Origin of the sequence: Wocania ichthyoenteri Th78, from assembly GCF_000789235.1 — a bacterium.
GTDB lineage: Bacteria > Bacteroidota > Bacteroidia > Flavobacteriales > Flavobacteriaceae > Wocania_A > Wocania_A ichthyoenteri.
Genome location: NZ_KN525716.1, coordinates 2,506,785 through 2,968,157 on the forward strand (window position 1 = coordinate 2,506,785; position 461,373 = coordinate 2,968,157).

A 461,373-nucleotide genomic window follows, 5' to 3' on the forward strand; every position below is an offset into this window, starting at 1 on the left:
TACAGAAGGGTTCCAAGCAGAAACCAACATACGTCTGCTATTTGGGTTGTTTTTTAATGAATGAATAACCTCTTTTATTTGATCAATTTCATCGTTATTCCAGTTACGCCATTGGTGACCATAAACGGGGCCTAAATCGCCATTTTCATCGGCCCATTCGTTCCAAATTCTAACACCATTTTCAGTTAAGTAGTTGGTGTTTGTATCTCCTTTTAAAAACCAAAGCAACTCATAAACAATCGATTTTAGGTGTAATTTTTTTGTAGTAACCATTGGGAAACCTTCACTTAAATCAAATCGCATTTGATGCCCAAAAACACTTTTTGTTCCAGTTCCTGTTCTATCTCCTTTTTCGTTTCCGTTTTCTAAAACGTGTTTTACTAAGTCGTGATATTGCTTCATGTAATTTCTTTTTTCTGCGGAAATAAAAATATAAAAAAGCCTAAAAATTTATGCTTAAAGATTAAGATATTATAATAAAGTTATTAACCAATAATCATTCCTGCAATAGTAGCCGAAATTAAAGAAGCAATCGTGCCGCCAATTAAAGCTTTCATTCCAAACTTCGATAAGGTTTTACGTTGCCCTGGAGCCAAAGAGCCAATGCCACCAATTTGAATACCAATTGATGCGAAGTTTGCAAAACCACAAAGCATATAGGTTGCCATAATTATCGATTTTTGATAGCTAAGATGTGTAGCATTTGCTGCGTTTTTTAAATCTGATAATTGTATGTAGCCAATAAATTCGCTTGCGGCAAGTTTAATACCTAATAGTTGTCCCATTAAAGCCATATCTTCTTTGGCAACACCAATAAGCCACATAAGTGGTGCAAAAATATAGCCTAAAATGAGTTCAAGTGATAGACTATCATATGAAGTATTACTTGCAATCCAACTATTTAAAGTCGTAACATCTCCAACCCAACCTAGAATCCAATTAAACATAGCAATAAAAGCAACAAATACTAAAAGCATTGCTCCTACATTAACTGCTAATTTTAAACCTTCGGTCGTACCGTTTGCAATGGCGTCTAAGAAGTTTGATCCTATCTTTTCTTGCGAAACGGTTACATCGGTATTAACGTTTTTAGTTTGCGGATATAATATTTTTGAAATGACAATAGCTCCAGGAGCAGCCATAACCGATGCTGCTAATAAATGTTTCGCATAAAATAACCTTAATGTAGGATCATCTCCACCAAGAAACCCAATGTATGCAGCCAATACAGCACCGGCTACCGTTGCCATACCACCAATCATAACTAAAAGGATTTCGGACTTATTCATTTTTTCTAAATATGCCTTTATTAAAAGTGGTGCTTCAGTTTGGCCTAAAAAGATGTTACCAGCAACACTTAAGCTTTCTGCTCCAGATATTTTTAAAAGTTTAGATAATAGCCAACCAAAAGCTTTTACTATTTTTTGAATGATGCCTAAATAAAATAGAACCGAAGTTAAAGCCGAAAAGAATATAATAGTTGGTAATACTTGAAAAGCAAATATGAATCCGAAAGTATCCATGTCTACTACTAAACCTTCAAACAGAAATTTACTGCCTGCTCTTGTAAATTCTAGCACTTGTACAAACATGCCACCAATAAATTCAAATATAGTTTTAACGAATTCAACTTTTAAAACACCAACAGCAATCAATAATTGAAATGCTAAACCAATGCCAACAATTTTCCAATCGATAGCTTTTCTATTGCTACTAAAAAGGAAAGCGATAAATACTAAAGTAATCATCCCTAAAACACCACGCCATAAGCTATTTATTGAAAAGCCTTGACTTTCAATAATAGTATTATTTGTTTCATTTGTATTTGGAACAACTTGTTGTGTTTGGTTTTCAGATTCTACAACTTGCTCATTCATTTGTAATGAATCTGTTGAAGTGTTTGATTGTATTGAGGGTGTTTGCAATACATTTTCAATAGTATCTGTAAGCTTTATTTTGTCTGTTTCTTGGGCTATTAATGTTGAAGTAAATAAGATAAAAATAGCAACTAAAGACAAAAAAAAGGATTTCATAAATTTTTGAGATTAGCGTTTAGAAATTTCGTCGCGAATGTGTGCCGCAGCTTCGTAATCTTCATTAGATACTGCTTCGTCTAATAAATTATGAAGTTCTTCAAGCGTTTTTCCTTTGTAATTTTCGCGAGGTGCGTTAGGTTCTAATTCATTTGCTATTAAATCATCAACTAAAATACTGTCTTGCAGTTCGTCTTCCTCATCTTTTTTAGGATTCACTTTTAAGTAAATACCTGCTTTATCAAGAATGTTTTTATAAGTAAAAATTGGTGCGTCAAAACGAAGTGCTAAAGCAATAGCATCACTAGTTCTAGCATCAATAATTTCTTCAATTTTATCGCGTTCGCATATTAAACTAGAGTAAAAAACACCATCAACCAACTTATGGATAATAACTTGCTTTACAACAATATCAAATCGATCTGCAAAATTTTTAAATAAATCGTGAGTTAAAGGTCGTGGTGGACGAATTTCTTTTTCTAATGCGATTGCGATGGATTGCGCTTCAAAGGCACCAATTACAATAGGAAGTTTGCGGTCACCATCTACTTCATTTAAAATAAGTGCATACGCGCCATTTTGGGTTTGACTATACGATATGCCTTTTATGTTTAATTTTACTAAACTCATAATTTATAAAAACGCAAAGAACTGTTTAAATTAGGACTTAACCAACTGCCTAAGGCAGATTTTGATATAATGCTAATTTAATCAGTTCTGTGGAACAATACAATTTATAAAAAATAATCTATTGTTGAGCTTTAAAAGCTTTTAATTTTTCGATGAGTTGCGGAACCACTTCAAAAGCGTCACCCACAACACCATAATCGGCAGCTTTAAAGAAAGGCGCTTCGGCATCGGTATTAATTACAACTTTTACTTTTGAAGCATTTATACCTGCTAAATGTTGAATAGCTCCAGAGATGCCTATAGCTATATATAGATTTGCTGCTACGGGTTTACCTGTTTGTCCTACGTGTTCGCTGTGTGGTCTCCAACCTAAATCTGAAACAGGTTTAGAACAAGCTGTTGCTGCGCCCAAAACATCGGCTAATTCTTCAATCATACCCCAGTTTTCTGGACCCTTTAAACCACGACCAGCAGAAACTACTATTTCGGCATCGGCAATAGTTACTTTATCTGTTGCTTTATCTACCGATTGTACGTTTACACCAGATTCTGGAACAGAAGGCGAAAAGCCTTCCGCGGAAGCATTACCATTAGATTCTATTAACCCAAAAGAATTGTTTGAAACGGCAACTAATTTAACATCGGTGTTAATGGTTGTTATACTAAAAGCTTTGTTTGTAAAAGCAGTTCGTTTAACGGTAAAAGGCGATGTGCTAGATGGAGCTTCAACAACATTTGAAGCAAATCCAGCGTTTAAACCAACGGCCAAAAGAGGTGCTAAATATTTACTATCTGCACTAGAACTAACTATTACAACTTTGGCACTTTCTTTTTCTGCGGCTTGTTTTAAAACATCAGCATAGGTTTTGGCATTAAAAGTGTCAAGTTGAGAGTTACTAACATTTAAAACTTTGTCTACTCCGTGATTTCCTAAAACAGAAGTGTCATTTGTATTTATTGCAACAGCAGTTACCGTAGTTCCTAATTGGTTTGCAACCGCTTTCGCATAAGACGCTACTTCTAAGGCTGTTTTTTTAAATTTTCCTTGTTCTGATTCTGTATATACTAAAACTGACATAATATGTAATCTTTTATTTGTCATTCCCGTGAAGACGGAAATCTTAATTAATATTTTTTAAATACTTCAAAAGATCCCAAAACAAGTTTGGGATGATTTAATTTTTAATTAAATTACTTTAGCTTCGTTATGAAGTAAGTTTACTAATTCGTCTAAATTATCTGGAGACACTAATGTTACTGCACCTTTTGGAGTTGGCTTTTCAAATTTAACCGCTGCGGTTTCGGCATTAGCATCAACAGGTTCAACAACCGTTAATGGTTTTTTACGTGCCATCATTATACCTCTCATATTTGGAATACGTAAATCGCTTTCTTCAACCAACCCTTTTTGTCCGCCAATAACTAACGGTAGCGAAGTCGTAACAGTTTCTTTTCCGCCATCAATTTCTCTAATAGCGGTTACAGAGTTTGTCGAAGTATCAACTTCAAGGTTAATACAGTTATTTACAAAATTAGCATTAGTTAAACCAGCTAACATACCTGGAACCATACCGCCATTATAATCAATAGATTCGCGACCAGCAATTACTAAATCGTAGTCACCATCTTGTACTACTTTGTCTAATTGTTTAGCTACTTGAAAGCCATCCATAGCAGTAATGTTAACGCGTATGGCACTATCTGCACCAATGGCTAAAGCTTTACGAAGCGTAGGCTCGGTTTCCGCACCACCAACATTTACAACATCTACACTTGCCCCTTGTTTTTCTTTAAACCACATGGCGCGAGTTAAGCCAAACTCATCATTTGGGTTAATAACAAATTGTACACCATTGGTGTCGAATTTAGAATTATCATCTGTAAAATTAATTTTTGATGTAGTGTCTGGAACGTGACTTATACACACTAAAACTTTCATATTTTTATAATTAAATTAAGATTCTTTATTTGAGAAGTATATAACTATTATGTACTTCAAATTTAGGGAACGAAGTTAATTATTTTATTTCGAATATTTGCTATGCGTGCATAATAAATTTTAGATAATTCTTTTAAACAAAGTATTCTATTTATTGTTATTTTTGCAATTCGATTAAAAATATATTTAATGAAGACAATTCAATTTAGAGAGGCAATTTGCGAAGCCATGAGCGAAGAAATGCGTAGAGACAAAAGCGTTTATTTAATGGGCGAGGAAGTGGCAGAATATAATGGAGCTTACAAAGCTTCAAAGGGTATGTTAGACGAGTTTGGATCAAAACGAGTTATCGATACACCTATTGCTGAGTTAGGTTTTGCTGGAATAGCCATTGGATCGACCATGACAGGGAACAGACCTATTGTTGAATACATGACATTTAACTTCTCTTTAGTTGGAATTGATCAAATCATAAATAATGCTGCAAAAATTAGGCAAATGTCTGGTGGACAGTTCAAGTGCCCAATTGTTTTTCGCGGGCCAACAGCTTCCGCTGGACAATTAGGAGCAACACACTCGCAAGCTTTTGAAAGCTGGTTTGCTAATACCCCTGGTTTAAAAGTAGTAGTACCATCTAACCCATACGATGCCAAAGGATTGTTAAAAGCGGCAATACGTGATGACGATCCTGTTATTTTTATGGAAAGCGAGCAAATGTACGGCGATAAAGGTGAAGTGCCAGAAGGCGAATATGTATTACCGTTAGGCGTTGCAGAAATTAAACGTGTAGGTACAGATGTAACTATTGTGTCTTTTGGAAAGATTATTAAAGAAGCTTACAAAGCTGCAGACGAACTTGAGAAAGAAGGTATTTCTTGCGAAATTATCGATTTACGTACTGTAAAACCAATGGATAGAAAAGCCATTTTAGAATCAGTTAAAAAAACAAATAGATTAGTAGTTTTAGAAGAAGCATGGCCTTTTGGAAATGTAGCTACAGAAATTACATATTTAGTACAATCTGAGGCATTCGATTATTTAGATGCTCCCATTGTAAAAATTAATACTGCAGATACACCAGCTCCATATTCACCTGTTTTATTAGCAGAATGGTTACCAAATAGCGAAGATGTAATTAAAGCAGTTAAAAAAGTTTTATACAAATAAATTAATTTTTTTTACGTTATATAAACTTCATTAGCACGATTGTTGATGAAGTTTTTTTATACTATGAACATAAGACTACTATTTATAATTTTTTTCTTAGGATTTTTTTCAGCAATAGCCCAAACCAAAGTTAGCGGTTATGTGTTTGATGATTATAACGAACCCGTCTCTTTTGCTAATATTGTATTTAAAGGATCTTCTGAAGGCACTATTACAGATGAAAACGGAAAATTCTATTTAGAATCTGCTGAAATATGGAGTGCTTTAATTATTTCGTTTATAGGCTACGAAACCATCGAAATTCCGTTAGAAAAAAAAGTAAATTACAATTTAAAGTTTACGCTTAAAGAGGAAGCAGCACAATTAGATGCAGTAGTTATTGTATCTGGAAAGCAATCCAAAAAAAATAATCCCGCTATAGATTTGTTGCGTAAAATTTGGGAACATAAGCGTAGAAATGGATTAAACCTTTACAAGCAATACGAATACGATAAATACGAAAAAGTAGAATTCGATATTAATACCATTGATAGCGCACTTATTAAAAGTAAACTTTTTAGAGGGATGGAATTTGTTTTTAACGAAGTAGATACCTCTCGCGTTACTGGTAAAACATACTTACCCATGTTTATTAACGAAGCCGTATCAAAAGTTTATGGTGATAATGTAATTAATAAACAAAAAGAAGTTTTAAAAGGAAATAAAAACTCAGGTTTTAGCGATAATCAAGTCGTGATTGATTTTGTTGACGATTTATATTCCGATTATAATGTTTACGATAATTATCTGAAATTTTTCGATAAAAGTTTTGTAAGTCCACTTTCAAAGACAGGTATCAACACCTATAATTATGTGCTGTCCGACAGTGCCTTTATCGATAATAAATGGTGTTACAATATTATTTATTATCCGCGTCGTAAAAATGAATTGACTTTTAAAGGTGATTTTTGGGTAGCAGATTCTACTTATGCTATTAAAGAAATTAATTTACAAGCCTCAAAAAGTGCCAACATAAATTGGGTAAAAGATATTTATATCGAGCAAGAGTTTGAAGTGTTAAATGATTCACTTTTCTTAGTTAAGCGCGATTATATGATGTCTGATTTTGCGTTAAGTAAAAAAGAAAAATCGCGAGGTGTTTATGGCAAACGAACCACATTATTTAATAATTATGAATTCGATAAACCTTTAGATAAAAAATTCTACGACCAAGAAGTTTATAATTATGATAAGGATGTTTATGATAGAGATGATGCGTTTTGGGCAGAAAACCGATTAGAAGATTTGAATAAAGATGAAAAAGGTGTTTATAAAATGTTAGACACTTTAAAAACCGTAAAAAAGTTTAAACGTCTTTACAATTTAGGAAGTATTTTATCATCGGGTTATATCGAATTTAACACGTTACCTTTAGATTACGGTCCTATTTTTTCAACCTTTGGATTTAACGAAGTTGAAGGCTTACGTTTACGCGCTGGAGGACGTACTTATTTTGGTAGAAACGATTTGTGGCGATTAGAAGGCTTTTTAGCTTACGGTTTTAGAGATGATAAATTCAAATACGGCATTTCTGGAAAATGGCTGTTAGATAAGAAAAACCGATTGATTATTTCTGGAGGAAACAGGCGAGATGTAGAACAAATAGGGGCAAGCTTGACAACAAGCACAGACGTTTTAGGGCGTAGTTTAGCATCCTCATCGGTAGTTGGTACAGGAGCAAACGATAAATTAACCTCTATAAATTTAACAAGTTTAGCGGTCGAGTTAGAACCTTGGCGCAATGTTATTTTTAGGTTAGGTTCAAACTACCGTACTTTAGAGTCGGCATCACCAACCTTTAGTTTAGATTATGTAGATGCAGAGTCGCCAACAGGTTTTGCATCCGAAATAAAGCAATTTGAAACGTCACTATCAATATCCTATTTTCCAAAACGAAAAATGACAGGGTTTGGTGTAGAGCGCCGTACAGCAAACGATGATTTTGCACGTATTTTTGCGCAAATAAGCCGTGGTGATAAAACGGTGTTTAATAGTGATTTCGATTATACCAAACTGCAACTATCGTACATACAACCATGGCAAGTTGGCGGTTTTGGCAGGCTGTATACCACTATCGAAGCCGGTAAAACCTTTGGAGAAGTCCCTTTAGGGTTGTTAAGTGTTATTCCAGGGAATCAATCGTATTTTTCAATTTATAATACCTTTTCGCAGTTAGATTTTTATGAGTTCGTGTCTGATACTTATGCGTCGTTTCATTTAGAACATAATTTTAACGGGCGTTTCTTTTCAAGAATTCCGTTTTTACGAAAATTTAATCTTCGCGAAATTCTAAGCATTCGTGGTGTTTGGGGCGAAATTTCTCAAGGAAACATCGACTTGAACACTACAAACAGTCCAAATAGTATTCCGCTAGTAGCACCAAATAATAAGCCCTATTACGAGTATGGTTTAGGTGTTGGTAATATTTTTAAAGTGTTTAGAATCGATTTTAATTTTAGAGGAAATTATAAAGATAAAGTGCTATATCCTGATGCACGTAAGTTTGGTGTAACAGGAACTTTTGGATTTTATTTTTAGAAATTTTTACTTAAATTATTCCTCGTAAATAATTTATTTAAAATAGTTCTTTTTCCTTATCTATGAAACCCTTGTGAGACAAACTTTAAAACTTCAGGAAGTGATTCTCGCCAATAGCTCCATGAGTGCCCACCATCTCTAATTCTAAATTCGTGTTTCACTTCTTTTTTTCGTAAAGCAAGATGTACTAAACTATTGCCTTCATAAAGAAAATCGTCGTCACCACAATCAATATACCAACGTACAGATTCAATTTGTTCTTTAGTCATATTTTCAATTAGAGACAACGCATTATGTTGTGGGAAATAGGTTTTGGCATCAGCATCATTAACTTCAAAATTATTATAACGTTTAGTAAATCGCTTCATTTCATCAATAGATTTTGGGCCAATATAAGCGCTTAAAGGGCACGCCGATGCAAATAACTCAGGATGATGTAAAGCATACATAAAAGAGCCACCACCACCCATAGATAAACCAGCAATAGCGCGGTATTCTTTTTTGCTTTTAATACGATATTTACTTTCTACGTACGGTATTAATTCTTTAAAAAAATAATCTTCATAATTCCAATCGCCTCTTACATCATTAAAATAACCTAACCTAGTTGTATAGGCATCTGGCATTACAATTATCATAGAAGTAGCATTACCGTCTTTTATAGCCTTATCTGTAATTTTCAACACTTCACCAAACTGTACCCAACCAGTTTGGTCATCGCCAGCACCATGTAATAAATACAAAACTGGATAATTGCGTTGTGAAGTATCATAATCTGGTGGTAAATAGATAGCAAAATTTCGCTCCTGTTTTAAAATTTCACTAGTATGCGATAATTGATCGAATACTTTACCTGATTGAGAAAAACCAAAACTTGAAATTAAAAGACTTAGAACTAAAAATTGAATTGTTTTTTGCATAACTATAAAAGTGAATTAATTATGGACAAGTTAAATTTTATTAAGATGAAAATCAACTATTCAGGAAACTTTCCTCTAATATCCTCTAAACACAAATTATGTATACTACCAATATGCGAATGCTCTTTGCTCATATCTGGCTTGTAAGTTCCCGCTTGTACTTGTCCGCCAATTTTCTGGTAAGCTTCTCTAAAACTCATGCCATCAACTACCAAATTATTTATATTATCAACTGTAAACAAATACTTGTATTTATCGTCGTTCAAATCAATATCCTTTACAACAATTTGCTGAATGGCGTAATTAAAAATGTCTAAAATGGTCTTTAACTCTTCGAAAGCAGCAATAGTATTTTCTTTTAATAACTGAAAATCCCTGTGGTAACCACTTGGTAAATTGTTAGTAATTAAAATCATTTCGGTTTGTAAAGCCTGTATTTTATTACACTTGCCACGAATGAGTTCGAACACGTCCGGATTCTTTTTGTGCGGCATAATGCTACTGCCCGTGGTTAGTTCGTCTGGGAAAGTGATAAAACCAAAATTCTGACTCATATATAAACACACATCCATAGCAAAACGACTCATGGTATTGGCTAAACTGCCCAAAGTAGCAGCAATGGTGCGCTCGCTTTTGCCTCGGCTCATTTGCGCTGCAATCACATTATATTTTAGGGTTTCAAAACCCATCTCTTGGGTTGTAATATTTCTATCTATCGGAAAAGAACTGCCGTAACCCGCAGCCGATCCTAAAGGATTTTGGTCTACCGTTTTTATGGCGGCGTTTAATAAATATACATCGTCAATCAGCAATTCGGCATAAGCTGAAAACCACAACCCAAACGATGATGGCATAGCCACTTGCAAATGCGTATAACCTGGTAATAATTTTTCTTTATGCGTATCGGCCAATTGCAAAAGGGTTTCAAAAAGTGTTTTTGTTTTTGCCTTTACATCCAATAAATTGTCTTTAAAATACAAATGAAGCGCCACTAAAACCTGATCGTTTCTCGAGCGCGCGGTATGGATTTTTTTGCCCACTTCTCCCAATTGTTTGGTGAGTTCGAATTCTATTTTTGAATGCACATCTTCAAATTGAGCATCAATGACAAAGCTGCCGTTTTCAATCTGATCTTCCAAAACTTTTAATCCGCTTAATAAATCGACTAATTCTTCAACGGTTATAATGCCAATTTTTTGAAGCATTTTGGCATGTGCTTTCGAAGCTATCACATCGTATTTTGCAATATGAATATCGATTTCCCTATCGTTGCCAACCGTAAATTGCTCAATTTGTTTGTCTATTGTAAATCCTTTATCCCAGAGTTTCATCTTCTAAAAAGTTTATTTGTTTATGTGTTGATTCGTTTGTTTGTACCGTCATTGCGAACGTAGTGTGGCAATCTGTTAATTATTGTTACTATTATCATGAGATAACCACGTCGTTTCTCTTCTCGTTATGACGTTAAATGATCACTTTATTCAACAATTCAATATAAATTTTGATGCCTTCTTCAATTTCATTCAAATATATAAATTCATCTGCCGAATGTGAGCGTGTACTATCTCCTGGTCCTAATTTTAATGATGGACAAGTGAGTACTGCTTGATCGGATAATGTTGGCGATCCGTATGTTGTTCGGCCTATTAAAATTCCAGCCTTTACTAAATCGTGTTCTATTGGAATGGATGATGAATTTAACTTTAAACTCCTTGGTACAATACTATCACACGGTGCGTTTGCAATTAACAAATCAGCTATTTCTTGATTAGAATATTTATCATTTACACGTACATCAATCACCAATTTCACATCTGCTGGAACGGCATTATGTTGTTTTCCTGCATTAATTTGAGTAACCGTCATTTTTACTTCACCTAAAGCTTCAGAGGCTTCTTTAAAGGTAAAATCTTTAAACCATTTTAAAACGTCTATCACTTTATAAATAGCATTATTGTTGTTAGGATGTGCCGCATGACTTGGAGTGCCTTTTACTACGGCATCAAAAACGACTAAACCTTTTTCTGCAACGGCTAAATGCATTAAAGTGGGTTCGCCCACAATGGCAACATCTACTTTTGGAATTATAGACAGCATGCTATTTAAACCATCTGGTCCACTACTTTCTTCTTCCGCGGAAGCGACAATAACCAAGTTGTATTTTAAATGTTCTTGCGTGTAAAAATGGGTGAAGGTTGCTATTAAAGACACCAAACAACCACCGGCATCATTACTACCCAAACCGTAGAGTTTACCATCTTCAACAATGGCTTCAAAAGGGTTTTTAGTGTATCCATTATTGGGTTTTACTGTGTCGTGATGCGAGTTTAACAATAGTGTTGGTTTGCTTTTATCGAAATGTTTATTGATGGCCCAAACATTATTTTTGGTACGTGTGTAATCAATATTTTTAGTTTTGAACCAATCTTCAATTAGTGCGGCTGTTTGGTCTTCTTCAGATGAAAAAGATTCGGTTTCAATAAGATTTTTAAGAAGCTCTATCGCCTCGTTTGTTAGTTTTTCCATGGCACTTTTTAGGCTTGAATTGTGGTGTGTTTTGTGTGTAAACTGAAAAGCATTTCTGGTTTCCCGATGCAAACTTTATGCACGTTGTGTTTTATGGCGTGAAAGCAATTATTGAGTTTTGGCAGCATTCCATCTGCAATAATACCATCGTTGATTAATATTTTATAATTTTCTGAATTGATGTTTTCTATAACCGAATCATCGTCATCTACATTTTGTAATACACCATTTTTCTCGAAACAATAATACAATTCGGTTTGAATTTTTTTTGCAAAACCTATTGCTAATTCTGATGCAATAGTATCGGCGTTGGTGTTGAAAAGCTGTCCGTTTTCATCATGTGTAATGGCACAAAAAACAGGCGTGACTTTGTTATTTAGTAACACTTCCAATATATTGGTGTTTACCTTTAATACATCGCCAACAAATCCGTAATCAATATCTTTTAAGGGGCGTTTTTCCGATACAATAGCATTACCATCGGCTCCAGAAAACCCAATAGCATTACACCGATTTGCCTGTAATTTTGCGACTATATTTTTGTTGATTTTACCGGCGTAAACCATGGTAGTAATGTCTAAAGTATCGGCATCGGTTATGCGACGGCCATTGGTCATTTTAACCTCAACACCCATTTGATTAGCCAGTTTTGTTGCTAGTTTTCCGCCGCCATGCACCAATATTTTCGGTCCTTTAATTTTAGAGAAATCTTCCAAAAAATGATGCAATGCCTGCTTGTCATCAATAATATTGCCGCCTATTTTTATAACTTTTAGTGTTTGCATTTTTTTAATTTTCGTCAAGTTGAACTTGTTTCAACTTCTCATTACTTTTTTATGTGATTCTGAAGTGAATTCAGAATGACGGATTACTATAAATCTTCCAAAATATTCTTCAAAACCCATTGCGCCGCATAGGTTCGATTGTTTGCTTGCCGTATTACCAGTGAGTTTTCACTATCTAAAACCGCATCTTCAACCACTACATTTCGCCTTACGGGTAAGCAATGCATAAATTTGGCATTACCTAATTTTTCTTTGGTAATCATCCAATCCGAATCTGTTTTTAATACTTTACCATAGTTATTATAAGAACTCCAGTTTTTTGTGTATACGAAATCAGCGTTTTTTAGAGCTTCTTCTTGGTTGTAAATTATTGGTGTATTTCCAACTATTTCTGGATTTAAATCGTAGTCTTTAGGATGGGTGATTACAAAATCGACATCCATATTTTGCATGGCTTGAGCAAAACTATTTGCTACAGCGTGTGGCAAAGCCTTTACATGTGGCGCCCAACTTAAAACCACTTTAGGTTTGCTTACCTTTTTATGTTCTGTTATGGTAATGGCATCTGTAAAACCTTGTAACGGATGAGCTGTGGCACTCTCCATGTTTACTATAGGTACTGTGGCGTATTTTGTAAACGATTTTAGGATATGCTCACTCTCATCTTTAACTTTGTCTGTTAATGTTGGAAATGCTCTAACAGCAATAATATCACAATATTGAGATATTACAGCTGCAGCCTCTTTAATATGTTCTGCGGTATTGCCATTCATAATACTGCCATCTTCAAACTCAATACCCCAAGCATCACCAGAAACATTCATAACTATAGGATTCATTCCTAAATTTAATGCTGCTTTTTGAGTGCTTAATCGTGTGCGCAAACTCGAATTAAAGAATAGTAAACCTAAAGTTTTATGTTTTCCTAATGCTGAAAACTCCAACGGATTTTTTTTAAGCTGAATGGCTTCCTGAATGGCTTCAGAGAAGTTTTTAATGTCTGATATGTTGGTGTATTTTTTCATTTTACAATGCTTTTTCTAAAGCTTCAAAAAACACATCAACATGCTTTTTTTGAAGTGTTAAAGGTGGAAGAATTCTAAGCAAATTAGGGTTTTTAGCACTTCCTGTAAAAATATGATATTTAAAAATCAAATCCTTCCTCATGACTGCTATAGGAAAATCAAATTCTAAACCTAACATTAACCCTCTTCCTTTTACAGCTTTTATTTGCGGAATTGTTTTGGCTTTTTCGATAAAATATTCAGAAACAGTTTTGGCGTTCTCCATTAAGTTTTCACATCGCATCACTTTTAACACGGCTAATGATGCAGCGCATGCTAAATGATTCCCGCCAAAAGTAGTGCCTAACAAGCCATAAGATGCTTTTATGGATGGGTGAATTAAAATACCGCCAATTGGAAATCCATTACCCATACCTTTTGCCATAGAAATAATATCTGGTGTAATGCCATGCTTTTGAAATGCGAAAAAATCGCCTGTTCTTCCAAAACCACATTGGATTTCATCTGCAATTAAAAGCGTATTATGTGTTTTTGATAAACTTTCTAAACCTTTTAAAAATTCGGTTGTTGTTTCATCTAAACCACCAATACCTTGTATAGTTTCGATAATAATAGCACAAACATCATTTTTAGCTAGAGCATTTTCAACACCTTTTAAATCACCTAATTTAAAAAGTTCTACTTCTTGTTGCGCATTAATTGGCGCAATAATTTTAGCATTATCGGTTGCTGCAACTGCTGCCGATGTTCGCCCATGAAATCCATTTTTAAAGGCAATAACTTTTGATTTGCCTGTTTGAAATGACGCTAATTTTAAAGCATTCTCATTTGCTTCTGCACCAGAATTGCATAAAAATAATTGATAATCTTTACAGCCAGAAATCGTTTCGATTGCTTCAGCTAATTCAACCTGCAACGGATTTTGAATAGAGTTACTATAAAACCCAATATTGTTTAATTGATTACTTAACGAACACACATATTCTGGATGCGAATGTCCTATTGAAATTACAGCATGACCTCCATAAAGGTCTAAATATTCTACACCATTTTCGTCGTAAACAAAAACGTCTTTTGCGTTAACAGGTGTGATATCGAACAGCGGATATACATCAAATAGGCTCATAATTGTTCAGTTTTAATAGTGTTAATTTTATTAAATGAGGTTACCATACCTTGTATTAAAGACGAGCTCAAACCTTTATGTTCCATTTCATTTAAACCTTCAATTGTACACCCTTTTGGTGTAGTAACTTTATCAATTTCTTGTTCCGGATGATTGCCAGTTGCTATTAATAAACTGGCAGCACCTTCGCAGGTATGCATTGCTAATTCTTGAGCAGTTTCGGCTTCAAAACCTAACTGAATTGCCGCTTGTGTTGTGGCCCTAATCAATCGCATCCAAAAGGCAATACCACTTGCACAAACAACAGTTGCCGCTTGCATTTGGTTTTCAGGAATAACAATCGATGTTCCTAAACGGTTAAAAATAGCTTCGGCAATTTTAATGCGCTCATTACCTTTTTCGTTTTTACACAAACACGTTATCGATTTTCCAACAGCAATGGCGGTGTTTGGCATCGCGCGAATAATAAATTGATCTTGCCCAACAATACCTTCCATTTTCGAGACTGAAAACCCAGTAATGGTAGAAATCAATACATGTTTTTCGGTTAATAAGGGTTTAATGTTATTTAAAATCGTTTCGAAATGTGCAGGTTGAACTGCGAAAATAATGATGTCCGATTGTTTAACTGCTTCAGCATTATCCGATGTTAAATACACACTTTGGTAGCCTTCAAATTCTTGAATCGCTTCTAAATTTCGTTTTGTTAAATACAAAGTGGTTATCGCATTGCTCGTAATTAAACCTTTTGCAATCGACTTTCCTAAATTTCCAGTTCCAATAATGGCTATTTTCATTTTTAAATCCTTTTTAGTCATTCCCTCGAAGGAGGGAATCTTTTAATTTTAACTTTATGTTGATTAGATTTCCGCCTTCGTGGAAATAAAAATATATCTATTAAAAGAAATTCGCTTTCAATTGCACACCTTCCGTTTCTTCAAAACCAAACATTAAGTTCATGTTTTGAATGGCTTGACCAGATGCACCTTTTAATAAATTATCAATACAGCTTGTAATTAGTAATTTGTTTTCGTGCTTATGTAAATGAATTAAACAGTTGTTTGTGTTTACCACTTGTTTTAAATGAATGTCATTATCCGACACAAAAGTGAATTTTGCATCTTTATAATAATCCTTATAAAGTATTTTAGCGTCTTCTAAACTACCACTAAAATTGGTGTAAAGCGTTGCGAAAATACCTCTTGAAAAATCACCTCTATTGGGCATAAAAATAATCTCCGAAGAAAAATCATTTTGCAATTGCTTTACCGATTGGTTGATTTCCCCCAAATGCTGGTGTGTAAATGGTTTGTAATAGGAAAAATTATTATCGCGCCACGTAAAATGCGTGGTTTTAGATAACGAAGTTCCTGCTCCCGTTGCACCAGTTACAGCATTAACATGTACATCGTTTTTTAATAATCCGTTTTCTGCTAAAGGCAATAATGCTAATTGAATGGCGGTTGCAAAACAACCAGGGTTTGCAATATAGTTTGTTTTTTTTATCGCTTCTTTTTGTAATTCTGGCAAACCGTAAACAAATGTTTTGCCGTTAAAGACTTTGTCTTTTTCTAATCTAAAATCGTTGCCTAAATCGATGATTTTTGTATGGTCTGAAAAGGTGTTGTTTTCTAAAAACTTCACTGAATTTCCATGACCTAAACATAAAAACAAAACATCAACATTTGGATTGATGGTATCTGTAAATTTCAAATCTAAATTCCCAATCAAATCTTGATGAACATCACTAATTTTGTTTCCAGCGTTCGACGTACTGAACACAAAATTAATTTCAGCTTTGCCGTGGTGGATCAACAATCTAACTAACTCTCCGGCGGTGTAACCTGCGCCTCCAATAATTCCTACTTGTAACATAATTAATTATTTACCTGTTGATATATTTTATTTTGATTGCCTAGAATTTTAATAAACCCTTTGGCGTCATCGGCACTCCAAGCTTTGTTTTCCTCGCCGTAACTTCCAAATTTAGCAGACATTAAATCGTGTTTTGACACAATCCCGTCTAAAGTAAAATGATAAGGTTTTAAAGTGACCGTTACCTCGCCCGAAACCTTGTCTTGACTACTTTGTAAAAAGGCTTCAATATTTCGCATTACAGGATCTAGATATTGACCTTCGTGCAAATGCATCCCATAAAAACTAGACAGATATTCTTTGTGTTGTAATTGCCATTTGGTAAGTGTGTGCTTTTCTAATAAATGATGCGCTTTAATAGTAATTAATGCTGCTGCAGCTTCAAAACCAACACGACCTTTAATACCTACAATAGTGTCACCAACATGAATATCTCTACCAATAGCGTATGGAGAAGCTAAATTATTTAACACTTCAATATTAATTTCAGGGTCGTTTTCCACACCGTTTACGGCTACCAATTCACCTTTTAAAAAGGTTAAGGTAACTTTTTCGTCCTCGGTATGTTTTAATTGAGATGGGTAGGCTTCTTCTGGTAATGGTTTTTCTGATGTTAAAGTTTCTTCACCTCCAACACTAGTTCCCCAAAGGCCTTTATTAACGGAGTATTTTGCTTTTTCCCAAGACATATCGATACCATTGCTTTTTAGGTAATCGATCTCTTCTTGTCGCGATAATTTTTGGTCTCTAATGGGGGTTACGATTTTAATATTTGGCGCCAAGGTTTGAAAAATCATATCGAAACGTACTTGGTCGTTTCCTGCGCCCGTACTGCCGTGGGCAATATATTCGGCGCCGATACTTTTAGCGTACTCTACAATTTCAATAGCTTGAATGATGCGCTCTGCACTTACAGAAAGCGGATAAGTATTATTTTTCAATACATTTCCAAAAATTAAATACTTGACTACTTTTTGATAAAACGTAGCTACGGCATCAATGTTTTTATAGGTTGTAACGCCCATTTTATAGGCATTACTTTCGATAGACTTTATCTCTTCTTGAGTAAATCCACCTGTATTTACGCTTACGGCGTGAACATCATATTCTTTTGATAAGCTTACTGCACAATACGATGTGTCTAATCCGCCACTGTATGCTATTACTAATTTTTTCATTGAATTATTATTTATTTCCGCGATTGCGATAATCTATTTTTTATTCTTTTTTAAAAACAACGTCTCCTTAATTTTTTTTAATCTATTAAAAGTCTTTTCTTTTATTTGTTTGGTTACCTTATTTTTAGCTTTTTCTGGGTCGTACAACATACCAGTACACAAACACAGTTTTCTGTTGGTTCTTGTTAAAACATCGTAGTTTTTACAAGTTTGGCAACCATCCCAAAACGATTGGTCGTCGGTTAATTCAGAAAACGGCACCGGTTTATAGCCCAAATCGCTATTCATTTTCATTACTGCCAATCCTGTAGTAATACTAAATACTTTAGCTTCTGGAAATTTTTTTCTGGAATGCTCAAAGATTTTGTGTTTAATTTTTTTAGCTAAACCCGCGCCTCTATAGTTTGGGTGTACAATTAAACCCGAATTGGCAACATATTTACCATGTCCCCATTTTTCTATATAGCAAAAACCAGCAAAGGTATTGCCGTCTAAAGCAATAACCGCATTACCGTTTTCCATTTTGGTCATAATATATTCAGGTGTTCGTCTGGCGATTCCCGTGCCTCTAACATTTGCGGACTCCGTAATGGTGTCGCATATAATTTGGGCGTAAATACTATGAGATTTATCAGCAATAATGACTTTCATTATTTTGATTTATTTTATTTGATTTTAAAATTATTTTGGTTTTTTGAAAAGCTGAACCGGACTCACCTAAGTTCAATAATTTATAGCATACCCTTACGGGCGACGTGGAAAGTTACGGCGTACAACGTTTCTATTATTTAAAGAAATAATTATTTTTTGAAGTTGTAATGTGAAATTTGATATAAACATGATAAAAAATAAAATTAAACGTAACGATTATTAAGGCTAGATAGAAGAATTAGCGGCGGCGGTTGCGCAAGCGCAAACCGGGAGAAAACGTACGTATTTTATTTTTCTTTGAATTCATTGGTGTAAAACTAAAAATTAAATTTTATTAATGGCTTATAGTTTTATGATTTTTTAGAATAATTGTGAAATTTTATTCAAATCATGCTTTTTGTTTTTAATTATTCATTTGTAAGCGATTATATTTAAAATATCTTTTTTCAAATGGCTACAAGATATAATCGGTGCTTATAAAATTAGATGTTTTTTTATCTAATAATTCTTCTAAAATAGCATTATTGTAAGCATTGTCTTTTGATGCAACAAATGTTCTTATTGAAAACGAACGAAGTGCATCGTGCACACTTAATGTGCCATATGCCGAATCTTTTCTCCCTGTAAAAGGATATACATCTGGTCCACGTTGGCAAGAGCTATTCAAGTTTACTCTACAAACTAAATTAACAAGCGTATCAATTAGCGGAGAAAGGGTATGTATATCTTTACCAAACAAACTTACTTGTTGTCCGTAATTTGATTCAGCCATATCATCTAAAGGTTTTTCAATATCATTAAAAGGTACAATTGGAATTACTGGCCCAAATTGCTCTTCTTTAAAGACTCTCATGTTTTTAGTTACAGGATATAGTACTGCTGGAAATATAAAATTATCGGATGTTTCGCCTCCTTTTTCATTTAGTTTTTTAGCTCCTTTTTCTAAGGCATCATCAATTAATTCTCGAATATATGCTGGTTTTTCGGCTTCTGGAAGTGGTGTTAGTTTAGCTCCAGTTTCCCATGGGTTTCCAAATTTAAGCGCATCTACTTTTTCAGAAAAACGTTTATTAAATTCATCAACTATAGACTCATGAACATATAATACTTTTAGAGCAGTACAACGCTGTCCGTTAAAAGACAAGGTTCCTGCAATACATTCTTCAACAGCTAAATCTAAATCGGCATCTGGTAATACAATAGCTGGATTTTTAGCTTCTAAGCCTAAAACCATGCGCAACCTATTACCTTTGGGGTGTTCTGCTTGTAATGCGTTTGCAGATTTGCTATTGCCTATTAATGCTAATACATCTATTCTGCCAGATTGCATAATAGGTGTTGCTAAAACACGACCTCGCCCATATACAATATTTACTACGCCTTTAGGAAAACTATTTTGAAAAGCTTCTAATAAAGGAGAAATTAATAAAACTCCTATTTTTGCGGGTTTAAAAATTACTGGATTGCCCATTATTAAGGCAGGAATAAGTAAGGTAAATGTTTCGTTAAGCGGATAGTTGTAAGGTCCTAAACATAAAACTACGCCTAATGGCCCTCTACGAATATGTGCGTAAACACCAGCGTTTTTCTCAAACTTAGCAGAATCTCTATCTATTTGCTTATAAGCTTCAATAGTATCGTAAATATAATCAACAGTTCTATCAAATTCCTTTTCAGAATCTGGAAGATTTTTGCCTATTTCCCACATTAAAAGCTTAACAACTTCTTCGCGTTTAGTCTTCATTTGTTGTGCAAACTTTTCCATGCAAGCAATTCTATCTATCACCTTCATTGTAGGCCATAGACCTTGACCTTTATCATAAGCTAAACAAGCAGAATTTAAGGCGTCTAAAGCTTCTTTCTCTCCTAGTTGCGGAATAGTTCCTAACACCGTTGGTGTGTAGTTTTCTGTAGAGGAAATAGTAGAGTGTACTTCAGCCATTTCACCTTTCCATTGTTTTAATTCACCATCAACTAAATAGGTTTTTTGATGCAAAAGTGAGTTAATTTTATAAGCTTCTGGAATTTCTGAAAAAGTTGTTTTCATCTGTTTGTATTTTGTTAATTTTCATGAGTTAGATGTAATTTGCCATTAAATATATCAATAAGTATTAAGAATTATTTATGGTTTATTTCATATATAAAACATGAGCTTTATACTCTTGCTAAGGTATTTATATTTTGGTTTAATAGCTTTTAAAAACAAGGGTTTGTTTGAAGAAATATGATATTCTTAACGCTTTAATTACATGTGAAGAAAATATTTATGGCTCAAACGTTTTCGGCTGTTAATTATTTTAAGTTTTCAACTTTATCGATTCTAATTAGTTGTTTGTCGTTTCAAAAGGGTTGTCTATAATATTATATCATTTTTAGTAGTAAAATGCCTCATCTTTTTTTATATTTAATTTTTTAAAACACTTTTTTTCAAACTAACTAATATATTTGAATTTCATGAAACATTTAATTACATTTTTAGCAATTACCATTATCCTTTTTTCTTGCAAGCAGAATAAAAAAGCAGAACAAGAAGTAATCGAACAAAAAGCAGAAACGAAAGTAGATGATTGGATTTATCTTTTCGATGGTATTAGTTTAGATGGGTGGCGAGCTTATAATGGCGATGTGTTACCTGCTGGTTGGGTTATAAAAGAAGGCGAACTAACTTTTGATACCGAAAAACGTTCAGAAGCCAACCGCAAAGGAGGTAAAGACATTATTTATGCCGCAGAAGAATTTGATAATTTTGAACTGTATTGGGAATGGAAGATTCCAGAAGGCGGAAATAGTGGCTTGCTATATCACATACAAGAAGGGGATTGGGCACCGTATGAAGTATCTCCAGAATATCAAATGCTAGATGATTTAAAATGGGAAGAAATTAACAATGCCACCCTCGAAGAGTGGCAGAAAACTGGAGCCGATTATGCTATGTATGTGCCAGATTTGAGTCAAAAAATGGTAAAGCCAGCTATGGAATGGAATACTTCTCGTATTATTTTCACAACAGAAAAAGTAGAACATTGGTTAAATGGTAAAAAACTGCTTGAATTTGTGCCTTGGTCAGAAGATTGGGAAACTCGAAAGAAAGCTGGTAAATGGAAAGATTTTCCGAAATATGGCACTTTTAAGTCTGGCTACATTGCCATACAAGACCACGATAGCCCCTTATGGTTACGAAACATAAAAATTAAAAAATTATAACTAACTAATACGAAAATGAATAAAAGAGATTTTTTAAAGAAAAGTGGGTTAGGAGTTGCTGGTATTACTTTAGCTCCATCGTTAATAATGTGTAAAGAAAAGCCTGTATTAAAAAGCCGAATTCGAACAGCTCATATTGGTGTTGGAAACATGGGATTAGCCGATCTTAAAGATACTGCTTCGCATCCATTGGTTGATGTTACAGCATTATGTGATGTTGATACAAATTATCTTAACGAAGCCAAAAAACTGTATCCAAATGCAAAAACGTTTTCAGATTATCGGGTTATGCTAAAAGAAATGAAAAATGATATTGATGCTGTTGTTGTATCAACACCTGATCATACCCATGCTCCAGCATCTATGTTAGCTATGAATATGAATAAGGCTGTGTATTGTCAAAAACCATTAACGCATCATGTATCTGAGGCAAGAGCAATGAATAAACTCGCAAAAGAAAAAAATCTAGTTACTCAAATGGGTATTCAAGTACACTCTTTTTACGATTATAAATTAGCAACTTTATTGATACAATCTGGTATTATAGGAAAAGTTCATACTGTACACGCATGGTCGCCAAAAAATTGGGGATATGATGGAGCTGCCCCAGAAGGTAGTGATCCAATTCCTGATACGCTAGACTGGAATTTGTGGTTAGGGACATCGCTTGAGCGCCCCTATAAAGAAGGTGTTTATCACCCAGGAAATTGGCGTAAATTAATGGATTATGGATGTGGTACTTTAGGCGATATGGGCGTTCATATTTTCGACACACCATATAATGCTCTTGAACTAGACGTACCTAAAACAATAAAAAATGAGTGCCGTGAACCTAATGGTTTTGGTTATCCAGAAAATAATATTGTAACCTATGAGTTTCCACAAACTAAATATACTGCCGAAACTTTAAAATGGATATGGTACGATGGTTCTGGAGCTCCAAAAGAGCATCAAGACTTAATATTGCCAGGAGCAAAAAAAGAAGAATCTTCTAATACTGAAAGCGCAACATTAGAAGATAAGATGTCTCTTGATACAAAAATAGTAGGCGAAGGTAAACTACCAGAACAAGGTGCTATGTTTGTTGGAGAAAAGGGACGCTTGCTTTTACCTCATTTTATGCAATTACCAAAGAAAATTGTAAACGGGAAGTATGTTGATATATCCTCGGAAATTGAAACGGTTGAAAAAGCAAATAATATGGGCGAACCCATACGTAATTATGCATCTGAAGGACCAAAACATTATCATCAATTTATAGATGCTTGTTTAGGTAAAGGGGAATGTACTGCGCCTTTTTCTTACGCATCAAAATTAACAGAAACTATTCTTTTAGGAGTTATTGCAGGACGTTTCCCAGATGAAACATTGCATTGGGATAGTGTTAATGCTAAATTTTCAAAAGAAGAAGCAAATCAATATTTAGAAGGGGACTATCGTGAATTTTAAAAAAAGAGAAAGTATATATAAAAAATCACTAAGCTTAAAGTTATGTTTTTTAATTAGCTTTCTTTTAATAAGCTTTATTAGTAACGAAGTAAATTCTCAAACATTAAAAGACGGCTGGGCAACTCTTTTTAATGGTAAAGACTTATCTGGTTGGAAGCAACTTAATGGAACAGCAAAGTATACTGTTGAAAAAGGAGAGATAATTGGAACAACGAAAACTAATATTCCAAATAGTTTTTTGTGCACTGAAAAAAATTACAGTGACTTTATTTTAGAATTTGATGTTTTGGTAGATCCATCAATTAACTCTGGTGTACAGTTTAGGTCTAATAGTCTTAAATCTTATAGAAAAGGTCAAGTTCACGGATATCAATTTGAGTTAGACCCTAGTGACCGTGGATTTAGTGGTGGCATTTATGATGAAGGAAGAAGGGCTTGGATATATCCGCTGTCAATAAATCCTAATAGGAATAAATCTTTTAAAAATGGAGTTTGGAATACTTGTAGAATTGAAGCTATTGGGAATTCTATAAGAACTTGGATAAATGGTGTACAATGTTCAAATTTAATAGACGATTTAACATCTTCAGGATTTATAGCTTTACAAGTTCATGGTATAGGTACAAACGAAAGTTTTGCTGGTAAAGAAATCAGATGGAGGAATATAAGAATTAAAACCAATAATTTAGAAAATGAACGTTGGATCCCAGATCCTTATGTGAAAGAAATGAGTTATTTAATAAATAAACTAACTCAAAGCGAAAAAGACAAAGGCTGGCGCTTGTTATGGGATGGCAAGACTAGTAAAGGTTGGAGAGGAGCAAAATTAAATCACTTTCCAGAATCTGGATGGGATATTAAAAATGGAGAACTAACTATTTTAGCAACTGATGGAGGAGAATCAACAGGGCCTGGAGACATTATTACCGAAAAAGTTTTTAGTAGTTTTGAGCTAGAGCTAGAATTTAAAATTACTAAAGGAGCAAACAGTGGTATTAAATATTTTGTAAACCCTAAACTTAATAAAAACTCTGGTTCTGCTATTGGATGCGAATTCCAAATTTTAGATGATAAAAATCATCCAGATGCTAAAGCGGGAATAAATGGAAATAGAACTATTGGATCTCTTTACGATTTAATTTCTGCTGAAAACCTTTCAGTACCAGGAAGAAATAAACAGTTTAAGGGTGTTGATACTTGGAACAAAGCAAAAATTATAGTTAAAGGTGATGTTGTAGAACATTGGTTGAATAATGAAAAAGTGGTTGAGTATAGTAGATCTTCGCAAATGTTTAGAGCCCTTGTTGCTTACAGTAAGTATAAAAAATGGACTGAATTTGGACAATGGTTAAGTGGTCATATTTTACTTCAAGATCATGGAGATACGGTACATTATAGAAGCATAAAGATTAGAGAGTTTAATTAAAATCTATTTACAAATTATTAGGTTAAAAATTAAACTTATACTATCAAAAGGATATTGCCTTATTAATACTACCTCAATCTTAAAGAATATTTAACATATGAATAGAAAGAAATCTATTAAAAGGTATTTATTAGTGCTAACTTTTATACTAGTAATTATTGGGTGTAACCCTGTATCTTATAACGAACCCATAGTTTCTTTAGATCAGTACCAAATTGAAGAGGGTTTTAAATTGGAAGTTGTAGCCTCTGAACCATTTATTGAGGCACCAGTAGTAATGGATTTTGATAATCAGGGACGTATGTGGGTTGTTGAGATGAAAGGTTATATGCAAAATTTGGAAGATACAGGTGTGGGACTGCCAAATGGCACTATAACTATTCTGGAAGATTTAGATAATGATGGAATAACCGATCATTCAAAAGTATTTATAGATAGTTTGATACTTCCAAGAGCAATTGCTCATGTTTATGGAGGTTTATTGTATGCAGAGCCACCAAATCTTTGGTTTGTAAATATAAAAAATGATAAACCTGTAAATAGAGTATTAGTTGACTCTTTATATTCAGATGGAGGAAATGTAGAACATCAACCAAACGGTTTAATGAAGCATATTGATAATTGGATTTACAATGCTAAATCGAATTTTCGCTATCAAATGAAAGATGGCAAGTGGATTAAAGAACCTACATCGTTTCGAGGTCAATGGGGAATAACCAAAGATAATTTTGGAAGATTATATTATAATAACAACTCTACTCAATTAATAGGAGATTATGTTTTACCAAACCTCTCTATTAAAAATTCCTATTATCAACCCAATACAATATTAAACAAAACTTTAACTCCAGATCAAAGAGTATATCCTTTACACGCCACTTCTGTAAACAGAGGCTATCAAAAAGGAGTTTTAGATAAGGATAGTATTTTAGTAAATGTTACTTCGGCCTGTGGTCCAATGATTTATAGAGGAAATCAATTCCCTAAAGAATATTATGAAAATGCGTTTGTTTGCGCACCAGAAGCTAATTTAGTTAAACGAAATATTTTAACATTTTTAGATAATAAAATAACAGCTAAACAAGCTATGCCAAACAAAGAATTTATAGCATCTACTGATGAAGGTTTCCGACCTGTAAACCTATTTAACGGACCCGATGGGAATATGTATATTGTAGATATGCATAGAGGAATAATACAAGACAAAGCTTTTTTAACACCGTATTTGCAAAAACATTATGAAAATAAAAAGCTAGATACCATTATAGGAATGGGGCGAATTTTAAAAGTAAGTAATAAGAATAGTAGCCCAAACAAAATTATTAATATTGAAAAATTAAATACCAAAGAGTTAGTTAATTTACTATACAACACTAACGGATGGATAAGAGATAGAGCACAGCAATTACTCGTTTTTAAAAGGTATAAAACTACAATTCCATTTTTAGAAAAAATAGCAACTAACGAAACTAATCCTATTGCTCAAATACATGCAATGCATACTTTAAATGGGATGAATGAGCTTAATTATAAACTACTAGAAACTATACTTTCTTTAAATGGTAAAAGTGAAGTAATAAGTCATGCGGTAGTTTTACTGGAGCAATTTGCTTCTACAAATAATTTGGATTCATCATACGAAATTATAAGCAACCTTCTCCAAAAAAGCAATAAAGAAATTGATTTGTATATAGCTAATACTTTGGGAGAATGGGTAAATCTTTTACCTGAAAAATTCTTTCCATTAGTATTAAAACTTTCAAATAAGTATAAAAACAATAAAGCATATCAAGAAGCAATTATAAACAGCTTAAGAGGTGTTGAAAATGAGTTTTTAACCTTTTCGAACCAAAATAAAGATGATGCTTTAGGGGCTATTTTAACAGAATTAATAGACCAAACGTTAGATAATAAAAATAAAGATTTAAAGAATTTTATATACACAAAAACATCTGTAGGAACTGATGGTAGAACGGCTGGTTACAAGTTGTTTAGAAATACGTGTTCAGCTTGTCATGGAATTGATGGCAATGGAATTGATGGTTTAGCCCCTCCGCTAAAAAATTCAGAATATGTTAACGGGTCAACTGAAAAATTAGCTTTAATTATTTTACATGGTTTATCGGGGCCTATTCATGTAAACGGTAAATTATACAACATGAACGCTGTTATGCCAGGATTAGTGAATAATCCGGATTTTACAGATAAAGATTTACAGAATATTATTAGCTATTTAAACAATGCTTTTTCAAATAAATCTGAAAATATCAGTATAGAAAAAATAAAATCGTTGCGAGACAAGAAGCCTGTTAGCGGTTTTACTTTTAGCGAAAAAGAGTTGCTTGAATTAAAATAGAAACTAAAAAATATTAAAAGTTATACCAAAAACTGAAACAAATCGGGTTTATTGTTTAAGTAGTCACCATAAAAGTTTTGCTGTTTCATTTTAGTAATTAACGGCTCTAAATCTGATGAAGCTTTTAATTGAATACCAACCACAGCAGACCCATTTTCACGATTTGTTTTTTTTGCATATTGAAAATAAGTAATATCATCATTTTCTCCTAAAATATCAACAACAAACTCCTTTAAAGCACCAGCACGCTGCGGAAACTTAATAATAAAGTAGTGCTTTAAATTAGCATATAACAAGGCCCGTTCTTTAATTTCAGACGTTCTAGTAATATCATTATTGCTACCGCTAACAACACAAACTACATGTTTGCCTTTTATCTCATTGGCATAAAAATCTAAAGCCGAAATACTTAACGCCCCTGCTGGCTCTACTACAATAGCATCTCTATTGTATAGGTCTAAAATGGTTTGACAAACTTTGCCTTCTGGAATAGTAATCATCGCATCAAGGTTTTGCTTGCATATAGGAAAGGTTAAATCACCAACGCGCTTTACTGCTGCCCCATCAACAAATTTTTCAATGTTTTCTAATGTGGTATTTTTATTATTCTTTATTGAAACCGACATAGATGGTGCACCTTCTGGCTCAATACCAATAATCTTTGTGTTTGGAGATAATGTTTTAAAAACAGTTGATAAGCCTGCTGCTAATCCGCCACCGCCTACAGCTATAAAAATATAATCTATAGGTTTGGTTGTTTGTTCTAAAATTTCTAAAGCAATGGTAGATTGCCCTTCAATAACTTTTTTGTCATTAAAAGGATGAATAAAAGTTTTGTTTAATCGTTTGCATTCGGTTATTGCTAAATGATAAGCATCGTCAAAAGTATCGCCTTTTAATATGATAGAAACGTACTCGCCTCCAAACATTTTAACCTGCTCAACTTTTTGATTAGGTGTTGGTGCTGGCATAAAAATAGTGCCATTAATTTTTAATAGTTTACATGATAGTGCTACGCCTTGGGCATGATTTCCTGCACTAGCACAAACCACACCGTTTTTGGCTTGTTCTTTAGATAAAGTACTTATTTTATTATAGGCACCTCTAATTTTATACGATCTAACTTGTTGTAAATCTTCTCGTTTAAAAAACACATGAGCCTGATGCGTGTTTGAATATCTAACACTGGGATATAAAGGCGTAACTGCCGATACATTTTTAATGGTATCGGCAGCTAGCTTTATATCATTAAGATTAGGAAAATATGTAGTTTTCTCCTTATTCATTAATTGTATTTTAAAATACCTGCAAGGTTATATACTGAAACAAGTTCAGCACAGGAAACCCCTTGCGAGATAAAATTTTATGTTAAACTATGGGCTTCATAGCTGTCATTGAGGCTCTTAAGAATTCACCTACTTTTTCAACTGGGTGATTTCTTAAAGCTGCATTAACTTCAATTAATCTAGCATTATCAACACCGTCACCATTATCGGCAGCATAGGTTTTGCCAATAACATCAGTATCTATGGTTTTCATAAAATCTGCTAATAAAGGTTTACAAGCATGATCGAACAAATAACATCCGTACTCTGCAGTATCAGAGATTACGCTGTTCATTTCATATAATTTTTTTCTAGCAATAGTATTTGCAATAAGTGGTGTTTCGTGCAGTGACTCATAGTAAGCAGAGGCATCGATAATTCCAGAGTCTGTCATGGCCTCAAAAGCCAATTCTACTCCGGCTCTAACCATAGCGACCATTAATACACCATTGTCATAATATTCTTGCTCAGAAATCTCAACATCTCCCGCCGGTGTTTTTTCAAAAGCCGTTTCTGCAGTTGCTGCTCTCCAACCTAATAAATCTTTATCGTCGTTAGCCCAATCTGCCATCATGCCTTTAGAGAAATTACCTTCAATAATATCGTCCATATGTTTTTGGAATAACGGACGCATAATATCTTTTAATTCTTCAGATAATTCAAAAGCTTTAATTTTTGCAACATTAGATAAGCGGTCCATCATGTTAGTGATTCCACCATACTTAAGGCCTTCTGTTACAGTTTCCCAGCCGTATTGAATTAATTTTGAAGCATATCCTGCATCGATTCCTTCTTCTACCATTTTATCAAAACATAAAATAGAACCTGTTTGTAGCAACCCACAAAGAATGGTTTGCTCTCCCATTAAATCAGATTTAACCTCTGCGACAAAAGATGATGCTAAAACACCAGCTCTATCACCTCCGGTTGCTACTGCATAGGCTTTAGCTTGTGCCCAACCTTTTCCTTCTGGATCATTTTCTTCATGCACCGCAATTAAAGTTGGTACACCAAAACCTCTTTTGTATTCTTCTCTTACTTCAGTACCTGGGCACTTTGGTGCTACCATAATAACCGTAAGGTCTTTACGGACTTGCATCCCTTCTTCAACAATATTAAAACCGTGAGAATACGATAGTGTCGCTCCTTCTTTCATTAATGGCATTACCGCACTTACAACATTGGTATGTTGCTTATCTGGTGTTAAATTTAGAACCAAATCTGCTGTTGGAATTAACTCTTGGTAAGTACCAACTGTAAAACCGTTTTCAGAAGCATTAACATAAGATGCACGTTTTTCAGTAATAGCAGCATCACGCAATGCGTAAGATATATTTAAACCAGAGTCTCTCATGTTTAAACCTTGATTTAAACCTTGAGCACCACAGCCTACAATCACTATTTTTTTACCTTTTAAAGCATTTACACCATCTTCAAATTCTGAAGAATCCATGAATCTGCACTTTGCTAATTGGTTTAATTTGTCTCTTAATGAAAGGGTGTTAAAATAATTTCCCATTTTAATTTTTATTATTAATTATTGGTTATTGAATGCCTGAAGCATTTCAGTTATTTTCATTTCTTCTTTAGTCACAGCAATACGTCCAGAGCGCACAAATTGCATAATGCCAAAAGCATTTAATTCGCGTCGTAATAATTCTATTTCTTGTCGTCTGCCAGATTTTTCAAGAACAAAAAACTCTTTATTCACAGTTACAATTCTTGCATTACTTTCTTTAATTATATTTTGAATTTGAGGTTCTTCAAACAATAATTCAGATTTTATTTTAAACATACCAGATTCTTGATAAATAGTTTCCTCTTCAGTATGATAATAGGCACGAATCACTTCAATTTGTTTTTCAAATTGTCCGATTATTTTTTTTGCTTGAGATTCTGTAATATCTACAACAATTACAAATCTGTTTACGCCTTCAATTTCTGATTGTGACGATGTTAAGCTCTCAATGTTGATGTGTCTTCGCTGAAAAATAGCAGATATACGATTTAGCAAACCGATATTATTTTCGGTATAAATTGAAATCGTTAATGTTTTTATGTCTTCGTTCATTCTTTTTATAAAATTTAGCTTAAGCGGATGTCTGAAACTGATGCTCCCGAAGGAATCATAGGGAATACGTTGTCTTCTTTTTCTACACAAACTTCTAAGAAATAAGATTCTTTTGAGGCTATCATTTCTTTTACAGCTTCGGCTAATTCTTCACGTTTTGTTACTTTTCTAGCTTTAATATAGTAACCTTCTGCTATAGCTACAAAATTTGGGTTTGTCATTTCTGTAGATGCGTAACGCTTATCAAAAAATAATTGTTGCCACTGACGTACCATTCCTAAGAATTCGTTGTTTAATACTACAATTTTAACCGCAGCTTTTTGCTGAAAAATTGTACCTAATTCTTGAATATTCATTTGATAGCCGCCATCTCCAATAATGGCAACAACTTCGCGTTCTGGCGCTGCCATTTTAGCTCCAATTGCCGCTGGTAATGCAAATCCCATGGTGCCTAAGCCACCAGATGTAATATTACTTTTTGATTTGTTAAACTCTGAATAACGACAAGCAATCATTTGATGTTGACCTACATCTGAAACGATGGCTGCGTTACCTTTGCTTTGAATATTTATTTCTTTTAAAACCTCACCCATAGTTAAGCCTTCTTTGCTTGGGTGAAGATCATTTTTTATTACAGTATCGTATTCAATGGCGTACAAATCTTTGAATTCTTGATGCCATGATTCATGAGAATTTTCATTTAACAGTGGTAGCAATTGCGTTAAACTATCTTTAGAATCGCCTAAAACAGCCACATCTGCATGTACGTTTTTATTAATTTCAGCTGGGTCAATATCAAAATGAATAACTTTTGCTTGTTTTGCGTAGGTGTCTAAACTTCCGGTAACACGGTCGTCAAAACGCATTCCTATTGCAATTAATACGTCACATTCATTAGTTAATTTATTTGGTGCATAATTACCGTGCATACCTACCATACCAATATTTAATGGATGAGATGTTGGTAATGCTGAAGCGCCCATGATAGTCCATGCTGCTGGGATTCCTGCCTTTTCAACAATTGCTTTTAGTTGTTCTTCTGCTTTTCCTAAAATAATACCTTGTCCCCAAACAATCATTGGTTTTTTAGCGGCATTAATTAGTTCTGCGGCAGCTTTTACAGACTCTAAATTGGTTTTTGGAACAGGAATATAGCTACGTACACCTGTACACTTTTCATATTTAAAATCAAGTTCTCCAAACTGGGCATCTTTTGTAATATCAATTAATACTGGGCCAGGTCTACCGCTTTTAGCTATATAAAATGCTTTAGCCAAAACTTCAGGAATTTCTGAGGCTTTGGTTACTTGACAATTCCATTTAGTGACAGGTGTAGAAATACCTACGATATCGGTTTCTTGAAAAGCATCGCTACCTAATAAATGAGATGGAACTTGACCTGTTATACATACTAAAGGCGTAGAGTCTATTTGTGCATCTGCAATACCTGTAATTAAGTTTGTTGCTCCTGGACCTGAAGTTGCCATAGCAACACCAACACGTCCAGAAATTCTAGCAAATCCCTGTGCTGCATGTGCAGCACCTTGTTCGTGGCGTGTTAATACATGATGAATTTCATTTCTATATTTATATAACTCATCATAAACTGGCATAATAGCACCACCTGGGTATCCATAAAGAATATCAACACCTTCGGCTATTAAACATCTAACTATGGCCTCACAACCTGTTATACGTTCGGTTGGTTGTTCTAAGTACTTTGCTTTTGTCATGGTTTCTGGTTCCATAATTTCCAATTAAAACGCATCAGTTACACAGCCTTTAGATGCCGATGCTACTGTTTTAGCGTATTTATATAATATTCCTTTTTTATGTTTTAATTCTGGTGCTACCCATTGCGATTTTCTTTCAGTTATTTCTTCATCTGAAAGTAATACATTAATGGAGTTATCTTCTGCGCTAATTCTTATTGTATCACCTGTTTTTAATAATCCTATAGTTCCGCCTTCTTGTGCTTCTGGTGTAATGTGTCCTACAACAAACCCATGTGTTCCTCCAGAGAAACGTCCATCAGTAATCAAAGCGACCGACTTCCCTAAACCTGCTCCCATAATTAGAGATGTTGGTTTTAACATTTCTGGCATGCCTGGACCTCCCTTTGGACCAACATATCGAATAACAACAACATCACCTCTTTCTACTTCTCCATTTGAAATTCCTGTATTTGCAGCTTGTTCACCATCATAAACCACAGCTTTCCCTTCAAAAAGCAATCCTTCATTTCCACTAATTTTTGCTACTGCTCCTTCTTGTGCTAGATTTCCATATAAAATCTGAAGGTTTCCTGAAGGTTTTAATGCTTTATCTTTTGGGTAAATAACATCTTGATCATTTTCAAAAGTAAGTGGTTCAACATCTGCTAAGTTTTCTGCTAATGTTTTTCCTGTAACGGTTAAACATTCACCATGTAAATAACCATTGTCTAATAAATATTTCATTACTGCTGGTGTTCCTCCAACGCCGTGAACATCTTCCATTAAATATTTTCCAGATGGTTTTAAATCCGCAATTAATGGTGTTCTATCGCTTACACGCTGAAAATCTTCTAACGTAAATTCAATATCGGCAGCATGCGCAATAGCTAAGAAATGTAACACCGCATTTGTAGATCCTCCAAGAGCATTCACTAATGCAATAGCATTTTCAATAGATTTTTTAGAAATAATATCTAATGGTTTTAAATCTAATTCCAATAAATTTTTAATGGCTCTCGCAGTTCTTTCACTTTCTGATAATTTATTAGGATTTTCTGCTGGAATAGAAGAATTGTAAGGTAGCGAAAAGCCCATACACTCTATTGCAGAAGCCATCGTATTTGCCGTGTACATACCGCCGCAAGCTCCAGCTCCCGGGATAGCTCTTTTTATAATGTCTCGATATTCATCTTCATCAATTTCTCCTGCAACTTTCTGACCTAAAGCTTCAAAAGCCGAAACAATATTTAGTTTTCTTCCTTTGTAATTTCCTGAAGCTATCGTGCCGCCATACATCATTATTGATGGACGATTTAATCGCAACATAGCAATAACAGCACCAGGCATATTTTTATCGCAACCCACTACAGAAACAAGGGCATCGTAACTTTGAGCATTCATCACTGTTTCTATAGAATCTGCAATAATATCTCTTGATGCTAAAGAGTAATTCATACCCGAAGTTCCCATTGAAATACCATCGCTAACACCAATAGTATTAAACCCTAAGCCAACTAAACCTGCTATATTACATTCAATTTTTACTTCTGCAGCCAAATTGTTTAAATGCATGTTGCAAGGATTTCCGTCATACCCTGTACTTGCAATGCCTATTTGTGCTTTATGCATATCTTCATCAGATAAACCAACCGCATACAACATGGCTTGTGATGCTGGTTGAGATTCATCTTGGGTTAATCGTCTACTATGTTTATTAAGTTTGTTCATGTTTTTTGCAAAATTTTTTGCTAAATCTGTGTATTGATAAATATCTTCTTGTTATTTAAGATTTTGTTTGAAAAATCAATAATATTGCTAAAATGGCTACGAAATTAAATTATTACATTTTTAAATCAGTTTTTCGCTGTTTTTTATGGTTAAATTCAGTACTTTTAAAATCTATTTAAAATACTGAATATCAAATATTTATATTATATTTTTTATGATGTTCAAAATCTTTAAAATATTCAATAAAAAAAGCCTTCCGTTTTTAGGAAGGCTTTTAAAATTTATTTTAAGTTTTAATATACCATTCCTCATCGCTGTGAAATAATCACAATGACAATAATTGAAACGATATTTAAAATTTGCTTTTTCATTTTGTTGAAACAAATATTATAAATAATTCTTACATGGCAATTCTTTTTATTGAAAAAAAGAAAAATTAGCATTCATCTTCTTTTATTTTTTTACTTTTGCCAACACAAATAATAGAGGAAAGATTTGACTGATTGCAACCTCTTTATATCAAATTAAATTAGTGATATAAACAAAAATGCTAAAGGCAGTGTAAACTTCCTTCGACGCTATCGTCAAATCTTTAATAAAATTAAAAATATGGCTTATTTATTTACTTCGGAAAGTGTTTCTGAAGGACATCCAGATAAAGTAGCAGATCAAATTAGTGATGCTTTAATTGATAACTTTTTAGCGTTTGATAGAGACTCTAAAGTTGCTTGCGAAACACTAGTAACTACTGGCCAAGTTGTTTTAGCTGGCGAGGTAAAATCTACAACCTATTTAGATGTTCAAAAAATAGCAAGAGAAACCATTAATAAAATCGGATATACCAAAGGCGATTATATGTTTGATGGAAATTCCTGTGGTGTTTTGTCAGCTATTCATGAGCAGTCTGATGATATAAACAGAGGAGTAGATAGAGCTAGCAAAGAAGAACAAGGTGCTGGAGATCAAGGAATGATGTTTGGCTATGCTACGCGTGAAACCGAAAATTTTATGCCATTGGCTTTAGATTTATCACATAGAATTTTAAAAGAACTTGCTGAATTACGTAGAGAAAACAAGGACATTACTTATTTAAGACCAGATTCTAAAAGTCAAGTAACTATTGAGTATAGCGATGATAATGTTCCACAACGTATTGATGCTATTGTAGTGTCGACACAGCATGACGATTTTGATGAAGATGAAGCTATGCTTGTAAAAATTAGAAAAGATATTGTTGCCATTTTAATACCAAGAGTTGTTGCAAAATTGCCAAAGCAAATACAAGTGTTGTTTAATGATGCCATTACCTATCATATAAACCCAACTGGAAAGTTTGTAATTGGTGGTCCTCACGGAGATACAGGATTAACCGGTCGTAAAATTATAGTAGATACTTATGGAGGTAAAGGCGCTCATGGTGGAGGCGCATTTTCAGGAAAAGACCCAAGTAAGGTTGATAGAAGTGCAGCCTATGCTACTCGACATATTGCTAAAAACTTAGTTGCTGCAGGAGTTGCCGATGAAATTTTGGTACAAGTAAGTTATGCTATTGGTGTTGTTGAACCTATGGGTGTTTTTGTTGATACTTATGGTACTTGCCCTTTTAATATGACTGATGGTGAAATTGCAGAAAAGGTTTCTAAACTATTCGATTTACGTCCATTTGCTATTGAAGATCGTTTAAAATTACGTTCGCCAATGTATAGCGAAACTGCTGCATACGGGCATATGGGCCGCAAAAATGAAACGGTTACCAAAACCTTTACCCAGCCAAATGGAGAAACTACAACACTTGATGTGGAACTATTTACTTGGGAAAAATTAGATTATGTTGATAAAGTGAAAGATGCTTTTGGTTTGTAATACCAATCGTTTTGTAATATTAAGAGAAGAGCCTTGTAATTTGTTTTACAAGGCTCTTTTTTGTTTTTATAGGAACTTGACTTTGTCAGAAAAAAATGATAACTTCGTTTAAATAGTTTAACTCTAATTTTATATAATAATCATGAGAAAATTAATAGTACTTATCATAGTATCAATTTTATATTCATGTAATCAACAAAATAAATCAAACCAAAAAAACGATAATATTTACAACGATGACACTATAGATATATTTGGTCACATTGAGTTAGACACTTCAAAGGTAAGTGAGCTTGATTTTAAAGATATTGAAGAAATTCCTGTTCCTCTTCCCTTAATTAAAAGAGATTCAGTTATTCAAAGTTTAAAGAATGTTCCTTTCGCTACAACTGTATTATTCCCTAAGGTAGATTCTATAGCTTCTAAAATAAATATTTTAGGAGATGCCAATTTAAATGATTATCCATATAATATTTCAGGTAAGCTCAAATCATATTATAGGTCTCAGCCTAATAGGGTTTATTCATGTTCTTGCCAGTTGGTTGAAAAAAAAATCATAATAACTGCTGCGCATTGTATATTTCTTAAAAGAGAGCAGCCATATAGGATGGTTTTTCATGCTCAATATAAAAATGGCGTATCACTTGGAACTTATGTTATTCAAGACGCAGTTTACTTTAATAGTTATAAAGGTGTAGGTTCTTATGATGACTATGCGCTTTTAGAAATTAATAGAGATTCAAAACTTCCAAATAATTGGTTAGGTATAAAATCAGGCCCAACTAATAGAAATACATATAGCATGGGTTATCCAAAAAATATTCGGAGCGGAGAAGTTCTACAGTCAATTTTAGGAAATACAGATGGACGTATTCCTTATGGAACATATTTATACATGACTAATAATCCATTTAAGCAAGGTTCGAGTGGTGGTGCTTGGTTTAGTAATGGATATGTTGTTGGAATTAATTCTTTCGGTTACGAAGATGAACCAAACGTAATGTATTCTTCATGGCTTGGTAAGGATAATAATGTATTTAAACTTTATGAGTACGCGAAAAAAAGATTTGATTAAAGTGGTGTCATTTTTTTAAGAAGGAAAAACATAAAAACCCACAAAGCAAAAAAGCAAGCTTTATATAAAGCTTGCTTTTTCTATTTTATTTGTGGGGAGAGCAGGATTCGAACCTGCGAAGACGTAGTCAGCAGATTTACAGTCTGCCCTCGTTGGCCGCTTGAGTATCTCCCCAAAACCGACCGCAAATATATTATAGTTTGTTAATTATGCAAAATAAAAACTGAATAACTTATAATATTCAGTTTTGTTAGAATTAACAAACTAAACTACAGCTCGTAAAGAACTTTAAATGTAACAAAGCGAGGTTGTATAAAAGTCTCAGAATTAAATACAGCAAGGTTATTTGCGCTATTTTGTACTCGCGAATCAATGTCTAATAAATTAGTCGCTTTAATTTCATATTCCCATTTAGCATCTCTGTCTTTTCGATAAGCTAAAGAGGCATCCCATGTTTTAAATGATTGCGACGGCTCCATACCGCTATCTTGATTTGTATAGGTGTATTCTGTTTTAAATGTAACAGATTTCCAGATGTAAGTATCAAAATCTACAGATGGTGCATTGGTAATAAATTTGGTTGAGCTTGTACCTAAATTATTATTTGAAACACTATAACGATACCTAAATCTAACGTTTGGTGCATCTCTAAAATTAGTGCGTAATTCTGGTCTGTAACTTTGGGTAAATCGCTCACTTAAAGACTGCCTGCCTTGTACAAACTGATTAATTTTACTATAATTAAAATTAGCAGATAAACTCGCTCTTAATTTACCAAAAGTACGTTGTATGCGTCCGTTTGCCGATACACTTTCATCAGCAAAATTAGAATTAAAAAATGTACTGGTTCTAATAACGTTTTCAAAATCTGTTAAGCCTCTTATCTGATCAATGTTTTTAGAATAAGAAAGACGTCCAAAAACATTGGTGTAATTAAACAGATTAAAGCTACTATAAAATAGACTAACATTGTGCGATAAGGCATTTTGCAAATCGGGTTCGCCAAACTGAATGCTATTGAAATTATTAAAAACCAAGCCTTGTGCTAATCGCGTAACATCGGTAAATTGATTTTGCATAGTGTACCGTAGGGTTAAACTTTCGCTCTTTTTGAATTGAATACGGGTTTCTAAATCTGGTAAAAATTTAAAAAAGTTACCTTTAAATGTTTCTCCAAACTGACTATTTTTGTTACCGTAAGCATGTACAGAAAATCCTGGAGTTATTGTAAACTTACCTGTTTTTAAAGTGTAATGAACACCTAAATATACATCGCTAAAATTATAATTGGTATCATTTGTGGCTAATCCGTCATTAAATGTTGGTGTTGGGTTAAAAGGTGAGCCGTTTTCTAAAAACTGAAAAATATTTGAATTGAATTCTTGCTTACTTAAAATAGTACCTAAAGTGAAGTTTATATTGCTTTTTGCATTAAGGATATTGTAATAATCTAGTTTAGCATCAAGTTGGTTGGATTTAATACGTCTATCTTGGCCTAAATCGTAGTTATTTAACGTAGTATTAAAACCCATAGCCTTAGCAGTGGTATCAAAGGCGTCTCTATCATTTGGATCTGCTTCATCGTTATTATTTGGGTCGTTTACTAACAACGCATTATAAAACGGGTCTTCATTTTTTATTAAATGCTGCGCTTCAAAAGCAAAAATATTAGTTTCATTAAGCGTGTAATAATAATTAAAATTTTGATTTATGCTGAATGGTGTTACTTCATCCAGCTGATTTGTACTTCCTATTACGGAAGACAATAGGTTTTGAGTTTGTACGTCTTTTGAAAAACGTCCTAAAATATCATAATCTAATTGATTATTAAAATTAGGTTTGTAAGATGCACTTAATTTTGCTAAACCTTGATTGGAGCGTTCTTTACTATTTTGTTCGGTGGCTTCGTCAGGTATTCCTAAATCGGCATCGGCATATTGCACAAAGCTTGTTTCTTTAGACATAATACGACTGCTATTATAAATTGCAAACCCGCTTATATCTAATGTTTTTTTTGGAGAATAGCTAAAATTAGATGCTGCTAATTTGTTCTCAATTTCAAGAGCATTGTTTTGACTTGTTAAAAAGTTAAGTCCGTTATCTCCTAAATTAATGCTAGTACCACTGCCTCTACTTGGTGCTCGAAAACCGCCACCAAATCCGCGAAGGTCGCGACGTGTTAATGCCAATTCTCCAGTATTGTTTAAATCACCTATAAAATTAAGGCTAAATTTAGGGCTATAATAAAACAGCTTTGGTTGCACTAAATAAAGTTCATTATCTGGAGATTCACCTCCGCCAGCGGTAATATTACCAAACCAAAAATTCTCTTTGCCTTCTTTAAGTTTTATATTTATTGCTACATTATCTTGATTGTTGGTGACACTACTTAACTGACCAACTTCGGAATAATTTCGTAATACTTGCACTTTATCAACCGCATTTGAAGGAATGTTTTTTGTTGCTAATTTGGTGTCGCCATCAAAAAAATCTTTTCCGTTAACCATGAGTTTATTAACAATTTTACCTTCTACTTCTACTTGCCCATCATCATTAATTTCTACACCTGGTAATTTTTCTAAAATATCTTCAAGCTTTCTTTCTGTACCATTTTTGAATGAATCAGCATTGTAAATTAATGTATCGCCTTTTACTGTTACGGGCATTTCGTATGTAAGTTCAATAGCGTCTAAAGCATTGTCTGCTTGCATTGAAACATTTCTAATCATATCTGTTTCTTTGGTAGAAATAGTTTCTTTAAAAGCCTTCATGCCTATATAGCTTACTTGTAAACTATAGTTGGTGTTTTTTTCTAAATTTAATTTATAGCGCCCTTCATCATTTGTAATTCCATAAGATTCTAATGCTTGAGTTTCTTGGTTTATGGCTATTACATTTGCCAATTCAAGTGGGTTACCTATACTGTCTTTTACGACACCTTGTAGTTTTATTTGGGCAAAAACTGTACTTGTTATTAATATAAGTAGCGTGGTTATTTTTAATTTCATTAAGTATTTTTTTTAGCTTATTAATTTATCTTTTTTGCTATTTTGTTATCGTCGCCTTCTTCTAAAGTTTTCACGCATTTCCTCCATTTTATTTTCTAAAATCTTGTTGTACTCCATTTGGGTTACTTCTTTTCCTTTTGAAGGTTTTTTAATTTCATCCTTTTCTTCTGGGTTCATAACAATTTTTGAACATAAAATAGTTGTTCTTCCTGCATTTACTTCTAAGATTAAACCTGGAAGACCCCAATATTCACCTGGTCCTTGGCTAATTGGAATTTGAAGTGTGTACCACGCTTCAACTTGAATTAACTTTTTAGAATCGATGGTTTTAGGTTCTTTAGTTTTAGTTGAGTCTTGCTTATTAGTTCTGTTTTCTGAAGGTCTTCTAAATCTTGTGAAGTTAAAACTAGAATCAGCAATTGTTGCAGTAGCTTTAAAGCACGTGTATTGTCCTATTTGCTTTGTTTCGCTGCCCATTATCCAATGTATTGGAGATAAAGAATCTTTAATTAAAAATTGTTTTCCGAATAATTCTTGATCTTGTAAAAGCAACTTTTCTTTTATGTTTTTATATTGATTGCCACCTGTAAAGCTAGACATCATGCCTCTAAATCTTCCGCCTTGTCCTTGACCAGGAGCTTCTAATTTTTCTTCTTCTTTATAAATAGATTCTGTTTTATTAAAGGTTAAAACATAAGTTTTTTCAAACATACTTTTCATACGTTCTGCAATTTGCTTTTTTTGTTCTTCGCTCATTCCAGGTCGCCCAAAATTATTCATGTCGATAGATGTTTTCGACATGTAGTATGCTTTACCTTGAAAATTGTTTTGAGTAAAAGAAAAAAAGGAAATAAGTAGTATTAAATTAGAAACAGAATATTTAAAAAAAGCAGTAATCTTCATTCTATAAAATCTTTTAGGTTAGATATTAAATATCTATTAAGACTTTTAAAAACTATAATGGTTTAATTTAAAACCAATTTATTTATCCGCCAACTCTAATCATAACCCTTTCGCCATCGCCGCTACCTCTTCGAGTACGAAATTGCTCCATCATTTCTTTGGATTTTTTGTCCATTATTTCGTCAAATTTTGCTTGTGTTACTGCTTTGCCTTTTGTGGGTTCTTCAATTTTTACAGACTCTTTTGGGTTAATAACAATTTTACTGCAAACCAATGTTAAATCACCATCGTTAGCCTCTAATATCAATCCTGGAAGTCCATAAAAATCTGAAGGACCATTATTAACAGGGATTTGTGGCGTGTACCATACTGTTGTGGTTCGGTCTTTTGTTATTTCTTCGGTTTCGCCTTTATCAGTAAAAGTTTGTGTGGTATAATTGTCTTTAAAAACAGCTTTAAAACAAGTGTAGTCGCCAATATTTTTAGTTTCGTTTACCAATTCCCATGTTCTATTGGTTAACGTGTCTTTTATCAAAAAAAGCTTTCCGTAAGTTTCTGTTTTATTGGTGTATCTATTTTCTTTTACATTTTTATACATCACATCTGATCCTTCCGATATTCTAATTTGAATTCCAGATTGAGCCAGCGAAGGTGCTTCTAACTTTTCATTTCGTTTATAAATTGATTCGTTTTTGTTAAACGTTAAGGTGTATTCTTGCTGAAATTGTTTTCGTATTTGCTCTTGAATTTGTTTTTGTATGGCATCGGTCATGTTTTCATTGTTCATTTTCAAGTCCACTTTTCTGTGTGATTTATAAGTAGCTACACCTTGAAAATCTTGTGCATTCCCATTTGCTACTACTAAAGTTAATGCTACAATAATGATTTTAATAATTGTTTTCATGTTGTTTTTTTAAATTGATTACTGTTCGTTTTTTGATTAATGAATTACAAATATGAAAAGTAAAATGGCTTTAAATAGTTAACAAGTGTTAACGAGTGTTAACCCATTGGTTTTGTATCGGTTTAACCTTTACTTTTGAAATATGAATGAGAAGAAATATAAATGGATTTTATATTTAATTGTAACTACTATTTTATTAACTATAGTTGTGCAATGCTATTGGAATTACAAAAATTATTTGCAAAATAAACAGAACTTTATAAACCAAGTACAGGTTGGTTTTGATAATGCTTTAGATACGTATTATGCAGATTTAGCAGAAGCTAACCAAATGACTTTTATTGATATTGAGAATGATAGTTTAAAATTTAAAAATCAATTAAATCGTTTAAATACAGATTCTATTTTTAGAAAAGTTCAAGAAAATTATAGAGGCGACATCCATAAAGAAATTACAGGTTTTACACAAATAAAAGGGTCAGATAGTGGTTTTACATTTTCAAAAGGAGAAAATCATATCAAACAAATAAAAGTTATTAGAGGCAAAAAAGCTTCAGATAGCTTAAAACTTATAAAAGGAATTACTTCTATTTTTATATCTATTCATAATGATACTTTAGATTTTAAAAAACTAAATCCTATTATAAAAGATGAATTTAAAAGAAAACTATTAGATATTAATTTCGCGTTAAAACATTATAAAAACGATAGTGTTTTTAACACCTTTAATACCGCAATTGAAAGCTCTGATTTTTTAAGAACCACATCTAAATCTACCTTTTTAAAGCAAAACGAAAGCTTAGAAATTGCTTATCCAAACGCCACAAAAATCATATTAAAAAGAAGCGCACTTAGTATTTTAATATCCACAATTCTTGTTTTAACCGTTATTAGTTGTTTGCTGTATCTTTTAAAAATCATTAAAAACCAGAAGCAACTAGCTGAAGTAAAAAACGATTTAATTAGCAATATTACCCACGAGTTTAAAACCCCAATTGCTACTATTGGCGTTGCTATTGAAAGCATTAAAAACTTTAATGCCATTGATGATAAAGAGAAAACAAAAACCTATTTGGAAATGTCTAACAATCAACTCTCCAAACTCAATATTATGGTTGAAAAATTACTGGAAACCGCCACTTTAGATAGCGATAGCTTAAAGCTTGAAAAGGATCAATATAATATTACCAATATATTACAAAACATTGTTGATAAGCATAAAATACAAACTGAAAAAACAATACTATATAAAGCAACTTTAAGTGACATATTTGTTAATGTTGACGCTTTTCATTTTGAAAATGCCATAAATAACATTTTAGATAATGCTATTAAGTACGGTGGAAATACTATTAATATTGATTTAACTCAAAACTCAATTGCCTTTACCATTACTATTTCAGATGATGGAAATATGTTAACAAAAGCAAATAAAGATAAGATTTTTGAAAAATTTTATCGTGTTTCAAAAGGGAACACACACGATATAAAAGGCTTTGGAATTGGTTTGTATTATGCTAAAAAAATCACAGAAAAGCATGGTGGCACTATTCATTTAGATATAAAAAATAATCAAACAACTTTTAAAATGTCTTTCCCAAATGAATAAGCGAATAACTGTACTTTTAGCAGAAGACGAGCCTGCATTAGGGCAAATAATTAAAGAGAGTTTAGAAACCCGAAACTTTAAAGTTTTGTTATGCGAAAATGGTGAGGTTGCTTTAAAAGCCTATCAAAAAGAGCAGCCAGAAATTCTAGTTTTAGATGTAATGATGCCAAAAAAAGATGGGTTTACTTTAGCTAAAGAAATACGATTGGAAAACAACACTATTCCTATTATATTTTTAACTGCAAAATCGCAAACCCAAGATGTAGTTGAGGGTTTTTCTATTGGCGGAAATGACTATTTAAAAAAGCCATTTAGCATAGAAGAGTTAATTGTTAGAATCAATAATTTATTGCGTAGAACCGAGCTTCAAAAAAACGTGGAAATCTTAAAAATTGGGCATTATACCTTTAATTTCCCCAAGCAAATACTGCAATTTAACAGTGAAGAACCCGTGCAGTTAACTCATCGTGAAGCCCATTTGTTGTTTCATTTAATTAAAAACCAAAACGCGGTTTTAAATCGGTCTGTAATTCTGAAAAAACTTTGGGGTAATGATGATTTTTTCTCGGCGAGAAGTATGGATGTTTTTATTACCAAGCTTCGCAAAAAACTAAATCAAGACGAAAGCATTCAAATTTTAAATGTTCGTGGGTTTGGATATAAACTAATTTGCTGAATGTGGTTTGATTTTTGTATTTTTCCGAATACAATGAAAACCCATAATGGGTATTTAAGATAAAATGCAGAAACGAACCTTACTTACAATATGATTGCTTAAGGTTTGTTCAGTTTAAATTAATGAGATTAATACCTTTCTTTTTCTTTTTTGTTTCCATAGTCGCGTTTCCGCAAAAAACGATTAAAACGACATTCGTTAAAAAAATTGAGCTTAAAGCAGAAAGCATAATTTCTGTTGATAAAGTCAGCGATTTCGAAGTCATTAAATATATCGACAACAACACTTTATTTAGAAAACATAAAGACGCTATTATTTATAATTACAGCAACGTACAATTGGGAGACATCACAACGGTTGATGCTTTTAGTCCTTTAAAAATCAAAGTCTTTTACAAAAACTTTAATACGATTGTGGTTTTAGACAATCGATTTTCCGAAATGGACAAAATCGATTTCAACACCATAAAACCGTATAAAAATATATCGCATGTTTCTACAGGTTTTGGCAGCAAGCTTTGGGTTTTTAATCAGGATTTGCAACAATTAGAACTTTTCAACTATAAAACCGGAGAGGTTTGGGCAAAAGCACTCCCCGTGCAGTCGCTTGTAATTCAGCTTGTAAGCAGTTATACCTATTGCTGGTTGCTTACAGAAAAGTACTTATATAAATACGATGCCTATGGTAGTCTTATTTATAAAATCGAAAATAAAAACTATACGGCCTTGGCTTTAAATTATGGCAACATAGTGCTTCAATCCAGCGATAAAAGCTTGTACTATTTACCAAAAAACAGTCAGGTTATTACCCCTATTGAAACACCAAAATTGTTAATAAAACAGTTTTTAGTAACCAGAGGAAGCTTGTATATTTACGACAATGAATTTCTTCATGAATACCAACTAATAAAAGATTAAAAATTATGCACGTTGCAATTGCAGGAAACATTGGCGCAGGAAAAACTACGCTTACAAAATTACTCGCAAAACATTATAAGTGGGAAGCACAACTTGAAGATGTTGTAGATAACCCGTATTTAGACGATTTTTACAATCAAATGGAGCGCTGGAGTTTTAACTTGCAAGTGTATTTTTTAAATAGCAGATTCCGTCAAGTGGCTCAAATTCGAGAAAGTGGTAAAGACATTATTCAAGACCGAACCATTTATGAAGATGCTCATATTTTCGCACCCAATTTGCATGCTATGGGTTTAATGACTAATCGTGATTTTGAAAATTACTCATCGCTTTTCAATCTTATGGAATCTTTTGTACAAGGTCCAGATTTACTTATTTATTTACGCAGCTCTATATCTAATTTAGTTGAACAAATCCATAAACGTGGTCGTGATTACGAAAACTCAATAAGTATAGATTATTTAAGTAGACTTAACGAACGCTATGAGGCTTGGATTTCTAAATACGACAAAGGCAATTTGCTAATTATAGATGTAGATAATTTAGATTTTGTATCAAACCCCGAAGATTTAGGTGGCATTATTAATAAAGTGGAAGCCGAAATTAATGGGCTTTTTTAATCCTTTATAAAACCATGTTTTCTTGCGTGTTCTATGGCTTGCTTACTACTTTCAATTAATAACGCTGGTGTTGTTTTGTAACTTTTATATAAGCCAGTAACTCTGAGCATTTTCTTTTTATGATTAACGTTTCTTAAATATATAGCCAAAATCCTATCTGGATAAGTTTCTGCAATTTCAAGGTAAATGTCTGGATCATGTTCACCACTATCTCCTATTAAAATAAACTTAAGATTAGGGTAAGTTTTTAAAAGATTAATAATTTCTTTTTGCTTTTGTGGCTTTTCATTCTTTTTCTTTTTTGAAAAAGGACTTGGAAAATTTCTTAAAATTATAGGTCCTTTTGGAAAGTTGTTCTTTTTTAAAAAATAATTTAAATACCGATACAAATTCCATGGACTATGACTTACGTAAAACATAGGATTTGCTTCGTTTCCTGTTTTGCCTTGGTGTAATAAATGATAGAATTCTGGAGCGCCTTCCAAAGGCAAACGTTTTCCTGCTGAAGTAAGAAGCGTATTTATTAAAACCCGCCACTTTAAAACAGAGGTTAAACCCGTATGTAGTATCGTATCGTCTATATCACTAATAACACCAAATGTTGCTTTTTCTGACGGAATAAGCATCTCTCCTGGAAAACGATTTTCAGATTGAATAGGTCTAGTTAAGTGTTCTTCCCTATAGGAAAACTCTAATTTAATCCAGCCTTCTTCGTTAATATATTTACTAATATCATCAACTTGTTCATCCAATAAAAAATAGCCTTTATTGTCAGTTTTGGTATAAAAAAAATTATCATCACCCATTTTAATCATGAGTTCTGTATGCTTTATTTCGTCAGTTTCAAAACGTTTCCATGCATTTAAAAGTAATTTAAATATGCCTTTAACTTTCAAATTAATACTTTCATCTTCAATAGCTCTTCCTCTTAAATATAAGTGATTAGATGTTCCGTAGGTTTGAAAAGCTATAATTTGAAGTGGGTCTTTCTTGAACATAAGTCTTTATAATTCATTTTAAAAATACAAAAAAAGAGAACTAGTTTACAACCACTTTTATTTATTTAAATTGCCATTTAGATTATTCTTTGTTTCAATAAAATAAAAATTTAAGATAGTTTTAACATGAATCACATAAGGGAAATTTATAAAAACTACGTCTTTTGTTTATAATATATTACTCATACGTATTCTAAATTCAAATTAATGAAGAAAATTACTTTACTCTTTAGTCTTATCCTATTAAATGCATATTCATTATTTGGACAAGAGGTTAACAACGAAGTGCCAACACCTAATTACCGATTAGCATCAAAGTTTTCACCAACTAACATTGGCAAGCTTGTGCATTCTACTTCCGTTAGACCAAATTGGTTGAAAAATGGAAATCGTTTTTGGTATCAATATAAAACAACTGACGGCTCAAACTATTACATTGTTGATGCCGATAAGCGCAGTAGAACAAAATTATTTGATAATGCAAAAATGGCTAAATGGTTATCGGAAATAACAAAAGATCCATACGATGCAAAACACTTACCTCGATTTAATTTTAAGTTTGTTAAAAACGAAACTGCTATTAGGTTTAGGGTTACTTCAAAGGAGAAAGTTGAAGTTGTTGATGAAAAAAAAGAAGCTGTTAAAAAAGAAGATACTACCTCTACTAAACAAGATTCTATTTCTACAAAAAAAACCAAAAAGAAAGCTCCTAAAATGGAGAATAAGGTTTATCATTTTGAATATAAATTAGGCGGTAATGGTTTAGCCGTAATAGACAATAAAAAAGAAGAAGATAAAAAGTGGAAGAAATGGGCAAATATATCTCCTGATAGCACCATTGTTTTATTCTCTAAAAATTTCAATTTGTATTGGATGGATAAAGAGAATTTTTTAAAAGCGGTAAAAGATGAAAAAGATACAACTATTGTAGAAAATCAATGGACAAAAGATGGTGTAGAACATTTTGGATATGGAGGCGGAAGCAGAGGAGAAAACAATGAAACCAAAGAGAAAAATAAAGACGACCGTAAAAATATTTATGGCATATGGTCTCATGATTCTAAAAAATTTGTGTTTCAAAAAACAGATTCTAGGCATATAAAAGATTTATGGGTAATTAACTCGGTTTCTAAAAAACGTCCAACTTTAGAAACTTATAAATACCATATGCCTGGTGAAGAAGAATATTATAAAAGAGAGATTCTTGTTTTCGATATACCATCTAAAGAAGTACAAAAAGTTAAACTAGATACTACGGTACAGCAAGATATTTCTATTTATAGAGCCCCTAGAAAACAATCCAATAGGTCTGATGAATTTCAACCGTCGTTATTGCTTTCTAAAAAAGGAAAGATATATTTCAACACCAAAAGCAGAGATAAGAAAAGAATTAATATATCTGTTGCAGATATTGAAACAGGAGATGTAAAAACATTAATTAAAGAAGAGCTAAACACTTATGTTGAGGTTAGGCCTTTAGTATTGATAAATAACGAGCAAGAGCTATTGCATTGGTCAGAACGCGATGGTTGGGCACATTTTTATCTTTACGATAATAACGGAAAATTAAAACGTCAAGTAACACATGGAGAGTATCATGTTAATGGGTATACTAATTTTGATGAAAAAGAACGCGTTTTATATTTTACTGCAAATGGTGTTACCAAAAATCAAGACCCATATTACGAGCATTTATTTAGAATAAACTTAAACGGGACGGGTTTAAAGAATATAAATCCGGGTAACTATAATACAAGTACAAGTATGTCTGACTCTAATAAGTACTTTGTTAGTAACTATTCTAGAGTAAATACAGTCCCTAAGTCTGAATTGCGTAGTAGTACAGGAGCAGTTATTATGAATCTTGAGGAAGCAGATTTGTCGCAATTAATGGCTACTGGCTATAAGTTTCCTGAGCCATTTAAAATGAAAGCAGATGATGGTATTACAGATATTTATGGCGTGATGTACAAACCTTTTGATTTTGATGAAACTAAATCTTATCCTTTATTAGAATACGTATATCCTGGACCTCAAACTGAAGCTGTGAATAAATCATTTTCGGTTAGAATGGATAGATTAGACCGTATGGCTCAAGTAGGTTTTATAGTGGTTACTCTAGGTAATAGAGGCGGACATCCAAATAGATCAAAATGGTACCACAACTATGGTTATGGTAATCTTAGAGATTATGGATTAGCAGATAAAAAATATGTTGCTGAACAACTTGCAGACCAACATCCTTACATAGACCTTAATAAGGTTGGTATTTATGGGCACTCAGGAGGTGGATTTATGTCTACAGCAGCTATGTTAGTTTATCCAGATTTCTTTAAAGCTGCAGTGTCTTCTGCTGGAAATCACGATAACTCTATGTATAACAGTTGGTGGAGTGAAACTCATCATGGTATTCAAGAAGAAAAAGATGCCGATGGAAATAGCAAATACAAATATGCTATTGACAAAAACCAATCGCTTGCAAAAAACTTAAAAGGCAAATTAATGCTTATTACGGGAGATATAGATAACAATGTACATCCTGGAGGTACTATTAGAATGGCGAATGCATTAATTAAAGCAAATAAACGATTCGATTTTATGCTTATGCCTGGTCAACGTCATGGTTTTGGTAATATGACAGAATATTCATTTTGGCTAAGAGCAGATCATTTTAGTAAACACTTTTTAGGTAAAGCAGCTACAAGTGTAGATATAACAGAAATGAATAGAGATCACCCTAAGAAACATTAATATCAACCTTACTTATAACATAAAAAACCACGCTTATTACGTGGTTTTTTATGTTTTATTATAGTTGTGAATTAACTATTATCTTCAGTTTTCAAAGCTTCAACATTAGCTTTCACTTCAGCTTCTGTACCTTCAAAAGTTACATAATTAGTAGACTTTTCTCCATTTTGGTTTATAAGGGTAGTTACCACTGCTTTAAAAACACCATCTTCAATTTCATTCATTTCTACTTTGATTTCTTTCGAAATATTTTGAGCTACTAATTCTGTAGCTTCTTTTTCTTCTGTATAAGCAGTAATACCATCTGTTGTTATTGCAATGCTTGGTGCAATAACTAATGCCACAACACTCATTAATTTTAATAAGATGTTTAATGAAGGGCCAGAAGTATCTTTAAACGGATCTCCAACAGTGTCTCCAACTACGGCAGCTTTATGTGTTTCTGTTCCTTTTCTACCATCTTCTTCAATAGTTTTCTTAGCATTATCCCAAGCGCCACCAGCATTCGATTGGAAGATTGCCATTAGTACACCACAGGTAGTTACCCCTGCCAATAAGCCTCCTAACATTTCAGCACCTCCAACACCAAACCATTGTCCTCCAAAACCAACTAATACAGGAACTACAATTGCTAATAATCCAGGTAATACCATTTCTCTAATCGAAGCTTTTGTAGATATATCAATACATTTTCCATAATCTGCAACACCGTCAGCTTCATCAAATATTTTTCTTTGAGCATCAGAAGCTTTAGACATGTCAGAATCAACAGCTCTCATAACTTCTAGTGCCGCTTTTAATTGAGGTATATCTCTAAATTGACGTCTAACTTCTTCAATCATTGCCATAGCTGCACGACCTACAGCATTCATTGATAAAGCAGAAAACACAAATGGTAACATACCACCTATTAATAATCCTGCCATAATATCTGGTCTAGAAACATCAATAGATGTTACATTTGCAGTTTTCATAAAGGCAGCAAATAATGCTAAGGCTGTTAATGCGGCAGAAGCAATAGCAAATCCTTTACCAATAGCTGCCGTAGTGTTTCCAACAGCATCTAACTTATCGGTACGTTCACGAACTTCACTAGGTAATTCTGCCATTTCAGCAATACCACCTGCATTATCACAAATTGGTCCGTAAGCATCAACAGCTAATTGAATACCAGTATTCGCCAACATCCCAACTGCTGCAATAGCAATACCATATAAACCAGCAAAATGATGAGACACCATAATGGCGGCTGCAATTAATAAAATTGGAATTGCTGTACTCATCATCCCAACACCTAAACCAGCTATAATATTTGTTGCAGCTCCAGTTTCTGATTGCTTTACAATAGACATTACAGGTTTTTTTCCAGTGGCTGTATAATATTCTGTAATTTTACCAACTGCTAAACCTGCAACTAAACCAGCTATGGTTGCCCAAAATACACCCATAGAGGTATATGTTGTTCCTGCATCAACCCAAGATTCTGGTAGCATTTGATTAATTATAAAATAAGAGGCTACCAGCATTAAGCCTGCCGATCCGAATTCTCCGATATTTAAAGCAGTTTGAGGATTTCCTCCGTCTTTTACTCTTACGAAAAAAGTTCCTAAAATAGACATAATAATTCCTACTGCAGCAAGTACCAAAGGTAAGTAGACAGCTCCTAAGCCATCAAAAGCACCTTGAAATTCTGGTAATGTTGCATAAATAGCTCCTAAAACCATAGTACCAATAATTGATCCTACGTAAGATTCAAATAAATCGGCACCCATACCAGCTACATCTCCAACATTATCACCTACATTATCTGCAATTGTTGCAGGGTTTAAAGGATGATCTTCTGGAATACCAGCTTCTACTTTACCAACAAGATCAGCTCCAACATCGGCTGCTTTTGTATAAATTCCTCCACCAACACGTGCAAATAAGGCAATAGATGAAGCTCCTAATGAAAATCCAGAAAGTACGTTAAGAATTTCTCCTATTTCCCAACCTTGTCCGCTATATATCAAGAATAAACCACTAAGCCCTAAAACACCTAGTCCTACTACACCTAACCCCATAACAGCTCCACCAGCAAATGCTACTTCTAATGCTCTTCCTAATGATTGACGTGCTGCTTGTGTTGTTCTAACATTAGCTTTCGTTGCCACCTTCATTCCAATAAATCCTGCTAAGGCAGAACAGATTGCGCCAACAATAAATGATACTGCTACCATTCCGTTAGAGCCTTCTTCGGCGTTACCTTTAAAATATAAGAGAATTGCGACTGCAACAACAAAAATTGCTAAAACTTTATATTCAGCTTTTAAGAATGCCATAGCTCCTTCTGCAATGTTTTTTGCAATTCGTGCCATTTTTGCATCTCCTACTTCTTGTTTTGAAACCCAGCCACTTTTAATTAAAACAAATATTAGTGCCAAAACACCAAAAACAGGTAAATAATTTACTATTAATTCCATATTCAGTTAGTTAGTATTAGTTAATAATTTTTTTAAACGATGCCTAAAATAGGAAAATATAAGTGATAAAAAAAACCACCTTAAATTTAAGATGGTTCATTTTTAAACTAAAATGTTTTTAATTGTTACTATATAGTGAAAGTTCTTTTTTTCTTGTGCTCACTTTCATCATAGCGTTGTACGCATTTGTTATAAATTTCAATAGCTTCTTGAGCATTTCCCCATCCGCCAACATCTACTTTCTTTTCTTCTAAATCTTTATAAACTTGAAAAAAGTGTTCAATTTCTTTTATTCTATGAGGATTTAAATCACTAATGTCTTTGTTTTTACTCCAAATAGGATCGGATACGGGTACGCAAATAATTTTTTCGTCAGGTCCTTTTTCATCTGCCATATGGAAAACACCTATAGGTCGTACTTCCATTACTACCATTGGGTATGTAGGTTCTGCTCCTAATACTAAAACATCTAATGGGTCATGATCTAGAGCTAATGTTTCAGGTATAAAACCATAATCCCCAGGGTACATCATTGATGAAAACAACATCCTATCAAAACGGATTTTATGTAATGTAAAATCGTACTCGTATTTATTTCGGCTTCCTTTTGGGATTTCAATTAATACATCAAAAGTTATTGTTTCTTTCTTACTCATGTTTATTCTTTTTTGGGCTGCAAATGTACTGAACACTTTAACATTTAACAACAAAAATCAATTTGTTTTAAATCTTTTTAAGAAAGTAAAAGCTTAAGTTTATTCTTATAAAGAATTTAACAAAAAACGGTATCAATATTTATTATCTTGTACGCGACTAACTCAAATACATATAATTACTATGCGTTCTTTTCTGTTTCCATTTTTAACCATTTTTTCATTTTTAATAACTAGTGCTCAAACCCAGCCTTGGGAAGGTAAATTTGAGCCAATAGATAATATGATAACACCTCCAAATGCTTATCGTGCTGCAAGTGGAGCTCCTGGAAAAGCGTATTGGCAACAACGTGCAGATTATAAAATTAAAGCTGTTTTAGATGAGGTAAACAATACAATTTCTGGTGAAGAGACCATTACTTATTACAATAATTCTCCAGATGATTTAAGTTATTTATGGATTCAGTTGGAACAAAATGTAAATAAAAAAGGGAATGAAGATTTTGGAAGCATAAACAATAGTATAAAAGAAGGTATGAATACCAGACAAATGCAATTTCTTACTAGAGTCATCGATTTTCCTGCTGGATATTCTATAAAATATATAAAAGACATTAACGGTAATTCTATAAAATCGTTGGTTAATAACACGATGATGAAGGTGATACTCAACGAACCATTAAAATCTGGTACTTCTATGCGTTTTTCTATAGCTTGGTCGTATCCAATTACCGATCGTAGCATGTATTTATTGTCTAGAGAAGGTTACGAATATTTTCCAGAAGATGATAATACGGTTTATTTAATTGCACACTGGTTTCCTAGAATGGCTGTTTATAATGATACAGAAGGCTGGCAAAATCAACAATTTCAAAAATTGGGTGAATTTGCTTTAGAATTTGGTAATTACGAGGTTGAGATTTCTGTGCCTGAAGACCATATTGTTGCTTCAACAGGAAGTTTGCAAAATAGTGAAGCTGTTTTAACAAAAACACAGCAAAAAAGGATGGAAAAAGCTCGTGCGTCATTTGATAAACCTATAATGATTATTACAAAAGAAGAAGCTGAAGTTAACGAAAAAACAAAATCAAAAAAATTAAAAACTTGGAAATTTAATGCTACAAATGTTCGTGATTTTGCATTTGCATCGTCCAGAAAATTTATGTGGGATGCACAAGCTGTGAAGCTGCCAACTAATACGGTTATGGCGATGTCTTTTTATCCAAAAGAAGGCTTACCTGTATGGCAAGAAGAATCTACAAAAGCGATTATGCATGCGTTAGAAGTTTATTCTGAAGCAACGTTTGATTATCCATATCCTGTATGTATTTCGGTAAACACCTCGAACATTGGTATGGAATTCCCCATGATTAGTTTTAATGGTGGGCGTGCTATAAATGGTAAAATAAGTAATCGTGCTAAGCAGGGTATGATAGGCACCATTATTCATGAAGTTGGACACAATTGGTTTCCTATGATTGTGAGTTCAGACGAACGTAAATGGATGTGGATGGACGAAGGTTTAAATACGTTTTTGCATCAGCGTACCGTTGCAGAACGCTACCCAAATTTTAACAGCACAACACCAAAAAGCATTGTGCCTTTTATGAGTGGTGATAAAAATATTTTACGCCCCATAATGACAACATCAGATAATGAATTATTCAATCAGTTTGGAGCCAATTTTTACATTAAACCAACCGTTGGGTTACAAATGTTGCGCAACTCAATTATTGGTAAAGAATTGTTCGATCAAGCTTTTAAAGAATATGCAAACCGTTGGAAATACAAACACCCGAACCCTGCAGATTTATTTAGAACACTAGAAGATGCAACCGCAACCGATTTAGATTGGTTTTACAGAGGTTGGTTTTTTACAACCGATCATGTGGATATGGAATTAACCAATGTAAAATGGTTTAAGGTTTTTGAAGAAGACATTAATATTGAAGATAAAAATAAAAAATCGCAATTTAAAATTGAAGGCGAAAACACAGAGGTTAAGGCTAAAGATTTTTCTAGTGGTCCAGAAGTAATAAATATGACAGCAACGCCAGATGCTGCTTACGGTCAGTTTTTATCTAGAATTGATGAAACCGAAGTTAGAAAACAAATATCTGGTAAAAATATTTATGAAGTCACCATTAAAAATAAAGGCGGATTAATAATGCCAGTTACTATTGAATGGCTTTATAAAGATGGGACTAAAGAAATAGACCAATTATCGGCTCAAATATGGCGCAGAAACGAATACGAGGTTAAACAAACCTTTATAAAAGAAAAGGAGGTTGTTAAAGTAAATCTTGATCCTAATTTTGAATTTGCCGATGTAGATATAACAAACAATAGTTTTCCAAAAGTAGAAGAAGCATCAGAGTTTGATACCTTTAAGAATAAGAATACAAGTAATTAATTTTTATGCAGAAACAAGTTTGTAACCAATGAGTTGTAGCAAATACATATTAACCTTTTTTACATGCGCTTGTCTTTTTTTGCAAGTAGAAAGTCAGTCGAAACAAACCGAGTTTAATATTTTGTTTATTGGTAATAGTTTAACTTATACTAACAATTTACCATTATTGGTAAAACAGCAAGCAAAACAACATGGCGTTACAGTAAACACAAAAATGGTAGCCAAACCTAATTATGCTATTTCAGATCATTGGGAAGAAGGCGATGTACAAAAACTAATAGCAAGCAAAGTATACCATTTTGTTGTTATTCAGCAAGGACCATCATCGCAACAAGACGGCAAACAACTACTAGTAGAGTATGGTAAAAAGTATAGTGTTTTGTGTAAAAAGAGCAATGCAAAACTGGTCTACTTTATGGTATGGCCACCATTAAATCATCCTGAAAGATTTGAAGGCGTAATAAATAACCACCAATACGCAGCAAAAATTAATAACGCTATGTTATGTCCTGTTGGAGAAGTTTGGAAAAAACATTTTAGAGCAACAAATAATTATGATTATTATGAAGCTGATGGTTTTCATCCTTCTAAAAAAGGAAGTGAAGCTGCTGCTAAAGTTATTACAGAGTATTTGTTTCCGAAATAAAAACTGTACCTTGATTTTATTATAAAAAATTAGCTAAATCCGTTTAGCATTAGATATAAAACATTAAAACGATTTCATATCAAGTCGTTGGCAACAATTTGAATGAAAGAGCAATTAATCAAATTAATTTCAAAATACATTAAATTAAGTTCTGAAGAAGAAAATTTAATTCAGACTTTTTGGACAGTAATAACTCTTAAAAAAGGAGATTATCTTTTAAGAAACGGGGAAACTTGCCGAACTGATAATTTTGTTGTTAAAGGAACATTGAAAGCTTTTTACATAAATCCTGAAACAGGAAAGGAAGAAATCCTATATTTTGCAATTGAAAATTGGTGGGCAACAGATATTGAAAGTTTTCAGAAACAAAATTCTTCGATTTATAACATTCAAGCCATTGAAAAAACTAAATTACTACAAATCCGCTACGACTCTTTTCAAGAAATGTTAAAGCAAGTTCCAAAACTTGAACGTTTTTTTAGAATCATCCTTGAAAATTATCTTGGGAGTTTACAAAGGAGAATAATCTTAAACAACATTCTTGATGCAGAACAACGATATTCAGATTTCTTAGAAAATTACCCAAAAATTGCCGAAAAAATACCAAACTATCTAATTGCATCTTATTTGGGAATTACTCCCGAATTTTTGAGTAGAATGCGTAAAAAAATAAAAGCATCTTAAACTACATCAATTTTTTTCACTTTCTCAATTCAGAACTTTGCTTCATAATCAAAATTTAAAAATATGAACAAAGTATTAATTATCAATGCAAGCGTAAGAAAGGAAAAATCGCATAGTAGAAAACTAACGCAACTTTTTGAGGATAATTGGAGAAGGAAAAATCCTAATGACAATTTCACCTACCGAGAAGTTGGATTAGAAAAAATCCCATCCATAAACGAAAAATGGATTGCAAGTGCATTTATCAAACCAAGAGAAAGAACAAAAGAGAACCAGTCGGGTGTTGAATTTAGTAATGAACTGGTTAAAGAGTTTAAGGAGCATAATATTTATGTTTTTGGGACACCAATGTACAACTGGTCAATTCCGAGTGGATTAAAATCTTACATCGACCAACTTATGAGAATTAACGAAACTTGGAAATTTCGTTCAGGCGAACCAGACGGAGATTATGTTGGAATTCTTGAAAATAAAAAAATGTTCATTCTGTCAAGTCGTGGCGACACAGGTTATGGAGAAAACGAGAAAAACGAACATATGAATTTTCAAACTACCTACTTGAAATTCGTTTTCGGGATTATGGGAATAAAAGATATTTCAATAATCTCATTGGATAATGAAGAGTTTGGTGGAGAAATATTTGAAAACTCTAAAAAGGTAATCTACCAAGAGATTGAACAGATTTAAATACTGTTGCCAAAAAATAACCAAAATAAAAAAGCGCATTATAAAAATGCGCTTTTAAAATCCCAAAAATTTTATAAATGTGACTAACTCAAATAATTAAATAATTGTGGACTGTCCTAAATGAATATTTTTAAAGTTTAAATTGGTTTCTTCTGGATTGTTTATATAATCTTCAATAAAATCACCCACTTTTGTGGTGCTTATATTATCGTATTTGGTATTCAAATCTGGTGTGGTAATATGAAGTTTTAACGATTTATCTACAGCTTGTCGCACCAAAGCAGCTTCCTTTTCTAACCCAAAATGATCTAGCAACATAGCAGCCGATAAAATGGATGCTATGGGGTTTGCAATACCTTTATTGGCAAATTTACCATACGCACCATGTATAGGCTCAAACATAGCGTGCTTATCGTTTATTGAAGCCGATGCTAATAAACCAATAGAGCCAACAATAACACTAGCTTCTTCAGATAAAATATCGCCAAACATGTTTTCAGTTAAAATAACATCAAATTGCCTTGGATTTATAATAAGTTCCATGGCTGCATTATCGATGTACAGAAAATTTAATTTTACATCTGGATATTGCGATGCCAATTCTTGAACCACTTTACGCCATAAGCGGGACGTTGCTAAGGCGTTGGCTTTGTCTACCAAAGTAAGTTTACGCTTTCTTGATTGTGCTGCTTTAAAGGCTAAATGTGCGATGCGTTCAATTTCAAAACGTGAGTATTCGCAAATATCTGAAGCCGAATCGTTAGTTAATTTTTTCTCTCCAAAATAAAGTCCTCCAGTAAGTTCGCGATAAATTAAAATATCAGTATCTCGTATTTGCTTAATTTTTAAAGAAGATTTATTTAGTAAATCTTCATAGGCAATAACAGGTCTGATATTAGCATATAAATCTAGTGATTTTCGGAGTCCTAAAAGCCCATATTCTGGCCTTACTTTGGCATCAGGATCCATATCGTATTTAGCACTGCCAATAGCACCAAATAAAATAGCATCTGCATTTTCGCAAATGCTAATGGTTTCTTCAGGCAAGGCATTACCCGTTTTTTCAATTGCTGAAGCTCCAATAAGGGCTTTATTAAAGGTGAATAGATGACCAAATTCCATAGCTATAGCTTTTAAAACCTTAACGGCTTGTGCTGTAACTTCTGGACCTATACCATCGCCTGGTAAAACGGCAATATTTAATTTCATCTATATTAATTTTAAGCTGAAATAATTTCGCTATAAACTTTACTATTCTCTATAATTTGATGAATATCTGAGTCATCAACTTCTTTCTTTTTGTCGGCAAAATCTAAAAAGTTAGTGTAAATTTCATCTAACTGAAGCTTCGTTAATTCGTAGCCTATATTTTTTGCTCTATATGCTAAAGCAGCTCTACCGCTTCTTGCTGTTAATACAATGGCAGATTCGGTTACACCAACATCTTTAGGATCTATAATTTCGTAAGTTTCACGATTTTTTATCACACCATCTTGATGAATTCCAGAGCTATGAGCAAAAGCATTAGCACCAACAATAGCTTTATTTGGTTGCGTATAAATACCCATGCTATCCGACACTAATTGGCTAATGCCATAAAGCATTTCGGTTTGAATTTTAGTATCTAAATTTAAGTATGGATGCTGTTTTAAAATCATAACAACTTCTTCTAAAGCTGTGTTTCCTGCACGCTCTCCAATACCATTTATAGTACATTCAATTTGACGCGCACCATTAATAACACCTTCAATAGAATTTGCCGTAGCCAATCCTAAATCGTTATGGCAATGGCACGACAAAATAGCTCTGTCGATACCTTTTACGTTTTCTTTTAAGTACTTAATTTTTGCACCGTATTCGTGCGGTAAGCAATACCCAGTGGTATCTGGAATATTTAAAACAGTTGCTCCAGCTTTTATAACCGCTTCGCAAACACGAGCTAAATATTCGTTATCGGTTCTACCAGCATCTTCGGCATAAAATTCAACATCTTCAACAAAAGATTTAGCATAACTAACAGCTTTTACTGCGCGTTCAATAATATCTTCTTGAGTCGATTTGAATTTGTGTTTTATATGAGAATCTGAAGTGCCAATCCCCGTATGAATTCGTGGTGTTTTGGCATATTTTAAAGCTTCAGCAGCTACTTTTATATCGTTTTCAACAGATCGTGTTAAGCCACAGACTGTTGCATGCTTTACAATTTTAGATATTTCTTCAACCGATTTAAAATCGCCAGGACTTGATACAGGAAAGCCAGCTTCTATAATATCTACACCTAAATTATCAAGCTGTTCTGCTATAATTAATTTTTGTTCTGTATTAAGTTTACAACCAGGAACTTGCTCGCCATCGCGAAGTGTTGTATCAAAAATTTGGACGTTATTATCAGACATTTAGTAAAATATATTTTCGTATTGTATTACGAATGTATATTTTGGTTTCTTAAAATGAGAATTCAACATATATTTTTTACGATGTTTAACTTAAGTATTTGATTTTTAAATAATTGAAAATGAACAAGTTGAGTATGTTTTAATAATTATGACAAAAGAGCAAAAAGATAATTTGTTTGTATTGGTAAAGTCGCTGTCTAAATCAGAAAAAAGACAGTTTAAGCTTTACGTAGGTAGATTGGGCGTAAATGAAGACTCAAAATTTTTGATGCTTTTTAACATTCTTGATAAGCTTTCAGTTTATGATGAAGCTGTTATTTTAAAGAAAGGGATTGTTAAAAAACAGCAATTATCAAATCTGAAAGCGCATTTATATAAACAGATTCTTATTAGTTTAAGATTGAATCCGTCACATCAAAATGTAAGGATTCAAATACGAGAACAACTCGATTTTGCCACTATTTTATATCACAAAGGACTTTATAAACAAAGCTTAAAAATTCTAGATAAAGCCAAAACTTTAGCAATAAACAACGAAGAAAAAAACATTGCTTATGAAATTGTTGAGCTTGAAAAAATAATTGAATCTCAATATATAACTCGAAGTTTAAATAATAGAGCAGACGAGTTAACAGTTCAGGCTAAAGAGCTTAGTTTACAAAATGTTTTGGCTAGTAAATTGTCTAATATATCATTGCAATTATATGGTTTGTTTTTAAAAACGGGTTATATTAAAAATGATGCGGAACATAAACGCATAACAAAATATTTTAATGACAGACTTCCAAAATACGATATTAATAAGTTAGGATTTAGGGAGAAATTATGGTTATATAAGGCCTATTTATGGTATAGTTTTTTAACCTTAGATTTTTTATCGTGTTATAAGTATGCTACTAAGTGGGTTAATCTTTTTTATGAAAATAAGGATATGATTGTGCTAAATCCTGTCTTTTTTTTAAGAGGAAATCACTATTTATTAGAAGCTTTATTTTATTTAAGGCATTATGAAAAATTTAAAGAAACACTGTTTAAGCTTGAAGACGTTACTAAAGAAAAGTGGTTTCCTTTGGATGATAATAATGAAAGTTTAGCCTTTTTATATATTTATAATAACAAATTTAATTTGCATTTTATAGAAGGTAGTTTTGCTGAAGGTCTACCTATAATAGATGAGGTTTTAGAGCAATTAAAGAAATACAAAAACCGTATAGACGAGCATCATGTTATGGTGTTTTATTATAAGATAGCGAGTATGTATTTTGGTGCAGGCGAAAACAAAAAATGCATTCAGTTTTTAGAAAAAATAATTAGCAATAAATCGCTTCAAATGCGCGAAGATTTACTGTGTTTTTCTAGAATATTAAACTTGGTAGCGCATTACGAAGCTGGAATGGATTATAACTTAGATGTATTAATAAAAAGCACCTATAAGTTTTTAATTAAAATGGAGGACTTGTACGAAGTGCAAAAAGAATTCATTAAATTTTTAAGAGGTTTGGGTGATATTTACCCACAAGATGTTAAGGCAGAATTTATTAAGCTGCATAAAAAATTAAAGGAATTTGAAGATGATCCATACCAAAGTAGGGCATTCCTTTATTTAGACATCATTTCGTGGTTAGAATCTAAAATTGAAAACAAACCCGTTGGCTTCATAATTAGTAATAAATTTCAAACTGAAATTTCGCAAAATTCATAATTTTTCAAAAAAAAATCAAAAAAAATTAGGATTTTAAGTTTTTCTAACTGAATATTTGCATTCACAAAGTTCAATAACTTATTGAAATGTTATCAAGAAAGGTGGAGGGATTAGACCCTGTGAAACCTTAGCAACCCTTTACTTGTAAAGAAGGTGCTAAATTCTACTTAAACTACTAATGTAATTAGTGTTTTAGATAGATAACCAAACGAAATTACTTTCAGTAATTTTAATAATTTCTTTTTAACATTTTTCTATTAAGTCTAAGAGTTACTCTGAGATGTTTTTTACATCGAAGTTTCAATTGAATTTGTCATTCTCGCGAAATCGGAGATTCATGAATACAATTATTTAAAATTTGAATCAATGAATAATGCGGGAATCTTTAAGTTTAACTAAATAAGATATTAGAAAAATGAGTACACAAAAATTAGCAACAAACGCATTACACGCAGGGCATGATGTAACTACAAACGCAGGAACTAGAGCAGTGCCAATTTATCAAACCACATCGTATGTTTTTAATAATTCAGATCATGCGGCAAACCTATTTTCACTAAAAGAATTAGGGTTCATTTACACGCGTTTAAATAATCCAACAAATCAAATACTGCAAGACCGTCTGGCAGCAGTAGAAGGTGGTATTGGAGCTGTAGTGTTTGCTTCGGGAACATCTGCTATTTCAACAGGCCTACTAACGTTGTTAAAAGCTGGAGATCATATTGTAGCGTCTAGTAGTTTGTATGGTGGAACATATAACTTGTTAAGCGTAACATTACCGCGTTTGGGTATTACAACTACTTTTGTTGATGCGTCAAATCCAGAGAATTTTGCTGATGCTGTACAAGATAATACTAGAGCCTTTTTTGTTGAGTCTTTAGGAAATCCAAAATTAGATGTATTAGATTTAGAAGCTATTTCAGTACATTCTAAAGCCGCTGGAGTTCCTTTTATCGTTGATAATACGGTAGCAACACCAGTATTATTAAATCCACTAAAACATGGTGCAGATATTGTAATTCACTCATTAACTAAATATATTGGCGGACAAGGAACGTCTATTGGAGGAGCCATTATTGACGGTGGAACTTTTAATTGGGCAAATGGAAAATTTCCAGAATTCACAGAGCCATCAGCAGGTTATCATGGTTTAGTTTATCACGAAGCTTTAGGTGCTGCATCTTATACTTTTAAATTAATTTTAGAGGGCTTAAGAGATTTTGGTGGGGCGCTAAGTCCAACAAACGCATTCAATATTATTCAAGGTTTAGAAACATTACCAGTTAGAATAAAACAGCATAGTGAAAATGCTTTAGAGCTTGCTAAATGGTTAGAGTCTCAAGATGAAATAGCATGGGTGAACTACCCAGGTTTAGAATCTAGTAAGTATAAAAAACTAGCCGATAAATATTTACCAAAAGGGCAAAGCGGTATTGTAACTTTTGGACACAAAGGCGGTTTTGATGCGGCTAAAAAAATAGCAGATAACACCAAATTATTTTCGTTGCTTGCTAACATTGGTGATACTAAATCACTTATTATTCACCCTGCAAGTACAACGCACCAGCAACTTGATGAAGCAGAACAAGCATCGGCAGGTGTGTCTTCAGATTTAATCAGACTATCTGTTGGTATTGAAGATATAGACGATTTAAAAGACGACTTAAAAGCAGCATTTAAAACTATTTAATCATATTGAGTTTTAATCTTGTAGATGTTAAAAAAATAAATAACAGTTGAAAGAAGAGCTATCACATATTATCATTTCAAACTTTATTACTGAAAGTAAAGCGGTAAATTCTGAAATAAAGTTAAGCTATCAAGTGTTTGGTAAACCTTTAGGTACAGCACCAATAGTGTTAGTAAATCATGCTTTAACAGGAAATAGTAATGTTGCTGGAAAAGAGGGTTGGTGGTCAGACTTAATAGGTGATGATAAAGTTATTGATACCAAACTATACTCCGTTTTAGCCTTTAATATTCCTGGTAATGGTTTTGATGGTTTTGTTATTGAAAACTATAAAGATTTTGTAGCACGAGATATAGCAAAACTGTTTTTAATTGGTTTAGAAGAATTAAAAATAGACCAATTGTTTGCAGTTATTGGCGGCTCTTTGGGCGGTGGGATTGCTTGGGAAATGGCGGTTTTAAAACCAGATTTTACAGAGCATTTAATTACGGTAGCCACCGATTGGAAATCGACCGATTGGTTAATTGCCAATTGCCAAATTCAAGAGCAATTCTTATTAAATTCTAAAAATCCGGTACACGATGCTAGAATGCACGCGATGCTTTGCTATCGTACACCGGAGTCTTTTAAAGAACGGTTCCAACGCTCAAAAAATGATGATTTAGAGATTTTTAATGTTGAAAGTTGGTTGCTACATCACGGTAATAAATTACAGGAGCGTTTTCAGCTTTCAGCTTATAAATTAATGAATCAGTTGTTAAAAACGATTGATGTAACAAAAAATAGAAAAAACGATTTTAATGTTTTAGAAAACATCAAAGCCAGCATTCATATTATAGGTGTTGATTCTGATTTGTTTTTTACAGCCGAAGAAAACAGGCAAACCCATAAACAATTAGCAGTTACAAATCCTAATGTCACTTATAATGAAATTAATTCGGTACATGGGCACGATGCGTTTTTAATAGAACACGAACAATTAGAAAAAATAATAGAAGGCATTTTTGTGCCAAATTCTAAAAAAAGAAAAATGAAAGTATTAAAGTTTGGGGGGAAATCTTTAGCAAACGGAGACGGATTACATAAAGTGCTTTCCATTATTGAAAATAAAGTAAATGATGGCGAAAAAATTGCAGTTGTAGTTTCGGCTAGAGGCAGTGCCACAGATGATTTAGAAGCTATTTTAAACAAAACTTTAAAAGGTGAAGATTATCAAGAATCGTTACAAGCATTCAAGACCTATCAAAAAGAGCCTTTAAAAACAATTGATTTTTCACAAGAATTTTCAATCCTTGATAAATTGTTTGAAGGTGTTAGTTTATTACGTGATTACAGTCAAAAAACTAAAGACGAAATTTTAGCACAAGGTGAATTGTTAACTATAAAACTATTGTCTAGTTTATTAAATGAAAGAGGGGTTAAAGCTAAGGCTACAGATTCAAGACAACTATTTAAAACAGATGACACCTTTGGTAATGCACAACCAATTTCGCAAATATCAAAAGATAACGTTCGTAACTATTTTAAGCAAAATGCAGATATAGTAAATATTGTAACAGGTTTTATTGCTTCTAATTCTAAAGGAGAAACCACTACTTTAGGAAGAAATGGGAGTAATTATTCCGCAGCATTATTAGCAAATTTTTTAGATGCAGAAGAGCTTCAAAATTACACGCATGTAAACGGGATTTATACGGCAAATCCAGATTTGGTGGCAGATGCTCAAAAGATTAGAGAATTATCTTTTAGTGAAGCTAACGAATTAGCTAATTTTGGAGCTACTGTTTTACACGCTAAAACTATAATTCCGTTAGTAGAAAAAAATATAAGTCTTCGTATTTTAAACACCTTTAACCCTGATGATGAAGGCACGCTAATTACGGCAAAACCAAGCTCAAAAGAAGTGACCTCGTTATCTGTTTTAGACAACGTTGCGTTGTTAAATTTAGAAGGTCGCGGATTATTAGGTAAAATTGGTGTCGATGCCAGAATTTTTAGAGCTTTAAGCGATCATGGTATTAGTGTGAGCATTATTTCTCAAGGATCTTCAGAAAGAGGTATTGGGTTAATTATTGATGCGGAAAAAGCGACTCAAGCTGTTATTGCTTTGGAGCGCGAATTCGAAAGCGATTTTTACTCGCAAGATGTAAATAAGATTGAAGTGGTTGATGATGTTTCAGTAATTTCAATCATTGGAATTGAGCTGAGTTCTTTTCATAAACCGTTTAACGCCTTAATAAAAAATCAAATTACGCCACTATTATTCAATAATACGGTTACAGGTAGAAATGTAAGTTTGGTTGTTAAAAAAGATCAATTACATAAAGCTGTTAATGTAATTCATGGGGAGGTTTTCGGAATTTCTAAAAAGATAAATATTGCCATTTTTGGTCATGGCGGTGTTGGTGGCGCATTAATCAATCAGATTTTAAAATCAAAAGATGAGATCGAAAAACGCAAAGGCATTAACCTAAATGTGTTCGCCATTGCCAATTCAAGAAAACTCATTTTAAACAAAAAGGGAGTCAATGAAAATTGGCAAGATGATTTAAAATCTACTTTACAAGAAAGTTCAATCGAATCTATTATAGCATTTGCAAAATCACATCATTTAGAAAATTTAATTGCAGTTGATAACACTTCAAGTTCAGAGTTTCATTCAAATTACGTACCGTTAGTAGAAGCGGGTTTCGATTTGGTGTCGTCTAATAAAATTGCTAACACCATTTCACACGATTTTTATACTCATTTAAGAGCTCAATTAAAAGAGAATAATAAGGATTATTTATATGAAACTACTGTTGGCGCAGGTTTACCTTTAATAGATACCATTAAATTATTACATGAATCTGGAGAGAATATTACTCGAATTAGAGGTGTATTTTCAGGAACTTTAAGTTATTTATTCAATAATTTTTCTGTGGAAGACAAACCGTTTAGCGAAATTATTCAAGAAACCATTGACAAAGGATTTACAGAACCAGACCCGAGAGAAGATTTTTCAGGAAACGATGTGGCGAGAAAGCTATTAATTTTAGCAAGAGAGTTAGATTTGCAAAACGAATTTGAAGATGTTGAGGTTCAGAATTTAATTCCTGAAGCCTATCAAAATATTTCGGTTGAATCATTTTTGAGTCAGTTGAATGTTTTAGATGAAGAATTTAAAAAGATAAAAGACAATCAAGAAGAAGGACATGTTTTAAGATATGTTGGCGATTTATCAGGAGATTTATCACAAGATAAAGGGAACTTAGAAGTGAAATTGGTATCTATTCCAGAAGATAGTACCTTAGGTCATGTAAAAGGAAGTGATGCCATTTTCGAAATTTTCACAGAATCCTACGGTGAACAACCCATCGTTATTCAAGGCGCAGGAGCAGGGGCAGAAGTTACTGCGCGAGGTGTTTTTGGAGATATTTTAAGGTTGTCGAAACATATTAATTAAAAAATAACTCCTCAAAATCTTTATTTTGAGGTTTCCGTTGAAATTGTCATTCCCGCGAAGGCGGGAATCTATAAATTAAAGAATTGTAATGTCATACTAAGCGCAGTCGAAGTATCTTTCTAATCTTTAATAAAATAATTACGCCACTAATACACAAATAAATGATTCGTGAATTTGTGGCTTAAAATAATGAAATGAGTAAACAGAAAAAACAATTCGAAACCGAAGCTATTCGTACACAATTACAACGTACTGAATTTTTAGAACATACTAGTCCGTTATACCTAACATCAAGTTTTATTTTTGAAGATGCCGAAGATATGCGTGCTTCTTTTAGTGAAGAAAAGGAACGCAATATTTATAGCCGATTTACAAACCCAAATACCTCAGAGTTTGTCGATAAAATTTGTAAAATGGAAGGTGCAGAAAGTGGTTACGCATTCGCCACAGGAATGGCAGCGGTGTTTTCAACTTTTGCAGCCTTGTTAAATAGTGGCGATCATATTGTTTCGGCGCGCTCAGTTTTTGGTTCAACACATACGCTTTTAACTAAGTATTTGCCAAAATGGAATATTGAAACCAGTTATTTTAATATTAACGAACCTGAAACGATTGAGCGTTTTATCACTCCTAAAACAAAAATTTTATTTGCAGAATCACCAACAAATCCAGCTATTGATATTATCGACTTAGAGTTGTTAGGAAATATTGCCAAAAAGCATAATTTAATTTTAGTCATCGATAACTGTTTTGCAACACCATATTTGCAGCAGCCTATAAAGTTTGGAGCGCATTTGGTTATTCATTCTGCAACCAAATTAATTGACGGACAAGGACGTGTTTTAGGTGGTGTTACTGTTGGAAATGCAGATTTAATTCGTGAGATTTATTTGTTTGCCAGAAATACAGGACCAGCTTTATCACCTTTTAATGCGTGGACTTTATCTAAAAGTTTAGAGACCTTAGCTGTGAGAGTCGATAAACATTGCGAAAACGCCTTAAAAGTAGCAGAGTTTTTAGAAGCTCACCCAAAAGTAAGTTGGGTAAAATACCCGTTTTTAAAATCGCATCCGCAGTACAAAGTCGCTAAAAGACAAATGAAATTAGGTGGTAATATTGTTGCTTTTGAAGTTAAAGGCGGTATTGAAGCAGGACGAAAATTCTTAGATGCTATTAAAATATGTTCTTTATCTGCTAATTTAGGAGATACGAGAACTATAGTAACGCATCCAGCAAGTACAACACACAGCAGTTTAGCTGAGGAAGATAGATTAGTAGTTAATATTACCGATGGATTGGTGCGTGTTTCTGTTGGCTTAGAACATGCAGATGATATTATTGCGGATTTGGAGCAGGCTTTGGGGTAGAATTTAAATTTTTGAAAACCATTCTGGGCTTACTGAAACCTCTTCGATAAGTTCTGTTTTTACCCCAAGATTGAATTCTTTTAGTTTGTCACACAGTAGTTCTCCATCGATTAAATCGATTGGAGGAGCGCCATCTCTGGTTGCTTCTTTTATTGCCTCTCTCGTGAAATTCCCCGTTGTAATAAATAATCCTTTGTCTGCTCTACCTTGCATTGCTCCTCTAAAATCTCTTATATCTCCAGAACCAACAGAGCCTTTGTATCTTTTCGATTGAAAAAAGACGTGAAAACTTAAAAATCCATTTAGTCTGACTATTCCTTTTCCGTCAATTCCACCGTCACCAGATTTTCCAGTAACTTCAACTTGTATAAATCCACTTTCTCTTAAAATTCTTTGACAAAGTCTTTCAAAAGCTGATGGTTCAATTTTAAGAATAATAGTAATTAAGTTTTCTTTCCAATCAATTTGATCTTCTATTTCCTCATCTATTTTTGATTGAATCTCTTTTTTTGTTTGTTTTTTGTCCGTTTTAGGTTTTCTAGTTTGTTCTCTGACTGTTTTTAAAATTTCATTAGAATTCAATGAAGATATATCAATTTCATTATTAATTAATGCCCAAACACCACGAGAAGAATTGTCAATTAACCCATATTTTTTCAAATAAGTTCTTGCCCAAGCTAGTCGATATTCAACTTTAGTTTGAACTCCATTTTCATCATGTGGGATTTCTAAAATATCTTCATCATATCCCGTGACTTCATAAACTTTTTCATTGATTTCATCTATAGAACCAGAGCCACCTAATAACTTTAAAGCTTTCAAAGTTGGAATCATCATTTTATCATGAGTTGGTACTTTATCGTATATTTTTTTTCTTCCCATTCATTTTATATTTTATTTTGGAATTCTGTATATTTCACTAATCTACTAATTATCTACTAAATGTTTTTGAATATTCATAACTTTTCCTAAAATACCTATATTAGCACCATGCTATCTAAAAAAACAAAATACGGTTTAAAGGCACTCACTTACATTGCAAGAAACCAAGGCGATTTGCCTGTGCCAGTTGGCGAAATTGCAGAATGTGAAAACATACCTCAAAAATTTTTGGAAAGTATTTTACTTACTCTTAGAAAATCTGGTGTTTTAGGTTCAAAAAAAGGGAAACACGGGGGGTATTATTTACGACAAGAACCAACTGAAATTAAAATGACCGATGTGATGCGTGTTCTTGAGGGGCCAATTGCTATGGTACCATGTGTAAGTTTAAACTTTTACGAAAAATGCGATGATTGTCCAGACGAAGAAAAATGTAGTGTTAATAAACTCATGATTCAAGTACGCGATAACACACTTCAGGTATTTAGAAATACCACTTTAGCAGATTTATCTGGGAAGTAGCATTGAGAATATCGCAAAATATATAATATTTCTTAGTTTTTTATTCCGTTTATCCTTTAAATACTCCATTATTCTAAAAAAATTGTTAATACTATTTGTAGTGTTATAAAAAGTATTACATTTGTAATTCCTACTAAATCGATAGGATTAATGTAAAATGATAACAAATGATAGCGCAAATGTTATTAAAAAATAAAGAAAAGTCTACATATAAAGAGGATAGTGTTGGAGAAAAACCTATCCGAAGTGTTGCAAAGGCTTTAAGTTGGAGGGTTGTAGGGACTTTAGACACTTTGGCTGTTTCCTTTTTCTTGGCACAGGATATTAAACTGGCTGCCTCTATAGCTTCTGTAGATTTTATAACAAAATTGGTTTTGTATTTTTTCCATGAACGCGTTTGGAATGTCGTTAAATGGGGTAAATAAGATTATAGATAAGAGATGATAACAGAAAATCAAATAGAAGAATTAAATAAAAGCTTTGAAAAAGAAACGCCTGCCGAAATTATTCAAAAGGCTTTAGAGCTTAGTACGGAAGCAGTAGTAACTACCAATTTTAGGCCTTATGAAGCTGCTATATTGCATGCTGTAAGTAAAGTTGAATCTCAAATTCCAGTAGTTTGGTGCGATACAGGGTACAATACACCACAAACTTATAAGCATGCAGAACAAGTTATTTCTGATTTAGCTCTAAACGTGTTCTTATATGTGCCAAAACACACATCGGCGCATAGAGATGTGGTTATGGGAATTCCTAGTATTGACTCGCCTAAACATGCGTTATTTACAGAGCAAGTAAAGTTAGAGCCTTTTAAACGCGCTATGGACGAGCATAAACCAAAAGTGTGGTTTACAAACTTACGTCAAGGGCAAACCACATTTAGAAATAGCATTGGTATTTTTAGTTTAAGTAAAGATGGAGTGTTAAAAGTAAGTCCTTTCTATTATTGGTCTGATGGAAAATTAGACAGCTATTTAGATAAGAACAACTTACCAAACGAGTTTAAATATTTCGATCCAACAAAAGCATTAGAAAATAGAGAGTGTGGTTTACACGCTTAAAAATAAGAATATGAAGAAAGATACATCACATATCAATTCACTAGAAAATGAAGCGATTTACATTATGAGAGAAGTAGCAGCACAGTTTGAAAAACCTGTTCTGTTGTTTTCTGGAGGAAAAGATTCAATTACTTTGGTAAGATTGGCTGTTAAAGCATTTTATCCAGCAAAAATACCATTCCCATTAATGCATATTGATACAGGGCATAACTTCCCAGAAACTATTGAGTTTAGAGACCGATTAGTTAAAGAATTAGGTTTAGAATTGATTGTTAGAAATGTGCAAGATTCTATTGATGAAGGCAAAGTTAAGGAAGAGTCTGGTCGTTATGCCAGTAGAAACATGTTACAAACTACCACGCTTTTAGATGCTATTGAAGAATTCAAATTTGATGCATGTATTGGTGGTGCGCGTCGTGATGAAGAAAAGGCAAGAGCTAAAGAGCGCATTTTTTCTGTGCGTGACGATTTTGGTCAATGGGACGAAAAAAACCAACGTCCAGAATTATTTGATATGTTAAATGGTGAGATTGAACACGGACAAAATGTGCGCGTGTTTCCTATATCAAACTGGACAGAATTAGATGTTTGGTCTTATATAGAAAGAGAAAATATTGAGATTCCATCAATCTATTTTGCACACAAACGTAAAGTATTTTTAAGAGACGGTATGATTTGGTCTGCAGAAGACGGTATTGTTTATAGAGATGATAACGAAGAAGTATTAGAAAAAATGGTGCGTTTTAGAACAGTTGGAGATATGAGCTGTACAGCAGCTGTATTGTCTGATGCTGTATCTATTACCAAAGTTGTAGAAGAAATTAGAGACTCTACAATTTCAGAACGTGGTGCGCGTATTGATGATAAACGCTCTGAAGCTGCCATGGAGAAACGCAAACAACAAGGGTATTTCTAGAAAGCCCCCTAGCCCCCAAAGGGGGAACTAGCAAATTTGTGAAAAAACGTATATAACCCTGTAAGGTTATTGAACTTATAAAAATAAAATAAATTTTAAAATATAACCCGAATAAACTCCCTCTCCTATGGAGAGGGTTGGGGAGAGGCTTATGGAAGTATTAAAAATTGCAACAGCAGGAAGTGTAGATGACGGAAAGAGCACCTTAATAGGTCGTATTCTTTACGATACAAAATCATTAACGACTGATAAGTTAGAAGCTATTGAAAAAACCAGTAAACAAAGAGGTTATGATTATTTAGATTTTTCTTTAGCTACAGATGGTTTAGTTGCCGAAAGAGAACAAGGGATTACTATTGATGTTGCGCACATTTATTTTTCAACAAAAAAGAAAAGTTACATTATTGCTGATACTCCAGGGCATGTAGAATATACTAGAAACATGGTTACTGGAGCTTCAACATCTCAAGCATCTATAATCTTAATTGATGCTAGAAAAGGTGTGATTGAGCAAACTAATCGTCATTTTTTTATCAATAATTTACTTCGAATTAAAGATGTTGTAGTTGCCATTAATAAAATGGATTTGGTTGATTATTCTGAAGAAACATACAATAAAATTAAAGCAGATTTTTCGGAATTGATGAGTAAAAGAGATTATCAAGATCAAAAAATAACATTCATTCCAGTTAGCGCATTAAAGGGTGATAATGTTGTGCATCAATCTGATAAAATGTCTTGGTATAAAGGAGAATCTTTATTAGAACATTTAGAGCAATTGGATAAAGCCGATATCTTTAATATAGGTACACCACGTTTTCCTGTACAATATGTAATTCGTCCGAAAACTGAAGATTTTCACGATTTTAGAGGTTATGCAGGAAAAGTATATGGCGGTAATTTAAGTGTTGGAGACGATATTGTAGTATTACCATCGCAAACAAAATCGAAAATAAAGGATATTTATTTCTATGATGAAAAGTATGAAACAGCTTCAAGGCGTTCGTCGGTTACCATTACTTTAGAAAACGATATTAATGTAAGTCGAGGCGATATGATTGTTAAAGATGGCGATTTGCCAACCATAGAAAAACAATTTACGGCTAATGTATGTTGGATGGATTCAAAACAATTAACAACTGGTTCTAAATATGTGGTGCAACACGGTATTAATAAAGTATTGGCAAAGGTAGATGCCATTCATCATAAAATACATCCAGATTATTCAGGTATTGATACTGAGGTTTCTGGATTGGGAGTTAACGATATAGCATCAGTGACTTTCAAATTGAACAAGCCTATTTTTTACGATCAATTTAAAAACCACAGAACAAACGGGTCATTTATTTTAATCGATACGCAAAACAATAATACTGTAGGAGCAGGTTTCATTCAGTAAATAAAAACAAACACTAAATAAATTCCTTCTCATTATGAAGGTAAGGATAGAATGCAAAGTTTTAGAACAGAAATAGAAAATCCAGTTGTAGAAAACGACATTATAGAATTAGCCAATAAAATTGAGCTTTTTCATAACGGAAAAATAGATGAAGAAAAATTTAGAAGTCTTCGTTTAGCTCGTGGTGTTTACGGTCAGCGTCAAGAAGGCGTACAAATGATTCGTATAAAATTGCCTTACGGAAAAGTTAAGAGTAATCAATTACGAAGAATTTCGGAAGTTTCAGATGAATATTCTCGTGGGCGTTTACACATTACAACACGTCAAGATATTCAAATTCATTATGTCGATTTAAATAGAACGCCAGAATTGTGGGCAGAATTAGAACGTGATGATATAACTTTAAGAGAGGCATGTGGAAATACCGTACGTAATGTTACGGCGAGTGAAACTGCTGGGATTGATGTTAATGAGCCGTTTGATGTGTCGCCTTACGCCGATGCTTTGTTTCGCTTCTTTTTACGTAACCCAATTTGTCAAGAAATGGGGCGAAAGTTTAAAGTGTCATTCTCATCTTCTGATGAAGATACCGGATTGTCCTACATGCACGATTTAGGTTTTATTGCAAAAACTAAAAATGGTGAGCGTGGATTTAAAGTTATGATTGGTGGAGGTTTAGGATCGCAACCACGTCATGCCGATGTATTGTATAAGTTTTTAGCAACTGATAAAATCATTCCAGTAATGGAAGGTGTTTTAAGAGTTTTTGATCGTCATGGAGAGCGTAAAAGTCGTGCCAAAGCTCGTATGAAATTCTTATTAAAAGATATAGGGTTAGACGCTTTTAAAGCTTTAATTGAAGAAGAACAAAACGCCATTGAGTTTAAATCGGTTACTATTGATGCTGATGCTTATAAGGTTTCAAAACCTGTTGAAGTTAAAGAAATTCCATTAGTAGATATTAAAAACCAACAAGCGTTTGAAACTTGGAAATCAACCAACTTAATTCCTCAAAAACAAGAAGGATTTGTTGCTATTGGCATTAAAGTGTTACTAGGCGATTTTTATACCGATAAAGCAAGACTATTGGCAGATTTAGTTGAAAAATACGCCGCAGGAGAATTACGATTAACACTACGTCAAAACATAGTTATTCCTTTTGTAAAACGCGAATTAGTGCCGTTTTTCTATAAAGAATTAGAGAAATTAGGATTTGTAGAAGCAGGATATAATAAAGCCGTAGATATTACAGCATGTCCAGGCACAGATACTTGTAATTTAGGTATTGCAAGTAGTACTGGAATTGCTGATGAGTTAGAACGTGTTATAAAAGCTGAATACCCACAATATTTAAAGAACGAAGATTTAGTGATTAAAATTAGTGGCTGTATGAATGCCTGCGGACAACACAATATGGCAAATATTGGTTTTCAAGGGATGTCTGTTCGTACGCCAGATAAATTAGTAGCACCAGCTTTGCAGGTATTGTTAGGCGGCGGAAATTTAGGTAACGGCAATGCAACTTTTGCGGATAAAGTGGTGAAAGTGCCAAGTAAAAGAGGGCCAGAAGCTTTGCGCAGAATTTTAAATGACTTTGAAGCTAATGCTAACGGAAAACAATTTGTTGAATACTATAAAGAAAAAGGTGAAAAGTATTTTTATGATTTCTTAAATGATTTACAAGACGTTACCAATTTAACTCAAGATGATTTTATCGATTGGGGAGAAGAAGAAAAATACGTTAAAGAAATCGGTATTGGCGAATGTGCCGGTGTAGTCATCGATTTAATTGCTACCTTGTTTTTAGAAAGTGAAGAGAAAATTGAAAATGCTAAAAAATCTTTTGAGGATAGAGTGTATTCGAGTGCTATTTATCATGCTTATAGTTCTTTGGTCAATTCCGCGAAAGCGTTATTATTAGCCGAAAATAAAAAAACAAATACACATGCAGGCATAATTAGTCAATTTGATGAATTGTTCGTAGCTAGCGGAAAAATAGATTTGGGAGTTGAATTTTCTGAGTTGATTTATCAAATTAAAAAGTACGCACCAACTCAAGATTTTGCATCAAAATATATAGAAAATGCGAATCAGTTTTTAGATAAAGTGAGAGCTTACAGAGAAGCTGAAACAGAAATAAATAAGCTTCAAAAGAAAGCAGTTTAAAAACACGATGAGTACTAAAATTCCAAAATTAACAGTTGTAGGTGCAGGACCTGGAGATGTAGATTTAATAACGCTTAAAGCTATTAAAGCTATTAAATCTGCAGATGTTGTTTTGTATGATGCGCTTATTAATAAAGAATTACTTGAATATGCGTCCACAAAAGCAGAGCTCATTTTTGTGGGCAAACGCAAAGGATGTTATGCCTATCAACAGGACCAAATTAATGAGCTTATTGTTGGTAGAGCTAAGTCTCACGGACATGTTGTGCGTTTAAAAGGTGGCGATCCATTTATTTTTGGTCGTGGTGCAGAAGAGATAGATTATGCCAGGCAATTTGGTATTGAAACTTATGTTGTGCCAGGAATAACATCGGCAATAGCAGTGCCAGCGTATCAAGGTATTCCGTTAACAAAACGTGGAGCTTCAGAAAGTTTTTGGGTAATTACAGGAACAACCAAAGCACATAAATTATCAAATGATGTGCAATTGGCTGCAAAATCAACAGCAACCGTTGTTATCTTGATGGGTATGAGCAAACTTAATGAAATTGTTAAAGTTTTTTTAGCAGAAAATAAGCAAGATACAGTAGTGGCTATCATTCAAAATGGTACTACCGAAAACGAAAAATTTGGAGTAGGTACTATTAGTACAATTAGTAAAGTAGTTGAAGAAAAGCAATTAACTTCTCCAGCCATAATCGTTATTGGAAATGTTGTAAAAGAACGTGTAGTCTTAAATTCTATTTATAAAGATTTTGCAACAGCTTAGCGTATGGAAAGAAATAATTTATATCCCATATTTTTAAAAGCAAAAAACTTAAACATACTTATTGTTGGGGGAGGTTATGTGGCTGAAGAAAAATTGAGTTTTCTTTTAAAATCGAGTCCAGATGCTTGTGTAACAATTGTGTCGCCTATGTTTAGAGAAGATACTTTATCTTTGTCTAAGAAAGGAGATGTTACACTAATAAAAGACCAGTATAGCAAGCGTTATTTAAAAGGAAAACATATAGTTATTGCAACAACTGATGTGCCTAAAGTGAATGTGAAAGTTTATAAGCATTGTAGAAAAAGAAGTATTTTAGTTAATGTTGCCGATAATCCGCCGTATTGTGATTTTTATATGGGAGGCATTGTTACAAAAGGTAATGTAAAAGTGGCGATTTCGACTAACGGAAAATCACCAACAACAGCTAAACGGTTAAGACAATTTTTTGAGGATGTTATTCCAGAAAATGTAGACGATTTAGTTAAAAATTTGAATGAATATAGAAAAACAATAAAAGGAGATTTCGGGCAAAAAGTAGAAACGCTAAACGAATTCACCAAAGGATTAATTGCAAAAAAAGAAGTATAAAATGATTAAAACAGATATACTCATTATTGGTGCTGGACCAACAGGATTATTTACAGTTTTTGAAGCTGGATTATTAAAACTTAAATGTCATTTAATTGACGCATTGCCGCAACCTGGTGGACAATGCTCTGAGATTTACCCTAAAAAGCCTATTTACGATATTCCGGGTTTTCCAGAAATATTAGCAGGAGATTTAACTAAAAACTTATTAGAACAAGGCAAACAATTCGAACCTGGTTTTACTCTTGGCGAACGTGCTGAAACTATAGAAAAACAAGACGATGGTTCTTTTATTGTAACCACTAACAAAGGCACAAAACACCAAGCGCCTGTTGTTGCTATTGCTGGCGGATTAGGGTCTTTCGAACCACGAAAACCAGCTATCGAAGGTATTGCAGATTATGAAGATAAAGGGGTTGAGTATTTTATTAAAGACCCTGAGGTTTACAGAAATAAAAAAGTAGTTATTTCTGGAGGAGGTGATTCTGCTTTAGATTGGAGTATATTTTTAGCCGATGTAGCTTCAGAAGTTACCTTAATTCATAGAAGAAATGAGTTTAGAGGCGCACTAGATTCTGTTGAAAAAGTAGGCGAATTAAAGCTTTTAGGAAAAATTAACTTAATCACACCAGCTGAAGTAACTGGTATTCATGGTGAAGGTAAAGTTGAAAGTGTTACCGTTGTAAAAGATGGTGAGGAAATGCAGTTAGAAACTGATCATTTTATTCCTTTATTCGGATTATCACCTAAATTAGGTCCTATTGGAAATTGGGGATTAGAAATTGTAAAAAATGCTATAAAAGTAGATAATACTCTTAATTACCAAACTAACATACCAGGTGTTTTTGCTATTGGAGATGTTAACACCTATCCAGAAAAATTAAAGTTAATACTTTGTGGTTTTCACGAGGCGACTTTAATGTGCCAAGCTGCCTACAGAATTATCAATCCAGGTAAAAAGTATGTTTTAAAATACACAACAGTAAGTGGTGTTGATGGTTTTGATGGCACTCGTAAAGAAGCGCCAAAAGCAGTAGTTCAAGCTATTAATTAGATGTTTGTTCTGTGAAAAAAAGCTATAATGTTTGTTTAAAAGATACCGTTAAAACGTTCACTAAAAGATTGTTTTATTCATTGTTTGATTGTGAACAAGAAGACGCACATGGGAAATATTTAGAAAAAACCTTTCTTAAGATATTAGCTAAATTAGAGATTGAAAATGGAAAAGAAATTTGGAATTCATTTAAGTTAGAACTTCCAGGTATTAGAAAAAAATTAGATTTAGACGCCATTGCTTTTGAGAATAACGATCCAGCTTCGCACTGTTTAGAAGAAATTTATTTAGCATACCCTGGTTTTCATGCCATTTCAATTTATAGATTGAGTCATGCGCTTTATAAATTGAATGTTTTTATCCTTCCAAGAATGATGAGCGAATATGTTCATGGTATTACAGGAATAGATATTCATCCTGGAGCAACTATAGGGGAGTCATTTTATATAGACCACGGAACAGGAATTGTTATTGGAGAAACATCTATAATTAAGAATCATGTTAAAATTTATCAAGGTGTTACGTTAGGAGGAGTTCAAGTTAGTAAGAGTTTAGCTAAGGTAAAAAGGCATCCAACTATAGAAGATAATGTTTGTATTTATGCAAATGCCACCATTTTAGGAGGCCATATTATTATAGGTGCGAATAGTACAATTGGTGCAAACGTTTGGATTACAGAATCTGTGCCAGAAAACTCATTAGTAACCTATAAAACTGAAATAAAAATCAGACCTAAAAAGAATGGCATACGGTAAATCAATACTAGATCAAATAGGGAATACCCCACTAGTTGAAGCAAGTCATATTGTCTCAAATAAAAATGTCAAACTTTTTTTAAAACTTGAAGGTAATAACCCAGGCGGAAGTGTAAAAGATCGTGCTGCATTTAATATGATAAATGAAGCTTTGAAAAGAGGCGATATTAAAAAAGGTGGGACTTTGGTAGAAGCTACTAGTGGAAATACAGGAATTGCCCTTGCTTTTATCGCTAAACTTTTAGGATTGAATATAGTTTTAGTCATGCCTGAAAACTCAACCGAAGAGCGTGTAAAAACTATGCGTGCTTATGGAGCTGAGGTTGTTTTAACTCCAGCAGATATTGGTATAGAAGGCTCACGAGATGTAGCGTTTCAGCTTAGAGACGACAAAGGCTATGTATTGCTAAATCAGTTTGAAAATGATGATAACTGGAAAGCACATTATAAAACTACAGGTCCAGAAATTTGGGAAGCAACCGAAGGTAAAGTCACTCATTTTGTTTCGGCTATGGGCACTACAGGAACCATTACAGGTGTTTCAACTTATTTAAAAGAAAAGAATAAAAATATAACCATTGTGGGGGCACAACCTGCTGATGGTGCTAGAATCCCAGGAATTAGAAAATGGTCGCCAGAGTATGTGCCAAAATTTTTCAATCCTAAAAAAGTAGATATAGTTGTTGATGTTACAGAAAAAGAAGCCAAAGGAATGACACAACGTTTGGCTAAAGAAGAAGGTGTTTTTGCAGGGATGAGTAGCGGAGGTTCAGTATTTTGTGCTTTAAAAATAGCCAAATCAATTGATAAAGGTATTATTGTAGCCATCATTTGTGATAGAGGTGATCGATATTTATCTTCAAGTTTATTCGAATAAATAGTCTTACATTTAACTGAAAATGTAACGGTATTATTTATTATGAAAAAAATATTAATTTTCACACTACTCTTAATAGCTTGTAAATCAAATACAGAGACGAGCATTTCTTCAGATTTTGAAATAGGAATTATAGCAGATTGCCAATATTGCAATTGCGATTCACAAAACAATAGATTTTATCGACAATCTACAAATAAGTTCAAATCTGCTGTAGAAAAATTAAACACTAAAAAATTAGATTACACAATTCATTTAGGAGATTTTATTGATCGTGATTTTGAAAGCTTTGATACTGTATTACCAATTTGGAATAGCCTAAAATCTGAAAAATTTCATGTTCTTGGGAATCATGATTTTAGTGTCTCCGATTATTTAAAATCTTTAGTTCCAAAAAAAATGGGATTAAAAAATCGTTACTATAGTTTTATAAAAAATAATTGGCGTTTTATTGTTTTAGATGGTAACGATCTTAGCTATCATGGAGCCATAACCAATACTAAGAAAAAAGAAACAGATTCTCTTTTTAATCTTCTTAAAAATGAAGACGAGCCTAATTTACAGACTTGGAATGGTGGTTTGAGTTCAGACCAATTACTATGGGTTAAAGAAGAATTGAATCAAGCAAAAAATAAAAATGAGTATGTTGGTTTTTATTGCCATTTTCCAGCTGGAAGAAATGGAGACTCTCATAATTTATGGAACTACAAACAGTTTCTTCAACTTATAGATGGTTATGCTAATGTGAAATTCTATTTTAATGGTCACAATCACAATGGAGATTATCTTGAAAAAAACAATGTACATCATCTTACATTTAAAGGTATGTTAGATACAGAAAACACTTCGGCATTTGCCACTGCAAAATTTACCAAAGATTCAATTTTTATAAAAGGTTACGGAAGAGAACCATCTCGGGGATTAAAAATCAACTAAGTATAACTCAATTTTTTATATAAAAAATGAACAAATAAAGTTAATTGTGTTACTTTTGCATTTCAGTTCATTAACGTGCTAGTGTTATCAAGAAAGGTAGAGGGATTAGACCCGTTGAAGCCTTGGCAACCCTTTATCTTGTAAAGAAGGTGCTAAATTCTACTAATATGAAAGTATTGGAAAGATAACGAAAAGTGAATCCTTAACTTTTCTTGATGACATGTAGATACAAATAATATCAAAATGTCAAACATACAACAAGCTTTACAAGAGCGTATTTTAATTTTAGATGGTGCAATGGGTACTATGCTACAAGCCTATAAGTTTTCTGAAGAAGATTTTAGAGGCGAGCGCTTTAAAGAGTATCCAACTCCATTACAGGGTAATAACGATTTGCTGTCTATTACCCAGCCAGAAGCTATTAAAACCATTCACGGGAAATATTTTGAAGCTGGCGCAGATATAGTTGAAACCAACACATTTTCTGGAACAACAATCGCCATGGCAGATTACCAGATGGAAGATTTGGTATATGAACTTAATTATCAATCGGCTAAAATAGCCAAAGAAGTTGCGGACAAATTTACTGCTAAAGAACCGCACAAACCACGTTTTGTAGCAGGTTCTATAGGGCCAACGAATCGTACAGCAAGTATGTCGCCAGATGTAAATGACCCTGGATATAGAGCGGTAACTTTTGATGAATTACGAATCGCTTATAAACAACAAGTAGAGGCTTTAGTTGATGGCGGTGTAGATTTATTATTAGTAGAAACCGTGTTTGATACGCTTAATGCAAAAGCAGCATTATTTGCTATTGAAGAAGTGAAGGCTGAGCGTAATATTGAAGTGCCAGTTATGGTGTCGGGAACGATTACAGATGCTTCTGGTAGAACGCTATCTGGACAAACTGCTGAGGCATTTTTAATATCTATTTCACACATTCCATTATTATCAGTTGGGTTTAATTGTGCATTAGGAGCTAATTTATTGCAACCACATTTAGAAGCAATTGCTTCCAAAACTGACTTTGCTATTTCAGCACATCCCAATGCAGGTTTGCCAAATGCTTTTGGCGAATATGATGAAACTCCAGAGGAAATGGGTGAGCAAATAGAGGAGTATTTAAAAAAGAATTTAATAAACATTATTGGTGGTTGTTGTGGTACGTCGCCCGAGCATATAAAAGTAATCGCAAGTATTGTTGCCAAATATAAACCACGTCGTCATGCTGAACTTGTTTCAGCATCACATTAGGAAATGGTTATGATATTAGAAGTAGCCACATTATACATAAAGAAAGGTCTTTCCGCAGAATTTGAAATCAATTTCAAAAAAGCAGAAAACATCATCTCATCAATGAAAGGTTATATATCACATCAATTAAAAAAGTATGTAGGGCAAGAGGATAAATATATATTATTAGTGAATTGGGAAACGATTGAAGACCACGAAATTGGCTTTAGACAATCAAAGGAGTACCAAGAATGGAAAGCGTTATTACATCATTTTTATCACCCGTTTCCAACAGTAGAGCATTATAAGTAATGAAAATAAAACAAAGTAAATACATGAAGTTGTCTGGTTTAGAACCTTTGGTTTTAAACGAAAACAGCAATTTTATAAATGTAGGAGAACGTACCAATGTTGCGGGGTCTCGTAAATTTCTTCGTTTAATCAAAGAAGAAAAATTTGACGAAGCTTTAGACATTGCAAGACATCAAGTAGATGGTGGTGCACAAATTGTCGATATTAATTTTGATGATGGTTTGATTGATGGTAAAGAGGCGATGATTCGTTTTTTGAATTTGATAGCTGCAGAACCAGATATTTGTCGTGTACCCATTATGATTGATAGTTCTAAATGGGAAATTATTGAGGCTGGACTTCAAGTGGTACAAGGTAAATGTGTTGTGAATTCCATTTCACTTAAAGAAGGCGAAGACAAATTTATTTGGGAGGCAAAACAGATTAAGCGGTACGGAGCTGCAGTAATTGTTATGGCTTTTGATGAAGAAGGACAAGCTGATAATTACGACAGACGTATAGAAATAGCAAAACGTTCGTATGACATTTTAGTTAATAAAGTAGGTTTTCCTTCAGAAGATATCATTTTCGATTTAAACATTTTTCCTGTAGCTACAGGAATGGATGAACACCGAAGAAATGCCATCGATTTTATTGAAGCGACGCGTTGGGTGCGTCAAAATTTAGAGAATGTAAGTGTTAGTGGAGGTGTTAGTAATGTGTCGTTTTCTTTTAGAGGAAATGATGGTGTTCGAGAAGCGATGCACTCGGTATTTTTATATCATGCCATTCAAGCAGGGATGAATATAGGGATTGTAAATCCTGCACTTTTAGAAGTGTATGATGATATTCCGAAGGATTTATTAGAGCATGTTGAAGATGTGATTTTAGATAGAAGAGACGATGCTACCGAGCGATTATTAGATTTTGCAGAAACTGTAAAAGGCTCAAAAAAGGAAGCTGGAGCAGATTTAACTTGGAGAGAAAATCCATTGCAAGATAGAATTACGCATGCTTTAGTAAAAGGTATTGATGCTTTTATTATCGAAGATATTGAACAAGCTAGACAAGAAGCAAGTAAGCCTATTGAAGTGATTGAAGGTCATTTAATGATTGGGATGAATGTAGTGGGTGATTTGTTTGGAGCAGGTAAAATGTTCTTGCCACAGGTGGTAAAATCGGCTCGTGTGATGAAAAAGGCAGTAGGCTATTTGAATCCATTTATTGAAGCTGAAAAAACCGATAAGCAAGAGCCCGTTGGTAAAATATTAATGGCAACTGTAAAAGGTGACGTACACGATATTGGTAAAAATATTGTGAGCGTGGTATTGGCTTGTAATAACTACGAAATAGTGGATTTAGGTGTTATGGTACCGCCCGAAAAAATTATTGAAACGGCTATAAAAGAACGTGTTGATGCTATTGGGTTATCTGGATTAATTACACCATCCCTTGATGAAATGGTTTATTTGGCAAAAGAAATGCAACGTCAGAATTTTGAATTGCCATTATTAATTGGAGGCGCTACAACATCAAAAGCGCACACCGCTGTTAAGATTGATACGCAGTATAAGAATGCCGTGGTTCATGTAAATGATGCCTCAAGGGCGGTAACAGTTGTTGGTGATTTATTGAATAAGAAATCATCGCATGAGTATGTCGCTAAAATGAAAGCTGATTATGATGAATTTCGAACTAAATTTCTAAAACGAGGGAAAGAGAAATCATATATTTCAATTGAAGAGGCCAGAAATAGAAAATATAAAATTGATTGGGAAACTTCTGAAATTGTAAAACCTAAGGAATTAGGTGTTCAGATTTTAAAACAACTAAGTTTAAAAGAATTGGTGCCGTTTATAGATTGGAGTCCGTTTTTTAGAAGTTGGGATTTGCATGGAAAGTTTCCAGATATTTTAACTGATAAAGTTGTTGGTGAGCAAGCTACAATCATGTATGAAGAAGCGCAACTAATGATAAAAGAAATTGTTGCAAAACAACTTTTAAAACCTAAAGCGGTTTTTGGATTGTTTGAAGCAAACTCAATACATGATGACGATATTTCTGTTCAGAAAAAAGGAGAGGAAGTAGCTGTTTTTAGAACGCTGCGTCAACAATTAAAAAAGCGCGAAGGGATTCCTAATCATGCATTAGCAGATTTTATTGCACCAAAAGAAACTGGTAAAACCGATTATGTGGGAGCATTTTGCGTTGGTATTTTTGGTGCGCAAGAACTAGCAGATAGTTATAGAGATAAAGAGGATGATTATAACGCGATAATGGCACAAGCTATTGCAGATCGATTTGCTGAGGCTTTTGCTGAATATTTACATAAACAGATTAGAACCAAACATTGGGGATATGCTGTGGACGAAGATTTAACTAACAACGATTTAATAAAAGAAAATTACAAAGGCATTCGTCCAGCACCAGGTTATCCCGCATGTCCAGATCATTTAGAAAAAGAAACCATTTGGGAATTGTTAGATGTAGAAAAGCTAATTGGTGTAAAGCTAACTGAAAGTTTAGCAATGTGGCCAGCAGCAGCTGTATCGGGTTATTATTTTGCTAACCCAGAAGCAAAATATTTTGGTTTAGGAAAAATTACAGACGACCAAGTAACTGACTATGCAACAAGAAAAGGAATAACAAAAGATAAGGCAAGAAAGTGGTTGCATCCAACAATTGCAGAACAATAGATATGAAGTTTATAGAATTAACATTAGGGAATCATATTATTGTTCACGGCTATGATAATGATAATAAAGAAATAACAGAAGAAGTAAGCGTTGATAATTTTTCAAAAAAAATAGTTGCTGTTTCCAGAATAAAATCGGTGAGTGAAAAGTATGTTTTAACTGATTATATTGACGGAAGATGGATTTATTGGGAGTATGAAGAAGCTTTTGAAGATGTAAAAAAGACACTGGTTTAGCCTGCGTTAGTGATTGAAGAGGAAAGCCCGCAGCGAGGCACGAGCGAGGACTTGCAACGTAAAGCGCGACCACTTGCCCTGAGCGGAGTCGAAGGGTTGTGGTAACGCCCAAAAAATAAAATTAGAATAAATATTGATGAGATTTTCGCCTTCACTTCGACAAGCTCAGTGTGACACGCGGAAATGACAAATTAAGAACTAATGAAAGTAACAGAACACATAAAAAAAGCAAACGGAAAAACTTTATTTTCTTTTGAAATTATACCTCCAAAAAAAGGAAATAATATTCAAGAATTATACAATAATATAGATCCTTTGATGGAGTTTAATCCGCCGTTTATTGATGTAACAACCTCTAGAGAAGAATTTATTTATATTGAAAAAGAAGGCTTGTTCGATAGAAAGATTACGAGAATGCGCCCTGGTACTTTAGGTATTTGCGCAGCTATTAAGCATAAGTATAATGTAGATACAGTGCCACATGTGTTATGTGGTGGTTTTACAAAAGAAGAAACCGAGTATCTATTGGTTGATTGCCATTACTTAGGTATTAATAATGTTATGGCATTACGTGGCGATGCCATGAAAGGCGAACAATATTTTAAAGCTACAAAAGGAGGGCATGCTTATGCTACAGAACTTGTAAATCAAATTCAGAATTTGAATACTGGTAGATATTTACATGGTGTTTTAGATGTTAATGATAAAGCAGATTTTTGTATTGGTGTTGCAGGATATCCAGAAAAGCATTTAGAATCTCCATCAATGAAAAGCGATTTAAAGCGCTTAAAAGAAAAGGTTGATGCTGGTGCAGATTATGTGGTTACCCAAATGTTTTTTGATAATAATAAATATTTTGAATTTGTTGAAGCTGCAAAAAAAGAAGGTATTAATGTGCCTATTATTCCTGGAATAAAGCCTTTGGCAGTAAAACGTCATTTACAATTGTTACCTCAAGTTTTTAAAATAGACTTACCAGAAACTTTAATTGCTGAAGTTGATAAATGTGCAGACAACAAACAAGTACGTCAAGTGGGTGTAGAATGGTGTATACAACAATCTAAAGAATTGTTAGATGCTGGTGTTCCTGTATTACATTATTATTCTATGGGAAAAAGTGACAATATAAAAGCGATTGCATCTGCATTGTTTTAATTATTCTATTACTTTTGTTGTAGTATAAGCAAATCTATTAATGAGATTACTTTTCACTTGTATATTTTGTGCGGTAAGTTGTGTATTATTTTCTCAAGAAAAAGAACACATATCATACGTAGATATTAACTACTTTAAAGGAAATATTGCGCTACATAACAATGATATTCTCCATTTAATTAAAGGACATCCCGAAGGTTATATTTTAAGTTGGAACAAAAAAACGTACGGTTTTAATGATTGGGAACAACGTTATAATTATCCAGACTATGGTATATCGTTTGCGTATCAAAATTTAAAAAATGATGTTTTAGGAAATGTATCATCGTTGTATGCTCATTATAATTTCTATTTTTTAAAGCGCAATATCATGTTGCGTATTGGTCAAGGTATAGCCTACACAGAAAATCCGTACCACAAAGAAAATAATTTTAGAAACATTGCTTTTGGCTCAAAACTAATGAGCAGTACGTATGTAATGATTAATTATAAAAAGGAACGTATTATTGATAGGTTTGGATTGCAGGCTGGTTTTTCGCTAATTCATTATTCTAACGCTAATGTAAAAGCACCAAATACGAGTATTAATTCGTTAACGTTTAACTTAGGTGTTACTTATAGTTTAGATGATGAAACACTCGAGTATCAAAATACATTAGATGAAAATCATGAAAAATTCACCCAACCTATAAAGTATAATATTGCCTTTAGAAGCGGTGTTAATCAAAGCGATGTAGTTGGTAGTGGTCAGTTTCCGTTTTATATTTTTTCTGCTTATGCTGATAAAAGAATACATCATAAAAGCGCATTACAGTTTGGAACAGATGTGTTCTTTTCAAACTTTTTAAAAGAGCTTATATATTATAAAAGTGTCGCATTTCCAGAAGAAAATGTTGATGGAGACGAAGATTATAAACGTATTGGTGTTTTTACAGGACACGAGTTGTTTATTAATAAAACGTCATTAATAACCCAATTAGGATATTATGTGTATTATCCGTTTGATTTTGAGGGAAGAACCTATTTTAGAGTTGGTTTAAAACGTTATTTTAATGATAAGTGGTTTGGAGCTTTAACCTTAAAATCACACGGCGCAAAAGCGGAAGCTGTTGAATTTGGAATTGGAATAAGGTTATAGAATTTGATTAAAAAATTATTCCCCTTAGTTTATCTAAAATATAGTGGTTTAAATTGTTAAGAGTTATTGATGTATTTTAATTATTAAAAGCTTAGCATTATTTCTTGCCAATAAAATGGATTTAGTAGAACCAATAGATATAAAAGCAGCATCTTTTATATCTCCATTTGCCCATAAATTTACTTTGTGGTTCTCAAGAATTTTATAACTATTATTATTTTTCCCTATAAGTAATGTACCATAACTAGCGTCATTTCGAGGCGTTTCTACTTCTGATCCATAAAGATTTCCTAATAATAAAATATCTTTAGTGTTATCTTTATTAAAATCATCAATAAGTACTTTATTTACTGAAGATAATTGCGCTCTATTTTCAAAAGCTTCAAACTTAAAAGTACCGCCTTCATTTCTTAGTATTGCTGAAGAAAAATAATTTGCCTTATAGGATTCGCCTTCCTCTAGCTTTTCTCCATAAATATCATCAATACTTGCAGCTCCAAAATCATTATAGGTTTTAAACTTCTTTTTAATAAATGGCATTTGACCGGAACTACATGAACGACCTCTTACAGGATAGACTTGATTTTCTTGACTATACCCTAAAACAATATCATCAGTACCATTCTCATCAAAATCATTAACAAACATATAGAATGGTTTGTCTTCAGTAGCTTTGTATTTATAATTTGTTCCCAAATTACCAGCAACAATGTCTAAATCTCCATCATTATCAATATCGTTGACATCAATAGAACTCCACCAACCTACATGATTTGATAGACCATAGGCTTCAGATTTATTTACAAAAGCCCCAGTTTGGTACATATATAACTCTATACTTCCCCATTCATTAGCAACTATTAAATCAGTATTACCATCATTATCAATATCAGCCCAAGATGATGCCGTAACCATAGTATGACTTAGCATTTCAGGAAACACAGTTTCTGTAACATCTTTAAAGCTAATAGTACCATTTGAGGAATTGTTTTCAAGCAAGTAGCTTTTTGTAGGACGACCATAAAAGCCTGGTTTTACTCTTCCTCCAACAAAAAGATCTATATCTCCATCATTATCAAAATCTGAAGGAGACACTCTTAAACCACTAGAGGTAATATTAGGTAAAGCTGAATTGTTTTTCACAAAACGGCCTTTGCCTTTGTTTTCATATAATCTATCTTTATAATTGCTGCTATTCGGTTCATTTTCAATGCCGCCACTAATCACATATAAATCTTGATCACCATCACTATCTGCATCAAAAAACACAGCACCTACGTCTTCATAATTTTTATCTAATACAAATGTTTTATGGTCTTTAATAAATTTCCCTGATGTGTTTTGTAGATATAAAACACTTGAGTATCCTTTAGCGCCTCCTACAAAAAAATCGTCCAGACCATCACCATTTACATCTGCGACTGCTAGCGCTGGACCTAGTTGAGACATTCTATGAGGTAAAAGGGTTTCTTTTTTAAAATCATCAAAATTATTTTCTTTATGTACAAAATCTAATCCCAATTGGTCAGTTATATCAGAAAAAAGAAATTCTTGATTCTTTTCTTTGGTTACTAATGTATTTTCATTGGTATTATAAGATATTGTTAGTAATTGATTCGGCTTAACATTTTTAAGTACTTTAAATGTATTATTACTCCAAACCACCTTGATGCTATCAATAACAGGGTCTTGATTAATTCCGAAATGAATAGCATCTGCCATTGCTGATTGAAAGCCTCTTGTAAAATGATTCTCTATAGTTTGGGTAGAAGATTTAGAATATAGCTCCACTCGTGCTCCTAATGCATTAACATTATGCTTTGTACCTTTTAGCTTTAACTTGATGTAGTTGTTTTTAGTATTATTATTTTTATAAATAAAAGACATACCTGCCGAATTATTAACTACAATATCTAAAGCACCATCGTTATCAAAATCGGCATAGGCTGCACCATTTGAATTAGTTGGACTTTGTTCAATTTCAGCCTTTTTAAAAGTTAAATCGCCATTATTTACATAAAAATAGTTTTCTTTTTTTCTAGATGGCATTTTAGATAAAATATCATTAATATAACTTTCACGTTCAACCTTTTGATTTTTTATAACCTCTGCCTGTTTTGCCTTTCTGTAGTTTACAAAATCGTTGTTTCTAAAATCACCTTTAATACCATTCGATATAAATAAATCTTTATGTCCATCATTATTCATATCAAAAAATAGTGGTGCCCAACTCCAATCTGTACTAGAAACTCCAGAAAGTTGTGCAATATCAGAAAACATAGGTGTATTTGTTTTCTTGTTTACACCATTGTTAAGTTGTAGCGTGTTATACATATACTGATGATGGAGACCTAGCTTTGTATTATTGTAGAATTTTTTTGGAGCCATTCCACTCATACTGGTTTTTTGAGAAAAATTATCTTCAGCCATCATGTCTACAACCATGATATCTAATAAGCCATCGTTATTAATATCGGCAATATCATTCCCCATTGAAAAGTTTGAGATATGACCAAAAGCTTCTAAAGAAGATTCTTTAAACGATCCATCTTTATTGTTTATATAGAGGTAATCTTTTTCAGAAAAATCGTTACTCACATAAATATCTGGCCAATTATCATTATTTAAATCTGCAACTGCAACTCCTAAACCAAAACCTACCATATTATTGATGATGTTAGCTTGCTCGGTTACATTTACAAACGTATTGTTGTCATTTCTGTACAGTCTATTTCCTCTGTGTTCTGAAGATTTTTTTAATAATTCTTTAAGTTTGTTTTCATCATAAACATCAATACCGTGATTAAGTAAAAACATATCTAAATCACCATCTTTATCATAATCAAAAAATGTAGCTTGAGTTGTAAAATTTGGTATATCTAGTCCATACTTTTTTGCTTGATTTTCAAAAATTGGAATGCCATTAGGATCTATTCCCGTATTAATTAACAATTCATTTCTACGCTTGTTTTCGTCTTTAATTTTTCCTGACTTAGAATAATAAATATCCATTAATCCGTCATTATTTATATCTACAAGTGTTACACCTGTTCCAAAACCATACCCTCCACTGGCATTAGCGGTTTTAGTAACATCTATAAATTTAAAATCTCCTTTATTAAGATAAAGTTTATTGGTAGTTGTGCAATTAACAAAATAGATATCCACTAGACCATCATTATTAAAATCGGCTACAGAAACGCCACCGCCATTATAATAATACTCATAGAGCAATCCGTTGTTATATATATTCTCTTTAAGTTCATTTAGAAAAAAGATACCTGTCTTCTCAGGTGGTAAAACAGTAAAAAGTTCTTTAGCCTCTTCAATCTTTGAGGCGATTTGCTCATTTTTAGTAACACCATCCTTTTTACAGGTGTACACTAATACTAAAACCAATATGTATAACGCCGTCTTTTTCATTTCCAAATATTTTGTTTAAAATTAGAACCCATTTTAATAAATTAAAATGGGTTCTAAAATACTTAGTTAAAATAAATATTTTTACTAGTACCCACTATTATTAGGAAGTAAATTAGGGTTCTTATCTATTTCTCCTTGAGGAATAGGGAATAAATAATTAGCATCATCCCATGTTCTAGTTTCCCAAATTTCCTTTCCATCATCTATAAGGTCTCCGTTGGCATCCATATCAACCCTATAAATAGTTAACACTTCTGGATCTCCAGCAATGCCCCATCTTCTTATATCCCAAAAACGATGTTCTTCAAACGCCAATTCAATTCTTCGCTCATGCCTCACTTTTGTGCGTAATTCACTTTGTGACCCAACACTAATAAATGGCATATTTGCTCTATCTCTAACTACATTTATAGCATCAACGGCCAAACCTAAATCAGTACCAGCCTCTATTAAAGCTTCTGCATAATTTAAGTACACTTCTGCAAGTCTCATATGAATCCAATGTTGCGTACCTGAATCGCCATGATTCCGATCCTCTTGTATCATTTTCTTCATTCCATACCCCGTTTTTGTCCAATCTCCACTAGTTTGGATACCTGCATTTCCACCTGGTCTAAATTCCCATGTTTGCCCTTTCCAAACAGAACCGTCATATAAAATAGAAGCCTCAAACCTTGGATCTCTACCTGTATAAGGATTGCTAGCATCATAACCTGAACCAGCTTCAGAAGGTAATAAACCAGTGGACTGCATTTCATACTGATCAATTAAGTTTTGTGTAGGGCCAGTTCCTCCCCAGCCACTAACAGCTGCACTTGCTTTAGGCGTATTAAATAGATTACCCCAATGTCCTTTATCTGGATCGCTAAATTGTGTATCGAAAATCACTTCAGAAGCACCATCCTCTAAAAATACACTTTGGTAATCTGCATCTAATGTTCTAGAGGTATTGTCTAACACTTGCTTAGAAGCAATCGCAGATTCTGAAAATTTATTCTGATATAAAAGCACTCTTCCTTTTAAGGCCATAGCGGCATCCCAAGATCCTCTTGTTGATGTTGCCTCTTCAGCATTTACAAAAAATCCTGCTGCAGTATCTAGTTCAGATGTAATAAAATTTAATACGTTTTCTTTTGAATCTCTACTTACTAGTAAATCATCGTCTAATTCTTGTGCTACTGTTATTACAGGAACCTCTCCAAAGGTTTGCAACAATAAAGAATACCAAAAACCTCTTAAAAAATGCGCTTCTCCTTTTAGTCTATTATTTACTTCGTCTGTTCCTTCTAACTGGTCATAACTTTGAATAAAATTATTCAATCTTCTAATTTGAAAATAGGCATTTCCCCATAAGCCATTAAAAGGTGAATTGTTTGAAGTTATGTTCGCTTGGTTAAATAGTGTGTTTGAAGCTGGCCATGTATAAGAGTTCTCACCATCATCTGATGCTGCATCTAACATATACCAACCTCTGGCAAACCCATGAGGAATACTACCATATACTCTGTTTAAATAGGCTTCTGCAAAAGCAGGGTCTGTAAAAACCACATCAGATGAAATTGCATCCTGCGGAGCAAGATCAATAGAATCTTTTGTACATGCAAATTGCAGTATAATAAATGAGCCTATAAAAATTAATTTTTTTATGTTTTTCATAATTATTTTTTTTAAAATTCTAGATTAATCCCTAAGTTAAATACTTTTTGTTGTGGATAAAACCAACCACGTTGGTTAGGGTTTTCTGGGTCTAAGTGCTTAATTTTAGACCATGTTACTAAATTCCTTCCATTAAAGTAAACTCTTAATCTATTTACACCTATTTTATTTACAATTTTCTCTGGCAGTGTATATCCTATCTCTACATTTTTGAAACGTATGTAATCTCCTGTTTCTAACCAGTAAGAAGAGGTGCGTTCATTCACGGCATTGTTATTAAGTGTTATTCTAGGATACGTAGCATTAGTATTAATAACATTACCATCTGCTCCAATTTGAGCACGATCTAAATGTTTTCCAAATACTTTTCCTCCATTAAAAAATGCCCAAGAAGCTTCATTAGATAAATACATATCAAAATTAGCAGCGCCTTGAAACAATGCAGAAAAGTCAAATTGTTTATAGGTAAATCCTAAGTTTAAACCAAAGGTTATCTCTGGCACATTACCTTTACCCATTATGGTTCTGTCATCATTATCTACCTTACCATCACCAGTTATATCTCTATATCTAATATCACCAGGTTGCGGGTTTTGCGTTTGGTATATACCCTCTGGTGCAGCTGCATTTAGGTCATCTATTTCTTGTTGCGTTAAAAACAATCCATCTGCTATAAAGCCAATACGACTTCCTGCTTGTATTTGTCTTCCTGTTCGTCTTCTTAATGGGTCAACATCTTCCGATTCAGCTATATCTATGACCTTATTTTTAGCTTGACTAAAATTAAAATCTACAAAATAGTTAAAATCTTTACCATTTCCTTTATGACTTAATACAATCTCATAACCTTTGTTATCAACCACACCAATGTTTTCAAAAGGCAATGAAGCTCCAAAAGTATCAGGAACTTGTAAAGAACGTGTTGTTAAAATATCTGATGTTCTTTTAGAATAAATATCGGTTTCAATAGTTAAGGCATTTTTCCATAAGCCTAGTTCTATACCAAAGTTATAGGTCTTTGCTTTTTCCCAAGTAGTTCCTGCATCAGGCAAACCACTACTCTGTATTGATGGTACTACTGTAGAATTATCAATAAAGGGACCACCAAACTCGAAAAATTCTAAATATCTAAAAGGTCCAACACCTACATCACTTCCTAACTCACCATAAGAAAACCTGAATTTTAAGTTACTAATGGTACTAGAATCTTGTAAAAAATCTTCTTCAGAAACTCTCCATGCAGCAGAATATGAAGGGAAGAAATCAAATTTAGCATCGTTGCTAAATTTATACGAGCCATCATATCTTCCGTTAAACTCAAAGAGGTATTTATTGTCGTAAGCATATGTAAATCTTCCAGCGTAACCTAAAATTGCAGTTTCTCCTATACTATTTGAAAGACTTCTAGTTTCAGCATCTCCAGCTTTAAAAAATGGAACAGATGTTCCTAAAATATTACTTATACCTCCACTCATAAAATTATCTTGAGTAAACGTTCTTGAATAAATCAATTTCGCTCCAAAATCATGCTTATCATAAGTTTTATTATAACCCAAAATAGCTTCAGTTACTAATTTATGTCCTTGACTTTGAGATTCACTTAAAGAAGGCGTTTCACCTCGATTACTAGGAGTGCTTAATCCAAAGGTGCCATCACCAGTATTAAAAGTTGTATAAGTTCTTGGTACACTAAATGATTTATTTCTATATGTAGATCTATCATAAGCTACTTGTGTAATTAAATTTAAACCTTCTAAGAAAGGGAAATCTATTTTCAATGCAATTTTAGATTGAAAATCAAAATTTTGAGTTTGAGAAGAGCCACTATCAAAAAATGGCTGTTGGCTAAATTGAGAATAGCCTCCATTAGAATATTGATTAACTTCTGTTGGTGGTGTTCTCATCAAATTTGAAAAAATGGTTCCAGCTGATGTTCCTGGTCTATTTCTAGTTTCTAAACTTCCACTAAAATCTGTCGTTAAGTTTATAGTCTCACTAATTTTGATATCTAAATTTGATCTAAAATTAAAACGGTCAAAATCATTATTATCAAATAAGGCATCTTGATATAAGTAACCTAAAGATGTAAAATAATTAACAGTACCTTCTTTATCACTACCACTAGCAGAAATGTCTATAGATTGCATTAAAGAATTAGGTTTTAAAGTCTCATCGATCCAATCTGTATTTGGATGTGTATCTGGGCTTGTTCCATCTAAATACTTTTGCAAATCTGCATCCGTATATGCAGCAGACACACCATCATTTGCATTTGCTTCATTTAATAATAAAGCATAGTTATAAGAGTCTAAAAAATCTGGTGTTCTAGTTGGCGTTTGTATACCAGAGTATAGATTAACACTAAGTGTTGCTTTTCCCTTACCTCTTTTGGTAGTAATTAACACTACTCCATTTGCTGCTCGCATACCATAAATTGCAGAAGCTGCAGCATCTTTAAGTACACTAATGCTTTCAATATCATTGGCATTAACATTATTTAAAGATCGAGGGATACCATCTACCAAAATTAAAGGTGAATTTCCGTTTAAGGAACTAAGCCCTCTAATTCTAATCGTTGATGCATCACTTCCAGGTTCTCCAGAGCTTTGAATTGTTACTACTCCAGCCAATCGTCCAGTTAAAGCACTACTCACATTTGCTGTACTATTCTTAACAATGTCGTCTGATTTAATAGTTGAAATAGACCCTGTAAGATTTACCTTTTTTTGAGTTCCATAGCCAACTATTACAACTTCATCTAATTCAGATGTGTTTTCTACCAGTGTTACATTAACAACCGTTTGATTATTTACAGGTATCTCTTGAGTTGAAAATCCTACAAAAGAAAAAACTAAAGTATCGTCAGAGCTTTCTAAGTTTAAAGAATAGTCTCCGTCAAAATCTGTAGAAGTTCCTTTAGAAGTTCCTTTAATTAATATAGTTACTCCGGGTAAAGGGTCTCCGTTTCCATCAACAACTTTACCTGTAATTTTAGTTTGTAATATGGATTTAATATACTCATTTACCATTTTTGGAGTTAGTGACGAAGTAATCGTAGTATCTGATTTTTCAAGCAGACGTTGAATTTTTAATTTCAACTCTGGTTTATCTTTTGGAAACAGTATTATTTGATTTCGTATAAAACTATAATCTATATTTGTATTATTAAATAATAGATTTAATACATCATCAATTTTGATGTCTTCAACTGTTAAAGATTTCTTTAAGCCTACATTTACAACACTGCTATTGTAAAAAAAACTAAAATTACTTTTGTTTTCAATTTCTGTAAGAATCCTTTTGATTTTTACATTTTCTGCATTTAACGTAATGTTTTGCGAATAACCTTCAAACGCAAAAATTTTGGTAAACGTAATGCAGAGTAAGACTAAATAAATTTTCATAATCCTGAGAATAGGGATTTTTGAAAAAAAGAGTTGCTTTTTTTTCATACTTTTGTTTGGTTTTAATTGTTAATACTATCGTTGTGTTAATTAATTAGCTTAAGGGTAGGTGCTGTAACACTTACCCTTTTATTTTTGTTAATTTTATAATATCTCCTTGTATTGAATAGGTTATTGGTGATGATACTTCAAATAATGCTAAAATTTGATAGATATTTAAATTATCAAACTCGCCTTTATATTTGTAATCAAGTATTTCTTTAGACGTTACATTAAATTTCAAATTATAACTTCTCTCAAGGTCTTTAATAACTTGCCGCATTGGCGTATCGTTATAGATTAATTTTCCTTCTTTCCATGATGTAAAGTTTTTAGTGTTAACTTTTTCTACAATCATCTTGTCTTCCTTCTTTATATAAGTCGCTTTTTGTGAAGGAGATAACTCTACTACAGTATTTTTGTTTTCCTCAATAACTTTTACTTTTCCTGTTACTAATGTGGTTTCTATATTTTTATCTTCTGAATAGGATTTGATATTGAAAGATGTTCCTAACACTTTTATTTTCATTCCATTGTCTGTTGTAACTATAAAAGGTTTTTTTTCGTTTTTAGTAACCTCAAAGAAAGCTTCTCCTTTTATAGTAACCTCTCTTGTATCTCCGCTAAAATGCTTTGGATAGGATAGAACACTGTTTGAGTTTAACACTACTTTTGTACTGTCTTCTAATATAATTTCTTTTTTTTCAGCTCTTTGCGTAGTTATTAGTATTAATGAATTACTAACAATTGTGCTAGTGTTATTGTTAGCTAAATCATTATTTAACACATGCCATGTTAAGATAGACGATGTTAATATTACTATTAAAACAGCAGCATATTTATAGGTGTTTTTAAGATTCCTTTTTTTATTTGCTATAAAAATAGACGTTGTGTTTTTGCTTTCCCTTAAATTTTTGGCAACATACTTAGCTTTAAGTATTTCATATTGCTTCCTTTTTTTAGGATTATTAAATAACCAATCAACGACCTCTCTTTCTTCTTCGGAAGAAAGCTGACCCTTAATAAGTTTTAAAATGTTTTTATTATTCATTAATAGCTACCTTATACATATAATACGTATAAAAACTAAAGTATCCCCTATTTGTATTTAGAAAGAAATTAAAAAAAAGACAAATAATCTCTTAAGGAGAGTTTTAAATGCTTGATAGCCTTAGATATATGGTTTTCTACGGTTTTAGTAGATATATTAAGTTCTGATGAAATTTGCTTGTGTTTTAACCCTTCAAATCTACTTTTTATAAAAACAAGTCGACATTTTTCAGGAAGTAATTGTACACTTTCATTAATTAATGCAATAAGCTCATTCTCAATTATTGTAGAAGCTGTATTATTTGTTAAAGCATGGAAGTTTAGTAAGTTTTTTTGTTGAAGAGAGTTTGTTTCTAATGCCAGTGCATGCCTTTTACTTCGTAAAAAATCAAGACATGTGTTTCTTGTTATTCTAAATAAATAACCAGTAACATTTTTATTTGTATCTATTTGGTCTACTTTATCCCAAACTTTCATAAAAACATCTTGCATCACCTCTTCTGCATCCTCATTTGTTGGGACATATTGCTGAACTATATGCAGCAGTAGAGAGTAATGTAAATTGTATAATAAATCAAAAAGATCCTTCTTACTTGATTGATTTAGAGGGATAGGTTTTTTTTGTTCTTTCTTGATAATGCAATTAATTAATTTGGGCAATTTAAGAAATATTTAACTATTTGATAATTATTAATGATTTTTTTTATTACAAGGTCACGGATTTACTAGATTAAGGATTTAACTATTAATATTAAAACTAGACCTAAAATACTTGTTTGCTGATAACGATTCTTATAATTTTACCATAAAATTCTTGAATAATATCAATTCCTTATTAAATTTAAGAAGAACACTTGAAACAAGAGAAGTAAGATGAAAAAAGTAATTTACATAATTATTTTAAGTATAAGTATAGCTTGTAATAGTGAGGATGCTAGTAATTGTTTCCAAAAAACAGGACGCCTTATTCAACAAGAAATACCTGTTGATACCTTTGATAAAATATTTGTTAATAGAGATATTGAATTAATAATTAAAGACGGCGACATCCAAAAAGTAATTATAGAAACTGGAGAAAATTTATTAAATGATATTACTGCTATTGTTGTAGATGGTAAATTAACACTTACTGATAATAACAGTTGTAATTATGTACGTGATTATGGTATAACCAAAGTACATGTAACATCTCCAAATATAACAGAAATAAGAAGTTCAACACAATATGATGTTAAATCGGATGGTGTTTTAACCTATCCAAGTTTAACAATTTTGTCAGAAGATTTTAATGCACCAGATACTTTTACCAACGGAAATTTTAGACTTCAAATAGACAATAACGCCTTCGCATTAGTTTTTAATAATTTATCGAATTGCTTTATTTCGGGTAAAACGAACAACTTGAATATTACATTTGCAGCAGGAACATCGCGATTTGAAGGACGAGATTTAGTGGTACAAAATATTCAGTTATGGAATAGAAGTTCTAACGATATGATTGTAAATCCACAACAAGCAATAAGAGGAAAAATATCAGGTACGGGCAATGTCATTGCGGTAAACAAACCTGTAGTTATTGAAGTGGAAGAAGTTTATAAAGGACGTTTAATTTTCGAATAAACTTACTGACTGTTTCGCTATTTCCAATTCTTCGTTTGTTGGAATTACCAATATTTTAACTTTTGATGTTTCTGTATTTATAATTTTTAAATTTTTAGAGTTACTGTTGTTTTTTGTAATATCTAATTCAATACCCAAAAAATCTAGATTTTCGCAAACATGTTGTCTAATAAACTGAGAGTTTTCTCCAATACCTGCTGTAAATACAATAGCATCCAATCCGTTTAAAATAGCAGCATAACTTCCAATATATTTTTTTATACGGTACACATTCATTTCTAATGCTAATTGGCACGCTTTATTGCCTTTTTCAGCTTCAGCTTCAATATCTCTTAAATCACTATATCCCGTTAAACCTAGCATACCACTTTTCTTTTGTAGTAGTGTATTAATTTCCGTTAAACTATAATCATATTTTTCAGCTAAATAAAAAATAATTGAAGGGTCAATATCTCCAGAGCGTGTACCCATAATTAATCCGCTAACTGGTGAAAAACCTAAAGAATGATCAATGCTTTTTCCGTTTTTTATGGCGGTCATACTACACCCATTTCCTAAATGAATGGTTATAATTTTTGAATGGGTTTTTCCTAAATATTCAATCGCTTTTTCTGAAATATATTTATGACTTGTGCCATGAAACCCATAAACACGAATGTTGTGCTTTTCTGAAAAATCGTTTGGAATAGCATATTTATAGGCGTAATCGGGGATAGATTGATGAAATGCTGTATCGAAAACAGCCACTTGTTTTGCTTTTGTAAAAATAGTTTCGGCCACCTCAATACCTTCTAAATTTGGTGGGTTATGCAAAGGTGCTAACGACGATAATGCCTTTATTTTGTCTTTTACAACTTCGGTAATTTCGGTGGTATTACTAAAATGTTTTCCACCATGCACCACACGATGTCCAACAATATTAATATCATTGGTAGATTTAATAATACCGGTATCTTTATGTAAAAGCTGTTTTGCTAAAAGTTCTAAGCCTACTTTATGATTAGGAATATCTTCTATAATCTCAATAGTATTTTCATCGGTTTTGAATTTGAATTTGGCATCGGTAAACCCAATACGTTCAATTAAACCAGAACATAATATGATTTCTTCTGGCATTTGAAATAGTTGAAATTTTAATGAAGAACTTCCAGAATTTAAAACTAATACTTGCATAAATTAAAGGTCTTGCGCTTGTATGGCGGTTATTATTACGGTGCTGTAAATATCGTCGGCAGTACAGCCACGGCTTAAATCGTTTACAGGTTTGTTAAGGCCTTGTAGCATAGGGCCAATGGCTAATGCGCCAGTTTCTCGTTGCACCGCTTTATAGGTGTTGTTTCCGGTGTTTAAATCGGGAAAAATAAGCACGCTTGCTTGTCCAGCAACTTCAGAATCTGGTAGTTTGCTTTTTCCAATGCGCATATCTACTGCGGCATCATATTGAATTGGGCCTTCAATTTTTAAATCTGAAACTAGCTTTTTTGCAATTTCTGTAGCTTTTCTAACTTTGTCTACTTCTTCGCCTTTACCAGATGCACCTGATGAATAAGATAGCATGGCTACTTTAGGTTCAATTCCAAAATTTTGAGCTGTTTGTGCGGATGAAATAGCAATTTCTGCTAATTGTTCTGCATTGGGGTTTGGGTTAATAGCGCAATCTCCAAAAACAGAGACACGATCTTCTAAACACATAAAGAATACTGATGATACAATATTAACACCTGGCTTTGTTTTTATAAATTGCAACGCAGGACGCAGCGTGTGTGCTGTGGTATGAATTGCACCAGAAACCATACCATCGGCATGTCCTTTATAAATCATCATAGTGGCAAAGTATGATACATCGGTCATGGCGTCTTTTGCTATATCTAAATTTATGTTTTTATGTTTTCTAAGCTCATGAAATGTGTTTACGTAATCTTCAAAATGAGGTGATTTTAAAGGAGAAACGATGTTTATATTTTCAATATTTAAAGCAATATCAAATTTTTCTAAGCGTTCTTTTATTTTTTCTTCTTCACCAATTAAAGTGATGTCTACCACATGCGCATCAATTAATCTTGCTGTGGCGCGTAGCACACGTTCATCATAACCTTCAGGAAGCACAATGTGTTTTTTGTCTTTTAAAGCACGTTGTAATAAATTGTATTGAAACATTCTAGGGGTGAAAATATCAGATTGAAATGTAATTAAATCATCTGATAATTTATCAGTATCTACATGCTTTTCAAACGTTGCAATCGAGGTTGTGATTTTATCAATATTCTCAGCGTATATTTTAGATTTTATTTTACCAATGGTGTTGGTAACATGAAACGTACCTGCTTTAGCACTAATTATTGGTATTACGCTAGACAATCCTTCGATTAATTTTAAAATAGGTTCTTCAGGAATTAATCCGCCTGTTAAAATAATACCCGATATTTTTGGATAATTTTTAGAAATGTTGGCCTGTAATGCGCCTAAAATAATATCGGCTCTATCGCCTGGGGTAATAACCAAAGCGTTCTCCTTTAAATGCGTTAAGTAGTTGCGTAATTGCATGGCGCCTACGCTAAAGTTGTCAATTTGGTTGTTAATCATGTCTTTACCAAAAAGAATAGTGCCATCTAGCATTTTTAATATTTCTTTTAAAGTAGGACTCGCCAAACTTTTTATTTTAGGAATAACGCTAATATCGGTACCGTTATTAATACGATTTTTTAATTGTGTTTTTAATTCTGAAAGATAATCAGGATTAACTTTATTCGTCATTATAGACAGCACATCAACTTCTTCTTTAAAAGTATCGTGAGCTAACTGTACATTGTCAACAATTTCTTTTACATCTTTTCCATCGCCTTGCGACACAATAATAACAGGTAATCCTAAATTTTTAGAAATTAAGATATTAATATCTAATTCTAAACTAGAATTTTCATGAGAGAAATCGGTGCCTTCAACTAATACAAAATCAAAGCGTTCTTCCAGATATTTATATTTTTTAATAATCTCATCAATAACATCGCCAGATTTTCCTTGGTTGTATAAGTCGAGGACTTCGTTTCTAGTATAAACAAATGTTTTTTTGTAATCAATATCTATATCAAAATAGGAAATCACAGTATTTATATGATTGTCCATTTCTCCATTTTCGGTATCCTCTATTATGGGTCTAAAATAACCTACCTTTGCCGTTTTGCCTAAAAGCATTCGCATTAAACCAAGTACAGCAACAGATTTTCCGCTGTTGGGTTCAATGGTAGCGACATAAATTCCTTTACTCATGTGTTGTTTTTATAGTACAGCAAAGATAGTTTATTGCTTGCTTTTGGAAAGATGATTTTTGTCATGCTTTAATCAATAGCAGTAGTTTAAAAGGAAGAAAGTTTCTTAGCTTGTCAATTCCCTAAACAAACTCTCTAAACTCGCATTCTTTTGATTGAGTTGAAGAATTTTTAATTGATTATCGTGTGCAAAATCAAACACGTAAGAACGCATATCTTCAGAAGTTTTAAACGTAATTTCGTAAACAAAATCATAAGTATTTACAACGCGTTCTGCTTTTGGTAGTTTTAATAAAAAGGCATCTTCAACACGGTAATCGAACTCCACAATAACGGTTTGCTCTTTGCCTTCGCGAAGTTTTTTTAACTTTTTATCGGCAACTATTTCACCTTTATTAATAATAATAACACGGTCGCACATGGCTTCAACCTCTTGCATGATGTGTGTAGATAAAAACACGGTTTTTGTTTTGCCAATATTTTTAATAAGATTTCTAATATCTATTAATTGATTGGGGTCTAACCCCGTTGTAGGTTCGTCTAAAATTAAAACCTCAGGATCGTGCAACAGCGCATTTGCTAAACCGACACGCTGGCGATAGCCTTTTGAGAGTTGCCCAATTTTTTTGTGAATTTCTGGCGTTAAACCAGTAAGTGCAATCACGTCCTCAATACGTTGTTTGGAAACCTTATAAATATTCGCGTTAAAAGCTAAATATTCTCTAATGTACATGTCTAAATATAACGGATTATGCTCTGGTAAGTATCCAATACTTTGCTGAACGCTTTGCGAATTTTCATTTATATCAACCCCATTTACCTTAGCAACCCCATTTGTAGAGTTAACATAAGTGGTTAATATTTTCATCATGGTTGATTTACCTGCGCCATTAGGTCCTAAAAAACCAACAATTTCAGGTTTGTCAACCTTAAAAGTAATATTGTTTAAAGCTTTTTGATTTCCGTAATGTTTTGAAACGCCTTCAACCTCTATAGACATATTTAAAATATTTATTCAAAAATAATGATTATCTAATATTATATTGGTTTTACTGTAAAATCTTTAAAATTTTTAATAAATGCACAAAAAACTATTTGTACAATTTTGATTTCTTAAATAATTAATTACTTTAGCCGCGTAATTAAGACAACAACAATGCATTATACATATTTTAACAACTGGTTTTATTTCTTTTTTAGCAAAAGGAACGAGGCGTTGTATGTATAATTTATAACTATAAATTTTAATATGAGTCTCGATGAAAATCGGGACTTTTTTTATATATGATAAAAACAGTAGCTATACAAGGCGCGAAAGGATCAAATCATCATAAAGTAGCAAGAGACTATTACGGTGAAGATATTTTATTAAAAGAATTTTTGTCTTTTGATGCTTTGGTTGATAGTTTATTAGATAAAACATCTAACCAAGCCATTATGGCTATAGAAAACACGATTGCTGGTTCTATTATTCCTAATTATGCATTAATAGATAAGTATAACCTACACATTTGTGGAGAAAGGTATTTGAATATTCATCATCATTTAATGGCGTTGCCAAATCAGAAAATAGAAGACATAAAGGAAGTGTGTTCGCATCCTATGGCACTGTTACAATGTAAAGAGTTTTTTAAGCAGTATCCACATATTAAATTAGTTGAAGATGTTGATACCGCTGAGGTTGCAAAAAGAATTGAAAAACATCAATTAAAATGTGTTGCAGCAATAGCACCTAAAATTGCAGCAGAAATTTTTGGATTAGAAATTCTTGAAGATGACATTCAAACCATGAAGGATAATTCTACGCGGTTTGTAATTATTCAAACTGAACAACCTAATAATGGTATTGACCAAATAAATAAAGCATCATTGAAATTTCAATTAGATCATAAAAGAGGAAGTTTAGCTGCTATTTTAAATGTATTAAGTGATTGTAAAATGAATTTAACTAAAATTCAATCCTTACCAGTTATTGAAACACCTTGGAAATATGCATTTTTTGTTGATGTGACTTTTGATACTTACGAAAATTATAAAAAAGCAAAATCGATAGTAGAAATTATGGCAACAAAATTTAAGGTTTTAGGAGAATATAAAAATGCAAAGTTATGATTGAAGTTGCTAACCGATTACATACTGTTGAAGAATACTACTTTTCAAAAAAATTAAGAGAAGTTAATACGCTTATTGCAAGTGGAAAATCTATTATTAATTTAGCTATTGGTAGTCCAGATTTGAGACCGCCACAAAAGGTGATTGATGCAATTTCTAATAGTTTGAATGACGCTACAGCACATAAATACCAAAGTTATCAAGGATTGCCAGAATTAAGAGGTGCCATAGCAGATTTTTATAAAGAACATTTTTCTGTTAGTTTAAGCCCTCTTACAGAAGTTTTACCTTTGATTGGAAGTAAGGAAGGGATTATGCATATTTCTATGACCTACTTAAATGCAGGCGATGAAGTTTTAATCCCTAACCCTGGTTACCCCACCTATCAATCGGTTACAAAATTAGTTGGAGCAAAAGGGGTACTCTATGAATTAGATGAAGTAAATAATTGGATGCCAGATTTTGAGGCTTTAGAAAAAAAGGACTTAAGTAAAGTAAAAATGATGTGGGTCACATATCCACACATGCCAACTGGAGCGCAGCCAACAAAGAAATTGTTTGAAGGTTTAGTAGCCTTTGCAAAACGCCATAATATTTTAATAGTTAATGATAATCCGTATAGTTTTATTCTAAACGATTCGCCTAAAAGCATATTGAGTGTCAAAGGTGCAAAAGAGGTATGTTTAGAGCTTAATTCGTTAAGTAAAACTTTTAATATGGCAGGGTGGAGAGTAGGTATGGTTCTTGGAGATAGCGTGCATATTAATAATATTTTAAAGGTTAAGACCAATATGGACTCGGGTATGTTTTATGGCATTCAAAAAGGCGCTATTGAAGCTTTAAAATGCTCAAAGATGTGGTTTAGTACTTTAAATAGTGTATATCAACAACGACGTGATTTAGTTTGGCAATTAGCCGAAGTGTTAAATTGTACTTATGATAAAAAGGCTACGGGACTTTTTGTTTGGGCAAAATTACCAGCGGATGTAAAGTCGGAAGAATTTATAGATTTAATATTGAAAGAGTACCATATTTTTATAACACCTGGAACCATTTTTGGTAGTAAAGGCGAAGGGTATATTAGGTTTTCTTTATGTGCCACAACCGAAGTTTTAGAAGAAGCCATAGCACGAGTGAAATAAGTTGGCAGTAGTAGAGAATGAAAGTAAAAAAAGTAATAGGGTAAAAATTTAATCGTAACAATTCCCTCTCCAAAGGAGAGGGTTAGGGAGAGGAATGAAAAATATATATATAATAGGCGTTGGTTTAATAGGAGGTAGTCTTGCTATTGATATTAAAAAGAATAATCCAGATATGATTATTCATGGTATTAGTAGAAAAGATGCCACATTAGAAATAGCATTGTCACTTAATTTAATTGATAAAAAAGCTACTTTAGATGATATTAAACATGCCGATTTAGTTATCGTTTCTATTCCAGTAGATGCTACGGTAAAATTGTTACCAACTATTTTAGATAAAATTTCGGATAACGGATTGGTTGTAGACGCAGGATCTACCAAAGTAGATATTTGTAAAGTTGTTGAAAATCATCCCAAGCGAAGAAATTTTTTAGCCATGCATCCTATTGCTGGTACAGAACACTCTGGTCCAAGTGCAGCCATTCCAAATTTGTTTGTTGGCAAAACAAATATTATTTGTGAGGTTGAAAAAACAACATTTAAGCTTCAAGAAAAAGCACTAAAATTATTTACAGATATAGGGATGCGTATTCGATACATGAATCCAGAAGCACACGATAAGCATATTGCTTACATGTCGCATTTATCGCATATTAGTTCATTTATGTTAGGTAAAACGGTTATTGAAAAAGAAAAAAATGAACGCGATATTTTTGATATGGCTGGTAGTGGATTTGCGTCAACCGTTCGATTAGCAAAAAGTTCGCCAGAAATGTGGACACCCATTTTTAAACAAAACAAAACCAATGTTATTGAAACATTGGAAGAATATATCACAAATCTCACGCATTTTAAAGAGTTAATGAAACAAGACGATTTTGATGCGATTTTTAACGAGATGAAAGATACCAATTATATAAAAGATATTTTAAATGGAATTAGTTAAGTAGTGAAATTATGGAAAACAAAAAAGAAATGAGAACCTGGTTAGATGATTTAAAATTAGATCATCCTTTAGTAATAGCAGGGCCATGTAGTGCAGAAACCGAAGAGCAAGTATTAAAAATAGCACACGAGCTTAAAGATACAGATGTTAGCTATTTTAGAGCAGGTATATGGAAACCAAGAACACGCCCTGGAATGTTTGAAGGCGTTGGAGCTTTAGGTTTAAAATGGTTGCAAAAGGTAAAAGCAGAAACTGGTATGAAAACAGCAACCGAGGTTGCTAACGCTGCACACGTAAAATTAGCTTTAGAGCATGATATAGATTTATTGTGGATTGGAGCACGTTCTACGGTAAGTCCGTTTATAATGCAAGAAATTGCCGATGCTTTACAAGGTACAGATAAACCTGTATTAATAAAAAACCCTGTAAATCCAGATTTAGCGTTATGGTTAGGTGGTATAGAAAGAATTTACAAAGCAGGTGTTAAAAATATTGGTGCAATACATAGAGGGTTTTCAACTTACGAAAAATCTAAATATAGAAATAATCCAGAATGGCAATTAGCTATTGAGTTTCAAAATAAGTATCCAGACATTGCTTTAATTAACGATCCGTCTCATATTACAGGTAAGAGAGATATGATTTTTGATGTGTCTCAAGCTGCATTAGATTTGAATTTTGATGGGTTAATGATTGAAACTCATTTTGACCCTGATAATGCTTGGAGTGATGCTGCGCAACAAGTAACCCCATCTAATTTAGTACAAATTATGAAGGATTTAAAAATAAGAAAAGAAACAGATTCTGAAACGGAGTATAATAAATCTCTTGATAATTTAAGAGCACAGATTGATGTTGTAGATAATCAAATTATTAGCTTATTAGGCAAGCGTATGGTTGCTGCAGATGGTATTGGAGCACTTAAAAAACAAAAAAACGTTGCCGTTTTACAAAGTAAGCGTTGGAATGAAATTTTAGGAAAAATGGTTTTGGAAGGACAAGACCATGGTTTGAGCGAAGAGTTTATTTTAAAAATGTTTAAAGCTATTCACCAAGAATCTATCAATCATCAAGAGAAGATAATTAATGGATAATTGATTAAAATATATTATAAATTAAAGCCTCATTGAAATAATTATTTCAATGAGGCTTCTATATAAAAAGAATTAAATTATTGTTTATTTCTTTTAAATATATAGCGGGTAATAAAAATACCTTGCCCGTCACCTTTTCCACCTTCACTTTCTACACCACTAGTTACAAAAGCTAATTCCCAGCCTTCTTCAATCATGGTATTTATTTTTGATTCTATTAGGGCATCATTAGCAGCAATGTTTTGAAAACGAATTCCACCTAAATTATAAAAATTTAAAAGTTTAGTTTCATCGAATCCTTTAACTCTTATTTCGCTCCGCTTAGATTTGTTACGAGTATTATCTTCTTCTGTTTGTGTTGAAGTAAACTGTTTGTAATCTTTTGTCTCATTAGCACTAATAATTCTTGAACGCCCTAAGCCATTAGGCACAATAGACTCTACACTAGTTACAATCTTGTACTCTACTTGAGCGGTTGCATCCATAAATGCAAAAAGGCTAATAGCCAAAACAATAAGTAATTTTTTCATGTTGTTGATTATTTGTTAAAATTAAGGTGCTAAAATATAAAATTATCCGATAAAAAGACATTAAATCAGATTAAATGTAGTTTTTAGTATAAATGTAAGATTTTAGGTTGCGTAAAATATTATCAATTTTGTAAAAAGCATTTATATTGAATAGGGGTCATTCAATATAAAAATTGTTATTTTGTGAGATATTTAAATGAATGACAGGACGCATATATAAATCTACAGGGAGTTGGTACACCGTAAAAACTGAATTGGGGGAGACTTACGAATGCCGTATAAAAGGAAAATTCCGTTTAAAAGACATTAAAAGTACCAATCCTATAGCCGTTGGAGATATTGTTGATTTTGAATTGGAAACCGATAATAATCAAGAATCAGGGATTATTCATAAGATACACGACAGGACAAATTACATTGTTAGAAAATCAGTAAACTTATCTAAACAAACACATATTATTTCAGCGAATATCGATTTGGTGTTTTTAATGATTACTATAAACAATCCGCCAACACTAACTAGTTTTATCGATCGTTTTTTGGTTACAGCTAATGCATATTCTATTAAAACAGTTTTGCTTTTTAATAAAATTGATACTTATGACGAAGACACGCTAAATGAAGTTAAGTATTTAGCGCATGTTTACAGAAAAATTGGGTATGAGTGTATTGGTGTCTCTGCTGTTACAGGTAAAAATGTAGACAAGGTAAAAGCTTTAATGCTAGGAAAAGTAAGTATGTTCTCAGGTCATTCAGGAGTTGGTAAATCTACACTTGTAAATGCTATTGAACCTTCATTAAATATCAAAACAAAAGAAATCTCCACACAACACATGCAAGGGCAACATACTACCACTTTTGCAGAAATGTTCGATTTAAGTTTTGATGCCAAAATTATCGATACGCCAGGTATAAAAGGTTTTGGCGTTGTAGATATGGATAAAGAAGAAGTAGGTGACTATTTTCCTGAAATATTCAAATTAAAACAAGATTGTAAATTCAATAATTGCTTGCATATCAAAGAACCAAATTGCGCTGTAAAAAAAGCTTTAGACGATGATGAAATAGCCTTTTCAAGATACAGAAGTTATTTGCAAATTATTGAAGGCGAAGACGAGCATTACAGAACTGATACTTGGGAAAAGGAATGAAAGTAGTGATTCAAAGAGTTTCTAAAGCGAGTGTAACTATTGAAGGTGAAAAAGTAACTTCAATTAAAAGCGGGTTGCTTGTGCTTTTAGGAATTGTAAACGAAGATACTCAAGAAGATATAAAATGGTTAACTAATAAAATAGTAAACCTTCGCATTTTTAGTGATGAAAATGAGGTGATGAACAAATCCCTTATAAATAGTAACGGAGATGTTATTGTAGTGAGTCAATTTACATTACACGCATCAACCAAAAAAGGAAATAGACCTAGTTATATTAAAGCAGCAAAACCAGATGTAGCCATTCCGTTATACAAAGCTTTTATTAATCAGATAGAATTAAATTTAGGTAAAAAAGTACAAACAGGAGCGTTTGGTGCAGATATGAAAGTAGAATTACTAAACGATGGTCCTGTAACTATAATAATAGATTCCAAAAATAAAGAGTAAATGGCTTCAGTTTTTGGGCATAGTGTGGTTGGTTATACTTTGACTAAATTAATTAATACTAAGCATAGTAAATTACTTTTATTAGGTGCTATTTTTTCAACTATATTACCAGATTTTGATGTTATAGGTTTTAAATTTGGAATTCCATATTTGCACCCTTTTGGACATCGCGGATTTACACATTCTATTGTTTTTGCTCTTTTATGGGCACTTGTTTTAATGTTTGCTTTTGGTAGAAAACATAAACTTATTTGGTTTTTAGTCATATTGTTATCCACAATATCGCACGGAGTTTTAGATGCCATGACGAGTGGTGGAGAAGGCGTTGGTTTTTTTATTCCGTTTAATAACAATCGGTTTTTCTTTCCTTTTAGAGAAATAAAAGTATCACCTATTGGTATAGAAAAGTTTTTCTCAGAATGGGGACTACGTGTTATTTTTAGTGAAATAAAGTATATAGTTTTCCCTTGTTTTATTATATTAACTGTAAGAATTTTAATTAAAAAAGCGAGGAGAAATTTCTGAAAATATGATTTTCCTCATATAAATATGGGGTTTGTTCCTTTATATTTATGGCTTTAATCTAGTTAAAAAATCAAACTATGACTCTAAAACCTATTGCGAATATTGTAATGCTATTCGCAACATTAACTGTTTTTTCTCAAGATAGTTTATATTCTAGTTTAACAATTTCTAAAGATTTAAAAGAAAATTCCAATGCTGTTATTAGGCTTAATGAGGTTGTTATTTCGTTAAAATCTTCTAGCGAAATGTCTGTTAAAGAAAAAAGAATTATAACCGTATTAAATAAACAAGGAAACAAAAATATTGATGCCTATGTGCATTACGATAACAATGTAAAAATTAAAACTCTTGAAGTTTTAGCTTTTGATGCTTTTGGTAACGAAATAAAGAAAATAAGAAAGAACGATTTTAAAGATGTTAGTGCTGTAGATGGAGGTACTTTATATTCAGATTCCAGAGTAAAATATTTAGAGTACACACCCATTAATTACCCATATACCATTGAGTTTACTTATGAAACTATTACAGGTAATACAGCTTTCATTCCATCATTTACACCAATTGATGATTATTTTGTTAGTGTAGAAACAAGCTCTTATACTATTAATTATCCTGAGGATATTACCATTAGAAAGAAAGAAAAAAATATTGAAAATATTGAAATTGAAAAAGAAGTTATTGCAGGTCGTATTTTTTATAAAGCTAAAAATTTATCAGCATTTAAACCAGAAGATTATAGTCCGTCAATGGTAGATTTTGCTCCAAAAATTTTATTTGCTTCAAAGCAATTTACTTTAGAAGGCGTAAATACGGTTGTTGAAAATTGGGACGATTTTGCCAAATGGATGTATCACGATTTAATTAAAGTGACCCACGATTTACCAGAAAGCACCATTAGCGACATTCAAAATTTGGTTAAAGATGAAACCAATAATATCGATAAAGCGAAGAAAATATATCAATACGTTCAAGATAAAGTTAGGTATATAAGTGTGCAAGTTGGTATTGGTGGCTGGAAACCTTTTAATGCATCAGAAGTCGATAGGTTAAGCTACGGCGATTGTAAAGCGCTAACAAATTACACCATGTCGCTTTTAAAATCAGCAAATATTGAATCTAATTATAGTGTGGTTTATGCGGGAAGTTCGCAACGAAATATAGAGGAAGATTTTACCTCAATTCAAGGCAATCATGTTATTCTTTCCATTCCGAATGATAACGAAACAATTTGGCTAGAATGCACCAGTCAAGAACTACCCTTTGGCTTTATTGGCGATTTTACCGACAACAGAGACGTATTAGTAATTACGCCCGAAGGCGGAAAAATACAACGTACCAAAAAGTATAATACCAAAGAAAACGCTCAAATTATTAAAGGCAATTATTCGGTTTCAAATGATGGAGTTATTAATGTACATGCAACAGTTAAATCTGAAGGCATTCAATACGACGACAAATATTGGTTAGAATCTGAAACTGAAAGAGATTTAGATAAACACTATAAAAAACGCTGGAGATATATTAATAATATGAATATAGATAATATGGAAATTATTAATGATAAAGACAGCATTGTATTTAACGAAACTTTAAATTTTCAAGCCACAAACTACTCAAAAATAGTAGCTAACAGAATGCTTTTAACGGTTAATGCTTTAAACCGAAATACGCATATTCCAGATAGATATAGAGACAGAAAGTTGCCTTTAAAAATAAAAAGGGGTTTTAAAGATATTGACGAGGTTGAAATTACATTGCCACAAGATTATAAAGTAGAATTGTTACCAAACAAGAAAGTTATAGAAAACAAATTTGGCAGTTATAAATTTGAAGTAATTGTAAAAGATGAAAACACTTTGCTGTATAAAAGAGAATTTGTGGTTAACGATGGCGAATTCCCGAAAGAAGATTACAGTAAATTTAGAACATTTTATAAAGAAGTTTCAAAACAAGATAACACCAAAGTAGCATTAATTAAAAAAGAATAATAAATGAAAAATGTAATTACAACATTAGCAATATTATTTATTTGTCAAATATCTATAGCTCAAGATTATAAATTTGGTAAAGTATCAAAAGAAGAATTACAAGAAAAATATAATCCGTTAGATTCATCTGCAAGTGCAACGTATTTATATAAATACAGAAAAACATTTTTTGAGCATCAAAAAGAAAAAGGCTTTCAGTTAATAACCGAAGTACACGAACGTGTAAAAATATATAATAAAGAAGGGTTTGATTATGCTACAAAAGCTATAAATTTATATAAAAGTGGTTCGCATCAAGAAAACGCAAGAGGTTTAAAAGCTTATACTTATAATTTAGTTGATGGAACAATTGAAGACACCAAACTTAAAAAAGACGGTATTTTTAAAACAGAAAAATCAAAATACCATAACGAAACTAAATTTACAATGCCTAATATTAAAGAAGGTTCGGTTGTAGAATACGAGTATAAAATTATATCTCCTTTTTATTCAAATGTAGATGAGTTTCGTTTACAGCATGCTATTCCAATTAAAAAATTAGAAGCCCAATTTCAAGCTCCTGAGTATTACAATTTTAAAGTGAATATGAAAGGGTTTTTACAAGTTATTCCAAAAATAGAAAATAAAAGAGATAAACTTCAATATAAGAATAAAGTGCCTATAAGTGAGAATAAAGCATTGGACGCTAGTACTCATTATCGATCGGGAGAAATTGAGTTTACTAAAATAGTATCATCTTATAGTTTAGAAAATATCCCAGCTTTAAAAGAAGAGCCTTATGTAAATAATATAAACAATTATAGGTCTTCCGTTAAATACGAGTTATCTTATGTTAAAATGCCACAATCTACAATAGAGTACTATTCAACCACTTGGGAAGATGTGGTTAAAACCATATACAAAAGCTCTAGTTTTGGTGCAGAGCTAGACAAATCTGGATATTATGAAGATGATATAGACGCGCTTATAAGTGCCGTTTCAGATCCAAAAGCAAGAGTGGCATTAATTTTTGATTTTGTAAAATCTAGAGTAAAATGGAATACATATTACGGCAAATATACTAGTGGTGGCGTTAGAAAAGCATACAAAGAACAAGTTGGTAATGTTGCAGAAATTAATTTGATGCTCACCTCCATGTTGCGTTATGCAGGTTTAGAAGCAAACCCCGTTTTAGTGAGTACACGGCAAAACGGAATTCCACTATTTCCAACACGAGAAGGCTATAATTATGTCGTTTCTTGTGTTGAACTGCCAACAGGTCATGTGTTGTTAGATGCGACCAATAAATACGGTTCTCCAAATATATTACCATACAGAACGTTAAATTGGGAAGGAAGAATTATTAAAAAAGACGGAACTTCTAGTTTAATTAATTTATATCCTAGCGAAAATTCTAAAACCTCAATTTTAATGATGGCAGATTTATCTGAAGAAGGTGATTTAGAAGGTAATTTCAGAAGTGTTAAAACAAACCATAAAGCTTTATCATACAGAGAAAGATATAATAATGCTAATGAAGATGATTTTTTAGAGCAACTTGAAAACAAACACGATGGTTTAGAAATTTCGGATTTTAAAGTAGCAAATGCTGTTGAGTTGTCTAAACCAGTCATGGAATCGTATAAGTTTTTTAAAGAAAGTCAAGCCGATATTATAGGCGATAAAATATATTTTTCACCTTTATTTTTTTTAAGAACAAAAGAAAATCCTTTTAAATTAGAAAAAAGAGAATTCCCAGTAGATTTTGGTTACCCATCTTCAAGCACATACAGAATAACAATTAACTTGCCAGAAGGCTATAAAGTGGAGTCGATACCAGAAGGTACTGCTTTAGTTTTACCAGATGATTTAGGAATGTTTAAATATATATTATCTCAAAAGGGATCAACAATACAGTTATTAATAGACGCTAAAATGAATACATCAATTATATCGCCTTTATATTATGAAACTTTAAAAGCGTATTTTAAACAACTCATAGAAAAAGAAAACGAACAGATAGTTTTAACCAAAGTATAATGGATATTAAAAACGCACAAAAAATAGTTGACGATTGGATTAACCAACACGGTGTACGTTACTTTAACGAACTTACCAATATGGCACAACTTACCGAAGAGGTTGGCGAAGTAGCTCGAATTATAGCACGTCGTTATGGCGAACAAAGTGAAAAAGAAAGCGATAAAGACAAAGATTTAGGCGAAGAATTAGCTGATGTTTTGTTTGTAGTGTTGTGTTTAGCAAACCAAACAGGCGTAGATTTACAAAACGCATTTGATAAAAGAATGGATAAGAAAGCAAAACGCGACCACGATAGGCATCATAATAACGAAAAATTAAAGTAAATTTGCAAGCTTTAAGAAGCAAGACAATTTTACAATGAGTAGTATTACCCTTCATAAATCAGAAATAGGAAATAGTAAATCTGAAATTATAATAACAGGTTCTAAAAGTGAATCTAATAGATTATTACTATTAAAAGCATTATACCCAGAGATACGTTTAGAAAATGTTTCAAAATCAGATGATAGTCAACTAATGACAAAAGCATTGACTTCATCATCTAATATTGTAGATATCCATCATGCAGGAACTGCTATGCGATTTTTAACAGCCTATTTTTCTATTCAAAAAGGAGGAGAAGTAACCCTTACAGGCTCTAAAAGAATGAAAGAACGACCAATTAAAATTTTGGTTGATGCTTTACAAGATTTAGGAGCAGATATAAGTTATGTGGAAAATGAAGGCTTTCCTCCAATAAAAATAAAAGGGAATAAGTTAACTAAAAATAAAGTATCGCTAAAAGCTAATGTAAGCAGTCAATATATTTCTGCTTTATTATTAATAGCGTCAAAACTTGAAAATGGAATTGAGTTAACCTTAGAGGGCGAAATCACTTCAGTTCCATATATAAAAATGACATTGAGTTTATTAGATGAAATAGGTATTGAATCCTCTTTTGTAAATAACACCATTATAGTAAAACCCAAAACCCAAAACCTAACACCTAAAACCCTAACAGTAGAATCAGATTGGTCTTCGGCATCGTACTATTTTAGTATTGTAGCATTAAGCGAAGTAGGTACCGAAATTACATTATCATCATATAAAGAAAACTCACTGCAAGGTGATTCTGCTTTAGTTAATATTTATAAAGAATTTGGGGTTGAAACTACATTTTTAAATAATACAATCATCTTAAAAAAGGAAGCCCAAAACCTAACACCTAAAACCTTTAACTTAATAAACGCTCCAGATATTGCACAAACTATTGCTGTAACCTGTTTTGCATTAGGAGTTCCTTGCGATTTAAAAGGGCTTCATACGCTTAAAATAAAAGAAACTGATAGGTTAGTAGCTTTAAAAACCGAAATTGAAAAATTAGGAGGAAAGGTAGATATAACAAACGATTCATTGCTTTTGCATGCTTCTAAATCAATAAAAGAAATGATTTCAATTGAAACTTATCACGATCATAGAATGGCAATGGCTTTTGCGCCTTTAGCATTAAAAACTTCAATTATTATAGAAGATGCCATGGTAGTATCAAAGTCTTATCCAACGTTTTGGGACGATTTAAAATCTATCGGATTCAAAATATCTGAATAATAATCACTCATTTACTTGACAAGGCCTATGCTCAGATTGTATATTTGCAGCCGTTTGTAATTTTTAGAGTATTGATTATAAACAATTAAACATATAATAAATAAACGTTTTCAATGAAATTATCACACTTTGGGTTTAATTTACCAGACGAATTATTAGCAGAATATCCAGCAGAGAATAGAGACGAATCGCGTTTAATGGTTTTAAACAGAAAAGAGCAAACCATCGAGCACAAAATGTTTAAAGATCTTATTGGTTATTTTGATCAAGACGATGTTATGATTCTTAATAATACTAAAGTGTTTCCTGCTAGATTGTACGGTAATAAAGAAAAAACTGGAGCTAGAATTGAAGTGTTTTTATTGAGAGAATTAAACGAAGAACAACGCCTTTGGGATGTTTTAGTAGATCCTGCAAGAAAAATAAGGATTGGTAATAAACTATACTTTGGTGATGACGATACTTTAGTAGCCGAGGTTATAGATAACACCACATCAAGAGGGCGTACTTTACGTTTTTTATATGATGGATCGTATACTGAGTTCCGTAGAAAACTAACAGAACTAGGAGAAACACCACTTCCAAAATACATTAAAAGAGATGTTGAGCCAGAAGACGAAGACCGTTACCAAACTATTTTCGCTAAAAACGAAGGTGCCGTTGCAGCTCCAACTGCTGGATTGCATTTTTCTAAACATTTATTAAAACGTTTAGAAATTAAAGGTGTTGATTTTGCCGAAGTAACACTTCACGTAGGTTTAGGAACTTTTAACCCTGTTGAGGTTGAAGATTTATCTAAGCACAAAATGGATAGCGAAGAGTTAAAAATAGATGATAAAGCAGTAAGCATTGTAAATAACGCATTGAAAAATAAAAAACGTGTTTGCGCAGTAGGTACAACGGCTATGCGCGCCATAGAAAGTGCAGTATCATCAAGCGGAAAGCTAAATGAATTTGATGGTTGGACCAATAAATTTATTTTCCCACCATACGATTTTAGTATCGCAAATTGTATGATTACAAACTTTCATACACCAAAATCTACATTGTTAATGATGGCTTCTGCATTTGCAGGTCACGATTTTATAAAAAAGGCCTATGACGAAGCCGTAAAAGAAAAATATAAGTTTTATAGCTACGGCGATGCCATGTTAATCATATAAATACTTAAAAGCCTTGTTTTTTACAAGGCTTTTTCTTGTGCTGAACTTGTTTCAGTATCTCAATTTTTTGGGCATTCCCCAAAAGGGTCGGGCTTTCCGCTATATCTTTTTCTCGTGCCTCAAAAAAGGATGCCGCATCAATCCCTAATGCTAATCCTAACTCCAATTAAAAATCGTCTGTCGTAATTCGTCAATCGGAATTCCTTTCACTATTTTTGCAAAACTTATGACAGATAAGAAAAAAGACATACGCGCATTAACCAAAGAACAATTAAGAGATTTCTTTGTAAAGCAAGGTGATAAAGCCTTTAGAGGCAATCAAGTTTATGAATGGCTATGGCAAAAATCTGCACATACTTTCGAAGATATGACTAATGTTTCAAAAGAAACACGTCAAATGCTCGAAGATAACTTTGTAATTAATCACATAAAAGTAGATACCATGCAGCGTAGTAGCGATGGTACAGTTAAAAATGCAGTACGTTTGCACGATGGATTAATTGTTGAATCTGTTTTAATTCCAACAGCAACCCGAACAACAGCCTGTGTGTCAAGTCAAGTAGGCTGTAGTTTAGATTGTAAGTTTTGTGCCACTGCACGTTTAAAGCGCATGCGTAATTTAAACCCAGACGAAATTTACGACCAAGTGGTTGCTATTGATAACGAAAGTAGGTTATACCACAATCGTCCGTTAAGTAATATTGTATTTATGGGTATGGGCGAACCATTAATGAATTATAACAACGTTATTAAAGCTATCGATAAAATTACATCGCCCGAAGGTTTAGGGATGTCGCCAAAGCGAATTACAGTTTCAACTTCTGGAGTGCCAAAAATGATTAAAAAAATGGCGGATGATGCCGTTAAATTTAATTTAGCTGTATCACTACATTCAGCTATCGATGAAGTTCGAACTGCCATTATGCCTTTTAACGAAACATTTCCTTTAAAAGATTTAAAAGAGTCTTTAGAATATTGGTACGAAAAAACAAATCGTAAAATAAGTTATGAATATGTAATTTGGAAAGGTATAAACGATGCTCAAAAAGATATTGATGCTTTTGTAAAGTTTTGCAAATATGTGCCTTGTAAAGTTAATATTATAGAGTACAACCCCATTGATGATGGCGATTTTCAACAAGCAACAAACGAAGCCTTAGAAAACTACATTGATACCTTAGAAAAAAACAGAATAGTGGTTAATGTGCGCCGAAGCAGAGGTAAAGATATTGATGCGGCTTGCGGTCAATTAGCCAATAAAAGTTAATCAAATTGTCATTCCCGTGTGTCACACTGAGCTTGTCGAAGTGAAGGCGGGAATCTCTTCAATATATCTCTCATATTTTCATTTGAAATATTATCTTTGAATCTTCAAATGAAAATAGTAGAACAAATAAAGCAGCCTATAGCCTACGAAATGGATCTTTTCGAGCAGAAGTTCCAACTTTCTATGTCTAGTAAAGTCGCTTTACTTAATAGAATTACGCATTACATTGTTAACCGAAAAGGGAAACAAATGCGTCCTATGTTTGTGTTTTTGGTATCTAAAATGGTGTCGAATGGCGAAGTAAGTGAGCGTACTTACAGAGGCGCATCAGTTATTGAGTTGATTCACACAGCTACTTTGGTACACGATGATGTGGTGGACGATAGTAACCGCCGTCGAGGTTTCTTCTCTATAAACGCGCTTTGGAAAAATAAAATAGCCGTTTTAATTGGCGATTATTTACTCTCTAAAGGCTTGTTGTTGTCTATTGATAATAACGATTTCGATTTACTTAAAATCATTTCTATTGCCGTTCGTGAAATGAGTGAGGGTGAACTGCTTCAAATAGAAAAGGCACGCAAACTAGATATTACAGAAGCCATTTATTACGAGATTATTCGTCAAAAAACAGCAACACTTATTGCGGCGTGTTGTAGTTTAGGTGCAGCATCTGTAAAACCAGATTCTAAAGATGTTGAAACCATGCGAAAGTTTGGTGAGCTTATTGGGATGGCATTTCAAATAAAAGACGATTTGTTTGATTATGGAGACACACAAATAGGTAAGCCAACAGGAATTGATATTAAGGAACAAAAAATGACGTTGCCTTTAATTTATGTGCTCAATCAAGCTTCAAAGAAAGATAAACGTTGGCTAATCAATTCTATTAAAAATCATAATAAAGATACCAAACGCGTTAAAGAAGTGATTGCCTTTGTTAAAGCTAATAGTGGTTTAGATTATGCTGTTGGTAAGATGAAACAATTTCAAACAGAAGCTTTACAACTATTGGAAACTTACCCAGATTCTGAATATAAAAGTTCACTAAAACTTATGGTGAATTATGTTATAGAAAGGAAAAAATAATTAGTTTTTAAGTAGTTCGTTTAACGTGTTCGTGTATGGTTCAGTTGCGTTGGTTAGGAACTAAGTTAGCAAAATAGAACGAACTAGAGGAAATTCCGAAGGAATTTCCAAGTAGGCTATAATCAAGCAATTGATTATACACGTCTTTGTTGGCAGCTGTATTAATCAAAAAGTTGGAATAATTTCTTTTTTAAATAATCAACTGCTTCTGGTTTATCATATTTTTTCTTTATGCATAAATTGGCAATTGTCTCAAGATAATTAAAATCTGGTCCAGCAACATACTTATCGGATTGTAGAAAGATTAGCATATCTGTCATCACCTTATCTTCTCCCGAAATAGCCTTAATTGATTTTCCTTTGGTATGAACAATTGATGTTGATTTTGATAATTGGAAAATTAATTCTGAATCATAAATTGATTTTACGTCTTTGTCTCTTAATATAACAGGATTATCACTGATTAAATGAAAACTTCCATTACCTGATGAACTGTAACTTTTCCAATTGTCAGTAGTTAGATAAGTCTCATTTTTCATGAAATCTGCAATTGCTTTCATAATTTTGACGGACTGAATGAATGCTGGCTCACTTTTAAATTTCTCAAAAGAGTCATCTGCATTAACACTTACCTCTCCAGTTTCGGTATTAATTATATTTAGAAAGAAATCTTCTTTCTTTGAATTTTTAATAAGTTCCTCGATTTCAGAGTCTCTTACAGGTAATGATGCGTGTAGAATTCCAATGTAATGTATTACGTGAAAAAGATCTGTCAGATTAAATTCTCTATCATCGATATTTTGTGTAAATCTTTTGTAAACTGGCGCAAATTTGTTTTCACAATTTCCATACAACTTTTCTACGAAATCAGTTAGTTCATTTTTTGCTCTGAAAGTGTTTCTATTCCATTCGAAAAAAATTTGTTTTGGGCTTTTCATTAATGGCTCCATTGCCATTTTCTCTTTGTTGAAAACTGCTACTTTTCCATCAGAATTCGTGAAACCTCTGATAATAAATTCTGGAATGTAGTGATGTCTTTCGGATTTTGTCAATGGTTAATAGATATTGCTGCCAATGCTCAATTGATATGAAATCGTTTTAATGTTTTATATCAGCAGTTAAACGAAATTATGCTTTTTTTCTGACAAAGTCAAGTTTGTATAATATAGATTATTCAATAAATTTTATTTGTTTCCAATCAAATGAAATCGAATCATTTTGTTGAGGTTTTCCAGGTGTACTTCGTCCTTCAATAATATATTTGGTAAGTAAGGATTTTAATTCTTCTACTTTCTCGGGATTCAATGCTATTACATTATGAGTTTCACTCGGATCTTTTTCTAAATTATAAAGCTGATATTTAGGTAAAGAATCGATAGCTGTTTTATCATCTGGTCGTGGAAAACTCCAACCACCAGAACCTGCACACATAATAAGTTTCCATTCGTCTTTTCTAATAGCAAAACTTCCGTTAATGGAATGATGAATGGTTGCTTCTCTAAACGGCTTACTAAGTTTTTCTTGATTGAATATTGGCATTAAACTATAGCTGTCTTCGGCTTCGTCGTCTAAGAGTTTGTATCCAGAAATTTCGGCACAAGTTGCCATAAAATCTGTTGTACAAATAGTTTCATTTGAAGTGATACCTTTTTTTATGTTTTTCGGCCATTTAACAATAAAAGGCACATGATGTCCGCCTTCGTAAATATCAGCCTTATGTCCGCGATATATGTAACTCGGGTTATGATTTTTAGCTTTTAAAATTTCAAAATCTGCTTGTGGAGAACATCCGTTATCACTTGTAAAAATAATAATGGTGTTATTTTCAATTCCAGCTTCTTTTATAGTTTTGGTAAGTTGACCCATATAAGCATCAATAAGCATCATAAAATCTGCATATGGATTTAAATTGCTTTTACCCAACCACTCTTCAGTTGGTAAAATGGGTGTATGTGGTGATGGTAGCGCTAGATATAAGAAAAATGGATTATCATCTTTAGCTTTTTCGGTGATGTATTCAAATGATTTTCTAAAGAAATTAGGCGTAACATCATCATGAATAAAATCTTTTGAAGTTGGTCCTTTTCGCCACCAAGTATATTTACCGGTATCAACAGTAACAGAATCTGGAACCATAGTAATATTTCCGTTTTCAACATATACATATGGCGCCATATCTAACGAACCAGAATGCCCGTAAGCATAAGTAAAACCTAAATCGTTTGGGCCATTTTTTATGGGCTTAGTAAAATCTATATTATCAAAATCTTTGGCATTCCAACCACTTCCAAGCATAGAATCCTTGTGTTTCAATGTCCAGTCCCAACCTAAATGCCATTTCCCTATAAATGCGGTGTGGTAACCTTGTTTTTTTAATATGGAAGCTACTGTGCTTCTTGAGTTTGGAATTAATGCTTTTGATGTTCCTGTAAGCACACCGCTTTTTAATGTACTTCTCCAATTGTATCGACCTGTTAAAATACCGTATCGTGTTGGTGTACAAACGGCTGATGAGGTATGCGCATCTGTAAACTTGATGCCTTCGCTAACTAATTGATCAATATTTGGTGTTTTTATTTTTCCGTTTTCATTAAAGCTAGATATATCGCCGTAGCCTAAATCGTCTGCTAAAACATAAATAATGTTTGGTTTTTGCTCTACTTTCTTTATTGGTTTATTGCAACCTATAATATTAAAGAGTATGAAAAAAAGTAGAACTAGTACGGAGTTCTTCATGTTGTTTCTAGTTAAATACTTTACTTAAAAAAGATTCAATATTAGATTTGTTGGCACGTATAAGTTCAGCTTTCGCATTAACGATATCGCTCTTTTTTTTGTCTTGAGAGAGTTTAAATTTGCCTTCCCAATCGGTAATATCAATCTCAAAACCTTTAATGTAATTAATTAAACCGTGCATTCGTGGATTATCTGTTTTTAGTTTGAATTTATGGTCTGGAGCTTCAAGTAAATTAGTCATATCTACTAAGCTTTGTTTAACTTTTTCTTCATCGTTTACTTGGGTTACTGTACCTTTTATATGCACTTTTATGTAATTCCAAGTTGGGAATTGCGAGGTTGTATAAATACTTGGAGAAATGTAGCATTGCGGTCCTGAAAAAATAATAGTTACTGGGTTATTATCTTTAAGTAATTCTGTTTGAGGGTTATATTTGTCTATATGTCCAATTAGTTTTCCGCTTTCATTATAAACTAAAGGGATATGCGTTACCATAGGTACATTGTTTTTTACAGAAATAACAGTTGCTAAAGGATAAGTTTTAATCACTTCAATCATGTGATTAATATCGGATTCTTGATGGTGTTTTGGTGGGTAATTCATAACTATTAAACACCGAATTGAGTTAAGTGATGATCTAAATGTTTGTATTGCATTTTGCCCCATTGCTCAGTAGTAAAATCTCCAAAAAGCGGATGGGTAGGCCAACTTGTTTTTTCTTTTAATTGTGAAAATTGATTAATAACATGTATTAATTTTTCTTTTTGACTTAGAAATTCTTGGGTATCAATTATTCTAAATTCTCTTACGGTTCCTAAATTTTTCTGCCAAGGTTTATCATTGTACATGGCAGATTTAAAAAGCTTAAGCATAAGTTTTTTTGCAAAACCAATTTTTGTATTTAATTGTAAGGTGCCATTGGCAACTTCTAATGGTTTTTGGCAATGGGTAAGCATTTGAGCAACATCCATCTTACCCCAATTGGGTTGCAGTGTTTCATTTAAGTTTTGTATTCTGCTTAAAATGATTTGCTGAGTTTCAGTTTCAAATAAAGACTTCATATTTCATATTTTAATTGCACTCGAAATTTACAATAATTATAGTTGCTCTGATATAGTTAATAGTATATCTTTTCTGTCTAAGGTAATCTACTCTATAATTTTCTTCGTTTTCTTATAAAACAAAAATGAAAAAATTATGTAGATTTATCAAATGTCTGAAAAACCATCATCATTTTCAATAAAAAATTGGGCGCAAGATGACCAGCCTCGCGAGAAATTACTCTATAAAGGTAAGTCAGCTTTAAGTGATGCTGAGTTAGTCGCTATTTTAATTGGTTCGGGTAACAGAGAAGAGAGTGCCGTGGCATTATGCAAACGTATTTTGGCAAGTACAGGTAATAATTTAAGCGAGTTAGGGAAGTTATCTGTTGAACAATTAATGGAATTTAAAGGTATTGGAGAAGCGAAAGCCATAACTATTACTGCTGCGATGGAATTAGGGCGACGACGACGAGGAGAAGATGCTTTGGAGAAAAATAAAATTACGTCCAGCACGTCGGTTTTCGAATTGATGCAACCTATTATTGGTGAATTGCAACACGAAGAATTTTGGATTATTTATATGAATAATTCTAATAAAGTGATTCAAAAGAATCAATTAAGTAAAGGCGGTATTACAGGTACTTTGGTAGATGTACGTTTGGTGCTTAAAAATGCATTGCAGCTAGGGGCCACAGGTTTAATTTTAACTCATAATCATCCATCTGGAACCTTAAAACCTAGTGAAGCCGATAAACAAATCACTCAAAAATTAAAAGCAGCAGCTGAAAGTTTAGATATAAAAGTGCTAGATCACTTAATTATAACAGAAAAAGCATACTTTAGTTTTGCTGATGAAGCATTTCTTTAGAAATGCGAAAAGTTAAAACTCAAATTTCAAATTCCAAAAACAGAGAATCTTTGGAATTTGTTTTTTTTAAATTTTAGAATTTACATTTATAAAATGTTATTAGTATACACTCATAAAATATCACCAAGAATAAAATATGTTTTCAAGCATATTTTCACAAGAGTATTGGGTATTGATGTTTCGTTTACTACAAAAATCGAAAAATTTATTGCGCACGATAGTTTAAAAATGTCGTATACAAAACAACAACTTGGTAACGAATTTTTTATTAAGAGCCATGATATTTTATTTGAGCAAGGCTTATCGGATGTAGAAATACATATACATGATTGGGACGAAACTAAAGGCTTTTTTTTTAATGGTGAAAAGAGTGCTATACCGTTTGATATTTTTGCTTCCTCATTTTATTTATTATCTAGATACGAAGAATATTTACCGCAAGTAAGAGACGAATTCGGGCGTTTTTTAGCTACCGAAAGTATTGCGTTCAAACATGGTTTTTTACATCAACCTGTTGTAGATATTTGGGCGTTTAAGCTTAAAGATGCTTTGCAAAATCATTTTCCTGATTTTAATTTCCCTAAAAGAGTATATAGTATAAAACCAATAATAGATGTACCGAGTGCCTATAATTATAAACTAAAAGGCATTATGAGAACTTGGGGTGGTGCTGTTAAAGATTTACTACGATTAAAATTTAAAAGTCTTTATAATAGATTTATGGTGATTTTTGGTTTAAAGCATGATCCGTTTGATACTTTTAAATACATTATAAATAAGCAAAAGCAAAGTCGTTTTAAATTCGTGTTTTTCTTTTTAATTGGAGCGTATTCTACTTACGATAAAGGTATTAATGCCAATAAAAAGAAATTTATATCGCTTATTAAACAAGTAGCAGATTACTGCATTGTTGGATTAAAAACATCCTTTTTTGCCATTGATAATATATTAGTTTTAAAGAAAGAAAAGTTACAAATGGAGGCTATTATAAACACTTCTTTAACAGCATCAAGACAATCGTATTCAAAACTTAATTTGCCAGAATCTTACAGAAATCTTGTAGAATTAGAAATTAAAGAAGATTACACCATGGGTTACATTAATCATATAGGTTTTAGAGCAGGATCTTGCACACCATTTTTGTTTTACGATTTAGATTACGAAGTGCAAACGCCTCTAAAAATACACTCATATCATCTTATGGATTATGCGTTGTTAAAAACACAATCATTATTAGATAAAAAGAAAGTTTTAAATCAAATTATAAATGAAATAAAAGAGGTAAACGGAGAATTTGTTCCTGTATTTCATAACTATACATTTGGTAACGAACCACGTTGGAGAGGGTTTAAAGACTTGTTTAATATTATTTTAGAATCAGTAAATGAAGATTAAAGGTATTACAGATATATTTTTTGATTTAGATCACACACTTTGGGATTTTGATAAAAACTCAGCACTAACATTCCATAAGATTTTTGAGATGAATAATATTAATGTTAGTTTACATGATTTTTTATCGTATTACGAACCTATAAACTTAAATTATTGGAAGCTTTATAGAGAAGAAAAAATAGATAAAGAGTCATTGCGTTTTGGGAGATTGAATGATACTTTTAATGCAATAAATTTTACTGTAGAAAAAAATATAATAAATCAACTTTCAGAAGATTATATTACACATTTAATTAGCTTTAATCATTTGTTTGAAAATACTTTTGAAATTTTAGATTATTTAAAATATAGTTATAATCTCCATATTATTACAAATGGATTTAGAGAGGTGCAGCAAGATAAAATGGAAAATGCTAGTATCAATCATTATTTTAAAACCGTAACTAATTCAGAATCGGTTGGTGTTAAAAAGCCAAATCCTAAGATTTTTATACATGCGCTAAAAGTTGCAAATATACCTGTAAATCAGGCTTTAATGATAGGAGATAATTATGAAGCAGACATACTTGGTGCCATAAATATAGGTATGGATGCCATTTTTTTTGACATTAAAAATGAACCTATACATCAAGATATTAAACAAATTAACAACTTAATTCATTTAAAAAAATATTTGTAAAGTGTATCTTTACAATTAGGCATTTACTAAAATATTTAATAAAATAGCCATAACTAGAAATTTAATCGCATAAAGAAATGATTAAATGGATGTTACATTTACCTTTAAGAAATAATAAACATAAACAGATGAAAACTAAATTATTTACAACACTTATTGCTTGTTTTATTATTACAAGCGTATTCTCTCAAACCAATTTAAACGATTACAAATATGTAATTGTTCCTAAAAAATTCGATTTTTTAAAAGAAGAAAATCAATATCGTATAAATGAGCTAGGGAAGTTTTTATTTGAAAAACAGGGTTTTATCACTTTAATGGAAGGTGAAAATTATCCAGACGATTTTAAACAAAATCGCTGCATAGGTTTAAATTCTAATGTTTTAAAAGAACCTGGAATGTTTAAAACAAAATTAACGGTTATTTTAAAAGATTGTAACGATCAAGTAATTTATACATCGCAATTAGGAGAAAGTAGAATAAAAGATTATAGTAAAGCCTATAATGAAGCCTTACGAAATGCTTTTAAATCTTTTGAAAATATAAACTATAGTTATATACCTAATAATAAAAATGTGGTTACTGTTACTAAAAAAGATGTTGAAACTAAAAATAAGGTTGCTCAAGAAATTCAGAAACTAAAAGAAGAAATACAATCTCTTAAAGAAGAAAAAGTTGTTGATGTTCCTGTAAAAGAAATGAAACCTATGGAAAGCGTTATAGAAGGTGTGTCTAACGTATTGTATGCGCAGGAAATTGAAAACGGCTTTCAGTTAGTTGATAGCTCTCCAAAAGTGGTTTACAGAATTAAAAGTACAAACTTAGATAACGTGTTTTTAGTTGAAAATAAAAGTGCTATTATCTACAAAAAAGGAGATGATTGGATTTTAGAGTTTTATTCAAAAAGTGTTTTGAAACAGGAAACTTTAAATATTAAGTTCTAGTGTTACATAATAACAAATTAAACTGCGACTGAATACTGTGAACTGATTTAATACCCATATTTATCTTTCCAACGTTGTTTTAAAAACTCACGATGTGCATTTTCTCTAGCATTATTTCCAGGGTCATAAAGTTTGGAGTTTTTTATATCGTCTGGCATAAATTCTTGATTTGCAAAGTTAGCATCGTAATTATGTGCATACTTGTAATTATCACCATAACCGAGTTCTTTCATCAGTTTTGTGGGGGCATTTCTAACCTCCAACGGCACACTTAAATCACCAGTTTCCTTAACCAATTGTTGTGCTTTGCCAATGGCTTTGTAGGCGGCATTGCTTTTTGGTGAACAAGCTAAATAGGTGGCGCATTGACTTAAAATAATTCTGGATTCTGGGTAACCAATAGTCGTTACTGCCTGAAATGTGTTGTTGGCAATTACCAAAGCGGTTGGGTTGGCGTTGCCAATATCTTCGCTGGCAAGAATGAGTAAACGGCGCGCAATAAACTTAACATCTTCACCGCCTTCAACCATACGAGCCAGCCAATAAACCGCAGCATTTGGGTCACTGCCGCGAATGGATTTTATAAACGCCGAAATGATATCGTAATGCTGTTCGCCCGTTTTATCGTAGCGCACGGTGTTGTTTTGAATCTTTTTTAAAACGTCTTCATCGGTAATTGTAACGGTATTCGAGTCGTATGAATTTACAATCAGCTCAAAAATATTTAGTAGTTTCCGTGCGTCTCCACCAGAAAGTTTTAAAAGCGCATTGGTCTCTTTTAAATTAATAGTTTTTTTAGAAATCAGTTCATCTTTTTCAATAGCGCGTTTTAAAAGTGTTTCTAAATCTTTTTTATCAAACGCGTTTAAGATATACACTTGGCAACGCGATAAAAGTGCCGAAATCACTTCGAAACTCGGATTTTCGGTTGTCGCGCCAATTAAAGTAATCCAACCTTTTTCAACCGCCTGCAGCAAAGAGTCTTGCTGAGATTTACTAAATCTATGAATTTCATCAATAAACAAAATAGGATTTTTTGTAGTAAACAAACCGCCGCTTTGTTTCGCTTTATCAATAACATCTCGAATATCTTTTACGCCAGAATTTATGGCACTAAGTGTGTAAAATGGTCTGCCAGATTCAGTTGCAATAATATTCGCAATTGTTGTTTTCCCGGTTCCTGGTGGTCCCCAAAAAATCATCGAGGGTATCAAACCCTGTTTTATATGCTGCGTTAACGCACCGTTTTTGCCCACCAAATGTGTTTGGCTCACATAGTCTTCTAAAGTTTTTGGTCGCAAACGTTCGGCTAAAGGCTCATTCATAACGTAAAATTAAAGTATTTATTCCTGCGGAGGCAGGAATCTTTCAAAAGAATTTATGAACTTAAAGGTATTATTTATTTTAAATTCCAAAAATTATATTTTAAATTTTTAGGACGTGCCCCCGATAAAAAATCGGGGCCGGGCTTTATGTTACTAGCTTTGGCTCGATGCGCGCCTCACTAAAAGCTAACCACTGCAATCGCTCACGCGGAATATCTGCCATTTTAGCATCTAATTAAAAGATGGTTAACTATTTGCTATCTTTAGTTCAATGAATAATAAAGGACATTTTAAATTCTCAACAGGCGTTATCGCTTACCCTGTATTATTCGTGTTAATAATATGGTTAGTGTTTTGGTTCGAGGTGCGTTTTGGTTTCAATTTTAGTAAATATGGAGTTTATCCGCAAACTTTAAAAGGATTAAGAGGTGTTGTTTTAAGTCCGTTTTTACATGGCGATATTCAACACATTTATCATAATACCATTCCATTGTTTGTTTTGTCAACAGCGTTGTTTTATTTTTATCGTCCTATTGCTTGGAAAGTGCTATTTTTTGGTATTCTATTTTCAGGATTTCTAACATGGTGTATAGGCAGACCATCGTATCACATTGGTGCGAGCGGACTCATTTATGTTTTAGTCAGCTTTACTTTTTTTAAAGGCGTGTTTGCAAAACATTACAGACTTATTGCTTTGTCATTATTGGTTATTTTTTTATACGGGAGTATGATTTGGTATGCTATCCCTCTTGAAAAAGGTATTTCTTGGGAAGGGCATTTATCGGGTTTAATAACGGGTTTGTTATTTGCTTTATTCTTTAGAAAAGAAATTGCAAAACCTAAAAAGTATGTATGGGAACGTGACGATTATAATGAAGAAAATGACCCATTTTTAAAACATTTTGATGAAAACGGTAATTTTATAGAAACTCTTGAAACTGAAGAAGAGCAAGAGCAATCCATTATATATTACAATTATAAAGTGGGTAAAAAAAATGAATAACTCTAGTCAAACAATCTAAAAGCTTAGTAGTCTAAATTATCTATTTTAATCTTTGTCTCACAGCTTCATATAAAAAAGCACCACAAGCTACCGATACATTTAACGATTCAATATCGCCCAAAATGGGAAGTTTCGCTTTAGCATCAACCACTTTTAAAGTAGATGGATTAATGCCTCTACCTTCCGATCCCATAATAATAGCGCAAGGTTCTGTAAAAGATACATCGTATAATGTGTCTTGAGTTTTTTCGGTAGCAGCAATTACTTTTATACCAGAAGCTTGCATGTAAAATACAGCATCTTTTATATGATCTACTTTACAAATTGGTATTTTAAAAACAGCTCCTGCACTTGTTTTAATGGTATCTCCGTTTACAGGCGCGCCGCCTTTTTTCTGAATAATAATGCCATCAACACCTGTGCATTCAGCAGTTCTTATAATAGCACCAAAATTACGAACATCACTTAATTGATCTAACAATAAAAACAAAGGCGTTTTTCTAGATTCCATAACTTTTAAGACCAATTCTTCCATATCATGAAATTCAATAGGAGATATTTGTGCAACAACACCTTGGTGGTTTTTGTTAGTTAAGCGATTAAGCTTTTCAACAGGAACGTAAGATTTGTTAATAGATTTCCTGTTTAATAAGGATTCTAGTTCGCTAAATAATTCGCCTTTTAAGCCTTTTTGAAGAAAAACTTTATCTACGTTTTTACCAGCATTTACAGCTTCTATAACCGCTCTTATTCCAAAAATTTGAGTTTGATCTTGCATGGGTTAAAGGTATAAAAAAAACCATCCTAAAAAGGATGGTTTTAAACTAATACATTATTTCTTTTTTAATTAAAAGTAGGTATGTTTGTGTCGTCAGTTCTAGCGGCTGCAGCACTAATATCGAAATGTGGCATTACACCTGTTGGATCAACCGTTACACCTCCAAAAGTATATAATTCTTCTTCAATCACCTGTAACTCTGTAGCGGGTACTGGGAAGTGTCTAAAAGTTCCAACTTGTAATTGATTGGTTCTTCTTCTGTCAAAGAAACCAGATCCGCAAGCTGAATTGAATAATTCTACATAGCGCTCATAAAAAATGGCATCCATTATTTCCGTTTTAGAAGCACCACCAGCTAAAGGCGTTAAATTTCCTCTAGTTACCCTAGAACTTTCGTTAACAGTAGCAACGGCATCTCCAAGTTCGTCTAATCTAGCTTGTGCTTCAGCTAATAATAATCTATTGTCCTCAAGCATAAATGATTTAAGTTGCTTAGAATCTGCACCATCCGAAAAGTTGTCATCATTTGCATAACGCATACTTATATAATGAGAAAAATGAAACTGACCTCTAGCAGGGAAGAAGACAATGTTTGCTCTGAATTCAAAATCTTTACCAATTCCAACTCTAGCATCAGGTGTGGTCATTTCTGGATTAGCTAAGACTGCACCAGCGGTTGCTGGATAGAATTCTGGTTGACTAGGATCTAGTAAATTTACAACTCTCATGTCTAATCGTCCTCCAAAAGTTCCAAAACCATTTGGTGATTCGCTAAAAACAAAAACATTACTCCACCAAATGACTCCATTGTCCCCTGTTGGTCCAAAATCTTCTGTTATACCATTTTGGGTAAGGGTTTTTATAGTGTTCCAGTCAATGGCATTAGTTTCATCTATAAATCTTGCTGATTGTACAATAAATCGTGCTTTAAAAGAATTACATATCTTGATTAATTCAGCACTAGTAGGCGTAATCCCATTAATGAAATTGTCAGTTATTGTGAAATCGTTACTTGATGCCAAAGCTATGCAAGCATCTAAATCAGTTATGGCTTGTGCAATTAATTCATTGTATGGAACAAAAGGTAATTTTTGTGAAAGATCTGTATTTTCATCAACAATAAATCCTTTTTCAAAAAGTAACCCCAAATAACCATAACCTAGACCTCTTAAAAAATGAGAAGAAGCCTTAACCTGAGGTGTTCTGTCTACTCCACCTTCAATCCATTCAATACCGTCGTTATTTATGGCGCCTAAAACATCATTTGCAGACGATATAGCTGCATAATTACCTTGCCATGGTTGCTCCACAACGTTTACGTCAGCCCAAGAAGCAGCATTAAGTAATGGGTTTCTTGGCTCCCATGATAAAGATCTCATCCCATAGTTCCCCCAAGAAGCGGTTCCGTGATCAGCGGCAACTGCTAAGGCTGCATAGGTGTCTCTATTATTGGCTTGCCACCAAGTAGTATAACCTCCACCGACAACGGCATTTAAATCAGAGCCGACAGCAAGTACCAGCTTTGTGTCTGGATTGTTAAGGTTTTTAACCGCATCCATTTCATCAGCGCATGATATAAACATGAGTATAAAACTCATGTATAAGATATTATTAAATTTTAATATTTTCATTTTGTTTTTTTTTAAAAGTTTAATTGTACAGAAAAGCTATACGATTTGGTAGTAGGATAAGGGAAGTTATCTACCTTAAATACGTTGGGGTCACCACCAGGGGTATTTACATCGTTACCAAGACCATTAGTATCTCTACTTGTTAAGTCTGATCTACTTGCTTCAGCTTGATTTGTGATTTCAGGATCGAAACCAGTATAATCAGTCCAAGTAATTAGGTTTCTTCCTATGAATCCTATTCTCATACTCTCTATAAAGTTGCCAATGTTACCCATATTTTCACCATCAAGAGTGTAGTAAAGTGAAAGTTCTCTTAGTTTTACAAACGAACCATCTTCTACAAATCCAGAACTTGGATTACCCGTATTATAAAGTCCTGCATAGAAACTAGCTGGAACTTGCGAATTTGCAGAAACTGCATGTCTTGTATCACGGTATAACCATTGATTGGTTCTATTATAAATATCACCACCTTGTTTCCAATCAAACAGTGTATAAAATGAGAAATTTTTATATTTTAAAGTTGTATTTATAGCCGCTCTAAAATCTGGAGTAATATCACCAATCACGAAAAATGCATTACCTTCATCATCAACTCTTGCTACAGGGGTAGAACCGGTTGCCGCATCTACTACATAACCTTCACCATTGACTAGATAATCATTAGGATCTAGACCCGAAGGTAAATCTGATAAAGATTTAATAAAATCGGAACCATACATAATACCAAAGTTTTGACCTTCTTCTACTCTAAAGAACGTTGTGTTCTGCGTTCCTGGTCCCGTGAGGTATGATGGAACATCTAGACGTGTGATTTTTTGTTCAGATTTATCCCAAACGATTCCTAAGTTCCATGAGAAGTTCTCATTTTTAATAATATCATAGTTTAAAGAAGCTTCAAGAGTTGTACCCTCTATTTCTCCAGCATTTCGCCACTGAGCACCAAATCCTGTAGCCGCTGATAAAGGTACTCTAAGAATTTGATCATCTGTTACTGCTTTAACATAGTTAAATTCAAAACTGAAACGGTCTAAGAAATCAATATTAACACCTAATTCCAACTCACCTGTTTTTGCAGGTTTTAAGAAATTATTTCCTATAGTAGACTTAGTAGCTGATCCATTTCTTAACGAGAATGTTTCAAAACGCATTTCGTACGTTGGCCTAATACCAGCCGTACCGTAAGATGCTCTTAATTTTAGTTCTTGAACACCAGGAATTTCAATATCTTCTGTTACCCTGTAAGCTAAACTAGTTCTAAAATAATTTGCCCACCTGGTGTCTGGACCAAATAAAGAAGATCCTTCTCGTCTTACAACCCCACTAAAAATATATTTCCCTTTGTAATCAAAATCAGCAATTGCAAAATAACTATCAGATATGATAGTCTGAGATTCAGAAGCGAGTGCTGGTCTATCTTTTATGTTGTCCAATGAACGAATACCACCCACTGCTAAATTGTAGCCTTCTGCATTGTTAAAAGCACTTTTATATCTTTCATTTAAGTAACTTAATCTAAAGTTTAAATTGAATGCATCATCTGTACCAAATGAGTCTTGAAATAATGCATTAAACCTTATGTTTTGTGCACGACCGTTGAAATTGGATCTTTGAATAAATCCTATGTCTTTAGCCTGCCCATCAGGGTTATCAGATAAAAAGCCTTTTGGTATATAGTTTTCAAAGGCGTTATTTTCATAGTCATAAGAATATGAACCGTTTAAGGTTAGCCATGGCATAACTTTATAATCTAAGGCTACATTACCTAAGACTCTATTTCTTCTTTCTTCTCTGTCATTATTTGCCAAACTATATAGTGGGTTTCTATTATTACCATCAATAGTGTCAAAATCATAATTGTAAGGCGAGCCATCTTCTTCATTAGGAGCTAACATATCATGTATTGGCTCTGTCATTAATGTAGAGAAAAGAACATTAGCTGTAGAACCTGAGTTAATTGCAGCATCTCTCCTTGAATTACCATAAAATATCGAAGTTTTTAAGTTTAGTTTCTCAGAAATTTTGTTGTCTAAGTTTAATCTGAAGTTATCTCTTCTATAATCATCAACTTCTTTAAAAATTCCTTCATCAGAAAGTCTTGAATAAGAGAATAAATATCTAGAATTTTCACTTCCTCCATTTACTGAGGCAAAATGCGAATTGAATTGACCTGTTCGCAAAACTCTATCTTGATTATCATATAATTGGCTACCTGCTGGATACGGATTATCAGCAAACCCATCAGGATCAAGTTGTCTTGAACCTGTTGATAAATCAAAATTTGAACCATCAGGAAGCATTAAGAACTTGTGTGTTGTGGCTAAATCATATTCAGCATTCACATTTCTCCAACCAACTTCAGATCTATAGGTAACGTTAACTTTATCGCTATATTTACCGCGTTTAGAAAATATTTGGATAACACCATTTGCCGCTCGAGACCCATATAATGAAGCTCCCGCTGCACCTTTAGCTACCTCAATACGATCAATATCTTCTGTATTAATATCTGCTAGTCCGCCTTCTAAGATTACTCCATCTAAAATAATTAAAGGGTTCTGACCAGTAGCTATTGAATTTGCCGTTCTTAATTGGATGTTAACATCACTACCTGGTTGTCCCCCTGAAGGAGAAACGGAAAGACCTGAAATTTTACCTTGAAGCGCTTGACCTGCTGAAGCAGCTGGAACGTTATCCAGAAGTTCGTTGTTTACTTGTCCTAGAGCAAAACTTAGTTCTTTAATCGATTTTCCAGATGCACTACCAGTTATAACAACTTCTTCAAGAGAAGTTGCATCTTCTGTAAGAGTAACATTTACTATGTTAGAACTACCTATAGTAACCTCTTTAGTTGTATTGCCAACAAAACTAAATACAAGGGTGTCCCCTTGATTTACTTTAATTGAATATTTACCATCGAAATCTGAAGTTGTACCTGAAGTAGTCCCTTTAACTAAGACAGTTGCTCCAGGAAGCGGTAAACCAGAACCATCTGTAACCGTACCTGAAATTGTCTTTTCTTGTGCAAAAGAAAATTGCACAACTAACGCTAGTAATAGCGTTAGCATTCCACTAAACTTTGTTTTCATTTTATGATTTATTTGAATTAGTCACGTCAAAAATCATAATAAAAAGTTAATAAAACAATAAATAATGGTTAAAATTTAATATTTAGGGCAAAAAATTATGAAAATGACAATTTAAAACCCTTAAAAATCAGCAATTAAGCTTAAGTGAATTTTTGAGTTTGAGAATTTAAAAGGTTGGTTTTCAGGTTTGCCATTAGCATAATTAAGTTTAAAAAGGCCAGTTTTTGTTAAAATACCAAATCCAAACCCGTATCCAAAAAGTTTTTCTTTACTGTTTATGATTTTATTTTCAAAGTATGCTAAATCTGTTATGGTGTGAATAAATATGGTATTATTAAGTTGATACCTGTATTCTACATTTAAAACTCCAAAGCTTGACGCGAATAAGCTGTTTTCTTCAAAACCGCGAATAGAGTTTATACCACCAAAACGAAAAAGTTCATTTTCAAAATAGGTGTTCGAAATTAAATTAGAGCCATTAACTTTAAAATAGAAACTGTTTTTGTTGTTAAGATTAAAAATTTTAAAAGCCTCAATAGAGTATTGAAATTGCTTTTCTTTCGTGTTGGTTACTTTTCTATTGCCAAAGCCAGCTTCTAAATTAACACTTGATTTTATAGGAAATAATAAATTATTGCGATCTAATTTTAAAAACTGATATGCGAGTGTGTAAAAATTCGAATCATAATCCGCAATATTTTGCAAATTACTTGAAGACAATAAATTATTAGAAGAGGTGACCACTATACCACCATAAAGTTTATGCTTCGAGTTTATTTGATAATGCAATTTAGCCGATTGGTTTACCGTAGTAAACGTAGAGTCCTTTTTAAAAATTTGTAAACGCAAATCTATCCCAATGGGTGACTTAAATAAATAAGGTAGTGATAAATCTGTTCTAAATGTTTTTTGGTCGTTTTCATCGCTCTTATAAAGTAAGCTAAACGATTCACCAAAATTTAAGTTGTTTGTTAAGTTTAGATTTAAGTAGCCATCAAACTCCAATTTGTTGGTGTCTTCGTTGGTGCCAAAACCCAAAAAGCCATCAAACGAATTACTTTTAGCTTTTTCTGTGTATATATATATGGTAGTAGAATCTTTTGAAAATAATATTTCTGGTGGTTTTATTTGATTAGCAAACTTTAAGTTGCTTAATAGGTCCGTTTTTTGTTTAATCTTGTTTAAATTAAAAGTTTGATTTTGTTTAATTTTCAAATAATGCTTCAGATATGACTTTGGGAATTTATCATAGCCTTTAATTACAATATTGTCAATAGTTCTTTTTTGTTTTTTAGAATCAATTATTAAATCAGCTTTTAAATTTTTATTAACAATTTGAATATTAGATAATTTTAATTTTGAAAACGGATTACCTTTTTCCGAAGCTTTAGAGTTAATAAAAATCAAGCTATTTTCTATTGTGCTAAACGGAAGGATAAAATAGTCATCAAAAACGTCGCCTGAGACCAATTTTAAAATAGATGCATTAATAACCGAACTATCATAATATATATATATGGTGTTATATTTTTTTTTAAGATGAAATTGAGCTATAAATAATGAATCGCTTTTTTTGTTAATGGCTTTCAATTCATTTTCAATATAACCTATTTTAAAAAGGGTGTTTTGAATGGAGTCAACTTCAGATCTAATAGATATATAGTCATTGTGCAGCTTTAAATAGTTCAAAGAGTCAATAACTTTAGTTTCAGCCTCGGTTTTACCATATATTTTTAAACTTGAATTTTGACAAAACCCTTCCAAAGGAAAAAGTATATATATAATAATGAGTAAAAAAGCAGCTTTTTGCACGTTAATAAATTAAATCTCAAATTCTAAAAGGTCATCTTTTGCAGTAATTAGAAACTGTAAACTGAATTCTTCCAACTTAAATTTTAGTGTAAATCTAACGGAAAATCTACGCTTATAATATAGGTAATGCCATAATTTTTGAAAACTCTTAAAAATTAATGATTTAGGGTTTGAAATATTCATTTTAATTTCTACCTTTGCAGCCCTCTTAAAAGAGGATTTTAAAATTTATATATAATATATATGCCAACAATTTCACAATTAGTAAGAATAGGAAGAGCCAAAATAACCAAGAAGAGTAAATCGGCTGCTTTAGATTCTTGTCCGCAAAGACGTGGTGTGTGTACTCGTGTTTACACAACAACTCCTAAAAAACCTAACTCAGCAATGCGTAAGGTAGCAAGGGTTCGTTTAACAAACGGTAACGAGGTTAACGCATACATCGGTGGAGAAGGACATAATCTACAAGAGCACTCGATAGTATTGGTTAGAGGTGGAAGGGTAAAAGATTTACCAGGAGTTAGATATCACATTGTACGTGGTGCTTTAGACACAGCAGGTGTTTCAGGTAGAACGCAACGTAGATCTAAGTATGGTGCTAAACGCCCTAAGAAGTAATTAAAAAACTTTAAGAAGAAGACATGAGAAAAAGAGCAGCAAAAAAGAGACCGCTATTGCCGGATCCACGATTTAACGACCAGTTAGTAACTCGTTTCGTTAACATGATGATGTGGGATGGTAAGAAATCGGTAGCTTTTAAAGTATTCTACGATGCAATTGATATTGTAGACTCAAAAAAAACTGACGAAGAAAAAACAGCTTTAGAAATCTGGAAAGATGCTTTATCAAATGTGATGCCTCACGTAGAAGTACGTAGTCGTCGTGTTGGTGGTGCAACGTTTCAAATTCCAATGCAAATTCGTCCAGATCGTAAAGTTTCAACAGCAATGAAATGGTTAATTAGCTATTCACGCAAAAGAAACGAAAAATCTATGGCGTTACGTTTAGCATCTGAAGTTTTAGCAGCAGCTAAAGAAGAAGGAGCAGCCGTTAAGAAAAGAGTTGATACTCATAAAATGGCAGAGGCAAACAAAGCATTCTCTCACTTTAGATTTTAAGAAATGGCAAGAGATTTAAAATTTACTAGAAATATAGGTATTGCTGCACATATTGATGCAGGAAAAACTACTACTACAGAGCGTATTCTTTATTATACAGGAGTTTCACACAAAATTGGAGAAGTACATGATGGTGCTGCAACAATGGACTGGATGGAGCAAGAGCAAGAAAGGGGTATTACAATTACTTCTGCTGCTACAACTTGTGAGTGGAAATTTCCAATTGAAAATGGAGAGCCAACTGCTGATGCAAAGGATTATCACTTTAATATAATTGACACACCGGGTCACGTAGATTTTACAGTTGAAGTAAATCGTTCTTTACGTGTACTTGATGGTTTAGTATTTTTATTTAGCGCAGTTGATGGTGTTGAGCCACAATCTGAAACTAACTGGAGACTAGCTGATAACTATAAAGTGCCTAGAATTGGTTTCGTTAATAAAATGGACCGTCAAGGATCAGACTTTTTAGGTGTTTGTCAACAAGTAAAAGATATGTTAAAATCTAACGCGGTGCCAATCGTTTTAAATATTGGTGACGAGGAAGATTTTAAAGGAATTATCGATTTAGTAAAAAACCGTGCTATTGTATGGCATGATGAAACACAAGGGGCAACTTTTGATGTAATCGAAATTCCAGAAGAACTTAAAGAAGAAGCTCGTAAATATCGTGCACTACTTATTGAGGAAGTTGCTGGTTACGACGAGGATCTTTTAGAAAAATTTATGGAAGATGAAGATTCTATTACAGAAGACGAAGTGCATGCTGCACTTAGAGCTGCTGTAATGGATATGGCAATTATTCCTATGATTTGTGGATCTGCATTCAAAAATAAAGGTGTTCAGTTTCTTTTAGATGCTGTATGTCGTTACTTACCTTCTCCAATGGATAAGGAAGGTATTAAAGGAATGAATCCAGATACTGAAAAAGAAGAATTGCGTAAGCCAAGTGTCGATGAGCCTTTTGCTGCATTAGCCTTTAAAATTGCTACAGATCCTTTTGTGGGTCGTTTGGCCTTTTTCCGCGCTTATTCTGGTCGTTTAGATGCAGGTTCTTATGTTTTAAATAACCGTTCAGGCAAAAAAGAACGTATCTCACGTATTTATCAAATGCATGCTAATAAGCAAAATGCAATTGATTTTATTGAAGCTGGAGATATAGGTGCTGCTGTTGGGTTTAAATCTATCAAAACAGGAGATACGCTTTCATCTGAAAAACACCCTATAGTTTTAGAATCTATGGACTTCCCTGATCCAGTAATTGGTATTGCGGTAGAGCCTAAAACTAAAGCAGATGTTGATAAATTAGGAATGGGTTTAGCTAAATTAGCTGAAGAAGATCCTACTTTTACAGTGCGTTCAGACGAAGCATCAGGACAGACTATTATTTCTGGAATGGGTGAGCTTCACTTAGATGTTATTGTAGATCGTTTACGTCGTGAGTTTAAAGTAGAAGTAAATCAAGGTCAACCACAAGTTGAATATAAAGAAGCTATTACTGCTTCTGCAGACCATAGAGAAGTTTATAAGAAACAATCTGGTGGTCGTGGTAAATTTGCTGATATCGTATTTACGGTTGAACCAGCTGATGAAGGTGTAACTGGACTTCAGTTTGAATCTATAATTAAAGGTGGTAACGTTCCAAAAGAATTTATCCCTTCAATTGAAAAAGGATTTAAAATGGCTATGGTTAATGGGCCTTTAGCAGGATACGAAATTGATGCGATGAAAGTAACATTGAAAGATGGTTCTTATCACGATGTGGATTCGGATCAATTATCTTTCGAATTAGCTGCTAAACTTGGATTTAAAAACTGTGCAAAAGCTGCGAAAGCGGTAATCATGGAGCCAATTATGAAACTTGAGGTGATTACACCTGAAGAAAATATGGGTGATATTGTAGGTGATTTAAACAGAAGAAGAGGACAGGTAAGTGATATGGGAGATAGAGCTGGTGCAAAAACTGTAAAAGCTACTGTGCCATTATCTGAAATGTTTGGTTATGTAACTACATTAAGAACATTGTCATCAGGTCGTGCAACATCAACTATGGAATTTTCACACTATGCTGAAACTCCTTCGAATATTTCAGAAGAAGTAATTAAAGCTGCTAAAGGCGTTGAATCGTAAATCTTAAGAAAATGAGTCAAAAAATCAGAATAAAATTAAAATCTTACGATCACAACTTAGTAGATAAGTCTGCTGACAAGATTGTAAAAACAGTAAAAAGTACTGGTGCAGTAGTAACGGGGCCAATTCCATTACCAACTCACAAGAAAATTTTCACTGTATTACGTTCTCCACACGTAAATAAGAAATCAAGAGAACAATTTCAATTAAGCTCTTATAAGAGATTATTAGATATTTACTCTTCGTCATCAAAAACAATTGATGCGTTAATGAAACTTGAATTACCAAGTGGTGTTGAAGTAGAAATTAAAGTTTAGTTATAAACTTACATGTCCTAAGCTGCGAGCGAGGGAAAAACGGTAAAAATACAATTCAAGGCTGAAACGTATTTTCAGCCTTGAATTTTAATAAATAGTAATAAATTAAATAAATAATTATGTCTGGGTTAATTGGAAAAAAAATCGGTATGACCAGCATCTTTGATGAAAACGGGAAGAATATTCCTTGTACAGTAATCGAAGCTGGACCATGTATCGTTACCCAAGTCAGAACTGAAGAAGTTGACGGCTATAAAGCTGTTCAATTAGGTTTCGATGACGCGACAGAAAAAAGCGCTACTAAAGCAGACTTAGGTCATGCTAAAAAAGCGGGTACTTCTGTAAAACGCAAAATCGTCGAGTTTAAAGGTTTTGATGAGGAGTACAAATTAGGAGATGCAATCACTGTAGAACATTTTAACGAAGGAGAATTCGTTGATGTAGCAGGAACATCTAAAGGTAAAGGATTTCAAGGTGTTGTAAAACGTCATGGTTTCGGTGGTGTAGGTCAAGCTACTCACGGTCAACATAACCGTTTAAGAGCGCCAGGGTCTATTGGAGCGGCATCATACCCTGCAAGAGTTTTCAAAGGAATGAAAATGGCAGGACGTATGGGAACCGATACAGTTAAAGTTCAAAATTTAAGAGTTTTAAAAGTAGTTACTGAAAAGAATCTACTTGTGGTTAAAGGATGTGTTCCTGGTCACAAAAACGCTTATGTAATTATTAGAAAATAATGAAAGTAGCAGTTTTAGATATAAACGGAAAAGACACAGGTAGAAAGGCAGACCTTTCTAAAGATGTGTTTGCTATTGAGCCTAATAATCATGCTGTATATTTGGATGTTAAACAATATTTAGCAAACCAACGTCAAGGAACTCACAAATCGAAAGAAAGAGCTGAGATTTCTGGATCTACACGTAAGATTAAAAAGCAAAAAGGAACTGGTACAGCAAGAGCAGGTAGTATTAAGTCTGGTATATTTAAAGGTGGTGGTCGTATGTTCGGTCCAAGACCAAGAAATTACAGCATCAAACTTAATAAAAACTTAAAGCGTTTAGCACGTAAATCTGCCCTAAGTATCAAAGCAGGAGAAAAGTCAATTACAGTTTTAGAAGACTTTAATTTTGACTCTGTAAAGACAAAGAATTTTACAGCAGTTTTAAAGGCTTTAGAACTTGAAAACAAAAAAACACTCTTTGTGTTGGGTGGCTCAAATAATAACGTATATTTGTCATCGCGCAATTTAAAAAGCTCAGAAGTTATAACATCTTCAGAATTAAGTACTTATAAGATTTTAAATGCAAATCAAGTAGTGCTTTTAGAAGGAGCTTTGGCGGGAATTGAAACAAACTTAAGTAAATAGAAACAATGAATATCTTAATTAAACCTATAATCACAGAAAAAGCGACAGCAGATAGCGAGTTAAGAAACTGCTACACTTTCGCAGTGAATACAATGGCGAACAAGGTAGAAATCAAAAAAGCGGTGGAAGCTGCTTATGGTGTTTCTGTTGATAAAGTTCGTACTATAAATGTCCGTCCAGATCGTAGTACCAAGCACACAAAAACTGGTATTCAAAATGGTAAAACAAATGCTGTTAAAAAGGCAATTGTACAACTGGCGGAAGGTGAAATGATTGATTTATACAGTAACATGTAATTAAAGACAGATGTCAGTAAGAAAATTAAAACCAATCACACCAGGACAGCGATTTAGAGTAGTAAACGGTTACGATGCCATTACTACTGATAAGCCGGAAAAGAGTTTACTCGTTCCGAATAAAAGGTCTGGTGGTAGAAACAATCGAGGAAAAATGACCATGCGCTACATAGGTGGAGGTCATAAGAAAAAGTATCGTATTATCGATTTTAAAAGAGACAAAGCTGGGATTCCTGCTGAAGTAGCTTCAATTCAATACGATCCAAACAGAACAGCTTTTATCGCTTTATTGAACTATCAAGATGGCGAGAAAAGATACATTATTGCTCAAAATGGACTTCAGGTTGGACAAAATCTAGTGTCTGGGAAAGAAGGTGTTGCTCCAGAAATTGGAAACTCAATGCCATTAAGTGAAATTCCATTAGGAACTATTATTTCTTGCGTAGAGTTACGTCCAGGACAAGGAGCTGTTATGGCTCGTAGTGCTGGTGCTTTTGCTCAGTTAATGGCAAGAGATGGTAAGTTTGCTACGGTTAAGTTACCTTCAGGAGAAACAAGATTAATTCTTGCTAACTGTATGGCTACTATAGGAGTTGTTTCTAACTCAGATCATCAATTATTAGTTGGTGGTAAAGCAGGTAGAACAAGATGGTTAGGAAGAAGACCACGTACTAGACCAGTAGTAATGAATCCAGTTGATCACCCAATGGGTGGTGGTGAAGGTAAATCTTCAGGTGGACATCCTCGTTCTAGAAACGGTATACCAGCTAAAGGTTATAGAACCCGTTCTAAGACTAAAGCAAGTAATAAATATATTGTAGAACGTAGAAAGAAATAAGACATGGCAAGATCATTAAAAAAAGGACCTTACGTTCATTATAAATTAGAGAAGAAAGTAGCTGTTAATGTTGAAAACAATAAAAAAACAGTAATCAAAACGTGGTCAAGAGCCTCTATGATTACTCCAGATTTTGTTGGACAAACTATAGCTGTACATAATGGCCGTCAATTTGTACCAGTTTATGTAACTGAAAACATGGTAGGTCATAAATTAGGAGAATTTTCACCAACACGTTCATTCCGTGGACATGCAGGTGCTAAAAATAAAGGTAAAAAGTAGTAAGCTATGGGAACTCGTAAAAAACAAATGGCAGACGCTATTAAGGAAGCAAAAAAACATGTTGCTTTTGCTAAACTTAATAACTGTCCTACATCACCGAGAAAAATGCGTTTAGTAGCCGATTTAGTAAGAGGCGAAAAAGTAGAACATGCACTTAATATCTTAAAATTCAACCAAAAAGAAGCATCTGGTCGTTTAGAGAAATTGTTATTGTCTGCAATTGCAAACTGGCAATCTAAAAATGAAGAAGCAAATATTGAAGAGGCTGAATTAATTGTAAAAGAGATTAAGGTTGATAGCGGATCTATGTTAAAAAGATTACGTCCAGCACCTCAAGGTCGTGCACACAGAATAAGAAAACGTTCAAACCACGTAACAATCGTAGTTGGAGCAAACAATAATACACAAAGCTAAGATAGATATGGGACAAAAAACAAATCCAATCGGGAATCGCTTAGGAATTATCAGAGGATGGGAATCTAACTGGTACGGAGGTAATGATTATGGAGATAAGCTTGCTGAAGACGATAAAATTAGAAAATACGTTCACGCACGTTTATCTAAAGCTAGTGTAAGTAGAGTAATTATTGAGAGAACTTTAAAGCTTGTAACCGTTACTATCACTACTGCAAGACCAGGTATTATTATCGGGAAAGGCGGACAAGAGGTAGACAAGTTAAAAGAAGAACTTAAAAAAATTACTGGAAAAGAAGTTCAGATTAACATCTTTGAAATTAAAAGACCTGAACTTGATGCATTTTTAGTAGGATCAAGCATCGCTCGTCAAATTGAAAATAGAATTTCATACAGACGTGCAATTAAGATGGCTATTGCTGCTACAATGCGTATGAATGCTGAAGGAATTAAAATCCAAATTAGTGGACGTTTAAATGGTGCTGAAATGGCACGTTCTGAACACTACAAAGAAGGACGTATTCCTTTATCAACCTTTAGAGCCGATATTGATTACGCTTTAGTTGAGGCACACACTACTTACGGTAGGTTGGGTGTTAAAGTATGGATCATGAAAGGTGAAGTATATGGTAAAAGAGAACTTTCTCCGCTTGTTGGATTATCTAAGAAGCAAGGAAAAGGTGGAGCCGGAGGACGTGGTGGAAATAAAGGACCTCGTCGTAGAAAGTAATTTTTTATAAAGTAAAGAAAAATGTTACAGCCTAAAAGAACAAAATTTCGTAAGCAACAAAAAGGACGTATGAAAGGGAACTCAGGTAGAGGTCACCAACTTTCAAACGGAACTTTTGGAATAAAAGCATTAGACTCGAATTTTTTAACATCGCGTCAAATTGAAGCAGCTCGTATTGCCGCTACACGTTACATGAAAAGAGAAGGACAACTTTGGATTAAAATATTTCCAGACAAGCCTATTACAAAAAAGCCTCTTGAAGTACGTATGGGTAAAGGTAAAGGTGCCGTTGAATATTGGGTAGCTGTTGTTAAACCAGGAAGAGTTTTATTTGAAATTGGTGGAGTGCCATTAGACGTTGCAAAAGAAGCATTACGTTTAGCAGCACAAAAGTTACCAGTAAAAACTAAGTTTTTAATCGCTAGAGATTACGAAGCATAATTTATTTGATATTATGAAACAATCAGAAATTAAAGAATTATCTGTAGCTGAGTTACAAGAAAAACTTGGTGAAACAAAAAAGAGTTATTCAGACCTAAAATTGGCTCATGCAATATCTCCTTTAGAAAATCCAATTCAATTACGTTCAATAAGAAGAACTGTAGCTAGAATTGCGACTGAATTAACTAAAAGAGAATTACAATAATTCTGCTGAAAGATGGAAACAAGAAATTTAAGAAAAGAACGTATAGGAGTTGTTACTAGTAACAAAATGCAAAAATCAATAGTTGTAGCAGAAGTTAAAAAAGTAAAACATCCTATGTATGGAAAATTCGTGTTAAAAACGAAAAAGTACGTAGCACACGACGAAACAAACGATTGCAATATTGGTGATAAAGTAAAGATCATGGAAACAAGACCTTTAAGTAAATCTAAATGTTGGAGATTAGTAGAAATCCTAGAAAGAGCTAAATAATTATGGTACAGCAAGAATCAAGATTAAAAGTAGCAGACAACACTGGAGCAAAGGAAGTTTTGACTATCCGTGTTTTAGGAGGAACTAAAAGAAGATATGCTTCTGTGGGAGACAAAATTGTTGTTTCAGTAAAAGATGCGACTCCCAATGGAAACATTAAAAAAGGGGCAGTATCAACAGCAGTAGTTGTTCGTACTAAGAAAGAAGTAAGAAGACCAGACGGATCTTATATAAGATTTGACGACAACGCTTGTGTTTTATTGAACCCAACGGGTGAGATGAGAGGAACACGTGTATTTGGTCCTGTTGCTAGAGAGCTTCGTGATAAACAATTCATGAAGATTGTATCATTAGCACCCGAGGTGCTTTAATACAGAATAATTAAGATGGGAAAGCTTAAAATAAAAACTGGAGATACTGTAAAGGTAATTGCTGGAGATCATAAAGGATCTGAAGGTAAAGTGCAAAAAGTATTTATAGAAAAGAACAAAGCGATTGTTGAGGGTGTAAACATGGTTAAGAAACATACTAAACCAAGTGCACAAAATCCTCAAGGTGGAATCGTAGAGAAAGAAGCTGCTATTCATATATCTAATTTATCATTGTTAACTTCAAAAGGAGAAACAACAAGAATTGGTTATAGAGTAGAAGGCGATAAAAAAGTAAGATTTTCAACAAAATCTAATGAAGTAATATAGTTATGGCATATTCACCTAGACTTAAAGAAGAGTATAAAAGCAGAGTAATTGCAGCTCTTACAGACGAATTTGGATATAAAAATGTAATGCAAGTTCCTAAACTTACTAAGATAGTAATATCTAAAGGTGTTGGAGCAGCCGTTGCAGACAAAAAGTTAATCGACTACGCAGTAGAAGAAGTGACTACTATATCTGGACAAAAAGCGATATCTACATTATCTAAAAAGGATGTTGCATCATTCAAATTACGTAAAGGAATGCCAATTGGTGTTAAAGTAACTTTACGTGGTGAGAGAATGTATGAGTTTTTAGACCGTTTAGTAACGTCTGCACTTCCACGTGTAAGAGATTTTAACGGTATTAAAGCTACAGGATTTGATGGACGTGGTAACTACAATTTAGGAGTTACTGAGCAAATTATATTCCCAGAAATTAACATTGATAAAGTGAACAAAATTTCTGGAATGGATATTACATTTGTAACCACTGCAGATACTGATAAAGAAGCAAAATCATTATTAACTGAACTAGGGTTACCTTTTCAAAAGAACTAAGATATGGCTAAAGAATCAATGAAAGCCCGTGAGGTAAAAAGAGCAAAGACAGTAGCTAAATATGCTGAAAAACGTAAGGCTTTAAAAGAAGCTGGAGATTACGAAGCATTACAAAAGTTGCCAAAAAATGCTTCCCCTGTACGTATGCACAATAGATGTAAACTTACAGGAAGACCTAAAGGTTATATGAGAACTTTCGGAATTTCTCGTGTAACATTCAGAGAAATGGCTAACCAAGGATTAATACCAGGTGTTAGAAAAGCAAGTTGGTAAAAAAAGAATTATAAATTGGTTTTAGGTTCAAAAAAGAAATAGTTCATTTTGAAAACCATTACCGCAAATTAATAAATATGTATACAGATCCAATAGCGGATTATCTTACAAGAATTAGAAACGCAGTGCGTGCTAACCACAGAGTGGTTGAGATACCTGCATCTAATTTAAAGAAAGACATCACTAAAATATTATTCGAACAAGGATATATTTTAAGCTACAAGTTTGATGACTCTTCAGTACAAGGAACAATTAAAATTGCTCTTAAGTACAATAAAGAAACAAAAGAACCTGTAATTAAGAAACTTCAACGTATTAGTAAACCAGGTTTACGTAAGTATGCTGGTTCTAACGAACTACCTAGAATCCTTAATGGTCTTGGTATTGCCATTGTGTCTACTTCTCATGGAGTAATGACTGGTAAACAAGCCAAAAGAGATAATGTAGGTGGTGAAGTATTATGTTACGTTTACTAATTTAAAACCTAAAAGAAATGTCAAGAATAGGAAATAATCCAGTAGCCATTCCAGAAGGTGTAACAGTTGATGTTAAAGATAACGTTGTAACTGTAAAAGGAAAATTAGGAGAGTTAACACAAAATTACGATTCTATAGAAATAAAAGTAGAAGAAGGTAGTGTTTGGGTAACACGTTCTTCTGATACTAAAGATCAAAAAGCAAAACATGGTTTATACAGATCATTAATGCATAACATGATTGAAGGTGTATCAAAAGGGTGGACTAAAGAACTAGAATTGGTTGGTGTAGGTTATAGAGCATCAAACCAAGGACAAAAATTAGATTTAGCCTTAGGTTTCTCTCACAGTATTGTTTTAAGTTTAGCTCCAGAGGTAAAAGTCGAAACAATAAGTGAAAAAGGAAAGAATCCAATTATTAAACTTACTTCTCACGATAAACAACTTGTAGGACAAGTAGCTGCAAAAATTCGTGGTTTTAGAAGACCAGAACCTTATAAAGGAAAAGGAATTAAGTTTGTTGGTGAAGAATTAAGAAGAAAAGCAGGTAAATCAGCTTAATAAGTAAGTTATGGCATTAACAAAGAACCAAAGAAGAATAAGAATTAAAAACAGAATTCGTAAGATAGTTTCTGGTACAGAAACTAAACCTAGATTAACTGTTTTTAGAAGTAATAAAGAAATTTATGCTCAAATAGTTGATGACGTATCTGGTAAAACTATCAGTGCAGCATCTTCAAGAGATAAAGATATTAGTTCTGCAAAAGGAAATAAATCAGAAGTAGCAACCTTAGTAGGTAAAGCTGTAGCTGAAAAAGCTTTAAAAGCAGGTATTGAAACTATTGCTTTTGATAGAGGTGGATATTTATACCACGGTAGAGTAAAATCGTTAGCTGAAGGAGCTAGAGAAGCAGGACTTAAATTCTAAGAAATTATGTTTAAAAAATATAAAAGTGCAGAATTAGTAAAACCAGGTGGATTAGATCTTAAAGATCGTTTAGTTGGTGTACAAAGAGTTACAAAAGTAACTAAAGGTGGTAGAGCATTTGGTTTTTCAGCTATTGTTGTAGTTGGTGATGAAGCTGGTGTTGTAGGACAAGGTTTAGGAAAATCTAAAGACGTTGCTAGTGCAATTGCAAAAGCTGTTGAAGATGCTAAGAAAAACCTAGTACGTATTCCTATTATTAAAGGAACCTTACCACACGAACAAAAAGGAAAATACGGTGGAGCAAGAGTGAATATTATTCCTGCTGCTCCTGGTACTGGAGTTATTGCTGGTGGAGCAGTTAGAACGGTTTTAGAGGCTGTTGGTATACACGATGTATTATCAAAATCTCAAGGATCTTCAAACCCTCATAACGTGGTAAAAGCAACTTTTGATGCTTTATTACAATTAAGAGATGCTAACGCTATTGCAAGAGACAGAGGTATTTCACTTGAACAAGTTTTTAACGCTTAATACAGGCAGAGATGGCAAAGATTAAAGTAAAAAAAGTTAAAAGCGCAATCAATCGCACGCAAAGACAAAAAAGAACTTTAGAAGCTCTTGGTCTTAAAAAGATTGGTCAAGTAAAAGAGCATGAAGCTACACCAAATATACTTGGTATGGTTGCTAAAGTTTCACATTTAGTTTCTGTTGAAGAAGCTTAAAAATATAAACTGAAAATGGATTTAAGTAATTTAAAACCTGCAGAAGGTTCAGTAAAAAACCAAGGTAAAAGAATAGGTAGAGGGCAAGGTTCTGGAAAAGGTGGTACAGCAACTCGTGGTCACAAAGGAGCAAAATCCCGTTCTGGTTATTCTAAGAAACTAGGATTTGAAGGTGGGCAAATGCCACTTCAAAGACGTGTGCCTAAGTTTGGTTTTACTAACATTAACCGTGTTGAGTATCAAGGTATCAATTTAGATACTTTACAAAAACTAGTTGATGATAAGAAAATAAAGGATACAGTAGATTTTGAAACGTTATTCACTAACCGTTTAGCAGGTAAAAACGACCTAGTTAAAATTATGGGAAGAGGTGAGTTAAAAGCAAAATTAAAAGTATCTGCTCATAAGTTTACTGCTTCAGCAAAATCTGCTATAGAAGCTGCAGGAGGAGAAGCTGTAACATTATAATATTTTATTATAAGTATGAAATTTATAGAATCAATAAAAAATGTTTGGAAAATAGAGGAACTAAGAAACAGAATCATAGTTACACTTGGTCTGTTATTAGTTTATCGTTTTGGTGCACAAGTGGTTTTACCAGGTATTGATGCTGCTCAATTAGGTGGCTTACAACAAGGAACTGATACGGGTATTTTAAGTATACTTAATATGTTTACTGGTGGCGCATTTGCAAATGCATCTGTATTTGCTTTAGGTATTATGCCATACATTTCTGCTTCTATTGTTGTGCAATTAATGGGTATTGCTATTCCTTACCTTCAGAAATTACAAAAAGAAGGAGCAAGTGGTCAAAAGAAAGTAAATCAGATTACACGTTGGTTAACTATTGCCATTTGTTTATTACAAGCACCTGGATATTTAGCAAGTTTAACGCCTATGTTTGGTATTCCTCAGAGTGCCTTTTTATTAGGACAAGGACCATTGTTTTATTTCTCATCAATTACTATACTAGTAACAGGTTGTATTTTTGCAATGTGGTTAGGTGAAAAGATTACTGATAAAGGTATTGGTAATGGTATTTCATTATTAATTATGGTTGGTATTATTGCCACATTACCACAATCATTTTTACAAAATGCGGCAACACGTGTTGATGGAGGAGGAAATGGTGGATTAATGATGATTCTTTTTGAATTAGTTATTTGGCTAGTAATTATTTTAGCTTCTATTATGTTAGTAATGGGTGTTAGAAAAATAGCAGTACAATATGCAAGAAGAACAGCATCTGGTGGTTACGAAAAAAGTGCTATGGCGGGTTCAAGACAATACATTCCATTAAAACTTAATGCATCTGGTGTAATGCCAATTATATTTGCTCAAGCTCTTATGTTTGTACCTAGTTTAATTGGAGGCTCTTCACTATTAAAAGAGACATCAGTTGGTGCTTGGATGCAAACAAACTATTCAGATATGTTTGGGTTTTGGTATAATGTAACTTTTGCTTTATTAATTATAGTATTTACTTATTTTTATACAGCAATTACGGTACCTACCAATAAAATGGCGGACGATTTAAAGCGTAGTGGTGGTTTTATTCCTGGTATTCGTCCAGGTTCTGAAACTTCTGAATATTTAGATAAAATAATGTCTCAAATAACCTTACCAGGTTCTATATTTTTAGCACTTATAGCTGTGTTCCCAGCATTTATTGTTAAACTTATGGGAGTTAGTCAAGGATGGGCTTTATTTTTTGGAGGAACCTCACTATTAATTATGGTTGGAGTTGCAATTGATACTATGCAACAGATAAATTCTTATCTGTTAAATAGACATTATGATGGCTTGATGAAAACAGGTAAAAATAGAAAGGCTAGCGCTTAATATATATACTATGGCAAAACAAGCAGCAATAGAACAAGACGGAACCATTATAGAAGCATTGTCAAATGCGATGTTTCGTGTTGAATTAGAAAACGGTCATATTGTGACTGCACACATCTCTGGTAAAATGCGTATGCATTACATAAAATTATTACCAGGAGATAAAGTTAAATTAGAAATGAGTCCTTACGATTTATCAAAGGCTCGAATAACTTATAGATACTAGTACAAAGATGAAAGTAAGAGCATCAGTTAAAAAAAGAAGTGCAGATTGTAAGATCGTGCGCAGAAAAGGTAGACTTTACGTAATAAACAAAAAGAATCCTAGATTCAAACAAAGACAAGGATAAGCTATGGCAAGAATTGCAGGTGTAGACATACCAAAAAACAAAAGAGGAGTAATCTCTTTAACTTATATCTACGGAGTAGGTAGAAGCAGAGCACAAGAAATTTTAGCTTCAGCTAAAGTTGACGAAAGTATTAAAGTTCAAGATTGGACAGATGATCAAATAGCGGGCATTCGTGAAGCTGTTGGAACATTTACCATTGAAGGTGAACTACGTTCTGAAACTCAATTAAACATTAAGCGATTAATGGATATTGGGTGTTACAGAGGTATTCGTCATAGAGCAAGTCTTCCATTAAGAGGGCAACGTACTAAAAACAACTCTAGAACGAGAAAAGGTAGAAGAAAAACAGTTGCTAACAAGAAGAAAGCAACTAAATAATTAAAAGTCATTAGTATTTAGTGGTTGGATGGAATCTGTCTGAAATGTAAAAGTCTAGGATTCTACACTAACAACTAACAACTAGAAACTAAAAGAATATGGCAAAAACAAGCACAAAAAAACGTAAAGTTATTGTAGATGCTGTTGGAGAAGCTCATGTAACCGCTTCTTTTAACAACATCATAATTTCACTTACCAACAAAAAAGGCGATGTAATATCATGGTCTTCTGCGGGTAAAATGGGATTTAGAGGCTCAAAGAAAAACACACCTTACGCAGCGCAATTAGCTGCCGAAGATGCTGCTGGAGTAGCACAGGAGGCTGGTTTAAAAAAAGTAAAAGTATACGTAAAAGGACCAGGAAATGGTAGAGAATCTGCTATTCGTTCAATCCACAATGCTGGTATAGAAGTAACAGAAATTATTGATGTTACACCATTACCACACAACGGATGCCGTCCTCCAAAACGTAGAAGAGTTTAATAATATATTATATGAGAATTAATATCAATTGTTTTGCAGTTGATATTAATTTTTTATATGTAAATTTGCAAACTGAAAAAAATAATTAACAAGTATCAACAAGAGATAAAATGATTATCGAAGGATAAGATTAAGACCTTAATTCATAATCACTCTTAAAAACAATTTAAAATGGCAAGATATACTGGTCCTAAAACAAAAATAGCCCGAAAGTTCGGTGAAGCTATTTTCGGAGAAGATAAATCTTTCGAGAAAAGAAATTATCCTCCAGGTCAACACGGAAACGCAAGACGTCGTGGAAAAAAATCTGAATACGCAATCCAATTAATGGAAAAACAAAAAGCTAAATATACTTACGGTATTTTAGAGCGTCAATTTAGAGGTTTATTTAAAAAAGCAAGAGCAGCACAAGGTATTACAGGTGAAGTTTTATTACAACTTTGCGAGTCTAGATTAGACAATGTGGTATTCAGAATGGGAATTTCTCCTTCTAGAAGTGGCGCAAGACAATTAGTGTCTCACAGACACATTACAGTAAACGGCGAGTTGGTAAACATACCTTCATATTCTTTAAAAGCTGGAGATGTTGTTGCAGTTAGAGAAAAATCTAAATCACTTGAAGCTATTGATAGATCATTGTCAAACTCAAGTCAAGTTTACGAATGGATTACTTGGAATAACGATACTAAATCTGGAACTTATGTTTCTGTTCCTGCTAGAATTCAAATTCCAGAAAACATCAACGAACAATTCATCGTCGAATTATATTCTAAATAATAAATTAATCACATTGGTATTTGGCCAAAGGATTTACTAGTCTTCTTCAAACTTTTAAATCGCGCAACTAAATAACAATTAAAACGAAGAAAATATGGCAGTATTTAATTTTCAAAAGCCTGATAAAGTAATCATGATTGATTCTACTGATTTCGAAGGTAAATTCGAATTCAGACCACTAGAACCAGGTTACGGACTAACAGTAGGTAATGCACTAAGAAGAGTTTTGTTATCTTCTTTAGAAGGATTTGCAATTACATCGGTTAGAATAGAAGGTGTAGATCATGAGTTTTCAGCAATCGCTGGAGTAGTTGAAGATGTAACAGAAATCATCTTAAACTTAAAGCAAGTTCGTTTTAAAAGGCAAATTGAAGATATTGATAACGAATCAATTTCAATTTCAATTTCTGGACAAGAGCAAATTACAGCTGGTGATTTTCAAAAATTTATTTCTGGATTTCAAGTATTAAATACAGAATTAGTTATCTGTAACTTAGATCCTAAGGTTAACTTTAATATGGAAATTACAATTGAAAAAGGTAGAGGTTACGTGCCAGCAGAAGAAAATAAAAAAACAGCTGCACCAATAGGAACTATCTTTACAGATTCAATTTATACACCAATAAAAAATGTTAAATATAGCATTGAGAACTACCGTGTTGAACAAAAAACAGATTACGAAAAATTAGTTTTCGAAATCATTACAGATGGTTCAATTACACCTCAAGATGCTTTAACTGAAGGTGCTAAAACATTAATTCACCACTTCATGTTATTCTCTGATGAGCGTATCACTTTAGAAGCTGATGAAATAGCACAAACAGAGACTTATGATGAAGAATCACTTCACATGCGTCAGTTGCTTAAAACTAAATTAATTGACATGGATCTTTCTGTTCGTGCACTTAATTGTTTGAAAGCAGCAGAAGTTGATACTTTAGGCGACTTAGTATCATTCAACAAAAACGATTTAATGAAATTCCGAAATTTTGGTAAAAAATCATTAACAGAGCTCGAAGAGCTTGTAAATGTTAAAGGTTTAAACTTCGGGATGGATTTATCAAAATACAAACTAGATAAAGATTAATTAATCATATTTTGCTCCTCGCAAGTCGAGTTTGGTAGCAAGATGATAAAACAAATGTCATGAGACACGGAAAAAAATTCAATCATTTAGGCAGACAAACTGCTCACAGAAAATCAATGTTGGCAAATATGGCTTGTTCTTTAATAGAGCACAAACGTATTAACACAACAGTAGCTAAAGCAAAGGCATTAAAGCAATTTGTTGAGCCAATGATTACTAAATCTAAAGAAGATACAACGCATAACAGACGTATTGTTATGGCTAAACTAAGACAGAAAGATGCTGTAACAGAATTGTTTAGAGATGTAGCTACTAAGATTGGTGACAGACCAGGAGGTTATACAAGGATTATTAAACTTGGTAATCGTTTAGGTGATAATGCAGATATGGCAATGATAGAGCTTGTAGATTACAACGAAATTTACAACGCTGGAAAGAAAGAAAAGAAAACAACTCGTAGAAGTAGAAGAGGAGGTTCTAAACCTGCAGCTGCTCCAGTTGTTGAGACTAAAGCAACAAACGAGGAAGAAGAATAAATGTTAATAAGCATTTAAAATATAAAGGATAAACTATTTTAGTTTATCCTTTTTTTTATGCAATTTTGTAAAACTTTTTTTTAAATATGAAATATCAAAAAAGACAAAAAGCCATCGTACTTCTAGCTGATGGTACTATTTTTTACGGTAAAGCAGTTGGTAACAAGCAAGGAACAGCATTTGGCGAAGTATGTTTTAATACAGGAATGACAGGCTACCAAGAAATTTTTACAGATCCGTCGTATTATGGTCAATTAATGGTTGCTACCAATGCACATATCGGAAACTATGGAACCAATAAAGATGAAGTAGAATCAGATTCAATTAAAATTGCAGGACTTATAGTAAAAAACTTTAGCTATGAATACTCAAGAGATATTGCAGATAAATCATTAGAAGACTTTTTAGAAGACAATAACCTACTAGCTGTATCTGATGTAGATACCAGAGCATTAGTAAGTTATATTAGAGATCATGGAGCAATGAATGCCGTTATTTCTACAGAGGTTGATAATATAGAAGGTTTAAAAAAACAATTGGCAAAAGTTCCAGAAATGAATGGTTTAGAGTTGGCATCAAAAGTATCAACTAAAGAGCCTTATTATTTTGGTGATGAAAATGCTACTTATAAAGTAGCTGCTTTAGATATTGGAATTAAAAAGAATATTCTCAGAAACATAGCAAATAGAGATGCTTACATTAAAGTGTTTCCTTACAATGCGAAATTTGAAGATTTAGAAGCGTTTAAACCAGATGGTTATTTCTTATCAAATGGACCAGGAGATCCTGAACCGCTAATAGAAGCTCAAGACGTTGCAAAAGAAATTATTAAAAGAGATTTACCATTATTTGGTATTTGCTTAGGGCATCAAGTTATTGCATTAGCAAATGGAGTGTCTACCTATAAAATGCATAACGGGCATCGTGGGATTAATCATCCTGTTAAAAATCTTAAAACAGGAAAAGGTGAAATTACTTCACAAAATCACGGATTTGCAGTTAATAGAGAAGAATCTGAAGCACATCCAGATTTAGAAATTACACATGTGCATTTAAACGACCATACGGTTGCTGGTTTAACTATGAAAAATAAAAATTGTTTTTCGGTACAGTACCATCCAGAAGCAAGTCCTGGACCACATGACTCCTCTTATCTTTTCGACCAATTCATAGAAAACATAAAAAAACAATAACCTAAACGCCTCAAAAATATTATCTTTTTTTGAGGCTTTTGTTTACTAAAACGTTATAGATGTATTTTTGCGAAATTCTTCAAAAACATCTAAAATAAAACGATATTTAAGCGTAAATTTGAAGTAATTAAACGATTAAAAACAAACCAATTATGAGTATTATAATTAATATCCACGCAAGACAGATTCTAGATTCTAGAGGGAATCCTACAGTTGAAGTTGATGTAGTAACAGAAAATAACATATTAGGTAGGGCTGCTGTACCATCAGGAGCATCAACAGGAGAGCATGAAGCAGTTGAATTACGTGATGGCGGAAATACTTATATGGGTAAAGGTGTTTTAAAAGCTGTAGATAATGTAAACTCTATTATTTGTGATGAGTTGATAGGTGTTTCAGTTTTTGAACAAAACCTTATAGATAAAATAATGATTGACTTAGATGGTACACCAAATAAATCAAAATTAGGTGCAAATGCTATTTTAGGCGTGTCTTTAGCGGTAGCTAAAGCAGCAGCTAGCGAGTTAAACATGCCATTGTATCGTTATGTAGGTGGTGTTTCTGCAAACACATTACCATTACCAATGATGAATATCATTAATGGTGGTTCGCATAGTGATGCTCCAATTGCGTTTCAAGAATTTATGATTATGCCGGTAAAAGCTAAAAACTTTACACATGCCATGCAAATGGGAACTGAGATTTTCCATAATCTTAAAATAGTTTTACATGATAGAAATTTAAGTACTGCTGTTGGTGATGAAGGCGGATTTGCACCAAACTTAGAGGGCGGAACCGAAGATGCTTTAGATACAATAGCTAAAGCAGTTGAAAACGCTGGATATAAATTTGGAGACGAAGTTAAAATCGCTTTAGATTGTGCTTCTGCTGAGTTTTTTGTTAACGGCAAGTATGATTATAAGAAATTTGAAGGTGATACAGGTGTTATAAGAACAAGTAAAGAGCAAGCTGAATACTTAGCTGAATTAGCATCTAAATATCCAATTATTTCTATTGAAGATGGTATGGATGAAAACGATTGGGAAGGTTGGAAATATTTAACTGAATTGATTGGTGATAAAGTACAATTAGTTGGTGACGATTTATTTGTAACAAATGTAGAACGTTTATCTAGAGGAATTGAAGAAGGTATAGCTAATTCAATCCTTATTAAAGTAAATCAAATCGGTACATTAACTGAAACTATTGCAGCGGTAAATATGGCACATAATGCAGGTTATACCTCGGTAATGTCTCATCGTTCTGGAGAAACCGAAGATAATACAATTGCAGATTTAGCTGTGGCTTTAAATACAGGTCAAATTAAAACAGGTTCTGCATCTCGTAGTGATCGCATGGCTAAATACAATCAATTATTGCGTATTGAAGAAGAATTAGGAGAAGTTGCTTATTTTCCTCAAGAAAAAGCTTTTAAAATTAGGTAGATAAGAGTAAATAATTTAATATTAAAAAAGAGATGTTAAGCTTTTATGCTTAACATCTCTTTTTGTTTTACAAATAACCTTTTTAAATACGAATTGGCTAATATTTTAATTGCCTTGCCCACCACCATGATCTACACATCCTTGTGGAACGATGTCACTAGATGAATCGTTATTAGCATCCTTTACCATTAGAACACCACCATTGCAACCAAAAGAAAGAGTTGTAGTTGTACTTGAATAAGTTGTTTGTAGTAAGGTGTTTCCTTTATACCATTTGTAAGGAGCTGTTCCTCCAGAAGGTGTAACATCTACTTGACCATAAGGTCCAGTTCCTTGCCAAGTGAAACCAAGGGAGTATGTACTTGATGAAGATGAACTGAAAGCATAATGGTTGTTAGTAATCTCTTTATTTTGCTCTATATTATTAGAGTAAACAAGAGCCACGAGAGATAAAGCAAAAATAGGTAATATTAATTTTTTAATTAACTTCATGATATTTAGTGTTTTAGATTGTTAAATATTACAATTTAAAATATTTTTGTAAGAAAAATGTTAATACACTGTTAAATAATAAGATTATGCCTGTTAAAAATATGTTAAATAAAAAAATGTAATATTCTTTATATATCAGAATATAATTATATAATGAGTTGTTTTATCTTTTTTAAATATCATGTTTTCTAAATAAATTATCTAGGTATAAAGAAGTGACCTAATATTCATTAAAATAAATATTTATTATAACTAGAACAAATTGATAAACTTGTCTATTTTTCTTAAATTTACAGTTCGAATAATAATTTTAGTAAATTACATCAATGTCAGATAAAGCTACGTTAGAAGTTAATGGTGAAAAACACGAGTTTCCAATAGTTGTTGGAACAGAAAAAGAAGTTGCAATAGATATAAAAACATTAAGAAGTGTAACAGGAGGTGTTACAACTATTGATGCGGGTTATAAAAATACAGGTTCTTGTGAAAGTGAAATTACATTCTTAGATGGTGAAAAAGGAATTTTAAGATATCGAGGTTATAGTATTGAAGAATTAGCAGAGAAAGCAGACTTTTTAGAAGTCGCTTATTTATTAATATTTGGAGAGCTTCCTACAAAAGAACAACACGATAAATTTCATGCAGATATTAAATCAAAATCTGTTGTGGATGATGATGTAAGAAAAATTATTGATGCTTTTCCAAAGACCGCTCATCCAATGGGCGTGTTATCATCACTTACAAGTGCTTTAACAGCTTTTAATCCGTCCTCGGTAAATGTTGACTCTGAAGCAGATATGTATAATTCTGTTGTGAAAATACTAGGGAAGTTTCCCGTATTAGTAGCTTGGACTATGCGTAAAAAACAAGGGCTTCCTTTGGATTATGGGTCTAATTCTCTTGGTTATGTTGAAAACGTTTTAAAAATGATGTTTAAGCAACCTAACGAAGATTATGTTCAAAATAAAATAATAGTAGATGCATTAGATAAGTTATTGATTTTGCACGCAGACCACGAACAAAACTGTTCTACGTCTACAGTAAGAATTGTTGGTTCATCGCATGCTGGATTATTTGCTTCTTTATCAGCAGGTATTTCTGCATTATGGGGGCCACTTCACGGGGGTGCTAATCAAGCAGTACTTGAGATGTTGGAGGCTATTAAAGAAGATGGAGGCGACACTAAAAAGTATATGGCAAAAGCTAAGGATAAAAATGATCCATTTAGATTAATGGGCTTTGGTCACCGTGTGTATAAAAACTTCGATCCTCGTGCCAAAATTATTAAAAAAGCTGCCGATGAAGTACTTGCAGATTTAGGTGTAGAAGATCCTATTTTAGAAATAGCAAAAGGATTAGAACAAGAAGCATTAAACGACCCTTATTTTGTAAAAAGAAAGTTATACCCTAACGTAGATTTTTACTCTGGTATAATATACAGAGCTATGGGTATTCCAACAGATATGTTTACAGTAATGTTTGCATTAGGGCGTTTACCAGGCTGGATTGCACAATGGCGAGAAATGCGCTTAAGAAAAGAACCAATAGGTAGGCCAAGGCAATTATATGTTGGAGAAACATTTAGAGCTTTTAAAACCATAGATAAAAGATAAATAGGTAACTTTAAAATATTTTAAAGCTTCATATAAATTTATATGGAGCTTTTTTATTTTTATACTTTTTTGAAGAATAAATAATAGAAGAATATTTTTGATGAGAATATCGAAAAAAAAGAATATATTTTTTACGTTTGCATCATGTTGAAATTGAATATTAAAAATGAAACCTCTCGGTTACGAGCCGTTGTTTTAGGTACAGCAGAAAGTAATGGTCCAACACCTAAAGTTGAAGATTGTTACGACCCAAAAAGTATCGAGCATGTTATAGCAGGAACTTATCCAAAAGAAGTAGACATGGTTAAAGAAATGGAAGCTGTAGCGGCTGTTTTTAAAAAGTATGATGTAAAAGTGTACCGACCAGAAGTTATAAAAGACTGCAATCAAATATTTTCGCGCGATATTGCTTTCGTTATTGAGGATAAAATTATTAGAGCTAATATTTTACCAAACAGAGAAGAAGAAGTTGAAGCTATAAGGTATTTATGGAATCAAATTGAAAATGAAGATCGAATTATTTTGCCAGAAGAATGTCACGTAGAAGGTGGCGATGTAATGCCATGGAACGACTATATATTTATTGGTACCTATTCAGGTGATGATTATTCAGATTATATTACAGCACGTACAAACATGGATGCAGTAATAGCTATACAAGAGTTGTTTCCAGAAAAAACGGTAAAAGCTTTTGAGTTAAGGAAATCTAATACCAACGCAAAAGAAAACGCATTGCATTTAGATTGCTGCTTTCAACCTATTGGAACAGATAAAGCGATTTTACATAAAAACGGATTTTTAGTAGAAAGCGAATACGAATGGTTATTTAATTTCTTTGGAAAGGAAAATGTATTCGAAATTACTAAGGAAGAAATGTATAATATGAATAGTAATATATTTTCAATTTCTGAAGATATTATTATTTCCGAACAAAATTTTACACGTTTAAATACATGGTTGCATGAACAAGGTTTTACAGTTGAAGAAGTGCCTTATGCCCAAATTGCAAAACAAGAAGGTTTGTTACGTTGTTCTACAATGCCTTTAATTCGAGATTGATTTTTAGAAGGCTCATTTAATGACTCGGTATGAAATCATTTTAATGTTTTATTATCTAATGTTAAACGGATTCAGAAAATTTTTCTTATAAAATCAAGCTTTCTATTATAACTTAAAACATATTCCAAACGTATTTTATAATGCAAAATAGTTATACTTTTGTAACGAAATTTTTTAACAAATGCAACAGACTACAAACTCTATATTAATGATTCGTCCTATAAATTTTAGGATGAATGAGCAAACGGCAGTAAATAATTATTACCAAGAACCTATTGATGGTGTATTGCCCGAAACTATTAATGCCAAAGCGCAAAAAGAATTTGATGCTTATGTTGATAAACTAAGAGGTATTGGCGTACATGTAGTGGTTGTAAATGACACCAAAGAATTTGATACACCAGATTCAATTTTTCCAAATAACTGGATATCGTTTCACGAAAACGGAAATGTTGGTTTATATCCTATGTTTGCAGAAAACAGACGTTTAGAGCGACGTGAAGATGTTTTATTTCAGTTAGAAGAAGAAGGATTTGTAATTAACCAAATAGTAGACTATACAAGTGCCGAAGATGAAGATGTGTTTCTTGAAGGTACCGGAAGTGTTATACTAGATCGTGTAAATCGTAAAGCCTATTGTGCGCTATCACCTCGAGCCGATGAAGATTTATTTATAGAGTTTTGCGAAGATTTTGAATATACGCCTGTAATTTTTACAGCAAACCAAACTGTTGCCGGAGAACGTATGGCTATTTATCACACCAACGTTATGATGTGTTTAGGCGAAACTTTTGCTGTAATTTGTCTGGATAGTATTGATGATAAAAAAGAACGCAAAAACGTTATCAATCATTTAAAAGAAAACGGTAAAGATATAATAGATATTACCGAAGCTCAGGTTAATAGTTTTGCAGGCAACATGTTGCAGGTAAAAGGCACAAATAACGAATTGTTTTTAATAATGAGTCAAGCAGCATATGATTCGTTAACAGTATCTCAAATAGAACGATTAAAGAAACACACTAAAATAGTATCGAGTTCTTTAGATACTATTGAGACTTGTGGTGGTGGTAGTGCACGTTGTATGATGGCGGAAGTGTTTTTGCATAAAATTTAATTTGCAAATAGGTTGCGGTTAGGGATTGATGCGGCATCCATTTTTTGAAAAAAATAATATGCACTCTATTAGAAACTAAAATTTAACTGATTGTCACGTTGTTCACTTCTCGCAATGACGTAAAAAAAAGATATAGCGGAAAGCCCGACCTTTAGGTAGCACCCTAGACATAAAACTATTTGGTTTGAAATTTTAAGCTGATGGTTTAGATTTTGGTAATTGTACATAAAATGTGCTGCCAACATTTTGAGTGCTTTCTACCCATATTTTACCATTATTAAGCTCTATTAACTCTTTACAAATAGAAAGCCCTAAACCTGTACCTTTTTCGTTATTAGTACCCATGGTTGTGAAGGTGTTGTTTTTAAAAATCTTTTCTATGTTTTGTTTAGAAATACCAACACCAGTATCGGCAACACTAACAATGCAGCTACCATTACTTATATGATTTGAAATGGTAATAGTATCTCCGCTTTTGCTAAATTTTAAGGCATTTGCTAGTAAATTCTGAATTACAATTTCAAACATGCTTCTATCGGCATAAGCAAAATCGCGTAACGAACGGTCTATAAGTGTAATGCCTTTGTTTTCTAAGCGTTGCTCAACTAACTTTACTTTGTCTTCAAACACTTCTTGAACATCAAACAGGCTTGGTTTAGGCTCTAGCGAATGCATTTGAGATTTAGACCAGTTTAGTAAATTAAACAAAAGTAAAGAGGCGCTATTGGCGTTTTCGCTTAATTCTGGAATTAGATTATCAAACTCCTCACGAGAGAGCGAGCCATCTCTTAGTAAATCGATAAAGCCATTAATGGAGGATAAAGAATCTTTTAAATCGTGCGATACAATAGAAAACAATTTGTCTTTTACATTGTTTACGTTTTCTAGATGTTTTGTTTGTTCTTTAAAAGCTTCGTTTTGTAGTTGAATCTTTATATTTTTTTCTTCAAGCTCTTGGGTGTATTTTATAGTACTATTTCGTTTTAAATAAATTAATACTAAAAAGGTAGACACTATTGCAAGTGCTGCTAGTAATGCATAAAAAATTAGTTTAAGTCTGTCAAATTTTTGTTTATCTTCTGTAGCGGTAACTTCGTTTATAGGTTCTGTTTTGGTATCGTTTGTTATTTGTATTTCTTTGTCAAAATTAGGGTCTAATTCTAGTTTAGGCGTGTCATTAGTTTTTAAGTTTACACTTATACTATTTTTATTTAATTCGTTTTTTAATTTGTAATATTCACGTTGCCAAACAAAAGCTCTATCAAATTTTCTTTTAGTAGAATCTAAAGCTTTCATTAATTTATAATGCCTTAATAGTTCATTTTTATTATCAAGTTCTTTAGCAATGGCACCAGCTTCTCGTAGTTGTTTTTCGGCTAAAACTAATCTTTTTTGTTGTAGGTTTAAGTCACCAAGATTATTTAACACTGTTAATAAACTAGATTTATCTTTGCTTCGGATATTTATATTATAGCCTTGTATTAAGTACTTAGTGGCTTTGTCATAATCATTAAACTTTAGGTATTCGCCACCTAATTTCGGAAAAACACTTCCGCGAATAGAATCGTTATCTGTATCTACATTTGCTAGTACTTTTTCGTAATACTCAATAGCTTTTCTGTGCTCTTTTTTAGTAGAATATAACTTCGCTAAATAGCTATTAGATTCATTTATACCTTTGGCATCATTTAATTGTGTTTGTATTTCTAAAGCTTTAAGATAGAATTCTATAGCCTTGTCAAAAGCATTAATGTTATAATAGGCTTTTGCTAAATTACTATATGATAGTTTAAGTTCGTTTGTAAAGTTTCGCTTTTCTAATTCTTCTATGGCAGATAATGAGTATTGTAAGCCCTTAGCATAATTACCACGTTTTATTTCTAGTAAACCAATACTATTGTTAACTTTTGCAACACCAAGAGCATCGTTTAATTGACGAAATAAAGTTTTCGATTTTTCATATCCACTAACTGCGTTTATATAATCATTTTTCTGTGCATAAATTAAAGCTTTATAATAAGCTACTTCAGCAATACCTTTGTGATAATTAAGGTTAGTTGATAGCTTTTCGCTTTCAATAATGTATTTAATTGCTTTGTCAAAATCATTTATTTCAAAAAGTAATTTTATGATTTTAAGAGAAGTGTCTACTTTTAAGCTGTCTTGATCTTGATAAGCTAATTGTATGGAAAGACTGTCTAGCTCTTTGGTTTGAGTAAACCCTGAGCAAACAGATAAAAATATAATTAACGTAATTATTTTCCTCATACAATATCTAAATTACACCAATAACAAAGCAATGATATAAAGAGGCTTTATTTGAGGGAAATAAAGATTACTCTATTAAGCTGTAATATTTGTTAGTTTAAAATAGTCTTCAAATTTTGAATACTAATAGCTTTACCGAACAAAAGTTGTAAAAAGACATGCATAAAGCTAATTTCTGCGTTTTAATACCAAAAAATTAGATAAAAAGAGTGCTAAAAATTTATGAAAAAATCGACGAATAGATTAACGGCATAAAACATGGAAAAACGACACTTTTATCGACGAAATACATCTTTTTTGTTTTTTGTTTTTTTGTTTGCTTTTAAAGGCTTGTAAAGTTTATTTAATACCATGATTAAAATATTTGTTATCTTGATAGAAATTAAACTAATTTAGTATGAACAAAAATGTAAAAATGATTCTTTTAGTAGTAGGCGTTGTATTAGTAGGCTACGGAATTTATACTTTAGTTGCTCCAGAAGCTGCAGTTAGTGTCGGCGGTTTTAGTGTAGAGGCGCAAGATAACACAAACTCTTACATAACAATTGCTTTAGGTTTAGTAGCAATAGCTCTAAATTTTTTAGGAGGAAAAAAGTAAAAGCTGGGGTAAATAATTATTTTTAAGTTAGATTACTTTATAGGTAGTTAGGCGTTTTGAATATTGGAATTAATTAGACTTTATAAATTAATAAATATCCTATCTTTGCTCACTTAAAAAGTTATAGTAAATGAGCCTTCAGGAGATATTATCCAACCACGTAAAACAAGCTATACAAACAGCATATAATTTAGAAATTGATACTGTAGAATTTCAAGCCACCAGAAAAGAATTTGCAGGAGATATTACGGTTGTCATTTTTCCAATGCTGCGTTATATTAAAGGAAATCCTGTTCAAATAGGCGAAACTATTGGTAACTATTTAGTTGAACATATTGATGATGTTAAAGCATTTAATGTTGTAAAAGGGTTTTTAAATATTGAAATTAACGATGTGTATTTCACACGTTTTTTTAATGACACTCTTGAAGATGAAAACTACGGGTTTTTAACTGTAAATAAAGACGCTAAAGCTGTAATGGTCGAATATTCTTCACCAAACACCAACAAACCATTGCATTTAGGACATGTAAGAAACAATTTGTTAGGTTACAGTGTTGCCGAAATTTTAAAAGCATCCGGAAAAAAAGTTTATAAAACGCAAATTATAAACGACAGAGGGATTCATATTTGTAAAAGTATGCTGGCTTGGAAAGAATTGGCAGATAAAGGAAATGATGGTAAAAGAGAAACTCCTGAGACTACTTTAAATCCAGAATTGAGAAAAGGCGATAAGTTAGTTGGGCATTATTATGTAAAGTTTGACCAAGAATTTAAAAGTCAACTTGGAGCACATTTAAAAGAAGTAGGTCATTCTATTCAAGAAAAGCTTGATGAGCAAGAAAAAATAGGTAAGTTCAATTTGTATGAGGCAATAAAAGATGCTGAACTTTCTGAAGAATATTACACAGCGATTTCTTTAGCCTTAAAAGAATTTTATAAATATTATAACAACATCAATGATGAAGAATTTAAAAATCTAATAGGTAATAAAAAATATTCTGATTTAGATTATATTTTTGTTGATTTAAATTTGAAAAATTTTTTAGAATCCAGGATAAAATTTATAGAAATCTTTAGAACTCTTTATAGTTTTGATAAACCGACTAAAACTGAACTTGACAAATATGAAAGAAAAGTTCAAAAACTTTTAGAAGAAAAATTTACTTCAATAGTTGAAATTTTACAATCTGCCCAAAACATGCTTTTAAAATGGGAAGCTGGTGATGAAAAAGTAGTGGCACTTTGGAAAAAAATGAACGGTTGGGTTTATGAAGGATTTGATATTACTTATAAAAATTTAGGAGTCGATTTTGATACGCTTTATTACGAAAGTAATACCTATTTATTAGGAAAAGAATTTGTTGAACAAGGCTTAAAAACAGGTGTTTTTGAAAAAGAAAAAGATGGATCTGTTTGGTGTGATTTAACCAATGAAGGCTTAGATAAAAAAATAGTACAACGAGCAGATGGTACTGCGGTTTACATGACCCAGGATATTGGTACGGCCATACAGCGCATTAAAGATTTTCCAGATGTTGGCGGTATGGTTTACACGGTTGGTAACGAACAAGATTACCATTTTCAAGTCCTGTTTTTAATACTGAAAAAATTAGGGTTCGATTGGGCAAAAAACCTCTACCATTTAAGCTACGGAATGGTAGATTTACCAAGTGGAAAAATGAAAAGTAGAGAAGGCACTGTTGTTGATGCTGACGATTTAATTGATGAAATGGCTAAAACCGCTGGAGAGATTTCTGAAGAATTAGGAAAACTTGATGGCTACTCTGAAACTGAAAAACAAGAACTTTACAAAACCATTGGTTTAGGCGCTTTAAAATATTACATTTTAAAAGTAGATCCTAAAAAACGTATTTTATTCGACCCTAAAGAATCTATAGATTTTCAAGGAAATACGGGGCCTTTTATTCAATATACCTATGCAAGAATTCAGTCCATAATAAGAAAAGCAGGTTTTGATTATTCAAAACCAGTAAATGATATTGTTGAAAGGCCTTTACACAGCAAAGAAAAGGAGCTTATAAAACAACTTCAATTATTTCCAGAAGTTATTCAAAATGCAGCGACGCAACATAGTCCAGCATTAGTCGCCAATTATACGTACGAGTTGGTTAAAGCATTTAATTCATTCTACCAAAACGTATCTATTTTAGGAGCAGATAATGAATTGGATAAACTATTTAGAGTACAACTTTCAAATAAAGTCGCTTTAACTATTAAAAATGCATTTAGTGTTTTAGGCATTCAAGTTCCCGAAAGAATGTAATAATTCCTTTGAAAAATGAATCTCAATAAAAGAATTGCATAGGATTTAACTATTTTAGTATCATGCAAAATGGGTTACAAAATTACATTCCGCAAGAGGCAATATCGCGAGTTTTAAAACTTTTAGAGCATGATAACTTGACGGTTAAAATTAAAAATGAGCGTAAAACACGTCATGGTGATTATAAGCAATTACCAAATGGGAAGCATCAAATTACAATAAATGCAAATTTGAATAATTATAGGTTTCTTATAACATTAATTCATGAAATTGCTCATTTCGAATCCTATAAAGAATATAATAAATTTATTAAACCACACGGTTTAGAATGGAAACGCACGTTTCAACATTTAATGTTACCGTTTTTAAATCCTAATATTTTTCCGAATGATTTGTTGCCGCTTTTAGCAAATCATTTTAAAAATCCAAAAGCATCAAGCGACACTGATATTAAATTAGCGTTAGCATTAAAGCAATTTGATGCACCAAATGATAAAAATTATGTTTTTCAAGTGCCTTTTGGAGAGGATTTTAAATTGTACAATGGTAAAATATTTAAAAAAGGGAATAAACGTGTAAAACGATATGAATGCGTTGAGGTTAAAACAGGAAAGTTGTATCTTTTCAATCCAAATGCTGAAGTAGAAATATTAAGTTAAAATCAAAATTTACACTTATTTAAAAATAAATATTAGTGAATTTGTGGCAAAAGAGATAGTATGAAAAACAAAAATTATTACGCCATATTAATGGCAGGTGGAGTAGGTTCTAGGTTTTGGCCTGTAAGCACAGCAGAATTTCCCAAACAGTTTCACGATATGTTAGGAACAGGCGATACACTTATTCAAAAAACATTTAATCGCTTAGCGCATTTAATTCCAAAGGAAAATATATTCATTTTAACCAACGAGCGTTATAATGATTTGGTTTTCGAGCAACTTCCTGAGGTTACAAAACGACAAGTGGTTTTAGAACCAGCAATGCGTAATACAGCACCTTGTATTTTGTATGCGTCGTTAAAAATTCAAAAAGAAAATCCAGACGCAGTTATGATTGTTGCACCGAGTGACCATTGGATTGAAGATGAAAAAGCATTTTCTAAAAATGTACAGCAAGCCTTCGATTTTTGTGCTAAAAACAATGCTTTAATGACACTTGGTATCACGCCAACATTTCCAAACACAGGTTACGGTTATATTGAATACAATTTGGAGCCTGAAGCTCTCGAAGACGTTTATATAAAATCGGTAAATCAATTTAGAGAAAAACCAGATTACGAAACCGCGAAAACCTTTATTGAACAAGGAAATTTTTTATGGAATGCTGGTATTTTTATGTGGAGTGTTAAAAGTGTAGTTGCATCATTTAAAAATAATCAACCTACATTATATGCTTTATTTAAAAACGGAATAGGTGCTTATAATACCGATTTTGAAGACGATTTTATTCGAGATAATTACGCTAAAGCTGAAAATATTTCGGTGGATTATGCCATTATGGAGAAATCAAAAAATGTATTTGTAATTGCCGCAGAATTTGATTGGAACGACTTAGGAACTTGGGGAAGTTTATACGATAAATTAGATAAAGACAGCTCAGGAAATGCAGTTGTGAATTCCAGAATTTTAACAGAAGATGCATCAGGAAATATGATACGCACCAAAAATGACAAGGTTGTTGTGGTTGACGGTTTACAGGATTATATTATTGTTGATAAAGATGAAGTTTTGTTAATTTATCCAAAAGCAAAAGAGCAAGATATTAAAAAGGTGCTTCAAAAAGTGAAAACAACTTATGGCGACCACTTAGGGTAGACTGGTCTAAATAATATTGTTTATAGAGATTAAATAAAGCAAACTGCCTCAGATTTATTTTTTATATTCGTGTATTAGTGACTAAAATTATATAGATGGAAGAAAATAAATTTAATTTTTCAGAAGAAGAAAATATTAAAGACAAGGCAGTAGAGCAATCTAAAGAAGCAGTTAGGAAAGATGCAAGAGGATTATGGCTGAGCATTAAAACGTTTTTTAGTGAGCTGTTAGATTTTCGAGACGATACCGATAGAGATGCTACTATTGAAGCTATTAAAGGTGATATTCCATTTAAAGGGGCAACTGCTTGGATTTTAATTTGTTCCATTTTTGTTGCATCGGTTGGTTTAAATGCGAACTCAACAGCAGTCGTTATTGGAGCTATGTTAATTTCTCCACTAATGGGGCCAATTTTGGGTGCCGGTATGTCTATCGCTATTAACGATATCGATACGCTTAAAAAGTCCTTAATAAATTTGGCAACTATGATAGTGTTAAGTTTATTAACTGCATTTTTATTCTTTAAGTTTTTTCCGTTAAGTGAGGATACTTCTGAGCTTTTAGGTAGGGTACAACCAGATATTCGCGATGTTTTAATAGCCTTTTTTGGAGGTTTAGCCCTCATTATTGCACGTACAAAGCGCGGTACAATTGCATCTGTTATTTTTGGAGTTGCTATTGCTACGGCATTAATGCCTCCGTTGTGTACTGCTGGTTACGGATTAGCAAAAGGGAATTGGGAGTACTTTTTAGGTGCTATGTATTTGTTTACTATTAACACTATTTTTATAGCTATGGCTACTTTTTTAGTACTTAAGCTTTTAAGATTCCCAATGCTTAAATATGCTAATTCAGCTAAACGAAGACGCATATCTAGATTTGCCATGATGCTTGCCATAATTGTTATGATTCCTGCAGTTTGGACCTTTTTAAACGTATTAAGCGAAAGTAATTTTAATAGAGATGCTAGTGATTTTATTGAGAACGAACTTAACGCATTACCACATACAGATTATTTAAAAAAGAATGCAGCATATAAATATATTGATAAAGAGAATTCAACTATAGAGTTAAATACCTTTGGTTTAGATGAAATACCAGAATCTACCATTGCGCTTTTACAAAGCAGTATGAAAGATTATAGCGCTTTATCAAATAGTCAATTAATCGTTAATCAGAATAAATCTAAAAACTTAGATAATTTTAGATATATGGAAGAGCTTCGTACGCGCGACTCTTTAGATTTATTATCTCAAACTCAAAAAATAGAGTATCTGGAAAATAAGGTAAAACAACTGTCTAAGTTAGAACGTAACTATATAGCTTTTGAAGAATTAACTAAGGAAGTAAAAATTAATTATGAAACCATCGAGCAGTTTTCATATTCTAATGTTATCAATTCTAATTTCACTAAAATGGATACCTTATCAGTGTTCTCGGTAAAATGGATAGATTCTTTAACTAAAGAACCTGCAAGAATAAAGGATAAAGAAAAGTTGGAAAAGTGGTTGAAACTAAAGTTGAATTTAGATACTTTGGTTGTAAAGCGAGTTAATTAATTACTGATTTTCTTCAATATACATTTTACGCACTTTTTTAAATAAGTTTGAAGAATATACAAAATCGGTAACAACTTTGTTATCAGTTTTAAAAATGGTTTCTTTAGAGCCTTCCCATGCTTTTAAGCCATCTTTTAAAAACACGATTTTTTCGCCAATTTCCATTACCGAATTCATATCGTGCGAATTAATAACGGTAGTTATTTGATATTCGTCTGTAATTTCTTGAATTAAATTATCAATAACAATTGCCGTTTTTGGGTCTAACCCAGAATTGGGTTCATCGCAAAATAAATATTTAGGATTATTTACAATGGCGCGTGCAATAGCAACTCGTTTTTGCATTCCGCCAGAAGCTTCACTTGGCATTTTGTTATGCGCATCATCAAGATTTACACGTTTTAACACAAAGTCTACACGATCTTCCATTTCGCTTTTGCTTTGGTTGGTAAACATTTGTAACGGAAACATAACATTTTGTGCAATTGTCATAGAATCAAACAAAGCACTGCCTTGAAAAACCATGCCAATTTCGGCTCGTAAATTACGTTTTTCATCTTCGGTCAATTGCGAAAATATTTTTCCATCATAAGCTATTGAGCCTGCTTCGTATTCAAATAAGCCTAATAAACATTTTAAAAAAACAGTTTTACCAGAACCGCTTTGTCCAATAATAAGATTGGTTTTACCCTTTTCAAAAGACGTGCTAATACCTTTTAAAACTTCAACGCCACTAAACGATTTATGTAAATTTTTCACCTCTATCATTGCCCTAGCATCATATCAGTTAATATATAATTCAATAAAATAATAACTACCGCAGTCCATACAAAAGAGGTTGTACTTGCTTTTCCAACTTCTAGTGCGCCACCTTTCATATAATACCCATGAAACGATGGAATAGTGGCTAATACAATAGCGAATATAAAAGTTTTTATAAAAGAGTAAATAACATGGAACACTTCAAAATCGGTTTGTATACCAACAATGTAATCTGCTAAAGTTGAATAGCCTCCATAAACACAGGCGGCCATACCGCCTAAAATGCCTAAAAACATACCAATAGCAATGGCAAAAGGATATAACATTAACGCTATAGTTTTAGGGAAAACAAGATAATTTAAAGAGTTTATTCCCATAACTTCTAAAGCATCAATTTGTTCTGTAACACGCATTGTGCCTATACTTGACGTTATAAAAGAACCTACTTTACCAGCCATAATAATAGAGGTGAATGTTGGTGCGAATTCTAGAACAACAGACTGTCTGGTAGCAAAGCCTACAAGGTATTTTGGAATTAATGGGTTGTCTATATTTAACGCTGTTTGTATGGTTATAACGCCGCCAACAAAAAACGATATAAAAGCAATTATACCGAGAGAACCAATAATTAGGTCATCAATATCTTTTAAGATTAGTTGTTTCATAACACTCCACTTAGTGGGTTTGCGAAACATTTCTGCAATCATTAAAAAATAAGATCCAATATTATGAAGGTAAGTCATATAAAAATTTGTTAGTGCTAAAGTAAAAAAAGTTATAGAATTTAACCTTAATTTTAAAATATCATATTTTAAAATATGTATTTTTGGAGTTATAATTTTGATAATCATGTTAAAAAACGCAATTACCTTTTTTTTAATTATTTTTTTGTATAACTCTTCATTGGCGCAAAGACCACAAGTAAAAAAAAAACGAGTACAAGTAGAAACGTTTAATTCTAGGCCAAAATTGGTTGTTGGAATTGTAGTTGATCAAATGCGTTATGATTATTTAACACGTTTTGAAAGTAAGTTTAGCAACGGTGGATTTAAACGTATGATAAACGAAGGTTTTAATTGTAAAAACAATCATTTTAATTACATTCCAACATATACAGGTCCTGGGCACGCATCGGTTTATACAGGTACAACACCTCGATATCATGGTGTTATAGGTAATAATTGGTACGATAAAGAAGAGAAGAAAAGTGTGTATTGTGCTGGCGATAATGCTGTGCAATCTGTTGGGACGTCGGCGAACTCAGGGCAAATGTCTCCGCATAGAATGAAAACCACAACGTTTACAGACGAAAATAGGTTGTTCACGCAAATGCGTGGTAAAACAGTAGGCATTTCGATAAAAGATAGAGGCGCTATTTTACCTGCTGGTCATACGGCAAATGCAGCATATTGGTTTCATGGAAAAGATGAGGGTAACTGGATTTCTAGTACGTTTTATATGAATGAGTTGCCGAAATGGGTAAAGGATTTTAATACTGAACATTCTGTTTCTAAATATTTAAAAACATGGAATACACTTTATGATATTAATACTTATACTGAAAGTGGTAGTGATTTGAATAGTTTTGAAGGAGGCTATAAAGGAAAAGAAACAGCAACATTTCCCTATCAATTAGACGTTTTGAAAGATACAAATGGTGGATACGATTTGCTAAAAGCTACAGCTTATGGTAATAGCTTAACTGCAGATTTTGCTCTCGCTGCTTTGAAGGGAGAGGCTTTGGGTAAAGATGATATTACCGATGTTTTAGCTATAAGTTTTTCTAGTACCGATTATGTAGGTCATAATTTTGGGGTAAACTCTAAAGAAATTGAAGATGCTTATATTCGATTAGATAAAGATTTAGAACGGTTATTTAATGCTTTAGATAAAGAAGTTGGTCGTGGTAATTATACTGTATTTTTAACAGCGGACCATGCTGCTGTAAATGTACCAGCATATTTGCAATCGGTTAAAATTCCTTCAGGTTATTTAAATAATGCTAAAACAAAAAAGCAGTTTGATACGTTTATGGAACAAACGTTTAAAGCATCAGATTTAGTTGAGAATGTAAGTAATAACCAAATATTTTTAAACCGAGAAAAGATTAAAGTATTGGGGTTAGAATTAAATGATGTACAGGAAGCTATTGTAAATGAGCTTATTAATTACGAGCATGTAGATAAAGTATATTCAGCTAACACTATGCATGCTACAGAATTTACTCGTGGCATTGAAGCATTATTACAAAAAGGGTACAACCAAAAACGCTCTGGTGATATTTTAGTACTTTCAGATCCTGCGTTTATATCTTATCATAAAACAGGGTCAACACATGGTAGTGGTTTAAATTACGATACTCATGTGCCTTTATTATTTTTCGGAAAAGGAATAAAGCATGGACAAACACTACAAAAAACAGAAATTACAGATATTGCTCCAACCATGTCTGCTTTATTAGGGATTAGTTTTCCAAACGGTGCTATTGGTAAACCATTAGAATTTATTTTAGATTAGTTTTGAGTAAACGTACATTATATTCAACCGTCGCAGTTTTAATCATTTTTGGAGTTTATGGATATGAATATTTTTTAAATGAAGAAGAAAAAGCTGAAGTTGTTTTTGAGGGTAAATCAACTAAGAACGATACTAACGAATATTTTTTACCAACTAGTACAACTGGTCAAATAATTCATCATGAAGGGTATTCCTTATCTTATAGTGAGTCTCATGAGCAAGCTGAATGGGTAGCTTACGAATTGAAGAAATCACATCTTTCAAACACCAATTTTAAACGCCCATATTTCGAGATAGATAAAGCCGTAAAAACAGGCGCTGCTAATTGGCGTAATTATAAAAAATCGGGTTACGATCGCGGACATTTATGTCCTGCTGGCGACAGGAGATATAGTCAATCTGCGCATGATGAAACGTTTTTAACCAGTAATATAAGTCCGCAAAAACACGATTTTAATTCTGGAATATGGAATACCTTAGAACAAAAAGTGAGGTATTGGGCAAGTAAATACAATGGTGTTTTTATTGTTACTGGAGGCGTTTTAAATGGTAAAATGAAGACTATTGGAGATGAGGCAGTTTCGGTACCTAATCAGTTTTATAAAGTGTTAATTGATAATAATACAGGCAAAACAAAAATGATTGCCTTTTTAATACCTCACAAAGAATCTAATAAACCGTTATATGAGTTTGTAGTTTCAGTTGATACAATTGAAAAATTAACAGGAATTGATTTTTTTCCAGAATTAGATGATGCTATTGAGAACAAATTAGAGGCATCCAGTAGTTATAAAGGTTGGAGTTTTTAGTTTTGTTAGTTGTTAGTTGTTAGTTGTTAGTTGTTAGTGTCATACTGAGCGCAGTCGAAGTACAGTCGAAGTATCTCATTTTACAGATGTTTATTTTTCAACTTATTCATAATGCCTTTCCATCGTAAACCTCTAATAAATGCACCTTCTTTTTCAGAAACCAGATAGTCTAGTTTCTCTTTTTTAGCTTTAAAATATCCAGCTAAATAATCTTTAAATAAGCCAAAGTTTTTCTTTTTATAAGCTAGCTTTAATGCAGAAATAAAAGTGATTATAAAACCATAACGCATTTTGTACATAGCTTCACCTTGCAAATATTTTGATGCTTTATTGTAGCTAATCCCTGTAGGTTTTAAGTGCTTTACTTTAAGGGTTTCATCAGTTAAAATAGTCCAACCGTAAAATTGTGCTAGTAACTCATCAACAGTGTCCCAGCCCATTGATGGTTTTAGTTTTCCTATTTGTTTAAAACAGTCCTTTCTATAAGTTTTTAATGCACCACGAATATGGTCTTTATTTGTTAAGTTTTCCAATACCCATTCATTGTTTTTTTCTATATAGCAAAACCCAGCAGCCATACCTAGTTTTTCATTGTTTTTAAAATGAAAAGTGAGTTGCTCTAAATAGTTTTCAGGAAAAATTAAATCTGCATCAAATTTACAGATAGCATCATAATCAGCATCTAAAGTTTCAAAGCCTTTATAAAAAGCCTTTATGATTTTTGAACCTGGTAAATGCTGATTTGAAGATTTTGAGTTTATTAGCGAAATCCAAGTGTGCTTTTCAGTGAAAACTTCAACAATATCTTGAGTTTTATCTGTGGAATTATCATTAACTACAACTACCCTTTTTGGTAAAAGGGTTTGATTTATCAACGAATCTAAAGTGAGTCCTATTGAAGCTTCTTCGTTATGTGCAGGAATGATGATGTAGAAATTCAAAAGTTTAAAGTTTAATATTCAAAGTTAAGATAATTCAAATTTCGAAAAATTGATAAGAGATTGCCACGTCCTTCGTCCTCACAATGACGTCCATTATTTTACCCGTTCAGCATAAACAATATAATACCTTGGTGTAAACCACCGCAAAACCGGTCTGACACCAATTTTTTTAGTTGGATTGGTCCATTTTTTACTATCTGTAATTTTCCAACCTGCTTTCTCCAATAACCAATCAAACTGCCAATCTTCAAACTCGTGATAATGTCTGTCTAGCATATCTGTTTTACTTCGGTAAGCTGAAGAAAACCATAATTTAAGCGGGACGCTAGCGACTAACTTATCAGCTTTAATGGATTTTAAAACGGTAAAAGGAGATAGTAAATGTTCGAATATTTCGAAAGCTGTAATAACTTCAGCTTTAGTATTTGTAATGGTTGAGGTGTCAACATCTAAATCTTCACCTTTAGTGTTTTCAACTTTATAACCATGCTCTTGCATGATTTTGGTAAACGGATTTTCAACGCCTAAATCTAAAATAGTTTCGGAAATAGAAACGTGTTTGCTTAAAAATTGAATGGTATGCTTAAAGCGTTTATTAGGATAGCTTTTCTCGTACATTGTTAATGTTTGTATACAACAGCATTAATATTCATGCCAGCACCAACACTAGCAAACATAATAATATCGCCCTTGTTTATGTGTTGATTTTCCAATTCGCCTTTTAAAATCATGTCGTATAAAGTAGGAATAGTTGCCACACTAGAATTGCCTAATTTGCCAATAGTCATTGGCATAATGTTTTCTGGCATTTCCATATTGTAAAGTTTATAAAAACGCTTAACAATGGCTTCATCCATCTTTTCATTGGCTTGATGGATGAGAATCTTTTTTAGGTCTTTAATATCTATGCCGCTTTTATCTAAGCAAGATTTCATAGCTTTTGGTACATTGCTAATGGCAAATTCATAAATTTTTCTGCCATACATTTTTATGTATCGGCGTTTATCATTTATGTCTGGATTATTTGTTTCTCCAAAAAAGATAAAATGAGCTTCATCTAAAGCAAAAGTGGCTGTTTCGTGGGCTATTATACCGCCTTCATCATTTATAGATTCGACGATAACTGCTCCTGCGCCATCACTATATATCATGGAATCTCTATCGTGCGGGTCTATAACACGAGATAAGGTTTCGGCACCAATAACTAAACACTTTTTTGCAATTCCAGATTTAATAAAAGCATTAGCTTGAATAACACCTTCTATCCAACCTGGGCATCCAAAAAGCACATCGTAACCAACACATTTGGAGTTTTCAATTTTTAAAAGGTGTTTAACTCTTGATGCGATACTTGGTACAGTATCACTTTGTTCTGTATTATGTTTTACATCGCCATAATTATGAGCAACAATAATATAATCTAAATCTTCACGATTAATATTTGCGTTTTCAATAGCTTTTTCGGCTGCAAAAAAAGCAATATCTGAAGTGTTTACAGCTTTTTTAGCATAGCGACGTTCATCAATTCCAGTAATAGCTTTAAATTTTTCTACAATAACTTCATTTGAAGCATTTATAGTTGAGCCATCACTATTTAAAAATTGATGCTGATAAAAATCTTCATTTTTTTCAACATTATTAGGAATATAACTTCCAGTTCCTGTGATTTTTATAGTCATAAAATAAAAAATTGCCTTTAATTATAAACTAAAAACCAAGATACTAGTTTATAATTAAAGGCTACTTTGGTTTTGTTATAATTTACGATGTTCAAAAGCGTAATTAAGCTTCGGCATAAGCTTCAATAGGCGTACAAGAGCAAATTAAATTTCTGTCTCCATAAGCATCGTCAACACGTCTTACACTTGGCCAAAACTTATTGTCTTTTACATAATCCAAAGGGAAAGCTGCTTCTTGTCTTGTATATGGAAACTGCCATTCATCATTTGTAACCATGTCTAATGTATGCGGTGCATTTTTAAGGACATTATTGGTGTCGTCTTTTGAAGATTGGTTGATTTCTTTTTTAATTGAAATCATGGCATCACAAAAACGATCCATTTCAGCTTTACTTTCGCTTTCAGTAGGTTCTATCATTAACGTTCCTGCTACAGGAAATGATACTGTTGGTGCATGGAAACCATAATCCATTAATCGTTTCGCAATGTCAGTAACTTCTATGCCGTTTTCTTTAAAAGCTCTACAATCTACTATCATTTCGTGTGCTGCACGACCGCGTTCTCCTGAATACAATGTGTCAAAACTACCTTGTAAACGTTGCTTTATATAATTAGCATTTAAAATAGCTATTTTAGTAGATTGTGTTAAACCTTCTGCTCCGAGCATTTTAATGTAACCATAAGAAATTAAGCAGGCTAAAGCAGATCCAAAAGGCGCAGCAGAAATTGCTGTAATGGCTTTGTCTCCGCCAGTTTTTACCACAGGGTTTCCAGGTAAAAAAGGAACGAGTTGTTTTGCAACACAAATTGGGCCAACACCGGGACCACCACCACCATGGGGAATTGCAAAGGTTTTATGTAAGTTTAAGTGACAAACGTCTGCTCCAATATTACCTGGATTTGTTAACCCAACTTGTGCGTTCATGTTGGCGCCATCCATATAAACTTGTCCCCCATTATCATGAATAATCTGTGTAACTTCTTTAATAGCTGATTCGTAAACACCATGTGTTGATGGGTAGGTTACCATTAAGCAAGATAAATTATCTTTATATAATTCGGCTTTTTCGCGTAAATCGTCGACATCAATATTACCTTCTACTGTAGATTTGGTAACTACCACCTTCATACCTGCCATAACAGCACTTGCAGGATTTGTGCCATGAGCAGAAGACGGAATCAAACAGATGTTTCTATGATGATCTCCACGCGATTCGTGGTATGCTTTAATAACCATCAAACCTGCAAACTCACCTTGAGCTCCAGAATTTGGTTGTAAAGAGGTTGCTGCAAAACCAGTAATTTCGGTTAATTGATCTTCTAATTCTTTTAAAATAGTTAAGTAGCCTTTAGCTTGTTTAAGTGGCGCGAACGGATGAATATTTCCCCATTTAAACCAACTTAATGGCAGCATTTCTGCTGCTGCATTTAATTTCATGGTACAAGAGCCTAAAGAAATCATAGAGTGATTTAATGATAAGTCTTTACGTTCTAACGATTTTATGTAACGCATCAATTCAGTTTCTGAATGATAGGTGTTAAAAACTACATCTGTTAAAAACTCAGATGTTCTTTTAACAGACTTCTCAATATTATTGGCGTTTTCTATAGATTTGATTTCAATAGTTTCCTTTTGAGCAGCTTCAGCAAATACAGAAATTAAATAATTAATATCTCTAATGGCTGTAGTTTCATTAATTGAAATAGTAACAGTTTCTTTATCCGGATAAAATAAATTTATTTTCTTTTCTTTAGCAATTGCCTTTATTTTTTTTGAATCTGTTTTAATTTGGAGTGTGTCAAAAAACGAAGTGTTAGATTGACTATATCCCAGTTTTTCTAAAGTATTTGCTAATGTTGATGTTGCATTATGTACATTATTTGCAATAAATTTTAAGCCTTTTGGACCATGATATACACCGTACATGCCAGCCATAACTGCTAAAAGAACTTGTGCTGTACAAATATTAGATGTGGCTTTATCTCGTTTTATATGTTGCTCGCGAGTTTGCAATGCCATACGTAAGGCTCTGTTGCCATTAGCATCTTTTGTTACACCAATAATACGCCCGGGAATATCACGTTTATAAGCTTCTTTAGTTGCGAAATAGGCTGCGTGTGGACCACCATAACCCATCGGGATTCCGAAGCGTTGTGTTGTGCCAACAACCACATCGGCACCAAATTTGCCTGGGGCCTCAAGCTTTACTAAACTTAAAATATCGGCTGCAACGGCTACTTTAATTTCAGCATCATTCGCTTTACTAATAAAAGATTTTATGTCTGTAATTTGACCATCCTTTCCTGGGTATTGTAAAATAGCTCCGAAAAATTCATTGGAAAAACTAAAAATATCTTCATCTCCAATTACTAATTCAATACCAATAGGATTTGCTCTTGTTTGCAAAAGTGATAAGGTTTGTGGTAAAATGTTTTTAGAAACAAAAAACTTATTTACGCCAGCTTTTTTCTGACTACGTTCGCGAACCGCAAACAATAAACTCATAGCTTCTGCTGCTGCAGTGCTTTCATCTAATAAAGAGGCATTTGCAATTTCCATTCCTGTTAAATCAATAACCATGGTTTGGAAATTTAAAAGAGCTTCTAATCTACCTTGAGCAATTTCTGCTTGATACGGTGTATATGCCGTATACCAACCTGGGTTTTCAAGAATGTTTCTTTGTATAACGGCAGGCATAACGTTAGGATGATATCCTAATCCGATATAGGTTTTACGCGCTTTATTTAATTTAGATAAATCATGAATGTGAAGTAAATACTCATGTTCAGTCATGGGCTCGTCTAAATTCAATCCGTTTTTTAAACGAATATCATCTGGCACAGTTTCGTGAATTAATTGGTCTAAAGAGTCAACACCTATAGTTTTTAACATAAGATTTTGGTCGTCTTCTCTCGGACCAATATGACGCAATGCAAAAGCGTTTGTATTCATTAAAGTTCGATATTTTATATAATTCGCAAAAATACATAATATAATTCGCGAATAAATACTTAAAATAGAAAGTTTTTAACCATTTGAAAACGTTATTAACAGTTTGCTTATTTTTGTAATATGAGGTTGATAAAGCAACTTTTTAATTTTTATATTAATAGTAGTATTCATGTGGCATTATCGGTGTTTTCATTAACATGGATTACACTAATTGAGTACCATCTTTTGTATGATAAGAATGTACTGTATTTTGTGTTTTATGCTACCATTACGGGTTATAATTTTGTTAAGTATTTTGGAGTTGCAAAATTTCATCATAGAAGCTTAGCGACTTGGTTAAAAGCCATTCAAATATTTTCGTTTTTCTGCTTTGTTTTAATGTCTTACTATGCATTTCAATTAGAAAAAAATACGCTAATTTGTATTGCTGTTTTTGGAGTAGTCACCTTTTTATATGCTATTCCTTTCTTGCCCAAACATTTGTTTTTAGATAAACAGCACAACTTAAGAAGTATAGGTGGCTTAAAAATTTATTTAATAGCATTGGTTTGGAGTGGTGTTACTGTTATTTTGCCTTTAGTGAATCAGGAATATAGTATCTCAAGTGATGTGATAATTACAGCAGTTCAACGTTATTTATTTATAATAATTTTAATGTTTCCTTTTGAAATTAGAGATTTGCGATATGATAGTTTAAAACTCTCAACAATTCCTCAAAAAATAGGAGTGAAAGAAACTAAAACTATTGGAGTTTTAATGCTCATGCTATTCTTCTTTTTAGAGTTTTTTAAAAATGAAATTGCTTTTTTAAGTACGTTTGTACTTTTAATAATTACTGTAATTACTGGATTGTTTTTAATGTTTTCGAAAGTGGAACAAACATCTTATTACAGTGCTTTTTGGGTTGAAAGTATTCCTGTTTTATGGCTAATATTATTACTTTTAAGTACTTAATTTGATTCTTCAATTATTGCTTTGTCTAAATCTTTTTTCATAGATTCTTTACATTTTTTATCCAAGCATTCAACTTTAGATTCTTTTACTTTTTTTGTAAGCTTGGTGTTGTTTTTTGTATATTCCCTACAAGCTCTGCAATAAATCAAATGTATGTTTAGTTTTATCTTTTCCCAAAGTGTAGCCTCTTTGTACTGCGTTTTGTCACAAACATGATTTGCTTCATCGCATGGAATCACAACCTTCATTTTAGTACTCATATTAAAACCAATTTTCTTTTAAACAATCTGCCATAGCTGTGCGTGCTCTATGAATGATTACCCAAAGGTTAGACGCTGTAATGTTAAATTCATTACAAATTACTTCAGTTTCAAAACCTTGAATGGTTTTCATTTTAAAAACTTGGGCTTGTTTTTCTGGTAATTTGCCTAAGCAGTTATGTATGGCATTGCCCAATTCTGCATTTTGCATAGTGTCTTCTGCTGTTTTATCGTAAGGGTCTGCAACACGCTCTTCTAGCCAATCACCTTCTGTTTCAGAATCGTCGTTATACGTGATGCGTACTTCTGCTTTGCCTTTTTTAGAATTTATTTTACGATAATGGTCAATGATTTTTCGTTTTAAAATAGAAATTAGCCACGTGCGTTCGCTAGCTTCACCTTTAAAATTTTTCATCGATTTTAAACCCGCCAAAAAAGTATCCTGTACTAAGTCTTGCGCAATTTCTCGGTCGCTAACTCTAGTAATGGTGTAGTTAAATAAGTAGTCTGCATATAAATCAATCCACTTATTAGGATCTATTTGATGGTTGGGCATTATTGATGCAATTGTTTTTTTGAATATCAAAAATAAGGTAAAAAAATGAATATTTAACTTCTAGGTTTTGTATAAAACAATATGCGACCGTTATAATGTCTAAAACGGTCGCATATATAATTATTTATGTAGAATAAATGTCAGCGCATAGTAGCAAAATTTATTTTAAAGACTATAATTTATTGAAAAGAAACAACATCTGCCATATCTTCAACTAGATTACTACTATTAAATATGAACAGTGTAGCTGATTTTGTTCCAGATAAGTTGCAGCTAACTGTAAATGTAACTGGTAATGAAACATCTTTTGATCCATTTCCTGTATGTCCTAATAAACTCACCCATATTCCAGTATTATTTTTAACTTCAAACTTATATGTACCACTACCATTAATGGTAATTGCCTTTGTGCTAGGGGAATATAATTGAGTGTAGCCAGGATCAAAGCTAGGCGAGGTAGGTAGCGGGGTTGCATAATTTAAGGTATTAATTTCCGCAATTTCTCCAGTAATGCTAGGGTACGTTTTTTCAGATAACGAGAGTGCTATGCTTTCTAATTTATTAATTTCAATTTTTTTTATATCTTCAGAATAACTTTGAAATACCAGTGAAATTAACAGGCAAAATAACATAACTAATGGTTTTTTAAAATCGAATTTTTTCATAATAATGTAAGGTTTTTAATTAAATTTTTTTATTTAAAAGGAAAAATCATATATAAATGTAAGTTTTTTATGTTAAAAACATGTGTTTGTAGTATGTTAATTAATTGTTAATTAACATATTGCGTGTTCTGTTTAATGCAATAATTATTGAAAGTTTATTTTATTTGTAAATGAATATGATCATCATGACGAACAGCTTGACAACCATGAAAACGAATTTTGGTTTCGTTAATAAGCTTTAATGATTCTTTTAAATAAGGCTCAATGAAAATCTTTTCGGTTAGGTTTGAATCTAATAATTCTTTAATTAAAAGCTTTGTTTTTGGTTTATCTAATTTTAAATTATTGATTATCCCAAAAGTCATATATTTAGTAAAATCGTATTGCCAATAACCTTTATTTAAGCAATTTTCAGATGATATATTATTAGAGTCAACAAATGCACCGTAACCAGAAACAGAAGGTTTTTTAGTTGATGACTTTCCGTGTTTATCTAAATACATAAACGAAATATCAATCTTTTTTCCATCATTATGACTTAAATGAGGCATTAGCGGAAAGCCATCTTTAAACGGAAAATTTGCATCTAAATAAGTAATTGATATATTTAAGGGTTTTAAGTTTGTTGCTGAATTTTCTAATAAAGCTTTTAAATCTGATGTTACATAATTTCTAAAAAATAATGGATAAACCCAATTTCTTGGTTTTAAGTAATCATTAAAAATAGGGAGTTGCTCTCTTCCAAAAGGTTTTGCAATAGGTGGAATAATCAAAACATTAAAAACTAAATACAGAATAGGGAAAGTAAATCGCTTCTTCTTTTTTAGTTTTATCGAAATGAATAGAGCCAACAACCATACTAATCCACCAACTTGGGTTAATACAGTTAAAATTAAAATAATTGTTAAATGTCCAAAAAGTTTTAGAAACTTCATAAACAACTAAACGTAAATCAAATCAACTTATTTTAATAATCCAGCACGCCTTAACAACGCTTCAGGTTTTGGTTCTTTTCCGCGAAAACGTTTATAAAGTGTCATGGGGTTTTCTGTTCCACCTTTACTTAGTACATGGGCTTTAAATTTGGTTGCTACTGTTTTATTAAAAACGCCTTCTTCTTCAAAATATTCAAATGCATCGGCATCTAAAACTTCTGCCCACTTATAACTGTAATAGCCTGAAGAGTAACCACCTTGAAAAATATGAGAAAACGAAGTACTCATACAGTTTTCTGCAACATCAGGAAATAGATTCGTGTTTTTAAAAGCTTTAGTTTCATGCGCTTTTACATCTGCAATTTTTGATGGATCTTGACCATGCCAACTCATATCTAATAAACCAAAACTAATTTGACGAAGTGTTTGCATGCCTTCATGAAAAGTTGAAGATGCTTTTATTTTTTTAACTAAATCCATTGGAATTACTTCACCAGTTTCATAATGTTTTGCAAATAACTCCAAAGCTTCTTTTTGATAGCACCAGTTTTCTAACACCTGACTTGGTAATTCAACAAAATCCCAGTATACACTTGTCCCTGATAGACTAGGATAAGTTGTATTTGCTAACATACCATGTAGTGCGTGACCAAACTCATGGAACAATGTGGTAACCTCGTTAAAAGTTAATAACGACGGTTTGCTTTTTGTGGGTTTTGTAAAGTTGCAAACAATAGAAATGTGTGGTCTTTCATTAGCACCATCTTTTATAGATTGTGGTTTAAAGGAGGTCATCCACGCACCGTTGCGTTTTCCTTTTCTTGGGAAAAAATCGGCATAAAAGATTGATACTAAATCACCATTATTGTCAGTTACTTTATAGGTTAAAACATCTTCGTGATATTTATCGATGTTGTAAATTTCTTCAAAATGTAAATCGAATAATTTATTGGCAACCGTAAACGCACCATTTATAACGTTTTCTAATTTGAAATAAGGTTTTAACTGCTCATCATCTAAACTGAATAATTTTTGTTTTAGTTTTTCTGAATAATAAGCTGAATCCCATTTTTCAAGTCGGTCGATACCAGTGCTTGGCGCAGTCGAAGTATTGTCTAATTTTTTAGCGAAATTTTCTAGATTATTAAACTCATTTTTTGCTGCTGGTTTTGCTTTTTCTAAAAGTTCGCTTAAAAATTGTTCAACGTTTTCTGGTGTTTCTGCCATGCGTTCTTCTAAAACAAAATGTGCATGGGTTTTGTAGCCTAAAAGGTTAGCGCGCGCATGTCTGAGTTTTGCTATCTGTAAAACATTATTTTGATTATCTAACTTGTCATTTTTAAACCCTTTAGCTCCTGCTGCTAAAGATAGTTTTTTGCGCAATTCGCGATTATCGGCATAGGTGACAAAGGGAATGTAGCTAGGGTAGTCTAAAGTAAATAACCAGCCTTTTTTGTTTTTTGATTCTGCTAATTGTAGTGCTGCTTCTTTTGCGCCTTCAGGTAAACCAGATAAGTCTTTTTTGTCGATAATTAGCATTTCATATTTGTTAGTTTCTGCTAATACATTTTCGCCAAATTTGAGTTTTAATTTGCTTAGTTGTTTGTCGATTTCTCGAAGTTTTTCTTTTTTATCTTCTGATAAATTAGCGCCATTGCGTGAAAAACTTTTGTATTTTTTATCTAAAAGTGTCTGTTGTTCAATACTTAATTTGAGTTCCTCTTTTTTATCGTAAACCGTTTTTATACGTTTAAATAATACTTCGTTTAAAGTGATATCATTACTGAATTCTGATAATAAAGGCGAAACTTCTTGTGCTATTTTTTGAATGTGTTCGTTTGTTTCGGCAGAATTTAAATTAAAAAAAATACTCGAAATTCTATCTAGCTGTTCTCCTGAAAAATCTAAAGCCTCAATAGTGTTTTCAAAATTAGGGATTTCTGTGTTTTGAGTAATTGCATCAATTTCTGCTTTAGCATTTTTAATAGCTTCTTTAAAAGCAGGAAGGAAATCTTCATCTTTTATTTGCGAAAAAGGAGCGGTGTTATATGGAGTATTAAAATGTTTGTTTAAGATAGGCATGAATGTGAAATTGTAGTTGTTTTAAAAAAATAAAAATCTAAAAAAATAATGAATATTGGTAGTTAATCGAATATGTAAAATAAAAATTAGTTAATCAGACTTTTTTTTCTATTTTGGCACAAGATTTTTCAGAGAGTTATCTTTAACTCGTAAGAATTATTGTTAATAGCTGTAAAAACCTCGGATTTATTCGAGGTTTTTTTATTTTAAATCTTTAGCAGATTCATGAACCATTTGTTCTAATCCTTGTTTGTAAACTATAATTTTATCTAGAACACATTTGTCTGATGTTCCAATAATTTGAGCTGCCAGTATACCCGCGTTTTTTGCCCCATTTAAAGCTACGGTTGCAACAGGTACGCCACCAGGCATTTGAAGAATAGATAAAACAGAATCCCAACCATCAATAGAATTACTGCTTTTAATAGGAACGCCAATAACAGGAAGCGGTGATAACGACGCTATCATTCCTGGTAAATGTGCAGCACCACCAGCACCAGCAATTATTACAGCAAATCCTCTAGTGTGTGCACGCTTACCATAATCAAATAGCTTTTCAGGCGTTCGGTGTGCTGAAACAATATCTACTTCAACCTCAATATCGAATCCTTTTAAAATATCGATGGCTTGTTGCATAATCGGCAGGTCGCTTTTGCTTCCCATGATGACTCCTACTTTATTCATAATTATTCGCTTATTACTTTAATCGTATTTTTTACTTCTTCGGCAATTCTACGTGCTTCACTTAAATCTTCATTAACAATGGTCACATGTCCCATTTTTCTGAATGGTCTGGTTTGCTTTTTACCGTAAATATGTGGCGTAACACCATTCAATTTCATAATGGCTTCAATGTTTTTATATATAACATTACCTGTATGGCCTTCGGCACCAACCAAATTTACCATAACGCCACCAACTTTACTATCGGTTCTTCCTAAAGGTAAATTTAAAATAGCTCTTAAATGCTGTTCAAACTGCGAAGTATAACTGGCTTCTATGGTTTGATGCCCAGAATTATGTGGTCTTGGAGCCACTTCGTTAATTAAAATATCGTCGTTTTCAGTTTGAAACATTTCAACTGCTAAAAGCCCAACATGATTAAACGTTTTTGATACTTTTAGTGCAATTTCTGTAGCTTTTTTAGCAATGGTATCATCAATTCTAGCAGGACAAATTACATACTCTACTTGATTAGCTTCAGGGTGAAATTCCATTTCAACCACTGGAAATGTTTTGGTTTCACCTGATGCATTTCTGGCTACAATTACTGCTAATTCATTTTTAAAAGGCACTAAAGTTTCTGCAATACATTCACCTTTTGGTAAGCCTTCTAAATCTGATAATTTTCTAACCACTTTAACACCTGTGCCGTCATATCCAAACTGAGTCGCTTTCCAAACAAAAGGTATTGTTAATCCACCATTACCTATAGCGTCTTCAATTTCTGAAAGGTAAGCAAAACGAGAAAACGGAGCTGTTGGTAAATCATTATCTACATAAAATAATTTCTGTGTTGCTTTGTTTTGAATAGTGCGTAATGTTTTTGACGATGGGTAAACTTTTACGCCTTCTTTTTCAAGTGTTTCAAGGGCATCAACATTTACATTTTCAATTTCAATAGTTAATACATCAACTTGCTTTCCAAAATTATAAACCGTATTGTAATCCATTAAATCACCTAAGTGAAATTCGTTACTAGCAATTTTACAAGGCGCTTCGTTGCTAGCGTCTAAAACACAAGTGTAAGTATCAAACTTTCGGGTATCATTAAGTAGCATTTTCCCTAGTTGTCCGCCACCAAGAATACCAAGTTTAAAATTTGAAGAGAAGTAATTCATTTAATTTTTTTATCTGAACATGATATTGATATGCAAAAATACACTTAAATCTTAAATTACTTCAGAATTCGTAAATCAAAAAATCGGTAATCGGTAATCTATTGATTATCTTTGCATCTTTCAAAATAAAACAACCGTGATAAAGCTACACGATAAATATTTTAAACCATTTATTTCTGCTAAAGAAATTGATGATGCAATTGCACGTTTAGTTAATGAAATTTCTAACGATATTGGAGACGAAATTCCAGTGTTTGTAGGGATTTTAAATGGTTCGTTTATGGTAGTAAGCGATTTTGTAAAAAAATACCCAAAACCCTGCGAGGTTACGTTTATAAAATTAGCATCGTACGAAGGCGTTAAATCGACTGAAGATATTCAGCGTTTAATAGGTTTAACACAAGATTTGTCTGGACGAACTGTTGTTATTTTGGAAGATATTATAGATACAGGAAATACCCTAGCCGAAGTGCACCGTATTTTTAAAAACGAAAATGTAAAAGCACTTAAGATTGCTACATTATTTTATAAACCTGAGGCCTATAAAAAAGATTATAAACTACATTATGTTGGTATAGAAATACCTAATAAATTTATAGTGGGCTACGGACTTGACTATGATGGATTGGGAAGAGACGTACCAGAAGTATATCAAATAAAAGAAACACAACACATGACAAATTTAGTGCTATTTGGCCCTCCAGGAGCAGGAAAAGGAACACAAGCAAATTTTTTAAAAGAGAAATACAATTTAGTACATATTTCTACAGGCGATGTTTTTAGATTTAACATTAAAAATGAAACCGCTTTAGGGATGTTGGCTAAATCTTACATGGATAAAGGCGAGCTAGTTCCAGATCAAGTTACTATTGATATGTTGGAAGCTGAGGTTGAAAAAAATGCCGATGCTAATGGGTTTATATTTGATGGTTTTCCAAGAACGGATGCACAAGCCGAAGCTTTAGATAAATTAATGGATAGCAAAGATTCGCAAATAAATGCAATGATTGCTTTAGAAGTTGATGATGAGGTTTTAGTGCAACGTTTACTTGAAAGAGGAAAAACAAGCGGTAGAGCAGATGATGCAGATGAATCTATTATTAGAAATAGAATTACAGAATACTACAATAAAACGGCTATATTAAAAGATTACTACTCGGCACAAAATAAATATTTTGGAGTAGATGGCGTTGGTAGTATTGAAGATATTACGGTACGTTTGAGTGCTGTTATAGACAAATTATAGTGACGTTTATTCGTGTATCTGTTAATTTGAAAGTTAAAAGCTTAACAATTTAGAATCGAATAAACGAATCCACGAATTAACAAATAAACATTAGAATGACCGAAGGAAATTTTGTTGACTACGTAAAAATGTATGTGTCTTCTGGTAATGGAGGCAAAGGTTCTGCGCATTTGCATCGCGAGAAATACATAACTAAAGGTGGTCCAGATGGAGGAGATGGTGGTCGAGGCGGTCACGTTATTCTTAGAGGAAATTCTAACCTTTGGACACTTTTACCTTTAAAATTTAAAAAGCATATAAGAGCAGGTCATGGCGAACACGGAAGTAAAAGTCGAAGTTCTGGTGCCGATGGTGAAGATATGTATGTTGATGTGCCCTTAGGAACCGTAGTAAGAGATACCGAAACCAACGATATTATTTTTGAAATAACCGAGCAAGGTGAAGAAAAAATTATTGCAGAAGGCGGAAAAGGAGGGTTAGGAAACTGGCATTTTAAATCGTCAACTAATCAAACACCTCGGTATGCACAACCAGGACTTCCGTTAGAAGAAAAGCACATTACTTTAGAGTTAAAAATACTTGCCGATGTTGGTTTGGTAGGCTTCCCCAATGCGGGGAAATCTACATTGCTGTCGGTTGTAACTTCTGCAAAACCTAAAATTGCCGACTACGAGTTTACAACCTTAAAACCTAATTTAGGCATAGTCGAGTATCGCGATTTTCAAACTTTTGTTATGGCCGATATTCCTGGGATTATTGAAGGTGCTGCCGAAGGAAAAGGACTTGGGCATTATTTTTTACGCCATATAGAACGTAACTCGATTTTGTTGTTTTTAATTCCAGCTGATGCTGATGATATTAGAAAACAATATGATATTTTGCTTGATGAATTACGTAGATATAATCCAGAAATGTTGGACAAGGAGCGAATCATTGCTATTTCAAAATGCGATATGCTAGATGATGAATTAAAAGCAGAACTTAAAATAGAGTTAGATAACGAACTTCCAATTCCGTATTTGTTTATATCGTCTGTGGCACAACAGGGTATTACACAGCTTAAAGATATGCTTTGGAAAATGTTGAACGATTAATTTTTGAATAAGCTTCAAATTTTTTAAATTGATTTGTTTTTCTGAAATTAGACGAAAGATTTTAAGGTGAAGAAACACATTAAAAGTATCGTAGAGATTAATGATAATAAATTAAGTAGATATTTTGCTTTTTTTATTCAAGCACTTATTCTTTTATCGGTTATCACTTTCTCCATTGAAACTATTCCTAATTTAAAGCCTCAAACAAGAACTATTCTTCAATCTATAGAATGGTTTAGTGTTATTGTATTCACTTTAGAATACCTATTAAGAATTTATGTAGCAGACAGCAAACCTAAGTTTGTGTTTAGTTTTTTTGGTATCATAGATTTACTCGCTATTTTACCATTTTATTTGTCTTTTGGTGTCGATTTACGTTCATTAAGAGCATTACGCTTTTTACGCTTATTTAGAATTTTAAAATTGGTGCGTTATAACCGAGCCATGAATCATTTTACAAGAGCAATAAAATCGGCTAAAGAAGAAATTTTTCTATTCATATTTATTACACTCATTTTAATATATTTTTCTGCCGTAGGGATTTATTATTTTGAAAATGAAGCACAACCCGAACATTTTACATCTATATTTGATAGCTTATGGTGGGCAATTATTACGCTTACAACGGTTGGTTATGGTGATGTTTACCCTATTACAGTAGGAGGAAAGGTGTTTACTTTTTTTATTCTCATGATTGGTTTGGGTATTGTTGCCATACCAACAGGTATTATTTCTTCAGCGTTAACAAAGTCTATTGATTCTAAAGAAGAAAAATAAAAACTTATATTTCTAGTAAGTTGTAATGTTAAACTCTTTTAAGTTAGACTGTGTGGAACAATTTTTGATTAATTTTAAGGAAAATAATAGCTATGAAATATCTTAAAATAATTCTTCTATCACTATTAATTGTATCCTGCGCACCTATTCGTGTTAATTACGATTTTGATAAGAGCACAGACTTTTCTAAATACAAAACCTATAATTATTATGCAGATATGAAAACTGGTTTAAGCGATTTAGATACTAAACGTTTTCTGGATGCTTTAGATACAAAAATGAAAGCTAAAGGATTTAGTTTAGCGGAAAAACCAGACTTTTTCATCGATATTAAGAGTAGCGAATTTCAATCAGCACAACGTAATACCGTTGGTGTTGGTTTAGGTGGCGGCGGACGAAATGTTGGTGGTGGTGTATCTATTGGAATTCCTGTTGGGCAAGCTGGTGTTAATCGTCAAATTACTATCGATTTTGTTGATGAAAATGGTAAAGGACTTTTTTGGCAAGCCGTTAGCGAATCTAGTTATACTCCTAACGCATCGCCAGAAAATAGAGAAGCACGTTTAAATGCCATTATAGATAAAGTATTAGTAAATTATCCACCAAAACAATAACTCTAGTTTTTTACAAACCGTTTACTTGTAATAAGTATATGATTTGAATAGGAATTTGCCAAATAAAGACCTTGGCTTAAATGGCTAATATCAACTTCATTGTTTTCGTAATTAGAGATTTTTGTTGATTTTATCTTTTTTCCGTCTAAACTAATAATATCAACTTTTAAGTTTACGGTATTTTTACTTTTAACTTTTAAGTTTAAAATACTGTTAGTAGGGTTAGGGAATAGGGAAATATTAAAATTGTTTTCTTCACTAGTAATATCATCAATACCTAGGGCAGATTTTGTAATAGTCCAAGAGACAGAGTATACATGAAAGGTTTCATGATTATCAACCTTTAAAAGTGTTGTGGTATCATTTAAAACAACAGTTAAGTTGTTAGAACCAACGTTTAAATCGGTTTCAATAATAGAAACATCATCCACATCATTTGCGAAATTTGAAGCGTTTAAAGTCCATGTGCTTTCTAAAGTGTTTGGGATTGGTTTTATTAGATTTAATTGAAAATCGATAGGATAAGTTGAGGTGTTTATTGAATTTGATACAGGTAAATACGAATCAATAGGCGAAATTAAGCTGTGTATTTTTTCAACAATACCTTCTTTACAAACAGGGCAGAAAGGAGCACTTAAGACTCTCATTTTACAATTTTGATGAGGTCTGTACCAAGTAGCAGGGATTCCAGAAGTTCCATAAGGATAAATATAAACACCATTTTCATTTATCCAATTTTTCCATTTAATTAAACTTGAATTTGTTTCTTGAGTCATGTTTATTGCCTCGCCATAAAAAACATCTGGAACTAGGTATTCATCTTTCAAATTAAACATAGAGTGTCCAAGTTCATGAATAGCAATTTGATTAGCAGCCGTATGAGTTGAAGATATGGGGAATTCGCCCCCAGTACCACCATACTCTGAAGAGTTAACAAGTATTAAAACTTGGTCATAAGTTGGGAAATTATCAGCTAAGACAGAATTTATTTTTGATTCTGCACTTGCAGAGTCTGGATAGTCTATTCCGTAGTATAAAGCCCTATGATACCCAAAAGCATCAAAAGTGGCGTTAAAATAGGTGTCAACTGACATTACTGGGATATTATAAGGTTCTGTAACATCGGTAGCAGTAGCAGGATGATCTGCACCACTTTCATTGGATGGGACTTTTATAATATGAACATTAAAATAATTAGTATATTCAGAAAAAGGAGATTGGTTAAACATGTCATTCACAAAACTTATAGCATCAGTTTTAAAGTCGTTTAATTCGCTAGTTTGGTAACCATCACTCAAAATAACCAAGTTTATTCGTTTATCATTATCACCAGAATTTTTTATGGTCTCTTTATCAAAAATTTGGCATTGACCAAAATGATAATTTAAAACTAAAAATAATATGAGTAATTTATATCGCATATTAATAAATTCTTGTGGTAATAAGTGGTTTGCTATTTTGTAGTATATCAACTATTTCGCTTATTACTATAGACTTAGTTTTGCTGTTTAATTGAATTCTTAAAGAAAGTGGTGTGCTATTCAAGTTTAAAACTTTTTTTTCAAATATAAGAGAATCGTTAACAAATTCAACGGTTTTAACTAATGGGTTTTTTATTATAATGCTTTCAATTTCTTTTGATTTTTCATCAAGTTGTATACATTTTAAATCGTTAATACTTCCAGTGTTTATATACTTACTACTATTGCTTTTTAATTTGCCATCAGCAATTTTTTTATTAATAAAACGAATCTTTTTTTTACCAGTATTGCTTACAGAAATTGTATAATTTAAAAAGAGTAGTTTTGGATTTAGTTCTTCAATCGTAGAGTTTTGAATACTATTTTGTTTTGAAGCACACGAATTTATTATTGCAAAAGTAAATAGCGTTACAAGTAAAGCAGTGTTTTGGGACATTAACTTTATCAAAATAAAGGTTTTAATATAAAAACAAAGATAGCAATTAATACGAATAGTTTTTTAAGTTAAAAGCTTGTAAACGAGTTAAGGAACTGTTAATTAATTTAAAGTGTGAATTGAAATATACTATTTTGAAAAAATAATCACTCATAATTGCTTTTTATGGTTAAATCATCTTTAGAAACTAAGTGGTCTCAATTAGAAAAAATAGGTTTCAGGTTTAGTTTTATATATTTCTTATTATTCATTGTTTTTAAAAATAATGGGGCTTATCCGCTTTGGGGAGTAATAATGAAATATCCAACAGCATTAATGCACAAATTTATTCCTTGGGTTGGAGAAAATATTCTTAATCTTTCAGAAAAAATTACAACCTTTACTAATGGTAGTGGTGATACAACTTATGACTATGTAAGTGTTTTTGTAATTTTTATTTTCGCAATTTCTGGTTGTTTAGTTTGGTCAATTGCAGATCGTAACCGCAATAATTACAAAAAACTTTATTATTGGATTACGGTGGCTATTCGGTTTTATGTGGGGTTAATGCTTATTAACTACGGCTTGGTTAAAATTGTAAAGCTACAGTTTCCATATCCAGCATTTTATAGACTAATTGAAACTTACGGCGATTCTTCTCCGATGGGTTTAGCTTGGACATTTTTAGGGTTCTCAAAAGGGTATAATTTATTTATGGGAATTGCTGAAGTTTGCGCGATATTATTATTGTTTAGACGAACCATGACAGCAGGTGCTATTATTACTTTAATGACAGCTTCAAACGTAATGGCGGTAAATTATTTTTACGATGTCCCCGTTAAAATACTGTCAACACATTTAGTTTTAATGACTTTGTTTTTATTATCAAAAGATTTAAAAACATTATTTACATTCTTTTTTACAGGAAAATCTACAAGACTTTCTGTAATAGAACAACCATTATACAGAGATAAAGCATTACCAATTATTTCGAAGGTATTAAAAGGTTTACTTTTAACTTATATTTTAATTTTCGGAATTATTAATTTATCCAAATCACAAAAATTATACGGAGAAAATGCGCCAAAACCTAAATTAAATGGGTTGTTTAAGATTACTCATTTTGAAAAAAATAACGATACTATTTCTACCGATATAAATAATTATGAACGATGGCGATACTTAATTTTAGAAAGAAAAGGAAATGCTCAAATACATAAAATAGATAGGTCTAAAGTTTATTATAAGTCTGAAATAGATACTTTAAAATCTGAAATAAAATTAACTACTTATCAAGATTCAACTGATTCTTTTATAATTAAATATAAAAAAACAGATAAGAAATTTAGTTTTGAAACTATTTATAAAAATGATTCGATAAAAGCCAGTGGAAGAATATTGAAGAAAGAAAACTTTCCCTTAATGAATCGAGGGTTTAATTGGATAAACGAATATCCATTTAATAGATAAAAAAAGGAGCTAAAAAGCCTCCTTTGATTTTATTAAAATTTTTATAACAAGGATTTATAACAGTCTTTATAATTATAAAGCGCTATTATATTTAGTACTAATAATACGATTGCACCGGCGCTATTTGCAGGATCTAGTGTTACATGAAATAATACGGCGTTTACAGAAATACTCATTAATATTAAGCTTAATAGTGCTCCGTATTTGTTAAATATTAAACCTATACCAGCAACAATTTCAACAATGGCAACAAGGTCTATTGTTTTTGTCGAAGTTAAAGCGCCAAAGTAAGCTCCTGCATCAGCAGACATGTCTCCCATTGGGATAAAATGAAAAAACTTGTTTAGCCCAAAGACTAAGACGAAGACTCCAAGAAGTATTCTTAAAACCATTAAAACTTTTGAATTCATAATAATGTATTTATTAGTTAGTAACTTGAAATATAGTAAATTAAAGTTAATTTACTATTCGCTTTGTCGAAAAGGGCTTAGTTAACTAACAAACGAACGCCTTCACTGTGGCTACTAAATTCTGGTGCGTACATGCTTTGTATTGTTGTAATGCCATTACTCATATTGCCTGCATTATTAACTCTTAAATCGTATTCAAACACATAAATGCCTTTTGGCAGATAATCAAAAAAGAAGTTGGTCGAGGTGTCTTTGGTGCTTTCATAATAGCCCAAACCATCTTGCCATTTGTATTTTGAGAGTACGTTTACAGGCTCTAAACCTGCGGCGCGCATGTCTTTCATGTGTACAAATTCCATGGCTCTATCGCTGCGTAATTCTATGCGCACACGAACTAAATCACCAACTTTAACTTTGGTTTCTGTTGTGATTTCTGAAATTTTTTCACCTGTATCTGTATTGGTTTTTAAGAATAGTTTTTTCTTTAATTTTAAAGGTGTTTCTGCTGATGTGATTTTATCTAAATCCTCAAAATATTGCCAGTATAAACTTCCCCAAGCAATACCATTTCCTTTTTTAGTGATTTTTACTTCTGCCATTTCTGGTTTAATTTCTGAGGCATTCCATGTGGTTTTAAAATAGCCTGTTCCGGCTTCAACTTTAACATCCTCTAGTTTTGAAGGCTCTATTTTTTGACCGCCTAAAACCACATCAACCATATCGGTTACACTTAACCAATCGCTACCTTGCAACAATAAAGCGTAAACAGCCTCGGTGGTTGCTTTGGTAGTTTTCCAGCGGTTTGTTTGCTTATTTTTAAGTAACCAAATTTTAAGATTGTCAATGGTTTCGGTGTCGTTTTCAATTTCAGCAAAAGTCTCAATTAATAAGGATTGTGTTTCAATTGGTGCCTGATACCAATACCATGAATTGGTATTTGATTTCCAATACATGCCTAATTCATCAGAAGTGATACTGTTCTCTTTCAACGATTTTAAAATTTTAACTGAGGTCTTTTTATCACCCATTCTATCAACAACTAAAGCCATTAAACCTTTGGCGTACAGCGAGCGTTTTAACCAATATTTCTGAATTTGCCTGTGATAGTATTTAGTAATTTCTTCAACGTCATCAGATTTTTTAATTTCCGGAAAAAAGCTGCGCATGTACAAATAATGCAATTGTGTATAGCTTAAATGATCTTTATTTAAATCGACTTTTGAATCGTATTTTCTAATATCATTGTATTCTTTTGCAAATTCCGCATCCAGATAATTGATGGCTTTTTGAATCATCGAATCTCCACTGTCTATTTGAGTAACATTCAGTTTTTTAAGATGCCCAAAACCGGTAATAATATGTTGGGTTATGTATCGGTTTTCGCGTCCGCCTTTAAACCAAGCCCATCCGCCAGAATGCATTTGATTTTGCTCCAGTTTACGTTTTGCAGATTGCAATTCGTTATTCATTTTGTTTAAATCGAATAATAAAGCGATACGTTTTTTCTGTTCGGTTTCACTTTGTGCATCACGTAACCATGGTGTTTCTTGAATTAAAATAGACTTTAGTTCTTCGTTCTTTTCTAAGTTAGAAAGTAATGCATCGGTATTTCGCCATTGGTTAAAAACCTCTTGAATTCTAGGGTTTGAATTCGCAATATGACTCGCCAAAGCGTTGGCATAATATCTACTAAAAGTTTGTTCGTTACAATCGTACGGGTATTCCATTAAATACGGTAAAGCTTGTACCGCATACCACGCCGGATTGGAGGTCATTTCCAAAGTTAACTTATGGTTTTTTAAAGATGAAGACATGTTCGTTTTCAATTTGTCCAACGTGAATGTTTTGGTTTGGTTACTTCTTACCCACATCGGAAGCGTTTCGGTAACCAACATGCGGTTACTTAAAACGGGCAACGCATTTTGTTCGCCATCGCTAAAATCTCCAGATTTAGCTATTATTTTATATTGAACTGCTTGCACATCATTAGGAATGGATAAATGCCATGACACTTGCGTGTTGTTTTCTTTTTCTACTGAAAAGGCTTGGACGCTGAGGTCACTCGAAGCGTCTTTATTAGTGGTGTCTTCGAGTGCCTCAGACACCAAGATATTCGTAATATCTTTCCCGGAAATGGCATCGGTTAACATTAAAACGGCTTGCCCCGAAAGTTGATTATCGGTTAGGTTCGCAATTTTAGTGCTAATGGTTATGTTATCGCCTTCGCGTAAAAAACGAGGTGCATTTGGTATTACCATCAATTCTTTTTGCGTAACTGTTGTTAAGGTTTTAGTAGCACTTTCTAAAGTTTTAGTGTGCGACAACAATTGTAATTTCCATTGGGTTAATGCTTCAGGTGTTGTAAAACTGAAACTTACGTTGCCATCTTCATCTGTTTTTAACTGCGGAAAGAAAAAAGCAGTTTCTTGAAGGTTTTTACGGATTTTTATGTTGTCGAAGTTTGGTTTTTCTACTTGAATTTTAACACGTTCTTCATTCAACTCAGAGTCTTCTTCTAGTTCTTCTCTAGCATTTAATTGTTCTCCGTAACCAACAACTACAACTTCATCTAAACTAGATTTATCTGCGACTGCCATAACTTCTTTTTCAATTTCAACTCCAGCTATACGACCGCTAAGGGCTTTTATCATATTTCCTGTTTTAAATCTTATCGAATTATAACCAAAACCAAAACCAAACCAATTCAGTTTATCATAATTTTGATGTTGATAATATGTACGAGATCGTTCATTATAAACCCTAAAATTTTGTGTCCCAAAACTCTGTCTAGCATTACTATTATTATATGAATAATACATTGGATTGTCAATTGGGTTGAAACTCCAAGTATGTGGTTTAAACTGATCTAAGCTCGCATCGTACATACTCGCTAATAACTCTGTACTTACTTTGTCGCCTTTTGAACCTTTAATTTTAAAACTCCAGGTTTCATCTGTTCCAGGTTGTAATTTATCTCTAAAGGTTGTGGTTTCAATATCTAAATCGGTTTTAGGGTATGGAACAAATATGTTTAAACCACCCGATTGAAAACTATTAAACGCAGCAAAACTATAGTTAACAGAAAAGCCTCCAATATCGTCGCTTGTTATAGGAATACTAATGGTTTTCCTGTTGTTATTGAGTTGAATAATTTGTGTTTTTATAACTTTATTTTGCTTTTCAATAGAAACGGTAACGTTTAAATTATTCGCTGCCGAAGCCAAAGTTATAATAGCCGTATCGTCAGTATTATATTTAGATTTATTACTTGTGATACTAAACAGTTGATGATCTGCTAAAGTTTTATCGTCATCACTATACAGCGTTGTTTTAATTTCATCTTTTACAATTTGACCAAATTTATCTTTACTTTCTAAAGTGATAATATATTGTCCAGATTTCCATTTTTTAGTTTTACCAAGATTGAGTTTTGTTGTGTTTTCGGTATTAAAAGAGGCTATAAAAACAAGCGGCCCTTTTTTCCAATTATTTGGGTTTTGTTCATTGTTATAAGCGTCGTGCGGAAATAAATCTTTAAAAGCTTCTTTTGTAAAATCCTGATAATCTGGTGCGACCCAAGGTTGATCCCTTAACACCGAACTTGGGGCTAATAATTTGTAAATTTTAACCGTGCCTTTGGCGGGAACAAACTCGCCATTTAGGTTTTTGGTATCGATAGTAATCGCGTGGTCTTTTTTTGTTTTATCCAAAAAATTGGCGATAGACATGTTTGCTGTTAACGCATGATAACCCACATTTACTGTGGTGGTTGTACTATGGGTTTCGCCGTTTAAATCAGTAACATCGGCAGTCACTTCGTATTTAAAAATGGGCAGGCTGCTTTTGTCTACACTTTGGTCGGGTTGTGCTTTAAAGGTAATTTCAAATTCACCTTTGGCGTTTGTTGTGCTTTCGCCATGCGTAATTTCCTGTGGCTCGCTGTTAAACCACGGACGGTACCAAAAATACCAATGCGGATATTCCACTTTGCGATGTACGCGATACACCACTTTGGCATCGGTAATATTGCTGCCTGCATAAGCCAAAGCGTTGCCTTTTATGGTTACCGAATCGTTAACTTTATAGGTTCCGGTTACAGGGTTGAATTTGGTTTCGAACTTTGGGCGTTTGTATTCTTCAACCGAAAAATAGGTGATGCTTTGTGCCTCAGATCCGGATTCGGTATCAAATTCAATATAATACTGTCCGTTTAAACCCGAATTTGGTAAGATAAACTCGCCTGAAACCGAGCCAAAATCATTCGTTTTTAAGTTCAGTACTTTTAACTCTTCGCCATTTGCGTTGTATAAAATGGCATAAACCTTTTCATTCTCTAAAACCTCAGATTTGTTGGCTTCGGTTTTCATGGCAATGCCTTTAAAATAAACGGTTTGTCCGGGTCGGTAAATGCTTCTGTCGGTAAATAAAAAAGATTTGTAGGTTACTTTTTCTTGTTCGTTTTTATTATATTGATAGATGTAATAATCTCCAAAATAAGCCACATTGCTACCGTATTTGACTTTTAAATTGATATCCCGATAACGATTTTTAGATTTGTTGATTTTAATCTGTCCATGCAAATCCGTGGTGTAGTTTTCGGTTTGTTCATTTCTGTTATTGTTTTTTATATAACTAAGTTCAACCTGAGCATTAACAACGGGTTTGCCGTTGTTTCTGTCAATAATTTGAAAGGTTTTATAATCCGTTTTGTCGGTTTCAACCAAAGCCAAATCGGTAACTTGAATGGTGCTAAACGCAAACGTGTTTTCGTCATTTTCTGGTGAAGCAAAAATCAAATAACTGCCGTTGTTGAGTTTTGGTAAAAGGATCTCGGTGGTATGTGTTTGAAAATCGTTTTCATCGCGCAAACCAGTGTTCCATTGGGTTGTGGCTTTTAAGGATTTAATAAAGGCTAATTGCTCGTCTTTTCTATAGGTTGTATTGAATTTTTCTAACTGACTTCTAGAAATTTTATAAATTTTAAATCGTAGCTGATTTAGGTTTTTGTAACGAATCAACAAGCGCGCATCTTTAAGAATGGGCAAGAAATTTTCTGTGGTAATTTGAAGTGATTGCTGCTCAATGAGTTGCTTTAAAATCGCACATTTTTCGGCGCCATTGCTTTTTGGGAATTTAGCAATAACGCTGTTGCAGATAGCAATGGCGTCTTTAGTTTTCCAACGGTTTTCTTCTTTGTTTTTAGGTTGATATTCTAAACCTTGTTGATAGTAAATAGTCGCAATTTCGTAATCATAAAGTGCAGAAACCTCGTGGGAATTTAATCGCTCGCTTTCTGTTTTTAAGGCGTTTAATAAAATGGATTGTTTATCGCTAAAAGTAGCATGCTGAAGTACAAACTTTAAACGATTTATATTTACATCAACTAATGCCAAAGGCGACTTGTCTTTTAAATGAAATCGAATTAAATCTTGATAGATTTTTAATGCGTTCAATTGTAACGACGTAGAATCTTTTGACGCTAATTTTAGGTTTGAAAACGTACTCGTATCACCTAAAAAATCAGGATTGTCAATCTCAAATTTATAAGCAGGTTTGGTAATATGTATTTCGTCGGTTTTATAAAAAAGCAATGCATTATGACTTAAAAAATCGAATAATGTTGGTCTGTAAATTTTAGAACCTTTTTGCTCATTTAAAAGCACATTATAATTGCTTAAAGGTTCTAATTGAAGCATTAATCCATTTTCTAAAGACTTTTGATAATACGTATGAATCTCATTAAAAAGCGTTTGTAAATCCCACGTTCTAAAGTCAACAGCATCTGCTTTCTCTTCAGTTTTCGTTCTGTTATAAAATTGCCATCGGTGTTTGTTAAAATATTGCCAGTACAAATTGGCCAAAATATTTTCAAGGATGTTTTTAGTAGGAAACGAGTTCTGTTCAATTTCATTTTTAAAATCATTGATGATTTTAAGTTGCGAATCTTCCTCTAAAACCAAAACGAACTTGCTTTTAAAAAGCATGGTTTTAATAAGTTGTGGATGGTTTTTATCTTTTTTGGCTTTCGCCGAAATGTCTTCAACAATTTTTAATGCCGATTTTGGCAAGCCTTCAACCTCCAACTTTTCAACTTTGGTCCATAATTCTTGGTAGTCCGGATTTTGAGCCTGTGTAAAATTTGAAAAAAGAATAATCATTAATATAGATAGTGTATGTTTCATTGGTGCTGAATTCATTTCAGTAGGTGTTTTAAATTGTCTCTAAATGTACTTTCAAAAGTTATTCCAAAAAACAATAAATTAGTAATTACTTTTGTTGGTTGAGTGAAGTTAACCATTTTTTAAGTAAAGTGTAATGTTTAACTTTGTATTTTCGACCCAAATGCTATGAACAAGTTTTTGCTTCTACTTTTTTTTCCAACACTCATATTTGGTCAACCCGAATTAGCTGATGTGGACGCCCTTTTTCAAAAAAAAGAATTTGAAAAAGCCGAAGAAATCGTTTCAGATTATTTGCAAAACAATCCCAACAACATAAAAGCCATTGAGTTTTTAGGCGATGCGTACGGGCACCAAAAAAAATGGGACGATGCCATAAACCAATATCAAAAACTTGTAAATATTAATAAAAACAACGCCAATTACCATTATAAATACGGTGGCGCTTTGGGTATGAAAGCCCTGTCCATTAATAAATTAAAAGCCTTGAGCATTATTAGCGATGTGAAAAAGGCTTTTTTAAAAGCCGCCGAATTAGATAAAAATCATATCGATACCCGCTGGGCATTGGTAGAGTTGTATATGCAATTACCTGGTATTTTGGGGGGCAGTAAAAACAAATCATTAGAGTTTGCGCAACAACTTGTAAACCTCTCGAAAGTCGATGGTTATTTAGCAAAAGGTTATGTTTACGAGTATGACGACGAGCCAGAATTGGCCGAAAAATATTATAAAATGGCTATTTCAGAAGGCGGGTCTTTAACCTGTTTTAACAAGTTAACCACGCTTTATGAAAACCAAAATCAGCCTCAAAAAGCCATACAAAATATTGAGGCAGCACAACAAAAACACCAACGTAATGCGCTGCATTATCAAATAGGAAAAGTGGCTGCCGAATATAACACACAGCTTGAAAAAGGCGAAACATGTTTGCAAACCTATATAGCAAATTATTCAGCAAAAGATGGTGTTCCAAAAGCTTGGGCGCACTACCGTTTAGCGCAAATTAATGTGCATCAAAAAAATAAACCTGAAGCTTTAAAATATATAAATTTAGCTATTTCAGAATTGCCAAATATCAAGTCCTTTAAAAAGGAAAAGGAAGAAATTTTGAAGCTTTAGTCTTTGGGTATTACCCTACGGGCTTTTACTACTCGCTTCCTTCTGCGTCGAAACATGTAGCTTAATCCCTAACGCGGGCAAGTTTGCAAAGTATATTTTCAATAAAAAGGTCTTTTTTTGTTTAACATAGTTATTTTCCAATTAAAAAAAATTCGTGTATTCGTGGCAAAAAAGTATCTTTGAAAATCTTCAAAACAAGATAAATGAACGTACATTTTATAGCTATTGGCGGATCAGCAATGCACAATTTAGCCATAGCATTACATAATAAAGGCTACAACGTAACAGGAAGCGACGATGTTATTTACGAACCTTCAAAATCTCGATTAAATGCTAAAGGGTTATTACCAGAAACGTTTGGTTGGTTTCCAGAAAAAATAACAACTAATTTAGATGCTATTGTTTTAGGCATGCACGCCAAAGCTGATAATCCTGAATTATTAAAAGCACAAGAATTAGGCTTGAAAATATACAGTTATCCAGAATTTTTATACGAGCAATCTAAACATAAAACCCGAGTAGTTATTGGTGGGAGTCACGGAAAAACAACTATAACTTCAATGATTTTGCATGTGATGCATTATCATGATAGGGATGTAGATTATATGGTTGGTGCGCAGTTAGAAGGTTTCGATGTGATGGTAAAACTTACCGAAGACAACGATTTTATAGTTTTAGAAGGCGATGAGTATTTAAGCTCGCCCATAGACAGACGACCAAAATTTCATTTGTATAAACCTAATATTGCGCTGTTAAGTGGTATTGCTTGGGACCACATAAACGTGTTTCCAACTTATGAAAATTATGTAGAGCAGTTCAGTATTTTTATAGACTCTATTGTAAAAGGCGGAAGTATTAATTATAACGAAGAAGATACCGAAGTAAAACGTGTTGTTGAAGTTAGCGAAAATACGATACGAAAAATAGCATATCAAACTCCAGAATATACCGTTGAAAACGGGCAAACGCTTTTAGAAACACCAGAAGGCGATTTGCCTATTGAAGTTTTTGGTAAACACAACCTTAATAATTTAGCCGGCGCAAAATGGATTTGTCAGCACATGGGTATTGATGAAGACGATTTTTACGAAGCCATTTCTACCTTTAAAGGGGCTAGTAAGCGCCTAGAAAAAATTGCAGAAAGTAAAACTAGTGTAGCTTTTAAAGATTTTGCGCACTCACCAAGTAAAGTAGAAGCCACAACCAATGCCGTAAAAGAGCAGTATGCTAACCGCACTGTAGTTGCCTGTTTAGAGTTGCATACCTATAGCAGTTTAAATGCTGAATTTTTAAAAGAATATAAAGGCGCTTTAAATGCTGCCGATGTTGCTGTAGTATTTTATTCGCCACATGCTGTTGAAATTAAAAAATTAGACGCCGTAACACACGAGCAAATTGCTAACGCTTTTCAACGAGACGATTTAATTATTTACACCAATCCAGAAGATTTTAAAGCTTTTATATTCTCACAAAACTTCGATAACAAAGCATTGCTTTTAATGAGCTCTGGCGATTATGGTGGATTGGATTTTGATGCTGTAAAAGGGTTGATTGGATAGGTTTGTCTTGCTGAACTTGTTTCAGTATCACATTAATATGTGTTTAATGCTTTGTAGATTCTGTATCAAGTACGGAGTGACAAAAGAACTACTAATTAATAAAATCATTCAACAACCCATTAAATACCCATTTAGCTAGAGCTTCCCTGTTTTTATAATCAAGAATCCGTTTCTGATCTTTTTCATTTTGAATATTTCCTAATTCAATATAAACCATAGGCGGGAAGGTGTTTTTAATTAAATACAAACTTCGTGAGCTAACCGATCCAGCATATGTTCTATTGGGTTGATGTTCCGCATATTTTTGTTTAAATGATTCTAGAATGTTAGTGGCTAATCGTTTTCCACTTTTACTTTTTTTATGATGATAGAAAAAAACATCAATATTTTTATTTTCACTCCTACTATCAACATGAGTTACAATAAGCCTTTGGTAAGTGCCTTTATGTTTCATGTATAAGGCGTTAACAGTTCGAGTGCGTTGTCGTAAGCGTAATGTTTGGTGTCTCGGAATTTTTTTATTTACATAACAAACTTCATCATAATCAACTTCTAAAATACGTTCATCTCTTATGCCGTCATTTTCATCTCTAATAATAATATAAACTTTTGCTCCATTAGTAAGTAATAATCTGGCAAGTCTTAACGTAACATCGTAAGCATATTCGTCTTCAGAAATAGTTTTATTATTATATGTTGTAATGGCTCCAGGGTCTGGACCACCATGACCAGAAATTAAATAATAAATGGCATTATTAAGTTTTTTGCTTTCAAGATTAAAAACGCTGTATTTTTTTCCAAAAAGAGGAAAGCTTATTTTTTTTATGGGAGCAATACTATCTATAGTTTTTGATGTAATGTTATCAGTTATAATATGGGGTTCTTCAATTAAAACTTCGGTATTTGGGAGTAAGTATGTTTCACCAATTAATAATTGATTGTTGGTTTTTAGTATTTTCTTGTTTAGGGTTATAAATTTTTTAAAATATTTTGTAGGGTCTAAACCATTATTCCGAAGTAGAGAATATATACCGTCACCTCTTTTTGCAATAACTGTTTTTTCGGGAGTTTGAGCTAGAGATATAAAGCTTGTAAAAAATAAAAAAGTAAATAAAATTATTCTTTTTAGCATTCAAGTTTTGTTATATTACTTTGTGGTTTTAATAGATAAATACTTATCTATTTGCTATTCAATTAAAGCATCAGCAATACCCTTTTCAATAATAGGTTCCATAATTTTATATCCTGCTGTATTTGGGTGAATGCCATCGCTCCCTAATTCATTCTTTAAACCATTTGATTTATTTACCATTGCCGAAAAATAATCGACATAAACTAGATTATGCTTTTCGGTATAAGATTTTAGTATGGTATTTAGCTTTATAACTTTTTCGGCAGGCTCAAGTCCTGGTCGCCACGGGAAATCATACGCAGGAAGCACAGAGCATAAAATCACTTTTATATTATTAGCCTTAGCTAATTCTGCCATAGATATTATATTATTATAAATCATTTTAATAGTTGAAGGCCCCGTATTGCCCGCAATATCATTAATACCAGCTAAAATAACTACAACCGTTGGCGATAAATTAACAACATCCTGTCTAAATCGTAATAGCATTTGTGGTGTGGTTTGCCCACCTATGCCTCTATTTACGTATAGCTTATTAGCAAAAAAATCTGGACGAATCGTCTTCCACTCCTCTGTAATGGAGTTGCCCATAAATACAATACGATGTTCGTTTGGTTTAGGAGTTTGTAATTCAGTGTTTTCTTTTTGAAATCGTTTTAAATTTGCCCAATCTTGGGCTTGAATTGTTCCTGCAGTAAGCGCTGTTAATAGCATAATGGTAATGACTTTTTTCATTTGTTATTTATAACGTATCTCGCTAAGATAATAATTATCTCTATCACTAAATTGAAAACTAAAAACGCTTAAAAGACTGGTTTATTTTAAATGATTATTGGTATTGCACTACATTTATAAAAATAAATTTTCACCCTAGGCAACCTTTAGCACAACATTTGCGTCTTTATAAATAGAAGACCATATAAAATCATTTTTTTGAAAGTCATTCAACTCCATAAAAACGAATCTGAGCTTATTAAAAGAGCGATTAAAAATAATCGTGAAGCACAACGTGTGTTGTTCGAGTTGCATGCTCCAAAAATGTTAAGTGTTTGTAGGTATTATATAAAAGATTTACAACATGCGGAAGAAGTGATGCTTAATGGTTTTTTTAAAGTATTTTCTAATTTAAAGAAATTTAAAAATGAAGGCAGTTTTGAAGGGTGGATGCGACGTATTATGATTCGAGAATCCATTTCATTTTTACGGCAAAAAAAAGATATTGAGTTTGTAGTTGAAGATATTGAACATGAAAACAATTATACCAACAACATTAAAACCGACATAGAAGTTGGCGAAATACAGCAACTTATAGATACGCTTCCCGATGGTTATAAAAAGGTGTTTATTATGTACGCCATTGAAGGATATAAGCATCACGAAATTGCCAATATGTTGAATATAACTGAAGGTACATCAAAATCACAACTATTTAAAGCACGAAAATTGCTTCAAGAAAAATTAAAAGAATTAAATAAAACAACAAGCTATGGCACCAAATAAATTTGAAAAGAACATAAAAGATAAGCTTGAAAAAAGAACAATAAAACCGTCTGCTGATGCGTGGAGTAAATTGTCTAATCGTCTAGAAAATCAAGAAGAAAAACGGAGTAATAAATCGTTTTGGTGGTTGGGTATTGCAGCAAGTATTATAGGTGTTTTATTAGTAATTACACAAGTTTTTAAGAATGAGTCTGTTGAGCAGATTACACCACAAATTGTGGACACTCCAGAAGTTGTAAAACAAGATGAAATCCATAAAATCGCTAGTGAAAGTATTGAAGAAGTTTTAGAAGAAATCAAATTAAAAGAAGATAAACAATCAATTCAAATTCAAAAAAAATCAATTATAATTAAGCCTAATCTAACTAAAGAAAAAAATCTTATTGCTAAAGAGAAACCCATTCAATCTATAAAAGAAAATACTGTTGAATCTGTCAAAATAGTTTCAGAAAAGTTAACACTCGAAGAACAAAAAATACAGGAAGTTATAGCCCAAGTTAAGACCATAAAAGATGGAGAAAACCAAGTTACGGAAAACGAAATAGAAGCGTTGTTGGCTGAAGCACAAAAAGACATTAAATTAAAACGCTTATACAATAAAAGCACTAAAAAAGTTGATGCTTTGGCATTACTTCAAGATGTTGAATACGAGTTAGATCAGTCTTTTAGAGACAAAGTTTTTAAAGCTTTGAAAGAAAATTTTATTACGGTAAAAACAGCTGTTGCACAACGTAACGACTAAAAATTCATCAAAATTTAATCAATAATCAATAATCAATAGCCCAATATTGGGATCAAAAACGAACAGTTATGCAAACCATTACTAAGTATTTAGCACTCGCAGTGCTGTGTTTAAATGTGCACTTAATCAATGCGCAAGACACGATTTCCAATGGAAATAATCAAGGACAAATAGAAACTTTAAGAGCTTTAAAAGATAAGGTTAAAACCGAGGAGCGTGATTATTTAAAAGCTGAAGTTGAAGCCATTAATCAACAATTAGATAGAAATGAAATTACAAGCGAAGAAGCTGATAAGTTAAAAAAGGCAGCAGCAAAAAAGCACGCTTTAAATATTGAAAATAGAATAGCAATTATTAATAATAAAATTTCGCTTTATCAACGCAACGATGCCATTTATAATAATGGAGATGAAGATAATCGTTTTGTGTTTAGGATAGGAAGAGGGGATGAAACTGATGATGAATTTATATTTATAGGAAGTAGGAATAGTGATAAGCACAAACATAAAAAATATGATAGGCGAACCACTAGCGATTTGGTATTAGCTTTTGGTTTAAATAATGCCATTGTTGAAGGAGCTAAATTAGATGATTCTCCATATAAATTTGGAGGTTCGCGATTTTTTGAAATAGGTTGGGCTTGGAAAACGCGGGTATTTAAAAACACCAATTTTTTACGTTTTAAATACGGGTATTCATTTCAAATAAATGGATTGAAACCTAATGATAATCAGTATTTTGTAAGGCAAGGTGATCAAGCCATGTTGGAGGTGTTTCCGGAGAATCTTAAAAAATCTAAATTATCTATTACTAACTTGGTCTTCCCGGTGCATTTTGAGTTTGGACCATCAAAAAAGATTGAGAAAGATAATTATTTTAGGTACTCTACTCGTAATAAATTTAAAATTGGAGTTGGCGGATATGCAGGTTTTAATATTGGTACGCGTCAAAAATTAAAGTATAGAGTTGATGGAAATAGACAAAAAGATAAAATTAAAGGCGGCTTGAATACAACTAATTTAGTGTACGGTATAAGTAGTTATATAGCGGTTGGTAGTACAGCTTTATATGTGAAATACGATTTATCCCCTATTTTTAAAGACCAAATTACAGATCAGAATAACATTTCTCTTGGAGTTCGATTTGATATGGATTAAATACATAATTGAACATAAAAGGTTTATTTTATAAGATTAAAAGCAACCTTTTTATTTTTAGTCATTAATGAATACGTTATTCAATTAATATCTGTCTTATCCCAAACCTTACCTGTTTTTTCATCAATCATTTCAATTGAAACTTTATCGCCATCAATTTTTACTGAAAGCACATAATACATGGCTTCAGCTAAACCAGTTTCGGTACCATTAGCAGCATGAAATTTAAAAGGTATGGAATCGTTTGTTTTACCTTCATCTAAAAGCCTTCCATAATACACATCACCAGCAATAGCATCTTTTTCTCTGTGCAAACGATAAATGGGAGCACCAGCTCCTGCAGAAATAATGTAGTTTGTATTATTTCGTTTTGTTCTATAATAAATGTGGTCGTGCCCACTAAAAACAGCTGTGACATTATATTTGTCATACAGTTTAGTGGTTTCTGTTTCTGCCCCATCTACATCTTCGTAAGATTTAGAACCTACTGTGTAATGCGGACGATGCTTGTATATAAAAATATGTTTACCACGTGCTTTTCTTAGCTCTTTCTTTAACCATTTAAGCTTTTTTTTGTCCGTATCTATCTTTGGCCATGGCAAAGCAATAAATTTAGCATTTCCATATTCAAAACTATACATGGTTTTTTTCATTCCAAAAAAATTGGTAAAATTTTCAACACCATCATCTCCTCCTGCTTCTTCATGGTTGCCAACTGTTGGCCACATAGGATATTTTCGCATAAACCAACCCCCTAAATCATCAAGGAGTTTATAGTCTATTTTTCCTTGTTCACCTCCGCCTTTATTAACTAAATCGGCAGTTGTAATACAAAAATCTGGTTGTAAGGCATCTGCACGTTTTAATACCAGAGGGAAATATTTAGAACCTTTAGAATCGCCAAAAACCAAGAAGTGCATTTTTGTTGTTTTTTTGCCTTTTCTGTCCTTTAAAGCTTCCATTTTTGGTTCAGGGTTATAAGGGTTAATTGCTTCCTGAGCGTTTAAGTTTAAAACAAATAAAAACAAGGCAGCAATTAATAAAGATTTAAAATAAGACATAATTTGATTGATAAATTAAACAAAACGTAATAATAGTATTGTTAACGAAATTACTTGTTTTTCTATCAATATCAAATTTATAAATCGCATACATTTCTTAAATGAATAGATTATATTACATTTACACATAAAATAAGCTTTCTCCATTGATATCACCATCATCCATAGACCAAGTATTTGAAACCGCCAGAGTAGAGGAGGTTATTGGTGACTTTGTAAATCTTAAAAAATCAGGTAGTAATTTTAAAGGTTTAAGTCCGTTTAGCGACGAGCGATCTCCAAGTTTTATGGTATCGCCAGTAAAACAAATATGGAAAGATTTTTCAAGTGGAAAAGGAGGAAATGTGGTAGCTTTTTTAATGGAGCATGAGCATTTCACTTACCCAGAAGCGATTAAGTATTTAGCTAAAAAGTATAATATTGAAATTGAAGAAACGGTTCAGTCTGATGAGCAAAAAGAAGCTGCAAACGAACGTGAAAGTTTGTATTTGGTTAGTGAGTTTGCAAGCACTTATTTTCAAAAAATATTACATAAAACCGACCAAGGAAAGTCAATAGGATTAAGCTATTTTAAAGAGCGTGGTTTTACCGAAGAGACTATTAAAAAATTTGACTTAGGGTATTCTTTAGATGAATGGCAAGCCTTTACAGATGAGGCTTTAAAACAAGGTTATAACATAGATTATCTTGAAAAAACAGGACTTACTATTGTTAAAGAAACTAAGCGTTTTGATAGGTTTAAAGGGCGCGTTATGTTTCCTATAAAAAGCATGAGTGGTCGTGTGTTAGGTTTTGGAGGTCGTATTTTAATTACCGATAAAAAAGCAGCTAAATATGTAAATTCTCCAGAGAGCGATATTTATCATAAAAGTAAAGTATTGTATGGTATTTATCACGCCAAACAAAGTATTGCAAAAGAAGATAATTGCTATTTAGTTGAAGGCTATACCGATGTTATTCAGTTTCATCAAACAGGCATAAAAAATGTAGTGTCATCATCAGGAACTGCATTAACTTCGGAGCAAATTAGACTTGTAAACAGACTTACAAAAAACATTACCGTTTTGTTTGATGGTGATGCAGCAGGTTTGCGTGCTTCACTCCGTGGTATCGATTTAATTTTGGAACAAGGCATGAATGTAAAAGTGTGTACGTTTCCAGAAGGCGAAGACCCAGATAGTTTTGCAAAAAATAATACGCTTGAAGAACTCTCTCTTTATTTAGATGAAAATGCTAAAGATTTTATTCAATTTAAAGCATCGGTTTTGTTTGAAGAATCAAAAAACGATCCTATAAAAAAAGCAGAAACAGTTAGAGATATTGTAAATAGTATTTCTAAAATTCCAGATCGTATAAAAAAAGAAATCTATATTCAAGAGTGTGCCAGAATTATGGACATTAGCGAGGAAGTTTTATTTAGTACGTTGGCTCAAATTAATAAAAAAGAGTTTCAAGAAGAAAATAAAAAACATAAAAACGAGCAAAAAGCTTTTGATGTTATAAAACACCAACAACCAGTGAAAAAGGTTGATGTACAATATGTTTTAGAGCGAAAAATTATTGAAGTTTTGTTACTTTATGGAAATGAAACGGAAGATTTTGAAGATTTGGTTTTAAAAGAAAACGACAAAGGCGAACTTGTTTTAGAGCCCGTAATTCATCAAGCTAAAGTATTCGAAAAAGTGTTTTTAGATTTGCAAGACGATGAAATGGAATTCTCGAACCCTCAATTTAAAACCTTGTATTATACAATCATTGATACCTTAAATCAGAATCCAGAATTTAATCTAAAATCATTTATAAATTCAGTAGATTCAGAAACCTCTAGCCAGATTACTACTATTTTAATGGAAGATGAGCGTTATACTTTAGATGATTGGGAACGCATGAACATTTTTCCTAAATCGAAAAAACAAAGTATTTCACAATTGGTTAGCGAAACTATTTTAAGCCTACGTTGTTTTTTAATAGAGCAAAAGGTGAAAGGATTTCAGAATGAAACATTACAAAACAAAATAGACACGAATAGAAATATACTTGAAGAAGTAAAAGACTATTCGGGTCTAAAAATGTTATTGTCTAGAAAGCTTAACCGCGTTTTATAACTCTGCTGAGAGTTTTGCTTGATTTACAAGATCAACTAAGTTATTTACTTTTAGTTTTCTCATTAAACGCGCTTTATATGTACTTACTGTTTTCTCGTTAATGTTTAGCTCTTTAGAAATTTCTTTATTTTTTCTACCAATGGTTAAAAGCTTTAAAACTTCAGACTCACGAGTTGATAGTTTTTTGTAAAAAGAACCAGATTTGTTTGATTTAGCTCCAAAAGCTAATTGTTGCGTTAAAGCATCACTTAAATAAATACCACCTTTGGAAACTTTTAAAATAGCTTCGTTAATGGTTATAATGTTAACGGATTTAGAAATGAATCCTGAAGCACCAGCTTTAATGGCATTAATGCCATATACTTCTTCTGGCTGACCACTAAAAATAATAGTTTTAATGTCTGGATAGTCTTTCTTTAAATAACGTAAAACGGTTAAACCGTTAAGTTTTGGGAAATCTGTTTCCGTCAAAATAATGTCAACATCATTTTTTTTAATAAAGTTTAAAATGGAGTCGCCATCGTCTACACTTCCTACAATTTTAATGTCTGTAGAAGCTGAAAAAAGATGTTCTAGTCCCTTTCTAATAATGGGGTGATTGTCTGCTATTAATAATTTTATCATTGCTATTAGGGTTTTAAAGGTTAGTAATTATTATAATTGTGAGAGGTTTACAATTATAATTGAGAGATTTACCAGTAATTAAAGACAAAGATAAGGCTTTTTGTTAAAATCACAACACTTACTTTAAATTATTGGGAATTTCGCAAATTGGTATTGGAACCATTTTATGCTTATTGGCAGAATTAAAGCGTTTGTAAATTTTAAAAACGTCTTGTTCTCTACCTGAAAAATCTTTTGCAGTTTTACCTACATCATGCATTTTCATTGCCCATTCAAGCTCTGGATATGATGCTCCTATTTGGTCTTCATCACTTCTAGTATCACCAAATAAGCCATCACTTGGTGCTGCTTTCATTATAGGTTCTGAGATTTCTAAAAACTTACCTAATTTGTAAACTTCAGATTTTACTAAATCTGCAATTGGGCTTAAGTCTACCCCACCGTCACCATATTTAGTATAAAAACCAACTCCAAAATCTTCTACTTTATTACCCGTTCCAGCTACTAATAATTTGTAAAGTCCTGCATAATAATAAAGAGTTGTCATTCGTAAACGCGCTCTTGTATTTGCTAAAGCCATATCAATAGTAGCTTGGTCTCCATCAAAAAATACTTCAGTTTTAAATTCTTCAAAAACAGGTGTTAAATCGGTACGTGTATTATCAACATTATCAAACCTTTTTTTTAATTCTGCAATATGTTCTTGAGCTCTTGTAACATGACTTTCTGCTTGGTGTATTGGCATTTCAATACATAATACATTTAAGCCTGTTTTAGCACATAAGGTTGAAGTTACAGCAGAATCAATACCACCAGAAATGCCAATTACAAAACCATTTACTCCAGCATTAGTTGCGTAATCTTTTAACCAATTAACAATATGATTTACTACTTTTTCTGTTTGCATATTTAATACTGTTTTTAATCTAAGAATAGTACCTTTGTAAACAAAAATAAACGAAACACTCAATTAATAAAAATTTATGTCGTTTAAGTTTTATATGAAAAAAATAATATTGCTTATTGGTATTGTATTGATAATTACTTCTTGTAAAAGGGATAACGCACTACAACAAAGCATTGCTAAAATAAACACAGATATTGCAGTTGAACGCTTTGATAGGTTGTTTGCCGAAGCAACTTCAGAGGATTTACCAAAATTAAAACAAGCTTATCCTTTTATGTTTTCTGAGAAATATTCAGATTCATTTTGGTTAGCTAAAAAAGCCGATACTTTACAAATTCAATTATTTAATGAGGTAGATAAAACATTTAGTGTTTTTAATGATATTGAAACTGAAATAGAATCATTATTTAATCATTTAAAATATTATTTTCAAGAATTTAATCCTCCACGAATAATTACTGTAACCAATGATGTACGTTATAGAAATAAGGTAATTGTTACCGATACCATTACTGTAATTGCTTTGGATAATTATTTAGGTAGCGAGCATGAGTTTTACAGTAGTATTCATAAATATATTAGAGCGAATTTAACCAAAGAACAAATTGTAGTTAACTTAGCTGGCGAATATGCTAAAAAGTATATTTATCAGCAACCGAAAAAAACCTTGTTAGACGAAATGATTTATTTTGGAAAACAACTCTATTTTAAGGATGCTGTAATTCCATTTAAAACTGATGCAGAACGTATCGGGTATTCACCAAAGCAGTTAAATTGGGCAATTGCTAACGAGAGTTATATATGGCGTTATTTTGTGGAACGTGAGTTGTTGTTTAGCACAGACTCTAAATTACCAGGGCGGTTTATAAACCCTGCACCTTTTACTAAGTTTTATTTGGAAGAAATTGATGCCGATTCTCCAGGGCAATTAGGGCAATATATTGGATGGCAAATTGTACGCGCTTATATGAAACAAAACGATGTGTCTTTAAAAGACATGTTAATAAAATCTACTGAAGACATATTTAATAATACCAAGTTTAAACCACGCAAATAATGGCAAAGAATCATACTTCTAAAATAGAATTGAATGTTGAATTAGATGACAACCGTATTCCAGAAAAGTTATATTGGACAGCGCAAGATGGAGGCATTACAAATGAAGAGGCCAAAGCGATGATGCTTGCCGTTTGGGATGCTAAAACCCAAGAAACGTTACGTATAGATTTATGGACTAAAGATATGCCAGTTGATGAAATGAAAGTGTTTTTTCATCAAACCTTAGTGGCGATGAGCGATACATTTAATCGAGCTACACAAGATGAAAAAATGACGGCAACCATGAAAGATTTTTGTGATTATTTTGCAGAAAAACTAGAACTTAAAAAGTAAATTTATTCATTAGAGTGAAATAATAAAATGCTCATTATGGGCTACCACTCATTAATTTTGTTAGAATCTAGTTTGATGAAAATAAACAGCAAAATAGTAAATGCCCAAAGTCCAGAACCTCCATAGCTAAACATAGGTAACGGAATACCAATAGTTGGAATTAAACCCATAACCATTCCTATATTAATAAGAAAATGCACAAAAATAATTGATGCCACACCATAGCCATACACTCTGCTAAATTGTGTTTTTTGACGCTCTGCTAAAAGCAAAATACGTATTATAAGTAGTACAAAAAGAATAACAACAAAGGCGCTTCCTAAAAACCCCCATTCTTCTCCAACAGTGCTAAAAATATAATCAGTATGTTGTTCTGGCACAAATTTACCTGTGGTTCTAGTGCCTTCCATAAACCCTTTTCCTGTAACATCACCAGAGCTTATTGCTTTCTCTGATTCGTTTAAATTATAAGCAAACGTTTTTTTCATTTGCTCTAATTTAGCGGGATCTTTTTCCAATCGAAGCCAAAGACTAATACGATCTTGTTGGTGTGATTTTAATATGTTTTGATAAAATAATTTTATTCCAAAAGATACTGCAATTGTTACTATTAAAATAAATAAGGATTCAAATAAGCGTAATTTCTTTTTACTTAAAAAATGAAAACCAATAACCAATATTATTGCTATTATTGATGTAATCATTGCTCCAAATTTTAAAGATAAAATGGAGACTATAATTATAGATACACCTATGGTTAAATAATATTTAGGCAATCCTTCACGATACAGCACAAAAAAGAATGCGCCATACACTATGGTACTACCTGTGTCGTTTTGTAATAGGACCAAAATTGCTGGAATTGCAATAATTATAAAGGTTTTTATTTGATCTTTAAGTGAATTAATATTAGTATTTAAATCGCTTACGTATTTTGCTACTGCTAATGCTGTTGCCATTTTAGCAAACTCACTGGGTTGAATGGTCATGCCTCCAATAGCATACCATGATGTAGCGCCATTTACGTTTTTTCCGAAAAGGAAAAGTCCGACTAAAGATAACATGGAAACAATGTAAATAATACTCGAAAAACGTTCGTAAAATTTAGCATCAACTGCCAGTAAAAGGATAATTAAACCAAATGTTAGGAAAATAAAAATAAGTTGTTTGCCATAAGGCTGCGAGAAATCAAAATAATCTATGGTGCTTCCTGTGTGTGATGCCGATAAAATATTCAAATACCCAAAACCAACTAATAGCAAGAAAAGAATAATGGTAATCCAATCGAATTTAAAATGTCTATTCGTTTCTCTAACCATTAATTTGTTGCTTTGCTAATTTTGATTAAATGCTTTTTTAAACGACGATATTCTTTATCATCCACAAGTTGTAATATTGTTTTTCCATTTATTTGAAAAGGTTCTCCTGAGTATGGTTTTGCATATTCGTCTTCTAAACTGTGTTTTAAAAGCCAATCTTCTAAATCTGTTCTGGTAATTTCTCCTTTTACATGTTTTTCTATCATTAAGCTAGCAATTTTCCCTGCAAAACGACTTCCCCAATAACCATTTTCAACAAAAACAGCGATAGCTATTTTTGGATTTTCTTTAGGTGCAAAAGCCACAAAAATAGAGTGGTCAGTTAATTGAGTTCTTACACTATCAATTATTGCAAAATTCTCAACGGTTCCTGTTTTACCGCAAATATCAATGTCTTTTACTTGCACCCATTTTGCTGTTCCTTTTTTATAAACCTGATGCATGCCTTCTATAACAGGTTCAAAATACTGTTTATCAATTGTTGTGTATTTAGGTGTGGTAAATTTTTCAGGTAGTGTTTCACCTTTAATGGATTTTATGATATGTGGTGTGTAATAATGCCCTCTATTGGCAATGGCTGCAACCATATTTGCGAGTTGAATAGGTGTTGTTGCTACTTCACCTTGACCGATGGCATTTGAAATAGTATATGTTGAGTAAAATGTTTTAGGGTATATTTTTTTGTAATAATCTCTATTTGGGATTCTTCCTGGTTGTCCTACTTTTAAATCGTAGCCTAAAAAGTTGCCTAATCCAAAACTTTTGGCGTGGTTGCTCCAGACATCAATACCTGTAGAGGCATTCCCTGTTTTATCTAAAATTTTTCTGTATGCCGTAGCAAAATAAGCATTACAGGATTCTTGAATACCACTAATCATATTATTTCGTTTGCCAATATGGCAATGGCATTTCATAAAACGATTCCCATACTTATATCCAGCGTAACAAGTTACTGTTTCGTTAGGGGTTAACACACCTTCTTGTAAGCCAATTAAGGCATTCATTAATTTAAAAGGTGACCCAGGTTCGTAAACTCCTTGTAAACTTCTATTAAAAAGAGGTTTAGCTATAGTGTCTCGGATTAGTTTATTAAAGTTTTTAGAACGCTGTCTCCCAACTAAATCGTTAGGATCATAGGTTGGAGCTGCAACCATAGCTAGTATTTCTCCTGTTGATGGTTCAATTGCAATAACACCACCACGTTTGTTTTGCATCAGCAATTCGCCATACTCTTGTAATTTGGCATCGATGGTAATGGTAATGTCTTTTCCTTGTTCTGGAATGGTATCAAATTCACCATCTTTATAAGGACCAATATTTCTGTTAAATCGATCTTTTTGAATAAACTTAATACCTTTTATGCCCCGTAATATTTTTTCATAGGATGCTTCAATACCTTGTTTTCCAATTAAATCACCCATCTTGTAATAAGCGTCTTTATTGATAATAGTATTGTTAACTTCACCAATATCTCCTAAAACATTGGCGCCAATAGAGGTTTCGTATTTTCTGAGTGATCTTTTTTGAATATAAAACCCAGTGAATTTTCGCATTTTTTCTTGTAAAACAGCATAATCTTCTTTTGATAAATGCGACACAAAAACCGATGGTAATCTAGGAGAATAGTGTTTTGCTTTATTATATGTTTTTATAAATTGTGCTTTATCAATTTTTAGTAAATTACAAAAATCAAGTGTATCTAAAGGTTCAACCTCACGAGGAATAACCATTACATCGTAAGAGGGTTGATTGGCAACTAAAAGCTGTCCGTTTCTGTCGTAAACAAACCCGCGCTTTGGATAGTCGTAAACTTTTCTAATGGCATTATCTTCAAATAAATTATGCGTATTTTGAGTATATACTTGCAGATAAAAAAGTCTAGCAATAAATACAATACCAACAAGAATTACTGATATAAAAAGTAAAAGCTGTCTCATTTAGATTTTCGACTAAAAATAATAGTTATTAAAATACATAGTATAATAGTAAATATACTTGAGAATAACGCTTTTTGAAGGATTAAAATTACTTTTGAAATGCTAAAAATTTCTAAATAGAACAAAATGATATGGTGTACAAGAGTCATGATGGTGATATAGGTTAGTTTTGCACCAAAATCGACAGTGTCGAATTTCATGTTTTGATGCTCGTAAATCATACCAAAAGAAAACTTTAGTATAATTGGTCTTGCATAAGCAATAAACACACAAGCAGCTGCATTAATACCACCAGAATCTAAAAATAAATCAACAGTTAGCCCTAATAAAAAGCTTAGAAAAATAAATAAAGAGCGATTATTTTTTACAGGAAATAAAATGATAAAAAGTATGTAAATGTAAGGATTAATGTATCCTAAAAAATTAATATGACTACATATCAATACCTGAATTAAAATGAGTACTATAAAACGAATGCTATGTATTGAGATGATACTATTCATTCGTTTGGTTTAGTAAATTAGTAATTTCTTCGGCATCCCCATTTTTTATAATATAAACATGCTCAAGGTTGGTCATATCGTTAAACAGTTTTACATTAATTTCATAATAATTTTCGGCTACATCTAATTCAAAATTTTGTATAATACCTATTGGAATTCCCTTAGGAAAAATAGAGGAACGCCCAGAAGTAACAATCGTATCACCTTCAGCAACTGGTGCTATTTTTTCAACATCTATTAACTGCACAATATTTGGCGAACCACCATTCCATGTTAAAGACCCAAAATGATTTGTTTTTTTTAACTGAGCACTTATTTGACTTGTTGTATTTAAAATAGAAATTACAGTAGAATAATTACCGCTAGTATCATCAATAATACCCAAAACACCTTTACTAGTAATAACTCCAAAGTCTTCTTTAATACTATCTTTAATGCCTTTGTTTATTAGTAGTACATTGTCTGTGGCAGAATAACTGTTTTTTATAATATTGGCATTAGTAAATTTGTAAGTTTTTCTAAAAGAAATACTATCAATAAACACTGAATCTTTTGTGCTTTCAGAATTATATAATATAGATTTTAAGCAATTGTTTTCTTCTGTTAGAAGCTGATTTTGAGATTTTAAATTGAAATAAGCACTTAAATTATTAAACGAATTATATACACCACCAGTTAAAAAATTAGCAGAATTTATGAATTTGCTTTTATGGTAAGAATGCGATTGAATAGTAAAAATAATAGATACAGAAAACAAGAATAAGAATAGCAAAAATCTTTTGTTTCTTATTATAAAATTTATAATCTGTTGCATGATTTAGGGACTGTTTTATGCTTTTATTTAATCAATACACTTTTGTATTTAGGTAAGTTTTTAAGTGTTATACCAGTTCCTCTAACTACAGCACGTAATGGATCTTCGGCAATATAAACAGGAAGATCTGTTTTTTGCGATAAACGTTTATCTAAGCCACGTAACATCGAGCCTCCACCAGCTAAATAAATACCAGTATTGTAAATATCGGCAGCTAATTCTGGAGGTGTTTGAGATAAGGTTTCCATAACTGCATCTTCAATACGTAAAATAGATTTATCTAAAGCTTTGGCAATTTCTCTAAAAGAAATTTGCACTTGCTTAGGTTTACCTGTTAACAAGTCACGCCCTTGAACACTCATGTCTTCTGGAGGTAATTCCAAGTCTTCAGTAGCAGCACCAATTTGTATTTTTATTTTTTCAGCAGTACGTTCACCAACATATAAATTGTGTTGTGTACGCATATAATAAACAATATCGTTTGTAAATACATCACCAGCAATCTTAACCGATTTATCGCAAACAATACCTCCTAAAGCAATCACCGCAATTTCGGTAGTACCACCACCAATATCAACAATCATATTTCCTTTAGGTTGCATAATATCTACGCCAATACCAATAGCCGCAGCCATAGGTTCATGTATTAAATATACTTCTTTTCCATTAACACGTTCTGCACTTTCTTTTACTGCACGCATTTCTACTTCGGTAATTCCAGACGGAATACAAATAACCATACGTAATGCTGGTGTAAAAAATTTTTTCTTTAATGCTGGTATGTTCTTAATAAACATACTTATCATTTGCTCAGAAGCATCAAAATCCGCAATAACACCATCTTTTAGCGGGCGAATAGTTTTTATGTTTTCATGCGTTTTACCTTGCATTAAACTGGCTTGTTGACCAACTGCAATTATTTTTCCAGTAATTCTATCGCGAGCAACTATCGATGGTGCATCAACAACAACTTTGTCGTTATGTATAATAAGTGTATTTGCAGTACCTAAATCTATTGCAATCTCTTCGGTTAGGAAGTCAAAAAAGCCCATGTGCTATAAGTCGTTTTTAAAGGGTTGTTAACTAATCTTGTAAATGTAATAAAAGTAAATAAATATATAAGTTATATGCTGCTCAAAATTCGATTTAACAATACAGATTACTTCTTATACGCTTTTCATCGATTTTTAGACTATAATTTTTTGGACGTTACCACAGCCCTTCAGCTGCGCTCAAGGTAAGTGGTCGGGCTTTCCGCTATATTTTTTGCAAAAAAGCAAAAGGATGCCGCATCAATCCCTAACCGCTTATCTACTAAAATTCAACGGTATTAAAAAGATTAGTGTTTAAAATGGCGTGTACCAGTCATAACCATTGCTACATTATTGTCATTGCAATAATCAATACTTAATTGATCTTTTATAGAGCCTCCTGGTTGAATAACTGCACTAATCCCTGCATTTTTAGCAATTTCCACACAATCTGGAAACGGAAAAAAAGCATCACTCGCCATGGCTGCGCCATTCAAATCAAAATTAAAAGATTGCGCTTTGTGTATCGCTTGTTGTAAAGCATCAACACGACTGGTTTGTCCTGTGCCACTAGCACAAAGTTGTTTGTTTTTTGCTAAAACAATCGTATTTGATTTGGTGTGTTTACAAATTTTTGATGCAAATATTAAGTCATCAATTTCACTTGCGGTAGGTGCGGTGTTTGTAACTTTTTTTAAGTCTTCAGCCTTGTCTGTAATATTGTTCCTGTCTTGTACTAAAACACCATTTAAGCAACTTCTTACATTTGTTTTAGGCATGTCAACATCATGAATTTCTAGTAAAATTCTATTCTTTTTACCTTTTAAAATATCTAAAGCTTCAGCAGCAAAAGAAGGCGCAATAACGACTTCACAAAATAATTTATGAATTTCTTCTGCAGTTGCTAAATCAATTTCAGTATTACTAATTAAAACACCACCAAAAGCAGAAACAGGATCACCGGCTAGGGCATCAATATAAGCTTGGTGTAAGCTGTTGCGTTGTGCTAAACCACAAGCATTATTATGTTTTAAAATAGCAAAAGTAGGTGCGTCGTTTTTAAATTCTAACATTAAATTAACTGCAGCATCAACATCTAAAAGATTGTTGTAGCTTAATTCTTTACCATGGAGTTTTGTAAATAATTCATCAAAATTCCCAAAGAAAAACCCTTTTTGGTGTGGGTTTTCTCCATAACGTAAAACTTTTCCTTTAGTTTCACTAATTTTTAAAGCCGCTTCATCATGGTTTTTATTAAAGTAATTAAAAATAGCAGTATCATAATGTGATGATACATTAAATGCTTTTCCAGCAAAACGTTTTCTGTTTTCTTCAGAAATACTGCCGTTGTTTTCAGAAATCAACTCTAAAAACTCCGCGTAATCATCAACTGATGATACACAAATAACATCAGCATAATTTTTAGCAGCAGCACGAATTAATGAAATACCACCAATATCAATTTTTTCAATAATATCTTGTTCGCTTGCACCCGAAGCAACTGTTTTTTCAAACGGATATAAATCCACAATAACCACATCTATTTGCGGAATGTTATATTCAGCTAATTCTGCAATATCACCATCATGATTTTGACGATTTAAAATACCACCAAAAACTTTTGGGTGTAACGTTTTTACACGACCACCAAGAATGGAAGGGTAAGATGTAACATCCTCAACCGGAACAACTTTAATGCCTAAATCGTTAATAAATTTTTCTGTGCCACCAGTAGAATATATTGTAACGCCTTGTTCATTTAGTTTTTTAACAATTGGTGCTAATCCATCTTTACTAAATACCGAAATTAGTGCAGATTTAATCGTTTTTTTGTTGCTCATTTTTGTTGTGTTGTGTTAAATTCTCGTTTTTACGGGAATGATAGTTTTATGGTTTTTCAACGTAATGTATTGAAAGGTTGTTTTCAAAATGCAAAAGTAATTATTTCAACTAAAAAATAAGGGTGATAAAATTAAAAAAGCGTGGCTTTTTTTAACTAAATAGAGAAGTTGTTAACAGTTGTGTCAAATTCCAAAAAAAAATAAATTACAAGTTTTAAGCATGAGTATGTTTTGAAACTTATTGTTTGGTTTTTGGGATTCATTTAAGTATCGAAGAAATTTGAGAGCAAACAAACTCCAAAAACCGTTCGTCTTTTTTAGTAAAAGGGTCTGGTGTATTGGAGTCGATATCAATCTGTCCAATATTTTTTCCATTCACAAAGATGGGCACCACAATTTCTGCCTTTACGGTAATACTGCAAGCAATGTAATTATCTTGAGCTGCCACATCGGGCACCACAAAATTCTCATTACTAACCGCTACTTGTCCGCAAATGCCTTTTCCAAATGGGATTATAATATGGTCGGTTGGTTCGCCAACATAAGGCCCTAAATGCAATTCTTTTTTATCGCCATTTACAAAATAAAAACCAACCCAATTATAGTAATCAATATGCGATTCTAATAATTGACAAACAGATAATAAACGTTCATCTGTTGTTTTTGTAGTGTCAGAAACAATAGTTTCTACTTGTTGTTTTAGCAATTCAAAAAGCATAAATTCAAAAGTTTTGGTAAAAGTATTTAAAAAGATGTAAATTCGATATTTAGTTTAGAAAATTTTTAAGCTCCAAATTATTTAAAAGCGCTTTTTTTGAAGGAACTCTTTATTAAATATAAGACAGTTGTAAAATTTATACTTACATTTTTATTAGTGTATGTATTGTTTTCAGGGTTGTATCATTTTTATTTAGAGGTTTCTGAAGGCTTAAAATACTATCCAGATTATTTAACCCATTTGGTTGCAAAACAAACCGAGACTTTGCTAAACACTTTTGGGTATAATACACAAATTTTACCACACCCAGACGAACCTTCTATGAAAGTAATTGTAAACGGCAACTATTTAGCAAGAGTTATTGAAGGATGCAATGCGGTAAGCGTTATTATACTATTTATGGCGTTTATTATCGCTTTTTCTGGCAAACTAAAAACCACCTTGTTTTTTATACTTTCAGGTAGTGTATTAATTTATGCGGTAAATTTATTTCGGATTGCTATTTTATGCATGGCGCTTTATAACTATCCAGAATACGAAAGTGTTTTGCATGGTGTTGTTTTTCCAGCTATTATTTATGGAATGGTTTTTTTGTTATGGTTTTTTTGGGTGAATCGTTTTTCAAGCTTAAAAAAGAAGCATGAGTAAATTAGTTAAATACGGATTGCTTTTTGTAGGTTTCGGGTTATTAATTTTAATTCGTTGGTTTGAAAATGACTTATTTTATGACCCGTATTTAGTTTTTTTTAAAAACGATTATTTATATGCCGATAGTCCAAATGTTGAAGTTTTCAAGGTTACAGCATTCACCATTTTACGATATGCTTTAAATACCGTTATTTCATTAGTTATTCTATTTGTGTTTTTTACGGATAAAAGTATTATCAAATTTTCTGTATTAATCTATATGATTGCTTTTGTTTTATTGATACTTGGCTACTTATATTTTGTTTTAAACCCTCAACAAGAAACGTATTATATTTTTTTTAATGTGCGTCGATTTTTAATTCAACCTATAATTTTAATTCTACTATTGCCAGCGTTTTATTATCATAGGCTAAAAAATTAACTGTTAATCATTTTATAAAATAGGAAGAATGATTTTAAGTTTTTGTATTTTTGCCTTGTGATAAAACAGTTTTTACATAAAAGCTTTTCAACATTGCTAGCATTTTTGGTGCTATTCTCAACAGTATCTTTTACTATTGAAAAGCATTTTTGTGGTGATGTTTTAGTTGATGTTTCTATGTTTACTGAAGCTGAAAAATGTGAAATGGAAGCTTTAGAAATCCAGCAAAAAAAGACCTGCTGTAAAGATGAGTTACAAGTTGTTCAAGGTCAAGATGAACTAAAATTCTCATCGTTTGACGATTTAGAATTTGAGCAACAACAATTTTTAGCATCATTTGCATATTCATATACCAATCTCTTTAAAACATTAGAAAAAGAGATTATTCCTCATAAAGATTATTCGCCACCAAATCTGGTCACGGATATACAAGTACTTAATGATACTTTCTTAATTTGATTTTTTAAATGATTATCATTTCCGCTTTAGCGAAAATTTAAAATTATTTATTTAAATCAAATACAAAATCATGATACATACATATTCAGTTACAGGAATGACCTGTAATGGTTGCAAGGCTTCGGTTGAAGATAAACTGAATGCATTAAAGCATGTTGTTAAAGCTTCAGTAAATATTGAAAAAAGTGAAGCGACTATCGAAATGTCCCAGCATATTTCAACAGCATCTTTACAGGAGACTCTATCTAATAAATATACAATTTCAGAAAAAAAAGAAAGAAATGTTTTTGAATCTTCAGCAGTACAAGAAGAACAAAAAAACGATTTACAACAACTTTTTCCGTTGTTTTTAATCTTTGCTTTTATAATAGGCGCATCGACCTTATTGAATTATAAACCTTGGAACACCAATGGATTTATGCTCGATTTTATGGGTTTATTCTACATTGTTTTTAGCTTCTTTAAGCTTTTAGACTTAAAAGGATTCCCTGAATCTTTTAAAATGTACGATCCAGTGGCAAAGTTAATTTCTGTTTATGGATGGTTTTATCCATTTATAGAATTAGCATTAGGGTTACTTTTTTTAATGCGCATTCAAATTCCAATAGCATTAATTATCACTTTAGTCATTTTAGGAATTACTACTATTGGCGTTACCAAAACGCTTTTAGATAAAAAAGCGATTCAGTGTGCATGCCTCGGAACCGCTTTAAAATTACCAATGACCAAAGCTACATTTATAGAAAACAGCATCATGATTATTATGGCTGTTATCATGTTATTAAAAACCTAAATTAAAAATGAAAAATTTAATATATATAATATTAATGCTTCCCCTAATAAGTGTTTCGCAAGACAAAATAAGCGGAATGATTATGGAAGCAAACGATAAAAATGAGCATATAGGATTAGCTGGCGCTAATGTATATTGGTTCGATACTTCGGTTGGAGTAGTCACAGACATTGATGGAAAATTCACCATTCCATATAAAAAGGAATATACTAAACTGGTGATAAGTTATGTTGGTTTTAAAACCGATACGATAACTATAAATGAGCCAAAAATGGTACATCATTGGTTACGGTCAACAGATAATTTGGATGCTATAACGATAACTTCGAGAAAGCAAGCAACAGCAAAATCGTATTTGCAAGCTACTAATACGTTTATTGTTAGTAGTGACGAATTACTTAAAGCAGCGTGTTGTAACTTGTCAGAAAGTTTTGAAACTAACCCATCTATCGATGTTAATTTTGCCGATGCCGTTACTGGTACGCGACAAATAAAGATGTTGGGATTAACGAGTCCGTATATTTTAATTGCTACTGAAAATATTCCATCCATTCGTGGTGCATCTCAAGCTTTTGGGATGAGTTTTATACCAGGGACTTGGGTAGAAAGCATTCAAATTACCAAAGGTGCAGGAAGTGTGGTTAATGGTTTTGAAAGTATTGCAGGGCAAATAAATGCAGAATTGGTTAAGCCAACTAAAGACGATAAGTTGTTTGTAAATGCTTATGCCAATGCAAATGGACGATTAGAATTAAACACACATTTAAACACGGCAGTAAACGATAAATGGAGTACAGGCTTGTATTTACATGGTAATCTTAGAGAAGCAAAACACGATAAGAATAACGATACGTTTTTAGATATGCCTTTGCAAGAGCAGGTTAATTTGATGAATCGTTGGCAATATACAGATGGTGAAAATGGCTTTGTAACTTTTGTGAACTTAAAGTTTTTAAATGATGAAAAGCAAACAGGTCAAGTAAATTTTAACCCTAAAACCGATAAAGGAACAACTAATGCCTGGGGAAGTGAAATTGATACGCAACGTTACGAAGTATCAGCTAAATTAGGATATGTAAATCCCGAAATTCCTTGGCAAAGTATTGGTGTGCAAACGGCTTTTAGTAGCCATAAACAAGAATCGTATTTTGGTTTAAATCAATACGACATTACTCATAATAGTCTATATGCCAATGCCATTTATAATTCTATTATTAGTGATTCTAGGCACAAAATTAAAACAGGAATTAGTTATACTTACGATCATTATGATGAGTTTGTAAATACAGATGATTACGAAAGAACCGAACGTTCAGTTGGTGCTTTTTTCGAGTATAATTTTGATAACCTCGATAAGCTAAATTTAACTGCTGGAGTTAGAATAGATAATCATAATTTAATGGGAACTTTTGTTACGCCTCGTGTTCATGCACGATACACGCCTTGGGAAAAATCGGCGTTACGGGCATCATTCGGAAGAGGAAAACGAAGTGCTAATATTTTTGCCGAAAACCAAAGTATATTCTCAACATCAAGAGCTATTAATATATTAAGCACCAATGGAAATATTTATGGATTAGATCCAGAAATAGCATGGAATTACGGCGTATCTTTTTTACAAGGATTTAATCTTTTTGGAAGAAAAGCAGATCTTACTTTAGATTATTACAGAACCGATTTTAAAAATCAAGTGGTAGTAGATTTTGAAAACCCACAAGAAGTAAGTTTCTATAATTTAGAAGGCGATAGTTATGCAAATAGTTTTCAAATTGAATTAAATTATAATGTATTCGAGCATTTCGATTTACGAATGGCTTATAAATATTACGATGTTAAAACCGATTATAATTCAGGGAAACTAGAAAAACCATTAGTGCCAACAAATCGTTTATTTGCCAATGCATCTTATGAAACGCATCAGCAAGAAAATGGAGCGCAATGGAAGTTTGATGCTACATTTAATTGGTTGGGCGAACAACGCTATTCATCAACAGATGGTAATCCTACTCAATATCAATTGCCAGAAAACACACCAACACTTGGTACTTTAAATGCGCAGATAACCAAAGTGTTTTCTCCAAAATTTGAAGTATATTTAGGAGGTGAAAACATAACAAATGTAAAACAAGATAATCCCATTTTAGGAGCAAATGATCCTTTTGGTTCAAATTTTGATACTACCTTTGTATATGGCCCAATTTTTGGAGCTAGTTATTATGCTGGATTACGATTTAAAATAAAATAAATGCGTCATGCTGAGCGCAGTCGAAGTATGATAATCTTTTGAATTGTAACTTAAATTAAACAGATTACCACAACTTTTTAAAAGTTTTGCAATGACAAAAACAAAAACAAGAACAATGAAAAAAATAATGATTTTAGCATTAATGCTAATAGGAACAACAACTTTCGCACAAAACAAAAACCAAAAAGCATCCATGGAAGTCGATGGTGTTTGTATGATGTGTAAAAACCGTATAGAAAAAGCCTGCTTAACATCAAAAGGTGTAAAGTCGGCTATTTGGGATGTTAAAACTCACGAATTAAAACTGATTTATGATGCACGTAAAACGGATTTAAAAGCCATACAAAAAACAATAGCAGACGTTGGTCACGATACCAAAGAATTGAAAGCCACAGATGAGGCTTATGCTTCAGTACATCCGTGTTGTAAATATCGTGATGATGATGTGAAAGCAGACCATAAGGATGAAGGTGGTAATTAGAAAAAATTCTCTTTAAATAATATAAAGTCCAAAGTTAATTGCTTTGGACTTTTTGTTTTGGATACTTGACTTTGCGAGAAAAAAAATATAGATTCGTTTAATATTATAAAACATTGAAACGATTTCATATCAAGTCGTTGAGCTCAATTTAAGAAAAACTGTGAAAGAGAGAATAATTGGAATTGACATTGCAAGAGCTTTGGCAGTTATCGGAATGATAATCGTTAATTTTAAAGTCGCACTTGGTGAAAATGGCTTGGAATGGGTTAAGTTGTTCGCAAGTATTTTTGATGGAAAAGCAGCAGCAACGTTTGTGGTTTTAGCAGGAGTTGGACTTGCTTTAATGACCAATTCCGCATTACAGAATAATGACAGCCAAAAATTAAAAAGTGTTCGAAAACGAATTTTAAAGAGAGCTTTATTTCTTTTCATTGTTGGACTTTCATATATAGTGATTTGGCCAGCAGACATTTTACATTTTTACGGTATTTATATGCTTGTTATTCTACTTTTACTATCATGTAATGAAAAAATAATTTTAATTTCAGGAATTACATTAACACTTCTTTATCCATTACTCATCAGCTTTTGGGATTATGAAACTGGTTGGAATTTCAAAACGTTAGCATATCTCGATTTTTGGACGTTAAATGGATTTTTTAGAAATCTGTTTTTTAACGGTTTTCATCCGGTAATTCCTTGGACTTCTTTTATGCTTGTCGGTTTTTGGTTTGGTAAACAAGATTTGAAAAACGAACAATTTATCAAAAAAGCCTTTTGGATTAGTTTAATAGTCTTTATTGTAATCCAAATTTTATCAAATTTGGTCATTTCATTTTTATCAGAAGGAAGCCAGCAAACTACAAGTGAATTGACGGAAATAATCGGGACAAACCCAATGCCACCTTTGCCAATTTATATGTTTAACGGAATAGCAATTTCCATATCAATAATATCAGCTTGTATCGTAATCGGAAAAAAGTTTCCTACGAGCATAATAACACTAGCATTAAATAAAACAGGGCAATTAGCGCTAACCTTTTATGTTGCACACGTTATTATTGGTATGGGAATTATTGAGGCAGTAAATCCAGGTAAAATGGGGAATTATCCAATAGAATTTTCAGTAGCTTACGCTTTAGGGTTTAGTCTGATATGCATACTATTTGCCGTTTACTGGTTGAAAAATAGAGTTTCTGGGCCAATAGAATGGATAATGAAAAAAATAATTGGATAGAAAAACTGGGTAAAACAATATTATGTACAATTTAGTAGTAAATTAAGTTTTCTGACTCGTATCAAAGTACATGTTTAACCGAAAACTTAGTACTCCATAATTGCTTGCTTTTTATATTTACCGTTAAGAACGTTTTAAATAGTAATTTATACTTCATTCATAAACCACTGAATTTTAAACAAGTAATTGTTCTTCATTCTAAAATTTAGTATCTTCACTCATTCAAATCGCTTACTCACTCAATATTACTTTTATATTAATGTGTCTCATGATAGATTTGATGAAAACAAAATATTTAGAATTATGAAATGAGCCATAAATATTAAGTTGATACTAACGAATATACTTATTGGCTAATTGCATTTGACCTAATTACAAAAATAAAAATAGACAGATGAAAACACAATTAAAATTCACGAAGAAAAAAGCCCTAAGCATTTTTGGTTATTTCACAATCTTAATGATTGCTACACTAATGTTTAATCCTATTTACGGACAAACTAAAAAAACGACTTCAATCGAAGTTTCTCAAAACGAGAGAATAGTTAAAGGTATTGTCACAAATGATGAAGGTCCAGTAGAGAGCGCTAGCATCACATTAAAAGGCTCTAAAACAGGAACAGTTTCTAACAGTAAAGGCGAGTTTACATTTCCAAAACCATTAAAAACGGGAGATGTTTTACTTATTAATTATTTGGGTTACGAAACAGTAGAAGTAAAAATTAAAGAAGATACGACCTTTATTCAACAGATGTTAAGTGAAGATTTAATAGAGTTTGTTGGTGCTTTAAATACCAATAAAATTTATAAATCTAAACGCTCTAATTGATAATTACGATTTCATAGCCAGCCTTGTTTAAATGAATATAATGCGCTACTTATTTTTATTCATTTTTGTATTCCAATCTCATGCCCAAATATCTGATTTTAATACTATCGATTTTAAAAAAGCAGATAGAATGGCGTTGGAATACAAAAATGAAAGGCTTGATAATTTACCCGAACTAGCTTATAAACTTACTTCGAGTTTAACTACAGATGTTGAACGTTTCAGAGCTGTTTTTACCTGGGTTTGTAGTAACATTGCTAATGACTATGGCATGTATTCAAAAAACATGCGAAAACGACAACGCTTTAAAAACGATAGTGTTAGACTCGAAAACTGGAACACCCAATTTAGAAAAGCAACACTTAAAAAACTCCTAAAAAATAATAGAACCATTTGTACGGGTTATGCTTATCTTTTAAAAGAGCTTGCAAATTTAGCTAATATAGAATGTGAAATGGTGCATGGTTTTGCAAAAATGAGTACTATAAATATTGAAACGCTTGATACACCAAACCACTCTTGGAATGCGGTTAAATTAAACGATAAATGGTATCTCTGCGACCCAACTTGGGCAAGTGGTATTCCTAATCCTTCAACCTTGCAATTTGAATTTCAATATAACGACGGGTTCTTCTTAGCTAACCCAGAACTCTTTGTTGTTAACCATTTTCCTGTTGAAGAAAAATGGTTGCTTTTAGATGTTGGTAAAGATTCTTCATTTAAAGCATTTATTGAATCACCTATAATATATGGTCAAGCTTATGCAAATCTGAACAATCATATTGAGCCAAAAAAAATGCATAATACGATTCAAAAAAATGAAGTAGTTACTTTTAAATATCAACTTATTAAATCTGTTAATACAGAAGACATAAGTCTTTTAATTGACAGTGGTAGTAATAGTAAAAAAGTACATCCAGGATTAATTTCAACTAAAAATCAATTTTTAACAGTTGAATATAAATTTGAACATAGAGGTTTTTATGATGTCCATTTTTTTATTGGAACAGATTTAATTTCTACTTACACATTTAAAGTAAAAAGCTAAAACGTAATAAACTTCATAAAAAAATGCTTCTCCTGATAACTATCTAGAGAAGCATTCTATAATTTATCTATGGCGATTCGCCATTACATCATCCCTGGCATACCGCCACCTCCCATTGGAGGCATTGCAGGAGCATCTTCTTTAATATCGATTAAAGCACACTCGGTAGTAAGAATCATTCCAGCAACCGATGCTGCGTTTTCTAATGCGATACGCGTTACTTTTTTAGGGTCGATAATACCAGCTTTTAGCATATCTACATATTCTTCTGATTTAGCATCATAACCAAAATCTTTTTTACCTTCTAAAACTTTAGAGATAACAACACTACCTTCTCCACCTGCATTTTCAACAATGGTACGTAAAGGCGCTTCGATAGCACGAGCTACAATTTGAATACCAGTAACTTCGTCAAGGTTTTCTGTAGTAATTTTTTCTAAAACAGATTTTGCTCTAACTAGTGCTACACCGCCTCCGGCAACAATGCCTTCTTCAACAGCTGCTCTTGTGGCATGTAAAGCATCATCGACACGATCTTTCTTTTCTTTCATTTCTACTTCACTAGCAGCACCAACGTAAAGTACAGCAACTCCGCCAGCTAATTTAGCTAAACGTTCTTGCAATTTTTCTTTATCGTAATCGCTAGTCGTTGTTTCAATTTGAGCTTTAATTTGGTTTACTCTTGCTTTAATATCTTTAGCATTTCCAGAACCATTTACAATGGTAGTATTGTCTTTATCAACAGTTACTGTTTCTGCAGTACCTAACATGCTTAAATCTGCATTTTCTAAAGTAAATCCTCTTTCTTCAGAAATTACAGTTCCGCCAGTTAAAATGGCAATATCTTCTAACATCGCTTTACGTCTATCTCCAAAACCTGGAGCTTTAACTGCAGCAATTTTAAGTCCGCCACGTAATTTGTTAACTACTAATGTCGCTAAGGCTTGTCCGTCTACATCTTCTGCAATAATTAATAATGGACGACCAGATTGAGCAACTGGCTCTAATATTGGAAGGATTTCTTGTAAGTTCGAAATCTTTTTATCGAATAATAAAATGTACGGATTCTCTAAATCAGCAATCATTTTATCGGCATCAGTTACAAAGTAAGGAGATAAGTAGCCTCTATCGAATTGCATTCCTTCAACAACATCAACGTATGTTTCCATACCTTTAGCTTCTTCAACAGTAATAACACCTTCTTTACCAACTTTACCAAAAGCAGTAGCAATTAACTCACCAATGGTATCATCATTGTTAGCAGAAATGGCAGCTACTTGTTTTATTTTTTCAGAAGAATTACCAACTTGTTTAGCTTGTTTTTCTAAATCTTTAGTAATAGCTGTAACTGCTTTGTCGATACCACGTTTTAAATCCATAGGATTCGCGCCAGAAGCAACATTTTTTAAACCTTCTTTAACGATAGCTTGAGCTAAAACGGTAGCGGTTGTTGTACCATCACCAGCTAAATCGTTGGTTTTACTAGCAACTTCTTTTACCATTTGCGCACCCATGTTTTCGTGTGCGTTTTCTAATTCAATTTCTTTTGCTACGGTAACACCATCTTTTGTTACTTGAGGGGCTCCGAATGATTTACTAATGATAACGTTACGTCCTTTAGGACCTAATGTTACTTTTACTGCATTTGCTAATGCATCAACACCACGTTTTAAACCGTCGCGTGCGTCAATATCAAATTTTATATCTTTTGCCATAATATGTGTTGTTTTTTATTCCCGAGAAAGGCGGGAAACTGTTTAATGAAAATTTAGTTTGGTTTGATGAGATTTCCACGAAGGCGGAAATGAAAAATAGCAATTATACAATCGCTAGTATATCGCTTTCACGCATAATTAAATAATCTTTACCTTCAAGTTTAAGCTCTGTTCCTGCATATTTACCATACAAAACAGTATCGCCAACTTTTACGGTAATAGGTTCATCTTTAGTGCCTTTTCCAGCAGCAACAACTTTACCTTTTTGTGGTTTTTCTTTAGCGTTATCTGGAATAATAATTCCTGAAGCTGTCTTTGTTTCAGCAGCAGCAGGTTCTATAACAACTCTGTCTGCTAATGGTTTAATGTTTAAGCCCATTTGTGATTTTATTTTTTTAAATTAATTAAATTATGTTTAACGCTTAAGCGTTATGCTAAAAATGTGCCAATACCTTTTAACTGACAAACTTGCAGGAATAAAAAATGCCAACTGGTTGAGCTGGCATTTTTTGTTTCTTTAATTATGATTTATTTAGTTTCCTGTTGAATCAGCAGGAATAGCTGTGTCATTTGTTGTTGTAGGTAGTGGTGTTGCCGCTGGCAAAGGTTGAGTTGTTGTGGCATCAGGATCTAATGCTTTAGATTCTATGCTGTCTCCACCTCGGTTAATGGCTACATTAGATAATAATATTAAAACTAATAGTAATGTTGCTAGAGTCCATGTGCTTTTGTCTAAAAAGTCAGTTGTCTTTTTCACACCGCCTAATTGTTGTGTTCCACCGCCACCAAAAGAAGACGATAATCCACCACCTTTTGGATTTTGCACCATAATTACTACGATTAGTAAAAATGCTACGACTACGATTAATGCTAAAAATATTGTAAACGTACTCATTATTATTCTTTAATTATTTTGTTCTTGTAATTGTTCTACTGCCTTAATTTGGTTTGCAAAGAAACTACTTTTTTCTGGATATTTCAAACTTAAAATTTTATAAGATTGAATTGCTTTTTTGTAGTTTTTTTGTTCTACATAAATACGTGCTAAAGTCTCGGTCATTAAAGCTTCGGGTTGTATCATTTGAGCTTTAGCAAGATTGCCTTTAGATGTTAAGGTTTTAGACGGATTTATTTTTGGATTTTGAGTGATGAACTTGTCTATTAATTCAAATTTTTTAGCCTTTTCAGTTTTCTCAGAAACTATTTTTTCTACTTTTATAGGCGTAGTATTTTCTCTTTTAATAGGCTTGAAACGGGTGAGCTTTAACCATTCGTTAAACGAGTGGTTTTCTCTTTTGTCAAATTGAAGTGGTTTGCCTAAGTTAAGAATATCTTTTACTGATGCTTCTTGTGTTTTAGTATCTTCAGTTATGTTTTCAATACGTTTAGATTCGTCTAAAACAAAAGCCTTTTTAGGGCGCTCTTCTATAGGTTGAAATAAAGCGGGGTCTAAAACACCATCTGTTTCTTTAATTTGTTGTTTTAGTGCATCATCAATAGCTACGCTTTTATTTATAGAAATATCTTCAACCGTAACATCAATATCTTTTAAATGTGCGGTATTTTGTTTAATGAATTGTGAGATTTCATTTTGAATAAAATCTTCAGATGTTATAAAGTCAAATAAAATACTTCTATCGGCTGTATAGGCTGCGGTAGTTTTAAGTTCTCGATTGTATTTAAAACTACTTTGGTCTTTTAAGCCTTTAAGGTACACTGCGCGTGCCGATTGAAAATATGGAAACTCATCAATAATAGATTTTACAGCCTCGGTTTGCTCATGTGTTATGGCTTGAGGGTTTTGAAGTATATATGTGTAATCTGTACTATTCATTATTGGCTAAGCCAAATTTAATTATTTTTTAATAACTGGTAGCTGAGGCTCTCGAAGCTACCATTTTGCTAAAGTAGCATTAATAATATCTTGTGTTAAGCGTTCAAAAATTTCTTCGTGGGCTGTTGCTTTTTGTGAGCCAACAAGTTGTGCGCTACCAGGGTAATCATAAAAAAACGAAAAGCTTTTTCCTTCTTCATTGTCCTCTTCATTATTTTTATTGTAAAAACTAATTTTTACGCCTATAGTTAATCTATTTTGTGCAGCCTTATTATCTGATGTTGCTGTGGTTGGAGAAACTCTATAAGTTGTAATTTCGCCTTCGTAAACCAAATCTGCGTTTGAAGTTACTAAGCTATAATTAGTTTGATCTAATATTAAATCTTGTAGCGCATTTTGAAAATCACGCTCTAAACCAGGCTCTACCAAAAGTGAGTTGTTTTCAAAACGATTAACTTGAAATGTTTCAGCTTTTATTGAGCTAGGTTGCGTAAATCCATATATACCGCACGACTGAAATGTTACAATCGTTAGTAATAAAAAGATGTATTTTATATATTTCATTTTATAAGATTGATGTTTTTAAGGCATTTCGACTGCGCTCAATGTGACAGTGTGGATTATTTTTATAACGATGACTTTTTTATATTGTTGTAATTTATGGCTGCCTACTGAAAACTGCGACTGCCAACTCATTTAAAGATCATATTGTTTAATTTTTCTATATAAAGTGCGCTCGCTTATGCCTAATTCGGCTGCTGCTAATTTACGTTTTCCTTGGTGACGTTCAAGCGATTTTTTTATTAATTCTAATTCTTTGTCGTGTAACGATAAGGTTTCCTCTTCTTCAATCTCTTCGGCAAAGTGGTATTTATCTTGTGTGTTTATGTTTTCATCATGCGATTTAGAATGATCTGGAATAGATATAACTTCAGAATCTGTTAAAGCCTCTTCGTAATCTGTTTCGGTGTCATCATCATCACCATAAATTTTTTGAATTAAACTCCCATGGTCTTTTTCAACATCTTTAACGTTTCCGTTTTTCATGAGCTCCATAGTAAGTTTTTTCAAATCATTTAAATCACTTTTCATATCGAAAAGGACTTTATACAATATTTCTCGCTCGCTACTAAAATCGCTTTCAGCTTTCGAAGTTTTTATAATCGCAGGTAAATTGCTACCTGATGTTGGTAAATAGCCTCTTAAGGTGTCTGCAGAAATAGTTCTGTTTTGTTCTAAAACCGAAACTTGTTCAGCTATGTTTCGTAACTGACGAATATTACCATTCCAACGATGCTTTTGCAGTACTTGTATAGCGTTATCGGTTAACTTAACCGTTGGCATTTTGTATTTTAAAGCAAAATCGCTAGCGAATTTTCTGAATAATAAATGGATGTCTTCTTGACGTTCGCGTAGTGGTGGTAAATGAATATCTACAGTGCTTAATCTGTAATATAAATCTTCACGAAATTTTTCTTTGTTAATAGCTTCAAACATATTAGCATTAGTTGCTGCTACAATACGTACATCGGTTTTTTGTACTTTACTAGAACCTACTTTTATAAACTCACCATTTTCTAAAACACGTAATAAGCGTACTTGTGTAGTTAATGGTAATTCGCCAACTTCATCTAAAAAAATGGTACCACCGTCTGCCACCTCGAAATATCCGGAACGTGTTTGTGTTGCACCTGTAAAAGCACCTTTTTCGTGTCCGAATAATTCACTGTCAATGGTACCTTCCGGAATGGCTCCACAGTTTACTGCAATATATTTATTATGCTTTCTATGTGATAATTGATGTATTATTTTAGGAATACTTTCTTTACCAACACCAGATTCTCCAGTAACCAAAACCGAAATATCTGTTGGTGCCACTTGAATCGCTTTTTCGATAGCGCGATTTAGTGTAATTGTATTACCAATAATTCCAAATCGTTGTTTTATAGCTTGAACTGATTCCATATTTTGTCTTTCCTGCGTAGGCAGGAATCTCATTTTTTATTGTTATTAATTATTCTCACTCAAACCTAAAGCTTCCCCAATCAATGTTGCACTCGTACAGTCCGTAACTTTTACATTTATAAAATCACCAACTTTAAATTCTTCTTTTGGAAAAACACACACAATATTTTGAGGCGTACGACCAGACCATTGTAAATTAGATTTTTTTGATTCTTTTTCAATCAACACTTCTACCGTTGAGTTTAGCCATTCTTTAGTTTTAATTTCGCTGTGAATTCTCTGTAAATCAACAATGTCTTGTAATCTTCGTTTTTTAGTTTCTTCAGGAACATCATCTTCCATATTTCTGCCAGCCATAGTTCCTGGCCGCTCAGAATATTTATACATATATCCAAAGTTATACTTTACGTATTCCATTAACGAAATGGTATCTTGAAAATCGTTTTCAGTTTCTGTTGGAAAACCAACAATCATATCTTGACTAATAGCGCAATTTGGAATTATTTGACGAATGTTATCAATTAACTTCATGTATTCCTTACGTGTATGTAAGCGATTCATAGCTTTTAAAATACGATTACTTCCGCTTTGTACAGGTAGGTGAATGTGATTACAGATATTATTGTATTTCGCCATAGTTTCAACAACATCTAAAGTTAAATCTTGTGGATTTGAAGTTGAAAAACGAATACGCATTTTAGGTTGTGTTTTAGCACATAATTCTAATAAATTTGAAAAGTTTACCGAAGTTGCTTTTTGAATATCGCTGGCTTTTTCAAAATCTTTTTTGAGTCCGCCACCATACCAAAGGTAGCTATCTACATTTTGCCCGAGTAAGGTGATTTCTTTATAACCTCTGTTCCATAAATCGTTAATTTCTTCAATAATACTTTGTGGGTCACGACTGCGTTCACGACCACGAGTAAAAGGGACTACGCAAAACGTACACATATTATCGCAACCTCGTGTAATCGACACAAAAGCGGTTACGCCATTACTATTTAAACGTACAGGTGATACATCACCATAAGTTTCTTCTTTTGAAAGAATCACGTTAATAGCGTCTCTACCTTCATCAACTTCGGCTAAAAGGTTAGGTAAATCTTTATATGCATCAGGGCCAACTACTAAATCGACTATTTTTTCCTCTTCAAGAAATTTAGTTTTTAAACGTTCTGCCATACAACCTAAAACGCCTACTTTCATTTTAGGGTTATGATCGCGTTTTACGGCATTATATTTTTCTAAACGTTTGCGTACGGTTTGTTCTGCTTTATCTCGAATGGAACAGGTATTTACTAAAACTAAGTCGGCTTCTTCTAATTTTTGAGTGGTGTTAAATCCTTCATTGGTTAAAATAGAGGCTACAATTTCGCTATCGCTAAAATTCATAGCACACCCATAACTTTCAATAAAAAGCTTGCGTGAATTTTCTTTTTTATGTTCTAAAACTAAGGATTGTCCTTGTTTGTTTTCGTCTATATTTTTTTCCATAGTATACTGAAACCAATAGCAGTCAATAAGTATGCAAAGATACAATTAATTTATGTTTTAGTGACAAAGTGGCAGATTGATTTTATTTCAATTTATAAAAGTTTATCAGATTTATATACGCAACCAAAACGTATTTTAAGCATCTAATTAAAAACTAAACTCTTAAAGATATGCTAAAGCTTACCAAAAACATTTTTTTCGTTATTCTAGTCGTTATGTGTTTTATGAATACACAATGTGAAGATGATAAGGATGATTTTTTTATTAGTGAATGTGATTTTGAAACCATCATAAATAAATCTAAATACGACAATTTAGAAACTGCAAATTTTGAATTCGTTAAGACCGAAATAATAGATGATTGCTTACATATTGAAATAAGCGCTTCTGGTTGCAATGGCGATAGTTGGGAGTTTTATTTGTTTGATTCTAGTGCTATAGCAGAGTCGTCTCCAGAACAGCGTTACTTAAAACTTCAATTAATTAATAATGAAGCCTGTTTAGCTGTTTTTAAGAAAACTGTTTCTTTTGATTTAACACCATTACAAATTAATGGAAGTAAAGAAATTATACTAAATCTTGAAGGCTTAGAATCTTCATTGAATTATAAATATTAAAATTTAAAAAGAATCGCCATGAAATTAAAATTCCTTTTTCTAATTTTTATTAGCATGATATCTTGCGATAAAGACGATATAGATTACGAGTTTGTAACTGTAGCAACACCAGAATTAATGAGTAAAGCTGTTTTTAGAAATTCTGTTGAGGTAGTTGTGCCAAAAAATATTGAGCAAGCTGGTAAAATTTATACTTATAGTAATTATATTTTTGTAAGTGATGTAAACAAAGGCATTCATATTATTGATAACACAAACCCTAAATCACCAAAACCAATTAAGTATATTGTAATTCCTGGGAATGAAGATATTTCAGTAAGAGATAATTTTTTATATGCCGATAGTGCTACAGATTTGTTAGTTTTTGATATTTCTGATATCAATGCAGTACATTTAGTAGAGCGATTAGAGGGTGTTTTTAATATTTATAATTATCAAATTCCTATTGAAGCTCAAGCAGTGGATTATAGTAATTTTGATTATGAAAACCATATTATTGTGGGTTGGACAACCAAATTAGAACGTCGTAAAGTTGTTGATGAATCAAGTATTGATATTGTTTTTAACGATACTGCATTAAATTCTGGTGCCAGCGAATCTGTAACGGGGCAAGGCGGCTCTTTAGCGCGTTTTCAAATCGTTAACAATTATTTGTATACGGTTGGTAATTACGAAATGACAATCTTTAATATTGAAAACCTATCATCTCCAAATTTAGTTGCTAAGCAAAATGCTGGATGGAATATAGAAACAATGTTTCAAGCCGATGATTATTTGTATTTAGGTAGTACTAATGGTATGTATATTTATAGTTTAGCAAACCCAGCAGCGCCAGAGTATGTTTCAGATTTCACACATTGGGAAGGTTGTGACCCTGTTGTAGTTGATGGCGATTATGCATATTTAACGTTACGTGGGGGGAATTTATGCGGACAAGACGAAAGTGTTTTAGAGGTTATAGATATTAGTGATAAAACAAACCCAACTCTGGCAGCAAGATATGTGCTAGAAAACCCGTACGGTTTAGGTATAAAAAGCAATATGCTTTTTGTTTGTGATGGTACTGCAGGTTTAAAACTGTTTGATAAAACAAACCCATTAAATATTAGTGTTAAGAAAGTTTATAAAAATATTCAAGCAACTGATGTTATTCCGTTAGAAAATAATTTGATAATGATAGGAGGTAAAACATTATATCAATACGAATACGGTAATAACGAAGTGAAATTAATAAGCGCTTTTTCTTTGAATTAATATGAGAAAAAATAGAACAAAAAAATCCTGCTTTAATGTAGGGTTTTTTATTTATACCTAATAATTTCTTGTTAAATCTGTTAGAAAGTATTTACTTTGAAAACATATACTAACCAAAACTAAAAATATGAATACCATTACTGGTTTATTAGAAAAGATAGAACGCGCTAAGGAATTAGATTTCGGAACCATCTTTAGCGAATCTATAGAATTGTTTAAAAAGACTTGGTTGCAAGGGTTCTTACTTCAATTATTTACAATGATAGTTATGCTACCATTAATTATTGTTTTATACGTTCCAATGATAGGAATGGTAATTGCACAACAAGAAAGTGGATATGCCGACTCTGAAGCGTTTAATGGCTTTTTTGCTGGCATGTCTATCATGTATATACTTTTTGTTATTGTTGGCGTTTTTGTTTTAGGAGCTATTTCTGTAGCATTAAATGCTGGATTTTTTAGAATGATGAAAAAGTTAGATTACAACGAACAAGTTGCTACCTCAGATTTCTTTTATTTCGTAAAAGGGAAATATTTAAGTAAAACCTTTATGTTAATGTTGGTGTCTATTTTAATAGCAATACCAGCTGCCTTGTTATGTTATATCCCTTTAATTTACGCCATTGTTCCATTATCTTATTTCGGATTAATGTTTGCTTTTAATCCAGAGTTTAGCGTAGGCGAAATTGTAAAATCTAGTTTTAAATTAGGGAATAAAAAATGGTTAATTTCTTTTGGATTAATAATAGTTTCATCATTATTAGCTCAAATAGTTGGAATGTTAATGTGTTTCATCGGTGTTTTATTTACAGCAACTTTTGTATATCATCCAACCTATTTAATTTATAAAAAAGTTATAGGTTTTGATGAAACCAGTGCTATTGAAGAAATAGGAACTACGGTCGAATAAAGTTTTAAAGAATTATAAAAAGCCTGCACTTTTGCTTAAAAATGCAGGCTTTTTTTATTAAATAATTCACAGATTATCCATAAAAAGTTACAGATAAACTTTTTTTCATATACATTTGTAGCTTCAAAAAATCAAGTATGGCGAAGAATTTAGTGATTGTAGAGTCACCTGCTAAGGCAAAAACTATTGAAAAATTTTTAGGAAAGGATTTTAAAGTAGAATCTAGCTTTGGGCATATTTCCGATTTACCTTCAAAGGAATTGGGTGTAAATGTTGATGGTGATTTTAAACCGAAATATGAAGTTTCTAAAGACAAAAAAGCAGTTGTAAAAAAGCTTAAAGACTTAGCTAAAAAAGCAGAAATGGTTTGGTTAGCAAGTGATGAGGATCGAGAGGGGGAAGCTATTGCATGGCATTTAGCCGAAGCTTTAAAGTTGGATAAAGACAAAACGAAACGTATTGTTTTTCACGAAATTACTAAAAGCGCTATTCAAAAAGCTATTGAAAATCCAAGAGGTATAGATTATGATTTAGTTGATGCACAACAAGCACGTCGTGTATTAGATAGAATTGTAGGTTACGAATTATCACCAGTACTTTGGCGAAAAGTTAAAGGCGGTTTATCGGCAGGTCGTGTGCAATCAGTTTCAGTACGATTAATCGTTGAAAAAGAAAGAGAAATTCAAGGGTTTGCACCCGTGGCATCTTATAGAATTGATGCCGAATTTTCAAACGAAGACGGACAAACATTTAAAGCAAAATTACCTAAGAATTTTTCTACTAAAGTAGAAGCTCAAAAATTCTTAGAACAAAATATTTCAGCAGATTTTAAAGTAGCAGATTTACAAAAAAAACCTGCAAAAAAATCGCCAGCTGCGCCATTTACAACTTCAACATTACAACAAGAGGCATCACGTAAATTGTATTTTTCGGTAAGTAAAACCATGACGATGGCACAACGCCTTTACGAAGCAGGTTTAATTACTTATATGAGAACCGATAGTGTAAATTTATCTGATGAAGCACGAAAAGGCGCAGAAGCAGAAATTAAAGCGGCATTTGGTAACGAATATAGTAAACCAAGAAACTATAAAGGAAAAGCAAAAGGAGCACAAGAGGCGCATGAGGCTATCCGACCAACCAATTTTGCGACACATTCTGTCAATATAGATTACGATCAAGCTAGACTGTACGATTTAATTTGGAAACGTTCAATCGCCTCGCAAATGAGCGAAGCAGAGTTAGAGCGTACCAATGTTAAAATTAGTGCTTCAACACATAAAGAAACGTTTACAGCAAACGGAGAAGTTATTACTTTTGATGGTTTTTTGAAAGTATATTTAGAAGGAACTGATGACGAGGATGTTGAGCAAGAAGGTATGTTGCCAGCAATGAAAACTAACGAAACTTTACTTAATAATTACATTACAGCAACCGAACGATATACACGTCCGCCAGCAAGATATACCGAAGCTTCTTTGGTTAAAAAATTAGAAGAATTAGGTATTGGCCGTCCGTCAACTTATGCACCAACTATTTCAACTATTCAAAATAGAAATTACGTCGAAAAAGGTACTGTTGAAGGCGAGGAGCGAAACTATTCGCAACTTACTTTACAAAGCGGGGCTGTAAAAGATAAAACCTTAACCGAGAAAGTAGGGTCAGATAAAGGTAAACTCGTTCCAACAGATATAGGAATGATTGTAACCGATTTTTTAGTCAATCATTTTGAAAGCATTTTAGATTATAATTTCACAGCAAAAGTTGAAGAAGATTTCGATGATATAGCAGACGGTAAAGAAGATTGGATACAAATGATGAAATCGTTTTATAAAGATTTTCATCCACAAGTGATTGATGTTCAGGAAAATGCCGAAAGAGAATCTGGAGAGCGTATTTTAGGTAAAGACCCAGAAACAGGAAAGCAAGTTAGTGTGCGTTTAGGTAAGTTTGGACCCATGGTGCAAATAGGTACGGTTGACGATGAAGAAAAACCACAATTTGCAAGCTTAAGTCCAGACCAACAATTAAACTCGATTACCTACGAGGAAGCTATGGATTTATTTCAGCTTCCAAAAAACTTAGGTGTTTACGAAGGAGAAGAAATTTTAGTGAATAACGGACGTTTTGGACCTTACGTGAAATTTGGAGATTCATTTGTATCGCTACCAAAAGGTGTAGATCCTTTAAGTGTAGAATTGGATGAAGCTATTGTTTTAATTAAAGAAAAACAAAAAGCCGATGCACCTATATATATGTATAAAGATTTACCAGTGCAAAAAGGCAAAGGGCGTTTTGGACCATTTATAAAATGGAACAATATGTTTATTAATGTGAATAAAAAATACGATTGGGATAATTTATCTGATGAAGACATTGTTGAATTGATTGAAACAAAAATTCAAAAAGAGATAGACAAAGTTATCCATAATTGGGAAGATGAAGGCATTCGTGTAGAAAAGGCCCGTTGGGGAAGACACAATGTTGTAAAAGGAAAAATAAAAGTAGAATTAGCTAAAACGATAGACGTTACGGATATGACATTAGAAGAAGCTAAAGCGCTTATTGAAGCTAAAACACCAAAGAAAAAAGCAACTAAAAAGAAACCAGCTAAGAAAAAAACAACTGCAAAAAAGAAATAATTTATGAACTTTAACTTTCTCTCTCCTGTTTCAGATTTGGTGTTGGCACATAATGAGTTGCTTTCATCGCAGGCTTTAGGGCGAAAACTTAGAATTCATTCCAATCAAAATGGTATCCCAGATTTAGAAGGTGTTAATATTGCTATTTTGGGTGTTTTAGAAAACAGAAACGATGTTAATTATATAGGAGAAGAGTTTCAGCTTAATGAAATTAGAAAATCACTTTATGCACTTTTTCCAGGTAGTTGGAATACTACAGTTGCAGATTTAGGCAATATTAATAAAGGCGAAAGTGTAGAGGATACTTATTTTGCTTTAAAAGAAGCCATTACCATATTAGTTAAAAAAAATATTATACCACTTATTTTAGGTGGCTCACAAGATTTAACCTATGCGAATTATAGAGCTTATGATGCTTTAATACCCATGGTTAATATTGTAAATGTAGATAGCAAATTCGATTTAGGAGATTCTGCAAAACCCATAAAGAATAATAGCTTTGTTGGGAAAATTATTTTAGATGAGCCTTATAATCTATTTAATTACGCAACTATAGGTTATCAAACGTATTTTAATTCGCAAGAAGAAATAGATTTAATGGATAAGCTCTATTTTGAATCTTACAGGTTGGGGCAAGTTTCAAAAGATATAACCATTGTTGAACCTGTTTTACGAGATGCCAATATTGTAAGTATCGATTTAAGTTCGGTAAAAGCATCAGCACTTAGTTTAAATCAAAAGTATTCACCCAATGGTTTAGATGGAAAAGAAATTTGTGCCATAGCGCGTTATGCAGGGATAAGTAATAAGGTGTCTTCGTTTGGAATTTACGAGTATAAACCATCCAAGGATGATGAAATTACATCGATGCTAATCGCTCAAATGATTTGGTATTTTATTGAAGGTGTAAATTTTAGAGTAAAAGATGATGATTTTTTAGATGAAAAAAACTATCAAAAATTCATTACTTTAGTAGACGACCAAGAATTGATATTTTACAAGAGTATAAAAACAGGTAGATGGTGGATTGAGATTCCTTTTTTGTCAGAAGTCAATAATAAATTAAAAAGGCATACGTTATTACCTTGCATGCATCAAGATTATTTAGATGCCTGTAAAAATAAGATACCAGATCGTTGGTATAAAGCATTTCAAAAGAATTGTGTCTAATATGCAAAGCATGGTCGAATAGTCGATTTCATCGGTAAAATGTATTTTTTTTACGATGAAATGTAATTTATTTGTAAAAAAAGTTGTTTTTTAAAAAATATATAAATATGTTTACGCTCTCAAAATGAAGCTTAAATAATTAACCTCGAGTTTTCTATGGATATGAAGAAGTTTATTTTATTAACCGCAGTATTAACATTATTAGCTAGTTGTGGCTCTAAAGATAGGGGAGAGCTAGTAGGTGTTAAAGGTAAAAAATGGCACCCAGAAAAGCCTTATGGAATGGAACTCATTCCTGGTGGCGCATTTATTATGGGTAAAGCCGATGATGATCTTGCCGGAATACACGATGCTCCCGCAAAAACAGTTACTGTTAGAGCACTATATATGGATGCAACAGAAATAACTAATAGTGAATACAGACAGTTTGTTAATTGGGTAAGAGATTCTATAGTAAGAATGAAGCTTGCTGTTTTAGCAGACGAAGTTGGTAAAATTCCAGAGGATGGAGGTATTGGTGAGTTTGCTTTTAAAGATGCAGATACCGCTAATATGTCGGTTTACGAAAAATACATGTTCGAAAACTATACAGGTTTAGGACCAACAGGTTATGAGGGTAGAAAAATAAATCATGATGTGGATTTAATTTTTGATACTGATGAATATCCAGATGAGTATTATACTGAAGTTATGGATACAATGTATTTACCATTAGAAGAATCGTATAATGGGCAACGTACTTGGGATGTAAAAAAGTTTAAGTTCCAATTCAGTCACATGGATATCCAAGAGGCTGCTAGAGATAGAGGTATAAAACGTAAAGATGTTATTATTAAGGAAGAAGTAGAAGTATACCCAGATACAACAGTTTGGATTAGAGATTTTGCTTATTCTTATAACGAACCAATGCACAACGATTATTTTTGGCATGATGCGTACAGCGAATATCCAGTTGTAGGTTTAACTTGGAAACAAGCTAAAGCATTTTGCGAATGGAGGACTATAAATAAAAATTCGTATCAAAAATCTAAAAAAGCAGCATTTGTAAATAGATTCAGATTACCATCTGAAGCAGAATGGGAGTATGCCGCAAGAGGGGGGCTGCAAGCAGCAACGTACCCTTGGGGAGGTCCTTATACGAAAAGCGATAGAGGTTGTTTTATGGCAAACTTTAAACCCGTTCGTGGAGATTACGCCGCAGATCAAGCATTATACACTGTAGAGGCAAAATCTTATGAGCCTAACGATTATAACTTATATAATATGGCTGGTAATGTTTCAGAATGGGTAAATGCATCTTACGATCCAAATTCTTACGAATACACATCAACAATTAATCCAAGTGTAAACGATAACAACAATCAACGTAAAGTTGTAAGAGGTGGTTCTTGGAAAGATGTCGCTTACTATTTACAAGTAAGTACAAGAGATTATGAGTATGCAGATTCTGCAAGAAGTTATATAGGTTTCAGAACAGTACAAGATTACATGGGGACACAGGTAACAGGTAAAAAACCTTAATAACAAATAAATTTTAATCAAATCAATAATAAATACTATTAATTAACCTACTTAAGTATTACTACTTAAAATTAAAAACCGAAAAATTATGGCACAGTCAAAAGCAAGTAAAAGATTTATGAATATGGCTTACGGATTAGGAGCATCAATTGTAATTGTTGGAGCACTATTCAAAATTATTCACTTTGAAATTGGACCTTTAACAGGTAACGTTATGTTAACTTTAGGTCTTGTAACCGAAGCAATTATTTTTGCTATTTCAGCATTTGAACCTGTAGATAACGATTTAGATTGGTCGTTAGTTTACCCAGAATTAGCTGGAGGGCAATCAGATAAAAAAGAAAAAGAGAACCCACAAGGTTTATTATCTAAAAAATTAGATGAGTTATTAAAAGATGCTAAAATTGATGGCGAATTAATGGCAAGTTTAGGTGATAGCATTAAAAACTTTGAAGGTGCTGCAAAAAATATTTCTTCAACTGTAGATTCTGTTGAAGCTTCTAAAAAGTATGGCGAAGAATTAACATTAGCTGCTGCGCAAATGGAGTCTTTAAACAGTCTTTATAAAGTACAATTAGAAAGCATTAACAAACAAGCTACTATTAATGAGGAGTCTGTAGAAAATGCCTCTAAATTAAAAGAGCAAATGCAATCTTTAGCATCTAACTTATCTTCATTAAATGGAGTATATGGAGGTATGTTATCTGCAATGAATAAAAACTAATTAGTGGGTTAACCCAAATTATTAATTAACCAAAAACCTAATTAGACATGGCAGGAGGAAATTTATCACCACGACAGAAAATGATTAATCTGATGTATTTAATATTTATAGCAATGCTAGCTTTAAATATGTCAAAAGAAGTGCTTTCAGCCTTCGGATTAATGAACGAAAAGCTTACTGAGTCAAATGAAGCAACAGCATTACGTAATGATAGCTTCATGGCAAACTTAGAACAAAAAGCTAGTGATCAAGCTGAGAAATACGCACCATTAAAATCTAAGGCAGATCAAATTGATGCATTAGCTAAAAAGTTTGACACATATATGGAAGACTTAAAAAGCAAAATGACAGCTAAACTTGATGATCCAACTGATTATGAGATTATGGACAAAGGTGATTATCTTGATGAAAACTTTTTTAAAGGCGATAAACTTAAGCCAGAAGGCGAAGAGTTTTTAGCGCAGATAGCATCTTTTAGAGATGGTGTTGCTAGTATTTTAGCTGATGAAAAAGGTATGGAATCTGTTATTAAAGATGTACAAACTAAATTTAGTACAGAAGACGTTCGTAATAGAGATAATGTTAAACAAAGTTGGTTAGATTATCATTATAAAGGATTTCCTTTAGTGGCATCATTAACTAAAATGACACAACTTCAAGCGGATGTTAAAACGACTGAATCTGAGGTATTAGCTAACATGTTACAAGGAACACTTTCTAGCGAAGTATCTATGACCAACTATACTACATTAATGGAAACAACAAAATCTGCTTATTTTAACGGTGAGCAATTTGATGGACAAATTGTGTTAGGTCGTAAAGATGCTTCTACTAAGCCTAGTAGAGTAGAATTAACTTTAGATGGTAGACCATTATCTGAAAATCAATATGCTATTGAAGATGGTAAAGTGAAATTGAAGATAGGGACTGGTGGCGTTGGAGAACATAAAATTGAAGGTAAATTAATTTTTGCTCAAGATGGAGAAGAAATTGAAGTTCCAGTAAACTCATCATTCGCTACAGTTGCTAAACCAAATGCTGCAACCATTTCTGCAGATAAAATGAATGTAGTTTATAGAGGTGTTAAAAACCCAATGACTATTTCTTTTGCTGGTATTCCAGATAACAAAGTAACAGCTAGTGCTCAAGGATTATCTAGAGGTTCTGGTAGTAGTTATGTAATGGATGCTACAAGAATTAAAGGAAGAGAAGTTACTATTAACGTAACTGGTACATTACCAGATGGAGGTAAAGTAAGTGATAATGCTAAATTCAGAATTAAAGATTTACCAAAACCAACAGGTACTGTAAGAGGTGAAGATGGTGCATTAAAAATGCAACGTAACAGTCTTGAAATATCTACTATTGGTGCTAAATTTGATGATTTCGATTTCGAGTTACCATTACGTGTTACAGGCTTTAAATTTAAAGTTCCTGGGCAACCCACAATAAATGTTAATGGAAACAAGTTAGATAGTAGAGCAAAAGGTGCTTTACGTAAAGCTAAACGTGGTTCTGGAATTCAAATATTTGATATTGAAGCTAAAGCCGGTGGTGTTAGCGTGATACTTAAAAAAGTATCTCCAGTATTTGTTGAGCTTACAAACTAGAATACATAGGGGTAACCCTAATAATTAAAAAAGTAAAAGAAATGAACTTAAAAAGTTTTTTATTAACCGTAGTAACTGTTTTTACAGTGTCTGGTGTCTTTGCACAAGCAAATATATTGAATGCTAAAAGTCCAGACGAAATTGGAGTAAGAACAGAAGCGCAAAAAGCAGTCGATAACGACAAACCATTAGAATATGGTTATGTTGACGACAGAGATGTTCTTTTTTCTAAAATGGTTTGGGAAAAGATTGTTCTTGATGAGCGTTCTAACTTTCCGTTGTACTATCCTATAGATACTAATAATATTGGTAGTGATAGACGTTCGTTGTACGATGTACTTATGAAAAGCGTGAAAGACGGTAAAATAAAACACATTTATGATGATTCGTATTTTACAACTAAAAGAACTTTAAAAGATATTGAAGCAGCTTTAACAATGAGGGATACTACAGAGTTAGGTATCGAGCAAATTAATGCTGGAGAAGAGCTATCTCCTGAGTATATTATCAGACGTGATATAGCTGCTGCCGATATTAAAGAATATCATATTAAAGGACTTTGGTATTTTGATAAGCGTCAAGCTGAAATGAAATACAGATTATTAGGAATTGCACCAGTGGCACCCGATGTGAATTTTATCGATACAGACGAGCCAGATTTAGTGCCTCTTTTTTGGGTGTTTTTCCCAGATGCTAGAGAAGTATTGCACGAAGCAAAATCATTTAACAACGAGAATAGCTCCATTCCTTTTTCTTTCGATCATATATTGAATTCTAGACGTTTTCACGGCTATATTTATAAAGAAGAAAACGTTCAAGGCGATAGGAAAATTAGTGAATATGTGTCTGAAAATGCATTAATGCAATTATTAGAATCTGAACGAATTAAAGATAAAATTCGAGATTTCGAATTAGATATGTGGACGTATTAAGTCACATAAAATAAATATTAAAAAAAAGGCTGTCTGAAAAGACAGCCTTTTTTTGTTCCTCCCCTTTTTAAGGGAAGGCGTCCGAAAGACAGAAGGGTTTTAATCCTCTTTTTTATCATTCCTGCCTTTTAACTTCGCTCAAGATAAACTATGGAAGGAATCTATTTTCTGAGTATCTTCGCAACCAATGCAAGTAGATTATATTATAGTTGGCATCGGTTTAGCAGGTATTAGTTTTTGCGAACAATTAAAAGCTAATAACAAAACATTTGTAGTTTTTGATAATCAATCGCAACAATCATCAATAGTTGCTGGGGGTTTGTATAATCCTGTAGTGTTAAAACGGTTTACATCGGTTTGGAAAAGTAAAGAGCAATTACAGATGGCACTACAGATGTATGCTAATTTAGAAAAAAAATTAAATGTAAAGTTAGATTATAAAATTCCTGTATATCGAAAGTTTGCATCGCTTGAAGAACAGAACGATTGGTTTACAGCTTCAGACAAACCACAACTTGCTGAGTATCTTTCTACCAAAATTATAAAAAACGAAAATGATTTTATTGCTGCACCTTTTGGTTTTGGTGAAGTATTGCAAACAGGTAGAATTGATGTAAAATGTTTGATTGATGCTTGTAAAAACGAACTTTTAAAAGAGCACATATTTTTTGAAAATGTATTTGATTATAACCAAATTGAAGCTTTAGATGAAGGTATTCAATATAAAAACATAAAATCTAAACATATCGTATTTGCTGAAGGTTTTGGTGTGGTTAAAAATCCGTTTTTTAATGTATTACCATTAGTACCAACAAAAGGGGAACTATTAATAATTAAAGCACCAGATTTAAAAATTGATTTTGTATTAAAAGCTGGTGTGTTTTTAATTCCACTTGAAAACAATTTATATATTGTTGGTGCCACTTATGAATGGGATGATACATCTAACAAAACTACAAGCAAAGCTAAAGAAGAACTTTCAACTAAACTTGAAAAGCTAATTAGTTGTCCGTTTAAAGTCGTTAATCAAGTTGCAGGAATACGGCCAACAGTTAAAGATAGACGCCCGTTAGTGGGGCAACATGCAACACATAAAAACATGTATGTACTAAACGGATTGGGTACGCGTGGTGTTATGATTGGACCTTATGTGGCAGAACAGCTTTATAATTTTATTGAAAACGATGTGCCTTTAGAAAATGAAGTTGATATTAAACGTTTTGATTTGCGTTAGGGATTGAACGGTTCGACTGCGCTCACCGCAGGCTAAATGTTTGAGCTCGCCGACGAAAGGAGGAAGCAAGTAGTGAAAGCCCGACCTTTAGGTAACGCCCAAAAAATTATTCTTTAGCTAAATTTTTGTCGTAATGCATAAAAAAGTTAATCCAAATATTTCTAGAAAGCCTTAAAATTACAGGCATAAAAACAATTAGTGTACCTATTATTGAGATAAAGATAGTATGTATACCTGCATTAAAAACAAAAAACGAAATCACAAAAGCTGCGGTTGCAAAAGCAATACCAACAGGGTAACTTACATACATGGAACCATAGAAAAAAGACGGTTCTATTTTATATTTTGTGCCACAATTTGAGCAGCTTTCGTTCATACTTAAAGCTTCAGACAGTATGTACGGATTCTTGTTTTTAAACATAGATTCTTCGTGACATTTTGGACAAACACCTTTGATAATACTGTATAATTTATTGCCTTTTTTAAACATATATTTTAATGTACTTTTGCATTCGCAATCGAAAAATTATTTCTCGGCTTTTCTGTCGAGACATGCTTTTAAAATTGTTATTCTCACAAAGGCGAGAATCTAGAACAAAAATAAGCTTTAATAATAAAGTGTATATAACATAAGTTACATTTCTATGATGAATATTCATAATTTATCGATTTCATTTCAAGGCGAATACTTGTTTGAAGACATTACTTTTAAACTTGGTAATGGCGACAGGATAGGTCTTATTGGTAAAAATGGCGCAGGTAAATCGACGATGCTAAAAATTTTATCGAAAGAAATGGAGCCAGATTCTGGACAAATTGCAGCAGATAAAGAACTTAAAATTGGTTTTTTAAAACAAGATATAGATTTTGTATTAGGGCGAACAGTACTTGAAGAAGCGTACGAAGCGTTTACTGAAATTAAGCAGTTAGAGGCTAAAATGGAAGCTGTAAATACCCAAATGGTAGAGCGTACCGATTACGAGAGTGAAGGTTACCATCAATTAATGGTTGATATAAACGAGCTTCAACACCAATACGAAATTCTAGGAGGATACAACTACCAAGGCGATACCGAAAAGATTTTGCAAGGACTTGGTTTTAAGCGCGAAGATTTTAATAAACTAACCGATACCTTTTCTGGCGGTTGGCGTATGCGTATTGAGCTAGCAAAATTATTGCTTCAAAATAATGATATCTTACTTTTAGATGAACCAACAAACCATTTAGATATAGAATCTATTATTTGGCTTGAAGGATTTTTAAAAAATTATCCAGGAGCAGTGGTAATTGTATCACACGATAAAATGTTTTTAGATAATGTAACCAATAGAACTATTGAAATTTCGTTGGGTAGAATTTACGATTACCCGAAACCGTACACCAAATATTTAGTCTTGCGTGAGGAATTAAGAACGCAACAATTGGCATCTCAAAAAAATCAGCAAAAACAAATTGAACAAACCGAAAAGCTTATTGAGAAATTTAGAGCAAAAGCCTCAAAAGCGACCATGGCGCAATCGCTTATAAAGAAGCTTGATAAAATTGATAGAATTGAAGTAGATGAAGATGATAATAGTGTGATGACGCTTAATTTTCCCGTATCTATAACTCCAGGTAAAGTAGTTGTAGAAGCTGAAGATATTTCGAAAAACTATGGCGATAATCAAGTTTTAAAGCACATTGATTTACTAATTGAACGTGATAGTAAAACGGCATTTGTTGGGCAAAACGGACAAGGTAAATCGACACTTGCAAAAATTATTGTTGGCGATATTAAATATAATGGGCATTTAAAGTTGGGGCATAATGTACAGATTGGATATTTTGCTCAAAACCAAGCAGAGTATTTAGACGGAAATAAAACCGTGCACGATACGATGATTGATGCTGCAAACGAAACTAATAGGAGTAAAGTGCGAGACATTTTAGGCTCATTTTTATTTAGAGGCGAAGAAGTTGATAAATATGTTCGTGTTTTATCTGGAGGAGAGCGTAATCGTTTAGCACTGGCTAAATTAATGCTACAACCATTTAATGTTTTAATCATGGATGAGCCCACAAATCACTTAGATATAAAATCTAAAAATGTTTTAAAAGAAGCCTTAAAGCGATTTGAAGGGACTTTAATTCTAGTATCGCACGATCGTGATTTTTTACAAGGGTTAACCAATAATGTTTATGAATTTAAAGATCATAAAATAAGAGAATATTTAGGTGATATTGATTATTATTTAGACCAACGTAAAGTTGAAAGTTTACGTGAAGTTGAAAAACGAACTATTGTAAAAGAAACTCCTAAAGTAAAAAAGCAACAATCTTACGACGATCAGAAAAAGATAAAATCTTTAAATAATAAATTAAGCAATGTTGAGTCTAAAATTAATCAATTAGAACGGGAGATTAAAGCGATTGATGTATCACTCGAAATTAATTATGAGGAAGTAACATCTCAACCCAATTTCTTTGAAAATTATCAAAAAAAGAAATCCGATTTACAAGATTTTATGCAAAAATGGGAGAACATTCAGCTTGAAATCGAGCAGTTTGTCGATTAAGTATGTTAAAATTTAGTGTATTTCATCGAATAAAATAGTTTTTAGTCTAGTTATAGTCTACTTTCGTAAGAGAATTAATCCCAAATTTATTCAAGATGAAGACTTTAAAACTTATAGTTGTATGCTTTTTAGTGTCAGCATATACTTTTGCTAATGTTTCCTCAAACGAAAAAGAAGCACTAATAGCTATATACAATTCAACAAACGGAAGTGAATGGAACTCTACATGGGACCTAAATGCATCTGTTGATTCTTGGTACGGTGTTACTATTGAAGACAGCAAAATTGTAGAGCTTAATTTGCCTTTTAATAATCTGCAAGGAAATTTACCAAAAGAAATTGGAAATTTAACTTCGTTAAGAAAATTAAACTTTGGTTTTAATAAGCTAGCTGGAAAGATTCCAACAGAATTAGCAAATTTAAAAGCGTTGACTTCTTTAGAACTATTTATGAATAGTTTTGAAGGCGAAATACCATCTGAACTTGGTAGTTTACAAAAATTAGAATCATTAAAATTATATAGTAATAAGCTTACTGGTAATATACCAATGTCTTTAATGAATTTAACAAATTTGAAAGAGCTTTTATTAGGAAGTAACTTTTTAACAGGAACAATTCCAAATCAAATTTATGCTTTATCTAAATTAGAAAAGCTAAGTGTAATGGATAATAAAATGGATGGAGAAATACCTGTTGAGATTGCACAATTAACACAATTACAAGAGTTACTGTTATCTAGTAATAAATTTACAGGAACCTTACCAATGGAGTTTATGAACTTAACTAAGTTAAATACATTTATGGTAAGTGATAATAATTTGAATCAAGAATATATTAGTGTTTCTGGAAAAAACCCACCTAGTTTAATGCATTTAGAATTGCAAAATGCAACAGCTACAATGGATATAGAAAAAGATTAGTTAGAGTAAAGTTAGTTTCATAAATTAGTAAAGTAGATAACAATAATTTGTTATCTACTTTTTTTAGTTTCTATTTTAAATGAAAGAGCATTATTTTACATGTCCATATTGTTGGGAGAATATTTCTATGTTATTAGATAATTCGGTTTCAAAACAAACTTATATTGAAGATTGTGAAGTGTGTTGCAACCCCATTCAAGTTTCTGTTCAATTTTTAAATTCAGAATTAATAGATTTTCAGGCAGATAGCATCGAGTAATAATTTTTTGTTTTTTATGTTTGTTAAAGTTAAAAAGGGTTGTATATTTGCAGTCCGAAATGATTTGGTCGGCATTATGAACCGAAAGTTAAAAGCTAAGTAAATTATTTCAAGATTATATCGCGGGATAGAGCAGTAGGTAGCTCGTCGGGCTCATAACCCGAAGGTCACTGGTTCGAGTCCAGTTCCCGCTACTAGTAAAACCAAGCCTTTCAAGAAATTGAAAGGCTTTTTTATTTCACACAGTACAGAATAAGTACAGAATTTAGCTGTTTATCTTCTGCTAAATAGTATTTGGTTTAATTTGATTTCATTTAGTATGTGAAATAAAATTTAAACTATATTTTTTTATGAAAATTGAAGAATTGAGAATTAATATTAAAAATACCTTACAATTTTTCTAATTCGCTTCTATACTTTTTTAACTTTAGTCAAAAATTTAATTCTTTTTCATTTGCAATTCCTTCAAGACTTATTAAATAACAAAGAGCCAGATAATTGGTGGAAGGAATACAAAGACTTTTGTGGAGACATTAGTAAAGTTGATAGAAGACTATTTATTGAAGCATTACCGGCTTTATTAAAAAAGTTAGAAAATAATTACGCTCATAGAGATCTTAGAATAGCCTTAGAGAACGAATCAAAAAGTAACGCCTCTTTTGGTAAGGAAATTTATTCTAAGATTTTGGAAGCTCAGAATCCATATTTGTATGATTCTCTAACAGATATTATCTCTGGCTTATATAAATCGGACCAAAAGTTTGCAATTACTAAAATCAAAAGCTTAATTAGCAATGCTGAGATAAGTTTAAGCAGAATTGGCATACAATCTATAGCCAAGATAGATTTGTTAAAAAAAGCAACACCAAAAACCTTTATCAGTTGGATTGAGAAACAATTTAATGATATTGCAAATACTGAAGTATTAGCCGAGTCGTGGCCATCAATTTTCTTTGCTGTTAGAATTAAAAGAAATGGATTAAAAAATGCTGATGCTATTATAGATAAACTGTCTAGCGTAAAAACCATCGGCATTCAATTAGAACTCATTTACTTTTTAGATCATAATCTAGATTTAGAAAAGGAAATGAAACTATTCGAAAAATATCTTCCGTTATTACTTCATATTGATCTAGAACATGCAGGTGCATATAATCACTTAACATATCGATTAGAAAATGTAGCTAAAACCAATTTAGGTTTGGTAATTGATTTTATTACAGATTGGGTAGATATAAGTCCTGAAAATGCAAGAAAAATAGAATACTTCAGTCGTTTGCTGAATACACTTTGTGATGACTTTTATTCAGATTTCCAAAAGCTATACACAAATTGGTTAAATAAAGACAATCCTAATTTTCATATTGCCATTTTTGAAATGAATAGTGCCAGATATATGAGAGATTTGTCAGGATTGACCGTTTCAGAAGTTTTAATAGAGGACTATTCCGATTACGATATCGAATATATCACGTACAAAATACTTGCCTATGTTTATGATAAAGACACCTCTTTATCTTTGATATATTCGATACTCGAACAAAAAGGAGATAATAAAGAGGTGGTAGTTTTCTTAGCTGATTTATTTATTAACCACTTAATTTTTAATTATTATTCAACTATTGAGTTTTTAAATTTAAAAAAGAAGACTGCCAACAGGAAACTTAAAAAAATAATAAAAGATATTGTTGAAGAAGGAGAAGATAAATACAAGGCTTATTCAGATTTAGAAAACTTAAAAGAGTTTGCGCCTTCAGAGCAAAGAATGATATATTATAATAAAATTCAAAATAGAAAATTTAATAAATCTTACAAAGAGAGTGAGTCAGAAAGCTCATCATTCCTAAGTATGGTTACAAATATCAATTACAGAACAGGAAAATCTACATTTTCAAAGTACAGCGGTAAATATACCGAAAAGATGACACCAGCACTTATTTCACATAGTGGCGAAATGCCAAGAGGCGAATTTATTGACCCTATAGGTCAAGCAACAGAACGGTTACTGTGGCAAAATTTTAAAAGAAGACAATGAGATTTTTACTGAGTGAATATATTAACCTTTTAAAAGAGGATAAAGAACTTGATACATTGCTGACTGATTTGCTAGTTGGAATGAAATTTACAACTATCTCAAAGCCAATGAAAGGTCGTCAGTTTGGTGTAGATATTTCAGCTGTTGGTATAGATCCAGAAGATGGAATTAAAAAAGTGTTTTTATTCGCAGTAAAACAAGGTAATCTAACAAGAACCACTTGGGATGGCGATGTCAACGCCATACGCTCGACTCTTAATCAAATTAAAGACACGTTTATTCCAACATCACTTACAAATCGTTTAAAAAAACTTCCTAAAAAAATAATAGTTTGTACTAATGGTGTAATAAATCAAAATGTTTTAGTTGATTGGACACAATATATCGACCAGAATACTTCAGATGCTGTTGAATACGATTTTTGGGGAACAGGCGAAATAACTGCAATGCTTGACGACTATCTTGTTAGCGAAAAACTATTTCCACAGGAATATCAATCATTATTAAGAAAGTCTTTAGCATTTTTAGATTTACCAGATTATGATTTATCACATTTCTATACGCTGATTCAAAAAGTTTTAGATAAACAGCCCAAGCAAAAAAGACAAATCCTAAAAAAGTTAAGACTGGTACGATTATGCTTGAACATTATATACAAATGGTCTCAAGACAATAACAATTTAAAACCTTCAATTTATGCAAGTGAACGATGCTTGTTACTCAGCTGGCATTTTATCCAAGAAGGTAATCATTTAGATAAAAACTTTGTGAGACAGGAATTTTACAAAATCCACTCTTTAAAAAGAAACATAGGTGTCTTTTACTTTAATAAAGTTGCTGAACATTATAAAACAGAACACAGTATATACAAATACAGCAGAAATAGCCTAGAGTACAGTCTTAATGTTTGGGAAGAAATAGGAATTATATCAACAATAGGATTAACGGAAATACAAGAGTTTAGAATCCATTATCGAGAAGGAAATGAAGAACAAGTACAAACCTATTACCAAAGCGCACTTTCAATTAGTAATGGATTATGTCTGTTTATTCAGAACAATCCACCTTCAAAATATCCAGAATACGATGTCCATAGTATTGAAATTGCATTAGCACTTAATCTAATGAATTTTACTAGAAACTTCGACCCAGCCAAAAAATGGATTTCTGAAATGACTTTAGGTTTTAACAATAATTATAAGCTTAATAAGTTTTTTCCGTTGTTTAGAAAAAGTTATGAAAAGCTGGTAGATATTCACAATGGCGAAGAAGAATGTGAAGTCCAATCATCTATGATAATTCCTATTTTAGCTGAATATGCTTTAGTATTTAATGATGAAGATTTATACAAGTTCGTAAGGAAGATTTCTACGGAACTTTTTACAGACTTAAATTTACAGATTTGGTTTCCGCTTAAAGAAATGGAAAATAAAATATGTATTCAGGATTATAGTCATGGGGAAGGAACAACAAAGCATTCGGTAACGCTCTATGAAAATGTTGAAGAATTTAAAAAAGAAGTTTTTGAAGAGATTGAACTTTTTGGATTAGAAAAGAATTTTAAAATTTTTAAGCACAGTTTCGATATTGTAGCACACGTTGCAAGCAGGCATTATAAAAGCCAGCCTTTTCCTTTAACTTGGCGTGTTTTTATGAAGCAAGAAGTCTCAACAAAATAATAGAATAATGTCAAATCCAATAAAACAACATTATATACCACGTTCATATTTAAAGAACTTTGCAGTTGAAGGAAGAAAAAGAAATCACTTTGTGGATGTTTACAAAATGGATAATGATATGCTATTAGAGCAAATTAGCACTAAAGATATTTGTTTTGAAAAGAATATTTATACAATACCAGCTGAATCAGATGAAATAAAATATGCCTTAGAAAAACACTATGCTGAGAATGTTGATAGTGAGTTTCCAAAAGTATATAAGTTACTTATTGACGAAAAACTGCTGACGGTTACGCAAGAGCAAAAAATCCAAATACTTTATGTATGTCTATCATTATATTTCCGCACACCACGGATTTTAAATCATCAAAAAAGTTTTAATAACCAAATATTTGATACTGCTTCACATACAGTAAATAAAGAAGGTATTATTAAAATGAATTTGTATGGAGAAAAAATGGAATTTCATATAGATGATATTGAAGTAGTTAAAAAAGAATACAATGAACGTGCAAGAACAGCTTTTTTAGTAAATCATTTAGAACAATGGGGGAATTTTGTAAAGTTCAAATACGATTGTACAATAAATGTGATTAAAATTAATGACACCGATGCACCAATAATTACGTCTGATAATCCCGTTTCAATTAGACATTTTGAAACAAATAAATTTCAAGGTTTATATGACCCTAAAGCAGTTATTACATTACCCTTGGATCGTTCATATTATTTAGAGATACATCCTAATGACTATGCAGATGGTCAAACAAGAATTAATAGACTTACTCAAGACAGAGACTATGTGTTTACTACAAATGGAGTAACACAACAAAATGCTGAAAACTTATTAGTAGCATACAAAGGAGATATTGATAAACATTTTGATATTCAAAACCATTATGAAAATCCAGAAAATGGAGAGGAATTTTTAAAAAAAGCTAAATACAGAGCAGAACAAGCTCTTGTTTTATTTGATATCCTAAAGAAAAAAGGGTTTGTTTCAAAAGAGTTTATAGGTAAACTTAAGGAACTTTTAGAGCATCCATTTTGTAAAGATGATATACAAATGTTGAAATATAAAAAAGTACTTTCTAAAATGGGAAAATGGTAATAACGCGTAAACTCTAAACTTCTGTTAAACAAAACATGGTGTTGTTAAAATTTCGTAACTTTGCAATTAGTATGAAACAAGTTTTCCATCAAATAATGTCTTTGACAATGGCTTTTGTAGTGTTATTCTCTACAATGTCATTTACGCTTAGTATGCATTATTGTGGAGATACTTTGGTAGAAACTGCTATGTTCCATAAAGCGGAAGGATGTGGAATGGAAATGGATAATCCTTCAACTGAAGGTTGTTCTATTACAAAAAAGAATTGTTGTAATGATGAACAATTGGTAGTTGATGGGCAAGACGAACTACAACTGCAAGTTGACAAAATTTCTTTAGAGCAACAGGTATTCATCGCTTCATTTGTTTACACTTATATTAACCTTTTTGAAGGTTTAGATAATAATGTATCTTCTTTTGAAGAATACGAACCACCACTCGTCATAAGGCAAATCTTCAAGATTGACGAGACCTATTTAATTTGATTTTTAAACAATAGACTGTTTTATCCTATGACTTTATTATGTCATAAGGATAATTTGTTGTATTCGGTGTTTTCCTAACGCCAATGTCTAACTGTTTAATAATCAAAGCTAATGCTAAATAAAAGCATCAAATTTTTAATAGAAAATAAACTCGTAGCAGTTCTGCTACTCGTCCTTTTTGTTGGATGGGGAACTGTAAACGCACCTTTTAATTGGGATACAGGATTTTTACCTAGTAATCCTGTTGCAGTAGATGCCATTCCAGATATTGGCGAAAATCAACAAATAGTATTTACAAAATGGGATGGTCGTTCGCCACAAGATATAGAAGACCAAATCACATATCCATTAACCACATCCTTACTTGGTATTCCTGGAGTAAAAACCATTCGTAGTTCTTCTATGTTTGGATTTTCAAGTATCTATATCATTTTTGAAGAAGATATTGAATTCTATTGGAGTCGTAGTCGAATCCTCGAAAAACTCAATTCATTGCCAAGTGGATTATTACCAGAAGGTGTTAATCCTGCATTGGGACCTGATGCCACAGGTTTAGGACAAATATTTTGGTACACTCTTGAAGGTCGGGATGAAAACGGAAATGTTACTGGTGGTTGGGATTTACACGAACTGCGTAGCATTCAAGATTACTATGTAAAATATGCTTTATCTACTGCAAGCGGTGTTTCTGAAGTAGCTTCCATTGGTGGTTATGTTCAGGAGTATCAAGTTGATGTCAATCCAGAGTTGATGCGTCAATATAACATTGGTTTAAACCAGATCGTAAAAGCAGTTAAAAGTAGTAATCAAGATATTGGTGCGCAGACTTTAGAAATCAATCAAGCTGAATATTTAGTGCGTGGTTTGGGTTATGTGAAATCTGTTGAAGATATTGAAAATGCTGTAGTTACTTCAGAGGATTTTACTTCAATTAAGATTAAAGACATTGCTAAAGTATCATTAGGTCCAGCAACACGAAGAGGTTTATTGGATAAAGAAGGTGCAGAAGTTGTTGGTGGTGTTGTAGTGGCGCGTTATGGTGCTAATCCAATGGAAGTCATTAACAATGTAAAAGCTCAAATTGAGGAACTGAAAGGTGGATTACCAACAAAAGTATTGGCTGATGGACGAACATCACAATTAACAGTCGTTCCTTTCTATGATCGTACCGAACTTATTCAAGAAACATTAGATACACTTAATGAAGCATTAACACTAGAAATATTAATTACCATTTTGGTTATTATTGTTATGGTTTTCAATTTAAGAGCTTCTATTTTAATTTCTGGATTGTTGCCTGTTGCAGTATTAATGGTATTTGTTACCATGAAACTGTTTAACGTGGATGCCAATATTGTAGCACTTTCTGGTATTGCTATTGCTATTGGAACTATGGTAGATGTAGGCGTCATTCTAGCAGAGAATATGATTCGCCATCTCGATGATGAAAAATTACGGTTACGAGAAGATGGTACAGCGTTAACTACAAATGAAGTAGTTTATAATGCGACTGCCGAAGTTTCAGGAGCAATCTTAACAGCGGTATTAACTACAATTATCAGCTTTGTGCCTGTATTTACAATGATTGGTGCAGAAGGAAAATTGTTTAGACCTTTAGCATTTACCAAAACGATGGCATTATCAGCATCTTTGGTTATTGCTTTGTTTCTAATTCCACCATTCGCAGCTTATTTATTCAGAAAAACATCACTTAAAAGTTCATTTAAGCATATCATAAATGGTGCTTTAATAATTGCTGGAATCGCAATTATGGTTACTGGATATTGGTTAGGGATTATTTTAATTGCTTTTGGTATTACAGGTTTACTTGGGGTTTTGGGTAAACTAAATAAGAAAAATAGCAATCTTGTAAATATTATTATTTCATGTACTGCCATTATATTTTTACTTGCGGAATATTGGCGACCATTAGGCTTTGACAGAAGTATTCTAATAAACTTAATTTTTGTGGCTATTATTTGCTTCGGAATTTTAGGAATATTTTCAATTTTTAGAAGGTATTATGGACAAATTTTAAATTGGGCTTTAGCAAACAAGTTATTGTTTTTAATTATTCCAGCAACTGTACTTGTTTCTGGAGGATGGATAATGAATAATACAGGAAAAGAATTTATGCCATCTTTAAACGAAGGCTCTTTTCTATTAATGCCAACTTCATTACCACATTCAGGTGTTGAGGAAAATAAACGTGTGCTTCAGCAATTAGATATGGCAGTAGCCACCATTCCAGAAATTGAAACCGTAGTAGGAAAATCTGGTAGAACAGAATCTGCATTAGATCCTGCGCCTTTATCTATGTACGAAAACATGATTCAGTATAAATCTGAATATATGCGTAATTCAAAAGGGAAAATACAACGTTACAAGGTAAACGACGATGGTGCTTTTGAGTTGAAAGAAGGGACATTTATCGCCAACCCTAATAATTCGGAAAATGTTGTTTTTACAAACGTTGAACATACTCAACTTATCGAAGATGATGATGGCGAATTCTATCGTAATTGGCGACCAGAAATTAATAGTCCTGATGATATTTGGAATGAAATCGTTAGAGTTACCAAATTACCTGGCGTTACTTCTGCACCAAAATTACAACCGATAGAAACCAGATTGGTAATGCTTCAAACAGGAATGCGTGCACCTATGGGGATAAAGGTAAAAGGACAAGATTTAAAACAAATTGAAGCGTTTGGGTTACAATTAGAAAGTCTTTTAAAACAAGCTGAAGGTGTAAAAGAGCAAGCTGTTTTTGCAGATAGAATTGTAGGGAAACCTTATTTGCTTATTGATATTGATAGAGAAAAAATAGCACGTTATGGTGTGTCTATAGAAGATGTACAAAGTGTGCTAAAAGTAGCAATTGGTGGTATGGCTATAACGCAAACGGTTGAAGGAAGAGAACGCTATGCTGTTAGAGTACGATATCCTAGAGAACTGCGTGGTAATCCAGAAGATATAAAAGGAATTTATATTCCTGTTGAAAAAGGCAGCCCTGTTCCTTTAAGTGAGTTGGCGACTATTCGATATGAGCAAGGTCCGCAAGTCATTAAAAGTGAAGATACCTTTTTAGTTGGCTATGTGTTGTTTGATAAATTAGATGGGTTTGCAGAAGTTGATGTTGTTGAAAATGCGCAAGCTTTGTTTCAGCAGAAAATAGATTCAGGAGAATTAATTGTTCCAAAGGGTATCAGCTATAAATTTACAGGAACTTATGAAAATCAGTTACGAGCAGAAAAGACCCTTTCAGTTGTCGTTCCATTAGCGCTTGCCATTATTTTCTTGATTTTGTATTTCCAGTTTAAATCTGTTACTACATCACTAATGGTGTTTACAGGAATAACAGTTGCATTTGCAGGTGGTTTTATTATGCTATGGCTGTACGGTCAAGATTGGTTTTTCAATTTCAGTTTGTTTGGAGAGAATATGCGAGACCTTTTCAATATGAAAACCATCAATTTAAGTGTAGCGGTTTGGGTAGGTTTCATAGCATTATTTGGTATTGCTACAGATGATGGAGTTGTTATGGCAACATACCTCACACAAACTTTTGAGCGTGAAAAACCTGCCGATAAAAAGAGCATTAGAACTTCCGCTTTACAAGCAGCAGAAAAACGTATTCGTCCGTGTTTAATGACTACTGTAACTACCATTTTGGCGCTGTTACCAGTACTGACATCCACAGGAAAAGGAAGTGATATTATGATACCTATGGCAATTCCAATATTTGGCGGAATGGTTATAGACATTACCTCTTACTTTATTGTACCAGTTTTATACAGCTGGAGAGAAGAGTTTAAATTGAAAAGAGCAAACAAATGAAAAGAATAATTTATACACTCATAGGTTTATTAGCTTTTAATGTTTCTAATGCACAAGAATTAGAAACACTTATTGATGAAGCATTAAATAACAATCCTGAAATTCAAAAATTTGAATTACAGTATAGCATTGCTTCCGAAAAAGTGAATGAAGTAAATACATTACCTAATACCGAATTTGGTGTGGGTTACTTCGTAAGCGAACCAGAAACACGTACAGGAGCGCAACGCTTCAAAGTATCAGCTAAACAAATGTTGCCTTGGTTTGGGAATATAACTGCAAGAGAAAACTATGTGAGTGCTTTGGCAGATGCTAAATATGAAGACATTGTTATTGCTAAAAGAAAATTGATGGTTTCGGTGTCGCAATCCTATTATAATCTTTACGCTAATAAAGCAAAACAAGAGGTTTTAAGCGAGAATATTAAACTACTTGAAACTTATGAAACATTGGCTTTAACATCGGTTGAAGTAGGCAAAGCTTCAGCTGTAGATGTTTTACGATTACAAATGCGTCAAAATGAAATGCAACAATTATTAGATGTTTTAAGTCAACAATTTTTAGCGGAGCAAACTACTTTGAATAAGCTTTTAAATCGTGATAAAGATTTAGAAGTTTCTGTTGTTAACGAGTTAATAATTCCTTCAGAAGATTTTGAAATAACTTCTGAAAATTTGGCTCTACATCCTGAATTACTGAAATTCGATAAACTCTATCAGTCGGTAGAGCAATCCGAATTATTAAACCAAAAAGAAAGCAGTCCTATGATTGGTTTCGGATTAGATTATATCAATGTTGATAAACGTCCTAACATGGATTTTAGTGACAATGGAAAAGATATAATCATGCCAATGGTATCCCTATCTATCCCTGTATTCAATAATAAGTACAAATCCCAAACCAAACAAAATGAGTTGCAACAGCAAGAGATTTTGGCACAAAAACAAGAGCGCACAAATACTTTAGAAACACTATTAGATAAAGCAGTAAACGATAAGGTTTCAGCAAGAATAAGTTATGCAACCCAAACGAAGAACTTAAAGCAAGCTAAAGATGCTGAAGAGATTCTTATTAAAAATTACGAAACAGGAACGATTGATTTTAATGACGTTTTGGACATACAAGAATTGCAATTGAAGTTTCAAATGAATCAAATTGAGTCTGTTAAAACCTACTATGTGCAAACCACAATTATTAATTATTTAATTCAGTAAACAATGAAAACAGTTAACATAATTATATTCTTATTCTTAACGTCAACTGTATTTGCCCAAGTCGGGACAAATGGAAATGACAGAAAAGAAGAAGGAAGAAACATAAAAGAATATAACCTCACTATAGAAGAAAATGAATTAACGCTCGCAGGAGTTACAGCCAATGGTATGACAATAAACGGGAGTGTGCCTGGTCCTACATTAGAATTTAATGAAGGCGACCTTGCCATAATTAATGTTACCAATAAAATGGATGAAGAAACCTCTGTGCATTGGCACGGGTTAATACTTCCTAATTTTTATGATGGTGTACCATATTTAACCACGCCACCAATAAAACCAAATACAACATTTCAATATAGAATTCCTATCAACCAATCTGGTACGTATTGGTATCACTCACATACTATGTTACAAGAGCAGAAAGGAGTTTACGGTTCAATAGTTATTCAGCCTAAAGAGAAAACATTTGAATATGACACAGATTTAGTCGTAGTACTTTCTGATTGGACAAATGAAAAACCAATGAACGTATTGCGTAACCTTAAAAGAGGAAACGAGTGGTATCAAGTTAAAAAAGGTACAGCAGTTCCATTAAGCAGAGTTATAAAAGAAGGTGCATTAGGTGCGCAATTTAAGTTTTGGCGCGATAGAATGGAAGGCGCAGATATTGCAGATATTTATTACCCTGCATTTCTTTCTAATGGTAAAAAACTTGCAGAATATCCAAAGTTTAAACCTGGAGAAAAAGTAAGACTTCGGTTTATCAACGCCTCTGCCTCTACTTATTACTGGATAGATTTTGGAGCAGGTAATGCTACAGTCGTTTCAAGTGATGGTGTCGATGTCACACCAGTCAATAAAAGTAGGTTTCTCTTTGGTATAGCAGAAACCTATGATGTCATAGTTACGATACCAAACGGTACATTAGAGGTAACTGCAACCGCACAAGATGGGTCGGGCTACACATCAATTCGTTTGGGTACTGGAAAACTTTTTCCTGCAACTGTAATAGATAGACCAGACAAAGTAGCAATGATGAAGCAAATGGCAAAAATGGATATGAAAATGGGAGCACCTGCAATGGCAGGTAATCAAAAGAAAAACACACCTAAAGCTTTAATGGAAAAGTATGGAATGAAGATGGATATGAAAGACGGCAACATGAAAATGGAGATGAACAATAAGATGTCGATGAAAGATGGTAAGATGAATGACCAAATGGATATGAAGATGAATGATAAGTATAAGATGGAAATGAAAAAAGACTCAATGCCTATGAAACATGACATGTCTATGATGCAAAAAGATAGCACTTCGTTTGATTATGATGCACGTAAAACATATTTCAACTATGACTTTTTAAAGGCAAAAGAAAATACTACTTATAAGGAAGATATACCCGTAACTGACATTTTACTCAATCTAACTGGTAATATGCAACGCTATGTCTGGAGTATAAATGGTGTGCCATTATCCGAAACCGATAAAATTAAAATTAAAAGTGGAGAGGTTACAAGAATAACCTTAAATAACTTAACAATGATGCACCACCCAATGCATCTTCACGGTCACTATTTCAGGGTTATTAATGAAAACGGAGAACGCTCGCCATTAAAACATACAGTTAACGTGCCACCAATGCAAAAAGTAGTTATTGAATTTTATAACGAAGAATATGGCGATTGGTTTTTTCATTGTCACGTATTATATCATATGATGGGTGGTATGGCAAGGGTATTTAGTTATGACACACCGAGAGATCAAAGAATGGAAGCATATCCAGTTCAAAAACTCATCAATGAAACTGACCATTATTATTCTTGGGGAAGGGCTCGTGCAGGTTCAAATTTCACAGAATTAAACCTTATGTCCAGTAATATTAGAAATGAATTTAGTTTAAGAACCGAATTGGATTATAATAAAAATCTTGAAGCAGAAGTAAATTATAACCGATACTTAAATGATTGGGTACGTGTTTATGCAGGTATAAACACCGAAACATCAACACCAGATTCTTATGACACGTTTAATACCGTAGGATTAGTTGGCGTTAAATATTTCACACCATATAGATTTAATGTAGATGTTAGCATGGACCATCAACTGCGTCCTAGAATTCGCTTAGATAGAGAGCTTCTACTTTTTCCAAGATTTTTTATAGAAGGCGAATATGAATATAGAGCTGACTTTGGTTGGGTCAATAATTTGGAGAATAATAATTCATACGAAGGCGAAACCCAATGGTTGGTTGGAGCCTCTTATATTTTATCACGAAATTTTTCAATACAAGGAAACTATAACAACCGATATGGTTGGGGTGGCGGACTTTTGGTAAGATTTTAAACAATTAACATAAATAACAAAACAATGAAAAACTTAAAAGTAACAACTGGAATTTTAGCAATGGCATTTTTAACATTAACAGCAATGTCTTGCAAAGACGCAAAAAAAGAACATAACTACGATGAAGGTCATAATACAGAAATGAATCACGACAATAGCGATGGTCATCACGATAGTGATAAAAAAGAAATGGCAATGAATAGCAATCAAGACGGGAATGCCGAAATGATACTTAAAGATTATTTTAATCTAAAAGATGCTTTAGTTTCTGATGATGAAGCAAAAGCAAAAGAGTTTGGCGCAGTAATGAAAAAAAGTTTAGAAATTTTAGCTATTTCTAAATATACAGAGGAGCAACAAACAGAATTAAAAGAGATTATTGAAGATGCAGTAGAACACGCAGAACATATTTCAGAAAGTCCAATAGCACATCAACGCGAACATTTTAAAATTTTAAGTAAAGATGTAACAGATTTGGTCGTCATTACAGGAACAGCAAATACTTTATACGAGCAGTTTTGCCCAATGTACGATAAAGGTAGTGCTTGGTTAAGTAAAAGCGAAGAAGTGCGTAACCCGTATTACGGAAGTAGAATGCTAAAATGTGGTAAAGTACAGAAAGAGATTAACTAAATGAAAATTGTAAAAAAAATAGTGTTGGTTTTATTAGTTGCTTTTGTGGGAATACAATTTATTCCCACAGAACGCAACCAAAGCGATATTGTTCCAGTAACCGATTTTATGTTAGTTAACAAAGTTCCAAATAACATAAAAAGCAAGTTACAAGTGTCTTGTTATGACTGCCATAGCAACAACACAAATTATCCTTGGTATAACAAAATACAACCCGTTGCTTGGTTTTTAGAAGATCATATCAAGCAAGGTAAGGCTGAACTTAATTTTAGTGCATGGGATTCTTTATCAAACCGAAGAAAATCAAGCAAAATTCGGTCAATAATTAAACAAATTGAAAGTAATGAAATGCCACTTTCCTCGTACACTAAAATTCATAGTGATGCAAAATTTTCTGAAAATGATAGAAATGAAATCATAGTTTGGATAGATAGCCTAATTAAATAGTATAAAATAATATGGATAGTTTAACACAAGCAGCATTAGGAGCAGCAATTGGCGAAGTAATTCTTGGTCGAAAAATAGGATACAAAGGCGCAGTAATTGGTGCTATTATCGCTACTATTCCAGATCTCGATGTTGTTTTGATTCCATTTTATTCATCACTAGAACGAATAAGTATTCATAGAGGTTTCAGTCATTCCATTTTGTTTAGTTTAATAGGCTCAATTTTAATAGCTTTTATATTAACAAAACTAAAGTGGACAAAGCAAATTTCTTATGTAAGACTTTTAATTTTTTGTTGGCTTGCTCTATTTACACATATGCTATTAGATGCATTTACAACCTATGGCACTCAGCTATTGTTGCCTTTTTCCAATTATCGAGTAAGCTTCGATAGTATTAATATAGTTGACCCTTTTTACACTTTGCCTTTATTATTAGGTTTAATTTTAAGCCTTACATACTTCAGAAATAAAGACTCAAGAAGTTTATATAGTAAGATTGGAATAGCTATTAGCTCTTTGTATTTAATATTAACTTTAGGAATTAAATCTTATGTAAATCAAAAGTTTGATGAAGTACTAACTTCACAAGGAATTGAATATAATTCACTACTAACCGTTCCAGTTAAAATTGGGAGTATCAGTTGGTATGGCGTTGCTAAAACTAATAATAGTTTATTTATTGGTAGGTACAATAACCTTTCGCCAAATCTAATACTATTTACGGAGTTCCCAATTAACAATCATTTGTTGAATGATATTCCTACTGAAATATCCTCAACTTTAAAATGGTTTTCCAAGGATTTTTATACAGTTGCAGAAAGTAACGGAAAATTACGATTGTACAATATGCAATGCGATATGCAAGGCATTCGTACTTACGGAAATTACAAAGCACCAACAGCTTTTTATTTTGAAATCACACCGCTTTCAAATGGAAAATATGATTTAACAACAGGAATGCACAAAAAAGCATCAAAATGAAACATACTTATCACATAGCTTTCAGTAATTAAATTAAAAAACTACTTTATGAAAATATCAAAAATAAATAATCAAAAACTCTCATTATTAGGCTCAATATCATTAGGTACTGGTGTAATGATTGGTGCAGGAATTTTTGTGCTAATGGGCCAAATTGCTGAATTAGTTGGCGATTTATTTCCTATTGCATTTATTGCAGGTGCTTTAGTAGTTGGCTTTAGTTCTTATTCTTATGTAAAGTTTTCAAATACGTACCCTTCTTCTGGTGGTGTTGCAAAATTCCTAACAAAAGCATATGGTCCTGGTACACTAGCAGGTTCTTATTCTTTACTAATGTACGTGTCAATGGTAGTTGCTGAAAGTTTAGTGGCTGGTACTTTTGGTGCTTATACCTTACGCCTTTTTCCAAAAGAATATGCTGGATATGCTTCTGTATTAGGTGTGTTTCTTATAGTGCTGGCATATATTATAAACATATCTGGAAACAAAATTATTGAAGCAACAGCAACTTTAACAGCTATTATAAAAGTTATAGGTATCGCTTTATTAGCAATTTCAGGTTTGGTAATTTCAGGTTTGCCAACTATCACAGGAAACTTTATTACTACTAATAGTCAAACTTTACCAGATGGTTTTGGTTTTATAGCTGCATTAGCTTTGGCAATTCTAGCATATAAAGGGTTTACAACAATAACTAATCAAGGAGGAGATATAAAAAACCCTCATAAAAATGTAGGACGTTCCATTATTATTTCAATTGTTGTTTGCACAATTATCTATGTTATTTTGGCATTATCAGTTTCAGGAGCGTTAACTATTGAAGAAATTATTATAGCTAAAGATTATGCTTTAGCTGCTGCAGCAAAGCCAGTATTTGGAGAATGGGGTTCTATATTGACTATTTTTCTTGCCATTATAGCAACTGTTTCTGGTGTAATAGCCAGCGTATATTCTGCTTCAAGAATGTTAGGAATGTTAGGTAATATGAAACAAGTTCCTAATCTAAATCGCATCAAAAAACTTAAAAACCCTTCTTTGATTTTTACAGTTTCTTTGGCAATTCTCTTAACTATTTTGTTCGACTTAACTCGAATAGCTTCCATTGGTGCTATTTTTTATTTAATAATGGATATAGCTATTCATTGGGGTCTTTTTAGACGTCTGAAAAAAGAAGTAAAATTCAATCCAATTATTCCAATTATTGCCATACTAATGGATGTAATTATTTTGGGTGCATTTATTTATATGAAATATCTAAATGATCCTTTTGTACTTATAGTGTCAGCAATTGGAATTGTTCTCATTTTTCTTTCTCAATATATTTTTATGAAATCTCATACTGATGAAGATGGAAATATGCATATGGGAATGGATATGGATGAACATAAAATGATGAAATAATTTAAAATATAAAAAAATGAAACATACATATCACATACACGGAATGACTTGCAACGGTTGTCGCAGTCACGTAGAAGAAACACTTTCAAAAGTGGAAGGTGTTTCAAAGGCTTCTGTTGATTTAGAAAAAGCAGAAGCAACAATAGAAATGGAATCTCATATTCCAATAGAAAAGTTTCAAGAAGCTTTAGAAAATGATGGTAGAAAATATAGTATTCATAAAGCAGGAGAGCATCATCATACCAAAGTAGAAAAGGAAAAACAACCAAAAGGAAAAGGCACAGGTACGTTTTATTGTCCTATGCATTGCGAAGGCGAAAAAACTTATGACAAACCAGGCGATTGTCCTGTCTGCGGCATGGATTTAGTCGAAGAACAAAATCTATCCACAACTTCAGCAGAACAATGGACGTGTCCTATGCATCCAGAAATAATAAAAGATGAAGCAGGTGCTTGTCCTAAATGCGGAATGGATTTAGTGCCAATGGAAGCAGATAGTTCAGCGGAAGAGAAGACCTATAAAAAATTATTAAAGAAGTTTAAGATTGCAGTAATATTCACATTGCCAATTTTCTTAATCGCAATGAGCGAAATGTTGACCAATAATCCATTGTATGACATCATGGAACAAAAATATTGGAATTGGATTCAATTCGCATTATCAATTCCTGTCGTGTTTTATGCAACATGGATGTTCTTTGAACGTGCCTATAAAAGTATAAAAACCTGGAATCTTAATATGTTCACACTTATTGGAATAGGTGCTGGTGTAGCTTGGTTATTTAGTATTTTTGGTATGTTTTTTCCAGATATTTTTCCAAGTCAGTTCAAAACGGAATCTGGAGCAGTACACGTTTATTTTGAAGCAGCAACCGTCATTCTAACATTAGTGCTTTTAGGTCAACTTTTAGAAGCTCGTGCGCATAGTAAAACCAATTCAGCAGTAAAAGAATTGTTAAAGCTAGCACCCAATAAAGCTATAAAAGTAGTAGATGGCGAAGATGTTGAAGTTACCATCGATGCTATTGAATTAAATGATATTCTAAAAGTAAAACCAGGCGATAAGATTCCTGTGGATGGTTCGATAACAGAAGGAGATACAACCATTGATGAGTCAATGATTACTGGAGAGCCAATTCCTGTTAATAAAACAGTAAATGATAAAGTAAGTAGCGGAACAATAAACGGCAACCAATCTTTTTTAATGAAAGCTGAAAAAGTGGGGAGTGATACGCTACTCTCTCAAATCATCCATATGGTTAACAATGCCAGTAGGAGTCGTGCGCCAATTCAAAATTTAGCCGATAAAGTATCAGGTTATTTTGTGCCTGTTGTGGTCATTATCTCTTTACTAACTTTTGCGGTTTGGGCAATTTGGGGACCAGAACCAGTTTATGTTTATGCGTTTGTAAATGCTATCGCTGTTTTGATAATAGCCTGTCCTTGCGCTTTAGGATTGGCAACACCTATGTCTGTAATGGTTGGTGTTGGTAAAGGTGCTCAAAATGGCGTGTTGATTAAAAATGCTGAAGCACTTGAAAAAATGGATAAGGTTACGACACTAATTGTAGATAAAACAGGAACAATTACTGAAGGAAAACCAACCGTTGAAACAGTAGGTTCTTTTGATGCTGATTTTAGCGAAAGTGATATTCTGGAATATATTGTTTCATTGAACAAAAACAGCGAACATCCATTGGCAGAAGCTACCGTTAAATATGGAAAAGAACAAAACGCAGAAATTTTAAAATCCGAAGATTTTAGTGCCGTTACAGGTAAAGGTGTAGAAGCTACTGTTAATAATAAAAAGGTGGCATTAGGAAATCCTAAGATGATGGATTATGCCAATGCTGAGATAACCTCGCAAATGGAGGAAGAAGCTAAAGTTTATCAAAAACAAGGGAAAACAGTTTCTTATTTATCAATAGATAAAAAGGTTACTGGTTATGTAGTAATAGGCGATAAAATTAAGGAAACTAGCGCCAAAGCCATTAAAGAACTTCAAGACAAAGGTATTGAAGTCATCATGTTAACAGGCGATAATCACGACACAGCACAAGCAGTAGCAACAGAATTAAATCTTACAGATTTTAAAGCAAGTATGTTGCCTGAGGATAAACTTAAAGAAGTAGAGAAACTACAAGAAAAAGGAAAGGTTGTTGCTATGGCAGGCGATGGTATTAATGACGCACCAGCACTTGCTAAAAGTGATGTAGGTGTCGCAATGGGTACAGGAACAGATGTAGCTATAGAAAGTGCCATGATAACCTTGGTAAAAGGCGATTTGCACGGTATTGTAAAAGCCAGAAATTTAAGCGATGCTGTAATGAAAAACATTAAACAGAATCTATTTTTTGCACTTATCTATAACACATTAGGTGTGCCGATTGCAGCAGGTGTTTTGTTCCCATTCTTCGGAATTTTACTATCGCCTATGATTGCAGCATTAGCCATGAGTTTTAGTTCGGTTTCAGTTATAGCCAACGCATTAAGATTAAGAACAATTAAAGTTTAACTATAAAATCAAATAATTATGGAAAATTCAAATCAACACTCAAATAAAGGAAACTATAAAACATTTTTTTTAATGTTAGGGTTGTCATTTATAGCAATGTATATAACCATGTACTTAAATACCTATGCCATAGACCATGTATATTTCAGCTTGACTCGCTTTTATATGGTTTGCTTAGGGATTTCAACGATGGCAGTTATTATGCTATTATTCATGCTGAAAATGTATAAAAACAAAAAGAAGAATATAGCAATACTTATAGGAAGCCTAGTGCTTTTTGTAAGTGCATTAGGATTAGTTAGAGCACAAGCACCAATTGTAGGAGATGTGCTTTGGTTAAAAGGGATGATTCCTCATCATTCTATTGCCATACTAACAAGTGAACGAGCAGATATTCAAGACCCAGAAGTCAAAAAATTAGCAAATGCTATTATTGAAGCGCAACGTAAGGAAATAGAAGAAATGAAAGCAATGATAAAACGATTAGAAAATGAAAAATAATAAATTAGTCATTTACATAGGAATATTAGCAGTAGGACTTTTGTTAGGATGGTTTCTTTTTGGTAATTCATCTGCTAAAGAAACTGAACATAATCACGAAGCAACAACAGAAACCAACCAAATGTGGACGTGTTCTATGCATCCACAGGTTATGCAACCAGAACCAGGCGATTGCCCAATTTGTGGTATGGATTTAATTCCTGCTGCAAGTGGAAGTGATGGTTTATTAGCAGATCAATTCAAGCTTACAGAAAACGCTATGGCATTGGCAAACATTCAAACGTCAATTGTTGGTAAAGGTAAAACAGAAGATAATACAGTTAAATTATCAGGGAAAATTGTAGAGAATGAAGAAGCTAATGCAGTTCAAGTTAGTTATTTTTCAGGAAGAATAGAACGTCTAAATGTAAGTTTTACAGGCGAAGAAGTTAGAAAAGGACAGTTATTAGCAACTATTTATTCGCCAGAATTATATGCAGCGCAACAAGAACTTATCACAGCAGCTTCATTAAAGGAATCACAACCTGCATTATACAAAGCTGTACGTAACAAATTAAAATTGTGGAAGCTCTCTGAAAATCAGATTAATCAAATTGAAACTTCTGGTAAGGTTAAAGAAAACTTTCCAGTATATGCAACGGTTTCAGGTACAGTTTTTGAAAAATTAGTAGAACAAGGGGATTATATCAAACAAGGTCAACCTTTACTCAAAATAGCTAATCTAAAAACAGTTTGGGCAAATTTTGATGTTTATGAAAATCAAATCGATTTATTTAAAAAAGGACAAGAGATTTCAGTCACTACTAATGCTTATGCTAATAAAGAATTTAAAGCCAAAGTAGATTTTATAGACCCTGTTTTAGATACAAAAACAAGAACTGTGAAATTAAGAGCTGTACTCAACAATAAACAGGACGTTTTTAAGCCAGGAATGTTTGTTGAAGGAAAAGTTAAAGGAATGAATTCAAGTAACGAACACGTATTGACCATTCCATCTACATCTGTTTTATGGACAGGAGAGCGTTCTGTTGTCTATATTAAAACAGACCCTACTCAACCTATTTTTGAAATGCGCATTATTACATTAGGTAATCAAATTGGCGATAATTATGAGGTGTTAGAGGGTTTGAGTATTGACGATGAGATAGTAACAAATGGAACATTTACTGTTGATGGAGCAGCACAATTACAAGGTAAAAAATCAATGATGAATAAAAAAGGTGGTAAAGTTATGACTGGTCATGAAGGACATCTTGGAATGGGAAACAATCCTTCCGTAAATATTGAGAATCATTCTAATATGAATGAGAGGATAAAAGTGTCTAAGGACTTTAAGAATCAATTGAAAGTCGTTTTTAATGATTATATCAAATTAAAAGATGCTTTGCTTAAAGATGAATCTAATAACGTAATAACAGAATCAAAAAGACTATTGGGTAATTTATCTAAGGTTGATATGAAGCTATTAAAAGATAAAGAGGCTCATGGTCATTGGATGTCATTAGAAAAAGAAATAAAAGCATCGGCAACATCAATTTCAAACACATCAAATATTGAATCACAACGAAATCATTTTAAGCACCTCTCATCACATTTAATTAGTACGATTCAGACATTTGGTATCAATGAAAAAGTCTTTGTTGAGTTTTGCCCGATGGTAGACGATAACAACGGTGCATACTGGTTGAGCAGGGAAGAAAAAGTAATCAATCCATATTTTGGGGGCGCAATGCTAACCTGTGGAGAAGTAAAACAAGTAATCGAATAGTAAAAATCAAATAATAACAATTAAATTTTAAAACAATGAAAAAAGTAATTTTAAGTTTAGCAGTAGTAATGGCTATAGGTTTAACAAGTTGTAAAGACGAAACCAAGCAAGAAACAACAGAAACAAAAACGGAAGTATCTAAAGACATGGCTATGGCGGATATATCTTTTGGTGTTAGAGGTAATTGCGGAATGTGTAAAAAAACCATTGAAAAAGCTGTTAACAAAGTTGAAGGTGTGGCAAATGCAACATGGGATGTCGATAAAAAGAAAATAGATGTGTCTTTTGATGATGCCAAAACAGATGAAATGGCAATTCATAACGCAATTGCAGCATCAGGTTATGATACTGAAAAGGTTTCTGGAAATGAGGAAGCTTACAGTAATTTACCAGGATGTTGTAAATATGAACATGATATGGTAATGAATCAATCAGGAGATAAAAATGAAGAGGATCATTCAGACCATGACCATTAATAATAATTATAGAAGAGCCTTGTTAATTAAGGCTCTTCTATAATAAAAGTTACATGCATACGTTATTTGCAACACCATTGCATTAAATAATTTATATCTTTGCTACGATGAAATTTTTAGCCTTCATATTATCAATTTATATTTTCGCGCTTAATTTAGCACCTTGCGAAGATAATGCTACGCTTGATAATGAGGTTCAAACAGAAATTTCACAAGGAATGGACAATGACCATCAACATCAAGATTCAGATTTATGTTCGCCTTTTTGTATTTGTCAATGCTGCCATGTAAGTGCTGTGCATTTTGATATTCCAGATTTAAAATTAGACATATCTTTTATTTCCACAAAAGATGTTTTATACCTAAACGGTTCAGAAAAAGACTTCACAAATTCCGTTTTACAACCACCACAAGTATAATGAATACCTGCAAACGCAGGTATATTATAAATCTATGCTACCATCGATACCAGTTGGTAACTATTCTTTATTTATAAATTCATTATAACTATAATTCTATGATTAATAAAATCATTGATTTTTCAATCAATAACAAATTCATCATTGGTTTGCTAACACTTACCATTGTTGGAGCAGGTATTTGGAGTATGACCCAAGTACCAATCGATGCTGTTCCAGATATTACCAACAACCAAGTACAAGTCATTACACAAGCACCAAATTTAGGAACAGAGGATATTGAGCAAATTATTACTTATCCAGTAGAGGTGGCAATGAGTAATCTGCCTAATGTTCAAGAAATTCGTTCAATTTCTCGTTTTGGCTTATCAGTTGTTACCATAGTTTTTGACGATGATATGGGAACATATCTGCCGCGTCAATTAGTCGCTGAAAAACTCAACGACATTAAAGGACAAATTCCCGAGGGATTCGGAGAACCTTCAATGGGGCCTATTTCATCTGGTCTTGGAGAAATATATCAATACACACTTAAAGTCAAAGCAGAATATAAGGACAAATATTCGGTTACTGATTTGCGCACCATGCAAGATTGGATAGTACAACGTCAAATGGCAATGGTTGAGGGTGTTGTTGAAGTTAATGCTATTGGTGGAAAAATTAAGCAATATGAAGTCGCTGTCGACCCAAATGAGTTGCGAGCAATCGGATTAACAATTACCGATGTCTTTGAAGCGTTGGAAAACAACAATCAAAATACAGGTGGTGCATATATCGAAAAGAACCATCAAGCCAATTTTATTCGTGGCGAAGGCTTAGTGCGTAGTTTGGATGATATTAAAAAAATTACAGTAAAAAATATAAATAATATTCCTATAACTATTGGAGACATTGCCAAAGTGCAATTTGGCTCTGCTATACGTTACGGCGCATTAACACAAGATGGCGAAGGCGAAGTTGTAGGTGGTTTGGTAATGATGCTTAAAGGGGCTAATTCAAACGATGTTATCGAGAATGTAAAAGAGCGCATGGCTCAAATAGAAAAGTCATTACCCGAAGGTGTAATTATTGAACCTTTATTAGACCGAAGTAAATTAATAGCAGAAACTACATCAACTGTAGCAACAAACCTTATTGAAGGCGCATTAATTGTAATATTTGTACTCATTTTTTTATTAGGAAACTGGCGAGGTGGTTTAATAGTAGCATCCACTATCCCATTATCGTTGTTGTTTGCCTTTATATTGATGAATGTATTTGATGTGTGGGCAAACCTAATGAGCTTGGGTGCGATTGATTTTGGAATCATTGTAGATGGAGCAGTAATAATAGTTGAAAGTACTGTATTTCTCATTACATCCCGAGTACTTAAAAAGAAGAGCCTTACAGCAAAAGAAAGAGATAAGGTAGCTTCAAATGCTTCAAAAAAAATGATGAATGCTGCGTTTTTCGGTCAGCTTATTATCCTTATTGTTTTTCTTCCAATTCTGGCTTTACAAGGTATTGAAGGGAAAATGTTTAAACCAATGGCATTGACATTCATTTTCGCAATGATTGGCGCCATGGTGCTTTGTTTGACCTATGTGCCAATGATGTCTGCCTTGATTTTAAGAGCACCAAAAAACGACAAAAAATCATATGGCGATAAATTTGTGCATTGGGTAGAACGTAAATATCAACCGTTGTTAGAAAAAGCCTTAAAGAAAGGTAAACTAATAATTGGTGTTTCTGTTGTTTTATTTGGTATTGCAGTCTTTATGTTTACGAGAATGGGAGGCGAATTTATACCACAACTTGATGAAGGAGATATTGCGTTTCACGCCATTTTAAAACCAGGTAGTTCCCTTAAAGAAACTATTGAAACGACTACAAAAATTGAACAAATTGTAAAGGCAAAGTTTCCAGAAGTTGAAAAAATTGTAAGTCGAATTGGTGTTGCTGAAATTCCAACAGACCCAATGCCAATGGATTTGGCTGATGTTTTTGTAATTCTGAAGCCAAAAAGCGAATGGACAACAGCCATTACAAAAGATGAATTGATAGAGAAGATGAAAGAAGCGGTTGAAATCGTTCCAGGTGTTAACTATGAATTTACACAACCTATCGAAATGCGCTTCAACGAATTACTAGAAGGTGTTAGAGAGGACATTGCCATAAAACTTTATGGAGAAGATATAAATGTACTGTCTCAAAAAGCAGAAGAAATATCTCAAATTATTGCAGGTACAGAAGGTATTGGAGATATGAAGGCCGAAGCCACAACAGGCTTACCACAAATGACCATTACCTACAATAGAAATAAATTAGCACAATACGGACTGCAAATAAATACTTTAAATCAAATCGTTCAATCGGCTTTTGCAGGTGGAACAGCAGGAATTATTTTTGAAGGCGAAAAGCGATTCGATTTAGTGGTAAGGTTAAATTCTCAAAACAGAAAGGATATTTCAGATGTTCAAAATTTATATATTAATTTACCGTCTGGTACTCAAATTCCACTTCGTGAAGTTGCAGATATAAGCTACAAAGCAGGCCCAATGCAAATAAGCAGGGATAATACAAACAGAAGGACCTATGTTGGTATTAATGTAAGAGGGCGTGATGTAAAATCTTTAGTAACCGAGATTAAATCAAAGTTAGACGCTAAACTTGAATTACCAACTGGCTATTTTATTAGGTATGGTGGTGCATTTGAAAACTTAGAACGTGCAAGTAACAGATTACAAACTGTAGTTCCAATTGCGTTATTGCTCATTTTTGTACTTATTTATTTTGCTTTGAAATCGTTGCCACAAACTTTAATGATTTATATCGCAATTCCTATGGCAACCATTGGTGGTGTAGTAGCATTGTGGTTAAGGGATATGCCCTTTAGTATTTCGGCAGGTGTAGGTTTTATTGTTTTGTTTGGCGTCGCTGTTCTTAACGGTCTGGTAATGATAAGCGGACTGAATGAGTTGAAAGAAGAAGGTGTTACCAATCTTAAAGATAGAATTATAGAAGGTACAAAACGAAGAATTAGGCCAATTATGCTGACGGCTTTTACAGATGTTTTAGGGTTTTTACCTATGGCAATTTCAGCATCAGCTGGTGCAGAAGTACAAAGACCTTTAGCGACGGTTGTAATTGGTGGTTTACTAACCTCTACATTATTAACATTGTTCGTGTTGCCGATATTATATCATTGGGTAGAAAGCAAATCATTCAAGTTTAGAGCAAATAAAAAAGTAATTATCGTTACTGTAATGGTAGCTTTTATGTTTTTGTTGCCAATAACAGGAAACGCCCAAGAAGTTAATGATACGTTACCAATTATTTCAATGAATGAAGCGGTTAAATTATCAAAAGAAAATTTTCCGCTTTTAAAACAAAAGCAATTAGAAATTAGCAAACAAGAACAGTTAAAAAGTACAGCTTACGATTTTGGTACATCTCAAATTTTTACTGGAGGCGAGGAAATTAATAACGGAAATGGTATTTATACGACTATTGGAATTGGTCAAAGTAACATTGATGTGTTCGGTATTTCTGCAAAAAAGCGATTGCAAGAACAACGCATTCAATTAGCTCAAAAGGCGTTTCAGCTTTCAGAATTAGATTTAGAATTGGAAGTGAAAAAGGCGTGGGCAAATGCCTTGCAGAGTAAAAGGAATTATAAATTATACAAAGAATTAGATTCTATATATACCAATTTTGAAAAAGCAGTAGCATTAAATTATGAAGTTGAAGCTATTTCCAAGTTAGAATATTCAGCAGCTAAAAATCAAGCCTTACAGATTCAAAATAAATTTATGCAATCAAAAAGTGAATACAATATTGCATTACAACAGTTAAACCTATGGCTGGTTTCTGATACGTTCTATACGGTTCCAAATGATTTTGAAATAACCAATGAAATTGATGTTGATACTTTTAGCATAGAAGAACATCCCTTATATGGTCTAGCACAATTACAAGTGTCAGAAGCAGAAGCAACATATAAAGCTGCCAAAGCAGATAACTTACCCAAGTTAAATCTTCAAGGTGGTTTACAAAATGTAAATGGAAATTCAGGTTTTTATACGTATCAAGCAGGTGTTTCTATTCCTTTTTTGTCTGGTACAAATAAAGCAAAAGTTGAAACTGCAAAAATAGATAAGGAAATTGCCGAAACGAACATTCAGTTTAAAAAACAAGAAGTACAATCCAAGTTTCTACAATCAAAAGAGAATTATCAAAAATGGAAGACCTCTTGGCTTTTCTATAAAAATGAGGTTTTACCACTTGTAAAAGAACAAAAAGTGGGTGCTTTATTTGCCTATAGAGAAGGCGAGGTAGATTATACAGGATTTACACAACTCATAAAAGAAGCTATCCAATCTGAATTACAAGCTCAAGAAGCATTAATAAATTATTTAGAAAGTACATTTCAACTACAATATTTTAATAAATAAGAAAATGAAAAACACACGATATATAATCTTAACATTACTTGCAGTTTCACTTTTAGTTGTTGCATGTGGAAATAAAGAAAGTCATAAAGAAGGCGATGGTCATGAACACAATGAAGATGCAAAGCCAGAAGCTGAAGAAGCCCATAGTGATGAAGAAGAAGTGATGCTTTCACAGCAACAGTTTGACGCCTTAAAAATGAAAACTGACACCTTGGTATTGCGCAATATGAGCGGTTATGTAGAAGCGAATGGCACATTGGAAGTGCCACCACAAAACGAAGCTGCAATAACTTCTGTAGTTGGTGCTAATGTGGTATCTATAAAAGTTATTGAAGGCGATAAAGTTAAAAAAGGTCAAGTGGTTGCATATCTATCACATCCTAATATTATAAAAATGCAGACTGATTATTTGAATGCTTTTAGCAACAGTAATTTTTTAAAGAAGAACTACGAGCGTCAACAAAAATTAAATGATGCAGGAGTTGGCTCTGGTGCAAATTTTCAAAAAGCCGAAGCAGAATATGATGCCTCTAAAGCGATGGTAAACGGATTGGAAGCCCAATTGAGACTATTAAACATAAACACGTCATCAATACGAAATGGAACAATTGCTCAAAGTATATCATTAATAAGCCCAATAGAAGGCTTTGTCCAAAAAGTTGAAGTTAAAACAGGACAATATGTTGAGCCACAAACCGAACTTTTTGAAATTGTAAACACGCATCACGTTCACGCAGATTTAATGGTGTTCGAAAAAGACGTTTATAAAGTAAAGAAAGGTCAAAAAGTGATTTTCAATTTACAGTCCAATACAGAAGAAGATCTTACAGCTGAAATCTATTCGGTAAGTAAGACTTTTGAAGATAATCCTAAAGCACTTCACGTACACGCTGAAATTGAAAACAAAAAAGGGAATCTAATTCCAGGGATGTATATAAGAGGTAAAATTCAAGTTGAGAATACAGAAACTAAGGCATTACCAGAAAGTGCTATTATAAAAGAGGGCGATAGGTTTTATGTTTTTTCAGTAGAAAGAGAAAATGAAGATTGGAGTTTTAAACCTATTGAAGTGCTTTTAGGGGCAAAAGATGGCGATTGGATTGCTGTTCAATTTACTGAAGAGCAAGATAAAACCATGAAATTTGCTTATAATAATGCATATTATTTAATTGCTGAAATGAAAAAGGGCGAAGCAGAACACGAACATTAATTATGGAAACAATAGAACAAGTATTAGAGTCGAGAAGCATTCGTGTTACAGCAATGCGTATGTTAATTTATAAGTTTCTTGCAGAAAAAGAGGTAGCTGTTACTTTAAGTGACATAGAAAATGCGTTTGTAAAAGCAGATAGAACTACATTATACAGAACTATAAAAACTTTTGAGGAAAAAGCGATTGTGCATCAAATAGATGATGGTACTGGGATTACAAAATATGCGTTATGTGAACAAGGTTGTAATTGCGATATAAAAACTGATTTGCATTTACACTTTCATTGTAATAATTGTAATGAAACCATTTGCTTAACAGACCATAAAATACCTCAAATAAAAGTACCTGATGGTTTTGTTTCAGAAAATGTAAACTTGGTTGTAAAAGGTATATGTGATAAGTGTAGTGGATAATAATTGCACTTCCATTGCATTGGTTTTTATAGCATTTTTGTATCACCATAATTAATATAGGAATCAATGCTTTTATTCATTTTCTTTATAATTTACTTTCTATTTGTATTTGTAATCAGGTCAATTTTATTAAAAAATAAAACAGGCATTAATCCATTGACCTTTAATAAAACTGATGATGCTCACGGTTTTAATGGAAAGGTATTTACCGTAATAACTTTTATGGAATTAGTTGTTGTTGGAATCTACGCTTTTAAGATTGAATGGTATAAATATTTACTTCCTTTTTGGTATATAGAAAATGAAATTTTATCCATAATTGGTTGGGGATTTTTAATTATTTCTCTAATCATAGTTTGGATTGCTCAATCACATATGGCTAATTCGTGGAGAATTGGAATTGATGAAAAGAATAAGACGAAACTTGTAACTAAAGGATTATTTTCATTTTCCCGTAACCCAATCTTTCTCGGAATTATGATTGCGAATATGGGATTGTTTTTGGTCATTCCAAATGCTTTTACACTATTGATAATTTCATTATCAACTATAAGTATAAATACGCAAATTAGATTAGAAGAAGCATTTTTAGAACGAGAGTTTGGTAATGATTATTTAGCGTATGTAAATAAAGTAAGGCGTTGGATATAAATATTAAATAATTAAAGTAATTATGAAAAACAAATTAGTCATCACTAGTTTACTAACGGCAATTACGGCTTCATTGTGTTGTATCACACCTGTTTTGGCTTTAATTGCAGGAACAAGTGGTGTAGCTTCAACTTTTTCTTGGATAGAACCATTTAGACCTTATTTAATAGGACTTACAATATTAGTACTTGTCTTTGCTTGGTATCAAAAACTGAAACCAGAAAAAGAAATCGATTGTGAATGTGAAACAGATGAAAAACCAAAATTTATTCAATCAAAAACCTTTCTAGGGATTATTACAGTATTCGCAATTATAATGTTGGCGTTTCCATATTACTCAAGTATTTTTTATCCAAACACAGAAAAGCAAGTCATAGTAGTTGATAAATCAAACATCAAAATAACAGAATATAAAATAGATGGAATGACCTGTGCGAGTTGCGAAGAACACGTAAATCATGAAGTAAATAAACTCAACGGAATTATTAACTCAAATACTTCATACAAAAAGGGTAATGCAATTATTGAATTTGACAAAACTAAAACCAATAAGAGGGAAATTGAGAAAGCAATAATTTCAACTGGTTACAAAATAACTGACAAAATAGAAAACTAATGAAAATTATATTAAAATCAGTAATCACTTGCCCAAACTGTGGTCATAAAAAAGAAGAAGATATGCCAACAAATGCTTGTCAATTCTTCTATGAATGTGATAATTGCAAAACGGTAATGAAACCAAAAGAAGGAGATTGTTGTGTGTATTGCTCTTATGGTACAGTTCCTTGTCCACCAATTCAACAAAACAAAAGTTGTTGCTAAAACAAAACTTGATGAAAAAAAAGAAAGTTAATCTAAGAGATTTAAAGCCAGGTTCTGATGGACAACATAGTAACGATGATGGTCATAACCATAGCAGTCCTAAAAAAGTTTCAAATATTGAAACCTATTTACCAGCTATTTTCAGTTTCGTAATGTTGATAGTTGGAATTACTGTTGATTATTTTGAAGTATTTCCACATTTTTCTGGTTGGATTCGTATTCTTTGGTATGTTATAGCTTATATTCCAGTTGGATTTCCTGTTATAAAGGAAGGCTGGAAAAGCATTAAAAGTGGCGATTTTTTTACCGAGTTCCTTTTAATGTCTATTGCTACCATAGGAGCATTCATTATTGGCGAATATCCCGAAGGTGTGGCAGTAATGCTTTTTTATGCGGTTGGAGAATTATTTCAGAGTGCAGCAGTCAATCGAGCAAAAAGTAATATTAAAGCATTGCTCGATGTACGCCCTAATGAAGCTTTAGTTTATCGGAATAATGATTACATTTCTGTAAGTCCAGAGACGGTTGAAATTGGAGAAAAAGTTCAAGTACGCGTGGGAGAAAAAGTTCCCTTGGATGGTATTCTACTTTCCGAAAAAGGTTCATTTAACACAGCGGCTTTGACTGGCGAAAGCAAACCTGATACGATTGCAAAAGACGAAAAAGTATTTGCAGGGAGTATTAATATGGATGGTGTTATAGAAATCGAAACCACAAAAGAGTTTAAGGATAGTTCCATTGCTCGAATTCTCGATATGGTACAGAATGCCACAGCGCGAAAATCAAAAACAGAATTATTCATCAGACAATTTGCTCGAATTTACACACCCATTGTTGTTTTCTTGGCTATAGGTGTTACTTTCATTCCTTACCTTTTTGTAGATGATTATGTGTTTAGAGATTGGTTGTATCGTGCCTTAATATTTTTGGTTATATCCTGTCCTTGTGCTCTGGTTATATCCATTCCATTGGGTTATTTCGGTGGTTTGGGAGCAGCTTCAAAAAATGGAATTTTGTTCAAAGGAGCTTCGTTTTTAGATGCAATGACCAAAATTAACACGTTGGTAATGGATAAAACTGGAACTGTTACCAAAGGCGTTTTTAAAATCAAAGAAGTAAAGGCTATTGGTTGGGAAGAATCTGATTTTATGAAGTACTTAATGGCTATAGAAGAACAATCCACACATCCTATCGCAAAGGCCATAATGGAGTATAAGGAAGACGGAGAAGATTTTGAAGCTAAAGACGTTTCTGAAATCGCAGGTAAAGGTTTAAAAGGGATTGTAAATGGTAAAACAATTTTAGTTGGAAACAAAGCCTTAATGCTTGCCAATAATATAGATGTTCCAACTGAAACTGATTCTATTGTAGAATCCATAGTATTAGTAGCAATAGATAATAAGTTCGCTGGTTATGTTGTGATAGCAGACGAATTAAAAGAGGATGCAAAAGAAACAATTACAATATTGCACAAAGTAGGTATTAAAAACATTATGATGCTCTCTGGCGATAAAGATTCCATCACTCAACAAGTAGCAAGAGAATTAGGAATTGAAAATGCCAAAGGAGGTTTGCTACCAGAAGATAAATTAAATGAAGTTGAAATTTTAAAACAGAACCCTAATAATAAGATTGCTTTTATTGGAGATGGGATTAATGACGCACCAGTTTTAGCAGCAAGCGATGTAGGAATCGCAATGGGCGGATTAGGTAGTGATGTAGCGATTGAAACAGCAGATGTTATTATTCAAACTGACCAACCTTCAAAAGTAGTCAGAGCAATTAAAATAGGTCGTTCCACCCGAAAAATAGTTTGGCAAAACATTGGTTTAGCATTTGGAGTAAAAGTAATAGTTCTGATTTTGGGCGCAGGTGGTTTGGCGACAATGTGGGAAGCGGTATTTGCTGATGTAGGTGTAGCTTTATTAGCCATTTTGAATGCTGTGAGGTTGCAGAAGATGCAATGGAAATAATAAAATTAATAAATAGAATATAATTTTATATATTTAATTCTAACCCCTGCTTTTGCAGGGGTTATTTAGTTTGAATAATACTGAAATAAGCTCACTCAGCACATTTCCTTTAATTCCGTTGCTCTACATTACAGGAAAAGAGCTTCACTAACAGAAGTCTTGGACACAATTCCAAAGTTTTAGATTTCCACTTCGCTTAATCCTGACTAATCCCAAAACTTTGGGAGTAGGAACGCTATATTCCCAATATAAAACTTTGAAATAACGTCCGCTTAATAGGGAGAGATATCTATATCAATATTGGTACAAAGATAAACTCGCAAAATATTCTCATCAAAAGACTACGGCATAAAGCCAACGCTTCGCCAACAACTCATTTATTCCGTTTCCTTTTGAGCAGAAATTTTGTCTTCCGTTTGGGTTCTGCAAAAATATTGTTTAATCTAAAATTTAAGTATTATGACAACAACAGCAAGTACTACAAGTAAAAACGGAAAGGCAAAAACCACCGTTAAAAATGAGGTCAAAAAGAAATTGACACAAAGCGCCATTGGACTTCAAGTTCAAGAGCTAAGTATTGGAAGGATTATCCCAGACCCAATGCAACCAAGAAAATCCTTTAACGAGGAAGCACTTAAGCAACTATCTGAAAGCATCGAAGAACACGGTGTCCTACAACCAATTACAGTACGAAAATCTGGAAAAGATTACATCATTGTAATGGGAGAACGTAGGTATCGTGCAAGCAAATTAGCGAAAAAGAAAACAATTCCGAGTATCGTAAGGGAATATGATAATAATGATGTTTTGGAAATTCAAATTATTGAAAATCTGCAAAGACAAGATGTTGAACCTACCGAAGAAGCCGAAGCGGTAGTATTCCTAAGCGAAAAATATTCGCCAAGGGAGATTTCAAAACGGTTGGGGAGAACAGAAAACTTTGTAAGGCAACGTTTAAAATTAGCAGGTCTAATTGAAGGTTTTAAAACATTTGTTCGTAATGGCGAAATGACTATTTCATTAGGAGTAGGTGTTGCGCTTTTCGAGCCAGAGGAACAGCAAATGATGCTGGAAACAATGGGAGAGAGTTTTAACACACATCAAATTAATCAGATGATTAAGAACCAGACCTACGATTTGGAAAAAGCACCTTTTGATGTAATCGATGAAAAATTGATTACCAAAGTTGGTGCCTGTACAACATGTCCGTTCAACGCAATAAATCAAGGTAATTTGTTTGGCGATGGCAAAATGGTATGTACAAAATCAGCCTGTTATGAAATGAAGAAAAGCAAGTCGTTTTTGAATTTGATTGAGAAATCGAAGAAAGAGAATGTGCTTTTGATTCCTGAAATTCGCAAGTATTGGGCTGATGACGACAACAATCAGCTTATTATATCGCAATTGGAACAAAACGGATTGAAAGTTTACCTTCTGGATGATGTTGAAATAATCGAAGAGCCAATTGAGCCTACAATAGAAGCAATTAAGACAGAATACCAACATTACGACTATTCTGAAGAGGAGCTAAAAACTGAACTAGAAGAAGCGATTGAGAATTACAAGGAAGAGTTGGAAACATATAATTACGCAAAGGAAAATGGATTTGTAGATGGTGTTATGTTTCATCCAAAAACGTACCTAAATAAAGTAATTTTTGTGAAGATAAAAGAAGATTCAAAAACGGAAAATTCTACATATTCTGAGCCGATAGCCAATAGAAAAATGGCCGATTGTACACCAGAAGAACAAATCGTGAAAATCAACGAAAGGGAAATCCGTAAAAGACACATTGAGCATAACAAGCAGTTTGAGGATATGGTTCAGATGATTCGTCAAACCGATTATATTGAAAAGAAGAAAGCGCTTTCGGTAGATGAGATGGTGGCTTTCTCATTAACCTTATTTGAAAATAATGTGGACTATGTAGGTCGACAAAAACACTTTTCAAAATTATTAGGCAACACATCCAAGATGACTGATGTGGAAACTGTCGAGAATTTCAAAAAGAATTTCAAAAAGGAAACCTTTTATAAGTTGATTCGGTACATTCTTACCAAGCAAGTACATTTTGGCGAAAGCAATCATGTTAATAACCTGACAAACATTTCATTCTACAATGCGATGCAAGGGTATTATAAAACCAAAATTGCCAATATTGAAAAGGAATATGTAGAAGAGAGAAACAAGCGTGAAACACGTTTGAAAGAGCGAATAGGAAATCTTGAAAAGAAAATTCAGGAATTAAACGATTAGCTTTTGTTGTTGGAAGTAAGGGTCAGCATTCGTGCTGGCTCTTATTTTTTTTATATAGTATTCATGAAAATGGGTAAGTAGAAAGTATTCAATCAATATCAGCGCAAAGGTAAACTCGTAAAATACACCCATCAAAAGACTACGGCATAAAGCCTACCCATCATCCAACGCTTATTTATTCCGTTTCCTTTTGAGCTGTGATTTTAGCTTCCGTTTAGGTACTGCTCAAATATTGTTTAATCAAAAAATCTTAGAATTATGAAACAAGTATCCGAAAAACCCGACATGACATTACAAGAAGCAGAAGAACATTATCAATTAAGTAGTGAAAAGTACGATGTAGATAGTGGAGAAAGTCATTTAGCGTATTACAGAGATAAGCATCCTTCAAATTATCAAGTATTATTAGATAGTGTTTAATTTAAAATCTCACATCATGGAAAATTTAAAAGTAGTTCAGTTCGATTTCGGTTTTGAACGTAAGCCGATATCAGCAAAAGATAAAGTTGTAAAACCAACTAAAAAGGATAAGAGTGATTTCGTTTTCGATTTTATGGATTGTCTTGCAAGTCCAATCATAGTTTTTAAATCTGCATGGCAAGATACTATACCAAAAGATATACTTGGTAGAATCAAATTATCACGAATCATTTGCTCAATGACAGGAGATAAAATGGCATCACTTACAGAGACTTTAGCCTATATGATGCCAAGAACTTATGAAGCACCCATGCAGACAGAATGGGCAAACATTTATACATGGCTAGGACTTCAATATGCAATGCAGACCAAAAGTAAAGACCAATTAGAAGCTATGATTGAAATAGCACCAAAAGAACTGTCTGATTATGAAAAAGGACTCTTAAAAAACCTGAGACTATGGATTTATGATAAACGAAGAAAAGCTCTAAAAGGTATTTTGAAAAAGAATAAAGTTTCAAAAGAAGATGGTATTTTAGATATTCAAGAGAAGCTGTTTTAATAATAAACATTTTCAATAAAAGTCATTTTATCTCTGCTTTTTTTACGTTATAACATTATATTTATAATTCATAGAACAGTTCGAAATGTTGACATATCATGGACTTATAGAATTAAGGGACAAACTCGCAAATAACGAGATTGGGCTAGAACTTGCAAAAGAAAAATGTTGGAGTGACTTCAAAGAAGGACAACGGTCTTGGCATACAAAAGATTGGAAGGATAGAAGGTCAAAATTCATTAAAGAAAAATGCGAAATATGTAGTAGTAAAGAAACATTAACGATACAGCATCTTTCCCACCCAAAAAAATATTCAGAATTTAAAAGAGAAATAATAAGAACTTATGCGAAGGATTACATAAACACTAATCCAAACATTGATAAATCTGAATTTACTGCTCATATTCTAAAAAAATATGAATATGTCCCAATTCCTTTGTGCCCAAATTGTATGTGTAAAAATCCCAGCGAAAGGGTAAGGAAAATTCCAAAATATCGTTGTGCGGATTGTAAGCACGAATTTGAAGAAGCGATTTATAGGTCGGAAATCGAACTTATTTCTATTTTTTATCAGGATGAGGATGCATATGAAGTTCGAGATAAGTGTTTTATTTCAAAAGATAAATGGAGAAACAAACACAACCTATCAAATATTCGGTATTGGTTGCAAAGAGAATTAGCAAAAAATAAAGATTCTGAAACGATTGAAAAAAAGGCTTTTTTACTTTATTTAAGCGACAACATTAAGTATCTGTCCTTTGAAGATACAATAACGGCTTGCAAAAAATGTGCATCTAGTTTTGACTTACACAAAATGGAATTATGCCCCAAATGTAAAAAACATTATAAAGGCATTCAATATCCAACTTGTATACAATGTTTGCCAGAAGAAAAACGAAAAGCTGCGATGGAAAAAATTGAATTTGGTAAAGAATGGCAGGATATGCATAAAAGACTTGGAATAGACTAATATTGGAAGTAATAAAACGAGCAGCTAAGTCGTATAAAATTAATTGCTAGTACAAACCTACTTACGAAATTCCTCGCAAATTTTTTATTCGGTTTTTTGATTTGCTAAACCATCCAACTAATTATACAAACAAGCTGTTTGAAATAACCAGTAGAAATCAATTTTTATATCCCATTCAACACATTTCCTTCCATTCCGTAAAAACTGCATTCCAGAAAAAGAGCTTCATTAACAAAGGTCTTGGACATAATCCACACTTTTGACTTTTCATTCCGTTAACCCTTTCCGATTCTCTGGAAAGGAACACTTCATTACAAGTAAAAAGCGCGAATCAAGTCCGCCAAATAAGTAAAAATGTATTTGCATTTTGTTCCACTTCCTATGATTTTGTATTTCACAAAGAATTTAGAATCACTTCCGTAATCCAACACCGTCATACCTTTTTTTGACAGCAAAATAACAACATTCAGCTTTGAACGACAGCATAATCAGGCTCGTGCCTCGCACTTTTTATATGTCTAAACAAAGCTGAATATCGAAAGCACTAAGCAACAAAAAGAAGGTAACAGCGTCGGCTCTATGGGAAGTAAATCTAAAATGAATCTTATGAAATCTTACAAAATCAATAAAAAGGAAGCGGAACAAAAGTTAAAAAAACAAAAAAAGGAAAACGCTCTGGATATAATAAGTAAATCAATAACAAAGCCTTTCTGAATGGTTCAGATAGGTCAATATTAATCTTTAAATTTTTTAATTATGAGTACTCTAAGAAACAAAGTACAGTTAATTGGCAACGTGGGAAACGAGCCAGAAATCACAAACCTTGAAAGTGGAAAGAAAGTTGCGAAATTTTCAATCGCTACAAATGAATCTTATAAGGATTCTAAAGGCGAAAAAGTGACAAACACCCAATGGCACAATATTGTAGCATGGGGAAAGATTGCCGAAATCGTAGAGAAATATGTTGGCAAAGGAAAAGAAGTAGCACTTGAAGGCAAATTAACCTCACGCTCTTATGAAACTAAAGAGGGAGAAAAAAGATACGTTACCGAAGTGGTCGTAGATGAAATTCTTCTTTTAGGAATTAAAGGCGATAACGCTACGGAATAATTGAAAATTAAAAGAGAGCGTTCCTGTGGAAAGATGCGCTCTCTTTTTCATTATTAATCTTATTAAATAGAATTACAATGAATGATAAAGTTAACAAAATAAAAGCCGATTTGCAACATTTTTGTGGTACAGAAATGTTCTTTAAAATTCCATTAATTGGAACTCGTTTTACAGATGGATTAAAATATTTAGCCAACGAAGCGGAATGCTTTTGGTTGATTACAGATGCATCCGTAATTGCAAAAAGTTTATCGAACAGAAGTGAATTTATTACCATCGATTTTAAACGACTTTCTGAAAAGGAACAGTTTGAAAAGCAATGTGAAGCCATCATTAATTATAGTGATGGAAATGATAAAATTTTTGAAACGCACCGATATAATGTAACCGATTTTCCTTTGGATGAATTGCGATTATTTTTTGTAGATAATACGCTGATGCTTCCAAGTGAATATTAAATTTTTGAGATATGATTTATATTAAATTTCAAGATTTGAGTTCGGAAAAGCAAGAGGAACTTTTACAAGTTTCAAGAGAACACGTTACATATCTTTATGGAGATTCCATTAAAAAGTATGTTGACGAAACTGGCGCAGATTATGATAGCCTGATAGACGAAGAAATGATTAAAAATTTATACACTTACAGTTATGTTTTTAACATTTAAAAGATTTATAATTGAATTATTAACCCAGGACCTCTAATTATTTAGAGGTCTTTTTTGTCATGTTATTTTATATTCTGCAACAAAAAGAGCCATTCCTTAAAGATACTTTTAAACTTCAAGAATAACACTCTTAAAAAATCGAATTACAATTAGCAATCGTTAAAAAGCCATTACATTTTTGGATGAAATGGTATTTTTTTTGTCCAGCGAGCTGGACGAAAAGGAATAGCAAGAGGGTAACACGCTAGCGCGATGTTATATATATTGATTTGATATTCAATTCATTGAATATCAGTTGTTTATTTGGTTTTTGAACACTTATTTGAATGGCTCTGTTCCAAAAAGTTTATTGAAAACCATGCGAAAAACACCGAAAACATTGAAAAAGTTTATTGAAAAATGAAAGTTAAGGACAAATATGAATACGACTATTTAGCAATCAATTTAAAGCGCCATGTAGTAAAGCGTTTTCGTAAACTATCAAAAAAATTTGCTAAACCACAATCGGAAACTTTGGATGCCATGGTCGATTTTTTTGAATGGCACGGGTTCTCGCCATTTGATAAAAAAGAGCCAAGTCTTTTGATTGAACTATTAAAGAATCGTAAACGTACTGAAGCAGTAATTGCCATTATAAAAGACATTGAAAAGAACCATGATAAACCGACAACTGCAATGTTGCAATCTTTATTTATGGAGTTTGAACCAAAGAAAGAAAAATTGATTTTAGAGAAAGAGGTCAAAGAGAAGGAAGTACTATTTGTAGAAAAAAATGATTCAAATAATCAATTATAATATTATGTATATTACAATTACAGCTCAAAAATTAGGAGGAGATTATTCACAAAGTTCTGCGAATTTTGCTGAGTATCTGGAGAAGGAAAATCAAGGTTTGGAGCAAGAAGATGTGGAACATTTTTTTAATCAATATGGAGATGAAATTGACGCCAAAGACGTGGTCAAAGAAATCGATGGCAATACTGCAAAACTCAAAAAGAAAGAACCTAAATTTTATTCAATTACAGTTAGTCCTAGTAAATATGAATTGAGAGAATTACAGAATAATTCTGAAGATTTAAAGAAATATACCAGAGCCATAATGAACGATTATGCAACGTCTTTCAATCGAGAAATTAATGGTAAACCTATAACCGTTGACGACATAAAATATTTTGCGAAAATTGAGCATCAAAGAACATTCAAAGGCACAGATAAACAGGTAAAAGAAAACCAACCTTTTGCCACTAAAATACTTCAGCTAAAAACTGATATTCGGAAAATTGAACAAGGTCAATTAGAAGGCAATATCAAGAAAATGAAATCCGATATAGCCAAACTTGAAGCTGAAGCACCACACCAACAAAATGGAAAACGGATTGTTCAAGGGATGAAAAAAGCGGGTAATCAAAGTCATATTCATATTATCGTGAGTCGAAAGGATGCATCAAATTCTGTGAGTTTATCGCCAGGATCTAAATACAAAGCTTCAGAAGTTACGATGCATGGTAAAATTGTAAAACGTGGGTTTGATAGAGATGCGTTTTTCACAAAAGCTGAAACCACTTTTGACAAAACTTTTAGCTACAAACGCAACTATGCAGAATCCTATAAATCGAAAAAAGATTTTATTAAGAATCCAAAGTTGTACTTCACAACATTGTTAGGATTGCCTGCAAGCGAAAAAGCAGTTGCTTTTAAAATGCTTGCTAAATCTGGAGTACCCATTGCAAGTATTCCAACAAATCAAGTCCAAATAGCGCTTAAAACCATAAGGTATTTAAAACGTGGTGTGGACATAGCAATTAAATCAGGTTCAATAGGTATATAAAATGGAAATACAAGGAATCACATTTACGATTGGGTTATTATTTGGAATGAGCTTAGTGTTCTCTAGTCTTTTCAAAATGACCCGATATGCTTTTTTTATAAATCTTATTTTAACTGTAATTTGCTTAGGACTACTTTTTAAATTAAGTCCTTATTTAATGCATTGGGTTATCCAGCTTCTATATATTGGTTGTCCGCTTTTACTGATTAATACAGTTTTATATGTATTTCTTCACAAGGAAAATGAAATTATGGATTCCAATGATAAACATCAAGTTCATTTTAAAATAAAAGGAGGAAGTTTTAAAATTAACAACATCAAACGAGGCGCTTCCATAATTGGTTCTGCAGGAAGCGGAAAAACAGAAAGTGTTGTTTTCAATTTTCTTCAGCATTTTAGCAGGCATAAATTTTCTGGTGTGATTCACGATTACAAGAATTTTGAAATCACAGAAATGGCATTTCCCTTATTTGAAAAAAACGAGATTGATTTCAAAGTGATTTCATTCGATAATATTCATGATCGAGTGAATCCAATTGCACCAAGATATATGACCAATGAAGAAAGCGTAAATGAGGTTGCAAGAGTACTTATAGAAAACTTATTAGAACAAAGAGAGTCCGGAAGTATAGGAACAACAAAATTTTTCAATGATGCAGCAGAAGGCTTAATTGGTGGATTGATTTGGAAGTTAAGAACCTCACATCCGCAATATTGTACATTACCACACTTAATAGCTGTTTACCAATATCTAAATACTTCAAGTCTAATTGCATTTTTGAGTAAGAATACAACATCGAGAGCGATGGCAGATGCTTTTATTAGTGGTAAGGATTCCGACAGGCAAACCGCTGGTGTAAAAAGTACTTTGGCCAATGCGCTCAAAAAAATAAGTACGCAACGTATTTTTATGGCGCTTTCTTCAGATGATGTTCCACTCGATATAAATAGCCAGGAACAACCTTTAGTAATTTCAGTCGTCAATAACCCTAAATACGAAACTGCCTATTCGCCAATTATAGCAACTATTATTCACACGATTACAAAGCAAATGAGTGTGAGAAATTCTAATGCTTCGTTTTTATTGATGGAAGAAGCACCAACGATTAGATTGTTGAATATGCATAGAATTCCAGCCACATTGCGTAGTTATGATATTGCGACGATTTACGTAATGCAAGACAAAATACAGAATGATATGATGTATGGAGATAAAGCGAGTAAAGCAATTCTAAGTAATTTATCGTATCAATTCTTCGGAAAGGTAAACGATCCAGACACAGCGAAGTATTACGAACGCTTTTTTGAAATCGTAAAGAAAGAAACCACTAGCGTAAATCGAGGACACAATCTCAATTTTGATACACGAATTACAACAGGAGAACGTGAAGTCGCTAAAATTAGAGCAGATGTGTTCTTCAGACTAAAAGAAGGCGAATTTATTACTTTTGCAGATGGAAAGGACAGGAAAGTACAATTTAAACTTCCTAAAATTGAAAAGCTATTACCAACGAAACAACAAGACTATTCAGATGCTGATTTGCAAGCTAATTTTGATAGGGTTTATGAAGAGGCTAGGTCGATATTTAAATAGACCTGTTACCTTTATCTAAAAAATACATTTATTATCTTTAAAGTTTTATTTGAGGAAAAAAGAAATTAAATATATGGCAGAAAAACCTTTAAAGATAATGTTGTCTTCAACGGTATACCACTTCAAAACTGAAATTGAACAAATTTTCGGGATATTAAAAGGTTATGGATATGATGTTATTTGTTCTCATATGGGAACTGTTTACAACATTCCTGGAAAATCGCCAACCGAATCTTGTTTAAAAGCAGTTGAAGAATGTGATTTTTTCTTTGGAATAATTTTGCCTCACTATGGATCTGGAATAACACATTTGGAGTTTCAAAGAGCAATAGAATTAGATAAACCTAGAGGTTTTTTGGCTCACAGTTCTGTTACATTTGCTCGTACTTTATTAAAGCAATTTATGTATGATGAAGATGGTAAAAGAAATGACTTTAAATTGTTAAAGAAGACACCATTAATGGACGATTTAAGGGTTATTGATATGTATAATGAGGCTATTGGAGACGGAGAGCCAATGGAAAAACGATTGTGGGCGCATGAGTTTTATAAGTTTGCAAAGGATGGCGCACCGTTTGTTGCAAGTCAATTTGAGAACAAAACCAGACTTACTAACGATTTAAATGCTTTAAAGGATGACAAGAAATAAAGAAATAAAGGACATTCTTAAAGAAGGCGAGACTAACGCCATAGAATTTAAGATAAATGCTAATAAAAAATCGATTGGTAATTCTGTAAGCGCGCTCTTAAATTCTGAAGGTGGACGAGTTTTAATTGGTATTTCAGATAAAGGAGAAATAAAAGGAATAGATAATGTTGAACAAGTTAGTGAGGATTTAAGAAAACACCTAATTGAAGAAATAGTTCCGGACACACCCATAGATTTATCGATTGAACACATTAATGATAAAGCCATTATTATTCTTAAAGTTTCCGAAGGAAGCAAGCAGCCTTATATTTATGATGGTAATATCTACTATCGTAGAGGTTCTAATACGGTTAAAGCTACTTCAAAAGAAATATCAAGATTAATACATCAAAGAGAAGTTGATGAACAACATTGGGAGCGACAAGTTTTTTTAGGATTTGCTTGGGATGATTTAGACCATAAGCTTATTAAGAATACATTAATAGAATCTAAAGAAAATTATAGAAGCAGTTATCAAGGTAATGATTTACAAGAATTTTTAAACCATTATGGTTTAATGACTAATGGTGCGTATACTAATGCTTGTGTAATTTTATTCTCAAAAAATACATCTAAGTTTCTTCCACAATCTAGAGTTAGAATAACGGAATATGCTAATAGTAAAACTGATAATAGTCTAATTCGTGATGAAGCTTTAGAAGGAAATTTATTTGTTTTAAGAGATAAGCTTGAAAGTTATATTTACAATTTAGGAACAAAGAGTCATTTTGATGATAAAAATTGGAAACGAATAGACTTTAGATACCCAGTAAAAGCATTACAGGAAGGAATTATTAATGCTTTAATGCATAGAGACTACAGTAGTTATAATAGTCAATTAACCATAAGCATATATCCTGATAAACTTGTTATAGCTAATAGTGGTAAATTACCTGAAGAAATTGCTATAAGAGATTTAAAAAAGAATCATCGCTCTTTTCCTGTTAATCCAGATATCGCTCATATTGTTTTTCTCAGAGGTTTAATTGATAAACTAGGAAGAGGAACAGTTAAGATAAATGAAGAATGTAAAATTGCAGGACTTAAATCCCCAACTTGGAAACAAAGTAAAGGAGAAGTTATTTTAACTTTTAATGGACCTCTAGCTTCTGTAGCTAAAAGACATTCTGATTTAAAAAATAAAAGCATTGATGCGACAAATGATGCAATAAGTGATGCAGTAAATACTGCAATAAGTGATGCGATAAATGATGCAATAAGTGATGCAACAAATGATGCGGTAAAAAGTAGACTTAAACAAGAACTTGTTTTACTTTATATAGAGGAAAGTCTAAGTTTAAGAAGTCTTCAAGATACTTTTGATGTTGGTAGAGCAACTATGCAAAGAGATATGACTTTAATGAATGAAAATAAACTTATTGATTTCACAGGCTCAAATAAAACAAGAAAATATATTATTAATAAGGATTTAATGGAGAAATTAAAATCTCTATAAGTTGAATATGATGATTTAGGCGGAAATTGGTAAAGAGAACTTACTAGTAAAGATGATAATATACTAGGTGGTCAAATAAGTGGTCAAGAAGGTTGTCAAATGAGTGATGCAATAAATGATATTTCTAAATTCACAAAAACATATGAGTAAATAACTAATGACAGGAATTCTGCTTATTTTATTAATATTATTCTTTCTCGGACTTCCATTCTATTGGATTTATAAGCTGATTTCAAAAAAGAAAAAAGGAAATAAAACTAATGTCCAAAACATATTGAAAGACGAATCTAAATTTGAAGCTTCAGATTTAATAAAGAAAACGAAGTTTACATTTATGGATGATTATCGAATGTGGACAAAACTATCTGAAGCTGAAAGAAAAGAACGTTTAAATGATATTCAAGTCATATTTGATTATGGTAAAGACCATATCACAAGAGAAATGATAAAGAAAGGTTTTGAGCCTGGTTCCAAAATTATTGACATTAAGTACTTTACAGGATTATCTGAGCACGGATTTACAATTTCAACATTTATTATTCAACACAAAGATGGTGGAGAAATAAGAGCTTTAACAATGAATATAGACTTGAAGAAAATGGAATTCAAAGCCACTCGAAATGCTTACTTTAGTTCAGGAAAGGAAAAATATTACTATTTGAAAGATAGAGAAAACTTAATGGAAATATAGGTGCAGATACAAAATCAAATAAAATTATTTACTAAATTGGGTAATTAATAAAACAGTCATAAATGAAGTTAACATTTGACGAAATAGAAGACGATAAGATCTTTGAAGAATTAACAGCGTCGTATTTTCGTGAACTAAAAGAATCACCAGATAATAATATAACTGATGTAATTGTTAAAGAAACAGGAGAAGGGACTGATGGAGGTAGAGATATACTTATTGAATTTAATCTGTCTGATGATATAAAGGTTTTCAAGAGAAAATGGGTTATACAATGCAAGTTTAGAGAAGATTCTGTATCGCCATCGCATCTCAAAGCCATTAATATACCTACCTTAATCCATTCATATAATGCGCAAGGGTATTTACTAGTTTGTAAAACAAGAGCAACTTCAGGAGTTACTGATTTGTTTGAAAGGCTAAATGAACAATGCAAAGACAGCTATCATTATGAGTGTTGGAACGGTAGTCAATTTTTAAGCAAGCTTATTTTACAAGAAAAAATTCAAGAACTTTTCTTTCCAGATTACTATGAGTATATACAAACTTTTAAAAAATAAAGTGAAATGAGAACATTTATATCATATTCAATTAATGATACAGACCAGTACCTTTTGACTTTGCTTTCAAGTGAACTTTACAAAAAAGGTGTTACAATTACTCAAAGCAATGATTTTCATTTAGAAATGAGTTCATTAACAAAAGTAAATATTAATAAGTCAAATTTATTCATAGGAATAATCACAGGTCAAGGTCAGGAAAGAGATAGAGTTTTAAAAGAGTGGCAATTGGCAAATGTATCTAATGTTCCATCCATATTGATGATTGAAAATACCGTTCCTATTGATCCAAATTTTACAAGTCCATATATAATTTTTGATAGAAACTATCCTCAAAAAGCAATTAATCAATTAGATCAAAAAATAACAAAATTAAAAAAAGAGATAGATAAAAATCCAAATGCTTTAGCTTGGATTTTAGGTGGTGCAGCATTATTATCGATTTTTGGACTATTATCATCAGATGATTAATTAAATAAGTAGCGCATAATCATCTAAAATGGACCGCGTTCCCGTGGCTTTTTACTACTCACTTTCCATTTTCCATTCTCTTTGACCAGTTTAAAAACACCAGGACTTTTATCATAGGATGAATTGTATTTTACCCAAGCCAAATCGCCTTCTAATGCTTCATCTAATATTTCTACATTGGCATCTTTATCTTCATCTGGTATCATATCTTGAATCATTATTAAGCCAGTATAGCCGTCAGAAGTGGTGTGTTTTTTAAGTGTGGAATTGTCCTTTTTATAGAAACTTTCCACAACTATTTTAGCTGTTTCGGTATGAGTCAGATTTTGTTTTTCAGCACAAGAGAAAATTAGTAATGCGAGAACGGAAGTGATTAATGTTTTCATAATATTATTAATTTGGGTTATTGATATATTTATGTGATATTTTCATTTTAATATTTCGTTCGCCATCTTTCTCGTTTAATTCTAAAATTACCTTTCTGTCATTAGATAATGAAAATTTGGGCATAACATATATAAGTCTTACCGTTTCATTTATCACAATTTTCGAAGGCAGATGATGTTTAAAAATAGGCTCTACGTACAAACGTTGTAAAGATTTCTTTTTTCCTTTTTGTCGAGTCTCGATAGAAAGGTTCAAGAAATTCAAATCATAATCCAAAGTAGAATTATTCCTAATTTGAATAACGAAGTAGAGCTCTTCTTTATCAAAAACAATATTTTCAAGCCTCATTATAACACCATTATTTCGTCTTGTGTGTCTTCCAAGATATTGTCTTCTATCAAGAAGATAAGAGCAGAATTTTTGATAATAATACGTATCATTATCAATACTTTTTTCAGAAATTTCAGTCTGAATAGAGTCTGCCGATTTTGGCTTTTCATTCCCAATACTGTTAGATAATGGGACAAAATAATTGAGTTTTGAAAGCTGCGCTTTATACCTTACAATATACGAAAAAATTGAGCCATTTCTATTGATTACCAGTAGATTACTTTCTTTTCCTGGTTGGGCTTGCAGTAAGCCGAAATATTGCTCTTTTTCACGATTGTAAGTGAATACAAAATTTTCTGAGCCAGTAATGCCTTGTCGTATAGGCTCTGGAAAAAAGAGTGCGACATTTTTGCTGTCGTTTGCATAAATAGTATCAAGGATTTCTGTTGTTTGTGCTTCCACTAAAGTGGCAAACAATACGGATAATATAAATAGTATCGGTCTCATAATTTAGGTTTTAAAATAAGTTTATAATTGTTCAGTACAGTAACCTTTACGTTTCGGTTACTACGTCTTAATACTTTTGTAATGCCACCAACTTGCGGAACAGTCGGGATATTGATATCGCCTATAACATCGTCCAGAACTTCACTTGTTGCTTCAGCTCTAAAGTTGTTTTCTACATAAATGCCTTCACTACCATCCTGTAAATCGAAAGCTTTAAGCTTTGTGGGATGATGCTTAATGTTTTCTATCTCAATTAATGCACGATTAGGTTGAAAACTGATAAAGCCAAAAACAGGCGTGTTCTTTTTCATTAGTTTGCCATTTATTGTTGCAGCTTTTGTAAGTCGCATTCTTAATCTGGTATTCGCCTTTACAACTTGGTCGCCATCTACAACCACATAAATGGTAGCATCTGTGTTACCGATAATTGCAAGCTCATTGGGTTTGGGTGCAGCAGCAAAAAACAATTGATGTTCTAGGCTCAATTCTTTGGCTTTGATTTTAAGTTCTCTTAGTATTTCTGAAGAATCAATTTCTACAGTTTGCTTCTTCTCAACTTTCTTTTGTCCGAAATTTTGATATCTTTTTTCAGAATATTGAATTTTACCTGCATTGTAAATACTATCTACAATACGTTTCTTTTCACGCTCTGGAAGATCTGGATCGTAATAGCCTAATGAATCAATTAGTTTTTCATCATAGATACTCGGTGCATTGTTTTCACGCACTTCTTTTAAATCATTAAGAGCGTCCAATTTAGAATCGTACTCTTTTTGGTTTTCTTCCAAATCTGGTATTAAGGTCTGTTCAAGGTTGTCATTTTCATTGTCATCATCGCCCATTACCATCACGGAATAGGAAATCAGGAATATGAAAACAATAGCCAATACTGCAATAAATACTATTTTATTCTTTTCTATTTTCATCGCTTAGTTTTTTTAAAGTGTTTTCGAAGTAATTTGTAATTAAAAGTCCATGTGGATTGTTGGGAAAGTTTCGGTCAACCATAATTAGGTTTCCGGTGGAAACTAATTCATAAGTATCTATTATAGAACCTCTATTGATTTCAAAAATGGTCGTTGTAGTAAAACCATACGAGCCATTATTTTCTGTTATCTGAGAATCGATACTCAGTACTTTTTGCACTAAGGAATATTGCAATAATCGATTATAGACGCCATCAGCTTTTTTCTGGCGATATAGATTGTCGACTGAACTATTACCAAGCCAAAGCGCTTTTTTCAGATTCTTTTCATAGTTACTTGCATCAATGTTGTAGAAGTAATTGTGAAACAATTCTAAATGTGCCAAAGCTTCAACTTTAAAATTTTCTTTTTGGTTAACGAGCTTCAGCGGAATGATACTGCCATCTGTATTAATGGCAAATGCGCTATTCATCGCATTTTTGTTTGTGGTAAATGCCATCCAAACTGAAAAACTACTGGATAGCAAAGCACAAACCACTACTGCTAAAACGATAAATCGATTCAGTTTTAAGACGTTGTAAATGTTTTTATAAGGTGTTTTCATTGTGAGTTGAATTAGCTGGTAAACAATCTAAGCGTAAAAGATGTAGCGCGTTTGTATAACTTGAATTTCAGGAATACGATAAAGCCTACCGATCCTAATTGTACAACAGGCGCAAAGAAGCCCTGGCCAAAATCGGTACCAAACAAGTTGGTCCAGAAATTGGTGTTAATTTCAGTATAGATGGCGTTGACAAATACATTGACTAGAAAAAATGCTGGCACTAACATATAGACAGCTGCATAAAGTTTAAAAAAAGTGTAGGCAAGTGATCGGAATTTTTCAAATACTGCCAGACTTATAATCAATGGAAAAAATGCCTGCATAATGCCTAAAAGAAAGAAGCGTTCTGCTAAAAAAAGCGGGTAGATAAACAAGTCTAGAATCCATAAAAATAGACTCACTATGAAAGCAAGTATTTTGAATCCGTATAGAGGTGTTATCAAAGCTTCGTAAAGTAATGCCATAGCAGCTTGCGCTGCTTCGATAAAATTCACATCTTCTTCAATAGGAATATCCTGCATCTGTAAAGGCAACAAAGCAGGTGCAGTACCTCGATATTGTCCTTCAACTGCAACAAGAATACTGTCAAAAAACCCTAAAATCTGAGTTGAAAATATAACCAAGAGTACCACAGCAAAATTCTTTGCGAGTTCGCCAGGACTCAATCCCCAAGAATAACCGTCTTTATCCGCAATACCTTCATTATATTTCTTTAGGATATTGACTAGAAAAAACAACACAGCAAGCGTTTTCATTCCGGCAATGGTATATTGCGAGAAACTACTGTTCTGTATGGTTTGAAATACCGCATCGATATATTCTAGCCCAATTCCTAAGATGATGGTTGCAGTCATTTTTAATAATTTGTTTCGCGATTATTAACTTTATCCTGCATTTTTCTGAAGGATATAATATCCTTGTAACGCTTCGTTTTTGTCTTGATATTGGAAACCATTTCTCTGGATTCTAATTCTTTTTCTTTTAGGATTTCTGCACGTTCGGCATCACTCATTTTTAGATTATCGCTGGATAAGATTTCACTCATAAATTCAACGGTGTCCAATGAGTTTTGGACTATGGTATCGAATGATTCTACAACCTTAGTAACTTCATCTGGTTTTATGTAAGGCGAGTTCAAAATGTCTTGTAAATCATTTTGCATAACCTGAATAAGACGTTGATTGTTTTGTGCAATTTCCTCAACTGCTCTTAGTTGTTGTACGACACTAGATACTTTTTCTATAGCTTCTTTTGCATCCTTTAGGAACTTTACAGACTTAATCATTTGAGCCGTCTGTTTACCTGATTCTACAAGTTGTTTTACCAAACTGATAAAATTGGTGTTGTCATAAGTTGGCATTCCTTGGCTTGTTGCCTTTGATGGTATTAATAGCATTAATGCTACTGCCATTACTAAAATTCTAATTTTGTTTTTCATAATATTACGTTTTAGATGTGAATTGAATTATTGCTTTTTGCATGTCATGATGCTCTTCATAGAACTTCATTATATCTTCGTTTTCTTGTCCATCGGTTAAATAGGCTGCGTACACTTCTTTAGGCACTTCAAGCCTAAAAATGTTGCTTTCCTTTCCGATTTTGATAAACATTTCGGTATACTTCCGTGAACCAGAAAGATTGTTTTTAATGGATTTTAATTGGTTTAAGTCGTGGCTAGATAGATTGAGTCTTTTAACCAGTTCTTCATAGCCTTTTTCATTATTGAGACTGTAAATGACTTGGGTATTCTCTAGAATGCTGGCAGATGTTGAATTATTCGGAAGTTGATTAATGGATTGCAGTATAATTCCAATAGCGCCATTTTGTTTACGAATAGCTTGATAATAGAATTCTACACTTTCCAGTACATTTTCAAACTTCAGTTGTTTAGCAAACTCATCGAAAAGAATGATGCCCTTTTCTGCTCTGTTTTTCCAAATAGTTCGTTGGATGGCAGACTTAATGAGCTTCAACATTACGGACAAAATTTCCTTATTGTCTTTTACTTCATCCAGTTCAAAAACAATCAATCGTTTGTCTTCTATTTTATAGGTTTGGTCTTCGCTGACCTCAAATAGAAAACTATATAGACCATCGCCAACATACTCAGACATCACATGTAAGAAACTCGTAACATTAAAGTAGTCAGGATGGATTTTTAAGGTGCTCAGAAGATCTTCCTGATTCCTTTCTATAAAATTGTAATAGCCTTCCAATGAATGATTTTCTGAAGTGCTATTGTAATAGTGACGCAGAATCTTTTTAACGGAAACTGATTGCGCTTTAGTTACTTTCAAATCTGAAGCAAACAATTCAAAAAGAAATACCGATAAATCTTCAAGTCGTTCTGGTGTCAGATCATTTTTATTGCTGATGTAAAAAGGATTGATACCTAAGTTTTTTCCGCTTTCATATCGTAATACGGTATATTTTTCAGGATAGAGTTTGGCAAATTTGGTGTAAGAACCACCCAAATCAATAATAACTAAGCGAACACCACTTTCAAAATATTGGCGTAAAATGTTATTCGCCAAAAACGATTTGCCTTCACCTGTTGGTGCGAAAATGGCAAAGTTTCTAGCTTTGATTCGTTTCTTTTTTTCATCCCAAACATCTTTTAATACCGGAATGTTATGTTCTCTATCATTAAAGATGATTCCTGTTTTATCTGATTTATAGTTGGTATTATTAATGAACAGGCAAAGGGCATGTTTTAAATCGGTAACATATAAATCATTGTTTGAGAAATTGGAAGAAAAACAGCAGTAACTATTCAATATATAATTTTTGCGTTCTTCACCTCTTGGATAGTAAGGGATAATGTCTAATTCCTTAAATTCAGTTTTAATTTTAGAAGTTATTTTGTCCAGCTCTTTAACATCTTTCGACCAATACACAATGTTTAAATGACCACGAATAATGCGTGAATTATCATCTGCATTTATCTGGTCCAAAATGTATTGAATTTTACCAAGTACCACTTTGTTCTGTGAACCAAAATTTGAACTTTTGTTGAGTTCCTCTATTTTCTTGTCGAGAAGCTTGCGCCATTTCTGTTTGTCATCCAAATAAAGAATCTGGTTAACAATATGGTTTTCATTAAGTGTAAGTCCTAGACCATCAATAAACCCTTGATGAAACACAAAATCGTCCGAAGTGAATTTCTCATTGGTTTTGCTACTTTGTACGTTTTCGCCAAAGCATAATTCGCTGTTGATGGCAAGCGCATCAAAATGGTTTTCGCCAACATTGACGCTTTTCTTTTCTAGTAAAATATCGGTATCAAATCCTTCATTGAAACCATTGAAATAACTACTAGTTAATTGCTGAATATCTTCTGCGTTTAACGGAAGAAATTCTATTTTTCTACTGTTATTTATAAAGGAAACCGAATCATTTACAGAGTTAGTAAAGCTCTTAATGTTATCATTTAATTCTTGTACAATGCCCTTTGAAATTTTTCTGAAGGGATTGACGTATTTCGGATTGTTGAGTGCTTTGTTCTTAGTTAAAATAAAGAACAAATAACATTTATGTTCTATGTGTCCACGACCTTTAAAATGCTCGTGTGTGGCTTTTTCTAAAAAGGTGGTGTTTGGAAGTTGTTCTGAAGAATAAGATTTCTTAAGGTAAATGTCTTGTTTGTGAACTACAGTTCCGATAGGTAATGATTTCAAAGCTTGAAACCATGCACCATGCATATCCTCAAAATCTTTTTCGGACAAGGAATAGATTTCTGGTAGATTCCCTTCATAACATAAAATCACATTACCATTGTTGGCAAATACGATATTGTCTTGAATATCTACAATGGGTTGATATGCTGAAATATTAATCTTCTTCATAATCGAAACCTGAATTTCTTTTGTTACTAATGATTTGCGGAAAAGCTTTTGCCATCTGAAAAAGTTGTGGATCGTTGGTTATGCGTGTCAAGGCAACATATAAAGCTGCATTGAAAATCAGAATGCTAATTATCATCACAAAGCTGAAAGAGAAAATGATGATTAATAATGATGCAAGAATTGAAACCATCATTAAGGCAAACAGGGAAATAGGCAATCCAAAAATGACTGCCCGTTTCCTAATGTTTTTATATACTTCGTATTTCTTCATACAGCTGCTCTAATAAATCCCTTGATGAGGGTCATTATACTACGATAGTTATTAAGTAAGTGAAGATGCCTACCACAGCACCAGCAATTAGAACAAATACTAAAACACGAGTAATACCTTTTTTAAGGTCTGCGTTCTCGCCAAAGAAATGACCAGCATTAAATAGGAATCCAACAAGAAAGATGACGCCCAAAATGATTGGAAAAATGGTTCTAATGGTATCTGAAACATCATTTACAGAATCTTCAATACCACCAATTTGCGCAAAGCTTGATGCTGATGTCATCAAGAATGCGAGTAAGATAAAAATTGATTTTTTCATAATTATTTGGTTTAGCCTTTCGAGGCAGTTTCTAATTTTATTTTGTGAAATCTATTACGAAATGAAGATGAAGGAAGAAAATCTCTAAATTTTAACGCTAATTGGTGTTAAACTTTTGAAGATTATTAAGGAAGTGATTGATTTCTTGAATATTGTGTAATCTAAAACGATTATTATGAACACATTAAATCAAATTATAGTCTTACTATTCTGTCTAGTTTTTCTAAATCTATCTTATGCGCAGAATGGTAAAGATCAAGCAAGAAATCCTATTGTAGTAATAGATCCTGGACATGGAGGAAAAGATGCTGGAGCAACAACCAGAAATGGTATAAAAGAAAAAGATATTGTTTTGGGTATTGCTTCTAAAATAGTGGTACTAAATAACAAGCTAGTTGAAAATCCTTTACTATTATATCTAACTAGATATACAGACACATTAATATCTCTAGGCGATAGAACGGAACTAACAAAAAGACTAAAAGCTGATATATTTATTTCAATTCATTGCAATCAAGCTATTAACAGAACAGCATCAGGAACAGAAGTTTTTATTCATCCTAAAAGCGAAGTACAAGCAGAGGAATCTACCTATTTAGGATTTACTATACAAAAAGGATTGGCAGATATACTTGGTATTAAAAACAGAGGAATAAAGTTTGGAAACTTTCAAGTGTTGCGAGATAGTGATAGTAGTGCAACAATTCTCTTAGAGCTTGGTTTTTTATCTCAAACTGATGAAGCTATCTATTTATCTCAAGAAGATTCTCAAAATGCTGTTGCTTTGGTTATACTTCAATCGATTATTAAATTTTTGGGATTATGAGTGAGCTGTATTTGGAGTTCGTTAAGAGCATCAAGGAAATATTGATAGCTTTATATAAGGATGTTTTAAAGAAAAAACAGGGATAGTGATATTTATCTGTTTTCTTAGATTTTTTAAATAGAATTACTTTTTTTGGGAATGAAATCATTTGATTTAAATGGTATAAATCATAAATTAATTAGTATTAATATATTTAAGAATAATATTTATACTGTTTTAAACAATATAAATATGTGTTATAGTATTTGATTTTTTTATTATTTTTGATATATGTCAGATCGCATTAATAGAATCAAGGAAATTCTCGTAATTCAAAACGTTTCTCAAAAAGAACTCGCAGAACGATTAGGGAAAAATCCAAATACTATTGCCTCAATTTGTAATAATAAAACTCAACCGCACATCAAAATATTCAGAGATATAGCAAAAGTTTTAGATGTAGATATAAGGGAATTGTTTGTTCCAACAAAAACTGTTTAGTATGTTGGAAAAACTTTTCATAAAACTGGGCTATAATCGCAATAATGGTTTGTTTGTTCTTTCAGAATCAAAAGAAGCTATAATTGAAACTTTTCCTAGTCGTATTAGTAGGGTTTTAACGAAAGTTATAAAGCCTTATGCTGTTTTCAGTTTGGATGCATATCATAATACTGAAGGGCACGTGCAACCTTTCAACAATCCACTTATATTATTTTATGAAAACCCAAGTGAAGAAGACTATCAGCTGATTCCAAAGCACTCATTTAATCTTAGTCGTTCACCAATAGTTATTGTGGCAAAAGATAATGCGATAGAAATTTTCAACGGCTTTGATTTTGCTTCTTCTAACCGTGACTGGTTAAAATCAATAAATGTTGACCACGATCTACTTAATATAAGTAATCTTAGGTCAGGGAAAGGATGGAAAGAAATTCATCAGGAGTTCTTTGTTAGAACAAAAACAGTTGACAGGTATTTGTTGAGTAATATAACAGATGCAAGACGAATTCTAATCGCCAGAGAAAGCAACTTCAAATCAGGAAATCTTCCCCCTGAAGTAGCGAACCGCTTAATTGGAAGAATCTTATTCATAAGATATCTAATTGATCGAAATGTTCGATTTACCGACCAAGACTTGTTAATTGGAAATGATAAGGAAGAGAGGCAAGAAGCACTTAATATGTTACTTCTTGACCACGCTAAAACCTATGAGTTTTTTGAATATATAAATCAAAAATTCGAAGGAGACTTATTCCCATTGTATTATGAAAACGAAGGACTGGAATTCTATGAGAAAGATACTGTACTAAAGGAAAATTTGGAGGTTTTATATTATCTGCTGACATCATCTAATATGTTTAAAGGAGATACTATCAAGGGTTATACAGTACAACAGTCATTATTTAATGTTTATGATTTCGAAATTATTCCGGTTGAACTCATAAGTAATATTTATGAGAGCTTCTTAGGTAATACCGCTTTTGCCAAAGGCGAAATAGTAACTAAATTGTCTAAACAAAAAGAGGTAAAGGCTTTTTACACACCACCTTTTTTAGTAGATTATATGTTGAGTCAAACAGTCAAGCCACATTTAAAAACATCTAATGGAACAGATTGTAAAGTGCTCGATCCATCTTGTGGTTCTGGAATATTTTTAGTTGAATCTCTAAGACAAATTATTGATAACGAAATAAGGTTACAATCCAACGGTCGTAAGGACAACAATGAATTAATTTCAAATGAGCGATTGTGGGAATTACTAGAAAATAATATATATGGAATAGACATAGATCCAAACGCCATAGAGATTACGATTTTCTCACTTTATATTACACTTTTAGATTATAAAACCCACCCTAGAGAGATTGAAAATTTTGCCTTTAAGCCTTTAAAGGGAGTTAATCTTTTTGGTGGACAAGAAGCAGATTTTTTTAATTGCGATAATAAATTCAATAAGCTTTTCAAAGAATCTGTAAAGTTGGATTTCATAGTTGGAAACCCGCCTTGGGGAAGTGTAAAGAAATCGAGATATGTAGAATATATTGATAAACGTTCTAGAAGAGAATTCAAAGCAAGTCTAAATAAGCAAGTAAAATTAGCGATTGGCAACAAGGAAATTTCTCAGGCTTTTATGGTTAGAGTAGAAGACTTAATTCAAGATGATGCTAACACCAAAATATGTTTGATTGTTACAGGTAAGAATATTTATAATTCGGATCCTAAAGCTGTGGCGTGGAGAAAATATTTCTTAAACAACTTTGATGTGCACCAATGTTTTGATTTGTTTGGAGTGAATAACAAAATTGCTGGAGGTAAACAAATATTTGATAATGCAAATCAGCCACCGGCAATATTTCTTTACTCTCAAAAAAAGGACAAATCAAAAAACAATGTAATAAAGCATATTGTAGCACGTGCCAATTTATATTATCATTATTTCAAGACGATCGTAATAGAAAAAAATGACGTTAAATATGTTAGTCAAAAGCTTTTTCTCAATGATGACAAGCTCTGGAAAATTTTATTATATGGAAATTCCCTTGATTATCTCTTTGTTAAAAAAATAAGAAGGAATGGTAAACTTATTTCTGAATTGTTAGAAGAAGAAAATATGTTTGTCAAGGGTGGTTACAAATCTAAAGATTCGGCTATTTTATCCGCAAAACGAAAAGACACAACTAAGTATTGGGGATATCAGTATGTAGAAGTAGAAGGCGAGAAAGGTTTAAAACAATACGAGGTAAATACCCATAAGACTTTTAAGGACAAATTGGATAAACTTCATCTTAAAGGAGATATTAATGATGATTTTAAAGTTCCTCAAATTTCTGAGGAAGATATTTTTAAAGGGTTTAAGCTTTTGATAAAAAAAGGTTTAGATAACTATTTAAATCATAGGGCAGTAAGTGCGATATCAGAAGACAATGTAGTTTTCTCTGCTACTGTTGCTGCAATAGGATCTATTGATGACGAAATTAGTGAAGCTCAAGAAAATATGCTCTATTCGATGTCAGCTATATTTAATTCAAAGCTTTTTATTTATTATTCTTTTATGACAAGTTCGTCATTTGGTGCTGGCAGAAATCGCTTGAATTTTAATGAGTTTTTAAAAATGATGTATATACCCAATGACGAACTTAGTCAATATTCTAAGGAAATTCATATGGCTTTAAAAATTAATTGGCCAAATAAAGACCACAACAGAATAGAAGAGCTTGAATATTTAATAGAAGAAAAAATTAGTGAGATTTACGAAATCACACCTCTAGAAAATGAACTCATTAATTATGCTTTGGAAGTGAGCTTGCCTATAATGAAAAGAGCTGATAGGTCAGGAGCAGATTTGCCTATAATATTTAGGGAGGTAAATGAAAGTAATTTTGAGATACTTGCAAATTATTCCCAAATTTTTATTGAACACTTTTCTGATAGATTTGACGATGATGGCAAAATGTTTTGTATTGATGTATACGTAAATTCTGATTTCATAGCTCTTCATTTTACAATTACCAAACCAAGAACAAATAGATTGAAATTTAACTTTGATACCAAATTAGATAACGCGATTAGTAAACTTGGTAGCCTAGGAGTTAATGAAGTTAGTTCACAATTATTTACCCAACAAGATATTAGAGGCTTTAATAAAAAGTCTTTTTACCTAATTAAACCTAATATTATTAAAAACTGGCATTCTGCAGTAGCTCATATTGATTTAATAGAGTTCATTGAAGCCATAGCGAGTTCTGAAATTAAAAACACAAAACAGAGAATTAATTAATGAACGCCGATAATTTCACATATTCCAAAGAGCCGTATTACCAAGAGAGAATTTTCAATCTTGTTGGATTTTCACAAAAAGAAATTAAAAATAAAAGAAGCATCGAAAAGTTTTCTAGAAAAGCGATACTTGATAAACACAGAGCAAAAAAAGGGAAGCCTGGATCTAAAACAAAACTGGAATTAGAGGATTTCTTAAGAAATGATCTTATTCAAAATTATCTCAAGATTTATAAGACCAAGTTTAATCTAAGTCATTTCTATTTTGAACCAGGTGTAGATGAAATTGAAGATGGAGTTTCTACTGGAAGTTTGGATATAAAGGTTATTTTTCCAAACAAATCACTTGAGTCTGGAGAGGAATATCTAGCTATTGAATGTAAGCGAATTAATAAGCTCTTAAATAAGAAACGCTATTATTTAGATGAAGGATTAAATCGTTTTATTACAAGGCAATATTATCCGCAATCGGATAATAAAGTAGCGTGGATGCTTTCTTTTATGGAGTGTGAAAAAGACTCACAGCGTCAAAGTGCACAAGATATTATTTCACACTTTAATGAACTTTTAAGGGTAAGTTATAAAAAACACATTGTAAAAGAAATTGGAGAAGAAGCCATTAATCTAAATATTGATCCAACCTTGGAAGTATTTAATTCTTTAATAGAGAGAGATGACAAAACTGAACTAATAGTTTATCACGTTTTTCTAGATTATTATGATCTTATAGAGCCTTAAATTATTTTATAAATGAAGCTTTAAAAGACTTTTCTTTTAAGGAGATAAATAAAATTAAGTAGTTTAAATATCAATCTTCCCCCAAACCAAAGGATGCTCACTAGCAGCAACATTTCTATTAGCAACAGATTTGTAGATAGACCATTGCGGATGCTTTTCTGGCCACATCGCTTTGCGATTTAAGCCACTATCTTCCATTTTAATGAATAAAGCTGGAGAGAACAACATGTAATCTTTCTGTTTAATATTTACACCCATTCTGTAAGCGCCTAATCTGAAATAAGTACCATCGTTTCCCTTATCAATATCCACTTCAAAAGAGAGATGCTTTGTAATATCTTTTAAGTCTGTGTCTTGAATTAAAGGAGATAAAGAATTACAATAAGACGGCGCGTTAAATGTGCCTGCTATGATTATATTGGTTTTACCTTCAGCTATCAACTTTTTGTAAACTTCAGCAATTTTACATACTTGTTTTTTCCTAATGTTATCAGACTGTTTTCTGTCTATCGCTGGCTTTTTTAAATAAGCATTTAGTAGCCAAATGGTTTCTTTTGATGGTGTGCTAATTTCATATTCAATCAAATTTTTGCCATCGTCATTAGTTGCTGCATTGATATTATGAGTTCTAACAGCATTTAGATTATAGCCTTGTCGCAATGCTATTCCCATTTCTAAACTATTCATATCATTGCCTTGAATCACAAAAGAGTGGTTAAAAGGTTTGCAGTCAAATTCTGGTAGAATGAGCTGGTTAAAGTCTTCAAATGATGCTCTATCCTCGATTTCTTGTAGAAGTAAAATATCTGGATTTACGTTGGCGATAACTTGTGCTTTATGTTGTGTTGATCTAGGATGAATAGGAACGGTTTGTAGTTTTATCCATCCGTTCCAATCTGTGAGATTTGCAGCTTTGCTATCAATAGAATGGCTAAGACCCTTCATAAAGAGAAAACCTGCTTTTCGTCTCAAAACAGCATAAGGTCGTGGACTTGATTTTTCAAAACCAATTAAAAATGATAGTTCTCTAATACGATCTTGCTGGTTCAATGATTTAGAGGGTTCAAGCATGAGTTTGTCAAGCTCAATTGTCCAATCGGCAGTTAGATTTTTGGTTAGTTTTTCTAACAGGCTTCTGTCTCTATGGAATAAATTCTGAACATTAAAAGTTGCTATTTTCATAATTTCTAAATTTTATTTTCGTTTATCGCTGGTGTCTTGATCGAATGCTACGAGGTTAAATAATTCTCTCATTCTACTTCGGACTCTATTGCCATATAAATCTTCCAATTCTTCAGCATTTAGGTTTGTAGTTCCGTGTGTTTTTATGTGATGGTTTATAAAAAGTTCATGACGAGAAAGCAAAATTTCGCCCATGACATTACAATCCTTTCCGTAGTGTCTTCCAATGGGTTCAATACCCAAATCATCAAAACAGAAAAACTGTCTACACCCATAATCTTCAATGGTTTTATAACCAATATGATTAAAGCCAAATACAATATTTCTAGAGGGAATTAAGATGTAAGGTTTTTGTAACGGAACGATGTTTTTTAGCAAAATCATCAAACTCGTTTTGCCACAGCCAACTGGTCCAGAAAGTAAAATGCCTTTATCTGGATCAATCTCGTTTTTCTCGCAGTTTGCTTTGTCTTTTATGAAATAATGGCAAAGTTTTAAAATGATTGGATGGTCTTCTTCGTAGATTTTAAAACCGTTACCAAAGAGCATTTTTCCTTTGATATCGAGGTAAATTAAAATTTTTTCAAAATCGTACGTCACTTCTTTGCCATCAAACGTGCCAATATCATACGTTTTGTGTTCTTCGACTATTTTACAAGGGTTGACCATAATCTTTGTTTTTACTGGTTCTCAGGTTGTCCTTTTTTTGAGGAACTGCATCTGCAGTTTCAAATTCATTGGCTTTAAGCATCCAATTACTTGCAGTAGCATGCCAATCTTCTATTTTTATTTTACCACCAATTTTCCAACCAATGCCTTGATAGTGGTTGTAGAATTTCTTGGCTTCATTATCAGGCCATTTTTTCTTTTTAAAAAAATCAATGACTTCAAATTCATTTTTTGGTAGCTTAGTTTTATTTATGTTTTCTATTTGTTTATTAATGTTTGTATTACGTATCAATGCTTGTTCACTACTTGTTTCAAACTCATTCACAACTTGTTCAGAGGTTGTACCGAAATTGAACAACTTGATTTTACTGCCTTTATATGGATTGTGTGAAGGGAAATATTTTAGATAATCCCATGAATCCATCTGTTTTAAACAGCGATGATAAGTTGCTGTCGAACCAATTTTTGAAAGTTCCATAACTTCTTGTCTGTCTATGTAAAATTCTTCTCGAAATCGGTTTAAATTCCAAAACTGAAACAAAGCCATATATAAGCTTACATGAGTTGTATTCAACCTTTTGTCTGCATAGACTTTTTGAAATACAGCATTGAGATGTTTTATATAATTCATACATCCTTAATCGATTTTGTGGTGTACTCGGTTATTTTCCATGACTTTCTGAATTTCTTCGGAATCATAAAAAATGATGCCACCAACTTTTGTGTAGGGTAGTGTACCTTTAATTCGAAGATTCTGTAGAGTGCCAGGACTAATTTGGAGTAAGTCCATGAGTTCTGAAGATTTTAGATATTTCTTCAGTTTACCTTGCGCTTGTTTACTTAAAAGTTTTTTGATATCATCAAGTAGTTCAAGTTTGAAATCCATTAGATCATCTGTGGTAATAATTGTTGCTGGCATAGTAGAACTGTTTTTAGAAAAGAACTACCATTTTGCTTTCAATTAAAATGATAGTCCTTGACCTGATTTGACTTTCGTTCTACAAATTTGAATAGTATTGATGGATTTTAATCACAAGTAAGACCAGAGTACGGTCAAATTTTAACATTATTAAATTTGATGCTATTTGTTGGGTTTTGATGTTGTTATAAGTGAATTGCTGATTGGGAAAAGTCGATAATTGGAATAAAAACATGAAAGCAGGAGGTCAACCGTATGTGGTTATAAAAATGAAGATTTTTTTATTCTTCAGCGCTATCCATTTGAAGAAGTAAACCATTGGATAAATCATCCAAAAATTTAGTTCTGCTTATTTTCCGAGATTTGATTTCAGAGAATATTTTATAGAAATCCCCAATATCAAAATGTAATACTTTTTGTAAAGCTGTTGCTATTTCTTTTATATCGACATTACCATTATTAATTACACGATTAAAATAAAGTGCATAGATTAATTCTGTTAATGCAGATTTTGAAGATGTCCATTTTAGATTTGTATTAACAACTTCATTAGTAGATTTTCTGTTCTTTATTTTATCAAGCCTAAATTTTAAATAATTTATAAAAAGCTTATAAGCTCTAATCTTACCTAAGAGCATATCACGAGGTGTACTGAAATCTGGATCTTGGAAATAAAACTTAGATGATGTGATTGAAAAATTATCTAAATGCCCTCTGGTGTAATATTGTTTATCAAAATGGTAGAGTTTCGCCTCTACATACTGATTGAAATCAATATTGTATAAATAAAACCGATTGAGCTTTCGAAGTTTTTTTCTCAATGCTTTTTCTTGGTCTTGAACATTTGATTTTGGAAACTGAAGTTCAAAAGACCGTATTTCGGTATAATAGATAAGTTGAATTAAAGAGGTTTGTTTTTGATGTTTGAAGAATTCTACTTCCTTGGGAATTGAGACAAAATCAGTTTTAATAATAGCTTTTCTAAAATCATTTAATGTATTGCGTGATAGGATGATGATTTGTCTAGACGTGTCAAGAATGGATGAAGAACTTTGTTCAATTCTTTCAAGTTCATTAGTGTAAATAGTATTGCGTAAGGTAAAATCCATCACAAAAGTTTAGTTATACACGCGGCACCCAATAGATAATCTATTGATTTTTAATAGTATTTGGTAGATTTTAGGTTAGTTTAATAAAGATGGTTAGAAATTCATGAATGAAGGACAATAAACTGTGTAAATTTTGCGTATTTGCTATGTGAATTTTATTCACAATTCATAAATACTATTCAAATTAGTTTATTAATTCACTTTATCAATAAGTTCTTGTCTGCTCGAACAGTTTGATTTGTTAAAGATATTAGAAGCGTGCTTTCTAACTGTACCATAGGATATAAACATGTTTTCAGCTATTTTTTTATAACTGTAGCCTTCTATTATCTGAAGTACAATTTCATTTTCTCTATTTGTAAGACCGTATAGGTCTGCAATATCTTGATCTAATTTATAAGTGTTCTTTAATCGATATAAATAACTATTTACTTCCATTATGGTCACAAAAAAGAAGGAGGATGTCATTATGGAATGCGTAATTGGTTGAAAATCGCCAAAATAAGTTAATGCTGGAAGCATAACTAAAGAAAATATTGAACTTAAACCTAAATTCGTTTGAATTATAAAATAGCTGTCTCTTTTGGTTTTCTTTTTAATCACTTGAAAGAAATACACAATAAAAACTATGGAAAGTATAGTAGGGAAAATTAGAAATAGACTTCTAGCGAAATCTAGAGAGCCTGTATAGTAGTATGGAATAATAAACAGTAACGCAAAACAAAGGGAAAGAATGATAATCAAGTTCTTTATTTTGAAAAATGTATTCGGTGTTTTAATATTAAATTCTTTATACAAATACCAAACTAGATAGATGCACATTAATATTGAAATAGTATAAGTTATTACATATTGAATAATTTTAGGACCAGGAAAGTTGTCATCTGGTAATAAGCCATTCAAAATATTGTACAGTAGAAAAATAATAGCTAAAATTAGATAGCGATACTTGGATTGAATGTTTTGACGCTTGCCTAATCCAATATTAAAAAGTTGAAAAACAATAATAATGCCAATAACAATACACAAGAATAGCACCACCCAATGCATAGAAGAAGCGTAGGTGTATTCTGGGACAAATCGATATTTTTGTATTAAGTAAAACATATAACCACATGTACAACAATATTTTAGCTTAAAATTCCGAGAATACTAAATATAACTTATCTTAGTGTGAATCAAAAATTATAAAGCGTAAAATGCTGAATAACAAGTATAAACTAGGTTTTTTCCCTACGCCCTTGGAGAAAATGGATAACTTATCTCAAGTCTATCCAAACTATAATTTGTATATAAAAAGAGATGATAACTCAGGTTTGGCATCTGGCGGAAACAAAGTAAGAAAGCTTCAGTTTTTTATTTATGAAGCTTTAAGTAAAGATTGTGATACGATTATAACTGCTGGCGCGCAACAATCTAATCATTGCCGACAAACAGCAGCAGCTTGTGCTAAAGCTGGATTAGAATGTCATTTACTGCTAGGAGGTAAAGAGCCTAAAAATTACAATGGTAATTTGCTGCTTTCTCATTTATTAGGAGCCAAAATTCATTTTACTGGAGATAATAGAAAAGGAGAGGATATAATCAAATTAAAACAAGACTTAGAAGTACAGAAAAGAAATGTTTATGAAATCCCTTATGGTGGCTCGAATATGCTAGGAGCTTATGGTTTTATAGATGCAGTTAAAGAATTGAAGGAACAGCTTTCAGAAAAGAACTTAAAAATCGATTATATTTTCTTCGCTTCAAGCTCTGGTGGTACACAGGCAGGACTTAAGCTTGGTGTGGATTTATATAATCTTGATATAAATTTAATGCCTATCAGTATAGATAAAATTGGTTTAGGAGATAAAACATTAGACGATGTTGTTTTAGAAATACTTAATCAAGGTCAAAAAGAATTGAGTATTCAAAAAACGTACTCAATTAAAGATGCAACACTTATTCGAGATTACGATAAGCCTGGTTATGGAGTAATTACTAAAAACGAAAAGATGGCCATAAAGCAATTGGCTCAAAGTGAAGGTATATTGTTAGACCCTGTATATTCTGGTAGAGCGTTTTACGGAATGATAGACCATCTTAAAAATAATAGGATAGAAAAAAACTCTAATGTGCTCTTTTGGCATACAGGTGGCTTACCAGCAAATTTTTATTATTCTGAAGAACTTTTAAAATAACTTAAAAGTTAATTACTTCCTCTAAAGCATCATCAGCTTCTTCATGTATAAAATTAGCTTGATATATTAAAGTCGTTTTTAAATCGCTGTGTCTGTATAGTTTTTGGAGCATTCTTGGATGAATCTTATTGCCAGCGATATTTCCAAAACTATGTCGAGCAATATGGTTAGACAGATTTTTGTCAATTTCACACATATCGCCAATTCGCTTCAAATATTTGTTAAGCAATTTAGTTGCGTTTCTAGTTTTTCTAAAAATATCTTCAGTATCAGATTCATTCACATTTTTCAGAAAAGGAAAGATAAAGCTATTGTTAGCTTCCTTTTCTTGTTTGTAATATTCTAGTATTGCTTCCGCCTTCTCAGATACTTTAAGACTTAATGGTTTTTCATTCTTATTCATTACGTAGAACAAACGTCCATCTTTAAAATCTGACCATTTTAATTTTATTGCATCCGAAATTCGTATTCCAGCAAAGTAAAAAGCAAATAGCCATACGTTTTGAGTGTGCCATATTGAGGTATTAGGTTCTAATTCTAAAAGTTCAATCTGCTCTACCTCATTTACAATGAGACCTATCTTATGACTAGAGCCAATACGAATTTTTTCTTTTTCACCACCGAAAGGATAAAATTTGGAATCTACTATACCATTTTTAATAGCCTTATTAAAAAGAGTACGGATAAATATGAGTTGATTAGTTATAGTACGTGTTTTCTGCTCAAGGTAGACTGCACAAAAATCTTTATACCTATCCAAAAAAGATTCATTAATATCTTGAAACTTCAGAGATTTATTCTTTTTAAAATGCTCAACAGAATCCATAAAAGTATGCTCACCCTTTCGACCTTTACTAACTCGTGCCTTTCTACGTTCTTTAATTCCGTTAATAACTACATTTTTTTCTTGAGAGTCATTATGGTTCAAAAATTCTTCTAAGTTGTATAAAATTGATAATTCAGATTTTGCAACTGAAAATACATCACGTTCATATTTGCTTTTAATTCTATCTGAGGCAACATTGAAAAATGATTTAGAACCACCAGCACCTTTTAATTTTAATTTGACCTGCTTTGGTGTGATTTTGTCTTTAGAATCATAGTAAACGTCATTTGCTTCAGTAAGTTTTTTTAAAAGATAGTTATTAAGTTTCTTAGCGTTTGGGTGTGTTTTTTTTACTCTTCCTGCATTTTTATCCCAATCTTTTTCTAGCACATACTGTCCAAGCCATTTATAATTTGTCTTATAATTTTCACTAATACGAATTGCAAGTGGGATAGTTTTATCTTTGCGAATCATATTTTTCCGAAGTACTATTTTAATAATCGCCATAATCACTTAACTTAGAATATAAAGATAATCAATTTTAAAATAGTTAGTACAGAATAAGTACAGAATAATTTGATTTTAATTGTATTTAAATGCTATCGTTTAAAATGTAAAGTACTGATTAACATAGGTTTTACTAGAGAATGAGGTGTTTAGTGTCTTACTACCTTTAAGCTCATAACCCGAAGGTCACTGGTTCGAGTCCAGTTCCCGCTACTAGAAAAGACAAGGGTTTCAAGAAATTGAAACCCTTTTTTATTTCTCTGTACAACATATGTACAACATGTGTGTGTGGCAATGAATTAATTCTTACCTTTAACTAAGTGGCACAAATCAGGCTAACTATTTAAAAGCAAAATTACGGATTTCCCGTAAGAATTCTTTTTGACTTTCGAAAAGCATTTATACTATCAAGAAACAATTGTAGGAATTAAGATTATATTTTGTAAGTTTGATTTTATAGCAAATTATCCCTAAATAGATTAATCCTAAATAGCATACGTAAAATTTATTAACTTTTAATTAATTGTATATGCACATGAAATTTTATTTAAAAAACACTCTCAAACTTGGAATTCTGTTCTTTGGAATATCCTTAATGCTTATTAATTGTCAAAAAGAAAGTGTTGAACTACCACAAGATGGCTCAGAGATTACTGTAAAGATTATAGGCTTTAATAAGGTACAGTCAAATGATAAAGCATTAAACAAACTCAAAAAGGTTTCTTCCAAAAACAATTCTAAAACCTCAAATATTAATAGAGATATTTTTTATAATGCCGAGTATGGATTTTCTATAAATACAGATTATGTAAAGTATATCGAAAAAGAAGATTATCATTCTTATAATTTTTCTATACTAAGAGATAACCCTAATACTAATAAATTAGAAAATCTATTATTATCACTTAATAGCGATGGTGGTTATAATGCTTACATTGTAACCTATGGGTTTACGAAAGAAGAGTTCAGAAATGAAGTGTTTAATAATTTAGATACAGATTTACTAAGTAGTAGAACTACACAATATCAATTAATTGATTTTGATTCATCGTTTTTAAATAAAGGATCAAAATCGCAAACATCAAGTGCAAAAGGTGGTTGTGTTGAAGAGTGGGTTGTTGTAGAGATAGACCCAGGTGATGAAGGCGAGCTAGTAGGTGCGGGTAATGAGGAAGATCCAGAGTTTATGTGGGTTTTGAAATCATCATATTGTTCTCCTGGAGGTGGGGGTGCTACATCTGGAGGTGATGGAGGTGGTGGTCCTTCTGGACCAGGTGGTGGTAGTTCAAGTGGAGGAGACACATCTAGTGGCCCAGGTACTGATGATACAATATCTTCTCCAATTAATCAAGATGGAAGTGATGATGAATGTGTTGCAGCGCTCGATGTGCTTAATGCTCATTATAGTAGAAGCTCTCCATTTACTGTTGATCTAAAAGAGGTTATAAAGACACCTTGCGATCAAATTTCTACAGATGATGTTGTAAATGAAAAATTCATATGTATTTATAATAAACTCACAAAATCTTCAAAATTTAAGAATTTGTTTGTAGATACCTTTGGGGAAAGCGATAATATTAATGTAACTTTTAAAGTTGTTGATAGCATTTCTGGTGCAAATGGAACTACGGGAAAATTACCAAATTCAATAAACAGTATAAACTCTAAAACAGGGGAAATTACTTTAAATCTTTTAATTAAAATAGATGAAAGTTATATCTCATCTAGTTCGGCAATTGCAGTTGCTAAAACTATTTTACACGAGTCTATACATGCTTATTTAATATTAAAACATATTAAATGTAATGTTGGAACGCCTTTTGATGATATTATCGAGGAAATTGATGATAAAAAATTAGATGAATTATTAAATTATTATTATGATTCAGCTTGTCCAGTAGAAGAACAACATGAATTTATGTTTGATTATATGATTCCAACGATGGCAAATATATTGGATGACATTAAAGACGACTTGATTCCAGAGAATCATCAAACAAATGCAGAGAGTGAAACATTTATAGATTTAAGTAACCCGAATGGACCAGAAATTCCTTGGAAATGGAGTGAATTTTATAACTATTTGAGTATGTCAGGATTACAACAAACTGATGCTTTTCTATGGAAAATTTCCCCAGGCTCAGATGAAAAAGAAAATTATAATCATTATATAAGGACTGGAATACAATCATTTAAAAAAGAATGTGTAGATTAATAAATATCGAAGTTTATGAAATATTTAATAATAACGGCTTTGCTTTTTTTTACATCATTAACTCTCTTTGCTCAGAATTTAGATGATATAAAAAAAACAGATGTATTAATTGTTTACTTTGAAAATGATAGAAATTCATTTGTTGGCAGAGAATATGATAAAAAGAAAAATAATATTGAAACAATATTGTACAAATATTATTCTATTAATAATGAGGATAATACACATACTCTTGTGTTGTGTTATAGAACCTATATGGATTTCGATGCGCAATTTAAAGGAGAAAAAGCTTTAGTGCTACCTTTAAATAAAAGTTTTTTGAGAAAGAATAAAGATATAATTTTAACTAAAAAATTTATGGATAAAATCGGATTTTCTGAAACTTTAAGTTTGTTTAGTAAGGCAAAAACGATATTGCTAATAGATAATAATGATAGTGTGAATAATAAACTTGTTCTAAAAGAAGTTAAATACTTTAATACTAACCCAATAGAATGAAAGTTTAATTTTTTTGTTGTGACTAGGTGAGATCAAAACAAAAAAACAAAATTTAGAACAATTTTACTTTGCTTTATAAGCACTACTATTTTCTCATAACCCGAAGGTCACTGGTTCGAGTCCAGTTCCCGCTACTTGTAAAAAGTCTAACAGGATGAAAATCTATTTGTTAGACTTTTTTATTTTACAAAGAACCCCTGAAACAACCCCTGAATTTGATTTTTATCACTTTTTTGACTTAATTATGGATCATTCTCAAAAGTTGTGTGTAGATTGAAATAATATTTAGATTTTTGCAAGAAAACTAATTTAACTTGGACAATTATCTAGACCTTCTGAAACTTATTCTTCCTGAATTTTTAATCAATCACTTTGACTTAATAAAAAACACTAAGAATGGTGAAGTGATGCATCTTTATTTTGAAGAACGAAATACACCTCCAAAACAAGAGAGTAACGGCCAACTTATAGCTCATGGTTTCCATAAAGAGGTGACCATACAAGATTTTCCCCTTATAGGCAATAGGTCTATCTTTATGTTAAACGCCGTAGATGGCTAGATAAATCAACTAAAGCAGTTGTACAAAGAGATTGGAATTTAGTAGCACAGGGAACTCGTATGACAGATGAGTTTGCTGCTTTTTTAAAAGAAATTAATCGATACCAAGGCTAGTGATTATCATACTATAGCAGGGTTTTATAATGTCAACGGAAAGAAGTTACAAAGACAATATCGTGATTACTTGAGTGAATTTAAACAATGGAAAGAAAAAGACACATGCCAAAGAATGGTTGGTATTCCCAGAGAATATTGGAGCTCATTTATCTATCGATGAAACCGCCTTATCTAAAGGAGAATTATATACTATCATAACTAACAAAAAAGCCAAAGGAAAAAAAGGAAGTATTGTCGCAATATTCGCTGGAACCAAAGTAGAGCCCATCATAGAACAGCTACTCAAGATATCTGCAAAGAGAAGAGCTAAGGTTAAAGAAATAACATTGGATATGGCTAACTCAATGAAAACTATCGCTAGAAGATGCTTCCCTAAAGCCATGCAAGTAACAGATCGGTTTCACGTACAAAAACTAGCACTAGAAGCGCTACAAGACATTAGAATCAAACACAGATGGGATGCTATAGATCTAGAAAATGAACAAATAAAACAAACTAGAGCAAATAACAAAAACTACATACCACAAGTATTTGACAACGATGATACAAGAAAACAATTATTAGCCAGAAGCAGATATCTACTCTACAAATCGCCTTCAAACTGGACAAAAAACCAATATCAAAGAAGCAAGGTATTATTTAAGGAGTACCCAGATATTAAGCTTGCTTTTGACTTAGTGCAAGGACTCAGAAATATATTTAACTCGGCAAAATCAATAGAAATAGCTTATACAAAACTAGCTCATTGGTATAAAGATGTGGAACAAACAGGATTTAGAGCATTTAATACAATCGCTAATACCATAACCATTAATTACAGGTCGATATTGAATTACTTCATAAATAGAAGCACTAATGCTTCCGCAGAATCTTTTAATGCCAAAATTAAAGCCTTTAGAGCACAATTTAGAGGTGTCAAAAATGTTGAATTCTTTCTCTACAGATTAACCACAATTTTTGCTTAAACACAACAATTAGTCTTGATCCGATAGACATGGCAAACGAACTACCATTATAGCTTCTCAATTACCTGTAGAGGCTTGGCATCAAATTATTGGAGAACAAACTATTGCAGATGCCATTTTAGATAGGCTAGTTCACTCTGCTCATAGAATAGATATAAAAGGAGAATCTATGAGAAAGAAATTAAGAAAAAAACACTAAATTTAAACCACAAACGAATCAACTTTTAGTACTTCATTTACACTGCTCACTTTGACCGCCCTATCCAATAGGGAGTGTAATTTTGTCAAAAAAGGCCATGAATTGGTCAAATACATCTTTAAATTATTTTATTATATATAATTGTTTTTTATTGCGATATAGATAAAATAATAGTTTTTTTTATAGATACAGTAAATCTTCTCTTTATGAGGGCTATTGTTTTATTAGCAAGAGTGTTTAAAGTAAATAATTAAATGATTATGGAAATGAATTTAATACAAAAATTGGTTTTACTTATAATGGTTTTTATACAACTTATAAGTTATGGTCAAAAATCAGACCCAATTAATAATTATAAAGACTACATTGAAAATGAAAAAATTATTTCTGAAAATAAACTAGATGCGCATAACTCTTTTGTGTCTTACACTTCTGAAAGCAATGCTTTATCCAGTAATGCAACTTATCAAAAATCATTAAATGGTATTTGGAAATTTAAATGGGTTAAAAATCCTAAGGATAGACCTACAATATTTATGAATTTAGATGAAGATGTTAATAATTGGAATAACATTAAAGTTCCTGCTAATTGGGAAATTGAGGGGTTTGGTATTCCAATTTATGTGAATCATCAATATGAATTTGCCGATTATAAGGCGCCAATAGCTAATGATATTGAGTTCATTGATAGAGTTTATCCTAAGAATCCAGGTAATGTACCTGATAATTATAATCCAGTTGGTTCGTATAAAAGGTCATTTCATTTAGAATCTACTTGGGAAAACAAAGAAGTGTTTTTACATATAGGAGCTATGAAATCAGGAGGTTTTGTATGGATAAACGGTATCTATATTGGGTATTCGCAAGGAAGTAAATTACCTGCTGAGTTTAATATTACTAAAGCTCTAAAAATAGGAGAAAATAGTATAGCCATTCAAATTTTTAGATGGACAGATGGCTCTTATTTAGAATGTCAAGATTTTTGGAGAATAAGTGGTATTGAGCGTGATGTTTATATTTATGCACAGCCTAAAGTTCGTATTCAAGATATTGAAGTTAAATCTGTTTTAGATGGTGCATATAAAAATGGAGTTTTTGAATCATCAGTAACTGTTCAAAACCATAGCTCAAAGCAGCAGCCAATACAAGTTAGTTACAAGATTTTAGACGAACAAAGCAAAGTTTGTGCATCTAACATTGTAAAGACAAAGGCATCTGCAAATGTAAAACACGTTGTAAATTTTAGTGGAGTAATTAAAGATGTAAAGCAGTGGAGTGGAGAACACCCAAATCTTTATACATTGATAGTAGAACTAAAAGATAAAAAAGGGAAAACCTTTGAAGTTGTTCCCCAAAAAATAGGTTTCAGAACTGTTGAAATAAAAGGAGGATTACTTTTAGTAAATGGACAACGTATTACGTTAAAAGGTGTAAATACTCAAGAACATAACCCAGAAACAGGTCATGTTGTTGATGAAAAACAGATTTTAAAAGACATACAACTTTGGAAAGAGAATAATATTAATGCTGTTAGATTGAGTCATTATCCACAGCAATCTAAGTTTTATGATTTATGCGACAAGCACGGAATTTATGTAGTAGATGAGGCAAATATTGAGTCGCATGGTATGTATTACGGTAAATATTCTTTAGCCAAAAAAGAAAGCTGGGAAAAGGCTCATGTAGACCGAATGATACGTATGGTAGAACGTGATAAAAATCATCCGTCTGTAATTATTTGGTCCATGGGAAATGAAGCAGGAAATGGTATTAACTTTTATGAAGGATATAAAGCCATAAAAGCACATGATATCACAAAGCGTCCTGTGCAATATGAAAGACCTTATAAAGACACAGACGGCAATTTATTGGATATGGATTGGAATACGGATATTATAGTCCCACAATATCCATCTCCAGCTACTTTTGAGTATATAGGAAAACATAAAACAGATCGCCCTTTTATTCCTAGTGAGTATGCCCATGCCATGGGAAATAGTACAGGTAACTTTCAAGATTATTGGACTATTATTGAACAATATGATAACTTACAAGGTGGATTTATTTGGGACTGGGTAGACCAATCCATTTGGAAAACCAATGAGAAAGGCGAAAAGTATTATGCATATGGAGGTGATTATGGTAAGAATATGCCAACGGATAATTCTTTTTTAAATAACGGAATTGTATTTCCTGACAGAACGCCCCAACCTGCATTGCACGAAGTAAAAAAAGCCCAAGAGTTCATCAATTTTAAAGCTCGTGGTTATACGAGGCAAAACGAACTGCGTATTTTTTTAGAAAACCTTTATGATTTCACAAATTTAAATCAGTTTAATTTTTTAGTTGAAATAAAAGCTGATGGTAAAACTCTAAAAACATTACATATCAATTCTGTTGATGTTGAACCACATATTGGTAAAATGTTAAGAGTGAGTTTAGACGATATTGATTATAAAGATAATACCGAGTACTTTCTTGAAATAAGTGCATTAACCAAAGAGAAATGGGGTTTATTACCTAAAGATTTTCTTGTAGCTCATGAACAGTTTGACCTTGATGTAAAATACAAAACATCAATGTCTAGTAACGAGGTGAATTTTGAGCTAGAAGTAGATGAACATAATAAAAGCATCACTGTTTTTAATAAGGACATGAGCTTGGTATTTGATAAAGGCATTGGACGTATAACATCTTTTGTCTATAAAGGCATGGAGTTATTAAAAGACGGAAAAGGACCGATACCAAATTTTTGGAGAGCACCGACAGATAACGATTTTGGAAATAAAATGCATCTTAAAAATATAGAATGGAAAAAGGCATCATTATTTCTTGAAATCTCTAAAATTAACGTTACTAAGTCAGATAAAGGAATGGTTGTTTTAGATGTAGCATATACGTTACCAGGAGTTGAAACTACATTTGTATCTAAATATACGATTCATGGAAATGGTGTTGTTAAAATAGAGAATACGCTCAATGCAACCAATTATAAAGCTGATATTCCTCGGGTTGGAATGCGTATGCAATTATTACAAAAGTTTAATAATATGACTTACTTTGGTAGAGGCCCTTGGGAAAACTATCAAGACAGAAATAGTGCGTCATTTATAGATTTGTACACATCAAAAGTTGAAGATCAATATGTGCCTTACATTAGGCCACAAGAGAATGGTTATAAAACAAATGTGCGTTGGGTGGCTTTATCAGATGAAAGTGATAATGGTTTACTGGTTGTGTCAAGTAATGTAAAAAAGGGATTAAGCATAAGTGCATTGCACATGCCTAACGAAGATTTTGATACATCTGTAGGGTTAAACTATAATGCGAAAATAGATGTAGATGAAGCGTACCAAATAGATGGTATTCCAGAGGTAAATGCGTCCAAACATACTATAGATATAAAACAGCAAGATTTAGTGCAGTTAAACATTGATTTGGAGCAACGTGGTGTTGCTGGAGATGATAGTTGGTATGCTAAACCACAAGAACAATACTTAATATCTGGAGATAAAGTACATCAGTATAGTTTCTTTTTGATACCATTTATAAACTTTACTAAACAAAATATGATAAGCCAGTCGAAGTTATATGTAAATAAAGATTAGCATATTTATTATATTGTAAGAGGTGTTTGGTACCATCTTAAGACTTGTACAGTTTATCTGAGAGGTAATGTCTTTACTTTTTAAGAGGGGTTAAAATATGCTATGTCAATATTATTTTGTTTTAGGTATTTTTCAATATCATCCTCATTAATCACCTCATTTTTAAACTGCTTTGGAGTGATTTTAAATTGACTTTTAAAGCTTTTAGAGAAATATTTTGGATTGTTAAATCCAACCATATAGGCTACTTCTGAAATGTTATAACCATATTTAACTAAAAGAATTGCTGCTTTTTTAAGTCTTAATTGACGTATATAATCAATAAGGCTTAAACCTGTTAGCGTTGAGCATTTTCTGTATAGACTTGAGTGACTCATATTAAGTTTATCAGATAGTTCGTCTACTTTAAAATTTGGGTCGTTTAACCGTTCATTTACAATATTATTTAGGTTTTCTAAGAAAACTTCATCTTGAGATTGTCCAATTTTAATTTCTGGTTTATTAATAAGTTCTTTACGGTATTTAGATATAATATATTCTTTTCTTATTAAAGTGTTTTTAATTTTTAGAAGTAGCTCATTAGAGTTAAAAGGTTTGTTTATATATTCAATAGCACCAGCTTTTAAACCTGTTATTTTAGTTTGTGTGGAGTTTTTTGCGGTTAATAAAATAACTGGTATGTGCTTTGTTAAACTGTTTTCTAAAAGCTTTTCACAAAGTTCTATGCCATCCATTTCTGGCATCATAATATCACTAACAATGAGGTCTGGTATATTGTTTTTTGCATGATAGTAACCTTGTTTGCCGTTTTCGGATAGTAAAACATTGTATTGATCTGAAAGTAATTGCTTTAAAAAGTTTTGAAGTTCAAAATTATCTTCAACAACTAAAATTGTTTTTTTATTGCCATCAAAAACAGATGTTTTATTGAAACTTTCTAGTTCTAAAGGTTCTATTTTTTCAACTTCTTTACTTGATGTGATTTTTTCATTATCTAAATAAGCATCTTCTGCCACTGGTATTTTAAATGTAAAAGTTGTGCCTTCAGATTTTGAACTCTTCACCTTTATTTTTCCTTTGTGTATATCAACAAGTTCTTTAGTTAAGGCTAGACCTATTCCTGTGCCTTTTATTTGGTTGTTGGTTCGGTAGAATAATTTAAAAATACTTTTGAGTTCGTTTTGTGGAATGCCAAAACCAGAATCTGTTACCGAAATCTTTACAAATTGTTTTTTGTTAACTGGTAATACATTGAGTTGTATATTGCCTTCTGTTGGGGTGAACTTAAAGGCATTATCGATTACATTATACAGTATATGCTCTATTTTTTCTTTGTCATACCAAGTATCATTTAAATTTTTTGGACAATTAATATTAAAATCTATTTTCTTAACTCTTGCCAATTCTTTGAATGATAAGCAGATATCATTAATGTTTTGATATAAATTATTTTGAGTTACGTTTAGTTTTAATTTTTTTAGTTCTTTATTTCTTACCAATGTTAACTCTCTTGCTATTCTCGATAATCTTTGTGCATTATTTGAAATTACACTTAATCGTTCTTTTAGAAGCAAATTACCGTTGTCTTCAGCACGTTTCAGCATGTCTTCTATTGGGCTGAGGATTAATGTAATTGGCGTTTGAATTTCGTGAGACATTTTTGCGAAAAAAGTCATTTTAGCATTATTAAGCTCCTTTTCTTTTTTTCTACTAATTTTATAAACTAATAACTTTTTATTTAAAATAAACCATTTTGTGATGGCAAAAATTAGGATAGACAGTAATACAAGATAGATAAAATAAGCTATAGGAGTTTTCCAAAAAGGTGGTGCTATAATGATTTTAATTTCTTTTTCTAAAATTCCAGAGGATTGGTTTGTTTCGTTGGCTTTAAATTTAAGTGTGTAATTTCCTGGGGGAATATTCGTATAGGTAGCAATACCTTCTGAATAAGAAGATTTCCAATCTGTATCAAAACCAATTAATTTATATGAATAATGATAATTAGAATTCAAAATATTGTTAATTGCAGAGAATTTAACTGAAAAAGAGGATTGGTTATTTGTTAAGTGTAAGCTGTTTAAATTGAAGATATCAGATGTTATTTGATTTGGAATAATATCTTTAGCAGGTTTATTTAGTATATCTATATTTCTTATAAATAAATTACCTTTAGAGGGCGTTTTTTTTAATTTATCAGGATTAAAATAGTGCAAACCTTTATTGCTTCCAAAATAAATAATGCCATTGTCATCAATAAATTTACTTCTTTGAATGTGATTGTTTTCTTGTAAACCATCAGAGGTATAATAAGATATAAAGTCTTTTGTTTTTACATTAAAATGATGGATACCATTAGAAGAACTTAGCCATAAACTATATTCATCTTGAGCTATCACTGCCGTAAAATCATAAACCTGATTAGGAGATAAATGTTTGAAATCAATAAATTCTTTAGTTTTTGTATTAAGCTGGATAAGATCAAAATCCTCGTTTATAAACCAAATTTCATTGCGCTCGCCTAAGCACATGTCAATAACTCTAGGTCTGGTGGTATTCTTTAAGTCTTTTAAGTAGTTTGTAAATGAAGAGTTTTTAATATTATTAGTGTCTTCATTAAATTTAAATAGACCTCCATAAAGTTGTCCTATCCAAATTTGGTTGTTTTGATCTTCAATAATACTTTCGAAATTACCTCCATTGAGTCCATTAGTATTGTTTTTAAAACTGGCAATCAAGGTGTTATTACTAGAAAAAATATTTAGTGCAACATTACTACCAACCCATATGCGGTTTTTAGAATCTGTAAAAACGACACGCACATCAGTAGCCAATTGATTTAAACTATTACTAACAGCTATGTTTTTAAATTGTTGTGTTTCGTAGTTATATTTCCATAAACCGTTTCTGTAGGTGCCTAACCAAATATTGGCATTATTATCTTCGGTTATGGATTGGATATAAAAATTGTTGTCTAAATCATTAAAAAAATCTTTTTCTTTTTGATTATGGTCAATTCTAACTAAACCATTACCATCTGTCCCTATCCATAAATCACCTTTACTGCTTCTATAAGTGCTTAATATTTTTAAAGGAACACCATGAATAGAACCTTTATGGTAGTTAATATTTTCTGTTGGTTTAGTAATGACATTTATGGTGCCCTTTTTTGTAACAAGCCATATATTTTTATTCAAGTCTTCACTGATACTGCCTACAGTATTGCTACTTAAAGAAAACTCATTAGGGTATTTATACTTGAGTACATTAACTTGACCCGTCGTACCATTAATTATATATAATCCACCACCATCTGTCCCTCCCCAAATAAACCCATTACTATCGCAATATAGATGTATAAAAAGGTCTTTGCCAATATTCTTAATACTGCCTTTAAGTAATGTATCTTGTATAAATTCTTTTTTTAGAATATCATAAACAAATAACCCATGTGTTTCAGTACCAATCCAAAGTCTGTTTTTTGCATCAGCTAAAAGTTTTACACCTACAGGGTAACCTATAAAAGGGCCTGTAAGTTCATTTAACATGTGGGTTTTTAAGGAGTAATTAAATATTTTTCCTTTAGAGGTACTTAGGTAAAATTCAGTATCATTTCCTAATGCCATATCTATTATTTCATTATCTTTTTTATGGATATTAGGAATTGTGAAAATTTTCTCGATTTTATTATTGAAGTAAGTGAATACCTCTCCTGTTACTGAAGCTATAAGCAACCCTTTTCTTACTGGCTTTATAGAATTTATTGGCTGTTCAATAAGAGTATCTAAATATGTAAAAACTCCTTTTGTAGTGTCGTATTTTGATAGAAGGCCATTATTGCTTTTTATCCATATGTTTTTGTTTTGGTCTGAATACATTCCATTTATTCTGTTTTCAGATGATTTTATCGAAAATATGTCTTCGTTTTTTATTAAAGTATAAGAGTGTCCATTATATTTTAATATGCCCTTATCTGTAGACATCCATATATTCCCAATTGAATCTTGAGAAACTTCTTTAATAGAAATGGGAAGATTATTATACTGCGGTTCAATATGCTTTATAATTACAGAATTTTGAGCAACTGAATTAATAGTACAATAAATGGAGAATATAATATAAGTTAAGGCTTTAAAATGCTTTGATCTCATTATGGAATAACTTTTCTTTTTTTTGTTCCAGATAAAGGTATTAATATATTTTTCAATAAGTGTTGTTATGCCCATATCAATTATGGGTATGTTTTACGCAAAAAAGGATTCTTTTTGGTTAAAGATATCTTCTAATATAAAAAAAAATAATAAATTGTTTGAGCTTGATTAATAGCGAGTTGTGTTAATGTCTCAATGAGAATATTAAGTTTTTTAAAGCGCTTTTTTTTAAAAAATAAATCCTTCTAACCATCTTAATACAATGCCGTATAAAATCAAAATATGAGTTTGGTTAATGGTTTGGTATCATTCATAAAAGTATACTTTTTCGTCAAATCTTAACGAATGACTATTAAGGCTACCTTTTTTGATTAAACCTATATATCTCCATTCTAGAAGGTTTTTGCAAATTTGTTAGCAAATACTTAATTATGAAAGGAAATTCTAGACGCAATTTTGTTAAAAAAACAGCACTAGCTGGCGCAGGCGTATCGATTATGCCAAATTTATCATTTGGTTCAAATTTTGGTTTAAGCCAAGACAAGTTAAAAATAGCTTTTATAGGAGTAGGCTTACGAGGAACAAATCATTTAAATAATGCATTACAAAGAAAAGATTTAGAGATTACTGCAATTTGCGATGTAGATTCTAATCGTATAAAAATAGCTTTAGATAAAATTAGCAAAGCCGGATTTACAAAGCCAAAAGTTTTCGGCAACTCAGATTACGATTATAGAAACTTATTAGATTTAAAAGATGTTGATGCCGTTATTATTTCAACACCTTGGTTATGGCATACAAGAATGGCAGTAGATGCTATGAAAGCAGGGAAGTATACAGGTTTAGAAGTATCTGCAGCAAATACACTTGAAGAATGTTGGGATTTGGTAAATACGCATGAAGAAACAGGCTCTCATTTAATGATTTTAGAGAACGTAAATTACCGACGCGATGTACTAGCTGTATTAAATATGGTAAAACAAAATGTTTTTGGCGAGTTGTTGCATTTTACTTGTGGTTACCAACATGATTTAAGAGGTGTTAAATTTAACGATGGAAAATCAGCTTATGGCAAAGGTGTTGAGTTTGGCGAACAAGGAATTTCAGAATCAGCTTGGAGAACACAACATTCATTATTAAGAAATGCAGACGTATACCCAACACATGGTTTAGGACCAGTAGCGGTTATGGCTGATGTAAATAGAGGAAATCGGTTTGTATCTTTAACCTCACATGCTACCAAAGCTATAGGCTTAAATAAATATATTGTTGACAATGGAGGGAAAGATCATCCAAACGCAAAATTAAAATGGAAACAAGGAGACATTATAACCTCGACCATAGAAACGTCTAACGGAGAAACTATTATTGTTACACATAATGTAAATACACCACACCCATACTCTTTAGGCTTTAAAGTTCAAGGAGTTCAAGGGCTTACCGATTTTGATTATCACACACAACGTATTCATGTTGAAGGTACAACAAAAGGCCATGGATGGGAAGCAATGGATGCTTGGTTTGAAAAATACGATCATCCACTATGGAAAAAGTATGGAGCCAGTGCCACAGAAGCAGGTCATGGAGGTATAGATTTTTTTGTTTTAAATGCTTTTGTAGAGTCTGCCAAGGAGAATATAGCACCCCCTATGGATGCCTATGATGCTGCAGCTTGGAGTGCAGTTACACCACTATCAGAATTATCTATAGAAAACAATGGCGAGCCACAAGATTTTCCAGACTTTACCAGAGGTAACTGGATAAAGCGTAAACCTTATAACTGGATGAAAGAAACATATTAGTTATATAAAATTATAATAACAGATTTATAAAGTATAAATAAATTTTTATTTGAGTTAGTTTTTTTTGAATATGAAAGGATGGATTTGTTTAATTCATCCTTTCTATATTCAATATCAAATAAAATCTTTTATTATTAGGAAACCTTTACGGATTAGAAGTTGAAATCTCTCGAAATGATGGCAGTTATGGTTCGTTACTACAGGGAATTCAAATTCGGATTTTAATTTCATTGATAATCACGAAACAAACTCATGGGTTAATGACGATGTTAAAGACCGTAGCCTTTATTAAAATAGGAAAGTATAAGGCCATTTTATTAGTGAGGAATAATGATAAGATGTCATTAATCAAAATATATTAAAAAATTAAAACATAAAAAATGAGAGTAAGTTTAATAAAGAATAAAATCATTTTATTGGCAGTTTTACTTGGGCAGACGCTTTGTCTAGCACAAAATCAAAATGATATCATAAAACCAACACGTACAGAAGTTATTGTGCCTATAAGAAAAACCTCATTTAATAATAATGGGGAATGTAAAGAACGTAAACAGGGTGGAAACCCAAGAAAAGTTGCTGGTTATTTTGCTTTTGATGGCTCTATGGATGGTAACAGGCAAGTAGATCCGCAAATAGCTGTTGGTGGCGGTTATATTTTACATGGAACAAATTCTGGGCTTATTATTTATGATAAAAAAGGAAATTTTATTGAAGGAGTTTCTCAATCGTGTTTTAATAAAGGGATAGATCCTAAATTATTTTTCGATCCTCACAACAAAGTATTTGGATTTGATTTATGGAACCCATGGGATGATGAAAAGAAAAAACCAGTAAACATTTCAATTTCTGAAACAAGTGACCCTACTGGTGCGTGGAATACGTACCCTGTGCCAGCACCAAACGGTTATGATGGCGGAGGTAATGGTTACAGTAAAAAATGGATTGGGTACTCATTTCCTGGTGGCACCGAAAAAACATTTGTTATGAAAATGGAGGAAGTTATAACAGGAAAACCAGCTACAGTTTATCATTTTTCTGGTAGTTTAGGACATCCTGTAAATAATCAAGATAATATAGATGATTTGTACTTTTTTGAGCTAACAAACACCGAGTTTATTATTAAACGTGTTGTGACTTCAGAAGATGGTTCTCCTGTTTGTGAATTGGTGGGTAAAAAACCACACGGATTACAACACGTTGATTGGCCACCACAATCACCTCAAAAAAATACAGATCAATTGACTTCTTCTGGAGATAGAAACCCTAAAAATTTAGTTTTTCAAAATGGAGATATCTGGTTTTCTCAAACCGTAAATGTTGAAGGTCGTGCTGGGGTACAATGGCATCAGGTAAAAACGGACGGAACTATTGTGCAAACGGGTTTAATTAGTAGTAAAACCTCTAACTATATTCAAACAACAATAGCGGTTAATAAGAAAAATGATGTTCTTGTTGGTTTTCAAGAAACAAATGAAAATATGTATATTAGTCCACGTTTAGCATTTAGAAAAGCAAAAGACCCAAAGGGAACATTACGAGATATTGTAAGCTTAGGTGAAGGGAAAGGTTTTACTGATGGCGTATCATGGGGAGATTATAGTGGAACTATTATAGATGGAGATAACCTTAAAGACTTGTGGACTATTCAAAGTATAACGGACAAAGAAGGAAAAGGAGACACAGTTATAGTTAAAGTTCCATTTTAAAAAATTACTATAAAACCTTTTAGGAAGTACTAATTCTCGTTGTTAACCTCATACAATGAGAAGGCAATAAACAATTTTATTAAAGATAGGATAGTTCCAAAATAGATAACATAGAGTTCCACAAAGAATCATAAAATAATGATATATAACTTCAGAAAATACTCATTAAATCTGCTATGCTTCTTTTAGTATTTTTATGTTTTGTCATGCGATAATGTCATCGGTTATTTTATCTTGTGATACGTGATATAGTAGATGTAGAAATATTAAAATCATATACTTCACGAACCTGCTCTTCTATATCCGAATTGCTCATACCCTTTGTATATAGGCTGTGATAATGACATTCTCTTACCCATCCCATATTGGTGCGTTTAGGGACTAACATCGGGTTAAAAGAAGCATCTCTGTCTCTGGGAACTTTAATATTAATCTCTCCCATAAAGGTTTTTGCGGTTTTTGCCTTTTTTGAGGTGCAGCCATTGCGCGATCTTGAATTGCTGGAAGGTTGGTTTTTTATAATCCAAGTGGGCATCTAGCTCACCCTCAAGCATCTTTTTTTAATAAGTTTTGTTTTAGAATAAACAGATTTCAAAGTAAATCAACAATCTAATAACGAAAATGGTGCAAGGAGATAAAATATGTTACAAAGAATTAATAAGTAACTAACTACTGACCTCTAAATTTAAAATTAATAAAAAAAATATCAAGGGTTGTAACCCTCAATGTTTTTAAACTTTACACACTTGGTGAGATACTACCTAATTTCTAAATAGAGCATACAATAAATGAACCCTTGAATACCTAATGATGGTGCTCAAGGGTTATTGTTTAATTGGTTTCGAAACCTAGTTAGTGATACCTATTTTTATATTGTTGTTTTACAAATTATTAATATTTACTCTTTACTTAGGACTATTTTCGAGATCATTAAATTACCTCCTTTAGATGCGTTAGTTTTTAAAATTAATTTCCCGTCGTTACTATCTTCTCGCATCACATGAAATTTCACCCATTTCCCTTCTTTACCATCATGTTTACCCAGTTTTAATTTTCGCCCTTCAAATTCTAAGAACCCTTCTCTTTCTTTATTATTCCAATCATTGAATTGAACATAAAAGGATCCTAAAATACCACTAGGACAACTAATCTCAATGGTCATGTTTTCACCATGCCACGCAGTTACATTATTATCTTTCCATACTCCTTCGGCTTTAACTTTGTATTTAGTTTTTTCTGATACTATAATTTCATCTAACTCATTAGACCAGGGCTTACTCGTTTCATTTTCTAGTAATTTTTCTCCTGCATTTACATTAAGAATTGCATTTTTAAAATCACTATTAGTACTTACTTTTTCTGCTCGTGGTATAAGAGGGAATAGATTTCTTAAAAAAACGAGGTCTACTTTTTGAGTGGGAGCAAAACTATTTGTTTTCATGTATTCTGTTAAACTATATTTTAACTGTTTTGCTACTATATTTTTTTCATTATTAATATCAAATCCGCTGACTAATAATTTCCCTTTACCTACTTTGAATTCAAAAATGGCACCTTCTTTGTTGTTGCGATGAAAATCATCTACCACTTGTGCTATAGGCTTATAATTAGTGGGTAAACTATTTAAAATAAAACCTTTGGTTGTATTCTTAAAAGTTTCCCACTGCCAATCGCTGTGAAAAGAAGTCGGGAAATGATTAAAAGCAGGGTGCTTATCTTTCAATAGCATACCAATACTGGTTTTGCCTTGGCCTGGAAAAAAGGTTAAAGACCAATATAAAGGATAAAAATTAACAGTGGTACTGTTTTCATCGTTGCCTAAATTATTAGCAATTAATAATACGCTTGCTCCATTTTCTATAGCTAATAGGGTTTCATCATTTAATTCTTCAGTTACTAAAATGGTGTCATTATCTTTTACAGGCAGGTCAGTTGGATAAACCCAAATGTTCCATTCATTCTTATAAGGTGTGCCTTTTAACTGTAGTGACACAGTTAGTTGTTCTGCTTTGTTTATATTACTTAATGGGAAAGTTATATTTCCTAGATCTTCTAATGTGCTAATAGAAATATTTTTTACTGACCATGTTTCACTTTTTAAAATATCTCCTTTAGAAGATTGAATAGTCATTGCTATTTCTCCATTTTTAATTTCTGAATTTCCATGATGTGATAATTGTGCCTTTGCTTGAAAAGTTTCATCATTAGACCAAATAAATTTTTTCATTCGCAGTAGCGGAACAGTTTCATCAAAATGTTGTTTGAACTTTTCTGGTGTTGTAATGCCTTTGCTGTCCCAATGTGCATCTAGCCAGCCTATTAGTGCTTCTCCTTGGCCTTGATAATCTTGAATACTCAGCAATTGCACACCTGCACAACTTTTAGTTCTTAAAAAAGATTCGGTTTCATATTTATACATGATTTGGTTTAAAGCACCAGATGCCATTTTAAAATCTTCATCCTGATCAACAATACCATTTTTTTCGGCAACAGCTTTAAATTCTTCAAAATTTCTAGCTTTTAAAACACCTGTGTATTTGTCTATCTCTTTCCAAGACGGGTACACTGGCCATTGACCAATTTCATGGGCGATAATTGGAATATTCATTCGACTATATACTTCCTCAAAATCCCAATCGGTATGAGGGCCGTTTAGTCCTCTCGTGCGTCCTATATTTGGAATATAATGCGTTACCATATAATCATCTACGTCCATAATTTTTCTGGCTGTGGATGTAGCATATAATATTCTAGAATCTTTCTTTTTAAGATCTGCGATCCATTTTTGCATGACGTCAAAGTCTGCATTACCAAGTTCGTTACCAATGCAAAACATGGTAAAAGATGGGTTGTTGCCATAAAAATCGACAACTCGATTCATTTCAGCTATAGCAAACTTATCTCTCTCTGGGTCTTTCCCTAAGCCTTTAGGATGTCCCTTAGTGTCCATTTCTGGACGTCCTCTTTTTATCATATCCTCACTCATCCACCAATCTATCCAAATTGATGCTTCTGCTTGAATATATATTCCCATTCTATTGGCAGCTTTAAAAGCAGCTTCTGGTGGACACCAAGTATGAAAACGTACATGGTTTAAACCGTAATCTTTATATATTTTAAAAATACGCATCCAATCTTCAACTTTTGTAGAAGGGTAACCAGTTAAAGGAAAATGGACACAATCTAAATTTCCTCTTAAAAAAACAGGCTGACCATTAACAGTTACTTTAGTACCGTCGTGAGAAAATTGAACGAACCCAAATTCGGTTTGATGAGTATCCTTACTTTTTCTGGTTTTTAATGTAATGTTAAGGTTATAAACACAAGGGTTAAATTCAGACCATTTTTTTAACTTGCCATGCAAATCTAAAACAACTTCTTTAGTGTTTTTTCCATGCTCTAATTGATTAGTAACCTTGGTTTGGTAAGCTATTGAATTTGATTCTAACTCAATGATTTCTATGGAAATTTCAGCCTTTTCTTTTAAAGCAGCTTCTATTTGTAATTCAATTTTTAACTGATCTTTATCTATTAGTGAAAATGTACGAACGGATTCTATATGGGTTGGGTCTTTGGCTTGTAATTCCATTTTCCCAACAATACCATTCCAAATACTCTGTGTATATTCACCATAAGCATGACCTTTATCACCAATATTATGAATCATATCATTATTAACACGAATGGAAAGTTTATGTTTTCCAGGTTTTAACTTTCCTAGATTATGAATATGTGGTGTTCCTAAAGCATCTTGAGTAGTCAATTTTTTGCCATCAATAAAAATTTGAGATTCCCATAAAACACGTTCTAAGAAAACGGTAATGTCTTTATGTTTCCATTTTTTAGGAATTTCAATGTCTCTTTCGTAATAAGCAACCCCAACATATTTGTGAGTTGGAGTTAAAACACCAAAATCAGATCCTACAGTTTTTTCACCATAGCCAGCTTCAGTAAGTGTTCCAGGTAAATTAATTTCTAAATAATTTTGCTCTTTTATTCCTTCTTCTTTAGCATCTAATTGCACATTCCACTTGCCATTTAAAGGAATTGTTTTTTGTGCACTTAATGGAGTTATATATAGTAAAAGGATACATGCTGTTATAAAATAGTATTTCATTTTCTTTTAAATATTAGTGTTAGGATTAAATAGGTATGTTTCCTCTGGGCTTATAGAAACTGTTTTTTTAGTTTCTTTGTATTTTATTTTTATTTCTCCTCCCAAAGTTGTGTATATGTGTGCATTAACGAGTAGACCGTTTTTCCATTTAAGGTCTACAGTATAGCCGCCACGTGCTTTCAGTCCTTTTATTTCTCCTGTTGGCCAGTCTTCAGGCAAGGCAGGAAGCAAATGAATAACACCAGCATGACTTTGAAGTAGCATTTCTGCAATACCAGCTGTAGCTCCAAAATTAGCATCCATTTGAAAAGGGGGGTGTAGCCCGAATAGGTTTGGAGAGGTACTTTTAAGTAATACAGTATTTAAACTTTCCTTTGCTTTTCTTGCTTCTTGCAACCTTGCATATTGACTGATGAGCCATGCGGCGCTCCAACCAGTATGCCCGCCTCCATTTGCAATTCTATGGTCTAATGATTTTTTTGCTGCATGGGCTAATTTTGGGGTGTCTTCCATATTAATCTGCGCACCTGGATGTAAAGCAAATAAATGAGAAATATGACGATGTCCAGGTTCTATTTCTGGGAATTCTTCAGCCCATTCCATCAAACGACCATCTAATCCAATTTTTGAAAGGGCTAAGTTTCCTTTGGCTTTATTGACTTTTTCTATAAAAGGAGTTTTTAAATTCAGTTCATTTGATGCTTTAAGGAAATCGTCGAATAATTGCCATATGACTTGTTGGTCATGAGTAGGTCCCATACTAATTTGACTTCGACTTCCATCTGGAGCCATAAATGTATTTTCTGGAGAGACAGCTGGACCCGAAACTAATTTTCCTGTTTTAGGGTTGGAAACTAACCAATCCATATAAAATAAAACGGATTCTTTTAATACAGGATACATTCTTTTTAAAAAAGAGGTGTCTTTGGTAAATAAATAGTGTTCGTAGATATGAGAACTAATCCATGCACCACCACCAGTATGCATTCCCCAAGAGGCAAGCTCTCCTGGTGAAGTATAGCCCCATATATTAGTTATTGGATGTACTACCCAACCGCGATTATTATATTGAACAGATGCTGTTTTTTTTCCTGGGGGAACAATGGATTCGATTAAATCGAATAGGGGCAAATGCATTTCTGATAAATTTGTAATCTCAGCTGGCCAATAATTCATTTCTACATTAACATCTGTATGGTAATCTCCGTTCCAAGGTGTTTGAATTTTATTGGCCCAAATTCCTTGTAAATTTGCAGGTAATGTGCCTGGTCTTGAAGATGAAATTAAGAGATAACGACCATATTGGAAAATCAATTCTACCAAATGTCGATCTGACTTGGAGTGTTTAAAATCTCTTATTCGCTTATCTGTTGCTATAGTATCAACACCATTTGGTGTAATGTCAAATGCTACACGCTGAAAGTATTTTTGATATTCTTTTTTATGAGATGTAATTAGTTCGTTGAAATTTTTATCAATTGCTTTTTCAAGGTTTTTGTCTGTGATGTTTTTAAAATCTCGTCCTTTGTAATTAGGATGTTTCAATACGTAATCTGTAGAAGCTGTTAAGTAAAGCGTTACCTCATCTGCATTTTCTACGATAAGATTTTCATTTTTATATCTAATAGTTCCATTTTTTGCTACCGCTTTTAATCTAGCCATATATTCCAATCCGTCGCCCCCTTTTCCGTTAGGAAGTGCTCCAGACATAACCAATTGGTTGTTTTTAATATAGGTGCTAAAATGTTCTGGTCGGTTCATTGTTGAAGTAAATGAAATTTTACCAGATTTATCTGCTGTAAATCGAGCAACCATTACTTGGTCAGTATTACTGACAAAGATTTCTCGTTTGTAATTTACGCCCTCTTGTTTGTATTTGATGCGTACAACAGCATCGTCAAGATCAAGTTCTTTATGGTAATTTTCATATGGAGCGTGTTTCCCATTATCAATCCATAAATCTCCTAAAGTTTGAAAACAACCAAATGGGACTTTTGCACCATTTCCATGACCAGAACCTACACCTTTTGCTATTTGAGTTTTATTTGTTAGTTGGGTTGCTTCTTTATACTTTCCTTCAAACAATAAATTTCTTATAGTTTCCAAATTTTTGTGTGCATCTGGATTGTCATTCTCATTAGGGCTTCCTGACCACATGCTTTCCTCATTAAGTTGTATGCGTTCAAGGTTTACGTCACCAAAAACCATTAAGCCTAAAGAGCCATTTCCTAAAGGCAGTGCTTTGAGCCACTCAGGGTCATCTTTCCATCCATTTGGATCGTCAGCGACAGTAGCTAGTGCAGGATGATTATACCATAATTTTAAATTACTTTTTTCTATTTTATTCTCCGAATAGTTACAAGATATAATTAGTAAAATAAAAATTAAGAAATTGACTTTTATCAAAAATTTCATTTTAAATAGTTTTAATTTTTTGTTTATAACTTATATTAAAGTCTGTTTCTAGTAACATTTTCTGATGAAGTAAAGCTCCTTGATGACTAGCATCTAATTTTAATAGGGTTTCAAATTCTATAGCAGCCTTTTTAGGGTTAGTTTCTGCAAAAGATCCCAAAGCTATTAAATAGCGACAATGAATTTCGTTTCTTTTGTTTAAATCATCATTCCATATTAATAAATCGGGTAGTGATACAGCAAAATAATCGATTTTGATAGTATCTGAAAGATGAGCTTTACCATAGTTTTTTAAATTATCAAATCGGGCAATTGCTTCTTTTTCTATCCCAAGTTTTAAAAGAGCTAGACCTTGATAAAATATTTTATCTGGTTGTTGATCGTTATAAAAAATAGCTGCCGATGGTTCTGATAAACCCTCAGCGGCTTTACACCAATAAATTTCAGCATAACTTTTTTCTCCTAAACCATCATAAGCACAACCTAACCAATAATTAATGTCATTTTCTTGTGTGCCTTCCAATTTGCCTTCTCCTAGATTACTAGGATACTTTTCAGTTTTTTTAAGAATCTCTATGGCTTTTGTGTATTCTTTTTTAGAAATAGCAATTTTTGCTAATTCTGTAAGCGCATATAAATACTGGCCTGTTACTTTTCCTTCACCGCCTTCCCAAGGATGAAATTGTCGATTCATGAGCATTTCTATACTCTTTGAATACTCTCCAAGTTGATTGTACAGCGTGCATTTTTCTAAATATAGATCATCTCTAAAATCAACTAAGTTTGGATACTTATTGAATAAATCGAGCCGCTTTTGTATATCGTGATTTAGCCTTTTGTATAACTGATCCAACTCCATAAATATTCTAGCGTCAGTAGTATCTAATGCAAAGGCTGTTTCTAATTCTGATAGTGCTCTTTGTTTATCATCTAGTTTATTAAAATAAGCCAGTGCTAAATTTCTGCGTACTGTTGGAAAATTAGGATTAATATCTCGAGAAGATTCCCAACACGTAATAGCTTCGGTATATTGTTTTTTATCATACCATAAATTTCCTAAATGATAATAAGCTTTGGCATCATTTGGATTTAATGCAATAGCAGATTTTAAAGCGGCAATAGCTTCAAGTCTATAAGCAAAACATCCGCTAGGGTTTCTATCTTTATGTAATTGTAAGGCGACTGATTTATTTCCTCTCTGGACTTCAAACCATGCTAGAAAATAGAATGCTATAGGGTTTTTATCATTAGAAATAAGACCTTGATTAAGTAGTAAAATGGCTTCATCAAAAAGTCCTGCATTGGCATAGTCTAATGAAAACTCAATATAGTTATTAATGTCATTCCGCATCAAACCTTGTAATTGTTTAAGATAGGTTTGATTGTTACTAATAAGGTACTTTTCAAATAGGGCTCCAAAATTAAACTTATCGATAGCTAAACTATCTTCAATTAATTTTTCTGCTAATTCCTTTTGCTCCGTTTTTCGTAATAATGCAATTTTTAAAGCTCTAGCTTTGTGATTATGCCAGTTTCTAAGTAATGATTTCTCAATAAGTTCTAGGGCTGAAGATAAATTGCCTTGTAATGTTGCTATTTCTGCTAAATGAAAATAGGCGGCATCTTGCCATGCGGCATTCCATGCAGATTTATAAAAAGCCTTGTAAGCGTCATCGTATTTTTCTTGATATTTTAACGATTGTCCTAAATTGTAATAAGGCTCACCATCATAAGGATTTGGATTTCTTTCGGTTAGCGTTTCTATGGCTTTCCTAAAATAAACTTCTGCTTGTTTAAATTGCCCTTGTCTTAATAGCAAAAGCCCCATTGCATTATTGCATCTTACATCACTAGGCTCTCTTTTTAAAGCTTCAATATAATAATCTTTTGGATTATAGGTAGCGTGTCTGTATTGCTCAAGATGTAGACCTCTTAAAAAAAGTTGTTCTATGCTATCAATGTCTTCAGGAGATTTTGCTGCCTTTGCAGGCTCTGGCATTTGCTTATTTGATGTGCCTTTTGGTTGGTAACTAACTAATACATTTCCTGCTGAATCTTCTAATGTAAGTTTATAATTGGTTATTGGAATTGATGTGTCAATTTTAATGTTCTTTCCAAATGCTTTTTTAGGAGAAGCATCTACGATCTCTTCAAGAAATACAATACCTTTTGCTTCTAATTTAATTTTTGCGTTGGGGTATATGCCTAAGGTATAAAACTTAACTATGGCATTTTCGTTTTCAAAGTCTAAATTCAATAATGCTTCTTTAGTAGCATTTTTAACAACTCCTAAATTGCTATATGGCATAAAATACTGCGAGAATGTTTTTTCTTCAAAAGGGTGCATCCAAGAAAAATCGGGTTGATTATCGGTATATACACCACACATTAACTCAATATATGGGCCATCTTCGTCTGTTAAATTTTTATCCCAAGCCTTTCCGAATTCACCATTACCCCATGTCCATTGCTTTTTACCTGGAGATACATTATTATCGGCAACATGTAGCAATCCACCTTGACTATCATTCTCAAAGCCTCCAACAAAATTATAATCACTATTAATAGCCATATATGAAGTTGGAACAGGAATGTTTTTATAACGTGAAATGTCGGTGCCAGGAGAATAATCTTTTTTGTAATAAGTTCCAGTTGCAATAGGAAAATCGGATACATCTCGTTTTCCATGATCAAAAACGGCGTGTACGTCTGGAGGAAAAACAGATTGATAATCGTCGTTAACTTTTACAGCTGGATTTGCCCACCATAAAAAGGTTTGTGGTTGAGGGGTTCGGTTAAATAATTTTACTTTAATTTCCATATAGGCCTTATCTGGATATAATGTAAACCCAGTCATACCTTTTGTTCGGAACATGCGTTCTACTTCACTACACCAAACGGTCTTACTTCCATCTGGATTTTCTTCAATATCAAAATCCACGGGGCTGTAGGTCGATGGTCTGTGGTGTTGTGGCCAGTTAAACTCAATACCACCTGATATCCAAGGTCCAGTTAATCCAACTAAGGCAGGTTTAATAACCTGATTATAATATACAAAATGACGTGCTTTGGTTTTGTCGTAAGCCATTTGTACGCGTCCACCCAATTCTGGTAAAATCATTATTTTAATAAAGTCATTCTCCAAATAAACGGCTTGCCATTCTTTATTTATTTTAGTATCACTAATTTTTTCAATAACAGGATGTGGATATACTTTTCCTGAGCTTCCTTGGTACACTCTGTTTTCCAGAAAAACGGGATTTTTCTCAGGTTCTCCTATTTCATAAGTTGGTATGACAACTTTTTCTTTCCAAACGTTTACTTTCATGTTTTTATTTAATTGAAAATATTATTTATTTCATCAATTGTTAACCCTGTAGTGGGGTTAAACTGATTGCTATTTGCGTATTTTTGAAGACTATATAGCAGTTGTTTTGCTTCTGGTCTGTTTTCTTGATTATTTAATAAGTCAATGCCAGAAACAATCAATTTCCCTTTTCCTACATTAACCTCAAAAACTAAAGCCAAACGTCTATTAGTTACCCAATCGTCGATAACGCGAACTATTGGTTTTAATTCTGGTGAAAAACTATCTAGAATTATTGCGTTCGAGTGACTCATAGCATCCCACCACTGCCAATTAGAATGGTACTCGGTTGGGAATTCTTCTAACGCTTTATGTTTGGGGTCACATAAAATACCCAAAGTATGTGGTTTTTGCCCGCCCGTCCATGCTGTATTCCAAAAAATACTAGAAAAACCTACTCCAATATTTCCTCCAAATTCTGACTTCAAGCTTCCTTTTTTTAAACTTAGAATTACCTTTCCTCCATTTTTAATAAATTTTTTGGTTTCATTATTTAATGATGAAACAAGGCGAATCTCTCCTTCTTGATGACTTATTTTGTTGGTAGAAGGGTATACCCAAAAATCCCATGTGTTTTTATATGTATTTAGTTGTACTTCAAGAGTTAGTTTCTGAGGTACACTTATTTTATTTAAACCTATATTTATTCTTCCTAGTGATTGACCATTTCCAATTTGAACGTTTGTTACAGAAAGATTCCCTTCATATATCTGAGTTCCCTGTGTATCAATAATTCGCCATTTAGGAGTCACATTTTCAATTTCATTTTTTCCAAAATGAGCAACTTCAATATCAGCTATAAAAGATTCTGAATTTATAAAAATATGTTTTTCAAGGCGTGCCAAAGGAACTGTAGTATTACAAAACTGACTAAACTCTTCTGGACTTATATATCCTTTCTCTTCCCAAAAGGGATCAAGTACACCAACCAAAGCTGTTCCTTGTCCTGGAAAATCATGTAAATCGAGCAGTTGAAAACCACCAAATCCTTTTGTTCTAAGAGCAGCTTCAATCTCTGCTTTATAACATAGTGCCTGTAACTTGCCTGATGCCATTAAAAATTGCTCTGATAAATCACTCATGTGATTTTCACCAAGGGTCTCTTGAAAAATTTCAAAATTTTTTGCTTTCAAAACACCTGTATATTTATCAATTTCTTTAAAGTTAGGGTACACACACCATTGACCAATTTCATGACTTACCACAGGTTTAGTATATTGATTGATTTTTTTGCCCCAATCATAATTGCTTTTTGGCGCTTCAGAATTGATAATACTTTTTAATTCTTGCCCCCAACCTTGAATTCGAGGTGAAGGTGAGTTGTGATAATCACTTTCTTCTATAAGTGGCCAACCTGCTCCACTTGTATACACACGACGTAAATCTTTTGCTTTCCAATGCTTAATGAAATCACCAAGGTATTTGGCTTGGTTCTTTCCTGCTGGCTCATTTCCATAAGCCATTAAACAAAAAGAAGGATGGTTTCCATAGGCTTTTACTATGGCTTCACTTTCATTATAAATCCATAGATCAATTGGGTTTCCATCTCCAATAGACGCCCCTTGATTTGCCCAACTCGAACTTTCTACTTGAAGGTATACACCTGTTCTATCGGCAGCTATAAATGCAGCTTTAGGAGGGCACCAAGAATGAAAACGAATATGATTTAATCCATGACTTTTTATGACTTTACAGATACGAGTCCATTCAGCTATATTCATCGCAGGATAACCCGTTTTTGGAAAAATTGCAGACTCCAAAGTTCCTCTAAGAAAAATGGGACGTCCATTTATAGAGAACTGTGTTCCATTTACCTTAAAATCGCGCATTCCGAATTGTATATTTTGACGATCTTCTCCAGTAACAGATTTCAAAGTGACTTCCATATCATAAAGGTTTGGATGAAATTCATCCCAAAGTAATTGATCTTTTCCCATTGGATAATCAAACTCAACTTTATTATTACCAGATTTCAAGCTAAATGACTTTATTAATCTTTTAGGATTATGAGTTTGAGTTCCGTTTAAACTTTTTGCTAATAGTTCTAGACTTACATCTGAGGTCAAATTTTCTTTGTTTTTAATAGACAGTTTCACCACTACTTTTTGGCTTTTGATATTTGGAAAAACTTGAACATTCAGAAGTTGTATCTTTGGTTTTGCTTTTAGGTAAATATCTCCTACAATCCCATTCCAGTTGGATTGTGTATGGTCTGTAATACTGTGAGAATTTGGGCCTGGATTAATTTCCTTTACCCGATTATCAACAAAAATTGAAATACGATGTTTACCAGGAGTCAAATATTTAGACAACTCATATTCATGGGCTGTTCCTAAATAATTCTGCGTTCCTGCATAATGGTCATCTATCCATACTTTTGTTTCCCAATGACAGCGCTCCAAATACAAACTTATTTCTTGATTTTTCCAATTTTCAGGTATAATAATTTCTTTTTGATACCACGCTACACCGTAATATTTTTTTAAGGGTTGAAGCCAAAAAGGAATTTTAACATTACCTATTTTTCTATACTTTTTGTATTTATCGTCAATATACCATGCTCTATTGTGAACTTCACCTGTCCAGTGTGTTTTAACAGAAATATCTTCGCCTTTTCCATTCTCAACCATAGATCCTGGTAGTATAATAGTATCTTCAAATTTCTGATTAAACCATTTGTTTTCAACACCATGATTTAATGAATCTATTTTAAATTGCCATGTACCAGACAAATCCAGTTCATTAACTTTGTTCGTTTTACAATTTGAAACGCTAATAATAAGTATTGTTAGCATCACAAATTTAATTACGGATTTAACTTTATTAAGCATCTTTTTTTGTGTTTTAAATATTGTATAAATTATTGAATTAAATTCATCCTTATTTTTAGAAAGATTAAATGTTTTATTTATATTTTTTCATTTTACTAATTTATTGCATCAATGTTTGTTCTCCAGGCTTTATAAATATGAGTTAGCTCTTTGACTTTTTCTGCTTCTTGTAATGCAAGGTTATTTTTCTCTCCTGGATCCATTTCCAAATTGAAAAGATATGTACCAGCGTTTAAATCAATACTTCTAAATTTATTATCTTTTTTTACGATGTGAAGTTTCCAATTACCCTGTCTAACTGCCCATTCATTGCCAGTGTCCCAAACTAACTCTTGATGTAATTCTTGGATTGGATTTTGTATCCATGGCAATAAATTTTTACCATCAAAGGAAATAGAATCTTGAATTTTTGATCCGCTAGCAGCTAACACTGTTGGCATAATGTCCATATGTGAAATAGCTTGATGTATTACTTGGTTTTTTTTAATCTTTTCAGGCCAACTCATGGCAAAAGGTGTACGGATTCCACCTTCTGTAAGTATATATTTATGACCATTAAGCTCTCCATTATTGGCATATGTATTTTGAGACCCTCCATTATCAGAAATAAAAATGACTAAAGTGTTTTCCCACTTTCCAGATTTTTTTAAGGCACTTATTACTTTCCCAATATTATCATCTAAGCAAGCCAAATTAGCCAAATACCTTTTCCTTCCATCTGGGTCTGTTTCTCCCATCCAACAAGTTCTAGCATGATAATCTAAAAAACTTTCCTTTTCGGGTTCCCAATCTGGGAATTTCTCTATTCCAAATTTTTTGAGGTATTTATCAGGTGCTTGATAAATTGGATGGTGTACGGCATTAAAAGACAGTTCCATAAAAAATGGTCGTTCATCTTTTTTGTTAATTTGATTTACGGCTTCATCACCAAATATATTTGTAAGATACCCATCAAAATCTTTCTTTTCCCTATTCACCCATAAAGGCCCATATTGTGACATTCGGTCGTCATCTGGATCTGTTGCAATACGATCACTTTTCATCAATTTGAAATAATCGTGCCTGTGGGCGCAAAACCCCATAAATTCTTCATAACCATGATTTAAAGGAAACTCTCTTAATGACAATGGCTGCTTAATTTTAATATTGTTATCAAGAATGTCTGAATAATGTGTTTTACCTACTTTTACACACCTATAACCTTCCTCCTTAAGTAATTCTGGTATAGTCGCAATAGTTTTAGGAAAAATATTTCCCTCATAATAAAATGTTCCCCAACGCTCTTGGTATTTACCTGTAATAATTCCAGCTCTTGAAGCATTACAAACAGGTGCAGTTGCATAGGCATTGGTAAAGCGAAGACCATTATTTGCAATTTCATCCATGCTAGGCGTACTCACATCATCAGCTCCCCCATAAGCGCTAAAATCAGCATAGCCTTGATCATCTGTAATAATGAGTAATATATTAGGCTTTTGTTGGGGTAATATATTCGGTTTGTAGTACATTTTATTAGTACAACTTGTAACAATAAGTCCTAAAAAAAGTAACCCTATGTACTTATCCATTCTCTTTATTTTTATCATTTTATTTCTGGTAGGCGTTCTTGCCAATTATTTTTTTTTCAATATCCTCTAAGGATTTACCTTTTGTTTCTGGTAATTTTTTATAGATGAACATAAAACCTGCAACTGATATTAGTCCATACAACCAAAATGTTCCTGATGCTCCGAAAAAGTGATTTAATATTGGAAATGTGTAGGTTAGTATAAAACATGCTAGCCATAATGCTATGGTGGCAACTGCCATGGCTGCACCTCTAATTCTATTTGGGAATATTTCTGAAAGAACTACCCAAGTAACTGGTGCTAGAGACATGGCATAACAAGCAATAGCTGAAATAACCAAGATTAATAAAGGCCATCCGTTAATTTCAAAAAAGTATGCTGTTCCCATTAAGGCATAAATACCTGCTAGTCCACCAGCGCCCATAAGCATTAAAGCACGGCGTCCCCAACGATCTACAGTAAAAATAGCCACAAACGTAAATATTAAATTTACACTACCAGTAATTACGATATTAAAAAGAATATCAGAAACACCGTATCCTGCCGAAGAAAAAATTTCTTCAGCATAATTAAATATTACATTTATGCCACACCATTGTTGAAATACTGCTATAACGATTCCAATAAGTAACACCTTTTTTAAACCTGGTTTAAATAACGCGCTAAGATTAACTTTTTCAGGATTTCCTAATGTATTTTCTTGAATTTTATCAATTTCTACTTGAGCATAATTTTGGCCTCCTATTTTTGTAAGGATAGACAATGCCTTATTTTCATTTCCATTTTTTGCGAGCCATCTTGGGCTTTCTGGAACAAAAAACATGAGCGTAAAAAAGAGTCCTGCTGGTATGATTTCTATCCAAAACATCCAACGCCATCCAGTTTGTCCATTCCATGAGTTTAATATTTCAATATCAGTAGCATTCACAGGAACAGGTTCTGCTAATTGCCAATTTACTAACTGAGCAGCAAGTATACCTATGACTATGGTTAATTGGTTTAAAGAAACAAATTTACCTCGAACCGAACTTGGAGAAATTTCGGCAATATACATAGGAGAGAGGTTAGATGCTAACCCTATACCAATACCTCCAATAATGCGATATAAAATAAAAATAGTGAAACTGTTTGTGGCACCAGTGCCAATTGCAGAAAGTATAAATAGAAAAGCCGCTAAAATTAATAGTTTTTTTCTACCATATTTATCGCTAAGGAGCCCAGAAAAAATAGCACCTAATAAGCAGCCTACCAAAGCACAACTCATTGCCCAACCTTGTAAAGAAGGTGAGTTGGAAATGTCAAAAAACTTTTCGTAAAAAGGTTTCGCGCCACCTATAACTACCCAGTCATAACCAAACAAAAGACCTCCCATGGCAGTGACTAGAGAAATACTAATTAAAAAACGATAATTAAATGAGCTTGTTTTGTCCATGCCTTTTTTAGATTATTGATTAATAAGATAATCATTGTTACAAACATAAATTTTATTCCTTTTAAAATAAATAGAGAATAGTTTTATTAAACTGGATTATCTTATTATTTTAGTATCTTTATGAGGTATGAGAAAAAGAGAAGGCTTTAAAGAAGAGAAATCTATTATTTTACCTAAAGGAATTCTTAAGGAATTAAATGAGAATGCGCTTATTAATTCCTTAATGGTTACTGATATTGGTTATTATTTTAAAGCTAAAAACCACTATAGAAAGAGAAAGGGGAGCTTTCAACATATTTTAATATATTGTGTAGATGGTGAAGGGTGGGTAGAAATAGACAATAAAAATCAGATCGTTAAAAAAAATGAGTATATAATTATATCAGCACTTACTCCTCACAAATATGGTGCTAACAATCAAAACCCATGGAGTATTTATTGGATTCATTTTACCGGTAAGAAATCACATATTTTTGTAAATCGCCCAAATGAAAAAATTGAAATAGATTTATCGGAAAACTCTCGGTTTAGAGATAGAATTTTGCTTTTTGAAGAGATTTATAATAACCTTGAAATGGGGTATAGTAAAGATAATTTAGAATATGCCAACATTTGCTTATGGCATATGTTGGGGTCTTTGAGGTATTTATCTCAATTCAGAAAAGTTAAAGAAATAAGTTCTTCTGATAGGGTTACTAAAAGTATAGTATATATGAGAGAACATTTAAATAAGAAGCTAAGCTTAAAAATTTTGGCAGATCATGTGGAACTTTCTGTGTCTCAATATTGTTCATTATTTAAAAAGAAAACATCTAGGTCGCCCTTAGATTATTTAACACATTTAAAGATACAAAAAGCTTGTAGTCTTTTAGATTTTAGTGATTTAAAGATAAATTATATAGCCAATCAAGTAGGGTATTCAGACCCTTTTTATTTTACAAGAGTTTTTTCTAAGATTATGGGGAAATCTCCTAAAGCTTATAGGAATTTAAAGAAAGGTTAAGGTTTATTATGTTTTTTTGATAATTTAAAATATTCAATACATGTGATACAATAATCTCATTTTCAAATTAAAAAATATCTATTTCTATTTATGGTATTTACAGATTATTCCAAAAATAGACATAATCAATAATTATAATACTAAAACTTTTGTGCTTTATTGCTTACAATAAGGAAGTAAAATAGAAAGCTTTATTATATCATTAATTCTGATTTACAATTTCCTGCTAATTGTTAATCCGTCTCTAATTGGTAAAACCACTGTTTCAACACGTTTATCATTTTTTAAAAGTGCATTAAATGCAATTAAAGCAGGCGTAGAAGTATCTTCTTTTTTAAAAGTAGTATCTAAAACTTTACCACTCCAAAGTACATTATCAGATAAGATGATACCACCAGTATTTAGCTTATCAATTATAGCATTAAAGTAATTGGAGTAGTTTTCTTTATCGGCATCAATAAAAACTAAATCAAAAGTTTTATCAAGTTTCGGAATAATTTCTAAAGCATCACCTAAATGCTGAAATATTTGATTTTTATAATCAGATTTATCAAAATATTTTTGAGAAAAATCTTGTAACTCTTCATTTATATCTATAGTATGAAGTTCTCCGTTAACTTGCATGCCTTCAGCTAAACACAACGTGGAATATCCTGTATATGTCCCAATTTCTAATATGTTTTTTGGATTTACTAATTTAGAAATCATGCTCAACACACGACCTTGATAATGCCCACTAAGCATCCGTGGTTGTAATATTTTTTGATAGGTTTCTCTATTAAGTTGCTGTAATAATTCAGGTTCATTTTCAGAGTGAGCAACTACATAGTTATCTATGTCTTCTGGTATAAAATGCATTTAAGAAAGAATTTTATTAATAAGATTGGTTTTGGCAATTTCATCATCTCCAAATACCCAACGAAGTACATTATCTTCCCAAATATCATCGTATTGTTTTTGGTTAATAATGTTTCTATCAATAGCTAAGTCTAATAATTTTCCTGGGTACGAAGATTGCGCATCGCTTTCCATTTCGCCTAACGGATAAGGGTCATCTAATCCCATAATAACTTGATTCGAACCTTGACGATCAATCATTAATTTCAAAGAATCCGTATCGTGTACTAACGTGTCAAAATAAATATTTGGATGTCCAACAGCTTTTCTTGGATGATGCTTGCCTTCAAATAAATCGGGTCTGCCATCAAACCCTTGAATGCGTCTTCCTAAATTCATTTGAGCTAATTGACCACCATGGGCAAAACACGTTCTAATATTTGGGAAACGTTCTTGCATACCATTTAAAGTGTAAAAATGATAGGCATCACCACATTGAGCAAGCATCCAAATAAGGTGAAAACGCCACGCCGTATTTTCTAAATTAATCATTTTATCACCATCATATGGGTGTATTTCAATCGCTAATTTATATTTATTAGCCATTTCAAAAATATCATCATTTTCTTTGTCAAAAACAGATCGCCATTGCCCAATAGAATCCATAAAATGCGTTGGCAAACACAAAACCTTCATGTTTAATTGTTCAACACAACGCTCTATTTCCCACAATGCTCCATGAATAAAACCAGGATGTACTACAAAACCACAGGTAAATTTATCTGGATTATCGTGTTGTATTTTTGCATTGAAATCATTTTGAAATCGTAATGCTTTTTTCATTTCCTCTAATCGTAATCCATTACCGTAAAGCTGAGAAAGATTTAAAACAACAGCATGGTCAAGTTTGTTTCTTTCCATCCATTCTAACTTTTCATCTAGAAAAAAACTAGAATGTGTAACAGGTCTTCTCCATCCTTTTTGTAACATGTGTTTGCGCTCATCATCTACCCAAAATATTTCTTTTTCCTTCATAAATTGAGGAATCTGCTCAGGATAAGGAAGCAAATGCGAATGCCCGTTAATACGAAGTTTTCGTTTCATTAATCTTCTAATTTAACTTTTTTAGGTGGTTGCATCACTTCGCCACAGTTTGGGCAAGAACGCTTGTTTTTATCACTATAATAATTATCAAAAATTTTAGGCATATCTGTTTCAATATTATCTAGCGTAAAATCTTCTTCATATAATTTAGTTGTACAATTATCGCAAAACCATAGCAATGCATCTTGCACGCCTTTTTCTCTAGGATATTCAATAACTAAACCTACGGTATTTGCTGGACGTTGTGGAGAATGAGGTACTTTTGGTGGTAGTAAAAAAATATCACCTTCTTTAATATGAATGTCCTTTGGCGTGCCTTTATCAATAATTTTTAAAACTATATCACCTTCAACTTGATAGAAAAATTCTGGGGTTTCGTTGTAATGATAATCTTTTCTGCTATTAGGCCCACCAACCACCATAACAATAAAATCGCCATCTTTCCAAACCACTTTATTACCCACAGGTGGTTTTAGTAAATGTCTGTTTTCATCAATCCAAGCTTTAAAATTTATTGGCGGATATACTTTACTCATAATGTTTTTATGTTTTGGACGTGCCCTTTCAGGTCAGGCTTTCCGCTATATCCTTTGCAAAAAAGCAAAAGGATGCCACTTCAATCCTTCACGCAGAATTTACGTTAAAGTTAATAATTACTTTTCAATTAATAAGATATCAAATTAAGTTTGACGCTAAAGGCTTTTTGTACGTCCACCATCTACTGGAACGTTAATTCCGTTAACATAACTTGCAGCTTCACTAGCTAAAAAAGTGATAACATTTGCGGTTTCTTCAGGTTTTGCAAAACGTTTAGCAGGTGTGTAGTTTTTCATTATTTCTGCCATGTCTTCAACACTTCTTTCTTCCTGGGTTGCTTTAATTTTAATAATTTCATTTAGACGCTCAGTTTCGGTAAACCCAGGTAATACATTGTTTACAGTAATGCCAAAAGCACCAACTTCTATAGATAATGTCTTACTCCAATTACCAACAGCACCTCTAATGGTATTGCTCACGCCCAAACCAGGGATAGGTTCTTTAACCGATGTGGAAATGATATTTACAATTCTTCCAAAACCAACTTCTTTCATAAACGGAATAGTAGCTTGTGCTAATACATGGTTACATTTTAAATGTTGAGTAAATGCATTATCAAACTCCTCAAGAGCTGCTGTTAAAATAGGGCCACTTCGCGGGCCGCCCGTATTGTTTATAACGATGTGAAATCCATGATTTTTCTCTATAAATTTAATGACTTGTTCTTGCAAATCTCTAGGATTAGAAAAATCTGCAACGATGTAACTATGGTTTCTGTGTTCTGGTAATTCAGCTAAAACAGCTTTTAGTTTTTCTCTGTTTCTTGCTACTAAGGTTACATTTACACCTTCGGCAGCTAAAGCCATAGCAGTTGCTTTTCCTATGCCTTGTGTGCTTCCGCAAACTAAGGCGTTTTTGTTGTTTAAGTTAAGGTTCATATTTTTTTATTTCCGCGAAGGCGGAAATCTTTTTGATTAATAATTTCGATTCAATTTATGAGATTCCCACTTTCGAGGGAGTTAATATTTTATACAAACATTTTTGGCTTCAGTAAAAAAACGTAGCGCTTCAAATCCGCCTTCACGACCAACTCCAGAGGCTTTAATACCACCAAAAGGTGTGCGTAAATCGCGCATCATCCAAGTGTTTGCCCAAACAATTCCGACTTGTAATTGATTGCTCAAGCGCATCGTGCGTTTTAAATTGTTAGTCCACAATGTTGCCGATAAACCATACTTTACTTTATTTGCCATTTGTAAAACGTCATCTTCAGTATTAAAAGGCATAATGGTTACCACTGGTCCAAATATTTCTTCTTGATTTATTCTGCACTCATCAGTTTTTACTTCAATAACAGTTGGTTCTAAATAGTAGCCGTTTTCAAAACCTTTAATTTTAACTTCATTTCCACCACATAAAATAACTCCGTTTTCTTCTTTAGCGATGTTAATATAGTCTTTTACTTTTTCAAGATGTGATTTTGAAACTAAAGCACCAATATTAGTATCACTTTCAGATGGATGTCCAACTTTGAGTTGTTTTATTTTTTCAACAAAATCGGTTTTAAATTTTTCATAAATAGAAGCTTCTACAAAAATACGGCTTCCACATAAACAAATCTGCCCTTGGTTAGCAAATGATGAACGCACTGTGGTTTCTAGCATATCATCATAATCACAATCTGCAAAAATGATGTTTGGGTTTTTGCCACCAAGTTCCAAGGATAATTTTTTAAACATCGGTGCGGCTACTTTTGCAATGTGCGCTCCAGTTGAAGTGCCACCAGTAAAACTAATGGCTTTAATATCTGGATGCTCAACTATGGCTTGCCCTGTGGTGTTGCCTAAACCATGAACAATATTTAGTACTCCTTTTGGGAGGCCAGCCTCATTTAGTATTTTACCTAAAAGATACGCTGTCATTGGTGTTACTTCGCTCGGTTTTGCAACAACACAGTTGCCTGCTGCAATGGCTGGAGCAATTTTCCATGTGAATAAATAGAGAGGGAGGTTCCATGGTGAAATACAACCAACAACACCAATGGGTTGCCTTAAGGTATAGTTTATGGCGTTTTGCCCAACGCTTTCGTGACTTTCACTGGCAAATTGGGTGATGGCATTTCCGAAGAATCTAAAATTACTTGCTGCTCTTGGAATATCAACTGATTTTGCTAAGCTAATAGGTTTGCCATTGTCTTTGCTTTCGGCTTCTACAAATCGATCTAAATTAGCTTCTAGTAATTCTGAGATTTTTATTAAAATTCGACTACGTTCTTCTAGTGTGGTTTGAGACCACTGCCTAAAGGCAGATTTGGCAGCATTATAGGCTTTATCAATATCTACTTTGGTTGAGTTTGGTGTTTGACCATAAACTTCTCCATTTGATGGGTTGTAGTTGTCTATCCAATTATTTTGAATTGGATTGTGATAGCTACCGTTTATGTAGTTTTGGATGTTCATTTTTTATAAAGGAAAGCAAAAATAGGTTAGAAGAATTCCTTTTTTTACAAGCTCAAGTCTTTTATTTTTTGTGTATTTGCGAAAATCATTTTGATATTTTTCTATATCTTTTTCAAAAAAGCTTAATTTATTATTTATTTCTTTAGATGGTTTTGATAATATGGATTTTTCATTCCAAGTTATCAGGACTAAACTGCAATTTTTGACTATTTTTTCCTTATGTAATACTACGTAGTTTGGAGGGTGTAATTTTATAAGATTAAATTCTTCTAGAGCTAATTCTTGTATTCTATTAGTCGTTGAAACATGAGAATATTCTTTTACCCTAATTCTAATTATTTTATCTAGTGAGATAATCTTCTTGTATTTAGATGTTGAGAAATCAATGTTAGTATTCCCTATATTCACGCTAGAAATATATGAATATAATGCTATATTATCTTTTTTTATAAAATTTATAAAACCTCTGTCAAAATGCTTTGTTGGGATGTAATCACTATTTGAGTTATGATAGTAATAGCCATTTATTGTATCTAAATCTTGCGAAATTAATTGTACAAAAAAACGATAACGGTTACCACTATCAGCAAAAGATATATTGCTTATGAACAATAAAATAAATACTACAAGTTTTTTCATTTATTACAATTTCTTATAAGCCATCACCTTAATCTCTACCACCAAATCTGGATGCGGTAGTTGATGTACTGCGACTGTGGTTCTTGTTGGGCCTGTTTCTACATCAAAAAACTCTGCGTAGGCTTTATTGTAACCTGCAAAATCATTCATATTGACTAGAAAGGAGGTGACATCAATCACATCATTTAAAGTAGCGCCTTCTGTGGCTAGATTTTTTTCGATGTTTAATAAAACTTCTCGGGTTTGTATCTCTATATTTAAGTGTTTCGTTCCCATGTTGTCAATAATATCAACACCAGCTATAGTGTTATCTGCTCTTCTTGAACTAGTGCCCGATACAAATATAAAATCGCCAACACGTTTGGTATGTGGGTATGCGCCTCTAGGAGTTACTTTGTTACTCATAATTTGTTATTTTAATCCTGCAATTCTATCGTCTTCAAGAATAGCTTCCGTTTCTTGTTTTACTTTTTTTAAAGTCGTTTTTAAATCGTCATCCAAAGTTATTATACCATCCGTTAATAGATTTAAAATGGCCTTGTCTTGGGCACGCCCTTTAAGCATGGCTTCACGATAACCGATATCTTCATTAAATGTTACTAAAGAATATTTTGATGAATACTGATCAGGAAATGCTTTTTCTAAAGCCATTTCCAATTTACGCTTTTCTTGGAACATAGGGTTAGCAACATGATCTTTCATTTCATGAAAATTATCAATTGCTAAATCTGCAATAGCATCAGTATCTTTTTTACGTGTTTTTTCGTAGGCATCAAAAGTAGCTTCCCAACTTTCTAAATTTTTGTCTAACACTTTATCAAATTCAACAACATCTTCAAATGAGGCATTCATGCCTTGTCCGTAAAACGGTACAATCGCATGAGCTGCGTCACCCATTAAAAGCGTATTGCCTTTATAATGCCAAGGAGAACATTTTACTGTGCCTAATGGTGATGTTGGATTTTCAAAAAAATCATCAATTAAATTCGGCATTAAAGCCAAAGCATCGGGGAATTCTTTTTGGAAAAATTCTAATACTTTTTCTTCAGTTGTGAGATTGTTAAAATTGTATTCACCTTCATCGTAACTTAAAAAAAGCGTCACCGTAAAACTACCATCTAAATTTGGTAAAGCAATGAGCATAAAACTACCACGAGGCCAAATATGAAGGGCGTTTTTATAGGTTTTATAATCGCCATTTTCTTTAGGAAGAATACTCAATTCTTTATAACCGTGCGTTAAATATTCCTGAGAAAAACTAAATAGAAACTTTTTACCTAAATAGTAGCTTTTTCGCATTGCGGAGCCAGCACCATCGGTAGCAATAATTATATCGGCGTCTTCTACAAATTCATCTTTTGTTTTGTAATCTTGAAATAAGGCTGTGGTTTTTTCAAAATCGACTGATTTACATTTTTTATTGAAATAAATGGAAACGTTTTTATGTTTTTCGGCTTCGGTTAAAAGCAATCCATTAAGTTCGCCACGAGAAATGGAGTTAATATGTTCATATTCTCGTCCGCTATAATTTGATAGATACGTGTTTCCTTTTTTATCATGAATCATTCTACCATGCATAGGAATACAAAGCGCTTTTACTTTGTCTTCAATACCAACAAGTTTCATGGCTTTATTACCTCGATCTGAAAATGCTAGATTTATAGAACGACCAGCAGAAATATCTACTTTACGAAGATCTGGACGCATCTCATAAACGGTAACGTTATAACCTCTTTGCCCTAAGCGTAAGGCTAGTAGTGAACCGCAAAGACCTGCGCCGATGATTAAGATGTTTTGTTGTTTTTCTTTCATTTTTTTATTCCTACGAAGGCAGGAATCTTATAATTTTAGTTGTATTTTCTTTTTATCTGTTCATTTTGTCTTGATACAAAACGAACCAAAAAATCAAGTCCAAGCCGAGGAATTTTTAAGTTTTCCAAACTTAAAACCGATTTGAAAACTTCGCGTCGGACTTTGCCCTCCTGTTCTCGGAGCTTTTCTTTATCTATTCTACGCCTTGGCATTCAATTCTACGAATTGATTTGGGACTTTACTTTCTACCAATTTGTTTTTTAATTTAAAATTTATTTTAGCACACAATACTTTTCAGCTTTTCAGCCAAAATATAAATATCTTCAAACGAGTTGTAAAATGGCACAGGTGCACATCTAATAACATCGGGTTCTCTCCAATCACTTATAACACCAGCTTCAGTTAGTTTGTTGTGCAAATTTTTATCAGCATTTTTAACTTGAATGGACAACTGGCATCCACGTTCTTTAGGATTACTAGGTGTTATAATTTTAATGGTACCTTCTCCTAATTGCTTTAATAAAAATTCAAAATAACCTGTTAGTTTTCTAGATTTTTCGGTTAGCTTTTTAATACCCACTTCGTTAAACATGTCTAACGATGCTTTAATGGCAGCCATAGATAAAATAGGTGGATTACTAAGTTGCCAACCTTCTGCACCTGGAAGTACATCAAATTCATCACGCATGTTAAAACGTGTTTGTTTGTTGTGGCTCCACCAACCTGTAAATCGGTTTAGATTTTTATTGTGAGCATGACGCTCGTGTACAAAACAACCTGCTAAACTTCCAGGTCCAGAATTTAGATATTTATAAGTACACCAAACGGCAAAATCTGCTCCAGAACCGTGTAAATTTAACTCTACATTTCCTGCACCGTGAGCGCAATCAAATCCAACTACGCAACCATATTTATGTCCGAGTTCTGTTGTTTTTTTTAAATCGAAAAATTGTCCCGTGTAATAATTAACACCCCCAATCATAATTAAGGCAATGTCTACACCTTGAGTTTTAAGAATATCTTCTAAATCTTCATATCGCAATAACTCTTCACCTTCGCGAGGTTTCCATAAAATCAATCCTTCTTTATCATCGAATCCATGATGACGCAATTGCGACTCTACAGCATATTTATCAGAAGGAAAAGCATCACTTTCAATAAGAATTTTATAACGCGTTTTAGTGGGTTTGTAAAATGATACCATCATAAAATGAAGATTGGCAGTAAGTGTATTCATTACAATAGTTTCAATGGGTTTTGCTCCCACAACATTTGCCATGCTTTCGGTTAGAAATTCATGGTATGGTAACCATGGATTTTTAGCTTCAGTATGTCCTTCAACACCTAAATTAGCCCAATCTTCAAGTTCTTGATTAATGTATGATTTTGTAGCTTTTGGTTGTAAACCAAGCGAGTTTCCTGTCATGTAAATTAATTCATTTCCTTGTTTATCTTTAGGAATATGAAATTGATTTCTGTAATGCGATAAGTCATCATTTTGATCTTGTTCTTTAGCGTAATCAAGACCTAGTTTATAATTGGACAAAGTGAATTGGTTTTCGGTTTCTAACAAAAATAAGAATTATAAATTTAGAAATGTACCGATAAATTATACTAAATTTTAAAACAATCTTTTTTGTATATTTAGTAAAAAATTTGTGTTATGGGTAGAAAAAGAGAGTATACTAATAAAGAAGTTACCGTGGTTTGGGAAGCAAAGAAATGCATTCATTCTGCTATTTGTGCCAAGGGTTTGTCAGATGTTTTTAGGCCAAAAGTAAGACCATGGGTTAGAATTAATGCCGCTACAACTGAAGCTATAATTAATCAAGTAAAGCAATGCCCTTCTAGTGCTTTAAGTTATTATATGAATGATAAAAAAGATAATGTTGCTGAAGAAACTATAGAAACTAAAGTTGAGGTTTTAGAAAACGGACCATTATTGGTTTATGGTACAATTAAAGTAACCCACAAGGATGGAAACGAAGAAATTAAAAATAAAACTACAGCGTTTTGTAGGTGTGGCGCATCCAACAACAAACCTTTTTGTGATGGTACGCATGTAAAAGAAGCTTTTAAAGGTTAAAAACAGATTATAATTAGAAAGGAAAAGCGCTTCAACCATTGATTGAAGCGCTTTTCATATATATAGGCGCAAATGCGGAAAAAACTATTTATACTTTATATACGCATTTAGTCGTAGTTTAGGTGTTTAAATTACAAGAGAACGAAAATATTATTCTAAGATGATTTTTATACTTGTGAAATGGAGATTCCAATTTTCGTCTTGTTTTTTATGTTTTAAAGCTATTTTTATACCCTTAAAATCTTGATGATTTTCAAAAGTTGTAATCATCGATGGCTCTTTTTGGTTCCCTTTTCTAAAAATCCATTCTTTAATTAAAAAATCATCAGTATAAAATAAATCGTAGGCATCACCGGGAGTATAACCACCATCATTAGCGTATGTTAGAGTGATTTTGTTAATTTCAGTTTTACTTATTGGTGCTTCTGCTTTTATAGGATTTGAAATGGTTGTGCCTTCATCCCAAACTAATTGAAACGGCACCAATAACCAAAATTTATCGTTTATAAATCCTTGATCGGCGCGCATTGATAAACTGTCTATAGATTTTCTGTTGTAGGTTATGGTATCTTTAGTAGTCATCATAACAACATCGTTTGTTTTTGGTTTCCAATTCCAAGTCCTTTCAAAATGGCTACTATCTCTATCCACATTAAAAGTAAATCGAATTTCGGTAACGTTTTTCCAGTTTTCAAAACCATGTGCATTTGCTATTTTATCAGCAATAGAAAGTTCTGGTTCAGCTATTTTTGTTTCAGATTTTTGTTTGCAGCTTATAAAAAGCAAAGCTATAAAAGTGATGTAAATGAAGTTTTTCATAAATTTAGATTTTTTGTAAAGATATAATTTGAAGATGACAACCAACAATAAATACTTTAAAACCAATAAAGCCACTTGGAACGAAAAAGTAAAAGTGCATGCTAAAAGCGTGATGTATAATTTGGATAATTTTAAAAAAGGAAAGTCATCATTAATGCCTTATGAATTGGAAGCTTTAGGTGATGTAAATGGTAAATCGTTATTGCATTTGCAATGTCATTTTGGGCAAGACACCTTAAGTTGGAGCAGGTTAGGAGCTAAATGTACAGGAATAGATTTAAGTGATGAAGGCATTAGTTTAGCCCAACAACTAAACGATGAATTAAAGTTAGATGCAAACTTTGTGTGTTGTAATGTTTTTGATACTTCGGATTTTATAAAGGAAACTTTTGATGTTGTTTTTACAAGTTACGGTGTTATAGGTTGGTTGCCCAATTTAAAACCTTGGGGAAAAATGATTGCTGGACGTTTAAAAAAAGGAGGTACGTTTTATATGGTGGAATTTCATCCCATTGTTTGGATGTTCGATTATATAGAAGATAAACCTGTTATGAAATATGGGTATATGCAAGACGAGGTTATTTATGAAGAATACGAAGGTACTTACGCTAATCAAGAATCTAAAATGATTAGTAAAGAATACGGTTGGAATCATGGTTTGGGTGAAGTGGTTTCGGCTTTAACCGAAGCGGGTTTGCATATTGAATATTTAAAAGAATACGATGAAAGTCCGTATAATGTTTTACCAGATTTAGTTGAAACAGAAACAGGAATGTTTGCTACAAAAGATAAATTGTATCCATTGATTTTCGAGATGAAGGCTACTAAAATTTCGGATTGAAAAGAGGTTTAATGGTATCTTTAAATAAAAATTTTAATAAGAAATTCTATAGATTGGGTATTGCAAATGTGCTTTTTCGTAATTTTTACTTTGCTTATGTATCCAATCTAATTGCGCATACCAATTATTGGCAAAAGCGTTATCGTTTTGTTTTTTAGTTTCAAAAGCTATTTTTAATTGTTCATTATCATTTAGCAATTCAAGCGCTTTGTTTTCCCAAACATATGGAGAGAAACCTTCTTTTTGTTGTAAAATGGTATCGAAAAAATTCCAATTAAAAAAAGAATCTGGTGCTTGTGGCTCCAAAGTTTCAATAATATATCTAAATGAAGGTTGATTGGTTTTTATAAGATAATCACCTTTTCTAAACTTTATATTTTCTGTTTTTAAATTTACTAAAACATTGTAGTGCGGGTAATGTCCTTCGTAAGCCTGTTGTCTTGTTTTGTAATCTTTAATTTTATAGCTTTCAACAGTAAGTGTCGTGTCATTTTCTAAAATCTGCATGTCAACAGCATTTAATTTTAATAACTCGATAACACGATGCCAACCTTGGGGAATAATATAAGCTGTTGGAATATTAACTTCTAAAGAAGGTTTAAAATAATTTTGATAGGCTACTTCTTTAGTAAACGGTTTAGTTCTATCGTATTTTAAACGTTCAAAACCTGTAATATCACTTTTTATATTATCAGCTTCAAAACCTTTAAAATTTAAAGTTGAAATTTTTGTGGTATCAATTTCCCAGTTTAAAGCATATGTTTTTTTAGGAGGGATATTACTATTTGCTTTTTTACGTAAATCGGTAATTTTATCACCTTCCTCTTCTGTGATTTCAATCATGCTTTTCATCAATTCGTAAGTGCCTTCAACACGCTGTTTATATGGTTTTAGCATGTGCGTTTCAACCATCATGCCTAAAGTGTTAAACAATGTTGTATAACCTGTTGAGTATCGTGGATAATCCATAAACTGAGAAAATCCTTTTTCTGGAACGCTATTAAAAACGTTTACATAGGGCGTAATATCCCAATCTTTTGCAGTTAATTTTTTTTCTAATTTAGGCATCATTTCAGAATGAATATAATTACCTAAATCACCACTAAGTTTATTGTGTTGCGTAAATAAATGAGTTAATGTATATTGATAATCGGCACCATTACTAACATGATTATCTATAAAAACATCGGGTTTTACTAAGTGGAAAATTTCAGCAAATGTTTTAGCATTTTTAGTATCACATTTAATAAAGTCGCGATTTAAATCGTAATTTCTAGCATTGCCTCTAAAACCATAATCTTTTGGGCCGTTTTGATTGGTGCGTGTGGTTGAATTTCTATTTAAACTCCCGCCAACATTATAAATAGGTATGGTAACAATAACCGTGTTTTTTGGTGTTTCAATTTTACCGTTTACCAAATCCCTAAACAGCATCATAGTGGCATCAATCCCATCCGATTCTCCTGGATGAATACCATTATTTATTAAAAGAATACGTTTGTTTTTACGTATTTCAGAAAAATCAAATTGAGATTTATTGTTTAAAGTAACAATATGCAGTGGTTTTCCAGAATCGGTTTCTCCAATTTCTTGAATATCAATTTCAGGATGCGCATTAGCTAAATCATTATAAAACTGAATGGTTTGCTTGTAAGTAGCCGTTTCTAAACCTTCAGATTTTTCAAAATGTGTTTCAAAACCATAATAAGGTTTTTCGTTTGAAGGATTACAAGACACTACTAAAATCAATAATATTATAATTATCCTCATCGTTTTGAATTTTTTGCTTTAATATTTTTAATAAAAATATATTTTTTCTGAAAATATTGTAAATCTACAATTTTATTATAATTATAATTTTTCAACACAATTAAACTTTAAAAAAAATATACTAACTTACAGTAATTGTATTTTGCTATAAAGATTAACAGCAACGTGTTGTTTTTTAGTTTTATAGATCTCTCATTAAAATAGATTTATGAAGATTTGTAACCTGTCTTTTGGCATAATAGTTGTTTTAAATAAAAATCTAGCCGAAGTTATTGTTGATGAAGGCATCCTTTTTGATGAAGTCATGGTTGATGAGTATCATGATTTTTTATTAACAAATTTAACTGTTCCGTTTTCTTTACTTATTAACAAAAAGCACTCATATTCATATACTTTTGGAGCTCAAAAAAAGATTGTACATTTAGATGAGATTAAATCGATGGCTGTAGTTGTTCATACTAGCGGTGGGGTTATGTCTACCGAAACTTTAATTAATGTTAATGGAAATGTTTTTCGTAATATTAAATTATTTCAAGAAAGAGATCAAGCCTTGGTTTGGTTAGAAGAAGATTTATCTTCTTAATTTACCTCAAACATTTTAGAAGTGATTTACATAAATATCCTTATTCTCACTTGTACATCTCCATATTAACCGTAAATTTGCCGCTTCTTAAAACAAACCATTATGACTGAGTTTTTTAGAAAGCGTGCAGCAAATGCTAAAAATGATATTTTAAGTGGAATAACAGTAGCTTTAGCACTAGTGCCAGAAGCTGTGGCATTTGCTTTTGTAGCAGGTGTAGATCCATTAGTTGGTTTGTATGCGGCTTTTATGATTGGTATAATAACCTCAATTTTTGGAGGACGACCAGGAATGATTAGTGGTGCAACTGGAGCTTTGGCTGTGGTTATGGTAAGCTTAGTAGCCGAAGGAAATGCTATGGGTGCAGAAAGCGAAAATTTAGGATTGTATTATTTATTCGCTACCGTTATTTTAATGGGAATTATACAAATGCTTGCTGGAGTTTTTAAGCTTGGTAAGTTTGTTAGATTGATACCGCATCCAGTAATGATGGGATTTGTAAATGGTTTAGCTATTGTGATCTTCTTGTCTCAGTTAGGGATGTTTAAAGATGCTAATGGTGATTGGTTTACAGGGAATAGCCTTTGGGTTATGTTAGGTCTTGTAGCATTAACAATGGGTATCATGTTTGGTTTACCAAAACTCACTAAAAAATTACCAGAAGCTTTGGTGGCTATTTTAGTCGTCTCTGCCATTGTAATTTTTGGAAATTTTGATGTAGCAACTGTTGGAAGTTTTATTCGTGATGGAGGAGGCGAAGGTTTAAAAGGCGGATTACCACAATTTCAAACAGACATATTTAGTAAAGTGCCATTTAATTTTGAAACTTTAAAATTTATTTTTCCATACGCCTTAATTCTTGCAGCTATTGGATTAATTGAATCGTTAATGACTTTAAATTTAGTTGATGAATTAACCGAAACTAGAGGAAACACCAATAAAGAATGTTTAGCACAAGGTGGTGCTAATATTGTTACCGGATTTTTTGGTGGAATGGGTGGTTGTGCCATGATTGGGCAATCGTTAATTAATATAAAAGGTGGTGGTCGTGGTAGGCTTTCGGGTATTGTTGCTGCATTAATGTTATTGGTGTTTATTTTGTTTGCATCTGGTCTTATCGAGCAAGTACCCATTGCAGCTTTAGTAGGTGTTATGTTTATGGTTGTTATTGGTACGTTTGCGTGGAGTAGTTTCAGGATTTTAAATAAAATACCTCTAAGCGATGTTATTGTTTTAGTAGCTGTTTCTGCGTTAACCGTTATTTTCGATTTGGCAATAGCTGTAATTGCAGGTGTTATTATTAGTGCGTTGGTGTTTTCTTGGGAAAATGCAAAACGTATTCGTGCTCGTAAGCGTATGCGTGAAGACGGTACGAAGATTTACGAAATTTGGGGGCCATTATTTTTTGGTTCTATCATAGCATTTAACGAAAAGTTTGATGCTAAGAACGACCCTCAAAATGTGGAAGTCGATTTTGTTGAATCTCGCATTAGCGATCATTCAGCTATCGAAGCTATTTTCAATTTGGTTAATAAATATGAAGCCGAAGGAAAATCGATTAAACTAAAGCATTTAAGCGAAGATTGTAAAATACTACTTTATAAATCAAGCCCTAAATTTAGAGAAGTTATTGTTGAAGATATTGACGATCCTCGCTATCATTTAGCCGAAAACCCAGAAGCATTTACAAAAGGTTTAGGTGAATATAATTTGTAATTAATAGAAGTCCTCTTCATCAACTACTAGCGTAGTAAGTTCCACAGTATGATTATCGGGATCTTTTAGGTAAATAGAATGAAAATAATGATGATCTTGAAATTTGAAAGGTTCATTAATACGATTAAAATATTCTTGTGCTTTTAAAAAATCTTTGTTTGAAACATTAAAAGCGAAGTGATCAATCTTAGCATTTTTTGATAATTGATTAAGTTTTTCATCATTAAGATTTGCTGGAAATATAGCTATACCTGCTTTTCTAGAAAGCATAAATACTGGGAATTTACCCCATTTTTCAAGTTGATACTTTTTTAAACGTATAACCTTTGAATACCATTCAATTGACGCATTCATGTCTTTAACACGAATAGCAACATGGTCTAAAAAGTTAATATTAAATGCAGACATTATTTTACGCGTACAGTACTCGGAACTAACTTTGTGTAATCCCCATGATTTCTAATTACATCACGCACAATAGAAGATGCTATATACGATGTTTTAGCCGAGGTTAATAAAAACACAGTTTCAATAGGTGCCAAATCTCTATTGGTATGTGCAATGGCTTTTTCAAATTCAAAATCGGCAGGATTGCGGAGTCCACGTAAAATAAATTCGACATCAATTTTTTTGCAAAAATCGACAGTCAAGCCTTCATAACTCATAACTTTAATTTTAGGTTCGTCTGCAAAAGTATCCTCAATAAATTTTTTACGTTCTTCTAACGAGAACATATATTTTTTATCTGCATTTATGCCAATAGCCACAGTTACTTCATCAAAAAGGGTGACACCTCTTTTAATAATATCGTAGTGTCCTAATGTAATAGGATCAAAAGATCCTGGAAATATGGCTCGTTTCATAAATATAAAATTACGACTTTTATCTTAAAGCTTCTTCAATAGCATTGTCAAATAATTTTGTTAAAGAAATGTTTGCTGCTGCTGCTTGTTGTGGTAATATACTTTCTCTAGTTAATCCAGGAATGGTGTTTACCTCTAGTAAATGAGGTTCACCGTTTTTAAAAATATATTCGCTACGGCTAAAGCCTTTCATTTTTAAAATCTCGTATACTTTTTTAGCTACTGTATTTACTTTTTCTTTCTGCTCTTTGCTTAATCGGGCAGGTGTAATTTCTTGAGACTTACCTAAATATTTTGCTTCGTAATCAAAAAAATCATTTTCGGTTACTATCTCGGTAATAGGTAGCACTTTAGTTTCTCCTTTATAGCTAATAACGCCAACAGATACTTCGGTACCATCTAAAAACGATTCAATAATAATCTCATCATCTTCTTTAAAAGCGATATCAATAGCGTTTTTTAAATCTTCTTTCTTGTGTACTTTAGTAATGCCAAAACTACTACCAGCTTTATTGGCTTTTACAAAACAGGGCAAGCCAACTTTTGTAATTATTGCATCTTCATTTATAATGTCTCCTAAGTTTATATAAAACGATTCGGCAGTTTTAATACCATAAGGTTTTAATGTGCTTAAGCAATCTCGCTTATTATAAGTTAAAGTAGCTTGATACATACCGCAACTGGTATGTGGCATATTTATTAATTCGAAATAACCTTGCATAAAGCCATCTTCTCCTGGAGATCCGTGAATAGCATTGAAAACACAGTCGAAAGTGATTTTTTTATTTTTAACGGTAACAGAAAAATCATTTTTATCAATAGGGAATTCAGCATCATTAACATCAACATAAACCCATTTGTCTTTAAAAATATGGATTCTGTATGCGTTATATTTTGATGCGTCTAAAGTTTCAAAAACCACGTTTCCACTTTTTAATGAGATCTTGTATTCGCTAGAATAACCTCCCATAATGATAGCAATATTTTTTTTCATTGATGTATAAATAATTTGTCTGTCAGTCTAAAATCTACAATAAAACGTATCTATTAATAGTTAAGCTAAAATATCATATATATTGCAAAAGAAAAAACAGTTCTGTTTTTATATATTTGCGTATCGAAAATTATAATACATGAGCATTATTAAATTTCTTGTAAGTAAAACATTTTTATTACAAATTGCTTTGGCAATTGTAGCATTGGTGGTTTTTTGTTTTATCATGTTATCGTGGTTAAAATCTTCTACAAATCATGGAGAATTTGAAACTGTACCAGACTTAACAGGAAAATCTATAAGTGTTGCAGAGATTGAATTAAAAGAAAATAATTTGGTGATGCAAATTCAAGATTCTGCAAATTTTAATCCTAATTACCCAAAATTTTCGGTAATAGAGCAAGATCCAGCAGTTGGAACAAAGGTTAAGAAGGACAGAAAAATTTACATCACACTAAACCCATCTGGTTACAGAAAAGTAAGAGTTCCTAATTTATTAGAAAGCACGTTACGACAAGCAAAACCAACCTTAGAAGCTTTAGAGTTTAAAGTGGGGAAACTCACTTATGTTGATAATATAGGTAAAGATATTGTGCTTAAAATGCAACATAAAGGCAAAACCATACAAGCTGGTGATATGTTGCCTAAAACAGAAAAAATTGATTTAGTTCTTGGTAATGGTAATCGACCATCAAATTAAGAATTAATTACAGACTTCAATACGCATTGATTCAATAAAATGGAAGATTATACACCACAATTACCCGACGAGGATAATTTATACGAGCATTATTCTTTTACGGTAGATAAAGGGCAAACGCCTTTGCGTATAGATAAATATTTAATGAATTTCGTCGAAAATGCAACGCGAAATAAAATTCAAGCGGCCGCAAAAAACGGCAGTGTTTTTGTAAATGGCGAGCCTGTAAAATCGAATTACAAAGTAAAACCTTTTGATAAAATTCGTGTGCTTTTTGCGCATCCGCCTTTTGAAAATTTATTGGTTGGAGAAGATTTAGATATAGATGTAGTTTATGAAGATGATACCCTATTGGTAGTAAATAAACAAGCAGGAATGGTAGTGCATCCAGGCCATGGGAATTACTCCGGGACACTTATAAATGGATTAATATACAGATTCGATAATTTACCAAACAATTCTAGTGAACGACCAGGATTAGTACATAGAATTGATAAAGATACTAGCGGACTTTTAGTGGTTGCCAAGACTGAAAAAGCGATGACTCATTTGTCGCTACAATTTGCCGAAAAAACCAGCGAGCGTGAATATGTAGCGATTGTTTGGGGCAATATGGAAGACGATGAAGGTACAGTTGAAGGCAACATTGGCAGACATCCTAAAAATCGATTACAAAACACTGTTTTTCTTGATGATGAAGCCGATAAAGGCAAACCAGCCGTAACACATTACAAAGTTTTAGAGCGTTTGGGTTACGTAACTTTGGTGTCTTGTAAGTTAGAAACTGGCAGAACTCACCAAATACGTGTACACATGAAACACATTGGGCATACCTTATTTAACGATGCCCGCTACGGAGGCGAAAAAATATTAAAAGGCACCACGTTTACCAAATACAAACAGTTTGTCGATAATTGTTTTAAAGTGTTGCCACGACAAGCATTACATGCTAAAACATTAGGTTTTAAGCACCCAAAAACAAATGAGTTTATGCGTTTTGAAACCCCAATTCCAGACGATATGCAACAGTGTATTGAAAAATGGAAAACCTATTCTAAGCATCAAGAGATAGAGTAGTTTTCTATAATCCGAAACTGTCACACTGAGCGAAGTTGAAGTGTTGTTTCTGTATCTTATCAAATAATTTAATAATTAGTATTTGGACGTTACCACAAGGGTAAGCTTGAGTTTGTCTTGAGCGGAATAGAAGGGCTACAATCCTTAACGTACTTATTTGCTAAGCAGATGTTTATAAATGAAGTTGCTTTTTTTGAGAGGTTCGTTTTTTTTTTTTTTTGGTTTAGTTTGGAGAGTGCAGACCAATTTTATTCCCTTCCGAATCAAGAAATATTCCGAAATATCCACTTTCATCTGCGTGAAGGGTTTTTGGAACAATGATTTTTCCTCCATTTCTCTCAACCTTATCCAGAATAATTTGAAGATTGTCTCCGCCATTTAGATATATGGTTACTCCATCAGCCGAAGGTTGGTAACCTTCCCCTTTTATAATAACACCTGTAACCATTTGTCCTTCATATGGAAATATACCCATTTGCATTTCTGGTATATCCATTTTTTCAATGTTAATGTCTAAAATTGCTTGATAAAAATCGACCGCTCGTGAGATTTCTGTAGCTGGAATTTCAAAAATGGAAATAAAACTTTTCATATGGTTTGTTGTTTGTGTTATGTTTAAATCACCCTGTTGCTTTTCGGAATCAGATTTGGTTTGACTATTGCAAGTGATAATACTAAAGGATAGTATTAAGGCAGTATATAGTATCATCTTATTCATATTGTCCTATTTAGATTGACAATACAAATTTCGATTACCTACGAAAGCTAAAATTGTAAAAATGCGACAAGCTATCTATTTGTAGAAAAGAGTAGAAAGAGCCATACTTTCATTGCCTAAAAACTCTTTTGGGTTAATTCCGGTAAACTCCTTAAAGTCTTTAGTAAAATGTGCTTGGTCGAAATATTCACTTTCATACGCAATGCTAGTTAGGTTTTCTGTTTTTTTGTTCAGCAACATTTTTAAGGCAGTTTGTAACCGGATTACTTTACCTAACTGTTTTGGGCTAACACCAATTTGTTTTATAAAATTTCTTTCGAGTTGTCTTCTTTTGGATAAGTCTTCTTTAAGGATTGTGCTTATCGAAGCACTTCCCTTTGTTAACAAAAGGGCGTCAATTGTCATTTTTACAATGTTGTCAATAGTGGGTTTTTCATTTAGCTTACCTAAAAGAAAGTTTTCTACGATTTCAATTCGTTGTTTACTGTCTGTTGCTTGAATTATTTTTTGCTCTAATTCTTTAGCAGTGTTTTTTTCAAACAATAATTCTATTGGTGTTTCTTTATTTGCTAAATTTTTAATAGGTATTGTTACGAAGTTGGCAAACCCATAAGGGTAAAATCTAATTGCAAATGTATTGACGTAACCTGTTGGTTTAATATAAAATGGTTCAATGGTTTGTCCTAGTACCATTGCACGAGGTTGTAGGATAAATTCATTTTGAGAAGTATATCGCTTTATATCATCTCCAAGAATAAATGCCATTTCAATACAACCATCAGGTATAATACGCTGTCTTTTTACATCCTTTTCGGCAGGAGCTTCTAAAGTCCAGTAACAACTTACAAGGGATTCTAAATCTGGATGCGGTTGGAATGTTTGATAGTTCATTAATAGAATGGTGGTTTTTTCAGAATGACGCACAATGGAAAGATAAAGTTCCGTTTCAATGAACTTTATCGGATGTTAAACGAAGGTATCGCTTTTTTCTGGCAAAGTCAAGAATATCAATTCCATTTATAACGACATTGTAAATAATTGTTAACTTACATTTTAAATGTAAATTAGTAATTGTAAATTTGATTTTATATAAATGCATTGTCAATGAAGCTTGTTTTATCACCAGCAAAATCTCTAGATTTTGAAACCCAAATACCAATACATTATGTTACCGAAGCTTGTTTTTTAAAACAAGCTGAACGTTTAAATAAATTGCTCAAAAAAAAATCGGCAAAAAGCTTATCTAAGCTTATGAAAATTTCAGATAATTTAGGGCAATTAAATTACGAGCGCAATCAAAATTGGCAACTCCCTTTTACAAAAAATAATGCGCGACAAGCTATTTATGCTTTTAGTGGCGATGTGTATAGAGGTTTGGATGCTTATAATATTCCAAAAGAAAAAATAGAAACGCTTCAAAATACCGTGCGTATTATTTCGGGGTTGTACGGCTTGTTAAAACCAACCGATTTAATACAACCGTATCGTTTAGAAATGGGAACAAAATTCCCTGTGGGTAAAAATAAAAACCTCTATGAGTTTTGGCGAAAAACCATTACTGAGGCATTAAATGAAGAATTGCAAGACGATGAGTTGTTTTTAAATTTAGCAAGCAACGAGTATTTTAAAGCCATAGATATTAAAGCGTTAAAAGTGCCAGTAATTACTGCTAATTTTAAAGATTTTAAAAACGGTGAGTATAAAATGATTATGACGTTTGCTAAACAAGCACGCGGTTTTATGGCACGTTATGTTATAGATACCAATGCAAAAACTATAGATGATTTAAAAGCATTTAATTACGAAGGCTATAATTTTAGCGAACCTATGAGTACAGAAACCGAACTTGTTTTTATCCGATAATTTGATGGTTTACTATTTAATAATTGCGCTTCAAGTATTTTGTGTTTACCATCTATATAAAAACAGAAGACCTTATTATTGGGTTTTTGTAATTATATTTTTGTCACTTATTGGTTGTATCATATACTTAATAACTCAGGTTTATAATAAACGCGATGCAGAAAAAATTACTAGTGAAATCACACATATTATAAATCCAACTAAAAAAATTAATGATTTAGAGAAACAGCTTCAGTTTTCAGAATCCTATCAAAACCGAGTTAATTTAGCCGATGCTTATTTAGAGATTAAAGATTATAATAGTGCTATTCCTCATTATTTAGAAGCTTTAGAAGGAAATATGCAAAATGATTTTTATGTAATTATACAATTAATTAAAGCTTATTTTAATATTGAAAATTATAAAAATGTTGTTTTATATGCCGAAAAAATAAAAGAACACTCTGAGTTTAAAAAATCGAAATCACAATTTTTATACGGTTTAGCTTTAGAAAAACTTGGAGAGTTTGAAGCTGCTGAAACCAATTTAAGAGCCATCGATATTCGCTATTCATTTTATAACGAACGCTTAGTATTGGCTAAATTTTTAATAAGCAGACAAAAAGAAGCAGAAGCCAAAGATATTTTAGAAGAAATACAAACAGAATCTCAACACATGACTAAACCCAATAAAAGATTATTTAAAGCAACCATACAAGACGTTGAAAAGCTGTTAACTACTATGAATAATAGTTAATTTTTATTTAGGCTGTGCTTTATTGCCAACATTAATTTTGGTTTCAATTGATGGTTTCTTTTTAATTCTTGGTCGTCTAGCACCAAAAGTACCTCTGTTTATTTTACCCCGTTTTGTTTTTTTATCGCCTTTTCCCATAATTTTATTCCCACGAAAGTGGGAAACCCATTTTATTAAACTTAATTTTGAAAATACAAAATTTTATAGTTTTGAACAAATTATTTGTCTGTCATTCCTGCGTAGTCAGGAATCCATTTTTTATAATAGTTTCAATTAATAAGATTCCTGCCTTTGCAGGAATGACAATATGTTTAAACACAAACACCCATACAAACCATTTATTCAAAAAGATACGACTAAATTAATAGTGGGTACATTGCCACCACCTCGATTTTCGACAGGCGAACTTTTAGAAAAAGACGTCGATTTTTGTTACGGAAGTTATTACAATTCACTGTGGTTATTTATTGATAAAATTCATAATTTAAAGTTGCGATACGATACCTCCAACGAAGCTATTGAAGAACGTAAACAATTCTTAATACAACACAAAATAGGTGTTTGCGATATTGTTGAAAGTGCAGAACGCAAAAAGATTGACGCTTCCGATTTAGGGATGCAAAACATTAAACTGCGCGATGTTATTGGTTACTTAAAGCAATACCCAAATATTGATACTTTATTATTTACTGGCGGAAATAGTAAAAACGGACCAGAATATTTTTTTAGAAAACATATAAAAGATTACAATATTAAATTAGAATTGGTGAATAATGAAGTGCCACGAATCCATAAATTTAAACTACCTGTCAGGTTGAGCGCAGTCGAAACCTCAATAAGAATAATCAAAACTGTGTCATTAACTTCAGGTTCGGGTGCAGCAAATATTTCTATAAGTAGATTACCACTTTACAAACAATTAAAAGCTAAAAACCCCAAATTCAATACTTTTGATTTTAGAGTGATGCAGTATCGGGATTTTCTTTAGTGTTTTTTGCTAAAAAGCTGTTATGTCTTTAAGTTTTACAGTGTATTCTATTCTTTGATTATCGTTAATATCCCAAGTTTCCATCTTAAGATCTGTATTATTTTTATTCCAATTAATTGTGATTAACCCAAAATGATTATCCATTATCGGACCTTCTATTCTGTTATTGTTTGGTGTTGCAAAGTGCCAAGTAGAAGAGAGCCCGCTCGATGTAAAGTCGTATATAGGATAAAAGTCTGTCTCTAATTTTGAAATTTCTGAGTAATGTACATCACCAGAAATAAATAAAACACCATTGGCTTTGGTTGACCTAATCAAATTTAACACACGCTCTTGCTCATGCGGAAAATTAGCCCAAGCTTCATAGCCATTCCATTCAATTCCAAATTGTGTTCCTGTTCCTATTATTCGTATATCTGCTGGTTTTTGTAATTCTTTTTCTAACCAAATCCATTGTTCTTCTCCTAATAGAGTGGCATCATTAGTTGTATGAGGCGTATAGTCTTTACCATAAAAACCGAATCTTCTTTCATTATCTTTTTCACCATTATAGGACAATAAACTATCACGAAATGTTCGCCCGTCCAATAAAATAATTTGCAACTTGTTTTCACCATAATCATAGCTGTAAGAATGATAAATGCCTTTATGTTGTCTTCTAGAAGAGGAATCAGGTTCTTCAAAAAAATCTAAAAAAATGTCTTTTGATTCTTCTTTAAAAGGATATTCTTTTCCGGCATCATTCCAACCAAAATCATGGTCATCCCAAGTGGCAAGAATGGGTGTGTTTTTCTTTAAATTTTTATAAGTTGGTTTTGTGCCTAATAAATTATACTTATACTTAAGTGTATCCATGTTTTTTGTATCACCATAAATATTATCGCCTAAAAAAATAAATAAATCAGGATTATGATTAACGATGTTATTAAAGATGGTTAACTCGTCTGTTTGATGACCACAAGAGCCAAAAGCAATTTTTGTTGTATGGCTAGCACTAACTGCACGCTTGCTATCTGTTTTACAGGATAAAAAAAATAACATTAATAAGAGTATTGCAAAAAAAGATCTATTCATATCTATGTTTTTAATTTTTTCTATAGATTATAGCAAACGAAGTTACCAATTTTCTATAACAACCAAAAGTATTTATGAGCAAGCAGAAAATAAGCTGTACCTTTGCCGCTTAATAAAAAAGAGGTGGTATGTAATTTATAGATTGTCATCTCAATAGTCCAAAACGGACTTATCAAACACAATATATGTCATTTAACTCTTTAGGCTTATCCGAAGCCTTGCTAAAAGCTATTAGCAAAAAAGGATACACAACCCCAAGTCCAATTCAAGAAAAAGCAATTCCACCTATTTTAGAAGGGAGAGATGTTTTAGCCTCGGCGCAAACAGGAACAGGGAAAACAGCAGGTTTCACATTACCACTTTTGCATATACTTTCTGAAAATCCAAAAGAGAAATTTAGACCCATTCGCGCTTTAATTTTAACACCAACGCGTGAATTAGCAGCTCAAGTTTATGCTAATGTTAAAGAGTACAGCGAGTTTTTAAATTTAAGAAGTGCCGTTATTTTTGGAGGCGTAAACCAAAAACCACAAGCAGCAACCATTCGTCAAGGTATAGATATTTTAGTAGCGACCCCAGGACGTTTATTAGATTTGCAAAATCAAGGATTACTATCGTTAAAACGCATAGAGATTTTGGTTTTAGATGAAGCAGATAGAATGTTAGATATGGGTTTTTTACGTGATATTGAACGTATTATGAAAATGATGCCAGAAAAACGTCAAAATTTGATGTTTTCGGCAACGTTTTCAAAAGATATTAGAAAACTAGCGCATGGGATTTTAAATCAGCCTATACAAGTTGAAGCTACTCCAGAAAATACTACTGTTGATGCTATTAGTCAGAAAATATATCGAGTTGCCAAAGGTTTAAAAGCAGGATTGATTATTAAATTGATTTCTGATGGCAATTGGAAACAAGTTTTAGTATTTACTAGAACAAAACATGGTGCAAATAATCTTTGTAAAAAGATGGTTAGTGCAGGAATTACGGCTGCAGCAATTCACGGAAACAAAAGTCAAGGCGCAAGAACGAAAGCATTAGCAGGTTTTAAAAGTGGAAGCGTTCGCGTTTTGGTAGCAACCGATATTGCAGCTCGTGGTTTAGATATTCCGTTATTACCCCATGTAGTAAATTTTGAATTGCCAAATATCTCTGAAGATTATGTACATAGAATTGGTAGAACTGGTAGAGCAGGTGCTAGTGGAGAAGCTATTTCTTTAGTTAGTGCAGATGAAACGACTTACTTGCGAGACATTGAAAAACTTATAGATATAAAACTTCCTGTGGAAATTATGGAAGGTTTTGAGCCTGATCCAAATGCATCTACTAAACCTGAAAAAAAACAACAACGTCAAGGAGGAAATAGATCTAGAAATAATTCAAATTCAAGAAACTCAAATTCTAGCGGACAAAAAAGTAATAATTCTAGACGTCCAAAACGTAGTAACGACAGAAACTCCAATAATAATAGACGTTAATTGTTATGAGGAATTTTTTAAAAGAAAAAATTATTGAAGTTTGTAATCGTAAAATAGAACAAAAGGGAACAAATGTTGGTTTATCATTTTATGCTTTTTTTGCTAATAAAAATGATGACCCAGAATTGTTAATGGAAGCTGCAACGTGGTGGATTTTAACCGAAAAGTTAGACCATTTTGAAAAGGCAGTAAAGATTAAAAAATTAGTTTCAGATTTATAAATGGAAACGCAACCCAACAATCCATTACACGGTATAAAATTAGAGCAAATTATAAACGATTTGGTTGTGCATTACGGTTGGGAATATATGGGGTATACCATTAAAATTAAATGTTTTACAGATAGTCCTTCGGTAAAATCTAGCTTAAAATTTTTACGACGTACGCCTTGGGCAAGAACTAAAGTAGAGAATATGTACTTGAAGATGTTGAAGAATAATCAGTAAAATTTCGAATTTTGGTTTAGCGTTATTAAGAATGTTTTGTTTTTAATATGATATTCTTTTAATCATTCTTCCAGATATTATTCGTACATCATTAATTGGTTTGCCATCATCATTTGTTTTTATTCCTGCAATACTATCAACGATATTCATTCCTTTAACTACCTCTCCAAAAATGGTGTAATTTTGATCTAAGTGTGGTGCTCCTCCAATAGTTTTATAAACTTCACGATGAGCCTCGGGAAGCTCATATTTCTTTATGGTTTCAAATTCATTATTTGCTAACGAATCAATATTGTATAAGTCAATCTTACTTTTTAGAGAATTGAGTAATAATGTATCTTTTTCGGTATAATTTTCCTTGTTTAACAGATCTAATTTTTCTTTCAAATTTACGTATTCATCTATATCCGTACTTATTGTTGGTATATTAATTACATTATTAAACGCTATTTGTTTATTAATTTTTTCTAAAGCAATGTTTAATGTGCTGTCAACATAAGGGCCTCTTTGTACGATATAAAATTGAAATCCACTTGATAAACGATTCCGATTGAATATATGTCCTGTTCTCGCAGCACCTAAAGCACCACGTTTGTGAAATAGATTAGGTTTAATTTCTGCTTCAATAGTATACGATAATTCTGGATCTCCATCCCCTTTGAATACTTCGGAAGGTTTTGTTGTTGGATTTCCTCCTTGAATAACAAAATTTTCAAGTACCCGATGAAAAGCGATACTATCATAAAATTTTTGACTTACTAGTTTGATAAAATTATTGCGATGCATTGGTGTTTCATCAGATAAGCGCATAATAATAGTGCCATAATCGGTGATCATTTCAACATCTTTTGTGAGGTCACTTTTCATAACACCTTCTTCAATTTGTTTGTCACATCCAAAGAGAATTAATAAAAGGCATCCAAAAATAAATGTTGTTGCTAGTTTCATAGTTGTAAATCTTACTAGAGTTAGTGTTTCAAGCCTTCATAAACTACAATACTTACTGCATTTGCTAAATTCAAACTTCTTACATGCTTGCTATACAGAGGTATTTTATATAATTTATCAGGATGTATTTTTGTAATAGATTTTGGTAAACCAACCGATTCTTTTCCGAAAACTAAAAACATATTATCCCCAAATGGGATATCCCAATGGTTTTGCGTGCCATGGCTTGATAAAAACACCATGTTTTCATCTTTATTTATTTCGAGGAATTGTTCGATACTATCATAATACGTAACAGATAAATGTTGCCAATAATCTAAACCAGCACGTTTTAACCGCGAATCATCAATTTCAAAGCCAAAAGGTTTTACTAGATGTAAATTACATCCAGAGCCTAAAGCTAATCGGCCAATGTTTCCTGTGTTGTTAGGGATTTCGGGTTCTATTAAAACAATGTTTAAAGCCATTAATTTAAGATTGAATCTACAAATTTATCAATACTATTAACACCTTCATTTGTAACATGCTTTACAAAAGCACTCCCAATAATAGCGCCTTTTGCATATTGCGTAGCTTGAGTAAAAGTTTCATTATTACTTATTCCGAAACCTATAATTTGAGGGTTGCTTAAATTCATATCTGCAATGCGTTTAAAGTACTGTGTTTGCTCATCTCCAAAACCAGATTGAGCCCCCGTGGTGCTAGCACTACTAACCATATAAATAAATCCGTTTGAAATAGAGTCAATATATCTAATACGTTCGTCACTGGTTTGAGGTGTAATTAAGAATACATTTATTAATCCGTATTTCTCAAAAATAGCTTGATATTCATCATGATACACATCAACAGGTAAGTCAGGAATAATTAAACCATCTATACCTATTTCTTGACATTTTTTACAAAAAGCCTCAACCCCATATTGAAACATAGGATTAAAATAGCCCATTATAATTAGCGGAATACTAACAGTTCTTCTTATATCTTTTAGTTGATTAAAAAGCACCTCGGTAGTCATACCATTTTGCAAAGCTTGAGTAGAACTCGCTTGAATAGTTGGGCCATCGGCTAATGGGTCGCTAAATGGTAAGCCTATTTCTATCATATCGACCCCGTTTTTTTCTAAATCTTGAATGATTGAAACGGTATTGTTGATGTTTGGATAACCTGCCGTAAAGTATATGGATAGTAATTTTTTGTTTTCTTGTAATTTTTGATTTATTCTATTCATTTTTGTTATTCCTGCGAAGGCAGGAATCTGTTTTTAGTTAATCTTTTTTTATTTCTTTCTGTTCATTTTGTCTTGATACAAAACGAACCAAAAAATCAAGTCCAAGCCGAGGAATTTTTCATCCCGATTTTGTAGGGATGAAAACCGATTTGAAAACTCCGCGTCGAACTTTGTTCTCCTGTTCTCGGAGCTTTTCTTCATCTATTCTGCACCTTGGCTTTCAATTATGCGAATTGATTTAGGACTTTTCTTTTGTTATTTTATTTTCTAATCTCAAATTTATAGCTTTCTTAATTCTTAATTCTTAATTTTAAACTAGTTCTGGTTTTGCGTTAGGGATTGATGCGGTATCCTTTTGCTTTTTTGCAAAAAAAACATAGCAGAAAGCCCGACCCTTGTGGTAACGCCATAATTCTAAATCTTAAAATAATCAATGTAATTCTCTAAATCTTTATCGCCACGCCCAGATAAACTTACTACAATAACATCGTTTGGTTTAAAGGTTTTCTGCTCGAAAATAGCTAAAGCGTGCGAACTTTCAATAGCCGGAATGATGCCTTCTAATTTGCATAATTCTAAGCCTGCTTTCATTGCATCATCATCTGTAATGGCCATGAATTCTGCACGCTCTGTTTTGCACAAATGCGCATGCATGGGGCCAACACCCGGATAATCTAATCCTGCCGAAATGGAATACGGTTCGGTAATTTGTCCGTCGTTAGTTTGCATTAAAAGTGTTTTGCAACCGTGGATAATACCTTCTTTCCCTAAAACAGATGTTGCTGCGCTTTCGCCAGAATCTACACCTAAACCAGCGGCTTCAACTGCTATTATTTTTACATCTTTTTCATGTAAATAATGATAATAGGTACCAGCTGCATTACTGCCACCGCCAATACAGGCTACTACATAATCTGGATTTTCTCTGCCTTCGTGCTCTTTAAGTTGCCATTTAATTTCTTCCGAAATCACAGCTTGAAAACGTGTTACCATATCTGGATAGGGATGCGGGCCAATAGCTGAACCGATAATGTAATGTGTGTTTACGGGGTTGTTAATCCAATCTCGAATAGCTTCGTTGGTGGCGTCTTTTAGGGTGCGACTTCCAGACAGCGCAGGAACTACTTTAGCTCCGAGCATTTTCATTCTGGCCACGTTTGGCGCTTGTCGTGCAATATCAATTTCGCCCATATAAACAATGCATTCAAGTCCCATTAATGCGCAAACGGTAGCAGTTGCAACACCGTGTTGTCCTGCGCCAGTTTCGGCAATAATTCTGGTTTTGCCCAAACGTTTTGCCATAAGGATTTGCCCAATGGTATTGTTTATTTTATGTGCACCAGTATGATTTAAATCTTCGCGTTTTAAATATATTTTGGTGTTATATTTTTCTGAAAGGCGTTTTGCAAAATAGAGTGGCGAAGGGCGACCTACATAATCTTTTAGAAGTTGGTTAAACTCCTTTTGAAAACTGGGTTCTGCCATAACCTTCAAATAGTTTTGGCGTAACTCTTCTACATTTGGATATAGCATTTCGGGGATGAATGCGCCTCCAAATTCGCCGTAATAGCCTTTTTCGTTTACGTTGTAATTCATAATTTATGTCATTCCCTCGAAGGAGGGAATCTGTTTAATTATTGTTTCTATTTATAATGGATTCTGCATCAAGTGCGGAATGACAAATGTTTTTTAAATTCTTTTAAATCTTCAATATTTTTTAATCCAGGTTCTATTTCAAATTTACTATTCACGTCTAAAGCGTAACAATATTTTGAAGCTTTACTTTGTTGAAATTTTTTAATGTATTCAATTTGCTTTAACCCAATACCTCCACTTAAAAAGAAAGGTTTAGTTGATGGGTAATCGTTTAAAACATTCCAATCAAATGTATAGCCGTTGCCCCCTGGTAATTTTCCTTTGGTATCGAATAAAAAATAATCGCAAACATTTTCATACGGTTTTAATGATTCGAAATTGAATTCGTCTTTGATTGAAAATACTTTGATTATTTCGATTTGATGTGATGCTGAAACGAGTTCAGCATGACGTAATGCATTACAATATTCTGGTGATTCACTACCGTGTAATTGAACTGCCTGTAAATTATGGGTGTTTATTTTTTCTAATACGAAATCTAATTCTGCATCAACAAAAACACCTGTTTTTTTTATTGATTTTGGTAATTTTGGAATATGGTTTGCATTAAAATTCCTTGCAGATTTTTCATAAAAAATAAATCCAAGATAATCGGGTTGCAATGCTGCAACTTGTTCAATGTTTTCTTGATATTTCATTCCGCAAACCTTTAATTTCATTTTTTTAAGGTTTTAATAAACTTGGTTGCACTTGCTCCTGGATTATCTGTTTTCATAAAGTTTTCACCTATTAAAAATCCTTGGTAGCCATAAAGCTGTAATTCTTTGATAGATTCAATATTGCTAATGCCACTTTCAGATACTTTTACAAAATCATCTGGAATAAGTTTGCTTAATGTTTTGCTAGTTTCTAAGCTAACATCAAAGGTTTTTAAGTTTCTATTGTTAACACCTAACATGTCTAAACTTGGCATGATAGATTTATGCAATTCTTCTACGTTATGTACTTCTAAAAGTACATCGAGATTTAGGCTTTTTGCAAATTCAGAGAACTTCTTGATTTCGTTTTTTGATAGAATTGCTGCAATTAAAAGAATAACATCTGCTCCATAAGCTTTAGCTTCTAATAATTGATATTCATCAATAATGAATTCTTTTCTTAATAAAGGTAGGTTGCAACTTGCGCGAGCCGTGAGTAAGTCATCTAAAGAGCCACCAAAATATTTGCCATCTGTTAAAACAGACATACCGCAAACACCAGCATTTTCATATCCTTTAGCTACGTCTTGAACATTTAATGTGTTATTAATAACAGATTTTGAAGGTGAGCGTCGTTTGTGTTCTGCAATAATTCCTGAGCTACTTTGTCGTAATTTTTCAGCAAGTGAAATATTTTTTCTTTCAAATAAAACAGATTGTTCTAATTGAGAAATAGGAATTAAGCCTTTTCGTAAATTAACTTCTACGCGTTTGTCAATAACAATTTTATCTAGAATATTCATTTACTCAATTCAATTAATGTGTCTAAACTCTTTTTTGCTTTACCTGAAAGCAATGATTTTTTAGCCAATTCAAAGCCTTCTTTATGGCTAATTTGTTTTGTAGTAGCAATTGCTAAACCGGCATTGGCACAAACAACATGGTTTTGTGGTTCGGTTCCTTTTCCGCTAATGACATTTAAAAATATTTTTGCGGCATCATCAACGGTGTTACCTCCAAAAATAGATTCTTGCTTTATTTGTGAAATACCTAAATCCTCAGGTGAAAACATGATTTCAGAATGATTTGAAATCACTTTTGTTTTTCCTGTAAGAGATATTTCATCATAGCCATCTAACGCATGTACAATACTATAATTTTTATCGGTTTGTTGGTATAAATAACCATACAAACGTTGTAATTCTAGATTAAAAACACCAACCATTTGATTTTTAGGAAACGATGGATTTACCATGGGACCTAGCATATTAAAAAATGTTTTTACACCTAATTCTCGACGGATTGGTGCTACGTTTTTCATAGCAGGATGAAATAAAGGCGCGTGTAAAACACAAATACCTGCTTTATCTATAGTACGTTTTAAAAAATCTTCGTTGTTTGAAAATTTAATTCCTAAATGTTCCATAACGTTTGACGAGCCGCAAGCAGAAGACACGCCATAATTACCATGTTTAGCAACTTTTATGCCTGCCCCAGCAGATACAAAAGAGGATAGTGTAGATATGTTAAAAGTATCTTTTCCGTCGCCACCAGTTCCACATAAATCAATAGCATTGAAGTCTTTTAAATCGATGGGGACGCATAATTCTAAAAGGGCATCTCTAAAACCTTGAAGTTCTTCAAGTGTTATACTTCGCATCATAAAAACGGTTAGAAATGAAGCAATTTGACTTTGATTATACATGCCGTTTGAGATGTTAACCAATACTTGTTTTGCTTCTTCGCTAGAGATGTTTTCGTGATTTATTAATCTGTTAAGTAATTGTTTCATAGCCTAAGAATTGATCCAATTTTCAAGAATTTGTTTTCCATTTGGAGTTAGTACAGATTCTGGATGATATTGCACGCCTTTTACATCATATTCTCTATGCCGTAAAGACATGACTTGTCCGTTTTCATCAAAAGAAGTGGCTTCTAAGCAATCTGGTAAATTTGAATTAACTACCCATGAGTGGTAACGCCCTACTTTGATGTTTTTTTCTAAACCTTTAAATAATAGTTCATCATCAACGGTAATATTTACTTTAGTGGCAACACCATGATAAACTTCATCTAAATTAATGAGTGAACCACCGAAAACTTCACCAATGGCTTGTTGCCCTAAGCAAACACCTAAAATGCTTTTTGTTGGCGCATATTTTTTTATAATTGCTTTTAGTAAACCTGCTTCGTCAGGAATACCAGGGCCTGGAGATAGTACAACTTTGCTGAAAGATTCAACGTCTTCTAATAGTAATTTATCGTTTCTAACAACGGTAACATCGCAGTTTAAATCTTCTAAATAATGTACAAGATTGTAAGTAAAACTATCGTAATTATCTATAACTAATACTTTCGTCATCTTTAAATATCTTCAGCTAATTTAATAGCTTTTGTTAATGCTCCTAATTTATTATATACTTCTTGTAGCTCGTTTTCTGGATTAGATTTAGATACTAATCCTGCGCCCGCTTGCCAATGTAGTTTATGATTTTTACTTAAAAAAGTTCGAATCATTATAGCGTGATTAAAGTTGCCTTCAAAATCCATAAACCCAATGGCACCACCATAAAAAGCACGACTTGTTTTTTCGTATTGTTCTATAAGTTGCATAGCGCGATGCTTTGGCGCACCACTTAAAGTACCGGCAGGAAAAGTGTCTGCAACTACTTGCATGGTTGAAGTTTTTTTATGTTTTTGTCCTGTAACTTTGCTTACCAAATGGATGACATGCGAAAAAAACTGAACCTCTCTATAAGTGTCTACTGTTACATTGTTCCCGTTTCGACTTAAATCATTTCTTGCTAAATCTACCAGCATTACGTGTTCTGCATTTTCTTTATCGTCTACCGCTAATTGTTTTGCTAATTCGGCATCTTTTAAATCATTTCCAGTACGTTTAAATGTACCTGCGATTGGGTGAATCTCTGCTTTTCCTTCGCTAACTATAAGTTGTGCTTCTGGCGAGCTTCCAAATATTTTAAAATTACCATAATCAAAATAGAATAAGTAAGGTGATGGATTTATACTTCGTAAAGCTCTGTATACATTAAACTCATCTCCTTTAAATTCTTGAGCAAAGTTTTTTGATAACACTAATTGAAATACATCACCTCGCGCACAATGTTTCTTTGCTAACTCAACATGGTTTTTATATTCATCGTCTGTTAAGTTTGATGTTATTTCTCCACTAGATTCAAAATTATAAGACGCAAAATTTCTGGCTTTTATTAAATGATCTATTTCATCAATGTTGCTTTCCGTATTAAAACAATGTGCAAAAATATAAGCTTCATTTTTAAAATGATTTATAGCAATGATATTTTGATACACAGCATAATAAACATCAGGAATGTTAATTGAGTTCTCTTTTTTTGAAATCTCAACATCTTCAAAATATCTAACAGCATCATAAGCTATGTAACCAAAAATCCCATTGTTAATAAATTTGAATTTTTCAGAAGTATCAGCTTTAAATCGTTTTGTAAATTGATGAATTTCTTCTGATACCTTAATAGTTTTGTTTATGTTTTTTGATGCCGAACTACCATCAGGAAATGTTTGAGAAATAACTTCATTTTCAACCTTAATTGACGCTATGGGGTTAAAACAGATGTATGAAAAACTATTGTCGTTAGCATGATAATCACTGCTTTCTAATAGAATACTGTTAGGATATTTATCCCTAATTTTAAGATAAATGCTTACAGGGGTAATCGTATCTGCAAGAATTTTTTTGTAATGTGTTGTTAGTTGATACATGTTTTTATATTAAAAAAGGCTTGTCGTGAATGACAAGCCTTTTTGATATTTTAAGTTTTAAATATACTAGGTTTTTACTTCACGAACGTAAGTTTGAAAAGCTCCACCACCAAGTATTATTTAAAATTGTATTCATTTATTTTGTTTTTAACTTGGTCAAATATAGAAATGAAAAAAGTATTACACAAAACTTTAGTTCATTTTTTGCATAAAAGTTTGTTAAACTATAATATTTGCAAGAAACTATTAATTAATTTTATAGGTATGAAATTTAATGTAATATTTATTGCAATACTAATAATATTTAGTTGCGCCAATAAAAGTAAGAAAACTGAAATTGTTATTAAAACTAGTAAAGAGGAAGTTGTTAGTAATAATAATGTTGAAAATTTTGATTTAGAAATTTACGATTATTCAGGTTTTGAAAAATTTTTAAATAAAAAAGACGACAAAGTTTATGTTATTAATTTTTGGGCAACTTGGTGTGCACCTTGTGTAAAAGAGTTGCCACATTTTGAAAAATTAAATGAGTATTATAAAAACAAAAATGTAGAAGTTATATTGGTAAGTTTAGATTTTCCGCATTTGTACGAAAAAAAATTAAAACCATTTATAAAAGAGAAGCAATTAAAATCTAAAGTGATTGCTTTAGATGATGCCGATATGAATTCTTGGATACCTAAAGTAGATAAAAGTTGGTCTGGGTCAATACCAGCAACAATAGTTTATAAAAATAATAAACGCAAATTTTTTGAGCAATCGTTTACTTATGAAGAACTAGAAAAGGAAATAACCCCATTTTTAAAATAAAAACATATGAAAAAAACAATTAAATTAATTTCAGCATTAGTAATTGTGCTAAGCGTAAGTGCTTTTACAATTGCCAGTACAAATATTGATGAGGGCTATAAAATTGGTGATGTGGCTGAAGATTTTTCGCTAAAAAACATCGATGGAAAGATGGTGTCATTAGCAAATTATAAAGACGCAAAAGGCTTTATCGTCATATTTACTTGTAATACTTGTCCTTATGCTGTTATGTACGAAGACAGAATTATAGCCTTAAACAATAAATATGCTAGTAAAGGTTACCCAGTAATTGCTATTATGCCAAATAATACAGTTAAAAAACCAGGTGATAATTTTGATGCCATGAAACAACGTGCAAAAGAGAAAGGATTTACTTTTCCATACTTAATTGATGAAGCACAAAGTGTTTACCCAAAATTTGGAGCCACTAAAACACCTCATGTATTTATTTTACAAAAAGGAGATGGTTTAAACATAGTTGAATATATTGGAGCCATTGATGATAACTACAAAGATGCTTCGGCAGTAAACACTAAGTATGTTGAAGATGCTGTAGATGCAATGCTAAATGGCGAAGAGGTTTCGCCAACCGAAACCAAAGCTATTGGTTGCTCTATTAAAGCTTAAAAAAAATGAAATTGATATTTTCGCTTTCGCGGAAATCTAAAAGAATATTAAAATTCGAAGTTTTTATACTTCGGATTTTTTTAGCCTTTATTTAAACAGATGTATTAAATTTGCAATACCAAAAAAGGATTAATTTCAAATTAAAAAAAATGGAACATTTAAGTCAAGAAGAATGGGTGTCGCAATTAGAAAGTGATGATAATGCGGTTATTATTGATGTAAGAACAGTTGATGAGGTAGCCGATGGAATTATTGCTAATGCCATCCATATAGATATTTACAAAGGACAAGAATTTATTAATGAAGTAGAAGCACTTGACAAAGATAAAAACTATTATGTGTACTGTAGATCAGGTAACAGAAGCGGACAAGCTTGTGGTATTATGAATCAACTAGGTTTTGAAAATGCTTATAATCTTGAAGGAGGTATTTTAGAATGGGAAGGCGATCTTGTAGATTTAGATTAAAATAATTAAATGAAACAGTTATTTATTTTAGTAGCATTTTTAGTTGTAACAACAATTATTGTTAGTTGTAATAAAAAATTAAAAAGCGATGCTAAAGTTGTATCGGCAGAAGATATTCAAACCCTTTTGCAAATAGATAATGTACAATTAATTGATGTTAGAACACCAAAAGAATTTAAAGAAGGATATATAGCCAACGCTCAAAATATAGATTTTTTATCATCTAATTTTGCAGAAAATATTAAAAAATTAGACAAAAATAAACCTTTAATTGTGTACTGCCGATCAGGGAAAAGAAGCACAAAAAGCATTAAAAAATTACTTGAGGCTGGTTTTACCGAAATATACAATTTAGAAGGCGGAATAATTAAATGGAAACACAAAGGATTTAAAGTAAATAGAAACCTTTAAAAGCTCTCAATTTTGAGGGCTTTTTTTATAAAGCTTTTTCATAACCAAATATTTAGTATATTTGGTTAACTCCAAATTGTGAGCCTTCATCTTAAATGATATATTTCATTTATTATAAAGTAAAACTCTCCTAAATCATTTTTAATAGTACACTATATAATAGTTATATAGTTAACCAACCAAATAATTTTGATTATGATTAAAAAAACAATTTCAGTAATGGCTGTTATTGCTATGGTTTTTAGTGCCACAGTAACAGTAAACGCCCAAGAAGACAAATCTTATACTATGTGGGAAAACATTTTGTTAACTCCAGATAATACTAAATTAAAAGTATTATCAGAAAATATGAGAAAGCATAATGCTGAATACCATAAAAAAGCTCCTCATACAGCAACCGTTTATAATATAGTTTCTGGACCCAATTCAGGTAAAATTATATGGCAAATGGGGCCTATGCATTATAAACATAATGATACACGACCAGGCGAAGGAGGACACGACGAAGATTGGAGAGATAACGTTATGCCATACATAAAAAAAATAAATACCATAGAGTATTGGACGCAAGACGATAAATTGTCTAATACCAGCATGTTAAAAGGAGAAAGTATTAAGTATCCGCTTTTATTTGTGAGAGTTGGTGAGATTGAAAAGGATCAAGTCTCATCCGTAAATCAATTTTATAAATATGTAAGTGAAACTATTAAAGCTATGGAAGGTGTTAATCCTTGGGGTTTGTATTTCAATGAATTTAGACAGGGTAATTTAGGACGTCATGTGGCTTCGGTAGGTTTTTATAAAAATTGGACAGCATTTGACGAAGAAGAAAATAATTTTAAGAAAACTTTTGAAAAAGTACACGGAGAAGAAAATTGGCAAATGTTTATAGATATGGCTAATAGAACTTTCTCAAATTCTTGGGATGAAATATGGTCATATAATAAACATATGAGCGGTCATTAATATAAATTTATAAGAAGGCTATAATCTACTTTAAAAAAAAACCTTTGATGCTTTTACGCATTTCAAAGGTTTTTTTTGCTTAATAATTCTTTCAACTACTTTTTGAGTACTTTAGCTTTTTTATTTTTAAGCATAGTTCTTTTTTTATATTTTTATTCAAAATAAGCTGAATATTAGCATTTAATAAACAACCTAAGAGAACAAGTTATGGAAAACGGCTTTGTAATATTATCAATAATAGCATTATTGTTTTTAAGTATATATGGATATACTTATGGTTCTGTTGCTTTAGCAAAAATTAAGCAAAAGAAAGCTGAAAAGAAAGAAATGATGCTTGAAGAAATTAAGCTTGAAGAAAGAAAAAGAAAGCAAGCCTTAAGAGATGAAAAGTTAAGAAAGCAAAATAAAAGACGCGAAGAAATTAAGCATGAACTTAAATTGCTTGAAGAAATTAAGCTTAATAATGATAAGTTGAATAAACTTCGAGTTGAAAAAATGAAGCAGAAAAAAGTAAGTTAAAATTCTACTATAAAGTTGAAAACGCGATGTTTTAATTTAAACATCGCGTTTTTTTATTTTGATTCTATCTATAAACCTGAGTTCGATTAATATTTAGGCATTTTTTATTAGTGAAAAAGATAGATTTTCAGTAAATTAAAGTTCTGATTTTCAATTTATTAATCTAAAAATCTATCTATGATAATCTACTCTAAAATTACTGAAATTTTCTGTCTTGTTGATGAATTTTGTAAAGAATATGACCAAATAGTCGATAAACATCTTTTGGGAAATCCTCCAAAACGTCCATCTGTTATGTCAAATAGCGAGGTGATCACTATTACCATTTTGTTTCAGCTCAGTGGTTTTAGAACCTTTAAGCACTTCTACATTTATTACCTGCAAAAGCATATGCGAGATGATTTTCCAGCTACAGTTTCATACAATAGATTTACAGAACTCATGCAGCAAAATCTCATGCCAATGACTTTGTTTTTAAAGACGTGCTGTTTAGGCGATTCTACTGGTATTTCTTTTGTGGATTCTACGCCTGTTAGAGTTTGTAAACCTAAACGAATCAAGAACAACAAAGTATTCAAAGGCATTGCAACTACCGGGAAATCCACTATGGGATGGTTCCATGGCTTTAAATTGCACATCGTTATAAATGATAAAGGCGAGATTCTAAACTTTACAATAACCCAAGCTAATGTTGATGATAGAACGCCACTAAAAAAGAAGTCTTTTTTAGATAAAATTTATGGTAAATTATACGCAGACAAAGGTTATGTCGGAAAAGATTTAATGCAATTGCTTTTTGCCGATGGATTGCATTTAATTACGCATATCAAAAACAATATGAAAAATTATTTAATGACAATGAGTGATAAAATTTTACTCAGAAAACGTTCTGTTATTGAAACGGTAAATGATGAACTCAAAAATATTTGTCAAATTGAACACTCTAGACATAGAAGCTTTACTAATTTCTTATCAAATATAGTTGCAGGCCTTATCGCATATAGCTTTTTGCCTAAGAAACCTTCTATAAAATATCAGACTGTAAAGTCTAATCAGTTGACTCTTTATTAATCGAACTCAGGTTATAAAACATATTTCATCGTTATTTTTCTCTTTTCTGAATTTTTGATGTGTCGGTAAATTTATCAATAATTATTTTAGGATTATTATATAAATAAAGTCCACTCGAACCCGATAATGAAATCTTTATATTATCTGTGACCTCCAGAGTAGCATTACTTGAAATCTCAGAAGTAAGCGTACAGTTTTTTACCGTAAAGTTCTTGGCATTAAACTGCGAGTTGTTATCCGTTCTCAACAATAAATTATCACTATTACCTTCAATTGATGCATTGGACCGCTGATATAAATCTGCTTTAAAGAACGGAGAATAAATTAAAGCCTCTAGTTTGCTATAACCATTTAAAACCATTTTGGTGCTATCTGCAGTTAAATTAAGTTTAACTTTTGATTTATCCAGACTTTCAATATTAAAGTTGTTTGATTGTATTGTTAATGAAGCTTTAGAATTCCCCGTTGTTTTAAGGCTAGCATTCGTTAAATCCATTGTAGCTAAAGAAAGAATTTCACCATTATCTCTGGTTTCAATATGGGTTAGTAAAGCATCATAGCTTACTTTTATATTCAATCGTTTTTTTGAAGTAATTCTTTTAGTCTTATTAAAAGTAAGCACATTATCACGTACACTAAAAGTTATAAATTCATGTAGATTTTCATCAGCTTCAACTTCAATTGATGGTACTTTATTGTATATAATTTCAATTTCAAAATCTTCATCAACAATTATGGTGTGGAATGAATTTATAGGCGTTTGTAATATGGTTACATTTCTGTTGCCTTTAATTTTTTCTGTGTTTTGTGATAGAGTTATAAAACAAATACTGAATATTAAGATAAGTGAGAGCAGTTTTTTATTCATTTTATTTATGAATTAATTATTAAACAGGTTGTGTTACTAATTAGACACATTTAAAGACGTATTGGTCACTAACAAATATAAAGCAAAAACCATCCCAAACTAGAATTTTAGTTTGGAATGGTTTGTAAATTAGTTGGTTATAAAGTTTGTTTTTTAATTTTATTGCTTTCTAACACTGCCAGATGAACTCTTATTTTTATTTACTTTTTCTGGGTTACCATAATATCTTATATCGCCACCACTGGTTGCTTTTGCAGTAAGTTCCTTTACTGTGTTTACGCTAATATCTGCGCCACTTGTGGCTTTAACTTGACTAGATTCAGCAATTAAATTTGATGCTTTAATATCGCTACCACTTGTAGCTTCGGCAATTAGTTTTTCAGTTTTACCAGACAACCTTAAATCGCTCCCACTAGTAGATTTACATTCTAATATAGATGTGTTTACTTCTAGTTTCATATCACTTCCGCTAGTAGAATTTAGTTTTAAGTGATTCGTTGTAATAGTATTTGTTGAATATACATCGCTCCCACTTGTTGAGGTAATTGCAGAAATGTTTTTAAAACTTACCATGACTTTCTTTGAAGTAGATTTACCAATATTTTCACTAGTATGAATTTTTAAAACGCCATCAACTACTTCAGTTATAATAAGATCGTGTAAATTCTCGTCTGCTTCAACAGTTATGCTTTCGCTGTTACTCTGTGTTAAATACACATTTAAACCTTCGGTGGCTTTAATGGCAGAAAATGGTTCATTAATTGTTCTTTCCTGAGTTTCCACATTACCATTACCACGAACACCAGAGTTCATATTTATATCAAAGTTGCATGAAAATAATGTTAAGCTTAATAGTGTAGCTACTATAATTTTTGTTAGTGTTGTCATAATTATTCGTTTTTTGATACTGAAACAAGTTCAGCACAGGTTGATGATTTTTATCTATTCAAATATCTGCATTGTATAAAACAATTTTAAATTTAAATATCTGAGTTGTTGTTTTTTAATGATGAATTGTTTAGTTTTCTTTAGATTTTATTGAAATGCCAGCACTATCTATATTTACATTAACGGCATCACCTTTGGCTTTTATTCCGTTTTTATTAATTTTTAAACTCGCACTATCAACCGTTACTTTTACGCCTTTTTCATTTATTTTTAGGCTGGAGCTTTCATCTTTTAAATCCACCTCTACTTTGTAATCTTCTTCTTTTTCTTCAATCGGGCAGTCTAAACATTCAATATCATCTTCTAAAATTTTCAAATAATGATTGGTGTCATTATGAGTAACAATAGTTCCGTGGTAATTTCTGTAATAGAAAAACGAGCTTGAATTTTTATCACATTTTAATACTGAACCCTCAGGCAAGTATAAAGTAAGCCTTACTTCTTGATCACTATATTTATTTTTGGTGTCTGTTGTAAAATAAGAATCCATAAGCAGCACATTATCTTTAAGAGCATAATTATAATTGATGTTTTTAGCACGTTCTATGGCTTTTTCATAATCTCTACCATCGGCACTTTTAGTAATACTTATAGTTGCTAACGAATCGGTTGTCGATTTAACAATAATAGCAACATCCGATGAATAAATGGTTTTTTCACCATTTTCATTGTGCGCTACTTTAAAATTATTACTGTGTCTATTAATATAATCTGTGTAAAGATCGTTTCCAACCATTTTTAAATTAATAGTGTCGTTTGCAGTAATATTTAGTTCCTTTTTTTCAACTACAGCCTCATCAAAAGCATGTTCGCTGGCTTGTCTAACACCTATAACTACCAATCCAATAATAGATATTAACCAGACGCCTAGGAGTGTAAATTTTGCAATATTGCCAATCGATTTTAAATTATTTATCAGAATTTTCAATCCTAAATAGAATAGGAAAAAGAATGGAATTCCTACAGTGAAAAATGTTAATAATGATACCAACCAAATAGGAGTGTTTCCAGCATTTACAATTTCTACAAGATCAAGACCTGGTATATGAATAACATCAACAACACCTAAAGAAAGCAATGTTACAATTAAAGCTATAAGCGTTACAGCACCAATAAAAATTAAAAGAATACCTATAAATTTTGCAAATACTTTAAAGAAAAACATAATGATTTCTCCAATGGTATCGAAAAATGTTCTTGACGATGATTTTATTTTACTGCCCTGTTTGGTAAAATCTACTTTTTTTGCGGCATCCGAAACCGAATTACTCACATTTTTAGCAGCGCCAGAAACAGAATCTGTTACATTTTTTGCGACATCGGTTACAGTTTCAGAAACGTTATCAAACCCATCTTTTATTTTTTTTTCAATGTTGCTAATGTTAACAGGCTCTCCAGTCATCATTATTTTTTCTGAAGTTGTTTTGGCTTCCGGTACTAAAATCCAAAGTAAAATGTATAAAAGAATTCCAGTTCCAGCTCCAAATATTAAAACAATCCAAGCTAAACGTACCCAAAGCACATCAATACCAAAGTAGTGCCCTAATCCAGATGATACACCTCCAATATAAGAGTTGTCGGTATCTCTAAATAATTTTTTAGAAGGCGCCGATTTTCTTTTATATGTAGGTTGCGGCTCATCCTCAAAAATTTCATCATCGACTAAATAATCTTCAGGTTGGCCCATTATGGTAATTACTTCGTCTACCTCTTTAATTCTAATAACTTGTTTGTCGTTTTGTACGCGCTCGCTAAAAAGTTCAGCAATACGTGCTTCAATGTCCGATATAATTTCAGAACGACCTTGAGAGTCAGTAAATGAACGTTTTATAGCCTCAAGATAGCGTTGCAATTTTAAGTATGCATCCTCATCTATATGAAAAAATATACCTGCTAAATTTATGTTGACTGTCTTATTCATTTTTTTGTAGTTTTTTGGCTTGTTACTATAGTTACTGCGTTGTGTAATTCGCTCCAGGTGATGTTTAATTCTTTTAAAAACAATTTACCTGTTTCTGTTAATCCGTAATATTTTCTTGGTGGTCCAGAGGTAGATTCTTCCCATCTGTAATTTAAAAGACCTGCGTTTTTAAGTCGTGTTAACAAAGGGTAAATAGTCCCTTCTACAACAAGCAACTTTGCATCTTTTAGGGTGCCTAAAATTTCTGCTACATATGCATCGTCGTCCTTTAAGACCGATAGTATGCAGAATTCTAAAACCCCTTTGCGCATCTGTGCTTTTGTGTTTTCTATCTTCATGTTCTTAAGCAATTTAATATTGTGAAACTGTTCATTTTTTGATTGATTTGATGATTTATTATTGATGAAATTTTCATTTTGTTACTTCGAGTGATTCCGATTTTTTATCGGAATTGTACCGAGAAGTTGGGCGTTACCCTGCGGGTCGGGCTTTCCGTTACAAGTCCGCGCTATGTCCCGATAATTATCAGGAGCTCGCTGTGGGCTTTCCTCTGTAATCCCTAACGTGGGCTAATCAGCAGTTTTTAGTGTGTTCAGTCCGCAGTCATAATTTTATTTTAAAAAATTAATAGTTAAAGGGTAATTATATATTTCGCCATCTCTAGCTTTTAAACTGGCAATTACAATAAAAACAAGCTCTAAAATAAAAGCTATTATAGCGAAAGCACCTAAAGCTCCGCCTATATAAAGTAGTGGCGATGGTTTGCCAATATTAATATGAAAATCATGGAAACCATTAAAGTCTATAAAATCCAATCCGCTAAATATCTTAAAAATAAAAAACGGAATAGTTAAGGTTCCTAAAATAATGGCATATAGTAAAATACTCATCTGAAAATTAATAGCTTGCTTGCCATGAGCATCTATAAAATCAGATTTATCTTTGTTGGTAACCCATAATATAATAGGGCCAATAAAGTTTCCAAATGGAATTAAAAACCTGCTAAAGGTTGATAAATGAATAAAAGTGGCGATGTTTTTTTGATGATTGTCTAACATGATTTTAAAACATATAATAGTTTCTTATACAAATATATGTCTAAAAGAAGGTACTTTGTTACGCATAGTACTAAAATTTAACAAAAATTTAACAAATTGATATATCAATTATTTTCGATAATTTTGGTAAAATTCAATCTATAATGAAGTTAACACCTAGTAAAATAAACACATTCAATATGTTTAAACTGCCTGCAGTTTATTTAATGGGTGTTAAAGTTAAATCTATTAATAATAATGCTTGTATAGTAACTGTTAAACATAGGTGGATAAATCAAAACCCATTTAAATCCTTATTTTGGGCAGTACAAGGTATGGCTGCAGAACTTACAACTGGAGCTATTGTTATGGCAAAAATTGCAGAAAGCGGTAAAAAGATTTCTATGCTGGTAACCACCAATAATGCCACATTTACCAAAAAGGCAACAGGCAAAATAACATTTGTTTGTAACGATGGCGAATTAATAGATAAGGCGTTGCAAAAAACTATTGAAACTGGAGAGGGACAAACCATTTGGATGAAATCTGTTGGTACAAATAAAGAAGGAATAGTGGTTTCAACCTTTAATTTTGAGTGGAGTGTAAAGGTGAAGGGTTAAGTCGTTTGCTGTAAAGTCGTTTATTTGATTTGCAACTTAACAACAAACAAAAAAATGTAACAAAACACAAAACAAATCAACATATAAACAAATCAACAAAAAACATAAAAAATGACAGCACACGAAATAGACTATCGCATCTACGGCGAAGAAATGCAATACGTAGAAATTGAACTCGACCCACAAGAAGGTGTCGTTGCCGAAGCAGGAAGCTTTATGATGATGGACGATGGCATTAAAATGGAAACCATTTTTGGAGACGGATCTCAAAAAGACACAGGGTTTTTAGGTAAAATATTAGGTGCAGGAAAACGCATACTAACAGGAGAAAGTTTGTTTATGACGGCTTTTTATAACGATTTAATAGGCAAACGAAATGTGTCTTTCGCATCGCCATATCCTGGAAAAATTATCCCAATTGATTTAACCGAATTTGGCGGAAAATTTATTTGTCAGAAAGACGCATTTTTATGCGCAGCAAAAGGGGTTAGCATAGGTGTTGAATTTTCCAAAAAATTGGGTAGAGGTTTGTTTGGTGGTGAAGGTTTTATCATGCAAAAATTAGAAGGCGATGGTATGGCATTTGTTCATGCAGGAGGTACAATGGCTAGAAAAGAATTACAAGCTGGTGAAACATTGCGTGTAGATACAGGCTGTATTGTAGGTTTCGACCAAACCGTAGATTACGATATCGAGTTTGTAGGCGGTATTAAAAACACCGTGTTTGGTGGTGAAGGTTTGTTTTTTGCTAAACTTCAAGGACCAGGAACAGTATATATACAGTCGTTACCATTCAGCAGATTAGCTGGTCGTATTTTGGCATCGGCTCCAAGGGGTGGAGGCAAAGATAAAGGAGAGGGTAGTATACTTGGTGGTTTAGGTGATTTATTGGATGGGGACAATAAATTTTAAGTGTTAAATTTTCTTTAATTTGAAAAAGCAATACAATTTTTTACTAACTTTAAATGTTTAATAAAATATATAAGCCTATACACAAATCTACTTTTAATTTAAACCAAAATCCTAATAGTAATTATGGCAAGAGCAATGCTAGAGTATACTAAAACTGTACTTAAAAAAGTTAGTTTTGATACTACGTTGTTTTGCAAAGAAGTACAAAAGGCAGTAAGTAGATTACTACCTTACGAGATTGAAGAGCTTAAAATTTTTATTCATTCTCTAGTGCTGCAGAACCCAGAATTAAATCAATGTTTAATCTATTTAAAAGCATAAAAAAAAGCGACCATTGGTCGCTTTTTAGTTTTATTTATTAGGAATGGGACTTATAATTTCGACATTCTGAAAAGCAATTGCTCCACGAACAATACCAGAAATAACATCTTGTAAAGCTTCAATAATCTGTATTTTTAACTCATTTTTATGGTATATTAAACTTACTTCTCTTGCAGGAGGCGGGGCATTAAAATGATGCAAGTTTTCCTTTTCCTTTTCTTTTATATCTAATGTATGTAAATAGGGTAAAAGCGTCATGCCTAAGCCTTCGTTTGATAATTTTATAAGTGTTTCTATGCTACCGCTTTCTAATTGAAACTGATCGTCTGTATGATTTTTAAAAGCCTTACAAAGATTAATAACGCCATCTCTAAAACAATGCCCATCTTCAAGAAGTAACATATCGCTTATATCTAAATCTGATACACTAATTTTTTTATTAGAATGCAAACGATGACTTTTAGGAATATAACTTACAAAAGGTTCAAAATAAAGTACGCGTTCTTTAATCGTTTCATTTTCAAGCGGAGTTGCAGCTATGGCTGCATCTAAATGCCCTTCAGTAATACGTTCAATAATTTCTTCGGTGGTTAACTCTTCAATTTTAAGTTTTACTTTAGGATGTTTTTTTATAAAAGATTTTAAAAACATAGGTAATAAAGTAGGCATGATGGTTGGAATAATGCCCAACTTAAACTCACCGCCAATAAAACCTTTTTGTTGATCTACAATATCCTGAATTCTATAGGATTCGTTAACAATATTTCTAGCTTGATTAACAATTTTTTTTCCAATCTCGGTAAGTTCAATAGGCTTTTTACTTCTATCGAATATTTGTACCCCCAATTGGTCTTCAAGTTTTTGAATTTGCATACTCAACGTAGGCTGCGTAACAAAACATTTTTCTGCAGCTTTAGTAAAGTTTTGGTTTTCGGCTACTGCTAAAACGTAATATAATTGTGTAATCGTCATAAGTATCAATTTAGATTATAAAAATATAAAAACTATCAATAAAATTTATTAAAATAACAATTAATTATAAATTAGATTTGTAGTAAATAAAAAATAGATATAAAATGACATACAATAGTATAGGTTTAAATACCTCAAAAACAAAAGATTTGGCAAATGATTTGAATTATTTATTAGCAAATTTTCAAATATATTATCAGAATTTAAGAGGCATACATTGGAATATTAAAGGAAAACGTTTTTTCGATTTACACGTTAAGTTTGAAGAATTGTATACCGATGCCAATGTAAAAGTTGATGAAATAGCAGAACGTATTTTAACTTTAGGAGAAACCCCTTTGCATACGTTTGAAGATTATTCGGCAAAAGCTCAAGTGAAAGTTGGTAAAAATATTTCTGAAGATGATAAAGCGGTACGATTAATAGTGGATTCGTTAACCGAACTTTTAAAAATTGAAAGATCTATTTTAGAAAAATCTGATGATGCTAACGATGAGGGTACAAACTCGATGATGAGTGATTTTATTACTGAACAGGAAAAGACTATTTGGATGATGACCGCTTGGTTGGATGAATAGTTAATTAATAAACTAAATTAAAAACTCGAATTAACTATTCGAGTTTTTTTATGCCTACTATTTTTGTTTTAATAGTATAATTGAAATATATTCAGTGCTTAAAATCTATTTCTGAATAAATCAAATTAAATGAAAAAATTAAAGATTTTTTTACCAATAATTGTAATAGTATTCTCTTGCAAAACAACCAAAAATGATGATTGGCAAGAGCTATTTAATGGTGAAAATTTAGATGGTTGGGTGACTAAAATACATCATCATGATTTTGATGATAATTATGCAAATACTTTTAGAGTAGTTGATGGCAAAATACAAGTAAATTACGATAGTTATGGTGAATTTAATGAGCGCTATGGTCATTTGTTTTATAACAAATCATTTTCATCATATCATTTAAAATTTGAATATAAGTTTACAAATCAATGGTTAAAAGATGCACCAAGTTATACATACAGAAATAGTGGTGTTATGTTTCATTCACAAGATCCAAAAACAATTTTAAAAGAACAAGATTGGCCAATTTCAGTAGAATATCAAACTTTAGCTGAAGAAGTAGAAGGTAAGCTTAGATCAACTGGGAATATGTGTTCTCCAGGTACAGAAGTGTTTTTTAATAACGAAATGGATGCTAGGCATTGTATTAGTTCTAGCTCTAAAACTTATAAGTGGAATGAATGGGTTAAAGGAGATTTAATAGTTTATAAAGATTCTTTAGTTATTCATAAAGTAAATGGAAATGAAGTGCTTAGGTATACCAAACCGCAAATAGGTGGAGGAGTTACAAAAGGGTTTAATCCAGATATTAAAACAGATGGGAAGTTGCTTACTAGTGGTTATATTGCGTTACAGTCTGAAGGGCAGGGCATTGAATTTAGAAACATTAAGATAAAAGAGTTCAATTAATCAATTAACTTCTCTGCTAGTTTAATTCTGAAAGCCTCTTTAGTTGAGGATGAGTTTTAGATAACGCCCAAATTATAGTAAACCTCGCGCTTTAATTTCTAAATACTTGTTAATAGTATTGATAGTTAGATTCTCTGGCGTGCTTAATATGGAATAGATGCCATATTTTTTGAGTTCGTTGACAATTAAACGCTTTTCGAAAGCAAATTTCTCTGCAATTATTTTATCGTAAACTTGTTGTACGGTTTCGGCTTTTTCGGTTATTAAACTATTTAACTCGGTGTTTTTAAAGAAAACAACCACCAATAAATGGCTTTTAGCAATGGCTTTTAAATAGGGTAGTTGCCGGTTTAAACCATCTAAAGTTTCAAAATTGGTGTACATTAAAATAAGACTTCGTTGAGTAATGTGTCGTTTTATGTTGCCGTACAATTTGCTAAAATCACTTTCAAAAAAATCTGTTTTTACATTATAGAGCGATTCTAAAATAAGTTGCATTTGCGAACTTCGCCTTTCTGCAACTACGATATTTCCTATCTTTTTGGAAAACGAAAGCATACCTGCTTTATCATGTTTTTTTAAAACCACGTTACTGATTACAAGTGTAGCATTAATGGCATAATCTAAAAGGCTTAAACCGTTGAAAGGCATTTTCATAACACGACCTTTATCAATAATGGAATAAATGGGTTGCGATTTTTCGTCCTGAAATTGATTGACCATTAATTGGTTGCGTTTTGCCGTGGCTTTCCAATTTATGGTACGCAAATCGTCGCCCAAAACATAATCTTTAATTTGTTCAAATTCCATGGTATGCCCAAGTCGGCGGACTTTTTTAAGCCCATATTCAAGTGCATTTTGATTAATATTTAAAAGCTCAAACTTTTTTAATTGTTTAAAACTCGGATACGTTGGCACCACCGCACCATCATTAAAAGTGAAGCGTTTTGCTACTAATTTTAAAATGGAAGACGCATAAACGTTTAAATTTCCGAAATGATATTCACCACGTTCAGTCGGTTTTAAATGGTATTGAATCGATTTTGATTTGCGAGAAGCAATCGTATTTTTAATTTTAAAATCTCTTACTTGGAATTGCTCTGGTATTTCGTCAATAATTTCCAAATGAATAGTAAAAGGATAGTTGTTGTTAATACTTAAATCTATAGCGTTTTTATCGCCGTTTGAAAATTTATCTGGTAAAATTCTACTAGCCTCAATTTTATTTTTACCAATAAAAACAATAAGAAAATCTAAAATAAAAAACAACACAAGTACTAAAATTGAAAGTTGAGCGATGTTAAATAATAGCGGAACAAAATAACTTAAAGCAAACAATACTACAATGCCAATGCCTGCGTAAAAAAATCGGGGTTGTATGTAGAATGGTTTAAAGAGTATCAATTTTGTTAGTTGTTAGTTGTTAGTTGTTAGTTGTTAGTTGTTAGTTGTTGGTATGGTGTGACTGCAAACTGCTCACTGAATACTGCCAACTTTTTACCTCGGTATCTCAACAGTTTCAATAATTTGTTTAATAATTTGTTTGCTAGATACACCTTCCATTTCGCGTTCTGGAGTTACAATAACCCTGTGGTGCAATACAGGAATTGCAGCTCGCTTGATATCTTCTGGTGTAACAAAATCACGACCAGACATTGCTGCAAAAGCTTTACTGGATTTAAGTATAGCTATGGATGCTCTTGGTGATGCTCCCAAGTATAAGAAGCGATTACTTCGTGTGGCTACAATAAGTTCTGCGATGTATTTTAGTAAATGTGCTTCAACTAAAATTTGAGTTACTAAATTTTGATACTCAGAAATTTGTTTGGCTGTTAAAAAAGACGAAATAGTTTCTGTTTTCTCAGTATCTCTTAATTTATGCTCTCTGGAAAGGATTTCTATTTCTTCATTTAAATTTGGATAATCCACATCGATTTTAAACAAAAATCGATCTAATTGTGCTTCGGGCAAACGGTATGTGCCTTCTTGCTCAATAGGGTTTTGAGTTGCTAAAACCATAAACGGGGAATCTAATTTATACTTGTTGCCATCAATAGTTATTTGTTGTTCTTCCATCACTTCAAACAAAGCCGCTTGTGTTTTGGCTGGGGCTCTGTTAATTTCGTCTATTAAAATCATATTAGAAAAAATAGGACCTTTTTTAAACTCGAATTCGGAGTCTTTTAAATTAAAAACAGAGGTTCCTAAAATATCACTCGGCATTAAATCTGGTGTGAATTGAATACGGCTAAAACCAACACTTAAAGATTTGGCTAACAGTTTTGCGGTAATGGTTTTTGCAACACCGGGAACGCCTTCGATAAGCGAATGCCCTTTGGCTAAAAGTGATGCGATTAACATGTCTACCATATCTTTTTGCCCCACGATAACTTTACCGATTTCCTGTTTTATTTTTTCAACACTACTTTGTAGTTCAGATAAATCTAATCGATTTTTAAATTGCAAATTGTTTTCGTCTTGAAGTGCGCTATCATCAATTGATGATACTACATTTTCTGATTTTGGCATGAAATTTTGATGGTCTTTTTCTTCTTTATTTTCGTCCATAATTATTTTAAATAAAAAGCTTCGATTAGCTTGTTCAATTTTATTAGGTTTTCTTCAAAAAACTCATTTTTAGTTCGTAACCAATTTATATAATCAATTAGTCTTTTAATATCTTCTTTTTTCTTTCCTGTTTTCGATGTTAATTTTACTATAAATTCTTCATTTAAAACAGAAGTATCTATATTAAAATCGGTTCTAATACGTTCAAAAAAGTACGTTATTTTTTTATCTATTAAGTTTTTATGATTTTGAGTTTCGAAATATAAATTAGAAATTGTTTTAACAAAAGCTACAGTAGTATTCTGCAAAGGTTTTATAATTTTAATAATGCGTTGTCGTCGTTTTGCGTTAAAAACCATAAATAAAAGACCAAAAATTAAAGCGGTGTACCACGCCCATTTAAAGGACAATTGCTCTAAAAACCAACTGAGATTCGATTCTTTTTCAACATTACCATCGTACCCTGTTTGTATTTTTGTGTACGAATCAAAATACACATCCTTTTCCGGTAAATAGGATATTACACCTTCAGCATATTTGTATCTATTGTCTTTTAAAAGATTATAATTAGTAAAGGCTTTAGGCTCTAAATGCAGGTATATTTTACCTTTTCCAAAAGGTGCTTCAATAAAATTCACGTGTTTGTAATCAGTTTTAGAATGCCCTAAAACTTTATAATTTATGGTATCAAACTTTGAAAAATAGTTGTCGCCTTCGTTTTTATCGATAGCAATATCATTTATATCCAAATATTTTAAAGATTGATATGAGACACTGTCTGTTGTGTTTTCAATGTATTCAATACTAATATTTAAGGTGTCGTGAATTTTTTGAGTGAAGTAATAATCTGAAATAAAAAGTGTGTTTCCGGAATCAACAAAATGTAATAATTCATCTATTGAATCATCTTCTAAATAATCTGAATTTCCTATAATCACAAAATTACCTTCAGCAATATGATCGCCGTAACTGTCTTCAGAATGTGCTTTTAAATAACTGGCAGGTTGGTGATAAACCGTTCTTACTTTATGATTTTTAAAAAGGCTAGGTAATTCTTTATAAAAAACACTTACACCGTAAGGTTTGTTGCTTTTTTCGTTAAAAGATTCTTCCCAATCAACTGTTCGTGTAGATTTTATACCAAAAGTAATTGCTGCTGTGACGATTAAAGCGGCAATAATAAAAATTATAGGAATTATTTTTTTCATCACTTTACCTGGTTTAAAAGGGTTGAAAAATGATGCCTCGCTTTGTTGTACTTCTCCTTATTTAAAGGGAATTCGCCATACCAAATGTAATTGTATAAATAGGAAGCGTATGCAAATTTTTTGCTGAAAGGTTTGTTGTTTATTTCATTTAAATATTCTACATTGGTTTTATCGTCCTCAAAAATTATATGATTTTTTAAGCTTAAATGTTTTAAAACAAGCAAGTAATAATACCGAATGGCAAGCCTAAAATCATTGTCTTTTTCAGCATTACTTATTAACGTATTAATATCAGCGTTTTCAATGTTTTCAGCAGTAATCTCTTCGTAATTATTAAGGGGTCTATTTTGTTTGGTTGAGAACAAACCAGCACCACCTTCGTTAAGTAAAATGTAAACCAAATATATTACGGCAATTGCCAATGCTAAATAAAATAACCAAGCAAAAGGGCCAAGGTTAATGCTGAAACTATCAGTGTTATTTCTCTCTTTTTGTACTGGTCTTCCGTTTTTATAATCTTCATATTTGCCCGAACCACTTGTAGTTTGGTTTACAACCTCTTTACCTTCGTAATTATACTTTCTGCTGGAATAGCGTGATTTAAAATCATCGTCAAATTTTCGAACTTGCTCAGGTTCTTGAAAATTAGTAACACCAAAAACCGTTTTAGAATTTGCAAAAACGAAAAGCAAGAAAACAACAATATGTAATGGTATAATTTTCAAATAGAAGATGGGTTTATAAGTGGTATATGCGTTATTTCTTTTTGCACTTTAAAAGGATAAATTAAATAGTAGTAACTAATGATTCCGAGGGTGATTAAAATGATTCCAACCGATAGCCAATGTGGCATAATATTAGAATAACGCGTTACAAATCCTTCTAAAAAACCAGCGGAAAAAGTAAACGGAAACGTGCTTATTAAAATTTTAATACCAGTTTTAGCACCATGTTTAAAGGATGTGTATCTGGAATGCGTGCCAGGAAATAAAATACTTGCACCAAGTATTAAACCAGCGGCACACTCAATAACGATGGCAAAAATTTCCATAGCACCATGAATCCAAATACCACGAACACTTTCCCAAAACACGTCTTCCTCGTAAAAGAAATACTGGAAAGAACCTAGCATGATACAGTTTTTAAACATAATGTAAAGGGTGCCAACACCTCCAAAAACACCTAAAACAAAGGCAATAATACCCACACGTAAATTGTTAATTGTAATGCCTATAAAGCTCCCCCAGTTGCTTCCGCTTTTATAAACTGCAACAGGATCGCCGGCTTCAATATTTTCTAAAGACATGTTTACATAATTATCGCCTAAAACCGAACGTACAAACTCACCATCATTGGCCGCCGAAATCACGCCAATAAATGTGAAAGTAAAAAAGATGATAAAAGCGATATAAATAAATTTTCGATATTGATAACAAATTAGCGGAACTTCAGTTTTCCAAAAATCAATAATCCTATTGCTATTTTCTCTTTTTGTTTTGTAAATTTTCTGAAACGCTTTGGCAGCTAACTGATTTAAATATACAATTACCTTACTTTTAGGGTAATAGGTTTGCGCGTAAGCTAAATCGTTAATTAAATGAATGTATTGAGAGGCAAGTTCGTCAGGATCTTTAAAGTCATTATTAAAAATGGCTTTTTCAAAACTCAACCATTTTTCCTTATTTTGTTTGATGAATGAAACTTCCCTCATATATTTTTTCTGTAAAAACTAAATTTTGTATCAAAAAACTACAAAATTTAGTTTCACCTCAATAACCAACTTTGTTAATCCATGTAATTTTTTCTTTTGTTTTTATCAATTTTCAAAATAAAAAATTCATGTATTTTTGATAAATTAAAATATAAAATGTCAGAGTTACAAATTAACACGACTCAAAATGTAAAAATAAAATTCACTGCCGTTGGTGCAGGCGAACGTTTGTTAGCATTCATCATAGATACCGCTATTAAAATCGGGTATTTATTAGTGTTGAATTGGACGTTTGGTGTTTTTGAAAATATGGATGAATGGTCTCAAATTGCCATTAATACCGTATTGAGTTTTCCAGTTATGTTTTACACGTTGGCTTTAGAATCCCTCTTAGAAGGGCAAACCATTGGCAAACGTGTATTAAAGATTAGAGTGGTGAAAATTGACGGTTATCAGGCTTCATTAGCAGATTATGTGGTGCGTTGGTTTTTTAGAATTGTAGATGTTTACATTTTTGGCTTAGGTTTTTTTGTAATTATGTTTAGCAAAAAACAGCAACGCTTGGGAGATATGGCAGCAGGAACAGCAGTAATAGCATTAAAAGATAAAGTAAATATTAGCCATACTATTTTAGAAAATTTAAAAGAAAATTACAAACCAACATACCCAAACGTTATTAAGTTATCAGATAACGATGCACGTATTATAAAAGACACATTTACTGTTGCAAAGGCATCTAAAGATTATCAAACACTAATAAAGTTGAGAAATAAATTAGTTGAAGTCGTTGAAATTAAAACCGTAAAGCAAAAAACAGACATTGAGTTTATCGATGTTATTTTAAAAGATTATAATTTTTATACTCAGAATATGTAAGTAGAGAAACCATTTTTGTTTTGCAAAAATGGTGTGAATCGCTTACCCTGAGCATAGCCGAAGGATCTTTTTAAAACTAAAATAACATCATGCTGAAACAAGTTCAGCATGATGTTTAAAAGAAACATTATGTTCTACACCATAGATATATTAGGAACTATAGCATTTGCTATTTCTGGCGTACTCGTTGCCATTAGCAAAAAAATGGATTTATTTGGCATTCTAATCATTGCTTTTGTAACCGCAGTTGGTGGTGGTACACTTCGCGATATGCTTATAGGTAATACGCCTGTAAGCTGGATGAAAGACATAAACTATACCTACGTTATTTTAGCTACAACCGTAGTTACTATAGTTATAAAAAGTAAAATCGACTATTTGCGTACCTCGTTATTTTTATTTGATACCATTGGTATTGGTTTGTACACCGTTGTTGGTGTAGAAAAAGGAATCTCTGCAGGATTGGATCCCATTATTTGTATTGCTCTTGGAACTATATCAGCGTGTTTTGGAGGCGTAATTCGAGATATTTTATGTAACGAAATTCCTGTGATTTTTAGAAAAGAAATTTATGCAACTGCATGTATATTAGGGGGCTTATCGTATTTTTTAATACGAAAACTACCGCTAGATGATAACCTTGTGTTTGTAATTGCAGGTAGTGTAGTAATTGTTACAAGATTAATTGCAGTTATATTTAAAATTGCGTTACCAACTATTTATAAAGATTAATTTATTTTGGGCTTTGCTCCTAAGCGGAGTCGAAAGGTTTCAATCCCTAATGCTAATCAATAATTTCAACATTTCTAATATAGATGTTTTTATCGGGCCAATCACCATCATCAGTTTCAACTCCAGCAATTTTATCTACAACATCCATACCTTTTATAACTTTACCAAAAACAGTATAATCGCCATCTAAAAAATGTGCACCACCTTTTTGTGTTACAATAAAAAATTCAAAAGGAGATGCTAATTTATGCGGATTATCAATTTCGCCACTTGGCATCGAAATAACACCACGATCATGTTTAAAACCACGTTTTGTGTCAGTTGGCAATAAGTATTTGCCGATTTCGGCCCGTTTTCTAGCTGTTTTTCTATCATCACTATTACCACCTTGCGCAATAAAATTATCGATAACACGATAAAATTGAGTACCATTAAAATATTTTTGCTTTGTTAAAAAAATAAAGTTGGAGCGGTGGTATAAGGTTTCGTTAAACAATAAAATATCAATAGTTCCAAAATCGGTTGTAATTTGCACTTTGTTTTCTTTATGTTGCTTGTTGTATTCTTGAAAAAAATACATCGCATTTTTATCATTTAGTTTCGGGAATTCTCGCTTAGTTTTTTTAACAACATCCTTTACTTTCTCTTTCTTTTCAAATTTGGCTTTAAGATTTTCGTTGACCTTATTCTTGTTGGTTTTTTTATTTTTACAACTAAGAAATAAAAAGAAAACACTAAACAATAAAATGTACCTCATAAATAAGTTTTCATGTCGTTTTTAAAAATAATGCAGGTTTTTTCACTACAAAAAGTGCTATCTATTATCCTTTTTAACTATGTTACCCAGCAAAAGAAATAAAATATTATGCACTTTTTCTTTGGCTTTTTTTCTAATAATTGAATAAGCCTTAGTAATATGTGCTTCAACAGATTTAATAGAAATATTCAGATACTCAGCTATTTCAATATTGCTTAACCCTTCTTTTTTACTTAATAAAAATGTTTTCCTACATTTTTTAGGTAAGTTATCTATTTCTTTATTAATAAAGGCAATTCTTTTTTTCAATAGTTCTTGGTTACTTTCTTGTATTGTTTCGTCTAAAGCTTCAATATAAGCTTGTTCTAAAACCGAGATAGATCTGTTTTTATGGTATTGATTAATAAATTCATTATAGACAGACTTGTATAAAAAGTTTTGCACAGAATATTTCTCATTGAGTTTTGACCTAAACTCCCAAGTTTTTAAAAAAACATTTTGAATAATATCTTTAGACATGGCATCATCATTCGTTAAACTATATGCATAAACAAATAACTTATTATAAAACTCATCTATCAAATATGCATAAGCTTTTTCATCTCCAAGAACAAGGTGTTTTACTAAAGTAGTAGCATTCTGAAAATTAATATCCATATAATACGTGTAACTTTTTCAAGTAATATGAACAAAGATGTAAAAAAAACTCGGCTTGATATTGTTTTTTTATAAAAAAAAGTTAGGGTTTTTAAAATTGGCTTTGTAATATATACATACACATTTTAATTACATGACTCCAATTAAAAGCAAAACTGAAAATCTTATTGTTAAGTACATTAGCAAATCTGCTACTGCTAAAGATTTAGATGAACTCATCCTTTGGGTTGATAATGCTGATAACCTTAAAACATTTAAAGCATACGTAAAAGACCATTATGCGATAAACTTTAGCATGATGAACATTAATAATCGCTCGGATAAGGATAGAATTCTTCAAGAGATTAAAAAAGAAAAGAAAAGGCTTTATCAAAATAGATTTAAATCACTTTACAAGTATGCCGCAGCAATTCTTTTATTTATAGGTGTTGGGTATTTCATTCAAAAACAGTTTTTTACAAAGAATAGTGAAATTATTATTTCTGAAGAAAAAATAACACTCCAACTAGAAAACGGTAATATTGAAATTTTAAATGAAGATGGCTCCTCGCAAGTAGTTGATGTTAATGGAAATATTATTGGGCGTCAAGAAGGAGCACAGTTAACGTATGCCAACGAAACTGAAACTGAAGATAATACATTAAAATATAATACACTATCAGTGCCATATGGTAAACGGTTTGATGTAACGCTTTCTGATGGTACTCATGTGCATTTAAATGCAGGTACAACATTTAAATATCCAATAAAGTTTATTAAAGGTTTAAGTCGTAAAGTCTTTTTAATCACAGGGGAGGCTTATTTTGATGTTACGAAAGACGAAAACCACCCGTTTATAGCCAATACAGATAATATAAATATTCGTGTTTTAGGCACGAAATTTAACATTTCATCTTACAAAGAAGAAAGTCAAATAAATACAGTGTTAGTAGAGGGATCTGTAAGCATCTTAAAAGATGGAGAAACATATAATGCGTCATCCTCAACTGTTTTGCCTATAGAGCATATGGCTACTTGGAACAAAAAAGGTGAAAAGTTAGTAATAACAGAAACAGAGGTTGAAGATCATATTGCATGGATAGAAGGGAGACTCATACTTAATGAAGTACCTTTTAATACTATCATGAAAAAGTTAGAGCGTCAATATGATGTCACTTTTGTTAATAATAATAAGGTATTAGAAAGTAGGGTGTTTACTGCTCGATTTGATATTGAAGATATTAATCAAGTTATGACCAGTTTAAGTGAAGCAGCAAATTTTATTTATAGAATAAATAACAATAATCAAATAATTATTAATCCATAAACACAAGTTATATGACAAGAAACTAACATTAATTTCAATCCAAAACAAGTCACTTTTATTATATAATATAAAAAAACCGGAAAATGCTAGCACATTTCCCGATTTAAAAAAGTGATTTAAAATTTTAACTCTTTAAATCAAACCAAAAGTATGAAAAAATTCCTTACGGAGATGCGTTCTTGTCTTAGAGCCTTTCCAATTAATTTTAATTTAAAAATGAAAATAACAGCAATTTTGTTTGTTTTTGCATTTACACAAATTAATGCAGTAAATTCATTTGGTCAGAACACCAAAGTTTCATTAAAAATGAATCATGTGTCTATCCAAAATATATTAGATGAAATAGAACAAAAAACTGATTATAAATTTTTATATGAAAAAAATGTTTTTCAAAATAAAAAGGCAGTTAGTGTTAATGTAAAAAACAAGAAATTATCTGATGTATTAGATACGCTTTTTGAAGATCAAAATGTAACTATAGTATATTTAGAAAAGCAAATAGTTATTAAGCCTAAGCTTAAAACAAGTGATTTATCGCTTCCGAAAATTACAAATCCTAAAACTGAAATAGTACAACAGAGCATAACAGGTTTGGTAACTGATGAAAATGGTGTGCCTCTTCCTGGTGCTTCTATTTTAGAAAAAGGTACTACTAATGGAACTCAATCAGATTTTGATGGCAATTATGGATTAACTGTAAACTCTAACGCCATTTTAGTGATTTCATATATAGGATATAAAACTCAAGAAATAACAGTTGGCACACAAACAACAATTAATATACAATTGAAATCTGATGCGGCAGCTTTGGATGAGATAGTGGTTGTGGGTTATGGCACACAAAAGAAAGCAAATGTTACTGGATCGGTAGCTAGTGTAAAAATGGAAAATGTTGTAAAAATTCCAACAGCTAATGTTAAAAGCTTACTTATAGGGCAAATTCCAGGTTTAATAACTAATCAAAATCCTGGATTACCAGGTCAAGACAATGTGTCTTTAAATATTCGTGGTTTTGCTGATCCTTTAATAATTGTTGATGGTATTGAGTCTTATATTGATAGACTAGACCCTAATGATGTTGAATCTATTACCGTTTTAAAGGATGCATCTGCGGCTATATATGGTACAAGAGGTGGTAATGGTGTTATTTTAGTAACAACTAAGCGTGGAAAAAAAGGTAAAACGCAATTTAATTACCATGGTTGGTATGGTATACAGCACGAAGTTGCATTACCAGAGTTTGCTAATGCTGCGGATTATATTGAGATAGAAAGACATGCTATTTTCAATACACAGTACGACCCTTTAGACCCTAATAAAGTTATAAATTATGGAAATGCCACTGAAGAAAGAATGAATCAATACCGTTCTGGAGAATTGACTAGTTACGATTGGAAAGATAGATTAATAAAGAATAGTGGAGCACAAATAGCAAATCATAATTTTAGTGTAAGTGGAGGTAATGAAAATATAAGCCACTATACATCTATTGGGGCAATGAATCAAAATGGCATATTAAGAGGTGATTATGAATACGCAAAAATAACCTTCACTCATAATATGGATACTAAAATTACCAAAGATTTACATATGTCACTTAATGCATCCTATATTGATGAAGTTAAAGATTATGCTTTTGGTAATGAAAATGAAATATTAAATGATTTAAGGACATCTCAACCATTTTACAATTATGAATTACCAGACCCAGATAGAGTTCCGTTTTCTGGTTTTAGTCAAAGATCTATTATAGGAAGAATGTTTAAAAAGTTTGCAGGATACAATTTGCAAAAAACACAAACACTAGCTGCTGCAATGGATGTTAAGTACGAAGCACCTTTTTTACCTGGATTAACAATTGGATCAAAAGTAAATATTAGATTTAGAGATCGTTATACTGAAATATTAAGCAGACCTTACAAGGTTTATTCTTATGATCCTGATTTAGTAACTGATACTTTTGATGGTTACACAAGCGAAGGTGATCAATCTGGTAATGAGTTCTTTAAGAGTTATACATCTGGTGGTAATGACCCAAGACGTAGAATAGTCTCAAGGTTTTATGGGCAATTTAATAAAAACTATGGTAAGCATGAAGTTGGGTTATTAACTTTTTTCGAGCATGAAAACAATAAATATAATAGTTTAGGTGCTATGAGATTAGATAATTTATCGGTAGACGTTCCGCAAATTCGAGGAGATAATGAATTAACGGAAACTTTTGGAATTCCTAGACAAATAGAATATACTAGAGTAAGTTATGCCGGTAGGTTTAATTATAATTATGATAATAAATATTTATTAGAGGCTACACTTCGTGCAGATGCCAGTTCTAAATTTGGACCTAAAAATAGATGGGGCTACTTCCCTTCAGTTTCTGCGGGTTGGAATATTCATAAAGAAAACTTTTTAGAAAATAGCAATACATTAAATGAATTAAAACTAAGATTGTCTTACAGTCAATCTGGTATAGATTCTAATGTAGGTAATACAACTTTTGATTATTTAACTGGTTTTTCGGAAAGTCCTGGGAACGTCTATATATTAGATGGTGTAAGTGTACCTATTATTTTTAATGCAGGCTTAGTAAACGAATTATTATCTTGGGAAGAAGTTACTATGTATAATGTAGGTTTAGATTTTTCATTGTTTAAAAGTAAAGTTTATGGAGAAGTAGATGTTTTTTATAGAGAAAGAGATAAGGTTTTAGGACGAGATCTTGGAAGCACATCATTAATATTTGGCGCCAGCTTACCTTTAATAAATGTAAATAGCTTAAATAATAGAGGTTGGGAATTGGCATTAGGATATAGAGATAATATTGGGGACTTTAGATTTGATATAAAAGGTAATGTAGCATACTCTCGTGAAAAATATGACCATATAGAACAAGACATAGACTTGGATAATCCAAGAGATGTTAAATACAATCAACTTTCAGGAAATTGGACTAACAGATTTTTTGGTTATAGAACAGATGGCTTATTTAACTCTCAAGCAGAAGTAGACGAGTATATTGCTACACATACCATTGAAGATATTGTAGGAACTCCTAAACCTGGAGATATTAAGTATCTTGATGTAAACGGAGACAATATAATTAATTTAGATGACCGTGAGGTAATTGGCCGTAGTGCATTATTTAATCAAACTCCAAATTTAACCTATGCTTTGCAAACCATTTTTTCTTATAAAAATTGGAGTCTAGTTACACAATGGCAAGGAGCTTCTTTGTTTAACATAAATGTAGGCGGACATGTAAGAGCACCATTTGCTACACAACAAGTGCCACTAGCATTCCATACAAAATACGCATGGGTACAAGATCCTTCTAATCCAGGAGTATCATCAAATCCTAATGCTCAAATACCTGCTTTTGATAGCTCTGGTGTTAGAACTTGGAACAATCAAAATTCAGATTTTTGGTTAAAAGACGGTACTTATGTTAGATTAAAATCGGCAACTGTAGCTTACAGTTTACCTAAAGAAACGCTAAATAAAATAGGAGTTTCTAATTTAGAATTATACGTGTCTGGAGATAATTTATTAACATTATCTAAATTAGGTATTTATAAAGAAGACCATGATCCAGAACAGCTTTCGGGCGCTACAGGTTTTGGATTACCCCTAATGAGAACATTTACTTTAGGTGTAAAATTAGGATTATAGAATAAGCTATTAAACGTGTAATAATTAAAAAAACATTAAAATGAAAAAAATATTTTATATACTACTTATAGCAATTGGCGCTTTTATGAGTTGTGAAAATGATTTGGTTAAAGAACCAGACTTTCTTTCAGAAACATCAATTTTTGAATCAAAAGAAATAACAGAGGCTTATTTTGCTAATGTTTATAATGACATGCCATTTATGGATAGGTCTGGGCAAAGTCAAAATGGGTTAGGAACTATATCTGCTGTAGGTATGGAATACACGGCTTTTGCAGTTTGGCAGAACCCAAACAATGCTGTGAGAAGAAACTATTCGCAAGAAAATGGAGCAGGCGGGTTAACATATTGGCCTTATGCAAATATACGTGACGTTAATTATATTTTAGAGAATATAGTAAACAGTCAATCATTTGATCAAAACTATATTGATTCTAAAGTTGCAGAAGCAAAGTTTTTAAGAGCATTTATGTATTTTGAGATGGTAAAACGTTACGGAGGTGTCCCTTTAGTAACTAAAGTTTTAGATAAAGATGCTCCTAATGAGGAAATGTACCCACCACGAAACACTGAAAAAGAAGTTTATGATTTTATTTATAGCGAATTAAATGAAGCCATTGCTTTATTTTCAGATAATAAAACAGGAGCTAATGGTAGAGCTGATAAGCATGCGGCTTTAGCTTTACAAAGTAGAGCTATGCTTTACGCTGCAAGTATTTCTCGTTTTGGTCAAGTTCAACTAAACGGAGCAGTCGGAATTCCTTCAAGTGATGCTCAAGGATTTTATCAAAAAAGTTATGATGCTTCCGAAGCTTTAATGAGTGCCGGATTTAGTTTGTACAATAAATCTAGTGATAAGGTGAAAAATTATGGTGATTTATTTCTTGATGAAGGAAATAGCGAAATCATTTTTGCTGAAAAATTTGAGGCAGTTACTAGAGGACATGATTTGGATCTTTTGGCAATACCACAAGGGTATGATTCTCCTTGGAATTCTAATTTTCAAGTGTTTTACGATTTTATAGAAAATTTTGAATATGTAGACGGTAGTCCAAATATACCTCGAAGTCAATTAACTACTGCAAACACATGGGATATGGATGAGTTTTTTGGAAAAAAAGATCCACGTTTTAGAGCGTCTGTATTTTATCCAGAAACTGTATATAGAGACAAACCTGTTTATTTCCATCATAAAACTACTTATACAGAAGGAGGCGTAGTAAAAACGTCTACAAATGCTAATGAAATTATTGATTATAATGGAAAATTATGGCAAGGAGCTGCTTTTCCAAGAAATATTAGAACGACGTCACTATTATTAAGGAAAAAATTAGATCCAACTTTAATTGCTCCTAAAAATGGAGGTAATGAATCAGGACAGGATTACTATATATTTAGATATGGAGAAATCCTTTTAAACCATGCAGAAGCAGCATTTTATTTAAACAAACCAGATGAAGCTCTAACTAATATTAATTTAATTAGAGACAGGGCTGGAATGCCAGCTAGAACTGTTGCTACAGAAGAAAATATACGTTTAGAGCGTCAATTCGAGCTTTGCTTTGAAGATCACAGATTTTGGGACCTTATTCGTTGGAGAACAGCAACTACAGTAATGGACGGTGTTAGAACACAAGGTTTAAGGTTTGAGTATAATTTAGATACAGATCGTTATACTATAACACTTAGAAATGCATCTTTTGCAGAACCTAATGTTAGAACTTTTGGGCCAGAACGTTACTATTTGCCGTTTGGTCAAGTGTATATATCCGATAATCCTAATTTGGTGCAGAATCCAGGGTACTAATATTTTAATTGAATTATTAGAGTTAGTTTTTTAGTTTTTTTTGTTTAAAGAGTGGTTGGTCAAAATAAGATTGACTGCTCTTTAAAATTTTAATTAAGAAAAATAAGCTTTAAAATGATAAGTTTAAAATTGAATAAAACAGTATAATTAAATTTGAATACGAGCTCAAGATGAGCTCTAATGGAAAGTATCTAATGAAATTAACTAAACTAATTATTACAGTTCTTATATTTGGATTATTACTAAATTGCCAATCTACAAAAAAGCAAACAAAAGAGTTGCCACTAAAACTTAATAAACCAAATATTGTAATCATTTATGCTGATGACTTAGGATACGGTGATGTTAGTTGTTATGGGGCAACAGAATTGATGACTCCCAATATAGATCGTATTGCCAACGAAGGCATTCGTTTTACAAATGGCTATGCAACATCACCAACTTGCACACCAAGTCGTTTTTCCTTATTGTCAGGCATCTACCCTTTTAGAAGTAAACGTGCGCAAGTATTACAAGGTAATGCACCTCTACTTTTCGAATTAGGGAAACAAACACTACCATCTATGTTGCATGATGCAGCCTATTTTACAGGAGTAGTTGGTAAATGGCATTTAGGTTTAGGTGATGAAAATATGGATTGGAATAAAGAAATTAAACCAGGACCTCGAGAAATAGGATTTGATTACTCGTATGTCATGGCATCAACTAATGATAGAGTTCCTTCAGTTTATGTAAAAAATCATCGTATTGATGGATTAGATCCAAATGATCCTATTGAAGTAAGTTATCGTAAAAATTTTGAAGGCGAACCTACAGGAAAAGAAAATCCAGAATTACTAAAAATACACCCAAGTCATGGGCATGATATGAGTATTCATAACGGGATCTCAAGAATTGGCTACATGCGCGGAGGTAAATCTGCTCTTTTTATTGATGAAAATATGGGAGATGATTTCTTAAAGGAATCTGTAAAGTTTGTAAACGATCATAAAGATGAACCATTCTTTTTATTCTATAGTTTGCACCAACCTCATGCACCAAGAGTACCCCACCCACGTTTTGCTGGAAAATCTGGTTTAGGACCAAGAGGAGATGTGATTTTAGAAGCAGATTGGGCTGTTGGACAATTTTTAGATGAATTAGATAAGTTAGGTATAGCTGAAAATACAATTGTTATTTTTTCAAGTGATAATGGGCCTGTTTTAGATGATGGATACAAAGATGACGCCATTGTAAAAATTGGTAAGCATACACCTAGAGGAGGTCTCAGAGGTGGTAAGTATAGTTTGTTTGATGCAGGAACTCACGTTCCCTTTATGATTAAGTGGCCGGCAAAAATAAAACCTAGAATTTCTAATGCTTTAGTTTGTCAAATAGATTTTACAGCTTCTTTTGCATCTATGCTTAATCAGAAAAATACAACTCCAGATAGCGAAAATATTTTGGATGCATTTCTTGGTAAATCTGATGTTGGTAGAACAAGCTTAATTTTAGGTCAAAACAATATTACAGCATATCGCAAAGGCGATTACGTATTAATCCCTCCTCATAAAGGTCCTAAAATAAATTGGGTAAATCATGAAACTGGAAATGATTTGAATAATCAGTTATACAATTTAAAAGAAGACAGAAGTCAGCAACAAAATTTAGCAACTCAAAATCCAGAAATGGTTCAAAGTATGCTACAAGAGATTGAAATTATAAAAAATAAATAATATGAATTTGAAATTCATTTTTTGCATTCTCATTTTTACTTTAATATTTGGTTGTAAAGAAGAAAAAAAAACATCCTTTAAAGATGCTGAAATTTCGAAGAATAACAAACCTAATATCATTATAATTATTGTAGACGATGCAGGTTATATAGATTTTGGATTTATGGGAAGTGAGGATTTGGAAACACCTAGACTTGATAAATTAGCAAAAAATGGAGTCGTTTTTACAGATGCACATGTTTCAGCTACGGTTTGTGCTCCTTCTAGAGCGGGATTAATTACTGGTAAATACCAACAACGGTTTGGATTTGAAGCGAACGGAACAGGTGGTATAGGATTGGCAGATGATGTTATAACCATTGCCGACGTTTTTAAAAAGAATAATTATAAAACAATTGCATTAGGTAAATGGCATTTGGGAGAATCTGAATCTGATCACCCAAATAAAAGAGGTTTTGATGATTTTTATGGTTTTATAGGTGGAAGTCGGTCCTACTTTCCTCTAGAAAAACCTTCAAAACAATCCTTATTACAACACAATGGGGAACGCATTATTTTTAAAGGTTACTTAACAGATGTTTTAGGTGATGAATCTGCAAGTTATGTTGAAGAAAATCAAGATGAACCTTTCTTTATGTACTTAGCATATAACGCGCCACATACTCCCATGCATGCCAAAGAAGTACATTTAGAAAAATATAAAGACCATCCTAGGAAAAAACTAGCAGCAATGACATGGTCTTTAGATGAAAATATTGGAAAGTTAGTTGACAAACTAGAAGAAACGGACCAACTTGAAAACACACTTATTTTCTTTTTAAGTGACAATGGAGGCTCTCCTCATAACACTTCAGATAATGGTATTTTAAAGGGCTGGAAAGGAAATAAATTTGAAGGTGGACACCGCGTACCCTTCGTTGTACATTGGGGGAAAGAAATTAAAGGGAACCAAACATTTAATGGACTAACATCTTCATTAGACATCTTTACAACTTCCATCGCAGCTGCGGGGATAAAAAACACCTTCGATTTAGATGGTACAAACTTAATCCCGTTTTTAAAAGGAGAACAAACTGGTAATCCTCATGAAAAATTGTTTTGGCGTAAATTGAATGAAGCTGGCGCTCGAATTGGAGAGAAAAAACTCGTGAGACTAAAAGACTATGGTAGCACATACTATGATTTAAAAAGTGATTTGGGAGAAATGTACGATTTAACCAATACCGATTTAAAAACTTCAGACTTTTTACACAAAGAACTAGAATTATGGGAATCAACACTTATTACCCCACTTTGGGACGAAGGAGATTGGATGCCTGTAACCTATCATATTCAACAGCGATTAATGCAAAATAAACAGCTACTCTATAATACACCAGGTTCAAGAAAAAAGTATCTCAAAAATAACCTAAAAAGGGTAAATAAACGATATGACTAAATATTACTTTTTAAGTTTCATTATATTATTTGCTTTTGGAGAAATTTCAATGGCGCAAAATGCTATATCAAAAAAACCAAATATTATCTATATCATGCTTGATGATGCTGGTTATGGCGATTTTAGTGCTTTTGGTTCTAAACATATTAAGACCCCTAATTTTGATAAAATATGTGATGAAGGCATGAAGTTTACACAACATTATTCTGGTTCTGCGGTTTGTGCACCAACAAGAAGTGTTTTAATGACTGGTCTAGATACAGGCCATACGCCACGAAGGGATAATACAGCTAAAAGTAATACCAAAGAACTTATTGAAGCAAACGGAAGACCCCTTGTGTTTTTAGAAGATAAACATTTAACAGTTGCTGAAAGTTTAAAAGAGGCAGGTTATAAAACTGGAGGTATTGGTAAATGGGGATTGGGAAATCCGGGTTCGTCGGGAGTGCCAGAAAATCAAGGTTTTGATTATTGGTTTGGTTATTTAGATCAATTACATGCCCATAATCATTTTTCAGAAGAAATTTGGGAAGACGGAAAAATGATTGAGTTACTAGGGAATATAAATGGTAGAAAAGAACAATATATTCCGTATTTACAGGAAAATAAAACCTTAGATTTTATAAAGAAAAATAAGGATGAACCCTTCTTTTTATATTTAGCATATACTCCACCTCATGGGGAGTATATTATTCCAGAAGAAGATCCGTTTTTTAAACAATATGATGGATTACCAGGTGGTAAAAAAGTGCAACATTATGCAGCCATGGTTACAAGAACAGATTACACGGTTGGAAAAATTATGAATCTACTTAAGGAACTTGAAATAGACGAGAACACCATAGTGTTTTACACATCAGATAATGGTCCCAATCCATTATTTGCAAAAAATATAAACAGCGGAGGTGATTTGCGTGGTATTAAACGCAGCCTCTATGAAGGGGGGATTAGAGCAGCCATGGTCGTTCGTTGGCCAAACGTAATTCCTAAAGGAGAAGTTAGTGATTTTATTTGGGACATGCGTGACTTTTTTCCAACGGCCTGCGAGATTGCAAACACTAAAATTCCTAATGGACTTAGTGGTCAATCTGTTTTAAAAACCTTAAAAGGTAAAAATCAGAAAGAACGTGAGTTTAACTATTGGGAAATTCATTCTCCTTTTCAACAAGCCGTTAGAATGGGAAATTGGAAAGCCATTCGATATGGAACTAAGGAGCCATTGGAATTGTACAACTTAGAGAAAGATATGGCAGAGACAACAAATATTGCTAAACAAAACCCAGAAATTGTTCTGAAAATTGAAAGGTATCTCGAGACTGCTAGAACAGAATCACCATATTTTCCTGCTAAAGAATATGTAAAGCAGTAATTTTAACGGTAATTAAAACACCATGTTAAAAACATTAATACGAAATAATGACCATTTCAAAATATAAAGCGATTGAAGAATTATTTGATACTGTAAAAATACCACCTTCTAAATGAATAATTTAGTAGACAGTCTGGATTTTGTATATGTTAGGCTTTATTAAAATAGAACAGTACAATATTTTTATTAAAGAATTGAAATAAATATATAGATGAATAGTAATACAATGAAAGCAAGTAAAATTTTATTAATATGTTTGACATCATTTATAATGTCATCATGTAACTCAGAACAGGAAGGTAAACATTTATTTATCCTTTCTGGGCAATCTAATATGATAGGTTTAAAACCAGAAGAGTCTTTTACTCCTACCCTTAAAGGTGAGTTTGGAGAAGAAAATGTTATTGTTGTAAAAGATGCATCAGGAGCTAAGCCAATAAGACGTTGGTATAAAGATTGGAAACCATTAAGGGAAGATCACCCCAAGGCTCAACCAGATTTGTACGATACCCTTATGACTAAAGTTAATACAGCTATACAAAATGAAAAAATAGCAACTGTAACATTTATTTGGATGCAAGGTGAACGTGATGCAAGAGAAAAACTTGGAGAAGTATATGAAAGAAGTTTAATAGGACTTTATAAGCAGATAAGTAAAGACCTCGAATTTAAAGATGTAAACTTTTTAATAGGTAGATTAAGTGATTTTGATATGTTAAATGAAAAATACCCTCATTGGACTTTGATAAGAGATGTTCAGGTAAAAGTAGCCAAATCTAATCCGCGCTTTGATTGGATTAATACTGATGACCTTAATGATGGAGTAAATAGAAAAGGAGATGAAATAAAAAATGATTTACATATGTCTGCTGAAGGATATATAGTTATGGGTAAACGTTTTGCAGATAAATCAATTGAACTAATTAAAAATAATAAATAAGAACGTCTGTTTTGTGTAATTAACAGAAGATAATATTAGTGGTTGTATACTGTTTAATCAGTGTAAAGTATCACTATCTATGCAATTAAGCGTTGAAAAATGAAATGAGTAACTATTATAATGATTGGAATTCGAAAAATAAGATTATGGCTTAGATTCTATTAATTGGAAAAATACTCCTTCTCTAAATACACCTATAATAGTTGAATGGTTATAAAAGAAAAGACCAAAACAATAGAACATATGAAGCTAGATATTAAATCAGGATATAAAAATTAATGCAAGAATATAATCTCAAAACAAAAAACAATCTAAAAATGAAACTAAACCAATTTATCAAACTATTAATTATTACACTCATTATTTCAGGTTGTAACAATAACTCTAATGAAATAATTCATAACTGGAACAATGTTGTTAATAGGACTTGGGCCGGTGAAAACTTTTGGGCTAATAGGCTACAAGATTGGGAAGTTGTAGAAGGGAAATTAGTCTGTAGAGAAACTTCTGAAAAAAAGCCAATGCGAACGGTTCATTCTGTTACTTCTAGGCTTGAGAATGAGGGAGATTTCAATATGAGCGTTCAAACTGGTACAACAAATTCTAATGTTAATTTAAGCGATGAAACAGCTTCAGGATTTTTAATTGGAGCTGGAGCATCGATAGATTATCGTGCAGCAGCCTTAATTCATCATAGTCCAGGAAAAGAAGGTGGATACTTTGTTGGTGTAACCCCCAAAGGCAAACTTTTTATTCAAGATTTTAATTCTAAAGAAAAGAAAATATTGATAGAAAAAACCATAAAAAGTCTTCCTCAAACCTATCAAATAAATATTTTAGGAACTCAAAATAATTCAAATTATGAATTGGTTTTAAGCGTTACAGATGATTTAAAGAAAGAATTAGGACAACTTATTTATACGTTAAACAAAGATGACGTAAATGGAAATGTTGCCTTGGTATCTCATCCTGGAAAAGGAAAAAATACAGGTGGCTTTTGGTTTAATAATTGGAAACTCTCTGGAGAAAAATTCAGCAATAATATGGCTCATAAGAGTGGGCCTATAATTACAGCTCAGCATACACTATCAAATAATATATTGAAAATTAATGCACAGCTAATGCCTATTGGTAAAGAGGATAATACTACGGTTAAATTAGAAATAAAACCAAACGAAGTTTGGGAAGAAGTTGGTAGCTCTAAAATTCAAGATCTTTCGTTTAATGCTCTTTTTAGAATTGAAAATTTCAATTACAAGAACAATGTTAAGTATAGATTATCTTATCATTTAAAAGACAATAATCAAATTTTTTATTATGAAGGAATCTTTAGACCGAATCCTGTTGATAAAGAAACCATCATTGTTGTGGGTTTTACTGGAAATCACAATTTGGCTAAAGGTGTTGAACGTGCTCCTTTTAATTGGAAAGAGCAAATTTGGTACCCACATACTCAATTAATAAATAATGTAAAAAAACAAAAACCAGATGTCCTGTTTTTTAGTGGCGATCAAATTTATGAAGGGGCAAGTCCAACTTTTCAAGATTTTAAAAATAAATTTGAAGATTACATGTATAAATGGTATTTGTGGTGTTGGGCTTATTCAGATATTACCAAAGATTTACCAACTATAACTTTACCAGATGATCATGATGTATTTCAAGGAAATGTTTGGGGAGCTGGTGGTGGAAAAATAGATGTAGACACCAAAGGTGGTTATGTTCATGGTATTGAATTTGTAAAAATGGTAGAGCGTACACAAACTAGTCACTTACCAGATCCATTCGATCCAACTCCAATTAAAGGTGGAATAGGTGTTAATTATTCTACGTTTAATTATGGAAGAATAAGTTTTGCAATCATAGAAGATAGAAAATTTAAATCAGGTCCTAACGGATTAGTAACTCCGACAAAATCAGGAAGACCCGATCATGTTATTGATCCGAATTATACTTATGCTATGGCAGATGTTCCCGGTGCAAAATTATTAGGAGATAGGCAATTAAAATATCTTGATTATTGGGCAACAGATTGGAAAGGTGCCGATATGAAAGTGGTATTGTCTCAAACTATTTTTGGCAATATGGCAACGCACCATGGTCCTAATTTAAAGCATATTTATATGGATTTTGACTCTAATGGATGGCCACAAACTGGCAGGAATAAAGCTTTAAGTGCTATAAGAAAAGGGTTTGGGTTCATGTTAGCTGGCGACCAACATTTAGCAACTATTGTAAATCATGGTATCGACGAACAAAATGATGCAGGTTGGTCTTTCTGTGTGCCTTCTATCGCTAATTTTTATCCTAGAGCTTGGCAACCATTTGAAAAAACGGGTAAAAACTATATTGAAGGACTTCAAGATTATACCGGAGAATATCTAGATGGATTAGGAAATAAGGTAAATGTTTATGCCCATACAAATCCCGGGTCTAAATCTGGAATTGAACCAAATGAACTACATGATCGCATGCCAGGTTATGGTATTGTAAAGCTAACTAAAAGCTCTCGAGACATTACCATGGAATGCTGGCCTAGATACGTAGACCCAACAGATCCAACAACTGGGGAACAATATGTCGGGTGGCCAAAAACAATTAACATGGAAGATAATTATGCGAAAAAAGCATATAAATGGTTGCCTACTATAAAAGTTAGTGATGTCAATAACACAGTGGTTCAAGTTGTTAATGAAAATACGAATGAAATTATATATACTTTACGAATTAATGGCAAACAATATGATCCCAAAGTTTTTGAAGACGGAAAATATAGCGTTATTGTGAGTGATCCTGATTTTAATTTGAAAAAAGTGTATAAAGGATTAATTCCACATAAAGAAAAAGCTAGTGAGTCTTTAGAAATTAAGCTTAACTAATTATTATATTATGCGATTAAACCTATGCTTACTTTTGTTTTTTGTAATATCACTTTCCGGAAATTCACAGACACCAATTCAGAACAATATGGAAAGAATCTATTTATGGACAAACAACGCGCCAGAGGAAACGGAAGCTAAGCATGATGCTTTTCAAACGGAAGATATTTCAAATAATGTAACGCGATTAACTAATGTAACTAATCCCATTATGGAGGTTTTTACTCCAGATCCAGATAAAAATAATGGAGCAAGTGTTATTATTTGTCCAGGTGGAGGCTATCAAATTTTAGCAATTGATTTAGAGGGTTATGAAATTGCAAAATGGTTAAATAAGTTGGGTTTCACAGTATTTGTGTTGCAATATAGAGTTCCTGGAAACCAACTAGGAGCTTTAAATGATATTCAAAGAGCTATTAGAATAACAAGAAGCAAATCAAAAGATTATAATTTTAACCCTGAAAAAATAGGAGTTTTAGGTTTTTCTGCAGGAGGAAGCCTATCTGCAAGGGCATCTACCAATTTTAATAAAGAAACCTATAAGAAATCAGATAAAATCGATAAATATTCGTGTAGACCAAATTTTGCAGTTCTCATTTATCCAGCCTATTTAAATAAAGGTGAAAATAATAAGATAACACCAGAATTAACAATTACAGACCAAACACCTCCCATGTTTATATTTGCAACTACAGATGATGCTTATTCAAACAAAGGTTCTTTGGTGCTATCAAAAGCCCTTATGGATTTTAAAATACCTGTTGAACTGCATATATTAGAGTCTGGTGGACATGGGTATGGCTTAAGAAAAGGGAATATAGCCGCAGAAACATGGCCTGTTTTAGCCGAAAAGTGGCTGAAAAATATCATTAAATGAGTATTTTTGTTTGAATGAATTTTGAAGATTTTTTAACAGCCATTTCTAAAATAGAAAAAATACCGCTTCCAGCTGAGGCTTCTCAATTTAAAATGGTGCCTCCGTTTCGTCAAGAATTATTAAGGCGTCAAAAAAAAGCTATTAAAAATGCTAAGAAAGCAGGTGTTTTGGCGTTGTTTTATCCTAATAGAAATGATAAAACAACACTGGTTTTAATATTAAGAAAAACCTATAACGGTGTACACTCAGCACAAGTAGGATTTCCTGGAGGCAAGTTGGAAGACGATGATAAATCGTTGCAGGATGCCGCAGTGAGAGAAACCTTTGAAGAAATTGGTGTGTCTATACACGATATTAAAATTGTTAAACAATTATCTCAAGTTTATATTCCACCGAGTAATTTTTATGTACAACCGTTTATTGGTTTTTCTCAAAACACACCGATTTTTATGAAACAAGAAGATGAAGTTGAGGCGATTATAGAGGTAGAGTTGCAACATTTTTTAGACGATAATCAAGTTATAACCAAAACAGTTTCAACCTCGTATAGTGTTGATGTTGAGGTGCCTGCTTTTAAATTAAATGGTCATGTGGTTTGGGGTGCCACTGCAATGATGCTGAGCGAAATTAAAGACCTGCTAAAACAAATGCTCTAGTTTACAAGATTTAGTACATTTGTGACAACTAACTAATTTTGACGCGTGATTTATGGGATTATTTAAACGAAATCCATTCGGACATATACTTTTTGTAAAAAAATGGCTCATTAGAATACTCGGAGCGATGACTCACAGGCGTTTTCGTGGGTTTAACGAATTACAAATTGAAGGCTCCGAAATTATTAAAACCTTACCCGATACTAACGTACTATTTATTTCCAATCATCAAACGTATTTTGCCGATGTAGTATCTATGTTCCATGTGTTTAATGCAAGTTTAAGTGGACGTACAGATTCTATAAAAAATGTAGGCTATTTATGGAACCCAAAACTTAACATATATTATGTGGCTGCAAAAGAAACCATGAAAGCGGGGTTGCTCCCAAAAATTTTAGCTTATGTGGGGTCTATTAGTATTGAGCGTACGTGGAGAGCAGAAGGAAAAGATGTAAACCGACAAGTAAAAATGAGCGATATTTCTAACATTGGTAAAGCACTCGACGATGGTTGGGTTATTACCTTTCCGCAAGGTACAACTACGCCATTTAAACCCATTCGGAAAGGTACAGCGCACATTATTAAGCGCTACAAACCCATTGTGGTACCCATTGTTATTGATGGATTTCGTCGTTCGTTTGATAAAAAAGGACTGCGTATTAAAAAGAAAAACATCCTTCAAACCTTCGAAATAAAAGAACCGTTAGACATTGATTACGATAAAGAAACTACCGAAGATATTGTAAAAAGAATTGAGTATGCTATCGAGCAACATCCGTCGTTTTTAAAAGTCATTCCACAAAAAGAATTGGAAGCTCAAGAAGAGTTGAATAAAAAACGGGAGTGGTAATTAACGTTATTGCTAGGAACAAGTTAGTCTGTGCTGAGCGTAGTTGAAGCATGGTAATCTGTTAATTTTTAGTTCTATACAACTTAATCTTATTCTTCTCTTTTGTTCTTTCTGATTAATTATTAAATTTAATGAATTGTAAACTTAAGTCGTTTACCAGTGGATATAAACAATTTAAAATAACAATTTATATTTGTCGATTGCCACCAATTAGAACAAACACTATGAACATAGATATTATAGGAGCAGGAATAGGAGGGTTAACTACTGCAATTGCACTTGAACAAAAAGGAATTAAAACAAGAATTTTTGAACAAGCTGAACAAATAAAACCAGTTGGAGCAGGAATTATTTTAGCCAACAATGCTATGCAAGTTTATGAAAAGTTAGGCTTACGAAAAGTAATTGAGGAAAATGGAAATCCAATATCTTCAATAAATATCACCAAATCCAACCTAAATCCAATTTCCAAAATTGACTTGACTTATTTTGAACAAAAACATAATACCAAAAACATTGCAATTCATAGAGGAACACTTCAACAGATATTAATTAACAAATTAAAATCTACCGAAATTAATCTCAACCATAAATTTAATTCAATTGTTGAAAACATAAATGGATGTTTTTTGAAATTTGAAAACGGAGAACAAATTCAATCCTCAACTGTTTTGGGAGCTGATGGACTAAATTCTATTGTTCGCCATAAAATATTTCCAAATAATAGTATAAGAAATGCAAATCAAATATGCTGGAGAGGAATTACGGAATGCCAATTACCGACAAAATTTAGAAACGAATTGAACGAAGCTTGGGGAAAATCCGAGCGTTTTGGTTTTGTTCAAATTGCAGAAAACAAAGTTTATTGGTATGCTTTAAAATCGTTCAAAAAAAATATGAATGAATTTTCTATCAATGATTTAGAACAATGTTTTAACGATTATAATTCATTAATTAAAGACATCATAAAATCAACTAAAAAAGAAAAAATAAATACTGCCGAAATTTCAGATTTAAAACCAACAAACATTTGGTTTAAAGAAAATGTATGCTTAATCGGAGATTCTGCACACGCAACAACCCCAAATATGGGACAAGGTGCTTGTCAGGCTATCGAAGATGCTTTTGTGCTTTCAGAATGTTTAAACAAATATGGGGTTAATAACGCATTTTCGGAATATCAAAAATTACGGTTGCCAAAAGCACATCAAGTAGTTAAAGCAAGTTGGCTTGTTGGAAAAATGGCACATCTTAAAAATCCCATATTAATTAGTTTACGTAATCAAATGTTAAGGTTAACGCCTTCTTCAGTTAATAGAAAACAGAATGAACAAATTTTTCAATTGGTAGAAATATGATAATAACAATATTATCTATTATTTTATTAGTCATTTTTACTTCACTAGGTTTTATACATCTTTATTGGCTTTTTGGTGGAAAACGGGGATTAGAAAAGGTAATCCCAGCAAAAAGCCAATAAAGATGTGTAAAAATAATTACGGTTTAATTGTTAAACCCTAATTAAGTAAATATAAAAAAGGTTTATGTTTAATCGAATAGTTCGTGATTCAAAGCCAACTACTATTCTTATACGAGCCGCTAAACGAACTTCATTTTTTGATAAAACTTTTTGGTTAATAACTCTTAATAAATCCCTTTTAAAAACCACACCAAAAGTCCTATTTTGCAGATTATAATTCAATAGAAAAAAGAAAATAAATTGAAAGTCTGTATTGCCGAAAAACCAAGTGTTGCCCGCGAAATTGCATCTGTTTTAGGTGCGAATACCAAACGCGATGGCTATTACGAAGGCAATGGTTATGCAGTAACCTACACCTTTGGGCATTTATGTACACTTAAAGAACCCAACGATTATAAGCCCTATTGGAAAAGCTGGGACTTAAATAACTTACCTATGCTTCCCGAAAAATTTGAAACCAAAGTGGTCGCAAATTCAGGAATCCAAAAGCAATTTAAAATTGTAAAAAGTTTATTTGATAAAGCCGAATTAGTTATAAACTGTGGTGATGCTGGGCAAGAAGGGGAACTTATCCAACGTTGGGTAATGAATGAAGCCAATTATAAAGGCGAAGTACAACGTCTATGGATTTCGTCGTTAACCACCGAAGCTATTAAAGAAGGTTTTCAAAATTTAAAACCATCAAAAGATTACGATAATTTATATTACGCAGGATTTTCCAGAGCCATTGGCGATTGGTTATTAGGCATGAATGCGACTAGGTTGTACACCGTAAAACACGGTGGTTATAAACAAGTATTGTCGGTTGGCCGTGTGCAAACACCAACCTTAGCCATGGTTGTAAATCGTTTTAAAGAAATCGAAAATTTTAAACCACAACCGTATTGGGAATTACAAACCTTATACCGCGATACACTTTTTAGTTACGAAGACGGACGTTTTCTTAAAAAAGAAGATGGAGAAGCTTTAGCCAATAAAGTAAAAGAAAGCGATTTTGAAATTGAATCGATTACCAAAAAGAAAGGAAAAGAATATGCGCCAAAACTATTCGACTTAACAGGTTTACAAGTGTATTGTAATACCAAGTTTGGGTTTTCGGCAGATGAAACCTTGAAGATTGTTCAGAAATTGTATGAACAAAAAGTAGTAACCTACCCTAGAGTTGATACGACTTTTTTACCAAACGATGTGTATCCGAAAGTGTCAGGTATTCTTCAAAAACTAACAAATTATTCAAAATTAACACAGCCGCTTTTAGGAAAGAAAATAAAAAAATCATCCAAAGTTTTTAATGATAAAAAAGTAACCGATCACCACGCTATTATTCCAACGGGCATCCAAATTAATTTGCAATACAACCAGCAGCAGGTTTACGATATTATTGTAAAGCGTTTTATTTCAGTATTTTATGATGATTGCATCGTGTCGAACACCGCCGTTTTGGGAAGTGCAGCAAAAGTAGTTTTTAAAACCACAGGAAAAGAAATTTTAGAAAAAGGTTGGCGCATTGTTTTTGAAAACCCGAATGCAAAAGAAAAAGAATCGGGGATTTTGCCAACTTTTGTAAAAGGAGAGAAAGGATCACACGAGCCATCGTTTTTAGAAAAAGAAACCAAACCACCAAATCAGTTTACTGAGGCTTCTTTATTACGTGCGATGGAAACTGCTGGTAAACAGGTAGACGATGAAGAATTACGCGATTTAATGAAAGAAAATGGTATTGGGAGACCATCAACGCGAGCTAATATTATTGAAACCCTTTTTAAAAGAAAATACATTAAACGTAATAAAAAGCAGGTGCTGCCAACAGTTACGGGTATTCAGTTGATAGATACAATTCAAAACGAATTATTAAAATCTGCCGAACTTACAGGTTCATGGGAAAAACAATTAAAAGATATTGAAAAGGGCGAGTTTAGTGCAGGTGCATTTATAAAAAATATGAAACGTATGGTAGATGCTTTGGTTTACGAAGTACGAAGCGAAACCAAACGTGCCAACATATCGCAAGCTACGGTAATTAAAAATAGAGCCGCAAAAGCAACGGTTAAAAAGCAAGCAGGAATTACTTTCGAGGTTTGTCCGAAATGCAAAAAAGGACAGCTTTTAAAAGGTAAAACAGCTTATGGCTGTAGTGCTTATAATGATGGCTGTGATTTTGTCTTGCCTTTTAATTTTGCTGAAAAAAAAATATCTGAAAAACAATTTGCGCGATTGCTTCAAAAAGGAAGCACCGTTAATTTAAAAGGCTTTAAAACCAATGCTGGAGCTGTTGAAGGTTTGCTTAGATTTGATGAAAATTTTAAATTAAAATTGGAGCCTAAAAAGACTTTTGCGAAAGCGAAAACAGATGAATTGTCTTGTCCGAAGTGTAAAAAAGGAACGGTTATTAAAGGAAAAACCGCCTACGGATGCAGCGATTACAAATCGGGTTGCGATTTTAAAATGACTTTTGATGTTGTTAGAGTGAAAATAAACGGACAAAAACCAACCAAGGAATTGGTTCATAGTATTTTGAATGGAAGCATTTAAATCCCACCGCCATTTTATAATCTATAAACCTTATGGATATTTAAGTCAGTTTAAAAGTCACGACTCCAAACAACAATCAAAAAAGTTTTTAGGTAGTCTTTATAATTTCCCTGAAAACACTATGGCTATTGGTCGCTTAGATGAAAAATCGGAAGGTTTATTATTGATTACTACCGATGGTAAAATGAGCGATTTTATAAACAGCCAAAAAGTAGAAAAGGAGTATTATGCACAAGTTGATGGTACTATTTCTGCGAAAGCGATAGAGCAATTAAAATCTGGAGTAGAAATTGGTTTTGATGGCAAAAAGTATCAAACAAAGCCATGTAAAGTCGTTAAACTAGGTAAAGTCCCAGAGTTGCCAAAACGCTCTCAGAAAATTCGTGACGATAGACACGGGCCAACATCTTGGGTATCGATTACTTTAAACGAGGGTAAGTTTCGTCAAGTTAGAAAAATGACATCAGTAGTTGGGTTTCCTACGTTGCGGTTGGTTCGTGCTCGGGTTGGGGATATTCAACTTGGATCGATGCAAGTTGGTGATGTTGTTGCCGTTGATGAATTTGTATTGTAGAGATTGATTTGTCATCGTGAGGAACTTTTCGTAACGAGACAATCTGTTTAATATTAGCTAATCTTAAAATTCAATAAAAAAATACCACAGTCGTTCTTCTTTTGTAAAGGCGAATCACACTTCCAACTTTTTAAGCTCTTTATAGTTTCGATTTAAACGCTTTAATAGAATACCATAAACTAACCAATAAAACAGCAGTAAAACCCCAATAGCAACTACTAATAGTAATATAGTAGCGATTATAATGCCTGCGTAAAATTTAAAGGCTTCACCATTTGCTGCGGCTTGATTGACTTGATCTATGACTTGCTGGTCTCTGTCAAACTCTAGAAATAGCACAACTATGGTCGATATAACCAGATAAATTAAATTAAAGGCGACATATTGTTTTACCGTTTTTCTTGTTTTAAGAATGTTTTCCATTAAAACTTTAGCATTGTCTGTTGCCGAAATGGTCTTGTAATTTTTAAAAAACAAATAGAAAAAATAGGCTAAAATAATATAGCCAGTTACCATTAATGGAATAAATACAGCATCGGCATCATACTGATCAAAGCGTTTCATGCTTTCGGTATCTTTTAAGAAAAAAGATATAAAAGTCCATAAAGCAAACTCGAGTAGGCTTATAATAAATATCCATTTTACAATGGAAGACGATTTTTTTAAAATCATCTTATAAATTTCGTTATAAGATAATTTTGGAAATGTATTATCGCCTTTATTCCAGTCTTTTTTTAATAAATCTAATTCATCCATATTGTTACGGATTTAGTATGGTTCTAAGCTTGGTTTTTATTCTATTCATTTTAACACGTGCATTTACCTCGCTAATCCCCATTGTTTCACTAATTTCTCTGTAGTCTTTGTCTTCTAAATACAAGAAAACAAGTGCTTTTTCAATATCATTTAATTGATGTACAGCTTTGTAAAGTACTTTTAATTGCTGCTCTTCAGTATCATCATAATCTTCTGCCTTTATTTTAAACTCAACGCCTTCAAAATCTTGAGTGTTTATACTGCGTTTAGACTTTCTGTAAAGCGTTATAGCTGTATTTAAACCAACACGGTACATCCAGGTGCTAAATTTAGCATCGCCACGAAACTTTGGGTAAGCTTTCCAAAGTTGTATGGTTATCTCTTGAAATAAATCATTATGAGCATCATAGTTATTGGTATACAGCCTACAAACTTTGTGTATAATATTCTGATGCTTTTCTAGCAATTCAACAAAACTATGTTCTAGTTCTTTATTCAATTTGATGGTTTAGTTACTTGGTAAGTAGCTTAAATATTTAAAATGTTACAAGTTGGTTAAAATAATATTTAAAAATAGGGTATAAAAAGCTTAAATAGTATCTTTGCATTTGATAAGTTTTCATCCTTTTTATGAATATTCCCCAATCAAGTTTGTCGAGAGTTGTTATTATTGGAGGTGGTTTTGCCGGTATTAATTTAGCAAAAACCTTAGCTAACAAAAAAGTTCAAGTTGTTTTAATTGACAAGCGTAATTATCATACATTTCAACCTTTATTATACCAAGTGTCTTCTGCTGGTTTAGAACCAGATTCTATTGCTTATCCTTTAAGAAAGGTGATTAAAAAACATAAAAACACTTTTTTTCGTTTAGCAAAAGTTGAAAACATTGATGCTAAAAATCAAGAAATTACTACTAATATAGGAATCTTGAGTTTTGATTATTTAGTAATTGCTACTGGGACAAAAACCAATTATTTTGGTAATAAATCGATTAAAGCCCATAGTATGCCTATGAAAAAGGTTCCACAGGCTTTAAATATTAGAAGCTTAATTTTACAAAATTTTGAAGAAGCTGCTATAACTGATGATAAAGAGCTACGTAAAGCATTATTGAATTTTGTAATTGTAGGTGGCGGTCCAACGGGTGTGGAGCTTGCAGGAGCTATAGCAGAATTAAAAAATCATATCCTGCCTAGAGACTATCGTGATTTAATTCCTGCTGATATGCAAATTTACTTATTAGAAGGTGGTTCGAGAGTGTTGCCATCAATGAGTGAACATGCATCAAAAAAAGCAGCTCGGTTTCTTACTAAACTAGGAGTGCTTGTTCATTGTAATACGTTTGTTAAAGAATATGATGGTAAAAAAGTATCTACTAATTTAAGTTTAGAATTGCAGTCTGAAACTTTAATTTGGGCAGCTGGAGTTACAGGAAATCCAATTACTGGACTTCATGCAGAATCTCTTATTGATCGAGCAAATCGATATAAAGTAAATGCGTTTAATCAAGTAGAAGGTTATACAAATATTTTTGCTTTGGGAGACATTGCTTTAATGCAAACAGAAGACTATCCAAATGGTCATCCACAAGTAGCCCAGCCTGCTATTCAACAAGGCGAGCTTTTAGGAAAAAATTTGGTAAAATTAATTGAAGGAAAACCTCTTAAAAAATTCAAATATAAAGACAAAGGTTCGATGGCAACTGTGGGTAGAAATAAAGCCGTAGTAGATTTAAAGCATTATAAATTTGCAGGGTTTTTTGCTTGGTTTGTTTGGATGTTTATTCATCTGATGGCATTGGTTGGTTTTAGAAATAGGGTAGTGGTTTTCTTTAATTGGTGCTACAATTACATCAATTTTGATAAAGCAGCACGCCTAATTATACGACCATTTCATAAGTTGAAATGATGCTTTAAATATGGATATTTAATCGCATGATTAATAGCTTGTTGATTTGTTGTAATAGATTTTGTCTATTGCTGATTTTTAATACCAAAAACGATAAATAATTGAGCAATTGAGTAGGTAAGCATAATACTGATACTAGAAAAAGGCAATGGCGTATAAAATTTATTTAAAGCCAGTAAACTATCCGAAGTTATAAAAAAAAGCGCACCTAAAAAAACTAAAATACAACTGTTTTTTGATACACTTCCTTTTCTTAAAAATGCAGCAATTGCCATTAATAAAATAACAAACATATATACAATTACTGGTAATAATAAATCATCCAATCCATCCTTTAAAAAGTGAAATAATGTAGTAGCATAAAGGAGTAAAATAACGATAAAAGGTAGTGCATTATTTGCAGTGTTTTTCTTCTTTAAAAACACCAAAACATACATAATGTGTGCTACCAAAAATGCGACTAAACCACCTATAAAAAAGTTAGCAGAGGCATCTACAAACATTAAAAGGATATCGCCTAATAATGAAAATGATAATGCTAAAAGTGTAAACCATTTTGTTTTTGCATCAAGGTTTTGAGAATGCTTCAAAAAGAAAATAATTAACGAAATTAAAATTAAAGGCTTGGTAAAATAATGGTAAGTATTTAAACTTTCAGTGGAGTCGCAAACCAATTCTGCAATAACAATGATTAAGAAAATAAATGAAAATGATTTCTCAGTTTTGGTTAGCATGCAATTATCTATTTATTCAAAAATATTCAATTCATCATTAAAATTTTACAATTCGGTTAGTATTAGTTTTTTCAAAACATGATATGTTTCAATTTTGCTTCATCAATTAAAAACGAACAAACTATTTTACCAAATGAAAAATCTATTATTAATTTTAAGTTTAATTATTTCAACACAGTTTTCTGCTCAAAGTATAATTAACGGAAAAGTTACAGATAATAAAGGCATGCCAATTTCTGGAGCAAATGTTTATTTAGATGGGACTTATGATGGCGGTACAACCAACGATAATGGTATTTTCTCTTTTAAAAGTGAAGAATCTGGAACACAAACCTTAACCGCATCTTTCTTGTCTTTTGAAACGTTTACTATGGTTGGAGATGTTTCATATATGAAAGATTTAACTATTAAACTTAGAGAAGACATTGGTACTTTGGATGCTGTGGTTTTATCTGCTGGAACATTTGCTGCAGGCGATAATAGTAAAGTTAACGTGCTAAAACCATTAGATGTTGTAACTACAGCGAGTGCTTTAGGCGATTTTGTTGGTGCTTTACAGACATTACCAGGTACCACAACAGTTGCTGAAGACGGGCGCTTATTTGTGCGTGGCGGTGAAGCTGAGGAAACACAGATTTTTATTGACGGTATTCGTGTATTTACACCGTATTCACCAACTACAAATAACACACCAACTCGTGGACGCTACTCACCATTTTTATTTGATGGTATCACCTTTTCTACGGGTGGTTATTCAGCAGAGTTTGGTCAAGCGTTATCAAGTGTATTGTTGTTAAATACTATTGACGAACCCGATCAAGAAAAAACCGATATAGGTGTTATGAGTGTTGGCGCAACACTTGGTAATACCCAAAAATGGGATAAAAGTTCTATTAGCGTTAATGCATCTTACATAAATTTAGCGCCTTACAATGCTGTTTTTTCTAGTAGAAATGATTGGAAAAAACCTTTTGAGACCCTTTCTGGAGAAGCCGTATTTAGAAAGAAAACAGATTCAGGATTATTTAAACTTTATGGTGCTTTTGACACTACAAATTTTGAATTAACTCAAGAAGATATTAATTATAGCGAAGGTTTATATTTTAAACTAAAAAACAAAAACTTATATGTTAATGGTTCATATCAAGGTGTCTTGAATGACAATTGGACTTTATTTGGAGGTTTAAGCTATACTCACGGAAATAACAATATCAATATAATGGATAGTGATATTAAAGATTCAGAAAACTCAATACACGCAAAACTTAAATTTAAAAATAGAATAAGCAACCGCTTTAAATTTTACTTTGGAGCTGAGTATTTTGCAACAGATTTTGATGAAACTTATGCCGATGATTTAGTTAATCCTGTAAGCTATGGTTATAACGATAATATTGCAGCAGCATTTGCAGAGGCAGATATTTTCTTATCTAAAAAACTAGCTTTTAAAACGGGATTACGCGCAGAATACGTTGAGCTTTTTAAAGATTTCACTTTAGCTCCTAGATTGTCGTTTGCTTATAAAACTTCAGGCAAAAGTCAATTGTCATTAGCATATGGTAATTTTTATCAAAATCCATCAAATTATATTTTGAAGTTTAATCAAAATTTAAAACCACAAAATACATCACATTACATTTTTAACTATCAATATAATGCGGATAGAAAAATATTCAGGGCTGAAGCTTATTACAAGAAGTATGATAATTTAGTGAAGTTTAATGATGAGTTTCCAGATTTTAATAGCACTTATAATAATGAAGGTAATGGTTTTGCAAAAGGTATCGATTTCTTTTGGAGAGATAGTAAAAGCATCAAGAATTTTGATTATTGGTTAAGCTATTCGTTTTTAGATACTAAACGCGATTACAGAAACTATCAAGCTAAAGCGCAGCCAAATTTTGCGAATACCCATAATCTATCGTTAGTTGGTAAATATTGGATTAACGATTGGCGCAGTCAAGTTGGGTTTAGTTATGCGTTTGCTTCTGGCAGAACATATATCAATCCTAACGAACCAGGATTTTTAAATAACAAAACAAAAGCTTATAACAGTTTAAGTATTAATTGGGCGTATTTGATAAGTCCGCAAAAAATCCTGTATGCTTCAGTAAACAACGTATTAGGTTTTAAAAATGTTAACGGTTATCAATATGCCAATACGCCAAATGTAAACGGTGATTTTGAAAGACGTACGTTGCAGCCTGCAGCAGATCAATTCTTTTTTGTTGGTTTCTTTTGGACGATTAGTGAGGATAAAAAAAGCAACCAATTGGATAATTTATAGACCTATTCTTTAACCGACATGTTTATATATTTTTGATCAAGTGCTTTGGAGTCTTTATACTTTACTCGTAATGCCTCAAGTTTTATTTTTAACTCTTTAACTATATCGGTATAATCAGGATTGTTGTAAACATTATTCATTTCCTGAGGGTCTTTTAAACGGTCATAAAGCTCCCATTCATTTATATCATGATAAAAATACACTAATTTATATGCTTTGTTAACTATACCGTAATGCCTTTTAACAGTATGTTCCCCAGGATATTCGTAGTAATGATAATAAACGGCATCACGAGTCCATTTTTCGTTTTCACCCTTTAATAACGGAATTATGCTTTCACCTTGCATATCCTTTGGTGCTTTAATTGAGGCTGCTTCTAAAAAGGTTTGGGCAAAGTCTAAATTTTGCACCATTTCATCGTTAGTTGTTCCAGGTTTTATTTGATTTGGCCAACGAATTAGTAAAGGTGTTTTAAACGATTCATCATATATAAAACGTTTGTCAAACCAACCATGCTCTCCAAGATAAAAACCTTGATCTGATGTATATACTACTATAGTGTTTTCGGCTAAACCACTTTTGTCTAAATAATCTAAAACACGTCCAACATTATCATCAACAGATGAAATACAACCTAAATAATCTTGCATATAGCGTTGGTATTTCCATTGCATTTTTTCTTTATCATTCAACGTTTTCCAATTATTTTTAAACCATGTGTTAATAGAGTCTATAACTGGATTGTATAATTTTCTTTGTTCTTCATTAAATCTATCATAGGCATGATTAAATCCATTAATAGATGGTACTTTAGGCTCTACACCACCCATGTCTTCAATAGTTTTAGGGCTTATTTTTGAGTCATGTCCATACTTCATGTGGGTTAATAAATTCATTTCTGCAGTTTTTGCAGCAGTTCCTCTATTAGAATAGTCATCAAAAAGCGTCTCTGGTTCTGGAAATGTTTTTTTAGTAAACTCCTTAAACTTTTCTGGATTTGGCCACCATGGTCTGTGTGGTGCTTTATGCAAATACATCATCATAAAAGACTTTTTCTTATTTCGTTTTTTATCAAGCCAATTGATTGTGAAGTCTGTAATAATATCGGTTACGTATCCAATTACGGTAGTATCACCTTTTTTAGTTATAAATCTGGGATTTAAATAATTGCCTTGCCCTGGTAAAATCATAAAATCATCTACTCCTTTTGGATTGTTACCAAAATGTAACTTACCGTACATAGCAGTTTCATAACCTGCTTTCTGAAAAAGTTGAGGGAACGTAATTTGTGTAGTGTCAAAAGGCATTAAATTATTAATTTTTCCATTTATATGAGTGTGCTTTCCGGTAAGAATCGTAGCTCTAGAAGGTGCGCAAATAGAGTTTGTAACGCAAGCATTAGTAAACAGCATGCCTTCATTTGCAATTCTATCAATGTTTGGAGTATGTATCAGTTTATCTGAATACGCGCTAATGGCTTGATACGCATGATCGTCAGACATGATAAAAAGAATGTTTGGTCGCTGTGTAACATCTTTTTTCTTTTCAGAACAAGAGTTTAATATTAAAAACCCAGTTAAAAAAAGCATGAACACATGATTGATTTTTGTTAAACTCATTTTATAGAAAGTGTTTTGTTTTAAATAAAAAAAAATTGAACAACCAAGGTACTAAAATAGTAAGAGTTTTAATTATTCTATTTCATTTAGATTTTTATTTTTTTTCATGCTTTAAATACTTGTCTCTCACATGACAAATGTCATAGTATTTAGGTGTGTTTTATAATAATTTTAATCTCATAAAATGTATGAGTCATGAAACCTAAAAAGAACCCAGAATTAGAGATAGGACGCAACAGTAGTCTATACTTTGCTATAGGTTTAAATTTAATGTTGTTTTTGTCTTGGCAAGCTTTAGAGTATAAAACTTACGATAAAGACTTTGTAGCTATTGATATATTAAATGTTGATGAAGAACTAGAGGAAGATATTCCTATTGTAAATATTAATACACCTCCGCCGCCTCCGCCACCACCACCTGTGGTAGTAGAAACAATTACTATTGTTGAAGATGTTGAAGATGTTGAAGAAACTATAATTGAAAGTACTGAAGCTAACCAAAACGATGCGGTTGAAGAACGTATTGTAGATGTAAGCGATGTTGATGTTGAAGAAGTAGATGAAGACGTAGAAGTGCCTTTTGCTGCTATTGAAGATGTACCTGTATTCCCAGGTTGTGAAGGTGAACCTAGAAATAAAATGAAAGATTGCTTTCAAAAAAAAATACAAGAGCATGTTGTTAAAAATTTTAGATATCCAGAATTAGCTACAGAAATGGGTATTCAAGGTCGTGTTTCTGTAATATTTGTTATAGATTCTAAAGGATTTACAACCAAAGTAAGATCAAGAGGGCCAGATAAAATTTTAGAAAAAGAAGCTGAAAGAATTATTAGTTTATTACCAAAAATGACACCAGGAAAGCAGCGTGGTAGATCTGTGAAAGTAAGTTATGCTGTACCTATATTTTTTAAACTCCAAACGAGTTAAAGGGGTTTGTAAGTGGTTTTATCAATGTAAAAAAGGCAATCTACTTTTAGATTGCCTTTTATGTCATAAGGTTGTGCTTTTAATTCCAATGTTTTACAGTATCATTCTGAAAAACTATCTTTCTAAATTCGCTTGGTTTTTTGCCATTTAAAAGTTTTAAACCTCACTTGCATCAATTAATTCCTGAAAATTTTTCTCGCTAGCCTCATATTGAGCTTTGTTTTTATAGGTTGTTATAAGCATAAATGTATAAGGTGTTTTAACAGTTGGTGTAGTTTCTAGTAGTTGGTAAGATTCAATATAATCCTTTTCAAGAGCTTTAATGCGTAGCTGTTGCCAATTGTTTTGATAATAAAAAAGAGTTTCGGCTTTGTTTTCGTTTAAAATCTGTACATAATCTATCATAGATATATGTGTAGATTGCTGACTACTTCCTATACAAAATGAAAGCAATGCTGTAAGGATAATTATCTTTTTCATCTATTTAAATTTTCTTCAATTTAATAATTTTTGCTTATCGTTAATTACAGTTTAACATTTCGTCTGTAAAAAATAACAATTCGGTAAGATGCTTTTTTTAAAATTAAGCATCTTCTAGATATTTGTTGCATCATTAAACAATAAAAAAACAGACACATGAAACATTTAATTATTATCGCCACTCTTTTAGTATCAGTATTTATGGCTGCTCAAACTAACTACGAAAAAGGCATGCAGAAAGCTTTCCAGCTTTGGGGAAGCAATCAAACAACCGAAGCCGTAAATTTATTTGAGCGTATTGCAAAAGCAGAGCCAGACAATTGGTTGCCACTGTATTATGCAGCACAAATAAACATTGTGAGTAGTTTTGACGAAAAGGACGAAGAAAAACTTTCGGCACAACTTAAAAAAGCACAAAATTTAATTAATGATGCTACGGCAATATCTAAAGATAATCCCGAGATTTTAGTCCTTCAAGCCTTATTGCATACTGCTTGGGTAGCTTACGATGGTGCAACGTATGGTATGACACTTTCTGGAAAAGTGGTAGAATTATATGTTAAAGCAGCGCAAATTGCACCAGAAAACCCCCGTGTTGTATTTAGTAAAGCAGAGTGGGATATGGGCGGAGCACGATATTTTGGACAAGACACTACACCATTTTGTAAAGATGTTGAGCGCTCGTTAGAACTTTTTGCTAACTTTAAGCCAGAAACTCCATTTCACCCTAATTGGGGGAAAGAACGGGCAGAACAAATATTAAAATCTTGTAAACAGTAAAATTAAGAACTAAATAAATACCATGACAAAATCTGTTAAAAATATTATATTCACTTTCGTTATTGGATGCATAATATTTGTACTAGCTAACCTTATTTCTGATGGATTTGAGTTTGATAGCGTAAGCGATTTTATAATAAATTTTTCATTTTATCAGCTTTATTCGTTTGTCCTAGGGTATTCCAATATGTATTTTTTCGATTATATGGAACGCCGCCAATGGAAAAAGAATGACACTATAAAGCGTATTGTTTTTGGTATTGTTGGATCTACTATAATTACCGTAATAGGCTTGTTCCTCTTAAGAGCTTCAACATCGATATTTTATAATGGTAACACTTTCGAAGTTTTTTTAGCTAACGAAAAGCTTAAGTATTATCAGTTTGGTTTATGGGTTACTTTAACTATTGTAGCTATTTTTCATGTTATTTATTTTTATAATAAGTATCAACAAAACAAGATAAAAGAACAAAAAGTAATTGCAGGCACAGCAAGTGCTAAGTTTGATGCTTTAAAAAATCAATTAGATCCACATTTTCTATTCAATAGTTTAAATGTATTAACCAGTTTAATTGAAGAAAACCCAGATAATGCTCAAAAATTTACAACATCGCTATCTAAAGTATACCGCTATGTTTTAGAGCAAAAGAATAAGGAATTGGTAACGGTTGATGAAGAATTACAATTTGCAAAAACCTACATGTCTTTATTAAAAATGAGGTTTGAAGATAGTATAGTTTTTACCATGCCAGAAAAGGCGTTAAATCCAGAAAGTAAAGTGGTGCCGTTATCTTTACAATTACTTTTAGAAAATGCTGTAAAACATAATATGGTAACGTCAACAAAGCCATTACATATAAAAATTTACGAAAATCAAAGTAATTTAGTTGTCGAAAACAATTTACAACCTAAACAAATAGTAAAAAAGAGCAGTGGTGTAGGGTTAAGCAATATTATGCAACGTTACGATTTGCTAACCAACAAAAAAATAAATATAAATAAAGAAGCAAATAGGTTTGCAGTAGCTATACCAATGCTTACAAAACAAATATCAGTCATGAGAACAGAACAAACATCATCAGGGTTAGATGATAGTTATATGCGTGCACTCAACCATGTAGACGAGCTGAAAGGATTTTATTATAGCCTAATATCGTACAGTTTGGTTATTCCATTTTTAATATTCATCAATTATAAAACCTCTTGGAATTTTCAATGGTTTTGGTTCCCCATGTTTGGTTGGGGTATTGGTTTAGTTATTCAAGCTTTTAAGGTTTTTGTAAACGATGGTACATTAGGCAGAAATTGGGAAAAGCGAAAAATGGAAGAGTATATGAAAAAGGAAGAAAATAATTGGGATTAAAAACTTAATGAGCATGAAAAGATTATCAGATTTTGAAACCGACAAAAAAGCGATAAGAGCCCGTAAGCGTATCCAAGATATAAAAGGGTTTTATCAACACCTACTTGCGTATTGTTTATTTACACCATTTACAATTTTTATTAATTATAAAACCTATTGGGACTACAAATGGTTTTGGTTTTCAATTATAGGTTGGGGTATTGGTTTAGCAATTCATGCGTTTATTGTTTTTGTTCATAAAGGTGTTTTTGGGCGCCAATGGGAAGAACGCAAAATAGAAGAATTGATGCGTAAAGAAGAAAGTAAGTGGGATTAATCATAAGATTATGGAAAACTATAAATTAAAAGAACACGAAAATAAACACTATCAAAAAGAGCAAGCCTATGTGCGCGCCAAAAAACGTGTAAAAGAACTCAAGGGCTTTTATTGGCATGCCTTCTGGTATGCAGTAGTTAATATTTTTATTATAAGTATGGTGGCAGCAAATTCAAATAGTGACGATTTTTGGCACTTCGGAACATTTACAACAGCATTCTTCTGGGGTATAGGTTTAGGCTTTCATGCCTTAGGTATATTTGGTAAAAATTTTGTTTTCTCTAAAAATTGGGAAGAACGTAAAATTCAAGAATATATAGATAAAGATAAAAAACAATGAAAATAATAGGGCGTTCCCTTTCAGGTCGGGCTTTCACAAGTCGCTCTCTGCGAGTAGCTCCAACAATTGCTCAATCCCTAACGCAAACCAGTCAGCAATAATCAGTCGCAGCCAACAGTCAACAGTAATAAAACATTAGTGAATTCGGGGCAAAACAAATAGATTTCCTTTTTCAAGGAAATGAAAAAAATAATTTATCGATGAACGTAATAATTATAGAAGACGAAAAACCATCAGCACGACGCTTACAACGTATGCTACAAAAATTAAATTTAGAAGCTGAAACTATGCTACATTCCGTTGAAGAATCTATAGCATGGTTTCAAAATAATAAGCATCCAGATTTAATATTTTTAGACATCCAATTAAGCGATGGCTTATCGTTCGAAATATTTGAAACTACAGATATTAAGTCAGCAATAATTTTCACCACAGCTTACGATGAATATGCATTACAAGCCTTCAAGCTAAACAGTATCGACTATTTACTAAAACCCATTGACGAAGACGATTTAGCAATTGCTGTAAAAAAATATCAAGAACGTACACCACAAAAGCAAACAGTAACTTTAGATTTTAACGATATTAAAAAACTACTCATAAACCCGATTGATAGAGAGTACAAAAAACGTTTTTCGGTAAAAGTTGGGCAACATTTAAAACTTATTAATATAGACGATATTGAGTGTTTTTATAGCGAAAACAAAGGCACATATTTATATACTAACGAAGGACGAAACTATTTATTAGACACCACTTTAGAGCATTTAGAAAACGAATTAGAACCACAAACTTTTTTTCGCATAAACCGTAAATTCTTTGTAAATATAAATGCCATAAAAGATATGGTAAGCTATACCAACTCGCGTTTACAAATTAAATTGAACTCTTATAACGAGCAAGAAGTTATTGTAGCACGCGAGCGTGTTAAAGATTTTAAAGTGTGGTTGGAATAAATTTTTGATGTTCATTTACTACTTTGTTGAAATTTTTATTCTTGCATTTTTTATGTCATGCCAAGTGATTAGTTCTATATTACTTTCTTTAAGCTTTAATTTAGCATCCTGACTTGTGAAATAATCAAAATCCATTTGTCTCCATTCCGAGCCAAAATTCGGATGATTTACGGTGATACCTTTCATTTCATTATCATCAAACGCTGGATGTATTATCAATAAGTTAAGTCCAGTACTTAAATTATGGAAAATACTTTCATAATAATTTTTCAACTTGCCTTTTTCAAAATCTACAAATTCTCCTAAATGAAGCTTATTAATTACAATATCATTTTTATCTATATTGGTTTCTAAATCTAATCCTATAGTTTCCATCATTTCTTTATATATCGGAACTGGTAAATTGTATTTTGTACCTAAATCTTTATAAATTTGAAAGAATTCAGACTTCGCAGCAACACTATACATATGGGAGTCAATATGAGAGGGTTTTAACCCGAATTTAAGTGCTTTTTCGATTTGTGCCTGAAGCTCTTTTTTAACATCAATCAAAGATGCGTTTTCTCTAAGTTGCTCTCTTTTTTTATAGAAATGACCGTTTGAATCCACTAAACTAGGAACTTCAGAAACTGGTAAAACAGGTCCAAACCTATAATTTTCCCATTCGCAAGTTAGAGTCAAGTGAATTCCGTTATCAAACTGCGGATTATTTTTTGCGAATATTGCTATTTCATAAAACCAAGGGCATGGAACCATTATACTATATGAGTTCACAATCCCTTTCTCCAACGCCTGAATTGTAGCCATATTTTCAGAATGAGATAGTCCGGCATCATCAGCGTGAATAATTAATAGTTTAGCATCTTCAGAAAAGCCTAATACTTTTGATAAATTCATTCTTCAGTCAGTTTTGATTTCAGGAATTGTGCATAATGTTTTAAGCATTATGTATTCATTTTTAATGATTTATATACTACGTTAAACGAAATTATAATTTTTTTCTGACTAAGTCAAGTTTGGTTTCTATTCTGTTTTTAGGATTAAAATGTTTTATTACTCTGTAATTAATACTTAAAAAATGTCAATTTGGCATTTTTTAAGTAAAAAAACTGTCAAAAAAAACGAAAATTAATACGAAAGTAATAACTAAAAATTTTGGCATTTTGTTTGCTAATACTAAATCGAAATCAATCAAGATTTCAAAATTGATTTATTGTTTAATTTAAAATTTTGTAATTATGAGCAATTTAGTTAATGTTCCTAAAAACGGAAGTTTATCTAACACTAATTCAAATGTAAACTTCCCAAACTGGTCTAATTGGTTAGATGATATTTTTAATAGAGATCTACCAACAGTATTTAATTCAAACTTTAATACAGGTATTACTTTGCCAAAAGTAAACATTAAGGAAACCGCCGATGCTTTTGTTGTAGAAATGGCAGTTCCAGGTCTTAAAAAGTCTGATTTTAAACTAGACCTCGACAATCAAGTGTTGTCAATTTCTACCGAAACTAAGGAAGAAAACGAGCACAAAGACGAAAATTATATGCGTAGAGAATTTGGTTACTCGTCGTTTAAAAGAACTTTTACATTACCAGAAAGTGTAAACGACGAAAAGATTGATGCACGCTATAAAGATGGTGTTTTAAGTATTCTTTTACCTAAAAAAGAAGAGGCAAAACAGAAACCTGCGCGGACTATTAAAATTTCTTAATTGTTTTGATAAGTTTCACTAAGTTTTATGATTGAATTAGGGAAGGAGGCTGGTTTTATGCCTCCTTTTTTGTCAATTAATGTTTAATTAAAAAAATTAAGACAATGAAAAGGTATATGTTATTTTTAACGATTGCTTTGTTAAGTATGAGTTGCAACGGGCAGAAAAATGAAAAGAAAGAAGACACATTTAAAGAACATAAAAAAACTCTAACAGAAGAACCAAAAGGTACATGGAAAGTGGATAAAGAGTTTGATGAAAACGGAAATTTAATAAGGTACGATAGTATATACTCTTGGTCTTCAAACAGTGTGTTTGATGATTTATCAATGATAGGAAAAGATAGTTTGGTGAAATCTTTCGAATCAAAATTTTTTAGAAATTTTTCTCAATTTGAAAACCAAGGGTTTGAGAATATGTTTACACCAGATTCACTATTTAGTAAACACTTTTTTAATGATGATTTTTTTAAAAGTGATTTTGGTAAAGACTTTATAGATATTGATAATATAAGACAACAAATGATTAATAGACAAAAGAAGTTTTTAGAAAAATATCAGTCTGAGTTTATAAAACCTGAAGCAGAAAACTAAACAGTGTATCTTTGTTTTATTATAGGTATCGGATATAGCTTGTTTAAAACAATTTATATCCGATTTAATTTTAAAACATATCAATAATGTGTTAGTGGTTATAGTTATAAAAAAGTTAAACTATTGATTTTTCATAAAGCGCCTTACTGCAACCCATTGTTTTAACATATCTCGCGCCTCTTGCGCTGGGTAACCTAAAACAGTTTGTCCTGCTTTTACATTATTCATAACACCAGAACCAGCACCAACAGTTGCGCCAGATTCTATAATAGTGTGGTCTTTAATAGAAGCACTTCCGCCAATAATAACACCATCACCTAAAGTTACAGAACCAGCTAAACCACTATGTCCTGCCATAATGCAAGAACGTCCCATAATACTATTATGAGCTATTTGTACAAGGTTATCTATTTTACAACCATCGCCAATAAGAGTGGAGCTAAATTTAGCACGATCTACACACGAGTTTGCTCCAATCTCAACATAATGCCCAATAATTACATTACCAATTTGTGGTATTTTAACCAAGCCCCTACCATCGTCACTTGGGCGATATCCAAATCCATCGGCTCCAATACTTACATTGGTGTGAAAAATACAATGACTACCAATAATACAACGTTCGCGAATTACGGTTCCAGACCAAACAATGGTATTATCGCCAATAGTAGTTTCATCAAAAATACAAACATTTGGGTATAAAACAACGCCGTTTCCTAAAACTACATCTTTACCAATGTAGCAGTTTGCTCCAATTTTACAACCGTTGCTAATTTTAGCTGTTGTATGTATAACCGCAGTAGGATGAATATCGGCTTCAAATTCTGGTGCTGGCGGATTAAATAATTCCAATATTTTAGCCATGGCTAAATCTGCATTTTTCACTTTTATTAACGCCCGATTTTCACCAGGTTCAACATTCAAGTTATCATTTATAATTGCAGCACAGGCTTTTGAGTCTGCCCAATGTTTAACATATTTACTGCTTCCTATAAAGGTTATATGATTATTCTTTGCGTTTTGTAATTGTTCAGGGCCATTAATTTTTTGGCTTGTATGTCCTATTAATTCCCCATTTAAAATATTGTTAATGTCGTTAATTGAGTAAGAAGTCATTTACGGTTTTGTTGGTTAGTTGATTGTAAATCTAACGGAAATAAAACAGAAATCACATTTTTTATTCTTCAATCCTATTGTCATCAAAAGCCGATGGTAATAATTTTGGAATGAATTTAACTACTAATGGTAATAATAAAGCACCCCCTGGAAGTAAAAAAATTGCTAAGCTTGGTATAGACTTAAAAATATCTAAAAGCTGTTCTTGTACTTTTTTTTGTTCTTCTTTATTTAAATCTCTAATAGTAGATTGGGAAATAAGAACCATAAGTTCTTTACTGTCTTTTAACTCTTGGTATAAACGTTTGCTATTTCTAGAAATAAGTTTAGTTACCATTTTGCTAGAGTTGTCATAAAAACTTTTTACAATATTTTTAGAACTTAATAGTGCAATATTATCTTTATTGATTGTATAAAATTGATTTACCGATTTTATAGATTGATCAACTTTAGATGGATTTACATGTAAGTCGTTACCTAATTTTATTAAAAACTGTTGTTCATCTTTATCAATAGTGCGGTCGCTCCAAGTTGCCATACACGCTAAATCTAAAATATACTGTTTTTCTTGAGGTGTTTTTAAAATACTAATCGCGTCTTTATAACTAATTTGGGCATTGCTTTGATGTCTTAATGAAGATTCGAAAAGCTTTATTAAACTCTCATCATATTGGTTTTTGTTGGTTTTAGATTTTAAAACATTTAATGAAATAGATTCTATGGCTGCCTCTAAATTTTTTATATAATCGTCAGAAATAGATTCATTTTTCAAAAACTCCAAATATGCTAATACATCAACAAATAATAAAGCATTTATAATAAAATAGTTAAAACTTTTTGTGATGATATTATCATCTATTTGAATGCGTTTATGAATGATTTTTTCGAGTTGCTCATTAGATTTATTTCCTCCTATAAGCTCTTGGAAAAAAGATATTTTAAGCTCATTAATACCAGTGTAAAAACTTATTACACTATCAACAAAAGAAAGTTTAGAGTTTGAGTTAGTGTGCATGTATAAAAAAGTTAAGCATAAGTTAGTTTTACATAACTCTTCTTCAGTAAGATCATTTTTTTTTAAAGCTTTTGCAGCAACACTTAAATTACTACCATAAATAAAGCCGCTAGTTCTTAAAGCACTATAAAATTCACCTTCATTATAATTTAAAAAGGAATTATTTTTAGCAACTTCTTGTTGCAATTTTTTTATCCAACCTTGAGCTGACGGATTCATTCAATCTTTATTATTAAGATGTAAATGTAATGTTTTAGGTGGTTAAGTCGCAAATATTTGTCTTAACAAAATTTTAACAAAACCGCTCTTTTCTTTTTTCCGTAGGTATGCATGAGAGTCAAAAATTAATAATAACAAATAATCTCAAAAAAATCATGAAAAATTTAAAAAGAGTTTTAGGAATTGGAGTTATAGCGGTAGCTAGTATCTTCATTATTGCAGCAGATCACATTGATGCACCTGCAGTACAGGGTGGTAATAGTGATATTACCGATTTTTATGCCTTTCAAGGGGCAGACACAAACAATTTAGTTTTTGTAGCCAATTTACAAGGGTTGCTAAGTCCAAGTGCAACATCAAGTGCCACGTTTGACGAAAATGTTTTAGTAGAATTTAATATTGATACTACAGGCGATAATGTTGAAGATTTAGTCATTCAAGCCATTCCAAGAAATGGTAAAATGTACTTCTTTGGGCCTGTAGCGCCATCGCAAGCTGGATTAAATAGTACTATTGAAATAGCGTCAACAGTTGGTGGTGTTGTAGATATTACAACAGGCTCTAGCGCTAACATTTCAACTAATGGAGGAATGAGTTTTTTTGCTGGCCCTCGTGATGATCCTTTCTTTATGGATTTTGCTCAATATTCTGCAATTATTGGAGGCACAGCAACCAGTTTTAATATGCCAGGTGCAGATACTTTTGCGGGAACTAATGTAATGTCTATTGTAGTTGAAGTACCAAAATCAATGATTGGTGGTACTGGAACTATTAATACATGGGTTGAATCTAAAAGAAAATAATAAATAACCATTTTAAGATAATAATTATGAAAAATTTAAAAATATTAAGCGTAGCATTTACACTTTCGCTATTAGCATTTAATTGCTCGAATAATGATGACACTGTAGTAATAGATCAATCACCAGATTTTTCAGGAGTTTATGCTCAAGAAGATCAAATGGGGAGACCAGCGGTAAATACAGTATTTGTATCTGGTTCAAGTAAAGATATGTTTAACGTAACTATTCCGTCTGCTCAAGATGCAGCATTTCAAAGCATGTTTCAAGCAAATTTGGAAGGGTTAAGTCCCGCATTCGCTAATGCTGGGGATATGAATGCGCTAGGCCAAACATCTGCAGCATTTACAGGTCTTTTAGCTACCGATGTTTTAAACGTATCGTTAGATGGAACAACTACTTTTTATGATGGTACTAATGTTTTAACAGGTCGTGCTTTAGCAGACGATGTTATTACTGTTGAATTACTATTAATCTTTGGTGGAGAAGATTTTAGCGAAAACCCTGGATTATCAAACGATAATGTAGACGCTAACGATAAAGCCTTTTTAACCTCATTTCCTTATTTAGCTTCACCATGGTAAAAGCTACTTCATCAGGGCATATTAATTTTAGTATGCTCTGATGTTTTAACCTACACAAAACCTAAACAAACAAAAAAACATTAAATCAAATAACAATGAAAACTATAAATCAATTAGCATTTGTTTTGTTATTACTAATTATAGTAAGCTGTAATAATAAATCAAAAAAAATCACAGATACAAACGATTATAATATTTATTTAGAAATTACTGAGAACGAGATGTTGCAACTTGCAAAGGAAGATTTAAAATTTTGGGAAGAAAAGCATGAAAAAGAACCAAATCAGTTTCCTTACTTATCAAAAATCGCAGCATCTCAATCTCAAATATTTACTAAAACAGGTAATATAGAAGCTTTAATTAAAGCCGAAAAAAACTTGATTGCAGCCAACGAGTTAAGTCATTATAAAAAAGTGGGTTATTTAAGAGCTTTGGCAAGAAATTACATTTCACAGCACCGGTTTAAAGAATCCCTAGAATTATTACAAAAAGCCGAAGTTATTGGTGAAGGTTTAGAAAGTACCCAAAAAATGTTATTCGATGTGTATTTAGAACTGGGTAACTATAAATTGGCAAAATCGTATTTAAATGCATTTATTAATACAACAGATTTCGATTATTTAATACGCTTATCAAAATGGTCAGATCATCGCGGTAATTTAGAGGCTGCTATAAAATATATGGAACAAGCTAAAGTAATTGCTGAGGCTTCAAATATTTCATCAACAAAGCAATGGGTATATGCAAACTTAGCCGATTATTATGGGCATGCTGGGGAAATTAAAGCATCTTATAGCCATTATTTAAAAGCATTAGAATTAGATGCTGAAGATGCTTATGCAAAAAAAGGTATTGCGTGGATTGTTTATTCTTATGAGGAAAACCCAGATGAAGCACTTCGTATTTTAAACTCAATTACTAAAACCTATAATACTCCAGATTATCATTTACTAAAAGCTGAAATTGCTGAATACAAAGGTGATTCTAATTTAAAAGACACGGAATTAAAATTATATAAAGCGGCAATAAATAATGACATGTACGGTGTTATGTATAATAAACATAATACGCTTATTTATGCTGAAGATTCTAAGCATACAGTAAAAGCTTTAAAGCTTGCAAATACTGAAATTGACAACCGACCAACACCACAGTCTTACGATTTATTAGCGTGGACTTATTACAATCAAGGTGATATAGAGGATGCTTTAGAAATTATGGAAAATCATGTAGTTGGAAAAACGTTTGAACCAGAAGCTATGTTTCATTTAGCACATATTTATAAGGCAAATGGTAAGTTAAATGAGGTAAAAGAACTAAAAGAGGAGTTGTTACAAAGTACATTTGAGTTAGGTCCAATTACAACTCAAAAAGTACAAAAGTTATAAAAGAAAGGTTTTGAAAATAGATTGAAGTGTTTGATTTTTTGATGGTTGATTGTTAGGTTGAAAGTTGCTCAATTGTAGAAATATAATTGGGCACTTTCTTTTATAGTAGATATAAACCCAATGCTTGACTCATAATTAAATCTATGGTTGCAATTGGTAAATCTTTATTAGGGTTTACTCTTAAAATTTTCATTCGAGACCTATTTCCTGTTTCTAATTTAGGGTGAGGGTGATTAAGATGTTTTCCTTCAACCATCAAAAAATAGGGGTCATTACTTTTTTTATCAACCCATAAATAACAAAAGATTTTTGCCTTATAGCAAAAACAAGGCATTCCATATCTTCGAGTTTCTGTTATATTCTTATGGTATTTAAGTACCATATCTCGCATAGTTAGCAAGCAACTTTTGTTAGGTTCTTGTTTGTTAAAGTAGAAATGGTCTAGGGTGTTCATTAGTTTTTATATGTAATTTTTCATAAAAATACAAACATCCTCTAAATTTTAGAGGATGCTTATTTTTTTAATTTGTACGGGCTTGTAACATACTTAATTTTTTAACCAACTAATTGTATATGATATATATCGTTTTTTGCAGTGTTTATTCGTCCCAGTTTTGAAGTCGGTCAAGATATAAATAGCTTTCGACAAACTTTCTGTGTTCTGTGCTGGTCATTTTTTCTACTAAATTCAATGCAGAAATATAACTTGCCAAATTTCCGTTTGAAGAACTGAATTTTCCATCTTCGACAAAAGTTACTAAACTGTCGTTTTGAACCTTTAAATTTGGATAATCCTCTTGTAATTGCTTCCCTCCACCAACCCAAGTAACGATTTTCTTTCCGTCCGCAATTCCAGATGCTCCGATTAATTGAGCTCCTGCACAATTACTAATAGTATATTTAGTTTCTTTATTTTTCTCTTTTATAAAATCTACAATTTTTTCATTGTGGACTTGAGCATACATATCATAAGCACTCGGTATGAATAAAGCTGTTAATTTTGGGCAATTCTCAAATGTGTAGTCAGGAACAAATCGCATTCCTTCTTCCGTTGTGATTGGATTTTTTGTTTCGGCTATTGATATAACATTGAAAAGCTGTTTTCCATCTTCGGTCGGTTTTGCGAACACATCAGATGTTGCAATTACTTCGCTTTGTAAAACTCCATTATACATCAAAAGGCCTATTGTTGGTAATTCAGCTTTGAATGATTTTAGATGCTTTGTCAGCGTATCCGTTTCTTTTTCGGTATGATTTAAATATTCACTTTCGGAATTTGTTTTAGATTTCTCCAAATTACAACTAATCAGAATAGTTGCGAAAATCATTGTTATTAAAAATCCAAGTTTTGTCATTTATCTCGGTTTTCTTGTGTTATGGGCAACTACTAACTAACCACACCCAAAGTATAAAGTTGCTCCATGGTTGGTGTTTCGCTTCCGCCAGCAGGTTCTAAAGTAATCCCAAAAGCTTCACTTTCGTTTAAGTTTTCAATTTCGAAGATTTTGTTATCGTCAGTTGTAAAACTATCAATTGTTCCTAAGCTTGTTGGTGTAAGCGGACTCAGTTTTAAAGACCAAACTTGGTATACTTTTCCTTCTGGTGGCTCAGGTAAACCTTGAGCATCTAAAAAGATGCGTTGTGTGTTTTTATCCCAATATACTTTGGCATAGGTGTTGGCAAAATTACCTTGACCCGCTAGGGTTACTTCGGTTATATTTTCATCCCTTAAAACTGATATTAATGTGTTGGCTTTTTCTAAACTGTTTTTAGCGTCTGCAATTTGTATTTCTAAAATAGACTGTTGTATTTCGGCTGTTTGAACCTCGTATTTTAATTGCTTATTTTGATTCATTGTCCAAAACAATCCAACAGCTAAAACAATAGATGCTGCCCAACCAGTGTAGCTTAACCAGTTGTATTTTGGTTTAGTTATTGAAATTACCTTACCATCATCATCAAAACCTAAAGTTTGCTTAATACGTAGTAAAATATGGTTGTTATCCCTTTGCGAAGTGGAAGCTGTTAACTTAATAATGGCAGCTTCAATCTCTAAAACTTCTTGTAATATTTTAGGATATTGTTGCATAAGTGTATACACTTCCTTGTTTTCTTTTTCAGAAAGAGTACCAGCTACGTAAAGCTCTAAAATTCCAGATTCTATGTATGCTTTAATATCCATTTTTTAGTTTAAAACCATGCTTCGTAATTCCTTAATACAATTTCTGTTTCGGGTTTTAATAGTCCCAATTGGCATATTAAGTGTTTCTGATGCTTCGGTTTGTGTATAGCCTTTAAAATATAGAAGTTCGATAACTTCTATACATTTTTTAGCTAGTTTATCTACAAACTTTTTTATACCAATGGCATCTGTTTTATTATCCAAATTATCGCTGGTTTCAAGTATATCTACGAAAAAATCGGAGTTGAGGTTTTGTTTTGAATTCTTAAAATTTTTAGATCGTGTTTTATCAATAGCTGCATTTCGGGCAATGTTTAAAATCCATGTAAAAAAACGTCCTTTTTCACTATTGTAACTATCGGCTTTATGCCATGCTTTTATAAAAACATCTTGCATGACCTCTTCAGCTATATCATGATTTCTTACAATATTATAGATAACACCATGCATGCTATGGCTATACATATTGTATAAACTTTCAAAAGCTTTTTCGTCTTTTTGCTTAAATTTTTCTACTAAGGTTTCTAAATTCATTTAAGAAGTTTACTAGTTGCGTATGCAGTTGTTTTGTAAGTAGTTATTACTCAATAATACCTGCGCAACTTACTCTTGCACCAGCAGCACCAGAGGGTTGCGATGTAAAATCGTCTTCTCCAGCGTGTACAATAACAGATTTTCCAACAATGTTTTTGGTTTCGTCTTCGCAACCAATACACCATTCGTCTGTAGAGAACGTTTTGGTGCCGTTACCATTTTCATCGGCAATAAAATTACCTATGTCACCTTTATGATAACCAGTTTCATCGCCCCATTTCCCATGTGGTTTTGCAGTAGGATTCCAATGTCCGCCAGCAGATTTTCCATCATCCGAAGAACAATCCGCTTTTTCATGAATATGGATGGCATGATTTCCTGGCTCTAAACCATCAATAATAACAGTCATAGTTACCGTACCGTTTTCTTCTTTAAACACGGCATTACCAGAAACATTACTATTGCTTTTGGCATTTAAAGCTATTTTAAGTTTTTTTGGTGTCTCTACTTTTATTTCAGTAGCTACAGCATCTTCTGTATTTTCAGTCTTTTTTTTATCACTTTTACATGCTAAAACACTTAATGTTAGAACAATTAATAGGAAGCTTATTTTTTTCATTTTGCTAGTATTTTTATTTATTCGAAAGTTAAGTTATTAATTATGGAATTGCAAATATTCTATATGACATATATCATATTTTTAATCTAAGCCATTTATTAGTTTTGTATTATAAAAGTTAGGTATGTTAAGCAAATTAATAAACAAATACAATATTGCAGGACCGCGGTATACAAGTTACCCAACGGTGCCTTATTGGGATGATGAGACATTTTCATTAGAAAAATGGAAACAATCTTTAGCAAAATCGTTTAAAGAAAGTAATTTAAAAGAAGGTATAAGTCTTTATATTCATTTACCCTTTTGCGAAAGTTTATGCACATTTTGTGGTTGCAACAAACGTATTACAAAACAGCATAGTGTTGAGTCTCCTTATATAAATGCGGTTTTAAAAGAATGGCATTTATATTTAGAATTATTTGATGAAAAGCCAATAATTAAAGAAATGCACCTTGGTGGAGGTACACCAACTTTTTTTAGTCCAGAAAATTTAACACAACTAATAAATGGTATTTTAAAGGATGCCAAACTTGCTGAAAACTGTGAGTTTAGTTTTGAAGGACATCCTAACAATACAACGCGAGAACACTTACAAGCACTTTACAATGTAGGTTTTAGGCGAGTAAGTTATGGTGTACAAGATTATAATGAAACGGTGCAAAAGGCAATACACAGAATTCAACCTTTTGAAAATGTAAAACGCGCTACAGAATTAGCACGAGAAATTGGATATACATCGGTAGGGCATGATATTATTTTTGGTCTACCATTTCAAACTTTAGAGCATGTAAAAGAAACCATATTAAAAACAAAAGAGCTGTTTCCAGATAGGTTAGCATTTTATAGTTATGCACATGTGCCTTGGATAAAAGGAAATGGACAACGTGGTTTTAAAGATACCGATTTGCCATCGGCAGGATTAAAACGCGCTCAATACGAATTAGGCAAAGAACTACTTGCTGAGGTTGGTTACCATGAAATAGGAATGGATCATTTTGCGTTAACCACAGATAGTTTATATCAATCAATACAAAATGGTAGTTTGCACAGGAATTTTATGGGCTATACAGCATCTAAAACCCAAGCGATGGTTGGTTTAGGAGTGTCTTCAATTAGCGACAGCTGGTATGGATTTGCTCAAAATGTAAAAGGTATTGAAGCGTATTATCGTTTAATAAATGAAGATATAATTCCTGTGTATAGAGGGCATATTTTAAACGAAGAAGATTTAATTATAAGAAAGCATATTCTTAATTTAATGTGTCAATTTAAAACTTCATGGACAAAAGATTGTCTTTATTTTGAAGAAATACCAGAAACACTCATACAATTAAAAGAAATGGAGAATGATGGATTGTTAATTATTAACTCAAATAGTATTGAAGTTACAAAAGCAGGTCAACCATTTGTTAGAAATATTTGTATGGCATTTGATGTGTTATTGCAACGAAAACAACCTGATGTGCAATTGTTTTCTATGACTGTTTAATAGAATAAAAGCGCTTCGATGAAAGTCATCGAAGTACCAGTTGAAATTGTCATTCCCATGAAATCGAAAGATTTATGAATTCATTATTATAACATATTAAATAATGAATATAATGGGAACCTAAAAAAAATAACTAATGAAAAAAATTATTGTACCTATAGATTTTTCTGAGCATTCAGAGTTTGCTTTAAAAGCTGCGGCTAAATTAGCAAAGAAGAACAATGCGGAACTGTTAGCATTACATATGTTAGAAATGTCTGATATTATGCTAAATGCAAGCGACGGATTACAAAACCAAAAGGCAGTATTCTTTTTTAAGCTAGCAGAACAAAAATTTGAAAGCTTTCTTGATAAAGATTACTTAAAGGGTATAAAAGTTACTCCAATAGTTAAGCACTTTAAGGTTTTTAGTGAGGTAAATGATGTTGCGAAAAAACATGATGCAGATCTTATTGTTATGGGATCTCACGGAACAAGTGGTGTTAAAGAACTCTTTATAGGGTCTAATACAGAGCGTGTGGTTCGCAATGCAGATATTCCCGTATTGGTGCTAAAAAACAAATTAAATCAAGTGAATTTTGAAGATGTAGTATTTGCTTGCGATTTTTCAGAAGAATCAGTAAAGGCTTATTTAAACGCTTCAAAGTTGTTCGAGAAGATGGGTTCTAAAATGTATTTGGTTTATGTAAATTTACCTAATGATAGATTTAAAAATTCATTAGAAATTGAACGCCTCGTTGTTAACTTTTTTACTAAAGCTGATAGGAATTTAGACCGTATGAAAGATGTGTATTACGTGTCTGATTACACTGTTGAAGATGGTATATTAAATTTTTCTATTAAAATGGGAGCAGATTTAATTGCTGTGCCTACTCATGGCAGAAAAGGCTTGTCTCATTTCTTTCAAGGTAGCGTGGGGGAAGATGTTGCAAACCATTCTACATTACCAGTTATAACATTTAAAATATAGTTTTAGTTAGTAATAATTCTTTTTTTATGAATTTAAATAATTTTAATGACACTCTATGCCACTCGAAGTTATTTCTGTAATTGGAGCAGGCGATAGGTAAGGAATACCTAAGCCTAAACCCCTAATAATAAATAGTAATCCAATTATAACTACAAAAACAGGAATAGCTTTTTGGATACGTTGTTTTATAGTAGTATTTAAAAATTTTCCTAAATAAATAGCAGATGTCATTAATGGAATAGTACCTAGACCAAATAACATCATATACAAACTACCTTGTAAAGCATTACCTGTTGTTATAGATGCAAAAACTGCCATATAAACCAATCCGCAAGGTAAAAATCCATTTAAAAAACCAATAGTTAAAAACGTATCGGCAGTTTTCTTTTTTAAGGCTTTACCTAAAGCAGATTTTACTTTAGAAATGAGTTTATAAAGTGGTTTTGAGACATTATACTTATTAAAGGTACGTACAGGAATTAGTATTACAATAATCATTAAAATCCCTATGATAATAGATAATTGTTGTTGTAACCCAAATATGTAAAGGCTTTTTCCTACTAGACCAAAAACTAATCCAATTAAGCTGTATGCTAATAATCTACCAAAATGATAGATGGAAATTTGTATTATTTTTTTAGTAGAATTACTTCGGTCTACAGGCAACATAAACGCAATAGGACCGCACATACCAATACAATGAAAACTTCCTAAAAGACCCAATATAAGTGCAGACCAAAGCATATCTTATTTTGTCAGGTCGAGCGCAGTCGAGACCTAATTTAGTGTTTATTATGTTTTTAAATGACCTCTCGACTGCGCTCGAGGTGATACTAAAAATTAGTTAATACACAATCTCTTTTTTGTAGAGATACGATTTTCCTTTATATTGCCAATCTACTATAATGTTCCAACGACCACCTAACAAACGTTTGTCAGGTATGAGCAAATTGTGGTTTGACAATGAAATAGTAATATCAAAGTCAAATTGTTTATTAGATGGTCTATATAGGAACACTTTTCCAGTTATATTTTCAGTCTTTAACGCTTCAGGGAATAATATAACAATACCCTCATTCGTTTTTTTCCAATCTATATTTGTTTTTAAAGCATTGCCATTTTTCTGTTTATCAATATCATTTTGAAATTCTAGCTCTTGCTTATAATAATCTTCAGTAACTAAATCATGGTCGTATTTGCTGTCTGTATTCATAGTAATAATAAAGTACATAATAAAGCTAATAAAGCCTATAAAAGCCAATACAATTCCAGTTCCCCAATTAAATTTCATAATCTTGCTTCCTGCGAAAGCAGGAATCTTTTTTAATTAAACTTTTTTTTTCAATGGAGTGCACTGCCTACTGAAGACTGAACACTGTTAACTTATTTTAATTATAACTTCTTGGTGCTAAAAAACTAACCGTTGTGGTTTCAATTAAATTATCACCACTGTAAACATCAATAGTTAGTTTGTTTTTATCACCTTTTAATTCGTTCTTATCAATTTCAATAAACAACGTACCTTCTGCTAATCCTTGTTCTGGTACTACAAAATTGTTAGTTGTTGATACTAATTTAATTTCACCTTTATACTTTCTAAGTTTAAAGCTTATGTTTTCAATAGTTTTTGATGTTTTATTTACTAATTTATATGTAAATACATTACTAATAATAGTACTTTTTTTATGCTCATATAGTTGTCCTGGTAAGCGTAATATTCTGGCCTCAACATCATTTCGTACCAATAGCATGCCAATTAAAATTCCTGTTAGAATGGTTAGTACGGCAATGTAGCCTTTCATTCTTGCGGTAAGCTTAAATTTCTCTTTTTTCTCTATTTCGTTTTCGCTAGCATACCTAATTAAGCCTTTTGGTAGATTGATGCTTTCCATTATATGGTCGCATTCATCAATACAAGCTGTACAATTTACACATTCTAGTTGGGTGCCATTCCTAATATCAATTCCAGTTGGACAAACGTGCACACATTGTAAACAATCTATACAATCACCATGTCCTAGTTCTTTTCGGTCTTCATCTTTTCTAAACTTTTTTCTGCCATTTTTACCTTCACCACGTTTATGATCGTAAGCTACAATTATGGATTTATTATCGAGTAATACCCCTTGCAATCTTCCGTAAGGGCAAGCTATAATACAGACTTGTTCTCTAAACCAAGCAAATACAAAATAGAATACTGCTGGGAAAATAATTAGAGGAAATAATGTGCCCAAATGCTGAAAAGGACCATCTATAATATATCTTAAAAGTTTATCACTACCTATTAAATAGGCTAAAAACACATTGGCAATTAAAAACGAAATGACTAAAAATATAAACCATTTTAAAACACGTTTTTTTATTTTTTCAGCGTCCCATTTTTGTTTGTCTAATTTACGTTGCTTGTTTCTATCTCCATCAATCCAATATTCAATACGTCGGAAAACCATTTCCATAAAAATGGTTTGTGGACAAATCCAACCACAAAATATACGACCAAAACCAACAGTAAAAAGCGCAATAAAAATAACACCAATAATCATTGAAATTACCAGCAAATGAAAATCTTGTGGCCAAAAAGGAAAACCAAATATATTATAGCGGCGTTCCAAAATATTAAACATCAAGAATTGGTTGCCATTAACTTTTATAAACGGAGCTGCGAATAATACAGCAAGTAAAACATAGCTTACTATTTTACGCTTCTCATAGTATTTACCACTTGGTTTTTTTGGATAAACCCAAGCACGTTTTCCTTCATCGGTTAGTGTCCCGATGCTGTCTCTAAATGATTCTTTTTCTGGGGTTTCCAAAGTGTTTTTTATTTTGTTAGACCTGTTAGGGTTATGTAAACTTAACAGGTCTGGATTTTTTTAACCTAATTGAATTGGTAAAAAAATAGTTTACTGTACTTGTATTAACAATGTGTTATTCTTTTTCAGCAACCCAAACCTCACCTTCTGCTGCTTTTGGTTCTGCTGGCATGGTGCCTTGAAATTGTAAAACATAACTTGACACTTGAGCAATTTCGGCTGGTTTTAAACTTTGTTTCCAAGCAATCATACCTTTACCATCACGACCACCTTCAGAAACAGTTTTAAATACATTTTTGATGCCGCCACCTAATATCCAATGTTCATCAGTTAGGTTCGGACCAATACCACCACCACCATCTGCTTTATGGCAAGCTACACAATTGAGTTCGAAAATTTTCTGTCCAGCTTTTAAATCGGATGATTCAGTTAATAATTCAACGGTATTAAAATCAACTAAATCTTTAGCTGTTTTTTTATAGTTTTCAATTGCAATTTTTGCTTCGGCATATTCAGTTTCTAATTCATTATATTGATTCTCACCATTAAATACATGGAATCTTGCTAAATAAACAATAGCAAATATTATTGAAATGTAAAAGCTGTATATCCACCATGGTGGAAGATTATTATCTAATTCTTTTATGCCATCATAATTATGGTCTAAAATAATTTCGTGTTCTTCTTGTATAGGTTTTGACCCTAATAATTTTTTGTAAGTGTTTTTTATCCACTTAAACTCTGGTACTTTACTTCTTTTCGAATCATATCTTGCTTTGCCTGCTTCATCTAAACTTTGATACAAAATATTATCAACAGAAGCAACGATAGCTTCAATAGCGATAAGAACTAATAGTACTAACAATAAAAATAGTAATACTATGGGCTGTTCTATAAATGCTGGCTTGTCACCAGAATCTACAAAATATTCTACAAGTCCGAAGATGATAAAGAATACTATTGGTACTCTTACCCAAGATGGAATGAAATTTCTCATAATTCTGTTTGATTTTGGTTGTCTAATGGTAAGTTGCTTACCGTTTTTATATAGTCTTTTTTAGCAGTAAAAACCCACCAAAACAGGACTGCAAAAAAGATGAAAAATATAAGTAAAGAAATAATCGGGTATATTTCAATACCGGTGATGCTTTCCATATGGTTTTTTACAAATTTTAGCATGATTTTTAGTTTTGAGCGGTTTCTAAATTGTTTACTTTAATGTCGGTTCCTAAGCGTTGTAAATAGGCTATTAATGCTACAATTTCACGATTACGCATCTCAATAAATTCTGAACTTCCAGCAGCTTTGTCAGATTCGTAAGTTTTTGCAAAATCAGGATTGCTATACAAGTTTTTTTCAATTTGCGTGCCTTGATCTAACATGGCTTGTTGTGCGTTTGCAATATCTTCGTCGGAATAAGGAACACCTAGAGTTACCATAGTTTTCATTTTAGCTTCAGTATTAGACTTGTCAAGTTCGTTTCTAATTAACCACTGATACGCTGGCATTATAGATCCAGATGATGTACTTTGTGGGTCGTACATATGATCTAAGTGCCAATTGTCTGAATATTTTCCACCAATACGATGTAAATCTGGCCCTGTACGTTTACTCCCCCAAAGGAATGGATGGTCGTATACAAATTCTCCAGCTTTAGAGTATTCACCATAGCGTTCTACTTCACTTCTAAAAGGACGAATCATTTGTGAGTGACAGCCCACACAACCTTCGCGAATGTAAATATCGCGACCTTCTAACTCTAATGGCGTATACGGTTGTACACTACTTATTGTTGGGATATTAGATTTCACCATAATAGTTGGAACTATTTGAACAATACCACCAATTAAAATAGCTACAGTTGCTAATAATGTTAATTGTACTGGTTTTCTTTCTAACCAAGTATGCCACCCTTCGCCAGCAGTACGACGTTTTGATACGTTTTGTAATGCAGGGGCTTCAGCTAATTCATCTTCTACTTTACTACCATTTTTGATAGTTACAATAATATTGTAAACAAGAATTAACATACCAACAATAAAAAGCGTTCCACCGATAGCACGCATCCAATACATGGGCATAATTTCGGTAACCGTTTCTAAAAAGTTTCCGTATGTTAATGTTCCATCTGGGTTAAATTGTTTCCACATACTGGCTTGGGTAAATCCAGCAACATATAATGGTAGTGCATACATTATGATTCCTAAAGTACCAATCCAGAAATGTAAATTAGCTAATCCTATAGAGTATAATTTCGTTTTAAATAGTTTCGGAACTAAGTAATAAATCATTCCAAAGGTTAAAAACCCATTCCAAGCTAACGCACCAACGTGTACGTGGGCGATAATCCAATCTGTAAAATGTCCAATAGCATTTACATTTTTAAGTGATAATAAAGGACCTTCAAAAGTTGCCATACCATAACCAGTAATGGCTACAACCATAAATTTCAAAACAGGATCGGTACGTACTTTATCCCAAGCACCACGTAATGTTAATAACCCATTTATCATACCACCCCAAGATGGCATTAATAACATCACTGAAAATGCAACACCCAAGTTTTGAGCCCATTCTGGTAACGCCGTATATAAAAGGTGATGTGGTCCAGCCCAGATATAAATAAAAATTAAAGACCAAAAGTGAATAATAGATAATCTATAAGAATACACTGGTCTGTTTGCTGCTTTAGGGACAAAATAGTACATCAATCCTAAAAACGGTGTAGTTAAGAAAAACGCCACGGCATTATGTCCGTACCACCATTGTACCAAAGCATCTTGTACACCTGCGTACACCGAGTAGCTTTTCATGGCGCTAACAGGTAACGCTAAACTATTAAAAATATGAAGCACAGCAACGGTTACAAATGTGGCAATGTAAAACCAAATAGCAACATATAAATGGCGTTGTCTTCTTTTTAAAATAGTTCCAATTAAATTCCAACCAAAAACTACCCAAACTAAAGCTATAGCAATATCGAAAGGCCATTCTAATTCGGCATATTCTTTTGATGTGGTATAGCCTAAAGGTAGTGTAATAGCAGCACCAACAATAATTAATTGCCAACCCCAAAAGTTAATTTTACTTAATGCATCGCTAAACATTCTTGCTTTAAGTAAACGCTGCGACGAGTAATAAACACCCGCAAAAATAGCATTACCTACAAAGGCAAAAATAACAGCATTGGTGTGTAATGGTCTTAAACGACCAAAACTTAACCACGAAATACCGTCGGTTAGGTTAGGGAATAAAAACATAAATGCTAATAGTAAACCTACTAACATACCTATAACTCCCCAAAGCATGGTAGCATAGAGGAAATTTTTAACGATTTTATTATCGTAATGAAACTGTTGTACTTTCATAAGTAAATAATTATTTGTTTTTCAATGGTCTTATGCAATCACTAATTTATTAAGGGTTTTTAATCTACTTTTAAAGTGGCGATTTCATAATAATTAATTGGTCTTTTTAGTTCTTAATGATGGTTTTGGTTGTTTTTTAACAAGTTCGTCTTCAAAAAGCATTCTAACAGAAGGTGTGTAGCTGTCATCAAATTGTCCTTTTTTTACAGCATATATAAATGCAATAAAAAAGCCAATAGCAACAATAATACTGATACTCAATAATATATATATAACACTCATACCTATTAGAAGTTATGGTTCAAAATTACTTTTATAAGCTTTGCTAAAACATGATTTTTGTCATGTTTCATTCATTATTTTATTTATTGCGTTACCACAAGGGTCGAGCTTTCGGCAGTCGCTTCCTCCTTCGTCGGCGAGCTTCAACAAATGCCTCAATCCCTAACGCGCTCATTTGCTAAATTTAGTTCTTATATCTATTTCAGTTTTCTTCCTAAAAAATTAGTGCAAATGGTAGTAAATACTACAATGCTTATAGAACTTAAAGGCATTAATATGGCCGCAACTACTGGAGCTAATTGCCCTGTCACTGCGAAATAAAGTCCAATAATGTTATAAATGAATGACAACACGAAACTCCATTTTATAATTTTTATAGCTGATTTAGAAACCTTTATATAATTAAATAATTGGTTGAATTTTGAAGCATCTAAAATAGCATCGCAAGCTGGAGAAAATACATTAACGTTTTCAGAAATGGCAATACCAACATTGCTTTGCGCTAAGGCACCAGCATCGTTTAATCCGTCGCCAATCATTAAAACATTTGCACCTTCAGTTTGATGGTATTTTATATACTCTAATTTATCTTCTGGTTTTTGATTAAATAACAATTTGGTTTTTGTTGGTAGTAATTTAGTTAAATTGTCTTTTTCACCTGCATTATCGCCAGAAAGAATCACCAAATCGTAACCCTTTTTTAGGGTGTTAAACAATTGTGATAAGCCTTTTCTATAAGCATTATAAAATGTGAATTTTCCTTTATACTTGTTGTTAGTGCTAACGTGTACGGTGGTGTTTAATGCTGCTGTATCTGCAGTATAACCAACAAAAGGCGCAGAACCTACCTTTATATACTCTTGATTGTATTTAGCTTCAATACCTTTGCCTAAATGTTCCTCAAAAGTGTCTAATGATACAACATTATGTTCACTTAAAACTTCGTATAACGACCTGCTTAACGGATGATTAGAACCTCGCAACGTACTTTTTAAAAGCGATTCTTCAGTCAATGAAAGTGCTTCGCCTTCATAATTAATAGACATTTCTTTGTTTACCGTTATCGTTCCTGTTTTATCAAAAATGATAGTATTTATTTTTGCTAATTGTTCAATAACACTAGCGTTTTTTAAATAGAATTTCTTCTTCCCTAAAATGCGTAAAATATTTCCAAAAGTAAAAGGCGCAGACAGTGCAATAGCACACGGACAAGCAATAATTAAAACTGACGTAAAAACGTTTAATGCTTTGCTAGAATCTACAATTAACCAATACGAAGTGGCAACCAAAGCAATTAATAAAATAGTGATTGTAAAGCGTTTACTAATGCTATTTGTAATGTTTGTAAAAGCCAATTCTTTGTCGGTTTTAAACACATCGTTACTCCAAAGTTGTGTGAGGTAACTTTGCTCAACAGATTTTAAAACATCAACTTCAATAGTGCCATTAAGTTGTTTGCCGCCAGCAAAAAGTTTGTCTCCAGATAGTTTAGAAACTGTTTTAGATTCACCTGTAACAAAACTATAATCAATCCGTGCATTCCCTTTTATTAAAATACAATCCACGGGAATTAATTCTTCGTTTCTAATAAGTAATCGGTCGCCTTTTTTAATATCGTAAACTTGGGTCGCTTCTTCTTTACCTTCAGATGTTATTTTTGTAATCCCAATCGGGAAATACGATTTATAATCACGCTCAAAAGATAAAAACGAATAGGTTTTCTGTTGAAAAAATTTACCGAGTAACAAAAAGAAAATAAGTCCAGTTAAGCTATCAAAAAAGCCTGAACCTATATCGAGCATGATTTCAACGGAGCTCCTTAAAAATAATACCAAAACCCCTAGTACAATGGGAATATCAATATTTAAAATTTTAGAACGCAAACCTTTATATGCCGAAATAAAATATCCTTGAGCCGAGTAAAAAACAACTGGTACCGAAAAGGCAAACA

Annotated in this window: 415 protein-coding genes, 2 tRNA genes, 5 pseudogenes and 2 riboswitches (2 of these 424 running past the window's edge); of the genes and pseudogenes, 248 read left to right on the forward strand and 174 right to left on the reverse strand. The window is 32.4% G+C overall.

Annotated features, from left to right (window positions below):
- The 5 genes from RG22_RS10845 to RG22_RS10865 form a co-directional block, all read right to left on the reverse strand.
- Positions 1-402, reverse strand: partial view of a thymidylate synthase gene (locus RG22_RS10845; protein ID WP_034043107.1) — the 5' end (the start) only. 423 nt of this gene lie to the left of the window's left edge; 402 of the gene's 825 nt are visible here — the first part of the coding sequence; the start codon lies at positions 400-402; its stop codon lies off the left edge, out of view.
- Between the two features lie 83 nt (positions 403-485).
- Positions 486-2,033, reverse strand: coding sequence for a NupC/NupG family nucleoside CNT transporter (locus RG22_RS10850; protein WP_034043109.1), 1,548 nt, complete (start codon positions 2,031-2,033; stop codon positions 486-488).
- Positions 2,034-2,045: 12 nt separating this feature from the next.
- Complete coding sequence (locus tag RG22_RS10855) at positions 2,046-2,663, reverse strand: bifunctional nuclease family protein (RefSeq protein ID WP_034043111.1); 618 nt, start codon at positions 2,661-2,663, stop codon at positions 2,046-2,048.
- A 118-nt stretch (positions 2,664-2,781) separates the two neighbouring features.
- A complete protein-coding gene (locus tag RG22_RS10860) occupies positions 2,782-3,741 on the reverse strand; it encodes an electron transfer flavoprotein subunit alpha/FixB family protein (RefSeq protein WP_034046002.1) in 960 nt (319 codons plus the stop codon).
- Positions 3,742-3,849: 108 nt separating this feature from the next.
- Positions 3,850-4,602 carry an electron transfer flavoprotein subunit beta/FixA family protein gene (locus RG22_RS10865; RefSeq protein WP_034043112.1) on the reverse strand — a complete coding sequence of 251 codons (753 nt, stop codon included), beginning with the start codon at positions 4,600-4,602 and terminating at the stop codon, positions 3,850-3,852.
- Positions 4,603-4,791: 189 nt separating this feature from the next.
- Between RG22_RS10865 and RG22_RS10870 the strand changes: the two genes are divergently transcribed.
- Both RG22_RS10870 and RG22_RS10875 read left to right on the forward strand, forming a co-directional pair.
- The gene (locus RG22_RS10870; RefSeq protein WP_034043113.1) at positions 4,792-5,769 is read left to right on the forward strand and encodes a pyruvate dehydrogenase complex E1 component subunit beta; all 978 of its coding nucleotides are present in this window, start codon (positions 4,792-4,794) and stop codon (positions 5,767-5,769) included.
- A 63-nt stretch (positions 5,770-5,832) separates the two neighbouring features.
- Positions 5,833-8,346, forward strand: coding sequence for a DUF5686 and carboxypeptidase-like regulatory domain-containing protein (locus RG22_RS10875; RefSeq protein WP_034043115.1), 2,514 nt, complete (start codon positions 5,833-5,835; stop codon positions 8,344-8,346).
- Positions 8,347-8,402: 56 nt separating this feature from the next.
- Here the strand turns inward: RG22_RS10875 and RG22_RS10880 are convergent, their stop codons facing one another.
- The 11 genes from RG22_RS10880 to RG22_RS10930 form a co-directional block, all read right to left on the reverse strand.
- A complete protein-coding gene (locus RG22_RS10880) occupies positions 8,403-9,266 on the reverse strand; it encodes an alpha/beta hydrolase (protein ID WP_034043117.1) in 864 nt (287 codons plus the stop codon).
- Between the two features lie 56 nt (positions 9,267-9,322).
- Positions 9,323-10,597, reverse strand: a complete 1,275-nt coding sequence (argH, locus tag RG22_RS10885) for an argininosuccinate lyase (protein ID WP_034043119.1) — start codon at positions 10,595-10,597, stop codon at positions 9,323-9,325.
- Between the two features lie 133 nt (positions 10,598-10,730).
- Positions 10,731-11,792, reverse strand: coding sequence for a M20 family metallo-hydrolase (locus RG22_RS10890; protein WP_034043121.1), 1,062 nt, complete (start codon positions 11,790-11,792; stop codon positions 10,731-10,733).
- Between the two features lie 8 nt (positions 11,793-11,800).
- A complete protein-coding gene (argB, locus tag RG22_RS10895; RefSeq protein WP_034043123.1) occupies positions 11,801-12,577 on the reverse strand; it encodes an acetylglutamate kinase in 777 nt (258 codons plus the stop codon).
- A gap of 86 nt (positions 12,578-12,663) precedes the next feature.
- A complete protein-coding gene (locus RG22_RS10900; protein WP_034043125.1) occupies positions 12,664-13,602 on the reverse strand; it encodes an N-acetylornithine carbamoyltransferase in 939 nt (312 codons plus the stop codon).
- A gap of 1 nt (position 13,603) precedes the next feature.
- Positions 13,604-14,728, reverse strand: coding sequence for an aspartate aminotransferase family protein (locus RG22_RS10905; RefSeq protein ID WP_034043127.1), 1,125 nt, complete (start codon positions 14,726-14,728; stop codon positions 13,604-13,606).
- Positions 14,725-15,525 (reverse strand): pyrroline-5-carboxylate reductase, encoded by an 801-nt coding sequence (gene proC / locus RG22_RS10910; protein WP_034046003.1) that lies wholly within the window; start codon positions 15,523-15,525, stop codon positions 14,725-14,727. The genes RG22_RS10905 and proC overlap by 4 nt, the downstream gene beginning before the upstream one ends.
- A 100-nt stretch (positions 15,526-15,625) precedes the next feature.
- Positions 15,626-16,603, reverse strand: a complete 978-nt coding sequence (argC, locus tag RG22_RS10915) for an N-acetyl-gamma-glutamyl-phosphate reductase (protein ID WP_034043129.1) — start codon at positions 16,601-16,603, stop codon at positions 15,626-15,628.
- Positions 16,604-16,605: 2 nt separating this feature from the next.
- The gene (locus RG22_RS10920) at positions 16,606-17,781 is read right to left on the reverse strand and encodes an argininosuccinate synthase (protein ID WP_034043131.1); all 1,176 of its coding nucleotides are present in this window, start codon (positions 17,779-17,781) and stop codon (positions 16,606-16,608) included.
- A gap of 33 nt (positions 17,782-17,814) precedes the next feature.
- Positions 17,815-18,432, reverse strand: a complete 618-nt coding sequence (locus RG22_RS10925) for a GNAT family N-acetyltransferase (RefSeq protein WP_034043133.1) — start codon at positions 18,430-18,432, stop codon at positions 17,815-17,817.
- 454 nt (positions 18,433-18,886) lie between these two features.
- Entirely contained in the window at positions 18,887-20,479 is a 1,593-nt protein-coding gene (locus RG22_RS10930) for an NADP-dependent glyceraldehyde-3-phosphate dehydrogenase (RefSeq protein WP_034043134.1), read from the reverse strand.
- A gap of 407 nt (positions 20,480-20,886) precedes the next feature.
- Between RG22_RS10930 and RG22_RS10935 the strand changes: the two genes are divergently transcribed.
- From RG22_RS10935 to RG22_RS10950, 4 genes are all read left to right on the forward strand, one after another.
- Complete coding sequence (locus RG22_RS10935; RefSeq protein WP_034043136.1) at positions 20,887-21,636, forward strand: 3-keto-disaccharide hydrolase; 750 nt, start codon at positions 20,887-20,889, stop codon at positions 21,634-21,636.
- A gap of 15 nt (positions 21,637-21,651) precedes the next feature.
- A complete protein-coding gene (locus RG22_RS10940) occupies positions 21,652-23,085 on the forward strand; it encodes a Gfo/Idh/MocA family protein (protein WP_034043138.1) in 1,434 nt (477 codons plus the stop codon).
- Positions 23,075-24,511, forward strand: a complete 1,437-nt coding sequence (locus RG22_RS10945) for a 3-keto-disaccharide hydrolase (protein ID WP_244462144.1) — start codon at positions 23,075-23,077, stop codon at positions 24,509-24,511. Before RG22_RS10940 ends, RG22_RS10945 begins: the two co-directional genes overlap by 11 nt.
- Positions 24,512-24,608: 97 nt before the next feature.
- Positions 24,609-26,867 carry a DUF7133 domain-containing protein gene (locus RG22_RS10950; protein ID WP_034043139.1) on the forward strand — a complete coding sequence of 753 codons (2,259 nt, stop codon included), beginning with the start codon at positions 24,609-24,611 and terminating at the stop codon, positions 26,865-26,867.
- A gap of 20 nt (positions 26,868-26,887) precedes the next feature.
- Here RG22_RS10950 and ilvA read toward each other — a convergent pair whose 3' ends face one another.
- The 5 genes from ilvA to ilvD all read right to left on the reverse strand — a co-directional run bounded on the left by ilvA (position 26,888) and on the right by ilvD (position 33,706).
- Positions 26,888-28,153 carry a threonine ammonia-lyase IlvA gene (gene ilvA, locus RG22_RS10955; RefSeq protein ID WP_034043140.1) on the reverse strand — a complete coding sequence of 422 codons (1,266 nt, stop codon included), beginning with the start codon at positions 28,151-28,153 and terminating at the stop codon, positions 26,888-26,890.
- 82 nt (positions 28,154-28,235) lie between these two features.
- A complete protein-coding gene (gene ilvC, locus RG22_RS10960) occupies positions 28,236-29,711 on the reverse strand; it encodes a ketol-acid reductoisomerase (protein ID WP_034043141.1) in 1,476 nt (491 codons plus the stop codon).
- 18 nt (positions 29,712-29,729) lie between these two features.
- The gene (gene ilvN / locus RG22_RS10965) at positions 29,730-30,263 is read right to left on the reverse strand and encodes an acetolactate synthase small subunit (protein ID WP_034043143.1); all 534 of its coding nucleotides are present in this window, start codon (positions 30,261-30,263) and stop codon (positions 29,730-29,732) included.
- 14 nt (positions 30,264-30,277) lie between these two features.
- Complete coding sequence (gene ilvB, locus RG22_RS10970; RefSeq protein WP_034046006.1) at positions 30,278-32,011, reverse strand: biosynthetic-type acetolactate synthase large subunit; 1,734 nt, start codon at positions 32,009-32,011, stop codon at positions 30,278-30,280.
- Positions 32,012-32,020: 9 nt separating this feature from the next.
- The gene (gene ilvD / locus RG22_RS10975) at positions 32,021-33,706 is read right to left on the reverse strand and encodes a dihydroxy-acid dehydratase (RefSeq protein WP_034043145.1); all 1,686 of its coding nucleotides are present in this window, start codon (positions 33,704-33,706) and stop codon (positions 32,021-32,023) included.
- A gap of 609 nt (positions 33,707-34,315) precedes the next feature.
- Between ilvD and metK the strand changes: the two genes are divergently transcribed.
- Together metK and RG22_RS10985 are read left to right on the forward strand one after the other, a co-directional pair.
- Positions 34,316-35,569, forward strand: a complete 1,254-nt coding sequence (gene metK / locus RG22_RS10980; protein ID WP_034043147.1) for a methionine adenosyltransferase — start codon at positions 34,316-34,318, stop codon at positions 35,567-35,569.
- Positions 35,570-35,711: 142 nt separating this feature from the next.
- Positions 35,712-36,644, forward strand: coding sequence for a trypsin-like serine peptidase (locus tag RG22_RS10985; RefSeq protein WP_034043150.1), 933 nt, complete (start codon positions 35,712-35,714; stop codon positions 36,642-36,644).
- A gap of 92 nt (positions 36,645-36,736) precedes the next feature.
- On the opposite strand, the gene RG22_RS10990 is transcribed toward RG22_RS10985, so the two are convergent.
- The 4 genes from RG22_RS10990 to RG22_RS11005 all read right to left on the reverse strand — a co-directional run bounded on the left by RG22_RS10990 (position 36,737) and on the right by RG22_RS11005 (position 41,459).
- Positions 36,737-36,818: transfer RNA gene (locus tag RG22_RS10990), tRNA-Tyr, on the reverse strand.
- Positions 36,819-36,913: 95 nt separating this feature from the next.
- Positions 36,914-39,652, reverse strand: coding sequence for a TonB-dependent receptor (locus RG22_RS10995; RefSeq protein WP_034043152.1), 2,739 nt, complete (start codon positions 39,650-39,652; stop codon positions 36,914-36,916).
- A gap of 45 nt (positions 39,653-39,697) precedes the next feature.
- On the reverse strand, positions 39,698-40,555 hold the full coding sequence (locus RG22_RS11000) for a GLPGLI family protein (protein WP_034043153.1): 858 nt from the start codon (positions 40,553-40,555) through the stop codon (positions 39,698-39,700).
- A gap of 82 nt (positions 40,556-40,637) precedes the next feature.
- Entirely contained in the window at positions 40,638-41,459 is an 822-nt protein-coding gene (locus RG22_RS11005) for a GLPGLI family protein (protein WP_034043154.1), read from the reverse strand.
- Between the two features lie 142 nt (positions 41,460-41,601).
- Between RG22_RS11005 and RG22_RS11010 the strand changes: the two genes are divergently transcribed.
- The 4 genes from RG22_RS11010 (at position 41,602) to RG22_RS11025 (ending at position 45,281) form a co-directional block, all read left to right on the forward strand.
- Positions 41,602-43,068: a sensor histidine kinase gene (locus RG22_RS11010; RefSeq protein ID WP_034043155.1), complete on the forward strand. Its 1,467-nt coding sequence runs from the start codon at positions 41,602-41,604 to the stop codon at positions 43,066-43,068.
- The gene (locus tag RG22_RS11015) at positions 43,061-43,744 is read left to right on the forward strand and encodes a response regulator transcription factor (RefSeq protein ID WP_034043157.1); all 684 of its coding nucleotides are present in this window, start codon (positions 43,061-43,063) and stop codon (positions 43,742-43,744) included. Before RG22_RS11010 ends, RG22_RS11015 begins: the two co-directional genes overlap by 8 nt.
- 122 nt (positions 43,745-43,866) lie before the next feature.
- A complete protein-coding gene (locus RG22_RS11020) occupies positions 43,867-44,661 on the forward strand; it encodes a hypothetical protein (RefSeq protein ID WP_034043159.1) in 795 nt (264 codons plus the stop codon).
- 5 nt (positions 44,662-44,666) lie between these two features.
- The gene (locus tag RG22_RS11025) at positions 44,667-45,281 is read left to right on the forward strand and encodes a deoxynucleoside kinase (protein WP_034043161.1); all 615 of its coding nucleotides are present in this window, start codon (positions 44,667-44,669) and stop codon (positions 45,279-45,281) included.
- Here RG22_RS11025 and RG22_RS11030 read toward each other — a convergent pair.
- Entirely contained in the window at positions 45,278-46,279 is a 1,002-nt protein-coding gene (locus RG22_RS11030; protein ID WP_034043163.1) for an App1 family protein, read from the reverse strand. The two genes, RG22_RS11025 and RG22_RS11030, sit on opposite strands and share 4 nt — an antisense overlap.
- A 207-nt stretch (positions 46,280-46,486) precedes the next feature.
- Here RG22_RS11030 and RG22_RS11035 point away from each other — a divergent pair, with 207 nt between their 5' ends.
- Positions 46,487-49,030, forward strand: coding sequence for a S9 family peptidase (locus RG22_RS11035; protein WP_034043165.1), 2,544 nt, complete (start codon positions 46,487-46,489; stop codon positions 49,028-49,030).
- Positions 49,031-49,101: 71 nt separating this feature from the next.
- On the opposite strand, the gene RG22_RS11040 is transcribed toward RG22_RS11035, so the two are convergent.
- On the reverse strand, positions 49,102-51,492 hold the full coding sequence (locus RG22_RS11040; RefSeq protein ID WP_034043167.1) for a sodium-translocating pyrophosphatase: 2,391 nt from the start codon (positions 51,490-51,492) through the stop codon (positions 49,102-49,104).
- Positions 51,493-51,620: 128 nt separating this feature from the next.
- Positions 51,621-52,148 (reverse strand): inorganic diphosphatase, encoded by a 528-nt coding sequence (locus RG22_RS11045; RefSeq protein ID WP_034043169.1) that lies wholly within the window; start codon positions 52,146-52,148, stop codon positions 51,621-51,623.
- A gap of 181 nt (positions 52,149-52,329) precedes the next feature.
- Here RG22_RS11045 and RG22_RS11050 point away from each other — a divergent pair, with 181 nt between their 5' ends.
- The 4 genes from RG22_RS11050 (at position 52,330) to RG22_RS11065 (ending at position 56,575) form a co-directional block, all read left to right on the forward strand.
- Complete coding sequence (locus RG22_RS11050) at positions 52,330-54,558, forward strand: M1 family metallopeptidase (RefSeq protein ID WP_034043171.1); 2,229 nt, start codon at positions 52,330-52,332, stop codon at positions 54,556-54,558.
- 28 nt (positions 54,559-54,586) lie between these two features.
- On the forward strand, positions 54,587-55,204 hold the full coding sequence (locus tag RG22_RS11055; RefSeq protein WP_034043173.1) for an SGNH/GDSL hydrolase family protein: 618 nt from the start codon (positions 54,587-54,589) through the stop codon (positions 55,202-55,204).
- 102 nt (positions 55,205-55,306) lie between these two features.
- Positions 55,307-55,888, forward strand: coding sequence for a Crp/Fnr family transcriptional regulator (locus tag RG22_RS11060; protein WP_034043175.1), 582 nt, complete (start codon positions 55,307-55,309; stop codon positions 55,886-55,888).
- A 63-nt stretch (positions 55,889-55,951) separates the two neighbouring features.
- Positions 55,952-56,575: an FMN-dependent NADH-azoreductase gene (locus RG22_RS11065; RefSeq protein ID WP_034043177.1), complete on the forward strand. Its 624-nt coding sequence runs from the start codon at positions 55,952-55,954 to the stop codon at positions 56,573-56,575.
- 96 nt (positions 56,576-56,671) lie between these two features.
- On the opposite strand, the gene leuB is transcribed toward RG22_RS11065, so the two are convergent.
- Both leuB and RG22_RS11075 read right to left on the reverse strand, forming a co-directional pair.
- Positions 56,672-57,784, reverse strand: coding sequence for a 3-isopropylmalate dehydrogenase (leuB, locus tag RG22_RS11070; RefSeq protein ID WP_034043179.1), 1,113 nt, complete (start codon positions 57,782-57,784; stop codon positions 56,672-56,674).
- Positions 57,785-57,795: 11 nt separating this feature from the next.
- The gene (locus RG22_RS11075; RefSeq protein WP_081997710.1) at positions 57,796-58,971 is read right to left on the reverse strand and encodes a 2-isopropylmalate synthase; all 1,176 of its coding nucleotides are present in this window, start codon (positions 58,969-58,971) and stop codon (positions 57,796-57,798) included.
- A 148-nt stretch (positions 58,972-59,119) separates the two neighbouring features.
- Here RG22_RS11075 and RG22_RS11080 point away from each other — a divergent pair, with 148 nt between their 5' ends.
- The 4 genes from RG22_RS11080 to RG22_RS11095 all read left to right on the forward strand — a co-directional run bounded on the left by RG22_RS11080 (position 59,120) and on the right by RG22_RS11095 (position 67,175).
- Positions 59,120-60,673 (forward strand): hypothetical protein, encoded by a 1,554-nt coding sequence (locus RG22_RS11080; RefSeq protein ID WP_034043181.1) that lies wholly within the window; start codon positions 59,120-59,122, stop codon positions 60,671-60,673.
- A gap of 86 nt (positions 60,674-60,759) precedes the next feature.
- Positions 60,760-60,880, forward strand: a riboswitch (SAM riboswitch).
- Between the two features lie 208 nt (positions 60,881-61,088).
- Positions 61,089-62,363, forward strand: a complete 1,275-nt coding sequence (locus RG22_RS11085) for an O-acetylhomoserine aminocarboxypropyltransferase/cysteine synthase family protein (RefSeq protein ID WP_034043183.1) — start codon at positions 61,089-61,091, stop codon at positions 62,361-62,363.
- Between the two features lie 46 nt (positions 62,364-62,409).
- On the forward strand, positions 62,410-65,808 hold the full coding sequence (gene thrA, locus RG22_RS11090) for a bifunctional aspartate kinase/homoserine dehydrogenase I (RefSeq protein ID WP_034043185.1): 3,399 nt from the start codon (positions 62,410-62,412) through the stop codon (positions 65,806-65,808).
- Between the two features lie 194 nt (positions 65,809-66,002).
- Entirely contained in the window at positions 66,003-67,175 is a 1,173-nt protein-coding gene (locus RG22_RS11095) for a trans-sulfuration enzyme family protein (RefSeq protein ID WP_034043187.1), read from the forward strand.
- Between the two features lie 3 nt (positions 67,176-67,178).
- Here RG22_RS11095 and RG22_RS11100 read toward each other — a convergent pair whose 3' ends face one another.
- The gene (locus RG22_RS11100; RefSeq protein ID WP_034043189.1) at positions 67,179-68,057 is read right to left on the reverse strand and encodes a restriction endonuclease; all 879 of its coding nucleotides are present in this window, start codon (positions 68,055-68,057) and stop codon (positions 67,179-67,181) included.
- A 108-nt stretch (positions 68,058-68,165) separates the two neighbouring features.
- Here RG22_RS11100 and RG22_RS11105 point away from each other — a divergent pair, with 108 nt between their 5' ends.
- From RG22_RS11105 to RG22_RS11190, 18 genes are all read left to right on the forward strand, one after another.
- Entirely contained in the window at positions 68,166-68,579 is a 414-nt protein-coding gene (locus tag RG22_RS11105) for an RrF2 family transcriptional regulator (protein WP_034043191.1), read from the forward strand.
- A 167-nt stretch (positions 68,580-68,746) separates the two neighbouring features.
- Positions 68,747-69,004, forward strand: a complete 258-nt coding sequence (locus RG22_RS11110) for a DUF2061 domain-containing protein (RefSeq protein ID WP_034043193.1) — start codon at positions 68,747-68,749, stop codon at positions 69,002-69,004.
- Between the two features lie 15 nt (positions 69,005-69,019).
- Positions 69,020-69,640, forward strand: coding sequence for a phosphoadenosine phosphosulfate reductase domain-containing protein (locus RG22_RS11115; protein WP_034043195.1), 621 nt, complete (start codon positions 69,020-69,022; stop codon positions 69,638-69,640).
- 10 nt (positions 69,641-69,650) lie between these two features.
- Positions 69,651-70,556 (forward strand): sulfate adenylyltransferase subunit CysD, encoded by a 906-nt coding sequence (cysD, locus tag RG22_RS11120; RefSeq protein ID WP_034043197.1) that lies wholly within the window; start codon positions 69,651-69,653, stop codon positions 70,554-70,556.
- Between the two features lie 151 nt (positions 70,557-70,707).
- On the forward strand, positions 70,708-71,955 hold the full coding sequence (locus RG22_RS11125) for a sulfate adenylyltransferase subunit 1 (protein WP_034046009.1): 1,248 nt from the start codon (positions 70,708-70,710) through the stop codon (positions 71,953-71,955).
- 51 nt (positions 71,956-72,006) lie between these two features.
- Positions 72,007-74,121: a HEPN domain-containing protein gene (locus tag RG22_RS11130; protein WP_034043199.1), complete on the forward strand. Its 2,115-nt coding sequence runs from the start codon at positions 72,007-72,009 to the stop codon at positions 74,119-74,121.
- Between the two features lie 7 nt (positions 74,122-74,128).
- Positions 74,129-74,890 carry a uroporphyrinogen-III C-methyltransferase gene (gene cobA, locus RG22_RS11135; RefSeq protein WP_034043201.1) on the forward strand — a complete coding sequence of 254 codons (762 nt, stop codon included), beginning with the start codon at positions 74,129-74,131 and terminating at the stop codon, positions 74,888-74,890.
- Positions 74,891-74,893: 3 nt separating this feature from the next.
- Positions 74,894-75,478: a precorrin-2 dehydrogenase/sirohydrochlorin ferrochelatase family protein gene (locus RG22_RS11140; protein WP_034043202.1), complete on the forward strand. Its 585-nt coding sequence runs from the start codon at positions 74,894-74,896 to the stop codon at positions 75,476-75,478.
- Between the two features lies 1 nt (position 75,479).
- Positions 75,480-76,532: an NAD(P)/FAD-dependent oxidoreductase gene (locus RG22_RS11145; protein ID WP_034043204.1), complete on the forward strand. Its 1,053-nt coding sequence runs from the start codon at positions 75,480-75,482 to the stop codon at positions 76,530-76,532.
- Positions 76,533-76,543: 11 nt separating this feature from the next.
- A complete protein-coding gene (gene epsC / locus RG22_RS11150; RefSeq protein ID WP_034043206.1) occupies positions 76,544-77,287 on the forward strand; it encodes a serine O-acetyltransferase EpsC in 744 nt (247 codons plus the stop codon).
- Complete coding sequence (gene cysM, locus RG22_RS11155) at positions 77,274-78,164, forward strand: cysteine synthase CysM (RefSeq protein ID WP_034043207.1); 891 nt, start codon at positions 77,274-77,276, stop codon at positions 78,162-78,164. The genes epsC and cysM overlap by 14 nt, the downstream gene beginning before the upstream one ends.
- A 42-nt stretch (positions 78,165-78,206) precedes the next feature.
- Complete coding sequence (locus tag RG22_RS11160; protein ID WP_034043209.1) at positions 78,207-79,100, forward strand: metallophosphoesterase; 894 nt, start codon at positions 78,207-78,209, stop codon at positions 79,098-79,100.
- An 81-nt stretch (positions 79,101-79,181) separates the two neighbouring features.
- Positions 79,182-79,291, forward strand: a riboswitch (SAM riboswitch).
- Positions 79,292-79,343: 52 nt separating this feature from the next.
- On the forward strand, positions 79,344-80,357 hold the full coding sequence (locus RG22_RS11165) for a homocysteine S-methyltransferase family protein (RefSeq protein WP_034043211.1): 1,014 nt from the start codon (positions 79,344-79,346) through the stop codon (positions 80,355-80,357).
- A 9-nt stretch (positions 80,358-80,366) separates the two neighbouring features.
- Positions 80,367-80,648 (forward strand): antibiotic biosynthesis monooxygenase family protein, encoded by a 282-nt coding sequence (locus RG22_RS11170; RefSeq protein ID WP_034046011.1) that lies wholly within the window; start codon positions 80,367-80,369, stop codon positions 80,646-80,648.
- Positions 80,648-83,323 (forward strand): methionine synthase, encoded by a 2,676-nt coding sequence (metH, locus tag RG22_RS11175; protein ID WP_081997711.1) that lies wholly within the window; start codon positions 80,648-80,650, stop codon positions 83,321-83,323. Before RG22_RS11170 ends, metH begins: the two co-directional genes overlap by 1 nt.
- Positions 83,324-83,325: 2 nt before the next feature.
- Positions 83,326-83,559, forward strand: coding sequence for a hypothetical protein (locus RG22_RS11180; RefSeq protein ID WP_034043213.1), 234 nt, complete (start codon positions 83,326-83,328; stop codon positions 83,557-83,559).
- Between the two features lie 201 nt (positions 83,560-83,760).
- Entirely contained in the window at positions 83,761-84,714 is a 954-nt protein-coding gene (gene metF, locus RG22_RS11185; RefSeq protein WP_034043215.1) for a methylenetetrahydrofolate reductase [NAD(P)H], read from the forward strand.
- A 40-nt stretch (positions 84,715-84,754) separates the two neighbouring features.
- Entirely contained in the window at positions 84,755-85,852 is a 1,098-nt protein-coding gene (locus RG22_RS11190; RefSeq protein ID WP_034043217.1) for an acyloxyacyl hydrolase, read from the forward strand.
- Positions 85,853-85,915: 63 nt separating this feature from the next.
- On the opposite strand, the gene RG22_RS11195 is transcribed toward RG22_RS11190, so the two are convergent.
- The 5 genes from RG22_RS11195 to RG22_RS11215 all read right to left on the reverse strand — a co-directional run bounded on the left by RG22_RS11195 (position 85,916) and on the right by RG22_RS11215 (position 96,084).
- The gene (locus tag RG22_RS11195; RefSeq protein ID WP_034043219.1) at positions 85,916-89,275 is read right to left on the reverse strand and encodes a VCBS repeat-containing protein; all 3,360 of its coding nucleotides are present in this window, start codon (positions 89,273-89,275) and stop codon (positions 85,916-85,918) included.
- 84 nt (positions 89,276-89,359) lie between these two features.
- Positions 89,360-90,931 (reverse strand): RagB/SusD family nutrient uptake outer membrane protein, encoded by a 1,572-nt coding sequence (locus RG22_RS11200; protein WP_034043221.1) that lies wholly within the window; start codon positions 90,929-90,931, stop codon positions 89,360-89,362.
- Positions 90,932-90,942: 11 nt separating this feature from the next.
- Complete coding sequence (locus tag RG22_RS11205; RefSeq protein ID WP_081997712.1) at positions 90,943-94,383, reverse strand: TonB-dependent receptor; 3,441 nt, start codon at positions 94,381-94,383, stop codon at positions 90,943-90,945.
- A 73-nt stretch (positions 94,384-94,456) separates the two neighbouring features.
- Positions 94,457-95,425, reverse strand: coding sequence for a FecR family protein (locus tag RG22_RS17320; RefSeq protein ID WP_052143716.1), 969 nt, complete (start codon positions 95,423-95,425; stop codon positions 94,457-94,459).
- A 68-nt stretch (positions 95,426-95,493) separates the two neighbouring features.
- Positions 95,494-96,084, reverse strand: a complete 591-nt coding sequence (locus RG22_RS11215) for an RNA polymerase sigma-70 factor (RefSeq protein WP_052143717.1) — start codon at positions 96,082-96,084, stop codon at positions 95,494-95,496.
- A gap of 213 nt (positions 96,085-96,297) precedes the next feature.
- On the opposite strand from RG22_RS11215, the gene RG22_RS11220 reads away from it, so the two are divergent.
- Positions 96,298-97,044: a head GIN domain-containing protein gene (locus tag RG22_RS11220; RefSeq protein ID WP_034043225.1), complete on the forward strand. Its 747-nt coding sequence runs from the start codon at positions 96,298-96,300 to the stop codon at positions 97,042-97,044.
- On the opposite strand, the gene RG22_RS11225 is transcribed toward RG22_RS11220, so the two are convergent.
- The 3 genes from RG22_RS11225 to gldA all read right to left on the reverse strand — a co-directional run bounded on the left by RG22_RS11225 (position 97,030) and on the right by gldA (position 101,310).
- On the reverse strand, positions 97,030-98,217 hold the full coding sequence (locus tag RG22_RS11225; protein WP_034043227.1) for an acetate/propionate family kinase: 1,188 nt from the start codon (positions 98,215-98,217) through the stop codon (positions 97,030-97,032). The two genes, RG22_RS11220 and RG22_RS11225, sit on opposite strands and share 15 nt — an antisense overlap.
- 3 nt (positions 98,218-98,220) lie before the next feature.
- Entirely contained in the window at positions 98,221-100,311 is a 2,091-nt protein-coding gene (gene pta / locus RG22_RS11230; RefSeq protein WP_034043228.1) for a phosphate acetyltransferase, read from the reverse strand.
- A 105-nt stretch (positions 100,312-100,416) separates the two neighbouring features.
- Positions 100,417-101,310, reverse strand: coding sequence for a gliding motility-associated ABC transporter ATP-binding subunit GldA (gene gldA, locus RG22_RS11235; RefSeq protein ID WP_034043229.1), 894 nt, complete (start codon positions 101,308-101,310; stop codon positions 100,417-100,419).
- Between the two features lie 284 nt (positions 101,311-101,594).
- On the opposite strand from gldA, the gene RG22_RS11240 reads away from it, so the two are divergent.
- From RG22_RS11240 to RG22_RS11255, 4 genes are all read left to right on the forward strand, one after another.
- On the forward strand, positions 101,595-102,422 hold the full coding sequence (locus tag RG22_RS11240) for a prephenate dehydratase (RefSeq protein ID WP_034043230.1): 828 nt from the start codon (positions 101,595-101,597) through the stop codon (positions 102,420-102,422).
- Entirely contained in the window at positions 102,419-103,564 is a 1,146-nt protein-coding gene (locus RG22_RS11245) for a pyridoxal phosphate-dependent aminotransferase (protein ID WP_034043231.1), read from the forward strand. The genes RG22_RS11240 and RG22_RS11245 overlap by 4 nt, the downstream gene beginning before the upstream one ends.
- Before the next feature lie 94 nt (positions 103,565-103,658).
- The gene (locus RG22_RS11250) at positions 103,659-104,510 is read left to right on the forward strand and encodes a prephenate dehydrogenase (RefSeq protein ID WP_034043232.1); all 852 of its coding nucleotides are present in this window, start codon (positions 103,659-103,661) and stop codon (positions 104,508-104,510) included.
- An 11-nt stretch (positions 104,511-104,521) separates the two neighbouring features.
- Positions 104,522-105,604, forward strand: coding sequence for a bifunctional 3-deoxy-7-phosphoheptulonate synthase/chorismate mutase type II (locus RG22_RS11255; RefSeq protein ID WP_034043234.1), 1,083 nt, complete (start codon positions 104,522-104,524; stop codon positions 105,602-105,604).
- A 77-nt stretch (positions 105,605-105,681) separates the two neighbouring features.
- Here RG22_RS11255 and RG22_RS11260 read toward each other — a convergent pair whose 3' ends face one another.
- Complete coding sequence (locus tag RG22_RS11260; protein ID WP_034043236.1) at positions 105,682-106,134, reverse strand: hypothetical protein; 453 nt, start codon at positions 106,132-106,134, stop codon at positions 105,682-105,684.
- A gap of 200 nt (positions 106,135-106,334) precedes the next feature.
- On the opposite strand from RG22_RS11260, the gene rsgA reads away from it, so the two are divergent.
- The 8 genes from rsgA (at position 106,335) to queA (ending at position 115,019) form a co-directional block, all read left to right on the forward strand.
- Positions 106,335-107,285, forward strand: coding sequence for a ribosome small subunit-dependent GTPase A (gene rsgA / locus RG22_RS11265; protein ID WP_034043238.1), 951 nt, complete (start codon positions 106,335-106,337; stop codon positions 107,283-107,285).
- Positions 107,282-107,734 carry a D-aminoacyl-tRNA deacylase gene (gene dtd, locus RG22_RS11270; protein ID WP_034046015.1) on the forward strand — a complete coding sequence of 151 codons (453 nt, stop codon included), beginning with the start codon at positions 107,282-107,284 and terminating at the stop codon, positions 107,732-107,734. Before rsgA ends, dtd begins: the two co-directional genes overlap by 4 nt.
- Complete coding sequence (locus RG22_RS11275; RefSeq protein ID WP_034043240.1) at positions 107,735-108,259, forward strand: metal-dependent hydrolase; 525 nt, start codon at positions 107,735-107,737, stop codon at positions 108,257-108,259.
- Positions 108,260-108,336: 77 nt separating this feature from the next.
- On the forward strand, positions 108,337-110,247 hold the full coding sequence (locus RG22_RS11280) for a DUF3857 domain-containing protein (protein WP_052143718.1): 1,911 nt from the start codon (positions 108,337-108,339) through the stop codon (positions 110,245-110,247).
- A gap of 3 nt (positions 110,248-110,250) precedes the next feature.
- Complete coding sequence (locus RG22_RS11285; protein ID WP_034043242.1) at positions 110,251-112,266, forward strand: transglutaminase domain-containing protein; 2,016 nt, start codon at positions 110,251-110,253, stop codon at positions 112,264-112,266.
- The gene (locus tag RG22_RS11290; protein ID WP_034043244.1) at positions 112,266-112,592 is read left to right on the forward strand and encodes a nucleotide pyrophosphohydrolase; all 327 of its coding nucleotides are present in this window, start codon (positions 112,266-112,268) and stop codon (positions 112,590-112,592) included. The genes RG22_RS11285 and RG22_RS11290 overlap by 1 nt, the downstream gene beginning before the upstream one ends.
- A 34-nt stretch (positions 112,593-112,626) precedes the next feature.
- Complete coding sequence (locus RG22_RS11295; RefSeq protein ID WP_052143719.1) at positions 112,627-113,856, forward strand: 3-phosphoshikimate 1-carboxyvinyltransferase; 1,230 nt, start codon at positions 112,627-112,629, stop codon at positions 113,854-113,856.
- Between the two features lie 113 nt (positions 113,857-113,969).
- Positions 113,970-115,019, forward strand: a complete 1,050-nt coding sequence (queA, locus tag RG22_RS11300) for a tRNA preQ1(34) S-adenosylmethionine ribosyltransferase-isomerase QueA (protein WP_034043246.1) — start codon at positions 113,970-113,972, stop codon at positions 115,017-115,019.
- A 4-nt stretch (positions 115,020-115,023) separates the two neighbouring features.
- Here queA and RG22_RS17890 read toward each other — a convergent pair whose 3' ends face one another.
- Positions 115,024-115,185: a hypothetical protein gene (locus tag RG22_RS17890; protein ID WP_156113377.1), complete on the reverse strand. Its 162-nt coding sequence runs from the start codon at positions 115,183-115,185 to the stop codon at positions 115,024-115,026.
- 60 nt (positions 115,186-115,245) lie between these two features.
- Between RG22_RS17890 and rlmN the strand changes: the two genes are divergently transcribed.
- Together rlmN and RG22_RS11310 are read left to right on the forward strand one after the other, a co-directional pair.
- Entirely contained in the window at positions 115,246-116,286 is a 1,041-nt protein-coding gene (gene rlmN, locus RG22_RS11305; RefSeq protein ID WP_034043248.1) for a dual-specificity RNA methyltransferase RlmN, read from the forward strand.
- Positions 116,287-116,394: 108 nt separating this feature from the next.
- On the forward strand, positions 116,395-117,372 hold the full coding sequence (locus tag RG22_RS11310; RefSeq protein ID WP_034043250.1) for a polyprenyl synthetase family protein: 978 nt from the start codon (positions 116,395-116,397) through the stop codon (positions 117,370-117,372).
- Positions 117,373-117,533: 161 nt separating this feature from the next.
- On the opposite strand, the gene RG22_RS11315 is transcribed toward RG22_RS11310, so the two are convergent.
- The 4 genes from RG22_RS11315 to RG22_RS11330 all read right to left on the reverse strand — a co-directional run bounded on the left by RG22_RS11315 (position 117,534) and on the right by RG22_RS11330 (position 121,170).
- Complete coding sequence (locus RG22_RS11315) at positions 117,534-118,424, reverse strand: DUF4238 domain-containing protein (protein WP_034043251.1); 891 nt, start codon at positions 118,422-118,424, stop codon at positions 117,534-117,536.
- A 118-nt stretch (positions 118,425-118,542) separates the two neighbouring features.
- Positions 118,543-120,108, reverse strand: coding sequence for a sulfatase family protein (locus tag RG22_RS11320; RefSeq protein ID WP_034043253.1), 1,566 nt, complete (start codon positions 120,106-120,108; stop codon positions 118,543-118,545).
- Positions 120,109-120,115: 7 nt separating this feature from the next.
- Positions 120,116-120,712, reverse strand: coding sequence for an FMN-binding negative transcriptional regulator (locus tag RG22_RS11325; RefSeq protein WP_034043255.1), 597 nt, complete (start codon positions 120,710-120,712; stop codon positions 120,116-120,118).
- Between the two features lie 5 nt (positions 120,713-120,717).
- Positions 120,718-121,170, reverse strand: coding sequence for a DUF1569 domain-containing protein (locus RG22_RS11330; RefSeq protein ID WP_034043257.1), 453 nt, complete (start codon positions 121,168-121,170; stop codon positions 120,718-120,720).
- Between the two features lie 151 nt (positions 121,171-121,321).
- Here RG22_RS11330 and radC point away from each other — a divergent pair, with 151 nt between their 5' ends.
- The 4 genes from radC to RG22_RS11350 all read left to right on the forward strand — a co-directional run bounded on the left by radC (position 121,322) and on the right by RG22_RS11350 (position 125,038).
- Positions 121,322-122,020 carry a RadC family protein gene (radC, locus tag RG22_RS11335; RefSeq protein WP_034043259.1) on the forward strand — a complete coding sequence of 233 codons (699 nt, stop codon included), beginning with the start codon at positions 121,322-121,324 and terminating at the stop codon, positions 122,018-122,020.
- A gap of 93 nt (positions 122,021-122,113) precedes the next feature.
- Positions 122,114-123,415, forward strand: coding sequence for a polysaccharide deacetylase family protein (locus tag RG22_RS11340; RefSeq protein WP_034043261.1), 1,302 nt, complete (start codon positions 122,114-122,116; stop codon positions 123,413-123,415).
- Complete coding sequence (locus RG22_RS11345; RefSeq protein WP_034043264.1) at positions 123,405-124,094, forward strand: YjjG family noncanonical pyrimidine nucleotidase; 690 nt, start codon at positions 123,405-123,407, stop codon at positions 124,092-124,094. The genes RG22_RS11340 and RG22_RS11345 overlap by 11 nt, the downstream gene beginning before the upstream one ends.
- 128 nt (positions 124,095-124,222) lie before the next feature.
- Positions 124,223-125,038 carry a hypothetical protein gene (locus RG22_RS11350; RefSeq protein ID WP_034046022.1) on the forward strand — a complete coding sequence of 272 codons (816 nt, stop codon included), beginning with the start codon at positions 124,223-124,225 and terminating at the stop codon, positions 125,036-125,038.
- A gap of 47 nt (positions 125,039-125,085) precedes the next feature.
- On the opposite strand, the gene RG22_RS11355 is transcribed toward RG22_RS11350, so the two are convergent.
- Complete coding sequence (locus RG22_RS11355; protein ID WP_034043267.1) at positions 125,086-126,363, reverse strand: replication-associated recombination protein A; 1,278 nt, start codon at positions 126,361-126,363, stop codon at positions 125,086-125,088.
- Positions 126,364-126,634: 271 nt separating this feature from the next.
- Here RG22_RS11355 and RG22_RS11360 point away from each other — a divergent pair, with 271 nt between their 5' ends.
- Complete coding sequence (locus tag RG22_RS11360) at positions 126,635-127,366, forward strand: rhomboid family intramembrane serine protease (protein WP_034043270.1); 732 nt, start codon at positions 126,635-126,637, stop codon at positions 127,364-127,366.
- A gap of 40 nt (positions 127,367-127,406) precedes the next feature.
- Here the strand turns inward: RG22_RS11360 and rlmB are convergent, their stop codons facing one another.
- The 4 genes from rlmB to RG22_RS11380 form a co-directional block, all read right to left on the reverse strand.
- Positions 127,407-128,144, reverse strand: coding sequence for a 23S rRNA (guanosine(2251)-2'-O)-methyltransferase RlmB (gene rlmB, locus RG22_RS11365; protein WP_034043272.1), 738 nt, complete (start codon positions 128,142-128,144; stop codon positions 127,407-127,409).
- 65 nt (positions 128,145-128,209) lie between these two features.
- On the reverse strand, positions 128,210-129,775 hold the full coding sequence (locus RG22_RS11370) for a RagB/SusD family nutrient uptake outer membrane protein (protein WP_081997714.1): 1,566 nt from the start codon (positions 129,773-129,775) through the stop codon (positions 128,210-128,212).
- 11 nt (positions 129,776-129,786) lie between these two features.
- Entirely contained in the window at positions 129,787-132,864 is a 3,078-nt protein-coding gene (locus RG22_RS11375) for a SusC/RagA family TonB-linked outer membrane protein (protein WP_034043276.1), read from the reverse strand.
- A 120-nt stretch (positions 132,865-132,984) separates the two neighbouring features.
- Positions 132,985-134,676 (reverse strand): POTRA domain-containing protein, encoded by a 1,692-nt coding sequence (locus RG22_RS11380; protein WP_081997715.1) that lies wholly within the window; start codon positions 134,674-134,676, stop codon positions 132,985-132,987.
- Positions 134,677-134,919: 243 nt separating this feature from the next.
- Between RG22_RS11380 and rpsL the strand changes: the two genes are divergently transcribed.
- From rpsL to eno, 34 genes are all read left to right on the forward strand, one after another.
- On the forward strand, positions 134,920-135,294 hold the full coding sequence (gene rpsL / locus RG22_RS11385) for a 30S ribosomal protein S12 (protein ID WP_034043278.1): 375 nt from the start codon (positions 134,920-134,922) through the stop codon (positions 135,292-135,294).
- Positions 135,295-135,317: 23 nt separating this feature from the next.
- Positions 135,318-135,794: a 30S ribosomal protein S7 gene (gene rpsG / locus RG22_RS11390; protein ID WP_034043281.1), complete on the forward strand. Its 477-nt coding sequence runs from the start codon at positions 135,318-135,320 to the stop codon at positions 135,792-135,794.
- A 3-nt stretch (positions 135,795-135,797) separates the two neighbouring features.
- Entirely contained in the window at positions 135,798-137,924 is a 2,127-nt protein-coding gene (gene fusA / locus RG22_RS11395; RefSeq protein WP_034043284.1) for an elongation factor G, read from the forward strand.
- An 11-nt stretch (positions 137,925-137,935) separates the two neighbouring features.
- Positions 137,936-138,241 carry a 30S ribosomal protein S10 gene (gene rpsJ / locus RG22_RS11400; protein ID WP_007650482.1) on the forward strand — a complete coding sequence of 102 codons (306 nt, stop codon included), beginning with the start codon at positions 137,936-137,938 and terminating at the stop codon, positions 138,239-138,241.
- A 119-nt stretch (positions 138,242-138,360) separates the two neighbouring features.
- On the forward strand, positions 138,361-138,978 hold the full coding sequence (gene rplC, locus RG22_RS11405; RefSeq protein WP_034043288.1) for a 50S ribosomal protein L3: 618 nt from the start codon (positions 138,361-138,363) through the stop codon (positions 138,976-138,978).
- Positions 138,978-139,607: a 50S ribosomal protein L4 gene (rplD, locus tag RG22_RS11410; protein WP_034043291.1), complete on the forward strand. Its 630-nt coding sequence runs from the start codon at positions 138,978-138,980 to the stop codon at positions 139,605-139,607. Before rplC ends, rplD begins: the two co-directional genes overlap by 1 nt.
- Positions 139,608-139,612: 5 nt before the next feature.
- The gene (rplW, locus tag RG22_RS11415; RefSeq protein WP_034043294.1) at positions 139,613-139,903 is read left to right on the forward strand and encodes a 50S ribosomal protein L23; all 291 of its coding nucleotides are present in this window, start codon (positions 139,613-139,615) and stop codon (positions 139,901-139,903) included.
- Between the two features lie 10 nt (positions 139,904-139,913).
- On the forward strand, positions 139,914-140,741 hold the full coding sequence (gene rplB, locus RG22_RS11420; protein WP_034043297.1) for a 50S ribosomal protein L2: 828 nt from the start codon (positions 139,914-139,916) through the stop codon (positions 140,739-140,741).
- Between the two features lie 3 nt (positions 140,742-140,744).
- Positions 140,745-141,023 carry a 30S ribosomal protein S19 gene (gene rpsS, locus RG22_RS11425; RefSeq protein ID WP_034043300.1) on the forward strand — a complete coding sequence of 93 codons (279 nt, stop codon included), beginning with the start codon at positions 140,745-140,747 and terminating at the stop codon, positions 141,021-141,023.
- A 6-nt stretch (positions 141,024-141,029) separates the two neighbouring features.
- A complete protein-coding gene (gene rplV / locus RG22_RS11430; protein WP_034043302.1) occupies positions 141,030-141,437 on the forward strand; it encodes a 50S ribosomal protein L22 in 408 nt (135 codons plus the stop codon).
- 7 nt (positions 141,438-141,444) lie between these two features.
- Entirely contained in the window at positions 141,445-142,167 is a 723-nt protein-coding gene (gene rpsC / locus RG22_RS11435) for a 30S ribosomal protein S3 (protein ID WP_034043304.1), read from the forward strand.
- Positions 142,168-142,188: 21 nt separating this feature from the next.
- Complete coding sequence (gene rplP, locus RG22_RS11440; protein WP_034043306.1) at positions 142,189-142,608, forward strand: 50S ribosomal protein L16; 420 nt, start codon at positions 142,189-142,191, stop codon at positions 142,606-142,608.
- 13 nt (positions 142,609-142,621) lie between these two features.
- Positions 142,622-142,813, forward strand: coding sequence for a 50S ribosomal protein L29 (gene rpmC / locus RG22_RS11445; protein WP_034043309.1), 192 nt, complete (start codon positions 142,622-142,624; stop codon positions 142,811-142,813).
- A 12-nt stretch (positions 142,814-142,825) separates the two neighbouring features.
- Complete coding sequence (gene rpsQ / locus RG22_RS11450; RefSeq protein WP_034043311.1) at positions 142,826-143,083, forward strand: 30S ribosomal protein S17; 258 nt, start codon at positions 142,826-142,828, stop codon at positions 143,081-143,083.
- Between the two features lie 2 nt (positions 143,084-143,085).
- Complete coding sequence (gene rplN, locus RG22_RS11455) at positions 143,086-143,454, forward strand: 50S ribosomal protein L14 (protein ID WP_019386277.1); 369 nt, start codon at positions 143,086-143,088, stop codon at positions 143,452-143,454.
- Positions 143,455-143,469: 15 nt separating this feature from the next.
- Positions 143,470-143,781, forward strand: coding sequence for a 50S ribosomal protein L24 (gene rplX / locus RG22_RS11460; RefSeq protein WP_034043314.1), 312 nt, complete (start codon positions 143,470-143,472; stop codon positions 143,779-143,781).
- Positions 143,782-143,783: 2 nt separating this feature from the next.
- Positions 143,784-144,335, forward strand: a complete 552-nt coding sequence (gene rplE / locus RG22_RS11465) for a 50S ribosomal protein L5 (RefSeq protein ID WP_034043317.1) — start codon at positions 143,784-143,786, stop codon at positions 144,333-144,335.
- A 3-nt stretch (positions 144,336-144,338) separates the two neighbouring features.
- The gene (gene rpsN, locus RG22_RS11470; protein ID WP_034043320.1) at positions 144,339-144,608 is read left to right on the forward strand and encodes a 30S ribosomal protein S14; all 270 of its coding nucleotides are present in this window, start codon (positions 144,339-144,341) and stop codon (positions 144,606-144,608) included.
- A 77-nt stretch (positions 144,609-144,685) separates the two neighbouring features.
- A complete protein-coding gene (gene rpsH / locus RG22_RS11475) occupies positions 144,686-145,084 on the forward strand; it encodes a 30S ribosomal protein S8 (protein ID WP_034043323.1) in 399 nt (132 codons plus the stop codon).
- A gap of 17 nt (positions 145,085-145,101) precedes the next feature.
- A complete protein-coding gene (gene rplF, locus RG22_RS11480) occupies positions 145,102-145,644 on the forward strand; it encodes a 50S ribosomal protein L6 (RefSeq protein WP_034043327.1) in 543 nt (180 codons plus the stop codon).
- Positions 145,645-145,654: 10 nt separating this feature from the next.
- Entirely contained in the window at positions 145,655-146,011 is a 357-nt protein-coding gene (gene rplR / locus RG22_RS11485; protein WP_034043330.1) for a 50S ribosomal protein L18, read from the forward strand.
- 6 nt (positions 146,012-146,017) lie between these two features.
- Positions 146,018-146,542 carry a 30S ribosomal protein S5 gene (gene rpsE / locus RG22_RS11490; RefSeq protein WP_034043333.1) on the forward strand — a complete coding sequence of 175 codons (525 nt, stop codon included), beginning with the start codon at positions 146,018-146,020 and terminating at the stop codon, positions 146,540-146,542.
- 11 nt (positions 146,543-146,553) lie between these two features.
- Positions 146,554-146,733: a 50S ribosomal protein L30 gene (gene rpmD, locus RG22_RS11495; RefSeq protein ID WP_019386285.1), complete on the forward strand. Its 180-nt coding sequence runs from the start codon at positions 146,554-146,556 to the stop codon at positions 146,731-146,733.
- Between the two features lie 15 nt (positions 146,734-146,748).
- Complete coding sequence (gene rplO, locus RG22_RS11500; RefSeq protein ID WP_034043336.1) at positions 146,749-147,201, forward strand: 50S ribosomal protein L15; 453 nt, start codon at positions 146,749-146,751, stop codon at positions 147,199-147,201.
- 15 nt (positions 147,202-147,216) lie between these two features.
- Entirely contained in the window at positions 147,217-148,575 is a 1,359-nt protein-coding gene (gene secY / locus RG22_RS11505; RefSeq protein WP_034043339.1) for a preprotein translocase subunit SecY, read from the forward strand.
- A 10-nt stretch (positions 148,576-148,585) separates the two neighbouring features.
- On the forward strand, positions 148,586-148,801 hold the full coding sequence (gene infA / locus RG22_RS11510) for a translation initiation factor IF-1 (RefSeq protein ID WP_028289261.1): 216 nt from the start codon (positions 148,586-148,588) through the stop codon (positions 148,799-148,801).
- A 7-nt stretch (positions 148,802-148,808) separates the two neighbouring features.
- The gene (gene ykgO / locus RG22_RS17675) at positions 148,809-148,925 is read left to right on the forward strand and encodes a type B 50S ribosomal protein L36 (protein ID WP_013305171.1); all 117 of its coding nucleotides are present in this window, start codon (positions 148,809-148,811) and stop codon (positions 148,923-148,925) included.
- Between the two features lie 3 nt (positions 148,926-148,928).
- Positions 148,929-149,303, forward strand: a complete 375-nt coding sequence (gene rpsM / locus RG22_RS11515) for a 30S ribosomal protein S13 (protein WP_034043343.1) — start codon at positions 148,929-148,931, stop codon at positions 149,301-149,303.
- Positions 149,304-149,401: 98 nt separating this feature from the next.
- Positions 149,402-149,785: a 30S ribosomal protein S11 gene (gene rpsK / locus RG22_RS11520; protein WP_034043346.1), complete on the forward strand. Its 384-nt coding sequence runs from the start codon at positions 149,402-149,404 to the stop codon at positions 149,783-149,785.
- Between the two features lie 171 nt (positions 149,786-149,956).
- Entirely contained in the window at positions 149,957-150,562 is a 606-nt protein-coding gene (gene rpsD / locus RG22_RS11525; RefSeq protein WP_034043349.1) for a 30S ribosomal protein S4, read from the forward strand.
- 94 nt (positions 150,563-150,656) lie between these two features.
- Positions 150,657-151,649 (forward strand): DNA-directed RNA polymerase subunit alpha, encoded by a 993-nt coding sequence (locus RG22_RS11530; RefSeq protein WP_034043352.1) that lies wholly within the window; start codon positions 150,657-150,659, stop codon positions 151,647-151,649.
- A 59-nt stretch (positions 151,650-151,708) separates the two neighbouring features.
- The gene (gene rplQ / locus RG22_RS11535; protein ID WP_034043360.1) at positions 151,709-152,185 is read left to right on the forward strand and encodes a 50S ribosomal protein L17; all 477 of its coding nucleotides are present in this window, start codon (positions 151,709-151,711) and stop codon (positions 152,183-152,185) included.
- A gap of 86 nt (positions 152,186-152,271) precedes the next feature.
- The gene (carA, locus tag RG22_RS11540) at positions 152,272-153,378 is read left to right on the forward strand and encodes a glutamine-hydrolyzing carbamoyl-phosphate synthase small subunit (RefSeq protein WP_034043363.1); all 1,107 of its coding nucleotides are present in this window, start codon (positions 152,272-152,274) and stop codon (positions 153,376-153,378) included.
- A gap of 152 nt (positions 153,379-153,530) precedes the next feature.
- A complete protein-coding gene (gene eno, locus RG22_RS11545; RefSeq protein ID WP_034043366.1) occupies positions 153,531-154,823 on the forward strand; it encodes a phosphopyruvate hydratase in 1,293 nt (430 codons plus the stop codon).
- A 105-nt stretch (positions 154,824-154,928) separates the two neighbouring features.
- On the opposite strand, the gene RG22_RS11550 is transcribed toward eno, so the two are convergent.
- Positions 154,929-155,315 carry a hypothetical protein gene (locus RG22_RS11550; protein ID WP_034043368.1) on the reverse strand — a complete coding sequence of 129 codons (387 nt, stop codon included), beginning with the start codon at positions 155,313-155,315 and terminating at the stop codon, positions 154,929-154,931.
- A gap of 326 nt (positions 155,316-155,641) precedes the next feature.
- Between RG22_RS11550 and RG22_RS11555 the strand changes: the two genes are divergently transcribed.
- The 3 genes from RG22_RS11555 (at position 155,642) to ctlX (ending at position 159,104) form a co-directional block, all read left to right on the forward strand.
- Positions 155,642-156,928, forward strand: coding sequence for a citrate synthase (locus tag RG22_RS11555; protein WP_034043370.1), 1,287 nt, complete (start codon positions 155,642-155,644; stop codon positions 156,926-156,928).
- A 144-nt stretch (positions 156,929-157,072) separates the two neighbouring features.
- A complete protein-coding gene (locus tag RG22_RS11560) occupies positions 157,073-157,987 on the forward strand; it encodes a dimethylarginine dimethylaminohydrolase family protein (protein ID WP_034043372.1) in 915 nt (304 codons plus the stop codon).
- Between the two features lie 181 nt (positions 157,988-158,168).
- Complete coding sequence (ctlX, locus tag RG22_RS11565; protein ID WP_034043373.1) at positions 158,169-159,104, forward strand: citrulline utilization hydrolase CtlX; 936 nt, start codon at positions 158,169-158,171, stop codon at positions 159,102-159,104.
- 192 nt (positions 159,105-159,296) lie between these two features.
- On the opposite strand, the gene RG22_RS11570 is transcribed toward ctlX, so the two are convergent.
- On the reverse strand, positions 159,297-161,372 hold the full coding sequence (locus RG22_RS11570; protein WP_034043374.1) for a tetratricopeptide repeat-containing sensor histidine kinase: 2,076 nt from the start codon (positions 161,370-161,372) through the stop codon (positions 159,297-159,299).
- A gap of 397 nt (positions 161,373-161,769) precedes the next feature.
- On the opposite strand from RG22_RS11570, the gene RG22_RS11575 reads away from it, so the two are divergent.
- The 6 genes and pseudogenes from RG22_RS11575 (at position 161,770) to RG22_RS11595 (ending at position 167,630) form a co-directional block, all read left to right on the forward strand.
- Positions 161,770-161,970: a hypothetical protein gene (locus tag RG22_RS11575; protein ID WP_034043376.1), complete on the forward strand. Its 201-nt coding sequence runs from the start codon at positions 161,770-161,772 to the stop codon at positions 161,968-161,970.
- A 130-nt stretch (positions 161,971-162,100) separates the two neighbouring features.
- Positions 162,101-162,589, forward strand: a pseudogene (argS, locus tag RG22_RS18250) (arginine--tRNA ligase domain-containing protein); the annotation flags it as partial.
- 495 nt (positions 162,590-163,084) lie between these two features.
- Positions 163,085-164,257: pseudogene (gene argS, locus RG22_RS11580) on the forward strand (arginine--tRNA ligase); the annotation flags it as partial.
- A gap of 62 nt (positions 164,258-164,319) precedes the next feature.
- Positions 164,320-164,916, forward strand: a complete 597-nt coding sequence (locus RG22_RS11585; protein ID WP_034043379.1) for a SprT-like domain-containing protein — start codon at positions 164,320-164,322, stop codon at positions 164,914-164,916.
- Positions 164,917-164,976: 60 nt separating this feature from the next.
- On the forward strand, positions 164,977-166,071 hold the full coding sequence (locus tag RG22_RS11590; protein ID WP_034043381.1) for a mannose-1-phosphate guanylyltransferase: 1,095 nt from the start codon (positions 164,977-164,979) through the stop codon (positions 166,069-166,071).
- A gap of 95 nt (positions 166,072-166,166) precedes the next feature.
- On the forward strand, positions 166,167-167,630 hold the full coding sequence (locus tag RG22_RS11595) for a DUF389 domain-containing protein (RefSeq protein ID WP_034043383.1): 1,464 nt from the start codon (positions 166,167-166,169) through the stop codon (positions 167,628-167,630).
- On the opposite strand, the gene RG22_RS11600 is transcribed toward RG22_RS11595, so the two are convergent.
- Positions 167,631-168,398: an ABC transporter ATP-binding protein gene (locus RG22_RS11600; RefSeq protein ID WP_034043385.1), complete on the reverse strand. Its 768-nt coding sequence runs from the start codon at positions 168,396-168,398 to the stop codon at positions 167,631-167,633.
- A complete protein-coding gene (locus RG22_RS11605) occupies positions 168,395-169,135 on the reverse strand; it encodes an MlaE family ABC transporter permease (protein ID WP_034046025.1) in 741 nt (246 codons plus the stop codon). The genes RG22_RS11600 and RG22_RS11605 overlap by 4 nt, the downstream gene beginning before the upstream one ends.
- A 106-nt stretch (positions 169,136-169,241) precedes the next feature.
- Between RG22_RS11605 and pafA the strand changes: the two genes are divergently transcribed.
- Positions 169,242-170,909, forward strand: coding sequence for an alkaline phosphatase PafA (gene pafA / locus RG22_RS11610; protein ID WP_034043388.1), 1,668 nt, complete (start codon positions 169,242-169,244; stop codon positions 170,907-170,909).
- A gap of 2 nt (positions 170,910-170,911) precedes the next feature.
- Positions 170,912-171,718 carry a DNA/RNA non-specific endonuclease gene (locus tag RG22_RS11615; protein ID WP_034043391.1) on the forward strand — a complete coding sequence of 269 codons (807 nt, stop codon included), beginning with the start codon at positions 170,912-170,914 and terminating at the stop codon, positions 171,716-171,718.
- An 80-nt stretch (positions 171,719-171,798) separates the two neighbouring features.
- On the opposite strand, the gene RG22_RS11620 is transcribed toward RG22_RS11615, so the two are convergent.
- The 4 genes from RG22_RS11620 to gcvP form a co-directional block, all read right to left on the reverse strand.
- The gene (locus tag RG22_RS11620; protein WP_034043394.1) at positions 171,799-172,659 is read right to left on the reverse strand and encodes a glycosyltransferase family 2 protein; all 861 of its coding nucleotides are present in this window, start codon (positions 172,657-172,659) and stop codon (positions 171,799-171,801) included.
- 93 nt (positions 172,660-172,752) lie between these two features.
- A complete protein-coding gene (locus RG22_RS11625) occupies positions 172,753-173,277 on the reverse strand; it encodes a class I SAM-dependent methyltransferase (protein ID WP_034043397.1) in 525 nt (174 codons plus the stop codon).
- 2 nt (positions 173,278-173,279) lie between these two features.
- Positions 173,280-174,338 carry a 3-oxoacyl-ACP synthase III family protein gene (locus RG22_RS11630; RefSeq protein WP_034043400.1) on the reverse strand — a complete coding sequence of 353 codons (1,059 nt, stop codon included), beginning with the start codon at positions 174,336-174,338 and terminating at the stop codon, positions 173,280-173,282.
- 103 nt (positions 174,339-174,441) lie between these two features.
- A complete protein-coding gene (gcvP, locus tag RG22_RS11635) occupies positions 174,442-177,291 on the reverse strand; it encodes an aminomethyl-transferring glycine dehydrogenase (protein ID WP_034043403.1) in 2,850 nt (949 codons plus the stop codon).
- A 120-nt stretch (positions 177,292-177,411) separates the two neighbouring features.
- Here gcvP and RG22_RS11640 point away from each other — a divergent pair, with 120 nt between their 5' ends.
- Positions 177,412-178,245, forward strand: a complete 834-nt coding sequence (locus RG22_RS11640; RefSeq protein ID WP_034043405.1) for a UbiA prenyltransferase family protein — start codon at positions 177,412-177,414, stop codon at positions 178,243-178,245.
- On the opposite strand, the gene RG22_RS11645 is transcribed toward RG22_RS11640, so the two are convergent.
- The 7 genes from RG22_RS11645 to RG22_RS11675 all read right to left on the reverse strand — a co-directional run bounded on the left by RG22_RS11645 (position 178,242) and on the right by RG22_RS11675 (position 184,584).
- Positions 178,242-178,505: a hypothetical protein gene (locus tag RG22_RS11645; RefSeq protein WP_034043407.1), complete on the reverse strand. Its 264-nt coding sequence runs from the start codon at positions 178,503-178,505 to the stop codon at positions 178,242-178,244. The genes RG22_RS11640 and RG22_RS11645 overlap by 4 nt on opposite strands.
- A 1-nt stretch (position 178,506) precedes the next feature.
- On the reverse strand, positions 178,507-179,061 hold the full coding sequence (locus tag RG22_RS11650) for a sigma-70 family RNA polymerase sigma factor (protein WP_034043409.1): 555 nt from the start codon (positions 179,059-179,061) through the stop codon (positions 178,507-178,509).
- Positions 179,062-179,240: 179 nt separating this feature from the next.
- The gene (locus RG22_RS11655) at positions 179,241-179,726 is read right to left on the reverse strand and encodes a hypothetical protein (RefSeq protein ID WP_034043411.1); all 486 of its coding nucleotides are present in this window, start codon (positions 179,724-179,726) and stop codon (positions 179,241-179,243) included.
- Positions 179,727-179,881: 155 nt separating this feature from the next.
- Positions 179,882-180,661, reverse strand: coding sequence for a hypothetical protein (locus tag RG22_RS11660; protein WP_034043414.1), 780 nt, complete (start codon positions 180,659-180,661; stop codon positions 179,882-179,884).
- 27 nt (positions 180,662-180,688) lie between these two features.
- Complete coding sequence (locus RG22_RS11665) at positions 180,689-182,743, reverse strand: M3 family metallopeptidase (protein ID WP_034043417.1); 2,055 nt, start codon at positions 182,741-182,743, stop codon at positions 180,689-180,691.
- 201 nt (positions 182,744-182,944) lie between these two features.
- Entirely contained in the window at positions 182,945-183,427 is a 483-nt protein-coding gene (gene purE / locus RG22_RS11670; protein ID WP_034043420.1) for a 5-(carboxyamino)imidazole ribonucleotide mutase, read from the reverse strand.
- 2 nt (positions 183,428-183,429) lie between these two features.
- Entirely contained in the window at positions 183,430-184,584 is a 1,155-nt protein-coding gene (locus tag RG22_RS11675; RefSeq protein ID WP_034043423.1) for a 5-(carboxyamino)imidazole ribonucleotide synthase, read from the reverse strand.
- Between the two features lie 136 nt (positions 184,585-184,720).
- On the opposite strand from RG22_RS11675, the gene RG22_RS17680 reads away from it, so the two are divergent.
- From RG22_RS17680 to RG22_RS11695, 4 genes are all read left to right on the forward strand, one after another.
- Positions 184,721-185,830, forward strand: coding sequence for an adenylate kinase (locus RG22_RS17680; RefSeq protein WP_081997716.1), 1,110 nt, complete (start codon positions 184,721-184,723; stop codon positions 185,828-185,830).
- A gap of 95 nt (positions 185,831-185,925) precedes the next feature.
- Positions 185,926-186,924: a GTPase ObgE gene (gene obgE / locus RG22_RS11685; RefSeq protein ID WP_034043425.1), complete on the forward strand. Its 999-nt coding sequence runs from the start codon at positions 185,926-185,928 to the stop codon at positions 186,922-186,924.
- Positions 186,925-186,990: 66 nt separating this feature from the next.
- Positions 186,991-187,701 carry an ion transporter gene (locus tag RG22_RS11690; RefSeq protein WP_034043428.1) on the forward strand — a complete coding sequence of 237 codons (711 nt, stop codon included), beginning with the start codon at positions 186,991-186,993 and terminating at the stop codon, positions 187,699-187,701.
- A 92-nt stretch (positions 187,702-187,793) separates the two neighbouring features.
- The gene (locus tag RG22_RS11695) at positions 187,794-188,315 is read left to right on the forward strand and encodes a DUF4136 domain-containing protein (protein WP_034043431.1); all 522 of its coding nucleotides are present in this window, start codon (positions 187,794-187,796) and stop codon (positions 188,313-188,315) included.
- Between the two features lie 2 nt (positions 188,316-188,317).
- Here RG22_RS11695 and RG22_RS11700 read toward each other — a convergent pair whose 3' ends face one another.
- Together RG22_RS11700 and RG22_RS11705 are read right to left on the reverse strand one after the other, a co-directional pair.
- Positions 188,318-189,736, reverse strand: coding sequence for a T9SS type A sorting domain-containing protein (locus tag RG22_RS11700; RefSeq protein ID WP_034043433.1), 1,419 nt, complete (start codon positions 189,734-189,736; stop codon positions 188,318-188,320).
- A 1-nt stretch (position 189,737) separates the two neighbouring features.
- Entirely contained in the window at positions 189,738-190,232 is a 495-nt protein-coding gene (locus RG22_RS11705) for a hypothetical protein (protein WP_034043436.1), read from the reverse strand.
- A 165-nt stretch (positions 190,233-190,397) separates the two neighbouring features.
- On the opposite strand from RG22_RS11705, the gene RG22_RS11710 reads away from it, so the two are divergent.
- Positions 190,398-191,681: a hypothetical protein gene (locus RG22_RS11710; RefSeq protein ID WP_034043439.1), complete on the forward strand. Its 1,284-nt coding sequence runs from the start codon at positions 190,398-190,400 to the stop codon at positions 191,679-191,681.
- Between the two features lie 41 nt (positions 191,682-191,722).
- On the opposite strand, the gene RG22_RS11715 is transcribed toward RG22_RS11710, so the two are convergent.
- Both RG22_RS11715 and RG22_RS11720 read right to left on the reverse strand, forming a co-directional pair.
- Positions 191,723-192,091, reverse strand: coding sequence for a DoxX family membrane protein (locus RG22_RS11715; RefSeq protein WP_034043442.1), 369 nt, complete (start codon positions 192,089-192,091; stop codon positions 191,723-191,725).
- Positions 192,092-192,168: 77 nt separating this feature from the next.
- Positions 192,169-198,273, reverse strand: a complete 6,105-nt coding sequence (locus RG22_RS11720; protein WP_034046028.1) for an alpha-2-macroglobulin family protein — start codon at positions 198,271-198,273, stop codon at positions 192,169-192,171.
- 165 nt (positions 198,274-198,438) lie between these two features.
- Here RG22_RS11720 and RG22_RS11725 point away from each other — a divergent pair, with 165 nt between their 5' ends.
- Together RG22_RS11725 and RG22_RS11730 are read left to right on the forward strand one after the other, a co-directional pair.
- On the forward strand, positions 198,439-199,392 hold the full coding sequence (locus RG22_RS11725; protein ID WP_034043444.1) for a tetratricopeptide repeat protein: 954 nt from the start codon (positions 198,439-198,441) through the stop codon (positions 199,390-199,392).
- 203 nt (positions 199,393-199,595) lie between these two features.
- Positions 199,596-200,951 carry a UDP-N-acetylmuramate--L-alanine ligase gene (locus tag RG22_RS11730; RefSeq protein ID WP_034043446.1) on the forward strand — a complete coding sequence of 452 codons (1,356 nt, stop codon included), beginning with the start codon at positions 199,596-199,598 and terminating at the stop codon, positions 200,949-200,951.
- A gap of 91 nt (positions 200,952-201,042) precedes the next feature.
- On the opposite strand, the gene RG22_RS11735 is transcribed toward RG22_RS11730, so the two are convergent.
- Together RG22_RS11735 and RG22_RS11740 are read right to left on the reverse strand one after the other, a co-directional pair.
- Positions 201,043-202,083: an N-acetylmuramoyl-L-alanine amidase family protein gene (locus RG22_RS11735; protein ID WP_034043447.1), complete on the reverse strand. Its 1,041-nt coding sequence runs from the start codon at positions 202,081-202,083 to the stop codon at positions 201,043-201,045.
- 54 nt (positions 202,084-202,137) lie between these two features.
- Positions 202,138-202,818 carry an SGNH/GDSL hydrolase family protein gene (locus tag RG22_RS11740; RefSeq protein WP_034043448.1) on the reverse strand — a complete coding sequence of 227 codons (681 nt, stop codon included), beginning with the start codon at positions 202,816-202,818 and terminating at the stop codon, positions 202,138-202,140.
- 198 nt (positions 202,819-203,016) lie between these two features.
- Here RG22_RS11740 and RG22_RS11745 point away from each other — a divergent pair, with 198 nt between their 5' ends.
- The 3 genes from RG22_RS11745 (at position 203,017) to RG22_RS11755 (ending at position 205,482) form a co-directional block, all read left to right on the forward strand.
- Positions 203,017-203,583 carry an RNA polymerase sigma factor gene (locus RG22_RS11745; protein ID WP_034043449.1) on the forward strand — a complete coding sequence of 189 codons (567 nt, stop codon included), beginning with the start codon at positions 203,017-203,019 and terminating at the stop codon, positions 203,581-203,583.
- Positions 203,570-204,325 (forward strand): hypothetical protein, encoded by a 756-nt coding sequence (locus RG22_RS11750; RefSeq protein WP_034043450.1) that lies wholly within the window; start codon positions 203,570-203,572, stop codon positions 204,323-204,325. Before RG22_RS11745 ends, RG22_RS11750 begins: the two co-directional genes overlap by 14 nt.
- 68 nt (positions 204,326-204,393) lie before the next feature.
- Positions 204,394-205,482, forward strand: a complete 1,089-nt coding sequence (locus tag RG22_RS11755) for a hypothetical protein (protein ID WP_034043451.1) — start codon at positions 204,394-204,396, stop codon at positions 205,480-205,482.
- Between the two features lie 80 nt (positions 205,483-205,562).
- Here RG22_RS11755 and RG22_RS11760 read toward each other — a convergent pair whose 3' ends face one another.
- Positions 205,563-206,543, reverse strand: coding sequence for a metallophosphoesterase family protein (locus RG22_RS11760; RefSeq protein ID WP_034043453.1), 981 nt, complete (start codon positions 206,541-206,543; stop codon positions 205,563-205,565).
- 146 nt (positions 206,544-206,689) lie between these two features.
- Here RG22_RS11760 and dnaG point away from each other — a divergent pair, with 146 nt between their 5' ends.
- On the forward strand, positions 206,690-208,648 hold the full coding sequence (gene dnaG, locus RG22_RS11765; RefSeq protein ID WP_034043455.1) for a DNA primase: 1,959 nt from the start codon (positions 206,690-206,692) through the stop codon (positions 208,646-208,648).
- Here the strand turns inward: dnaG and RG22_RS11770 are convergent.
- Positions 208,643-209,272, reverse strand: a complete 630-nt coding sequence (locus tag RG22_RS11770) for a response regulator (protein ID WP_034043457.1) — start codon at positions 209,270-209,272, stop codon at positions 208,643-208,645. The genes dnaG and RG22_RS11770 overlap by 6 nt on opposite strands.
- 118 nt (positions 209,273-209,390) lie before the next feature.
- Positions 209,391-210,179 carry an NAD(+) synthase gene (gene nadE / locus RG22_RS11775; RefSeq protein WP_034046030.1) on the reverse strand — a complete coding sequence of 263 codons (789 nt, stop codon included), beginning with the start codon at positions 210,177-210,179 and terminating at the stop codon, positions 209,391-209,393.
- Positions 210,180-210,273: 94 nt separating this feature from the next.
- Between nadE and gldB the strand changes: the two genes are divergently transcribed.
- The gene (gene gldB / locus RG22_RS11780; protein ID WP_034043458.1) at positions 210,274-211,236 is read left to right on the forward strand and encodes a gliding motility lipoprotein GldB; all 963 of its coding nucleotides are present in this window, start codon (positions 210,274-210,276) and stop codon (positions 211,234-211,236) included.
- Positions 211,236-211,571 (forward strand): gliding motility protein GldC, encoded by a 336-nt coding sequence (gene gldC, locus RG22_RS11785; RefSeq protein ID WP_034043461.1) that lies wholly within the window; start codon positions 211,236-211,238, stop codon positions 211,569-211,571. The genes gldB and gldC overlap by 1 nt, the downstream gene beginning before the upstream one ends.
- A gap of 41 nt (positions 211,572-211,612) precedes the next feature.
- Here the strand turns inward: gldC and rodA are convergent, their stop codons facing one another.
- The 7 genes from rodA to RG22_RS11820 form a co-directional block, all read right to left on the reverse strand.
- The gene (gene rodA / locus RG22_RS11790; protein WP_034043464.1) at positions 211,613-212,890 is read right to left on the reverse strand and encodes a rod shape-determining protein RodA; all 1,278 of its coding nucleotides are present in this window, start codon (positions 212,888-212,890) and stop codon (positions 211,613-211,615) included.
- A complete protein-coding gene (gene mrdA, locus RG22_RS11795; protein WP_034043467.1) occupies positions 212,890-214,827 on the reverse strand; it encodes a penicillin-binding protein 2 in 1,938 nt (645 codons plus the stop codon). The genes rodA and mrdA overlap by 1 nt, the downstream gene beginning before the upstream one ends.
- Positions 214,824-215,330 (reverse strand): hypothetical protein, encoded by a 507-nt coding sequence (locus tag RG22_RS11800; protein ID WP_034043470.1) that lies wholly within the window; start codon positions 215,328-215,330, stop codon positions 214,824-214,826. Before RG22_RS11800 ends, mrdA begins: the two co-directional genes overlap by 4 nt.
- Complete coding sequence (gene mreC / locus RG22_RS11805; RefSeq protein ID WP_034043473.1) at positions 215,323-216,144, reverse strand: rod shape-determining protein MreC; 822 nt, start codon at positions 216,142-216,144, stop codon at positions 215,323-215,325. The genes RG22_RS11800 and mreC overlap by 8 nt, the downstream gene beginning before the upstream one ends.
- 23 nt (positions 216,145-216,167) lie before the next feature.
- Complete coding sequence (locus RG22_RS11810; protein ID WP_034043475.1) at positions 216,168-217,196, reverse strand: rod shape-determining protein; 1,029 nt, start codon at positions 217,194-217,196, stop codon at positions 216,168-216,170.
- Positions 217,197-217,483: 287 nt separating this feature from the next.
- A complete protein-coding gene (gene purH, locus RG22_RS11815; protein WP_034043478.1) occupies positions 217,484-219,016 on the reverse strand; it encodes a bifunctional phosphoribosylaminoimidazolecarboxamide formyltransferase/IMP cyclohydrolase in 1,533 nt (510 codons plus the stop codon).
- Between the two features lie 259 nt (positions 219,017-219,275).
- Positions 219,276-219,734 carry a GAF domain-containing protein gene (locus RG22_RS11820; protein ID WP_034043481.1) on the reverse strand — a complete coding sequence of 153 codons (459 nt, stop codon included), beginning with the start codon at positions 219,732-219,734 and terminating at the stop codon, positions 219,276-219,278.
- A 96-nt stretch (positions 219,735-219,830) separates the two neighbouring features.
- Between RG22_RS11820 and xrtF the strand changes: the two genes are divergently transcribed.
- From xrtF to RG22_RS11865, 9 genes are all read left to right on the forward strand, one after another.
- Positions 219,831-220,382 carry an exosortase family protein XrtF gene (gene xrtF / locus RG22_RS11825; protein ID WP_052143721.1) on the forward strand — a complete coding sequence of 184 codons (552 nt, stop codon included), beginning with the start codon at positions 219,831-219,833 and terminating at the stop codon, positions 220,380-220,382.
- On the forward strand, positions 220,375-220,803 hold the full coding sequence (locus RG22_RS11830) for an exosortase F system-associated membrane protein (RefSeq protein ID WP_034043483.1): 429 nt from the start codon (positions 220,375-220,377) through the stop codon (positions 220,801-220,803). The genes xrtF and RG22_RS11830 overlap by 8 nt, the downstream gene beginning before the upstream one ends.
- 57 nt (positions 220,804-220,860) lie before the next feature.
- The gene (locus tag RG22_RS11835; protein WP_052143722.1) at positions 220,861-221,262 is read left to right on the forward strand and encodes an HYC_CC_PP family protein; all 402 of its coding nucleotides are present in this window, start codon (positions 220,861-220,863) and stop codon (positions 221,260-221,262) included.
- A 70-nt stretch (positions 221,263-221,332) separates the two neighbouring features.
- A complete protein-coding gene (locus tag RG22_RS11840; protein ID WP_034043486.1) occupies positions 221,333-222,055 on the forward strand; it encodes a heavy metal translocating P-type ATPase in 723 nt (240 codons plus the stop codon).
- 7 nt (positions 222,056-222,062) lie between these two features.
- Positions 222,063-224,300, forward strand: a complete 2,238-nt coding sequence (locus RG22_RS11845) for a TonB-dependent receptor (protein WP_034043489.1) — start codon at positions 222,063-222,065, stop codon at positions 224,298-224,300.
- Between the two features lie 115 nt (positions 224,301-224,415).
- Positions 224,416-224,781: a heavy-metal-associated domain-containing protein gene (locus tag RG22_RS11850; RefSeq protein WP_034046036.1), complete on the forward strand. Its 366-nt coding sequence runs from the start codon at positions 224,416-224,418 to the stop codon at positions 224,779-224,781.
- Positions 224,782-224,941: 160 nt separating this feature from the next.
- Positions 224,942-226,018 carry a DUF418 domain-containing protein gene (locus tag RG22_RS11855; protein WP_034043492.1) on the forward strand — a complete coding sequence of 359 codons (1,077 nt, stop codon included), beginning with the start codon at positions 224,942-224,944 and terminating at the stop codon, positions 226,016-226,018.
- A gap of 394 nt (positions 226,019-226,412) precedes the next feature.
- Complete coding sequence (locus RG22_RS11860; protein ID WP_081997717.1) at positions 226,413-226,847, forward strand: carboxypeptidase-like regulatory domain-containing protein; 435 nt, start codon at positions 226,413-226,415, stop codon at positions 226,845-226,847.
- Positions 226,848-226,887: 40 nt separating this feature from the next.
- On the forward strand, positions 226,888-227,895 hold the full coding sequence (locus RG22_RS11865) for a transglutaminase domain-containing protein (protein ID WP_244462147.1): 1,008 nt from the start codon (positions 226,888-226,890) through the stop codon (positions 227,893-227,895).
- Positions 227,896-227,978: 83 nt separating this feature from the next.
- Here RG22_RS11865 and groL read toward each other — a convergent pair whose 3' ends face one another.
- The 7 genes from groL to miaB form a co-directional block, all read right to left on the reverse strand.
- On the reverse strand, positions 227,979-229,610 hold the full coding sequence (gene groL / locus RG22_RS11870; RefSeq protein ID WP_034043501.1) for a chaperonin GroEL: 1,632 nt from the start codon (positions 229,608-229,610) through the stop codon (positions 227,979-227,981).
- 103 nt (positions 229,611-229,713) lie between these two features.
- A complete protein-coding gene (locus tag RG22_RS11875) occupies positions 229,714-229,989 on the reverse strand; it encodes a co-chaperone GroES (RefSeq protein ID WP_034043504.1) in 276 nt (91 codons plus the stop codon).
- 153 nt (positions 229,990-230,142) lie between these two features.
- Positions 230,143-230,505, reverse strand: a complete 363-nt coding sequence (gene secG, locus RG22_RS11880; protein ID WP_034043506.1) for a preprotein translocase subunit SecG — start codon at positions 230,503-230,505, stop codon at positions 230,143-230,145.
- A 9-nt stretch (positions 230,506-230,514) separates the two neighbouring features.
- Complete coding sequence (locus tag RG22_RS11885) at positions 230,515-231,444, reverse strand: hypothetical protein (RefSeq protein WP_034043509.1); 930 nt, start codon at positions 231,442-231,444, stop codon at positions 230,515-230,517.
- Positions 231,445-231,501: 57 nt separating this feature from the next.
- Positions 231,502-232,008: an LPS assembly lipoprotein LptE gene (gene lptE / locus RG22_RS11890; protein ID WP_034043512.1), complete on the reverse strand. Its 507-nt coding sequence runs from the start codon at positions 232,006-232,008 to the stop codon at positions 231,502-231,504.
- Between the two features lie 132 nt (positions 232,009-232,140).
- On the reverse strand, positions 232,141-233,409 hold the full coding sequence (locus RG22_RS11895; protein ID WP_034046038.1) for a sigma-54 interaction domain-containing protein: 1,269 nt from the start codon (positions 233,407-233,409) through the stop codon (positions 232,141-232,143).
- A gap of 45 nt (positions 233,410-233,454) precedes the next feature.
- Positions 233,455-234,903 carry a tRNA (N6-isopentenyl adenosine(37)-C2)-methylthiotransferase MiaB gene (miaB, locus tag RG22_RS11900; protein WP_034043515.1) on the reverse strand — a complete coding sequence of 483 codons (1,449 nt, stop codon included), beginning with the start codon at positions 234,901-234,903 and terminating at the stop codon, positions 233,455-233,457.
- Positions 234,904-235,127: 224 nt separating this feature from the next.
- On the opposite strand from miaB, the gene RG22_RS11905 reads away from it, so the two are divergent.
- The 10 genes from RG22_RS11905 (at position 235,128) to RG22_RS11950 (ending at position 247,517) form a co-directional block, all read left to right on the forward strand.
- Positions 235,128-235,520, forward strand: a complete 393-nt coding sequence (locus RG22_RS11905) for a hypothetical protein (RefSeq protein ID WP_034043518.1) — start codon at positions 235,128-235,130, stop codon at positions 235,518-235,520.
- Positions 235,521-235,538: 18 nt separating this feature from the next.
- Positions 235,539-236,774, forward strand: a complete 1,236-nt coding sequence (locus RG22_RS11910; protein WP_034043521.1) for an LVIVD repeat-containing protein — start codon at positions 235,539-235,541, stop codon at positions 236,772-236,774.
- A 127-nt stretch (positions 236,775-236,901) separates the two neighbouring features.
- Positions 236,902-237,684 carry a hypothetical protein gene (locus RG22_RS11915; RefSeq protein ID WP_034043524.1) on the forward strand — a complete coding sequence of 261 codons (783 nt, stop codon included), beginning with the start codon at positions 236,902-236,904 and terminating at the stop codon, positions 237,682-237,684.
- A 137-nt stretch (positions 237,685-237,821) separates the two neighbouring features.
- The gene (gene topA / locus RG22_RS11920; RefSeq protein ID WP_034043528.1) at positions 237,822-240,326 is read left to right on the forward strand and encodes a type I DNA topoisomerase; all 2,505 of its coding nucleotides are present in this window, start codon (positions 237,822-237,824) and stop codon (positions 240,324-240,326) included.
- Positions 240,327-240,329: 3 nt separating this feature from the next.
- Entirely contained in the window at positions 240,330-241,496 is a 1,167-nt protein-coding gene (locus tag RG22_RS11925; RefSeq protein WP_034043531.1) for a formimidoylglutamase, read from the forward strand.
- A 162-nt stretch (positions 241,497-241,658) separates the two neighbouring features.
- The gene (porK, locus tag RG22_RS11930) at positions 241,659-243,017 is read left to right on the forward strand and encodes a T9SS ring complex lipoprotein PorK/GldK (protein WP_052143843.1); all 1,359 of its coding nucleotides are present in this window, start codon (positions 241,659-241,661) and stop codon (positions 243,015-243,017) included.
- A gap of 88 nt (positions 243,018-243,105) precedes the next feature.
- Positions 243,106-243,741, forward strand: coding sequence for a type IX secretion system motor protein PorL/GldL (porL, locus tag RG22_RS11935; protein WP_034043537.1), 636 nt, complete (start codon positions 243,106-243,108; stop codon positions 243,739-243,741).
- A gap of 47 nt (positions 243,742-243,788) precedes the next feature.
- On the forward strand, positions 243,789-245,351 hold the full coding sequence (gene porM, locus RG22_RS11940) for a type IX secretion system motor protein PorM/GldM (RefSeq protein ID WP_034043540.1): 1,563 nt from the start codon (positions 243,789-243,791) through the stop codon (positions 245,349-245,351).
- 41 nt (positions 245,352-245,392) lie between these two features.
- On the forward strand, positions 245,393-246,283 hold the full coding sequence (gene porN / locus RG22_RS11945) for a type IX secretion system ring subunit PorN/GldN (RefSeq protein ID WP_034043543.1): 891 nt from the start codon (positions 245,393-245,395) through the stop codon (positions 246,281-246,283).
- Positions 246,284-246,470: 187 nt separating this feature from the next.
- Positions 246,471-247,517 carry an NAD(P)/FAD-dependent oxidoreductase gene (locus RG22_RS11950; RefSeq protein ID WP_034043546.1) on the forward strand — a complete coding sequence of 349 codons (1,047 nt, stop codon included), beginning with the start codon at positions 246,471-246,473 and terminating at the stop codon, positions 247,515-247,517.
- A gap of 106 nt (positions 247,518-247,623) precedes the next feature.
- Here RG22_RS11950 and RG22_RS11955 read toward each other — a convergent pair whose 3' ends face one another.
- A complete protein-coding gene (locus RG22_RS11955) occupies positions 247,624-248,007 on the reverse strand; it encodes a DUF983 domain-containing protein (RefSeq protein ID WP_034043549.1) in 384 nt (127 codons plus the stop codon).
- Between the two features lie 154 nt (positions 248,008-248,161).
- Here RG22_RS11955 and RG22_RS11960 point away from each other — a divergent pair, with 154 nt between their 5' ends.
- The 42 genes from RG22_RS11960 to RG22_RS12160 all read left to right on the forward strand — a co-directional run bounded on the left by RG22_RS11960 (position 248,162) and on the right by RG22_RS12160 (position 295,882).
- Positions 248,162-250,072: an ABC-F family ATP-binding cassette domain-containing protein gene (locus tag RG22_RS11960; RefSeq protein WP_034043552.1), complete on the forward strand. Its 1,911-nt coding sequence runs from the start codon at positions 248,162-248,164 to the stop codon at positions 250,070-250,072.
- A gap of 95 nt (positions 250,073-250,167) precedes the next feature.
- Complete coding sequence (locus RG22_RS11965) at positions 250,168-250,992, forward strand: Two component regulator three Y domain protein (RefSeq protein ID WP_034043555.1); 825 nt, start codon at positions 250,168-250,170, stop codon at positions 250,990-250,992.
- Positions 250,993-251,071: 79 nt separating this feature from the next.
- Positions 251,072-251,251, forward strand: a complete 180-nt coding sequence (locus tag RG22_RS11970; protein ID WP_034043558.1) for a CPXCG motif-containing cysteine-rich protein — start codon at positions 251,072-251,074, stop codon at positions 251,249-251,251.
- A 121-nt stretch (positions 251,252-251,372) separates the two neighbouring features.
- A tRNA-Met gene (locus RG22_RS11975) sits at positions 251,373-251,445 on the forward strand.
- Positions 251,446-251,705: 260 nt separating this feature from the next.
- Positions 251,706-253,286, forward strand: a complete 1,581-nt coding sequence (locus RG22_RS11980) for a hypothetical protein (protein WP_034043561.1) — start codon at positions 251,706-251,708, stop codon at positions 253,284-253,286.
- Positions 253,283-254,965, forward strand: a complete 1,683-nt coding sequence (locus tag RG22_RS11985; protein WP_034043564.1) for a hypothetical protein — start codon at positions 253,283-253,285, stop codon at positions 254,963-254,965. Before RG22_RS11980 ends, RG22_RS11985 begins: the two co-directional genes overlap by 4 nt.
- A gap of 7 nt (positions 254,966-254,972) precedes the next feature.
- The gene (locus tag RG22_RS11990; RefSeq protein ID WP_034043567.1) at positions 254,973-256,076 is read left to right on the forward strand and encodes a DUF4238 domain-containing protein; all 1,104 of its coding nucleotides are present in this window, start codon (positions 254,973-254,975) and stop codon (positions 256,074-256,076) included.
- Positions 256,077-256,147: 71 nt separating this feature from the next.
- A complete protein-coding gene (locus RG22_RS11995) occupies positions 256,148-256,561 on the forward strand; it encodes an HYC_CC_PP family protein (RefSeq protein ID WP_034043569.1) in 414 nt (137 codons plus the stop codon).
- A gap of 111 nt (positions 256,562-256,672) precedes the next feature.
- Complete coding sequence (locus tag RG22_RS12000; protein ID WP_034043572.1) at positions 256,673-260,401, forward strand: efflux RND transporter permease subunit; 3,729 nt, start codon at positions 256,673-256,675, stop codon at positions 260,399-260,401.
- The gene (locus tag RG22_RS12005; RefSeq protein WP_034043575.1) at positions 260,398-261,615 is read left to right on the forward strand and encodes a TolC family protein; all 1,218 of its coding nucleotides are present in this window, start codon (positions 260,398-260,400) and stop codon (positions 261,613-261,615) included. The genes RG22_RS12000 and RG22_RS12005 overlap by 4 nt, the downstream gene beginning before the upstream one ends.
- Before the next feature lie 3 nt (positions 261,616-261,618).
- On the forward strand, positions 261,619-263,961 hold the full coding sequence (locus RG22_RS12010) for a multicopper oxidase domain-containing protein (RefSeq protein WP_034043578.1): 2,343 nt from the start codon (positions 261,619-261,621) through the stop codon (positions 263,959-263,961).
- Between the two features lie 24 nt (positions 263,962-263,985).
- A complete protein-coding gene (locus tag RG22_RS12015; RefSeq protein ID WP_034043581.1) occupies positions 263,986-264,594 on the forward strand; it encodes a DUF3347 domain-containing protein in 609 nt (202 codons plus the stop codon).
- On the forward strand, positions 264,595-265,041 hold the full coding sequence (locus RG22_RS12020; protein ID WP_034043584.1) for a heme-binding domain-containing protein: 447 nt from the start codon (positions 264,595-264,597) through the stop codon (positions 265,039-265,041).
- Between the two features lie 11 nt (positions 265,042-265,052).
- The gene (locus RG22_RS12025; RefSeq protein WP_052143724.1) at positions 265,053-266,024 is read left to right on the forward strand and encodes a metal-dependent hydrolase; all 972 of its coding nucleotides are present in this window, start codon (positions 265,053-265,055) and stop codon (positions 266,022-266,024) included.
- Positions 266,025-266,072: 48 nt separating this feature from the next.
- Positions 266,073-267,425: an APC family permease gene (locus tag RG22_RS12030; RefSeq protein ID WP_034043585.1), complete on the forward strand. Its 1,353-nt coding sequence runs from the start codon at positions 266,073-266,075 to the stop codon at positions 267,423-267,425.
- Between the two features lie 16 nt (positions 267,426-267,441).
- On the forward strand, positions 267,442-269,940 hold the full coding sequence (locus RG22_RS12035) for a heavy metal translocating P-type ATPase (RefSeq protein ID WP_034043588.1): 2,499 nt from the start codon (positions 267,442-267,444) through the stop codon (positions 269,938-269,940).
- An 18-nt stretch (positions 269,941-269,958) separates the two neighbouring features.
- Positions 269,959-270,441, forward strand: coding sequence for a DUF305 domain-containing protein (locus RG22_RS12040; protein ID WP_034043590.1), 483 nt, complete (start codon positions 269,959-269,961; stop codon positions 270,439-270,441).
- Positions 270,431-272,209 (forward strand): efflux RND transporter periplasmic adaptor subunit, encoded by a 1,779-nt coding sequence (locus tag RG22_RS12045; RefSeq protein WP_034043592.1) that lies wholly within the window; start codon positions 270,431-270,433, stop codon positions 272,207-272,209. The genes RG22_RS12040 and RG22_RS12045 overlap by 11 nt, the downstream gene beginning before the upstream one ends.
- 35 nt (positions 272,210-272,244) lie before the next feature.
- Positions 272,245-272,685: a heavy-metal-associated domain-containing protein gene (locus RG22_RS12050; protein ID WP_034043594.1), complete on the forward strand. Its 441-nt coding sequence runs from the start codon at positions 272,245-272,247 to the stop codon at positions 272,683-272,685.
- Positions 272,686-272,792: 107 nt separating this feature from the next.
- Entirely contained in the window at positions 272,793-273,104 is a 312-nt protein-coding gene (locus tag RG22_RS12055) for a DUF6660 family protein (protein ID WP_034043595.1), read from the forward strand.
- A gap of 98 nt (positions 273,105-273,202) precedes the next feature.
- The gene (locus tag RG22_RS12060; RefSeq protein WP_034043597.1) at positions 273,203-277,537 is read left to right on the forward strand and encodes a CusA/CzcA family heavy metal efflux RND transporter; all 4,335 of its coding nucleotides are present in this window, start codon (positions 273,203-273,205) and stop codon (positions 277,535-277,537) included.
- A gap of 4 nt (positions 277,538-277,541) precedes the next feature.
- Positions 277,542-278,747 carry an efflux RND transporter periplasmic adaptor subunit gene (locus RG22_RS12065; RefSeq protein ID WP_034043600.1) on the forward strand — a complete coding sequence of 402 codons (1,206 nt, stop codon included), beginning with the start codon at positions 277,542-277,544 and terminating at the stop codon, positions 278,745-278,747.
- 2 nt (positions 278,748-278,749) lie between these two features.
- Positions 278,750-279,163, forward strand: coding sequence for a Fur family transcriptional regulator (locus RG22_RS12070; protein ID WP_034043602.1), 414 nt, complete (start codon positions 278,750-278,752; stop codon positions 279,161-279,163).
- Positions 279,164-279,229: 66 nt separating this feature from the next.
- Positions 279,230-279,814: a methyltransferase family protein gene (locus tag RG22_RS12075; RefSeq protein WP_034043603.1), complete on the forward strand. Its 585-nt coding sequence runs from the start codon at positions 279,230-279,232 to the stop codon at positions 279,812-279,814.
- A 22-nt stretch (positions 279,815-279,836) separates the two neighbouring features.
- Entirely contained in the window at positions 279,837-280,430 is a 594-nt protein-coding gene (gene merTP, locus RG22_RS12080) for a mercuric transport protein MerTP (protein ID WP_034043604.1), read from the forward strand.
- Positions 280,430-280,636: a GDCCVxC domain-containing (seleno)protein gene (locus RG22_RS12085; RefSeq protein ID WP_034043606.1), complete on the forward strand. Its 207-nt coding sequence runs from the start codon at positions 280,430-280,432 to the stop codon at positions 280,634-280,636. The genes merTP and RG22_RS12085 overlap by 1 nt, the downstream gene beginning before the upstream one ends.
- Positions 280,637-280,647: 11 nt before the next feature.
- Positions 280,648-282,609: a heavy metal translocating P-type ATPase gene (locus RG22_RS12090; protein ID WP_034043608.1), complete on the forward strand. Its 1,962-nt coding sequence runs from the start codon at positions 280,648-280,650 to the stop codon at positions 282,607-282,609.
- 459 nt (positions 282,610-283,068) lie between these two features.
- Positions 283,069-284,865, forward strand: coding sequence for a ParB/RepB/Spo0J family partition protein (locus RG22_RS12095; RefSeq protein ID WP_034043610.1), 1,797 nt, complete (start codon positions 283,069-283,071; stop codon positions 284,863-284,865).
- Positions 284,866-285,123: 258 nt separating this feature from the next.
- Complete coding sequence (locus RG22_RS17895) at positions 285,124-285,285, forward strand: hypothetical protein (protein WP_156113379.1); 162 nt, start codon at positions 285,124-285,126, stop codon at positions 285,283-285,285.
- Between the two features lie 16 nt (positions 285,286-285,301).
- A complete protein-coding gene (locus RG22_RS12100; RefSeq protein ID WP_034043612.1) occupies positions 285,302-285,847 on the forward strand; it encodes a hypothetical protein in 546 nt (181 codons plus the stop codon).
- An 85-nt stretch (positions 285,848-285,932) separates the two neighbouring features.
- Positions 285,933-286,817 (forward strand): hypothetical protein, encoded by an 885-nt coding sequence (locus tag RG22_RS12105; protein WP_034043614.1) that lies wholly within the window; start codon positions 285,933-285,935, stop codon positions 286,815-286,817.
- A gap of 756 nt (positions 286,818-287,573) precedes the next feature.
- Entirely contained in the window at positions 287,574-287,927 is a 354-nt protein-coding gene (locus tag RG22_RS12110) for a single-stranded DNA-binding protein (protein WP_034043616.1), read from the forward strand.
- A gap of 77 nt (positions 287,928-288,004) precedes the next feature.
- A complete protein-coding gene (locus RG22_RS12115) occupies positions 288,005-288,385 on the forward strand; it encodes a DUF6876 family protein (RefSeq protein WP_034043618.1) in 381 nt (126 codons plus the stop codon).
- An 11-nt stretch (positions 288,386-288,396) separates the two neighbouring features.
- A complete protein-coding gene (locus tag RG22_RS12120) occupies positions 288,397-288,594 on the forward strand; it encodes a hypothetical protein (protein WP_034043620.1) in 198 nt (65 codons plus the stop codon).
- 399 nt (positions 288,595-288,993) lie between these two features.
- Positions 288,994-289,389 (forward strand): BfmA/BtgA family mobilization protein, encoded by a 396-nt coding sequence (locus tag RG22_RS12125; protein ID WP_034043622.1) that lies wholly within the window; start codon positions 288,994-288,996, stop codon positions 289,387-289,389.
- A gap of 4 nt (positions 289,390-289,393) precedes the next feature.
- Entirely contained in the window at positions 289,394-290,422 is a 1,029-nt protein-coding gene (mobB, locus tag RG22_RS12130) for a MobB family relaxase (RefSeq protein ID WP_034046040.1), read from the forward strand.
- Position 290,423: 1 nt separating this feature from the next.
- Positions 290,424-292,016 (forward strand): type IV secretory system conjugative DNA transfer family protein, encoded by a 1,593-nt coding sequence (locus tag RG22_RS12135; RefSeq protein WP_034043624.1) that lies wholly within the window; start codon positions 290,424-290,426, stop codon positions 292,014-292,016.
- A 73-nt stretch (positions 292,017-292,089) separates the two neighbouring features.
- Entirely contained in the window at positions 292,090-292,665 is a 576-nt protein-coding gene (locus RG22_RS12140; RefSeq protein ID WP_034043626.1) for a DUF4062 domain-containing protein, read from the forward strand.
- Positions 292,652-294,160, forward strand: a complete 1,509-nt coding sequence (locus RG22_RS12145) for an RNA-binding domain-containing protein (protein WP_034043628.1) — start codon at positions 292,652-292,654, stop codon at positions 294,158-294,160. Before RG22_RS12140 ends, RG22_RS12145 begins: the two co-directional genes overlap by 14 nt.
- Positions 294,161-294,317: 157 nt before the next feature.
- Positions 294,318-294,851 (forward strand): hypothetical protein, encoded by a 534-nt coding sequence (locus RG22_RS12150; protein WP_034043629.1) that lies wholly within the window; start codon positions 294,318-294,320, stop codon positions 294,849-294,851.
- Positions 294,852-294,913: 62 nt separating this feature from the next.
- Positions 294,914-295,411 carry a restriction endonuclease gene (locus RG22_RS12155; protein WP_034043631.1) on the forward strand — a complete coding sequence of 166 codons (498 nt, stop codon included), beginning with the start codon at positions 294,914-294,916 and terminating at the stop codon, positions 295,409-295,411.
- A gap of 6 nt (positions 295,412-295,417) precedes the next feature.
- Complete coding sequence (locus RG22_RS12160) at positions 295,418-295,882, forward strand: hypothetical protein (protein ID WP_034043634.1); 465 nt, start codon at positions 295,418-295,420, stop codon at positions 295,880-295,882.
- A gap of 23 nt (positions 295,883-295,905) precedes the next feature.
- Here the strand turns inward: RG22_RS12160 and RG22_RS12165 are convergent, their stop codons facing one another.
- The 9 genes from RG22_RS12165 to RG22_RS12205 form a co-directional block, all read right to left on the reverse strand.
- Positions 295,906-296,175: a hypothetical protein gene (locus RG22_RS12165; RefSeq protein ID WP_244462148.1), complete on the reverse strand. Its 270-nt coding sequence runs from the start codon at positions 296,173-296,175 to the stop codon at positions 295,906-295,908.
- A gap of 100 nt (positions 296,176-296,275) precedes the next feature.
- The gene (locus RG22_RS12170; protein WP_034043640.1) at positions 296,276-297,106 is read right to left on the reverse strand and encodes a DUF4138 domain-containing protein; all 831 of its coding nucleotides are present in this window, start codon (positions 297,104-297,106) and stop codon (positions 296,276-296,278) included.
- Entirely contained in the window at positions 297,103-298,032 is a 930-nt protein-coding gene (traM, locus tag RG22_RS12175; protein WP_034043643.1) for a conjugative transposon protein TraM, read from the reverse strand. The genes RG22_RS12170 and traM overlap by 4 nt, the downstream gene beginning before the upstream one ends.
- Positions 298,013-298,636, reverse strand: coding sequence for a conjugal transfer protein TraK (locus RG22_RS12180; protein WP_034043644.1), 624 nt, complete (start codon positions 298,634-298,636; stop codon positions 298,013-298,015). Before RG22_RS12180 ends, traM begins: the two co-directional genes overlap by 20 nt.
- Positions 298,637-298,647: 11 nt before the next feature.
- Positions 298,648-299,490 carry a hypothetical protein gene (locus tag RG22_RS12185; RefSeq protein ID WP_034043646.1) on the reverse strand — a complete coding sequence of 281 codons (843 nt, stop codon included), beginning with the start codon at positions 299,488-299,490 and terminating at the stop codon, positions 298,648-298,650.
- 2 nt (positions 299,491-299,492) lie between these two features.
- The gene (locus RG22_RS12190) at positions 299,493-300,074 is read right to left on the reverse strand and encodes a hypothetical protein (RefSeq protein ID WP_034043649.1); all 582 of its coding nucleotides are present in this window, start codon (positions 300,072-300,074) and stop codon (positions 299,493-299,495) included.
- A gap of 4 nt (positions 300,075-300,078) precedes the next feature.
- On the reverse strand, positions 300,079-302,481 hold the full coding sequence (locus RG22_RS12195) for a TraG family conjugative transposon ATPase (RefSeq protein ID WP_034043652.1): 2,403 nt from the start codon (positions 302,479-302,481) through the stop codon (positions 300,079-300,081).
- Positions 302,468-302,752: a hypothetical protein gene (locus RG22_RS12200; RefSeq protein WP_034043654.1), complete on the reverse strand. Its 285-nt coding sequence runs from the start codon at positions 302,750-302,752 to the stop codon at positions 302,468-302,470. Before RG22_RS12200 ends, RG22_RS12195 begins: the two co-directional genes overlap by 14 nt.
- 34 nt (positions 302,753-302,786) lie before the next feature.
- Complete coding sequence (locus RG22_RS12205) at positions 302,787-303,074, reverse strand: hypothetical protein (RefSeq protein WP_034043657.1); 288 nt, start codon at positions 303,072-303,074, stop codon at positions 302,787-302,789.
- Positions 303,075-303,249: 175 nt separating this feature from the next.
- On the opposite strand from RG22_RS12205, the gene RG22_RS12210 reads away from it, so the two are divergent.
- The 4 genes from RG22_RS12210 (at position 303,250) to RG22_RS17325 (ending at position 308,394) form a co-directional block, all read left to right on the forward strand.
- Positions 303,250-303,900: an N-acetylmuramoyl-L-alanine amidase family protein gene (locus RG22_RS12210; protein ID WP_034043660.1), complete on the forward strand. Its 651-nt coding sequence runs from the start codon at positions 303,250-303,252 to the stop codon at positions 303,898-303,900.
- 270 nt (positions 303,901-304,170) lie between these two features.
- On the forward strand, positions 304,171-304,380 hold the full coding sequence (locus RG22_RS12215) for a helix-turn-helix transcriptional regulator (RefSeq protein WP_034043663.1): 210 nt from the start codon (positions 304,171-304,173) through the stop codon (positions 304,378-304,380).
- A gap of 1 nt (position 304,381) precedes the next feature.
- Complete coding sequence (locus RG22_RS12220; protein ID WP_034043665.1) at positions 304,382-307,657, forward strand: Eco57I restriction-modification methylase domain-containing protein; 3,276 nt, start codon at positions 304,382-304,384, stop codon at positions 307,655-307,657.
- Positions 307,657-308,394, forward strand: coding sequence for a hypothetical protein (locus tag RG22_RS17325; RefSeq protein WP_052143725.1), 738 nt, complete (start codon positions 307,657-307,659; stop codon positions 308,392-308,394). The genes RG22_RS12220 and RG22_RS17325 overlap by 1 nt, the downstream gene beginning before the upstream one ends.
- A 63-nt stretch (positions 308,395-308,457) precedes the next feature.
- Here the strand turns inward: RG22_RS17325 and RG22_RS12230 are convergent, their stop codons facing one another.
- The 6 genes from RG22_RS12230 to RG22_RS12255 all read right to left on the reverse strand — a co-directional run bounded on the left by RG22_RS12230 (position 308,458) and on the right by RG22_RS12255 (position 313,380).
- Complete coding sequence (locus RG22_RS12230; RefSeq protein WP_034043667.1) at positions 308,458-309,576, reverse strand: exonuclease/endonuclease/phosphatase family protein; 1,119 nt, start codon at positions 309,574-309,576, stop codon at positions 308,458-308,460.
- A 12-nt stretch (positions 309,577-309,588) separates the two neighbouring features.
- On the reverse strand, positions 309,589-310,245 hold the full coding sequence (locus RG22_RS12235) for a P-loop NTPase family protein (RefSeq protein ID WP_034043669.1): 657 nt from the start codon (positions 310,243-310,245) through the stop codon (positions 309,589-309,591).
- On the reverse strand, positions 310,229-310,876 hold the full coding sequence (locus tag RG22_RS12240) for a hypothetical protein (protein ID WP_034043671.1): 648 nt from the start codon (positions 310,874-310,876) through the stop codon (positions 310,229-310,231). Before RG22_RS12240 ends, RG22_RS12235 begins: the two co-directional genes overlap by 17 nt.
- A gap of 6 nt (positions 310,877-310,882) precedes the next feature.
- Positions 310,883-311,164: a helix-turn-helix domain-containing protein gene (locus RG22_RS12245; RefSeq protein ID WP_034043673.1), complete on the reverse strand. Its 282-nt coding sequence runs from the start codon at positions 311,162-311,164 to the stop codon at positions 310,883-310,885.
- A 281-nt stretch (positions 311,165-311,445) separates the two neighbouring features.
- Positions 311,446-312,273, reverse strand: coding sequence for an RteC domain-containing protein (locus RG22_RS12250; protein ID WP_034043675.1), 828 nt, complete (start codon positions 312,271-312,273; stop codon positions 311,446-311,448).
- 192 nt (positions 312,274-312,465) lie between these two features.
- A complete protein-coding gene (locus RG22_RS12255; RefSeq protein WP_081997718.1) occupies positions 312,466-313,380 on the reverse strand; it encodes a helix-turn-helix transcriptional regulator in 915 nt (304 codons plus the stop codon).
- A 92-nt stretch (positions 313,381-313,472) separates the two neighbouring features.
- Here RG22_RS12255 and RG22_RS12260 point away from each other — a divergent pair, with 92 nt between their 5' ends.
- The gene (locus RG22_RS12260; protein ID WP_034043678.1) at positions 313,473-314,453 is read left to right on the forward strand and encodes a D-cysteine desulfhydrase family protein; all 981 of its coding nucleotides are present in this window, start codon (positions 313,473-313,475) and stop codon (positions 314,451-314,453) included.
- 1 nt (position 314,454) lies between these two features.
- Here the strand turns inward: RG22_RS12260 and RG22_RS12265 are convergent, their stop codons facing one another.
- Positions 314,455-315,786 (reverse strand): tyrosine-type recombinase/integrase, encoded by a 1,332-nt coding sequence (locus tag RG22_RS12265; protein WP_034043680.1) that lies wholly within the window; start codon positions 315,784-315,786, stop codon positions 314,455-314,457.
- Positions 315,787-316,321: 535 nt separating this feature from the next.
- Between RG22_RS12265 and RG22_RS12270 the strand changes: the two genes are divergently transcribed.
- The 6 genes and pseudogenes from RG22_RS12270 to RG22_RS12290 all read left to right on the forward strand — a co-directional run bounded on the left by RG22_RS12270 (position 316,322) and on the right by RG22_RS12290 (position 323,947).
- Positions 316,322-318,001, forward strand: a complete 1,680-nt coding sequence (locus RG22_RS12270; RefSeq protein WP_156113380.1) for a hypothetical protein — start codon at positions 316,322-316,324, stop codon at positions 317,999-318,001.
- 15 nt (positions 318,002-318,016) lie between these two features.
- A complete protein-coding gene (locus RG22_RS12275) occupies positions 318,017-318,499 on the forward strand; it encodes a hypothetical protein (RefSeq protein ID WP_034043684.1) in 483 nt (160 codons plus the stop codon).
- Positions 318,500-318,813: 314 nt separating this feature from the next.
- Positions 318,814-319,172, forward strand: a pseudogene (locus tag RG22_RS18285) (ISAon1 family transposase N-terminal region protein).
- A gap of 74 nt (positions 319,173-319,246) precedes the next feature.
- On the forward strand, positions 319,247-320,140 hold the full coding sequence (locus tag RG22_RS12285; RefSeq protein ID WP_420804778.1) for an ISAon1 family transposase: 894 nt from the start codon (positions 319,247-319,249) through the stop codon (positions 320,138-320,140).
- A gap of 22 nt (positions 320,141-320,162) precedes the next feature.
- Positions 320,163-320,339 (forward strand): annotated as a pseudogene (locus tag RG22_RS17685) (ATP-binding protein); the annotation flags it as partial.
- Between the two features lie 266 nt (positions 320,340-320,605).
- Positions 320,606-323,947, forward strand: a complete 3,342-nt coding sequence (locus RG22_RS12290; RefSeq protein ID WP_034046044.1) for a glycoside hydrolase family 2 TIM barrel-domain containing protein — start codon at positions 320,606-320,608, stop codon at positions 323,945-323,947.
- An 80-nt stretch (positions 323,948-324,027) separates the two neighbouring features.
- Here RG22_RS12290 and RG22_RS12295 read toward each other — a convergent pair whose 3' ends face one another.
- Positions 324,028-328,098, reverse strand: coding sequence for a response regulator (locus RG22_RS12295; protein ID WP_162183648.1), 4,071 nt, complete (start codon positions 328,096-328,098; stop codon positions 324,028-324,030).
- A 431-nt stretch (positions 328,099-328,529) separates the two neighbouring features.
- Here RG22_RS12295 and RG22_RS12300 point away from each other — a divergent pair, with 431 nt between their 5' ends.
- Together RG22_RS12300 and RG22_RS12305 are read left to right on the forward strand one after the other, a co-directional pair.
- Positions 328,530-329,900, forward strand: a complete 1,371-nt coding sequence (locus tag RG22_RS12300; RefSeq protein WP_034043689.1) for a Gfo/Idh/MocA family protein — start codon at positions 328,530-328,532, stop codon at positions 329,898-329,900.
- Between the two features lie 380 nt (positions 329,901-330,280).
- Positions 330,281-331,606: a hypothetical protein gene (locus RG22_RS12305; RefSeq protein WP_034043691.1), complete on the forward strand. Its 1,326-nt coding sequence runs from the start codon at positions 330,281-330,283 to the stop codon at positions 331,604-331,606.
- Positions 331,607-331,813: 207 nt separating this feature from the next.
- On the opposite strand, the pseudogene RG22_RS12310 reads toward RG22_RS12305, so the two are convergent.
- The 7 genes and pseudogenes from RG22_RS12310 to RG22_RS12340 form a co-directional block, all read right to left on the reverse strand.
- Positions 331,814-332,166: pseudogene (locus tag RG22_RS12310) on the reverse strand (transposase); the annotation flags it as partial.
- A 338-nt stretch (positions 332,167-332,504) separates the two neighbouring features.
- Complete coding sequence (locus RG22_RS12315) at positions 332,505-335,723, reverse strand: glycoside hydrolase family 2 (RefSeq protein WP_034043693.1); 3,219 nt, start codon at positions 335,721-335,723, stop codon at positions 332,505-332,507.
- Between the two features lie 6 nt (positions 335,724-335,729).
- Positions 335,730-338,138: a glycoside hydrolase family 95 protein gene (locus RG22_RS12320; RefSeq protein ID WP_034043697.1), complete on the reverse strand. Its 2,409-nt coding sequence runs from the start codon at positions 338,136-338,138 to the stop codon at positions 335,730-335,732.
- 1 nt (position 338,139) lies between these two features.
- The gene (locus tag RG22_RS12325; RefSeq protein WP_034043699.1) at positions 338,140-341,466 is read right to left on the reverse strand and encodes a tetratricopeptide repeat protein; all 3,327 of its coding nucleotides are present in this window, start codon (positions 341,464-341,466) and stop codon (positions 338,140-338,142) included.
- An 8-nt stretch (positions 341,467-341,474) separates the two neighbouring features.
- A complete protein-coding gene (locus RG22_RS12330) occupies positions 341,475-344,336 on the reverse strand; it encodes a sugar-binding domain-containing protein (RefSeq protein WP_034043701.1) in 2,862 nt (953 codons plus the stop codon).
- A gap of 95 nt (positions 344,337-344,431) precedes the next feature.
- Positions 344,432-345,904, reverse strand: a complete 1,473-nt coding sequence (locus RG22_RS12335; RefSeq protein WP_162183649.1) for a sulfatase family protein — start codon at positions 345,902-345,904, stop codon at positions 344,432-344,434.
- A gap of 19 nt (positions 345,905-345,923) precedes the next feature.
- The gene (locus RG22_RS12340) at positions 345,924-347,336 is read right to left on the reverse strand and encodes a sugar porter family MFS transporter (protein WP_034043704.1); all 1,413 of its coding nucleotides are present in this window, start codon (positions 347,334-347,336) and stop codon (positions 345,924-345,926) included.
- Positions 347,337-347,463: 127 nt separating this feature from the next.
- Between RG22_RS12340 and RG22_RS12345 the strand changes: the two genes are divergently transcribed.
- Positions 347,464-348,339 carry an AraC family transcriptional regulator gene (locus RG22_RS12345; RefSeq protein WP_034043706.1) on the forward strand — a complete coding sequence of 292 codons (876 nt, stop codon included), beginning with the start codon at positions 347,464-347,466 and terminating at the stop codon, positions 348,337-348,339.
- A gap of 213 nt (positions 348,340-348,552) precedes the next feature.
- Here RG22_RS12345 and RG22_RS12350 read toward each other — a convergent pair whose 3' ends face one another.
- The 9 genes from RG22_RS12350 to kynU form a co-directional block, all read right to left on the reverse strand.
- Positions 348,553-349,197 (reverse strand): O-methyltransferase, encoded by a 645-nt coding sequence (locus RG22_RS12350; protein WP_034043708.1) that lies wholly within the window; start codon positions 349,195-349,197, stop codon positions 348,553-348,555.
- Positions 349,198-350,280, reverse strand: a complete 1,083-nt coding sequence (locus RG22_RS12355; protein WP_034043711.1) for an amidohydrolase family protein — start codon at positions 350,278-350,280, stop codon at positions 349,198-349,200.
- Positions 350,280-350,816 (reverse strand): 3-hydroxyanthranilate 3,4-dioxygenase, encoded by a 537-nt coding sequence (locus RG22_RS12360; RefSeq protein ID WP_034043714.1) that lies wholly within the window; start codon positions 350,814-350,816, stop codon positions 350,280-350,282. Before RG22_RS12360 ends, RG22_RS12355 begins: the two co-directional genes overlap by 1 nt.
- Positions 350,817-350,972: 156 nt before the next feature.
- On the reverse strand, positions 350,973-351,755 hold the full coding sequence (locus RG22_RS12365) for an SDR family oxidoreductase (protein ID WP_034043717.1): 783 nt from the start codon (positions 351,753-351,755) through the stop codon (positions 350,973-350,975).
- A gap of 81 nt (positions 351,756-351,836) precedes the next feature.
- On the reverse strand, positions 351,837-353,276 hold the full coding sequence (locus RG22_RS12370) for an aldehyde dehydrogenase (protein WP_034043719.1): 1,440 nt from the start codon (positions 353,274-353,276) through the stop codon (positions 351,837-351,839).
- Between the two features lie 3 nt (positions 353,277-353,279).
- Positions 353,280-353,915, reverse strand: a complete 636-nt coding sequence (locus RG22_RS12375) for a hypothetical protein (protein WP_034043722.1) — start codon at positions 353,913-353,915, stop codon at positions 353,280-353,282.
- A 3-nt stretch (positions 353,916-353,918) separates the two neighbouring features.
- Positions 353,919-354,320: a RidA family protein gene (locus tag RG22_RS12380; RefSeq protein ID WP_034043725.1), complete on the reverse strand. Its 402-nt coding sequence runs from the start codon at positions 354,318-354,320 to the stop codon at positions 353,919-353,921.
- Between the two features lie 6 nt (positions 354,321-354,326).
- On the reverse strand, positions 354,327-355,727 hold the full coding sequence (locus tag RG22_RS12385) for an FAD-dependent oxidoreductase (RefSeq protein ID WP_034043728.1): 1,401 nt from the start codon (positions 355,725-355,727) through the stop codon (positions 354,327-354,329).
- A gap of 277 nt (positions 355,728-356,004) precedes the next feature.
- Entirely contained in the window at positions 356,005-357,273 is a 1,269-nt protein-coding gene (kynU, locus tag RG22_RS12390; RefSeq protein ID WP_034046046.1) for a kynureninase, read from the reverse strand.
- A gap of 117 nt (positions 357,274-357,390) precedes the next feature.
- Between kynU and RG22_RS12395 the strand changes: the two genes are divergently transcribed.
- Complete coding sequence (locus RG22_RS12395) at positions 357,391-357,813, forward strand: (4Fe-4S)-binding protein (RefSeq protein ID WP_034043730.1); 423 nt, start codon at positions 357,391-357,393, stop codon at positions 357,811-357,813.
- Positions 357,814-357,963: 150 nt separating this feature from the next.
- Here RG22_RS12395 and RG22_RS12400 read toward each other — a convergent pair whose 3' ends face one another.
- Positions 357,964-358,632 (reverse strand): hypothetical protein, encoded by a 669-nt coding sequence (locus RG22_RS12400; protein WP_034043733.1) that lies wholly within the window; start codon positions 358,630-358,632, stop codon positions 357,964-357,966.
- A gap of 34 nt (positions 358,633-358,666) precedes the next feature.
- Here RG22_RS12400 and RG22_RS12405 point away from each other — a divergent pair, with 34 nt between their 5' ends.
- The gene (locus RG22_RS12405; RefSeq protein WP_034043735.1) at positions 358,667-359,473 is read left to right on the forward strand and encodes a class I SAM-dependent methyltransferase; all 807 of its coding nucleotides are present in this window, start codon (positions 358,667-358,669) and stop codon (positions 359,471-359,473) included.
- Between the two features lie 33 nt (positions 359,474-359,506).
- Here the strand turns inward: RG22_RS12405 and RG22_RS12410 are convergent, their stop codons facing one another.
- On the reverse strand, positions 359,507-361,243 hold the full coding sequence (locus RG22_RS12410; RefSeq protein ID WP_034043737.1) for a M14 family metallopeptidase: 1,737 nt from the start codon (positions 361,241-361,243) through the stop codon (positions 359,507-359,509).
- A gap of 208 nt (positions 361,244-361,451) precedes the next feature.
- Here RG22_RS12410 and RG22_RS12415 point away from each other — a divergent pair, with 208 nt between their 5' ends.
- Both RG22_RS12415 and RG22_RS12420 read left to right on the forward strand, forming a co-directional pair.
- A complete protein-coding gene (locus RG22_RS12415; protein WP_034043739.1) occupies positions 361,452-361,826 on the forward strand; it encodes a hypothetical protein in 375 nt (124 codons plus the stop codon).
- Positions 361,827-361,928: 102 nt separating this feature from the next.
- Positions 361,929-363,542 (forward strand): SulP family inorganic anion transporter, encoded by a 1,614-nt coding sequence (locus tag RG22_RS12420; RefSeq protein ID WP_034043741.1) that lies wholly within the window; start codon positions 361,929-361,931, stop codon positions 363,540-363,542.
- On the opposite strand, the gene RG22_RS12425 is transcribed toward RG22_RS12420, so the two are convergent.
- The 3 genes from RG22_RS12425 to RG22_RS12435 are packed head-to-tail and all read right to left on the reverse strand — an operon-like array spanning position 363,543 to position 365,399.
- Positions 363,543-363,950: a VOC family protein gene (locus RG22_RS12425; protein ID WP_034043743.1), complete on the reverse strand. Its 408-nt coding sequence runs from the start codon at positions 363,948-363,950 to the stop codon at positions 363,543-363,545.
- Positions 363,950-364,405 (reverse strand): pantetheine-phosphate adenylyltransferase, encoded by a 456-nt coding sequence (gene coaD, locus RG22_RS12430; RefSeq protein WP_034043744.1) that lies wholly within the window; start codon positions 364,403-364,405, stop codon positions 363,950-363,952. The genes RG22_RS12425 and coaD overlap by 1 nt, the downstream gene beginning before the upstream one ends.
- Before the next feature lie 19 nt (positions 364,406-364,424).
- Positions 364,425-365,399: a D-alanine--D-alanine ligase gene (locus RG22_RS12435; RefSeq protein WP_034043747.1), complete on the reverse strand. Its 975-nt coding sequence runs from the start codon at positions 365,397-365,399 to the stop codon at positions 364,425-364,427.
- 139 nt (positions 365,400-365,538) lie between these two features.
- Here RG22_RS12435 and RG22_RS12440 point away from each other — a divergent pair, with 139 nt between their 5' ends.
- Positions 365,539-366,099 carry a PASTA domain-containing protein gene (locus RG22_RS12440; RefSeq protein WP_034043750.1) on the forward strand — a complete coding sequence of 187 codons (561 nt, stop codon included), beginning with the start codon at positions 365,539-365,541 and terminating at the stop codon, positions 366,097-366,099.
- A gap of 39 nt (positions 366,100-366,138) precedes the next feature.
- Positions 366,139-367,176, forward strand: coding sequence for an RluA family pseudouridine synthase (locus RG22_RS12445; RefSeq protein WP_034043752.1), 1,038 nt, complete (start codon positions 366,139-366,141; stop codon positions 367,174-367,176).
- Positions 367,177-367,399: 223 nt separating this feature from the next.
- Here RG22_RS12445 and RG22_RS12450 read toward each other — a convergent pair whose 3' ends face one another.
- Positions 367,400-367,885: a VOC family protein gene (locus RG22_RS12450; protein WP_244462149.1), complete on the reverse strand. Its 486-nt coding sequence runs from the start codon at positions 367,883-367,885 to the stop codon at positions 367,400-367,402.
- Between the two features lie 84 nt (positions 367,886-367,969).
- The gene (locus tag RG22_RS12455; RefSeq protein ID WP_034043758.1) at positions 367,970-368,785 is read right to left on the reverse strand and encodes an AraC family transcriptional regulator; all 816 of its coding nucleotides are present in this window, start codon (positions 368,783-368,785) and stop codon (positions 367,970-367,972) included.
- 213 nt (positions 368,786-368,998) lie between these two features.
- Here RG22_RS12455 and yaaA point away from each other — a divergent pair, with 213 nt between their 5' ends.
- Positions 368,999-369,757 carry a peroxide stress protein YaaA gene (gene yaaA / locus RG22_RS12460; RefSeq protein ID WP_034043760.1) on the forward strand — a complete coding sequence of 253 codons (759 nt, stop codon included), beginning with the start codon at positions 368,999-369,001 and terminating at the stop codon, positions 369,755-369,757.
- Between the two features lie 4 nt (positions 369,758-369,761).
- Positions 369,762-370,493: a hypothetical protein gene (locus RG22_RS12465; protein WP_156113383.1), complete on the forward strand. Its 732-nt coding sequence runs from the start codon at positions 369,762-369,764 to the stop codon at positions 370,491-370,493.
- Positions 370,494-370,496: 3 nt separating this feature from the next.
- Here RG22_RS12465 and RG22_RS17690 read toward each other — a convergent pair whose 3' ends face one another.
- Positions 370,497-370,631, reverse strand: a complete 135-nt coding sequence (locus RG22_RS17690) for a 30S ribosomal protein THX (protein ID WP_081997721.1) — start codon at positions 370,629-370,631, stop codon at positions 370,497-370,499.
- Positions 370,632-370,800: 169 nt separating this feature from the next.
- Between RG22_RS17690 and RG22_RS12470 the strand changes: the two genes are divergently transcribed.
- Positions 370,801-371,481, forward strand: coding sequence for a uracil-DNA glycosylase family protein (locus RG22_RS12470; protein ID WP_034043764.1), 681 nt, complete (start codon positions 370,801-370,803; stop codon positions 371,479-371,481).
- Positions 371,482-371,490: 9 nt separating this feature from the next.
- Here RG22_RS12470 and RG22_RS12475 read toward each other — a convergent pair whose 3' ends face one another.
- On the reverse strand, positions 371,491-372,555 hold the full coding sequence (locus tag RG22_RS12475) for an alkaline phosphatase D family protein (protein ID WP_081997722.1): 1,065 nt from the start codon (positions 372,553-372,555) through the stop codon (positions 371,491-371,493).
- Positions 372,556-372,740: 185 nt separating this feature from the next.
- Between RG22_RS12475 and RG22_RS12480 the strand changes: the two genes are divergently transcribed.
- From RG22_RS12480 to RG22_RS12490, 3 genes are read left to right on the forward strand one after another with little or no spacing between them, the layout of a single operon-like run.
- Positions 372,741-374,036, forward strand: a complete 1,296-nt coding sequence (locus tag RG22_RS12480) for a DEAD/DEAH box helicase (protein WP_034043766.1) — start codon at positions 372,741-372,743, stop codon at positions 374,034-374,036.
- Between the two features lie 5 nt (positions 374,037-374,041).
- On the forward strand, positions 374,042-374,257 hold the full coding sequence (locus tag RG22_RS12485) for a DUF6500 family protein (RefSeq protein ID WP_034043768.1): 216 nt from the start codon (positions 374,042-374,044) through the stop codon (positions 374,255-374,257).
- Positions 374,258-374,482: a VF530 family protein gene (locus tag RG22_RS12490; protein WP_034043771.1), complete on the forward strand. Its 225-nt coding sequence runs from the start codon at positions 374,258-374,260 to the stop codon at positions 374,480-374,482.
- 42 nt (positions 374,483-374,524) lie between these two features.
- Here the strand turns inward: RG22_RS12490 and RG22_RS12495 are convergent, their stop codons facing one another.
- The 9 genes from RG22_RS12495 to RG22_RS12535 all read right to left on the reverse strand — a co-directional run bounded on the left by RG22_RS12495 (position 374,525) and on the right by RG22_RS12535 (position 382,717).
- The gene (locus tag RG22_RS12495) at positions 374,525-375,430 is read right to left on the reverse strand and encodes a peptidylprolyl isomerase (RefSeq protein WP_034043774.1); all 906 of its coding nucleotides are present in this window, start codon (positions 375,428-375,430) and stop codon (positions 374,525-374,527) included.
- A gap of 20 nt (positions 375,431-375,450) precedes the next feature.
- Positions 375,451-375,897, reverse strand: a complete 447-nt coding sequence (locus RG22_RS12500) for a tRNA (cytidine(34)-2'-O)-methyltransferase (RefSeq protein ID WP_034043777.1) — start codon at positions 375,895-375,897, stop codon at positions 375,451-375,453.
- The gene (gene trpA, locus RG22_RS12505; RefSeq protein ID WP_034043780.1) at positions 375,897-376,661 is read right to left on the reverse strand and encodes a tryptophan synthase subunit alpha; all 765 of its coding nucleotides are present in this window, start codon (positions 376,659-376,661) and stop codon (positions 375,897-375,899) included. Before trpA ends, RG22_RS12500 begins: the two co-directional genes overlap by 1 nt.
- Before the next feature lie 414 nt (positions 376,662-377,075).
- Positions 377,076-378,257 carry a tryptophan synthase subunit beta gene (trpB, locus tag RG22_RS12510; protein WP_034043782.1) on the reverse strand — a complete coding sequence of 394 codons (1,182 nt, stop codon included), beginning with the start codon at positions 378,255-378,257 and terminating at the stop codon, positions 377,076-377,078.
- Between the two features lie 68 nt (positions 378,258-378,325).
- Positions 378,326-378,976 (reverse strand): phosphoribosylanthranilate isomerase, encoded by a 651-nt coding sequence (locus tag RG22_RS12515; RefSeq protein WP_034043785.1) that lies wholly within the window; start codon positions 378,974-378,976, stop codon positions 378,326-378,328.
- The gene (gene trpC / locus RG22_RS12520) at positions 378,973-379,758 is read right to left on the reverse strand and encodes an indole-3-glycerol phosphate synthase TrpC (protein WP_034043788.1); all 786 of its coding nucleotides are present in this window, start codon (positions 379,756-379,758) and stop codon (positions 378,973-378,975) included. Before trpC ends, RG22_RS12515 begins: the two co-directional genes overlap by 4 nt.
- Positions 379,755-380,747, reverse strand: coding sequence for an anthranilate phosphoribosyltransferase (gene trpD / locus RG22_RS12525; protein ID WP_034043791.1), 993 nt, complete (start codon positions 380,745-380,747; stop codon positions 379,755-379,757). The genes trpC and trpD overlap by 4 nt, the downstream gene beginning before the upstream one ends.
- A gap of 3 nt (positions 380,748-380,750) precedes the next feature.
- The gene (locus RG22_RS12530) at positions 380,751-381,317 is read right to left on the reverse strand and encodes an anthranilate synthase component II (RefSeq protein ID WP_034043794.1); all 567 of its coding nucleotides are present in this window, start codon (positions 381,315-381,317) and stop codon (positions 380,751-380,753) included.
- Positions 381,318-381,319: 2 nt separating this feature from the next.
- Entirely contained in the window at positions 381,320-382,717 is a 1,398-nt protein-coding gene (locus RG22_RS12535) for an anthranilate synthase component I family protein (RefSeq protein ID WP_034043797.1), read from the reverse strand.
- 264 nt (positions 382,718-382,981) lie between these two features.
- On the opposite strand from RG22_RS12535, the gene RG22_RS12540 reads away from it, so the two are divergent.
- The 7 genes from RG22_RS12540 (at position 382,982) to RG22_RS12570 (ending at position 387,588) form a co-directional block, all read left to right on the forward strand.
- Entirely contained in the window at positions 382,982-383,527 is a 546-nt protein-coding gene (locus RG22_RS12540) for a TlpA disulfide reductase family protein (RefSeq protein WP_034046050.1), read from the forward strand.
- 6 nt (positions 383,528-383,533) lie between these two features.
- Positions 383,534-384,154 (forward strand): thioredoxin family protein, encoded by a 621-nt coding sequence (locus RG22_RS12545; RefSeq protein WP_034043800.1) that lies wholly within the window; start codon positions 383,534-383,536, stop codon positions 384,152-384,154.
- Between the two features lie 149 nt (positions 384,155-384,303).
- Positions 384,304-384,621, forward strand: coding sequence for a rhodanese-like domain-containing protein (locus tag RG22_RS12550; protein WP_034043803.1), 318 nt, complete (start codon positions 384,304-384,306; stop codon positions 384,619-384,621).
- A 9-nt stretch (positions 384,622-384,630) separates the two neighbouring features.
- A complete protein-coding gene (locus RG22_RS12555; RefSeq protein WP_034043806.1) occupies positions 384,631-385,032 on the forward strand; it encodes a rhodanese-like domain-containing protein in 402 nt (133 codons plus the stop codon).
- A 195-nt stretch (positions 385,033-385,227) separates the two neighbouring features.
- Positions 385,228-385,998: a hypothetical protein gene (locus RG22_RS12560; protein ID WP_034043809.1), complete on the forward strand. Its 771-nt coding sequence runs from the start codon at positions 385,228-385,230 to the stop codon at positions 385,996-385,998.
- A 207-nt stretch (positions 385,999-386,205) separates the two neighbouring features.
- Positions 386,206-386,517, forward strand: a complete 312-nt coding sequence (locus RG22_RS12565; RefSeq protein ID WP_034043812.1) for a hypothetical protein — start codon at positions 386,206-386,208, stop codon at positions 386,515-386,517.
- A 177-nt stretch (positions 386,518-386,694) separates the two neighbouring features.
- Complete coding sequence (locus RG22_RS12570; protein ID WP_034041773.1) at positions 386,695-387,588, forward strand: IS982 family transposase; 894 nt, start codon at positions 386,695-386,697, stop codon at positions 387,586-387,588.
- Between the two features lie 31 nt (positions 387,589-387,619).
- Here RG22_RS12570 and RG22_RS12575 read toward each other — a convergent pair whose 3' ends face one another.
- The 5 genes from RG22_RS12575 to RG22_RS12595 form a co-directional block, all read right to left on the reverse strand.
- The gene (locus RG22_RS12575; protein ID WP_052143727.1) at positions 387,620-388,456 is read right to left on the reverse strand and encodes a GIN domain-containing protein; all 837 of its coding nucleotides are present in this window, start codon (positions 388,454-388,456) and stop codon (positions 387,620-387,622) included.
- A gap of 159 nt (positions 388,457-388,615) precedes the next feature.
- Entirely contained in the window at positions 388,616-389,344 is a 729-nt protein-coding gene (locus RG22_RS12580) for a head GIN domain-containing protein (protein ID WP_052143728.1), read from the reverse strand.
- Positions 389,345-389,474: 130 nt separating this feature from the next.
- On the reverse strand, positions 389,475-391,325 hold the full coding sequence (locus tag RG22_RS12585; protein ID WP_034043818.1) for a PspC domain-containing protein: 1,851 nt from the start codon (positions 391,323-391,325) through the stop codon (positions 389,475-389,477).
- Positions 391,322-391,663, reverse strand: coding sequence for a PadR family transcriptional regulator (locus RG22_RS12590; RefSeq protein WP_034043821.1), 342 nt, complete (start codon positions 391,661-391,663; stop codon positions 391,322-391,324). Before RG22_RS12590 ends, RG22_RS12585 begins: the two co-directional genes overlap by 4 nt.
- 273 nt (positions 391,664-391,936) lie before the next feature.
- Complete coding sequence (locus RG22_RS12595; protein ID WP_034043824.1) at positions 391,937-392,383, reverse strand: DUF4870 domain-containing protein; 447 nt, start codon at positions 392,381-392,383, stop codon at positions 391,937-391,939.
- 143 nt (positions 392,384-392,526) lie between these two features.
- Here RG22_RS12595 and RG22_RS12600 point away from each other — a divergent pair, with 143 nt between their 5' ends.
- From RG22_RS12600 to RG22_RS12610, 3 genes are all read left to right on the forward strand, one after another.
- Complete coding sequence (locus RG22_RS12600; protein ID WP_034043827.1) at positions 392,527-392,982, forward strand: DUF4442 domain-containing protein; 456 nt, start codon at positions 392,527-392,529, stop codon at positions 392,980-392,982.
- Between the two features lie 111 nt (positions 392,983-393,093).
- Positions 393,094-393,894, forward strand: coding sequence for a TIGR00266 family protein (locus tag RG22_RS12605; protein ID WP_034043830.1), 801 nt, complete (start codon positions 393,094-393,096; stop codon positions 393,892-393,894).
- A gap of 123 nt (positions 393,895-394,017) precedes the next feature.
- Entirely contained in the window at positions 394,018-394,215 is a 198-nt protein-coding gene (locus RG22_RS12610; protein WP_034043833.1) for a hypothetical protein, read from the forward strand.
- Positions 394,216-394,245: 30 nt separating this feature from the next.
- Here RG22_RS12610 and RG22_RS12615 read toward each other — a convergent pair whose 3' ends face one another.
- Positions 394,246-395,187 carry a LysR substrate-binding domain-containing protein gene (locus RG22_RS12615; RefSeq protein WP_034043836.1) on the reverse strand — a complete coding sequence of 314 codons (942 nt, stop codon included), beginning with the start codon at positions 395,185-395,187 and terminating at the stop codon, positions 394,246-394,248.
- Between the two features lie 104 nt (positions 395,188-395,291).
- Here RG22_RS12615 and RG22_RS12620 point away from each other — a divergent pair, with 104 nt between their 5' ends.
- A complete protein-coding gene (locus RG22_RS12620) occupies positions 395,292-395,765 on the forward strand; it encodes a Dps family protein (RefSeq protein WP_034043838.1) in 474 nt (157 codons plus the stop codon).
- A 129-nt stretch (positions 395,766-395,894) separates the two neighbouring features.
- The gene (locus RG22_RS12625) at positions 395,895-396,668 is read left to right on the forward strand and encodes a 3-keto-disaccharide hydrolase (RefSeq protein WP_034043841.1); all 774 of its coding nucleotides are present in this window, start codon (positions 395,895-395,897) and stop codon (positions 396,666-396,668) included.
- Positions 396,669-396,740: 72 nt separating this feature from the next.
- On the opposite strand, the gene RG22_RS12630 is transcribed toward RG22_RS12625, so the two are convergent.
- The 5 genes from RG22_RS12630 to RG22_RS12650 all read right to left on the reverse strand — a co-directional run bounded on the left by RG22_RS12630 (position 396,741) and on the right by RG22_RS12650 (position 402,155).
- Complete coding sequence (locus tag RG22_RS12630; RefSeq protein ID WP_420804779.1) at positions 396,741-398,072, reverse strand: DUF58 domain-containing protein; 1,332 nt, start codon at positions 398,070-398,072, stop codon at positions 396,741-396,743.
- 93 nt (positions 398,073-398,165) lie between these two features.
- Entirely contained in the window at positions 398,166-399,197 is a 1,032-nt protein-coding gene (locus RG22_RS12635) for an AAA family ATPase (RefSeq protein ID WP_052143847.1), read from the reverse strand.
- Between the two features lie 41 nt (positions 399,198-399,238).
- Positions 399,239-400,444: a DUF4350 domain-containing protein gene (locus RG22_RS12640; protein ID WP_034043845.1), complete on the reverse strand. Its 1,206-nt coding sequence runs from the start codon at positions 400,442-400,444 to the stop codon at positions 399,239-399,241.
- A complete protein-coding gene (locus tag RG22_RS17330; RefSeq protein WP_156113384.1) occupies positions 400,444-401,169 on the reverse strand; it encodes a hypothetical protein in 726 nt (241 codons plus the stop codon). The genes RG22_RS12640 and RG22_RS17330 overlap by 1 nt, the downstream gene beginning before the upstream one ends.
- Complete coding sequence (locus tag RG22_RS12650; protein WP_034043848.1) at positions 401,166-402,155, reverse strand: stage II sporulation protein M; 990 nt, start codon at positions 402,153-402,155, stop codon at positions 401,166-401,168. Before RG22_RS12650 ends, RG22_RS17330 begins: the two co-directional genes overlap by 4 nt.
- Positions 402,156-402,311: 156 nt before the next feature.
- Between RG22_RS12650 and RG22_RS12655 the strand changes: the two genes are divergently transcribed.
- Both RG22_RS12655 and RG22_RS12660 read left to right on the forward strand, forming a co-directional pair.
- Complete coding sequence (locus RG22_RS12655; protein ID WP_034043852.1) at positions 402,312-403,031, forward strand: RDD family protein; 720 nt, start codon at positions 402,312-402,314, stop codon at positions 403,029-403,031.
- Positions 403,032-403,160: 129 nt separating this feature from the next.
- Entirely contained in the window at positions 403,161-403,763 is a 603-nt protein-coding gene (locus RG22_RS12660; RefSeq protein ID WP_034046059.1) for a trimeric intracellular cation channel family protein, read from the forward strand.
- 52 nt (positions 403,764-403,815) lie between these two features.
- Here the strand turns inward: RG22_RS12660 and RG22_RS12665 are convergent, their stop codons facing one another.
- Positions 403,816-404,520 (reverse strand): peptidylprolyl isomerase, encoded by a 705-nt coding sequence (locus tag RG22_RS12665; RefSeq protein ID WP_034043855.1) that lies wholly within the window; start codon positions 404,518-404,520, stop codon positions 403,816-403,818.
- A 57-nt stretch (positions 404,521-404,577) separates the two neighbouring features.
- Positions 404,578-405,177, reverse strand: a complete 600-nt coding sequence (locus RG22_RS12670) for an RNA polymerase sigma factor (RefSeq protein ID WP_052143730.1) — start codon at positions 405,175-405,177, stop codon at positions 404,578-404,580.
- Between the two features lie 133 nt (positions 405,178-405,310).
- Here RG22_RS12670 and RG22_RS12675 point away from each other — a divergent pair, with 133 nt between their 5' ends.
- The 14 genes from RG22_RS12675 to RG22_RS12740 all read left to right on the forward strand — a co-directional run bounded on the left by RG22_RS12675 (position 405,311) and on the right by RG22_RS12740 (position 427,269).
- Positions 405,311-406,483, forward strand: coding sequence for a FecR family protein (locus RG22_RS12675; RefSeq protein WP_052143731.1), 1,173 nt, complete (start codon positions 405,311-405,313; stop codon positions 406,481-406,483).
- Between the two features lie 216 nt (positions 406,484-406,699).
- On the forward strand, positions 406,700-410,152 hold the full coding sequence (locus RG22_RS12680) for a TonB-dependent receptor (RefSeq protein WP_162183650.1): 3,453 nt from the start codon (positions 406,700-406,702) through the stop codon (positions 410,150-410,152).
- A 40-nt stretch (positions 410,153-410,192) separates the two neighbouring features.
- Complete coding sequence (locus RG22_RS12685; protein ID WP_081997723.1) at positions 410,193-411,959, forward strand: RagB/SusD family nutrient uptake outer membrane protein; 1,767 nt, start codon at positions 410,193-410,195, stop codon at positions 411,957-411,959.
- A gap of 194 nt (positions 411,960-412,153) precedes the next feature.
- Positions 412,154-413,674 (forward strand): sulfatase family protein, encoded by a 1,521-nt coding sequence (locus RG22_RS12690; RefSeq protein WP_034046067.1) that lies wholly within the window; start codon positions 412,154-412,156, stop codon positions 413,672-413,674.
- Position 413,675: 1 nt separating this feature from the next.
- Positions 413,676-415,112 (forward strand): sulfatase-like hydrolase/transferase, encoded by a 1,437-nt coding sequence (locus tag RG22_RS12695; protein WP_052143734.1) that lies wholly within the window; start codon positions 413,676-413,678, stop codon positions 415,110-415,112.
- On the forward strand, positions 415,105-416,481 hold the full coding sequence (locus tag RG22_RS12700) for an arylsulfatase (RefSeq protein WP_052143735.1): 1,377 nt from the start codon (positions 415,105-415,107) through the stop codon (positions 416,479-416,481). Before RG22_RS12695 ends, RG22_RS12700 begins: the two co-directional genes overlap by 8 nt.
- Positions 416,482-416,737: 256 nt before the next feature.
- Complete coding sequence (locus RG22_RS12705) at positions 416,738-417,421, forward strand: sialate O-acetylesterase (RefSeq protein ID WP_204244189.1); 684 nt, start codon at positions 416,738-416,740, stop codon at positions 417,419-417,421.
- 317 nt (positions 417,422-417,738) lie between these two features.
- Positions 417,739-420,300, forward strand: a complete 2,562-nt coding sequence (locus RG22_RS12710; protein WP_162183651.1) for an alkaline phosphatase D family protein — start codon at positions 417,739-417,741, stop codon at positions 420,298-420,300.
- Between the two features lie 88 nt (positions 420,301-420,388).
- Entirely contained in the window at positions 420,389-421,177 is a 789-nt protein-coding gene (locus tag RG22_RS12715; protein WP_156113385.1) for an alpha/beta hydrolase, read from the forward strand.
- Between the two features lie 14 nt (positions 421,178-421,191).
- Positions 421,192-421,833: an NUDIX hydrolase gene (locus RG22_RS12720; protein ID WP_034043862.1), complete on the forward strand. Its 642-nt coding sequence runs from the start codon at positions 421,192-421,194 to the stop codon at positions 421,831-421,833.
- A 52-nt stretch (positions 421,834-421,885) separates the two neighbouring features.
- The gene (locus RG22_RS12725; RefSeq protein ID WP_034043865.1) at positions 421,886-422,683 is read left to right on the forward strand and encodes a lysophospholipid acyltransferase family protein; all 798 of its coding nucleotides are present in this window, start codon (positions 421,886-421,888) and stop codon (positions 422,681-422,683) included.
- A gap of 224 nt (positions 422,684-422,907) precedes the next feature.
- Positions 422,908-424,041, forward strand: coding sequence for an FAD-dependent monooxygenase (locus RG22_RS12730; RefSeq protein WP_034046079.1), 1,134 nt, complete (start codon positions 422,908-422,910; stop codon positions 424,039-424,041).
- Positions 424,042-424,403: 362 nt separating this feature from the next.
- Positions 424,404-426,695: a type IA DNA topoisomerase gene (locus RG22_RS12735; protein ID WP_034043867.1), complete on the forward strand. Its 2,292-nt coding sequence runs from the start codon at positions 424,404-424,406 to the stop codon at positions 426,693-426,695.
- Positions 426,682-427,269 carry a pseudouridine synthase gene (locus RG22_RS12740; protein ID WP_034043870.1) on the forward strand — a complete coding sequence of 196 codons (588 nt, stop codon included), beginning with the start codon at positions 426,682-426,684 and terminating at the stop codon, positions 427,267-427,269. Before RG22_RS12735 ends, RG22_RS12740 begins: the two co-directional genes overlap by 14 nt.
- A 114-nt stretch (positions 427,270-427,383) precedes the next feature.
- Here RG22_RS12740 and RG22_RS12745 read toward each other — a convergent pair whose 3' ends face one another.
- Entirely contained in the window at positions 427,384-428,025 is a 642-nt protein-coding gene (locus RG22_RS12745; RefSeq protein ID WP_034043873.1) for a hypothetical protein, read from the reverse strand.
- A 4-nt stretch (positions 428,026-428,029) separates the two neighbouring features.
- On the reverse strand, positions 428,030-428,524 hold the full coding sequence (locus RG22_RS12750; RefSeq protein ID WP_034043876.1) for an RNA polymerase sigma factor: 495 nt from the start codon (positions 428,522-428,524) through the stop codon (positions 428,030-428,032).
- Positions 428,525-428,655: 131 nt separating this feature from the next.
- On the opposite strand from RG22_RS12750, the gene RG22_RS12755 reads away from it, so the two are divergent.
- Complete coding sequence (locus RG22_RS12755) at positions 428,656-429,933, forward strand: NAD(P)/FAD-dependent oxidoreductase (protein WP_034043879.1); 1,278 nt, start codon at positions 428,656-428,658, stop codon at positions 429,931-429,933.
- A 65-nt stretch (positions 429,934-429,998) separates the two neighbouring features.
- Here the strand turns inward: RG22_RS12755 and RG22_RS12760 are convergent, their stop codons facing one another.
- Positions 429,999-430,667 carry a lysoplasmalogenase gene (locus RG22_RS12760; RefSeq protein ID WP_034043882.1) on the reverse strand — a complete coding sequence of 223 codons (669 nt, stop codon included), beginning with the start codon at positions 430,665-430,667 and terminating at the stop codon, positions 429,999-430,001.
- Positions 430,668-430,800: 133 nt separating this feature from the next.
- Between RG22_RS12760 and RG22_RS12765 the strand changes: the two genes are divergently transcribed.
- Complete coding sequence (locus RG22_RS12765; RefSeq protein WP_034043884.1) at positions 430,801-432,954, forward strand: TonB-dependent receptor; 2,154 nt, start codon at positions 430,801-430,803, stop codon at positions 432,952-432,954.
- A 2-nt stretch (positions 432,955-432,956) separates the two neighbouring features.
- On the opposite strand, the gene RG22_RS12770 is transcribed toward RG22_RS12765, so the two are convergent.
- Entirely contained in the window at positions 432,957-434,573 is a 1,617-nt protein-coding gene (locus tag RG22_RS12770) for a sulfatase family protein (RefSeq protein WP_034043886.1), read from the reverse strand.
- Between the two features lie 195 nt (positions 434,574-434,768).
- Between RG22_RS12770 and RG22_RS12775 the strand changes: the two genes are divergently transcribed.
- Positions 434,769-435,500: an energy transducer TonB gene (locus RG22_RS12775; protein ID WP_034043888.1), complete on the forward strand. Its 732-nt coding sequence runs from the start codon at positions 434,769-434,771 to the stop codon at positions 435,498-435,500.
- Between the two features lie 156 nt (positions 435,501-435,656).
- On the opposite strand, the gene RG22_RS12780 is transcribed toward RG22_RS12775, so the two are convergent.
- Entirely contained in the window at positions 435,657-435,980 is a 324-nt protein-coding gene (locus tag RG22_RS12780; RefSeq protein ID WP_244462150.1) for a hypothetical protein, read from the reverse strand.
- Between the two features lie 156 nt (positions 435,981-436,136).
- Here RG22_RS12780 and RG22_RS12785 point away from each other — a divergent pair, with 156 nt between their 5' ends.
- The 5 genes from RG22_RS12785 (at position 436,137) to RG22_RS12805 (ending at position 439,735) form a co-directional block, all read left to right on the forward strand.
- The gene (locus RG22_RS12785) at positions 436,137-436,760 is read left to right on the forward strand and encodes a tetratricopeptide repeat protein (RefSeq protein ID WP_034043890.1); all 624 of its coding nucleotides are present in this window, start codon (positions 436,137-436,139) and stop codon (positions 436,758-436,760) included.
- Positions 436,761-436,782: 22 nt separating this feature from the next.
- Positions 436,783-438,123, forward strand: a complete 1,341-nt coding sequence (locus RG22_RS12790) for a histidine kinase (RefSeq protein ID WP_034043892.1) — start codon at positions 436,783-436,785, stop codon at positions 438,121-438,123.
- Between the two features lie 13 nt (positions 438,124-438,136).
- Positions 438,137-438,439, forward strand: a complete 303-nt coding sequence (locus RG22_RS12795) for a 2TM domain-containing protein (RefSeq protein ID WP_034043894.1) — start codon at positions 438,137-438,139, stop codon at positions 438,437-438,439.
- A gap of 10 nt (positions 438,440-438,449) precedes the next feature.
- Positions 438,450-438,779 carry a 2TM domain-containing protein gene (locus RG22_RS12800; protein ID WP_034043896.1) on the forward strand — a complete coding sequence of 110 codons (330 nt, stop codon included), beginning with the start codon at positions 438,450-438,452 and terminating at the stop codon, positions 438,777-438,779.
- Positions 438,780-438,979: 200 nt separating this feature from the next.
- Entirely contained in the window at positions 438,980-439,735 is a 756-nt protein-coding gene (locus RG22_RS12805) for a LytR/AlgR family response regulator transcription factor (RefSeq protein WP_034043898.1), read from the forward strand.
- An 18-nt stretch (positions 439,736-439,753) separates the two neighbouring features.
- Here the strand turns inward: RG22_RS12805 and RG22_RS12810 are convergent, their stop codons facing one another.
- Positions 439,754-440,632 (reverse strand): polysaccharide deacetylase family protein, encoded by an 879-nt coding sequence (locus tag RG22_RS12810; RefSeq protein WP_034043900.1) that lies wholly within the window; start codon positions 440,630-440,632, stop codon positions 439,754-439,756.
- 341 nt (positions 440,633-440,973) lie between these two features.
- On the opposite strand from RG22_RS12810, the gene RG22_RS12815 reads away from it, so the two are divergent.
- Together RG22_RS12815 and RG22_RS12820 are read left to right on the forward strand one after the other, a co-directional pair.
- Complete coding sequence (locus RG22_RS12815) at positions 440,974-441,450, forward strand: Hsp20/alpha crystallin family protein (protein ID WP_034043902.1); 477 nt, start codon at positions 440,974-440,976, stop codon at positions 441,448-441,450.
- Positions 441,451-441,554: 104 nt separating this feature from the next.
- Positions 441,555-442,043 (forward strand): hypothetical protein, encoded by a 489-nt coding sequence (locus RG22_RS12820; RefSeq protein WP_034043904.1) that lies wholly within the window; start codon positions 441,555-441,557, stop codon positions 442,041-442,043.
- Between the two features lie 120 nt (positions 442,044-442,163).
- Here RG22_RS12820 and lpxD read toward each other — a convergent pair whose 3' ends face one another.
- On the reverse strand, positions 442,164-443,159 hold the full coding sequence (gene lpxD / locus RG22_RS12825; protein WP_034043905.1) for a UDP-3-O-(3-hydroxymyristoyl)glucosamine N-acyltransferase: 996 nt from the start codon (positions 443,157-443,159) through the stop codon (positions 442,164-442,166).
- 61 nt (positions 443,160-443,220) lie between these two features.
- On the reverse strand, positions 443,221-444,393 hold the full coding sequence (locus RG22_RS12830) for an LETM1-related biofilm-associated protein (protein WP_034043907.1): 1,173 nt from the start codon (positions 444,391-444,393) through the stop codon (positions 443,221-443,223).
- Between the two features lie 155 nt (positions 444,394-444,548).
- Here RG22_RS12830 and RG22_RS18215 point away from each other — a divergent pair, with 155 nt between their 5' ends.
- The 3 genes from RG22_RS18215 to RG22_RS12845 all read left to right on the forward strand — a co-directional run bounded on the left by RG22_RS18215 (position 444,549) and on the right by RG22_RS12845 (position 447,165).
- Complete coding sequence (locus RG22_RS18215) at positions 444,549-445,196, forward strand: DUF4331 family protein (protein ID WP_034043908.1); 648 nt, start codon at positions 444,549-444,551, stop codon at positions 445,194-445,196.
- Between the two features lie 26 nt (positions 445,197-445,222).
- Positions 445,223-445,777 carry a DUF4331 family protein gene (locus tag RG22_RS18220; RefSeq protein WP_034043910.1) on the forward strand — a complete coding sequence of 185 codons (555 nt, stop codon included), beginning with the start codon at positions 445,223-445,225 and terminating at the stop codon, positions 445,775-445,777.
- Positions 445,778-445,872: 95 nt separating this feature from the next.
- The gene (locus tag RG22_RS12845; protein ID WP_052143737.1) at positions 445,873-447,165 is read left to right on the forward strand and encodes a tetratricopeptide repeat protein; all 1,293 of its coding nucleotides are present in this window, start codon (positions 445,873-445,875) and stop codon (positions 447,163-447,165) included.
- A 100-nt stretch (positions 447,166-447,265) separates the two neighbouring features.
- Here the strand turns inward: RG22_RS12845 and RG22_RS12850 are convergent, their stop codons facing one another.
- From RG22_RS12850 to RG22_RS12870, 5 genes are all read right to left on the reverse strand, one after another.
- Positions 447,266-447,619, reverse strand: coding sequence for a DUF1801 domain-containing protein (locus tag RG22_RS12850; RefSeq protein WP_034043912.1), 354 nt, complete (start codon positions 447,617-447,619; stop codon positions 447,266-447,268).
- 145 nt (positions 447,620-447,764) lie between these two features.
- Positions 447,765-448,520, reverse strand: coding sequence for a DJ-1/PfpI family protein (locus tag RG22_RS12855; protein WP_034043914.1), 756 nt, complete (start codon positions 448,518-448,520; stop codon positions 447,765-447,767).
- 32 nt (positions 448,521-448,552) lie between these two features.
- On the reverse strand, positions 448,553-449,347 hold the full coding sequence (locus tag RG22_RS12860) for an anti-sigma factor (RefSeq protein ID WP_034043916.1): 795 nt from the start codon (positions 449,345-449,347) through the stop codon (positions 448,553-448,555).
- Positions 449,348-449,350: 3 nt separating this feature from the next.
- Entirely contained in the window at positions 449,351-449,881 is a 531-nt protein-coding gene (locus tag RG22_RS12865) for an RNA polymerase sigma factor (protein WP_034043919.1), read from the reverse strand.
- 46 nt (positions 449,882-449,927) lie between these two features.
- On the reverse strand, positions 449,928-450,500 hold the full coding sequence (locus RG22_RS12870; RefSeq protein WP_034043922.1) for a superoxide dismutase family protein: 573 nt from the start codon (positions 450,498-450,500) through the stop codon (positions 449,928-449,930).
- 124 nt (positions 450,501-450,624) lie between these two features.
- On the opposite strand from RG22_RS12870, the gene hemN reads away from it, so the two are divergent.
- Positions 450,625-451,989, forward strand: a complete 1,365-nt coding sequence (gene hemN / locus RG22_RS12875; RefSeq protein WP_034043924.1) for an oxygen-independent coproporphyrinogen III oxidase — start codon at positions 450,625-450,627, stop codon at positions 451,987-451,989.
- A 136-nt stretch (positions 451,990-452,125) separates the two neighbouring features.
- Positions 452,126-452,959 carry a universal stress protein gene (locus RG22_RS12880; protein WP_034043927.1) on the forward strand — a complete coding sequence of 278 codons (834 nt, stop codon included), beginning with the start codon at positions 452,126-452,128 and terminating at the stop codon, positions 452,957-452,959.
- Between the two features lie 42 nt (positions 452,960-453,001).
- Here the strand turns inward: RG22_RS12880 and RG22_RS12885 are convergent, their stop codons facing one another.
- The 8 genes from RG22_RS12885 to RG22_RS12920 form a co-directional block, all read right to left on the reverse strand.
- On the reverse strand, positions 453,002-453,703 hold the full coding sequence (locus RG22_RS12885; protein ID WP_034043929.1) for a sulfite exporter TauE/SafE family protein: 702 nt from the start codon (positions 453,701-453,703) through the stop codon (positions 453,002-453,004).
- 100 nt (positions 453,704-453,803) lie between these two features.
- Positions 453,804-454,250, reverse strand: coding sequence for a FixH family protein (locus tag RG22_RS12890; protein WP_034043932.1), 447 nt, complete (start codon positions 454,248-454,250; stop codon positions 453,804-453,806).
- A gap of 97 nt (positions 454,251-454,347) precedes the next feature.
- On the reverse strand, positions 454,348-455,772 hold the full coding sequence (ccoG, locus tag RG22_RS12895; RefSeq protein ID WP_034043935.1) for a cytochrome c oxidase accessory protein CcoG: 1,425 nt from the start codon (positions 455,770-455,772) through the stop codon (positions 454,348-454,350).
- 115 nt (positions 455,773-455,887) lie between these two features.
- Entirely contained in the window at positions 455,888-456,769 is an 882-nt protein-coding gene (locus RG22_RS12900) for a cbb3-type cytochrome c oxidase N-terminal domain-containing protein (protein WP_034043938.1), read from the reverse strand.
- Positions 456,766-456,951 carry a cytochrome c oxidase subunit IV gene (locus RG22_RS12905; RefSeq protein WP_034043941.1) on the reverse strand — a complete coding sequence of 62 codons (186 nt, stop codon included), beginning with the start codon at positions 456,949-456,951 and terminating at the stop codon, positions 456,766-456,768. Before RG22_RS12905 ends, RG22_RS12900 begins: the two co-directional genes overlap by 4 nt.
- 5 nt (positions 456,952-456,956) lie before the next feature.
- Positions 456,957-459,140 carry a cytochrome-c oxidase, cbb3-type subunit I gene (ccoN, locus tag RG22_RS12910; RefSeq protein WP_034043944.1) on the reverse strand — a complete coding sequence of 728 codons (2,184 nt, stop codon included), beginning with the start codon at positions 459,138-459,140 and terminating at the stop codon, positions 456,957-456,959.
- A gap of 93 nt (positions 459,141-459,233) precedes the next feature.
- Complete coding sequence (gene ccoS, locus RG22_RS12915) at positions 459,234-459,422, reverse strand: cbb3-type cytochrome oxidase assembly protein CcoS (RefSeq protein WP_034043947.1); 189 nt, start codon at positions 459,420-459,422, stop codon at positions 459,234-459,236.
- Positions 459,423-459,619: 197 nt separating this feature from the next.
- On the reverse strand, positions 459,620-461,373 hold the 3' portion of the coding sequence (locus RG22_RS12920) for a heavy metal translocating P-type ATPase (RefSeq protein ID WP_034043949.1). Its footprint extends 622 nt past the window's final position; 1,754 of the gene's 2,376 nt are visible here — the last part of the coding sequence; its start codon lies off the right edge, out of view; it ends in the stop codon at positions 459,620-459,622.

Bases quoted from the DNA above. Each gene is read 5' to 3' on its own strand.
- RG22_RS10850 (WP_034043109.1), bottom strand. From the start codon at position 2,033: ATGAAATCCTTTTTTTTGTCTTTAGTTGCTATTTTTATCTTATTTACT.
- RG22_RS10855 (WP_034043111.1), bottom strand. From the start codon at position 2,663: ATGAGTTTAGTAAAATTAAACATAAAAGGCATATCGTATAGTCAAACC.
- RG22_RS10860 (WP_034046002.1), bottom strand. From the start codon at position 3,741: ATGTCAGTTTTAGTATATACAGAATCAGAACAAGGAAAATTTAAAAAA.
- RG22_RS10865 (WP_034043112.1), bottom strand. From the start codon at position 4,602: ATGAAAGTTTTAGTGTGTATAAGTCACGTTCCAGACACTACATCAAAA.
- RG22_RS10870 (WP_034043113.1), top strand. From the start codon at position 4,792: ATGAAGACAATTCAATTTAGAGAGGCAATTTGCGAAGCCATGAGCGAA.
- RG22_RS10875 (WP_034043115.1), top strand. From the start codon at position 5,833: ATGAACATAAGACTACTATTTATAATTTTTTTCTTAGGATTTTTTTCA.
- RG22_RS10880 (WP_034043117.1), bottom strand. From the start codon at position 9,266: ATGCAAAAAACAATTCAATTTTTAGTTCTAAGTCTTTTAATTTCAAGT.
- argH (WP_034043119.1), bottom strand. From the start codon at position 10,597: ATGAAACTCTGGGATAAAGGATTTACAATAGACAAACAAATTGAGCAA.
- RG22_RS10890 (WP_034043121.1), bottom strand. From the start codon at position 11,792: ATGGAAAAACTAACAAACGAGGCGATAGAGCTTCTTAAAAATCTTATT.
- argB (WP_034043123.1), bottom strand. From the start codon at position 12,577: ATGCAAACACTAAAAGTTATAAAAATAGGCGGCAATATTATTGATGAC.
- RG22_RS10900 (WP_034043125.1), bottom strand. From the start codon at position 13,602: ATGAAAAAATACACCAACATATCAGACATTAAAAACTTCTCTGAAGCC.
- RG22_RS10905 (WP_034043127.1), bottom strand. From the start codon at position 14,728: ATGAGCCTATTTGATGTATATCCGCTGTTCGATATCACACCTGTTAAC.
- proC (WP_034046003.1), bottom strand. From the start codon at position 15,525: ATGAAAATAGCCATTATTGGAACTGGAAATTTAGGAAAGTCGATTGCA.
- argC (WP_034043129.1), bottom strand. From the start codon at position 16,603: ATGTTACAAGTAGGAATTATTGGAGGCGCAGGTTACACCGCCGGAGAG.
- RG22_RS10920 (WP_034043131.1), bottom strand. From the start codon at position 17,781: ATGAAAAAATTAGTAATAGCATACAGTGGCGGATTAGACACATCGTAT.
- RG22_RS10925 (WP_034043133.1), bottom strand. From the start codon at position 18,432: ATGAAAGTCATTATTGCTGATAAATCTCATAGTATTTACGCCCAAATT.
- RG22_RS10930 (WP_034043134.1), bottom strand. From the start codon at position 20,479: ATGAAAACAACTTTTTCAGAAATTCCAGAAGCTTATAAAATTAACTCA.
- RG22_RS10935 (WP_034043136.1), top strand. From the start codon at position 20,887: ATGAAACATTTAATTACATTTTTAGCAATTACCATTATCCTTTTTTCT.
- RG22_RS10940 (WP_034043138.1), top strand. From the start codon at position 21,652: ATGAATAAAAGAGATTTTTTAAAGAAAAGTGGGTTAGGAGTTGCTGGT.
- RG22_RS10950 (WP_034043139.1), top strand. From the start codon at position 24,609: ATGAATAGAAAGAAATCTATTAAAAGGTATTTATTAGTGCTAACTTTT.
- ilvA (WP_034043140.1), bottom strand. From the start codon at position 28,153: ATGAATAAGGAGAAAACTACATATTTTCCTAATCTTAATGATATAAAG.
- ilvC (WP_034043141.1), bottom strand. From the start codon at position 29,711: ATGGGAAATTATTTTAACACCCTTTCATTAAGAGACAAATTAAACCAA.
- ilvN (WP_034043143.1), bottom strand. From the start codon at position 30,263: ATGAACGAAGACATAAAAACATTAACGATTTCAATTTATACCGAAAAT.
- ilvB (WP_034046006.1), bottom strand. From the start codon at position 32,011: ATGGAACCAGAAACCATGACAAAAGCAAAGTACTTAGAACAACCAACC.
- ilvD (WP_034043145.1), bottom strand. From the start codon at position 33,706: ATGAACAAACTTAATAAACATAGTAGACGATTAACCCAAGATGAATCT.
- metK (WP_034043147.1), top strand. From the start codon at position 34,316: ATGGCTTATTTATTTACTTCGGAAAGTGTTTCTGAAGGACATCCAGAT.
- RG22_RS10985 (WP_034043150.1), top strand. From the start codon at position 35,712: ATGAGAAAATTAATAGTACTTATCATAGTATCAATTTTATATTCATGT.
- RG22_RS10995 (WP_034043152.1), bottom strand. From the start codon at position 39,652: ATGAAATTAAAAATAACCACGCTACTTATATTAATAACAAGTACAGTT.
- RG22_RS11000 (WP_034043153.1), bottom strand. From the start codon at position 40,555: ATGAAGATTACTGCTTTTTTTAAATATTCTGTTTCTAATTTAATACTA.
- RG22_RS11005 (WP_034043154.1), bottom strand. From the start codon at position 41,459: ATGAAAACAATTATTAAAATCATTATTGTAGCATTAACTTTAGTAGTA.
- RG22_RS11010 (WP_034043155.1), top strand. From the start codon at position 41,602: ATGAATGAGAAGAAATATAAATGGATTTTATATTTAATTGTAACTACT.
- RG22_RS11015 (WP_034043157.1), top strand. From the start codon at position 43,061: ATGAATAAGCGAATAACTGTACTTTTAGCAGAAGACGAGCCTGCATTA.
- RG22_RS11020 (WP_034043159.1), top strand. From the start codon at position 43,867: ATGAGATTAATACCTTTCTTTTTCTTTTTTGTTTCCATAGTCGCGTTT.
- RG22_RS11025 (WP_034043161.1), top strand. From the start codon at position 44,667: ATGCACGTTGCAATTGCAGGAAACATTGGCGCAGGAAAAACTACGCTT.
- RG22_RS11030 (WP_034043163.1), bottom strand. From the start codon at position 46,279: ATGTTCAAGAAAGACCCACTTCAAATTATAGCTTTTCAAACCTACGGA.
- RG22_RS11035 (WP_034043165.1), top strand. From the start codon at position 46,487: ATGAAGAAAATTACTTTACTCTTTAGTCTTATCCTATTAAATGCATAT.
- RG22_RS11040 (WP_034043167.1), bottom strand. From the start codon at position 51,492: ATGGAATTAATAGTAAATTATTTACCTGTTTTTGGTGTTTTGGCACTA.
- RG22_RS11045 (WP_034043169.1), bottom strand. From the start codon at position 52,148: ATGAGTAAGAAAGAAACAATAACTTTTGATGTATTAATTGAAATCCCA.
- RG22_RS11050 (WP_034043171.1), top strand. From the start codon at position 52,330: ATGCGTTCTTTTCTGTTTCCATTTTTAACCATTTTTTCATTTTTAATA.
- RG22_RS11055 (WP_034043173.1), top strand. From the start codon at position 54,587: ATGAGTTGTAGCAAATACATATTAACCTTTTTTACATGCGCTTGTCTT.
- RG22_RS11060 (WP_034043175.1), top strand. From the start codon at position 55,307: ATGAAAGAGCAATTAATCAAATTAATTTCAAAATACATTAAATTAAGT.
- RG22_RS11065 (WP_034043177.1), top strand. From the start codon at position 55,952: ATGAACAAAGTATTAATTATCAATGCAAGCGTAAGAAAGGAAAAATCG.
- leuB (WP_034043179.1), bottom strand. From the start codon at position 57,784: ATGAAATTAAATATTGCCGTTTTACCAGGCGATGGTATAGGTCCAGAA.
- RG22_RS11075 (WP_081997710.1), bottom strand. From the start codon at position 58,971: ATGTCTGATAATAACGTCCAAATTTTTGATACAACACTTCGCGATGGC.
- RG22_RS11080 (WP_034043181.1), top strand. From the start codon at position 59,120: ATGACAAAAGAGCAAAAAGATAATTTGTTTGTATTGGTAAAGTCGCTG.
- RG22_RS11085 (WP_034043183.1), top strand. From the start codon at position 61,089: ATGAGTACACAAAAATTAGCAACAAACGCATTACACGCAGGGCATGAT.
- RG22_RS11095 (WP_034043187.1), top strand. From the start codon at position 66,003: ATGAGTAAACAGAAAAAACAATTCGAAACCGAAGCTATTCGTACACAA.
- RG22_RS11100 (WP_034043189.1), bottom strand. From the start codon at position 68,057: ATGGGAAGAAAAAAAATATACGATAAAGTACCAACTCATGATAAAATG.
- RG22_RS11105 (WP_034043191.1), top strand. From the start codon at position 68,166: ATGCTATCTAAAAAAACAAAATACGGTTTAAAGGCACTCACTTACATT.
- RG22_RS11110 (WP_034043193.1), top strand. From the start codon at position 68,747: ATGATAGCGCAAATGTTATTAAAAAATAAAGAAAAGTCTACATATAAA.
- RG22_RS11115 (WP_034043195.1), top strand. From the start codon at position 69,020: ATGATAACAGAAAATCAAATAGAAGAATTAAATAAAAGCTTTGAAAAA.
- cysD (WP_034043197.1), top strand. From the start codon at position 69,651: ATGAAGAAAGATACATCACATATCAATTCACTAGAAAATGAAGCGATT.
- RG22_RS11125 (WP_034046009.1), top strand. From the start codon at position 70,708: ATGGAAGTATTAAAAATTGCAACAGCAGGAAGTGTAGATGACGGAAAG.
- RG22_RS11130 (WP_034043199.1), top strand. From the start codon at position 72,007: ATGCAAAGTTTTAGAACAGAAATAGAAAATCCAGTTGTAGAAAACGAC.
- cobA (WP_034043201.1), top strand. From the start codon at position 74,129: ATGAGTACTAAAATTCCAAAATTAACAGTTGTAGGTGCAGGACCTGGA.
- RG22_RS11140 (WP_034043202.1), top strand. From the start codon at position 74,894: ATGGAAAGAAATAATTTATATCCCATATTTTTAAAAGCAAAAAACTTA.
- RG22_RS11145 (WP_034043204.1), top strand. From the start codon at position 75,480: ATGATTAAAACAGATATACTCATTATTGGTGCTGGACCAACAGGATTA.
- cysM (WP_034043207.1), top strand. From the start codon at position 77,274: ATGGCATACGGTAAATCAATACTAGATCAAATAGGGAATACCCCACTA.
- RG22_RS11160 (WP_034043209.1), top strand. From the start codon at position 78,207: ATGAAAAAAATATTAATTTTCACACTACTCTTAATAGCTTGTAAATCA.
- RG22_RS11165 (WP_034043211.1), top strand. From the start codon at position 79,344: ATGTCAAACATACAACAAGCTTTACAAGAGCGTATTTTAATTTTAGAT.
- RG22_RS11170 (WP_034046011.1), top strand. From the start codon at position 80,367: ATGATATTAGAAGTAGCCACATTATACATAAAGAAAGGTCTTTCCGCA.
- metH (WP_081997711.1), top strand. From the start codon at position 80,648: ATGAAAATAAAACAAAGTAAATACATGAAGTTGTCTGGTTTAGAACCT.
- RG22_RS11180 (WP_034043213.1), top strand. From the start codon at position 83,326: ATGAAGTTTATAGAATTAACATTAGGGAATCATATTATTGTTCACGGC.
- metF (WP_034043215.1), top strand. From the start codon at position 83,761: ATGAAAGTAACAGAACACATAAAAAAAGCAAACGGAAAAACTTTATTT.
- RG22_RS11190 (WP_034043217.1), top strand. From the start codon at position 84,755: ATGAGATTACTTTTCACTTGTATATTTTGTGCGGTAAGTTGTGTATTA.
- RG22_RS11195 (WP_034043219.1), bottom strand. From the start codon at position 89,275: ATGAAAAAGACGGCGTTATACATATTGGTTTTAGTATTAGTGTACACC.
- RG22_RS11200 (WP_034043221.1), bottom strand. From the start codon at position 90,931: ATGAAAAACATAAAAAAATTAATTTTTATAGGCTCATTTATTATACTG.
- RG22_RS11205 (WP_081997712.1), bottom strand. From the start codon at position 94,383: ATGAAAAAAAAGCAACTCTTTTTTTCAAAAATCCCTATTCTCAGGATT.
- RG22_RS17320 (WP_052143716.1), bottom strand. From the start codon at position 95,425: ATGAATAATAAAAACATTTTAAAACTTATTAAGGGTCAGCTTTCTTCC.
- RG22_RS11220 (WP_034043225.1), top strand. From the start codon at position 96,298: ATGAAAAAAGTAATTTACATAATTATTTTAAGTATAAGTATAGCTTGT.
- RG22_RS11225 (WP_034043227.1), bottom strand. From the start codon at position 98,217: ATGCAAGTATTAGTTTTAAATTCTGGAAGTTCTTCATTAAAATTTCAA.
- pta (WP_034043228.1), bottom strand. From the start codon at position 100,311: ATGAGTAAAGGAATTTATGTCGCTACCATTGAACCCAACAGCGGAAAA.
- gldA (WP_034043229.1), bottom strand. From the start codon at position 101,310: ATGTCTATAGAGGTTGAAGGCGTTTCAAAACATTACGGAAATCAAAAA.
- RG22_RS11240 (WP_034043230.1), top strand. From the start codon at position 101,595: ATGATAAAAACAGTAGCTATACAAGGCGCGAAAGGATCAAATCATCAT.
- RG22_RS11245 (WP_034043231.1), top strand. From the start codon at position 102,419: ATGATTGAAGTTGCTAACCGATTACATACTGTTGAAGAATACTACTTT.
- RG22_RS11250 (WP_034043232.1), top strand. From the start codon at position 103,659: ATGAAAAATATATATATAATAGGCGTTGGTTTAATAGGAGGTAGTCTT.
- RG22_RS11255 (WP_034043234.1), top strand. From the start codon at position 104,522: ATGGAAAACAAAAAAGAAATGAGAACCTGGTTAGATGATTTAAAATTA.
- RG22_RS11260 (WP_034043236.1), bottom strand. From the start codon at position 106,134: ATGAAAAAATTACTTATTGTTTTGGCTATTAGCCTTTTTGCATTTATG.
- rsgA (WP_034043238.1), top strand. From the start codon at position 106,335: ATGACAGGACGCATATATAAATCTACAGGGAGTTGGTACACCGTAAAA.
- dtd (WP_034046015.1), top strand. From the start codon at position 107,282: ATGAAAGTAGTGATTCAAAGAGTTTCTAAAGCGAGTGTAACTATTGAA.
- RG22_RS11275 (WP_034043240.1), top strand. From the start codon at position 107,735: ATGGCTTCAGTTTTTGGGCATAGTGTGGTTGGTTATACTTTGACTAAA.
- RG22_RS11280 (WP_052143718.1), top strand. From the start codon at position 108,337: ATGACTCTAAAACCTATTGCGAATATTGTAATGCTATTCGCAACATTA.
- RG22_RS11285 (WP_034043242.1), top strand. From the start codon at position 110,251: ATGAAAAATGTAATTACAACATTAGCAATATTATTTATTTGTCAAATA.
- RG22_RS11290 (WP_034043244.1), top strand. From the start codon at position 112,266: ATGGATATTAAAAACGCACAAAAAATAGTTGACGATTGGATTAACCAA.
- RG22_RS11295 (WP_052143719.1), top strand. From the start codon at position 112,627: ATGAGTAGTATTACCCTTCATAAATCAGAAATAGGAAATAGTAAATCT.
- queA (WP_034043246.1), top strand. From the start codon at position 113,970: ATGAAATTATCACACTTTGGGTTTAATTTACCAGACGAATTATTAGCA.
- rlmN (WP_034043248.1), top strand. From the start codon at position 115,246: ATGACAGATAAGAAAAAAGACATACGCGCATTAACCAAAGAACAATTA.
- RG22_RS11310 (WP_034043250.1), top strand. From the start codon at position 116,395: ATGAAAATAGTAGAACAAATAAAGCAGCCTATAGCCTACGAAATGGAT.
- RG22_RS11320 (WP_034043253.1), bottom strand. From the start codon at position 120,108: ATGAAGAACTCCGTACTAGTTCTACTTTTTTTCATACTCTTTAATATT.
- RG22_RS11325 (WP_034043255.1), bottom strand. From the start codon at position 120,712: ATGAATTACCCACCAAAACACCATCAAGAATCCGATATTAATCACATG.
- RG22_RS11330 (WP_034043257.1), bottom strand. From the start codon at position 121,170: ATGAAGTCTTTATTTGAAACTGAAACTCAGCAAATCATTTTAAGCAGA.
- radC (WP_034043259.1), top strand. From the start codon at position 121,322: ATGTCTGAAAAACCATCATCATTTTCAATAAAAAATTGGGCGCAAGAT.
- RG22_RS11340 (WP_034043261.1), top strand. From the start codon at position 122,114: ATGTTATTAGTATACACTCATAAAATATCACCAAGAATAAAATATGTT.
- RG22_RS11345 (WP_034043264.1), top strand. From the start codon at position 123,405: ATGAAGATTAAAGGTATTACAGATATATTTTTTGATTTAGATCACACA.
- RG22_RS11350 (WP_034046022.1), top strand. From the start codon at position 124,223: ATGAAAACTAAATTATTTACAACACTTATTGCTTGTTTTATTATTACA.
- RG22_RS11355 (WP_034043267.1), bottom strand. From the start codon at position 126,363: ATGAATGAGCCTTTAGCCGAACGTTTGCGACCAAAAACTTTAGAAGAC.
- RG22_RS11360 (WP_034043270.1), top strand. From the start codon at position 126,635: ATGAATAATAAAGGACATTTTAAATTCTCAACAGGCGTTATCGCTTAC.
- rlmB (WP_034043272.1), bottom strand. From the start codon at position 128,144: ATGCAAGATCAAACTCAAATTTTTGGAATAAGAGCGGTTATAGAAGCT.
- RG22_RS11370 (WP_081997714.1), bottom strand. From the start codon at position 129,775: ATGAAAATATTAAAATTTAATAATATCTTATACATGAGTTTTATACTC.
- RG22_RS11375 (WP_034043276.1), bottom strand. From the start codon at position 132,864: ATGAAAACAAAGTTTAGTGGAATGCTAACGCTATTACTAGCGTTAGTT.
- rpsL (WP_034043278.1), top strand. From the start codon at position 134,920: ATGCCAACAATTTCACAATTAGTAAGAATAGGAAGAGCCAAAATAACC.
- rpsG (WP_034043281.1), top strand. From the start codon at position 135,318: ATGAGAAAAAGAGCAGCAAAAAAGAGACCGCTATTGCCGGATCCACGA.
- fusA (WP_034043284.1), top strand. From the start codon at position 135,798: ATGGCAAGAGATTTAAAATTTACTAGAAATATAGGTATTGCTGCACAT.
- rpsJ (WP_007650482.1), top strand. From the start codon at position 137,936: ATGAGTCAAAAAATCAGAATAAAATTAAAATCTTACGATCACAACTTA.
- rplC (WP_034043288.1), top strand. From the start codon at position 138,361: ATGTCTGGGTTAATTGGAAAAAAAATCGGTATGACCAGCATCTTTGAT.
- rplD (WP_034043291.1), top strand. From the start codon at position 138,978: ATGAAAGTAGCAGTTTTAGATATAAACGGAAAAGACACAGGTAGAAAG.
- rplW (WP_034043294.1), top strand. From the start codon at position 139,613: ATGAATATCTTAATTAAACCTATAATCACAGAAAAAGCGACAGCAGAT.
- rplB (WP_034043297.1), top strand. From the start codon at position 139,914: ATGTCAGTAAGAAAATTAAAACCAATCACACCAGGACAGCGATTTAGA.
- rpsS (WP_034043300.1), top strand. From the start codon at position 140,745: ATGGCAAGATCATTAAAAAAAGGACCTTACGTTCATTATAAATTAGAG.
- rplV (WP_034043302.1), top strand. From the start codon at position 141,030: ATGGGAACTCGTAAAAAACAAATGGCAGACGCTATTAAGGAAGCAAAA.
- rpsC (WP_034043304.1), top strand. From the start codon at position 141,445: ATGGGACAAAAAACAAATCCAATCGGGAATCGCTTAGGAATTATCAGA.
- rplP (WP_034043306.1), top strand. From the start codon at position 142,189: ATGTTACAGCCTAAAAGAACAAAATTTCGTAAGCAACAAAAAGGACGT.
- rpmC (WP_034043309.1), top strand. From the start codon at position 142,622: ATGAAACAATCAGAAATTAAAGAATTATCTGTAGCTGAGTTACAAGAA.
- rpsQ (WP_034043311.1), top strand. From the start codon at position 142,826: ATGGAAACAAGAAATTTAAGAAAAGAACGTATAGGAGTTGTTACTAGT.
- rplN (WP_019386277.1), top strand. From the start codon at position 143,086: ATGGTACAGCAAGAATCAAGATTAAAAGTAGCAGACAACACTGGAGCA.
- rplX (WP_034043314.1), top strand. From the start codon at position 143,470: ATGGGAAAGCTTAAAATAAAAACTGGAGATACTGTAAAGGTAATTGCT.
- rplE (WP_034043317.1), top strand. From the start codon at position 143,784: ATGGCATATTCACCTAGACTTAAAGAAGAGTATAAAAGCAGAGTAATT.
- rpsN (WP_034043320.1), top strand. From the start codon at position 144,339: ATGGCTAAAGAATCAATGAAAGCCCGTGAGGTAAAAAGAGCAAAGACA.
- rpsH (WP_034043323.1), top strand. From the start codon at position 144,686: ATGTATACAGATCCAATAGCGGATTATCTTACAAGAATTAGAAACGCA.
- rplF (WP_034043327.1), top strand. From the start codon at position 145,102: ATGTCAAGAATAGGAAATAATCCAGTAGCCATTCCAGAAGGTGTAACA.
- rplR (WP_034043330.1), top strand. From the start codon at position 145,655: ATGGCATTAACAAAGAACCAAAGAAGAATAAGAATTAAAAACAGAATT.
- rpsE (WP_034043333.1), top strand. From the start codon at position 146,018: ATGTTTAAAAAATATAAAAGTGCAGAATTAGTAAAACCAGGTGGATTA.
- rpmD (WP_019386285.1), top strand. From the start codon at position 146,554: ATGGCAAAGATTAAAGTAAAAAAAGTTAAAAGCGCAATCAATCGCACG.
- rplO (WP_034043336.1), top strand. From the start codon at position 146,749: ATGGATTTAAGTAATTTAAAACCTGCAGAAGGTTCAGTAAAAAACCAA.
- secY (WP_034043339.1), top strand. From the start codon at position 147,217: ATGAAATTTATAGAATCAATAAAAAATGTTTGGAAAATAGAGGAACTA.
- infA (WP_028289261.1), top strand. From the start codon at position 148,586: ATGGCAAAACAAGCAGCAATAGAACAAGACGGAACCATTATAGAAGCA.
- ykgO (WP_013305171.1), top strand. From the start codon at position 148,809: ATGAAAGTAAGAGCATCAGTTAAAAAAAGAAGTGCAGATTGTAAGATC.
- rpsM (WP_034043343.1), top strand. From the start codon at position 148,929: ATGGCAAGAATTGCAGGTGTAGACATACCAAAAAACAAAAGAGGAGTA.
- rpsK (WP_034043346.1), top strand. From the start codon at position 149,402: ATGGCAAAAACAAGCACAAAAAAACGTAAAGTTATTGTAGATGCTGTT.
- rpsD (WP_034043349.1), top strand. From the start codon at position 149,957: ATGGCAAGATATACTGGTCCTAAAACAAAAATAGCCCGAAAGTTCGGT.
- RG22_RS11530 (WP_034043352.1), top strand. From the start codon at position 150,657: ATGGCAGTATTTAATTTTCAAAAGCCTGATAAAGTAATCATGATTGAT.
- rplQ (WP_034043360.1), top strand. From the start codon at position 151,709: ATGAGACACGGAAAAAAATTCAATCATTTAGGCAGACAAACTGCTCAC.
- carA (WP_034043363.1), top strand. From the start codon at position 152,272: ATGAAATATCAAAAAAGACAAAAAGCCATCGTACTTCTAGCTGATGGT.
- eno (WP_034043366.1), top strand. From the start codon at position 153,531: ATGAGTATTATAATTAATATCCACGCAAGACAGATTCTAGATTCTAGA.
- RG22_RS11550 (WP_034043368.1), bottom strand. From the start codon at position 155,315: ATGAAGTTAATTAAAAAATTAATATTACCTATTTTTGCTTTATCTCTC.
- RG22_RS11555 (WP_034043370.1), top strand. From the start codon at position 155,642: ATGTCAGATAAAGCTACGTTAGAAGTTAATGGTGAAAAACACGAGTTT.
- RG22_RS11560 (WP_034043372.1), top strand. From the start codon at position 157,073: ATGTTGAAATTGAATATTAAAAATGAAACCTCTCGGTTACGAGCCGTT.
- ctlX (WP_034043373.1), top strand. From the start codon at position 158,169: ATGCAACAGACTACAAACTCTATATTAATGATTCGTCCTATAAATTTT.
- RG22_RS11570 (WP_034043374.1), bottom strand. From the start codon at position 161,372: ATGAGGAAAATAATTACGTTAATTATATTTTTATCTGTTTGCTCAGGG.
- RG22_RS11575 (WP_034043376.1), top strand. From the start codon at position 161,770: ATGAACAAAAATGTAAAAATGATTCTTTTAGTAGTAGGCGTTGTATTA.
- RG22_RS11585 (WP_034043379.1), top strand. From the start codon at position 164,320: ATGCAAAATGGGTTACAAAATTACATTCCGCAAGAGGCAATATCGCGA.
- RG22_RS11590 (WP_034043381.1), top strand. From the start codon at position 164,977: ATGAAAAACAAAAATTATTACGCCATATTAATGGCAGGTGGAGTAGGT.
- RG22_RS11595 (WP_034043383.1), top strand. From the start codon at position 166,167: ATGGAAGAAAATAAATTTAATTTTTCAGAAGAAGAAAATATTAAAGAC.
- RG22_RS11600 (WP_034043385.1), bottom strand. From the start codon at position 168,398: ATGATAGAGGTGAAAAATTTACATAAATCGTTTAGTGGCGTTGAAGTT.
- RG22_RS11605 (WP_034046025.1), bottom strand. From the start codon at position 169,135: ATGACTTACCTTCATAATATTGGATCTTATTTTTTAATGATTGCAGAA.
- pafA (WP_034043388.1), top strand. From the start codon at position 169,242: ATGTTAAAAAACGCAATTACCTTTTTTTTAATTATTTTTTTGTATAAC.
- RG22_RS11625 (WP_034043397.1), bottom strand. From the start codon at position 173,277: ATGTACGAGAAAAGCTATCCTAATAAACGCTTTAAGCATACCATTCAA.
- RG22_RS11630 (WP_034043400.1), bottom strand. From the start codon at position 174,338: ATGACTATAAAAATCACAGGAACTGGAAGTTATATTCCTAATAATGTT.
- gcvP (WP_034043403.1), bottom strand. From the start codon at position 177,291: ATGAATACAAACGCTTTTGCATTGCGTCATATTGGTCCGAGAGAAGAC.
- RG22_RS11640 (WP_034043405.1), top strand. From the start codon at position 177,412: ATGAGGTTGATAAAGCAACTTTTTAATTTTTATATTAATAGTAGTATT.
- RG22_RS11645 (WP_034043407.1), bottom strand. From the start codon at position 178,505: ATGAGTACTAAAATGAAGGTTGTGATTCCATGCGATGAAGCAAATCAT.
- RG22_RS11650 (WP_034043409.1), bottom strand. From the start codon at position 179,061: ATGCCCAACCATCAAATAGATCCTAATAAGTGGATTGATTTATATGCA.
- RG22_RS11655 (WP_034043411.1), bottom strand. From the start codon at position 179,726: ATGAAAAAATTCGATTTTAAAAAACCATTAGTTATGTTATTTTGCCTG.
- RG22_RS11660 (WP_034043414.1), bottom strand. From the start codon at position 180,661: ATGAAGTTTCTAAAACTTTTTGGACATTTAACAATTATTTTAATTTTA.
- RG22_RS11665 (WP_034043417.1), bottom strand. From the start codon at position 182,743: ATGCCTATCTTAAACAAACATTTTAATACTCCATATAACACCGCTCCT.
- purE (WP_034043420.1), bottom strand. From the start codon at position 183,427: ATGAATAAAGTAGGAGTCATCATGGGAAGCAAAAGCGACCTGCCGATT.
- RG22_RS11675 (WP_034043423.1), bottom strand. From the start codon at position 184,584: ATGAATTACTTCTCTTCAAATTTTAAACTTGGTATTCTTGGTGGCGGA.
- obgE (WP_034043425.1), top strand. From the start codon at position 185,926: ATGACCGAAGGAAATTTTGTTGACTACGTAAAAATGTATGTGTCTTCT.
- RG22_RS11695 (WP_034043431.1), top strand. From the start codon at position 187,794: ATGAAATATCTTAAAATAATTCTTCTATCACTATTAATTGTATCCTGC.
- RG22_RS11700 (WP_034043433.1), bottom strand. From the start codon at position 189,736: ATGCGATATAAATTACTCATATTATTTTTAGTTTTAAATTATCATTTT.
- RG22_RS11705 (WP_034043436.1), bottom strand. From the start codon at position 190,232: ATGTCCCAAAACACTGCTTTACTTGTAACGCTATTTACTTTTGCAATA.
- RG22_RS11710 (WP_034043439.1), top strand. From the start codon at position 190,398: ATGGTTAAATCATCTTTAGAAACTAAGTGGTCTCAATTAGAAAAAATA.
- RG22_RS11715 (WP_034043442.1), bottom strand. From the start codon at position 192,091: ATGAATTCAAAAGTTTTAATGGTTTTAAGAATACTTCTTGGAGTCTTC.
- RG22_RS11720 (WP_034046028.1), bottom strand. From the start codon at position 198,273: ATGAAACATACACTATCTATATTAATGATTATTCTTTTTTCAAATTTT.
- RG22_RS11725 (WP_034043444.1), top strand. From the start codon at position 198,439: ATGAACAAGTTTTTGCTTCTACTTTTTTTTCCAACACTCATATTTGGT.
- RG22_RS11730 (WP_034043446.1), top strand. From the start codon at position 199,596: ATGAACGTACATTTTATAGCTATTGGCGGATCAGCAATGCACAATTTA.
- RG22_RS11735 (WP_034043447.1), bottom strand. From the start codon at position 202,083: ATGCTAAAAAGAATAATTTTATTTACTTTTTTATTTTTTACAAGCTTT.
- RG22_RS11740 (WP_034043448.1), bottom strand. From the start codon at position 202,818: ATGAAAAAAGTCATTACCATTATGCTATTAACAGCGCTTACTGCAGGA.
- RG22_RS11750 (WP_034043450.1), top strand. From the start codon at position 203,570: ATGGCACCAAATAAATTTGAAAAGAACATAAAAGATAAGCTTGAAAAA.
- RG22_RS11755 (WP_034043451.1), top strand. From the start codon at position 204,394: ATGCAAACCATTACTAAGTATTTAGCACTCGCAGTGCTGTGTTTAAAT.
- RG22_RS11760 (WP_034043453.1), bottom strand. From the start codon at position 206,543: ATGTCTTATTTTAAATCTTTATTAATTGCTGCCTTGTTTTTATTTGTT.
- RG22_RS11770 (WP_034043457.1), bottom strand. From the start codon at position 209,272: ATGATAAAATTATTAATAGCAGACAATCACCCCATTATTAGAAAGGGA.
- nadE (WP_034046030.1), bottom strand. From the start codon at position 210,179: ATGCAAACAGAAAAAGTAGTAAATCATATTGTTAATTGGTTAAAAGAT.
- gldB (WP_034043458.1), top strand. From the start codon at position 210,274: ATGAAAAAAATAATATTGCTTATTGGTATTGTATTGATAATTACTTCT.
- gldC (WP_034043461.1), top strand. From the start codon at position 211,236: ATGGCAAAGAATCATACTTCTAAAATAGAATTGAATGTTGAATTAGAT.
- rodA (WP_034043464.1), bottom strand. From the start codon at position 212,890: ATGGTTAGAGAAACGAATAGACATTTTAAATTCGATTGGATTACCATT.
- mrdA (WP_034043467.1), bottom strand. From the start codon at position 214,827: ATGAGACAGCTTTTACTTTTTATATCAGTAATTCTTGTTGGTATTGTA.
- RG22_RS11800 (WP_034043470.1), bottom strand. From the start codon at position 215,330: ATGAATAGTATCATCTCAATACATAGCATTCGTTTTATAGTACTCATT.
- mreC (WP_034043473.1), bottom strand. From the start codon at position 216,144: ATGCAACAGATTATAAATTTTATAATAAGAAACAAAAGATTTTTGCTA.
- RG22_RS11810 (WP_034043475.1), bottom strand. From the start codon at position 217,196: ATGGGCTTTTTTGACTTCCTAACCGAAGAGATTGCAATAGATTTAGGT.
- purH (WP_034043478.1), bottom strand. From the start codon at position 219,016: ATGAGCAACAAAAAAACGATTAAATCTGCACTAATTTCGGTATTTAGT.
- RG22_RS11820 (WP_034043481.1), bottom strand. From the start codon at position 219,734: ATGCTTTTTGAATTGCTAAAACAACAAGTAGAAACTATTGTTTCTGAC.
- RG22_RS11830 (WP_034043483.1), top strand. From the start codon at position 220,375: ATGAGTAAATTAGTTAAATACGGATTGCTTTTTGTAGGTTTCGGGTTA.
- RG22_RS11840 (WP_034043486.1), top strand. From the start codon at position 221,333: ATGATACATACATATTCAGTTACAGGAATGACCTGTAATGGTTGCAAG.
- RG22_RS11845 (WP_034043489.1), top strand. From the start codon at position 222,063: ATGAAAAATTTAATATATATAATATTAATGCTTCCCCTAATAAGTGTT.
- RG22_RS11850 (WP_034046036.1), top strand. From the start codon at position 224,416: ATGAAAAAAATAATGATTTTAGCATTAATGCTAATAGGAACAACAACT.
- RG22_RS11860 (WP_081997717.1), top strand. From the start codon at position 226,413: ATGAAAACACAATTAAAATTCACGAAGAAAAAAGCCCTAAGCATTTTT.
- RG22_RS11865 (WP_244462147.1), top strand. From the start codon at position 226,888: ATGCGCTACTTATTTTTATTCATTTTTGTATTCCAATCTCATGCCCAA.
- groL (WP_034043501.1), bottom strand. From the start codon at position 229,610: ATGGCAAAAGATATAAAATTTGATATTGACGCACGCGACGGTTTAAAA.
- RG22_RS11875 (WP_034043504.1), bottom strand. From the start codon at position 229,989: ATGGGCTTAAACATTAAACCATTAGCAGACAGAGTTGTTATAGAACCT.
- secG (WP_034043506.1), bottom strand. From the start codon at position 230,505: ATGAGTACGTTTACAATATTTTTAGCATTAATCGTAGTCGTAGCATTT.
- RG22_RS11885 (WP_034043509.1), bottom strand. From the start codon at position 231,444: ATGAATAGTACAGATTACACATATATACTTCAAAACCCTCAAGCCATA.
- lptE (WP_034043512.1), bottom strand. From the start codon at position 232,008: ATGAAATATATAAAATACATCTTTTTATTACTAACGATTGTAACATTT.
- RG22_RS11895 (WP_034046038.1), bottom strand. From the start codon at position 233,409: ATGGAATCAGTTCAAGCTATAAAACAACGATTTGGAATTATTGGTAAT.
- miaB (WP_034043515.1), bottom strand. From the start codon at position 234,903: ATGGAAAAAAATATAGACGAAAACAAACAAGGACAATCCTTAGTTTTA.
- RG22_RS11905 (WP_034043518.1), top strand. From the start codon at position 235,128: ATGAATACACAATGTGAAGATGATAAGGATGATTTTTTTATTAGTGAA.
- RG22_RS11910 (WP_034043521.1), top strand. From the start codon at position 235,539: ATGAAATTAAAATTCCTTTTTCTAATTTTTATTAGCATGATATCTTGC.
- RG22_RS11915 (WP_034043524.1), top strand. From the start codon at position 236,902: ATGAATACCATTACTGGTTTATTAGAAAAGATAGAACGCGCTAAGGAA.
- topA (WP_034043528.1), top strand. From the start codon at position 237,822: ATGGCGAAGAATTTAGTGATTGTAGAGTCACCTGCTAAGGCAAAAACT.
- RG22_RS11925 (WP_034043531.1), top strand. From the start codon at position 240,330: ATGAACTTTAACTTTCTCTCTCCTGTTTCAGATTTGGTGTTGGCACAT.
- porK (WP_052143843.1), top strand. From the start codon at position 241,659: ATGAAGAAGTTTATTTTATTAACCGCAGTATTAACATTATTAGCTAGT.
- porL (WP_034043537.1), top strand. From the start codon at position 243,106: ATGGCACAGTCAAAAGCAAGTAAAAGATTTATGAATATGGCTTACGGA.
- porM (WP_034043540.1), top strand. From the start codon at position 243,789: ATGGCAGGAGGAAATTTATCACCACGACAGAAAATGATTAATCTGATG.
- porN (WP_034043543.1), top strand. From the start codon at position 245,393: ATGAACTTAAAAAGTTTTTTATTAACCGTAGTAACTGTTTTTACAGTG.
- RG22_RS11950 (WP_034043546.1), top strand. From the start codon at position 246,471: ATGCAAGTAGATTATATTATAGTTGGCATCGGTTTAGCAGGTATTAGT.
- RG22_RS11955 (WP_034043549.1), bottom strand. From the start codon at position 248,007: ATGTTTAAAAAAGGCAATAAATTATACAGTATTATCAAAGGTGTTTGT.
- RG22_RS11960 (WP_034043552.1), top strand. From the start codon at position 248,162: ATGATGAATATTCATAATTTATCGATTTCATTTCAAGGCGAATACTTG.
- RG22_RS11965 (WP_034043555.1), top strand. From the start codon at position 250,168: ATGAAGACTTTAAAACTTATAGTTGTATGCTTTTTAGTGTCAGCATAT.
- RG22_RS11970 (WP_034043558.1), top strand. From the start codon at position 251,072: ATGAAAGAGCATTATTTTACATGTCCATATTGTTGGGAGAATATTTCT.
- RG22_RS11985 (WP_034043564.1), top strand. From the start codon at position 253,283: ATGAGATTTTTACTGAGTGAATATATTAACCTTTTAAAAGAGGATAAA.
- RG22_RS11990 (WP_034043567.1), top strand. From the start codon at position 254,973: ATGTCAAATCCAATAAAACAACATTATATACCACGTTCATATTTAAAG.
- RG22_RS11995 (WP_034043569.1), top strand. From the start codon at position 256,148: ATGAAACAAGTTTTCCATCAAATAATGTCTTTGACAATGGCTTTTGTA.
- RG22_RS12000 (WP_034043572.1), top strand. From the start codon at position 256,673: ATGCTAAATAAAAGCATCAAATTTTTAATAGAAAATAAACTCGTAGCA.
- RG22_RS12005 (WP_034043575.1), top strand. From the start codon at position 260,398: ATGAAAAGAATAATTTATACACTCATAGGTTTATTAGCTTTTAATGTT.
- RG22_RS12010 (WP_034043578.1), top strand. From the start codon at position 261,619: ATGAAAACAGTTAACATAATTATATTCTTATTCTTAACGTCAACTGTA.
- RG22_RS12015 (WP_034043581.1), top strand. From the start codon at position 263,986: ATGAAAAACTTAAAAGTAACAACTGGAATTTTAGCAATGGCATTTTTA.
- RG22_RS12020 (WP_034043584.1), top strand. From the start codon at position 264,595: ATGAAAATTGTAAAAAAAATAGTGTTGGTTTTATTAGTTGCTTTTGTG.
- RG22_RS12025 (WP_052143724.1), top strand. From the start codon at position 265,053: ATGGATAGTTTAACACAAGCAGCATTAGGAGCAGCAATTGGCGAAGTA.
- RG22_RS12030 (WP_034043585.1), top strand. From the start codon at position 266,073: ATGAAAATATCAAAAATAAATAATCAAAAACTCTCATTATTAGGCTCA.
- RG22_RS12035 (WP_034043588.1), top strand. From the start codon at position 267,442: ATGAAACATACATATCACATACACGGAATGACTTGCAACGGTTGTCGC.
- RG22_RS12040 (WP_034043590.1), top strand. From the start codon at position 269,959: ATGGAAAATTCAAATCAACACTCAAATAAAGGAAACTATAAAACATTT.
- RG22_RS12045 (WP_034043592.1), top strand. From the start codon at position 270,431: ATGAAAAATAATAAATTAGTCATTTACATAGGAATATTAGCAGTAGGA.
- RG22_RS12050 (WP_034043594.1), top strand. From the start codon at position 272,245: ATGAAAAAAGTAATTTTAAGTTTAGCAGTAGTAATGGCTATAGGTTTA.
- RG22_RS12055 (WP_034043595.1), top strand. From the start codon at position 272,793: ATGAAATTTTTAGCCTTCATATTATCAATTTATATTTTCGCGCTTAAT.
- RG22_RS12060 (WP_034043597.1), top strand. From the start codon at position 273,203: ATGATTAATAAAATCATTGATTTTTCAATCAATAACAAATTCATCATT.
- RG22_RS12065 (WP_034043600.1), top strand. From the start codon at position 277,542: ATGAAAAACACACGATATATAATCTTAACATTACTTGCAGTTTCACTT.
- RG22_RS12070 (WP_034043602.1), top strand. From the start codon at position 278,750: ATGGAAACAATAGAACAAGTATTAGAGTCGAGAAGCATTCGTGTTACA.
- RG22_RS12075 (WP_034043603.1), top strand. From the start codon at position 279,230: ATGCTTTTATTCATTTTCTTTATAATTTACTTTCTATTTGTATTTGTA.
- merTP (WP_034043604.1), top strand. From the start codon at position 279,837: ATGAAAAACAAATTAGTCATCACTAGTTTACTAACGGCAATTACGGCT.
- RG22_RS12085 (WP_034043606.1), top strand. From the start codon at position 280,430: ATGAAAATTATATTAAAATCAGTAATCACTTGCCCAAACTGTGGTCAT.
- RG22_RS12090 (WP_034043608.1), top strand. From the start codon at position 280,648: ATGAAAAAAAAGAAAGTTAATCTAAGAGATTTAAAGCCAGGTTCTGAT.
- RG22_RS12095 (WP_034043610.1), top strand. From the start codon at position 283,069: ATGACAACAACAGCAAGTACTACAAGTAAAAACGGAAAGGCAAAAACC.
- RG22_RS17895 (WP_156113379.1), top strand. From the start codon at position 285,124: ATGAAACAAGTATCCGAAAAACCCGACATGACATTACAAGAAGCAGAA.
- RG22_RS12100 (WP_034043612.1), top strand. From the start codon at position 285,302: ATGGAAAATTTAAAAGTAGTTCAGTTCGATTTCGGTTTTGAACGTAAG.
- RG22_RS12105 (WP_034043614.1), top strand. From the start codon at position 285,933: ATGTTGACATATCATGGACTTATAGAATTAAGGGACAAACTCGCAAAT.
- RG22_RS12110 (WP_034043616.1), top strand. From the start codon at position 287,574: ATGAGTACTCTAAGAAACAAAGTACAGTTAATTGGCAACGTGGGAAAC.
- RG22_RS12115 (WP_034043618.1), top strand. From the start codon at position 288,005: ATGAATGATAAAGTTAACAAAATAAAAGCCGATTTGCAACATTTTTGT.
- RG22_RS12120 (WP_034043620.1), top strand. From the start codon at position 288,397: ATGATTTATATTAAATTTCAAGATTTGAGTTCGGAAAAGCAAGAGGAA.
- RG22_RS12125 (WP_034043622.1), top strand. From the start codon at position 288,994: ATGAAAGTTAAGGACAAATATGAATACGACTATTTAGCAATCAATTTA.
- mobB (WP_034046040.1), top strand. From the start codon at position 289,394: ATGTATATTACAATTACAGCTCAAAAATTAGGAGGAGATTATTCACAA.
- RG22_RS12135 (WP_034043624.1), top strand. From the start codon at position 290,424: ATGGAAATACAAGGAATCACATTTACGATTGGGTTATTATTTGGAATG.
- RG22_RS12140 (WP_034043626.1), top strand. From the start codon at position 292,090: ATGGCAGAAAAACCTTTAAAGATAATGTTGTCTTCAACGGTATACCAC.
- RG22_RS12145 (WP_034043628.1), top strand. From the start codon at position 292,652: ATGACAAGAAATAAAGAAATAAAGGACATTCTTAAAGAAGGCGAGACT.
- RG22_RS12150 (WP_034043629.1), top strand. From the start codon at position 294,318: ATGACAGGAATTCTGCTTATTTTATTAATATTATTCTTTCTCGGACTT.
- RG22_RS12155 (WP_034043631.1), top strand. From the start codon at position 294,914: ATGAAGTTAACATTTGACGAAATAGAAGACGATAAGATCTTTGAAGAA.
- RG22_RS12160 (WP_034043634.1), top strand. From the start codon at position 295,418: ATGAGAACATTTATATCATATTCAATTAATGATACAGACCAGTACCTT.
- RG22_RS12170 (WP_034043640.1), bottom strand. From the start codon at position 297,106: ATGAGACCGATACTATTTATATTATCCGTATTGTTTGCCACTTTAGTG.
- traM (WP_034043643.1), bottom strand. From the start codon at position 298,032: ATGAAAATAGAAAAGAATAAAATAGTATTTATTGCAGTATTGGCTATT.
- RG22_RS12180 (WP_034043644.1), bottom strand. From the start codon at position 298,636: ATGAAAACACCTTATAAAAACATTTACAACGTCTTAAAACTGAATCGA.
- RG22_RS12185 (WP_034043646.1), bottom strand. From the start codon at position 299,490: ATGACTGCAACCATCATCTTAGGAATTGGGCTAGAATATATCGATGCG.
- RG22_RS12190 (WP_034043649.1), bottom strand. From the start codon at position 300,074: ATGAAAAACAAAATTAGAATTTTAGTAATGGCAGTAGCATTAATGCTA.
- RG22_RS12195 (WP_034043652.1), bottom strand. From the start codon at position 302,481: ATGAAGAAGATTAATATTTCAGCATATCAACCCATTGTAGATATTCAA.
- RG22_RS12200 (WP_034043654.1), bottom strand. From the start codon at position 302,752: ATGAAGAAATACGAAGTATATAAAAACATTAGGAAACGGGCAGTCATT.
- RG22_RS12205 (WP_034043657.1), bottom strand. From the start codon at position 303,074: ATGAAAAAATCAATTTTTATCTTACTCGCATTCTTGATGACATCAGCA.
- RG22_RS12210 (WP_034043660.1), top strand. From the start codon at position 303,250: ATGAACACATTAAATCAAATTATAGTCTTACTATTCTGTCTAGTTTTT.
- RG22_RS12215 (WP_034043663.1), top strand. From the start codon at position 304,171: ATGTCAGATCGCATTAATAGAATCAAGGAAATTCTCGTAATTCAAAAC.
- RG22_RS12220 (WP_034043665.1), top strand. From the start codon at position 304,382: ATGTTGGAAAAACTTTTCATAAAACTGGGCTATAATCGCAATAATGGT.
- RG22_RS17325 (WP_052143725.1), top strand. From the start codon at position 307,657: ATGAACGCCGATAATTTCACATATTCCAAAGAGCCGTATTACCAAGAG.
- RG22_RS12230 (WP_034043667.1), bottom strand. From the start codon at position 309,576: ATGAAAATAGCAACTTTTAATGTTCAGAATTTATTCCATAGAGACAGA.
- RG22_RS12235 (WP_034043669.1), bottom strand. From the start codon at position 310,245: ATGGTCAACCCTTGTAAAATAGTCGAAGAACACAAAACGTATGATATT.
- RG22_RS12240 (WP_034043671.1), bottom strand. From the start codon at position 310,876: ATGAATTATATAAAACATCTCAATGCTGTATTTCAAAAAGTCTATGCA.
- RG22_RS12245 (WP_034043673.1), bottom strand. From the start codon at position 311,164: ATGCCAGCAACAATTATTACCACAGATGATCTAATGGATTTCAAACTT.
- RG22_RS12250 (WP_034043675.1), bottom strand. From the start codon at position 312,273: ATGGATTTTACCTTACGCAATACTATTTACACTAATGAACTTGAAAGA.
- RG22_RS12255 (WP_081997718.1), bottom strand. From the start codon at position 313,380: ATGTTTTACTTAATACAAAAATATCGATTTGTCCCAGAATACACCTAC.
- RG22_RS12260 (WP_034043678.1), top strand. From the start codon at position 313,473: ATGCTGAATAACAAGTATAAACTAGGTTTTTTCCCTACGCCCTTGGAG.
- RG22_RS12265 (WP_034043680.1), bottom strand. From the start codon at position 315,786: ATGGCGATTATTAAAATAGTACTTCGGAAAAATATGATTCGCAAAGAT.
- RG22_RS12270 (WP_156113380.1), top strand. From the start codon at position 316,322: ATGAAATTTTATTTAAAAAACACTCTCAAACTTGGAATTCTGTTCTTT.
- RG22_RS12275 (WP_034043684.1), top strand. From the start codon at position 318,017: ATGAAATATTTAATAATAACGGCTTTGCTTTTTTTTACATCATTAACT.
- RG22_RS12290 (WP_034046044.1), top strand. From the start codon at position 320,606: ATGAATTTAATACAAAAATTGGTTTTACTTATAATGGTTTTTATACAA.
- RG22_RS12295 (WP_162183648.1), bottom strand. From the start codon at position 328,098: ATGAGATCAAAGCATTTTAAAGCCTTAACTTATATTATATTCTCCATT.
- RG22_RS12300 (WP_034043689.1), top strand. From the start codon at position 328,530: ATGAAAGGAAATTCTAGACGCAATTTTGTTAAAAAAACAGCACTAGCT.
- RG22_RS12305 (WP_034043691.1), top strand. From the start codon at position 330,281: ATGAGAGTAAGTTTAATAAAGAATAAAATCATTTTATTGGCAGTTTTA.
- RG22_RS12315 (WP_034043693.1), bottom strand. From the start codon at position 335,723: ATGAAATACTATTTTATAACAGCATGTATCCTTTTACTATATATAACT.
- RG22_RS12320 (WP_034043697.1), bottom strand. From the start codon at position 338,138: ATGAAATTTTTGATAAAAGTCAATTTCTTAATTTTTATTTTACTAATT.
- RG22_RS12325 (WP_034043699.1), bottom strand. From the start codon at position 341,466: ATGAAAGTAAACGTTTGGAAAGAAAAAGTTGTCATACCAACTTATGAA.
- RG22_RS12330 (WP_034043701.1), bottom strand. From the start codon at position 344,336: ATGCTTAATAAAGTTAAATCCGTAATTAAATTTGTGATGCTAACAATA.
- RG22_RS12335 (WP_162183649.1), bottom strand. From the start codon at position 345,904: ATGGATAAGTACATAGGGTTACTTTTTTTAGGACTTATTGTTACAAGT.
- RG22_RS12340 (WP_034043704.1), bottom strand. From the start codon at position 347,336: ATGGACAAAACAAGCTCATTTAATTATCGTTTTTTAATTAGTATTTCT.
- RG22_RS12345 (WP_034043706.1), top strand. From the start codon at position 347,464: ATGAGAAAAAGAGAAGGCTTTAAAGAAGAGAAATCTATTATTTTACCT.
- RG22_RS12350 (WP_034043708.1), bottom strand. From the start codon at position 349,197: ATGCATTTTATACCAGAAGACATAGATAACTATGTAGTTGCTCACTCT.
- RG22_RS12355 (WP_034043711.1), bottom strand. From the start codon at position 350,280: ATGAAACGAAAACTTCGTATTAACGGGCATTCGCATTTGCTTCCTTAT.
- RG22_RS12360 (WP_034043714.1), bottom strand. From the start codon at position 350,816: ATGAGTAAAGTATATCCGCCAATAAATTTTAAAGCTTGGATTGATGAA.
- RG22_RS12365 (WP_034043717.1), bottom strand. From the start codon at position 351,755: ATGAACCTTAACTTAAACAACAAAAACGCCTTAGTTTGCGGAAGCACA.
- RG22_RS12370 (WP_034043719.1), bottom strand. From the start codon at position 353,276: ATGAACATCCAAAACTACATAAACGGTAGCTATCACAATCCAATTCAA.
- RG22_RS12375 (WP_034043722.1), bottom strand. From the start codon at position 353,915: ATGAAAAAACTTGTAGTATTTATTTTATTGTTCATAAGCAATATATCT.
- RG22_RS12380 (WP_034043725.1), bottom strand. From the start codon at position 354,320: ATGAGTAACAAAGTAACTCCTAGAGGCGCATACCCACATACCAAACGT.
- RG22_RS12385 (WP_034043728.1), bottom strand. From the start codon at position 355,727: ATGAAAGAAAAACAACAAAACATCTTAATCATCGGCGCAGGTCTTTGC.
- RG22_RS12395 (WP_034043730.1), top strand. From the start codon at position 357,391: ATGGGTAGAAAAAGAGAGTATACTAATAAAGAAGTTACCGTGGTTTGG.
- RG22_RS12400 (WP_034043733.1), bottom strand. From the start codon at position 358,632: ATGAAAAACTTCATTTACATCACTTTTATAGCTTTGCTTTTTATAAGC.
- RG22_RS12405 (WP_034043735.1), top strand. From the start codon at position 358,667: ATGACAACCAACAATAAATACTTTAAAACCAATAAAGCCACTTGGAAC.
- RG22_RS12410 (WP_034043737.1), bottom strand. From the start codon at position 361,243: ATGAGGATAATTATAATATTATTGATTTTAGTAGTGTCTTGTAATCCT.
- RG22_RS12415 (WP_034043739.1), top strand. From the start codon at position 361,452: ATGAAGATTTGTAACCTGTCTTTTGGCATAATAGTTGTTTTAAATAAA.
- RG22_RS12420 (WP_034043741.1), top strand. From the start codon at position 361,929: ATGACTGAGTTTTTTAGAAAGCGTGCAGCAAATGCTAAAAATGATATT.
- RG22_RS12425 (WP_034043743.1), bottom strand. From the start codon at position 363,950: ATGTCTGCATTTAATATTAACTTTTTAGACCATGTTGCTATTCGTGTT.
- coaD (WP_034043744.1), bottom strand. From the start codon at position 364,405: ATGAAACGAGCCATATTTCCAGGATCTTTTGATCCTATTACATTAGGA.
- RG22_RS12435 (WP_034043747.1), bottom strand. From the start codon at position 365,399: ATGAAAAAAAATATTGCTATCATTATGGGAGGTTATTCTAGCGAATAC.
- RG22_RS12440 (WP_034043750.1), top strand. From the start codon at position 365,539: ATGAGCATTATTAAATTTCTTGTAAGTAAAACATTTTTATTACAAATT.
- RG22_RS12445 (WP_034043752.1), top strand. From the start codon at position 366,139: ATGGAAGATTATACACCACAATTACCCGACGAGGATAATTTATACGAG.
- RG22_RS12450 (WP_244462149.1), bottom strand. From the start codon at position 367,885: ATGATACTATATACTGCCTTAATACTATCCTTTAGTATTATCACTTGC.
- RG22_RS12455 (WP_034043758.1), bottom strand. From the start codon at position 368,785: ATGAACTATCAAACATTCCAACCGCATCCAGATTTAGAATCCCTTGTA.
- yaaA (WP_034043760.1), top strand. From the start codon at position 368,999: ATGAAGCTTGTTTTATCACCAGCAAAATCTCTAGATTTTGAAACCCAA.
- RG22_RS12465 (WP_156113383.1), top strand. From the start codon at position 369,762: ATGGTTTACTATTTAATAATTGCGCTTCAAGTATTTTGTGTTTACCAT.
- RG22_RS17690 (WP_081997721.1), bottom strand. From the start codon at position 370,631: ATGGGAAAAGGCGATAAAAAAACAAAACGGGGTAAAATAAACAGAGGT.
- RG22_RS12470 (WP_034043764.1), top strand. From the start codon at position 370,801: ATGTTTAAACACAAACACCCATACAAACCATTTATTCAAAAAGATACG.
- RG22_RS12475 (WP_081997722.1), bottom strand. From the start codon at position 372,555: ATGAATAGATCTTTTTTTGCAATACTCTTATTAATGTTATTTTTTTTA.
- RG22_RS12480 (WP_034043766.1), top strand. From the start codon at position 372,741: ATGTCATTTAACTCTTTAGGCTTATCCGAAGCCTTGCTAAAAGCTATT.
- RG22_RS12485 (WP_034043768.1), top strand. From the start codon at position 374,042: ATGAGGAATTTTTTAAAAGAAAAAATTATTGAAGTTTGTAATCGTAAA.
- RG22_RS12490 (WP_034043771.1), top strand. From the start codon at position 374,258: ATGGAAACGCAACCCAACAATCCATTACACGGTATAAAATTAGAGCAA.
- RG22_RS12495 (WP_034043774.1), bottom strand. From the start codon at position 375,430: ATGAAACTAGCAACAACATTTATTTTTGGATGCCTTTTATTAATTCTC.
- RG22_RS12500 (WP_034043777.1), bottom strand. From the start codon at position 375,897: ATGGCTTTAAACATTGTTTTAATAGAACCCGAAATCCCTAACAACACA.
- trpA (WP_034043780.1), bottom strand. From the start codon at position 376,661: ATGAATAGAATAAATCAAAAATTACAAGAAAACAAAAAATTACTATCC.
- trpB (WP_034043782.1), bottom strand. From the start codon at position 378,257: ATGAATTACAACGTAAACGAAAAAGGCTATTACGGCGAATTTGGAGGC.
- RG22_RS12515 (WP_034043785.1), bottom strand. From the start codon at position 378,976: ATGAAATTAAAGGTTTGCGGAATGAAATATCAAGAAAACATTGAACAA.
- trpC (WP_034043788.1), bottom strand. From the start codon at position 379,758: ATGAATATTCTAGATAAAATTGTTATTGACAAACGCGTAGAAGTTAAT.
- trpD (WP_034043791.1), bottom strand. From the start codon at position 380,747: ATGAAACAATTACTTAACAGATTAATAAATCACGAAAACATCTCTAGC.
- RG22_RS12530 (WP_034043794.1), bottom strand. From the start codon at position 381,317: ATGACGAAAGTATTAGTTATAGATAATTACGATAGTTTTACTTACAAT.
- RG22_RS12535 (WP_034043797.1), bottom strand. From the start codon at position 382,717: ATGTATCAACTAACAACACATTACAAAAAAATTCTTGCAGATACGATT.
- RG22_RS12540 (WP_034046050.1), top strand. From the start codon at position 382,982: ATGAAATTTAATGTAATATTTATTGCAATACTAATAATATTTAGTTGC.
- RG22_RS12545 (WP_034043800.1), top strand. From the start codon at position 383,534: ATGAAAAAAACAATTAAATTAATTTCAGCATTAGTAATTGTGCTAAGC.
- RG22_RS12550 (WP_034043803.1), top strand. From the start codon at position 384,304: ATGGAACATTTAAGTCAAGAAGAATGGGTGTCGCAATTAGAAAGTGAT.
- RG22_RS12555 (WP_034043806.1), top strand. From the start codon at position 384,631: ATGAAACAGTTATTTATTTTAGTAGCATTTTTAGTTGTAACAACAATT.
- RG22_RS12560 (WP_034043809.1), top strand. From the start codon at position 385,228: ATGATTAAAAAAACAATTTCAGTAATGGCTGTTATTGCTATGGTTTTT.
- RG22_RS12565 (WP_034043812.1), top strand. From the start codon at position 386,206: ATGGAAAACGGCTTTGTAATATTATCAATAATAGCATTATTGTTTTTA.
- RG22_RS12570 (WP_034041773.1), top strand. From the start codon at position 386,695: ATGATAATCTACTCTAAAATTACTGAAATTTTCTGTCTTGTTGATGAA.
- RG22_RS12575 (WP_052143727.1), bottom strand. From the start codon at position 388,456: ATGAATAAAAAACTGCTCTCACTTATCTTAATATTCAGTATTTGTTTT.
- RG22_RS12580 (WP_052143728.1), bottom strand. From the start codon at position 389,344: ATGACAACACTAACAAAAATTATAGTAGCTACACTATTAAGCTTAACA.
- RG22_RS12585 (WP_034043818.1), bottom strand. From the start codon at position 391,325: ATGAATAAGACAGTCAACATAAATTTAGCAGGTATATTTTTTCATATA.
- RG22_RS12590 (WP_034043821.1), bottom strand. From the start codon at position 391,663: ATGAAGATAGAAAACACAAAAGCACAGATGCGCAAAGGGGTTTTAGAA.
- RG22_RS12595 (WP_034043824.1), bottom strand. From the start codon at position 392,383: ATGTTAGACAATCATCAAAAAAACATCGCCACTTTTATTCATTTATCA.
- RG22_RS12600 (WP_034043827.1), top strand. From the start codon at position 392,527: ATGAAGTTAACACCTAGTAAAATAAACACATTCAATATGTTTAAACTG.
- RG22_RS12605 (WP_034043830.1), top strand. From the start codon at position 393,094: ATGACAGCACACGAAATAGACTATCGCATCTACGGCGAAGAAATGCAA.
- RG22_RS12610 (WP_034043833.1), top strand. From the start codon at position 394,018: ATGGCAAGAGCAATGCTAGAGTATACTAAAACTGTACTTAAAAAAGTT.
- RG22_RS12615 (WP_034043836.1), bottom strand. From the start codon at position 395,187: ATGACGATTACACAATTATATTACGTTTTAGCAGTAGCCGAAAACCAA.
- RG22_RS12620 (WP_034043838.1), top strand. From the start codon at position 395,292: ATGACATACAATAGTATAGGTTTAAATACCTCAAAAACAAAAGATTTG.
- RG22_RS12625 (WP_034043841.1), top strand. From the start codon at position 395,895: ATGAAAAAATTAAAGATTTTTTTACCAATAATTGTAATAGTATTCTCT.
- RG22_RS12635 (WP_052143847.1), bottom strand. From the start codon at position 399,197: ATGCCAAAATCAGAAAATGTAGTATCATCAATTGATGATAGCGCACTT.
- RG22_RS12640 (WP_034043845.1), bottom strand. From the start codon at position 400,444: ATGAAAAAAATAATTCCTATAATTTTTATTATTGCCGCTTTAATCGTC.
- RG22_RS12650 (WP_034043848.1), bottom strand. From the start codon at position 402,155: ATGAGGGAAGTTTCATTCATCAAACAAAATAAGGAAAAATGGTTGAGT.
- RG22_RS12655 (WP_034043852.1), top strand. From the start codon at position 402,312: ATGTCAGAGTTACAAATTAACACGACTCAAAATGTAAAAATAAAATTC.
- RG22_RS12660 (WP_034046059.1), top strand. From the start codon at position 403,161: ATGTTCTACACCATAGATATATTAGGAACTATAGCATTTGCTATTTCT.
- RG22_RS12665 (WP_034043855.1), bottom strand. From the start codon at position 404,520: ATGAGGTACATTTTATTGTTTAGTGTTTTCTTTTTATTTCTTAGTTGT.
- RG22_RS12670 (WP_052143730.1), bottom strand. From the start codon at position 405,177: ATGGATATTAATTTTCAGAATGCTACTACTTTAGTAAAACACCTTGTT.
- RG22_RS12675 (WP_052143731.1), top strand. From the start codon at position 405,311: ATGACTCCAATTAAAAGCAAAACTGAAAATCTTATTGTTAAGTACATT.
- RG22_RS12680 (WP_162183650.1), top strand. From the start codon at position 406,700: ATGAAAATAACAGCAATTTTGTTTGTTTTTGCATTTACACAAATTAAT.
- RG22_RS12685 (WP_081997723.1), top strand. From the start codon at position 410,193: ATGAAAAAAATATTTTATATACTACTTATAGCAATTGGCGCTTTTATG.
- RG22_RS12690 (WP_034046067.1), top strand. From the start codon at position 412,154: ATGAAATTAACTAAACTAATTATTACAGTTCTTATATTTGGATTATTA.
- RG22_RS12695 (WP_052143734.1), top strand. From the start codon at position 413,676: ATGAATTTGAAATTCATTTTTTGCATTCTCATTTTTACTTTAATATTT.
- RG22_RS12700 (WP_052143735.1), top strand. From the start codon at position 415,105: ATGACTAAATATTACTTTTTAAGTTTCATTATATTATTTGCTTTTGGA.
- RG22_RS12710 (WP_162183651.1), top strand. From the start codon at position 417,739: ATGAAACTAAACCAATTTATCAAACTATTAATTATTACACTCATTATT.
- RG22_RS12715 (WP_156113385.1), top strand. From the start codon at position 420,389: ATGGAAAGAATCTATTTATGGACAAACAACGCGCCAGAGGAAACGGAA.
- RG22_RS12720 (WP_034043862.1), top strand. From the start codon at position 421,192: ATGAATTTTGAAGATTTTTTAACAGCCATTTCTAAAATAGAAAAAATA.
- RG22_RS12725 (WP_034043865.1), top strand. From the start codon at position 421,886: ATGGGATTATTTAAACGAAATCCATTCGGACATATACTTTTTGTAAAA.
- RG22_RS12730 (WP_034046079.1), top strand. From the start codon at position 422,908: ATGAACATAGATATTATAGGAGCAGGAATAGGAGGGTTAACTACTGCA.
- RG22_RS12740 (WP_034043870.1), top strand. From the start codon at position 426,682: ATGGAAGCATTTAAATCCCACCGCCATTTTATAATCTATAAACCTTAT.
- RG22_RS12745 (WP_034043873.1), bottom strand. From the start codon at position 428,025: ATGGATGAATTAGATTTATTAAAAAAAGACTGGAATAAAGGCGATAAT.
- RG22_RS12755 (WP_034043879.1), top strand. From the start codon at position 428,656: ATGAATATTCCCCAATCAAGTTTGTCGAGAGTTGTTATTATTGGAGGT.
- RG22_RS12760 (WP_034043882.1), bottom strand. From the start codon at position 430,667: ATGCTAACCAAAACTGAGAAATCATTTTCATTTATTTTCTTAATCATT.
- RG22_RS12765 (WP_034043884.1), top strand. From the start codon at position 430,801: ATGAAAAATCTATTATTAATTTTAAGTTTAATTATTTCAACACAGTTT.
- RG22_RS12770 (WP_034043886.1), bottom strand. From the start codon at position 434,573: ATGAGTTTAACAAAAATCAATCATGTGTTCATGCTTTTTTTAACTGGG.
- RG22_RS12775 (WP_034043888.1), top strand. From the start codon at position 434,769: ATGAAACCTAAAAAGAACCCAGAATTAGAGATAGGACGCAACAGTAGT.
- RG22_RS12780 (WP_244462150.1), bottom strand. From the start codon at position 435,980: ATGAAAAAGATAATTATCCTTACAGCATTGCTTTCATTTTGTATAGGA.
- RG22_RS12785 (WP_034043890.1), top strand. From the start codon at position 436,137: ATGAAACATTTAATTATTATCGCCACTCTTTTAGTATCAGTATTTATG.
- RG22_RS12790 (WP_034043892.1), top strand. From the start codon at position 436,783: ATGACAAAATCTGTTAAAAATATTATATTCACTTTCGTTATTGGATGC.
- RG22_RS12795 (WP_034043894.1), top strand. From the start codon at position 438,137: ATGAAAAGATTATCAGATTTTGAAACCGACAAAAAAGCGATAAGAGCC.
- RG22_RS12800 (WP_034043896.1), top strand. From the start codon at position 438,450: ATGGAAAACTATAAATTAAAAGAACACGAAAATAAACACTATCAAAAA.
- RG22_RS12805 (WP_034043898.1), top strand. From the start codon at position 438,980: ATGAACGTAATAATTATAGAAGACGAAAAACCATCAGCACGACGCTTA.
- RG22_RS12810 (WP_034043900.1), bottom strand. From the start codon at position 440,632: ATGAATTTATCAAAAGTATTAGGCTTTTCTGAAGATGCTAAACTATTA.
- RG22_RS12815 (WP_034043902.1), top strand. From the start codon at position 440,974: ATGAGCAATTTAGTTAATGTTCCTAAAAACGGAAGTTTATCTAACACT.
- RG22_RS12820 (WP_034043904.1), top strand. From the start codon at position 441,555: ATGAAAAGGTATATGTTATTTTTAACGATTGCTTTGTTAAGTATGAGT.
- lpxD (WP_034043905.1), bottom strand. From the start codon at position 443,159: ATGACTTCTTACTCAATTAACGACATTAACAATATTTTAAATGGGGAA.
- RG22_RS12830 (WP_034043907.1), bottom strand. From the start codon at position 444,393: ATGAATCCGTCAGCTCAAGGTTGGATAAAAAAATTGCAACAAGAAGTT.
- RG22_RS18215 (WP_034043908.1), top strand. From the start codon at position 444,549: ATGAAAAATTTAAAAAGAGTTTTAGGAATTGGAGTTATAGCGGTAGCT.
- RG22_RS18220 (WP_034043910.1), top strand. From the start codon at position 445,223: ATGAAAAATTTAAAAATATTAAGCGTAGCATTTACACTTTCGCTATTA.
- RG22_RS12845 (WP_052143737.1), top strand. From the start codon at position 445,873: ATGAAAACTATAAATCAATTAGCATTTGTTTTGTTATTACTAATTATA.
- RG22_RS12850 (WP_034043912.1), bottom strand. From the start codon at position 447,619: ATGAACACCCTAGACCATTTCTACTTTAACAAACAAGAACCTAACAAA.
- RG22_RS12855 (WP_034043914.1), bottom strand. From the start codon at position 448,520: ATGACAAAACTTGGATTTTTAATAACAATGATTTTCGCAACTATTCTG.
- RG22_RS12860 (WP_034043916.1), bottom strand. From the start codon at position 449,347: ATGGATATTAAAGCATACATAGAATCTGGAATTTTAGAGCTTTACGTA.
- RG22_RS12865 (WP_034043919.1), bottom strand. From the start codon at position 449,881: ATGAATTTAGAAACCTTAGTAGAAAAATTTAAGCAAAAAGACGAAAAA.
- RG22_RS12870 (WP_034043922.1), bottom strand. From the start codon at position 450,500: ATGAAAAAAATAAGCTTCCTATTAATTGTTCTAACATTAAGTGTTTTA.
- hemN (WP_034043924.1), top strand. From the start codon at position 450,625: ATGTTAAGCAAATTAATAAACAAATACAATATTGCAGGACCGCGGTAT.
- RG22_RS12880 (WP_034043927.1), top strand. From the start codon at position 452,126: ATGAAAAAAATTATTGTACCTATAGATTTTTCTGAGCATTCAGAGTTT.
- RG22_RS12885 (WP_034043929.1), bottom strand. From the start codon at position 453,703: ATGCTTTGGTCTGCACTTATATTGGGTCTTTTAGGAAGTTTTCATTGT.
- RG22_RS12890 (WP_034043932.1), bottom strand. From the start codon at position 454,250: ATGAAATTTAATTGGGGAACTGGAATTGTATTGGCTTTTATAGGCTTT.
- RG22_RS12900 (WP_034043938.1), bottom strand. From the start codon at position 456,769: ATGAGAAATTTCATTCCATCTTGGGTAAGAGTACCAATAGTATTCTTT.
- RG22_RS12905 (WP_034043941.1), bottom strand. From the start codon at position 456,951: ATGCTAAAATTTGTAAAAAACCATATGGAAAGCATCACCGGTATTGAA.
- ccoN (WP_034043944.1), bottom strand. From the start codon at position 459,140: ATGAAAGTACAACAGTTTCATTACGATAATAAAATCGTTAAAAATTTC.
- ccoS (WP_034043947.1), bottom strand. From the start codon at position 459,422: ATGAGTGTTATATATATATTATTGAGTATCAGTATTATTGTTGCTATT.